Here is a 451,980-nt window from a genome sequence, read left to right on the forward strand (position 1 = left end):
ATCCCCGTGAAACAATTTCCGACTTTCGCGCGGCGCGGTTCACCTACAACCAATCATTTTCACAGTCTGGATATGCCGCTGCTTACACGCATTGCAGCGCAGAGGGTTTCTGGTTTGCAGATCGCAGTCAAAGCCACGGGCACCGGAACTCCGCCAAAACCGTGGCCGAGGGGCGGGCGGATATTGCGGCGCTGGACGGGGTGTCGTGGCGGTTGATCCAGCGGTATGACGCTTTCGCGGGTGGCTTGCGTGTGCTGGAAACCACGACGCCGACGCCCGGCCTGCCCTATATCGCGGCGGCAGATACCGATCGCGAAGCCACATTTGCGGCGATCCGCGATGCCATCGCAGGGCTTACGTCCGAGGATGCCGCGACGCTGGGCCTGCGCGGCTTGGTCGAGATACCGAAATCCGCATATCTCGCCGTGCCCTCCCCACCCGATGGGGCGTGAGGCTCAGCCCTTCCGCAGACACGCGATATAGAACCCGTCCATCCCGCCTTTGTCGGCCCAAAAGTCAGGACGCAGACGCAACCCGCCCTCTTCGGTGACCCACCTTGCCTCGACCCCCGGCAGGTCCAGCGCGGCGCGGTCGACCGTCATGTCGCCATGCCGTTCCAAGGCTTCATCGACCTGCACTTCGCCCTCGTCGGGCAGCAGGCTACAGGTGCAGAACACCAGCCGCCCGCCGGGTTTCAGCAGGGTCCATGCATGGTCGATCAACTCGGATTGCAGGTCAATCAGGTCCCCGAATTCCGAACCGTCCTTGGCATGGGGCAGATCGGGGTGGCGACGGATGGTGCCGGTGGCGGAACAGGGCGCGTCGAGCAGGATCGCATCGAACGCGCCCTCTACGGCACGGGCGTCCTTGGTGAGCGTTTTGGCCTTGAGCCCCACGCGGGCAAGGTTTTCCTTCACGCGCTGCATCCGGGGGTGCGACTGGTCAACGGCGGTTACGAGAGCCCCCGCAGCGGCAAGCTGCATGGTCTTGCCCCCCGGCGCGGCGCAGAGGTCGAGCACGGTTTCACCTTCGGTCGGGGCCAGCACCCGCACCGGGATCGCGGCGGCGGCATCTTGCACCCACCAGTCGCCTTCGGCAAAGCCGGGCATGGTGGAGACCTGCCCGGCCCCCGTCACCCGAACGGAGCCTGTCGGCAGCAGCGTGCCGCCCACGGCCTCGGCCAAGGCGGCAGGATCGCCCTTGGCGGTCAGATCAAGCTGTGCGCCCGCAAAATGCGCCTCTTCCATCTTGGCGATGGCGTCGGTGCCCCAAGCCTCGGCCAGCGGACCGCGCAGCCATTTGGGCAAGCGCGGCGCGCGCAGAGCGTCCCAAGCCTCAGGCCCCTGTGCGGCGATCTTGCGCAGCACGGCGTTGGTCAGCCCCTTAAGATGGCTCAGCGTGCGGTGCTGCGAGACGAGGTTCACCATCGCATTCACCACCCCATGCGCGGCTCCGCCTTGACAAAGCTCGACCGTGCCGACCCGCAGCACGTTGCGCACGGTCAACGGCGGGGCTTTTTGCAAGTGCTTTTGCAGCAACCGGTCCGCCCGTTCCAACCCGCGCAGCGTGTCTTGCGCCAGACGTTGGGCACGGGCGCGGTCATCGGTGGGCAGCTTGTCCAACGCGCCAGAGGCAAGAAGCTCGGACATCAGCCGCGGCTCGTCGCCCAAAATCTGATCCAGCAGATATACCGCGCTTCTGCGGGCCTGAACGCCTGTGTCTGCCATGGTCATGTCCTATCTGGGTCTCGCTTGAGGGGTTGCCGGGTTGTCTGGGCCAGCGGGCGACGTATATCAAGGGAGAACTTGGCTCAAGAGGACCATGATGCCCGATCAACGCCCCATTCCCGACAGTAGACCCGGCCCCGACCCAACCCCAAGCCCCGCGCCGGACCTGCCCCCGCAGCCCAAACCGGGCCCGAAACCGATCCCGGACACGCCGCATGACCCAACACCGGCCCCCGGTCCGGACCTGCCCGCCGCCGCGCAACGCGCCTTGGCCGAAGCTGCCGCACGGCGCGAGGCCGCCGCAGCACTGGACCTGCCCGCCGAACTTGGCGGGCGCGATGGGCCAGAGCCGGTGCGCTATGGCGATTGGGAGAAAAAAGGCATCGCCGTCGATTTCTAGGCGGCCTTAGCGCAGGGTCAGCACCGCCGACTCGCCCGCACCCTTGTCAGAGGTGAAACGGATTTTCGCGCCATCGCGCATGACGACTTGGCAATTATAGCCCAAATCCTTGCCGCCCCAGACCAGCGTGCGGCAGAAATAGCCGTCTTTCCACGACCAATTGCCGGTGATCTGCCAAGCGGCCCCCTTGCCAGCGATGGCCCCGCCGGGGGTCACCTGCAGATTTACGAGCGGACGGGTCAGCCTTTTGCCGTTCACCGCCGCGACAAAGTCCGACTTGTTTTGAATACGGGCATACTCCGCCGCCGCGGGCAGGCCGCTTAGCGCCAGCACCGCAGTCGCGGCGAGTGCAAAGGTAATCCTCATCGAAACCTCCCTTGGTGAATTGCCTTTGGCATTCACGTAAGCAAAAGAGGTAAAGTTTCAGATAATCTGCATCCGGTTCAGCGTTTCAGGCCCAGCACATCAAGCATGTCATATTCGCCCGGCACCTGCCCCTGCCCCCAAAGCGCGGCCTTCAGCGCGCCGCGCGCGAAAAGGGCGCGGTCAGACGCGATGTGGCGCAGGATGATCCGCTCTCCGGCGGCGGCGAACATCACATCATGCTCTCCCACGATGTCACCGCCCCGGATCGCGGTGAAACCGATATCGCCCTGCTGCCGCGCGCCGGTGATCCCATCGCGGCCCCGGTCGGAGACATCAGCGAGTTTCACGCCCCGCCCTTCGGCGGCGGCTTCGCCCAGCATCAGAGCCGTGCCAGAGGGGGCATCGACTTTTTGGTTGTGGTGCGATTCGATGATCTCAATGTCGTAATCCACGTCCAGTGCAGCGGCGACCTGACGGGTGAGCTGTGTCAGCAGGTTCACGCCAAGGCTCATATTGCCTGCGCGGATGATGATGGCCCCCTGTTCGGCGGCTGGGGCAAGCTGCGCGATTTCCTCATCGGTCATCCCGGTGGTCCCGATGACATGCACGATCCCGGCCTTCGCAGCCGCGGCGGCAAAGGCGATCGTGGCTTGCGGCGCGGTGAAGTCGATCACGGCTTGCACCTTGGCAAACGCCTCGGCTGCGTCGGCAGTTACGGTCACACCAGACGCGGTGCCCCCCATCGCTTCGCCCACGTCGCGCCCCACCCAGTCATGACCCGTCCGCTCTACCGCCGCGGCCAGATGCATCTTGTCGCTGGCGGTGATCTCACGGATCAACATCTGGCCCATGCGGCCAGAGGCGCCGGTAACGGCGATGCCGGGGGTCTGTGTCATGGGGGTAACTCCTGCGGTTCGGGGGCATGAATGGCTCGGCTGGTTTAGCCCGTCGGCGAGCGCTTGGCAAAGTGCAACCGAAGCCTTAGATGGGGTTCATGGCAAAGAACAAGTTTCATGAGGGCGCAGGCCCGTCGCAACGACAACTCCGCGTGGGCGAAACCGTCCGCCGCGCCTTGTCTGATGTACTCGCACGCGGGGACGTGCATGACACCGATCTCAACCGGCTGTCGATCACCGTGGGCGAGGTGCGCATCTCTCCTGATCTCAAGATCGCAACGGCCTATGTGCTGCCGCTGGGCGGTGAAGGTCAGGATGAGGTGCTTAAGCTGCTGGCGCGCAATAAGAACGAATTGCGCCGGCAAGTGGCTAAGAAACTCACGCTCAAGTTCTCTCCTGATCTGCGGTTCCAATTGGATCGGACATTCGACCGGATGGACGACACGCGCCGGATGTTGAACCAAGACGTGGTGCGCCGCGATGCGGATGCGCCGGATGATGACGCTGCCGACAGCGCGCCGGATCAGTGATCCGCGCCGGTCTGATCGCATTGGCGCTGATCGCGCTGAAAGGCACGCCTTCGGACGCTGCCGAATGTCGGAACATCACGTTTGACGGCAGCTCCTACACCATTTGCGAGGTCGATCTAGAGCGTGACGATCTGCGGCTCTTTCTCAACGATGACGCGGGCGCGCCCTATGGATTCTTCGGCTCGTTAGATGAGGCGCTAAAGGCGGAGGGCTTGCGGCTGGGCTTTGCGATGAACGCGGGCATGTACCACGAGGATCGCTCTCCGGTTGGGCATTACGTCGAAGAGGGTGTCGAGGCGCGCGGCGTGATCGACAGCGCGGGGCCCGGCAACTTTGGCCTGCTGCCCAATGGCGTCTTCTGCCTACGCGATGGCCGCGCCGATGTGATTGAGACTAAGCGTTACCTTGAGAACAAACCCGATTGTCGCTTTGCCACGCAATCGGGGCCAATGCTGGTGATCGACGGGGCGCTGCATCCGCGATTCTTACCCAACAGCACCTCGCGCTATATCCGCAACGGCGTTGGCACCACGGCAGACGGAAAACGCGCGGTTTTCGCGATTTCCAATGACGTGGTAACCTTTCATGAGTTTGCCCGGCTCTACCGCGATGAGCTGGACCTGCCTAACGCGCTGTATTTCGACGGCAATATCTCGCGCCTGCGCGCGCCGGGACTGCGCCGCACCGGGGCGGGCTTCACCACGCTGGGGCCGATCATCGGCATCGTCACGCCTGCAAAGTGACTTTTCCCCGGCGCTAGGGCTGGGCAGCGGCGCGCGGCTCCGTTAGAGGGCAGCACCACAAAGGCGAAGGGGCAAGACATGGCACGCAAACGCAAGGGTCGCGATATTTCAGGCTGGCTGGTTGTAGACAAACCCGCCGGGCCGACATCGACCGCCGTGGTCAACAAGGTTCGCTGGGCGCTCGAAGCCAAGAAGGCGGGCCACGCAGGCACCCTTGACCCCGAAGCGACCGGTGTTTTGGCCATCGCCTTGGGCGAAGCGACCAAGACCGTGCCCTATATCACCGACGCGCTGAAAGCCTATGAGTTCACCGTGCGTCTGGGCATTGCCACCAACACCGACGATGCCGAAGGCGAAGTGATCGGCACCTCTGATCTGCGTCCCGACGATGCAGCCATCAAGGACGCGCTGAGCGATTTCATCGGGGACATCCAGCAGGTGCCGCCGCAGTTCTCTGCCGTGAAGATCGACGGCCAGCGCGCCTATAAACGCGCCCGAGATGGCGAAGAGATGGACATCGCCGCCCGCCCGCTTTGGGTGGAAAGCCTGCTGCTGCTCGACCGGCCCGACGCCGATCACGTCACGCTTGAAATGGTCTGCGGCAAGGGCGGCTATGTCCGCTCCATTGCCCGCGATCTTGGGCAGAAGCTTGGTTGCCTCGGTCATGTCCGCGAGCTGCGCCGCACGTGGTCCGGCCCGTTTGAGGCCGCGAATGCCCTGACACTGGCACAGATCGACGAAATCGCTCGCACCCCGGAACTCGACACGCATCTGCTGCCGCTGGCCGAAGGATTGGTTGAGTTGCCGGAGGTCAAGGCGACGCCCGAAGGCGCGACGCGCCTGCGCAACGGCAACCCCGGCATGGTAATCGCCCATGACGTGGAATATGGCGATGAATGCTGGGCCTCCCTCGACGGCCAGCCCGTTGCCGTGGGCCGCTTCAAAGCGGGCGAGTTGCACCCCAGCCGGGTGTTTAACCTTTCTACGGACACGAACGAGGGCTGAATGCCCCTCATCACCCGCAGTCATACAAAGGGCGATGCGCCCTCAACGGCGGTCTATTCCCCTTGTGAGCAGTATCGCTACAGCCTCACGCGGGTCTGGGATAACGCTGCGCCGCGGGTGATGTTCGTGATGCTGAACCCCTCCACCGCGACGGAGGTGCAGAACGACCCCACCGTCGAGCGTTGCGAGCGTCGGGCGCGGGTGCTGGGCTTTGGCGGTTTCCGGGTGACCAATATCTTTGCCTTCCGCGCCACCGATCCGCGTGACATGCGAGCCGCCCCCGATCCGATCGGCCCCGACAACGACGCCACGCTGGTCGACGGGGCCGATTGGGCCGACCAGATCATCGCCGCTTGGGGCGTGCATGGTGCCCATCTGGACCGGGGTCTTAGCGTCGCCGCACAGCTGGCGGCGGGGGCCAAACCGCTCTACCACCTTGGACTCACCAAGGCCGGGCATCCGCGCCACCCCCTCTACCTGCCCTACACACAAGAGCCGGTTTTGTGGCAACCCTAGCGCAGCGCGCTGGCAGCCATTCGTTAACCACTTCCCCGCTATTCCTTTGATTTTACGGCCACAGCATGCCCTTTTAAAGGCGGGATGATGTGTGGGGCATCAAGCAATGAACGGGTGGAACTGCGCATGTTGTGGCTGGCTGGTGTAATGGGTCTGATGGCGGTCGGCGCTGTCACTTTCGTAGAAATCGAAACGCCGCCCGATGATGATGTTCCAGAAGGTGACACTCCGCGCGACCCCAACACCGTCGGAGACATCCTGTCGGGCAGCGATGGCGGAGAGACGGTGCAGGGCGGCACGGGCGACGACCAACTTGGCGGCTACGGCGGGAATGATCTGCTTCGTGGCGCTGAAGGCGCTGATGACCTGCACGGCCACGACGGTGATGATACGCTGCGCGGCGATGATGGCGACGACAGCCTGCACGGCAATGACGGAGATGATGACCTTTTCGGCGGCGCAGGGAACGACAGCCTCTTTGGCCATAATGGCGATGACTTCCTCTTTGGCGGTGCCGGCGATGACGCGCTGCAAGGCTCCGCGGGGGATGACCTGCTGGAGGGCGAAGCCGGAAATGACGCGCTGCAAGGCGGGCTTGGCGATGATGCGCTGCGCGGCGGCGCGGGCGAGGATACGCTCTTTGGCGGCTGGGGCGACGATACGCTGACCGGAGCGGATGACCTGCAAAGCCGCGATTACCTTAACGGCGGCGGCGGGGATGACCTGATCGTTGCGGGCGCCGGGGACATGGTGACATCCGGCGAGGGCACGGATCAAATCGCCTTGGGGGACTGGATCGGCCAAGGCGGGGCGGCGCAAATCACGGATTATCACGCAGAAGATGATTCGCTGCTTTTTGTGTGGGACGACAGCAGCGCCACCGGGGCAGAGCCGCCGCTGTCGATCCTGCCCGACCCCGATGACGCGGGACAAACGCTTGTCCTGCTAGACGATATCATCGTCGCGAGGGTGGTCGGCGACAGCGTCACGATGGACGATATTGCGCTGATCCCGCTGTCTGCGGCCTTTGACCTTGGCCTTGCGGCGTGACACGGCGCGCTATCGGCGCATAAATCACCCTTTGCCAAAGGCGCGAATTCCTCCTATACGCCCCCATCGCCTGCTGATTCCGTCAGCGGGTGATATCTCCATGGGCCTGAGCTGGACGACATCCCGGCCTGTGCCATCCATTTAAACTCTTTTCGAAAGGAGACCCCGATGTCGATTACTGCTGAAGAAAAAGCAAAAGTCATGAAAGATTTCGGCACCAAAGAAGGCGATACCGGTTCGCCCGAAGTACAGGTTGCCATTCTGACCTCGCGCATCGTCACGCTGACCGAGCACTTCAAGACCCACAAAAAAGACAACCACGGCCGCCGTGGTCTTTTGAAAATGGTCGCGACGCGCCGCAAGCTGCTGGATTACGTTAAGGCCAAAGATGAGTCCCGTTATCAGGACCTGATCAAGCGCCTCGGCCTGCGCCGCTAATTGCGGACAGCCCGCCGGGTTTCCCGGTGACAGGACGACCCAAACCTCCCGGCCCGCGCCGGGAGGTTTTTTGTTGCGCGCAGATCAGCACAGTGCGCAACGGAGAGAAGCCGCCGCTCACAGCCCCGCTGCGACAGAACGCTTCCCATTTGCCTTGAAAACCTGTATGTCCGCGCAATCTGAAATCCGGCGCGCGGACTCCTGCGCCTGAAAAAGAAGATACCGGAGTCAGGGGCAATACGGCCCCTATGCAATGGCCAATGGGCCAAAAAGGAAACGTAGATGTTTAATGTAACGAAAAAATCGATCCAGTGGGGCGAAGAGACGCTGACACTGGAAACCGGTAAGGTTGCCCGTCAGGCGGACGGGTCGGTGATTGCCACGCTGGGGGAAACCAGCGTTATGGCCAACGTGACGTATGCACGTCAGCAAAAGCCGGGCCAGGATTTCTTCCCCCTGACCGTGCACTACCAAGAGAAATACTATGCCGCCGGTAAAGTACCGGGTGGCTTCTTCAAGCGTGAGGCCCGCCCCACCGAGAAAGAAACCCTGACCGCGCGTCTGATCGACCGTCCGATCCGCCCGCTCTTCGTCCCCGGCTTCAAAAACGAAGTTCTGGTGATGTGTACCGTGCTGAGCCACGATCTGGTCAACGACCCCGATATGGTCGCCATGATCGCCGCCTCCGCCGCGCTGACAATTTCCGGCGCGCCGTTCCGTGGCCCGATTGCTGGCTGCCGCGTCGGTTACGAGGGCGGCGACTACGTCCTGAACCCGACAATCGACGACATGCAGGACCTGCGCCTGAACCCCGATCAGCGCCTCGATCTGGTTGTCGCCGGTACCAAAGACGCCGTGATGATGGTCGAATCCGAAGCCTATGAGCTGTCGGAAGAAGAAATGCTGGGTGCGGTTAAGTTCGCCCATGAGCAGATCCAGCCGGTCATCGACCTGATCATCGATCTGGCCGAAGACGCCGCGAAAGAGCCCTTCGACTTCCAGCCCGACGATTACTCGGAGCTGTCTGCCGCTGTAAAAGCTGCCGGTGAAGACGAAATGCGTGCCGCATTCGCCATCGCCGACAAGCAAGAGCGCACCGCCGCTGTTGCCGCCGCCCGCGAGACGATTAAGAGCAAGCTCACCGAAGAGCAGCTTGAGGACAAGAACCTCGGCTCCGCGATGAAGGGCCTTGAGGCCAGCATCCTGCGTGGCGACGTGGTGAAAACCGGCAAGCGTATCGATGGCCGTCGCACCGACGAAATCCGTGACATCGTGGCTGAAACCGGCATCCTGCCGCGGACACACGGCTCGGCGCTCTTCACCCGTGGTGAAACCCAAGGCTTGGTCGTGACCACGCTCGGCACCGGCGACGATGAGCAGTTCATCGACGCGCTGCACGGCAACTTCAAATCGAACTTCCTGCTGCACTATAACTTCCCCCCCTACTCGGTTGGTGAAGTGGGTCGCGTGGGCCCTCCCGGCCGTCGTGAAGTTGGCCACGGCAAGCTCGCTTGGCGTGCTCTGCAGGCGGTTCTGCCCGCAGCGACAGACTTCCCCTACACCATCCGTCTCGTGTCCGAGATCACCGAATCCAACGGCTCGTCCTCCATGGCATCCGTCTGCGGTGGTTCGCTCTCGATGATGGACGCAGGCGTGCCGCTGAAATCGGCGGTGGCCGGTGTGGCCATGGGTCTGATCCTCGAAGATGACGGCTCCTACGCGATCCTGTCGGACATCCTCGGTGACGAAGACCACCTCGGCGACATGGACTTCAAAGTGGCCGGGACCGAAGCGGGCATCACATCCCTGCAGATGGACATCAAGGTCGCCGGCATCACGCCCGAGATCATGGAAAAAGCCCTGGCTCAGGCCAAAGAAGGCCGTATCCACATCCTTGGCGAGATGAACAAAGCGATCTCGGGGGCCGCGGACTTCTCCGTCCACGCCCCGCGCATCGAGACCATGCAGATCCCCACCGACAAGATCCGTGAAGTGATCGGTTCGGGCGGCAAGGTGATCCGCGAGATCGTCGAAGTCTCCGGCGCCAAAGTCGACATCAACGACGAAGGCATCATCAAGATCGCAAGCGCCAATGGCGACGCCATCAAAAAGGCCTATGACATGATCTATTCGATCGTGGCAGAGCCCGAAGAAGGCGCGGTCTACACCGGCACCGTCGTGAAGATCGTCGATTTCGGCGCTTTCGTGAACTTCTTTGGTAAGCGCGACGGTCTAGTCCACGTGTCCCAGATCGAAAACCGCCGCCTGAACCATCCTTCGGACGTTCTGAAAGAAGGTCAGGAAGTGAAAGTGAAGCTCTTGGGCTTTGACGATCGCGGCAAGGTGCGCCTGTCGATGAAAGTTGTTGATCAAGAGACTGGCGAAGAGATCACTGCCGAGAAGAAAGAACCGGCAGAAGGTTGATAAAAACTGCTGCGGACCCTTACCGGGGTCCGCAGTTTTTCCCGCAGGGCAGTACAAGACATGAGCGCAGAGCATCTGGTCACGATTTGCATTACCATGGGGCTGCGCCCCGATGTCCTGCAACAAACGCTCGAAAGCCTCGGCCCGGAACTGCGTAAGCTCCCCATCATTGGCATCAACGACTTTGGCGATGCTGAAACAAGCGCGGTCTTCGACCGTCTCTGCCCCCACGGCCAGCGCGTTGATCTGGGCAAACAGGTCGGACACCACCCCGCCGTTGACGCCATGTACGCCAAGGTGCGCACGCCTTATGTCTTTCACATGGAGGACGACTGGGAATTCACCCGCCACGATTTTTTAGATGACGCCCTGCGCCTGCTAGAGGCCCATCCCGATGTTTCCTCGGTCTGTTTCCGCGACACCGATAACTTCTTCATCGAAGACGCGGCCCGCGCCCAGATCGTCAATGAGGACTGTGCGGGCGTCTCCTACGCGCGCATGGATGCCCTCAGCCCCAAATGGTATGGCTATACGTTCAATCCGCATCTTGCCCCCCTCTCCCTCTGGAAAGAGGTTGGCGGCTTCAGTGGTTTCAAACGTGAAAGCCATATCTCGCGTCACCTGCGCAAACAGGGAAAATTTACGGCCTTTTTGAAACCCGGCGCTTGCCAACACATCGGGTTTGTCAGCGTCGCCCACAAACCGCCCTCCGCCTTCAAACGGTTCAAGAACTGGCTGCGCGGTAGGCCCACCCCCAAAGCTTAACCCGTAAGAACCTGTCGCCGCCCCTCCGGGCCGACAGGGATGAGGTCAGATCCATGCCGCAGCGCCCTAAGGGATTCGTCATCAATCTCGCCGCCTCCCCCAAGCGGCTGGACAGCGCGAAGGCCGAGTTGGACGGCGCGCAAATTGACCCGATCCGCGTAGACGCATTCGACGGGCGTGAAATCGACCTCGCGCAGTTCGCGCCCTATGATGATAGCAAAGCCCGACGGTTCATGGGCCGCTCAATGACCCAAGGTGAGGTCGGATGCTACGTCTCCCACCAACGCGCCGCCACAGCCTTCTTGGAAAGCAGCGAAGAGATCGGCTTCGTTTTTGAAGATGATATCGCCTTGCAGCCTGAGTTTAAAACCGCCGTGCCGAAACTGATAGAATGGCTTCGCGCCCGCGACGATTGGCACTGCGTCAACTTGGGCGCAACGCGCATGAAAATCACCAGTCCCATGGCAGAGGTCGCAGGCATTGAAGTGCTCCGCGCCCACTATTTCCCCATGCTCGCCCATGCGCTGATCTGGAACCGCGCCGGAGCCAAGGCCTTCCTTGCCGCCTCCGAGCCTATTTTCTGCCCCGCAGACAATATGTTAAGACAAGTCCTCACACGTTCCGACATGGGGCTGGCAACCGCCCAAAGCCTCGTCACCGCTGGCCGGTTCGACAGTGACATTTCCGCCCGCTCAGGCGGAAATCGGGGACAATTCCGCCGATCGCCGCTCTATGGTCTGCGCAAACAGCGCCGCTTGCTGCATGAGAAAGCGATGGCCTTCGCGCATAAGCTCGGCCATCGCTAACAACGCATCAACCCGGCAGCTTGGCCTTGCGCAGATAGGGCAAAACAGTATCGAACGCCCCGAACTTCGCCTTGGCGTCCTCGTCTGACACGGTCGCGGGAATGATCACATCCTCACCCACCTGCCAATCCGCTGGTGTCGCCACACCGTTCTTGCCAGCAGTCTGCAACCCATCCAGCGCCCGCAGCACCTCGGCAAAGTTGCGGCCGACATTCATCGGGTAGGTCATGCTCAGCTTCAACTGCTTATCCGGCGAAATGATAAAGACCGAGCGTACAGTGGCACTGTCATTGGGCGTGCGACCATCGGGCATATAGGCTTCGGCGGGCAGCATATCAAAGGCCTTCGACACCTCCAGCCCGGCATCCGCGATGATCGGGAAACCGGCCTTGGTGCCCGCAACCTTCTCAATATCGCCCTTCCACTTTTTATGCTCTTCAACCCCATCGACACTGACGCCAATCACCTTCGTGCCGCGCTTTTCCCACTCATCGGAGAGCCGCGCCACGGCGCCGAATTCGGTCGTGCAAACGGGGGTGAAATCCTTCGGATGCGAGAACAGGATCGCCCAGCTGTCACCGACAAACTCATGCAGCGAAAAACTGCCCTGATCGGTTTCGACGGTAAGGTCGGGAATAGTGTCGTTGATACGCAAGCCCATGATATCCTCCGGGTCAATCTGTGAACAGATAGGCTAGAGGTAATCGCAAACCCCGCCATTTTCACCCCCCGATTGCCACAAAGCAAAACTTCACCGCAGCGCCACGGCCCCTTCCCCTTCATCCTTTCTTATATACCGATCCCGCACCCGCCTCACATCGCAAGGCTGGGCACGGAGCGCCCTTCAGAAAGGGGCCTTGGCCCGTACCTTGGTCGATGCCCCGCCCTGCGGATGGTTAAACCGCAACTCCTCACTATGCAGCATCAACCGCGGAAAATCCCGCGCGGGCCCGGTAGCATAGAAAGGGTCGCCCAAGATCGGATGCCCAAGCGCCAGCATATGCACGCGCAGCTGGTGGCTGCGTCCGGTTTTTGGGAACAGGCGCATGCGCGCGGTCTCGCCATCGGACTTGATCTTTTTCCAGTCGGTCTGCGCGGGCTTGCCCGTTTCATGGCAGACCTTTTGCAAGGGCCGATTGGGCCAATCAACGATCAACGGCAGATCGACCGTGCCGGACTTCTCTTCCGGCACGCCCCAGACCCGGGCAACATAGGTTTTTCGCGTCATGCGTTTTTCAAACTGCAGCCCAAGATGGCGCTGCGCATGGGGCGTCATCGCAAAGATCATCACGCCCGAGGTGTCACGGTCCAACCGATGCACCAGCAGCGCTTCGGGAAAGACCGCCTGCACCCGCGCGATCAGGCAATCGGCCAGATGCTCGCCCTTGCCCGGCACGCTGAGCAGCCCCGAGGGTTTGTCGACCAGCAGCACTTCGGCGTCTTCATGCAGAATGACCAGCGGGTCCTGCGGCGGGTTATATTCGCTATCCATGGCTTCCCCTCGCAGATGCCGCCCCGCTGATCAAGCAATGCGCGGCCTTTAGGCGGCAGCGGCGAAACTGTCTTTGAGGATCGCCGACAGCGCATCGGCATCCGCTTGGGTGAACGCATTTGGCTGATCGCTGTCGATGTCAAAGACCCCCAGCAATTCACCTGCCCCGTTCCAAACCGGCAGCACCAGTTCCGACCGAGTCGAGGATGCGCAGGCGATATGCCCGGGGAACGCATCGACATCCGCCACCAACTGCACCTCGCCCGTGCGCGCAGCAGCCCCGCAGACCCCACGCGAGAACGGAATCACCAGACAGCCGTGCCCCCCTTGATAGGGCCCGATTTTCAGCAATTCAGGCGCGGTCACGCGGTAGAAGCCCGTCCAATCAAAGCGGTCATCGGACTGATGCACCTCGCAGGCAATCGTGGCCATCAAGGCCACGGCGTCATCTTCGCCGTCGGTCAGGGCGGCGATGGTTTTGGCAAGGGTTTGGTAGTCGACTGTCATGGTGAAACTCTTATTACAGACGGGAAAAGGGAGGCGGGCCGCCTCCCTTCAAATAGTTAAAGAAACGTGGATCAGGGACGCTCAATCGCGATGGCGGTGCCTTCGCCGCCACCAATGCAGATCGCCGCGATACCGCGCTTCAACCCACGCTTTTCCAGCGCGTTCAGCAATGTCACCATGATCCGCGCCCCCGAGGCACCGATGGGATGGCCAAGCGCACAGGCGCCGCCGTTAACGTTCACGATGTCATGCGACAGGTCCATCTCATGCATGAAGGCCAGCGGCACCACGGCGAAGGCTTCATTGACCTCCCACAGGTCCACGTCTTCTTTCTTCCAGCCGATCCGCTCCAGCAGTTTTTGCGCTGCGGGCACGGGTGCGGTGGTGAAAAGCCCCGGCGCTTGGGCGTGGCTGGCATGGCCGACGATCCGAGCGCGGATGGCCTGGCCGCGGGTCTTGGCGGTCTCCTCATCCGCCAGCACCAGCGCCGCCGCCCCATCGGAGATCGATGAGGAATTCGCCGCCGTCACCGTGCCCCCCTCACGGAAGGCCGGTTTCAGCTGCGGGATCTTCTCAGGCCGGGCGCTGGCGGGCTGTTCATCGGCGCTGACTGTGGTGGTGCCCTTGCGCGATGTCACCTCAACCGGGGCGATTTCATCGGCGAAAGCACCGCCCTCTTGGGCCTCAATCGCCCGCGACAGCGACGCGAGCGCATAGTCATCCTGGGTCTCACGGGTGAACTGAAACCGCTCGGCGCAATCTTCGGCAAAGGTGCCCATCAGGCGGCCCTTGTCATAGGCGTCTTCCAAGCCATCAAGGAACATATGGTCGATCACCTGCCCATGGCCCAACCGCGCGCCGCCACGCATTTTCGGCAGCACATAGGGCGCGTTGGTCATGCTTTCCATGCCGCCCGCGACCATCACATCGGTATGGCCAAGTGCGATCTGGTCAAAGGCCATCATCGCCGCTTTCATCCCAGAGCCGCACATTTTGTTGAGCGTGGTGGCGGGCACCTCTTCGCCCAGTCCCGCTTTGAAACCGGCCTGACGCGCGGGCGCTTGGCCCTGCCCTGCGGGCAGAACGCAGCCCATCAGCAGCTCTTGGACCTCGGCGGGGTCCGTCGTTCCCAACGCCGCCTTGATTGCGCTGCCGCCCAATTCCGCGGCTGTCAGCCCTTGGAAAGCCCCTTGGAAACCGCCCATCGGGGTTCTGGCTGCACCGGTTATCACGACATTGCGCATCACGTTCTCCTAGAGTTGCACCGCACACCAGCTGGTAAGGTTTTACGGTTAATCACGTCTCGAACTTCAAAGTCTCGAGGCATGTTTATGGAAGTTTCCGCCAAAACAGAAGACCGCTTTTGCGTGGTCAGCGTGCTGCACGAACGGATCGACGCCGCCGCCGCACTGGAGTTCAAGGACGCGGTGCGCCGCGCCACGACCCAAGCGCCATCGGTTGTGATCCTTGACCTGCACCGGGTCAACTTCATCGATTCCAGCGGGCTGGGCGCGATCGTGGCGGCGATGAAACATCTGGCACCGCAGCGGGCCTTGGTGCTGGCCGGGCTAACTCCGGCGGTGGAAAAGGTCTTTACCCTTACCCGGATGGACACGGTCTTTGGCATTTTTCACACGCTGGACGCCGCCCTCAGCGCGCACCGGGGATAGCGCCATGCGGCAGCCCGCCGCGCGCTCTGCGCTTTGCCCGTTTGAGATCACCGTTCACAGCGGCCCCCACGCCGCGCGGGAGGCTCTGACGCTTCTGCTGGACGGTCTCACCTGCCTCGCGCTTGAGGCCGAAGAAGTCTGCGTGGTGCGATTGGTCGTCGCCGAAATGCTCAACAATATCGTCGAACATGCCTATTCGGATGCCGACCTCCCCGGCCCCATCCATATTGCCTGTCATCATGCGCCCGATGGCCTGCACCTTGCCGTGTCGGACGAGGGGCTGCCAATGCCCGACCTGCAAGCGCCCTTGGGCCTGCCGCAAGAAATCGACCGCCCGGTCTGCGATCTTCCCGAAGGGGGCTTTGGCTGGTTTCTGATCCGCGATCTGGCAAAAGACCTAAGCTATAGCCGTCTGGCCCAAGAGAACCGGATCAACCTGCGGCTCCCGGTCGGGTTGCCGCCGCGTTAACACCTGCGGCAGTGCGGCAGGCAGATTTCGCAAAACGGCCCTGCTGGGATCACAATTGCGCCTTTGTTGTAGGGCAGAAGAGTGCCTGTAGCTGCAAATAGCTTCCCTCGGCATCGCGTTTAATAGCCCCCACCCAGTACGCGGTGCCGAGGATCTTTCCCCGCATTGGCAGAACCGAAATGACCGTCTAGGGTCACGCTGATATATCAGCGAGGGACAGCACATGCGCGATTTTCACTTTCCCGGTCGGTCACCGGTCTTGGCCACCAATGGCATCTGCGCCACGTCGCACCCGCTCGCCGCGCGGGCGGCGGTCGATATCCTTGCGCGCGGGGGAAACGCCATGGACGCGGCCATTGCAGGGGCGGTTCTGCTGGGCATTTGCGAGCCGCAGATGACCGGGATTGGCGGCGATTGCTTCGTGCTCTACTCTCCGGCGGGGAGCGAGGAAGTCTTTGCGCTCAACGGCTCTGGCCGCGCACCCGCGGCGCTGGACGCCGCCAAGCTGCGCGACAAGGGCGAGAAGACGGTGCCGCTGCGCTCAGCCGATGCGGTGACCATTCCCACCGCCATAGATGCCTTTTGCCACCTGTCTGACAACCTCGGTAAGCTGGGGCTGGACGCGCTGCTGGCCCCCGCGATCCACTATGCCGATGCCGGGGTGCCCGTCGCCCCGCGCGTGGCCTTTGACTGGGCCAACGATGGCGGCACCCTTCAGGGGCGCGCGCGGGATCATTTCCTCATCAACGGTAGAACGCCCCGCGTCGGTGATATTTTCCGCGCGCCGGGACAGGCCGAAGTGCTGCGCCGCGTGGCCTCGAAAGGGCGCGATGCCTTCTACACCGGAGAGATCGCCGAAGACATGATCGCCACCCTGCAAGCTGCAGGTGGCAGCCATAGCGCCGAGGATTTCGCGACGGCGCGGGCTGAAGTCACGACGCCCGTGTCGGGCCACTACAAAGACCTCGAAGTGGTCGAACATCCACCCAATGGCCAAGGGGCGACCGCCCTGCTGCTGATGAATATCCTCGATCATTTCGACATCGCCGGGATGGACCCACTGGGAGCCGAGCGGCTGCATATTGAAGCCGAGGCCACCAAATTGGCCTATGACGCGCGCAACCGGTTTCTGGCGGACCCGGATCACACCACGCGGCTTGAGCACATGCTGGCGCCAGAAACTGCCCGCGCCCTTGCAGCGCTGATCGACCCCAAACGCGCCATGGCCGCCGCCGCGCCGATCAGCGAGGCGGTGCACAAAGACACGATCTATATCACCGTGGTAGATGGTGACGGCATGTCGGTCTCGCTGATCTATTCGATCTTCCACGGCTTCGGCTCTGGCATCGCCTCGGACAAGTTCGGCATCCTGCTGCAAAACCGTGGCGCGGGCTTCACGTTGGAACAAGGGCACCCGAATGAGCTGAAAGGCGGCAAACGCCCGATGCATACGATCATTCCCGGCATGATCCGCGAGAACGGTCGCGTTACCATGCCCTTTGGGGTGATGGGCGGGGCCTATCAGCCCTGCGGCCACGCGCGGTTTGCCTCAAACCTCACCGATTTCGGCATGGACGTGCAAAGCGCCATTGATGCACCCCGCGCCTTTGCCGATGGGCAAGTGATGAAGGTCGAACGCGGCTTTGGCGACGATGTCCGCCAGAAGCTAAGCGATCTGGGCCATAAGGTCGAAGTGCCCGAAACGGCAATCGGCGGGGCACAGGCGATCCGCATCCGCGAAGACGGCGTGCTGGAAGGCGCGAGCGACCCGCGCAAGGACGGCTGCGCCTTGGGCTATTGATGAAATGTCTGGCGGGCTGGCAACGGCCCGCCGGGCTTAGTTCATCTGGAAATGCAGCGGATAGGCCCCGTCGGTGAATGGGCCAAACAGATCAGGGATATCGGGGTGGTCCACAGGCTCCCCCGAATAATCAGCCACGAGGTTCTGCTCGGATACATAGGCCACATAGTAGCTCTGATCGTTCTCGGCCAAGAGATGATAGAACGGCTGGTCTTTCACCGGACGGTTCTCTTCGGGAATCGCCTCATACCATTCTTCGGTATTGGCGAATTCTGGGTCGACGTCAAAAATCACGCCCCGAAAGGGATGCTTCTTGTGACGGACAATCTGTCCGAGGTGATATTTTGCGCGTGTTCGTATCATAACATGCTGCCCCTACCCCTCGACGGTAGCCCTTTCAAGGGGCTTTTGTCCAATCACAGCGACTGTGCGCGGGGAAACAGACTGTGAACGCAGCACCGACAGTGGGTTTCCGGCAGCACTCTGGGCAGGCGATCAACAGCTTTGTCGGGATTTCGCGGAATACCGCCTGCGCGGGGCTGCGCGGTCAGCGCAATATCGCGCAACGCGGCGGGCATTTTCCCAATTTAGTGATGTGATGAAGGGGGTGAATCGGTTAAAGTCCTTTGAAAAAACGTCCCCTAACAAAAACGAGAGGCGAGAGGCAGATGAGCAAGCATTTTTGCGCAATGATGATCGTACTGCTGGTGGCATCCTGCGGCGGCGGGCCTCAAACGGCCCCGCGTGATCTGGATAACGCCTGCACGATCCTGAAAGAGCACCCCGACTATCTGAGGGCATTCCGCGCGACCGAGCGCAAATGGGGTGTACCGATCCACGTGCAGATGGCCACCATCCACCAAGAAAGCAAATTCGTGGCTGACGCGCGGACGCCGTTCAAATACGTGCTGGGCGTGATCCCAATGGGCCGTCAGTCCAGCGCCTTTGGTTATTCACAAGCCTTGGACGCGACATGGGATGAATATCTGGAATCCGAAGGCCGCTGGCGTGCGAAACGCGACGAAATCCGCGACGCGAGCGATTTCATGGGCTGGTACATGAACCTGACGCGCGACCGGAACGGCGTGTCCCTGCATGACGCCCGCAACCAATACCTCGCCTATCACGAGGGGCACACGGGTTTTTCCCGGCAAAGCTACAACAGCAAGGCTTGGCTGGTCGGGGTCGCGGGCAAGGTCGATTCCCGCGCCAAACTGTATGAAAGACAAATCGCCGGCTGCCGTTTGAGCCGCTGGTAAAAACGATCTAACCCAATGCAAAACGCCCCGGCTGGATCAGCCGGGGCGTTTTTTGTTTCAGCAGGGCCGCTTAGCGTTTGCTGCCTGCCCGTGCGCCTGCGGTGTCAAACAAGCTGTTGGAGATATTGCCCCCCACCTGCATGTCGCCCAGCACAACGGTCGTGGCGCTGCCATTGCCGTCATTGATGATCCACTGACGCAGCTGCACCGGGTTGCCGGTGAACTTCATCTGGATGTTGCCATATTGCGGGTTGGCGGGGTCTTGGGCCGTGACCGTTGTGGCGGTGCCGTCATAGCTGTGACCCGTCACCATTTTGGCGCGGCCCAGATTGACGTTTTCCGCCAAAATGATCGACAGCGGGGTACGCGCCAATGGGTAAGTCTCCGCCGGTTGGTTGGATTTCTTGTCATAGATCACAACCGTATTGGCACCCGCGACGACCAGACCGGAATCCGGCGCGTTATATTCGAAACGTACCTTACCGGGGCGTTTGATATAGATCGTGCCCGAGCTGATCGACCCATCATCGTTGATCTGGGTGAAATCGCCCTTGGCGGTCCGAAGCTGGTTCAGATAGCCCGAAATCTCGCCCAGCGACAGTTGCTGCGCCGCCGCCGCGAGGGGGGCGGATACGGCCAAACCAATCGCCAGAATCGCAGAAGTAAGTTTACGCATGTTGTTCGTCCTGTGTTGCCTCACGCTCTGACATAGGGCGGGTTGCCGTGATATTCGATATCAGGGGGCGGTTTTTCGCTATCGCCCCTCACCCGGCCCATAAAAAACACCGCCGGGACAGTGATCCGGGCGGTGTTTTTATGTCTATCCCCCAAGAGGGGAGGGGGAGATCGCCCCCTATGCCTGTTCCGGTACCAGAATTTCGCGCTTGCCAACGTGGTTGGCCGGAGAGACAAGCCCTTCGTCTTCCATCTGCTCAACCAGTCGCGCGGCCTTGTTATAGCCGATCGCCAGTTTCCGCTGGATGTAGGAGGTCGAGCATTTGCGGTCTTTGATGACCACCTGAACGGCGGTGTCATAAAGCGCGTCTTCGCCATCGGTATTGCCGCCAAGGCCCAGCACCGCGTCGATGTTGCTTTCCTTGTCCTCGGACGGCCCTTCGACCACGCCGCCGACATAGTCGGGCTCACCGAACTGCTTGAGGTGGTTGACGATCTCTTCGACCTCTTCGTCGCTGACGAATGGCCCGTGGCAGCGGGTGATCTTGGCCCCGCCTGCCATATAAAGCATGTCGCCCATGCCCAGCAGCTGCTCGGCACCCATCTCACCCAGAATCGTGCGGCTGTCGATTTTCGAGGTCACTTGGAAGGAAATTCGCGTCGGGAAGTTCGCCTTGATCGTGCCGGTGATAACATCGACCGAGGGGCGCTGCGTCGCCATAATCAAGTGGATACCCGATGCCCGCGCCATCTGCGCCAGACGCTGAATGCAGGCTTCGATTTCCTTGCCCGCGACCATCATCAGGTCGGCCATCTCGTCGACGATAACGACGATATAGGGCAGCGCCTCGGGGGTATTTTCTTCGGTCTCAAAGATTGGCTCGCCGGTGTCCTCGTCAAAACCGGTCTGCACGGTACGAGAGAACATCTCGCCCTTGGCCAACGCTTCACGGACGCGACCGTTGTAGCCTTCGATGTTCCGCACGCCCATCTTGGACATCTTGCGATAGCGTTCTTCCATCTCGCCCACGGTCCATTTCAGCGCGACCACGGCCTTTTTCGGGTCGGTCACAACCGGGGACAGCAGGTGTGGGATGCCGTCATAGACGCTGAGTTCCAGCATCTTGGGGTCGATCATGATCATCCGGCATTCCTGCGGCGTCAGCTTGTACAGCAGCGACAGGATCATCGTGTTGATCGCCACGGATTTACCCGACCCTGTGGTCCCCGCGATCAGCAGGTGCGGCATTTTCGCAAGGTTGGCGACAACCGGATCACCGCCGATGTCCTTGCCAAGCGCCAGCGGCAGGCGCTGGTTGCCGTCGCCGAAATCACGGCTCGACAGGATCTCGCGCAGGATCACCTTCTCGCGGTTCTCATTGGGCAGTTCGATTCCGATCACGCTGCGGCCCGGCACGGTGGAAACACGCGCCGACAGCGCGGCCATAGAGCGCGCGATGTCATCCGCCAAACCGATGACGCGGCTGGCCTTGAGACCCGGCGCAGGCTCAAGCTCATACATGGTGACGACGGGGCCGGGGCGCACGGCGACGATCTCGCCCTTGACGCCGTAATCGTCGAGCACCGTTTCCAGCATCCGCGCGTTTTCTTCCAGCGCCTCGTCGCTCAGGTGCAGACGCTGCACGCTCTCGGGGCTTTCCAAAAGGCTCAGCGGCGGCAATTCGAAACCGGGGTGCGTGTCGTCGAAGGTCAAGGTGGGCTGCGCTTCGACCTGCGCCTGTTTCGAGGGCTGGACAGGTTTGCGGGTGGGCTGCTGCACCACTTTGCGCGGCTCGGCCACGGGGATTTTCATCGCCTCTGGCGCGGGCGTTTGCTGCAACGGCAGGGTTTCAGAGGTGACGGTATCCTCGTAGCGCTCAACCATCGGCTCTTGCATCATCGGCTCTTCGACCATCGGCTCCGGTGCCGGCTCAGGCTGCACCTGCGGTTTGCGCAGCAGCGGCTCGGGGCGCAAGGTCCCAGCCCCGGCGGTCAAAGGCGGCTCGGCGCGCAGGGTGGCGGGCTGGCTGGTGTTCAGCAACAGCGGGTCAGGCCCGCGGCCCCGGCCCTTGGTCAGCGGCGCGGTTGTGGGCGTGTGGATCGCATTGGCATTGCGGACGCGGTTCTTAATGACATCGGCGATCTTGCTCTTGATGCGCTCCTCGCCCGGTGTCTCATCCACGATCGCGTCGCTGTAGGTCTCGATCAGTTCCGGCTCGGGCATATCGTCCGCTTCGGGGCGTTTGATAAGACCAGGCATGCGGCCAAACAGGCTGCGCGGCTCTGCTTCCGGCTCGGCCATTGGGGCTTGCTGCGCGTAGTAATCCTGACCTGCGTCCTGTGCGGCCCAAGTCTCGGCTTCCTCTGCCTCCTGACGGCGACGCTCACGGCGTTCGGCCTGACGGGCCGACAGGTTCTGCGCGGCAACGACGGCACCGCTGGCCCCCCGGCCCAACAGGGTCATCAACCCGGCATAGGCCATGATCAGACCGACCAGCAGGAACCGCGTGATGCGCATCAACTCGGCCTTGGTGAAGCCCAGCACAAAAGCACCCAGAGCCAGAATCGCCACGCCCATCAAAAGCGACATCAGCTTGACCGTCAGGGTCGAGCCGATGGGCAAGACCGTCAGCAACGCGCCCATAACGGTATCGCCAAAAAGCCCGCCCAGACCGAAGCTATGGGTCAGCAGCCATTCCTGACCAGGGGCCAGCGTCGCGGCATAGATCGCCCCAAGAGCGACGGCGATGGGGGCAAAGATCAGACGCCCAAGAGCGCGGTCGTCGCCTTGATGCAGCGCGAAACGCCCACCCCAGAACAGCAGGACGATGGCGATGCCCCAAGCGCCCCAGCCCACGATCATGAACAGTGGTGCCGCGATGGAGGCACCTATCCGGCCCATCCAGTTCTGCACCGGCGCATCGGTCGAGACCATCCAGTTTGGATCGTCGGGCGTGTAGCTGCCGATCATCATGGCGGCCATAATGCCCAGCATGATCAGCGCCAGCCCCAGCAGTTCACGACCGCGCTTTTCGATTGCCTCGGCCATGTTGCTGTCTAGCAATGGATCGCGTCCCCGTGTCTGATATGCCATGTCGTCCCTCGCTTATGTCGAATACAGACAGTCGCGGATCGCTTCCAACCCGCGCGTCGTTTCGTCTTTTGGAGCCACCAAGGCGACCCGAATGTAATTCTGACCGGGATTGTTCCCGGCAACGTTCTGCGCCAGATAGCTGCCAGGCAGCACCCGCACGCCTGTCTCGCGCCACAGTTTCAACGCCGCGGCCTCATCATCCTCGACCGGGAGCCATAGAAAGAACCCAGCCTCGGGGCTCGCATAGCCCGGCACATTGCCAAAGATACGGTCGGCGATGGCGTATTTCTCTTGGTAGAGCGCGCGGTTCTCCTCCACATGCGCTTCATCCGCCCAAACGGCGGCAGCGGCCTGTTGCAAGGGCAGCGGCAACGGCGCGCCCGCGTAATTGCGCAACTGTTTGATCTCGCGCATCGTCTCTGCCCCGCTGGCGGCAAAACCCGCCCGCAGCCCCGGCAGGTTGGAGCGTTTCGACAGCGAGTGGAAGATCACAACGCGGTTGCGGTCGGTGCCGAGTTCCTCAACCACCTCCAACGCGCCGGTGGGCGGCGTGTCGCGGTAGATCTCGGAATAGCATTCATCAGCAAAAATCAGGAAATCATATTTCTCGGCCAGCGCGATCAGATCGGCCCAGTAATCGCGCGAGGCGACAACGCCCTGCGGATTGGCGGGGGAGCAAAGATAGGCCGCCGTGGTGCGGCGGAGCACCTCTTCGGGCAAGCTGGCGAAATCGGGCAAATGCCCGGTCTCGGCGGTGGCGGGGACCATGATCGGCTCCGCTGCGCCCGAAATCGCGCCGATCATATAAACTTGGTAGAACGGGTTCGGCATTAGAATCGCCGATTTCTCCCCATTCTTGGTCGTTGGGCAGAGCGCGATGACGGCGTTGTACAGCCCCTCGCGGGTTCCGTTCAGGGCCATAACCTCACTGTCGGGGTCCATTTCGACCCCGTAGCGGCGGGCAATCCATGCGGCGATGGCGCCGCGCAATTCGGGCGAGCCGTCGTTTGGCGGGTATTTGTTAAAGCCTTCGGCGTGTTTCGTGATCTCATCCGTGACCCAAGCCGGAAACGCATGTTTCGGCTCGCCAATGGTCATATGGATAGGCGTACCGCCGCCCTCATGCCCATCAAGCAAGGCGCGCAGGCGCGGCCACACGTGGGCCGGAAGGTTCGAAAACCGCTCGGAATACATCATCAAAACTGCCTCGGATCGGGATCATTTGCGCCCCGTTTGCCCCAAGGTACCCAAGGGCGTCCCTCCCGTCCAGAAAAACCGGGAGATTTGCGGCCCTTGTGGCTTTTCGGTCGTGCGCTGTTATGCCTCGCGCAGGGCCGCTTCAGCCGCTGCGCCAAGGCGCAAAAGCTGCTCTTCGGCATTGGGAGCCGCCATCAAAGAGATGCCGCAGGACGGCGTTCCGGTTGGCAACGTAAGCGCGCAGAGCCCCATCAGATTCGCGACTCGCGTGTTGCGCAGAGACAGGAGATTCTGCGCGAGGTAATAGTCGTGATCGCTGTTCAGCCGCTCAATGTTCGGTGGCAGCATCGGTGCAGTTGGCACCAGCACCGCGTCATAGCCTGCAACGGCACGGTCATAGCCCGCCCGCGCCAGATCAAGCTTGGCCCAAGCAGCAACGTAATCGGGGCCGGAGAACCCCTTACCCAACCGAAAACGCTCAAGAATTTCGGTGAACATCGCCTCTGGATTGGCCTCGATGACATCTCGCCAAAGACCGTAGGCTTCGGTGGTGTAGAGGCAAGAACTCAGCGGCATCGCGTCTTCGACTTCGGGCACGACGATTTCATCGACAGTGGCACCTGCGTCTCTAAGCCGCTCTACTGCCGCTTCAAAAGCCGCTTTCGGCTCCTCGGAAAGCTCTTCCATCACGACATTGGTCAGCACCGCGAAGCGACAGCCCTCCAATTCGCTTTCCTGCAAATCAGCAGGCTTCGCCCCTTCCAAAATACCCAGCAGCAGCGCCGCGTCCTCAACAGAACGGCAAAGCGGGCCGACCGTATCGAACTTCGCCGCCAACGGCACCGTCCCGGCCAGAGATACGCGGCCCGCTGTGGTTTTGAGCCCCACCAGATCGTTCCACGCCGCCGGGATACGCACAGAGCCGCCCGTATCAGAGCCAATCGCCGCCGCCGCCAGCCCGAAGGCCACCGACGCCGCGGCCCCGGAAGATGAACCGCCCGAAACACTGTCCGGCTCGTTCACACAAGGCGGCGTCGCGGTGCTGGGGTTATGACCAAGGCCCGAGAAGGCCAATTCGCTCATGTGGGTCTTGCCCAGACAGACCAGCCCCATCGCCGTCGCATTGGCCAGAACTTCCGCATCACGCTCCGGCACGCGGCCTTCTAGCAGCTTGGTCCCCGCCTCCGTCGCTGTGCCGGCGGTATCGAATAGGTCTTTCCAAGAGATTGGCACACCATCGAGCGGCGACAAGCGCTGATCGTCGCGGGCGCGCTCTGCCGCTGCGGCGGCTTCGGCGCGGGCGCGGTCATGGGTGACGCGGGCATAGATACGGTCGCGCATCGGGAGCGCGTCGATGGCATCGAGATAAGTATCGCAGAGCGTCACCGGGTCGATGTCCCCTGTCGCGATCCCGCGGCCCAGATCCGCTGCCGTCATTTCCAACCATTCGCGCATGTCGTACCCCTTGCCGATGTTCGCGGCGAACCTAGCGACCGTTCGGCGCATGGACAATCCCCGCGCGCAGGTCATATCTAGGGCCATGGATTTTGACCACGATATCGCGATCATCGGCGGCGGGCTGAACGGCCCTGCCCTTGCCTTGGCCCTCAGCCGCGCCGGGTTGCGTGTGGCGGTGATCGACGCCCTGCCCGCGCAGACCTTTGAGAACGCCGACTTCGATGGCCGTGCCTATGCGCTGGCACTGACTTCGGTGCGACTGATGGAAGGCCTCGGCATCTGGCCCGAAATCGCCGGTGACGCTCAGCCGATGCTGGAGATCAAAGTCACCGACGGGCGTGCCGGAACCGGCCCCTCGCCGATGTTCATGCATTTCGACCATGCCGAGATCGAAGAAGGCCCGATGGGTCATATGGTCGAAGACCGCCACCTACGGCGCGCCTTGCTAAAGGCCGTCGCGGCTGATCCGGCGATCACCCTGTTGAACGACACCCGCGTCACCGATCAAACGGTCGAGCCGACCGGCATCACCCTGACGCTGGAGGGTGGCAAGACCCTGCGCGCGCGGCTGGCCGTGGGCGCCGATGGGCGCGGCAGCGGCACGGCTGAACGCGCGGGCATCAAGCGCATCGCATGGTCCTATGGTCAAACGGCGCTGGTCTGTGTGGTCGATCACGAAAAACCGCATCACGGCATCGCGCATCAGTTCTTCATGCCCCCCGGCCCGCTGGCAATCTTGCCGCTGACCGGCAACCGCTCGCTGATCGTTTGGAGCGAAGCCAGCGCCAATGCCGCCGCCATCAATTCCCTGCCGGATGCGCAATACCTCGACGTGCTGCGCCCGCGCTTTGGCAGCTTTCTGGGGGAGCTTTCCCTGACCGGCCCGCGCTACAGCTATCCGCTGGGCCTGTCGCTGGCGCATTCCATGACCGCCCCGCGCGTGGCGCTTTTGGGCGACGCGGCCCATGGCGTGCACCCCATCGCGGGACAGGGGTTGAACGCGGGTCTACGCGATGTGGCGGCCTTGGCCGAGGTAATCGCTGATGCGGTGCGCCGTGGTGAAGACCCCGGAAACGACGCGATACTGGCGCGCTATCAGGAATGGCGGCGGTTCGACAATGCCAGCCTTGCGCTTGCGACCGATAGCTTCAACCGATTGTTTTCGAACGATAATGCGTTTTTGCGCCTGGCCCGCGACATGGGCATGGCTGCGATCAACGCCCTGCCCGGCCTGCGGCGGACCTTCATCCGCGAAGCGGCGGGGCTGACGGGTGACCTGCCCCGATTGATGCGTGGGAAGCCCCTTTAGCGGGGCCCAGTTACAGCGTCCGCGCCTCATCCGGCAGCATCACCGGAATGCCATTGCGGATCGGATAGGCCAGCCCGGCAGCTTTCGACACCAGTTCTTGCTTTTCCGCGTTATAGGTCAGCGTCGTCTGGGTGCGCGGGCAGATCAATGCCTCCAACATCCGGCGGTCGAATTGAACGGTCGCATCCGTCATTGCATCAAGCCCTCTTCCTGACCGCCGCGCATCGCGAATTCGATCAATGTCACCAATGTCTCGCGCCGGGTTTCCAGCGACGGCGCCTCTAGCAACGCCTGTTTATCCTCGGCCTCAAACTCCAACATCATCGACAGGGAGTTTATCAGCAGCTCATCCTCGGCATCTTTCAACGTGTCCCAATCAGCCGAGAGGCCGCGGGTGTCGAAATACCGCCCCAAGAGATCAAGAAACCGCGCCCGGTCGAAACTGTCGTCGACCTCATCCTCGCCCAAGTCACGGTCAAAGCCCGCCCAGTTCACATCGCAGCGGCGATAGGGGGAAAAGCCCTCAATCTCTTCCACCACGCGAAAGCGTGAGACGCCGCCAAGGGTCACCATATAGCGGCCATCCTCGGTCTCGGAAAACTGGGTGATGCGGCCCGCGCAGCCTATCTGGTGCAGCCCGTTGCCGTCGCGGCCGGGCATCTCGTTGGGCTGGACCATGCCAATCAACCGCGTGTCAGTTTTGAGCGCGTCTTCGATCATCTGAAGGTAACGCGGCTCGAAGATATGCAGCGGCAGGCGCGAGCGGGGCAGCAGCAGCGCCCCTGCCAACGGAAAGATCGCAATAGTCTTGGGCAGTTCTGCTGGCTTGATCATGACAAGGGACTTAGCGCGCCCGTCTCCTCAGGCAAATATCATTGACGACAGTTTGCGACGGCCATTGAGCACCACCGGATCATTGGGCTTAAGCGCCTCAAAAATAGTGAAAAGCTGCGTTTTGGCGGCGCTGTCATTCCACTCACGGTCCCGACGGAACAGTTCCAACAGGTGATCGACAGCGGCCTCGGCATCGTCATGCGCGTAAAGCGCTTGGGCCAGATCGAAGCGCGCTTGATGATCGTCGGGATTGGCCTCGACCGTCTCGGTCAACTCGGCCACGGGGCCGGCATCGGCGGCCTGATGCGCCAGTTGAAGCTGGGCGTGGGCGGCTTCAAGCTCGGGGGCTTTGGAGATTTCGATCGGCGCGCCGTTCAGCAGGGCTTCGGCCTGATCCAATGCGCCCATGGCGATATGGGACCGGACCATGCCGCCATAGGCGGGCGCGTTCATCGGGTCTTCTTCCAGAATTGCGGCAAAGGTCTGCGCCGCATCCGTGGCGGCACCCTCGGCCAGCATCTCTTCGGCTGCAGCGACGGCATCGGCCAGCGTATCACCGGGCGCTTCGCCGCCCCCCGCCTTTACCACGCGATCGACGAAAGCCTTGATCTCGGACTGCGGCAGCGCGCCTTGGAAACCGTCGACCGGCTGGCCTTTGAAAAAGGCATAGACCGTGGGGATCGACTGGATCTGCAATTGGCCCGCGATGTTCTGGGCCTCATCGACATTGACCTTCACCATCTTCACCGCGCCCTTGGCCGCGCGCACGGCGTCCTCCAACATCGGGCCAAGCGTCTTGCAGGGGCCGCACCACGGCGCCCAGAAATCAACGATGACCGGCACCATTTGCGAGGCATCGACCACGTCAGCCATGAAGGTCGCCTCGGTCGTGTCCTTGATCAGGTCGGCATCCGCAGGGACGGCGGTGGAAAGGTTCAAGTCGGTCATGCTGTTATCCTCGCTAATCGCGTTTGGCCTTATATGGACGTGCGGGGGCGCGATTCAAAGGTCAAAACTGGCAAAAACCGGCGCGTGGTCGCTGGGTTTCTCCCAACCGCGCGCATCGCGGACGATATGGCTGGAGTGCCCGGCCTGTGCGATATCAGAGGTGGCCCAGATGTGATCGAGCCTGCGGCCCTTGTCGGCGGCATCCCAATCGGCGGCGCGGTAGGACCACCAGCTATATAGGTTACCCGCGGGCACATCCTGCCGGGTGATGTCGACCCAATCGCCCGCATCCTGCGCCGCGCCAAGCGCTTCGACTTCGACCGGCGTGTGGCTGACGATCTTCAACAGCTTTTTGTGGTCCCAGACATCATCCTCGCGCGGGGCGATGTTCAGGTCGCCCACAAGGATCGACTTCTCGGGTTTGTCGCTATGAAACCAGTCGCGCATTTCCGAGAGGTAATCGAGCTTCTGGCCAAATTTCTCATTGATCTCGCGGTTGGGTTTGTCCCCGCCTGCGGGGACGTAGAAATTATGGATCGTGGTGCCGTTTTCCAGCTTTGCCGCGACGTGGCGGGCGTGGCCCAACATGGCGAAATCCTGATCGCCCGCATCCACCAAGGGCAGCTTCGACAGGATCGCCACGCCGTTGTAGCCCTTCTGACCGCGCGCCACCATGTGCGTATAGCCAGCCGCCTTGAACGCCTCGACCGGGATCTTGTCGACCGGGCTTTTGCACTCTTGCAGGCACAGCACATCAGGCCCGTGTTCGGCCAGCAGCTTCAGCACCAAAGGCTCGCGCAGACGGACAGAGTTGATGTTCCAAGTGGCGAGAGAGAAGGACATGGGGAAGGCTCCGGTCTGGGGGTAGGTCGGCACAATAACGCGGGTGGCGCGGGGGTGCCATGCGGAAATCTGCGCACAAGTCTCTGGGGCTAAAGATGGACAGCAGATAAAAAAAGGCCGGGCACTATGGCCCGGCCAGTCCAACAGGGAGGTATGTACCTTTACCCGGGTACAAAAGTCGGGCTTCAAACCGAGTGGCGGGTCATGAAAACCCCGCCTCTCAGGGTTTCCAACCAAACGAGGTTGGAAATGGTTCCCGGTTTTATGCCATCAGGCGATAACCACCGGATTCAGTCACCAGCAAGCGGGCATTCGAAGGGTCAGGCTCGATCTTCTGCCGCAGGCGGTAAATATGGGTTTCAAGCGTGTGGGTCGTGACGCCCGCGTTGTAGCCCCAAACCTCATGCAGCAACACATCGCGCGGCACCACACCATCGTTGGAGCGGTAGAGGAACTTGAGGATATTGGTCTCTTTCTCGGTCAGACGCACCTTGCGGTCGTCCTCCGTGGTCAGAACCTTCATCGCGGGCTTGAACGTATAGGGTCCAAGCTGGAACACGGCATCTTCGGATTGCTCGTGCTGGCGAAGCTGCGCACGGATACGGGCCAGAAGGACGGGGAATTTGAACGGTTTGGTGACATAGTCATTCGCCCCCGCATCAAGGCCGAGGATGGTATCGGCATCGGTGTCATGGCCGGTCAGCATCAGGATCGGGCTTTTCACCCCCTGTTTGCGCATCAGACGGCAAAGCTCGCGCCCATCGGTATCGGGCAGGCCCACGTCGAGGATGATGAGATCATAGAGCGCCTCTTTCGCCTTGGTCATCGCCTCGGTGCCGTTGGCGGCCTCGAACACATCGAAATCCTCGGTCATGATAAGCTGTTCACTCAGCGCTTCGCGCAGGTCATCGTCATCGTCAACGAGCAGGATTTTCTTAAGCTGGGCCATCTATCTCTCCGTCTGTTGCCTTATACATGCGCTTCGGCACGGTGTCCGACAAGGGATGTGACCACTGTCTCACAGCCTCGTGTCAACAAAGCGTGAAATGTTTCAATTCCTTGGGATATAACTTAGATAAACGCTGAAGCCTTTGCGGAGTTGCAACAAACCATGAGTTTCGCCCCGGACATCACCGAACAACTGGCGCGTGCGCGGGCCGATTTACGCATGGGCGTGCCCGTGGTTTTGGCCGGTGGGGCGCAGGCCGCGCTTGTGCTGGCGGCGGAGACGTTGACCGCGCAGCGCCTTGCGGATGTACTGACCTTGGGCGGTGCGCCGGTACTGGCGATCACCGCGCGGCGAGCGGAAACGCTTAAGGCGCGCGCCTATGACGGCAATCTCGCGCGCGTGCTGCTGCCCCCCGGTGCAACGCCCGCTTGGGTGCAAAGCATTGCCGATCCGGCGGATGACCTGCGCGCCCCGATGAAAGGGCCACTGCAGACCGCGCGGGGCGGGGATACGGCCGCCCATAGCGCCGCGCTTGATCTGGTTAAGGCCGCGCGGATGCTGCCCGCCGCATTGGTGCTGGACCTGCCGCAGGGCGCTGACTTCGCGCGACTGCATGGGTTGACCCTGATCGATCTCACCGCTGCCGCCCCCATCCTCGCCCGTCGTAGCGCCCTGCACCCGGTGGTCAACGCCCGCCTGCCGATGGAAGTGTCTGAGGCGGGTCGTCTGCATATCTTCCGCCCTGAGGACGGTGGCGAAGAGCATTATGCCATCGAGATTGGCCGCCCTGCCCGCAACACGCCCGTTCTCTGCCGTCTGCACTCGGCCTGTTTCACCGGCGATCTTATGGGCAGCCTGAAATGCGATTGCGGCCCACAGCTTCGCGCGGCACTGGCGCAGATGGGGGGCGAAGGCAACGGCGTGTTGCTCTACCTCAATCAAGAGGGGCGCGGCATCGGCCTTGCCAACAAGATGCGCGCCTATTCTTTGCAGGATCAGGGTTTTGACACGGTTGAAGCCAATCATCGCCTCGGCTTTGAGGATGATGAGCGCGATTTCCGCCTCGGCGCGGACATTCTGCGCTCGATGGGGTTCTCCGCCGTTCGGTTGCTGACCAACAACCCGCGCAAGGTGGGCATGATGGAGCAAAGCGGCGTTGCCGTCACCGAACGTGTCCCGCTGGCCGTGGGCGAGAACCGCCACAACAGCGCCTATCTGGCTACCAAGGCCGCGAAATCGGGACATCTTCTGTGACGCCGAGTGACATGGTTCTGACGCCGACGGGCCTGCGGTTTCAGGGGCGGCGCTATGCCTGTAGCATCGGCAAGGGCGGTATGACCCATGACAAACGCGAAGGCGACGGGGCCACGCCGCGCGGGATCCATCGTTTGGTGGGGATGCTCTATCGGCCTGACCGTATCCCTGCCCCAAGCGCTTGGGCGCAGCCGATCGGGCCCGGTGATCTGTGGTCGGACGCCAGCGGCCAGCCTGACTACAACCACCGCGTCCATGCTCCCTACCCCCATAGCCACGAGGCGCTGCGCCGCGCCGACCCGCTCTATGACTTGGTGATCCTGACCGATTGGAACTGGCCAGAGGCCGAGGCGGGGCGCGGCTCCGCGATCTTTATTCACCAGTGGCGGCGGCCCGGCTACCCGACCGAGGGCTGCATCGCCTTTGCGCGGGACGATCTTCATGAGATCGCGGCCCGTGTCGGCCCGGCGACGCGGCTGATTATTCGCTAACCCGCTCGCCAAAGATGGCGGAGCCGACGCGCACATGGGTGGCACCAAGCGCGATGGCCTGCTCGAAATCACCGCTCATGCCCATCGACAGGCCGCTTAGTTCGTTGCGGGCGGCGATCTTCGCCAGCAGGGCGAAATGCAGCGATGGGGCCTCATCCACCGGGGGGATGCACATCAGCCCTTTGATCGGCAGGTCCAGCGCACGGCATTCGGCAATGAAATCATCCGCCTCACGGGGCATCACCCCGGCCTTCTGATCTTCTTCGCCGGTGTTGACCTGAATGAACAGATCAGGGCAGCGGCCCATTTCCTGCGCCAGACGCGCGATGGTCTTGGCCAGCTTGGGGCGGTCGACCGTGTGGATCGCCTCTGCCAGTTCCATCGCCTGACGGACCTTGTTGCTTTGCAAAGGGCCGATGATGTGCAGGTCGATCCCGTCGAAATCCTCGCGGAAGCCGGGCCATTTGCCCGCCGCCTCTTGCACGCGGTTCTCGCCGAAAGAGCGGTGCCCCTCTTCCAAGACCGCACGCACACGCGCGTCGGGCTGAACCTTGCTGACGGCAATCAAGGTGACCGATCCCGCCGCGCGGCCTGCATCGGCTTCAGCTTTCGTGATGCGGTTTTGGATGTCGCTCAGACTCATTTTCGGCCCTCCATGTCAGGCGCGCAGAAAACAACAGCACCGGGCAAAAGAAAAGGGGCAGACCGAAAGGCCTGCCCCAATATTCAGAGTATGTCGTTCAACTTAGAAGTTGAAGCGAACACCCATGTCGGCAACGGTGTCGCCGTCGAACTGCTTAACCACACCGCCGCGCAGCGAGGTGCCGCCGCCCAGGTCGTGGTTGAAGTCGATGCCGTAACCGGTGTCTGCGCCGTCTTGGTCGCCAACATAGACTTCAACGTCTGTCGCTGCGCCAACGTCGAAGCGGCCAGCCAGGACAACGCGGTCGCCGTTTGTGCCGTTGTCAGCATAGGCCAGAGTTACGTCGGCGATGCCGAAGGAACCACCAGCTGTTGCTGTCCACTCGGTGTCGCCCGCGTTGTCGGAGTCTTGGCCACCAACTGCGAAGGTCCAGCCGCTCCATGTGTAAGCAACGTAGCCTGCAACACGGTCGCTTACGTCAGAAGCCGAAACGTGCACTGCCAGGTCACCAGCGGAGTACAGAACTTCAACACCGTTCAGAGCGCCGTCACCAGTGGAGGTGTATGCGTCGCCGTTGCCGTCAAATACAGTGTAGTCATAACCCAGGCCGGTCAGACCCATGTCGACGGGGTACTGACCTGGCATGGATTCCAGAGCACCGAAGATGTTGCCAACGCCAACTTCGAAGCCGCCGGAGCGTGCGAAGTAACGAACGCCGTTGAAGTCTGCGCCTGCACCATTGGTGGTGCCGTTGCCGTCAGCTTGGATACGTGCACGTGCACCGAAGACAACGCCTGCATCGGATTCAGCAGTCGCGTCGATCTGGAGACGCATACGCGATGTCAGGTCTGTGGAGCTGTCCAGCAGGGGGTTGGAGTCGTTGTCGTTGTACATAACGCCGAAACGGCCGTAGCCACCGAATGTTACGTCTGCTGCTGCTACACCGGCGGTCGCAACCAGGGCTGTTGTAGCGAAGAGAACTTTTTTCATGAGTTTTCCCTCGGTTTGAATTCATATGCCCAGACCGGGGAATCCGGTAAGGGTATGAAGGGTGTTTGCCCCCAATGCCCCGCACTTGGCAAGGTTCACGCGCCCCCCGCCCTCAATGTCGCTGACGCTGGTGCAGCTATGCCACAGTTTCGCCGCCCGAGGCTGCCCCGCCTGCCCGCTACTGCCTTTGGCACAGGGGCAGAGCGCCCGAACAGGCACCTATGACATAGACCTTGCCGATAAGGGCCTGCTTGGATAGACCGGAGCGCAAACAGGCAAAGGAAAGCTGCAATGGCCCTTCGTACCGCTTGCAAATTGGCAATCACCATTCTGGCGCTCAGCGCGCTCACCGCCTGTGGCGGGCGCTTTGGCAGCCCGGCCAGAGAGCTTCCGGATCAATACACCAATCCGAACAACCCCAATAACATCGAGACCAATCCAGACAATACGATCTGGTCGATCTTCAACCGCAAGAACACCGACACCAGCGTTTCGGTGAACAAATACCTCTGGTCGGCCTCGCTGGAAGTGCTGAACTTCTTGCCGGTGCAATCGGTCGATCCTTTCACCGGGGTTATCGTCACGGGCTACGGCACCCCTCCGGGCGGTGGCCGTGCGTATCGCGCGACCGTGCTGATCGACGACCCGGCACTGGACGCCCGCTCGCTCAACGTGGCGCTGCAATCCTCGGGCGGCCAGCCGGTGGCACGGGCGACAACCCGCGCGGTAGAGGATGCGATCCTCAGCCGGGCGCGGGAAATGCGCGTGTCCGACAGCAAATTCTGAGCCCGCTTAACTCAACACGTTTCCAACGCCGGGCCTTGTGAAAGCAGCAGCCCGGCGTTTTTCATGTCACGAAGGTCCCCTCATGCCCCGCTATACCCCCGCCGAGATCGAAGCCCGCTGGCAGCAAGCCTGGGAAAAGGATGGCGTCTTTCAGGCCGTTCGCAACGCCGACAAGCCGAAATACTATGTGCTTGAGATGTTCCCCTACCCCTCGGGCCGCATCCACATGGGGCATGTGCGCAACTACACGATGGGCGATGTGATCGCGCGCTACAAGATTGCCACCGGGCATAACGTGCTGCACCCGATGGGCTGGGACGCCTTTGGCATGCCCGCCGAAAACGCCGCCATGGCCATCGGCGGCCACCCGGCGGATTGGACCTATGACAACATCGCCGAGATGAAAAAGCAGATGAAGCCGCTCGGCCTGTCGATTGACTGGTCGCGCGAGATCGCTACCTGCCACCCCGGCTACTACGGCCAGCAGCAGGCGCTGTTTTTGGACTTCCTCAAAGAGGGGCTGGTCTACCGCAAAAACGCCGTGGTGAACTGGGACCCGGTCGATATGACCGTGCTGGCCAACGAGCAGGTCGAAAACGGCTGCGGCTGGCGCTCTGGCGCGCCGGTAGAGCGGCGCGAGTTGACGCAGTGGTTCTTCAAGATTTCGGATCACTCCGAAGAGCTGCTCTCGGCGCTCGACAGCCTCGACAACTGGCCCGCGAAGGTAAAGCTGATGCAGGCGAACTGGATCGGCAAATCGCGCGGGCTGCAGTTTGCCTTCTCGACCATCGAAGCGCCTGAAGGTTTCGACCGCATCGAAGTCTACACCACCCGCCCCGATACGCTGCTGGGCGCGTCTTTTGTCGGCATTTCGCCCGACCACCCGCTGGCCAAAACGCTGGAGCGGGACGATGAAGCCGTCGCAGCCTTCTGCGCCGAATGCCGCAAGGGCGGCACCACCGAAGAGGCGATCGAGACCGCCGAGAAGCTGGGCTATGACACCGGCATCCGCGTGCGCCATCCCTTTGATACGGCCCATGAACTGCCCGTCTATATCGCCAACTTCATCTTGATGGACTACGGCACCGGCGCAATCTTTGGCTGCCCAGGCCACGACCAACGCGATTTCGACTTTGCCAGCAAATACGATCTGCCGATCATCTCGACCTTTCTGCCCTCGGAAGATGCCTCACCCAAGCTCGACGAAGCCTTCGTGCCGCAGAAATCGGAAAAGGTGTTCTATAACCGTGGCTTCGCGGGCGACCAGTGGCAGACCGGCGAAGACGCCGTCGACGCCGCCATCGCCTTTTGCGAGGAAAACGGCATCGGCCAAGGCGTCACCAAATACCGCCTGCGCGACTGGGGCCTCTCGCGCCAGCGCTACTGGGGTTGCCCGATCCCCGTTGTCCATTGTGACGACTGCGGCGTGGTGCCGGAAAAGAAAGAGAACCTGCCGATCGAGCTGCCCTACGACGTCAGCTTTGACACACCCGGCAACCCGCTCGACCGCCACCCGACATGGCGCAACTGCGCCTGCCCCGCCTGCGGCAAGGACGCGCTGCGCGAGACTGACACGATGGACACTTTCGTCGACAGCTCGTGGTATTTCGCCCGCTTCACCGCGCCGCGTGCGGAGACGCCGACCGTCATGGAAGACGCGCAATATTGGATGAACGTCGATCAATATATCGGCGGCATTGAACACGCGATCCTGCACCTGCTTTACTCGCGCTTCTTTGCCCGTGCGATGCAGATCACTGGCCACCTGCCCGAAAGCGCTGTTGAGCCCTTCGACGCGCTCTTTACCCAAGGCATGGTGACGCATGAGATCTACCAGACCCGCGACGGCAATGGCCGCCCGGTCTATCACCTCCCCGAAGAGGTGACCGAGGGCAAATTGGCAGACGGCACCGAGGTTGAGATCATCCCCTCCGCCAAAATGTCGAAGTCTAAGAAAAACGTCGTCGACCCGCTGCACATCATCTCGAACTATGGCGCCGACACCGCGCGTTGGTTCGTGCTGAGCGATTCGCCCCCCGAGCGGGACGTGGAATGGACCGCCAGCGGGGCCGAGGCGTCTTACAAGCACCTGTCGCGCGTGTGGAACATCTGCGACCGCGTGAGCGAAATGGACCGCGATGCAACCGGCACCGGCGATGACGATCTGCTGCGCGCCATGCACAAAACGATCCATGATGTGACGATGGGCGTGGAATCCTTCGGCTTTAACGCGGCGATTGCCAAGCTCTATGCCTTCACCGCCACTTTGCAGAAATCCAAGGCGGGCTATGCCGCGCAGCGCGAAGCGATCATGACGCTGGCGCAGTTGATGTCGCCGATGACCCCGCACCTGTCGGAAGACATCTGGGCACATCAAGGCGGCGAAGGGCTGATCACCAAGGCCCCATGGCCCAAGGCCGATGAGAAGATGCTGGTCGATGACACCGTGACCCTGCCGATCCAGATCAACGGCAAACGCCGGGCGGAAATTCAGGTGCCCGCCGACATGTCCAAGGAAGAGGTTGAAAAAATCGCGCTGGCGCATGAAGCTGTCATTCGAACGCTGGACGGGGCCACACCGAAAAAGGTCATCGTCGTGCCCGGACGGATTGTGAATGTCGTTGCCTAAGCCCGCCCATATGCGCCGCCGCTTCCTGCTGGGCCTGCCTCTGCTGGCGCTCGCTGCCTGCGGGTTCGAGCCGGTCTATGGCCCCGGCGGCGCGGGCACGGCCCTGCAAAACCGCGTGTTGGTGGATGCGCCGGAAGACCGCTTTGGCTATTTTCTGGTGCGCGAGGTGGAAACCCGCTTGGGCCGCGCGGCCACGCCCCATTGGGGGCTGGCGCTGACTACCACCACAACCGAAGACGGGCTGGCCATCGACAGCGAAGGCAACACCCGGCGCTATAACCTGCTGGGCACCACCTCTTACGCCCTGCGCGACCTCGACAGCGGGCAGATCGTGACCTCGGGCAAGGTCGAAAGCTTCACCGGCTATTCCGCCACCGGCACCACCGTCGCCACCCGCGCCGCCGAGTTGGATGCGCAGGAACGCCTGATGGTGATTCTGGCTGACCTCGTCGTGAGCCGTCTTTACGCGGCTGACCTGCCGCAATGAAGCTCACCCCGCGCGAGGCGAAACCCTATTTCGCGCGGCCTGATCCCGCGCGGACGGGGCTTTTGATCTACGGCAGCGATGCCATGCGCGTGGCGCTGAAACGGCAGGAATTCCTGAAAAACCTGCTCGGCGCCAATGCCGAAGAGGAAATGCGCCTCAGCCGGATGCCCGCAGGCGAATTGCGCCGCGATCCGGCGGTGCTGTTGGACGCGATCAAGGCCGTCGGGTTCTTCCCCGGCCCGCGTGCCGCGCTGGTGGAAGAGGCGAATGACAATATCGCCAAAATCTTGCTCGACGCGCTGAAAGACTGGCAGCCGGGCGACGCGCAGATCATCGTCACGGCGGGCGATCTGAAAAAGACGTCCAAGGTGCTCAAAGCCTTTGAGAGCCACCCCAACGCCTATGCCACCGCGATCTATGACAATCCGCCCGACCGGGCCGAGATCGAACAGATGCTAAAGGATGCGGGCCTCACACCCGAGGCCGACGCGATGGCCGCGCTCAGCGATCTGGCCCGCACGCTTGATCCGGGTGATTTCCGCCAAACGCTAGAGAAGATCACGCTCTATAAACTGGGCGACAGCAGCCCCATCGGGCTGGAAGACATCGCCGCCTGCGCCCCCACCTCGACCGAGGCCGAGGTGGACGACATCCTGCATGTGGTCGCCGAGACCCGCGCCGCCGAGATCGGCCCGGTGATGAGCAAGCTGCAAGGCCAAGGCGTGAACCCGGTGACGCTGACCATCATGGCGACCCGGCATTTCCGCACCCTCTACCGCATCGCCGCCAACCCCGGCGCGCCGATCTATGGCGTGCGCGACCGCGACCGCGCGATCCGGCAGGCGCGCAACTGGGGCGTCGTGAAGCTGGAAACCGCGCTTGCGGTGCTGACTGAGACCGACCTCAAGCTGCGCTCTGCCGGGCAGCACGCCCCGGCGCTGGCTTTGGTCGAGCGGGCCTTTATCCGTCTGGCGATGCTGGGCGCACAACGTTGATTTTGGAAGAGGAAATTCAATGTATACAGTCATCGGCGGCACCAAGTCCCGCGCGTTTCGCGTTATGTGGATGCTCGAAGAATTGGGCCAACCCTACGCGCTGAACCCCGCAGCACCCCGTTCGGAGGAGGCGCGCAAATACAACCCTTCGGGCAAGATCCCCGCGCTTGTGGACGGCGATGAGGTGCTGACCGATTCTATCGCAATCATGACCTATCTGGCCGACAAGCACGGCGCGCTGACTGCCCCCGCAGGCACGCCCGAACGCGCGCGGCAGGACGCATTGACCTTTTGGCTGATCGACGAGTTTGACGCGATCCTCTGGGCGGCGGCGAAACACAGTTTCATCTTCCCCGAAGAAGCGCGCGTGCCTGCGATCAAAGACAGCCTCAAGGCCGAGTTCGAGCTCGCGGCCAATGCGCTCTCCAACCGCCTAGAGGGACCGTTTCTGATGGGCGATCAGATCACCGTCCCCGACCTGCTGGCCGTGCATTGCATCAACTGGTCGATCGGCGCGAAATTCCCGCGTGTGGATGACAAGCTGAACCTCTGGGCAAAATCCCTGCGCGAACGCCCCGCTTTCGTCGCCGCGATGGCCAAGGAAAATGGTTAACGCCGCGCCCATTCCTCAGCATGGCGGCCCGCCCAATGGCCGGTCGCCAGACAGCCATTGATCAGATAGCCGCCCGTGGGCGCTTCCCAATCCAGCATTTCCCCGGCGGCAAAGACGCCCGGCACCTCGCGCAGCATCAGCCCCGCATCCAGCGCGTCGAGCGCTATCCCCCCCGCCGTCGAAATCGCCTCATCCGTCGGGCGCAGCCCGGCATGGGCGATGGGCAGGTCTTTCAGCAAGGCGGCCAGCGCCTCGGCCTCCTGCGGCAGCGGGCGCGCCATCTCTTGCAGCAGCGCGATCTGGGCGGGGGTCAGCTTCAGCCGCTTGCGCAGACGGTTGGCCTGACTGTCCTTGCCGCGCGGCTTCGCCAGACGCGCCGCCACGTCGCCAACCTGCAAGTCCGGCAACAGATCAAGCGCCAGCCCCTGCCCTTCGCGCAGCCCGCGCGAGACGCTGTAAATGCCCCCGCCCTCCAGCCCACGGGCCGAGATCACCGCCTCCCCACGTGAGGTGTAGGGGCCAGCGCGCCATGCCACACCCTTGAGCGCCGCGCCGAAATGGCGGGTCATATGCGGCGACCAATCGACCAGCAGCCCGATATTGGCCGGAGCGAAATCGCGCAGGGCCACGCCGCGCGTCGTCAACAGCGGCGCCCATACCCCGGTCGCGCCAAGCCGCCGCCAACTTGCACCGCCGAGGGCCAGTACCGTCACATCGGCCTCGACCACTTCCCGCCCGCCGGGCGTATCGAAGGTGAATGCATCCCCGTCCCAGCCCTGCCACTGCCAGCGGGTGTTGATCGTCACCCCGCAGTCCGTCAGCCGCGCAAGCCAAGCCCGCAGCAACGGAGAGGCTTTCATCGCACGGGGGAAAACCCGCCCCGTCGAGCCGGTAAAGACCTCTTGCCCCAGCCCTTCGGCCCAGTCCTGCACCGCTTGGGCATCGAAGGCTTCCAGCATCGGGCGCAAGGCGGTCTGCGCCTCTTCATAGGCGGCGAGAAAGGGCGCGAAAGGTTCGGACTTGGTCAGGTTCAACCCAGATTTACCCGCCATCAAGAACTTGCGACCGACCGAGGGCTTCGCCTCGCAAAGCGTGACCGACAGCCCCGCCTGCGCCATGACCTCGGCGGCCATCAGCCCTGCGGGGCCGCCCCCGATGACCAAGGCGCGGGTCACGCGGCGCGCTCTTGGGTCTGCATGTCTGACGGGGAAGCCATGGGCCTGTCCTTGCCTTGGGGAGGATTTGACACATTCTCTTGCCTGCCGTGGCCCTGCAATGCAAGCGAAAGGGAGACCCGTGACCCAAGGCGAGACTTTGCCAGATTGCCCGCTCTGCCTTCGGCCCATTCCTCGGGACGTGCCGCAGAGCCTGCATCACCTCATCCCCAAGCTGCGCGGCGGCAAGGGGGGCCCGACGGTGCTGATGCACCACATTTGCCACCGCGAGGTGCACGCCGCCCTGACCGAGACCGAACTGGCACGGCACTACAACACGCCCGAAGCGCTGCGCAGCCATCCGAGGCTGGCCAAATTCGCCGCATGGGTGGCGAAACGCCCGCCCGGTTTTCGTTCCAAAGTGCCGGGCGGTACGCGCAAACGTTAGGCGGGGCTGCACATCCGTTTGATTTCCTGCGCGATTTCGGGCCGCGCAGCCAGCGTATCGGCGGCCAGCGCCAGCGCGTGATCCTGCAGTTCCGCTTCGACGAGGCGGTCGATCAGGCCAAAGGTCAGCGCCTCCTCTGCCGTGATTTTCTGCCCGCCCATCAGCAAAAGCTTGGTCCGCGCGGGGCCGATCAGCGCCGCCATCCGCGCCGGGTCCGAGGGCTGCGGCAGAAACCCGAGCTTCATCACCGGATAGAAGAACTTTGCCCCCGGCACGGCGATGCGCAGATCGCAGGCCAGCGCCATGCCCATCGCACCGCCCGCCAGCGTGCCATTGAGCGCGGCAATGCTCAGCCCCGGCAGGGCCGCCACCGCGCCTGAAAGACGCTCCCAGACATCCGATTTCGCAAGGCCCGCGCGGGCTTCGTCAAGATCGGCCCCCGCGCTAAACACCTTGCCGCGACCGGTCAGGATCACCACGCGGGCGGCCTGTGCCTCCTCCATGATATCGGCCAGTTCGACCAGCATGGCATGGGTCAGGGAATTGGCCTTATCGGGGCGGTTGATCGTGACGGTCCAGATGTCGCCTGCGCGGTCAAGCTCGATCATATCAGGCCCACCGCCTTGCGGATGTCTTCATCGCGCAGGGAAATCTCATCGCCGAGGAAACGATCCGCCTCGGGGCCGCACATCCACAGCAGCGTGCGCGCAGGCCAATCGGCAGGGATATGCACGTCCCAGTCAAGCTGGCTGACCGGGTTCACGCCGCTGTCTTTGATGTCGCGCTGCATGTCGGTGGCCACGGTGCCCGGCGACAGACCGATGGCGCGGATGCCGTTGCCGCCCTCTTCGTGGTGCAAACACTGGGTCAGCATATTCGCCGCCGCCTTGGAGGCGCAGTAGTGGCTCCATGCCTCCACCGGGTTGTGCGCGGCCCCCGAAGAGATCGTTAGCACCGTGCCGCCGCCGTTTTCTTTCATCAGTGGCAGGGCTGCGCGCATGCCGTGAAAGACGCCAGTCACGTTGATGTTGATCGCCTTGGCCCAATCCGACGGATCGGCCTCTGCCATGAGCGAGATCGGATCGATCACGCCTGCATTGTTGATCAGCACATCCAGCCCGCCAAACGCCCGGCGCGTGGTCTCAACCGCAGAGGTCATCTCGTTATAGCGGGTCACATCGCAGGGGATGGCGATGACGCGATTGCCCAAATCTCCTGCCAATTCGGCGATGGCATCCTGACTGCGCGCCAACAGGGCGATATTGGCGCCCGCCTCGGCGAATACCCGCGCGGCGGCGGCGCCGATGCCCCGGCTGGCACCGGTAATCATGATCGTCTTGCCTGTCATGTCCATGGGGTGATCCTTCCGCTAATTTTGTACATTGCTTGGAGGCTGTGGTAATCTGCCGATCAACCCGGGTCCAGCCTCGCGTCGCTTGACCCTGCGCGGGGATTGGCAGACCCTATGCACAACTCATTGCCGAAAAGGATTTTCCGATGTCTCGCATCCCTACAGCGTCACTGCTTCTCGCCCTGCCGGTCACGCTGGCCTCGACGCCCCTCTGGGCCGATCTGACCCCTCCCGAAGTGTGGGGCGATTGGCGCCAGTATATGCAGAGCATGGGCTATCAGGTTGAGGCGAGCGAAGCCTTTGACGGCGCGGACCTAACCGTCAGTGATGTGACCCTGAAGATGGATATGGCCGAAGAGGGTGGCGATTTTTCCTTGTCGCTCGGCACGCTGCGTTTCGAGCCGGAAAGTGACGGCGCGGTCAATATCCGCATGCCCAATGTCATGCCGATGACGATCAACGTCGCGCCCGAAACGCCCGAGGATGAACCGGTGTCGATGGTATTGAACTATGCCCAGACCGCCCCGGTGATGCGCGCCAGCGGCAGCGCTGAGGCGCTTCAGTATGACTATGCCGCCGACAGCATCTCTCTCACGCTTGCGGGGCTCAAGGTTGGCGAAGAAAGCTATACCGAAGAAGAAGCCAAGTTCACCCTGACCGGCAGCGGCGTCAGCAGCCGGACCGAAATGACCGGGACCGAGACGCGTCGCTACGACCAGTCGGGCCGCATCGACAGACTGCAATATGACGTGGTGATGAAAACCCCCGAAGACCCTGCCCGTGTCGCCGTGAAGGGCGGCGTGGATCAAGTGGTCTTTGACGGCAGCGGCACGCTGCCGATGATCGACGCAGGCGCCGACATGGCCGCAATGATGCGCGAAGGTCTGACCTTTGGCGGCAGCTTTACCGCCGGCGCAGGCCGCACCGACATGCAGGTCTCTGACCCCGAAAATGGGGAGTTTCAGCTGGTCTCAAGTTCAACCGGGGCGAAGCTTGGCGTGGCGATGGGGCTGGAAGGGCTTTCCTATGACGGTGGCCAGCAGAACATCGAGGTCAGCGTCACCGCCGCCGACATGCCCTTCCCGATCCAGTTCAGCATGGCCGAAAGTGCGTTTAACCTGAAAATGCCGGTGATGAAGTCCGAAGAGCCGCAGGACTTTGCCTTTGGTGTCAAGCTCGACAGCTTTAAGATGTCGGACATGATCTGGGGCATCTTTGACCCTACCGGCCAATTGCCCCGCGACCCGGCAACTTTGGTCGTGGACCTGTCGGGCAAGGCCAAGCTGCTGTTTGAACTGATGGACCCCGAAGTTACCGCCACGATGGGCGATGAGGTACCGGGCGAAATTCACGAATTGAACGTAAACGAAGTCACGCTTGACGTAGCAGGGGCCGAGTTCGATGCCACGGGGGCGATCACTTTTGACAACGACGACATGCAAACCGTGCCCGGCATGCCAAAGCCCGTCGGCGCGCTGGACCTGTCATTGATCGGCGGCGTGGCCTTGCTGGATAAATTGGTGACCATGGGGCTGATCCCACAGGAGCAGGCACTGGGCGCGCGGATGATGATGGGGCTCTTTACCGTCCCGGGCGAAGGCGAAGACTCCCTGACCTCCAGAATCGAGTTCACCGAAGAGGGCGGCATCCTCGCCAACGGTCAGCAGATCAAATAACAACCGGCGCGGCCTTGGTCCGCGCCCTTTCCGCGTGGGAAAATACAGCGCGGCCCTTGCCCCTCTCGGGGCGGGGGATTACCCCTTTTCCAACCCCAAAAGGAGCCAGACCATGCCAGACGCCCTTGATGCATTGACCAAGTCCCTCCTTCAGGCGGCCACAAAGGCCGGTGCGGATGCGGCCGATGCCATGGCGATCACGGCAAGCTCCGTCTCGATCGAAGTGCGCGGCGGGGCGCTGGAACAGGCCGAACGCTCCGAAGGGACGGACGTCGGTCTGCGGGTTTTCGTCGGCCAGCGCTCGGCCAATGTCTCGGCCTCCGACACGTCGTCGCGCACGATCGAAGAAATGGCCGAACGCGCCGTCGCCATGGCCCGCGAAGCACCCGAAGACCCCTATGCGGGGCTGGCCGATCCCGCTCAACTCTCTGCCCGCCGCGATGCGGAAGGGCTAGAGCTTTGCGACCCCGCGCCAGAGCCTTCCCCCGAAGCCCTGCAAGATGACGCCGCCCGCGCCGAAGCCGCCGCGCTGGCCGTCAAAGGGGTCAGCCAAGTGCAATCGGCAGGCGCTGGCTATGGCGCACAGAAAATCCATCTCGCGGCGACCAACGGGTTCGAGGGCGGCTATGCCCGCAGTGAACGCGGGCTGTCCTGCGTCGCCATTGCAGGCAGCGGCACGGGGATGGAGCGGGACTACGACGGCGACAGCCGTATCTTTCAGGCCGACCTGCGCGCCGCGCAAGAGATCGGCACCCGCGCGGGCGAACGCGCGCGGGCGCGGCTCGATGCCCGCAAGCCGCCCACCGGCAGCTATCCGGTGCTGTTTGACGAACGCATCGCCGCCTCGCTGATCGGGCATCTGCTGGGCGCGATCAACGGTCAGGCGATTTCGCGCGGAGCGTCTTTCTTGCGCGATGCGATGGGGGAGCAGGTGCTGCCCGAAGGTCTGTCCCTGATCGAAGACCCGACCCGCATCCGCGCCACCGGCTCACGTCCTTTCGATGCCGAAGGGTTGCCGACCCAGCAACGGGCCATCGTTGAAAAAGGCATCCTGCAAGGCTGGACGCTCGACCTTGCCACGGCCCGCAAGCTGGAGCTTACCCCCACCGGCAACGCCGCGCGGGGCCCCGGCTCTGGCCCGCAGCCCTCGAACTGGAACATCGCGCTGACCCAAGGGGAGGCCAGCCGCGACGATCTGATCGCTGAGATGGGCACCGGGCTTCTGGTGACCTCGATGATCGGCAGCACGATCAACCCCAACACGGGCGACTATTCGCGCGGAGCTTCGGGCCTTTGGGTCGAGAATGGTGAGATCACACATGCGATCAACGAATGCACCATCGCGGGCAATCTGCGCGACATGCTGCGGGCGATGATCCCCGCCAATGATGCACGCACCCATCTCAGCCGCGTTGTGCCCTCGCTGCTGGTACCGGGAATGACCCTTGCCGGTGCCTGAGGACGACCTCGCCCTTTTAATCGACGCCGCCCGCAAGGCGGGTGCCGTGGCGCGCGGCTTTGTCGGGGCCACGGCCAAACGCTGGGACAAGCCCGACAACGCAGGCCCGGTGACCGAGGCCGATCTGGCGGTGAACGATCTGTTGCTCGCGGAACTGCGCGGCGCGCGGCCCGGCTATGGCTGGCTGTCGGAGGAGACTGAGGACAACACTGACCGGCTGGGGCATGACAAGGTCTTCATCATTGACCCGATCGACGGCACCCGCAGCTTCGTCGAAGGCTCTGACACATGGGCGCATTCACTGGCGGTGGCCGAGGCGGGCGAGGTTACGGCGGCGGTGGTTTATCTGCCGATGCGCGACATGCTCTATGCTGCCAGCCGGGGCGGTGGGGCCACGCTGAACGGCACGCCGATCCGTACCTCCGAGGTGAGCGATCTGGCCGAGGCGACTGTACTTGCCGCCCGCCCCGCGCTGGTGGCAGAACGCTGGCACGGCGGCGCACCGCCTGTGTTCAAACGCAGCTACCGTCCCTCGCTTGCCTACCGTATGGCGCTGGTGGCCGATGCCTCATTTGACGCGATGATCACCCTGCGCCGCACGTGGGAATGGGACATCGCCGCAGGGACGCTGATCGTGGCTGAAGCGGGCGGCACCTGCACCACCACCAAGGGCGCGCCGCTCAGGTTCAACAACCCCGACCCGCGCGTGGATGGCATCGTCGCGGGCGGCCCAATGGTGCAGCGCGCGCTGATTGACGCCCTTGCGTGACCGGCCCCATCTGCTAGGCACTATGCGCAGCACCGCAGCTTTGACAGATCAAAGGACAGCTCCATGACCCAACGCCTGCACCTTGTTTTCGGTGGCGAACTTGTCGACCCGACCAAGAACGCATTCAAGAACGTCGACGACATCCATATCGTCGGGATCTTCCCCAACTACGCCAGCGCCTATGACGCATGGAAATCCGAAGCGCACCGGACCGTGGATAACGCCCATATGCGCTATTATATCGCCCATCTGCACCGCCTGCGCGACGAAGAGACCTCGGCCTCGCCCACTGAAGAGCTGGAATAAACCACCATGGCGGCGCGGTCGCTGGGGCTTGCAGCCTATCGCGCCCTCGTGCGCCGCGGCGGGGCCGAAGACGCAGCGCCCTATGCCGCGCGCCCCGAGGGTGAGCTGGTCTGGATGCATGCCGCCGAGGCGGGCAATGTCTTGGCCGTGCTCGACCTTGCCAAACGTCTGATGGCGATGCGTGACCGCGTAGCGGTGCTGGTGACCCTTTCGGAGAGCGCAGCCACCCAAGACCTCCCGCCGACCGACACCCGCGATCTTTTTATTCTTCCGGCCCCCAGCGAACATCCCGAGAATGTCGCGCGGTTCCTTGACCATTGGCGCCCCGGCTTTTGCCTGTGGACATGGGGCGGGCTGAGGCCCAATCTGGTGTTGGAAACCGCGGCGCGCGGCTGTCCGATGATGATGATCGACGCCGACAGCGCTGGCTTCGATGGCCGCCGAGACCGCTGGATGCCCGATGTGACCCGACAGCTGTTGTCCGCCTTCGATCAGGTACTCACCCGCTCTCCGGCCGTGCTGCGCCGTCTGGTGCAACTGGGACTGCCGCGCAGCAAGGGGGAGGTGACTTCGCCGCTGCTGACGGGCGGCCAAGCGCTGCGCTGCGCGGATTCGGATTTGGCGGATATGTCGGCTTGCCTTGTCGGTCGCCCGGTCTGGTATGCCACGCAAATCCTACCCGAAGAGATCCCCGTGGTGCTGACCGCTCACCGCCAAGCGCTGCGTCTGTCGCACCGCTTGCTGCTGATCCTGCACACCCATGATTATCCGACCGCCGATATCGCCTATGAGCGTGCCCGCGCGCGTGGGTTCACCGCAATGCGGTGGGGAGATGACCCCTACCCCGATGAGACAACGCAGGTCATGGTGGCCGATGACCCCGGCGACCGCGGGTTGTTTTTCCGTGTCGCACCCGTGTCGTTCCTTGGCTCTTCGCTGGTGTCGGGCCATGGTGGCTGTGACCCCTTCGAGGCCGCAGCACTTGGCTCGGCGGTGCTTTACGGCCCCAAGGTGCGCAACTTTCTACCCTCTTACGGGCGGCTTGCCACGGCGGGCGCGGCGCGGATCGTCAACGATGCGGGTGCGCTTGGCAATGCGGTTTCGCGGTTGATCGCGCCGGATCAGGCGGCGACCATGGCCCACGCGGGCTGGGACGTGATCAGCGAGGGCGCCGAACTGGCCGATAGGGTGATCGAATTGATCCAAGACAGCCTCGACGACCATGCAGGAGCCTCAAATGCGCGCGCCTGATTTCTGGCACCTGCCCCGCCCTGACTGGCGCGCGCGGCTGTTGCAACCGCTAGGCGCGCTTTATGCCGCCGCCACCGCGCGGCGGCTGGCCAGCGGCACACCACTGCGCTTGGGTCTCCCGGTGATCTGCGTCGGCAACATCAATGCGGGCGGCACCGGCAAGACGCCCACGGTGATGGCGGTGCTGCAATATCTGCTAGAGCGCGGCCATCGCCCGCATGTCGTCTCACGCGGCTATGGCGGCACGCTGGAGGGGCCGGTTCGGGTTGACCCCGTACAGCACAGCGCCGAGGAGGTGGGGGACGAGCCGCTGCTGCTCGCCGCCTTTGCCGATGTCTGGGTCGCCCGGGATCGCGCAGCGGGGGCGCAGGCTGCCGAAGCGGCGGGGGCCACGGTGGTGGTGCTGGATGACGGTTTTCAGAACCCCGCGCTGGTGCAGGATCTGAGCATCGTGGTGGTGGACGCGGTCAAAGGGTTTGGCAACGGCCTGTGCCTGCCTGCCGGGCCATTGCGTGAGCCTGTCGCGGCGGGGCTGGCGCGGGCTGATCTTTTGCTCTCTATCGGGGATGAAGCGGCGCAGATCCGTTTCGCGGCAGGGCTGCCAAAAACCGATCTTCCCCATGCGCGTGCCGAACTCGCCCCACTGCAAACCGGAATGGATTGGTCGGATTCCCAAGTGCTCGCCTTTGCAGGCATCGGCCACCCTGAGAAGTTTCTCGCCACGCTGCGCGGGCTGGGGGCCACGATCCTCCACGCCGAGGCGCTGGAGGATCACCAGCCGCTGACATCGCGGCTGATGTTGAGGCTAGAGACCGAGGCCGCAACGCGCGGCGCCCAGCTTGTCACCACCGAGAAAGACGCCGTGCGCCTGCCGATGGAGTTCCGCGCCAAGGTGCTGACCCTGCCGGTGCGCCTGTCCCTGCCCGAAGGCAATGCGCTGCATGCAGCGTTGGACAGGCTGCCACGGCCCTAGTCTTTCAGGGCCCCAGTCTTTCAGGGCCCTAGCCTTTGTTGTCTTCGCCCAATTTCGGTGCAGGGCGGTGCAACGAAAGCTCGGCCCCCGAAAAGGTGAAGGGCGACCGCAGCCCCGGCACGCCATCAAGCTCAATCTGCATGCCCCGCGCCACGACCTGCGGATCAGCCATGACATCGGCCATGTCGTTGATCGGCCCGGCGGGCACGCCATGCGCTTCGCACGCCGCCAACAGATCATCGCGGCTGCGCAGACGGGTGGCCCCGGTCAGGCGGCGGATCATCTCGGGCCGGTTGGCGACACGGTCGGCATTCTTGAGGTACTCGGGCGCGGTGGCCATGTCATCCAGCCCCAGCAACTGACACAGGCGCTGGTATTGTCCGTCATTGCCGGTGGCGATGATGAGATGGCCGTCGGAACACTCAAACACCTCATAGGGCGTCAGGTTGGGATGCGCGTTGCCCATCCGCGTCGGCGCCTTGCCGGTGGTCATATAGTTCATCGCCTGATTGCCGGTGATCGCCACGGCGCAGTCAAGCAGTGCCATGTCGATATGCTGGCCGACGCCGGTTTGGTGGCGCTGGTGCACGGCGGCCAAAATCGCGGTGCTGGCATAGACCCCGGTAAAGATATCGGTGATCGCCATGCCGGATTTCTGCGGCTGGCCGTCCGGTTCGCCAGTGATCGACATCAGGCCCGACATGCCTTGGATGATGAAATCATAGCCCGCGCGATGGGCATAAGGCCCGGTGTGGCCGAACCCCGTGATCGAACAATAGATCAGTTTCGGGAACTGGGCAGAGAGGCTGGCATAGTCCAACCCGTATTTCGCCAATCCCCCGGTCTTGAAATTTTCGATCAGGATATCCGCATCGGCCAAAAGCTCTTTGACCTGCGCCTGCCCTTCCTCGGTGCGGAAATCCACGGTGACCGAGGCTTTGCCCCGGTTCGTCGAGTGGAAATAGGAAGCGGTGACATCCTCGTCCCGGGTAACAAAGGGCGGCCCCCATTGGCGGGTGTCATCCCCCGCCGGGCTTTCTACTTTGATCACCTCGCATCCGAGGTCCGACAGTGTCTGACCGGCCCAAGGGCCAGCCAAAACACGCGCCAATTCGACGACTTTCAGTCCTGCAAGCGGTGCGGTCATTAGCCAGCCAGCGCTTCGTCGAGGATTTCCTTCATGTCGGCATAGGACATGTTCGAATGTTTTTTGCCGTCGATGACAAAGCTCGGTGTGCTTGAAATGTCATCCTCTTTGGAGTTCTCGGTGTACCATGCCACCAGCGCCTCGGCTTTTTCACCGTCTTTCAGGCATTCGTCCAACGTCTCGTTATCAAGGCCAGCCAGACGGCCAATCTTGCGCAGCTCGTCGACGATGGCGGCAGGTTCGCCCGCGCGGGTCCATTCGCTTTGCGATTTGTAGATCAAGTCGGCGATGCCAAAGAACTTCTCCTGACCGCCGCAGCGCGCCACCATGGAGGCCCAAAGACCGTAGCGGTCGAAATAGACTTCGCGGTAGATGAACTTGACCTTGCCGCTGTCGATGTAATCGGCCTTCAGCTTTTTGAAGGTATCGTTGTGGAAGGTCGCACAGTGCGGGCAGGTGAAGGAGGCGTATTCGATCATCGTCACCGGCGCGTTTTCATCGCCCATGACCATCTCGGTGATGCCTGAGGTATCCACATCGCCCTCAGTCGTTTGCGCGTTCGCGGCCCCAACCAAAGGTGTCAGCGCGGTGCTGCCAAGGGGGGAGAAGCCGAAGCTGCTTGCGGCAAACCAGCCACCGACGCCGAGTGTGGCGAGACCGCCAAGGATTACGTTTCTGCGATTCATGAGATGTTCCTTTGTCTGTTACGTCAGCTTTAGGTTGGTCAGCTTTGGTTCTTGTTCAATATGTTCTCGCCCAGACGTGCAAGGGCTGCGCGCAGCCCTTCGTCGGCCACGGGCTGGGCGGCCTCAGCTGCTTTGCGTTGCAATGCAGGGCTCGGAGCGGTCTTTTCGCCCTTGGGTTTATGATCAAACGCCACTTGCCCCTCGGCAAAGCCTGTCGCCGCCGTCTGAGTGATCCGCACCCGCGCGATGGCGTTATAGCCATAGACCGCGTTGACCCGCGCGCGCAGTTGCTCTTTTTGCATCTCCAGCATGGGCGCATTGGCCCCGGTGGTCAGCAAGGTCAGCGTGGCACCGATGCCTTCTTTCCGGCCATAGCTGACCTCAACCGGGCGCGAGATGGCGGCGGTTGCTTCGCCCACGATCTCGGTCCAATGGGTCAACAGACGCGATTGCGCAAAGCCACGGGTCTCGCTCGCCTTGCGAATCTGCTGCGAGAGCAGGCTGTCGGTGCGTTTAAACCCTTTTGTAGTTGTACGACGTGGCGGCATGGCTTTGTTTCCCGAATGTGCTGACATACATAACCATTTGCCCCAGCGTCACCAGCCCCTGCCCCCTCGAAAGGCCTAAACATTGCGTGAGAAGACCCCCGTCAGCAAGCTGCCGCCGATCCTGCTGGAATGGTACGACACCCACGCCCGCGCCCTGCCATGGCGGGTGCCGCCGCATGAGCGGATGGCCGGGGTCATGCCCGACCCCTACCGCATTTGGCTGAGCGAGGTCATGTTGCAGCAGACCACCGTGGCCACGGTAAAGGACTATTTCGCGCGGTTCACCGCCCGCTGGCCGGATGTCGCCGCCCTTGCCGCCGCCGAGGATGCTGATGTGATGGCCGAATGGGCGGGCCTTGGCTATTACGCCCGCGCCCGCAACCTGTTGAAATGCGCGCGTGCGGTGGTGGCCGAGCATGGCAGCAGCTTCCCGGCGGATCACGACGCGCTGCTGAAACTGCCGGGGATCGGGCCTTATACGGCGGCGGCGATCTCCTCCATCGCGTTCGATCTGCCCCATGGGGTGCTTGATGGCAATGTCGAGCGGGTGATGGCGCGGGTCTATGACATCCACACGCCGCTCCCTGCTGCGAAGCCCGAGCTGATGGCACGGGCCATCGCACTGACCCCGCAGGATCGGCCCGGAGACTATGCCCAAGCGGTGATGGATCTCGGCGCTACGATCTGCACGCCAAAATCCCCCGCCTGCGGTATCTGCCCGTGGCGTGATCCCTGCGTCGCGCGGGCGGAAGGCACAGCAGCGCTCTTGCCCAAGAAGACACCGAAAAAACCAAAACCCATCCGCCACGGCACCGTTTATCTGGCGCAGCGCGAGGATGGCGCGTGGCTGCTTGAGACACGGCCCGACAAAGGGCTGCTTGGTGGGATGCTCGGTTGGCCCGGTTCTGACTGGGTTGATACGGCAGAGCCGCGCCCCGTAGGGACGCCACCCATGGCCGCCGATTGGCAGCCCCTGCCCGGTGAGGTGCGCCACACCTTCACCCATTTCCATCTGATGCTGACGGTGCAGCACGCGCGGGTCGGCCATGATGCCGCGCCGCAAAACGGTGAATTCATCGGCCAAAACCAGTTCAGGCCCAGCGATCTGCCCACCGTAATGCGCAAGGCTTTTGATCTGACCCGCTAGCGCCGCGTCAGGCTTTGTAACCCCGGCAATCTGCGGTATATCTGGCGCGCAACAATGAGGTGCTCCATGCCGAACCGCATCATCGCCCCCCAAGACCTTGCCCGCATCAGCCGCGCCCTGCCCTTTTGGCTGTCGCTGCTGCTGATCCCGCTGGCGTGGTTTTGTGCCCTGCAAGGCGGCTGGACCATCGCGCTGCTGCCGCTGGTGACGTGGTATCTGTTTTCGATGCTCGACGCGGTGCTGGGGCTGAACCTCGACAACGCTGATCTGGAAGCGACGGAAGATGATCTCTATTGGTATCGCCTCGTCACGCTGATCTGGGCGCCGCTGCAATTTCTCACTGTTTTCGGACTGATCTACTATGCCACCCGCGCCGGACATCTAGACACGGCAGAGCGGATATTCCTTTTCTTCGGCGTTGGCGTGATCACCGGCACCATCGGCATCAACTATAGCCATGAGCTGATGCACCAGCGGAACAAGACCGAACGGCGGCTGGCGGATATCCTGCTAGCCATGGTGCTCTATTCGCATTTCCGGTCGGAACATCTGCTGGTGCACCACCGCCATGTCGGCACCCCGCGCGACACGGTGACGGCGCGCTATAACGAAGGGTTCCACCGCTTCTATCCGCGCGTGCTGCGCGAGTCGCTGACCTCGGCCTTCCAAGCGGAGAAAAACATGCTGGCGCGCAAGGGGCTGCCTTGGACCGATCCGGCCAATCCCTTTTTCAAATACTGGGCGCTGCAGGCCGGTTTTTTGCTGCTAGCGCTGGTCTTGGGCGGTTGGAGCGGTCTGGGCCTGTTCCTCGTGCAGGCCGGGGTCGCGATCTGGCAGTTGGAACTGGTCAATTACATCGAACACTACGGGCTGACGCGCAAACATCTGGGCGGGGCCAAATACGAACATGTCCAGCCACGCCATTCGTGGAACGCGGCGCATAAGGCCAGCAACTGGCTGCTGATCAACCTGCAACGCCATTCCGATCACCACTACAAACCCGACCGGCGTTTCCCGGTCTTGCAGACCTATGGCACGGGCGACGCGCCACAGCTGCCCTATGGCTATCCGGTGATGACAATGGCCGCGATGGTGCCCCCGCTGTGGCGGCGCATCATGAACCCGCGCGTGCGCAAATGGCGCGAGATGTACTACCCTGAGATCACCGACTGGAAAGCCTACAACAAAGCCAGCAATCCCCTGCCCCGTCTCTGAGCGCGGCAACGCAAAGTTAAACTTTGCCTGTCACATAGGCTGCGATTGTTACCAGTGGAGTGGTATTGATGCAGCAACAGCAAGCGCCCTCGGGGGCGGCGTATGATGGCACCTGTCTGATCGTCGAGGACAGTGAGTTTGACAGAGAGAGGCTGCGCCGCGTTCTGGCCCGCGCCTATGGCGGGATGCGGGTGGAGTTCGCCCCCAGCATCGACGCCGCGCGCAAGGCGCTAAGCGCGGGGGACAAGGCGCTGATCCTGCTCGACAACAACCTGCCCGACGGGTTGGGCGCGAATTTCGCGCTGGAACTGGCCTGCGACGACCGCCATGCACAGACGCCGGTGATTATGGTCAGCGATTGGCCCTCCCCCGGCATGTGGGAAAAAGCCGCCTCTGCCGGGGTGCTCTACGTGGTGAATAAATCCGATTTCGATGCCCGCTATATTGACGCCGTGCTGCGTGAGTTTCAGGCCCGCAAGCGGTGGGTGAATTAGGCCGATCCAACAAAAAAACCCCGCCGTGGGGCGGGGTCAAGGTAGGCACCCGTGTGGCTGCCCCTCACGCAGAGGGGCCACGGGTGCCGGCGGTGTTCGATTGTTCGGAGTAGATCAGTTGGCCATCTCGGCCCTGATCTGCTGACGCAGAATGTCGATGGGGACATTCTTGCCGTCTTTCTTGTAGCACCAATAGGTCCAGCCGTTGCAGCTTGGCGCTTTCTCATAGGCCGCGCCCACCTGATGGATCGACCCTTTGACATCGCTGCCAATGAGGGTGCCATCGGCACGGACCTTGGCCTTGTGGCGGCCATTCATGGAATAGAGGTTCTCACCCGGGCGCAGCATGCCGCGCTCGACCAACTGGCCGAAGGGCACGCGCGGCTCGGCGCGTTTGGAGGTGGTGGTTTGCAGCGCTTCGTTGTCGAACTTGCGCACCATCGAGATGCGTTTCTCGGCCACCTTGCGGTAAGCTTCCTCGCGCTCGATGCCGATAAAATCACGGCCCAGCATCTTGGCGACAGCGCCGGTGGTGCCGGTGCCAAAGAACGGATCAAGAATCACATCGCCGGGGTTGGTCGAACCAACGAGGATGCGGTGCAGCAGGCTTTCGGGCTTTTGCGTCGGATGCGCCTTGTCGCCTGCTTCGTCCTTCAGACGCTCATGGCCGGTGCAGATCGGCAGCACCCAATCGCTACGCATCTGAATGCCTTCGTTCAGCGCCTTCAGCGCTTCGTAATTAAAGGTGTATTTGCTGTTCTCGCTCTTGCCTGCCCAGATCATCGTCTCATGGGCATTGGTAAAGCGCTTGCCGCGGAAGTTCGGCATCGGGTTGGACTTGCGCCAAACCACATCATTGAGGATCCAGAAACCTTGATCCTGCAACGCTGCACCAACGCGGAAGATGTTGTGATAGCTGCCGATCACCCAGATCGCGCCATCGGGTTTCAGCAAACGCCGTGCGGCTTTGAGCCAAGCGCGGGTAAAATCGTCATAGGCCTTAAAGCTGGCGAATTGGTCCCATTCGTCATCAACTGCATCGACCTTGGAGTTGTCCGGGCGATGCAAATCACCTCGCAACTGCAAGTTGTAGGGCGGATCCGCGAAGATCAGATCCACCGACTCTGCTGGGAGGGCGTTCATTGCCTCAATGCAATCGCCCGCAACAATAGTGTTCAAGGGAAGCGCCGCAGCGCCCTTTGTCATCGTTTTCATATCTCTGCCTCATTACCCGGCGCTTAAGCGCTCATTGGTTGTGGATAAAATGGGCTATCAGAGATTCGCGGTCAATTTCTTTTTTGAATCAATCGGTTAACAAATTGGCTTGATACAAGATATTGTGTACCGGCTTGAACAAACGTCTATGGTGTGGGGTCACACCAAGATCCTGCAGCGCGGCCATGTGGCTTTTCGATCCGTAGCCCATATTGGTTTCCCAGCCATAGCCGGGATGCTGTTGCGCTAAATCCACCATGAGGTTATCGCGCACGGTTTTGGCAACGATAGAGGCGGCTGAGATCGACAGACAGCGGGCATCACCCTTCACCACAGGTTGCGCAGGCAACCTCAAATCGCGCGGGAGCATATTGCCGTCAATCAATGCGTAGTCCGCCGCACAGGCCAATCCGGCCAGCGCGCGGGTCATCGCCAGATGGCTGGCACGCAAGATGTTGTGTTCTTCGATCTCTTCGACGGTGGCATGGGCCACGCAAACCACGGCCACCGACATGATCTCTTCATAGAGCCGTTCACGGGCGCGGGCGGTCAGTTTTTTGGAATCGTTCAGCCCTTCGGGGATCTGCCCTTCGGTAAAGACCACGGCGGCGGCGGTGACCGGCCCGGCCAGCGGGCCACGGCCCACTTCATCCACCCCGGCGATAGTGCGAAAGCCGCGAGCAGCCGCGCCGCGTTCAAATTCAAAGTCAGGTATCATAGGGCGAGGTGAAACCGCATGCGCCTAAAAGGTGCAACAAAAAAGAGAAAGGGGAGGCGCCCGAACACCCCCCCTTTCAACACCCGAGCGACAGGGACGTGCCGCTCGGTCAAGGCACGCCGGATTTACCGACGGGCCAAGCTGTAACCCGAGTCGCGCAGGCAGCGGGCATCATAGCCGTAGCGTGCACCGTCCGCCGTCTTCACGCGCTTGGCGCAGTAGTTGGGCAGTCGGTCGACTTGGGAATAATTCTTTTCGAGGCAGGGCTCGCCAAACATCATCACCTTGCCGTCTTCGCCGTCATAGCTGCGGAAACACTGCTGCGGCAGCAGCTTGCGGTCTACACGCTCTGGCAGGGGGCGTACTTCGCGCTCGGGGTAGGTGGCGCGGTCGCGCTCAGGATAGGTCCGGGCGCTGCGGCGCGGCTCGGGGCGCGGATCGATGTAGGGGCGCTGGTGCGGCCGCTTGGAAACCGTGGGGTAATAGCGCGGCGCCTCATAGACGGGGGCGGCACGGCGGCGGGTGACCGTCTCGCGCTCGTTGCGCTCTTTGTTGTTGTCGTAGATCATCTTGCCCACGATCGCGACGCCCGCAATCGCGGCGAGGGTGCGCAACACTTCCTTTTCATCGGCGGCGGCAGGGCGGGCACCAAAAGCGGTGATGGCAACCGCTGCGGCGGCGATGGTCGCAATGAACTTGCGGTACATGGGTCTGGTCCCTTCTTGTTTATCGGCGCGTTGCTGCGCCCTTGATCGTATGCGGTCATAACTCGGGGACCGCGTATCGGTTCGTGTGTCTGTTGGTGCCACCAAATTGGGGTGAGGGCCAAAGACAGGCAATAACAGGGGGGCGTTATCCAATAACAAGGCGCCCAAAACGCCTTGGTTATTGAATAACAGCGGGCGAAAGAGCATTAAAAACATATGAAAAATCCATGTCTCTCCTTGCTGACCGCGCTGGCGGTCATACTGGCCCTGCCCGCTGCGGCAACGGCTGGATGCTTTGCCGATTACAAGGCCAAGCAAGACAATCCGCTGCGCCTCCATTACGGGGTGGCGCAGATTTCCGGGGCCTGCGAGCCAGCCTCCGCCGAAACCGAACTCACGCCGCGTCTTGCAGCGGAGGGCTGGACATTGTTGAATGTGCTGTCTGTCTTCGGTGACGAAGGCTTGGATCAAAGGAAAGACAGTGCAGGAACATTCTACCTCCGCTTCTGACATGCGCAGATTTGGCGGGCGTTTCGTGATCGGTGGCATCGCCGCCGTGGTCGCCGTGCTTTTGGTCGGGGCGCTTGTCCTGCTTTGGGCGCTGCCGGATGCGAACGTCTTTAACGCTCGGGTTGAGCGGATCTTTATCGAGAATGACGATCTGACCACACAAGCCGAGATCAAGCTTCTCGAAATCCTCGCCCAGTCCGGCACCGCCTTTTCTGAGACTTTGGCCAGCTACCGCATCGTGATCGTCGTGCTGCTGGTCTTTGCCAGCGCCATGCTGGTCGCAGCGATGGTGTTTTTGTTCATGCTCGTCGGCTTCAACCGCCGTATGGCGCAGATTGAGCGGACGGGCATTCAGGTGAATTCCCTGCTGATCAGCCGCGAAGAGAATACAGTCTATCTTAACAACCTCGGCTTCAAACTGACTGCAGCGGCGATGGAAACGATGTCGGTTCTCGCCGAAGCGCGGATGGATGACGACGTGCTGTCAGGCTCCGAGATCGAGGGCATGATATCGGGCCGCAACGCCGCCGACTGTGATGAGGCCGCCGGGGCCACGCGGATCAAACGTTTGCGCGACACATTAGGCAATCAATTGGTGTCGGAACTGCTGGTCAAAAACATCGCCCGGCGTGGCTATATGCTGGCGATCAACAAGGACGTCATCAAGGTTCTTTAACCCCGGCAGAGCGGCGCCCTGCCCGGTCTGCGCGCGGCTGGCCCTAGCCAATGCCCCGCAGGCACGTTAAATGGCGTCAAATTTAATTGGACAGACTGGAGTAATCAGATGGGTTATCGCGTCGCCGTCGTCGGTGCCACAGGCAATGTGGGCCGTGAAATGTTGAACATCCTCGCGGAGCGTCAGTTCCCCGTGGACGAGATCGTGGCTCTGGCCAGCCGCCGTTCGCTGGGTTCGGAAATCAGCTTTGGGGACAAGACCCTCAAGACCAAAGACCTCGACACTTTCGACTTCACTGGCTGGGACATGGCGCTCTTTGCCGTGGGTTCCGAAGCGACCAAGAAATACGCCCCTGCCGCTGCCAAAGCGGGCTGCGTGGTGATCGATAACTCGTCGCTTTACCGCTATGACCAAGACGTGCCGTTGATCGTGCCCGAGGTGAACCCGCAGGACGTGCACGGCTATTCCAAGAAAAACATCATTGCCAACCCCAACTGCTCGACCGCGCAGATGGTCGTGGCGCTGAAGCCGCTGCATGACCGCGCCAAGATCAAGCGCGTTGTCGTCTCGACCTACCAGTCGGTTTCCGGCGCGGGCAAGGAAGGCATTGATGAGCTTTGGGATCAGACCAAAAGCATCTACAACCCGACCGATGACAAGCCCGCCAGCAAATTCACTAAACAGATCGCCTTCAACGTGATTCCGCATATCGACGTCTTCCTCGAAGACGGTTCGACCAAGGAAGAATGGAAGATGGTCGCCGAGACCAAAAAGATCGTCGACTCGTCGATCAAAGTCACCGCGACCTGCGTGCGCGTGCCGGTATTCGTGGGCCATGCGGAATCGATCAACATCGAATTCGAAGACCACCTCGACGAAGCCGAAGCGCGCGACATCCTGCGCGAAGCGCCGGGCATCATGGTGATCGACAAGCGCGAAGACGGCGGCTACGTCACGCCGGTGGAATGTGTGGGTGACTTCGCCACCTTCATCAGCCGCATCCGTCAGGACAGCACCATCGACAACGGCATCAACCTGTGGTGCGTCAGCGACAACCTGCGCAAGGGTGCCGCCCTGAACGCCGTTCAGATCGCCGAACTGCTGGGCCGCGAAGTGCTGAAAAAGGGCTGAGGTTCAGCCGCAGTTCTGGAATAAGAAAGGGGGCCAACCGGCCCCCTTTTTTCGTCTCTGCCTCATGCATCTGCGATGGGCTCAAACCGGCTCGAATGTCTTTGCCTTGGCGTCGTAATATTCCAAGCTGCCCTCGCCGATGTCCGTCCACAGGCCGTGCAGGCTCAGCGTGCCATCTTCGACCTTTTCCTTGATCCACGGGAAGGTCATCAGGTTCTCAAGCGAGGTCAGCACGGCCTGACGCTCCAGCAAAAGCTGCTGCTCCGCCGCGTCTTCGACCTTTTCTACCGTCTCGTATTTCGGGCGCAGCAGGTCCATCCAGCGGCCCACGAAACTGTCTTGGTTCTCAAGCTCGGGCGCGTTGCCTTTGCACATCTGGATACACCCCGCGACGCCACCGCAGCTGGAATGGCCCAGCACAATCAGATGCGCGACCTTCAGCGCGTTGACGGCATATTCCACCGCCGCTGAGGTCCCGTGCTGTTTGCCATCCGGCTCATAGGGCGGGACAAGGTTAGCGATATTACGGTGAATGAAGAACTCCCCCTGATCGGCCCCGAAGATCGAGGTCACATGCACGCGGCTGTCGCAGCAGGAGATCACCATCGCGCGCGGGCGCTGCCCCTCAGCGGCCAATCGGCGGTACCATGTCTGGTTCTCGGCATAGCCGGTCGCCTTCCACCCTTGATAGCGTTGCAACAGATACGACGGCAGAGCCTTGGCCTTGTCCATGTGTAAACGTCCCTTAATGCGTGATGTGGTTTTAGCGCAGATAGCGCAAATGCCATACGAATTCGAGAGAAAAGGCACAGCCATCGCAACCCTTTGCACACCTTCCCGCGCCATATTGGTTCAAGGCCGTGGGGGCTGATTGAAGGATGACACCAATGCAACTTATGCAAATACGCCCGACTGAGCAGGTCTATGTCGATCAAGAGCGACTTGGCCTGCTCTACACGCAACTCGGGGAGGTGGGCGCCGAAGATGTCGTCTGCCGCGCGATGGAGGAATTGGCCCTGCGCCTGTCCCATTGCAAGAGGCTGCATGAGGGTCAAGACCGCGCCGGGCTGCGCAAAAGCGTGCACCGCCTGATCGCCATTGCAGAGCAGGTCGGCATGGCGCTGGTCGCACGGGTAGCGGCGGATGTGGTGATCTGTATCGACGCGGGGGATGACATCGCGACCGCCGCCACTCTGTCGCGGTTGATCCGCAGCGGGGAACGGTCGCTCACCGCGATATGGGACTTGCCCGATATCACGATCTGATCGCTTGCGGGTGGCGATGGAAAGAGTAGGCTGCGCGCAAATCCAGATTTGCAAAGGTTTGTCATGTCCGCCGAATTCGCCGCCCCCTCCGCCGCCGCCCTGCCGCTTCATGTCTTGAGCGAGGCCGCGCTTGAAGGCTGGCTTGCCGATCAGCCCGGCCCGGTGCAGGCATGGGTGAAGGCCAGCGGTTTTGCGGGCGCTCTTGGGCAGGCGCTTATCGTGCCGGGGGAGGAAGGCACCCCCGCGCTGGCATTGGTGGGCTACGGCACCGAAGCCGCGCGCCGGCGGGGCCGCTTTCACCTTGCTGCCGCTGCGGCAAAGCTGCCTGCGGGCGACTACCGAATTGAAAGCGGACTGCCGGAGGACCAAGCGGCGAATGAGGCGCTCGGCTGGCTGCTGACAGGCTACCGCTTTGACCGCTACCGCGACCAGACGCCACTGGCGGCCCGGCTTGTCGCGCCGGAAGGGATCGACGCCGCGCAGATCACCGCCCTAGCTACGGGCGAGATGCTGACCCGCGACCTGATCAACACCCCAGCCTCAGACATGGGGCCGCCCGATCTCGAAGCCGCCGCGCGCAAATTGGCCGAGCAGCATGGCGCGAAGATCGAAGTCACAACCGGTGATGCGCTGCTAGAGAACAACCTGCCGATGATCCACGCCGTTGGCCGCGCCGCCGACCGCGCGCCCCGTTTGATCGACATGGCATGGGGCGACACGGGCCCAAAGCTGACGCTGGTGGGCAAAGGCGTCTGTTTCGACACCGGCGGGCTAAACCTGAAACCCGGTGCGTCCATGGCGCTGATGAAAAAGGACATGGGAGGCGCCGCCGCCGTGCTGGGTCTGGCGCATATGATCATGGCCACCGGCATGGCGGTGCAACTGCGCGTGCTGATCCCGGCGGTGGAGAATTCGGTCTCCGGCAACGCCTTCCGCCCCGGCGACATTCTGACCTCGCGCAAGGGGCTGACGGTTGAGATCAACAACACCGACGCCGAAGGGCGTCTGGTATTGGCCGATGCGCTGGCGTTGGCGGATGAGGACAAGCCCGATCATATCATCTCGATGGCGACGCTAACTGGGGCCGCACGGGTCGCGGTGGGGCCGGACCTTGCGCCCTATTACAGCGATGATGCCGCTTTCGTCTCGGCCTTGGAAAGCGCCGCTGCGGGCTCTGCCGATCCGGTCTGGCGGATGCCTTTCCATGACGCTTACGAGGCGCTGATTGAGCCCGGCATTGCCGATCTCGACAACGCGCCCAAGGGCGGTTTCGCCGGGTCGATCACCGCAGCGCTTTTCCTGCGCCGTTTCGTGACCGACAGCAAATACGCGCATTTTGATATCTACGGATGGCAGCCCGCCGACGCCCCTGCCCGCCCGAAAGGCGGCACCGGGCAAGGCACCCGCGCGATCTATGCCGCCCTGCCCGCGTTGCTAAAACAATGAGCGACCCACGCCTCACCCCAGACCCGGCGCTAGCGACCCAAAGCCGTCCCGCGCAGGTGGCGGTGCCGGTGGCAGACCTCTGCCGCCGCCCCGACGGGCCGCGCGACCGGCAGGTGTTGTTCGGTGAGCAGGTGACCGTCCTGCATGAGGCGTCGGGCTGGGCCTATGTGCAGGCCGAGAAGGATGGCTATTGCGGCTATGTCCTGCAAAGCACCCTTGGCACACCGCGCAACGCCACCCACCGTGTCTGCGTCCCCGCCACCCATGCCTATGTCAGCGCCGATCTAAAATCGCCCGACCTGCTGAGCCTCAGCTACGGTGCGCGCGTCACGGTCAGGGCAGAGACCAAGGATTTCGCCGAAACCCCGCAGGGGCACATCCCGCTGGGCCATCTTGCCCCCGTCGATAGCCAAGAGGCCGACCCCGCACAGATCGCGGCGCTGTTCCTCGGCACGCCCTATCTTTGGGGCGGCAACAGCCGCTGGGGGATTGATTGTTCCGGCCTCGTGCAGGCGGCGCTGCTGGCCTGCGGCATCCCCTGCCCCGGTGACAGCGATCAGCAGGAGAGCACCGTGGGTGCGTCGGTCGACGGTGACTACCAGCGCAATGACCTGTTGTTCTGGAAAGGCCATGTCGCGTTGGTGGTCGATGCCGAAACGATGATCCACGCCAATGCCCATGCGATGGCGGTGAATTATGAAAATATCGCCGAGGCCATCGCCCGGATCGAAGCGGGCGGTGACGGCCCGGTGACGGCACATCGCCGCCCCGGCGTTTAATCCACCGACCGGATCAGCTTGCGTTCCAGCACCCGCAGTACGGCCTTAAGATCGTGGCCTCGGCGCAGCACCTGCCCGCCGGTGCCCACCACCGCATACATCCCTTGACGGTTGCGCAGCTTGGGCCGCTTTTCGATCCGGTAAAGCGGTATTTCCGCCGTGCGTCGGAAAACCGAAAAGACCGCCACCTCCTTGAGATGAGAAATCCCATAATCGCGCCACTCTCCGGCGGCGACCATCCGACCATAAAGCGATAGGATCAGCGACAGTTCCGTGCGGTGGAATGCGACCTGTTCGGCGGGGCGCTTGAAAGCCGTGATCGGCGATGGGGGCTCTATGGTCATGGCTTTACAGTTGACCCTGATGGGAGCCAAATCAAGCCCTGACATGGTCGAATGCGCCGCTCTAAATATCTTGAAAGCGTTACAGAATTGTGCAACCAATCTGAAAAATGAAACACAAAGGCCCGATGGAATGACCCCAGAAGCCCGCGCCCGCAAATGTGCCGAGGTGATGTTCGCCCAAGATTCCGCCTCTGCCGGATTGGGCGTGACCATCGACGATGTGACCCCCGGCGGCGCGGTTTTGTCGATGTCGGTGCGCCCGGACATGCTGAACGGACATGGTATTTGTCACGGCGGTTTCATCTTCACATTGGCCGACAGCGCCTTTGCCTTTGCCTGCAACAGCTACAACCAGACCACTGTCGCCCAGCAGAACCAGATCACCTATCTCAGCCCGGGCCAGCCGGAGGAGCGGCTGACCGCCACCGCATGCGAAGTGTCGCGCAGCGGTCGGTCGGGCATCTATGATGTGACCGTCACGGGCGAGGATGACCGTGTCGTGGCCCTGTTTCGCGGGCTTTCCCGCAGCATCAAGGGCCAGCTATTTACCGAGGAGGAGCCGACCTGATGAAAGACCTGACCCCCGCGAAGGACACGCTCGACCCGATTGAGATCGCCAGCCGGGACGAAATCAGCGCCCTGCAATTGGACCGTCTGAAATGGTCCCTGCGCCACGCCTATGACAACGTGCCTTTCTACAAGCAAAGCTTTGACGATGCAGGCGTGCACCCCGACGATCTGAAACAGCTTTCCGATCTCTCGCGCTTTCCCTTCACCGTCAAAACCGATCTGCGCGACAATTACCCCTTTGGCATGTTCGCCGTGCCGCGCGATCAGGTGGCACGCATTCATGCGTCTTCCGGCACCACCGGGCAGCCGACCGTGGTGGGCTATACCCAGGACGATCTGGCGAATTGGGGACAAGTCGTCGCCCGTTCCCTGCGCGCGGCGGGGATGCGCCCGGGCGACATGCTGCACAACGCCTATGGCTATGGGCTGTTCACCGGCGGCTTGGGCATTCACCTTGGCGCTGATGCGCTTGGCCTCTCGACCGTGCCGATCTCGGGCGGGATGACCCCACGCCAAGTGCGGCTGATCGAAGATTTCCAGCCCAAGGGCATCACGGTCACCCCGTCCTACGCTCTGTCGATTTTGGATGAATTCGCCAACCAAGGCATTGATCCGCGCCAATCCTCACTTGAGGTCGGCATCTTCGGGGCCGAGCCTTGGACCAACGCCATGCGGCTTGAGATCGAGCAGGCCTTCGACATGCATGCCGTCGATATCTATGGCCTCAGCGAAGTCATGGGGCCGGGCGTTTCAATGGAATGTGTGGAAACCAAGGACGGGCTGCACATCTGGGAGGATCACTTCTACCCCGAAATCATTAACCCCGAAACGGGTGCCCCGGTCGAAGATGGTGAAATGGGCGAGCTGGTGTTCACCTCCCTCACCAAACAAGCCTTCCCGATCATCCGCTACCGCACCCGCGATCTGACACGCCTGCTGGCTGGCACCGCCCGCTCCATGCGGCGGATGGAGAAGGTGACGGGCCGCAGCGACGACATGATCATCCTGCGCGGCGTCAACGTTTTCCCCACCCAGATCGAAGAAGCGCTGATGGCCACGCCCGGGCTGGCCCCGCATTTCCAGATCGAACTCTCGCGCCCCGACCGGATGGACCAAATGCGCGTGCTCTGCGAATGCGCGGATGCCAGCGTGACCCCCGACGCCCGTGCCACCGCGATCAAAGCGCTCTCGGCGCAGATCAAGCAAACCGTTGGCATCTCGGTCAAGGTCGAGGTCATGGACGTAGGCGGCGTTGCCCGGTCAGAGGGCAAAGCCGTGCGCATTCTCGACAAGCGGCCAAAGGGCTAGGATGTCGAGCCTAGCCGCAGGTGACCTTGGCGATCTTCCCTTCCGCGTCCAACACGATGTTGGTGCGATTGGGGTTGGCGTCCATAGTCACCGGGTCGCCTTCGGTATAGACGCGCTTGGGCTCGGAAACGATGTTTGCCGCCGCGCGGGGACGGCCAATCAGACCCCACCAGCTGCCTTCTTTGCAGGATTCCGCCAAGGGCTTGGCAGGCGTGGGCGCGGTAGGCGTGCTGGAACTGCTGGAGTTACTAGACGGCTCATTCACCGCGTCGATCACCGAATTGGGCAAGGGCTTGGGCTTGGTCGTGGAGGCGCGCGTTTCTGTCCGTGCGGGGCGTGGCGCGGTCTGTGCGGGCGGTGTTGCTGTGGCCGCCGGTGGCGTAATCTGCCCCCTCGGCGCAGCTGGGGCCGGAATGGGGTTTTGCACCGGCGCTGTCGCCACTTCGGCGCAGCCCGCCACCAATAGGGGTGCCAAGAAAACTAATCTCATGTTCCAAACCTCGTTATTCGCGTGGCGTCGGAGCAAGGGCCGACCATCCCGCAACAGGTAGGTCCATCCCGCGCGCCGCCAAGGGCAAGGCGCTTTGCATTTGCTGGAACCCGCCGATGGCCCTACTGTGAGGGCCAGACCACGGAGCCTTCTCGATGCGATTTTCCCTCAACCGCAAACGTTTCAAAGACCTGAGCGAACAAGAGGTGCTGGCGCTGGCCATCTCCTCTGAAGAGGATGACGCGCGCATCTATCGTGATTATGCCGAAAGGCTGCGCGAGGCATACCCCGATAGCGCCGCCGTCTTTGACGGGATGGCCGAGGAGGAAAACGAACACCGACGCCGCTTGATTGACCTGCACCGCGCCCGTTTTGGAGAGGTCATCCCCCTCATCCGGCGCGAGCATGTTTCTGGCTATTACGCGCGGCGCCCGGTCTGGCTGATCGAGAACCTGTCGCTAGAGCGTATTCGGCAAGAGGCCGCCGCGATGGAACAGGACGCCGAGCGGTTCTACCTTGCCGCCGCCGCGCGCACGTCAGACGCGGGGACACGGCAGTTGTTAGGCGATCTGGCCGCTGCCGAGGCAGGCCACCACGGCAGCGCGCAGGATTTGACCGAGAAACACCTTAACAGCGACAGCCGCAGCGACGAAGACAGCCGCGCACATCGGCAGTTTCTGCTAACATGGGTCCAGCCGGGGTTGGCGGGTCTGATGGATGGGTCTGTTTCGACCCTCGCGCCAATCTTTGCCACCGCATTTGCCACCCATAACACTTGGACGACCTTCCTCGTCGGCCTTGCCGCCAGTGTGGGCGCCGGCATCTCGATGGGGTTTACTGAGGCCGCGTCGGATGACGGCGAGCTGTCGGGTCGCGGCTCCCCCATAAAACGCGGGTTGGCGTCGGGCGTGATGACCACGGTGGGCGGGCTGGGCCACGCGCTGCCTTACCTAATCACCGACTTCTGGACCGCCACCGTCGTCGCGATCATCGTCGTCTTTGTCGAGCTTTGGGCGATTGCATGGATACAAAATAAGTTCATGGAAACACCCTTCTTTCGCGCCGCGTTCCAGGTGGTGCTGGGCGGCGCATTGGTCTTTGCCGCTGGGGTGCTGATCGGCTCAGGGTAAGGCAAAGGGCCATGCCCCATTGCACCCCATGGGCGGGCTGGCTAATGCTTGACCCATGGTCGCGATCTTCCTGAAAACCCTGCCGTTCTTTGCGCTGATCGGCCTTGGCTACTGGGCCGGGCGCACGCGGTTCTTCTCAGCCGAAGCGACGGCCTATCTCACCAAATTTGTTTTCTATTTCGCCCTCTCGGCGATGCTGTTCCGCTTTTCCGCCAATCTCTCACTGGCCGAGGTGTGGGACAGCCGCCTTGTCGCCGCCTACCTTTGGGGGACGGCTTTCGTCTATGCCATCGCCAGCCTCGTCGGCTTTTTGCGCGGGCTCGACGTGGCGACCAACGGGATCGAGGCGCAATGCGCCGTGATCGGCAACACCGGGTTTCTGGGCGTGCCGATGCTGACGCTGCTTTTGGGGCCAGAGGCGATCGGCCCCGTGCTGCTGGCGCTGACCGTCGACATGATCATTTTCTCCAGCCTGATCGTGATCCTCATTACCGGCTCCCGCGAGGGGCAGTTGCGGCTGGCGACGCTCAAAACCGTCGGGATCGGCCTGCTGAAGAACCCAATGATCGTCGCCATCACCTTGGGGTTCCTTTGGTCCGGCTTCGGCATCCCGATCCCGCTGCCGCTGAACGAATTTCTGGCCATCCTCGGCGGGGCTGCCACCCCCGGCGCGCTCTTTGCCATCGGCGCTTCGCTGGCTTCCAAATCCGCCGAGCGGCTTGAAATCGCGGGCTGGCTGACCTTTTGCAAACTGGTGCTGCACCCGCTTTTCGTGGCCTTTGGCGCGCTGTTTCTTTTCGGCGTCGATCCCTACAAAGCCGGGGTCATCATCGCCACGGCCTCTCTCCCGGTCGCGGGCAATGTCTATATGCTCGCTCAACACTACGGCGTCGCCCCTCAGCGGGTCTCTGCCGCCATTCTCGTCTCAACCACAGTCAGTATCGTTACCGTCAGCCTTGTCGTAGGCTGGGTCTCGGCCCTGTGACATATCCAATTTCGAAAGGAACGCTGCCATGAAGACCATCTCGGAAAACGCCTGTTTCGGTGGCACGCAGGGGGTCTATTCTCATGCGTCCGACGCCTGCGGCTGCGACATGACCTTTGGCCTCTTCCTCCCCGCTGAGGCGCAGGACGGCCCGGTGCCGGTGCTGTGGTATCTCTCGGGCCTGACCTGCACCCATGAGAACGCGATGACCAAAGCGGGCGCGCAGCTTTGGGCGGCAGAGCATGGCATCGCAGTGGTCTTCCCCGATACCTCCCCACGGGGCGAGGATGTGGCGGATGATGAGGCTTACGACCTCGGGAAAGGTGCGGGGTTCTATGTGAACGCGACGCAGGAGCCTTGGGCGAAAAACTATCAGATGTGGGACTATCTGGCCGAGGAACTGCCCGGCCTGATCGGTGAAAACTTCGCCATTGATATAGAGCGCCAAGGCATCACCGGGCATTCGATGGGCGGCCACGGCGCGTTGACACTGGCGATGAACCTGCCGGGGCGGTTCCTCTCGGTTTCTGCCTTTGCGCCGATCACCAATCCGACGGAGAGCGACTGGGGCAAAAAGCAACTCAGCGCCTATCTGGGGGCGGATGAAAGCACTTGGACAAAACACGACAGCACTCTGCTGATGCGCGAAAAGGGTTTCGACGGGCCGATCCTGATCGACCAAGGCAGCAGCGACCAGTTCCTCGACCTGCTGAAACCCGAAGCATTGGCCGAGGCCATGGCCGCCAAACGCCAACAAGGCAGCTTCCGCATGCAGCCGGGCTATGACCACAGCTATTTCTTCGTGGCGAGCTTTATGGAAGATCACGTCGCCTTCCATGCCGACGCGCTCTATGCGGGCTGACCGATGACCGCGCTCTACATCGACGCCGACGCCTGCCCCGTCAAAGCCGAAGCCGAGCGGGTGGCGACCCGCCATAAGGTCAAGATGTTCCTCGTCTCGAACGGGGGCCTGCGCATGTCGCAAAACCCGCTGGTCGAGGTGGTGATCGTCCCTGATGGGCCCGACATCGCCGACATGTGGATCGCTGACCGCTGCGGCAAAGGCGATGTGGTGGTGACGGGGGATATCCCGCTGGCCGCGAAATGCGTGGAAGCCGGGGCAAGGGTGCTGAAACACAACGGCGAGGCGCTGACGCAGGCCAATATCGGCAACGTGCTGGCGACCCGCGATCTGATGACCGACCTGCGGGCCGCCGACCCCTTTCGCCAAGGCGGCGGCAAGGGGTTTACAAAGGCCGACCGCTCCCGCTTCCTAGAGGCATTGGAGCGGGAATTGCGCGCGGCAGCGCGGGGTTAGCCCCGCGTTTAGGAATTGATAGGGCAAGTGATATGACACCTCAGGCGGTCGTTTTCGACATCGGCAACGTATTGATCGAATGGCAACCCGAACGCTTTTACGACAGCGTCATCGGCGCAGACCGCCGCCGCGCGATGTTCGCTGCCGTCGATCTGCACGGCATGAACGACCGCGTCGACAGTGGCGAAAACTTCCGCGACACGATCTATGCCACGGCTGAGGAATACGCCGACTGGCGAGATGAAATCCGCCTTTGGCACGACCGCTGGATCGAGATGGCCGCCCCGGTGATCGACCACTCCCTGCGACTGATGAAGGCGCTGCAGGCGCGTGGCGTGCCGGTCTTCTCGCTCACCAACTTTGGCATTCAGAGCTATGACCACGCGGCAACCCACTACCCCTTCCTGCGTGAGTTCGACCGGGATTTCATCTCGGGTCACCTTGGCATGATCAAACCCGCGCCGTCGATTTACGAGGCCGTGGAGCAAGGCAGCGGCCTGCCGCCTGAGGCGCTGCTCTTTACCGACGACCGCGCCGACAATATCGCCGCCGCCGCCGCGCGCGGCTGGCAGACGCACCATTTCACTGGGTCACAGGGATGGGCCGACCGGCTCGTTCACGCCGGGTTGCTGAGCCGGGAGGAAGCCGCATGACCGTGATCCCTAATATCTCTTTCGACGAAGGCGAGGCGCTACTGGACTGGATTGCGCTCACCGATGCGCTGGCCGCGGGCCATGACCTGCCCAAGGCCGAGATTGGCGATACCTTCCTCTATCGCGGCAAGGACACGCTACTCAGCCGCGCGGCATGGATCGACGGGCTGGGCATTGCGGTGAAATCCGCCACGATCTTTCCCGGCAATCCCGACCGCGAAGTGCCGATGGTCAACGGCGGCGTGTCCCTCTTTGATGACGAAACCGGCACGCTCGCCGCGATCGTGGATTTCCACCTCGTCACCAAATGGAAAACCGCTGGTGACAGCCTGCTGGCCGCGCGGCGGCTGGCGCGACCCGACAGCGAGAACATCCTGATCGTCGGCGCGGGCACGCAAGGCCGTGCGCTTCATGCCGCCTATTCCGCGGCGTTCCCGAACGCGTGTTTCACCGTTTGGAACCGGACGCCCAAGAACGCCGAGGCGATGGCGGCTGAGCTAAAGATCAACGTAGCGAGCGATTTAGAGCAGGCGGTGCGCGCCGCCGATATCGTCACCTCCGCCACCATGTCGACCGACCCGCTAATCATGGGCGACTGGCTGCAACCCGGCCAGCATATCGACCTCATCGGTGCCTACCGCCCCGACATGCGCGAGGTCGACGACACGGCGCTGCTGCGGTCGCGGGTCTTTGTCGACAGCTTCGACACCACGATCGGCCATATCGGCGAAATCAACATCCCGCTTGAGGCAGGCACAATCACTCGCAATCACCTAATCGCGGATTACTACGACCTCGGGGCCTTCACCCGCCAACGCGACGATGAAATTACCGTGTTCAAGAACGGCGGCGGCGCGCATCTCGACCTGATGACCGCGCGCCATATCCTTGAGCGTTGGCGCGCGCGTTAAGCGGTCACCAGCCCCTCCAACCGTTTCTCGCGGATCGGCAGATGGACCACGGCGCTGAACGCCCCCACGGCCACGCCCACCCACCAGACGCCGGTATAGCTGCCATAGATGTCATACATCCGCCCGCCCAGCCACACGCCAAGGAAGCTGCCCAACTGGTGGCTAAAAAAGACGATCCCATAAAGCGTGCCCATGTAGCGCAGCCCGTAGATATGCGCGACGAGGCCCGAGGTCAGCGGCACGGTCGCCAGCCAAAGCGCCCCCATACCGACAGAGAATAAGATCACCGTCATCGGCGTGATCGGGAACATAATGAAGGCTGCCGCGATCACCGTGCGCCCCACGTAAATCCCCGCCAGCAGGTATTTCTTGGAATAACGCTTGCCCGCCCAGCCCGCCAGCAGCGTGCCCGCGATATTGGCGAGCCCGATGAGCGAGATCGCCACCGCGCCAAGCGCCGAGGTGGTGGTGATGCCGATGTTATGCAGCACACCTCCAGCCAAGATCGGGCCGCACATCTCGGTCACGAAGGCCGGGAAATGCGCGGTGATGAAGGCAAGCTGATACCCGCAGGAAAAGAAGCCCAGAAAGATCAGCGTATAGGACGGATCGCGGAAGGCTTTGCCGAGAATTTGGCCCATCGACTCCTCAAGCTCGGCGCGGCTGGCCATCGCGGGCGCGCGCATCATCGGCAGGGTCAGCAGCATCGCAAGGATCACACCCGCGAAACTGACAAAGGTCATCTGCCAAGACATGAAGCTGAGCATCCACTCCGCCACCGGCGCGCCAAAGACCTGTCCCGCACTGCCCGCCGCCGTGGCAATCGCCAGCGACATGGAGCGATTGTCATCCGACGCGGCGCGGCCCACCACGGCCAAGATCACGCCAAAACCCGTGCCCGCGATGCCGAACCCCACCAGCCAAGCATAGGTCTGATGCTCAATCGGGGTCGCGGAATTGGCCGACAAAAGCAGCCCCACTGCATAGACCACCGCGCCGATGATGATCGCCTTTCGGTCACCGATCTTTTCGGCCAGCGCGCCAAAGATCGGCTGCCCGATGCCCCAGGCAAGGTTCTGGATCGCGATGGCGAGGGAGAATTCGCTCCGCGCCCATGCGAATTCCTCGGCAATCGGGATTTGGAAAACACCGAAGGAGGCCCGCACGGCAAAGCTGACCATGATGATGATACATCCGACCATCAGGACCGGGGTGAACAGGGGCGCGCGGCTTTGCATGGAGGAAATCCTTTCCGCGGCAGATTATGAGTTTCCCCGCCGCCGTCAATTGCGCATCCGTAAGGCCAAAGACTGGCCAGCCCGCCCGCGCTGACGTAAACCCTGCCTGACAAAGCAAACGGGATCCCCATGGACGAGATCGACAACAAGATCATCGCAGAACTGCGCCGCGACGCACGCATGTCCTATTCCGCGCTGGCGGCCACCACCGGTCTGTCGCGGGTGACGGTGCGGGCGCGGGTGGAGCGGCTGGTCAGTTCCGGTGCAATTTTGGGCTTCACGCTGATCCTGAAAGAAGACATGCGCCACAGCCCAATCCGGGGTCATACCCTCTTGGCCATCGAAGGGGCGGGCACCGACCGGATCAAACGCATCCTTGCGGGCATGCCCGCGGTACAGGCGATCCATTCGACCAATGGTAAATGGGATTTGATTGTCGAGACGGGGACCGAGACCGTCGAAGAGTTGGACAGCGTGCTGGGACAAATTCGCCGCATTCAGGGGGTGAGTTCCAGCGAGACGAACCTGCTGCTGGCCACCCAAATGACGGTCACGAAATAGCCTAATCGGCTGACAGCACCACCACCTCAACCCGGCGATTCTGTTCGCGGCCCGCTTCGGTCAGGTTGCTGGCCCGCGGCGCGAGATAGCCGGCGCCCTGCGCCTCGACCCGGCCGGGGGCCACGTCATAGCTCTGCACCAATCGGTCCCGCACCGCCTCGGCCCGTCTGCGCGACAGGGCGGTGTTGGCGTCCAAACTGCCCACCGCATCGGTGTGGCCCACCAGCGCCACACGCAGGCTCGGCTCCGCTTTTAGCAGTTCGGCCAGACGTTCAAGGGTCACAAAAGGGCCGGGACCAAGCGCAGAGGTGCCGGTCTCGAACTCCAGCCGGTTGAGCACCAGATGGCCGTCGACCTTCAGGGTTTCTGCGAAATCGCCCGTCGCAGTGGCAAGCGGTACCTCGGCAGTCGCCTCTGGCGTGATGGGGGTGCTTTCCCCTTCGGGCGCTTCACCGCTGCGGGCTTGGATGATCTGCACATAGGCCGAGGTCGCCGCCGTGCTGGCAAGGATGCTAATCGCCTCGGTCGGCGTTCCGTCCTCGCCCCGGCGCAGGGCGGTGATGAAGTGGAAAGCCCGCAGGTTCACATACATGTTCGGCCCCGGCAGCACCTCCACGGCAAAGCGAAAATCAAAGCCGCCGCACTCCCGCGCGGCACAGTCGAGCACGATGTCAAAGCCCGCTTCGCTGAGTTGTCGCCGCAGCGGGCGCATCACCTGCAAGGCGGTCAGCCCCGGCGTGTCCATCCGCCACGCGGCGCGGCGCACGCTGCCATCGACGTTGACCCGCGCCACCTGCCCTTCGGCATAGACACCCACGGGCGCGGCATAGCGGTCCGGCGCGGTGTTACGCTCTGCCGTCAGCCGCGCGGTGGTGGGCAGCGCCAGCTCAAGTGCCGCCGCCGGAGATGCCAGCAGCACCCAGAGCAGAGCCGCAGCAGCCCCTGACCGGCTCATCGCGCCTGCGCGTGGTAATCGTCGTTCGGGCGCATGTCGGTGGCGCTGGCCACCCGGTTGGTCATGTTAAAGAAACCCGCCACACTGGCGATATCGAAGATGTCACGGTCGGTGAACCCTGTATCGCGCAAGGCCTGACGGTCGGCCTCCTCGACCTTGGCGCTCGCCTCGGTCAGCTTCACCGCGAAATCCAGCATGGCGCGTTGTTTGGCCGTAATCTTGGCCACGCGGTAGTTCATCACCAAGGCTTCGCCCAATTGCGGATCGCCCGACATTTCGCGCACCGCCGCGCCATGGGCCACGAGGCAGTAGTAGCATTTGTTGACCGAGGACACCGCCACCGCGATCATCTCACGCTCTAGCTTGCTGAGCGCACTGTCAGCCAGCATCAGATCGTTATACATGCCCGCAAAAGCGTTGAGCTTGTCGATGTCAAAGGCATAGGCCCGCAGGACATTCGGCACCATCCCGAGCTTTTCCTGACAGACGTCGAAATACTTCTGCGTCGCCTCGGGCAGCGGATCGACCATCGGCAGATCAAGGGCGGTGGGCATGTCGTTGGCCATGGTCTTATCCTTTACTCAGTGCTTTGACGGTAATGATAGTGCCCGACCGGTGCAAAGCCCAGCTTGGCATAGAGCGCCTGCGCGCGGGTGTTGGTATCGACGCAGAGCACCGAAAGCCGCTTGGCCCCCTGCGCCTGCCCCCAATGGGCCGCGGCGCGCATGATCCAAGTGGCCACGCCTTGGCGCTGTTGATGGGGCAGCACCTCGACCGCGTGGACCATGCAGATGTCTTCGTGCACCCCGGCAAAGGCCACGCCTGCGGGTTTCTCGTTCCAGCGCGCAAGGATGCCTGTTTTGGTCGCGGCGCGGTCCATCACGGCAAGACGCGCGGGGCCAACACCTCCGGCGGCCCAGACCTCGGCCATGATCGCCAGCGGCTCCCAGATGCAAAAGGCGGTGACCGGGGGCATCGGCAGATCCGTCAGCCGGGTGATCGGCAGGCTCAGCAAGGTGACCGGGTCGACCACGCCGTAGCCCCGCGCGGCCAGCAGCGCATCGAGGTCATCTTCGCCCGCGCGCACCATGAAAAGCGGGCACTGGTCCATCTCGCGCATCGCCGCTTCGGCAGCCGGAATGTCGGCATCGGAGATCGCCCCACGCGCTGTCGCCGCCGAGACCCGCTTGCCGCCGCCCTGCCCTTCGCGCAGGGTCCATGTGCCGTGCTCGAAGCGCCGCGCGGCGGGCCATGTCGCGTCGCCCGCCTCAAAAAACGCCTGCGCCTCGCTCATGCGAAGGCGGCCTTGAGCTTGGCCATCGCCGCTTCGACCATTCCCGGATCGCTGCCCCGGATCACCACATGCGCGCCAAAGACACCGTCCTTTTGAAACGGGTAGCTGCCCATCGACAGGTGCGGGTATTCCTCAGCCAATGCGCCCAAGGGTCCGGCAATATCCCCCTCGCCCCGGTCGATGCTCAGGGTCTCACTGATCAGGGGCTGACCACCTGTCAGGCCCGGCAAAACACTGGCGACCATCGCCTGAAAGACCGTGGGCACCCCGGCCATGACATGCACATTCTCAACCACGAAACCGGGCGCGGCAGAGACCGGGTTGTCGATCAGCGCGGCGCCCTCGGGGATACGCGCCATGCGCAGGCGGGCCTCGTTCATCTGAGTGCCCGCGCGGGTGTAATGTTCGGCCAGTATCTCGCGGGCATCCTCGCGCACGTCGATGTCGCGGTTAAAGGCGGCGGCGATGCAGTCGGCAGTGATGTCATCATGGGTCGGCCCAATGCCGCCCGAGGTAAACACGTGCGTATAAACCGCCGAAAGTGCCTGCACGGCGGCGATGATCGCACCATGATCATCCGACACCACGCGCACCTCTTTCAGATCAATCCCCACTTTCGTCAACTCCCCCGCAAGGTAATGCATATTGCTGTCGCGGGTCCGGCCCGAGAGGATTTCGTCGCCGATCACGATCATCGCGGCGGTGGGGTTTGACATGGGGCGGCTCCTTGAGGATGGCGTCCCTTCGGTATAGGCCGCGCCTCATGCGCTTTCAAACCCAACTTGTCCCCGCCCGGCTGATCCGCCGCTACAAACGCTTTCTGGCTGATTGCAGGCTAGAGGAGACGGGCGAGGAAGTGATCGCTCATTGCGCCAACCCCGGCTCGATGATGGGGCTGGCGGAACCGGGCAGCCGCATCTGGCTGGAGCCGAACGATGATCCGAAGAAAAAGCTGAACTATGGCTGGCGGCTGGTTGACCATGAGAACGGCCATTTCACCGGCGTCGACACCTCCCTGCCCAACCGCGCGATGAGAGCGGCGTTGATTGCGCGCGAAGTGGCGCCGCTCGCTGCCTATACCGAGGTCCGGCCCGAAGTGAGATACGGCGAAAATTCCCGCATCGACTTCCTGCTCAGCGGCGATGGCCTGCCCGATGCCTATGTCGAGGTCAAATCCGTCACCCTCTCGCGGCAGACGGGCCTTGCCGAATTCCCCGACAGCGTCACCGCACGCGGGGCGAAACACCTTGGCGAACTGGCGCGGATGGCTGAGGCCGGGCACCGCGCCGTGCTGCTCTATCTGGTGCAACGCACCGACTGCACACAGATGACCCTCGCCGCAGATATTGACCCGACCTATGCCGCCGCGTCCCAAGCCGCGCGGGCGGTGGGGCTGGAAATCTACGCCATCGGCACCCATATCACGCCCCAAGCCGTCACACTGGCGCAACCGATCCCCTTTGCGGGCTGAGCTGCACTGGCCCTTGCCGGAAAGCCACGCTAAATAGGAGCGAACACAAGGATGGAGAGAGCGGTGAACAACGCACACCGAGGCCGCCAGACGCGCGACGGCATTCGCATTTACGAGCCTTCGGATCACGCCGGGATGCAAGCGGCGGGCCGTCTGGCCGCCACGATCCTCGACGAGATCGCAGAGCATGTCTTCCCCGGTCAGACCACCGGAGAGATTGACCGACTGATCGAAGAGAAGGTCAACGCCGCCGGTGCGAAATCCGCGACGATCGGCTACAAAGGCTATCAGCATGCGAGCTGCATCTCAGTGAACCATGTGGTCTGCCACGGGATCCCTAGCGACAAGAAGCTGAAAGACGGCGACATCCTGAACATCGACGTGACCGTGATTGTCGATGGCTGGTTCGGCGACACCAGCCGCATGTATGTGGCGGGCAAGCTTTCGCGCAAGGCCGAGCGATTGATCAACGTGACCCACGACAGCCTGATGCACGGGATCGAAGCGGTGAAGCCGGGCAATACCTTTGGCGACATTGGCCATGCGATCCAGACATTTGTCGAAGGCCACCGCATGTCCGTCGTGACCGATTTCTGCGGTCACGGGCTTGGGCAGGTCTTTCACGCACCGCCCAACGTGCTGCACTATGGCCGCCCCGGCACCGGTGCTGTGCTTGAGCCGGGCATGTTCTTTACCATTGAACCGATGGTGAACCTTGGCCGGGCCGAGACCAAGACCCTCGCCGACGACTGGACCGCCGTCACCCGCGACAAATCCCTGTCGGCGCAGTTTGAGCATTCGGTCGGCGTGACCGAAGATGGTGTGGAGATTTTCACCCTCTCGCCCGGCGGCTTGTTCCACCCGACTTATAAAACCGACTGAAACGCTGCGGGGGCACGGCCCCCGCCCGCCTATGCGTCGATGGCGACCAAATGGTTGTCCCACGCGCGGCTGGCTGTGGTCAGCCGCGACAGCGTGGCCTCTTGCAGCGACAGGATACCGCCCAGCCCATCCGTAGCCACGAAGCCCCCCCGGCCCGGTGCCAGCCCGCAGACATCCGCGCGGCGATGGCTGGCGAGGAAAGAACCTTTGTCGTCAAAGACATGCAACCGCCCGCCCCGCGGTGACGTGATCCCGACTGCCCCGCCATCCGCCGCAAATGCCACGCTGCCCGCGTAGCCCTGCATCGCGATTTGCTCGGCCAGATCGGCCTCGGCCAAGATGGGCTCTTCCCCGCGCCGGTGCAGCCCCAGCAGCGGCACGCCGTCACCCGGCTCCCCTTGCCATTGCATCGCAAAAGCCACCTGCCCGTCCGGTGCCAAGGACAGATGGCGGATTGAGTTCATGTGCAGATCGTCGGGCAATGTGACCTGCTCCAAAACCTCGCCCGAGAGGCTGACATAAGACAGATTGGGCCGCATATCTCCGATGTTCAGCTTCTCCCGCCCGCTGTCGGGATGGGTGCGGATGCCGCCATTGGCCACCACCAGCACATCCTCGGCCCAGCGGCGGATTTCATGCGGGCCGATCCCGCCTGACGCGATCTCTCCGATCCGGGCGTAGCCCTCGGCGCGGGACCACAGTCCGATGCGCCCTTCGCCCGTGTCGATCTCATTCTCGCTGGTGACGAGGATGGCCCCGCCCTGCAAAAACGCCCCATGCCCGTAGAAATGCCGCCCCTCCGGCGCGTCGAGGCGATGGGCCAAACGGCCCTTCACGCAGTCGATCACCAGTGCAAACCGCCCTGGACGGCGGGCAAAGGCCACGGCCTCCGGCGCGGTGGGATGGGCGGCGGCGGCATGGCCACGGTCGGGCAGCGGAATGCGGAAGATGTCATGGCCGGTCCCGTCCAGCCCGAAAAGCGCATAGTCCCCCGAGGGGTCGCGCGCGGCGGCAAGGTAGACGGGGCTTCCGGCGGCGGCCCAGCCCATCGCCGGCAAGCTCGAAGCGGCGGCGAGACCGGCAAGGAAGTGGCGGCGCGACGGCATCAATCGCCATCCGCCGAGTTGAACCCGAGCGAAACGCCAAGCGCCGGGGCGATCTCTGCCCCCACCGCCTCGGAAATGGCACGCACATCGTTTTGCAGCGCCTCGACCCGGATACGGCTTTTCGGGTCGGCCACTCCGGCAAAGACCGGGTCTTCCAAGCCGCGGGCGGCGATGAGCGCGCGGTCAAAGGCGGCGTCGGTCTTGGGTGTCGGCGCGTCCGAGAGGACGTTGGCAAAGTCCCGCAATGCTTCAAGCGACAGCACCACGTTGCGCAGGCTGCGGCCCGAGCGGCGCGCCTCGGCCACCTGCGGTTTGGGGGCGTCAAAGCTGCCCATCGGGCGGCCTAGACGTTGGTCCGCGACAAATTCGAGCCCGGTTGCCAAAGCCGTGTAAAGCGCCTGCGATGCCTCGCGCGGGCTGAGGAAACGGTCATTGCCCGCCGCCCCGGCGCTGCTGAGCGTGGCGGCGAAATCCTCACGCCATGCGGTGTCGACCTCGCGCCCCAGCACGGCCAGATCGGCCGCCATCGCTTGGGCCAATGCGCAGCTATAGCTGTTAGCCTCGTAGCCCGCGAAGTCATCATCATAAAGCAGCCGTTCCAGCGCAAAGAGCCCCCGCGCGGCGATGGAGACCTCGGCGTACTCCTCGCTTGTCGCAATCGGGTCCTCCTCGGCCACCAGCCGCGCCACGCTGCGCCCTACCATGCCGCGCGTGTCGGGCCAAAAGGCGATGGCCAGCCCGCGCCCGTCCTCCTCCAACGGTCCAAGGGTCAGATGCGCGATGCCCATCCATGCGTCGAAGGCTTCCTGATAGGCCGGGCGCAGAGCGGCATCGGTGCAATCGGCCCGTGCCGCCGTACCAAGCGCCGCCGTGGCCGAGGCGAAACGGGCGGTGCCGGGCAGCGCGTGATCTTGGATCACCTCCTCCACGCCGGCTAAGGCGGGGGCGGCGGTCAGAAGGAATGTGGCGGTCAGTAAGCTGCGCATCAAAGGCTCTCCAGATAGCGGATCAGGGCGTCACGGTCGGCTTTGGGCATCTCTACCACGGCATCACGGGCGGGCTGGGCTTCGCCGCCGTGCCAGAGCACCGCTTCGAGCAGCGACCGCGCGCGCCCGTCGTGCAGGAATTGGGTATGGCCGTTGACCTGCTCGGTCAAGCCGATGCCCCAAAGCGGCGCGGTGCGCCATTCGCGCCCATTCGCGCGGCCCTCGGGACGGTTGTCGGCCAGCCCTTCGCCCATGTCATGGAGCAAAAGATCGGTCATCGGCCAGATCAGTTGGAAACTTTGCTCGGGCTGGCCCTCCAACCGTTCGGTCACGAATTTCGGCTGGTGGCAAGAGGTGCAGCCGACCTCATGAAACACCGCCTTGCCGCGCAGCACCTCAGGCGCGCCGACATCGCGGCGGGCGGGCACGGCAAGGTTGCGGCTGTAAAAGGTCACCAGATCCAGCCCCTCGGCGTCGATCTCTGCGCCGCGCGCGTCACCGTCCCCATGCGGGGCATCGCGGCAAGCGGTCTGTTCGGTTGTGCAATCGCCCCAAGCTGCGTCGAAGATGGGGGATGAAATGCCGATGTCGCCCGCAAAGGCGCTGGCGGATTGCTCGCGGATCGTCGGCGCCCCGGCTTTCCAGCCGAAACGGCCCAGCATCGGGCGCGTGTGTTCAAAGGACCAGACGATCTGCGCCCGGCCAGAGATGCCGTCGCCATCGGCGTCTTCGGAGTCGGCCAGCGCCAAGATATCCGCCGCCGGGATCGCCTCCAACAAGCCCAAACCGATCATCGGCGGGGCCACACGGGGGCTGAGCATCGCGCCGTCGGCCAAGGGACCATAGCCGAGATCTTCGGCACTGTAGGTCGGGCGGCGCAGGCTGGCTGTCTCCCCCTCCGACAGGGCGATCTCCACCTCTTCATAACTCACGCCGAGACGGTATTCCGCCGGATGGCCCGCCACCCCGAAATCCTGCAATTGCCCGCCATAGACCGGATCGGGCCGCGTGCGCGGGGTGCTGTCGCCCACCGAAAGCAGAAACGCCTCGATCTCGCTCATCGCCTCTTCGGGGACGGTGGGGACCGAGATGCGCAGGAACATCGACACCGCGTCATCCTCTGGCCCCTCGGGCGGATGGCCGCGCCCGTCTTTCAGGTGGCAACGCTGGCAGGAACGCGCGTTGAAAAGCGGCCCCAGCCCGTCAGACGCGAGCGTCGAAGACGGCGATGACACCCAGAGTTTTTTGAAAAAACCATTGCCGACCTTAAAGTCCAACTCCCGCTCGAACGGAATGTTGCCCGAGGGCAGCGAAAACGCATCGGCATTGCCGCGCGGGTTGACCGTTGCGGCCCCTGCCGGGTTTGTCTCAAAGGGTTCGGGCTTGTCGAATTCGGTCGCGGGGGCGGTGACCTTGGCGATCCGGGCGGCCTCTTCTGCGGTGCGGGCGATCACCTTGAGATGCGGTTCCTCCAAAGCTTGTGGAGCGGCGGCGGCCATGCTCGCGGCGGCCACCGTGAGCATCGGAATGAGGAATCGCATGGGGAATGCCTTGGATAGCGGCAGGCCCAGAACCGGGCCTGCCATTCGAAGTTACTTGCTGTCGTCTGTCGGCTTGGCCTGAAGCTGGCCATAGACGGCCTCGCCCAGTTCGGCCTGAAGCGACAATTGAGTTTCGAGGAAGTCGATATGCCCTTCCTCATCGGCGATCAATTCTTCGAACAGGTTCTTTGAGACGTAATCGCCCACCTGATCGCAGTGATTACGCGCCTCAATGTACAGGGTGCGGGCCTCATGTTCGGCGGCCAGATCGGACTCAAGACATTCCTTGACCGTTTCACCGATGCGCAGCGCGTCCAGCTTTTGCAGGTTGGGGTGCCCTTCAAGGAAGATGATCCGCTCGATCAGCTTGTCGGCGTGGTTCATCTCTTCGATGCTTTCCTCGCGCGATTTATCGGCAAGCCGACCATAGCCCCAGTCTTCTTGCAGCCGGTAATGCAGCCAGTACTGGCTCACGGCTGTCAATTCGCTGCGCAATGCCGCGTTGAGATATTCGATGACCTTGTCGTCGCCCTTCATGAACCTGTCTCCTTGTTTGGTTTTGCCTGACGTAGAGTGGTTGTCAGCACAGGCACGGAAAAGTTGCCATTTCCGCGCATGGTAGACAAGAACAGAGGCATGCAACCGCCACAATCGGCTGCTTTGCCCAAGGCACGGTAGATTTTGCCCGCAGTAATGACCGTGCGCGCATCAGAGGCGCGCATCCAGTCGATGGCATTGTTGATGTCGCGATCGGTGATGTTCTGACAGTGACAAACAATCATGGTTTTGCGTATTCCTTGGCTGGCCCCGGGCCGCCGCAGCGGCCCAGAGGAAGGGATAGGATTACTGGAAGACCGCCTCTGGCGCGTCGAGGCTGTCGGAGCCTTCAAAGGCGATTTCGTCACCGCCCAGAACCGTCACGGCACGCTCAATCGCGCGGGTCTGGTTCACCAGCGCGTCGACCGCGCCCATGATCAGCGCTTCGCCTTCGGCATTGCCGCGTTCAAGCATCATGTCATAGCTGAACCCCGCTTCGGCGGCGGTTTTGATCTGGCCCAGTTCCACCATGGAGGCGTTCAGCTTGGCGCGCAGGTCTTCGTCGACGGTGGCATCGGCGCTGGCCACGAGGTCAGACAGCGATGCGCCGGAAACCACGCGACCATCGACGCGCAGGTATTCGCCCAGATAGACGTTCCGCACGCCCAAACCGTCGTAGTAGTGGCTGTTGTGGGTGTTGTCCGAGAAGCAGTCGTGCTCTTCTTCGGGGTCGTTGAGCATGACGCCCAGCTTCATCCGCTCACCCGCCTGCTCACCGTAGGAGAGCGAGCCCATGCCAGTCAGGATCGCGTCGATCCCGGCGTCTTCGTCAGCCAGCACGGCGGCGCGTGCCTCACCGCTATCGGCCCATTGACCGGCCATCCATTCCAGATCGCTGACCAGCAGATCGGTCGCGGCTTTCAGGTATTGCCCACGGCGGTCGCAGTTGTCTCCAGTGCAGTCTTCGCCGGTCGCGTAGTCGGTCCAAGGACGGTTGCCCGCGCCATGCTCAGTACCGTTCAGGTCTTGGCCCCAGAGCAGGAATTCGATGGCGTGGTAGCCCGTGGCGACATTGGCCTCAACCGCGCCCGCCTCGTGCAACTGCCCTTCGAGGAGCGCAGGCGTGATCTCGGCGGCGTCCACCTCTTCCCCGCCCAGCGTGAAACTCGGGTTGGCGATAACGTTCAGAACCGCCAGTTGGTTTTCATCCGTCTCGCCGCCATAGGAGGCATCGACATAGTCGATCAGACCTTCGTCCAGCGGCCATGCGTTTACCTTGCCTTCCCAGTCATCAACGATGGCGTTGCCAAAGCGGAAAACCTCGGTCTGCTGGTAGGGCACGCGGGCGGCCAGCCATGCGGTTTTCGCGGCCTGAAGCGCTTCGGCCGAGGGTGTGGCGATCAGCGTCTCGACGGCGGCTTGCAGCGTCTGCGCAGTGGTCAGGCTGTCTTCGTAGCCTGCCTGCGCGATGTTGGCATAGGTGCCAAGCACCTCGGCCTTGTCTTGTGCAAATGCCGGAGCGGCGGCGCATGTGATCAGCGCAATGGCCGTGGTCGCTTTGAGGCGCATCGAATGTCCTTCCTTGAAAATCACCATGGTCCCGACGCAGGGCGCACCGGGCCTTCGGGCAATAGGTGACTTATTCTGTCGGAAAAGACAAGGATCAACCTGAGAGGGGATAGCGCTCGGCAAAAAGCTGTTAGCTTGCAGTCCGTTGCAGCAGCGTCACATGGGTATCGCCGTATTTGCGCGTGTCGATCCGGGCGAATCCCTCGGGCGCATGCATGGGCGCGCTTTCCTCCCAAACGATCATCGCGCCGGGCGCAAACCAACCGCCTTCGGCTGCCGCAACAAGCGACTTTTGCCCTATGGATTTGCCATAGGGCGGGTCAAGGAAGACCAGATCGAAAGGGTCCTGCGCGCATGCCCCCAGCCGCGTCGCGTCATTGCGCAGCAGCCGCGTTTCCGCCTCTGCCTCCAGTTTGCGCATGTTCTCCCCGATCAACTGCTGGCCTGTCCGGCCATTCTCAACAAAGCAGACGGACACAGCACCGCGCGACAGGGCCTCAAACCCAAGCGCGCCGGTGCCTGCGAACAGGTCCAACACCCGCGCCCCCTCGATCACATCGTGATGGGTCAACATCGAAAAAAGGCTCTCGCGCACCCGGTCGGAGGTCGGTCGCAGATGCGCCCCGGCGTCGCCCTTGCCAAGCGCGGCAAGCGGGCGGCCACGGTATTTTCCGGCGATGATCCTCATGGTTTTAGCAATGCCTTCAGATCTGTCTGAGGGTCCGCGATCAGGGCGGGGTCTGGCGATTTGCCGGCCTCGATCAACCGTTTACCCACCATGTAACCACGTGGGTCGTTCGCAGCATCCACGGCCAGCAGGGTGTCACCAAGGTAGTACCAGAAGGACGCGCTGCCGTCGCCAAGGCGGCTGACTACGCGGTCATAACCTGCGTTCAGCCCGGCGATTTGCAGTTTCACGTCATATTGGTCCGACCAGAACCACGGTTTGGCAATGTATTCCTTACCCGCGCCGAGAATGTTTTCAGCGACCACCTCGGCCTGATCGATGGCATTGGGCACGCTTTCCAACCGGATACGCCCGCCGCGATAGGGGAAAGAAGTGCAGTCCCCCGCTGCCCAGATGCCCGGCATGTTCGTGCGCCCTTGCGCGTCGACCTTGATGCCGTTGTCGATCTCGATCTCTGCTGCTTTGGCCAGCGCGATGTCGGGCTCAATGCCCACGCCGGTGATGACGAAATCGGCGGCAATCTCTGTCCCATCGCTCAGCCGTGCGCCGGTAACGTGGCCTTCGCCCAACAGCCGCTCCAGCCCCACGCCTTCGCGCAGCGTGACTCCGTGGCTTTCATGCAGGGCGCGGAAATAGTCACTGGTCTCGGGCGCTGCGACGCGCTGCAGGATGCGGTCGGCCATTTCCACCAGCGTAACCTCAAGCCCCAGCTTGGCCGCGACCGCCGCGGCTTCCAGCCCGATGTAGCCACCACCGACGATCAGCACCTTCGCGCCCTTTACGAAACGCGGCGCCATGGCATCCACATCGGCCAAATCGCGCACGGTAAAGATGCCATCCAGCGCCCCGCCAATCGCTTCAGGCAGACGGCGCGGGACGGATCCAGTGGCGAGCACCAGTTCGTCATAGGCGATCTGCCCGTCTGTGGTGGCAAGAACGCGCGTTTCAGGGTCAATCGCGGTCACGCGGCAGTCGGTTTTCAGCGTGATCCCTCGATCGGCATAAAACGCCTCGGGCCGCAGAAATAGCCGCTCCAGCGACATATCGCCCAGCAGGTACCCTTTAGACAGCGGCGGGCGCTGGTAGGGTGGGCAAGGCTCGGCCCCAATCAGGGTGATCTGCCCGTCAAACCCACCATTGCGCAGTTTCGCCACGCAAGAGGCTCCCGCCTGCCCGGCTCCGATCACCACCACATGCTGCATTTGCCACCCCCCGATTGATCTGGTCTCAGTCGCGGTCAAAGCCTATATCTGGCCCCAAGACAACCGCAATGACAGGAGAGGCTATCCCATGACGATTTCTCAAGGTTCGACGCTGCCGGATGCGAAACTGGTTCAGATGGGCTCGGATGGGCCCGAGCCGGTGCAGATGGCCGACAAGCTCAAGGGCCGCAAAGTGGTGATCTTTGCCGTGCCGGGCGCCTTCACGCCCACCTGCCACTCTGCGCATGTGCCGAGCTTTGTGCGCACCAAGGATCAGTTCGACGCCAAAGGCGTGGATGAGGTGATCTGCGTCTCCTGCAACGACCCTTTCGTGATGAAAGCTTGGGGCGAAGCGACCGGCGCGAATGAGGCCGGGATCACCATGCTGGCCGACGCCAGCAGCGAATTTACCCGCGCCATCGGCATGGAGTTCGACGCCGAAGGTGCCGGGCTGGTCGGCCGGTCCAAACGCTATGCGATGCTTGTCGAAGACGGCAAGGTGACACTTTGGCAGCCCGAGGAGAGCCCCGGCACCTGCGAGATCTCCGGCGGCGAAGCACTGCTGGACAATATGTAAAACGCGAACGCCCGGCCAGATTGGCCGGGCGTTTACTGATAGGGGTGCCCCGCGAAGGGACGCAGACGCGAAAGCCTATTCCGCAGCCTGCACGATGGTGCGTGTGGGGAACGGAATATCGACACCACCTTCATCCAGCGCCTCTTTGACCTTGCGGGTCATATCGGCCTTGAAGGCAAAATAATCCCCCGCACTGCACCAGACCCGCACAAGGAAATCGACCGAACTGTCGTTCAGGTTGTTCACCTGAATGAAAGGCTCAGGATCCGTATGTGCCCGCTCGTCCGCCATGATCGTGCTGCGAATGATTTCCTCAGCGGTCTTGAGGTTCGCGCCATAGCCCACGCCAAAGGTCCATTCCGCCCGGCGGGTCGGGTTGACGGAATAGTTAGTGATGACATTGCCCCAAACCTCAGAGTTCGGCACGATGACCTGCACGTTGCTGAGGTCCGCCAGCACCGTGTAGTTCAGGTTGATCTGTTTGACCGTGCCCATCTCGCCCGCGATCACCACGAAGTCCCCGATTTTAATCGGGCGAAAGAGGATGAGCATGACCCCGGCGGCCACGTTCGACAGGGTGCCCTGCAGAGCCAAACCAATCGCCAGACCCGCCGCACCGATGACAGCCACGACCGAGGTCGTCTTGACCCCGAAGGTGTTGAGCACAAACAGAACCGTAAAGCCTAGCACCACATAGCGCACGATCGAGGCCAGAAATTCGAACAGCATTTCATCAAGATGCTTGTTCCGCTTGCCCAGGTTTTCGACCCGTGCCTGCAGCCAGCTGGAGATGATCCAGCCCAGCAGCAGAATGACAATCGCGCCAATCACGGATCCCGCCGCACTGGCAAGGAACTCCAGCGTCAGCAGATCGGCCAGCGTCTTGCCCTGCCACAGTTCGGTTTCAAACAAATCTTGCATCCGGTCTCTCCGTCAGTCTTTCCCGGCCCCAAAGAGACCATCCATCTTGCGCGCCAGTTTCGCATCAAGCGAGCTAAGCCCATCTACGTCATGGGTGATCAACGTTACCTCCACCCGGTTGTAAACGTTGCTCCATTCCGGATGGTGATTCCATTTTTCCGCCCAAATGGCCACCCTTGTCATCCAGCCAAAGGCGTCCGCGAAATCCTTGAACTTGAACGTCTTGTGGATCGCATCCCGGTTTTCGACCATCTCCCAGCCTGTATTGAACAGCGGCTGCAGCAGCGTCTTGCGGGTCTCAATGCTTAATCTCTCGGTCATTCTTGTTCCTCGATCGTCGTCTTTTTGAAGGGGCCGTAGTCGGTCAGCACGCTGATCTCTTCGTCCACGGCGTCGCGTTCGGCCTGCAGATACTCCCCCACAGCAGAGGCAAAGCCCGGATCGCGCATCCAATGCAGCGACCATGTGGGCGACGGCAGATAGCCGCGCGCGAGCTTGTGTTCGCCCTGTGCGCCCGCTTCGACACGGGAAAGCCCATGGGCGATGGCGAAGTCCATGGCGCGATAATAGCACAGCTCAAAGTGCAAAAAGGGGTGGTGTTCGGTACAGCCCCAGTAGCGGCCAAAGAGCGTCTCGCGCCCGATGAAGTTCAGCGCCCCGGCAACCCAACGTCCGTTACGTTCGGCCAGCACCAGCGCGATATCGTCGCGCAGGTTTTCTTGCGCGTGGTCAAAGAATTCCCGCGTGAGGTAAGGCGAACCCCATTTCCGCGCACCGGTATCTTGGTAGAACTGCCAAAAGGCATCCCAATGTTCGGGTTCGATCTGGTCGCCGGTGAAAGTGTGGATCGTGCCGCCAAAATCCTGCGCCTGAGCGCGTTCCTTGCGGATATTTTTGCGCTTGCGCGAGGATAAACTGGCGAGGAAACCGTCGAAATCCGCATAGTCGCGGTTGTGCCAGTGAAACTGCTGACTTTTGCGGCTCATCAGGCCCAAACCTTCGGCCCGCGCGACCTCCTGCTCGGTGCAAAAGGTCACATGCAGAGACGACAGCGCGTTGCTGTCGGTCAGTTGTACCGCGCCTTGAACCAGTGCGGCGGTACCCGCCTCTTCAAACTCGGGCCGCACCAAAAAGCGCCGCCCGGTGGCGGGGGTGTGGGGCACGGCGATCTGAAGTTTCGGGTAATAGCGCCCGCCCGCGCGTTCATAGGCATGGGCCCAATTGTGGTCGAAGATATATTCGCCTTGGCTGTGCGATTTGGCATACATCGGCGCCACAGCGATCACTTGGCCCGCAATCCGCGCGGCCAGATATTGCGGCTGCCAGCCCGTGCCGGGGCCGACCGATCCGCTCTGCTCTAGCGCCGACAGGAAACGATAGGTTGTGAACGGGTCACGCGGACGGCCCCCGCCCGCGGCCTCGGGACAGGCGCAGGCGTCCCAGTCCTTTTGGCCGATCTGTGCCAGTTCTGGCACCACGGTAATCTCGATTTCCTGCGCGTTCATCTGAGCCTTGCCTGCCTTGCGTCCTATGTGTGGCCTCGGCCTCGCAGATCAAGAGCGCGGGCGCGGCAGATACCCCTCAAAGGTCACATTCTGCGCCACCTGACGCGCGATATCTTCCTCAGCTTGGCTGCGGATCGTCCAACAGAGCATCGCCGCCCCTTCGGCCTTTAGCTCAGCCACACGCGGACGGTTCAGGTCATCGGCCTCATGGCTGATGAAACAAGAGCCGGTGTCGGCATAGTCGGGTATGCCGCGCAGCCGGTCGCAGGTGGCTGCGGGCAGCGGCCATTCATCGGGGCGGTAGGCGCTGGTGGTCAGCCCGCGCGGCACGTCGGGTAAAAGACGGGCGAGTGCGCGCACCGAATGCGGATTGAAGGACATGACCGCCAAATCGCCCCGGTAGCGGCCAAGCACTTCGGCGGCGGCGGCCTCAAGCGGGCCCACGTCCGGCCCCATGGCGCCGTCTTGATCCTTGAACTCCACCAAAAGCGGCACGCGCCCGGCGATGAGGTCGAGGATTTCCTCAAGCGTTGGAATCCCCTCGTCGCCGCCCTTTAGCGGGATGGCCGCAAGGGCGCTGGCCTCACGCAGCCGGACCGCGCCGCGCTCTGGTGTCAGCCGCTCCAAAGCATAGTCATGGAACACCATCGCCTTGTTATCGGCACTGAGTTGCAGGTCAATCTCTATGCCGACACCTGCATCGACAGCCGCCCGCACGGCGGCGCGGCTGTTCTCAGGCCGCCCGGCAGAGAGGTCATGCAGCGCGCGATGCGCCAGCGGAATGTCCAGAAAGGCGGGGGGAAGGGTCATTCGATCTCAAAAATGCCTTCGATTTCGACGGCGACACCCAGTGGCAGTGATGCGGCAGAGACCGCCGAGCGGGCGTGGCGGCCCGCGTCACCCAAAGCCTCGACCATGAAGTCAGAGGCCCCATTGATGACCTTGGGCTGGTCGGTGAAATCTGCGGTGGAATTGACAAACCCGGTCAGTTTCACAACCCGCTTAAGTCGATCCAGATCGCCGTCACAAGCGGTGCGCACCTGTGCCAAAAGGCTCAACGCACAGCTGCGCGCGGCGGCGGCTCCGGCGTCGACATCCATACCGTCGCCCAAACGCCCGGTGATCAACCCATCCGGCCCGTTAGAGATTTGGCCCGACACATAGACGGTATTGCCGGTGACCACGAAGGGCACATAGTTCGCGGCCGGTGCTGGCGCGTCGGGCAGGGTGATGCCGAGATCGGCAAGGCGGGCGGTCAGGGACATGACGGGCTTCCTTTGGTTGCGGGTTCAAGCGGACGCTAACCGCCCTCCGCCCCGAGGAAAAGCCCCTTTGCCGCCCGCCCGGCGCGGCGCTTCAGCTTTCGCGGAACGCGCGCGCGAAATAGTCGGCCATCGGTTTCAACAGATAGGCCATCGGAGTGCGTTCGCCGGTGCGGATAAACGCCTCAACCGGCATGCCGGGCAGCAGGATCGTGCCCTCTTCCAGCTTGTCGATCTCGCCGGGGTTAAGCGCAATCTCGGCCCGGTAATAGGTTTGCCCGGTCGCGTCGTCGTCAATGGAATCGGCAGAGACCTGCAAGACCTTGCCCACCAGTTCCGGCGTGGTGCGCTGGTTCAACGCCGAAAGACGCAGATTGACCTCTTGGCCCACGGCGACCTGATCGATGTGGATGGTCTGGACCCGCGCGGCAATGATCAGCGGGCGATCTTGGGGGACGAGGTACATCAACGGCTCTGCTGCGCGCACGACCGACCGCGGGGTTTGGATCTGCATCCCATAGATCACCCCCGACACCGGCGCGCGGATATCAAGCCGATCAATCTCGGCCCTGAGCGCGCGGCGCTGTTCGGCCATCTCCAACTCGCGGTAGCGCAGATCGCGCAACTGGGTGATCGCCTCTTCCCGCCCGGCGGAGCGCAGTTTCAGCCGTTCGATGTCAATCTCTGTCACCCGCTCTTGGGACTGCGCCTTTTGCGCCGACAACTCTCCGATCTGGCCGCGCAGGCGGGCCTGTTCGCGCATTAGGGTCAAGACGGCAGAAGCCTGCGTCAGGCCACGGTCCAGCAGCGACTGCTGATTACCCAACTCCTCTTCGATCAGCTCCAACTGGCGCGATAGCGCGGCCTCTTGCGCATCGACCCCGCGGATTTGCGCGTTAATCTGCGCCCGGCGTTTGCCCAATTGCTCAAGCTCTTGGGCCACGCTGACGCGGCGCGCGTCAAACAGGTTGCGCTGGCCATCCACCAGTTCCTGCACATCGGGATTTTCGGAGGCGGCGGTTCGCAACTCTTCGTCAAAGGTGACCGCCTCCACCTCATCGCGCTGCGCTTCCAGACGGCTGCGGCGGGCCATAAGCTCATAAAGCTGGCCCTCGACGATGGCCAATTGCGAGGTCAGTTGCTCTGCATCCAGACGCAGCAAAGCGTCACCGGCGGCGACACTGTCGCCCTCATCCACAAGGATTTCGGCCACCACACCACCGGTTTCATGCTGGACGATCTGCCGGTTGCGGTCGACTTCGATCCGGCCCGAAGCCACCACCGCCCCGGCGATTTGGCTGGTCACGGCCCAAGTCCCAAAACCGCCAAAAAGCAAGATCAGCCCGAAGAACCCAAGGATCAGGGGCCGGGTTGCCGACCAGCGTTTGTCGTTGTGATCGCTCATACCACGCCCCCCGACCGCGGGGGGGCTTGCTGAATCTCGCGGTGGTTTTGCACCATCCCGGCAAGCACCTCATCCTTGGGACCAAAGGCTTTGCGCATACCGTTATCGAGAACCAGCAGCGTGTCACATTCCTGAATGGCCGCTGGGCGATGTGCCATGATCAGCACCGACCGCCCGCTCGCCTTCATCTGCCGGATTGCGTGGTTCAACGCCTGAGAACCGGTATTGTCGAGGTTCGAGTTCGGCTCATCCAGCACCACGATCACCGGGTCACCATATAGCGCCCGCGCCAGCCCGATGCGCTGCATCTGTCCCCCTGAAAGCCGCACCTGCCCCGCGCGAATGGGCGTGTCATAGCCCTGGGAGAATTCGAGGATCATGTCATGCGCCGCCGCCAATTTGGCGGCCTTGATCACTTTGGCATCGTCGGGGTCGGGGGACAGCCGGGCGATATTCTCGGCGATGGTGCCATCGAACAATTGGACGCGCTGCGGCAGGTATCCGATATGCCGCCCCAAGGTTTCGCTCCCGTAATGCTCAAGCGCGGCCCCATCCAGCCGGATCGACCCGCCCGCAGGCGGCCAGACCCCGGTAAGCGTGCGTGCCAGTGTCGACTTCCCCGCCCCCGACGGACCGATCACCCCCACCGCCTGCCCCGGCTCAACAGTAAAGTTGATCGACTTGAGCGCCGCCTGTTTCTCGCCCGGCGCCACGACGGTCAGCGCCTTGGCGACCAGCCGCGCTTTGGGCTGCGGCAGCGCGGTGCGCGGTGGTTCTTCGCTCACCGCGCCGAGAAGCTGCGCCACATTGGCCCAACCGGACCGCCCCCGCTGCACCACCGGCCATTGGTTCAATGCCAGTTCGACCGGCGCCAGCGCTCGGCCCAGCAGGATCGAGCCTGCAATCATCGCGCCCGGCGTCATCTGGTTTTTCAAGACCAACCACGCGCCGAGCCCCAGCATGGCGGATTGCAAAAACAACCGCAGCGTCTTGGTCATCGCGGTGAACGTGCCCCCCACGTCGGTCGATTTAACTTGCTGTTCCAACGCCTGACCACGGGCCTGTTGCCAGCGCGAAAATGCCGCGTCACGCATCCCCATGGCCTGCACCATCTCAGCCTCGACCCTGATCTGGTCCGACATTGCATCCGCTGCCTGCCCCGAGAGGTTTGCACGCGCTTGGCTTTCGCGCGACAGCAACTGGTTGGCGATGGTGATCACCACCAGCACCGCCGCGCCGCTCACCGCCAGCCACCCCAGCATCGGGTGGAACAGAAAGATCGCCGCGAAAAAGATCGGCGTCCAAGGTGCATCGAAGGCGGCCATCAGCACCGGGGAGGTCATGAGCCGTTGCACGGCTTCAAGATCGGCAAGGCCCGCGTTGGTCTTCACATCCGGGGCCACGGCGGATTTACGCACCACCGCGTCGAACACCCGCCGGTCGAGACCGGATTGAAACCGCGCGCCCACCCGCGCCATGATCCGGCCGCGCGTGTAATCCAAGATCCCCATCACCGCATAGAGAAAGACCACAAGAACCGAGAGGGCGATCAGCGTCTCTTCGGAGCCGGAGCCGAGCACCCGGTCATAGACCTGCAACATATACAGCGGACCGGTAAGCATGAGCATATTGGCGAAGAGGCTGAACAAGGCCACAGCCCAATAAAGCCCACGGCTGCGTCTGCGCACGCGACGCAGTTCGGACAGCCCCCTGTTCACCACATCGCCTTGCATCAATCCCTTTCGAAGCTGCCCACACAGAACCCGGCGCGCTTCCCGCTTACGGGGAATTGATAATGATTTTGATAACCCAGTGCCATTTTTTTCTCGGGCCGACGCCCCGACCGCCTTAGCGGTCGAGGAAACTAGGTGCAGGCGCGCTGGCGCCACTGCCGCTGCTGCCGCCGCCAAAGATGTCACGCAGAACTCGGTCGATCACATTGTCCGCGCCGCCACCCCCTTGATTGCCCCCGCCCTGCGGTTGCTGCGGTTCGGGCTGCGCTTCGCTCAGGTTGCTGGGCGGGGCGGGCGCCTGCATCGGCAACTCCTTGAGGGGCAGCCCGTCATGCACGCGGCTCATGGTTTCGCGCCAAATCTCTGCGGGCAGGCCACCGCCTGTGACCCCGGTGAGCGGCGTGTTGTCATCATAGCCCATCCAGACCCCGGCCACATAATCCGCCGAAAAGCCGACGAACCAAGCGTCTTTGTTGGCCGAGGTCGTGCCGGTCTTGCCAGCCAGTTGACGGTCGCCAAACTGGGCGCGCTGGCCGGTCCCCTCCGAGATCACCTTCTCCATCATATAGACCAACTGGCGCGCGGCATCTTCTTGGATGACCCGTTCGTTGATACCGCCGCCGGTGCCCATCAGCGGCTCCGTCTCGCCCAAGAGGCGCAGATCGACCAGCCCGTATGGAGTCACCGAAGAGCCACCGTTCAGGATGCCCGCGTAGGCGCCCGTCATTTCAAGCAGGGTGCTTTCCGATGCGCCAAGTGCCAGCGCCGGGCCTGCGGCCAAATCGCTTTTGATGCCGAACTGCGTGGCGACCGCGCTCACCGTCTCGCGGCCTACGCTTTCCGAGACTTTGACCGCCGGAATATTCAACGAGTCTTTCAGCGCGTCTGTCAGGGAGACTGGGCCTTTGAAGTTCTTGGTGTAGTTCTTGGGGCACCACTCACCCGAACCGGGGATGTTCAGGCAGTAGGGTTCGTCCACGATGATGTCTTCGGGCGAATAGCCCAGATCAAGCGCCGCGGCATAGATGAAGGGTTTGAACGCCGACCCGGTCTGGCGCATTGCCTGCGTGGCACGGTTGAACGCGCCCGCGACCTTGGTCTTGCGCCCGCCGACCAGCGCCCGCACCGCCCCATCAGAAGACATCACCACAATGGCCGCCTGCGCTTTGGAGGTGTCACGCACCTTGTTTTCAAAGACCCATTTCAGCCCCTCTTCTGCCGCGCGCTGAATGCGCTGATCGAGGGTGGTTTTAATGATGACATCTTCGGTGGTGTTGCGGGTAAAGAATTCCGGCCCCGAGGACATGACCCAATCGGCGAAATAGCCGCCCGCCTCGGCCTCTGCCGCCTCGGACAGCTGCGCGGGGTTGGCGATGGCCTCATCGGCCTCCGCTGCGGTCAGATAGCCCTGATCTTCCATCAGGCGGATCACCGTGGCGGCACGGCTTTGCGAGCGATCCAGATTGTTGGTGGGCGATAGGGTTGTGGGCGCGGTCAAAAGACCGGCCAGCATCGCGCCCTCGGACGGCGAAAGCGCCGCTGCGGGCTTGCCAAAGAATCGCTGCGCCGCGGCCTCTGCGCCAAAGGCACCGCCGCCCATATAGGCACGGTTCAGATAGATCGAAAGGATGTCGTTCTTGGAGTATTTAATCTCCATCGCGACGGCAAAAAGCGCTTCTTTGGCTTTGCGGCCCAGGGAAGAGCGACGGCATTCCGCCTCATATTCCTTTTCCGTCATGCCGCTGCTGGGGTCATAAGGCTCGCCCAGACAAAGCAGTTTGGCCGTCTGCTGGGTGATGGTCGACCCGCCATGGCCGGAAAGCGGGCCGCGGCCCTCGCTTAGGTTGATCCGCACCGCCGAGGCGATACCCCGGGGGCTGACCCCAAGGTGGTTATAGAATCGCTTGTCTTCGGTGGCGATGACCGCGTTTCGCAGATGTTTGGACACCGTGTCTGCCGAGACCACGCCGCCAAACTGGTCGCCGCGCCAGGCAAAGACCTCTCCCTCCCGGTCGAGCATGGTGACAGAGCCGCGCGCGCGGCCATCCAACAGCGCTTCGAGCGGCGGAATGGTGGTATAGATATAGCCAACAGCCAAGGCGAGAACGAGGAAGGCCACAAGGCTCACGCGCCATGTGATCGTCCAGATCAAACGCCAAATCCAGCGGGCCAAGCCCGCAAAGAAACCAATGATTCCCCCGCGCCGAGGGCGTTTGCTGCGCGCGACTTTGCGGCGAGCCGGTGCTGCCTTGCGCGCGGCCGGTTTGGCCCGCGCAGAGGTCTTGGCCTTGGGTTTGGCCTTACCCGGATACCGCCTGTCGGCGACCAAAGGGCGTTTGCGCTTGTTCTTGTCAGTCATAAAATCGCCTGCTCGGCCCTATTTTTCGCCACTTTAGCCTGACTGCAGCGGTTTGTTTAGCGCTGCAAGGTCCAATCGGCGTCAAATGTCTGATTAATTTATAGGCAGATTCTAGCCGGCGCCTGCTTTTTAGGCAGCACTGCCAAGCAATGGCGCAAATATGGCAAGCAAACCTGTCCAAGAGCGCCCGATATCCGGTTTTCTCATGCTGCACGGGCAGCCGCCCGCTTCGGTAAGCACGCATTCGGACCCGCAGACAGGAAACGACCATATGAAACCCAACCTAATACTTCCCCTCGCAGCGGCGGTCATCGCCCTGCCCGGGCTGGCGCTGGCACAGGACGCGGAATACGCGACGCTGGCGGATACGACCTTCATCTTTAACACCCTGCTTTTCCTGATCGGCGGTTTCCTCGTCTTTTGGATGGCGGCGGGTTTCGCCATGCTGGAAGCCGGGCTTGTCCGCTCCAAGAACGTCACAACACAGCTGACCAAGAACATGGGCCTCTTTGCCATTGCCGCGGTCATGTATTGGCTGGTGGGCTACAACATCATGTACCCCGGTGACGGCAATTGGATCATGGAAGGCGTCTTTGGCACCTTCGCCACCAAAGACATCAAGACCGAGATTGACGCAGGCGGCTATTCCAACGCTTCCGACTTCTTCTTTCAGTTGATGTTCTGCGCCACCACCGCCTCCATCGTGTCCGGCGCGCTGGCCGAGCGGATCAAACTCTGGCCCTTCCTGATCTTCGTGGTCGTGCTGACCGGCTTCATCTACCCGATCGAAGCATCTTGGCAGTGGGGCGGCGGTTTCCTTTCCGCAATGGGCTTTAGCGATTTTGCCGGGTCGACCCTTGTGCACGCCGCTGGTGGCTTTGCCGCCCTCGCTGGTGCCATCGTACTGGGGCCGCGCTTGGGCAAATACAGCAAAGATGGCCGCGTTGTGCCGATGCCGGGCTCCAACCTTGCGCTCGCCACTTTGGGCACATTCATCCTGTGGATGGGCTGGTTCGGCTTTAACGGTGCGTCGCAGCTTGCCATGGGCACAATCGAAGATGTCGATGCCGTAGCGCAGATCTTTGCCAACACCAATATGGCCGCTGCCGCAGGTGCTGTCGCTGCACTGATCCTGACACAGGTGATGTACAAAAAGGTCGACCTGACCATGGTGCTGAACGGCGCGTTGGCGGGCCTCGTCTCGATCACTGCCGGGCCGCTTGACCCGACATTGTTCGGCGCGCTTTGGATCGGTGCCGTTGGTGGTGTCATCGTGGTCTTCACCGTGCCCATGCTCGACAAGTTCAAGATCGATGACGTGGTCGGCGCGATCCCGGTTCACCTGATCGCTGGCTTCTGGGGCACGCTGGTGGTGCCGGTCTATACCGAGGGCACATCCTTCGTCACACAGATCATTGGCTTTGCCGCGGTTGGCCTCTTTGTCTTCGTCGTCAGCTTCGTTGTCTGGCTGATCCTGAAAGCTGCCGGCGGTATCCGCGTCAGCGAAGAAGCCGAGATCACCGGTCTGGACATGTCCGAACTGGGGATGGAAGCCTACCCCGAGTTCGCCAAGGGCTAAGCCCTAGCCAAATCGCCAAGCAATTGACCGCCCGGCCAGCAATGGCCGGGCGGTTTGCGTTAGGCCACCAAGGGTAAAGAAATCGTAAAGGTCGTGCCGACACCCGGCGCGCTGACATAGCGGATGCTGCCGCCGTGCCGGTCCAGAATTTGCCGCGTGATATGCATCCCCAGACCGCTGCCATAGGCGGTTTTCGTGTCGGAGCCGTCCAGCTGCGAGAAACGGGCAAAGACCTGCTCCTCCGCCCCCGGAGGAATGCCGCAGCCGCTATCGCTTACCTGCACCAGCGCCATGCCTTCGGCTTGCTCAAGGCTGACTTCCACCAAACCGCCGGGCAAAGAGAACTTCACCGCGTTGGAGAGCACATTGCCAAAGACCTGACCCAACCTCTCGGCATCCGCCTCCACGATCAGGGGGGCATCAGACAACGCGCAGGTGAAACGGATATCCTTGTCGGGTTGCAGGCTTTCCGCGCGCGCCACAGCGCCCTGCACCAGCGGGCCAAGTGCAACAGATTGAAGGTCAATGCTGAACGCCGCACTGCTGAGGCTTTGCGTGTCGATCAAATCGTTAACCAGCGTCGTCAGCGTCTCGGAACTGTCTGTGGCCTTTCCAAGCAAACGGCCCTTTTGCGCATCGTTCAGCTTTGCGCCGCCCTGTGACAGCAGGCCAAGCGCGCCATTGATCACCGTCAGCGGGGTCCGCAACTCATGGCTCACCGTGGCAAGGAACTGCATCTGCATCTGCTCAGCTGCGATCGCTTTTTGAGCGGCGATCTTTTGCACCGTCACATCCAAGAGCGCCACCGCCCAACCAACCTGTTTTTGCCCGACACCCAAGGAAATCGCATGGGCGCGCACGGCGAAATGGCGGTGTCCCAACTGGATATCTGTCACGTCCGGCAGGCTGCCGTGGGCCGCGAGATAGCGAATGACTGGCCCCAGCTCTCCGAACTCGCTCAGCGGTGCTTCGGGCTCTGCGCCGCGGCGCAACAGGTCGGCCGCAGCCGGGTTCGTCTCAATCGCAACCCCTGATGGGTCGACCACGAAAACCGGGTCGGTGCTGTTATAGAACAACAGCTCCCGCGCGATCGCGTTGACATCGATCCAGCGGTTGTCAGCCACCAGCCAAACCACCAGCGTCAGCGAAAGCGCAAAGGAAAAGGGCGTCGGATCGGTGTGAAACAGCGTGATCCCGCCCAGAATATAGCCCAGATTGGCCACCATGGGGATCAGCGTCGCGGCGAAGAGCTTTAGGAAGAAGCTGCGCACCGCGGGGTTGGCCGTCCGTACTGCACGGCCCGCCACCACCGCCGCGGCCACGATGACCATATAAAGATAGGTGATCGCGATGAAAAAGAGCGGGCCGTGGTCAGATTGGACGTAGGCACCCTCTTCGCTCAAAAGCCACTTGGTTTCCGGCCCGTAGAATTTCTCATGCCAGCCGCTTGTCACTGCCGCGAGGGTGATCAACGCAGGGGCGACCCCGGCGCAGAGCGGCACCAGATACCGCGGCACCTTGGCCCCGAGTGCATATTCGTAAAGGAAAAAGGCCCAGAAGGTCGGCAGCAACACAAAGCCGATCCACGCCCAACGGCTCACCCCAAAGGCACAGGTTGCCGAAGTGGCCGAAAGCTCGACTCCGACCGAAAGAAGCCACAGGTCCATGGCAAAGATCGCCAGCAGAAACCAATGTTTACCCGGCAGACTGCTATGCCCACGCACCCAATAGCCCAAGACGGTGACAACCGATGCCGTCACAATCACGAGCTGTACGGCTGGCGTGCCCACATCCAAACGAATGCACTGAAAAATTGATTCTAAAATTTGCCTGACCCTAAGTTTTTGCTCAAGGTACTCAATCCGGGCAATCCGACCAAGTTCTGTTTTAATGTAGACATTACGGGGGCATAGCACCCGGTTGTGTTATCTAGGCTTGGTCCGGCAGGGTGTTCGGGCCGCGACAGGCGCGGCCCGAAATGGCATTAGATGCCTACGTCGATGATCGCGCGGGCCAGAATTGGCACGCTGTTTTGGTTCAACCCTGCGATGTTCATACGGCTGTCACCCACCATATAGATGCCATGGTTTTCGCGCAGCGCTTCGACCTTGTCCGGGGTGGTGCCAAGACGCGAGAACATGCCCCGGTGCTGGGCGAGGAACCCAAAGCGGTCCGACCCGGACAGGCGCTGCAATTCACCGGCCAGCTGCTCACGCAGGGCCAGCATGGCGTTGCGTACGTCTTCCAACTCGGCCTTCCAGTCGGCCTTAAGTTCGTCATCGGTCAGGATGGTCGACACGATCCGCGCGCCGTGGTCGGGCGGGAAGCTGTAGTTCTGGCGGTTGAGGAAGGCCAAAGTGGCTTGGTTCAGCCCTTGGGCCGCTTCGGAAGCCACCAGCATCAGGATGCCGGTCCGCTCGCGGTAGATGCCGAAGTTCTTGGAGCAGCTTGCCGCGATCAGGCACTCAGGCACCGAAGACGCCACTTTGCGGGTCGCGGCGGCATCGGCTTCCAGCCCGTCGCCAAAGCCCTGATAGGCGATGTCGATCATCGGCACGGCACCGGTGCTTTGCAGCACTTCGATCACCGCATCCCATTCACTGCTGTTAAGGTTCGCGCCGGTCGGGTTGTGGCAGCAGCCATGCAGCAACACCACATCGCCCTTTTTGGCGGTTTTGAGGTCTTCGATCATCCCATCGAAGTTCACGCCGCCGGTCGCGCTGTCGAAATATCGGTAGTTGACCACTTCCATGCCCAGATAGGACAGGATCGACAGGTGGTTCGGCCATGTCGGGTCAGACACAAAAACGCGCGCATCGGGGTTGGCCATACGCACCAGTTCAAAGGCCTGACGCACAGCACCGGTGCCACCGGGGGTGGCGGCAGCGGCAATCGCGCCGCGCGGCACGGCATCACCCAACACCAGCGCGGCCATCGCGTTGGTATAGGCCGGATCGCCCGCCAGACCGGTGTAGACCTTGGTGTCTTGGTTTTCCCAGATGCGCTGCTCGGCTGCTTTCACGGCGCGCATCACCGGGGTGTTGCCGCTGGCGTCTTTGTAGACACCGACACCGAGGTCGATCTTCGTGTCACGCGGGTCTTCGCGGTAGGCCTGTACAAGGGCGAGGATCTTGTCAGCGGGTTGCGCCTTGAGCGTCTCGAACATGGGGTTCTCCGGTTGGAAGGTAACTAAAAAGGGTTAAGCCGCGCCAGTGGCGACGGGCACGGTGGGAAACATGCCCCACTCCGCCCAAGAGCCATCGTAGAGCGACCATTTGCGGTGACCCGCCCGCTCCAGCGCCAGCGCCAGCACGGCGGCGGTGATGCCCGACCCGCAAGAGGTGATGACGGGTTTCGACAGGTCCACGCCCGCCGCCTCGAAAATGGCGCGGGTCTCTTCGGGGGTCTTCATAGTCTTGTCGTCGTTGAGCAATTCGGTGAAGGGCACATTGCGCGCGCCCGGAATATGACCAGCCCGCAGCCCCGCACGCGGCTCAGGCGCGTCACCACGGAAGCGTGCGGCGGCGCGGGCGTCAACGATCTGCGGATCCCCGAGCTTGGAGGCATGGGCGACCTGCGTCACATCGCGCACCAGTTGGTTCTGAAAGCGCACGGTCATATGGCGATCACGCGGAACGGGCGGCATATCTTCGGTCTCGCGCCCCTCGGCCTGCCATTTCGGCAGACCACCATCCAGCACGGCGACGTTCTCTTGCCCCATCAGGCGGAACAGCCACCAGACACGCGCCGCAGACATCAGCCCCGCGCCGTCATAGACCACCACTTGATGCCCATCACCCACGCCCATCGCGCGCAGGCGCGACATGAATTTTTCGATCGGGGGGGCCATATGCGGCAGGTCCGACCGCGCGTCCGAGATGTCATCAATGTCAAAGAAACGCGCGCCGGGGATATGGGCGGCGTCATACTCAGCCTTCGGATCGCGCCCGGCGTCAGGCAGATACCACGAGGCATCAAGGATGCGCAGGTCCGGGTCTTTCAGGTGCTGAGCCAACCAGTCGGTTGAAACCAATGTCTTGGGATCGTCGGCCATCGGGGCCTCCTTCGTCGCGGGCGTTGCCCTTGACTATAACCGGTAGGGGATGCTGGCAAGTGGAAGGGGGCGGTGAGGGGCGTTGCCTGCCCCTGGGTTGGCGATGCTATAGGGTATTCATGCCACTTTATAGTTCAGGTTTGATGTGTGCTTGCGAAGGAGCACCCAGCCTCACCAAATCGCCTACCCCGGGGAGGGGCAGGCGATGGCCCGGCGCCTGCGGCTTGATTCCGGGCCTGCCGCGCGTATCAGCCGTGATCCTTCAACAACCGCTGCTTCTGCCGCGACCAATCGCGCTTGGCCGCCGTCTCGCGCTTGTCATGCAGCTTCTTACCCTTGGCCACGCCGATCTTGATCTTCGCCATGCCGCGATGGTTAAAATACATCACCAGCGGCACCAGCGTCATGCCCTTGCGCTGCGTCGCGTTCCACAGGTCCGCCAATTCCTTGCGGCTCACCAACAACTTACGGCGGCGGCGTTCCTCATGCTGGAAGGTCTTGGCCTGCTTGTAGGGCGCCACATAGGAATTCACCAACCACAGCTCACCATCCTCCACGGCGGCGTAACTTTCGGCGATATTCGCCCCACCTTCGCGCAGAGATTTGACCTCGGACCCTTCAAGGATGATGCCGCATTCGATGTCTTCTTCGATAGCGTAATCAAACCGCGCGCGGCGGTTTTCGGCGATCACCTTATAGTTTGGATCGGATTTGGAGCTGGTTTTGACCTGTGACATGCCAAAGCATGTAGAGCGCGACCCGCCCCGGTGCAAGATGCTGCCGCTCAGTCACCCAGTTTGGCGTGTACCTCATCCAGATCGATCTCGCCCACAGGCTGCTTGTTCCCCGGATTGTCGAAGTCATATTTGAACAGATCGAAGTCGCGTTTGTAGATCTCGCGCATCAGATGCATCGACAGATCGTCAAAGTAATCTTCAACCGGATGCGCCCGCTTGGGGCCGTGACCTTCGCTTTCGTTAAAGCGCGGGATTGCTGCAAGATCGACCTTATGCGGTGTCTCCACCGCGTTGAGCACTTGTTGCATGCCCTCGTTAAACTGCTCGGTCCAAATGATATTATCGTAGGTGCCGCCATTGATGATGAAGGTGCTGACATGGCCCGACACCGCAGACCAGTGAATGTCCGGGTCCATCGGCCGCCGCCAACGAATGGTATCGCGCGCAAACAGCAAGAAGCGCCGGAAGCTGGCAATCTGGTCAAACTCCTGCTTGCCGTCATCGCCCCCCACGTCGATCCCGTATTTCTGCACCAGCAGCGGCACCAAATTGCCGCGATACCGCCGCCCATTGCGCTGGATGCCGCAAATCTTGTCAAAGAAGGACGATAGAACCCGCGTGTAGGGATTGCGCACGCAGGTAAAGGCATAGGACTTGCGCGCCGTGACATTCTCGGTGATCGGCCCCTGCGATGCATCCAAGGCCCATTTGTGAATGCCCGCCTTGGCATCATGGATGTCCCCGTCAAAGAATTCGCCATGATCGGAGTAATACATGATCTGGCCGATGGTCGAACAGGCGCATTTGGGCACCACCCGGTACACCATGCTCTCGCTCTCCGTCATCCATGTTCCGGGAAAACCCATGCTCGCTCGCCTCCTGCTGGCGCTGACTGTTTTAAGCAACAATCTGGCCTTGCAGCAAAAAAGCAAAGAAATGCTGTTTATTCAATCGGTCTTCACCATTAACTAGGTAAATGACCCACGACAAAAGGCCGATGCAAGCGGGCCGCGACAAGGACATTCGGTATCCTGCATGGCGAAAATTGCCTATATCCTGCTGTGCCACAAAGATCCGGAGGCCGTCATCCGGCAGGCGGAGCGGCTGACTGCGGCGGGCGATTATATGGCGATCCATTTTGACGCCTCAGCCAGTGCCGCCGATTACGCCCAAATCACTGCCGCCTTGGGCGACAACGCCAACGTCACCTTTCCGCGCAAACGCATCCGTTGCGGTTGGGGCGAATGGTCTTTGGTACAGGCCACGCTGGATACGCTCACCGCCGCGCTGCAAAGCTTCCCCCGCGCCACGCATTTCTACCTGATGTCCGGCGATTGCATGGCAATCAAATCCGCCGAATACGCACATCAGTTTTTTGACGAGAACGACACCGATTTCATCGAAAGCGTGGATTATTTCGACAGCGATTGGATCAAGACCGGCTGGAAAGAAGAGCGGCTGATCTATCGCCACTGGCTCAACGAACGCACACAGCGCAAGCGGTTCTACGCGATGTTTGAGGTCCAGAAACGCCTTGGCCTCACCCGCAAAATCCCCGCTGACCTTCAGGTGCAAATCGGCAGCCAGTGGTGGTGCCTGCGCCGCCGGACCGTTGAGGCGCTGATAGCATTCACCCACAAACGCCGCGACGTGATGCGCTTTTTCCGCAGCACATGGATCCCGGATGAGACGTTTTTCCAAACCCTCGTGCGCCATCTGGTCCCCGAGGCCGAAATTTCCAACCGCAGCCTGACCTTCCTGCTGTTCTCCGACTACGGCATGCCGGTCACATTCTACAACGATCACTACGATCTGCTGCTCGGTCAAAACCACCTCTTCGCGCGCAAAATCAGCCCCGAAGCGCTGGACCTCAAACGCCGCCTCGGCCTGCTCTATGCCGCCCAAGGCGTGAAATTTCAGATCAGCGACGAAGGCCGCAACCTATTCGACTTCCTCACCGCAAGGGGCCGCATCGGCCGCCGCTTCGCCCCCCGCTTTTGGGAGACCGAAGCCAGCCTTGGCCGCGAGCGTGAATTGCTGATCATCCTCGCCAAGAAATGGCATGTCGCCAAACGGCTCGTCGGTCGGATACGTCAGGAAACCGACCTTCCGGCGGTGGATTTCCTCTTCAACGAAGAAGACACCCCCCTGCCCGATCTCGGCGGCATTCAAACCACGCTGGAAAAACGCACCCGCCACCGGCGCGCCTTGATGCGGATGCTCTATGACTACTACGACAGCAGGCGGCTGATCGTCTGCATTGATACATCCAACCTCGACCTGCTGCGCGATTTCGCCTCAGACCGCGCAGAGGTGCGCATGCTCGAAGTCGAATGCAAGCTGACAGATGCCTATCTCACCGGCCACGCCCTGCGCATCGGTCTGACCGGGGAACAGACCTCGCAGGAAAACCTCACGCGCCTGCTGCCTACGATCCGGGGGAACATGCTGCATGAGGTCGACCAGATCCGTGACGCACAGTTTGAAAACTATACACGCCTATCTGAATACGCCGACACCGAAACGAACACGTCTGCCCTCGCGCGCTTTCTCAACGTGAGCGAGGACAAGGCCCGCGCAATCGCCCAGAGCGACAACCTCTTCGCGGATTAACGCAGACCCCCTACCCCATGGAACAGCACGCTTTGCCAAGCGTTGAACCACGAACGCCGTCACCCAATAGGGAACCGGCAAACCGCAACACATTTCATGAGGTTTCCCATGCCACATAAGTTCACCGCCCTCGCCGCATCGCTCCTGATCGCCCCCACTGCGCTCTTCGCCCAAGAAACCGCCCCAGAGGCCGAGCGCGTCAGCATGTCCCAAGCCATCAAAGCCGCGCAAAGCAGCATCGACGGCGGCGTGCTGGAAGCCGAGATCGAAACCGAAGGCGATGCGCTGGTCTATGAAATTGACCTTGTCCGCGGCGAGGCTGTCTACGAAGTCACGGTCAATGCCGCCACCGGCGAGGTGATCTCGCAATCCGAAGAACAGCTCACCAGCTTTCTCAGCGGTCTCTTCCAAGAAGATGAACTCCGCGCCGCTGGCTCCTCCCGCGATGTGCTGATGAAAGCGTTGGCCGAACTTGAAGGCCAAGACGGCACAAGGATCGAGGAACTCTCGCTCGACGAAGAAGATGACCGCATGGTCTATGAGGTCGAACTGACCGACGCGACAGGCGAACGCGAGGTGCTGATTGACGCCTCCACCGGCGAAATCACCCAAGACGACTAACCTCACCCCAAGGTGCGGCCGCCTCTACCGGCCGCACCCCCCCTATCTTCATCCTTTTTCAAATACCGCTGCGCAACACCGGCCCCAAACACCCCGTCCGCGATTGCCAAGCAGCCTATCCAGCCCCGCCCCCCGAGAGCAAATCCACCGGATCGATGCCGCGCTTCTCTGCGCTGGCCCGCACCGCGTCGCGCAGGGCCGCACTCCGCTCCAGCAGGCGGCGAAAGCGGTCTTCGTCCAGCACCAAAAGCGTGGTCGGTGCGATGGCGCGGACATCCACCCGGCGCACACGGTTCGTCAGGATCGCCATCTGGCCGAACATCTCCCCCCGACCAAGCCGCCAAGTCTGACCTGCACTTTCCAACTCGACCGCGCCCGAGGCGATGAAAAACACGCTGCGTGCAGGGCTTTCCTTGTGCAAAACCACATCGCCGATATCTACATAGCGGGTTTTGAGCACCCGGCTGAGCCGTTTGAGCGCGCCCTCACCCAGATCCGCAAACAGCGGAAACTGTTCGATAAAGGCGCCGCGCCGCACGGCAAGGTCAAGACCCGGACGCCCCTCTGCCGCCGTACGCCGCGTGGCCAATTCCTGCATCAGCGCGGTATAGACCTCGGCTCCGAACAGCCCGTCTTCGCGCATCAACGTGTATTCGCGTTCCTCCAACCGCAGCGCCGTGCGACGAATGAAACGCCGCTCCAGCTCCTCGGCATAGCCCGGATACTGCAGCCGCAGCCCCTCCAGCGCGGTTTCGATGCCTTCGATGCGGCGCGCCAGCAGATCGTGCAGCAATTCCGCCACCCGCCGCCCGTGAATCCGGCGAATACGCCCATCGATAAAGGTGCCCAGATCGCGCAGGATCAGCCGCTGCGACAGCAGCATTTCAAAGCGGTCCGCCGTCATCCGCGCCAAGGGCCCCGAAACGCCGTAACGCCCGTGCAGGACCGCCGCCGCGCGAAAGGTGCGCCCATAGGCCACGCTGCGCCGCGCCGCGCGCTGGTACCCGCTGCGGCCTTGGGTCCGCGCCCCTTCGATCAGCCGGTCCGCATCCGAGAGCACCAGATCAGCCATCCGGGCCGAGATCGTTCGCTCCCGCACCCGTGCGAGGATTGTGTCGCGCTCGTGCCCTGCCAGCGCGATGAGACCAAGCGCGATCCGGTCCCGGTCAAGGATATCGGTCGCCTCCTCCGCAGTCTTGACCGCCGTCTCAAGCCGTTCGCCAAAGCGCTTGGCTTCGGACCGCACGATATCGCGGTTCAGATCGTAATTCTCGGTCGTTTGAGCCACGTCTTCGCGCACGGTTTGCAGGGCCACGGCGATCACCTGCCGCGACAGGGCGTGGTCGATGGGCGACAGTTGATCCAGCCCCAGCCGCCCAATGATCCAGCGCAGCGTCGTACCTTGGGCCAGCAGGGTAAACAGGGTGAAACCCGTGGCCAAGATACCCACGATCCGCTGGATATCATCCGGCACCCGCACGCTTTCCGTCACCGCCAGCGCCAGCGCCAGAGTGACCGCCCCGCGCAACCCCCCCCAAAGGATCGCCACCCGGTAGGGCCGCTCGACCGAGGGCGAAAGCTTGGCCGCGGTCAGCAGGGGCAGCAGCCCGAAAAGGATCACTGCACGGGCGAAAATGGCGGCCACGACGACCACGGCAATGAGAAAGAAATCCTCTAGCCGGACTTCTTCCAACAGCCGGGGGATCAGTAGTGCTGCGAGGATAAAGATGAGCGCCCCGGCCCAATGGGCCAGCACGTCCCAAAGTTCGCGCAGGTTGGTCAGCGCCTGCGGTGGCAACCGCCCCGGTGCCGTGAGGTTCAGCGTCAACCCCGCGGCCACCACGGCGATCACTCCCGAGGCGCCGACGCTTTGCTCGGCCACGATATAGGCCAGATAGGGCAGCGCGACCGAGATCGACTGCTGCGCCAGTTCATGCCGCGCGAACAGCGCCATCACCCAAACCGCGATCCGCGCGCCCAGCCAGCCCACCAGCGCCCCGCCTGCGATCAACACCGGGAATTGCGCGAGAGCATTGCCCAGTTCCGGGTCGGGGATGCCCAGCATCACATAGCCCATGAAAAGGCCAAACAGCGCGATGGCGGCGGCGTCGTTCAGCAGGCTCTCACCCTCAATGATCCGCGCCAACCGCCGCGGGGCCGAGATTGAGCGAAAGATCGAGACCACCGCCGAAGGGTCCGTGGTCGAAACGATCGCCCCAATCAGCAGACAGGCCGCCAGTGGAATAGCACTGACCCAAAATAGCGCGTAGCCGATGCTAACGGTCGCCACCACCACGGCCACCACGGCCAGCACGAGAATGGGAACCCAGTCATCCACCATGCGCCGCAGGTTCATCCCCAGCGTCGCCTGAAACAAAAGCGTCGGCAGGAAAACATAGAGGAAGACGTTAGACCGGATCGGCAGCCCCAGAATGGCCGCCGCCATTGGATTCAGCGCATCCGTCAGATCGGTGCGCAGGAAAAAGATCGCCGACGCCCCGATGAGGATCCCCACGACCGCAAGGATCACGCTGAACGGCAGTTGCAACCGCGCGGCAAAGGGTTCGGCCAAACCGATAACGACAAAGAGCGACGCAATGATCGTGGTGACGAGGATGATGTCCATATAGGATGGAATACCAGAATTTAGCTGAATGCGGGGCGTTACCTGCCCCGCTCAGCGTTTACAGTTCTTGGTGAGGTTACTTCCGGGCGCGCCGTTCGGCACGCCACCGGGCAAAGCGCCCTCGGCGCGCGGCGAAGTCATCCTCGATTGCCTCGATCCTTGGGTCCAACCGCGCGCGGCGGAACCGCCGCCACCGCACCCAGATGGCATAGAACAGGGCCGCCACAAGGGTCAGCACGATGATGGTCACGAACGGAATACCCTTGCTCGCCTCCGGCCCTTCGACAGGGCGCAGCGAGATGGCATTGGGGTAGATCGACAAAAGCTCACTACGCCAACCATAGTGTTTCAGCGCGTAATACTGCGGCGCGCCGGTGGTGCTGCGTGCGTCTGCCGCTTCGGCCTGAAGATTGGCAGTGTCGAATTTGAAATAGGGCGGCCAGCCCCAGCCAGTGTCTTCGTTGCGATAAACCATGACATCGCCCTTGGCGCGGCGGGTCTGGATGAAAAAGACATCGCGGTTGACCGCTTGCCCGGCACTATCCGTCGCAGAGCCGGCCCAGAAGATCGAACTGTTGCCGAAGTCGATCCGCTTTTCATAGGTGTCCGTGACCCGAACGATATCGGTCTGTGGCAGGGTATAATGGAAGAACGCCGCTACCAGCACCCAGACGGTCACCCAGAACACCCATTTAACGATTCTCATCTTCGGCCCTTTCAATTGCGTCGCTTGGCCGAACAGGGGCCTTTGCCCCTCTGACATAGTGTTTCTGCGGCACTGCGGCAAATGCCTTACGTGCATTAACGCAGGGCATCTGCCGTAAAATGTGGGGCCTAGCTGCCCAATAGTGCTTTGGTCAGGTCGCTGTCCGGCTCGGCCAACGGGTCGATCACGTCGAAATGGTGCTTGCCTTCGGCCACGACCTGTTTCGCGCCCCAACTGCGGGCGAAATTCTCGGCCTGTTCAAGGAAGGCGGGCCGCTCCTGAGCGCCCACCCAAACGGTGACATCGACGCCGTGCGGCGGCGTCATGTTCATGGGGCTTTCCGCCTCGGCCTCGGCCTCGTCCAGCCGCAGGGTTTCGTTCATCTGGGTCTGAAGCAGCGGCGCAAGGTCAGCCACGGGCGAGATCGGCACGATCCGCGTGATCCGGTCGCGCACCTCGGCCCCGAGCAGCAGGGGGTCGGTCATGCGCGCCACCAAATGCCCGCCCGCCGAATGGCCCGACAGAACGATGGTGCCCTGCGTGCGGTTCGCCACTTCGGTCAGCGCGGCCGCGATCTGCGTGGAGATCTCAGAGATACGCACATCGGGGCAAAGGTCATAAGACGGCATAGCCACGGCATAGCCCCGCGCCAGCGGACCGGCGGCCAGATGCGACCAATAGCTTTTGTCGAACGCCTTCCAATAGCCGCCATGCACAAAGACCGCCGTGCCGCGCGACACGCCCTCGGGCTGGAAGAAATCGAACTTCTGACGGTCCGAAGGGCCGTAGCGCACATTCAATTGCGCCCGCGCCCCCAATGACGCGCGGAATGCCTCCGCCTCCTTTTCCCAGCGGGGCGGAAAGCCGTCGGCCCCGTCGATATAGGCAGCATTTGCATAGGCGTCATCTAGCATCATTTGGGTCTCCCACCCCGGATTTGATCAAACTGAACTGGACAATCATACTCGTTGTTGCTTTGGAGGCTATAGAGAATAGCGGAGAGATGACATGACTGATGCTAAGACGGATCTGAAATCACTGCTGAAAGACCCCAGCCTGCTTGAAACCCGCGCCTATATCGGTGGCCAATGGGTTGACGGTGAAGACGGCACCTTTGACGTGACCAATCCCGCGCGGGGCGATGTCATCGCACAGGTTGCTGACCTCAGCCGCGCGCAAGTCGCGGGCGCTATTGCACAGGCCGAAAAGGCGCAAAAGGACTGGGCCAGTTGGACCGGCAAGGAACGCGCCGCAGTGATGCGCAAATGGTTTGACCTGATGATGGAGAACCAAGACGATCTGGGCACCATCCTGACCGCCGAACAGGGCAAACCGCTGGCCGAAGCCAAGGGCGAGATCGCCTATGGCGCGTCGTTCATCGAGTTCTTCGGCGAAGAAGCCAAGCGCGTCTACGGCGAGATGATCCCCGGTCACCAGCGCGACAAGCGCATCATGGTGATGAAGCAGCCCATCGGCGTTGCCGCTTCGATCACGCCGTGGAACTTCCCCAATGCGATGATCACCCGCAAGGCGGCTCCGGCGTTGGCGGCGGGCTGTTCATTCGTGGCGCGCCCGGCGGCGGAGACACCGCTCTCGGCCATCGTCATGGGTGTGCTGGCCGAACGTGCAGGCATTCCCGCAGGCGTGTTCAACGTGTTGCCGTCGTCGTCCTCGTCGGCTGTGGGCAAAGAGTTCTGCGAGAACCCCGCCGTGCGCAAGCTTACCTTCACCGGCTCCACCGAAGTCGGGCGCATCCTGCTGAAACAGGCCGCCGATCAGGTGATGAAATGTTCGATGGAGCTGGGCGGCAACGCACCCTTCATCGTCTTCGATGACGCCGATCTGGATGCCGCCGTCGAAGGCGCGATCATGTGCAAGTTCCGCAACAACGGCCAGACCTGCGTCTGCGCCAACCGGATCTACGTGCAGGCCGGGGTCTATGACGCCTTCGCCGCCAAGCTGAAGGACCGGGTGAGCAAGATGAAGGTCGGCGACGGCCTTGAAGAGGGCACCGACCTTGGCCCGCTGATCAACCCCGAAGCCTCGGACAAGGTGCGCGAGCACATCAAGGACGCGGTCGACAACGGGGCCGAGATCATTCTGGGCAACGCCAAGGACGACATGGGCGGCAACTTCTTCGGCCCGACCATCGTGACCGGCGTGACGCAGGACATGAAAGTCGCCAAGGAAGAGACATTCGGCCCGCTCGCGCCGCTGTTCAAGTTCGACGATGTGGACGACGTGATCGCCATGGCGAACGACACGATCTTTGGCCTTGCCTCTTACTTCTATGCCAAAGACCTGAGCCGCGTCTACAAGGTGGCCGAGGCGCTGGAATACGGCATCGTCGGCGTGAACACCGGTATCATCTCGACCGAGCTTGCGCCCTTTGGTGGGGTCAAGCAATCCGGCCTTGGGCGCGAAGGATCGCACCACGGGATCGAAGACTATCTTGAGATGAAATACGTCTGCCTGTCGGTCTAAGCACCTGGGACGATTGATAGAACGGGGCGTGCCTAGGGCGCGCCCCGTTTGTTTTTGCTCAGATCTGCAACCGGTCCTGCGCCAGCATCCGGTGCTCTGCGCGGTTTAGGTGGAGGGCGGCCCCCACCGCATCGCCTTCGCAACGCTGCAAGGCCCGACACCACAGCCGATGGGCTGACTGCGGCGACCACGGCAGCGCCGCCTGCGCCAGCCATGCCCTAAGCGGGGGCGGCAATCGGTCATAGGCCGCCATCGGATCCCCCTGACGCCGCCGTTGTTTCAGCCCGCTTCGCAGGTTTCGCTTTTTGCCAGACATGCTGGATGGCCGCCCTTAATGCGCCTGCATATCCGCCGCGATCTCAGACGCGCTCATCTCGGCGGGGAAATAGGTCGGCCAATTTGTCAATTCCTCTAGAACCTTGGCGCGATCATCGCCCCAATAGAGGTGGTAGTGATCGGCCTTTTGCGGTGCGATGATGTGGTCGCTGAACTGGATAAAGCCCGGCGCTTCGGCATCGCCACCTTCTTTGGCAAAAACATAGCGCACGCCGCGGTTGCCCTTTTCGTAGGTCAGCACTTCGTAGCCATCGCTGGCATAGCGCCCCTGCACCGGATCCCCGTCCCGAAAGAAGGTCACGGCGTTGCCCTCGATGGTGATGCGGTCCACATCCGTGGCATAGCCGACATCGTAATAGGCTTTGTACTCCGCCGCTGTTTTGTCGCTGTCTTCGGCCTTGTGCTGCATCACCTCGTCCAGCGCGCCCTGCTGCAAGAGCGGGTAGACCGATTGCCATTCACCCGCCCAATCCGACAGGGGCCGGTCCTTGATCTGTGCGTCATCGAAATAGCCTTTGTAGATGTCGTCTTGGCCGTGGGCATGGTCATGCGCATGGTTATGATCGTGGTCATGCGACACCTCTTTCGTATCGGCGAAGGCAGGGGCCGAAAGGGTAATGCCAGCGCTGAGCGTCAGAAAGAAAAGCGGGGATGCGGATGTGTGGGGCATGTCGCTCTCCGTGATGTAACCTGGGCGGTGATTCGATATGTTATGTCATAACTATTGCCGAGTACCTTTCCCCCAAGTCATTTGCAAGCCGACAAACCCCCGACCCCGGCACATAAAAAAGCCGACAGCACGTTCGTGCTGCCGGCCTCCGGGCGGGGGAGAGAGACGCCCTGGGAGTGACCCGTCTTAGTTGGTCCGGGTCTGCGCCGCGCTGCCCGCGTTCACTTGCTGGGTCAGGGCTGCGGCGAATTCTTCGCCTGTCATGCCAATGACAAGTTGGCCTTCGGCGTCAACATCTTGGTCGATCTGCACGACCGCGCGGTCGCTATCTGCGGCGAAATCGTTGGCCAGATCGATGGAATAGCGCACAGAGCCATCGGCCTGTGGTTCCGCATTGGAAATCGTGCCGATGACAGTGTCGTCCGACGCGACGGCCACGGTGCTGCCATCGAGCGCGATATCGACATCCGTGTCGCTCTCGCTCGGCATGGTCTCCGCGACCCGGTCTTCGACGTTCAGATCGGTGTCGGCGGAAATGGCGCTATCGGCGCCCGCCGCGACATCAGCACCGGTCGCAGTGTCGGCCATATCGGCGCCTACACCGGCGTTTGCTTCGGCATTCACATCAGCGCCAACGCCGACATCGGCGGTCTGAGCCTGTGCAGCAATCGGGGCGGCCATAAGCGCCGTGACAGCCGTGGTCAGGGTCAGCTTGCGTAGGGAATTTGCATAGTTATTCATGGTTCTTCCTTTCATTGCGCGTGCGGTACTCTGCACGCTGTTGCCCGAGCACGCCTGCCCGGTCCCCCACTCAACCCGACAGCTTTCGCATGGTTTGCCCCGCCCCGCTGCGCAGCAGAAAGCCGCCGTTTTCGCGCCCCACCTTCGGCAGATATTCTCCCACGAAGGGACCCCCTCAAGCGCCAACGCCAACGAAAAAAGGCCCGCCGGATAGCGGGCCTTCACAAAGCTCGGAATGGAACCGGGCTTAGTTCACGGACTTGGCGTCAACCACGTGCTTGTCGATCGCCTTCACCTCGGAAGAGATGGCGATCTGGCGTGGTTTCAGGGCCTCAGGCACCTGCCGCTCAAGCTCGATATGCAGCATGCCGTTGGCATGGGCCGCGCCGATCACCTGAACGTGGTCCGCCAGATGGAAGCGACGCTCAAAGGCGCGGGTGGCGATGCCGCGGTGCAGGTAGGTCTTAGCCTCATCCTCATCCGCCTTGCGGGCCGAAACGATCAGCGCCTTCTCACGTACTTCGACGCTCAGGTCGCTGTCAGAGAAACCAGCCACGGCGATGGAGATGCGGTAGGCATCGTTATCGAGCTTTTCGATATTGTAGGGGGGATAGCTGGGGGTGGCCCCATCATTTGTCAGAACCCGGTCCATCATATTGGCGATCTGGTCAAAACCAACGCTGGAGCGGTAAAGGGGTGCGAAATCAAAGCTACGCATGTGTTCATCCTCATCTTTGAGCGATTGACATATCGGGCCTTCCACCATTGGACAGACCCGGTTTTTCAAGCGCCGAAGCCCTATAGAGGCACCTCGGCAAAGCTCATGTGGGAAGGGTTTTGCGCGCTTTCAAGACTTGGGGTCGCAGATTTAGGGCCGGATGAATTTCGCACCGGTGCCGCGCTCTTCTCCGACCCGGATGCGCTTGCCTGCGGGGTTGGAATCCAGAAACACCCCTTTGCCCGCCACCAGTTCCGCTTGCAGCAGCGCCAAGGGCGCGCCCAGAGCGGTGCCAAGGGAAACCTGCGTGCCCTCGACCTCGGCCTTGGCCGAAACGACCGAGACGATATGCGCCTCGCCCGCGACAATGCTAAAGATCGGCGCGCCGCTGGAGCCGAAATCGACTGAACAAGAGGTGACAAGAACCCCTTCTTGCTGCGCCAAAACCTTACAAACCTCTTGCAGGGACGGCGCTTCAGCCCGGTCACGGGCATAGCTGACCACGCCCACGCTGTCGCCGGGACGCGGCCGCGCGGCGGTGCCAAAGGGACGGATCGTCGTGTTGCGGATGGGTCGGGAGAGCTCCAAGAGCGCCAGATCATTGCGCACCCGACCCGAGGATACCTCTCCGTCATAGACGTAGTCGGGATGCACCACGGCGCGGCGGATATCGCGGTAGGCCCCGGCGCGGCCATTGCGCCAGCCGGCGAGGAACTGCACTTCGCCATGGTCGATCCGAGCCTTGGTTTCGCGGTCAAACAGGCAATGCGCGGCGGTCAGCACCAGACGCGGCGCGATCAGGGTGCCGGTGCAAAAGCCGGTGCCGCCGATGTCGAGACGGCCCACGGCCTCCCAAGCGGCGGCGTCGACACCGTTGTCGAGCGCCTTGAGCGCGCTGTCTTGGGCCATCGCCGTCGTTGCGAAGGTAAAGACCCCGAGAAAAGCCGCCAACAATTGTCGCAAAATGCACCTCAAAACCATGTCCACTTTGGCGGATATAGGGGAGTTGCGGCGAAAATACGGCGTAGGCTTAACGCAAACGCGGCACCTGCGCGGGCGCATCGGGGTCGCGGCTGAGCGCGGGCGGTTTTGGCCCACCGCAGGCCCAATCAAGCAGTTCGACACTATGCACCACCGGCACCCCCGTGCCCGAGCCGATCTGCATCATGCAGCCAATGTTGCCCGCCGCGATGACATCCGGCGATTTCGCCTCCAAGGTCTTGATCTTGCGCTCTTTCAGCTTGGCCGAAATCTCGGGCTGCATGAGGTTATACGTGCCCGCCGAGCCACAGCAGAGGTGGCTATCGGCAGGCTCTACCACCGTGAACCCCGCCTGTTTCAGCAGGGTCTTCGGCGTGGCCTTGATCTGTTGCCCATGTTGCAGCGAGCAGGCCGCGTGATAGGCGACGACCATGCCCGGCTCTGCCGGTTCGACTAAAGGCAGGTCCAATTCCGCAAGCAGCTCCGTCACATCCTTTGCCAAGGCCGAAACCCGCGCGGCATCCTCTGCCAGCGGATCATTGCGGAACATATGGCCGTAGTCCTTGACCGTGGTGCCGCAACCTGAGGTGTTGATCACGATGGCATCCAGCCCCTCGCCATCCATCTCGGCCCGCCATGCGCGGATGTTGCGGGCGGCATGGGCGTGACTTTCATCGGTCTTGCCCATGTGATGGGTCAGTGCGCCACAACAGCCCGCGCCTTCGGCCACCACCACCTCGCAGCCCGCGCGGGTCAGCAACCGGATCGTCGCGTCATTGATATCGGTGTTCAGCGCCTTCTGCGCGCAGCCGGTCATCAGGGCCACACGCCGCAGCGGTTTGCCCTGAGCCGGGAAGCTTTGCGGATCGTCATTGCGGCTGACCGGGGGGATCGTTTTTGGCGCCATCTCAAGCATGGCGCGCAGCCGGGCGTCGGGCATCAGCCGCGCGAAGGGCCGCCCGATCTTGGCCCCTAAAAGCGCCAGTCGAAAGCGTGTGGGATATGGCAGGATCCGCGCCAGCATCCAACGCAGCGCGCGTTCCCCCATTGGCCGCTTGTACCGCTCTTCGATGTAGCTGCGCGCGTGGTCGACCAGATGCATATAATGCACGCCCGAGGGGCAGGTCGTCATACAGGCGAGGCAGGACAGGCAGCGGTCGATGTGCAGCACCGTCTTTGGGTCCGGTTCGCGGTCGTTCTCAAGCATGTCCTTGATCAGGTAGATGCGTCCGCGCGGGCTGTCCAACTCATCGCCCAAGACCTGATAGGTCGGGCAAGTCGCCGTGCAGAAGCCGCAGTGTACACAGGCGCGCAGGATGTCGTTGCTGCGCTGCGTGTCGGGGTCCTGCAACTGCTCGGGGGTGAAGGTGGTTTGCATGAAGGCTCCGAAATTATGCGCTGTGGGCCAAGGCTGGGGCATTGAACAGGCCACGGGGGTCGAACTTGGCTCTCAGCCCGGTCGTCAAACGCGCCACGCCCGGTGCTTCGGGTTCCTGCCGGGGCAGCGTCTGCGCCGCATCCTCGGCCCGCAACAACGTCGCGTGTCCATCATACAGACCCAAGCGCGCGCGCAGGTCCGTTCCGGGGGCCATCCGCAGCCAGATCAACCCGCCGGCCCAGTCATAAAGATGTGCCTCGGCTCCGGCCTTTGCCGCGAGCGCCGGTGCCTCAGTCGGACGGCAATGCACCCGCCAGACATCCCCCGGCGCTCCATGAAAAGCCGCCACATCACGCAGGTCACGCCAAAGCGTGGCGGAAGGCTCTGCCGCGATGTCTGCAAGCTCGGCACCGGTTGGCGAGAGCAGATCTTTCAGCCTTCCGAGCCTGTAAGTGACGGAACTCTCAAACCCCTCCAGCCGCAAAAACGTCCGACCCTGTGCCGGGTCATGGGCTGCTGCGGTGACCTCGAAAGGGCTGCGCATCGCCTGTGCCATGGCGGCGATGGCTGCGGGGTCGTCCAGATCAGAAAGCACAAGCGTCGCGCTGGTTTCCGGTTCGGGCAGTACCTTTAGCGACACCTCGGTCAGCGCGCCCAATGTTCCGCGCGACCCGGCCATCAGCTTGACCAGATCATAGCCAGTGACGTTCTTCATCACCCGGCCCCCGTTCTTAATAACGTTCCCCTGCCCATCGACAAAACGCACGCCCAACAGGAAATCCCGCGCGGCCCCCACAGCAAGCCGCCGCGGGCCGCTGACATTGGCGGCAAAGATCCCGCCGATGGTCGGCGTGCCACTGCAGCCCATAAGCGCGCGGTGGTCCATTGGCTCAAACGCCAGCCGCTGGCCTTCGGCGGCCAATGTCGTCTCAATCTCGGAGACCGGCGTGCCTGCCTGCGCCACCAGCGTCAGCGCGCCCGGCTCATAGAGGCTGATGCCTCGCAATCCCGCAAGCGACAGGTCCGCCCCCGGCCCGGCCATGCCGCGCGTATTGCCGCCCCGCAAGGACAATGGCGCCTGCGCGGCTCGGATCGCATCGACCAATTCTGCCTCAGAGGTTACCGTCACGCGGCCACCGATGTGCCGCTGCCGCGCCGCCCTTCCGTGACATCCAAAGGAAAGACCTTGGCCGGGTTCAACAGCCACGCCGGGTCAAACGCATCTTTCACCGCCAACTGCGCCTCAAGATCCGCCGGGGCATATTGCACATGCATCAGATCGCGCTTTTCGATGCCCACGCCGTGCTCCCCGGTCAGACAGCCGCCCGCCTCGACACAAAGCCGCAGGATATCCGCGCCGAAGGCTTCGCATTTTTCCAGATCGCCGGGTTTGTTGGCGTCAAACAGGATCAGCGGGTGCATATTGCCGTCGCCTGCGTGAAAGACGTTGCCGACTTTAAGGCCATAGCTGTCCGACATCTCGCCAATGAGCCGCAGCACCATCGGCAGCTCGTTCACCGGGATCGTGCCATCCAGACACATGTAGTCGTTGATCTGCCCCATCGCACCGAAGGCCGATTTGCGCCCCAGCCAGATCGCCGCGCTTTCTTCGGCGCTGGTGCTTTCGCGCAGTTCCACCGGGTTGTGGCGGCGGGCGATCTCGGTGATCAAGGCAAGCTGGTGATCGATCTCGGCGTCGGAGCCTTCGACCTCGACGATTAGCAGCGCCTCGCACATCGGGTAGCCTGCATGGGCGAAAGCCTCTGTCGCCTCGATACAGGGGCGGTCCATGAATTCGATCGCAACCGGCAGCACCCCGGCCTTGATGATGTCACTGACACAGGCCCCCGCCACGGCGTTATCGTCAAAGCCCATCAGCACAGGCCGCGCGCCTTCGGGTTTGGGCAGGATGCGCAGGGTGGCTTCGGTCACCACGCCCAACTGCCCTTCGGAGCCGCAGACCAGCCCCAGAAGGTCCAGCCCGCCTGCATCCATATAGCCGCCGCCGATCTCGACCACTTCGCCATTCATCATCACCATGGTGACGCCCAAGAGGTTGTTGGTGGTGACCCCGTATTTCAGACAGTGCGCCCCGCCCGAGTTCATCGCGATATTCCCTGCGATGGCACAGGCCAACTGGCTGGAGGGGTCGGGGGCGTAGAAAAAACCGTCCTCCTCCACCGCGCCGGTCACGCTGAGATTGGTGCGCCCGGTCTGCACCCGCATCAGGCGGTTGTCATAGTCGACCTCAAGCACCTCGGCCATGCGGGCCACCCCTAGCACAACACTATCGGCCGTGGGCAAGGCCCCACCGGCAAGCGAGGTGCCCGACCCGCGCGGCACGACAGGCACGCCTTCCTCATGACATATCCGCAGCACGGTAGAGACTTCTTGGGTGCTGGCCGGAAGGGTCACGGCCAAAGGGGGGCATTTATAGGCTGTGAGCGCGTCGCATTCATAGGCGCGGGTCTCATGCTCATCGTCGATGACGGCATTGCGGGGCAGCGCCGCACGCAGCCGTGCGACGACTCGCGCTTTGCGCGCAATGATCCCGGCATCGGGTGTTGGCATCTGCATCGCGGTCCCTCCTCTTGACCTGCAGCATAAAGACTATGCCGCCGGTTTGACCAGACTGCCGCGCGCTTGGTGCAATTGCACCACTAATTTGCAGCCTCACGGTGAATTGCGCGGAGCCGCGCTGTGCTTACCTTGGAACCCTTCCGAAATGCGCTATATTCAGTTTGTTGTTTTATTGGTGCCACATGTTCAAACGCAGCCTCATTCTCACCCTATTGGCTTTTGCCATGCCGGCCTTGGCCGATCCGCCCGACATTTTGAATGTCACGGTCGATCGACAGGGGGATCTGTGGAAATTTGACGTTACCATCCGCCACAACGACAGCGGTTGGGATCACTATGCCGATGCTTGGCGCATTCTGGACCCCGAGGGGGAGCCTTTGGGCACGCGCAATCTGGCGCATCCGCACACCAAAGAGCAGCCCTTCACCCGCTCGCTGTCGGGCGTGCGCATCCCGGATGGGATGACTGAGGTCAGCATTCAGGCGCGCGACAGTGTGAGTGGCTGGTCGCCGGAATTGGTGACGATCCCGCTGCCCTGATCCCGCTGTCCTGACCCCTAAACATCAGACCCGGTGATAAGGTCCGCCCGATAGGATCGCGGCGGCGCGGTATAGCTGTTCGGCCAGCATGACCCGCACCAGCATATGCGGCCAGACCATCTTGCCAAAAGATAGCGCGTGATCCGCCTGCGCCCGCAGGCTGGGGTCAATGCCATCCGCCCCGCCGATCACAAAGGCCAAATCCCCCCGCCCGGCATCACGCCAAGCGCCAAGCCGTTCGGCAAATGCTGGGGAGGTTTCGACCTTGCCACGTTCATCCAACACGCAGACCACCGCGCCCTGCGGGATCGCGCGTTGCAACAGGACGGCCTCGGCAGCCATGCCACCGCCCTTTTTATCTTCCATCTCGACCACACGCGCAGGACCAAGGCCCAGACCGCGCCCGGTCCGGTCGAACCGGGTGAGATAATCATCGACAAGAGTTTTTTCGGGACCGGCGCGAAGCCGGCCCATAGCGCAGATATGTACCCGCATGGCTTAGTCCCGCGAAAGCAGGATCAGTGCGGCATGACCGCAGCCGCGTCTTCGCCGCCCAGCCACATCTTTTCGAGCTGGTAGAACTCACGCACTTCGGGGCGGAAGACATGCACGACCACGTCGCCTGTGTCGATCAAAACCCAGTCGCCGGTTTCGCGGCCTTCCATCTTGGACGTACGTCCAGTGGCGTCTTTGACGGCCTGTGCCAGCTTTTCCGAGATCGCCGAAACCTGCCGCGTAGAGCGGCCCGAGCAGATCACCATATAGTCGCCGATGGCCGTTTTGCCGCGCAGATCGATCTGCACGATGTCTTCGGCCTTGTCGTCATTCAGCGAGGAAAGAATAAGCGCCAGCAGGTCGTCGCTGGTTGCGATTTGCGAGGCGGCAGTCATTGCGGCCCCATGGTCAGCAGCCTGCGCTGCGTCAACGTTAAGAGACAGGACATTGTCCTCCTTCGTAATGCACCGCCAATGCTGAACGCTTGCCCCGGTGCCGAGCCCCCCTAATTTAGCGATATAGGCCAGATTTTTCAATGGACCCTATGCGTTCCGCGCCAACCGTGGCGCAAATCCCCGCTTAGTCAGGCAAATTCTGCGTCGCTGCGGCCCGTGAAAGCGCCAATTGACTGTCTTCGATGATCTTCACCTCGCGCTGCGGGAAGGGGATGGAAATGTCGTTTTCCTTGAACGCATCCCAAAGCGCCAGATAGACATTGCCGCGAATGTTGGTCAGCCCGCCGGTCGGATCCTTGATCCAGAAGCGCAGGATGTAATCCACCGACGAATCGCCAAAGCCGACAATATGACAGACCGGCGCCTTGTAGCTCAACACCCGGTCGACGCCCTTGGCCGCATCGACTGCCAGCTTGCGTACCACATGCGGATCGTCGGAATAGGCTGTGCCAAAATAGATATCGAGGCGCACAAAGTCATTGGAATGCGACCAGTTCACCACCTGCCCGGTAATGAGGTCTTCGTTCGGGATCAGGTATTCTTTGCCGTCCCGCGTGACCACAGAGGCATAGCGCGCGCCGAGCGTTTGGATCCAGCCAAAGGTCTCGCCCAGACTGATCACATCACCCGGTTTGATCGACTTATCCAGCAGGATGATCACGCCCGAGACGAGGTTCGACACGACCTTTTGCAGACCAAAACCAAGGCCCACACCGATCGCACCTGACAGCACTGCAAGCCCGGTCAGGTCGATCCCCACGGCTCGCACCCCGATGAAGAACGCCAGACCATAGAGTAGGATCTGCACCCCCTTCACGGCCAGCACCTGCATGGAGGGGCTGATGTCTTCGTTCTTGCGGATCGTCGCGGCGGTGGTGGTGCTCACCAGCCGCGCCATGGTCAACAACGCGCCCACCACCACAAGCGCGGTGAGAACGGTCAGGACCGAAAGCCGGAATTCACCGATGGTCAGCGCCACGTCATCCAGAAACACTGCCACATCATCGGCGACATTGAGCATGTAGAGCGTGGCGTAGATCCACAGCCCCCATGTTACCATGCGCCGCAGCGGGCGGTTGCGCACCAGCCGCGCGGCAAATGCGATGCCGACATAGATCGCCGCCAGTGTCGCCGCCAAGCCGATGAGGTAAGACCGCGAAGGCCAAGTGACATTCTGCATCACCTGATACAAAAGCCCGGCCAGCAGCGCGAACCACATCAGCCCCAGCCGCCGCTTGACCTGCACCACCACACGAAGCTGCCATTTTGACCAGCCTTCGCGCGAACGGACCCAGTTTTGTAGCATCACACCGGTGACCCGGTGCAAAATCCACGCCAGCGCCACCAAGGCCAGCAGGATCAAAATCTGGTTTTGCCGCCACCCGGGGCTCAGGACGCTTTCACCAAAGCCGAGAACCCCATCAAACAAAGCCTGAAGCGATAGAAGGAAGTTCAAGAAAGGGTGGGACTCAGGGATCATGTGGGGCCTTTGCAACTCAGGAAGATCACGGTTGCACAGGCTCCTCGCCAGAGCAAGAACCGCCGCGCGACCTGCTCCGCACACCGCCCCACGATGCCACCTTGCGAGACTCGCTCAGGGTCTATATCCAAGGCCCCATGATACTGGTGTTTGATCTTTGCGACCGTGCGCGTCTGCGCGAACGCTTTTTCGGCGCGACGCATAGCGTTCTGGCCCGACTATAAGCCAGCCCTCTCAGCCACACCCATAGCCATTCCAAACCACGGGAGAGGACCATCATGTCCCCCAAGACGCTTTACGATAAAATCTGGGACGCCCATGTCGTCCACGAAGCCGATGACGGCACCTGCTTGCTTTATATCGACCGGCACCTCGTCCACGAAGTGACCAGCCCGCAGGCCTTTGAGGGGCTGCGCATGTCGGGCCGCACCGTGCGCGCGCCGGACAAGACCATCGCCGTGCCGGATCACAACGTGCCAACCACCGAAGGCCGCGAAGACCCCGAGGCGATGACCGAGGACAGCCGCATTCAGGTTTCCGCGCTCGACAAAAACGCGCGCGAGTTCGGCGTGCATTACTACCCCGTCTCGGATGTGCGCCAAGGCATCGTGCATATCGTCGGCCCCGAGCAGGGCTGGACCCTGCCCGGCATGACCGTCGTCTGCGGCGACAGCCACACCGCGACCCACGGCGCTTTCGGCGCTCTGGCGCATGGCATCGGCACATCGGAGGTTGAGCACGTGCTTGCCACCCAGACGCTGATCCAGCGCAAGGGCAAGAACATGAAGGTCGAGATCACCGGCAAACTGCGCCCCGGCGTGACGGCCAAGGACATCACTCTGTCGGTCATCGGCGCCACTGGCACCGCCGGTGGCACCGGCTACGTCATCGAATATTGCGGTGAAGCGATCCGCGATCTGTCGATGGAAGGCCGCATGACCGTCTGCAACATGGCGATTGAAGGCGGCGCACGCGCGGGCCTCATCGCGCCGGATGAAAAGACGTTCGAATACTGCAAAGGCCGCCCCCACGCCCCGAAAGGCGCTCAATGGGAAGCGGCGATGGATTGGTGGAAGACGCTTTTCTCTGACGAAGACGCCCATTGGGACAAGGTCGTGACGCTAAAAGGCGAAGACATCGCGCCGGTCGTCACTTGGGGCACCTCGCCCGAAGACGTGCTGCCAATCACTTCGGTCGTGCCCGCGCCCGAGGATTTCAAAGGCGGCAAGGTCGATGCGGTGAAACGTGCGCTGGAATACATGGACCTGAAGCCCGGCCAGAAACTGACCGACATCCAGATCGACACGGTCTTTATCGGCTCCTGCACCAATGGCCGCATCGAAGACTTGCGCGCCGCCGCTGCGGTGCTGAAGGGCAAGAAGATCAAGGACGGTTTGCGGGCCATGGTCGTACCCGGCTCAGGCCTCGTGCGTGCGCAGGCCGAAGAAGAAGGGCTGGCAGATATCTTCCGCGAGGCCGGTTTTGAATGGCGTCTGGCGGGCTGCTCCATGTGTTTGGCGATGAACCCCGACCAGCTTGCCCCCGGCGAACGCTGCGCGGCCACGTCAAACCGCAACTTCGAAGGGCGTCAGGGCTATAAAGGCCGCACGCACCTCGTATCGCCCGGCATGGCCGCCGCGGCGGCTCTCACCGGTCACTTGACCGACGTGCGCGAATTGGCGTGACCGACCGGGGCGTGGATACCGGGCGGGTTGCGCAGGGCTCAATTGGCCTTGCGCAGCTCGCTGCCGGACTTCAGCACCTCGGTGCCGTCGTCCTGTTCGATCTTATAGGCCGGTTCGTCATCGCTCGCTTTGCGGGTCACCTCGCTGCCCTGCAGCTTCAGCGTGATCTTCTGCGTGTATTTCTTGACGATCTTGCCGGTCCCGGTGCCATTGCCCCAGTCCCACTCTACTTTCGTGCCGGTTTGGTACGACATGTTATGCCCTCCTGATACCCATTTGCTTAGAACGCGCCGTTCAGCAGCGCGGTTCCCGCACTCTCCGAAGGATACCCCGATGGAAAAATTTACAGAAATCACCGGCACCGCGGCTCCCATGCCGCTGGTGAACATCGACACCGACATGATCATCCCCAAGGTCTTTCTCAAGACGATCAAACGCTCCGGCCTTGGCGTGAACCTGTTCGACGAAATGCGCTATGACCGCGAAGGCAACGAGATCCCCGATTTCGTGCTGAACCAACCGCAATACCGCGACGCCCAGATCCTTGTCGCAGGCGACAACTTCGGCTGCGGCTCTTCGCGCGAACACGCGCCTTGGGCGATCAAGGATTTCGGCATTCGCTGCGTCATTGCGCCCAGCTTTGCTGACATCTTTCACAACAACTGCTTCAAGAACGGCATCCTGCCCATCGTCCTGCCGCAAGAACAGGTCGACGTGCTGATGAAGGACGCCGAAAAAGGCTCAAACGCGCGGATGACCATCGACCTCGAAGGTCAAACCGTCACAACCTCAGACGGTGAGAAATTCCCGTTTGAAGTCGATGCCTTCAAAAAGCACTGCCTGCTCAACGGTCTGGACGACATCGGCCTGACACTCGAGAAGGGCACGGCGATCGACACCTATGAGGATTCGCTCAACCAGAGCCGTCCTTGGGTCTAAGGGCCACTTCTAAACTCAACTTGTGGGCGTAAATCCAGCGCCCACAAGATGTTGCGGCCTGCCATCAACCTGCCACGGAAATGATGCAAGAACGCACCACCCTTTCCCTCAAAATACCTCAGAACCCTGATCTTCTCCACGCGGAGCCTTGAGGCGCGCGCGGAAAGAAGGCAAAAATTGGACAATAATGAGGCGAGCCCCAGCAACCGGGGTCATCAAGTTGGAACGAGCACGCGGCAATGTATCGCGTCCGGCCAGTTTGGAAGGGCAGAGCAGTGATCGGACGAATGACAGGCGCGGCGACGCGTGGCCTATTGGTGGCGCTATTGATAGCCACACCTGCGCTCCTTTTGCCGGGTGCCGATGCGGAATCGAGCCAGATCACCGTGCTTCTCGCCTGTATCGCGTCGATTTTGACCTTCATGGAATACAACTCGCGCCAACCGAGCATCGTCGAATTTCGCGATGCGCCACCCTTCAATCGGCTGCGCTTCATCAGCCTGCTGTTCACCATCGTCATTCTCTCGCTGATCGCACGGGGCCAAGCGGCCCCCACCTTGCTGACAGGCGCGCTGACTTCGCTCGGCGTGATCTTGGGCAACGCGCTTGATTTCCCCTATTCCCCGGTACGGCTGGTGGTGCTGATGATGCCCGCCGATGCCCCCTATGAGGCGGTCAATCTGATCCGCACGGCAGCGGGGCTGGCCTACCTCGTTTCGCTCATCGCACTGGCGACCTTCGTGGTGCTGGTGCGGGTCATGGGCTGGCCCGCCCGCCAAGGCGCCTTTAACGTCTGGGTGAATCTGCCGCTCTTTGACCCAACCGCTGGGGGCGACGTGCTCTACCGCTTGCAACGCGACGCCCGGATCAACATCGCGCTTGGCTTCCTGCTGCCCTTCATCATCCCCGCAGTGGTCAAAGCCACTGCCGATCTGCTAGATCCAATCTCACTGAGCAATCCGCAAACCATGATCTGGACAATAAGCGCATGGGCTTTCCTTCCGGCCAGTATGATCATGCGGGGCATCGCCATGGGGCGCGTGGCCGAGATGATCCACGACAAACGCCGCCGCGCCTACGCCGAAGCGCATATGCAGGCCGCCTGATCCGCCTGCTGCTGGCGTTTTTCCTGCTGGCCAGTTTCGCGCAGGCCGAGCCGTTGCGCATCGCCACCTTCAACACCGAACTTTCACGCAAAGGGCCCGGCATTCTGCTGCGCGATATCCTGCGCGGCGATGACCCAAGCATCGCATCGGTGGTGCAAACCATCACCGCTGCCAATCCCGATATCATCGCCCTCCAAGGCATTGACTACGATCTCGAACGCAGCGCCCTTAATGCCCTCGCCGATGCCCTCACCGCTGCTGGTGCGCCCTACCCACACCGCTTCGCCGCACCCCCCAACGCAGGCCGCCAAAGCGGTGCGGACCTCGACGGCGATGGCAAACGCGGTGGCCCTGGCGACACTCAGGGCTACGGCCGCTTCTTCGGCCAAGGCGCCATGGCGATCCTCTCACGCCATCCCCTCCAGACAGAAGACCTTCAGGACTTCAGCCCCCTCCTCTGGCGCGACCTCCCCGGCACGCTCTACCCGATCTTCGACGGCGCCCCTTTCGCCGGAGCCGAAGCCCATGCCACGCAGCGCCTGTCGTCCAACGGCCACTGGTCCCTGCCTATCCAGACACCCAAGGGCCCCATCACCCTGCTGACCTACCATGCCACCCCGCCTGTCTTCGACGGCCCCGAAGACCGCAACGGCCGCCGCAACCACGACGAAACAGCCTTCTGGTCTCACCACCTTGCCGGAAACATCGGCACACCGCCTACACATCCCTTCATCCTACTGGGCGATGCCAACCTTGACCCTATCCGCGGTGACGGGCGCGGCGAAGCCATTGCCGCCCTGCTGGCCCACCCATCCATACAAGACCCGCTGCCCACCCAACCCACCGTCGACTGGTCGCGAACCGGCCCGATGCGCGTCGACTACATCCTGCCCTCCCGCGACTGGCAGGTGCTCGATGCTGGCCTGATCTGGCCCGAGGGGGAAGGCGCCAGCCGCCATGCGCTGGTCTGGGTCGATCTCACCCGCTAGGCCCCGCTATCTTGACCCTCCGGAACCCGCAGGCTACCCATCAGCAACCGTATTTTCAGGAGTTTCCCATGGCCAACCCATCCTTGCTCATCCTCCCCGGCGACGGCATCGGCCCCGAGGTTATGGCGCAGGTCACGCGCATCATCGATTGGTTCGGCGAAAAGCGCGATCTGGCCTTCGACGTAGAGCATGATCTGGTCGGCGGTGCCGCCTATGACAAACACGGCACGCCCCTGCACGACGACACGATGGCCCGCGCCCTCGAAGTCGACGCGGTGCTTCTGGGCGCCGTGGGCGGCCCGAAATACGACGACCTCGACTTCTCGGTCAAACCCGAACGCGGCCTCCTGCGCCTGCGCAAGGAAATGGACCTCTTCTCCAACCTGCGCCCCGCGCAATGCTTTGACGCGCTGGCCGATTTCTCCTCGCTGAAAAAAGACATCGTCGCGGGCCTCGACATCATGATCGTGCGCGAACTGACCTCCGGCGTCTACTTCGGCGAACCGCGCGGCATCTTCGAGGAAGGCAACGAGCGCGTCGGCATCAACACGCAGCGCTACACCGAAAGCGAAATCGAGCGCGTCGCCCGCTCCGCCTTTGAACTCGCCCGCCGACGCGGCAACAAAGTCTGCTCCATGGAAAAAGCCAATGTCATGGAAAGCGGCATCCTGTGGCGCGAAGTCACCCAGCGGGTCCGCGATGCCGAATACCCCGATGTCGAACTCAGCCATATGTACGCCGACAACGGCGCCATGCAGCTGGTCCGCGCCCCCAAACAATTCGACGTCATCGTCACCGACAACCTCTTCGGCGACATTCTCAGCGACTGCGCCGCCATGCTCACCGGCAGCCTCGGCATGCTGCCCTCCGCCAGCCTCGGCGCGCCCAATGCCGATGGCCGGCCCAAAGCCCTCTACGAGCCCGTCCACGGCTCCGCCCCCGACATCGCGGGCCAAGGCAAAGCCAACCCGATCGCCTGTATCCTCAGCTTCGCCATGGCACTGCGCTACTCCTTCGATCAAGGCGAAGAAGCGGCCCGCCTAGAAAAAGCCGTCGAACAGGCGCTGGCCGACGGTGCCCGCACCCCCGATCTGATGGGCCCCGAAGGCGGCACCCCCATCACGACCGAGGAAATGGGCGACGCGATCCTCAAAGCGCTCGACGCGAGCCTTTAAAGAACCGCGGCGGGGTTCACGCCCCGCCCCTTCCCCCTTCATTCTTTCTTAAATACCCGCGGGGGAGCAGCCAAAGGCTGCGGGGGCAGCGCCCCCAACTGCGCCCGATCTCCCCATCCACACCGCAAAATCCCTACAACTGACCAATTGCCAATTACGCCACGCTGCGCTATGCGCTGCACATCGGTCGGGCTGTAGCGCAGCCTGGTAGCGCACCTGCTTCGGGAGCAGGGGGTCGGAGGTTCGAATCCTCTCAGCCCGACCAGATATCCCCCTGATACCAACCTACGCCCAAACCTCGGCCCGCCCCGATCCGCTTAGCCGTAGACCTTGATCAACATCCAAATCCCCATGCCCAGCATCATGACGTTCTCGGTGAGCGAGACGAACCCAAGCGGCACATTGCTTGAGCCGCCCACACAGGCGCATTTCAACTCGCGTTTGTCGACATAGACCGCCTTGATCACCGACACCGCGCCGATCGCGCCGATGACAATCGCGACGGGGGCCGACAGCCATGTCAGCGCACCGGCTGTCATCAGGATACCGGCCAGCGCCTCGCCAAAGGGGTAGACCTTGCCATAGGGCACCCAACGCTGCGCCAGCAGGTCGTAGTTCAGAAACATCGTCGAAAAGCTCTCGATGTCCTGCAACTTCTGCACGGCGAGTAAACACATCGAGATCGAGATGAACCATTCAAACGCCCGCAGGGTAAAAATGCTGTCAAAGGCGTACCAAGAAAGGCCCAGTGCCATCAGGAAGGCCACGCCGAAAATGGCGATGACGGGCTGATAGCTGGTGTCCGACTGCTCTTCTTTGGGCTTGTCCAGACCGAAATGAACGCGCAGATCGTCGTAGCCGCCTATCCGCTCACCATCGATAAAGGTCTGCGGCGTGGTTTCCACACCCTCTTTTGCCATAAAGGCGTCGGTCTCTTCGCGGGTCGTTAGGTGGTGATCTTCGACGTGATAGCCCTGCCGCTCCAGCAGGTCTTTAGACTTCAACCCATAGGGACAGAGGTGCTGCTCCATCACCATGCGGTAAAGCTTTGCGGTCTTGTCCTGTCCTTCGGCCATCCTAGCCTCCTATTGTTTTTCCAAACGACGTGTCTGGGGTAGGAACAAGTTTCCAGCGCAGGAGAGTTCCGCAAAAGCGTCACTTTGCGCCACCGGGAACGGCCCTTGCGGGCATACATCCCCCGAGGCGTAAGGGCTCGCTACCTTCAGGTCACCTTGCCAAGATGCGCAGCGGGGATCGTCACGGTCCAGGTCAGCGCGTCTTCACTGGTCACCGTATCCGCTGAGCCATCGACCATGGCGGGGGCCAATACGGAAAGCACCTTGCTGCCAAAGCCGGACGCTTTTTTGGCGGAGGGATCAAATGTGATGCCGCTCTCGATCCATTGGAAGCGCAGACCGCCCTGTTCGGTGTGCGACCAATGGCACCGGATATCGCCGCGCCCGCCACTCATCACACCGTATTTGGTGGAATTCGTCGCCAGTTCGTGCAGCGCCATGCCGATCAGCTGCAAAGCCTGCGGCCCCAAAGCGACGGTGGGGCCTGCCACATCCACCCCCTTGCCTTGCAGATGCAAGAAGGGGTCCAATTGCGCCCGGACAAGTTGGGCAAGGTCGACGGAGGACCATCCACCATCGACCAGCAAATCGGTTGAACGGGCCAGCGCCTGAATACGGTCCCCGAAGGATTTGTTGAACTCCGCCAGAGAAGCCGCCGAACTCGCCGTCTGTCGCTGCATCGCCGTCACCAAAGACAGCATGTTCTTGGCGCGGTGGATGACCTCGCGCGAGACAAGATCGCGCACCTCTTCGGCTTTGCGCGTCGCGGTCACATCGTGGTGGATGTTCGAGATCGAAACGATATCCCCCGACAGCGTCCGGATGGGCGTGCAGGCGATTGTGACATGCCGCTCGGTGCCGTCCTTGGCGACCCGCACCGCATCGAACTGGCGCAGCTTACCCGCCATAATCTGATCGCGATATTCAAGCACCCGTGTCGGCCAATCCGGCGGATACAAAAGCTCGACCGACTGGCCCAATGCCTCCTCTTCGGTATAGCCATAAAGCCGCTCGGCGGCGGGGTTCCAACTGATGATACGGCCCTCCATATCATAGGTCAGGATCGCTTCGCCCGTGGTGGCGACGAGGGCGGCAAAGGTTTCAGCACGCACATGGGCACGCTCGATATCATCATGGGCCATGCGGCGCGTGGTGACATTGCGGTGCTGCAACAGCAGGCAGGGCGCGCCTTGGATTGTCATGCGGTTGGCGTTCAGTTGAAACCAGCGCCGCACGCCCGGCCCATCACAGGGGTATTCCCCCTCAAAGGCGGCACCGGTTCTCAATGCCTGTCGCAGCCCGTCCAAAACGGTTTCCGCCTGCACCACGGAATCCATCACCGCCGCTTTGCAGATGTCAAAGTAATTGGCCCCGACATAATGCGACCCGGCGTCCCCGCCGTTCTCTTCGCAAAAGATCTTCCACGCCATATTTACCGCGACAATCTCGCCGGTGGCGTCAAGGATGACCACTTCGTCGGTCATCGCCTCGATCAATTCATAATGGCTGGCGTCAAGCGTGACGCTTTGGCTGCTTTTCAACATATCCTCACCTTAGCGCGGATTCGGACTTGGCTAAAGTTAACTTAGGTTTAATCGTTAAGGCCAAATCCCTTATTTTAATGGGCTCTGACCGCGCCCCTCCTGCCCCTATGCCTGCGACCCGGCGCCGCTGCCCGGAAGGCTTGCAATCTGTGAAAATTCTGAAATAAGCCCCGCCATCCGGTCGCAGCCTACCCGGACATCAAAACAAGGGCCCCAGAATGAAAACACTTGTCATCTGCTCAGGCGGACTCGATTCCGTGTCACTTGCGCATATCACCGCCGCTGAGCATCACCTCACCCGGCTTGTCTCTTTTGACTATGGTCAACGCCACCGCAAGGAGGTCGACTTCGCCGAAGCCGCCGCCAAGCGGCTGGGCGTGCCGTTCCACCTGATCGACATGCGCGGGATTGGTGCTGCGCTGTCAGGCTCCGCACTGACCGATGATATCGACGTGCCCGATGGGCATTACGCCGAAGACACGATGAAGATCACCGTTGTGCCAAACCGCAATGCGATCATGCTGTCGATCGGCTTTGGCATCGCGGCAGCGCAGGGCGATGAGGCCGTGGCCACTGCCGTGCATGGTGGCGACCACTTTATCTATCCCGACTGTCGCCCCGGCTTTACCCGCGCCTTCGACGCAATGCAGCAAGCTGCCCTCGACGGCTATGCCGATGTGCGCCTGCACACGCCTTTCGTCGAGCAAAGCAAGGCCGAGATCGTCCGCCAAGGTGCGCGCCATGCCACGCCTTTCGCCGAGACCTGGTCTTGCTACAAAGGCGGCGCGGTCCATTGCGGGCGCTGCGGCACCTGTGTTGAGCGGCACGAAGCCTTTCATTTGGCCGAGGTCACCGACCCGACCGTCTATGCCGACCCGGATTATTGGACCACGGCCCTCGCCACACGAGGGGAAGGCTGATGTTCCGTATTCGCAAGGAATTCCACTTCTCCGCCAGCCACCAGTTGACCCACCTGCCCGACGACCACCAATGCGCGCGGCTGCATGGGCACAACTATATCGTCGTGGTCGAACTGGCCGCCGAGACGCTCAATGCTGACGGTTTCGTGCGCGATTATCACGACCTGAAGCCGCTCAAGACCTATATCGACGATCACTTTGACCACCGGCATCTGAACGATGTTCTCGACGGCCCCTCCACGGCCGAGAATATGGCAAAGCACTTCCACGATTGGTGCGCGGCGCGTTGGCCGGAAACCTGCGCGGTGCTGGTCAGCGAGACCCCCAAGACATGGGCGGAATACCGGCCATGAGCCTGCGCATAGCCGAGATTTTCGGCCCCACCATTCAGGGCGAAGGCGCGCTGATCGGGGAGCCGACGGTATTCGTTCGCGCGGGCGGTTGTGACTATCGGTGCAGCTGGTGCGACAGCTTGCACGCCGTCGACAGCCAGCACCGCCATAGCTGGACCCCCATGTCGACCGAGCATATCTGGCGCCGGATCCGCAAACTCTCGAAGGATCAACCGCTGACCGTCTCCCTTTCCGGTGGCAACCCGGCAATTCAGGATTTCGGCCCGCTGATCCGGATGGGGCAGGCCGCGGGCTACCGTTTCGCCTGCGAGACCCAGGGCTCCATCGCGCGCCCGTGGTTTGCCGATCTTGATACGCTGGTGCTTTCTCCCAAACCGCCCTCAAGCGGTGAGACTGTCGATTGGGATGCCTTCGACGCTTGCCGGGCCTTCGGCGCTCAGGCGCGCCAACAGGTGATGAAGATCGTGATCTTCGATGAGATTGACTACCACTGGGCCCGCGAAGTGCATGCACATCACCCCGATATCCCGCTTTACCTCCAGCCCGGCAATCCCGAGGTCGACCCCGCCACGCCCGTTGACCCGCAGGCGCTGGCTGACCGTCTGGGTTGGCTGACCGACCTTGCCATGACCGATCACTGGTTCGCCCCCCGTATCCTGCCGCAGCTTCACGTCCTGATCTGGGGCAACAAACGCGGCGTCTGACCGATGGAGACACCTATGTCTGAAGACATCTACAGCAATCTCAAGCAACTCGGCGGTGAGACCCGCATTCCCGCCAGCCCCGATGAGGCCGAGTTGGAGCGGGTGCCGAACCCGCAGGCCGATGTGGCCTATAACGTCCGTTTCACCGCGCCCGAGTTCACCTCGCTCTGTCCAATGACCGGCCAGCCGGACTTTGCGCATCTGGTGATCGACTATGTGCCCGGCCCGTGGCTGGTGGAATCCAAATCGCTCAAACTTTTCCTGACCTCGTTCCGCAATCACGGCGCTTTCCATGAGGATTGCACGGTCTCCATCGCGCGCCGCTTGGCCGATTTCCTTGATCCGCAATGGCTGCGGATCGGCGGCTACTGGTATCCACGCGGCGGCATTCCCATTGATGTGTTCTGGCAGACCGGCCCCCTGCCCGAGGGCGTCTGGATCCCCGATCAGGGCGTGCCGCCCTACCGGGGCCGTGGCTGAGCGGGCGTCCCCGCCCTTTACCCCACCCTCACCCCCAGTGCCTTCGGAGCGCGCGGCCCCCTGCGCGCCCCTGTTTTCGTGAAAACCGTGTGTTTTAGATCACATTCTCTTTAGCAACCGCCTTCTTCCTTGAACCTCCAGCGAGGAAAGGCCGTTAGTCTTTCATACACGCATACGACCCTGCCCTGCGCAGAGAGGTCAACCACGGAGCGACCACATGCTGACAAGACGTCATTTCATCCAAACCACCACAGCGCTTTTTTCCGGCGCAATCGCCACTCCTTTGATGGCACGCACCCGCCCCAGCGAAGCGGAAAAAGCCGCTTGGGACGCGCGGATCACCCCGACAGGGTTTGACCCGGCGACCAGCAACCCTTGGGGCGTCCACCCGCGTTTCCTGCCGCAGCGGGTTGTGGCGAACGACAATCTGCGCGTCGGTGACGTTCACGTCGATGCCGTTGCACGCTATGTCTACCATATCGAAGAAGACGGCACCGCGATGCGCTACGGCGTGGCGATTGCGCGCGGCAATCTTTATGAGCCCGGCACCTACACGATCAAACGCAAAGCCGAATGGCCGCATTGGACGCCTACGCAAAACATGATCAAGCGCGATCCCGAGCTTTACGCGGGCCTCGAAGACGGCGTGCCCCCCGGCCCTGAGAACCCCCTCGGCTCGCGGGCGCTTTATTTATTCGAAGGCAACCGCGACACCTATCTGCGCATCCACGGCACACCCGAGCCGCGCAGCATCGGTGGCCGGGCCAGCTCTGGCTGTGTGCGGATGATCATGGCGCATATTAACCAACTCTACCCGAATGTGCGGACTGGCTCGACGGCCTATCTCTATTCGGCAGAAGAAAGCGTCGTCGCGCGCAGCTAAGCCGCGACGTAAGACGGGGACCGCCAATCAGCGGTCCCCGTTTTGATTTTAGGCTTGGCGTTTGGTGCAGATCGGATTGCCGCCCACCGCGCGCAGCGGCACCAGCGTCGTCTCAACCGGACCGCTATGTTGATACCAATAGCAGCCATCCTCGGGCAGCAAACGCGCTGTGGACAAGTCTTGGTTCGGCGCAGCAAGGCTCACCACCGACTCGGGCAGATTGCCAACCCGCGCTGACGCGCCCTGCGGCCCTGTCGCGGGTACCGCACAGCCAGCCACGGCCAGCAAAGCCGCTCCGACCACAAAAGTTCCTGTTTTCATCAAAGCCTCTGCCATTCCTGATTATATCGCGGGCAATCTGACAGACCGGGTGAGGATTTCAAGCAGCAAGGGGGCTTTTGAGGCGATTGGTTCGGCTGGCAAAATGAGAATGGTGACCCCGGCAGGATTCGAACCTGCAACCTGCCCCTTAGGAGGGGGCTGCTCTATCCAGTTGAGCCACGGGGCCGACCGGGGCGGTTTAGCGCAAACGAGGGGCGATGTCATCGGCAGAATGGCAACCGATCTGCGCGGTGACGCGGCAAGTCGGCGGCAGTGCTTGATCGTGCGACGCGCTTCGCGCAAACTAGGTGAAAGGCAAACAGGAACACCAAATTGACCACACCCCCCAAACGCCCGTTGACCCTGCGCGATGTGTCCGATGCTTGTGGCGTTTCCGAGATGACGGTCAGCCGTGTCCTGCGCAAACGCGGCGACGTATCGGAAGCCACCCGAAACCGTGTGCTGGCCGCCGCCAAGGCGCTTGGCTATGTGCCCAACCAGATCGCCGGATCGCTGGCCAGCCAGCGCGTGAACCTTGTGGCGGTGGTGATCCCGTCGCTGGGCAATATGGTGTTTCCCGAAGTCCTGAACGGCATCAATCAGGTGCTCGAAGACACGCCGCTGCAGCCGGTCGTGGGGGTGACGGACTACCTCCCCGAAAAGGAAGAGCGGGTGCTCTATGAGATGCTCTCGTGGCGGCCCTCGGGGGTGATCATCGCGGGGCTGGAACATTCTGACGCCACCCGCGCCATGCTCCGCAACGCGGGCATTCCTGTGGTTGAGATCATGGACACCGACGGCAAACCCGTCGATGCGATGGTGGGTATCTCACACCGTCGCGCGGGGCGCGAGATGGCGCAGGCGATCCTGCGCGAAGGCTATGAGCGGATCGGTTTCATGGGCACGAAAATGCCGCTGGATCACCGCGCCCGAAAACGGTTCGAAGGTTTCACCGAAGGGCTCGCCAAGGCAGGGGTGGAGATCGAAGACCGTGCCTTTTACTCTGGCGGCTCCGCGCTGGCTAAGGGGCGCGAAATGACGCAAGAGATGCTGGAACGCTCACCCGACCTCGATTTTCTCTATTACTCCAACGACATGATCGGCGCGGGCGGCTTGCTCCACCTGATCGACCGAGGCATCGATATTCCCGGCCAGATCGGCCTTGCCGGGTTTAACAACGTCGAACTTCTGCAAGGTTTGCCACGTCAATTGGCGACAATGGATGCCTGCCGGAACGAGATCGGCCAAGCGGCCGCGCGGATCATCCTCAATCAGACTGTTCCCGAACCCGACCCCGATATGCAGACCCAGATCACCCTAACCCCAACACTGTCGCTGGGCGACACCCTACGCCGCCGCCGTCAGGGGTGAGCCGCCCCAGGCTCGCCAATGCCGCCGCGCGGCGGTTATTTTTGGCGCGTCACGGGCTGTCCGACCCGCCTCAGGGCCCGGCCAAGGGCGCGGCACTGCTCAAGCTGATCCATGACTTGGGGTTTGTGCAGCTGGACAGCATCAATACCGTGGCGCGGGCGCATGATCTGATCCTCTTTGCACGGCGCCCTCGGTATCGCCCCGCCGCCCTGAAACGGCTCTATGAAAAAGACCGCGCGCTGTTTGAGCATTGGACCCATGACGCCGCTGTCATCCCGATGGAATTCTACCCCCAGTGGCACCTGCGCCGGACCCGCGATGCGGCAAAGCTTTTGGGCCGCTGGAAAGATTGGCAGCGGCACGACTTTGAAACACAGATGCAAAGCGTGCTGGCGCAGGTCCGAGCCGAGGGCAGCGTCACCTCATCGGATGTCGGTCGGGACGAGCCGCGCAGCAGCGGCGGCTGGTGGCAATGGCATCCGTCAAAAACCGCGCTGGAATATCTGTGGCGCAGCGGCGCGCTGGCTGTGACCGGGCGCGAGGGGTTTCGCAAGCGCTATGATCTGACCGAGCGAGTGGTGCCCGCCGCGCTGCGTGACCCGGCGAATGCCCCCGACATAGAGCAGACGGTCGGCTGGTGCTGCGATCAGGCGCTGGCGCGCTTAGGTTTCGCCACGGCGGGGGAGCTCGCGGCCTTCTGGGCGCACACCTCTCCCGCCGAAGCGCGCGGCTGGTGCGCGGCCGAACAGGCCGCCGGGCGGTTGGAGGAGATCGATATCGAGGCCGCCGATGGCAGCCTGCGCCCTGCCTTTGTCCGCCCCGGTTGGACCGAAGACCCCGCCCTCACCCGCGACCCGCCCAAACGTCTGCGCGTGCTCAGCCCCTTCGACCCGGCCCTGCGCGACCGCAAACGCGCGGCACGGCTTTTCGGGTTTGACTACCGGATCGAGGTCTTCGTGCCCGAGGCGCAGCGTAGATACGGCTACTATGTTTTCCCCTTGCTGCAGGGCGACAGGCTGGTGGGCCGCGTTGATATGAAAGCCCATCGCGACGCGGATGAGCTGCGCATCACTGCGCTGTGGCCCGAACGTGGCATCCGCTGGGGCAAGGGACGGCAAGAAGCGTTTGAGGCGGAAGTGCACCGGCTCCTGCCCCTCGCCGGGGTGAGCCAAGTCTGTTTTGCCGACGACTGGCTGCGCGATCCGGTCTAGGCGAAACGGGGCGGCAGCAACCCTGCGTGAAACCAGTTGAGATAACTATGGACCGAATGCACGGGCCGCCCGGTCGCCGCCGCGATGTCGGGGGCATATGGCACCATATTCGTGCATTCCAACAGGATCGCCCCGACATCCGAGTTGGCCCCCACCAAGCGCTGTGCCGCCTGCACCATCTCGGCCCGCGCCTGCGCCACGTCCAGGTCGGGCAAATTGCCAAGGATCGCCCGGGCGAAACTGCTGCCTTCCAACCCCATCACCGGGCTGCCTTCGGGCACGCCCGCTGCGCGCAGATGGGCGGGCGAAAGGGTGCTGGCCGAGATCGTTAAAATCCCCACCCTGCGCCCGGGCGGCAGGCAGGCCGCGATCTGCTCGGCCTGCTCTAACGCCGAGGCGGCAACGGGCACGTCCAACGCCTCGGCCAGACGGGGCCGGATCAGCGCCAAGAACCCGCAGGTGGTGGCGACGCCAGTGCAGCCTTCCGCGACCAAGTCCCGCCCCACCGCGATGAATGCCTGCACAAAGGGTTCGATATCATCGCAAACGATGGCTTCGGGCGTGGCCCCCGGCACCACGGCATAGCGCACCGGAAAGGGCCAACTGCCCGCATTGCCGACATCGCCCAGAATGCGGGGGAACCGCGTGTCGAGCATCAGTATCCCCAGCCGCGCGTCTGTCTCGTTTGCCATATGCCCTCCGTTTGGGCGCAGGGTGCCTTTGCGGGCAGCGCGAGACAAGTGAAACTCTAACGATGACATTTTATCAGCATTTTGTTGACGTGGTGATTTTTTATGCAAAGATGCCCCAAAGGAACCCAGCCATGACTCAACGCGAAATCGAAAGCCGCCACCCATGAGCCAGCATGTCGTCGTTATCGGCGCCGGGATTGTCGGCGTCTCTGCCGCCATCTGGCTGCTCCGCGCCGGGGCGGAGGTGACGCTGTTAGACCGGTCTGAGCCGGGGCGCGGCACCTCGCATGGCAACGGCGGCGTGCTGGCGGCGGCGGGCGTCGCGCCGGTGACCGGGCCGGGCCTGCTGCGCAAATCACCGGGAATGCTGCGCGACCCCGAGTTTCCACTGTTCCTGCGTTGGCCCTATCTCCCACGTCTGCTGCCATGGCTACGCCGCTACATGAGCCACGCCAACGATGCCGACACCCGCCGCATCTCTGCCGGGCTGGTGCCCATCGTGAGCGACAGCGTGGCGCAACACAAAGCCCTCTGCGCCGATCTGGGGCTGGCCGATTGGGTGCGCGACAGCGACTATTGCTTTGCCTATACCAGCCGCGCGGCATTCGAGGCCGAAGCCTACACTTGGGCGCTGCGCCGCGATGCGGGCTTCGTGCCAGAGATCATCGAAGGTGGCGCGGTTCAGGAATTCGACCCGGCCTATAGCCCGCAGATCACCTGCATCGCACGGCTGGCCGACCATGGTTTCATCGCCGACCCCGGCGGCTATGTTCGGGCTTTGGCAAAGGCGTTTGAGGGGATGGGCGGCACTATTAAACGGGCCGAGGTTGAGGACATCACGGTCCTTGATGAAGAGGTCACTTCGGTCCTGACCGATCAAGGCCCCCTGCCCTGCGACGACGTGCTGCTGGCCACCGGGGTCTGGTCGAAACCACTGATGCGCAAACTGGGGATCAATGTGCCGCTGGAATCCGAACGCGGCTATCATATCGTATTTAAGGATACTGAGGGCGGCCCGTCACGCCCCACCATGATGGCGGCAGGCAAATTCGTCGCCACGCCGATGGCCGAGGGGCTGCGCTGCGCCGGGATCGTCGAGTTCGGCGGGCTGGATGCGGGCGCCTCCAAAGCACCACTGGCACTGCTGCGCCGTCAGGCCAAGGCCGCCTTTCCCAACCTCACCGCCGAGGAAGAGATCGAATGGCTGGGGCACCGACCCGCCCCCAGCGACTCGCTGCCCCTGATCGGGCAGATCGGGACGAGCCGGGTCTATACTGCCTTCGGGCATCACCACATCGGGTTGACGGGCGGGCCGAAAACGGGCCGACTGATCGCCGGATTGATCACGGGGCAGCCGCCAAACACGGATCTGACCCCGTATCACCCCCAGCGCTTTGACAGATAACGCCAAGCGCGCACGCAAATAAACAAGGGAGAAACCAAATGACACTGACAGCAAGACTGATGGCCGGCGCGGCCACAACGGCCCTGACACTGGGCACCGCCATGCCCGCCTTCGCGGCCGAGAAATGGGATATGCCGATGGCCTATTCGGCCTCGAACTTCCATTCCGAGAACGGCGTGCAGTTCGCCGAATGCGTGACCGAAGCCACCGGCGGCGAGATCGAGATCACCGTGCATCCGGGCGGCGCGCTTTTCGCAGGGGCCGACATCAAACGGGCAATCCAGACCGGTCAGGTTCAGATCGGCGAGCGTCTGCTCTCTGGCCACCAAAACGAAAACGCGGTCTTCGGCTTTGACTCCATCCCCTTCCTTGCGCCCTCTTTCGAGGCGAGCGCAAAGCTCTGGGAAGCCGCCAAGCCCAAGGTCGAAGCCGTGCTAGAAGAGCAAAACCTCGTCCTGCTTTATAACGTGCCGTGGCCGCCCCAAGGGCTCTACTTCAAGAAGGAAGTCGGCTCGGTCGAGGACATGAAGGGCGTGAAATTCCGCTCCTACAACAACACCACCGCGCGTTTGGCCGAACTGACCGGCATGTCGCCCGTCACTATTGAGGCCGCCGAAGTCAGCCAAGCCTTCGCCACCGGTGTCGCGGAATCGATGATTTCTTCGGGTGCCACTGGCTATGATCAGAAGGTCTGGGAAAGCCTGACGCATTTCTACGAAGTCGACGCTTGGCTGCCGCGCAACTACGTGATGGTGAACGCCGATGTCTGGGCCGAAGTCACAGACGCCAACAAGGAGGCGATCACCACCTGCGCCACCGAAGCCGAAGAACGTGGCCTGCAAGCCTCCAAGGACTACACCCAGTTCACCTACGATGGGCTGCGCGAAGGCGGCATGAACGTGGAGCCTGCCAGCGAAGAGCTGATGTCTGGCCTGCGCGAAGTGGGTGAGACCATGACGCAAGAATGGCTCGAAGCCGCGGGCGAAGACGGTCAGGCGATCGTCGACGACTACAAGGCGATGCAATAATCACGAAACCTGCGGCGGCCCGTTATTCGGGCCGCCGTTCTCATGCCGGGGCATGACTTGACGGAGGGAGAGCCGGATGAAGGCGCTGCGCAGACTATTGGACGGGCTTTATATCGGGGCGGGGGCGCTGGCGGCGCTCTGTCTGGTGGCCATTCTCACCTTGATCGTGGCCCAGATGGTCGCCCGCTGGACCGGCAATGTTTTTCCGGGTGCGGCCAGCTATGCAGGCTATGCCATGGCCGGGGCCAGTTTCCTCGCCTTTGCCAATGCGCTGAACCGCGGCTCGCATATCCGCGTGTCGATCCTGCTTAACGCGCTAAGCGCGGGCGGGAAGCGGCTGCTTGATATCTGTTGCTTCGCCGTAGCGGCGGCGGTCGCGTGGTACTTCACCTATTACGCCTATTGGTTCGTCTATTGGTCTTGGAAGTTCAACGAGGTCAGCCAAGACCAAGACGCCACCGCGCTGTGGATACCGCAATCTGTCATGGTCATCGGCGGCGGCATTCTGGCCATCGCGCTGACGGACAACCTTCTGCACCTCATCTTCAAGGGCGACCATCGCGTCACCCGTGACCTAGTCGATCAAAGCTTCGGGGAATGACGCCATGACCGAGATTTACGCCATTACCCTGTTTCTGATCGTCCTGTTCTTCCTCCTCGGCACCGGTGTCTGGGTCGGGCTCGCCCTGATGGGCGTGGCTTGGGTCGGGATGGAGCTTTTCACCACCCGCCCCGTCGGCGACGCCATGATCACCACGATCTGGGCCAGCTCTTCTAGCTGGACGCTGACCGCCCTGCCGCTTTTCGTCTGGATGGGCGAAATCCTCTACCGCACGCGATTGTCGCAAGACATGTTCCGCGGGTTGTCGCCGTGGCTCGCGAAACTGCCGGGCGGGCTGGTGCATACCAATATCGTGGGCTGTACCGTGTTTGCCGCCGTTTCCGGCTCTTCCGCTGCAACGCTGACCACCGTGGGCAAGATGTCGATCCCGGAGCTTCGGGCGCGCAACTATCCTGAGAAGATGATCATCGGCACGCTGGCCGGGGCCGCCACGTTGGGCTTGATGATCCCGCCTTCGCTGGCGCTGATCGTTTATGGCGTGACGGTGAATGAAAGCATCACCAAGCTCTTCTTTGCCGGCGTCATGCCCGGCCTGCTGCTGGCGCTGATGTTCATGGGCTATGTCGCGATCACCAGTAAGCTGTCAAAAGACTGGAACCCCGATATCGAGACCGACATGAGCTTTGCCGACAAGCTGCGCAACTCGCGCTTCCTGCTGCCGGTCTTCGCGCTGATATCGGTTGTGATTGGGTCGATGTACCTCGGCTTTGCCACGGCGACCGAAGCCGCCGCGATCGGCGTCATCGGTTCGCTGACGCTGGCGCTGTTCCAGGGCTCGCTGAACTGGCACAGCTTCCGCGAGAGCCTGATGGGCGCGATGCGCACCTCCGCCATGATCGCGCTGATCCTTGCCGGTGCGGCCTTCCTGAAACTGTCGATGGGGTTCACCGGCCTGCCCCGCGCCTTGGCCGATGGGATCGCGGCGATGGAACTGTCGCGCTTCGAGCTGCTGATGGCGCTTTTGGTCTTCTACATCGTGCTGGGCATGTTCCTCGATGGTATCTCCTCGGTCGTGCTGACCATGGCGGTAGTGGAACCGATGGTGCGCGGCGCAGGCATCGACCTGATCTGGTTCGGTATCTTCGTAGTCGTGGTCGTCGAAATGGCGCAGATCACCCCGCCGATTGGCTTCAACCTCTTTGTGCTGCAAGGCATGACCAATCACGAGATGGGCTATATCACCAAGGCCGCCCTGCCGATGTTTGCGATCATGGTCTTCATGGTTTTCGTGCTGATCTGGTTCCCCGAAGTGGCCACATGGTTGCCCGAAAACCTGCGCAGCGGCCCGGCCAGCGGGTGATCCATCATGCTGCATATCCTCAGACTGGCCTCGCGCCATGCGCGGGCCTGCCTGATCGTGGGGCTGCTGGCGGGGTTGGCTCTGCCCAGCCTTGCGGCGGCGCTGGCCGAGTGGTTGCCGCAGATGGTCGCCGCGCTGCTGACGATCACCGCGCTCAGGATCGGACATCGCGCGGCCCTAGGGGCTGTACGGGATTTGCTTTGGGGATTGGCCTCGGTAGTGGCCTTGCAGACGGTGCTGCCGCTGGCACTGCTGGGGGGCTTCATGCTGGCCGGGCTGGGGCAGACCTCCACCGCACTGGCGGTGACGCTGGCCGCCGCGGCACCGGCACTGACGGGCAGCGTCAACCTTGCCCTGCTGCTGCGGCTCAATGCCGGGCGGATGATGCAACTGATGGTGCTGGGCACCGCCGCCTTTCCGCTGACGGTACTGCCGGTCTTGGCTTTGCTGCCGCAACTTGGACCAGCCTCGGACGTGGCCCAAGCCGCGCTGCGGCTGTTGGCGGTGATCCTTGGGGCGACGGGCTTGGGCTTTGCCCTGCGCCATGTCTTCCTGCCGCGCCCCTCAGCGCGTCAGATCGAAGCGCTCGACGGCGCGTCGGTGCTGGGCTTCTCGGTCATTGTCGTCGGGCTTATGGCGGCACTCAACCCCGCGCTGCGGAGCGATCCTTGGGCGGTGGCGGGCTGGACGGTGCTGGCCTTCGCCCTAAGCTATCTGTTGCAGGCGGGCACGTTGCTGCTGACCCGGCGCGGCCCGCTGCGCGCCGTGGCCGGCCCGCTGGCGATCGGCGCGGGCAACCGCAATATCGCGCTGTTTCTCGTGGCGCTGCCTGCAGATGTCATCGCGCCGCTGATGATCTTTATCGGCTGCTGGCAACTGCCGATGTATCTGACCCCGGTGCTGCTGCCGCGCCTTTACGAAAGGATGCTCCGCAATGACTGACTGGCCCCGCATCCGCAGCGTCGGCCTCTCCGGCCTATTGGTCACCTTTGCCGAGAAGATGTCCGTACCCGCCAACCGCGCCGCCCTCGCCTTTCGCGCGGCGGTAGAGGAACAGGGCTGGCCCGAGGTGAGCGAGACAAGCACCTCGCTGGTGTCGACCTTTGTGCAATTCGAGGTCTCCCAAGAGGCCATCACCACGATGACCGACCGCCTGCGCGACCTGCTCGAAACCCGCGACTGGTTCGCCGAAGCCCTCCCCGCCGGGCGCAGCCTGTGGCATGTGCCCACGGTCTATGGCACCGATCTGGCCCCGCAGTTGGAGGAGGCCGCCGAGGCCGCGGGCCTCGACCCCGATGTGGCGATCGCGGAACTGTCGCAGGCGCGGGTGCGGGTACTGACCATAGGCTTCGCGCCCGGTCAGCCCTACATGGGTGAATTGGCACCCCATTGGGACATCCCGCGCCAGCAGGGGCTGACGAAATCGGTGCCGCCGGGGTCGCTGGTCGTGGCAATCCGGCAGTTGATCATCTTCACCAATGCCTCCCCCACCGGCTGGCGGCATATCGGGCAGACCGCCTTTCGCACCTTCCGCCCCGGCAGTGAGATGCCCTTTCCGCTGTCGCCGGGCGATGAGCTGATCTTTCCCTCCATCACACGGCAAGAGTTCGACCGGATCGCCGACGACCCCACCGGCGGGGCCGAGCGGGAGGCGCTGACATGAGCGGCACGCTGACCATACTTCAAGCCGGTCCGGCCATGACCATCCAAGATCTTGGTCGCCCCGGCTACCGCGCCGTTGGACTGACCCATGGCGGCGCGGCGGACCCGACCGCCCTGCACGAAGGGGCCGCCTTGCTTGGGCAAGACCCCAACAGCGCCGCGCTTGAGATGGCAGGCAGCGGTGGCAGTTTCGAGGTGGATCAAGACACACGCATCGCCCTAACTGGGGCGCAGATGCAGGTGAGCATCGACGGCGAAGCGATTGCATGGAACGCGAGCCACCTGCTGCCTGCCGGGGCGAAACTGACCATCGGCGGCGCGCGGGATGGGGCCTATGGTTACCTGCATGTGGGCGGCGGCTTTGGTGTTGAGCCGGTAATGGAGTCCCGCTCCAGCCATTTGGCCGCTGGCATTGGCGCGCTGCTGCAAAGTGGTGAAACCCTGCCGCTGGGGGCGGACAAGGGCGGTGATACGAACCTCGCCCTGCCCCGCGACAACCGCTTCGGCGCGGAGCGTGTGCGCATCGTCGCCTCCATGCAGACCGACGCCTTCGACGAAGCAACCCGCCAGCGGTTCACCGAAACCACCTTCCGCCGTGATCCGCGCGCCAACCGCATGGGCGCACGGATGGATCATGACGGCGAAGGTTTCGCTACCGGCGGGCAGTTGACCATCGTGTCCGAAGTCATCACCCCCGGCGACATCCAGATCACCGGCGATGGCGCGCCCTTTGTGCTGCTGTGTGAATGTCAGACCACTGGTGGCTACCCCCGCATTGGCACGGTGATCCCCTGCGACCTGCCGATCGTCGCGCAGGCCCAGCCGGGTGCTGCGCTGCAATTCGAGTTCGTCGACCTCGGTGAAGCGCTGGCCGCCGAGACGCGCCACCGCGCCGACCTTGCCGCCCTGCCCAAGCGCCGCCAGCCCCTTTTGCGCGATCCCGCGCGCATCCGTGATCTGCTGGGCTATCAACTGATTTCCGGCGTGGTCTCGGCCACCGCCGACCCCTTCGAGAAGGACAAAACATGACCACCGTCGATCTTAATGCCGACATGGGCGAGAGCTTTGGCCCTTGGAAGATGGGCGACGACGCGGCGCTTCTGCGCGTGGTGACCTCGGCCAATATCGCTTGCGGTGGCCATGCGGGTGACGCCGATGTCATGGCGGCAACCATGCGGATGGCGCATGAGAACGGCGTCGGCATCGGCGCGCATCCGGGGTTCATGGACCTCGCCGGTTTTGGTCGCAACCGCCTCTCGGTGCCGCGCGGGACCTTGCAGAACCAAATCCGCTATCAAGTCGCCGCCAGCACCGGCATGGCCCGCAGTGTCGGAGCCGAGGTGAGGCATCTGAAACTGCACGGGGCGCTGGCGAATATGGCGTCTGAGGATGAGGCACTGGCCCGCGATCTCTATGAAGCGGCGCTCAGCGTAGCCCCTGACCTCATCGTCATGGTGCTGGCCGCCACGGCGCAGGAACGGGCGGTGAAATCACTGGGCTGCAAATGGGCCGGAGAAATCTTCGCCGACCGTGCCTATAACGACGACGCCACGCTGGTCGACCGCAGTAAGCCGGGTGCTGTGATCCATGACGCCAGCACCGCCGCGGCGCGGATGGTCGAGATGGTCAAAGCGGGCGCGATCATCACCGAAAGCGGCAAACACATCCCCACGCGGATCGACACGATCTGCCTGCATGGCGACACGGCAGAGGCCGTTCAAATCGCAACCGCCGTCCGCAAGGGTTTGCAGGACGGCGGAGTGACTTTGGCAAAGTTCAGTGGCAGCGTTTAGCTGCGCACCAGCTTTTCATAGTCGGTGGCAATCTCACGGGTCAGCGCGCCGACCTCAAACTTCCAGTCGCCGATCTGCCCCACCGGGGTCACTTCGGCGGCGGTGCCGGTCAGCCAGCACTGCTCGAACCCTTCGAGTTCCTCGGGCATGATGTGGCGCTCGTGGACGGTGATGCCCTTGTCTTTCAACATGCCAATGACCGTCTGCCGGGTGATGCCATTGAGGAAGCAATCGGGCGTCGGCGTGTGCACTTCGCCATCCTTGACGAAGAAGATATTCGCGCCTGTCGCCTCGGCCACATAGCCGCGGTAGTCATACATCATCGCGTCCGAACAGCCCTTCGCCTCGGCCGCATGTTTGGACATGGTGCAAATCATATAGAGACCCGCCGCCTTGGCATGGCTCGGGATCGTCTCAGGGCTGGGGCGCTTCCATTTGGAGATGTCGAGCTTGGCGCCCTTCATCTTGGCGTCACCGTAATAGGCACCCCATTCCCATGCCGCGATGGCCAAGCGCACCGGGTTCCGGGCCGAGGCGACGCCCATGTCTTCGCCCACACCGCGCCATGCAACCGCGCGCACATAGGCGTCTTGCAGACCCGAGGCGGCGAGGACTTCGGCTTTCGCCGCTTCGATCTCATCGATGGTATAAGGGATCTCAAAGTCGATCATCTGGGCCGAGCGCTTCAGACGCTCCGAATGCTCCCGGCTTTTGAAGATTTTGCCGTTATAGGCGCGCTCGCCCTCGAACACCGAAGACGCATAGTGCATCGCATGGGTCAGGATGTGGACATTGGCCTCGCGCCAGTCCACCATTTTACCATCCATCCAGATGTACCCATCTCGGTTATCATATCCGCCTGCCATGGTGTTTACCTCCCAAATGACGCGCTATCTTTTCAAAAATTGCGCAAAAATCGGCAGATGCAGACATTTAATTGCGCGAAACACGGGATTCGATAGCCTTTCACTATTGGAATGTCAACAACGCTGACGTAAACTGATCCCCAACAGGCCCGAGAGAGAATGAGATATACTATGGCTGACGGGCGGATGATGGCCCCTAGCAGCGGCGATAGCCTGCTGTTTTTGACCGACGAACAACTGCGGCAGGGGATCGAGGCGATGTTCTTTGCCTATCGCGGTTTCACCGCCGATCCCGACCGGATTCTGGCCGATATGGCCTATGGACGCGCCCATCACCGCGCCATCCACTTTATCAATCGCGCCCCCGGCACGACCGTGAACAACCTGCTCAACATCCTCGGGGTCACGAAACAATCGCTCAACCGTGTCTTGCGCACGTTGATCGCCGATGGTCTGGTGCAAAGCAAGGTTGGCCGCAATGACAAGCGCGAGCGGCATCTGTTCCTGACCGACGAGGGTCGCAAGCTGGAACAGGAGTTATCGGACGCTCAACGCGCGCGCATGCGGCTGGCCTTTCGCACCGCCGGCCCCGAAGCTGTGGCCGGCTTCAGAACGGTATTGGAGGCCATGATGGACCCCGAAATGCGCCAGAGCTTTGACCGGCTACGCGAAAGCGCCCCATGAACGAACTCGACGCGCACCTGCTGGTTGTTGACGACGATGAGCGCATCCGTAGCCTGTTGAAGAAATTCCTGATGCGGCACGGCTTTCTGGTCAGCACCGCCCGCGATGCCGCCCATGCCCGCCGGGTGCTGGCGGGATTGGAGTTTGACCTTATCGTGCTCGACGTGATGATGCCCGGCGAAGATGGCATGGCGCTGACCCGATCCCTGCGCGAAACCCTGCAAACGCCGATCTTGCTGCTGACCGCCAAGGGCGAGACAGACAACCGCATTGAAGGGTTGGAAGCCGGGGCGGACGACTATCTGCCTAAACCTTTCGAGCCTAAAGAATTGCTGCTGCGCATCAATGCGATCCTACGCCGTATGCCCGATACCTCTGCCGCCGATGCCGCGCCAAAAGTCCTGTCGCTCGGCGTGATCCGTTATGACATGGAGCGGGGTGAAATGTGGCAGGGCGACGATCTGGTACGTCTCACCGCGACCGAAGTGCACCTGATGAAGATTTTCGCCGCGCAGCCCGGTGTCGCGCTCAGCCGGTCCAAACTGGTCGAAGAATTGGGCCGCGACCGGGGGCAAGCGCAGGAACGCGCGGTCGATGTTCAGATCACCCGCCTGCGCCGCAAGATCGAAAGCGATCCGAAACAGCCGCAGTACCTGCAAACCGTGCGCGGCGCGGGCTATATGCTGGCCCCGGACTGACCCGGCCCTCCGGCGAAACACATAGGTAAAATTCATAAGGCCAGCCCGCTGGCAATGCCCGGCGCGAAGCACTATTGTCGCGCGAAATTCCGACCAACGAGGCGCGCAATGTCTGACACACCCGTAGAAGAGATGAACTTTGAGACCGCCATGGCCGAGCTTGAAAAAGTGTTGGGCCAGCTTGAAAACGGCAATGTCGCGCTGGACGAAAGCATCGCGCTTTACGAACGCGGGGCGAAGCTTAAGGCGCGCTGCGAGACCAAGCTGAAAGAGGCCGAAGAAAAGGTCGCCGCGATCACCCTTGATGGCGATGGCAACCCCAATGGGCTGAAACCCGTCGAAGGGCTTTGACCGGCTGCATGACCTTCCAGCCCACCCCCCGTCCCTTGGCAGAGGCGCTTGCCCATGCCCGTGATCTGGCACAGGCGCAGATCGAAGCGGCCTTGGCCGAGCGTACAGGCCCGGTCGCCGAGGCGATGCGCTATGCCTGCGGCGGTGGCAAGGGGCTGCGCGGCTTTCTGGTAATCGAATCCGCCCGGCTGCATAGCATCGCCCCCGGCATGGCCGCCCCAGCCGCTGCGGCCATTGAGGCGCTGCATGCCTATTCGCTGGTGCATGACGATCTGCCCTGTATGGACGACGACGATTTGCGCCGGGGCCAACCTACGGTGCACCGCAAATGGGATGAGGCCACCGCCGTTCTGGCAGGTGACGCGCTGCAAACGCTGGGCTTTGAACTACTCGGGCAACTCGCCTGCCCTGCGGAGGCGCGTCTGACCCTGATGACCAGCCTCGCCCAAGCGGCAGGCGTCGGCGGCATGGTCGGCGGCCAAGCGCTGGACATCGCCGCCGAAACCGCCCCCGCGCCGCTGTCGCTGGCCGAGATCACGGCACTTCAGGCAGGCAAGACCGGCGCGCTGATTGAATGGTCGGCCATGGCTGGCCCACGCATGGCCGGAGCCGATGCCACGGCGCTTGGGGCTTACGCCAAACACCTTGGCCTTGCGTTCCAGATCGCCGATGACATCCTTGACGTTGAAGGCGACGCCGAGACCGTGGGCAAAGCCGTGGGCAAAGACGACGCAGCGGGAAAAGCGACCTTTGTGTCCCACCTCGGTCTGGCCGGGGCCAAGACCCGCGCCGCCGAATTGGTGGACTTGGCCTGCGACGCCCTATCTGAATATGGACCAGAGGCGCAGAGCTTGCGAGCCGCTGCCGCCTTCGTTATTGCCCGCGACAGCTAGCCGGGCGGCACATGCGCCAATGCGGCACCAGAGAGGCCCCGATGAGTGACAAACCCGCCACCCCCCTGCTTGATCAGGTCACCCGCCCTGCGGACCTGAAACGCCTGTCCGATGCCGAACTGACCCAAGTCGCGCGTGAACTGCGGGCCGAGACGATCTCGGCCGTGTCGGAAACCGGCGGGCATCTCGGCGCGGGGCTTGGCGTGGTGGAACTGACCGTGGCGCTGCATGCGGTCTTTGACACACCGCGCGACAAGATCATCTGGGATGTCAGCCACCAGTGCTACCCGCACAAGATCCTTACCGAACGCCGCGACCGTATTCGCAGCCTGCGGATGAAGGACGGGCTGTCGGGCTTCACCAAACGCAGCGAATCCCCCTACGACCCCTTCGGTGCGGCGCATAGTTCGACCTCGATTTCCGCCGCGCTCGGCTTTGCCGTAGGCCGCGATCTGGGTGGTGTGATCCCCGAAGGACTGGGCGACGCGATTGCCGTGATCGGTGACGGCGCGATGAGCGCAGGCATGGCCTATGAGGCGCTCAACAACGCGGGCGACCTGAAAAAACGGTTGATCGTAATCCTCAACGACAATGAGATGTCCATCGCCCCGCCCGTCGGCGCGATGTCGAGCTACCTCAGCCGCCTCTATGCCGAAGCGCCGTTTCAGGACTTCAAAGCCGCCGCCAAAGGCGCGGTGAGCCTGCTGCCCGAACCTTTCCGCGAGGGTGCCAAACGCGCCAAGGATATGCTGAAGGGCATGGCGGTCGGCGGCACCCTGTTCGAGAACCTCGGGTTCTCCTATCTCGGGCCGATCAACGGGCATGACATGGACCAGTTGCTGCCCGTGCTGCGCACCGTCCATCAACGTGCGACCGGGCCGATCCTGATCCATATCCAGACGCAAAAGGGCAAAGGCTATGGCCCTGCCGAAGCCGCCCGGGATCGCGGCCATGCCACGGCCAAGTTCAACGTGGTGACGGGCGAGCAAAAGAAAGCCCCCTCCAACGCGCCGAGCTATACCCGCGTTTTCGCCGACAGCCTGCTGGCCGAGGCCGCCGAGGACGACAAGATCTGCGCCGTGACCGCCGCGATGCCCGATGGCACCGGGCTAGATCTTTTTGCCGAACGCTACCCCAGCCGCTGTTTCGACGTGGGCATCGCCGAACAGCATGGTGTGACCTTTTGTGCGGGGCTGGCGGCGGCGGGGATGAAACCCTTCTGCGCGATGTATTCCACCTTCCTGCAACGCGGTTACGACCAAGTCGTGCATGATGTCGCAATCCAGCGCCTGCCCGTGCGTTTCGCGATCGACCGCGCCGGGCTGGTGGGGGCCGACGGGCCAACACACGCGGGCGCCTTCGACGTGGCCTTCCTCGCCAATCTGCCGGGTTTCGTGGTGATGGCCGCCGCCGATGAGGCCGAGTTGCGCCACATGGTCGCCACCGCCGCGGCCCATGACGACGGCCCCATCGCCTTCCGCTATCCGCGAGGTGAGGGGCGCGGCGTTGAGATGCCAGAGCGCGGCACCCCGCTGGAGATCGGCAAGGGCCGGATCATTTCCGAAGGCAGCAAGGTCGCGCTTCTGTCGTTCGGCACGCGGCTCGAAGAAGTTGAGAAGGCCGCCGAGCAGCTTAGCGCCAAGGGCATCACCCCCACTATCGCCGATGCGCGTTTTGCCAAGCCGCTGGACCGCGACATGATCCTGAAACTGGCCGCCGAGCACGAAGCACTCATCACCATCGAAGAGGGTGCCGTGGGCGGCTTTGGCAGCCATGTAGCGCAACTGCTGGCGGATGAGGCGGTCTTTGATAAGGGGCTTAAGTTCCGCTCCATGGTGCTGCCCGATACTTTCATTGATCAGGCCAGCCCAGCGGATATGTACGCCGTGGCGGGGATGAACGCTAAACAGATCACTGCCAAGGTGCTCGACGTGCTCGGCGTTGCTGAGTTAGGCGCGCAGCGCGCCTAACTGGTGGCGGTCAGCACCAGCAGACCGCCCGCGACCAGCGTGATCGCCACGCAGAGATAGCCCAAAAGCACGTAGAGCCCGTCGCGGGTGAAAAGGCCGAAAACCAGCAGCGCCACAGTGCCAGCGCCGAGCGACGACATCATCGGCAAGACCTCCATAAAGGGCCAGCCGAGCGGGATGATCGTGACCACGACAAGCGTGATGAAACGCATCGGGCCGGTGGTGAGGAACTGAAGACGCGGCTTGCAGCGCCCGTCGACAAAGGCGCAGGGACGGCGCAAAAAACGCACGCAGCCGCTTAACCGATGGCCCGCGACCTCTCGCCGCAACAGAAACTGCGGCATCCAAAGCCTGCGCCGCCCGGTAACGGCCTGCACCGCCAAAAGGATGATCGTCACCGCCGCTAGGGTTGATACGCCGGGAATGCCCGACAAGGGCGAGACCAGCAACAAGGCGACAATCAGGATCAACGGCGTGATGGAACGGTCGCCGATCTCGTGCAATACATCGTTGATCGACACCGCTTCCTTCTCTGCCGCGCGCTCCATACTGTCGAGCAGATAGGCCAACGTGTGTTCGTCTTGACGCATTCGATGCCTCGGGCGGTGCCACGGGTTCAGTCATCCGCCCCCAGCAGCGCGGCCAGACCCGAGCGATAATCAGGGTAGATCGGTTGCCAGCCCAACGCCGCCTTAGCGTGATCGTTCCGGACCTTCTTGCTCTCCGCGTAGAAACTGCGGGCCATGGGGGTCATCTCGGCCGCGTCGAAATCCACCGCCGGGGGCAGGGGCAGGCCCAAAAGAGCGGCGGCATGGCCGATTACATCTTGGGGCGGAGCGGGGTCGTCGTCGCACAGGTTGTAGATCGCCCCCGGTTGCGGTTTTGCCAGAGACAATTCCAGCGCTTGTGCGATATCCTCCACATGGATCCGCGAAAAGACTTGGCCCTGCTTGATGATGCGCCGCGCCGTGCCCTTGCGCACCTTGGCAAATGGCCCGCGTCCGGGGCCGTAGATGCCCGCCAGCCGAAAGATATGCAGCGGCAGGTTGGGGATCGCGCCCCATGCCGTCTCGGCCTGCACCCGCGCCGCGCCGCGTCGGGTGGAGGGCGCAAGCGGCGTGGTCTCGTCCACCCAATCGCCGCCGTGGTCGCCGTAGACGCCCGTAGTCGACAGATAGCCCACCCACCGCAGTTGCGGGGCGGCGGCGGTGATCTGATCCTGCAACTCCAGCAGGACCGGATCGCCCTCCGACCCCGGCCCGGCAGAGACCAGCAGGTTCGGCACCTCTTGCAAAAGCGCGCTCAGATCGGCGCCGGGCCAGAGCGTCGGCTCCACCCCCGTCGCGGCAATCTCTTTAAGCTTTTCAGGGCTGCGCGTGGTGCCGATGATGCGCCAGCCCTGCGGGATCAACCGGGCGGCCAATGCGCGCGCGCTATAGCCATGCCCAAGGGAAAGAAGCGTTTTGTCCATCTCGCCAAAGTGGCCCGCGCGGGCCGCGATCACAAGCGCCAAGCGGGGATTTAATCTTTCAGAAGTTCAATCGCCATATAGCCGAATTGCGGCCCGGCCCATTGCCGCGAACGGCGGAGTTTGCCGGTGCCGACCTCGGCCCAATAGTCATTGCTGAAGGTCGTTGCGCCATAAACGCAGTCCTCACGAAAATGACGCACGGACAGGCGACGGTCCACGATCTGGATCGTTTCTGGACCCAGATGCGTCACGTCGCAGGCAAAGGGCACCGTCTGTGCCGTGCCATCCAGCCGCGCCAGCGTGATCAACCTTTCACCGCCGCCGCCCTGCCCGTCCAGCGCCGCGATCACCGTTTGCGCTTGGGCCGAGCGCATGTCGCCACCAAGCCCCTTGGTGCCGACCAGCACGCCTTCGCGCAGGACGATCTGAGCCTGATCCGTGGATTGCCAGACCTCTACCATCCCCGGCGTGCCATCAGACCGCCGAGCGACACGTTTCAGAAAGTCCTGCAGCCCGGTGTTTTCCGGCACGACCTGCATCACCGCGCCGGGCGTCTGATCCAGCAGCGTGCGCGTCACTGTTACCCGCCCCTTGGCTGGCGCCTCGGGTCCGGTGCGGTCTTTGAGAATGCTAAACAACGTGCTGCCCGCGCTGAGCAGTGGGCTGCGTTCCTCTTCGCGCCCTCCGCCCGCACAGGCGCTCAAGGTTAGGCTGGCGATCAACAAAAGACCGGTTGCAAAATGCTTCATTCCCAGACCCTCGACCATTGATCTTCCAGTGAATTGCGATGGCCACTGCGCACCTGTTCATAAAGCCGGCCCGGCACCTGAAGCCGCGCCCCGCCATCCCGCTGGATCGGTCGGATCGTGGTAGACACGCTGCGTTTATCCGGCTCGCCCAAGAACCAACCGATGGGGATCGTCAGGTTGATGCCCTTGTCAAAAGACCCCTCGCCAAACTCTTCGGCCGAGACATCCGTGATGGTGAAAAAGCCGCCGACCTTCCAGCCGTTGGTAAATTCGCGCGTCAGGGTCACGGTCGCACCGACATCACCGGCCAAATAGCGGCCCACGTCCAATTGACCATGATAGCCGCCGCCAAAGGCGTAATAGGCCGAGACATGGCCCGTCGCCACGCTGTAATCGAGAAAGCCCAAAGCACCGTCATAATCGCGCTGCTTCACATAATTCGCCTCAACCCCAAGAGCGAGATTGCTGTTGACGGGTTTCCACAGCAATTCGGCCGAAACACCCCCGAACATCCGCTCAAGATAGCCTGCCGTGACCCGCGCATAGAGGTCATTGCCGGGCTTCCATTGCTTGCTCACATAGGCATTGTCGATGATCGTCTCGCCTTCGCGGGCATAGCGCGGCCCCTCGGTGCGGACGGTGGGAAGCCTTGAATTGCTCGGCGTCGTCTTATCGCCCACTGAGCCAAAAAGACGGTGCTTCAGACCGCCTGCGACGGTCCAGCCCGGCGCGGGGCGATAGCTGGCCGTGACCTCAGCGCCGCCATCCAGGCGAACCGGCTCATCCGGGTCGAAATAGCTGGGCGAGAGATAGGGGCCGATGGACCAGGCGAAATCGGGGTAAAGGTCGTCATTTTCCATCGCGCCGGGCAGTCGGGGGGTGGCCTCACCGATGCCCGCCACCGCCAGCAGCGCGTCGGCGGCCTGCGGGTCAAACTCCAAAGCCTCAAGGTCAGTGCGGCGCAGGGTCACGGCGGATTGCGCCAAACCCTCTTCGACCAAGACGACGCGGAAGGTCTCAACCGAGGCGGGCAGCACCCAAGCCAGCGCGCGCGCACCTCGCCCCACAGCAACCGCCGGGGCCTGATACCGGTCATTGCGCAACCGCAATTCGGCCTTCGCGGAATCAAGCGTCAGCGCCACGAGGGAAAGACCGCTGGCATCCAGCACCTCTTTCACCTGATCGCGCAGGCTGCGCTGCTGGTTGGTGCTGGCGGCCCATTGCGTATCCCAAGCCGCCGGAGAGGTCGTGCGGCTGGGGCGTACCTTGAGCGGCGCGACCGGGGTAATCTTGACCGGCGTCAGCGGCTTGCGGGGGTTCAACTGGTATTGCAGGTTCACCCCGATCTCGGACCCATAGAGATAATAGGCCCCCAACCGCAGCCCATCGGAATATTGGTATTCGGTGCCGAAGTTGAACTGCGATTTACGGGTAAAGATCTCGCGCGAGCCGTCTTCGGTTTCATAGGCGTCGGAACTGTATTCCGCCTTGAGGGTCCAACGGTCATTCACCGCCCACTCTACCCCGGCGAAGGGCGCAGCCGACCCGCGAAACCATTGATCAAACGAAGGTTTGCCCCCCGTGCTGCCCCCGACAAAGGAGCCGCGGTTGCCACCAAAGGGCGCACCGATGCTGCCGTGGCTTCCCAGACGCCCCTAGCCCAGACCGCCAGTCACCTTGACGCGCCCGGGCAGCAGCGTGTTGTCGAAAGTCTTGGTCGCGACGACATATTCGCCCGCGTAGATCCCAGTGCCTGCGAAATCCTGCAAACCTACGGTGATCGCAGGCCAGAAAGCGTCTTCCTTTTTCAGCATATAGCGCAGGTCAAAGCTTCGGTCGCGATAGGTATCGAAATTGCCGGGAACGACATCGGTCCAATCCCGAATTCCAACGTACCGAAAGCTGGCCGACAGGCGCGGTGTGGCCTGAAAGGTCAAGGTGGTGCGCGTCATGCCTGCAAAGTTAGAAACCCCGATGGCAAGCTGCCCATCCGGCAGTGCATGGGCGGTTGGCATATCGACCAGACCCGGCGAGCCGTAAAAGTTGAGCGAAGGACGCTCGGGGGTATCAAAGATGTCGTAAGTCGGATCAGCCAGCGCAACACCGGGCAGCGCCACCCCCGCCAAGAGCATCGACACCAGCGGCCCACGGTTCAGCCTACGCATTCCTAATTTCGTCTGCTGATCCACAAAGCGCCCCTTACCTGCGATATTGTTGGCTAGATTTGGCACGGACGGCCCCTGCAAATCAATCTCTGTCCCGCCACCGTTTTGCCGCGCTCCGCGACCGCGGCAATATCGCGACATGTAACGGTCGGATCAGGAGGATTTTCTCAGCGCCTCGGGCGGGGCGAAGCCTTCGACCCAGCGGTAGACAACCTGACGGGCCAGATCTTCGTCATTGGCAACAAGTGCTTCACGCAAGTCCCGCAGGACCGAGGCGATTTCCAGTTCGTTCAATCCGTTTTCCCGCGCGGAGTAGATCTTGGGATGCGCCGTGTTGATGAGCAAACCGCTCAGCGTCAGCTCCTCGGTCATCTTCTCGCCGGGGCGCAGGCCGGTGATCTCGATCTCGATATCGCCGTCGGGGTTGTCTTCGTCCCGGACGGTATAACCAGCCGTTTCAATTACTTGCCGCGCAAGTTTCAAGATGGGCACAGGCTTGCCCATGTCCAGAACAAAGACCTCGCCCCCTTGGGCCAGCGATCCAGCCTGCAAGACCAGACGCACGGCCTCTTCCACCGTCATAAAGTAGCGCGCCACGCCCCGATCCGTCACCGTCAACGGGCCGCCGCGGCTAACCTGCTCTTGAAACAGCGGCACGACAGACCCGGACGACCCCAACACATTGCCAAAGCGGACCATGGAAAAGATGACACCGCCCTCGCCGCCATATTTGCGCGCCATATCTTGAATGACGAGTTCGGCAAGCCGCTTGGACCCACCCATGATATTGGTCGGGCGCACGGCCTTATCGGTCGATACCAGAATGAAACGCTCCACGCCCGCGCGGGCGGCCTGCTCGGCCAGCGCCTGTGTGCCCAGAACATTGTTCACCAGCCCCGAAAGCGGGTTCGCCTCGACCAGCGGGACATGTTTATAGGCGGCGGCATGAAGGATCACATTGACCCCGTGCTGCGACAGCACTTTGCGCAGCTGCCGGGTATCCGTGACCGTACCCAGGACCGAGACGATTTCGATGTCGCTGCCCTCGGCCAACTGCCGGATCTCCATGTCGGCGTTGTAGAGGGCCAGTTCGCTCAGTTCGAAAAGCACCAGTTTGGTGGGCCGACAAAGCAGAACCTGACGGCAAAGCTCCGACCCGATGGAGCCGCCTGCACCTGAGACAAAAACCACCTTACCGGCATAGCTCTCTCCGCCTTCGTTGATCAAAGGGGTGATTTCATCGCGGTTCAGGAACCGACGCGGAGAAACGGGGGAAAGCTTGTCGACCAAAGCCTCTTCCCCGATCAGTTGTGCGAAGGACGGAAGGGTCTGCACCTCCAGACCCAGCTTCTCCAACCGTCGGGCGATCTGCGCCTGTTTGGGGGTGCTCAGCGAGGGCACGGCCAGCAACACGCGGTCGATCTGCTTTTCGACGACAAGTTCAGCGATGCCGCGCGAGGAATAGACCGGCAGTTTTGAGACGTTGAGCCCTTGCAGCGCAATGTTGTCATCGACAAAGGCAATAGGCTCAATCGTTTCATGCCCGCGCAGCGCCGAGACCAGCTGTGTCCCCGTGGTGCCCGCGCCATAAATCAGGACACGGCAGCGCGCGTCGCCGGTACGGTAGATTTGCAGCACGATATGCAACAAGATCACCCGCGACAGCACCACCAGAGAGAAAAAGATCGCCCCGAACATGATATGCACGCCCAGCGGGAAACCCAGCCTGAGAAGGGACGCGCCCAGCAGGGATACGCCCGCAAGGGTGGTCCCCAAAATAGCGGTGCTACCGACCGCTGCGGTCTCATAGGCGTTCAACTGTGTGCTACAGACCCCCAAGCGGATTGATACGAGCACACCAACAATTAGGGTAAGGGGTAAAACCGGAGCATAGTTGGCGAGTGTTTCGAGAAGATGCTCAGGCAGCCCCCGCACAGCCAAGGCGGCAATCGTGGAGACAACGATTAAAAGGGAATCGAGCGCCAACATGATCACGCGCTTTTGCCGTTTGGTCAGCGACTTGATGATGCTCAGCATGCGCCGTCTCCTGTCTACGTGTATATTAGCGACCGCGATGCGCCCGAAACGTATTAGTAGCTCTCTTTCGTCCATGGAGCTCTTTCTGAGCACCAGCAAGCGCAAAAACAGTAAATAGCGCTCAATGTGTCATCAATCGAATCTGGATTCGCTTAAATTTTCAGCAAACAATGCCACGATTTTGTTAAGAACACCAATTTTTAACTATTTGCCCCCCGGTAGCACTGCGGGCCACCGCCACCTTCATCTGCGTCTAAAAAGGTTGCTAATAGTTTGAAACACCAAATCAAAGTCATAACATGTGCTTTGATGGCGCTGATAAATCAGATCAAGTTGGGCTTTGCGCGGGACGCAGATACGACAATAGACACGGTCGGTCTCTTCCGGGGTCTCGCAGCGCGACAGCAGCCGTTCTTCATGTTTGTGGAACCGGATCGTGGCCAACCCGGTCACGCCGGGCCGCGATTTCAGAACCTCGGCATAGACCTCGGGAAAACGCTCCACATATTCGCGCAGCGGCGGGCGGGGACCGACAAAGCTTAGATCGCCGCGCAGGATATTCCAAAGCTGGGGGAACTCATCCAAGCGCCGCGCCCTGAGCCATGCGCCGGTGGGGGTGATCCGCGCGGCTTTGTTGCCCCCCGATACGCCCTGATCCTTCTCTGCCACGGTCATCGTACGCAGTTTCCAAAGGTTGAAACTCTGATCAGGCGTTTTCATCCGCTCGGCCACATGAAAAAGCGGCCGCCCCTCTTTCAGCAGCAGCCAGACCAGCAACCCCAGAAGGATCGGCCCCAAGATGACGACAAGCAGGCTGGCGAAGAACAGGTCGAAGATGCGCTTGTGCCACGTCATTGAAGGGTCTTCATCGTTTGTTCATATCCTGCTGCCATTCACGTACCAAACCGGCGGGCGTTTGAGTTTCTGGCGTGAAATCGACGTGGCATTCTAGCGCATTCGTATCCAGCCGCACCTCAGGAATGGCGGTGGCCGGGGCCGGTTTGGGCTGCCATGCCAGCCCCGCCGCATCAAGCAGCGCCCCCATTTGCACCGCGCCGGGGGCCGCGATATTCAAAACAGGCGGCAGGTCGTCCGCATGGCAGAGCGCGCAGAGCACTCGCGCCAAGGTCACCGGCCCGATATAGCTGCGGCTAGGCGTGGCGCCATCGGGGAAGCGATCAATCTGCATTGCCGGTTGCCAGCCGCCAAGGATCGCATCCGCGCCGGCCACATTGCCGATCCGCAGCGCGGTGACGGCAGTCTTGCCTTGCGCTTCTCGCACCGCTTGTTCCATCGCCAGCTTCTGCCTGCCGTACTCCGAAAGCGGAGCGCAGGGCATTTCCTCTCGCAGCGGACCGTCTTGCGCGCCATAGACCGCTGCCGAAGAGGCGACAAAAAACCGGGGGACCGCCGCCGCCTCTGCCAGTTTCAGCGCGGCGAGGGCGAGGGTGACGTTATCCTCCAACGGTGCGCCGCAGCCCCCCGCCCGGGCCGGGGTCACCCCGGCCAAAGAGATCACCGCCCGCGCCCCACGCGCGGCGGAAATCGCCGCATCGCTTGGCCTCTCTCCCGCTGCTGGCAGATCGAAATTGTAGAATCCGGGTCGTGGCTGCCGCGACTGGCTGCGCAGAGCCTCCGGTTCAGGCCAATGACGGCGCAGCATGCTGCCCAAACGCCCCGTCGCGCCCAGCAAGAGAACCGCGTCAAAATCCGCCGGGCCGCTTGAAACCGCGCTGTCTTTTGTAGTCATTGACGCCATAGGTTCAGCCTCTATCCTGAGGGACTAGAATTTCGGATGGGGGCCGGGTTTACAACATCCTTTGCAAGCCGCCAATTAACACTGCATACAGGCACAAGTACCCCGGTTTACCGGTGAAACACCAGAAAGCGACTGCGCATCTCATGAAGCACCTGAGCAAACTGTTCCTCTTGGCCCTGATGACCTTCTCGCTGGCGGCATGCAGCAACCTTCCGCGTGGGGCAGCCATCCAAAAAGAGGTCACCGAGGAAGCGGCCGCGCCGGATGCCGATATCGCCGTTTATCCCGTCACCCGTGCCTTCCTGCCCAGTGTTGCTCAGTGGCCCCGCACCGGCGAAAGACGCCATGGCTGGATCGGTGCCAGCCGAGGGTCGAACGCCCAAGTGATCCGCCCCGGTGATCGGTTGGACATTCTGGTTTGGGACAGCAGCGACAACTCGCTGCTGACGTCACCAAGCCAACAGGTTGCCACACTATCCGGCATTCGCGTCTCGGAGAGCGGGACGATTTTCATGCCCTATATCGGCAAGGTTCAGGTCTCGGGCCGGACCCCGGATTCAGCGCGGCAATTGCTTCAGCGTCGGCTTGAGACGATCGTGCCCTCGGCTCAAGTGCAACTGGCCATGACCGAAGGGCGCAGCAACTCCGTCGATCTGGTGAGCGGCGTGAGCAGCCCCGGCAACATCCTGATGCCCGACAATAACTTTACCGTGCTGGCGGCGATTTCGGCTGGTGGCGGGGTGCAAAGCGGCATCGAAAATCCGCAGGTCAAACTGCTGCGCGGCCCAAACATCTATACCACGTCGATCGACCGGCTTTACGAAAACCCCAGCCTTGATACCCGGCTGATCGGGGGCGACAAACTGATCATTGAGGATGACCGCCGTTACTTCCTGTCGCTGGGTGCCGCCGGAAGAGAGGCACAGTTTCCCTTCAACCGCGATGAGGTCTCTGCGCTGGATGCGCTGGCGATCATCGGGGGGGTAAACGAATCCCGCGCCGACCCCGAGGGCATCTTGATCCTGCGCGAATACCCCGCCAGCGCGGTCAGCGCCGGGGGCGCGCGGCCCGCGCCGCACGCGGGTGGTGTTCACGCTGGACCTGACCACATCTGACGGGCTGTTCTCGGCGCGGAATTTCCACATTCAATCTGGCGATCTGGTGCTTGCGACCGAAAGCCCACTATCGGACACGCGCACCATTCTGGGCCTCGTCGGATCGGTCTTTGGGCTGGTGAACACAGCTGGGAACCTTGGCAACTGATCCTCGCTAGCTTATCCGTTTGCTGTCGGGCACCAATGCGTTGATCCGCACGAGGTGTTCGGGCAGGCAGCGGGTAAGGAAATCGTAATGCTCAACCACATGCGCCCGCGCCGCCGGGCCGAGATGGGCGTGATCCTGCGGATTGGCAAGCACCTCCACCACCTGCGCCGCCAGTGCATCGGGGTCAAAGAAATCCACCAGCAGCCCGGTCTTGCCATGGCTCACCGCCTCGCGCACCGGGGCCACATCAGAGGCCACGATCGTCGCCTGCATCGACATGGCTTCGAGCAGGGACCAAGACAGCACGAAGGGCATCGTCAGATAGATGTGACAGCGGCTGATCTGCACCAGCTTCTTGAAGTCGGGATAGGGCACTTTGCCCACGAAATGCACGCGATCCCAATCGACCCTATCCTGCAACTCCGCCGCCATCTCTCCGCGCAGGCCGCCGGGATGATCGCTCTGCTTGCCGTAGCTGACCTCATTGCCGCCGACGATCACCACCCGCGCAGCGGGTCGCTCGGCCAAGATACGCGGCAGGGCGCGCATCATCGTGTGAAAGCCCCGCGTCTTTTCCAGATTGCGCGCGACATAGGTGATGATCTCATCCTCGCGCGTCACGGGCTCTGCCAGACGCCCCAACCGCAGGCTGACATCCGGGTCGGGCAATAGTTGATCGGTGCGGATGCCATCGTGGCAGACGTAAAGCTTGCGGTGAAAGCTTTCGGGAAAACGGTCACGTTGCCAATGGGTCGGACAGTGGCCCAGATCGACGGTTTCGATATTGGCCAGCGGCACGATATTGCGCGCATGGTTAAGATAAGGCGCATGGGCCGAGATTTTCTCGGCTGGATCAAAGCCGACCATGCCACCGGTCATGTTATAGTAATACTCGAAATAGCCGATGATCGGCACATCGGGCCAAAGCTCTTTGAAAAAGCTTAACTCCCCCCAACCGACGTGGCCGATGATGATGTCGGGGCGAAAGCCCTCTTGCGTTTCGATCTGCCGGGCCGCGTTGACGGCCCCGAAACCATTGCCCGAGGCTTCTTCCCAAACGCGCGACAGGCCATAGGCTTTGTCGTCGGGCCGATGATGGGGGCGGTAGACCCGGCTTTCGACGCCGGGCAGTTTTGGGGCGTTCTGACGCTGGGTCAGAAAATAAATCCGATGCCCGCCCGCCTGCGCCAGCCATTGCACCAACTCCCGGTATTGGCCGGGCATGTTCTGGTGCACAAAGAGAAAATTCATCAGATGGTTCCGTAAATGCCTTGGCCCCCAGTTAGCCGCAAGGGGCGCGTTCTGGCAACATCCCGCGCCCTTTCATATCGCGGGCCCGCTTGAACCTCCCCCGGCCCTATGGCACCTTTGGACATGACAGATAAAACGTTCCCCACTTGGCCCGATGTGGCCGCACAATTGGTCGAGGTCGCCGCTGGGCGGCGCGCGGCCGATACGATCATTACCGGCGGCATCTGGGTGAATGTGCACACCCGCGAATGCCTGCCCGATCACGACATCGCCATCGCCGCCGGGCGCATCGCCTTTGTCGGGCCGGATGCCAGCCACTGCCGCGGCGATGATACCCGCATCATTGAGGCCAATGGCCGCTATATGGTCCCCGGTCTTTGCGACGGGCATATGCATATTGAATCGACCATGCTCACCCCGGCGGAGTTCGCCCGCGCCGTGATCCCGCATGGCACGACATCGGCCTTCACCGACCCGCATGAGATCGCCAATGTGCTGGGGCTGAACGGCGTGCGCATGATGCATGACGAAGCGCTGATGCAGCCGATTAACATCTTCACGCAAATGCCCTCCTGCGCGCCTTCGGCTCCGGGGCTGGAAACCACGGGTTTTGAGATCACCGCCGAGGATGTTGCCGAGGCAATGGCATGGCCCGGCATCGTCGGCTTGGGCGAAATGATGAACTTCCCCGGTGTCAGCAATGCCGACCCGCAAATGCTGGCCGAGATTGCAGCGACGCAACGCGCGGGCAAGACCGTGGGCGGGCATTACGCTTCTCCCGACCTCGGCCCCGCCTTTGCTGCCTATGTGGCGGGCGGTCCGGCGGATGACCATGAGGGCACCTGCGAAGCCGACGCCGTGGCGCGGATGCGGCAGGGCATGCGGTCGATGATCCGGCTCGGCTCGGCGTGGTATGACGTGAAGACGCAGATCACCGCGATCACCGAAAAGGGGCTCGATCCGCGCAACATGATCCTGTGCACCGATGACAGCCACTCGGGCACCATCACCAACGAAGGGCATATGAACCGGGTGGTGCGTCATGCCATCGACTGCGGCTGCGATCCGTTGATTGCCTTGCAAATGGCGACGATCAACACCGCGACGCATTTCGGGTTGGAGCGTGAGATCGGCTCACTCACACCCGGCCGCCGAGCAGATGTGATCCTGACATCGGACCTTGCGAGCTTCCCGGTAGAGACGGTGATCGCGCGTGGCGACGTGGTCGCGGAAGATGGCAAATGCCTTGTCGATTGCCCGCATTTCGACTGGCCTAACAATGCTCGCCAGACCGTAAACATGGCCCGAGACCTGAGCGCCGACGACTTCGACATCGCCGCACCCGAAGGCGCGAACGCAGTCACCGCCAATGTCATCGGCGTGGTCGAAAACCAAGCGCCTACACGCGCGCTGAAGTTTGAACTGCCCGTGACCGAAGGCCGCGTGCAGGGCACTGGCGAGGTTTGCCAGATCGCACTGGTCGAACGCCACCGCGCCACCGGGAAGGTGACCAACGCTTTCGTCTCGGGATTCGGCTATGAGGGGCGCATGGCCATGGCCTCGACCGTGGCGCATGACAGCCACCACATGATCGTCGTGGGCACCGATGCCGAGCAGATGGCGCTGGCCGCCAACCGCCTGCGCGAAGTCGGCGGAGGCATCACGATCTTCCGCGAAGGCGAGGAACTGGCGCTCGTTGCCCTGCCCATCGCCGGGTTGATGTCTGACCGCCCTGCCGCTGAGGTCGCCGCCGATGCCGAAGCCCTTGTGCAGGCGATGATCGACTGTGGCTGCAAGCTGAACAACGCCTATATGCAGCATTCGCTTTTGGCCCTTGTGGTGATCCCTGAGTTGCGGATCTCGGACCTTGGGCTGGTCGATGTGCAGAAATTTGAAATCATCCCATTGTTAGAGCCGCAAACATGACAACGATCCTGACCCCGGACACCCCGAACCCGGAAAGCTTCCGCGATGCGACCGCTGCCGTGGACCGCCTGACCGAACTCTATCAGCAGGCCACGACCTTCCTGCATGATGCCTTTGCCAAGGCGATGGAGACTTCGGCCCCCAATGCCCGCGTGCGTGCCTTTTATCCCGAACTGCGGTTTCGCACCTCGTCTTATGCCCACGTCGATACGCGGCTGTCTTTCGGGCATGTCTCCTCCCCCGGCACCTTCGCCGCGACGATCACCCGGCCTGATCTGTTTCGGAATTACCTGATCCAGCAGATCGGCCTGTTGATCGAAAACCACGATCAGCCGGTGATCGTCGGCCCCTCGACCACGCCGATCCCGGTGCATTTTGCCATGTCCGGCGACAACGCGCTGAACGTACCGCAAGAGGGTGCCGCCGATTTCACCCTGCGCGATGTCTTTGACGTGCCGGACCTGTCGACCACCAATGACGATATCGTTAACGGCACCTATGTGCCCGAGGACGACGTGCGCCCGCTCGCGCCCTTTACCGCGCAGCGGGTCGATTACTCGCTCGCGCGGCTGGCGCATTACACGGCCACGGACCCCGAGCATTTCCAGACCCATGTGCTGTTCACCAACTACCAGTTCTATGTGACCGAGTTCGAGCAATACGCCCGCGAGATGCTGCGCGACCCGGAAAGCGGCTATACCGCCTTTGTCTCGACCGGCAATGCCGAGATCACCGATCCCGATGCCCCCTTGGCAGAGACGCTGAAGACCCCGCAGATGCCGACCTATCACCTGAAACGCGCCGACGGTTCGGGCATCACACTGGTCAATATCGGCGTCGGCCCATCCAACGCCAAAACAGCGACCGATCATATCGCCGTGCTGCGCCCCCATGCGTGGCTGATGGTCGGCCACTGTGCCGGGCTGCGCAATACGCAGGCTCTGGGCGACTTCGTGCTGGCGCATGGCTACCTGCGCGAGGATCACGTTCTGGATGACGACCTGCCGGTCTGGGTGCCGATCCCGGCGCTGGCCGAGATCCAGATCGCGTTGGAGCAGTCGGTGGCGCAGGTCACCCAGCTTGAGGGCTATGAGCTTAAACGCATCATGCGCACCGGCACCGTCGCCACCATCGACAACCGCAACTGGGAATTGCGCGACCAATCCGGCCCGGTGCAGCGGTTGAGCCAATCCCGCGCCGTGGCGCTGGATATGGAAAGTGCCACCATCGCGGCAAACGGCTATCGCTTCCGGGTGCCCTATGGCACGCTGCTGTGTGTGTCGGACAAACCGCTGCATGGGGAGTTGAAACTGCCTGGCATGGCTTCGGACTTCTACAAGACCCAAGTTGCCCGCCATCTGATGATCGGCATCCGCGCCATGGAGCTGCTGCGCCGCATGCCGCTGGAGCGGATCCACAGCCGGAAACTTCGATCCTTCGACGAAACGGCGTTCCTATAGGGCCGAAAACAGCGGAAAATCGCATGTTTTCGCGTTTATAGCGCCACTATTCGTTGTGTTATCCCACAACATACCGTTACATTCCGGCCATGAGGCCCTAAAAAGCGGGCAGTCTAAGGAGAATAAAATGGCAAAACCGATGACCAAGACCCAGCTCGTTGCTGCTCTGGCAGAAGAGATGGACACAGACAAGAAATCCGCAGGCGCAGCGCTCGACGCCGTTTGCAACCTGATCACCCGTGAAGTGTCCGCCGGCGGTGCCGTGACCCTGCCGGGCGTTGGCAAAATCTATTGCCGTGAGCGCCCCGAGCGGATGGTCCGCAACCCCGCCACTGGCGAGCAATTTAAAAAAGACGCCGACAAAGTGGTCAAGATGACCATCGCGAAGGCACTGAAGGACAGCGTGAACGAGTAAGCCCTGGGCTGAATGTTTGCGAAAGGGTCGTCTTCGGGCGGCCCTTTTTTGTGAGAATACTGAGGGCCGTCGCCCGCCCGCATCTTTGCGATCTCGCACCTCTTCCGTATAAAGATACCGCAAGACAGGGTCATCGCCTGCCTGCGGGTCGGCGATCCAACGCTAGCTTCGTGCCACTTTATGGCTCAGCCATGATGTGAGGTCGCGAGGTTCTACCCAGCCTCGCCATATCGCCTACCCGGGGGGCGGGCGGGCGATGGCCCGGCGCCTACGGCTTGTCTCCGGGCCGGGTGGTATACATTAAAACCGGACATTCCTACCCCCCCCCTCCACAACATCCCACCAAACCCACCTTGTCCTCCGCCAACAAACCCGCCATTGCTTAGCAAGTTCAGCACAGGGGGCATTTCATGGACATCCGCGCAATTCTCATGGGACTGGCCTTTGCCGTGATGTGGTCCTCGGCCTTCACCTCTGCCCGCATCATCGTGATGGATGCCTCGCCCCTGCTGGCTCTCTCTCTGCGCTACTTGATCTCTGGCCTGATCGGCGTCGGAATCGCGCTGGCCTTGGGGCAAAGCTGGCGACTCACTCCCGCGCAATGGCGGGCGACGATCATCTTCGGCGTGCTGCAAAACGCGGTCTATCTCGGTCTCAACTTCATCGCCATGCAGACCATTGAGGCCTCCCTCGCCGCGATCATCGCCTCCACCATGCCGCTTCTTGTGGGCTTCGCCGCATGGGCGTTCTTGGGCGAAAAGCTGCGCCCCTTGGGCATTGCGGGACTGTTTGCCGGTGTCATTGGCGTCGCCATCATCATGGGCGCGCGCCTTGGCGGGCAGGTCGACCTCTATGGCCTCATCCTTTGCGCCATCGGCGTGGTGGCCCTCACCGCAGCCACCCTGCTTGTGCGCGGCGCGACCTCGGGCGGCAACTTCCTCATGGTGGTGGGCCTGCAAATGCTTGTCGGCTGCGTGGCCCTCTCCATCGCCACCCTGCTGTTCGAGACGCCCCGCATCGACCCCAGCCTGCGCCTCACTCTCGCCTTCGCCTATACCTGCCTCGTCCCCGGCCTTGCCGCCACTGTGGTCTGGTTCTGGCTGGTCAACCGCATCGGGGCGACGCGGGCGGCGACCTTTCACTTTCTCAACCCGTTCTTCGGCGTGGCCATCGCGGCCCTGCTGCTGGGCGAAACGCTGGGTCCGCGCGACATCCTTGGGGTCGCCATCATCGCAGGGGGCATCCTTGCCGTGCAGATCTCGCGGCAACGCAAGGCATAACGCCAGTGTGAGCCGCAAACCCTTTGAATTTCACCGCCACACCCCATCTAATAGGCCAAGCCCATGAATGGAGGACGCCATGCCCCAATACGAAAAAACCAACGCCGCGATTGATGCGCTGAGCCCCGAAGAATTCCACGTCACGCAGCGCAGCGGCACCGAACGCCCCGGCACCGGCAAATACCTGAACAACAAAGAGCCGGGCATCTACGTCGACATCGTCTCGGGCGAGCCTTTGTTCGCCAGCGGTGACAAATACGAAAGCGGCTGTGGCTGGCCCAGCTTTACCAAACCGATTGTGCCTGCCTATGTCGAAGAGTTGGAAGACGCCTCGCTCGGCATGGTCCGCACCGAGGTGCGCAGCAAACACGGCGACAGCCACCTTGGCCACGTCTTTCCCGACGGCCCACCGGATCGCGGCGGGCTGCGCTATTGCATCAACTCCGCCTCTTTGCGCTTCGTGCACCGTGACGACATGGAGGCCGAAGGCTATGGCGAGTATCTCAACCAAGTGGAGAATGTGACATGACAACCGAACGCGCAGTATTGGCTGGTGGCTGTTTCTGGGGGATGCAAGATCTGATCCGCCGCCGCCCCGGTGTGGTCTCGACCCGCGTCGGCTATACCGGCGGCGACGTGCCCAATGCGACCTACCGCAACCACGGCACCCATGCCGAAGCGATCGAGATCAACTTCGACCCCGAAAAGACCTCCTACCGCGAGTTGCTGGAGTTCTTCTTTCAGATCCACGACCCCACCACGATGAACCGTCAGGGCAATGACCGTGGGATGAGCTACCGTTCCGCGATCTACTATGTCGACGATAAACAAAATGCGGTCGCCGAAGATACCATCGCCGATGTCGAAGCCTCTGGCCTGTGGCCGGGCAAAGTCGTGACCGAGATCGAACCCGTCGGCGATTTCTGGGAAGCAGAGCCAGAGCATCAAGACTATCTGGAACGTCTGCCCAATGGCTACACCTGCCATTTCCCGCGCGCCGATTGGGTGCTGCCCAAACGCGCAGCGGCTGAGTAACGGTGCTGCCCCCGGCACCGCGCCGGGGGTCAGCCCGCCGCCACGCGCGGCCGCCCCGAGGCTTCGACGGTAAGCGCGGCCTCGACAAACACCTCCCGCCCCTCAATCTCGGCCATACGAATATCGCGCGTCACGTGGCACTCGATCTGTTCGGCCCCGGCTGACTGGGCCCGCGCGCGGGCGGTTTCGGTCAAAGCAGTCTCTGCTTCGGCCAGAGCGCGTTCGGCATTCGGGAAATCCTGTGGGCCATCGGCCAGATGAACGCGAAATACCCCTTCGTGCGGGACGGTGACAGTGCCGCTTTCACGCATGATCACCCGCCCCACCACCGCACCGATGGCATTGGCGACATGGGCGTGGTCGGGCAGGATCATCCCGCTCCCCAGTCTCTTTCCGACCGCCGGGTAGTAGGTCGCCGCCGAAGCGCCCAAGCCCACGACAGGCAAGTTCAGGCCCGCATCAATCCGCAGCACGCCGCGATGCCCCGACAGGCCACGCTGCAACAAAACATGCCGTGCCAAGGTCTCGGGCGGCAGGTCGAAGGCGGGGGATTCTTCGGCGAAAGCAGTCTCTAACAGGGTCAAAGCGGTCTGATCGGTCAGCTGATCGATGATGATTTTGGCAAGGCTCTCGGGCTCGGGGCAGAACCGCAGGCCCGAGCCGCCGCGCTTGCGTCCGAACAACGCCAACGCCTTATGCGCAGCCACACTGTCCCATGCGACAAGATGCCCGGCGACATGGCTCGCATCACTGGGCGTAACCCCCGCCACCTGCACCAGCCCGCGCGCCACCAGCCGGGCCAAAGCACCCTGTTCGACCCGGTTCCGCAGCACGTCGCCCAAGGGCCAGACATCGGTGCCGATCCGCTTCAGCAGGGCCAAGTCGCGGGGGGCCAGACCTTCGACTTCCTGACCCGACACAGCCCGCACAAAACGGCCATCATGCTCTTCCACTACACTCCGCCGCAGTTGGGCGTCCAAAGCTCTATGCACCACCTCGCCCGCCTCCACCGCGAGGAGAGAGACCGGCAGCAGCCGCTTCGGCCCAAGGGTCACGCCCGCGGTCAGACCTTGGGACGTGAAATGCACCTCGCTGTCACCGCCCAAGCCACGGGTCCGCATCGCCACCGCCTCGACCATGGTTCGATAGGGGCCAACCTGCGCACCCGCCGGATCAATTGCCGGGCGACCGTCGCGCAACAGCGCTACATCGGTCGTCGTCCCACCGATATCCGACACCAGCGCCGTCTCTGCCCCGGTCAACCAGCGTGCGCCCACGAGCGACGCGGCAGGGCCGCTGAGAATCGTCTCGATCGGGCGCTCGCGGGCCTGTGCGCTCGACATCAAGGCACCGTCACCGCGCACCACCATCATCGGGGCGTTGATGCCCAAGCTGCGCAACTGATCCTCAGCCCGGCCAATCAGCCGGTCGATCATGCCGATCAGCCGCGCGTTCAGCAAAGCCGTCAGCGCCCGCTTCGGCCCGTTCAGCTTGGCCGAAAGACTATGAGACGCCGACACCGGACGCCCCGTGACCGCTGCCACCAGTTCTGCAACCCGCTGCTCGTGGGCCGGATTGCGCGTGGCGAATTGGCTGGCCACGGCAAAGCCGCTTACGTCGGCCTCATGCGTCTCTAAAAAGGCGATTAGCGCTGCTTCGTCGAGCGGTGCAACCTCGGCCCCCGCATGGTCGTGCCCGCCAGCCAGCAGCAGGCAAGGGTCACCTCGCAGCGCCTCCGACAGCCCATGCGCCTCAAGATCCGCCGCGCGAAACCCGACATAGATCAGCGCCACACGGCCACCCTGCCCTTCGACCAGCGCGTTGGTCGCCAGCGTGGTGGAGAGCGAAGCCATGGCGATCTGATCCGCCGCCACACCGGACTGCGCCAGCACTGCGCTGACCGCATTGCCCACGCCAACAGCCAGATCGGCGCGGGTCGTCAGCGCCTTGGCCGAGGCGATCACCTCTGTCTCATCGCGGATCAGCACCGCGTCGGTATAGGTGCCGCCCGTGTCCACACCCAATAACACCGCCATGGGCGTGCCTCCTATGCCAACCGCTCTGCCGCCCAACACGCGGCATCGGCCACGGTGGGGTCGGCGTCTTCGGTCAGAGATTGCGCCACCGGGCGCAGCCGCGCCAGCCCGGAATTGCCGATGGCATAGAGGACGTTACGCACAAAGCGATCCCGCCCGATCCGTTTAATCGGAGAGCCGGAATAGCGCGCGCGGAACGCCGTATCATCCAGCGCCGCCAACTCTGCCAAGTCCGCCGGCTGCACAGCGGGGCCGTGATAGCGCATATCACTGGCCGCCACGGCGAATTTGTTCCACGGGCAAGCGGCAAGGCAATCGTCGCAGCCATAGATCCGGTTGCCCATCTTCTCGCGCAGGTCCAGATCGACCGGCCCTTTATGCTCAATCGTCAGATAGGAAATGCAGCGCCGCGCGTCGAGTTGATAGGGCGCAGGGAAGGCATCTGTCGGACAAGCCTCAAGGCAGGCGCGGCATGACCCGCAGTGGTCGACCTCCCACGCATCGGGGGCGAGATCAAGCGTGGTGAAAACAGATCCTAAAAAGGCCCAATTGCCGAATTTCCGGCTGAGAAGATTGGTATGTTTGCCCTGCCAGCCGAGCCCCGCCGCCTGCGCCAGCGCCTTTTCCGGCACCGGGGCGGTATCGACGAAAACCTTCACCTCAGGGTCAGCCGCACGGGCCTCCTCCATCAGCCAACGCGCCAGCCGCTTTAGCCGTTTTTTGACGATATCGTGGTAGTCCCGCCCCTGCGCATAGACCGAGATCGCGCCCTTGTCGGGATGCTCCAACACCGCGCGAGGGTCATGGTCGGGGGTGTAGCTTTCGGCCAGCATGATGACCGACCGCGCCTCGGGCCAGAGTGCGGCGGGATTGCCGCGCCAATGCATCCGCTCTTCCATCCAGCCCATCTGCCCGTGAAACCCCGCCTCGACAAAGCGAGCGAGCCGTTCGGGCATTTCGGGCACGTCTTCGGGGCGGCAAATGCGGCAGGCGACGAAACCTTCCTCAAGCGCCCGGGCCACCACCCGCGCCTTCAGGGCCTCCGGCCCGATCTCGGCGCGGGGGCGGGCAGGCATCAGAAGTCGAGGTTGTTGTAATGCACCGGCGGCGGGAAGCCCGGCAATTGGTCGGCGAGGATCGACCGAAAGGCGGGACGCGATTTGATCTTTGCGTACCAGTCCTTGACCACGTCAGAGCGGTTCCAATCCACGTCCGAGATATAGTCAAGCGAGGACAGATGCGCGGCGGCGGCGAAATCGGCCAGCGTCATCACATCACCCGCCAGCCAGCGGCGGTGGTCCAGCAGCCACGCCATATAGTCGAGGTGATATTTGATCGCCTTGGCCCCGGCCTTTACGTTCTTGCTGTCCGGGTAGCCCTGTTTGGTGACCTTCTTGTTGACCCGCTCGTACAGCAGCTTCGAGGTCACCTCGTCGTGGAACTTGTCGTCGAACCAGCTGACCAGACGGCGCACTTCCAAGCGCTGCACCGGGTCGCTGGGCAGCAATGACGCCTCTGGGCGGGTCTCTTCGATATACTCACAGATCGCGGCGCTTTCCGCCATCATGATCCCGTCAAGCCGCAGCACAGGCACCTTGCCCGCCGGATTGCGGCGCAGGAAATCGGGATCTTGTTCCCAATAGCGTTCCTCGACCAGTTCCACTTCGATCTTCTTTTCCCCAAGGCTAAGCCGCACCTTGCGACAGAAGGGGGACAAGGGAACGTGAAACAAGCGAGCCGTCATATAAAGTCCGTGTGGTTAAAGGGATTGCACTCTTCCATGCCTGCTGGCGCGGGGATTTTCAACTCTCGAAACAGGCGGCGCGACCGTCCGCGCGGATGGTCGCCGCCCCATCCATGATCTGGGCCGTGCGCTTGCGGGTAAAGTCACCGGGCCGGGAGGCGGAACGCTCTTTCGGGTCGGGCAGGATCGCGGCAAGCCGGGCGGCCTGCGTCGGGCTCAGGTCTGCCGCCGCGACGCCAAAGTAATGCGGGGCCGCAGCACCAACGCCAAAGACACCTTCGTCAAACTCGGCCACATTCAAATAGACCTCAATGATCCGGCGCTTGGGCCAAAGGGTTTCGACCAGTGGGGTCATCCCGGCCTCAAGTGCTTTGCGCAGCCACGAGCGGCCATGCCAAAGATAGACGTTCTTGACCGTTTGCTGGCTGATCGTGGACGCCCCGCGGGCAGAGCCGTTCTCAATCGCGGTGCGGATCGCCTGCATGTCAAAGCCCCAGTGATTGCAGAAATTCGCATCCTCTGCCGCGACAGCCGCGCGGGCCATCACGGGGGCGATCTGCTCAAGCGGCACCCAGTCGCGCTGCACCCCACCCAGACGGCGCGATTCCGAAAGCATGTAGACCCCGGTGGGCGGGTTTACGAAGCGGAACAGCAGCACCAGCAGCACGGCCAAGACAAAGGCAAACGCCAAGGCGCGTACCACCCAGCGGCCCGCGCGTTTCTTCAACGGGGGGCTTGCCTTGCTCGATTTCTTGCCCTTGGGGGCGGTCTTTTTCCGTGTCGCCATGGATCAGCTATAGGCCGTCTGCGGGTTTTTGTGAACGGTTCTCGCGCGCGGTGATTTCTTGGGCGAGGTAGGCACCGATCCGGGCAGAGCCACGGGCGGAGGGATGCACGTTGTCCCCGGCAAAAAGCCCGCGGTCCCCCCGGTCGATCACGTCTTCGGAATCGACGAAATGGATCCCGGGGCGGCCTGCGGCGAAAGTGGCGATGCGGGATTCGATTTCGACCAGATCATCGCGGCATCCGGCAAAGGAGCCTGAGCCGGAGCCTGCGTAATAGCCCATCCATATGACCTGCGCCCCGGTTTGGGCACGAAGGCGTTGCAAAAAGGCGGGGATGCTGCCGCTTTGACCGTCAGGTGCGATCAGCGCATTCACCGAGGCCCCGCAGGCCCCGCAGCCGCAATCGGCGCTCAGATCGTTGGCTCCGCCATTCACCACCACCCAGTTCCAGCGCCCGCCGGGGAACTGCTGCTGGATGTCAAATCCGACGGCAGAGGCGATGGTCGAGCCATTGTCGAACTGCGCGCCGGGCACGGCACGACTGGTGACGCTGCGGCGCGTTTGGTTGGCAATGACATCGGGGATCGAGCGGCCTCCATTCCACGCCATGATGGAATCGCCCAGCACGAGGATATCGCCCCCGCCACGCGGTGCGGTGTCGGTGCAGGCGCTGAGGCCTGTGACTATCAGCAATACCGCTAGAATTTTTCGCATGATCTGCCTCCCGTGGAAAGGCAGAGGTAGCGCAGACACTTTTGAATACCACCCCAGCCCGGAATCAAGCCGCAGGCGCCGGGCCATCGCCTGCCCGTCCCGGCGGGCTGGCGATTTGGTGAGGCTGGGCGAACCTCCGCGAACACACATCATCGCTGCGCCATAAAGTGGCCCGAAGCGGCGTTTCAATCGCCACCCCACGGGCAAGCGATCTCCCTCCCGCGCGGCCGAAGCCGCGCGGGGGATAACTTACTCCGCTGGAACTGCCGTCTCTTCCACCGACAGCGGCGCGGGCAGATGCACCAACATCTCCTTCGGGCAGACCTGCAGGAAGTTGTGCTTCTCAGTCTCCCAATGCTGAAGAATATCGGCGGCCTTGCGGCTGTTGGTCTCGGCGACATGACGCTCTAGCAGCCCGTGCAACTGATCCAACCAATGTTCGACGCTGACCGGGCAGGTCACGATCGTCTCGGCATTCATCAGCTTCGGTGCAAGCCCTTCGGGATCATAGAGATAGGCCATCCCCCCGGTCATCCCGGCGGCAAAGTTCGCGCCGATCTCGCCCAAGATCACCGCCACACCGCCGGTCATATATTCACAACCGTTGCTGCCGCAGCCTTCGATCACCACATGCGCGCCCGAGTTGCGCACCGCAAAGCGTTCGCCCGCCCGGCCCGCGGCAAAGAGGTATCCCGCCGTCGCCCCGTAAAGCACCGTATTGCCGATGATCGTATTCTCCGACGCCACAATCGGGCTCGCCATCGTTGGCCGTACCACAATCGTGCCGCCCGACAGACCCTTGCCGACATAGTCATTGGCATCGCCCGAGACTTCGAGCTTGAGCCCCGGTGCCGCAAAGGCACCGAGCGACTGCCCAGCCGAACCGGTCAGCTTCACCGTCAGGTGGTCTGGTTGCAGGGAATTGCGCATACCGAAGCGTTTCACGATATGGCTCGACACCCGCGTGCCCACGGTCCGATGCGTGTTTTGCACGGCGTAGGACAACTGCATCTTCTCACCATCCTCAAGGAAACGCGCGGCATCCCGGACGATCTGCGCATCAAGCGTATCAAGCACCACCTGACGCGGTTTGTCGCGGTCATAGACGTTCTCATGTGCGCCATCGACGGTGATCAACAGCGGGTTGAGGTCCAGATCATCCAAATGCGCCGAACCTCGGCTAACCTGCGTCAACAGGTCCGCGCGGCCGATGACCTCATCAAGGCTGCGCGCCCCGATGCTGGCCAGAATCTCGCGCACTTCGGTGGCGTAGAAGGTGATGAGGTTCACCACTTTGTCCGCATTGCCGGTGAACTTGCCACGCAGCGCTTCGTCTTGGGTACAGACGCCCACGGGGCAAGTATTCGACTGGCACTGACGCACCATGATGCAGCCCATAGCGATGAGTGCCGCGGTGCCGATGCCGTATTCCTCGGCCCCCATCATCGCCGCCATGACGATGTCGCGCCCGGTGCGCAGGCCACCATCGGTGCGCAGTGTCACCCGGTCGCGCAGGTTGTTCATCGACAGAACCTGATGCGCCTCGGTCAGTCCCATCTCCCACGGCAGACCCGCATATTTGATCGAGGTCGCGGGCGAGGCCCCGGTGCCACCATTGTGACCCGAGACCAGGATGATATCGGCCTTGGCCTTGGCCACGCCAGCGGCAATCGTGCCGACACCGCTCGACGCCACCAGCTTGACCGTCACCTTGCAGCGCGGGTTGATCTGCTTGAGGTCATAGATCAGCTGCGCAAGGTCTTCGATCGAGTAGATGTCATGGTGCGGCGGCGGCGAGATCAGCGTCACGCCCTTGGTGGAATGCCGCAGCCGCGCGATCAGGTCGGTGACCTTCATGCCGGGAAGCTGCCCACCCTCACCGGGCTTGGCACCCTGTGCGACCTTGATCTCCAACTCTTCGCACTGGTTCAGATATTCCGCCGTCACGCCAAAGCGGCCCGAGGCGACCTGTTTGATCTTGGCCGACGGATTGTCACCATTCGCCTCAGGCACGAAATGCGCCGGATCTTCGCCGCCCTCGCCGCTGTCAGATTTCGCACCGATGCGGTTCATCGCCACGTTCAGCGTTTTATGCGCTTCGGGCGACAACGCCCCCAGCGACATGCCCGGCGTCACGAAACGCTTGCGGATCGAGGTGATGCTTTCCACCTCCTCCAATGGCACCGGCGTGCCCTTGGGCTTGATGTCGAGCAGGTCACGCAGATGGATCGGCGGGTTGCTCTGCATCTTTTTCGAATACTGCTGCCACATCTGATAGGACGCCTTGTTGCAGGCCATTTGCAGCATATGCATGCTGCTCGCCTCCCAAGCGTGTTTTTCGCCCGTCTTGCGCTGCTTGTAGAAACCTCCAATCGGCATCACGACCCCGTCGCCCTGCCAGCCGCGTGCGTGGACCTCTTCGGCTTTGCGCTGAATGCCGACGACACCGATGCCTGAGATACGGCTGGTCATACCGGGGAAGTACTCGGCACACATGGCGCGCGAAAGGCCCACAGCCTCAAAGTTCAGACCGCCGCGATAAGACGAGATCACGGAAATCCCCATCTTCGCCATGATCTTGAGCAGACCTTGGTCAATCGCCTCACGGTATTTCTGCACCGCCTGCGTCAGGGTTATGTCCAGAAGCCCGCGCTCAATCCGGTCGGCGAGGGAATCTTCGGCCAGATAGGCGTTCACCACGGTCGCGCCGCAGCCCACAAGCACCGCGAAGTAATGCGGGTCGACACATTCCGCCGCGCGCACGTTGAGCGAGGTAAAGGTCCGCAAACCCTTGCGCACGAGGTGACTGTGCACCGCGCTGGTCGCAAGGATCATCGGCATCGCAACCCGGTCGGCCCCGCTGTGCTGATCGGTCAGCACCAGATGGCCCGCGCCAGAGCGCACGGCGTCTTCCGCCTCGGCCCGAATCCGCGCCAGACCGGCACTAAGATTGCCGTTGCCCGCCTCAAAGGTGCAGTCGATGGACACGGTATGCACCTTGAACTGCGCCATCAGTTCTTCGAACTGCGCATTGCCGACGAAGGGACTGTCGAGCACGAGGATCTCGGTTTGGGAGCTGTCTTCGTCAAGCACGTTCTTAAGGTTACCGAAGCGCGTCTTGAGGCTCATCACCCGGAATTCGCGCAAGGAATCGATCGGCGGGTTGGTGACTTGGCTAAAGTTCTGGCGGAAGAAGTGGCTCAGCGGGCGGTACTGGCCGCTCAGGACCGCCGAGGGCGTGTCATCGCCCATTGAGGCCAGCGTCTCTTTTCCGTCCTCGGCCATGGGCGCGAGGATCTGTTCCAGCTCTTCGATGGTATAGCCCGCAGCCACCTGACGGCGGCGCAGTTCGGCCCCGTCAAACAGCGGCTTTTCGGTGACGCGGCCAAGGACATCATCCATCTCGGTGATCTTGCCGACCCATTCACCGAAGGGCTGGTTCGACGCGAGCTTGTTCTTGATCTCGGTATCGTTGAAGAGTTTGCCCTCTTCCATATCGACCGCGATGATCTGGCCGGGGCCAAGCGCGCCTTTGCGCACGACGCGCGCCTCGTCCAGCGGCACCATCCCGGCTTCGGACCCGGCGATCAACATGCCGTCGGAGGTTTCCACATAGCGCATCGGGCGCAAGCCGTTCCGGTCAAGCCCGGCGCAGACCCAGCGGCCATCGGTCATCGCCAATGCGGCAGGGCCGTCCCACGGCTCCATCACGGAGTTGCAGTAGGAATACATGTCGCGCCATGCTTGGGGCAGTTCCACCGCCTGTTTCGACCACGATTCCGGCACCAGCATCGTCTTGGCCATGGGGGCAGAGCGGCCCGCGCGGACCAGCACCTCAAACACGGAATCCAGCGCGGCAGAGTCGCTGGATCCGGCAGCGACGATCGGTTTGATGTCCTCGGCCATGTCACCAAAGGTGGCGGAGGCCATGCGGATCTCATGGCTCTTCATCCAGTTCATGTTGCCCTTGAGCGTGTTGATCTCACCGTTATGGGCCAACATGCGGAAGGGCTGCGCCAGCCACCACTGCGGGAAGGTGTTGGTGGAATAGCGCTGGTGATAGATCGCGAAGGCACTGATGAACTTGTCGTCCTTCAGGTCGGGATAGAACTCGGCCACCTGCTCGGCCAGCATCATGCCCTTGTAGATGATGCTGCGGCAGGACATCGAGGCGATGTACATCTGCGGCACCTGCGCGGCGATGGCGGCTTTTTCGATGCGACGGCGGATGACGTAGAGTTCACGCTCGAAGGTTTCCTCATCCACCCCCTTGGCATTGGAGATCAGGATCTGCTCAATCTCGGGCCGGGTCGCGTTGGCCTTTTCGCCCAACACGGAGATGTCCACCGGCACATGCCGCCAGCCGTAGATGTAATAGCCCATGCGGAGCACTTCGGTCTCCACGATGGTCCGGCAGGTTTCTTGTGCTGCAAAATTGGTGCGCGGCAGGAAGACTTGGCCCACGGCGATCAGCTCGTTCTCGCGCGGGGTGTGGCCGGTGCGGCGGACCTGCTCATAAAAGAAGGGCACAGGGATCTGCACGTGGATGCCCGCGCCATCGCCGGTCATCCCATCGGCATCGACCGCGCCGCGGTGCCAGATTGCCTTGAGCGCGTTGATCCCGTTCAGGACGACTTCGCGGGTCTTCTCGCCGTTGATATTGACCACAAGGCCCACGCCGCAGGAAGAATGTTCTTCCTCGAAACTATACATGCCCTTTTCGGCCATCATCGCGCGTTTGGCTTCTTCGCGGGCCACCCAGGCGTCATCATATTTGGTCATGGCTTGGTTCCTTCCACAAACGCCGCAAATCCTGCTTCGACTTCGGCCTTGGTTTTGATCTCGTGGTCCCCGGCAAAGGCATAGCCGTCGGGCTTCACATCTATGTAAATCTCGGTCTTGAGCGGCAGGCCGCCCGCATTCTCCACCAACCCGGCAGAGAGTGAGTAATAGTCATGCCCCGGCAGCGTGAGGTGATACCAAAGCGTACTGCCGCAACTGTCGCACCATGCCCGCTCTGCCCAGTCCGAAGAGGCGTAAGATTTTACCGGGCCGTCATAGGTCAGGCTGCCCGGTTTCGCGTCGATCTCAAGGAACGCGCTGCCGGTCCAACGGCGGCACATCTCGCAGTGGCAGGCACCAAGCGCGTCTTTCAACGGCTCAAAGCTGACCGTGACCGCCCCGCAGAGGCAATGACCTCTCAAAAGGCTCATTGCTGGTCCTCCACATGCAGGGCGCGGGCCTCGTAATCGGCTTTGCTCACGCGCTCCAGTTCCCCGGCCAAGGCAAAGTTGCTTGGGGCGCGGTCGGCATAGACCACGCGCGCCAGCTTTGCCCCGCCAAACCCGTCGAAGAGCCCCGGAGCCAGCTCCAGCAGCTCCGCGTTCTCGCCTTCGGTATCGGCAAACCAAACCGCCGTGCCGCAGGTCTCGCACCACGCCCGCTCGGCGAAGGAGGATGAGGCATAGGTCCGGATCGGCCCATCGTAGGAAACCCGCGTGCGGGGCACTTCGATCCCCATTTGGACAGAGCCGCTCCACCGGGTGCAGAGGTCACAATGACAGGCCGAAATCGCAGCCAACGGCCCGGTCACATCCACCGTGACCGCGCCGCACAGACAATGGCCGTGGTGAGCTTCACCCCCTATGGCGTTGTCCGCTTTGATGGCTGCACCAGCACTCATCTCATTCCGCAGCGATGCGCTGCGCCCCGTTGAAATCATCGAGGATCGCCTGTGCGCAGTCGCGGCCATCCTTGATGGCCCAGACCACAAGGCTCGCCCCGCGCACGATGTCGCCCACGGCATAGACGCCATCAAGCGCCGTCGCCCCGGTGACGTAATCGGCTTTGATCGTGCCCCAGCGGTTCACCGGCAACTCCGGCTCATTCCACAGGGTCGGCAGGTCTTCGGGCTCGAACCCAAGCGCCATGATGACGAGGTCGGCGTCTTCGACGTAATCCGCGCCTTCGATCACCTCGGGAGCCTGACGACCAGTGACATCCGGCGCGCCAAGGCGCATCTTTTGCACCATGACGCCGGTCACCGGATCGCCGACAAAGCCCTTGGGTGCGCTGAGCCATTCAAAGATCACGCCTTCTTCCTCGGCGTTTTGCACTTCGCGTTGGCTGCCCGGCATATTGGCCCGGTCCCGACGGTAGAGGCACTTGACGCTCTCCGCGCCTTGGCGGATCGAGGTGCGCACGCAGTCCATCGCGGTGTCGCCACCGCCGATCACGACGACTTTTTTACCCGCAGCATTCAGACGGCCATTTTCGAATTCTTCGACCGTGTCGCCAAAGCTTTTGCGGTTGGAGGCGGTCAGAAAGTCAATCGCCCGCTCCACGCCGAAACCACCCACACCGGGGGCTTCGATCTCGCGCGTTTTGTAAACGCCTGTGGCGATGATCACCGCGTCATGTTTACCCCGGATCGCGCCAAAGCTGAGGTCGACACCCACATCGCAGTTCAGTTCAAAGGTCACGCCACCTTCGGCAAGCTGCGCATTGCGGCGCTCGACCACGTCTTTCTCAAGCTTGAAGCCGGGGATGCCATAGGTCAGCAAGCCGCCCGCTCGGTCGTAGCGGTCATAGATGGTGACCTGCACGCCCGCGCGGCGCAGCATGTCCGCCGCTGCCAGACCGCCGGGGCCGGCACCGATGATGCCAACGCTTTCAGCGCGCTCTTCGCGTGGGGCGGCGGGTTTGACCCAGCCCTGCTCCCATGCGGTGTCGGTGATGTATTTCTCGATGGAGCCAATGGTGACGGTGCCATGGCCCGACTGTTCGATCACGCAGTTGCCTTCGCACAGGCGGTCCTGCGGGCAGATGCGGCCACAGATCTCGGGGAAGGTATTGGTGGCCTGACTGATCTCATAGGCCTCTTGCAGACGCCCTTCCGCAGTCAGGCGGAGCCAGTCGGGGATATTGTTGTGCAAAGGGCAATGGGTCTGGCAGTAGGGCACGCCGCATTGGCTGCACCGGCTCGACTGCTCGGCCGCTTTGGCATCTGCATATTCGGCATAAATTTCGTCGAAATCCGTCCGGCGCAAATCGGGCGGGCGTTTTTCGGGCATATCCCGCGCAACGTCTGTAAATTTTAGCATGACCTGCTTCGCCATATACCCGTTCCTTCGACAAATTCCGTCAGAAGGCTCGTATACGAGAGCGCCAAAGTAAATAAAAGACAGCAGTACTGACCTATTTACCTCTTTCCGGGCAAATGGAACGCCCGGAGGTCATTTTTATGCATCATTTAAGGTCCGATTCGGACCCATCCATCAAAACCCTGCCCAAAGCGCAGTGATCACGACACCACCCACAAGGATTCGCCACCACCCAAAAAGCGCATAGCCATAGCGGCTGATGTAATCGAGCACCCAACGCACCACGAAGACGGCAGAAATAAAGGCCATGACAAAGCCCACAGCAATCTCGCCCATGGCAGAGGCATCCAGCACGTCGCGGTTCTTGTAGATGTCATAGGCAAAGGCGCCCGCCATCGTCGGCATCGACAAAAAGAACGAGAATTCCGCCGCGGCGCGTTTGCTGGCCCCCAGCAACAGGGCACCAACGATCGTCGCGCCCGACCGCGAGGTGCCCGGCACCATGGCAAGACATTGGATGACGCCGATCTTGAACGCCATGGAAAGCGGGAATCTGGTCGCGTCGGAATAGGTCGGCGCAGGTGCGATGCGATCCACGATCAACAGCACCACCCCACCCAGCACCAACATGATGGCGATCAGCAAAGGTGTTTCGAACAGGACCGTCTTGATGAAATCATGGGCCAAGACGCCGATGAACACCGCAGGCAGAAAGGCCAGAAGCACCGACCAGATGAACCGCCGCGCCTGCGGATCATGCGGCGCGGCCGAGAATACCGCCCAAAGCCGTGCGGAATAAACTGTCAGGATCGCCAGCACCGCGCCCAATTGGATCACGACCTCAAAGGTCCGCCCGGCGCTCTCAAAGCCCAAGAAGTGACCGGCCAACAGAAGATGCCCGGTCGAAGATACGGGGATGAACTCTGTCAGCCCCTCCAGCAAACCCAGAAAGGCGGCGATCAGAGTGGTCGACTGTTCCATTATCCCTGCCGCAGGTTACGTGCCGATGCCTTGATGGCGTCATACTGCCCCGAGGGTCGGAACCGCCAGAGATAGTCGGGCAGCACCGCGTCCATCGCGGTGGGGGTGATGCCAAGCTCGGTAAAGCCGCGCGCCCCTTCTGCCACAACGTTGTCTTTGCGCAGGTTTTTGACCTGATCGCGGGTCAGCATCTTGTTGGTGAAAAGACCAAAGGTCGCGGCCTGCACCATGTCGAACCCAAAGGCGACGGTCTTGGCCAAGAACCACGGCATGTTGAGCACCAAACGCCGACGGTGAATCACCTCAAGCATACGCTGCATCAGTCCGCGGAAAGTATCCACATCAGGGCCACCAAGTTCATAAACACCCGCGGGGGCCTGCCCCTCCAGAGTCTTTTCGGCCGCTTTGGCAACATCATCGACAAAGACCGGCTGGAACCGGGTAGAGGCACCGGCGACCGGCAGGATCGGGCCGGTGCGGGTCATGCCTGCAAAGCGGTTAAAGAACTCATCCTCGGGGCCAAACATGATCGAGGGGCGCAAGATCACGGCCTCAGGCATATGTTTAAGAATGGCGGCCTCGCCCTCGCCTTTGGTGCGGGCATAGTCGCTCTCGGCCTCCATATCCGCGCCGATGGCAGAGACATGCACGAAACGCCCAACTCCTTCGGTTGCGGCCATATGGGCGATACGCTCTGCCCCTTCGGACTGCACCGCGTCAAAGCTGTTCTTGCCGGTTTCGACCAGAATACCGACGCAGTTCACGACCGCGTCTGCCCCACGCAGCGCGTCGCGCACGGAGCCATCGTTGCGAATGTTGCACAAAACAGGTTCGACTTGGCCGACCACACCATAGGTCCGCACAAAGAGCGCTTCGTTGGGGTGGCGCACCGCCACCCGTACCCGCCAACCAGCTCTGGCCATGCGATACGCGATATAGCGTCCGACAAACCCCGAACCGCCATAAATCGTGACCAGCTTAGACATTCTGCCGCTCCTGTAGATAAATTCTCTGACAGGATGTACCCGTGCGCCGCCGCTGTCACAAGGCCAAACCCCCGGTTGTAGCGATCCTCGCGCAGGATTTTCTAGATTTCGCTCAAATTGCGATTGACAGTCACCCGGCTGAGCCTTAGAGCACCCCACACGATACGTGCCCAGGTGGCGGAATGGTAGACGCGCTAGCTTCAGGTGCTAGTACTGGCAACGGTGTGGAGGTTCGAGTCCTCTCCTGGGCACCAATATTCCCCGACAGATGATTGACTGTAGATCGGGTCTCAACCGACCCCGACGCTAAACACCCCGCAAGGGGGCGCTATGCCGCCCAGTCTGCGTACAGACGCATCCCCTATTGCACGGCAACGCCTGCGTTTTTCAGACATAACTGCAGCCGTCTTCCAAGCTCTGACAGGCTAAAAGGCTTTTTCAAACAGTCGCTTGCCCCTGCCGCCAAAGCGCGGCGCAGCAGATCTGCGTCTTTTCGGGTTGAGATCATGACGACCGGAACGCCGTGGTAGAATGGCAGGCCCCTGACATGGCTACAGAACTCAAGCCCGTCCATCGCGGGCATCATGAAATCCGTGATGATCACGTCTGTCGCGATCCGCTCCTTCGCCAGCGCGTCCAAGGCTTGGGCGGGGCATCCATAATCCGCCACACATGAAAATCCGACTTCGGCGAGGGACGCCTGAATGAACTGCCGCGCAATCTCTGAATCGTCGATAACGATAGCGTTCCAGTTCATTTCACCGCACCTTACATTCTAAACAACGCCCCGGGGGCCACCGTAGCGGTGTGGCACTTAATATCGTGTGAATGCTTAAATGCGTTTGCCGACAAACAGCGCCGTGTCGGAGCGGATGCAGGCGATCTCACCCTTTTGCCAGACAAGCTCCCCCTGCGCGGTCGCGTATTTGCCCATGCTGACGCAGGCGGTGATCGGGGTGATCTCTGTGACGTTTTGGGCGGCATCGAAACTGTGGCTGAACTGAATGGACATGGCTTGTGCTCCTGAGTTGACGTTAATCAACCTTCACACATGTCGCCGCTCAATGCCTGCTGGCGTCAGGATAACGGCCCTATTCTTAGGTATATGCCACGTCACTTTCAGACCACGAAAAGCGCCCCGTCAGCGACGGTTCAGCAGCTTTTGGTACTTTGGCACGAACAGATCCGCGCCTTTCACCTTTTTCGTTATCCAATCGCCTGCTGTGAACAGCATCAAAAAGCTATTGCCGCGTTCCGGCCCCAAGGGCAGCACGATCGGCGCCTCCGTGCCCCACGGGCGATAGGTTTTCATATCCGCCAGTTTGCGGCCCGTGATCAGCCCGGTGAGGGTCTTTTTCAACCAAGGCAATTGCCGGCTGACCGCGACGATGGTCATGGTGTCACCGGGGTCCGCCACGTCCCCGGCGGCAAAGACGTTGGGCAAGGACGAGGGGCGCAGATGGCCATCGGTCTTGATCCGCTCTGCGGCGGTGACCTCTGCGCCGGGCAGGTTTTTCAGCAAGTCAGAACAGGCGCGCGCCCCCAACACGGGAAAGATCAGATCGAATGCGCGCTCAGGTCCCCCTTCGAGGGTCACACTGCCCGCATGCGGCTCTGTCATAGAGGCGAGCCCTTCGACCTTTTTGCCGAGGATAAGTTCCACCCCGCTGGCCTTTAACTTCTTGCTCAGCGAAGCCCCAAGGCTGTCCGGCTTGGCCGCAAAGAGCTTATCGTCCATGGTGATCACGGTGATCTTTTTATCAGGCATAGCCTCGGCAATCTCGCCCGCAAGCTCAACCCCCACAGCCCCGGCGCCGATGATGCCGACGGACTTGGCCGCCTGTAGCTTTTCATGCGCGGCTTGGTTCGCGGCCCGCAGCCCGTCGATGTCTGCGCCTTTAGGCTTGAAGGGCGCGGCATAGTTTGAGCCGGTCGCGACAACGATGTAATCTGCGTCGACCCGCGCGCCGCTATCGAGGGTCACACCCTCCCCGTCCACACCCGTCGCCCGCGCCGCAACGACACGGCCGCGTTTCAGCAAGCGGTCATAGGGGATCAGCGAGTCCTCGACCAAACTGGGCTGCACCACGGCGCGAATCATCGCAGAGGCATGCACAAAATGGCTGCGCGGTTCGATCAATGTGACATCGGCGATGTCGTCCATCGCCTTGGCCAGTTCCGCCCCCAGATACCCGCCCCCTACGATTGCGATACGTTTGCCCATCGGTGCTGTCTCCTTGTGGTCATCCCAGTCTGCCGGACAATCTTGCCCATGCGGTTGGCTATCCACATAGGCGCGGGGTCATAAATTTCCCGTCCGGAATGCCAAAACCTGCCGACTGTGCCGCCAAAGTGGTCACATGCTCACCCGATAAGCGCCTTAAGGGGGGGCCGATTCTCTTAAGCGATACAACATATTGTTTAGAATCATCGCACCTGTTTAACTCCCCCCAGCGACAGGGAGAGCCGCGGCACAATGAAAGACACCAAAGCAGAGACTTTTCTGCGTTTTGATAACGTCAAGAAGAGCTACGATCAGGAAAACCTCGTCGTTAAAGGCTTCGACATGGATGTGCAGGAGGGAGAGTTCATCACCCTTCTTGGCCCCTCCGGGTCGGGCAAAACCACCGTGCTGATGATGTTGGCGGGGTTTGAAAGCGTCACCTCGGGCGATATCGCCATCAACGGTAAATCGATCAACAAGACCGCGCCCAACAAGCGCAACATCGGCATGGTGTTCCAAAACTACGCGCTGTTCCCGCATATGACGGTGGCTGAAAACCTCGCCTATCCGCTCAGCGTTCGCAAAATGGCCAAGGCCGATATCAAAGAGCGCGTGGCGGAGTATCTGGCATTGGTCGAACTGTCGGCCTTCGGCGACCGCCGCCCCGGCCAACTGTCGGGCGGCCAGCGGCAGCGCGTGGCACTGGCCCGTGCGATGATCTTCCAGCCGACGCTGATCCTGATGGACGAACCCTTGGGCGCGCTCGACAAGAACCTGCGCGAACAAATGCAGTTTGAGATCACGCGCCTGCACAAGCAGATCGGCTTTACCGTCATCTACGTCACCCACGACCAGACCGAGGCACTCTCGATGTCGGACCGGATCGCCGTTTTCAACGATGGCGTGGTGCAGCAATGCGCGCCCCCGGCAGAACTGTATGAGCGCCCGGTCAATGCCTTCGTGGCCGAGTTCATTGGTGAGAATAACTTTGTGCAGGGCAAGGTCAGCCAAATCGAAGGCGAGATCGCCAAGGTCGAGACAGACACCGGCACCATCACCACGCAAACCTCCGAAGGGCTGACCGTAGGCGCGCAATGCCGCGTGTCGATCCGGCCAGAGAAGCTGTTCATTCACCCCACGACCCATGCCCATGACAACGCGCTGACCGCGACCTTTGTCACGCGCATCTATGTGGGCGATTTCATCCGCTATTATTTCCGCCTCCCCGACGGCACCGACATTATCGTCAAAGTGCTCAACGACCTGTCCGCGCCCGAGTTCGAAGACGGCGCGACGGCGCAGCTGTTGTCCCTGACGAAAGATTGCATCGCCTTTGCCAATTAAGGGCGACCGGGGGCAAACCGGGGCCCCGCAAAAAACCTGGACACAACAAGGAGAGACCCGATGAAGAAACATCTGACGTATCTGGCCACGACGGCGCTGCTTGCCAGCCCTGCTCTGTCCCAGGATCTGACAGTGACATCTTTTGGCGGCGCCTATGGCGCGGCACAGATGGAGCACATGATTGAACCCTACATGAAGGAGTCCGGCACCAACGTCCTGTTCGAAGACTACGGCGGCGGCGTGGCCGAGATGAAGGCACAGGTCGAGGCAGGTAATATCCTGTGGGATGTCGTCGACATCGAAGTGATCGACCTCGAACGCGCTTGCGCCGAAGGTTATCTGGAAGTGATCGACCAATCGGTTCTGCCCGATGGCGACGATGGCACCCCGGCGGCGGATGACTTCATCGAAGACGCGCTGGCCAATGAATGTGGCGTCGGCAATATCGTTTGGTCCGTCGTCTTTGCGGTGAACACCGAAAACGGCGAAGGCCCGAAAACCATCGAAGACTTCTTTGACACCGAAGCCTTCCCCGGCAAACGTGGTCTGCGCAAGCGCCCCCAAGTGAACATGGAATGGGCGCTGCTGGCCGATGGCGTTGCCCCCGAAGAAGTCTATGAAGTGCTCGCCACCGAAGAGGGCCAAGCCCAAGCCTTTGCCAAGCTCGACACCATCAAAGATGAGATCACTTGGTATGACAGCTGGTCTCAGGCCCCCGTTCTGCTGAACGACGGCGGTGCCACCATGGTGCAATCCGCCAACGGTCGTATCTTTGCCGCGATCAAGGACGATGGCGCACCCTTCGAGATCGTCTGGGACAGCCACATCTATGACCTTGATGTTTGGGCCATCATGAAAGGCACCGAGAAGAAAGAAGAGGCGATGGAGTTCATCAAGTTCGCCACCGGCACCGTGCCGCTGTCGGGCATGCAGGACGTGGCCTATGGCCCGACCCGCGCCTCTGCCCAAGCGCTGCTGCCCGAAGAGGTCAAGAAAGACCTGCCAACCGCGCACCTTGATGAGGGCGTGAAGGCCGATGGTATCTTCTGGGCCGACTATGGCGAGACGTTGGGCGAGAAGTTCAACGAATGGCTGCTGCAATAAGCACCCTGCCCCGCGCCTGACCGGGCGCGGGGAACCCAATCCCTATAGAAGAGTAACCGCGTGTCCAGCCTCAGTTCCCAAGACGCCGCCAACGCCCGTCGCCAAATGCGCAGACGCCGCCTGCAGGCGTTTCTTTTCGTGGTGCCGCTGCTGCTCTTCATCCTTTTTGCCTTTGTCGCGCCGATCACCACGATGCTGTTCCGCAGTGTCTATAACCCGACCGTCGCAGAACTGGTGCCTGAGACGCTGACCATGCTGGAAGACTGGGACGGCGAAGCCCTGCCCGATCCGGCTGTGGTCACGCAAATGGCCATCGACATGAAGCGCATGGCGGGCAACCGCACCTCCGGCAGGTTCGCCGATGAGATCAACCGCGCCCTGCCGGGCATGTCGAGCGTGATCAAATCCACCGCCCGCGGGCTGCGCCGTGCGGATGATGCGGAGCTTGCCGCCAATGGGGCTGAGATGCTGCTGGCCGAGAATGACCGCTGGGGCAAACCCGCCACATGGCGCGCGATCCGCAGCGCCGGGCAGGTCTATACCTCAAGCTATTACCTCACCGCCGTCGATCTGGAGTATGATGCTGAAGGTGAGATCATCATGCGTGACACGCAGATCTACAAACAGCTCTATACCAAGACGCTGAAGATGGCGCTGATTATCACCGGGCTGACCATGCTGCTGGGCTATCCGCTGGCCTTCTACATGTCCCAAGCCTCTCCGGCGACGGCGAACTTCCTGATGGTCTTTGTGCTGCTGCCCTTCTGGACCTCGCTTCTGGTGCGCACGACCGCTTGGATCGCGCTGCTGCAAGCGGGCGGCGTGGTGAACTCGACGCTCATCTGGGCGGGGCTAATCAATGAGCCGATCGAGCTTCTCTACAACGAGTTTTCCACCATCCTTGCCATGACCCATATCTTGCTGCCCTTCATGGTGCTGCCGGTCTATGCGGTGATGCGCGGGATCGACAGCAGCTTCATGCGGGCCGCAATTTCTATGGGCTCGAACCCCATCGGCGCGTGGTACAAAATCTACCTGCCGATGAGCCTGCCGGGCCTGTCAGCCGGGGCGCTGTTGGTCTTCATCATCTCGGTCGGCTATTACATCACCCCGGCGCTGGTGGGCGGCACCGACGGTCAGATGATCTCCAACATCATCGCCTTCCACATGCAGGTCTCGAACAACTGGGAACTGGCGGCGGCGCTTGGCTCGCTCCTGCTGATCCTGATCCTCGTTCTCTACTGGCTGTTCGACCGTTTCGTCGGCACCGACAACCTCAAGCTGGGATGACGCCATGAGCCCATTGCCCGACTATTACACGATCTGGCACAAGGCTGGCCACTACGGCCTGCGCATCATGGCGGCCTTGGTGCTGGTGTTCTTGATGCTGCCGATCCTCGTCATCATGCCGTTGTCGTTCAATGCCGAGCCGTTCTTTACCTTTACCCAAGGTATGCTGTCGCTCGACCCCGACGCCTATTCGACACGCTGGTATCAAGAGATTGTCGACGACCAAAAATGGCGCATCGCGATCCGCAACAGCTTCCTTATCGGCATCGTAGCCGCCAGTATCGCTACGGTGCTGGGGACACTGGCCGCCGTTGGCCTCGCCTCGCCTTGGATGCCGTTCAAACGGGTCATCACCGCGCTCCTGCTGTCGCCGATGATCGTGCCACTGATCATCATCGCGGCGGGCATGTTCTTTTTCTACACGCAGTTCAACCTCGTCGGCACCTTCACCGGGCTAATCATCGCCCATGCGGCGCTTGGCGTGCCTTTTGTCATTATCACCGTCACCGCCACGCTCAGCGGTTTTGATCGCTCGCTCTTTGTCGCTGGGCTGAGCCTCGGCGCCTCTCCGATCAAGGTCTTCTGGGACGTGGTGATACCGCTCATTCGCCCCGGCGTGATCTCGGGCGGGCTCTTCGCCTTTGTCACATCCTTTGACGAGGTGGTGCTGGTGCTCTTCCTTGCAGGCCCCGAACAGCGCACGATTCCGCGGCAGATGTTCTCGGGTCTGCGCGAGCAGATCAACCCGACGATTCTGGCGGTGGCGACGCTGCTGGTGGTGCTCTCGGCGACGATGCTTTTCGTGCTGGAAGCGCTGCGCCGACGCTCTGCGCGGCTGCGCGGGCAGGAATAGGCGAAACCGCCTGCGGGCGGCACCAAACACCTGATCCACAACCATATTTGGGGGGGGGGTGAGTGGTGAGCCGTGATGGGTTCGAACCATCGACCTACTGATTAAAAGTCAGTTGCTCTACCAACTGAGCTAACGGCCCACTAGGCGGGTAACTAGAAATTACGGGCGGCAGGGTCAAGCCCTTTATTACGAAAATAATGCGAGATGCTGGATTAGTTTTCATGCCGGGGTTATATGCCCCGAATGTACAGCGATCAGACCCCCGGATTGCCCTTCATGAAAATGCATGGGCTAGGCAATGACTTCGTCGTGTTTGACGCACGCGCGGAGGCAATCGACGTGACCCCGGCGATGGCGCAGGCCATCGGGCACCGGCAATTTGGCGTGGGATTCGATCAGCTTGCGGTGATTACACAAGGGGCGGGCGACGCGCATCTGACCTTTTACAACTCCGACGGCTCGCTCTCTGCTGCCTGCGGCAATGCCACCCGCTGCATCGCGCGCTATCTGATGGACGAGTCGGGCCGCGATTCGCTGCATCTGACCACCGCGCGGGGCGATTTGGCGGCGAAGGACGCCGGGGGCGGCCTGACCTCCGTCAACATGGGCCACCCGCAGTTGAATTGGGATGAGGTGCCACTGGCGCGCGAAATGGACACGCTGCACCTGCCGATTGACGGCGACCCCGTCGCCACCGGCATGGGCAACCCGCATTGCACCTTTTTCGTCGATTATGCTGAGGCGGTGGACCTCTCCGATCTCGGCCCCCGCGCCGAGCATGACCCGCTTTACCCTGAGCGCACCAACGTCCAAGTGGCGCAAATCGTCGGGCCGGATCACATCCGGATGCGCGTTTGGGAGCGGGGCGTGGGCGTGACGCTGGCCTCGGGCTCGTCCTCCTGCGCCACCGCCGTCGCCGCCGCCCGTCGGGGCCTCACGGGCCGCGCCGTGCGCATCGACCTCGACGGCGGCACACTGCACATCGATTGGCGCGAGGATGGCGTCTGGATGACGGGGCCGACCGCCCATGTCTTTTCCGGCACCTTCACCCCCGACTTTCTGGAGAGCCTGACATGAGCGCCCCGATCTTCAGCACCATGGGCTGTCGTCTCAATGCCTATGAGACCGAGGCGATGAAGGAGCTCGCCGAACAGGCGGGGCTGCAGAACGCCGTGGTGGTCAACACCTGCGCTGTCACCGCCGAGGCCGTGCGCAAAGCCCGCCAAGACATCCGCAAGCTGCGCAAGGCGCACCCCGATGCGCGCCTGATCGTCACCGGCTGCGCCGCACAGACCGAGCCCGAGACCTTTAACACCATGCCCGAGGTCGACGTCGTGATCGGCAACACCGAAAAGATGCAGGGTGCGACATGGCAGGGTATGGCCGCCGATTTCATCGGCGAGACCGAGACCGTGCAGGTCGACGACATCATGTCTGTCACTGAAACAGCAGGCCATCTGATCGACGGGTTCGGCACCCGCAGCCGCGCCTATGTGCAGGTGCAAAACGGCTGCGACCACCGCTGCACGTTTTGCATCATTCCTTACGGTCGCGGCAATTCCCGCTCGGTCCCCGCAGGGGTCGTGGTGGATCAGATCAAGCGGCTGGTCGACAAGGGCTTTAACGAAGTTGTGCTGACCGGGGTCGATCTGACCTCCTGGGGCGCTGACCTACCCGCCACACCGAAACTCGGCGATCTGGTGATGCGAATCTTACGGTTGGTGCCCGATTTGCCGCGGCTGCGGATTTCCTCTATCGATTCGATTGAGGTGGATGAAAACCTAATGCAGGCCATCGCGACTGAGCCACGCCTGATGCCGCATCTGCACCTGTCGTTGCAGCATGGCGACGACATGATCCTCAAGCGCATGAAGCGCCGCCACCTGCGCGACGACGCGATCCGTTTTGCCCAAGAGGCCCGCGCCTTGCGGCCCGACATGACCTTTGGTGCCGATATCATCGCCGGTTTCCCGACCGAGACCGAAGCGATGTTCGAAAATTCCATGAAACTGGTCGAGGAATGTGACCTGACATGGCTGCATGTCTTCCCCTACTCCGCCCGTCCCGGCACCCCCGCGGCGCGGATGCCCGCGGTGAATGGTGCTGCGATCAAAACCCGCGCGGCACGGCTGCGCGCGGCGGGAGAGCGGCAAGTGCAGCGGCATCTGGAGGCGCAGGTGGGGCAAACGCATGATGTGCTGATGGAGAACCCTCACATGGGGCGCACGGCACAGTTCACCGAGGTGAGTTTTGCCGCGCCACAGGTCGAGGGCGAGATCGTGCGGACCGAGATCACCGGAATTTCAGGCACGCAGCTGACCACCTAGCGCGAAGGGCATCGCTCTCCCTGGGGGGCGATGGAACGAGGCTGTCGTCGGAACGGCTGCCGTACTCGAAACGACTCCGCATCATGAAACCTCGTTAAATCGCCCTCCGGGGGGAGGGAGGGCGATGCCCAGTGTGCCACCGGGCGGACCCTGTTGAGAGGTTTTAGACCAAATGGCCGCCGTCATTATCCATGGCCAAAAGAAAGGGCGCCGGTTTCCCGACGCCCTTTCTTATCTGTAAAAAAGCCGTGGCCCGATCAGTCGTCCTTGCGGCGGTTCTTGACCGGCGCCCAGAGCTTTTTGTTGGTCAGGTACAGCAGCACCGACAACAGACCCAACAGCACAACACCGGCAAAGCCAGCCTGCTTGCGTGCGCCCAGCTTGGGCTCGGCGGTCCACATCAGGAAGGCAGAGACATCCTCGGCCATGTGCTGCACGTCGTTGGCATGCTCATCCGCGAACTCGACCAGCTCATCCGACAACGGGGGCGCCATGGCGATCCAGCCGCCCGGGAAGACGGTGTTCTCATAAAGAACCGTGCCTGCCTGCTCTTTCTCTTCGCCTGTATAACCGGTCAGCAGCGCGGTGATATACTCCGGCCCGCCGATCCCTTTCAGGAACTGGTTGATGCCCAGACCGTAAGGACCGTGGAACGCGGCGCGTTTCTTGGCCATCAGCGAGAGGTCAGGTGCGTTCGGCAGGTTGGAGCCGGGGAAGTGGTCAACCGGGGTGCCGGGACGGGTGTCATCCAGCTCGGCGTCATAGACGTCATAGCCTTTGGCGTATTCGATCACCTGCTCTTCGGGCATGTTCGGACCGGTTTCGTCCGACAATGTCCGCATCGCGACATACTCCAGACCGTGGCAGGCCGCGCAAACCTCGGTGTAGATCTGCAGACCGCGCTGAAGCTGGTTTACGTCATAGCCGCCGAACGGACCATCGAAAGAGAAATCGATGTTATCGATATGCGGCGTGGCGTGGGAATCGTCACCGTGATCGTCGTCACCGGCGTGATCTTCAGCGGCAGTTTCCTCGCCGTGGTCATCTGCTTCCATGACACCCACGTTGGGGTCATCACTATGCGCCTGACCGGCAACATCATCCTCTGCGATGACGTCGGCATCGGCGTTTTCTTCTGCCGTGGACTGCTCTTCACCTGTGGGCTCGGCTTCCTCGGCAGCGGCGTCTTCAGCAGGCGCTTCCTCGGTTGCTTCTGCTTCAGCAGGCGCTTCCTCAGCAACAGGCTCTTCTGCTGGAGCCTCTTCGGGTGCAGTTTCCTCAGCAGAAGGTTCCTCGGCAGGAGCCTCCTCTGGGGTGGTTTCCTCAGCAGGCGCTTCCTCGGCCGCAGGCTCCTCGGAAGGGGCGGGTGCGACTTCGGGTGCATCAGCTGCGGCAGGTTCGTCAGCCGGGGCCGCGTCGACCTCGGGTTCGGCTGCGGTCGCGTCAGCTTCGGCAGGTGCCTCTTCCGCCGCTGGCGCTTCAGCCGGTGCAGTCTCGGCTTCGGCCTCCGGCGTTTCCGCCGGAGTTGTTAGCAGTTCTTCTTCTGTCGCTGTATCCTGCGCCAGCACTGCCGTTCCCGGCAGGGCAAGGCCCAAAGATACCACGGCAGAAAGGAGGTTGGTCTTCATCATGGTCATGATCCTTATTCCGCCGGGTTCACAAGCGTCTTGGTGCCGCCTGCCTTGGGCGCATAATGCGCGTCAAAGTCGGCTTCGATGGTTTCAGGCTGCGCCAGCGGCTTCTCGATCACGCCCAAGAGGGGCAGGATCACGAGGAAGTAGGCGAACCAGTAGGCTGCCGCGATCAGCGAGAAGGTCGCATATGGCTCCTCTGCTGGCATCGCGCCGAGCCACATCAGGGCGAAGAAGTCGATCACCAGCAGGGCGAACCACCATTTGAACATCGGACGATACCGGCCCGAACGTACGGATGAGGTGTCCAGCCACGGCACCAGCGCCATCACGGCAATCGCCCCGAACATCGCCAGCACGCCGAAGAACTTGGCGTCGATGATGCCACCGGTCACGAAGGACGCGATTTGCACGACCCAAACCTCAGAGGTGAAGGCCCGCAGGATCGCGTAGAAGGGCAGGAAGTACCATTCCGGCACGATGTGCGCAGGTGTCGCCAGTGCGTTCGCTTCAATGTAGTTGTCCGGGTGGCCAAGGTAGTTCGGCATGAAGCCGACGACAGCGAAGAACAGCGTCAGGATCACGGCCAGCGCGAAGAGGTCCTTGATCACGAAGTAGGGCCAGAACGGCAGCGTGTCTTTCTTGGCGTCTTCTTTCGAGGTGCGGCGCACTTCGACCCCGGTGGGGTTGTTGTTGCCGGTCGTGTGGAAGGCCCAGATGTGCAGCACCACAAGGCCCGCAATCACGAAGGGCAGCAGATAGTGCAGCGAGAAGAAACGGTTCAGCGTCGCGTTATCAACCGCAGGCCCACCCAGCAGGAAGGTCTGCAGTGTTTCACCGACGAAGGGAACCGCGCCAAAGAGGCCGGTAATCACGGTCGCGCCCCAGAAGGACATCTGACCCCAAGGCAGAACGTAGCCCATAAAGCCGGTGGCCATCATCAGCAGGTAGATCAGCATGCCGATGATCCATGTGATCTCACGCGGGGCTTTATAGGAGCCATAGTAGAGACCACGGAAAATATGCGCATAGACCGCGATAAAGAACAGCGACGCGCCGTTCATATGCAGATAGCGGATCATATAGCCGCCGTTCACGTTCCGCATGATGTGCTCAACCGACGAGAAGGCCAGATCGACATGCGGCGTGTAGTGCATCACCAGAACGATGCCGGTGATGATCTGCAGTGCCAGACAGAAAGTCAGCACGATGCCCCAGATCCACATCCAGTTCAGGTTCTTGGGCGTGGGGATCATCAATGTGTCGTACAACAGGCCAACGATGGGAAGGCGGCGGTGCAGCCACTTTTCGCCGTTCGAATTCGGCTCGTAATGGTCGTGAGGAATTCCAGACATCTCTCTTCCGCTCCCTTAACCCAGTTTGATCGTGGACTCGTCCACGAATTCGGCGACAGGCACCGGCAAGTTGCGTGGGGCCGGCCCTTTACGGATGCGGCCCGCGGTATCGTAATGCGACCCGTGGCAGGGGCAGAACCAGCCGCCAAAGTCGCCAGCATCACCCAAAGGCACGCAGCCAAGGTGCGTACAAACGCCCATCTGAACCAGCCACTCGCCGTTTTCATCCAAGGCGCGGTTGGCGTCCGTGGCAGGCACGTCGCCGCCAAGGTTCGCGTTCTGCGCGATGGGGTCCGGCAGGCTGGACACATCTACAGAGTTTGCTTCTTCAATCTCGGCCTCTGTGCGGCGGCGAATGAACACGGGCTTGCCCAGCCATTTCACGGTCAGCTGCGTCCCGACTTCAACGCCGGACACATCCACACGAATGGACGACAGCGCCTTTACGTCGGCAGAGGGGTTCATCTGGTTGACCAGCGGCCAGACGGCGGCACCAACGGCGACGGCACCTGTACCGGCTGTCGCGTAATACAGGAAATCCCTCCGGGTGCCTGCGTGTTCTTCTGCTTGGGACACGGGTTTACTCCAATTCTTGGCCAAATCTGGCCGTCAGACATAGGGGTGGCGTCACCTTGCCACCTGACTTCTCGCCGCTATCTACCGGGATGGACCGCGCCCGTCCAGATGTCAAAGCCGCGCATCTGGGATCAACCGCGCCACAACGCGGCAAAAATACCGCGATTGTGGCAATATCATTACGGCCCGATTACTGCGGCGGCACTGTATGCGTCATTGCAGGGCGCGAATCAAAGGCATCGAACCAAACTGCCAGATCGGGGTTTCCGGCCCGCCAATCCCGCGCACCATGGCGAAAATCGATATAGCCCAAGGCGCAGCCAAGCGCGATCTGGCCCATGTCCAAAGGCCCGGCCAAATGCGCAGCCCATTGATTGTTAAGCGTCTTACAGGCCCGTTCGACCTTGCCCCACTGGCCTTCGACCCATTCGGGCATGCGTTTGTCTTCGGGGCGCAGTTTGCCCTCATAGACCATGGCAAGCGCGGCATCGAGCATGCCGTCCGCCGTGGCCTCCAGCGTCAAAGTGTCCCACCTGCTTGCACCTTGGGGGTAAAGCCCCGCCCCCGCGCGGTCATCCAGATAGGCGCAGATCACCCGGCTGTCATAAAGCGTGCAGCCGTCTGGCCGCTCCAGCGCGGGTACTTTGGTCAGCGGATTGCGCGCGGCAAGGCCCTCGGCCGGGGCCAATGGTGTGCCCGATGTCGGCTCCAGCGCGACATCATCAAGCTGGCCGGTCTCATGCAGCAGCACCATGACCTTGCGGACATAGGGCGAGGTTGGAGAATAGAATAGTTTCACGTGAAGTCCCCCCTTGGTTGACCGTACTATTCAACGGCGCCGCGCCAGACGCAACGGCGATCACACCCCGCGCATCAGGGCCGCCATCACCGCCGGATCCGTGCCGAATCCATGTGCCGCCATCTGATCCGCCGCCGCCAGACGCACGGCCTCATCCTTGTTCTGGCCCAGCTTCCACGTGCCGTCGATCCCGGTGACGCGGATCTGGCAGGGCACGATCATCCGCAGCATCTTGTCCCGCGCCTCGGGGGTCATCTTGTCCAATTTCCACGGGGTCTTGGGCACAAGCCGCGCCTCATAGACCGCCGATTGCCGCGCCAGCAGGTCGGGCAGTTCCTCTGCCGGGCGCATCTCAAGCATTCCGGTTAGATGTACGGCGACATAGTTCCATGTCGGCACTTGATCTTCGATGCCATACCAATCGGGCGAGACATAGCTGTCGGCCCCGGTCACCGCCAAGCGCACCGGCTGCGGGGCCTTCAGCGCTCGCGCGATGGGGTTGGAGCGCACCAAATGCAACTCGGCCAAATCCCCGGCGTCGTTCAGGATGAAGGGCACATGCGCCATCAGCGGCCCCTCTGCCCCGTTGATCGCCAAGACGCCAAAGCCGGTGTCACGGGCAAAGGCAAGGTTCCGGTCACGGCCCTCTTTGCGGTAGATCGGATTGGGGTGCATGGTCACTCCTATGCGTTTCTTTTGGTATTGCAGAGCCTTGTGCAACTTGGCAACCTGACATCATTCTCAGGGCGGGGCGAAATTCCCCACCGGCGGTAAGCGGTCCCCGCAAGCCCGCGAGCGGCCTTTTCGAAGGTGTCAGCAGATCTGGTGCGACTCCAGAGCCGACGGTCACAGTCCGGATGAAAGAGAATGCGAACAAAGACGGGGGCGAAGCCTCGGCCTTTGCGCGTGATCGCCTTGGGTGGACGTGTCTGAACCTAAAGGAGATCACCATGACACAAGATCGTTCCGCCCGTTTCGCCTTTGTGCGTGCAAGCTGGCATGCGGATATCGTCGACCGCGCCTATGACGGATTTACTGAAATCATCGCCCCGGCACAGGTAGACAGCTTTGCCGTTCCCGGCGCCTTTGAACTGCCGCTCATGGCGCAGCGTCTGGCCAAGACGGGCCGCTATGACGCCGTGATCTGCGCGGCCTTCGTGGTGGATGGCGGCATCTACCGCCATGACTTCGTGGCGCAGACCGTGGTCGATGGGCTGATGCGCGTGGGATTGGATTGCGACCTGCCGGTGCTGTCGGTCTCGCTCACCCCGCACCATTATCAGGAAACCGACCACCACAACGCGATCTACCGCGACCACTTCGTCACCAAGGGCCGCGAGGCCGCGCAGGCCGCCCTTGGCATGACCCAAGCGCTGGAGACGTTTTCTTCAAAAGAAAACACCCCGGAAATTTCAAAAATTTCCGCCGCCTAGCCGAGATAGGCGCGCAAGGCCGGGGGCGGGTTGTCGAGCAATTCCGCCGCCGGTCCCGGAGCATGGGCGCGCCCGCCTTCGACAAAGATCACCTCCTCTGCGATGCGTCGCACGTCATCCGGCGCATGGGTCACCATGATCAGTCCCGCCCCCGTCTCGCGGGCGAGTTCTTGGACGAGGTCGAGCATCTCAATCCGCAGCGCCGGGCCGAGTGCGGCAAAGGGTTCGTCCAACAACACCCATGGCCGCGCCTGCACCAGCACCCGCGCCAGCGCCACGCGGCTTTGCTGCCCGCCAGACAGCGCCCCGGGGCGTTTCGCGGCGTGATCGCTGAGCCCCACCCGCATGAGGGCGGCATCGACCGCCTCCCGGTCCGCCGCTTTCAACCCCAAGTCAGGGCGCAGGCCAAGGCCAACGTTCTGACGCACGGTGAGATGAGGGAACAGGTTATTATCCTGAAACAGCATCGTCATGCCGCGCTGGCCGGGATGCTGATCCGTGATCTCCTCCCCCTCCCGCGACAACCGCCCCGCCGCCACCGGCACAAACCCACAGATCGCCGCCAGCAGGGTCGACTTACCCGACCCCGAGGGGCCGATCACCGCATAGCTGTGCTCCTGCGCCAGCGTCATATCGGCCGTGAGGCTGAAATCGCCCCTCTCAATGCGCATCTTTTCAAGCGTCAGCATGCCAGCGCCCCCATTTGTCGCAGATGAAAAACACCGCCAGCGCCAAGACCAGCAGCAACAGCGCCGCGCCCGCTGCGGCCTCCATCCGGTAGGCGCCCATCAGACGGTACATCTGCAAGGGCAGCGTCGCACGGTCCTGATCGGCGAACAGCGCGATCACGCCGAGGTCACCCACCGACAGCGCCCCGGTCAGCCCGGCGGCAAAGCCCAGCTGCGGGCGCAAGCGCGGCAAGACCAACAGACGCCAGAGCGCCCAACCTTTCATGCCGAGGGTCTGCGTCAGCGAGCCATAATCCTGCAACGTCTCACGCAGCCGCGGCACCAGAATGCGCAGTACGAAAGGCAGCGCCATCAGCGCGTTCACGAGGGCCGTAACGGGAAGGCTCAGCCGCGCCGGGTCGAGCACCGGGTTGATCAGAATGAACCACCCCGTGCCGATCATCAGCGGAGAGGCCGCAAGCCCCATCAGGCCAATCGCCTCCACCCCGCCGTGCCGCCGGGTGGCGATCCAACCCGCCATCGGCAAGGCCAGTGCGGCGAGTACCATCACGCTGAGGCCCGCAACCAGAATGCTGTTCAATGTAGCTTGCCACACCGAAGGCGGCAGTTGCCCCAAACCTACCAATCCGCGCAGCACTACAGCTCCCAGCGGGAGCAACAAAAACAAGGCGGCAACCGAAATCACGGTAATGTCCAACGCCCGTTGCCCACCGCCCCGCGCATCCCAGCGGCGCAGGGGGCGGTCCAGCCCGCCGCCCAAGCTGATCGGCGGGATCAGCCAAAGCGCCGCCACCGCCGCAGCCCCCGCGAGCACAAGCTGCACCACCGACAAAAGCGCGGCGCGGCCCAGATCGAAATCAAACCGAAAGGCCTGATAGATCGCCAGTTCGATCGTCGTCGCGCGTGGCCCGCCGCCCAGCGTCAGCGCTACGGCAAAACTCGTCAGACAAATCACGAAGATCAACGCCGCCACGCCGGGCAGCACCTGCCGCAGCATGGGCCATTCCAGGGCCAGAAACAACGCACGCGGCGTCATCTGCAGCTGCCCGGCCAGTCGAAACCGCTCGGACGGTATGCTCTGCCAGCCTTGCAGCAAAAGCCGTGTCGCCAGCGGAAGATTAAAGAAAACATGGGCCAGAACGACGCCATGCAACCCATAGATCGACACGGGCGGCAGCCCCAGAGCCGCACCAAACTGGTTCAGCACGCCCGAGCGGCCAAAGACAGTCAGCAGCCCCAGCACCGCCACGATCACCGGCAGAATAAAGGGCGCGCCGAGCAATGTGATCAGCGCCCCGCGCCCCCAAAACCGCCGCCGCGCCAGCGCCCGCGCGACCGGCACGGCCAGCAGCACCGAAAGCACTGCCGACCAGACCGCCTGCATCGCGGTAAACCGCACCGCCGCCCAATCCGCCGGACCGAGCCCCGCGCCCAGATCGGCTGCCGTGAAGACAGCGACCAAGGCGGCAAGGATCAGCCCTGCGACCAGTGCGGCGGCGAAAAGCCCCGGCTTGCCGCTTAACGCGACAGCGCGGTCAGCCATTCGTTCAAGGCCTCTTCCCGGAGCATAGGTACATCGGCATTGGGTACCAAAAGCGCCTTGCCGGGCTGGATCATGCCCTCGAACCCTTCGGGCAGACCGCCTTCGGGCGTCACGGCGGGGTACATCCAGTTGGTCGTCGGCAGCACCGATTGCGCGGCATCAGAAACGAGGTATTGCAGGAACCGATCCGCCAGTTCGGGCTGATCCGACCCCGCGAGCTTTCCCGCCACTTCGATTTGCATGTAGTGGCCTTCGTCAAACAGCGCCGCGGTCTTGCTGTCGTCCTCCTCGGCAATCAGGTGATAGGCGGGGGATGTGGTGTAGCTGAGCACCATGTCGGCTTCGCCTTCGAGGAACAGACCGTAGGCTTCGGACCACCCTTTGGTCACGGTCACGACATTGTCGGCCAGCCCCGCCCAAACCTCGGGTGCTTCATCGCCATAGGCCGCTTTAACCCACATCAGCAGCCCCAAACCGGGCGTTGAAGAGCGCGGGTCTTGGATCACGATTTTCAGATCGCTCTCAGCCAGCGCTTTGAAATCGCCGGGCGCGTCCAGATCGGTGCCGTGGACAAAGGCGAAATAGCCCCAGTCATAGGGCACGAAAACTTCGTCTTCCCAAGTGATCGGCAGATCATAGTCAGCCTGCAACCCGCTCGGCGTAAACAGATCGGTCTCTTTCGCGGCAGCGACAAGGCTGGTGTCCAGCCCCAGCACGATATCTGCGTCGGACCGTGCGCCCTCAAGTTTCAACCGCGCCAGCAGTGCCGCGCCATCGCCCATACCGACAAATTTCAGATCGCAGCCGCATTGCGCCTCGAAACCCTCTTCGATGGCCGGGCCGGGGCCCCATTCGGTGACGAAACTGTCGTAGGTATAGACCGTCAGTTCAGGCGTTTCGGCCCATGCAGCCGATGCGCCCAAGACGCCCGCAGCAAGTGTAAGATACTTCATTGCATCCTCCTTTTGCGGCGAAAGGTAAAAGGTGGATGTCTGTCCGGACCTTCCCTCCGCCGGTGTTAACCGGTTCAGGTTCAACGGGTCCGCGCAACACGCACATCTCAGCCCAAAGGCCCCCCGAGGTAGCGTCAGGGGTAGATGCCCCCCACACAATTGGCAAGGCAAATCCCCTTGAGGCAGGGCGCCGCCCCCGCTAAGGGTTTGACAACAGGAGGTCCGCCCATGTCGATCAACAGCTTTGGCCATCTTTACCGGGTCACCACATGGGGCGAGAGCCACGGGCCCGCCCTTGGCGCCACGATTGATGGCTGCCCCCCCGGCGTGCCGATTGACGAGGCGATGATCCAGCAGTGGTTGGACAAGCGCAAACCGGGCCAGAACAAATACACCACGCAGCGGCGTGAGGCGGATGAGGTGCGGATTCTGTCGGGCACCTTTGAGGGCGTCACCACCGGCACGCCGATCCAACTGATGATCGAGAACACCGATCAGCGCTCGAAAGACTACGGGGATATCAAGGACAAGTTCCGCCCGGGTCATGCCGACATCACCTATTTCCAGAAATACGGCATCCGCGACTATCGCGGGGGTGGGCGTTCCTCGGCGCGCGAAACGGCGGCGCGGGTGGCGGCGGGCGGTCTGGCGCGCGAAGCGATCAAGGCGCTGGCCCCGAACCTTCAGATCACCGGCTACATGGTGCAGATGGGGCCGCATAAGATCGATCGGGACGCCTTTGACTGGGACCAGATCGACCAAAACCCCTTTTGGGTGCCAGACGCCAAGGCGGCCAGCGACTGGGCCGACTACCTCGACGGGCTGCGCAAATCGGGCAGCAGCGTCGGTGCGATCATCGAAGTCACCGCGCGCGGCGTGCCTGCAGGCATCGGCGCGCCGGTCTATGGTAAGCTCGACACCGATCTGGCCGCCGCGATGATGAGCATCAATGCCGTCAAAGGCGTGGAAATCGGCGAAGGCATGTCAGCCGCGATGCTGACCGGAGAGCTGAACGCGGACGAGATCACCATGGGGCCGGAGGGGCCGGAGTATTCCTCCAACCACGCGGGCGGCATCTTGGGCGGGATCAGCACCGGACAGGATGTCGTGGTGCGTTTCGCGGTCAAACCGACCTCAAGCATCCTGACCACACGGCGCACCATCACCAAACAGGGCGAAGAAACCGAGATCATCACCAAGGGCCGCCACGATCCTTGCGTCGGCATCCGCGCGGTGCCCGTGGGCGAGGCGATGATGGCCTGTGTGTTGCTGGATCACTTGCTGCTGCACCGCGGGCAGATCGGCACCAACCGCGGACGGATCGGCCCCGAAGCATGAGGACCAGAGCATGAAAGTCGATGATTTCTCCGCCCGCCCCGCCCTTGGCGTCGGGCTGAAGATCACGGCGATCCTGCTCTTCACCTGCATGTCGGCCATCATCAAGTCGCTGGCCGACGACGTGCCCGCGGGCGAGTCAGTCTTCTTTCGTTCTTTCTTTGCCATTCCGGTGATCCTGATCTGGCTGGCGCAACGCGGCAAACTGAAAAGCGGGCTGAAGACGCAAAACCCGATGGGCCATGTCTGGCGGGGGCTGTTCGGCACCACGGCGATGGGGCTGACCTTTACCGGCCTTGGCCTGCTGCCCCTGCCCGAAGTCACCGCCATCGGTTTCGCCACGCCAATCTTTACCGTGATCCTCGCCGCCGTTCTACTGGGCGAGCAGATCCGCCTGATCCGCGTCACCGCCGTCGCGATGGGGCTGGTGGGCGTGATGATCATCCTTTGGCCGCGTTTTACCAACATCGGCACGATGGAGCAGACGGCCACCATTGGCGCACTGTTGATCCTAATGGCGACGATGGTGCGCAGCCTTGTGCAGATTCACATCCGGCAGTTGGTGCAGAACGAAGACACCGCCGCGATCGTGTTCTATTTCTCGGCCACCGCGTCGATCTTGGCGCTTTTCACCCTGCCCTTTGGCTGGGTAATGCCCGATCTGCAAACCTTTGGCTTGCTGGTGTTGGCAGGGCTGATCGGCGGGGTGGCGCAGATTCTAATCACCTCGGCCTATCGCTTTGGCTCGGCCTCGATGCTGGCGCCTTATGACTATACCTCGATGCTTTTTGCCATCGTGCTGGGCTATGTCTTTTTTGCCGAACTGCCGACGATGATGATGCTGGCGGGCGCGGCTTTGGTGATCAGCGCGGGCGCGCTGGTGATCTGGCGCGAGCGGCAGTTGGGGATGGAGCGCGGCAAAGCGCGGTCTGTTACCGATCCCAAGGCGTGATTCATTGCGGGCTTTCGCCCGGCCCTGCCTCTCCCTATGGTGCCCCGAAACAGGATAGAGGAGATGACCGATGAGCGACGCAGATCCGCAAGACCACAAGGAAAAGATGCAGCAGCGTCAGGCCGAACAGCGCGCCAAGGTGGCCGAGCTGCAAGACCCTGACAAGGGTCTGGTGCTGGTCCATACCGGGCCGGGCAAGGGCAAATCCTCCTCTGCTTTCGGGGTCGTCGTACGCGCGCTCGGCTGGAAACAGCGCGTCGGCGTGGTGCAGTTCATCAAGGGCAAATGGAAGACCGGCGAACGGCTGTTCTTTGAACAGCTCGATGAGGTTACATGGCACACGATGGGCGAAGGGTTCACTTGGGACACTCAAGACCGCAACCGCGACATCGCCGCCGCCGAAGCTGCATTCGGCAAGGCACGCGAAATGATGGAGAGCGGGGAGTATGACCTTGTGGTGATGGATGAGATCAACATCGCCATCCGCTATGAATACCTCAAGATCGAAGACGTGATCGTCGGGCTCGACGCCCGCGACAAACGCACCGCCGTCGTGCTGACAGGCCGCGACGCCCGGCCCGAGCTTTGCGACTATGCCGATCTGGTGACCGAGATGTCCGAGGTCAAACACCCGTTCAAAGCGGGCATCAAAGCCCAGCGCGGCGTCGATTACTAAGCCCCCCTCGCTTTGCCTTTCTGAAAGTACCAAAGGCTGCCCTTACCCAAGGGCGGCCTTTTTTTAATTCTCTCGCGATCCGGCGTTTCATGACCACACCATACGGCGCGGGTCTCTGCCGCCGATGGCCTCTCTGCACCGCGACATGTTACCGAAATCAACGCCTCAGTTCTATTCCGTAACATTTTGATTGAACCGAATCGCCCTGCTGTGTAAATTGCGTAGCAACAACAGGAGTACTCCCATGCAGGCATTCATCTGCGACGCGCAGCGCACCCCCATTGGCCGTTACGGTGGCGCCCTCTCTTCGGTTCGCGCCGACGATCTGGCCGCGATCCCGTTGAAGGCACTGATGGATCGGAACCCCTCGGTGGACTGGGCGCGTGTCGATGATGTCATCATGGGCTGCGCAAACCAAGCGGGCGAAGACAACCGCAACGTCGCGCGCATGGCCGCCCTGCTGGCAGGCCTGCCCGTCGACGTGCCGGGTGCCACGATCAACCGGCTCTGCGCCAGTGGCATGGATGCCGTCGGCGCCGCCGCCCGGGCGATCCGCGCCGGCGACATGGATCTGGCCATCGCCGGTGGCATCGAGAGCATGTCGCGTGCCCCCTTCGTGATGCCCAAGGCGGAAACCGCATTCTCGCGCAGCAATGCGGTCTATGACACCACCATCGGCTGGCGCTTCGTGAACCCTAAGATGAAGGCGCAGTTCGGCGTGGATTCCATGCCCGAAACCGCCGACAATGTGGCCGCTGACCATGACGTGTCCCGCGAAGACCAAGACGCTTTCGCCGCGCGCAGCCAGCAACGCTGGGCCGAAGCGGACGAAAAGGGCCTCTTTGCCGGGGAAATCACCCCCGTCACGATCCCGCAGCGGAAAGGCGACGACGTAATCGTCGACCGTGACGAGCACCCCCGCCCCGGCTCCACGCTGGAAAAACTCGGCAAACTGCGCGGCATCAATGGCGCAGACCTGACCGTGACCGCTGGCAACGCCTCGGGCGTCAACGACGGTGCCGCGGCGATGCTGCTGGCCTCGGAAGCCGGCGTGAAAGACCACGGCCTTACCCCCGTCGCCCGCGTTGTTGCCATGTCTGCCGCAGGTGTCGAGCCGCGCGTCATGGGCATCGGCCCGATCCCTGCCGTGCGCAAAGTGCTGGACCGTGCGGGCCTGACCATCGAACAGATGGACGTGATCGAACTTAACGAGGCTTTCGCCTCCCAAGGTCTCGCCACCCTCCGCGCCTTGGGCGTGCCGGATGACGCGCCGCATGTGAACGCCAATGGCGGTGCCATCGCCATCGGCCACCCTCTGGGCATGTCTGGTACCCGTCTGGTGATGACGGCGGCGCTGCAACTCAAGCGGACGGGCGGCAAATACGCGCTATGTACAATGTGTGTGGGCGTGGGTCAGGGCGTGGCACTGATCCTCGAAAACGCTGGCTGAGACTTCTTTCCCGGAAAGGAACAGACCGATGTATGCACAGATGATCAAATCCACCGGCAAGGGCATCAAATCCCTCGACGAGATGGACCCCGAAGAGCGCGCCTTTCAGGAGCGCATCAACGCGGGCGGCAAGATCGAGCCCAAAGACTGGATGCCCGACGGCTACCGCAAGAACCTGATCCGGCAAATCGGCCAGCATGCGCATAGCGAGATCGTCGGCCAATTGCCCGAAGGCAACTGGATCACACGTGCTCCGACGCTCGAGCGCAAGGCGATCCTCTTAGCCAAGGTACAGGACGAGGCGGGTCACGGCCTCTACCTCTATTGCGCGGCGGAGACGCTGGGCGTGACCCGCGACCAGATGACCCGCGACCTGCTGTCGGGCAAAATGAAGTACTCGTCAATCTTCAATTATCCGACCCTAACATGGGCCGACATGGGCGCTGTTGGCTGGCTGGTCGACGGAGCCGCCATCATGAACCAAGTGCCTCTGCAGCGTACTTCTTATGGCCCCTACGCCCGGGCGATGGTGCGGATCTGCAAGGAGGAGTCCTTCCACCAGCGCCAAGGCTTCGACATCATGATGAAGATGGCCAATGGCACGGCCGCACAGCGCAAGATGGCCCAAGACGCGCTCAACCGTTTCTGGTTCCCGGCGCTGATGATGTTCGGCCCCTCGGACAAAGATTCGGTCCATTCCGCGCAGTCGATGGCGTGGAAAATCAAGATGAACACCAATGACGAGCTGCGCCAGAAGTTCGTCGACGAGACGGTGCCGCAGGCCGAATACCTTGGCCTCACGATCCCCGACGAGACCCTCAAGTTCAACGAGGAAACCGGCCATTACGATTTCGCCGAGCCGGATTGGGAAGAGTTCTTTCAGGTGCTCAAGGGCAATGGCCCGTGCAACACCGAACGTCTGGCGGCGCGCAACAAGGCCTGGGACGAAGGCCGTTGGGTGCGCGAAGGGCTTCTGGCCCACGCCGAGAAAAAGCGCAGCAGACAAATGGCAGCGGAGTAAGCGACATGAGCAGCCCTGAATCCAGCGAATACAAAGGCACCGAGGCCGCCCCCCACGGCAAGGCGCGCTCCACCGAATGGCCGCTGTGGGAGATCTTCATCCGCGGCCAGCACGGGCTGAGCCACCGCCACGTCGGCAGCCTGCACGCGGCGGATGCGGAAATGGCGATCAAGAACGCCCGCGACGTCTATACCCGCCGCAACGAAGGCGTGAGCATCTGGGCGGTCGAGGCCAGCGCCATCGCCGCCTCCTCGCCTGAGGAAAAGGGCGCGCTTTATGAGCCTGCGAACGACAAGGTCTACCGCCACCCGACCTTTTTCGACATTCCCGACGAAGTGGGGGCGATGTGAGCACGGTTAACCCTAAGTTCGAATTCCTCTGCCGCATGGGCGACAACGCCCTTGTGCTGGGTCACCGCGTTTCGGAATGGTGCGGCACGGCTCCGGTGCTGGAAGAAGACATCGCGCTGGCCAATATGGCGCTCGACTTGATCGGGCAAACGCAGCTGTGGCTGGGCATGGCGGGTGAGGTCGAGGGCGCGGGGCGTGACGCCGACAAGCTGGCTTTTCACCGCGATGTTTGGGATTTTCGCAATGTCTTGTTGGTCGAGCAGCCCAATGGCGACTTCGGCCAAACCATGATGCGGCAGTTCCTGTTCGACGCTTGGCATCTGGCGCAACTTACCGCATTGATCGATTCCAGCGATAGAGAGATCGCCGCTATTGCCGAGAAATCCGCCAAAGAGGTCACCTACCACCTCGAACGTTCCTCCGACAGGGTAATCGGCCTTGGCGACGGGACCGAGGAAAGCCACCGTCGGATGCAGGCGGCGCTGGATCTGCTCTGGCCCTATGTGGGGGAGATGTTCCTCGGCGATGATGTCGACGCTGCCATGAAAGATGCGGGCATCGCCCCTGATCCTACCAGCCTGCGCGCTGGCTACGACCAACTGGTCGGCGACACGCTCGCGGCAGCGACCCTGACCAAACCCGAAGATGATTTTGCCCATAGGGGCGGGAAAAGCGGCACACGGCACAGCGAGCATCTGGGCCATATGCTGACCCAGATGCAGTGGCTGCAGCGCGCCTACCCGGACGCCACATGGTAAAACCCGCGCCCCACAGCCGGCCTGCCCCCGCACCGGTGCCGGGGGTGGTGCGCGATACCGCCCCGCGCGGTGCCGCGTTGGCCGAAAAGCCCACGTTAGAGACGGTTTGGGCATGGCTTTCGGCGATCCCGGACCCGGAGATCCCGGCCATTTCGCTTACCGATCTCGGCATCATCCGCGATGTGGCATGGGACGGCGATACTCTGGTTGTGACCATCACGCCGACCTATTCGGGGTGCCCCGCCACCAGCATCATCAATCTTGATATCGAAATGGCGCTGCGCGACCACGGCATCGAAAACCTTGACCTGAAACGACAGCTTTCCCCGCCCTGGACCACCGACTGGATGACCGACACCGGCCGCGCCAAGCTGGAATCCTACGGCATCGCGCCGCCCCGGCCTGCCGGTGGGCCGCAACATTGCCCGCATTGCAAATCCACCGCGGTGGAGCGGATCAGCCAATTCGGCTCGACCCCCTGCAAGGCGCAGTGGCGGTGCTGCGACTGCCGTGAACCCTTCGACTATTTCAAATGTATCTGAGGCCCCGATGAGCCAGTTTCACCCCCTGTTAGTGACTGATATCCACCACACCATCCGCGATGCGGTGGTGCTGACGCTGAAGCCGGAAAACCCCGAAGCTTTTGCGTTTACCCAAGGCCAATACCTGACCTTCAAGCAGGACTTCGACGGCACCGAGCTGCGCCGGAACTATTCGATCTGCGCAGGTCTGGACGATGGCGAGCTGAAGGTCGGGATCAAGCGCGTCGATGGCGGGGCATTCTCGACCTATGCAAATACCGACTTGAAGGTCGGCGATACGCTCCACGCCATGCCGCCGCAGGGAAAATTCTTCACCGCGATCGAGCCGGAGGTGGCGAAAAATTACCTCGGGTTTGCGGGCGGGTCGGGCATCACGCCGGTGCTTTCGATCCTAAAGACTGTGCTGAAACGCGAGCCGAACTCGACCTTCACGCTGGTCTATGCCAACCGCGCGGTGAACACGATCATGTTCCGCGAGGAGCTTGAAGATCTCAAGAACCACTACATGGGGCGGTTGACGATTATCCACATCCTCGAATCCGGTCAGGATATGGAGTTGTTTGAGGGCCGTATCGATCAAGCGAAATGCGATGCGCTGTTTAAGCATTGGATTCAGATCGACAACATCGACACCTCCTTCATCTGCGGCCCCGAACCGATGATGCTGGCGATTGCCGAGGCGCTGAAGACCAACGGGCTGACCGACGGACAGATCAAATTTGAACTCTTCAGTGAAAGCCAGCAGGGCCGTCTGGCCAAACAGGAAATGGCCGAGCGCAGCGAGGGGCAGAGCGGCACCGAGATCACCGTCATCATCGACGGCGCGCGGCGCAGTTTCACCATGCAGAAGGGCCAATCGGTGCTGGAAGCCGCACTAGAGAACGGGCAGGAAGCGCCGTTCTCTTGCAAGGCCGGGGTTTGTTCGACCTGCATGGGCAAAGTGCTTGAGGGCGAGGTCGAGATGATCTCGAACCACGCGCTTGAGGATTACGAAGTCGAGCGCGGTTATGTGCTGACCTGCCAGAGCTACCCGCTGAGCGATACGCTCACTATCGACTACGACACACACTAAAGGAGCCGACATGCGCGATATTCACAGTTACGCAGCAGGCGAGTGGCTGGCCCCGGGCGCGGGCGCCCGCAGCATCGCCAGCGCCATTACCGGCGAGGTGATCGCGCAGGCCGGCAACGATGCGCTCGACGCGCAGGCCATGCTGGGCTTTGCCCGCGACCACGGCGGCCCTTCCTTGCGCGCGATAACCTTCCACGACCGCGCGCGGATGCTCAAAGCGCTGGCATTGCACCTGATGGAGCACAAACAGGCGCTTTATGACCTGAGCTACGACACCGGCGCCACGCTCTCGGACCATAAGATCGACGTGGACGGCGGCATCGGCACCATGCTGGTTTTCGCTTCTAAAGGTCGGCGCGAGATGCCGGACGCGCATGTCTATCTCGACGGCGCGCCCGAGCAACTGGGCCGCGCCGGACAGTTCATGGGGCGGCATATCTGCACCCCGCTGCAGGGCGTGGCGGTGCATATCAACGCCTTCAACTTCCCGGTTTGGGGTATGCTGGAGAAGCTCGCCCCCACCCTGCTTGCGGGCGTGCCCGCGATCGTGAAACCGGCCACCGCCACCTGCTACGTGACCGAACACTGTGTGCGCTTGATGCTCGACAGTGGGCTGCTGCCGAAGGGCGCGCTGCAACTGGTAAGCGGCGGCTTGGGCGACATGCTCGACCACCTCGACTGTCAGGATGCCGTGGCCTTTACCGGGTCGGCCGATACCGCGCTGAAGCTGCGCAGCAATCCTTTGTTGCTGCAGAACTCGGTGCGCTTCACGTCTGAGCAGGACAGTCTCAACGCCTCGGTCCTCGGCCCCGATGCAAGCCCCGGCACGCCGGAGTTCGACCTCTTCGTCAAGGAAGTGCAGCGCGAGATGACCGCCAAGGCGGGGCAGAAATGCACCGCCATTCGCCGCATCATGGTGCCGCAGGCGCAGGTCGACGCGGTGATCGCCGCTCTGTCCGAACGGCTTGCCAAGACCACCATCGGCGATCCGCGCGCCGAGGACACGCGCATGGGCGCGCTGGTCTCGAACAGCCAGAAACGCGATGTGCTGGAAAAGGTCGGGCTGCTGAGCGCCGAGGCCGAGCGGGTCTTTGGCGATCCCAACAACTTTACCGTCAACGGCGCCGACAAAGACAAAGGCGCCTTCCTGCCGCCAATGCTGTTCCACTGCGCTGATCCCGACAGCGCCGAGCGCGTGCATGACACCGAGGCTTTCGGCCCTGTCTCCACCCTGATGCCCTACCGCGATCTGGCCCATGCCTCGCAGTTGCTGAACCGCGGCCAAGGCTCGCTTGTGGCCTCGATCATCACCAATGACGGCGAGGTGGCGCGCGAGTTGACCATGGGTTCGGCAGCCTTCCACGGGCGGCTCTATTTCAACAACCGCACGTCGATGGGCGAGGCCACGGGCCACGGCTCTCCGCTGCCGCATATGGTGCATGGCGGGCCGGGCCGCGCGGGCGGCGGCGAAGAACTCGGCGGCATTCGCGGTGTGATGCATTACATGCAGCGCACGGCCATTCAGGGCAGTCCCGACATCCTGACGGCCATCGGCAAACAATGGGTGCCGGGTGCGGAAGAGATCACCGACCGGGCGCACCCCTTCACCCGCCGCTTCACTGAGTTGGACTTGGGCGAGACCTTTTATTCCAAGTCCCGCGAAATCTCGCTCGAAGATATCGAGACCTTCGCCCATTTCACCGGCGATACTTTCTACGCCCATATGGACGACGAGGCTGCCGCCGCGAACCCGTTCTTCCCCGGCCGCGTGGCACATGGCTACCTGTTGCTCAGCTTTGCTGCGGGTCTGTTCGTGCAGCCTGATCCGGGTCCGGTGCTGGCCAATACGGGTCTCGACAATCTTCGCTTCCTTGAACCTGTCTCGGCGGGCGACAGCATCAAGGTGCGGCTCTCGGTCAAGCACAAGACGCCGCGCAACGAGGAATATGGCGAGGTGCGCTGGCATGTGACCCTGACCAACCAACGCGGGGAGGCGGTCGCGGAATATGAACTGCTGACGATGAATGCCCTCTGATCCCTCCCTTCCCGCTGTCGCGGCCTTTGCGGGCTTGGGGGGCCAGCGCGTCTGGTCGCTGATGGTCAGCCTGTTCGGCGATCTGGCGCAGGGAGAGGACGATGCGATCGACGGGCCGGTGCTCTCGACGATCATGGGCGCGCTCGACGTGCGGCCAGAGGCGAGCCGCGTGGCGCTGCACCGGCTGCGCAATGACGGATGGTTGCAGTCACACAAGATCGGGCGGATCAGCCAGCACAGCCTGACCGCCCAAGGCCGCGCGGAGAGTGCCGCCGCCAGCCCCCGCATCTACGCCACGCCGCCCGACCTGTCAGAGCCATGGCAGATGGTGGTGACCGAAGAGAATGGACGCGAGACCGACAGCGCATTGCGGGACGCGGGTTTCATCGCCGCCATGCCCCGCGCCTATGTCGGGCGGGCCGATAGCGCGGCCCCGAAAGGCTGCCTTGCCCTGCCCGGCACGCCGCCGCCCGACTGGCTGCGCCGCGCGGTGGAGCCTGCCGAACTTGAGGCCGACTATGCCGCGCTGCTGGCTGCGCTTTCTACCTTGGACGCCGAACTTCCGGATGCAGACAGGTTGAGCGCTTTGGATGTCGCGGTTCTGCGCTGTCTGATCGTGCACAACTGGCGGCGGTTGGTGCTAAAACACCCCGCCCTGCCCGGCGGATTGATCCGCCCCGAGTGGTCCGGCTACCGGTGCCATCTACTGGTCGACCGCTTGCTGCGTCGCTATCCCCGCCCCGCATTGCAGGATCTGGCCACCGCCTGACCCGGGGCAAAGCCTCCGCTTTCCCATGCCGGACAAGCACGATATAGACGTGCTCATGACAAATTTCCTCTATCAGAACGACCTGCCGGATGACCTCGACCTTGGGCCGATGGTCGCCATTGACTGCGAGACGATGGGGCTGCATCCGCATCGCGACCGGCTCTGTGTTGTGCAGCTTTCGGGCGGCGATGGTCACGCGCATCTGGTGCAGGTCGCCAAGGGCCAGACCGAGGCGCCGAACCTTTGCGCGCTGTTGGAAGATCCGCATGTGCTGAAGCTGTTCCACTACGGCCGTTTTGACATCGCCGCGATGCGCAACACCTTCGGCGCCACCGCAGCGCCGGTCTATTGCACCAAGATCGCCAGCCGTCTGGTGCGCACATATACCGACCGGCACGGGTTGGCGAAGCTGTGCCAAGAGCTGCTGAGCGTCGACATCTCGAAACAGCAACAATCCAGCGATTGGGGGGCTGAAAAGCTGACCCAAGCGCAGATCGACTATGCCGCGTCGGATGTGCTCTATCTGCACCGTCTGCGTGATGAACTTAACAAACGCCTGATACGCGAAGGCCGGATGGACATGGCGCAGGCCTGTTTCGATTTCCTGCCGATGCGTGCCCGGCTGGATCTGGAGGGATGGCCGGAAACGGACATCTTCGCACACGCATGAACACACCTTTCCTCGACACTGCCCGCCGCGTCATCCGCTGCGAAGCCGAGGCCCTGACGCTGCTGGCCGACAGCCTTGATGACCGTTTCCGTGCCGCCGTGGACCTGATGCGCGCCTGCAAGGGCCGCGTAATCGTCACTGGCATCGGCAAATCGGGCCATATCGGCAACAAGATCGCGGCGACGCTGGCCTCTACCGGCACGCCTGCGCAATTCGTGCACCCAGCCGAGGCAAGCCACGGCGATCTGGGGATGATCACGGCGGCAGATGTGGTGCTGGCGATTTCAAACTCGGGCGAGGCCCCGGAACTGGCGAACCTCATCGCCTATTCGCGCCGCTATGCGATTCCGCTCATCGGCATCACCAGCCGTCCCGACAGCAGCCTTGGCCGCCACAGTGACGTGGTGCTGGAACTGCCCCGCGCGGCAGAGGCCTGCGGCACCGGCGTGGTGCCGACCACCTCGACCACCTTGACGCTGGCGATGGGCGATGCGGTGGCCGTGGCCCTGATGGAGAACCGCGCCTTCACCGCCGAGCATTTCCGCGACTTCCACCCCGGCGGCAAACTGGGCGCAAGGCTGAGCCGCGTAGCCGATCTGATGCATGTGGGCGATGCGCTGCCGCTGGTCGCAGCCGACGCGCCGATGCCCGACGCGCTGAGCGAGATGAGCCGCAAGGGCTTTGGCGTGGTCTGCGTGACCGACGCCGATGGCGCACTGGCTGGGATCATCACCATGGGCGACCTCGCGCGGCACCTTGACGGGTTAATGACCATGACCGCGCGTGAGGTCATGACCCCGGCCCCAGTTACCATCGGCCCCGACGAACTGGCCGAGAAAGCCGTGGGCGTGATGAACAACCGCAAGATCACCTGCTTGATCGTGACCGACCCTGCGCAGGAAGACGGCAAATCGCCCGTAGGCCTGCTGCATATCCATGACTGCCTGCGCGTTGGGCTGGGGTAACGCGCGATGAAGGGTGACCGCCACTCTCGCGTCGTCTCTTGGCTGAAAGTGCTCTTTCCGCTGATCGCGCTGGCGCTGCTGTCGACCCTGTTCCTGCTGTCGCGCGCGATTGAACCGCAGGCGGTGATCCCCTTTGCGGATAAAGAAGTGCAAGAGCGGCTGCGCGACCAGCAGATCACCGGCCCCTTCTATTCCGGCACCACGGCGGATGGCGATCTGATCTCATTCTCGGCGGAAAAGCTGACCACCCCCGGCGGGGAAACCGGCACCAACGAGGCCGAAGAGATCGAGGCGACGCTGGACCTGCAGGGCGGTGCCAAGATCACTCTGCAATCCAACAGAGGGCGGTTTGACACCGGCGCGGAAGAAGCGGAACTGGCGGGCGATGTGCGGGTTAGCACCTCAACCGGCTACCAGATTCTGTCGGACCGGATGACTTCGAACCTCACCACACTAGATCTGCTATCACCCGGCCCGGTCAAAGCCACCAGCCCCGCGGGCGAGATTACCGCCGGGCGCATGGCCATCACCAACCGCCAGAACAGCGCCGGATCGCAATTGCTTTTCACAAAGGGTGTGAAACTGATATATACGCCGCAAGCAACGAAAGAGTAACTGCCTTGAGACATTTGATTATTTTGATGCTGCCGCTGCTTCTCGCACTGCATGCCGCCCCTGTCTCTGCCCAATCTGCCGATGTGGCCTTTGGCGCGCTAGAGCAAGATACCAGCCTGCCCGTCGAAGTGACCGCCGACAACCTGTCGGTCGACAATGCCACGGGCACCGCGGTCTTTACTGGCAATGTGTTGATTTCTCAGGGCGAAATGACCCTGTCCGCCGGTAAGGTCGAGGTGATCTATCGCGCGTCGGATCAAGGCATCGCCAAGCTGGAAGCAACCGGCGGCGTGGTCTTGGTCGCGGGCGAAGACGCCGCTGAATCGCAGCGGGCCGACTATGATATCGACGCAGGCACCTTGGTAATGAGCGGCGATGTGTTGATGACCCAAGGCCCAAGCGCGCTGAGCGCGCAGGAAATGACGGTAAACCTGAACGACGGCACGGCGCAGATGTCGGGCGGCGTGAAGACCATTTTGCAGCCCGGCAGCGGCAACTGATGCCGCCCGAGCTTAAAGTCGCCGGGGGCGAATCCGGCCTGCGCATTCAGCATTTGCGCAAGTCTTATCGCAAGAAAGCGGTGATCCGCGACTTTTCGATGGAGCTTGACCGGGGTGAGGTCGTGGCGCTGTTGGGGCCGAACGGGTCGGGCAAGACCACGACTTTTTACGCGGTGGCCGGGCTGGTCACGCCCGAAGGCGGGCGCGTCACCGTGGATGGCAAGGATGTCACCACCCTGCCGATGTACCGCCGCGCGCAGTTGGGAATCGGCTATCTGCCGCAGGAAATGAGCATCTTTCGCGGGCTGTCGGTGCAAGACAACATCAGCGCGATCCTCGATATTCGGGTCAAACACCGTCACCAGCGCCGCGAACGGCTCGAAGAGCTGCTGACCGAGTTTTCCATCGAACACCTGCGCCGCGCGCCTGCGCTGGCCCTGTCAGGTGGGGAGCGTCGCCGGGTTGAAATCGCCCGCTGTCTGGCCGCCAATCCCAACTATCTGCTGCTTGATGAACCCTTTGCCGGGGTCGATCCGATCTCTGTCGGAGACATCCGGCAATTGGTTGCCGACCTTAAAAAACGTGGCATCGGCGTGCTGATCACCGACCACAACGTGCGCGAAACCCTAGAGATCGTGGACCGCGCCTATATCCTGCATGAGGGCAAAGTTCTGATGTCCGGAACGCCCGAAGAAGTTGTGCAAAACGAGAATGTACGCCGCGTCTACCTTGGCGATAACTTCCGTATTTCCTAAGACTTAGCGCGTTTCGCTCGGCCTTCCAGCCCTTAGCGGGGCCCTGCCTGCACATCGCGGAAAACCGCTCTGATTGTAGCGATAAAAGAATGGCGGGTGCATCGGCGCCATTGACTTTCAAACGGAAACGCGGCCTCATTGACCTATGGTGACATCGCGTTCCTGTTTGATCCTGCATCGCCCTTCCCGCGAAGGAACGGTTAAAATCATCCTGGTCGCAGCACCATTCCTCCATATCTGAAAGTTGTCGCGCTCCACGCATGTGGACCGTTTGGCAATGTTCGGAACAAGAAAGACAAGGAGACGATATGCGGTATCAGATCAGTGGCAAACAGATCGACATTGGCGATGCGCTCCGGACACATGTCCGGACCGAACTGGACGAGGCGGTCAGCAAATATGCCGAACGCCCGACAGATGCTCTGGTGGTGTTTTCCAAAACAGGTCACGAATTTGCCTGCGAGGCCACCGTGCATCTTTCCACCGGTCTCAATGCCTCGGCCAAGGCCAAGGCGACAGAGATCTATGCCGCCTTCGATAGCTGCTGCGAAAAGATGGAAAAACAGCTGCGCCGCTACAAGCGCCGCCTGAAGGACCATCACAAAGAACGCGCCGAACCGGTTGAACTTTTGGGTGCGTCCTCCTATATCCTCGCGTCAGACAGCGATTCAGATGCGCAGGAACCTGATACCCTCCAACCCATGATCATTGCAGAGATGCAGACGAAGGTGCCAACTTTGTCTGTCGGTGAAGCGGTGATGCAGATGGAATTGTCGGGCGACCCGGTGCTGCTGTTTCGCAAGGAAGGCCAGGAAGGGATGAACGTCGTGTACCGTCGAGAAGACGGCAACATCGGCTGGATCGACCCTTCGTAACCCACGGCGGTAATATCCGCCAAAGAGCAGGGCGAGCGGAATGGATTTCGGCAAACTCCTCAAGCCAGAGGCCGTGAAGGTTTTGACTTCGGCTTCGAGCAAGAAGCGTCTGATGCAGGATATCGGCGAACTCGCCCAGCAAGCCTATGGGCTGCCGGCCGGCCAAGTGGTGGATGCGCTGATGACGCGCGAAACCCTCGGGCCGACCGGTGTCGGCCACGGCGTCGCCCTGCCCCATGCGCGGATGGACGGGATCGACAAGGTTGTCGGTGCTTTCGTGCTGTTGGACAAACCGATTGATTTCTCTTCGGTCGATCGTCAGCCAGTCGATGTGGCCTTTGCCCTCTTCGCCCCCGAAGATGCGGGGGTGGAGCACCTCAAGGCGCTGGCACTGGTGGCCCGCACGCTGCGCGACACCAGCATCTGCACCAAGCTGCGGTCCAACCCCGACCCGGCCACGCTCTACACCATCCTGACCGAGGATAAGGCCGACAAGGCCGCCTGATCTTGAGCCGCCTGATCTTGGGCCGCCTGACCTTGGCTTAGATCGCGACCGGTTCCGGCTCTGGCGGGGTTGGCTCGGCGCGTTTCGCTTTCTTCTCTCCCAACATCAGCATCGCCGGTGTCACCACCAGCGTCAGCACAGTGGCTACCACCAGACCGCCCGCGATGGCCGAACTCAGCTCGGTCCACCATTGAGTGGAGGGCGCGCCATAAACGATCTCACGGGTGAAAAAGTTGATGTTGAGGCCGATCACCATGGGCATCAAGCCAAGCGCCGTGGTGACGGAAGTCAGCACCACAGGTCGCAAACGCTGCGCCCCGGTGCGCAGCGCGGCCTCAAGCGGCGACAGACCCGCTTTTTTAAGGTCGTTATAGGTGTCGATCAGAACGATGTTATTGTTCACCACGATCCCCGCCAAGGCGATCACACCGATCCCCCCCATGACCACCCCGAAGGGCCGCCCGGTGATCAGCAGGCCGAACAGCACCCCGGCAATCGAAAACACGATGGCCGACATGACGACAAAGGCTTGGTAGAAGCTGTTGAACTGGATCACGAGGATCACGAACATCAAGAAAATCGCGGTAATAAATGCCCCCGCGAGGAAGATCATCGATTCCTGCTGGTCCTCCGCCTCCCCGGCGAAGGAGGCTTCGACACCCGGCGGCAGGTCCATCGCGTCAATCGCGCTGCGCAGGGCGACGGTTTGGTCGTTCACCAGAACGCCCGGAGCAACGTTGGCCTCAATCGTCACCACCCGCTCCTGATCCACCCGCGTGATCGTACCTGTGCGGGGGCTTGGCTCAAAGGTCACGAAGTTCGAGATCGGCACCAGCCCCGCCGAGGTCGGCACGCGCAGCGATTGCAACTCTTCCAGCGTGCGCTCATCCGATGGAAATCGCACGTTGATGTCGATGGAGCCTTCGGCATCGTCGGGCCGATAATCCGCCACGGTAATGCCCCGCGTGAGCAGTTGCACCGCTTGGCCCAAGGTCGAGATATCGGCCCCAAACCGCGCCGCCTCTGAGCGGTTCACTGCGATGCGCCACTCCACCCCCGGCAGAGGGCGCGAGTCGGTCACATCGGTAAAGCCGCCGATATCGGCCATCTTTTCGCGGATTTGGTCGACCACCTGTTGCTGCACCTCAGGATCATGGGCTTGGACCCGCAGATTGACCGGCTTGCCCGCCGAGGGGCCGTTCGAGGCGGTCTGCACCTGCACGTCGATCCCCGGAATGGCTGCCATCTCGGTCCGGATTTCTTCGCCAATCATGGCGGCGGTCCGTCGTTCATCCCATTCGGTGAACTCAACCTGAATGGTGCCGATCAGGTCGGCGCTGTCGCGGTTGCTGCTGCCGGTGCGGGCATAGACGCTGGCGATCTCGTCGTAGGCAAAGAGGCGTTGCTCGACCTGCCGCACCAGCGCGTCTTGTTCGTAGATCGAAAAATTGTCCCGCGCGCGCACCTGTACCTGTGCGAAATCAGGCTCTACTTCAGGGAAAAAGGTGATCCCATTGCCGAACTGCGCATAGGCGGTAAAGCCGCCCATCAGCATGGCAATGGCAAGGATCAGCGTCATCCATGGCCGCAGAATGGCGAATTGCAGCAGTTTGACATAGCCGCCGGTGAAGCCCTTCAGGTCACGCGGATCCCCCTGTTCGGCGGCATAGAGCGTGGCCTTATCCTTGGCCGATTGCGGGGGCCGTTTGCCGATGATCCCGCCAACCACTGGGATGAAAACCAGCGCCATGAAAAGCGATGCGGTCAGGGTCAGGATCACCGTGATAGGGAGGAATTTCATGAACTCCCCTACCGTGCCGGTCCAAAACAGCAGCGGGAAGAACACGCTGAGCGTCGTGGCGGTAGAGGCGATGATCGGCCATGCCATGCGCTTGGCCGCATGGGCATAGGCGGCGCGGGGCGCATGCCCCTCTTGCAGACGGCGGTCGGCCAGTTCGGTGGTCACGATGGCCCCGTCCACCAGCATCCCCACCACAAGGATCAGTGAGAAGAGCACCACAAGGTTCATCGTGTAGCCCATGACCCAAAGCGCCGTGACCCCAGCCAGAAACGCCCCCGGAATGGCCAGCCCCACCAGCAGCGCCGAGCGGACGCCCAAGGCCCAGACAATCACGATCATCACAAGGATCACCGCCGCGATGACATTGGCCTCAAGATCACTGAGCATGTCTTGGACCTGCTCGGATTCATCTTGGGTGTATTTGACGGTGATGCTGTCGGGCCATTCCGCGCGCATCTCGTCGATCAATTCGCGCACGGCCGCGACCGTCTCGATGATATTCGCGCCCGAGCGTTTCTTGATCTCAAGCGCCAGCGCGGGCTGGCCGTCGATACGGGCAAAACCGGTGGGGTCTTTGAACGTCCGGCGGATCGCGGCGACATCGGCGAAGGTCACCACCGTATCGCCACGCACCTTGATAGGCAGCGACATGACATCTTCGACATTCTCGATCAGCCCCGGCACCTTGAGCACCAGCCGCCCCGCGCCGCTTTCAATCGCCCCCGCCGCAATCAGGCGGTTGTTGCGGTTGATCTGGCTGATCAACTCTTCGAAGGAGATGTTGTAGGTCTCGAACACCGTGGGGTCGATCAGCACCTCCAACAGTTCCGTACGCTCACCGCCGACATCGACCTCAAGCACACCTGACAGCCCCTCAATCGCGTCCTTCAACTCCTCCGAAATGGTGTTGAGCGTCCGTTCCGGCACCGGGCCGGACAGGATCGCGGTCAGGATCGGAAAAAGCGCGGTATTGATCTCGGTCACGACCGGATCGGTGGCGTCTTCGGGCAGGTCCGACTTGGCCCGGTCCACGCCTTCGCGCACCTTGTCGAGCGCCTCGTCGGAATCAAAACCGGGCTCAAACTCCAACTGCACCGAGGCATGCCCTTCAGCCCCGTTGGAGGTGATCTGTTTCAGCCCGGTAATGGCACTGAGTTCGGTCTCAAGCGGTTCGACCAACAGCCGTTCGCTATCTTCCGGAGAGATGCCTTCGAGCGAGGTCGAGACATAGAGTGTCGGGATCGGAATCTCGGGCGAGCTTTCCTTGGGGATGCCGATGTAGGCATAGGCACCGACGGCCAAGATCATCACCAAGCTCAGGATCACCACGCGGGCGCGGCTGAAAGCGGCGTCGATCAGCGCGTTCATTCCACCTGCTCCGGCTGGGCGGCTTCGGCGCTGCCGGTGATCTGCCCGTCACCGGCTGGCTGTTCCTCCAATTCGTCAATCTCAGGCACGCCCGCCATCGGCTGCCCCTCGGGGCTGGCATCCGTGCCGGTTTCGGGCTGGGGGTTAACGGTCTCTCCGTCGTTCACGAAGCCCTGCCCAATGGTGATGATTTCGGCCTCATCCGGCAGGCCCGCAATCCAGATACCATCGGTCTGGGCACGCACGATCGCGATCTTGTTAAAAACGACCTTGTCCTCGTCATTCACGGTTTTGACACCCAATGTGCCATTGGTGTCCAAGGACAGGATCGCCGGAGAAACGAAATGCGCGCGGGTCTCGCCCGTAGGAATGCGCACGCGGGCCGAGATACCGGCGGGGATCGCACCATCGGCGTTTTCGACCCTAACCTCGGCGGTAAAGGTCCGGGTTTCGGCGCTGGCGCTGCTTGAGACGAATTGCACCTTCCCCTGCGCCTCTGTCCCGGTGATGAACACGACTTCGGCGTTCTGCCCTTCCTTGATGTCTTTCAGCGACTGCTGAGGCACCTGCACTTGGATCGTCAGCGGGGTGTTGTCGACCAGACGTGCGATTTCCTCACCGGTGGAGACGAACTCTCCGGCAGAGATATCCAGCATCTCTAGTCGACCGGGAAAGGGAGCGCGGATTTCGGTGTTGTTCAGCGCCTCTTCGGCTGAGGTGACCGACGCCTGCGCGGCGGCCAAGGTGGCCCGTGCTTGGCTGACCCGGTCCACGGTCGAGACGCCCCGGTCCAACAGGGCTTGGGCATTGTCGTATTCCCGCTGTGCGCGGCTTAATTCCTCGCGGGCGCGGGCCAGATCGGAATCCCGCGCCGTGGTGCTGAGCCGCGCAATCAACGCGCCCGCGTCGACCACGTCGCCCTTGGCGACCAGCACCTCGGCGATTTCTCCGCCTGCTTCGGCGCGGACCATCGTGTCGCGGTCCGGCAGGGCCTGACCTTCGGCCACAAAGACCTGCGTCACGCTTTTGGCTTGAGAGCCGCGCACGGCCACTGTCACCGCCTCGGGCGAGAGCGGGGCAGGTGCGGCTTCCTCGGTTTCGTCGGAGGGGATGATATAGCCACTGCCCATCCAAAGTCCGATCAACAGCGCGATTCCACCGGCGATAAATTTCGACCGTTTCGAGCCAGCATCGCTGTCGAATGAAAGCGTCTGGCGCTCTTGAGATGTGTCACTCATTGATCGAACTCCATCACCGCGTTCCTGTTTGCAGGTCGCGCGTCAATTCTTGGGTTTGCTCACCCGGGTTGCGACATCATCAAGCGCGGTGCTGATCGCGTCGTAAAACTCGGCAAAGGAATCGAGCCTTGCGCGTACGCCGTCGGCCTCTTCGGGCAGTTTGCTGATCGTGTCGCTAATCTCGGCCTTGGCGTGGCGCGTGCCTGCCAGCGCGAACTTTGTCATCGCGGCATAGGCGTCATCGGCAAGTTGGAAGTAGTCCTGCCGGTCGCCGGTTTTGTTCACACGCCGGATCAGGCCCCGCTCTTCCAACACGCGGATTGATGTGCTGATCGTGGCGCGGCTGACGGACAGACGGCGCGACAGCGCGCCAAAGGCTATCGGCTCGCCTTCGAACACGAGCATGGCAAAGACCTGTCCCGACATGCGCGGCAATCCCTCGCCCATGGCGATCACACCCATGCGCGTGATGAAATCATCGCGCACTTGGTCGATTTGGTCTGTGGTATCCATTTGTTCCCCGTCAACGACACGCTGCGTTGACGGTAGATAAACAAGGCTCGGAACAAATCAAGTCTATTCAGAAAATTCCGAACAGACTGAACGCAACATGCCGCAAGGTCATTTTCGGGCGAACTGCCCTACTTCAACCCGTTTTGCGCGATGTAGCGGGCCAAATCGAGCACAAGCTGGCCGCGCGCTGTGGCGATGGCATTGGCCCCGCCTTCGGGGTTGAACGGCACGCTGAGGTCAAACAGGCCCGAACGCTCCCGACGGTCATCGGGGACGGCCACGAAATACTGACCAGAGGCGCGGAATTCTCCGGCTTCGGTGGCCACCATTTCGGCAAAGCGCACTTCGAGACGGGCTTCGGGGAAAGCCTCAAAAGGCCAAGGCTCAGACGCGATGCGCCGCCCGGTCATCCGCGCGAGGTTCTGGCTTAACTCCAGCGCCACGGCCCGTTCAGGGGCATCGGCCCACAGCACATCGGTCGAACTGACCAGACTGCCGTCGGCCATCTGCAGCGAAATCTCTTCGGCGGCGGCATAGGTCGGCAGGGACACGTCGCGCACCTCAACCGAGCTAAAAGCGATCGAAGTCTTTTCCGTGACCGCCGGGGCGCGCACGGTGAAACGCTCAGCAGCGCCGCCACAGGCCGCCAAGGCTGCCAGCAGGCCGAGGGTGATCAGAGGTCTTGCAACATTCATGCTTTACCGTCCCAGCAATAGAGAATTGGGGTTACGTTCAATGGTCCGCGCCAAAGATGCAAGCGCATCGGCGGCTTTCTGGATGTCGCGCAGGGTGCGCTCTGCGCTGCGGCTGAGCTGTTCGCCTTGGTTATAACCTTCGATAGTGCGGCTGGCCTGCGCGAAAAGCGCGGTCAAACGTTCGACCACCTGCGGCAGATCGCGAGCTGAGACGGCGATGCTATCCGCCGCATTGCGGGCCGAGGCCAAGGTGCGGTTCACATTCTCTACCGCGCCGCCTTCGCGCAATTCTACCAACGTGGCGTTCACCTCATCCAATGCCCGCTTGAGCGCGCCCGGCAGGGCCACCGCATCTTCGGTGCCGATCACCGCATCGGCGGATTCGGTCAGGTCCGTCAACGCGACGACCAACTCTTCGACTTCCAGCGTTTCCGCCTTGGCCGCCACGGCCTGAATGCGCTCGACCAACTCTGGCACGCCCTCAACCGAAGACGATACCGCGTTCGCCGCCTCCGACGCCCCTTCAAGCGCAGTGGACAGGCGCTCGGCGATCCGCTCTTCCTCAAGCTGGGCCACCAGTTCTTCGATCCGCACCAGCGTTCCGTTCAAGGCGACCGGCACGTTCTTGACCTCCTCGGAGGAGATCAGCCCCGTCAGTTCGCCCAAAAGGGTCCGCACATCCTGGGGCGTTTCGCGCAGGTCTTCGTCTGAGACGAAAGCCTCTGCCGAATTAAGGAAAGTAATCGCACTGTTGAGCAACTCTTCGATCGGCAGGCTGTTGATGCGGGTAAAGACCCCTTCGACCGTGGCCGCCGCATCGGAAACATCGCTTTCAGTGGTCGGCATCAGCGCAAGACCGTTATCCGCCGCTTCCAACGCTGCCTCAGGCACGTCTTCCACCGTCACGAACTCAACCTTCAAGCCGCCGGTCAGCAGACTGGCCGAGGCCAGTCGCGCGCGCAGGCCGTTTTCCACACGTTCTTGCAAAAAGGCCAGCGCGGCTTCGGCGGTTACGTCGTCTTGCAATCCCAGATGCGCTGGTTGGATCGACAAGATCGCGTTGAGCCGAACCCGGCTATCGCCGAAGCGTTCGAAATCCACGAGGCCCGAGAGGGTCTCGACCTCACCAATCTCAAGCCCGCTCATTTCAACTGGGGCACCGACGATGAGCCCTGAGATATTGTCGTCGAACACAACGCTCAACTTGAGCGGATCGACTTCGGAAGCATTAAAGACAGAGTTTCGCGCGGTTTCCTTGTCGGGGTAAATCTCAAACACCGTCCCGTCAGACACCTGCGCCCCGCCCGAGACGAAGGTGTCAAAGGTGATGCCGCCGCCCACGAGTGTCGCCAGCGAAGAAAAGTCAATCTCGGCCCCCGCCGGGCCGATGTTGACGCTAAAGCCGGAGGCGTCCCAGAAACGGGTGGATTCATTGATAAGCTGGCGGTGCTCTTCAAAGATCAGCGCCTCGACGATGGCAAAGTTGCCACGCGGGGCGATCTTGGCATAGCCTACGCGGCCCACTTCGATGCCCTTGTAAAGGATCGGCGCATTGTCGGTCAGCTGGCCATTGGCGGTGGACCGAAAGGCAATCTCAAGCCCGCCCTGACCGCCACGGATCAACGGTTCGGTCGAAGACCCCTGAAAACGCTGCGCCGCCGGGCCGACCTGCTGGTCCCATGACCCTTCGATATAGACACCGCTCAGCACCGTACTGAGGCCGGTAATGCCCTGCGCGGTGACTTCGGGCTGCACGACCCAAAAGACCGCGCCGTTGTCGATATAGGGGGCCACATCTTTGTCGAGCCGAATATGCGCCGTCACCCGGTCCAGATCCGAGGTGAAGCCGACCTTTTCGACCACACCGACCGTCACATCGCGAAAGCGCAATTCGGTCTCTCCGGCAGAAATACCCGCGCCCTCTTCGAACTCCACAATGATCACCGGGCCGCGTTCGCTATAAGAGCGATACGCCACGAAGAGCGCCACGATCAGGGCAAGGATCGGGATGATCCAGATCACCGACGCCCCACTGAGGAACATCTTGCGTGTCGGAGAAATCGGTACGTCGGGAGGCGTCTTAGTCATCGGTCTTCAGGCCCTCGTCCTTGGTCTGAGCGTCCCAGATCATACGGGTATCAAACGCTTGCGCCGCCAGCATGGTAAAGATCACGGAGAGGGCGAAAAAGATGCTCGCGGTACCGGGATTGATGGCGGCCAGTGTCTTGAGTTGCACCAGAGCGGATAAAATCGCAACCACAAAGATATCAATCATCGACCAGCGGCCAATGTACTCAACCACTTCGTAAAGGTAGTGCCGCTGCCGCTGCGAGGTGACAGAGCGCCGTTTGACGCTGATCGCAAGAAAGGCCACGGCCATGAACTTGGCCAGCGGAATGGCAACAGAGGCAAAGAGGATGATAAAGGCGATCCCCCAATTGCCGTATTGCGCCAGCTCTACCGCGCCGCCGATGATGGTGCTTTCCTCGACCTGAAACAGCGTGCGGGTCTTGAGCATCGGGTAGGTGTTGGCGGGGATGTAGCACATCAGCCCCACGGTCCAGAACGCCCAGACACGCTGAAGGCTCAGCCGATCGCGTGAGACCAGTTTGCTGCCGCAGCGGCTGCAGGTCTGCGTGCCCATCGGCGCGGGCTTGCTACAACGGGTACAGGCCACAACGCCCAATTCCCGTGCGCTCAGGATGTCTTGGGATGTTCCAGAGAGTTCCATACAGACCATTTACATAAGAATCTGTCCTGCGCGATGACGAGGATCACCAGCGCGCCGAACATGTAAAACGCCGGGCCAAAGCCGACATCGGCCAGATCGGCCACTTTAACCAGCGCCACCGCACAGCCGATGGCAAAGACCTCGGCCATCGACCAAGGGCGCAGTTCCTCTGACAAGCGAAAAGCGGCGACGGCATGCCGCGCGGCCGGGCGATCCAGTACCACGGGGATCAACACATAGAGCGTCAGCAATACCCGCAAAAGCGGGATGAAAAAGATCAGCGCCGCCGTGGCCAGCGACAGAAAGATCATCGGCCCCCCGGAAAAGGCAAGCGCCGCATCCAGCACCGACACCGCGTTGCGGGCCCCCGCCGCGTCAATTGTAAGGAAGGGAAAGACCGCCGCCCCGATGATCAACACCATGACCGCCACCGCCACGGCGATGATCTGCAAACCTGCGTTCCTGCGCGGCGTGATCAAGGCCGTGTGGCACCGCTCACAAGCCGCGCGTTCCCCATGGGCGGGGCGGCGCAGCCGATAAACGGCGTCGCATTGCGGACAGACGATCAATTCGTCCATGGGCAGGTCGGCAAGGGGGGTGTCGGGGTGATCCATTCTGAACGCATATATGATGCAGCTCTTAGCTGTATCAACAAATATTCGCGGCCCTGTGGCGCATCTGCACCGGCGGATCATTGCCCTCGCGCGAATGTGAGCGGAACAGGCGGCCATGCACATCGTTGGTCCAGCAGAAATCACAAAGGAGAAAGCAATGACCGATATCACCAATGCAAAGATACTGATCCTCGCCACCAACGGCTTTGAGCAGTCCGAACTGGAAAAACCCCTGAAAGATCTGCGCGACCGCGGCGCCACCGTCCATGTGGCCACCCCCGACGGGAATGAGATCAAGGGCTGGGACGAAGACGACTGGGGCAACACTGTCCCTGCCGATCTCGCGCTGAAAGACGTTAATGTTGACGATTACCAAGGCATTGTGCTGCCCGGCGGGCAGATCAATCCTGACCTGCTGCGCGCCAACAAAGACGCGGTGGCCCTGATCCGCAAGTTCCACGACAGCGGCAAGACCGTCGCCGCGATTTGCCATGCCCCATGGCTGCTGATCGAAGCGGGTATCATCAAAGGCCGCAAGGCGACCTGCTTCAGCTCCATTGCGACCGACGTGAAGAACGCCGGCGCGCAGTATGAAGACAGCGAAGTGGTAGCCGACCAAGGCATCGTGACCAGCCGCTCACCCGAGGATCTCGACGCATTCGTCGCCAAGATCGTCGAGGAGGTCGAGGAAGGCAAACACGACCGCAAAGCGGCCTAAGCCTGAGCTTTCGTTCCAAGATTGACCCCCGGCCCTCACGCCGGGGGTTTTCTATGCGCGGTCCAAACGCAGGCCAAGCTCCGCCAGCACCGCATCGGTATCCGCCCCAATGGCACGCGGGGGGCTGGGCATCTGGGGCGCAGTTTCGCCAAAACGCGGCGCACGGCCCGATTGCAGCACGGCGTCCACCTTCACCACATTGCCCCGCGCCGCCATCTGCGGGTGATCCGGCGCTTCGGAAAAGCTGAGCACGGGGGCCACGCAGGCATCCGAACCGTCGAAATGCGCGCCCCAATCATCACGGGTGCGAGTTGCGAATATCGCGGCGAATTCGGCGATCCGCACCTCCCAAGTCGCCCGGTCGTTCTGGCTGGCGGCAAGGTCCGCAGGCAGACCCAGCTTCTCCAACAGGATCGCGTAGAACTGCGGCTCCAACGCGCCGACCGAGATGAACTTCCCATCGGCGCAGGTGTAGCAGCGGTAAAACGGCGCGGCCCCGTCAAGCCAATTGGCAGCGCGTTCTTCGGTCCATGTGCCTTGGGCCAACATGCCGTGGATCAACCCCATCATCGCAGGCACCCCATCGACCATCGCGGCATCGACAACTTGGCCTTTGCCGGTCACCCCCCGCTCGATCACGGCCGAGAGGATGCCGAACAGTAGAAACATCGTGCCGCCGCCGTAATCCGCCACCATGTTCAAGGGCGGCACCGGGGGCGCGCCCGCGCTGCCCATGGCGTGCAAGGCCCCGGTTAGAGCCAGATAATTGATGTCATGCCCCGCCGTCTGCGCCCATGGGCCGGTTTGGCCCCAGCCGGTCATGCGGCCATAGATCAGCTTGTCAGAGCAATCAGTCGGGCCGAGGCCCAAACGCTCCATCACGCCGGGGCGGAACCCTTCGATCAGCACACCGGCAGAGGCAATCAGCGCCCGCGCTGCCGCGATCCCTTCGGGGGTTTTCAGATTCAGCACCACCGACCGTTTGCCGCGCCGGTTGATATCGGACGGGTCCGCCGGGGCGGCTTTGCGGTCAATCGTGATGACATCCGCGCCCAGATCGGCCAGCAGTTGCCCAGCCAGCGGTGCGGGGCCAAGCCCCGAAAACTCCACCACCCTTAATGAGGACAGCGGCCCTTTGCGCGCCGTCCCGCTCATGCCGCCCCCGGCACCAAGACCTGCCGCGCGCCTTCGGTGAAATCCGACAGCGACAGCGCCCAAGTCGTGCCGGGCCAGCGCAATTCCATTTCGCGTTTTCGTGGACGGTAAACAGCGGTGTAAAGCGTGCCAAACCCGGCGTTGAATGCCGTGGAATAAAGCGGAGGTTTCAGAAACGCTCCGATAAATTTCTCCTCCGGGTCGCGGTGCAAACGCAGACGTTGCAAAAGGTAGCGTTCACGCTCGACCGTGGCGGTAAAGCGGGCGTGGCTGATCCATTCCACATTCTCTTGATGATTGGTCGCCACCGCGGCGCGGGTGATGACGGCCGGGCGGTCAGGGGCCATCATCGCGGTCAGGTAGCGCCGCTTCCGGTCGAGCACGGTGACGTTATAGCTCATATGTGTCGGTACCCGCGCCAGCACCTCGCCCGCCTCTTGCGCGGTTTCGCAGGTCTGCAGCACATAGCGCAGGATCAGCGGCACGCCGAACCCTTCGCCTACCACACGACGCCCGCCAAAGGTCAGCGAGATCGACAGCCCCGCATCATTCACCCCATCGACCAGCCCCCACAGCCCGTCCGATGTGCCCATGACCTGCCGCCCCTGCCAGCCCGAGCGCAACACCATCGCGTCGAATGCATTGGGGTTATAGTCATAGTTGCGCACCATGACCGGCTCTTTCCCGGCCCAGATCGCCTGTGAACAGGCCGAGAGATAGGGCGGCGGGCAATAGAAGCTCAGAAACCGCGCCGCGTGATCGCCGCCGCCCGCGAGGGTGCAAAGCTCATCATAAAGCGGCAGCATCTCTGGCATATGTTTGCCCAAGGCGCGGCGGCATTGGGCATAGGTCGGGCGCGCGGCCTCCCCTTCCTTCAGCCACCATGCATGGTAGTTAGGCCAATAGGCTGCGAAGAGACCGGCCCACTTGGGGCCGGGCTGATCTTCGGACATTGCGCGCCAGTACATCGCGGCCTTTCATCTTGCTACAGGATCTTGAACGCCGGATCAGAAAGCTCCGGACCAGCAGATGCGGTGGGCAGGGGTTTGCCATCCACACTTCGTTTGATCCCATGGATCCACTTTTTCGCGCGCTCATTCAACTGGAAAGACTTGGTCATCGACCGCCCCCGCGTCACAAGGATGCCGATATCCGCGCCTTCGTAGCGGTAATCACCCGGTTGCAGAATGCGCAGGAAGAAGGCTTCGTTCTCGCTCTCCACCGCGCGGCGGTGATAATCGAAGCGGTCAAAGACCACGCTGCCGTCTTCCTTCATCTTGTAGATGCCGGTCTCGGGCGCTTCGGTGCAGATGTCGACGCTGTCATCGGTATGTTTGATGACCATCTGGCTCCAACCGTCGATGTTGTCCGGATCGGCCCAACGGGCGTTCAACTCATCCACGTCGAGGTTGAACTTCTTGCGGCTGAACTCCAACAGGTGGAACAGGAAGAGCGGCGCATCGGCATGAGCAAAGGCGGCGTGGTTGGTCATCGAAGACGCGCCTGTGATGCGCGGGTTCAACTCCCCTAGCCACAGATCGCCGGTCTTTTTGTCGATCAGGAAATCAAGCTCGAAATAGCCGCGATAGCCCTCCTTGCGCAGCTGCTCCCCGAACTTGAAGGTCAGATCGCGGGCCTTCTCGCGCACCTTCGGCGGGAAGGCGGTGGCGAGGATTTCGTTGCCACACCAGCCGCCACGATAGGGGGTCAATTCCTTGAAACCCACCAGTTCGGTCATCAGCGGGCCGACGATGGTGCCCTCCTTGGTCGCACAGGCCTCGATCGCCGCGCCACGGCAATCGATCCGCTTCATGATCTTGATCTCGCCCTCGCCGATGATCTCGCTCTCGTGGCGGCGGAAGTCGGCTTCGGACTTGATGAAGAAGGTCGTGTGCCCGCTGTCGCCATAGGCCGACTGCAACACCAGATCATGGCCGATCCCGGCCTTCTCGCAGGTCTTTTTCAGGTCGTCGTAAGATTTTACCTCGGCCAGAACGTTCGGCACCGAGGGCACACCCGCCTTGTTGCCGATGCGCACTGTTTCGATCTTGTTGTCCATAGACTGGCGCAGCTTGGCTTTCGGGAACCAGACCTCGGCGCCCAACTCCTTGCTGAGACGCTCGGTCTCTTCGTCGAACATCAAAAAGACGAACTTGGGCTTGCCGCCGCGACGCTTGATGAAGTCGATGACCTCTTTGTGCTGCAGCAGGTAGTTGTTGATGTCCTCGATGCTCTGGAACTCCGCATGGGGCTGTTCCGAGGGGCAAAAGACGTTGGGGTGCTTGCCGCCGTAGCAGTCGATATAGCAGATGTATTTGAAATTCTTCACCCATTCATCAAGGCCCAACAGATTGAAGTTCGTGGCCGAGATGAAATAGACCGGGTCCTCGTTTCGGTGAAAGAACCGGCGGATTTCGGAGATATTCTTGAGAATTTTTACCATGTCGTGGGTCCTTTTGGTCAAACGGGTGAAGAAGAAAGGTCTTTGCGGCGCACGCGTTCCAGCGCCTCCGCAGTAAAGACGCGCAGGCCCAGATCGGGCCGGTATCCGTGGATCTCGCTCACGTCGAGCGCGCGCATAAAGTCGAGAATTTCCTGACTGACGACCTGTCCGGGAACGAGGATCGGAAAGCCGGGCGGATAGGGGATAATGAAACTGGCCGAGACCACCGTGTCGCCCGCGTCCATCACCTCTTGGAGTGAGCCGTTCAGGTCGAGGTAGTCACAGTTCTTCTCATCATATGCGAGGAAGAAGGGCGTGCGAATGTCCCCCTCTGGCGTATCCGCGGCGCGGAAGGCTTCGTGGAAGCAACTGAAATCCGGCAGCGGGGGGTAGTTTTCCATCAGGTTGGTCACACGCCGATCAAACGACAGCCGTTCCATCCGGCTGGCGTCGTCCAAAAGATCGTCGAGCGATTTGGCGATCTCGACCAGCACTTCGATCAGATAGGCGACCGAAGAGCGCGTGGTGCCGATGTTGGTCATGAACAACACGGTATTGCGCGAGGTCTTGTTTATCTGGATGCCGTATTTATCCATCAGGATCTGGGTCTTGAAGGTATCGCCATCCCAACCGGTGCCGCCCACGGCCAAGGTCACGCGGGTGGCGTCGAGCACAAACTCATCCTGTTCCCAGCAATCCCACATGTCGGTCCAGCCCTGTTCGGTGTCGTAATAGCTGGTCACCCCGCTTTCGCGGTGGGTTTCGGGGATCATGTCACCTGCGGTCAGCACCTTGAAATACTTCCGTAGCAAGGCGTGTTCGCTGATCGCGCGGCGCATCGACATCGCCGCTTCGACCTGCCGCTGCACGAACTCAAAGCCCTCAAGTTCCACCTGTCGCCGCCCGACATCCAGCGAGGCGATGATCTGGTAGTTCGGCGAGGTTGAGGTGTGGGTCATATAGGCTTCGTGGAAGCTCTGTTCGACCTCGCCTTTGAAGTCCTGATCGTTGACATGGATCATTGACCCCTGCCGTAGGGAGGTCAGGGTTTTATGGGTCGATTGCGTGGCATAGGCCCGCACCCGAGCCTGCGGTGGCGGGATCAGCCGGGTGTTGAGCAGGGTCTCATCATCCGCGTCTTTCAGTGTCTTTTGCTGCGCCTCATAGGCCTCGGCATGGGCGTCAGACTTGAATTTCTCGCGCAGTGTATTGGCCGCGTTCATCGCCGTGCGCTGGCGGTATGTGGGGCTAAACCGGGCGAAAGCGAACCACGCCTCATCCCAGAGGAAGATCAGATCGGGCTTGATCGCCAGACATTCCTCCATCACCCGCTCGACGTTATAGACCAGCCCGTCGAAGGTGCAGTTGGTCAGCAAAAGCATCCGCACCCGATCAAGCTTGCCCGCCGCTTTCAGCTCCAGCAGCCGGTGCTTGACCTCGCGCAGCGGCACCGCACCGTACATCGAGTATTCATTCAGCGGATAACTGTCGAGATAGCTGACCTGCGCGCCGGCCAGTACCATGCCGTAGTGATGGCTCTTGTGGCAGTCGCGGTCGACCAGCACGATGTCGCCGGGCCGCACCAGCGCCTGTACCACGATCTTGTTGCAGGTCGACGTGCCATTAGTGGCGAAAAACGTCTGTTTAGAGCCGAAAGCGCGGCTTGCCAGTTCCTGCGCCTCTTTGATCGGGCCATGCGGCTCAAGCAGACTATCGAGGCCGCCGGAAGTTGCCGAAGTCTCTGCAAGGAAGATGTTAGGCCCGTAAAACGCCCCCATGTCCTGAATCCAGTGCGAGCGCGAGATCGACTTGCCGCGACTGATCGGCATGGCGTGGAAGACGCCTGTGGGCTGTTTCGAATACTCCACCAACGCGGTGAAGAAGGGCGACTTATTGCGCGCCTGCACCCCCCGCAGGATGTTGAGATGCAATTCCATGAAATCTTCTTGGTTGTAGAAAACCCGCCGGCAAATCCCCAGATCCAGCCCCGCGATATCCTCGACCGAGCGTTCGGTGACTAGATAGGCGTCCAACTCGGGCCGGACCTTGGCGATCATCCGGCAAAGTTCGGGGCCGTAGCTTTCAGGCTCAAGCGCGTCGATCTCATCGCGCCCCCCCGCGCGGGCGAGGTAGCGGGTCAGGATTTGCTGATCGACTTTCGACTTCAGCGTCAGACCGGGGCGGACAACGATGGCTTGAATGTTATGGTTGAACATCACCGCGATCAGCGCGTCTTCGAGGCTGGGCACCACGACGGCTTCGTAGATGAACGGGTCTTCGGTCCGGCGCATGCGGGTGACATTGCTGCGCAGCCAGCGCTCTTGTTGTTCGTTCACATTGTCGACGATCAGCACTTCGAAATAGGGCTTGGCTAGGGCGCGCGCCTCGGGTGGGAGCATCGCCTCGTCGTCATGTTCGTCTTGATCCAGACTGTCGCGTTCCAGCGGGATCGTGCGGCGCCGGTAAGCGCCGGTGGTCAGCGCACGGGTCACCCGGTTCACGGCAAAGGCCAGATCCTCGAAATTGCCATGGGCGAATTGACGGCGCATGTGGTCAAAGGCGGACATGCCCGGAAAGGCCCAATAGGGCTCGATCAGGGCCAGCGAGTCGAACAGCGCCTCGATTTCCTTGCGGCCCTGCGCCGCGCCTTTGCCCTTAGGGTCACGCGACATGGCGGCGGCGGCGGCGCGCAGGGCACTCCACCGATCCGACCGCAGTTGAATGGCCGAGGAATAGTCGTTCATAGAATGCATCAGTCGTCCTCTGCTGGAGGGCCGACCGATGCCTAGGTACCGCAGTCTGCGAACCTAATCTCGGCCTAGCCGCTGGTATTGTCGTTCTGCCCGGGTGTTTCGGGCGTTGTTTGTGGGTCTGGCATGGCCGCAGCAGGTGCCGCGGGCGCCGGTGTCTGTGCCACTTCCGGCGCGGTGCCGGCAGTGGCGCTGGCAAGTGGCTCCGGTGGGAAACCGTTCTTGCCCTTATAGGCGGGGATCTCGGCGGGCACCTGTTGGGCTGGCACATCGACATGCAGGCCTGCACGGCTGCCCTGCTGCGGAACTTCGAGCGGGCCGAGGGTGTGCAGGAAGGCATCCGCGCCGCTGTCGCGGTCATAGACCGGGAAATCGGTCGGGCGATCGCGGAAGGATTTGAGCAGCTGGCCCAAGCCCTTCATCCCCGTCTCACGCTGGCGGCGCACCATGTTGAGATCGATCTCAATCGGGAACATGTCCTCTTGGCCCGCCGACTGGTGCAGCACCATCGAGGTTGGATCGACCACGCAGGATTTACCCACGCCGCCCGCGCCCAGGCCGTTCACGTCGAAGATATAGCACTGGAACTGCGCCGCCGTGGCCCGCGCGATGGCAAGCTCGGCATCGCGGTCGGTGGTGCCGGTCAGAACGGGGTGCAACAGCACTTCGACACCCTGAGAGGTCAACTGGCGCGTCGTCTCGGGGAACCACATGTCATAGCAGATCGACAGGCCAAAGCGGCCCACATCTGGCACATCGAAGATGCAGAATTCGTTGCCTGCCGCGATCCCGGCCTCATAGGGCCGGAACGGGAACATCTTGGCATAGCGGCGCACCACCTCGCCTTCGGGGTTGATGACGACCGAAGTGTTATAGACCCGGCCATCTTCGGGATGCTTTAGGAACATCGAACCGGGGATCAGCCAGACGCGGTGTCGCCGCGCGGCGGCCTGAAACTGTTCAATCGTCTCGTTCTCGGGTGGCAGGGCAAACCGGTCGAGCGGGCCGAAAGGCGCCAGTTCAGAGAACAGCACCATCTGCGTCCAAGGGAAGCGTGCCATCAGAATGTCGAGCCGTTGGATCATGCCATCGACATTGGGCTGCAAGGCATTGACGTACATCTGCACGCCGGCAATCGCGAAAGGGGTCATGCGTGAATACTCCGAACAACGCGGCGCAATGGACCATTTCCCTGCTTATCTCCGCGACGCACGTGTCTTACGCCCTCACGACCAGAACGGAAACAGGCGAACGACGCACAATGCGGTCGGCATTGGAGCCAACGAGGAATTCGCGCAGGCTGTCGGGGTGCTCAGATCCCATGACCACCAGATCGGCGTTTGATTTCTTTATCGTTTTTAGCGCCTCGCGGTGGATTTTGCCGAACTTGAGGTGCTGCTTCACCTTTACGTCATCAGGCACTTCCCGCTCGACAAGCTTTTCAAGCGCTTTGGCCGCGCGGCCTGTGGCCTGTTTTTCGTAATCTGCGGGAAAGAACCCTTCGACCAGCGGCGTGCCCATGTCAGGCACGACCGACAGGATATGCAGGGTGCCCTTGGACAGACGGATCATATCCACCGCCTGCGGCAGCGCTTTCTCCCATGATTTTGGGTCACTCAGGTCAACCGTCAGCAAGATATTGTCAAACATGGTGCGCCCTCCTCAGGCTGTCGCGGGCTTGCGGGTGTCACGCGCGGCACGGCCCCGTTGCAGGAAGACGACCAGTGCCAGCAGCAACAGCGCGGGGATGAACATCCAATATTTGCTGGGTTGCGGCATCGGTTTCAGCACGCGCAGCACCTCTTGGTCCCAATCAAGGCCCGCGCCCTGCGCAGGGCTATCGTAGAGGACATCGTCGATGATCATCTTGTCGCCATCCTCGCGGAACATGAGACCTGCGGCTTCCAGCTTCTCGGCCCCAGTCTCGCCCGCGCCAATCGGCAGCAGCGCGACGAACTCCAGCGGGTCGCCCAGATCGTTCACGCCCGACACCCGCAACCGGAGCCGTTCGCCCGCCGGTGTTTCCTCAGCCGCCTGCACGATCTCGGTCGGGGCCTCTTCGCTATAGGGCGGATAGACCATGTCCATCCAGAACCCCGGACGGAACAGGGTAAAGGCAATCAGCAGCAGCGCGATGGTTTCATAGAAACGGTTGCGGGCCAAAAACCAGCCTTGGGTCGCGGCGGCGAAAAGCAGCATTGCCACGGTTGCCACAACAAAGATGAACAGCCCCTGCCCCCATGTGACCCCGATCAACAGCAGTTCCGTGTTGAAGATAAACAGGAACGGCAGCGCCGCGGTGCGCAGGGAGTAGAAGAAGGCGACCAAGCCAGTGCGGATCGGATCACCGCCCGAAACGGCGGCGGCGGCGAAACTGGCCAAGCCGACCGGCGGGGTCACATCGGCCATGATGCCGAAGTAAAACACGAACAGGTGCACGGCGATCAGCGGCACGATCAGTCCGTTCTGCTGACCCAATGTCACGATCACCGGCGCCAACAGCGCCGAGACGACGATGTAGTTCGCAGTGGTGGGCAAGCCCATGCCAAGGATCAACGACAGAACCGCCGTCAGAAAGAGGATCGCAAGGATATTGCCGCCCGAGAGTACCTCAACCACATCCGCCAGTGCCGAGCCGACACCGGTCTGGCTGACCGCGCCCACGATGATACCGGCAGTTGCCGTGGCGATGCCGATACCGATCATGTTGCGTGCGCCAGTGACCAACCCGTCGATCAGGTCAAGTACACCCGCTTTCACGTCGTTCACAAACTGGCTTTCGCCGCGGAACATCGCCATCAGCGGGCGCTGTGTCAGCAGGATAAAGATCATGTAAGCCGCCGCCCAAAAGGCCGAGAGGCCGGGGGACAGGCGATCCACCATCAGCGCCCAGACCAACACGACGACAGGCAGGATGAAATGCAGCCCGGACCGCGCGGTAGGTCCGGGCATTGGCAACGATGTCACCTCTGCATTGGGGTCGTCCAGCTTCAGCGGTTCTTCCTTACTCGCCACATAAAGCAGGCCAACATAGACCGCCGTGAGGAAGACAAAGATGATGTAGCCCGCCGTTTTAGGGAAGGCCGGGCGGATCCAGCCCATCAGGTAATAGACGGCAAAGGACAGCGCGCAAATCGCGATGATCGCAAAGGCGATACCGATCAACTGCTGCACCAGCGGTTTGGGCGTATAGGCGCGGGGCAGACCCTGCATCCCGGCTTTCATCGCTTCAAGGTGCACGATGTACACAAGCGCGATGTAGGAAATAACCGCAGGCAAAAAGGCGTGTTTGACCACGTCGAAATAGGGAATGCCGACATATTCGACCATTAGGAACGCCGCAGCGCCCATCACGGGCGGCATGATCTGGCCGTTGACCGAAGAGGCCACCTCGACCGCGCCTGCTTTTTCGGAGTTGAAGCCCACTTTCTTCATCAGCGGAATGGTGAATGTGCCGGTGGTCACAACGTTCGCGATGGATGAACCCGAGATCAGGCCGGTCATGGCCGATGCCACAACCGCCGCTTTCGCCGGACCGCCACGCATGTGGCCCATGAGGCTGAACGCGACCTGAATGAAGTAGTTGCCCGCGCCCGCACGGTCCAACAGCGAGCCGAACAGCACGAAGAGGAACACGAAAGAGGTCGACACACCAAGCGCGATGCCAAAGACGCCCTCGGTCGTGATCCACTGGTGGTTCACAATCTCCGACAGGCTGTTGCCCTTATGTGCGATGATGCTGGGCATATAGGGGCCAAGCACGGTGTAGAAAAGAAAGACACTCGCCACGATCATCAGCGCAGGCCCAAGGGCACGGCGGGTGGCTTCGAGCAGAATTAAGAGTCCGGTAACACCTGCGATATAGTCTGGCAGGATTGGTGCACCGACGCGGTTGGCGATCTCGCGGTAGAAGATAAAGAGGTATAGCGCACAAAAGGTGCCGACGATGGCCAAGGCCCATTCCCAGATTGGAATGCGGTTCTTGGGCGAGCCGAGAAGCACTGTCGCGATGACAAAGGCTGCCGGGATCGGGATCCACCAAACGGCGGTCGAATCCTTGGTGCTGACCATAAAGAGTGCGGCAAGCACGATGGGAACGATGACGCCAAGCGCCACCTGAAAGCTGGTGCGCGTGGCCGGGAACACCATGATGCCAAGGAATACGGCAAAGCCCAAGTGAATGGAGCGGGCCAGCGTATCGTTGAAAAGACCAATGGGTGACGCGATGTAGAGTTGAAACAGGGACCAAGCCAATGCCACCAACAGCAGCAAGGTGCCCATCAGCCCGCTGACAGCACGGCCGCCCGTATCAGAAGAAGCGACAAGTTCGTCCAGTTCCGCCTGGCTCAGTCCGCCTCGGTCACCGGTTGCGGCGGTTTCGACAGCCGCCGCCTTTTGCTGGTCCTTCTCAGACATATCGTCCCCCTGTCGGCTCCACCTTGGGGTGGATGCGCATATTGTTTTTTTCGGGTCTCTGACGGCAGCGTACCGCCGCCAGAGCTATCATGTCACGCGAAGATTACTCGATCCAACCTTGCTCTTTGTAATACTTCTCTGCACCGGGGTGCAGCGGAGCAGACAGACCGCCCGAGATCATCTCTTCTTGGGTCAGGTTCTCAAACGCCGGGTGCAGACGCTTGAAACGGTCGAAGTTGTCAAAGACAGCTTTGACGACCTGATAAACCACATCGTCATCCACATCGGCGGATGTGACGAATGTCGCTTTCACGCCGAAGGTTTTGATGTCGCTGTCGGTGCCCTTATACATGCCGCCCGGCACGGTGGCCTCGGCATAATAGGGGTTGTCGTCGATCAGACCTTGGATCGCGTCACCGTCTACGGGGATCAGCTTGGCGTCGATGGTCGACACGGCTTCTTGGATCGAACCGTTCGGGTGGCCCACAGTGTAGATGATCGCATCCACTTTGTTGTCGCCCAGTGCAGCGGCCTGCTCGGCAGGCTTCAGCTCGGAGGCCAGTGCAAAATCGTCCAGCGTCCAACCCTTGGCGTCCATCACGACTTCCATGGTGGCGCGCTGACCGGAACCGGGGTTGCCGATGTTGACGCGCTTGCCTTTAAGATCGTCGAACGACTCGATACCGCTGTCGGCACGGGCGATCACGTTGAACGGCTCACCATGCACGGAGAAGACCGCGCGCAGGTTGTCGAACTTGTCGCCCTCGAACTGCGAAGAGCCATTGTAGGCGTGGAACTGCCAGTCGGACTGGGCCACGCCCATGTCCATGTCGCCCGCTTTGATCGCGTTGATGTTCGCGATGGACCCGCCGGTCGACGGCGCGGTGCATTTCAGGTTGTGGTCCGCTGTGCCGCGGTTCACCAGACGGCAGATCGATTGACCGACGACGAAGTAAACGCCTGTCTGGCCACCGGTGCCGATGGTGATGAACTTTTCCTGCGCCATGGCCGCAGTGCCGGCCACCATGGCACCGGTCATCGCGAGCATTTTGAACATTTTCATAAGATGTCTCCCATTGTTATATTGGCGGACCACCCTTTAGGCGGACACCATTGCATGCACAAGTAGAGCGCCGCAGCCTTTAGGCAATTGACTGGGCAGGGAAATTTCTAACGCGCCGTTCAGGGCCCAAGCAGACATGCCCTTGTGGCGGGAATCCCCGTATTCAGGTTAGGTCGGATTGCCATCGCGATCAATGCAACTCCCTTTCATGGCGCAACCCGGCCCCCAAAGCCTATCCTACACGCCGGGGCAAATCCGGCAGAACCGGCGCGGCGGCGATGAGCGATTTGGTATATTCATGCTGTGGCGCGTCGAAGACCTGCGCTGTCTCTCCGGCCTCTACGATCTTGCCGGACTGCATCACCAGCACCCGGTCCGTCACCGTGCGCACCACCGACAGGTCGTGCGAGATAAAGAGATAGGTCAGGTCATAATGGCTGCAAAGCTCGGCCAGCAGATCAAGGATCTGCGCCCGGACCGAGACATCCAGCGCGCTAACCGCCTCGTCGAAAAGGATCAACTCAGGCCGGATGATCAGCGCGCGGGCGATGGCGATGCGTTGGCGCTGCCCGCCCGAGAATTCGTGAATGTATTTGCGCGCATCTGCGGGGCGCAGCCCCACGGCGGTCAGCGCTTCGTCAATCGCGCGGGTCCGCTCCGCCCCCTGCGGCGCGCTGTCGAGCAGGTGGAAAGGCTCGGTCACCAACCGATCAACGCGGTGGCGCGGATTGAAGCTGCCGAATGGGTCTTGGAACACCACCTGCATCTTGCGGCGCACGGCAAGGTTCGGCTTTGTCCCGGTAAAGACGGGCTGGCCATCAACGGTGATACTGCCCTCTTGCACCGGCTCCAGCCCCAAAATCGCCCGAGTCAGGGTCGATTTCCCGCAACCGGATTCCCCGACCAGCCCCAAACGCTCCCCCCGGTTCAGGGTAAAGCTGAGATTGTCCACCGCGCGGAATGTGCCGGGCGCGCCGAAAAGCGTTTTGCGCGGCAGATGGTAATCGCGGCAGACGCCTTTGACCTCCAACAACGGCACGGGCGCGGGTGGCGTGGGCAGGTTGACCTCATGGCGGGAAGCCTCAAAGAGCATCTTGGTATAGGGGTGGCGCATGTCGCGCAGCAGGCTCTGAGTCTCTCCCTGCTCGACAATCTGGCCCTTGCGCATGACGATGATGCGGTCGGCCATATCGGCCACGACGGCAAGGTCATGGGTGATCATCAACAGCCCCATGCCGTCTTCGCGCGCCAGACGGGTCAGCAGGGCGAGGATTTGCGCCTGTGTGGTGACATCTAGCGCCGTGGTCGGCTCATCGGCGATCAACAGACGCGGGCGCAGGGCGATGGCGATGGCGATCACCACCCGCTGGCGCTGCCCGCCGCTCAACTCATGCGGATAGCGCGACAGGGGGAAGCGATCTTGGGGCAGGCCGACGCGGGTGAGCGTATCGGCGGCGCGTGCCTCGGCCTCGGCCCGCGAGACGCTGGGCTCATGCACGCGGATGGTTTCGGCCACTTGGCGACCGATGGTCTGCACCGGGTTCAGCGCGGTCATCGGCTCTTGAAACACCATGCCGATGTCATTGCCGCGCACGCCGCACAGCGTCGCTTCGCTCATTTGGGTCAGATCATCATCGCCCAGCATGATATGGCCGGTGGTCGTGGCCCCCTTAGGCAGCAGTTGCATCGCCGCCAGCGCGGTCATCGACTTGCCCGAGCCGCTTTCCCCGGTCACGGCCACGATCTCTCCCGGTGCGACGGAAAAGGTCACCCCGTCGAGGATGCGCAGCCCGTGGATCGACAGCGAAAGATTGGAAACGGTCAGAAGCGTCATGTGCGTGCCACCCTCAGGCGGGGATCAAGCAGGTCACGCAGCCCGTCGCCCATCAAGTTCAGCCCCAGCACCGTCAGGATGATCGCGAAACCCGGCATCAAGGCCATATGCGGCGCGATACTGACCATGGTTTGCGCATCGGCCAACATTCGGCCCCATGACGGCACCGGCGGCTGCGCGCCGAGACCGACATAGCTCAGGCCCGCCTCGGCGAGGATGCCGAGAGAGAACTGGATGGTCCCCTGCACGATCAGCAGATTGGCAACGTTGGGCAAGATATGCTCAAACGAGATCCGCGCCGCGGACTTGCCCGCCACGCGGGCCGCCATGATGAACTCCCGCTGCCAAAGCGACAGCGCGGCGCCGCGGGTGATGCGGGCGAAGACAGGGATGTTGAAGATGCCGATGGCGATGATCGCGTTGATCGCCCCGGCCCCGAAGACAGCTGTGATCAGGATGGCGATGACAATGGCCGGAAAGGCAAAGACCAGATCATTGCCGCGCATGATGACCTCATCCACAAGGCTCCCGCGCCGCGCTGCGGCCCAAAGCCCCAGCGGCACGCCCGCGCCCATGCCGATCCCCACCGCCACCAACGCCACGGCGATAGATGTCCGCGCGCCGACCATGATCATGCTGAGGATGTCGCGGCCAAAGTGATCTGTGCCCATGGGATGGGCCAGCGAAGGGCTGTGCAGTTTATTGGCGATGTCGAGCCCGGCATAGTCATAGGGCGTCCAGACAAAGGAGATCTGCGCGGCCAGCAGAAAGACCGAGGTGAGCGCAGCGCCAAGGATCAAGTTGCGGTTCATGTGCGTGCCCTCAGCCGGGGATCGACAGCGGCATAGGCCAGATCGACAAGGAAATTCACCAAGATCACCGAAAAGACCAAGAGCATCACCACCGACTCGACCACGATCAGATCCCGCGCCGAGATCGACTGAAACACCAGCCGCCCAAGGCCGGGGAGGTAGAAAACCTGCTCAATGATGATCGACCCGGCCAACAGGAAAGAGAACTGCAGGCCGATGATCGTCAGCACCGGGATCAGTGCATTGCGCAGACCGTGACGCCAAAGCGCCTGCCGCGCGGTCAGCCCCTTGGCCCGCGCGGTGCGCATGAAATCTTCGCCCAGAACATCCAGCAGGGCCGAGCGCATGACCCGCGCGAGGATCGCCGCCTGCGGCAAGGCCAGCGCGATGGCAGGAAGGGTCAGCGCATGCAACCCGGCGAAAAGCCCCTTGTCCCAGCCGACGAAGCCGCCCGCCGAAAACCAGCGCAGATTGATCGAAAAGATCAGCACGAGGATCATGGCAAACCAGAAGTTCGGCACCGCCACGCCCAATTGCGTCGCCCCCATCACGCCAACGTCGCCCGCTCGTCCGCGGCGTGAGGCGGCGTAGATGCCCGCCGGAAAGGCCACGATGACAGAGAGGAAAAGCGCATAGAGCGCCAAGGGTACAGAAACCCAGAGCCGGTCGCCGATCATCTCGGTCACCGGGGTGCGATAGGTGTAGGACGTGCCGAAATCGCCGCGCAGCATGCCGCCAACCCATTCTAGGTAGCGCTCGGGTCGGGATTGATCGAGACCCAGCTCACTGCGCAGCGCGGCCAGTGTTTCTGGCTGTGCATTCAGGCCCAGCATAAACGAAGCCGGATCGCCGGGGGCGACCTCGATCACCATGAAGATCACCAGCGACGCAACCGCGAGACTGATGAGCAGGGAGAGAAATCTTTTCAACGCATAGCGCAACATAGCGCGGAGGTTAGGCGGCACGCTCGGGAGGGTCCAGAGCCCGCGTGCAGTTTCCCCGAGGAGAAAGAGAGAAATGCTGAATTTTTAAGGCCCAGGCAGCGCGGGGCCGGGGTACACATCGAAAGAATCCAGCATTGTGAGCATGTTATGCACTGAAACTGCCGTTTTCCCGTTCCTAATCGCTATGCGCTGGAACCATATCCGTTATGCGGTGTTGTCTTCGGGAGAACAGACAAAACTGGAGAATAAAAATGAAAACGACTTTGAAAACACTTGCGATCGCCGGCCTTCTGGGCACCGTTTCCGCACCCGCCTTCGCCGCTGCTCACATGGACATGGCCACCATGACCTGCGCCCAGTACCAAGAATTGAGCGATGAAGACAAAATGGAAGTTGCTTCCATGGCAATCGCCGAACTGGAAGATGGCGGCCACGGTGGCTCGCTGATCACCGAGACCAAAAACGACGGTTCCGAGCCGAGCGACATCTCCGCTGAAGAAGCGACAGACGCCGAAGAGACCGAAGATTCCCTAATCGACAACACCAAAGCTGTTGAAGATTCCGAAGAAGCCGACGAAATGGCTGACACTGAGATGCAGCAGGCTATGGAAGACTTCGTTGTAGTCTGTAACCAGAACCCCGATGCACTGGTCAGCGAAGCCGCAGCAAACATGCGTGGCAAAGACTAATAGGTCTTCGCTTGTTATAGAGAGGGCGCGCTTTACGGCGCGCCCTTTTTCGTTGTGTTTTAGATATTTATCTAATCACTCGGCCCAACTTACACCGCTCAGATCGGTGGCTTGGGTAGGTGCGTTCACCCAAAGCCCCTGCACACCGGCCTTAGCGATCGTCGGAAATGCGAGCTGGAACAGGTATCCGTTCACGTAGTCTTCGGCGATGGTCTGCTGTGCCTTGGCCAGCATCTCACTCCGCGCGGCGGGGTCGGCGGTTTTGTTGAACTCCGCAATCAGAGACTGGAATTCAGCATTGTCATACTGGAAGTAATAGTCCGGGTTGGCATAGATGTTGATGTCCATCGGCTCTGTGTGGCTGACGATCGACAGGCCGAAATCTTTGCCTTTGAACACGGTTTCCAACCACTGCGCCCATTCGACATTGGTGATCTGCGCCTTGATGCCAACTTCGGCCAGTTGGGCTGCGATGATCTCTCCGCCGCGGCGGGCGTAGGATGGGGGCGGCAGGTGCAATGTCGTCTCGAACCCATCGGGGAAACCAGCCTCGGCCAGCAGCGCCTTAGATTTCTCGGGGTCGTAGCTGCTCATCTCAGTCAGATCGACGTAGTCTGGGTTATGCGGCGCGAAATGTGTGCCGATGGGCGTGCCATAGCCGAACATCGCCCCATTAATGATTGCCTGACGGTCGATGGCATGGGCCACAGCCTCGCGGACTTTGACGTTATCGAAAGGTTCGCGCTTGTTATTGATCGACAGGATCGTTTCCCCCTCGGTCGAGCCGATCAGCACTTGGAAACGGGGGTCGGCCTCGAACTGGGGGATATTTTCCGGCGCGGGGAAGCCGGTGAAAACATCGACATCCTCGGCCATGACCGAGGCGAAAGCCGCTGTCGGGTCTGAGATGAACTTGAAGGTCGCGCTGGCCAGCGCGGGGGCCTCGCCCCAATAGTCGTCATTCCGGGTCAGAGTGATCTTGTCGCCCTGATTCCAGTTCTCAAACTTGAACGCACCAGTGCCAATCGGGGTCTGCTTGATCGTCTCGACCGTTTCAGGTGCCACGATCACCGCGTCGCCCCAGGCGAGGTTGAATAGCATGTTGCCATTCGGTTCGCTCAGTTTGACCTCAACAGTCTGTGGATCAATGACATTCACCTCGGAAATCGCGGCATAGAGCGCCTTTTGCGCATTGGCGCTGTCTTCGGCGTTGATCCGGTCGAGGGTGAATTTCACATCCTCGGCATCCATCGTGGTGCCATCGTGAAAGGTGACCCCCTCGCGCAGCTTGAACGTATAGGTCAGCCCGTCTTCGGAAATCTCCCAAGACTCAGCCAAGCCCGGCACGACAGAGCCATTGCCCATGAAACGGGTCAGCCCTTCGAAGACATTGGTATAAAGCACCGAGTCGATGGCCCCGGCCGCGGCAGAGGTCGGATCAAGGTGCGGTGGCTCAAGCTGCATGGCGACGGTGATGTCGTCCTTGGCGAAGGCGCTGGTGGCGATGACAGCCAATGCAGCACTGGCTACACCGGTCATCAAACGGTTCAAACGGTTCATGAAGTTCTCCCATATTGGCGTATTTTTTTGCGAGGCTAGCCAAAAGCCGCGCGACGCGCCAGCCTTCGTTGCCAAGCCCGCGCGAGAAGGGTATCGCGGGTGCTTTGCACGGGCGCGCCGCGCGCCGGACCGTCCGTGAAAAGGCATTAGGAGAACGTCATGGCCAGGCTGGGGATTGATTTTGGAACGTCCAACACCGCGGCGGGCATCGCCATCAACGGCACCCCGCAACTGATCGCATTAGAGGCCGAGGCGCAGACCCTGCCGACGGCGGTATTTTTCGATTTCGAAGCGCGTGAAATGCGGATCGGCGCCGCCGCTTCTGACGCGCTACTGGCCGGGGCCGAGGGCCGTTATATGCGCGGGTTGAAAAGCCTCCTTGGCACCCGGCTGATGCGCGAGCGGCGGGTGCTTTTGGGCGAACGGCTGGACTTTATCGATATTGTGGCGCGGTTTCTGGCGCGGGTGAAAACGCAAGCCGAAGCCGCCACGGGGATGCAGTTCGACACAGCACTCTCTGGCCGTCCGGTGCGCTTTCACTCAGCAGATGACGCGCGCGATGCACAAGCACTGACAGACCTGCGCGAGGCCTATGGCCGGGCCGGTTTCGACCATGTGGATTTCATGAACGAACCCGAAGCCGCCGCGCTTGCCAACCGCGCCGCGCTGCGCCCGGGGGATCTGGGACTGGTGATCGATATCGGCGGCGGGACCTCTGATTTCACGCTTTTCCGCCAGCGCGGGAATGATGAGATCGACATTTTGGAAAGCCACGGCATCCGCCTTGGCGGGACCGATTTCGACCGGTCCTTGTCCATCGGGCGGGTGATGCCGCAGCTTGGGATGGGCAGCGAAATTCGCCATGCTTTCGGAGGCGACACCCACATCGCGCCCAATGCGATCTTCAACGATCTGGCCACTTGGGCGAAAATTCCGTTTCTCTATGGCGCTGACACCCGCAAGGCGGCGGCGGAATTGCATAAGTTTGCCGAACATCCCAAGCGTCTGGCACGGTTGGTTAAAGTGCTTAATGAAGAGCTTGGTCATGATCTTGCTTTTGCCGTCGAAGCGGGCAAAATCCGCGCCAATGGCGCAGGGGCCGAGGGGGATGCAGATCCGGTGATCGACGTGTCGATGCTCAAACCCCGCGCGACTTTGCCCCTGCCCCGTGACTGGATGCGTAAGCGGCTCTCGAAACTGGCCGCACAGATGGGGGATGCAGCGGAGACGACAGCGCGTAACGCAGGCATCGCGCCCGGCGCCGTGGACCGGCTGATTTTTGTCGGCGGGTCGAGCCTGATGGAGGTGGTCGAGGCCGAAATGCGCACACGCTTTCCGCACGCGGAAGGACATCGGGGGGCGGCGCTGACGGCAATTGTTGAGGGGTTGGCGTTGAGTGCCGGTGGGGGAGAACGCGGCTGATCCGTCTGGTTGAGGGTGCGGGATCGGTATTTAAGAAAGGATGAAGTTGAAAGGGGGAGACGCTCCCCCCTGGTGGGGGCGAGATTGGCGGGGCGTTGTTGTTTGGGGCGCGCGAATTAAGCAGGCTGGGGCTTTTTACTGTGCAGGGGGCTTCGGCGGGCTATGTTCATCATGTCCATGAATTTCAGGAAGAACGCGAATGGCCCCACTGATCCAGAAAAAGCCCCCTACCTCTGCCGTGCAGGAAGAGGCGGAAGAACGCTCTGTCAGTGAGGCGGCGGCGCTGTCGCCCAAGCTGATCTATGAGGTGATCCGGCGCGAGGGGCGCGATGAGTTGAACCGCACCAACCGGTCGTTGATCTGGTCGGGGATATCCGCGGGGATGCTGATCAGTCTTTCGGTCTTGGGGGAAGCGATTTTCCGAACCTATTTGCCAGATGCAGGCTGGCGTTTTCTGCTGGAGAACCTCGGCTATTCATTGGGGTTCATCGCGGTCATCATGGGCCGGATGCAGTTGTTTACCGAAAACACCATCACCACGGTCTTGCCCCTGATGCAGGAACGCAGCCTGAATATTCTGTGCAGGCTCATGCGGCTTTGGGCCGTTGTGCTGGGGGCCAATGTGATCGGGGCCTTCGCGGCGGCCGCGCTGTTTATCTATACGCCCGCCATCCCGGCGGAGGTTTTGCCCGCCATCATCAGCCTTTCGGAACACGCGACGGGCATGCCGGCGGCGGAGGGGTTTTGGCGGGCCATTCCGGCGGGGGTCATCGTGGCATTGATCGTCTGGATGCTGCCCGAAGCGGATGAGGCGGCGTTTTTCCTGATCCTGACCTTTACCTGGCTTATTGCCGCGGGGGATTTCACCCATATCGTCGCAGGGTCTGTAGAGATGGCTGCGCTCATTCTGCATGGCGGGCTGGGGCTTGGTCAGGCGATCTTTGGCTTCTTCCTGCCGGTGCTTGTCGGCAACATCATCGGCGGTACGTTGATCTTCACCCTTGTTGCTTGGGGGCAGGTCCGCGACGATGTGGAGGACAGCTAACGCGAAGCGGTCCCGGTTTTTGCCGGGGCCGAATTGAAAGGATTGGCATTGGTGCTGCGCAGACCTCCGACCCGACCGGCGATCTATTGGGATGCTTTCAAGGCGAGCCTAAAACAAGCGGCCGACGATAACCTTGCGCTGATCTCAGCCGGAGTGGCGTTTTTCGCGATGCTGTCGTTGTTTCCCGCGCTGGCGGCGCTGATCGCGCTTTTGGGGCTAATCTCGGACCCTGTTGTGGTCATTGCCCAGTTGGAGGATGTGCGCGGGCTGCTGCCGGATGATGTCTATGACATTATCAATACGCAGGTGACCGGGCTTGTCACCGCGCGGGCCGATACCTTGGGTTGGGCCGGTATTGTATCGCTGCTGGTGGCGCTGTGGTCTGCGCGGGCCGGTGTCGGGGCGATGGTGATCGGTCTGAACGCCGTCTATAACGAGCGCAACCGCAATGCTGCGAAACATTACCTGCATGCTTTGATTTTGACGGTGAGCCTTGTGGGGGTGGGGATCGTGGCGCTGCTGGCGGTGGTGGTCGCGCCCATCATTCTGGCGTTTATCCCGCTTGGTCCCTTTGGCAACGCCGTCGCCGACCTGCTGCGCTGGACCGTTGCCACGGCGGTTTTGTTTGCCGGTGTGGGTGTGCTTTACCGTTTCGGCCCAAACCGGCGCGCGGCGCGATTGCCTTGGCTTAGCAGCGGGGCGATTTTGGCGGTGATGTCTTGGGCGGTGCTTTCGATAGGGTTTTCCTATTACGTCGCCAATTTCGGCAACTACAATCAGGTCTATGGCTCAATCGGGGCCGTGATTGCGATGTTGGTCTGGCTTTGGATCAGCAGTTTTCTGATCCTATTCGGCGCGGCCCTGAACGCGCAGGTCGAACGGCGCACGCGCCCGGACAGCACCATCGGCCCGGCCAAACCGCGCGGGCAACGTGGGGCCGAGGCCGCGGATACCTTTATCGATATCACGCAAGAGTAGCTGTTAAAGCAGGGGACGCTTTTGGCGGCCCTCAAGTTCGGTCACGCCCGCTTTCGCCAATGCGGCGAGGTCGTTGATCTGAAGCACCCTGTCGGACCACGAAAGCAACTGGCGTTCTTTCAGGGCGCCGAGGGTTTTGTTGGTGTGCACCACCGACAGGCCAAGCGCATCGGCCAGATCGCGCTGTGAATAGGGCAGCAGCATCTGGTTGTGGGTGACCATTCCCAGCGACTGGCCACGCTCGAAAATCTTAACCATCGCCCAAGCGATGGCCTGCATCGCGGTGCGTTGGCCAATGGTGGCAAGGACTTCGCCCATGAAATGTTCTTCGATCGCGGCCAACCAAGTGATATCAAAGGCGCGTTCGGGGTGGTTTTTGAAGAAATTCCAAAACTCGCTGCGGTTGAAAACGCAAAGCCGCATATGGGTCCGGGCTTCGACCGAATGACCCATCTCACCCATGATGCCTGCCTGCAGGCCGATGAAATCGCCGGGGAAGACAAAGCTGATGACCTGACGGTTGCCGTTTTCCAAGGTCTTGTCGCGGATGCCCATGCCGGTCAGCGCGGTGTAAAGCTGGGGTGAGTTTGACCCCTCAAGCAGGATCGGCGTGCCCGGCTCAACCGTTAGCTCACCGGACTTGAACTTCTCCATGAAGTTCACTTCATCTTTCGACATCGGCAGGAAGGCATCTTTGCGACGGAGAGGGCAATAGCGGCATTGTGTCGTCATCAGATAAAATTTGCCTTCTTATGTCTTAGTTTAATGCGCCCTTTCGGCACGCCCCCTATACCGACGACTTTGCTCACCCGGGGGAAGACCATGTCGATCTTGATCTACGAACCGGACCCATTGGTCTGTTCAGACATAAATGAAACGCTTTCTGTCGCGTATCCGCAACGTAAAATTAGCGTTTTAGAGACGTTTGACCCAAGCCATCTGGTAGCAAACGTTAATGACACCGAATGTGCGGTTCTGTCGCTGCGGCGAGATCAGTTGCACCAGCATCTGCTGGATCTATTGAACTTACTGGAATGGTTTCCGATCATCTGTATCGTGAACGATCCGCCTCGGCTGGTAGAAGCTGATAGGAGACTGCGATTCATCACGCGCCCCTTTTCAAGCAGTCATCTGCTCAGTAGTGTCAACGACGCGCTTTCTGACCGGCGGTTATGCCAGCCAGAAATGCCATAACCAAATTTTTGAGACCGTCATGTTCGGTCGCGGAGGGATCTTCCTGACGGGAAGCCTGAGCGGCAGGCTCGCGGTCTGATCCGGCCATGGCGAGCAAGAGGAAACCGACACCGAAATAGACTGCGCCGAGGATCAAAGCAGCGGTGAGCGCCGTGGTGACAGTGATGAGATAAAGCCATGCCGCAAGCGTAAGAAACAGCAGCCCGATCAGTAGGAAAAGCGCGGCCCCGGCGCTGAGCATGGCGGTGCGCAGCGCCCGTCGTAGCGAGCCGCGCAGATGGTTCATCACCGAGGAAAGCATCTTAGCGGCGGGCCGTCACAAGACCGACAAGGAAACCGATGCCTGCGGCAATGCCGAGGGCGGTACCAGGTTGAGCTTGCAGGAATTCCTCGGCTTGCTTTTGAGCTTCCATCGCTTTCAGACGCCCGGTGTCGGCGAAATCACTTGCCGCGTTGCGGGCGTTGTCTCGCATCTCTTCCGACTTGGCCTTGCCGTATTCGCCCAGGGTTTCGGTCAGTGATGTGATGTCTTTTTTAAGCAGCGCAATCTGGTCTGACAGATCGTCGATGGTCAGATCTTTTGCGGCAGCGGTCGGGGTCTTGGCCATGCGGGCCTCCTGAATGTTTGACTGACGATAGGCAGCGCGGGCGCTGAATGCAAAGGGTTCCCTGCGCGAAGCGTTGCGCGGGGAACCCTATTTTTCTGCCCCGGCTTAGGCGTTGAGCGTTTCCGTGGAGGAAAAGAACATCGCTTGCGAGACAGCCGAGACGACCTGATCCACCGAGTAAGGTTTGGAGATCAGGAAGGCGGGCTCTGGCTTGTCACCAGTCAACAGACGCTCCGGGAAGGCGGTGATAAAGATCACCGGACGCATGCCCAGTTCGTTCAGCAGGTCGTTCACCGCATCGATACCCGAAGAGTTATCGGCCAGTTGAATATCGGCGAGGATCAGGTCAGGCACATCGGCCTTGCCCAGCTTCACAGCCTCGTCACGGGTGCGGGCGATGCCGGTCACACGGTGGCCCATCTCAGCGACGATGGATTCAATGTCCATCGCGATTATGGCTTCGTCTTCGATGATCATCACCGAACCCGAGGTGCTGTCGGCCATTTCGCGGTGTGCGATCTGGATCAGCTCATCGGCCTCGGCCTCATCCACGCCAATGATTTTGGCGATTTCACCATGCGAAAAGCCTTCGATCGTGTGCAGCAGCAGCGCTTCGCGGCTGTTGTTTGTCAGGCTCGACAAATGCCGCTGCGCCTTGGCGCGGGGGCCGCTTTCGCCTTCTTCCACCGGGGCGCCTGCGCTGGCCCAGATACCGTACAAAACCTTGAAAAGACCCGTCTTTGTGTCTACTCCATCGAGCACCGAGCGATCAACCAGGATGGCTTCCAGCGCCGCCGCGGCGAAGGTGTCACCACTGGTCTGGCTGCCAGTCATCGCCCGCGCGAACCGGCGAAGGTAGGGGATATTGGCACCCAGTTCATCGCTGATGCTGGTCTTTTGTGTCGCATCGTTCATCTAGTCGAATCCTTTTTTACTTTTCTTGGAACCAAACACGTCGACATTGTGTTTGGTTCCAGTATGCGTACATAATTATTCAAACGAGACGACGATGCCAGAGGTGATGTTAGTGAATTCAGGAAACAAGGACGAGCGCGAGCGCGTCATCGACGACAACCTCAAGCGTGTCTTCGATGAGACGCTCGATGAAGGCATCCCTGATCGTTTCAAGGATCTGCTTCAGAAGTTGAAGGAACAGGATTCAGAAAAAGGAACGTCATAATGACCCGTCCCGATCCGCGCGACGAGCTGGTAGAACATCTGCCGGCCATGCGGGCCTTTGCCATCAGCCTGACACGCAATGGTGCCACGGCAGACGACATGGTGCAGGACACCTTGGTCAAGGCGTGGACCAACATCGAAAAGTTCCAAGAGGGCACGAACATGCGTGCTTGGCTCTTCACGATCCTGCGAAACACTTACTATTCCTCGCGCCGCAAGGCGAAACGCGAAGTCTCGGATGTGGATGGCGTGTTGACTGACGGGCTGGCAGAAAAGCCAGCACATGATGGTCACATGCAGATGACGGATTTCCGCAAGGCGCTTGCTCTGCTGAAGGATGAGCAACGCGAAGCGCTGCTTCTTGTAGGGGCATCTGGCTTCTCCTACGAAGAAGCCGCAGACATGTGTGGCGTTGCCGTAGGCACCATCAAAAGCCGCACCAACCGGGCCCGCGCCCGCCTTGCTGAACTGCTGGGTCACCATGACGACGAGTCGCTTGAAATGACCGATGACGCAACAATGTCCGTCCTATCCGCTTCTAAAGTTTCTTCTTTCTAAATATGACATCTGGCTTCTTCAGCGGTGATCTGATGCGTGGGCTGACGATCCGTATTCTGCTGTTTCTGTCTCTCGCGCTTTTGCCCATCGGGCTGATCGCGGTTGTGCAAACACGGCAGATTGCGGATCAAAGCCGCCAAAGCGCAGAGCTATCGCTGATCGCCGTCACAGAACAGGCCTCTGCCGCGGAACGCCGGGTAATCCAAGAGGCTTTCGGCGCCGCCGAAGCGCTCACCTCTATCGTGCGTCTCAGGCGGGACGATCCGGAGGAATGCACCGCCTTCCTCAAGGAATACAAGCAAGCGTCAGACATCTATTCGCTTGTGGGTTTCATCGGGCTAGACGGAAAAATGACCTGCTCCTCCACGGGGCAGGATCATGACTTTTCCGAGGACGAGAACTTTCAATCGCTGCTGGAATCGCCGGTCCGCCGTGCGATGCCAGTGTTGCAGGGGGCGGTCAGCAACCAGATTGTCACGCTGATCAACGCGCCGGTCTACGAAGACCGTGAATTGATCGGCTTCATGGCGCTTAGCATTCCCGAAGACGCCATTAACGCGATAAGCGAACCCAAAAGCAAACACAGCAGCGTCGCGATGATGACCCTCAACAAGATGGGCCACATCCTGACCACCGAAAATGGGCTGGCCGTCGCCAAAAAGGAATATCCCAGCGATGTCGCCTTGTCGCTGTTGACCACCAAAGAACCCAACGTCTTCCTTTCAGAGAATTTCGACGGCCAAGACCGCGCCTATGTGATCGTCCCAATCGTGCCAGACACGGTCTTCGCGCTGAGCGTATGGCCCAGCAACACCCCGTTTCTAGACACCGGCGTTTCCACCCGCCTAAGCGCGCTTTTGCCCATCGTCATGTGGCTGGCCAGCCTGATCGTGGCCTTCTGGGCGCTGAACCGTCTGGCGATCAACCACATTCGCAAGCTTGGTCGGCAGATGCGTCGCTTTGCGCTGAATCGCACGCTGCCGCGCGGCACGCTTGGCCCCTCGGTTCCCACCGAATTGGTCGAGATGGAATCCGCTTTTGTCGGCATGGCGGAATCGATTCTGCGGGATGAGGCGACGCTCGAAGACAGCCTTCGGCAAAAGAACATCCTGCTGAAAGAGGTCCACCACCGGGTCAAAAACAACCTTCAGCTTATCTCGTCGATCATGAACATGCAGATCCGGCAGGCCAAAAGCGAAGACGCGCGTTTTGTCCTACGGCGCTTGCAAGATCGCATCCTCAGTCTCGCCACCGTGCACAAGAACCTCTACCAGAATGACGATCTGGTGCGGGTCAACGCCAGTGAACTGCTGAGCGAGATTGTGGGCCAGATGCTATCTGTTGGACTGGCCTCTGGTTCGGGCGTGCAGGTGGAGCAATCTTTTGAGCCGATCAAGATTGACGCCGACGATGCGGCCCCGCTGACCCTGCTGGTGTCAGAGGCGCTGACCAATGCGCTGAAATACGTCTCCACGGTAGAACATGGTAAAGGGTTCATTTCGCTCAAGTTAATCCAAACCGGGCCAGAACAGGCGATGCTTGAAGTGCGTAACACCATCGGCAACCCCGAAGAGGTGAAATCTGGCACCGGGCTCGGCTCTCGTTTGATCCTTGCCTTTACCCGCCAGTTGAACGGTCAGGTCGAGGTTGAGACCACGGATGGCGTATATCAAATCCGGGTAAATTTCCACGTCCCGACTGATAGCAAGATGATCTACGACTACTGACGCGCTATCGGTCAGCGGAATCTGGCCGGAAACGTGGCCCGCAGGTCACAGACTCGTCATAGGCGAAAAATTTGTCGGAACCCTTTGGCTCGCGCACGGTTGAGCACCTGAAACGCAGTGCTAAAAAAGGAAAACGGAGATGACCACGGAGCTCTTTCTCGGCGGTCTGACCATCCTGACCTTAGCCGCGGTCATCATTCTGGCCTTAACCACAGGCCGACGGGAACTAAACCCGGATGAAGACCGTGCCGGTCGCGACAAACAGCAACCGGAGACCCAAAGGTCGAACTACCGGTCAGACTATTAAGACCTGACACCCCTATCGACCGCCTCGAGCAGAACGCTCGGGGCGGTCGATATTTATAGGGTGCCTTTTAGAAGCTGGGGGGCGTGCAGGCGCTTACAATCTCACAGGGGTCGGTGCCAATATTGCGAAACCGATGCGGCAGGCGGCTGTCGAACAGGTAGCCATCCCCGGCGTTTAACAGGCTAACTGCGCCATCGACCGTCACCTCGATGCTGCCGCGCACCACCACGCCCGCTTCTTCGCCCTCATGGCTCAGAAACTCCGGCCCGGTATCCGCGCCGGGCTCGTATGTTTCATGCAGCACCTGAAGCGCGTGATGCGCCGCATTGCCCAATTGGCGCAGCGATACGCCGCCTTGGTGGCTTGGTGAAATCTCGGTCAGTTCCTGCGCGCGGTAGAAAACCTTGGCGCTGTCGTCTTCCTCAAGGATCGTGAAGAACTCCGCCATACTGATGGGAATCGCGTCCAACAGGCTTTTCAGCGATGCAACTGATGGGCTGGTCCGGTTCTTTTCGATCAGCGAGATCGTGCCATTGGTCAGCCCCGCCTTGGCCGCAAGCTCACGTTGGGACAACCCATGTTTCTTGCGGATCGCTCTAAGTTTATCGCCGACGTTCAATGACTTGTCCTTTGTGGGCATCGGCGTTGCAACCGGGCCTCGTCGCGGAGGGGCAACCGATGATCTTGGGAATTGTTAGATAGGCTCTGCCTTCGCGATTGACAATTATATTAAACGGAATATGGATTTTTTAAACGACACGTCACCGCCCCTCTCTCTTTCGCAATAAGGTATCTGTTCCATGTCCAGCACCGTCAAGAAATCGCACCGCAAATCCTCTGCCAAGGCCAAAGCCGCGCCGCAGATGACAGTGGTCGAAGCAAATCCCGCCACCAAACCCGACGGTCAGACGAATGCCGACCTCATCGCGCGCCGCGACGCCGCCGTGCCGCGCGGAGTGGCCTCTGCCGCGCCGATTTATGCGAAATACGCCGAGAATGCCGAACTGTGGGATGTCGAAGGCAACCGCTACATCGATTTTGTCGGGGGCATCGGCGTCCTGAACACCGGCCACCGCCACCCCAAAGTGGTCGAAGCCGCCAAGGCACAAGAAGATCACTACACCCACACCAGCTTTCAGGTCGTGCCCTACGGCCCCTACATCGAACTGGCTGAGAAACTGAACGCGCTGGCCCCGGGTGAGGCACCCAAAAAGACGCTGCTTGTCACCACCGGCGCCGAAGCCGTTGAGAACGCAGTGAAAATTGCCCGCGCTGCCACTGGCCGTCCGGGCATCATCGCCTTCACCGGCGGCTACCATGGCCGCACCCTGCTGACGCTGGGCATGACCGGCAAGGTCACGCCCTACAAAAAAGACGTAGGCCCCTTCCCGGCGGATGTCTTCCGGGCGCCTTTCCCTTCGGTGCGCGACGGGATCACCGTGCAGGACGCGCTGACCGGGTTGAAAAACCTCTTCCTCACCGATGCCCAGCCCGAGCGCGTTGCCGCGATCATCATCGAGCCGGTGCTCGGCGAAGGCGGCTATACCCCTGTGCCTTTCGACATGATGCAAGAACTGCGCGCAATCTGTGACCAGCACGGCATCCTGCTGATCGCCGACGAGGTTCAGGCCGGCTTTGGCCGCACCGGCACATGGTTCGCGATTGAACATTCCGGCGTTGCGCCGGACCTCATCACCGTGGCGAAATCCATGGCCGGTGGCTACCCGCTGGCCGGGGTGATTGGCCGCGCCGATGTGATGGACGCGATGGCCCCCGGCGGTCTGGGCGGCACCTATGGCGGCAACCCAGTGGCATGCGCCGCAGCGCTGGCGGCGATTGAAGCGATCGAAGACGAGGGTCTGCTGGCGCGCTCCACAGCGATGGGCGAAACGCTCAAAGCCCGATTTGCCGAAATCGGTGCGCGGTCTGCGCCCTACCGCTTCTGGGATATCCGCGGCCTTGGCGCCATGGTCGCCGTCGAATTCGTGACCGACTTTGACAGCGCCAAACCCGATGCCGATTTCACCAAGCGCGTCATCGCCCACGCCCTCAAGCGCGGCCTGCTGCTGCTGAGCTGTGGCATGCATGGCAACGCCGTGCGCGTGATGGTTCCGCTGACCGCATCTGACGCCATCGTCGAAGAGGGCCTCGCGATCTTTGAAGAGGCCGTGGCCGCCGCTGTCGCCGAAGAGCAAAAATAAACCAACCGGCCATGCCGGAGGGTTCGGGCGTGTGGGGCAACCTGCGCGCCCATTTTTATGGCGTGCATCCGGTAAGGCAGGTCTCTGGCAGCACAGGCCTTGGCATCCGCTGGGGAAGCGCGCAAACTCCGCCCGAAATCAATGCCGGAGTGACGATGCCCCTGTTAGACCCCTTGCCCATTTGCACCATCATGGGGATGTTTCACGTGAATAGCGCGGCTGCCCGCGGGAGCCATTCATGAGCGCGCCGATGCGCCCCGGCCCGCGCAACCTGATCACCGACGTGGCAGGGTTGAAGGTCGGCAATGCGCAGGACACACGGCTGAAATCCGGCAGCACCGTGTTGATCGGCGACGCGCCCTTCACTGCCTCCGTTCACGTCATGGGCGGCGCCCCCGGCACGCGCGAGACCGACCTGCTGGCCCCCGACAAGACCGTGGCGGCGGTCGATGCGCTGGTGCTCTCGGGCGGCTCTGCCTATGGGCTGGATGCCTGTTCGGGCGTGGTAGATGCCCTGCGCGCACAGGGGCGCGGGTTTCGCGTCGGCGATGCGCTGATCCCGCTGGTGCCCGGCGCGATCTTGTTCGATCTGCTGAACGGCGGCGATAAGGATTGGGTGCAGAACCCCTATGCCGATCTTGGCCGCCAAGCCTTGGAGGCAGCGGGCGAAGATTTTCAGATCGGCTCGGTCGGTACGGGCACCGGCGCGCTGAGCGCGATGGTCAAAGGGGGCCTCGGCTCCGCCAGTTTGCAATTGCCCGATGGCAGCATGGTCGGCGCGCTTGTCGGGGCCAATCCGGTCGGTGCCGTTACTACCCCCGGAGACCGCCATTTCCACGCCGCCCCATTTGAGATCGACGGAGAGTTTGGCGGGCTGGGGCCAGACCCTTCCGCCGGTTTGGGCCTCACCCTTGAAAGCCGCAAGATGGCCGCCATGTCGGCCCGCGCCAATACCACCATCGCCATCGTCGCCACCGATGCCACGCTGACCAAAGCCGAATGCCAACGCGTCGCCGTTGCCGCCCATGACGGCATCGCCCGCGCTGTGGTGCCCGCGCATATGCCCAATGACGGCGATCTGGTCTTCTCTCTCTCGACCGCGGCGCGGCCTGCGGGCGATGTGGCGATGATCGGCCATGCCGCCGCCCTTTGCCTGTCACGCGCCATCGGCCGCGCGATCTATGCAGCCACCCCTGCCGAAGGGGATCTTCTGCCTTGTTGGAGCACGCTGAATGCCTGATCTACCCCTCTCCGATATCTCCCTTCATTACGAGGTCGACGGCAGCGGCCCGCCGCTTTTGATGCTGGCCGGGATGCTGAGCGACAGCGCGAGTTGGGGCGCACTGGCGCCCTTGCTTTCCGATCACTTCACCCTGATCCGGCCCGACAACCGCAGCACCGGGCGCACAACGCCGTGGGATGCAGAAACCTCGGTCGCGCAGATGGCCCGTGATGCGCTGGCTTTGATGGATGAACTGGGGCACGCAAAGTTTCACGTTGTCGGCCATTCCATGGGAGGCCTGATGGCGATGGAGCTTTTTGGCCTAGCGCCCGAGCGCATCCAAGCGATAAGCATCCTCGCCTCTGCCCCGGTCCGTGCGCCGCGCACCATGGCGGTCTTCGACGCGCTGCTGGCCGTGCGCCGCGCGCCGGAAGGGGAGCAGCTTTGGCTGCGCGCGCTCTACCCTTGGATTTTCGCCCCCGGTTTCTTTTCCGACCCGAAAAATACTGAGACCGCCCTTGCCGCCGCATTGGCCTATCCCCATGCGCAGAGTGCGGATGCCATGGCCCATCAACTCGAAGCGTTGCGCGGTTTCCGCCCCACGGTACGGCCCTCTAATTTGACCTGCCCGACCCAAGTGCTCCACGGGGCCGAAGACCTTCTGATCCCCCGCGCCGCCGCCGAGCAGGCTTTTTCAGAAATCCCCGATGTGACCCAGACCACCCTGCCCGATGCAGGCCATTCGATCCATTGGGACGCAGCCCCTGCCGTCGCCCAACACCTGCGCCAATTCCACGCCACCGCCGGAGACCCGAGATGACACAAGACCTTTACGGATTGGAAACGACAGCCAGCCGCCCGGAAACCCTGCAGGCGATCAACGATTTCATCCACGGCTTTCTGTCCTACCAGCCCAAAGCCGCAGGCGTCATCGCCGCAGCCGATGCCGACCCGGAGGGGCCGCTGGTCAACGCCTATGCCGCCCTTTTGTGGATGTTTCTTGAGCACCCTATCGCACCGGAAAAAGCCCGCCCCTATCTGGAACGCGCCACAGCCGCGACCGGGGCCAACGCCCGCGAGCAAGAGGTCATTCGCGCTGTGGGCCATTGGGTCGACGGCGATGTGCCCGCGCTCGTCGCTGCCTGTGACGCCATCACCGACAAATGGCCGCGCGATCTGGCGATGCTGAAACTGGCGCAATACCACCTGTTCAACTCAGGCGATGCTGCTGGCATGTTGCGCCTTGCGTTGAAATCCCTGCCCGAGGCCGAAGACATTGCCTATGCCCACGGCATGATCGCCTTTGGCTACGAGCAGTGCCACCTGCTCGACCGGGCCGAGGCCGCCGCCCGCCGCGCGATGGAGTTACGCCACGATGAGCCTTGGGCGCATCACGCGCAGGCCCATGTGATGCTAACGCAAGGCCGCGTGTCGGAAGGCGCGCGTTTCATGGAGAGCGTGGCCGAGACATGGACTGATCTGAACTCCTTCATGCGGAGCCACAACTGGTGGCATCTGGCGTTGTTCTACCTATCGCAGGGCCGTCACGCCGATGTGCGCGCCGCCTATGATCAGCATATCTGGGGGCTTGAGAAAGACTATTCCCAAGACCAAGTCGGCGCTGTGTCCCTGCTGGCGCGGATGGAGTTCGCGGGCGTCGATGTGGGCGACCGTTGGGGCGATGTGGCCGACCATGTGGCGGCGCGGGGGGCGGATACGGTGAGCCCTTTCCTGACGCTGCAATACCTCTATGCCCTCTGCCGCACCGGGCGGCCCGAGGCAGCAGAGATGCTCAGCGCAATCAAGGCCCGCGCCGCCGAAACCACCGCCCATGACCATGCCGCATGGGCCGAAGTCGCGCTGCCCGCGGCCCTTGGCATCGCCGCCCATGCCAAGGGGGATTGGGCCACGGCGATCCGCGAGCTTGGCATGGCCCTGCCCCGCATGGCCGAATGCGGTGGCAGCCATGCGCAGCGCGATCTTTTCGAGCAGATCCACCTTGATGCTCTGGTGCGTGATGGCCGCGCCTCGGCCGCGCAGCAGGTGCTTGAGATGCGCCGCACCTATGACCCCGATGGCGTGCCGCTGAACCTGATGCTGGGCGAAGTCTATGAAAAAACCGGCCTGCCCGATCTGGCGGCCCAAGCCCGCGCGCGGGCGGAACGCACGCTGGCCGGGGCCTAGACCGAGCGAGGCGCTTTAGGCGCGGGGGCCGACGGTGACCTCGAACTCAGAGATGCCATCGACACCCCCGGTGATCACATCGCCAGGCTGCACAGCCGCGACACCGGCAGGCGTGCCGGTCATGATGATGTCCCCCGGTGCCAAGGTCACGGCCTGCGACAGGGTGGCGGTATGCTCCCGCACCGACCAGATCATCTGCGACAGATCGGCCTCCTGTTTCATCTCGCCGTTCACGGCCAGCCAAAGGCGGCCCTTCTCGACCGAGGGGACATCGGCGATAGGCAGGATTGGTGCGATGGGCGCGGAGTTATCAAAGGCTTTGGACCAGTCCCACGGACGGCCCATCTTCTTGGCCTGTGCCTGAAGGTCGCGGCGGGTGAAATCAATGCCCACCGAAGCCCCCCAAATATGATCCATCACATCGGCCTCTGCGATATTCGCGCCGCTCTTGCCGATAGCGATGACAAGTTCTGCCTCGAAATGGAAATCCTCCGTCAGCGGCGGATAGGGCACGGTGCAGGGGGTATCGAGCGTGGCATCGGCGGGTTTGGTGAAAAAGAACGGCGGGTCGCGCATGTCGTTGCCCATTTCAAGCACATGCGCCTCATAGTTGCGGCCCACGCAAAAGACGCGGCGCACCGGGAAACGGTCGCTGGTGCCTTGAACGGCAAGGCTGCTTTGCTTGGGGGGGTCAATCACATACATCACGGGTGTTCCTTTTGGCATAATGCCGCCAAGGAACACCCGCGCTTTGTAACAGTCAATGACCCCTTGCGCTTATAAGCCCTTGAGCGGCAACTCTTTCACAGTTCGGCGCCTTTGCGGATGGCCTCTTGCACCTCGGCAATCTCCTCGGCGCTCAGACCATAATCCGCCGCCGCCACCTCGGCGCTGATGTAGCCGCGCAGAAGGTCGCGTTTGACCAACTCCTTGGGGCGTTCCTCGGCAGGGCCGTAGCCCGCGCCCCCCGGAAAGGCCATCATCACCTTTGCCCCATGCGGCACGAACTGTTTGCCCTTGCCGCGCATCGGCATGCCATCGTCGCGGGCGATGGTGGTGGGGGCACCGGAGGCGCCCCCCTGCCGCCCACGGGCGGGATGATCGACGCGGTCGAACATCGCCTGCATGTCGAACTCATGGCCCGCGCGAGCGCTGACTTCCATGTACTGCCCTAGCCCCCCGCGCTGGCGGCCCGCGCCGCCGCTGTCGGGGCGCAGTTCCTTGCGCCAGATCACCACGGGACCGGCGTGCTCAGTGGCCTCTACCGGCATGGTCATCACCCCCGAAGGGAAGGCCGTGGCGTTCAGCCCGTCGTGTTCTGGCCGCGCGCCCGAGCCGCCGGAGTTGAAGGTCAGCACCTCGGCCCGGCGCGCGCCGGCGGGGGCTTGCGCATCCGTGCGCGGGCGCAGGCTGACTTGGAAGTTGCACAGGCAGCCCGCGCCCTCGGCCGGGACAAGATTGGGCAGGATCTGATCCAGCGCCGCGTAGACCGTATCGGGCACGAAGTGACCGACAATGTGCCGCAGTGCCACGGGTGCCGGGTGCACGGCGTTGACGATGGTATCTTCGGGCGCAGTGATCCGAAACGGCTCTAACGAGGCGGCGTTGTTGGGAATCTCCGGCGCGATGGCGCATTTCAGCGCGTAGCAGGCATAGGCCTTGGTATAGACCAGCGGGCAGTTGATGCCCTTCTTGTCGATCCCGCTGGTGCCCGCGAAATCCGACAGGATGTGATCTTCTTCGATGCTTACCGTGACTTTCAGCGTGATCGGCGTGTCGAAGCCGTCGATGGTCATCTCGCCGGTCGCGCGCTGGCGTGGCAGCGCTGCGATCCGCTCCAGCGTGGCACGGCGCGAGTTGTCGAGGATGAAACCCGCGATGCCAGTCAGATCGTCGAGAGCGAACTCCTCCATCATGTCGATGAGGCGGCGGTGTCCGATCTCGTTGCAGGTGGTCAATGCGTAGATGTCGCCGATCAGCTGATCCGGCTCGCGCACGTTGCCACGGATGATCCGAACCAGCGTCTCATCGACCTTGCCTGCATCGGCGAATTTCATGATCGGCAGGTAGAGCCCTTCCTCGTAGACGCTCGCCGCATCCGCGCCAAAACCGCGCCCACCAATGTCTACGATATGCGCGGTGCAGGCGAAAAACCCGATCAGCTTGCCGCGATGAAAGGACGGCGTGACCATGGTGATGTCATGCAGATGGCCCGTCCCCTCCCAAGGGTCGTTGGTGATATAGACATCACCCTCAAGGATGTTCTGCCGCCCGATGCGTCGGATGAAATGCGCCACCGCGTCGGCCATGGCGTTGACGTGTCCGGGCGTGCCGGTGACCGCCTGCGCCAACATCTGACCGTCGGTGTCATAGACGCCTGCCGAGAGATCGCCCGCCTCGCGCACCGAGGTCGAAAAGGCGGTGCGCACCAGTGCCTGCGCCTGTTCCTCGACGACCGAGATCAAGCGGTTCCACATGACCTGATAGGCGACGTTTGAATGTGTCTGTGCCATGGGCTTACCCTTTCACGGTGATGTCGATGCAGCCGTCCGGCTGGCAGATGGCGCGGCGTGACGCGGGCAGGATGATTGTCGTCTCATCCTCGGTGATTGCGGCAGGGCCTTGGGCGGTCTGGCCGGGGGCCATCTGGGCGCGCAGGACCACGTCGGCCTCGCAGTATTCAGCGAGCGCCGGGTCGAACATACGCCGTGTTAGAGCCACATCGGCCGCCGCACCCGGGGACTGCTCTGCAGTGCGGGCGACCGCCTCGGGCGGGGTGGTGGCATTGACCGACCAGACCGTGATCTCGATATCCAACCCCTCGACGGTGCGGCCGAAAAGCTTGGCGTAGTCCGCCTCGAAAAGCGCCTCGAACCGGGCGGAATCGGGGTTTAGGGCGTCTATCTCGTCCAGTACGATGGGGATCTCCCAGCCCTGCCCGCTGTAGCGCATGTAGACTTTGTATTCCGACAGAATTTCCGCCCCCGCATCGCAGTTGCGGACAAAGCCGGTGGCCTCGTCGCGTAGCTCGGCCAGCAGCGTCTTGATGCGGCCCGCGTCGAAATCCGACAGCTTCATATAGACCGAGCGGTTGGCCTCAAAGCTGAAGGGCGCGCGCAGGAACCCGATGGCCGAGCCGACCCCGGCGCCGGGCGGCACCAGCAAGCGTTCAACGCCCAGCTTCTCACACAGCCGCCCGGCATGCAGCGGGGCCGCACCGCCGAAGGCGATCATCGTGTAGTCGCTGAGATCCTCGCCGTTTTCCACCGCATGCACCCGCGCGGCATTGGCCATGTTCTCGTCCACCACCTCAGCCAGACCGAAGGCGGCTGTGGCGGCGTCCATGTCGAGCTCTTGCCCGATGACCTGATGCAGCGCCCCTTCGGAACCTGCGGTATCCAGCAGGATTGAGCCGCCCGCGAAATTGTCGGGGTCGAGCTTGCCCAGCACCAGATCGGCATCGGTCACCGCAGGCTTCGCGCCACCCCGGCCATAACAGGCGGGGCCGGGCTCGGAGCCCGCGCTTTCCGGCCCCACACGGATCTGCCGCATGGCGTCCACATGGGCAAGGCTGCCGCCCCCTGCGCCAATCTCGACCATGTCGATCACCGGGATCGAAATCGGCATGCCCGACCCTTTCTTGAAGCGATAGGTTCGCGCCACTTCGAACACCCGGCTGGTCTTGGGCGTCTGGTTCTTGATCAGGCAGATCTTGGCCGTGGTGCCGCCCATGTCAAAGCTCAGCACCTTGTCGAGCCCATAGCGCGCGGCGATGTTGGCGGCGAAGACCGCCCCCCCCGCCGGGCCGGATTCCACCAGCCGCACGGGGAATTCGGCAGCGCTTTCGATCGAGATGATGCCGCCGCCCGAGTGCATCAGGAAGATGTTGCAGCCGACGCCTTCCTCCTGAAGCCGTCCTTCAAGCCGCCCGAGGTAGCTTTTCATCAGCGGCTTGATATAGGCATTGGCGACCACGGTGTTGAACCGCTCGTACTCCCGCATCTGCGGCGAGACCTCGGAAGAGATCGACACCATGACCCCCGGCAGGCGCTCCTCCAGCACCTCGCGGATCATCCGCTCATGGGTGTCGTTCAGGTAGGAGTGGATCAGCCCGACGGCGACGCTCTCATAACCCGCTTCGGCGATACGATCCGCCAGCGCCTCGATCTCGGCCCGGTCGAGCGGCAGCAGCACGGCGCCGGTAGCATCGACGCGCTCTTCCACCGTGTAACGCATCTGGCGCGGCAGCAGCGGCTCGGGGAGGTTGAGGTTCAGATCATATTGCTCGAACCGGCTTTCGGTGCGCATCTCGATCACGTCGCGGAAGCCCTGGGTCGTGATCAGCGCCGTCTTGGCCCCGCGCCGCTCAATCAGCGCGTTGGTAGCCAGCGTGGTGCCGTGGATGATCTGGGTCAGGTCGGCAGGGGTGATCCCGGCCTTGGCGCAGACCTGATGCATCCCGTCGATGATCGCATTTTCGGGCGCGGCATAGGTGGTCAGCACCTTGGTCGAGAAGCTCTCCCCGCCCTTTTCCAGAACCACGTCGGTAAAGGTGCCGCCGATGTCTACGCCCAGTCGAATGGTTGATGCCATGTCTCACTCCTCTTTGGACGCAGGATAGGGGCGGGTGCAGCATCGGCGCAAATTATTATATTCTATGGGTGTGAAAGGTTTTTTCGATCCTCGGCCTCGAAGACCTGAGCGCAGTCCCGGGCCAGTTCGGCGGCGCGGGTGACATAGGCGGGCGTGCGATCCGCGTGATAGCGCGCGGCGACTTGCAGCGGGCGCGGGTGCCAAGCGGCGGGCAGGGTTTGCAACGCCCCATCGACCAGCGCACCTGCCACCATGACACGCGGCATTACCGCCACGCCCATCCCGTCGAGCACCATGTTCATCGCCGCCGAAAGGCTGCTGGAGGGCACCAAACGGGCCTTGGGTGCGGTGGTGCCATCGAAACGACGGATCAGATCAGAATGCGCCTGCGTGTGCCGCGCATGTCCTAGCACCGGATGGCGCAGCATGGCGTCGAAATCAGGCGCGGGGCCGATCTGGGCGGCCAATTCCGGCGCGGCGACCCAGATGTAGTCATAGGTCGCCAAATCCACCTGTCCGCTCGCCGGGGTCGAGAAGGGCGCGGTTTGCAACGTCAGATCAAGCGCATGGGCGGCAAGCTCCTGATCCAGATCGCGTGACAGATCGACGGTAAGTTCGACAGTGATATTGGGATAGACCTCGGCCAGCGCGCGCAAGAAGGGCCGCAGCCATGTGCTGGCGACCACTTCGGTCACGCCAAGGCGTAGGCTGTCGTCGATCAGATCGGGCCGTGCGGCGGTCTCGACCAGTGCTTCGGCTTCGCGCAGGACGCGGCGGGCTTGCGTCAGCAGGGCGGTGCCCTTCTCGGTCAAGCGGATCGAGCCGGCATCGCGCTGCATCAAGGTGACACCCAGCGTTGCCTCTAGCCCGGAAATTCGGGCCGAGATATTAGGTTGTGTCGTGTTCAGATGCGCGGCGGCGCGGCGAAAACTGCCAAGGTCTGCGACCCAGATCAGCGCTTCAAGCTGTTTCAGCGTGAAGAGATTGCCGATCATTCGCGCCAGTCAAAGAAACCCGGTCCGGCCTCGGCCAGAAGCTTGCGGGCCATCGCCTCGCCCGCCTCGGCACCGTCGGAAATGGCGCAGGTCACGTCGTCGCCGATGGCGTCTGATCCGTCCGGGCGCAGCACCTGCCCGCGAAGGCGCATCTCGCTGCCGTTGAGTTCGGCCAGACCGGCGATGGGCGTCTCGCAAGAGCCGTCAAGCGTCGCCAGAAACGCGCGTTCGGCGGCGAGTTGTTCGCCCGTGGCGCGGTCATGGATCGCGGCCAACATGTCGGCGGCGCGGCTGTCATCAACACGGCGTTCAACCCCAATCGCCCCCTGGGCGATGGCGGGCAGCATGTCATCGGGATGCACGGCGGCCTGCGGCACATCGTCCATTTTCAGCCGGTTCAGCCCGGCCATGGCAAGAAAAGTCGCCTCGGCTACGCCATCATCGAGCTTCTTCAGCCGGGTTTGCAGGTTGCCGCGGAATTCGACGACTTCCAAATCGGGCCGTCGCAGTTTCACCTGCGCCCGGCGGCGCAGACTGGAAGTGCCCACGACCGCGCCTTCGGGCAACTCGGCAATGGATTTTAGGTGCGGCGAGATGAACGCATCGCGGCAGTCCTCGCGCGGCAGATAGGTGTCGATCAACAGCCCACCGGGTTGCAGCGTCGGCATGTCCTTCATCGAATGCACCGCGATGTCGATGGAGCCGTCCAGCAGTGCCGCCTCGATCTCGCGGGTGAAGAGGCCCTTGCCGCCGATCTCTTTCAATGGACGGTCGATGATCTTGTCACCCGTTGTCTTGATCACAACGATGGTGAAAGCCTCGAACGGCAGATCAAAGGCGGCGGCGAGCCGGTCGCGCACCTCATTCGCCTGCGCGAGCGCCAGAAGCGATCCGCGTGTGCCGATGTTAAGGGGCCGGGCCGGGGTGGGGAGCTGATACGTCATGACGCATCCCTACCCCCGTCGACATGAACTGACAACTGCTGTACCTGCGCTACCTACGGGTTTGCCACAATTAGGAACGCCATAATGACTGCGAATAAGACCATCCTGCGCGCCCTTGCGGGCGAAACCCTGCCGACCCCACCGATCTGGATGATGCGGCAAGCCGGGCGCTACCTGCCGGAGTACCGTGCGACGCGGGCCAAGGCGGGGGATTTCCTGTCGCTGTGCTACAATCCTGAACTTGCCGCCGAGGTGACGTTGCAGCCGATCCGCCGCTACGGGTTTGATGGCTCGATCCTTTTCGCCGACATACTGCTGGTGCCGCAGGCGCTTGGGGCGGACCTGTGGTTTGTCACCGGCGAAGGGCCGCGTCTGTCGACGATCACCACCAAAGCCGAGATGGAAGCGCTGAAACCAGTCGACGCGATCCACGACCACCTCGCCCCGATTTACGAGACCGTGCGCATCCTGTCGCGCGAACTGCCCGAAGAGACCACGCTCATCGGTTTTGCTGGCGCGCCTTGGACGGTGGCGACCTATATGATCGCGGGCAAAGGCACGCCGGACCAAGGCCCGGCGCATACCTTGAAAGACGAAAACCCAGAGGTGTTCGATGCGCTGATGGAGCGGATTACGCTGGCGACCATCGAATATCTCGACATGCAGATTAAAGCCGGGGCCGAGGTGGTGAAGCTCTTCGATAGCTGGGCCGGATCGCTTCAAGGCACCGATTTTGACCGTTATTCGACCGAGCCGCTGCGCCAGATCATCAGCGCGCTGAAAGCGCGCCATCCGGATGTGCCGATCATCGCCTTCCCCCGTGGTGCGGGCCCGCGGTTTGCCAATCTGCATGCGGCGACCGGAGCGGACTGCATCGCCATCGACGATGGTGTCAGCGCGGAATGGGTTGCCGAGCATGTGCAGCCCAATGGCTGTGTGCAGGGCAATCTGAAGTCATCGCATATGGTGACGGGCGGGGATGCATTGGTGCAGGAGACACGCGCGATTGTCGATGCGCTGGCGAAGGGGCCGCATATCTTTAATCTCGGCCATGGCATCACGCCAGATGCGGATCCGGAGAATGTGCAGTCGATGATCGACACGGTGCGCGGGACGCGCGGGTAACACCCTAAAGCCATGCGATGAGGGCCATCTCCTGCCCGCGGGTCGGCGATACTACGTTGGTTCATGCCACTTTATGGTGCGGCCTTACTATGTGCTCGCGAAGGATCACCCAGCCTAGCTAAATCGCCTACCCGTCGGGGCGGGCAGGCGATGGCCCGGCGCCTACGGCTTGATTCCGGGCTCGGGCGTCAGTTCAAACCCACTTTGCCATAGGCGGCAGGCTCATCAGAACCGCGTCCGGATCATGCCCTGTCTCCAGACCAAACTTCGTCCCCCGGTCGTAAACGAGGTTATACTCAGCATAGAGCCCACGGTGGCGCAACTGCACGTCCTTGTCGTCCATGTCCCACTCCTTCTCGCGCCGCTTATCGACCAGCGGCACATAGGCGGGCAGAAACGCCCGGCCCACGTCTTGCGTCAGGGCGAAATCCGCCGCCCAATCACCGCTGTTGCGGTCGTCATAGAAAATCCCGCCCACACCCCGCGCGCGTTTGCGGTGCGGGATGTAGAAATACTCATCCGCCCAAGTCTTCAACTCGTCATAGAGCGTGGCACCATGGGGGTCGCAGGCCGCCTTCATCTCGGCATGAAAATGCGCGGTGTCCTCGTCATATTCGATGCAAGGGTTCAAATCCGCCCCACCGCCGAACCACCATGCATGAGGGGTCCAGAACATGCGGGTGTTCATATGGACCGCTGGTACATGCGGGTTCTGCATATGCGCGACCAGACTAATGCCCGAGGCCCAAAACCGTGGATCATCGGCCATGCCCGGCAATCCTTTGCGCGCGGCCATGGCCGCCTGCGCCCGTTCGCCCAGCGTGCCGTAGACGGTGGAGATATTCACGCCCACCTTCTCAAACACACACCCGCCGCGCATGACGGACATCTCACCGCCGCCGGCATCTGACCCATCGGGCGCGGTGCGGGTGGTGTTGCTGACCACGAAACGTCCGGCCTCTTCTTCCCCGGCATGACGCGCTTCGATGTCATGGAACGCCTGAACGATATCATCGCGCAGCTTGCGGAACCAATCCGCCGCGCGTGTCTTTTGGTCTTGCATGTCTTCGGTCATCTCTGGCCCGCCTTTTCTGTTATTTTATCGCCCCGCCGCCGAGGATCAGACCTTCGTGTTCGGCCATGTAGATCCGCAACCAAGGCGTATATTCTTCGGGGTTCTGCGCGAGGTTGGTGTGCAGATCGCTTAGGCTGATCCAGCGCGTCGCCATCACCTCATCGGGGTTTTCCGTGATCGACAGTGCCGGGTCTGCATGGGCAAGAAAGACCTCTACAACCTCATGCTCAATCAGTCCGCCACCAACATCGGCGCGGTATTCGACCTGTCCGCGATGCTGAAGGTCCAACCCGGTGATCCCCAACTCCTCGTCCAAACGTCGTGTGGCGCAGGCTTGGGGCGGCTCATCCCATTGCGGATGCGTACAGCAGGTATTCGCCCAGAGGCCGGGGGTGTGGTATTTGCCGAGCGCGCGCTGCTGCATCAGCAGCTTGCCCTCGGCAATGACAAAGACCGAAACCGCCATATGCCGCAAACCGCGCTCATGCGCGGCCAGCTTCTCAACCGGTTGCAGGATGCCGTCGACCCAAGCGGGGACCATGATCTCCATCAGAGGCGGCTCGCCGTTGTGTTCATCTCACCCTCGAAGCAGAAGAAATTCACCGGCAGTTATCGGAGGAATTTCCCTTGGTCTCAACCGCTAACCGGCCCGCAGCCCGCCCGTGCTACCTTTTGGCGCAGACGATATGCTTTACCCCCTCGCCCCAAACGCTAGTTTCAAATCAGCCAGACAAAGGAACTCACAATGAACATGCGTATCGCGTCGATCTTCGCCATCTGCCTTGGGGCCACACCCCTTTGGGCGGAAAGCCATGCCTCCGGTGATGCCGAAGCCGGGGAAAAGGTCTTTCGTAAATGCAAAAGCTGCCACATGATCCAAGATGATGAAGGCAATGACATCCAAAAAGGGGGTCGTACGGGACCAAACCTTTATGGGATCTACAACCGCGTCGCCGGGTCCGTCGAGGACTACCGCTATGGCGATTCCATCGTTGAGGCGGGCGAAGCCGGTCTGGCGTGGAACGAAGAGAACTTCACCGGCTATGTTGCCGATCCCAAGAAGTTTCTGGCCAACTATCTCGACACGAACCGCGCCAAATCCAAGATGTCTTACCGTCTGAGAGACGAAGAAGACGCCAAGGATGTTTGGGCGTATTTGGTCTCGGTCGGGCCCGAGGTTACTGAAGCGGATATGGAAGAAGCCAAAACGACTGAATAATCCGACGTTTCACTGATTTTTAATAGACGGGGGGCCGATGATCCGGCCCCCCGTTTTGCGTTTTAAAAGCAGTCGCGCAGCAGTTGCGTGACATTCTCTTTGGTCAGTTCAATCGGGTTGCCGCCGCAGCTTGGGTCTTGCAAAGCCGAGGCCACCAGCGCGTCGATATCCGGTTCGGTCACGCCAAGGGCGGTCAGATTAGCGGGGATATTCAACTCCGCATTCAGCTTGCCGACGAAATCGTAAAACCCGTCAAAGCCGCCGACGATATCAAGATAGGCCGCCGCCTTGGCCAGACGGTCCTCAATCGCGGGGCGGTTCATGCGCAGGACGGGCTGCATGACGACCGCGTTGGTGGTGCCGTGATGCGTGTGATGCACCGCGCCAATCGGGTGGCTGATGGCGTGAATGGCACCCAGACCCTTTTGGAAAGCCGTGGCGCCCATGGCCGCGGCGGACATCATATGGCCGCGCGCCTCAAGATCACTGCCATCGGCATAGGCGCGGGGCAGGTATTCCTTGACCAGACGCATCCCTTCCAGCGCCATGCCTTGGCTCATCGGATGGTAATGCGGTGAGCAAAAGGCTTCGAGACAATGGGCGAAAGCGTCCATCCCGGTGCCTGCGGTGATCATCGGCGGCATGCCGACGGTCAGTTCCGGGTCGCAGATCACGACGGCAGGCAGCATCTTGGGGTGGAAGATGATCTTCTTCTCATGGGTCTGGGAATTGGTGATGACGCTGGCGCGCCCCACTTCCGAGCCTGTGCCGGCGGTCGTCGGCACGGCCACGATGGGCGCGATGCCGTCGGCGTCGGCGCGGGTCCACCAATCGCCGATGTCTTCGAAATCCCACAGGGGGCGGGCCTGGCCCGCCATGAAGGCGATGACCTTGCCCAGATCGAGACCGGAGCCGCCGCCGAAGGCGATCACGCCGTCATGGCCGCCGTCGCGGTAGACCTTGATGCCCGCTTCGGCGTTCATCTCGGTCGGGTTCGGGTCAACGTCTGAGAACATTGCACGGCCCAGACCTTCGGCCTCCATCAGATCCAGCGTGGACTGGGTGATCGGCAGATAGGCCAGCCCCTTGTCGGTGACCAACAGCGGTTTCTTGATGCCCGCAGCGGCGCAGGCCTCGGCAATCTCTTTAATGCGGCCCGCGCCGAAGCGGATGGCTGTGGGGTAAGACCAATTGGCAGTCAGGGACATGTCTCAGGCTTTCTTGAGGTGGTAGGATTTGGGGCGTGTCAGCGCGTGATAGCCCAGTTCAGACAGGCCCGCGCCGCGCCCGGTCTGCTTGCAGCCGGTCCAGCACAGCGCCGGGTCAAGGTAATCGGCGCGGTTCATGAAGACGGTGCCGGTTTCCAGCCGCTGACCGATGGCGTCAGCCGCCTCGGCATCCGCGGTGAAGATCGCCGCCGTCAGGCCAAACTGGCAATCGTTCATCAGCGCGATAGCTTCTTCATCGTCTTTGACCGGCATGATGCCGACCACGGGGCCAAAGCTTTCGTCACGCATGACGCGCATTTCGTGGGTCACATTCGTCAGGATCTGCGGGGTGAGGTAGGCACCACCATCATCGGCGGGCATCTTTTCGATATGGGCCTTGGCACCTGCCGCCACGGCCTCCTCGACCTGTGCGCGGACCTCATTGGCAAAGCGAACATTCGCCATCGGGCCAAGGGTCGTCGCTTCGTCCAGCGGATTGCCGAGGTGGAGGTTGTTCACCCAAGCGACGGCCTTCTCAACGAAAGCGTCATAGAGGCTCTCATGCACATAGATCCGCTCGATCCCGCAGCAGCACTGGCCCGCGTTGAACATGGCACCGTCCATCACGCCGTCGACGGCGGCATCAAGGTTGGCATCGGCGCGGACATAGGCCGGGTCTTTGCCGCCCAATTCCGTCGCCACACCGGTAAAGGTGCCTGCTGCCGCGCGTTCCATCGCTTGACCGCCTCCGACGGAGCCAGTGAAGTTGATGAAATCGAACTCATTGTCTGCGATGAGCTTGCCGGTGGTGTCATGGTCCAGCACCACGTTCTGGAACACATCCTCGGGTACGCCCGCCGCGCGGTAGGCATCGGCCAGATGTTCACCAACCAGAATGGTCTGCGCGGCATGTTTCAGGATCACCGTGTTGCCCGCGATCAGCGCCGGCGCGATGGTGTTGTTCGCGGTCATATAGGGGTAGTTCCACGGTGCCACGACGAAAACCACGCCATGCGGTTCGCGCATGATCTTGCGGCTGAAGCTCGCGCTATCTTCGATCACCGTGGGCGCAAGCGCGTCGGCGGCGATCTTGGCCATATGGCTGGTGCGCTCCTGCAAGCCACCGAACTCACCACCGTAGCGCACCGGGCGGCCCATCTGATGGGCCAGCTCCTCGGTCATGCGGTCGGTGGAATTCTCGATCTCTTTCAGCGCGCCCATCACCAGATCGACACGTTCCTGCAGGGGGCGTGCGGCCCATGCCTTTTGCACCTTACGCGCGCGGCCAACAGCCTCAAGCGCCGCATCATTGCTCAGAGTTTCGCGTTCCGCATAGACCGAACCGTCAATCGGAGAGATACATTTTACCGTCGTCATTCTCAGGCCCTTTCAAAGCCACGGGCGATTTCCCAATCGGTCACCACCCGGTCAAATTCTTCCTGCTCCCATTCCGCTGCGCGGGTGTAATGGGTCACTACATCGTCGCCCAAAACCTCACGCAAGAACGTCGAGCCGCGCAGGGTCTCGGTTGCTGCCCGCAGGGTCTGGGGGATATCGACAGCGTCGGATTTGCCGTAAGCATCGCCGCGTGTGGGCGGGGCAAGCTCCATCTTGTCTTCGATCCCTTTGATTCCGGCGGCCAGCATGACCGCCTGCGCCAGATAAGGGTTCAAGTCCGATCCGCCAATACGGCATTCGACCCGCACGCCCTTTGTCCCCGCGCCACAGAGGCGGAACCCCGCGGTGCGGTTGTCGACGGACCAGACAGTCTTGGTCGGTGCAAAGGTGCCTTTGGCGAAGCGCTTATAGCTGTTCACATAGGGCGCGAGGAAATAGGTGTATTCTGGCGCATAGGCGATCAAACCGGCCATGTAGTGGCGCATTAGCTCGGACATGCCCAGCTCATCATCAGCACCCACGAACATCGGCTTACCGTCCTGCCAAAGCGACTGGTGCACATGGCTGGACGAGCCAACGCGATCCTTGTGCCACTTGGGCAGGAAGCTCGCCGCATGGCCCTGCTGCCACGCGATCTCCTTAACCGCATGTTTGGCAATCGTGTGGTAGTCGGCGCAGTCGAGCGCCGCTGAATAGCGGATGTTAAGCTCTTCCTGACCGGCTTCGGCTTCGCCCTTGGTGTTCTCAATCGGCAAACCAGCGGCAAAGAGATGGTTGCGCAGCGGGCGCATTACGTTCTCTTCCTTGGTGGTCTGAAGGATGTTGTAATCCTCGTTATAGCCGCTGATCGGCGTGAGGTCGCGGTAGCCGCCCTTGCGGATTGTGTCAAAGCTCTGCTCGAAGAGGAAGAACTCCAACTCCGTCGCCATCATCGCGTCAAAGCCCAACTCCTTCAGCCGGGCGATCTGTTTCTTCAACATGGCGCGGGGCGAATGAGGCACGGGCGCATGGGTATCGTGATCCAGCACATCGCAAAGCACCATCACCGTCCCGTCCAGCCACGGCACCGGGCGGATCGTTTCAAGGTCGGGCTGCATGACATAGTCGCCATAGCCGGACTGCCACGAGGTGGAGGCGAAACCATCGGGCGTCGCCATCTCAAGGTCAGTGGCCAGCAGGTAGTTGCAGCAATGGGTCTCTTTGTAAGAGGTCTCGACAAAGTTAACCGCATGGAAGCGCTTGCCCATCAACCGGCCCTGCATATCCACAAGGCAGGCAAGGACCGTGTCGACAGATCCTTCTTTGACCAGTTTTTTCAGCGCATCGAATGTCAGGGTGCCGGGCATGTTCTGTCCACTTCAGGGGGTAAGGCGGGGGCGCAGGCAGCGCGCCCCCAGTTGTCGGTTCAGCCGTTGGTGTAGGGCGGACCGGCTTTGTTGATGACTTCGTTATAGTCGCGGAAGATCTGCACGATCTTGGCGTGCACTTCGCCTTCTTCGGCGATCTCTGTCCAGAAGTCCTTGGCCGCGTTTTCAACCTCGGCCCATTCGTCGGCAGGCACGGTGCTGAGCTTAAGCTTGTCGCCCTGCGCGCGCAGACGCGCCTCGCCGCCCCAGTACCACTGGTTGCGGTAGGTGTGGCCCGCTTCGATCCCCGCCATGACCAACTGTTTGAGGTGATCCGGCAGATCGGCCCACTGCTGTTGGTTGACGAAGAACGACCCGATCCAAGCACCCGAGATGTTGTTGGTCAGGAAGTAGTCCGTCACATCGGCCCAGCCGACGGTGTAGTCTTCGGTGATGCCCGACCACGCCATGCCGTCGAGCTCGCCTGTTTGCACCGCGACCTCGGCGTCTTCGTAAGGAATGTTCACCGGCACCACGCCGAACTTCGACAGGAAGCGGCCCGCGGTGGGGAAGGTGTAAAGCTTCAGACCGTCCAGATCGGCGACCGATTTGATTTCTTTGGTGGTGTTGAAGTTACAGGGGTCTTGGCCCGCAGCCGACAGCCACTCGACGCCGACCTTGGCATATTCTTCTTGCCAGATTTCGGCCAAACCATACTGGCTGAACAGCACCGGCACGTCGAGGATATGCTTGGTGGCAAACGGGAAATAGCCGCCGAATTGCTGCAACGGCGTGGGCGAGGCCATGGAGTCGTCATCGGAATGCACCATGTCGATGGTCCCGCGCTGCATGGCTTGGAACAGCTCGCCGGTGGGGACGATCTGGTCGGCGTAGAAGAGTTCGATTTCCATCTCGCCATTGGCGGCGGCGTTGATGTAATCGACGGCAGGCTTGGTCACTTGTTCACCCAGAGCGGCGCCCGCATAGGTCTGCATGCGCCATTTGATCGGTGCTTGGGCATGTACGATGGAGGGCGCGGCGAGGGCCGCAGGGGCGGCAACGGCGGCCCCGGATAGAAACTTTCTGCGAGTGGTCATACGTCTCTCCTTTGTTGAAATGTCAGGCCGTCTTTGCGCGGCTCTCATTGTTATTTGTCGTAGATGTAATCGGGCAGCCATGTCGCGATCTGCGGGAAGACCATGACGAGTATCAGCGCCAAGACCATCACCAGCACGAAGGGCGTGATCGAAGCGTAGATGTCGCGCAGGGTAATCTCCGGCGGAGCCATGGCGCGCATCAGAAACAGGTTATAACCAAACGGCGGGGTCATATAGGCGATCTGCGTGGTGATCGTGTACAGGATACCATACCAGATCAGATCAAAGCCCAGCGCACCGACGAGCGGCACATAGAGCGGGGCCACGATCACCAGCATCGCCGTGTCATCAAGGAAGGTGCCCATGATAATGAAGCTGAGTTGCATCATGATCAGGATCATCCACGGGCTCAGGTTCATCTTCTCGGTAAAGAGGCTCTCGATTGCCTTCACCGCGCCCAGCCCGTCAAAAACCGCGCCAAAAGCAAGGGCGGCGAGGATGATCCACATAAACATGCAGGTGATACCCAGCGTATTGCGCACCGAGTTCTCGAACACCTGTTTGGTCATGCGCCCCTTAAGCACCGCCGCAAAGAACGCCGCCGCAGCCCCGATGGCCGAGCTTTCGACCAAGCTGGTCCAACCGTTAACAAAGGGCACCATCATCACAGCAAAGATCACCAGCGGCAGGATGCCCGCACGCAGCAGGCGCAGTTTCTCGGCGCGGGGAATATCGCGGTCCTCGGGCGAAAGCACCGGACCGAGGGTCGGATTCATCCAGCAGCGGATCACGATATAGGCGATGAACATCGACGCCATCATCAGCCCCGGCGCCACACCCGCCAGCCATAACTGCCCCACCGGCTGCCGCGCGATCATCGCATAAAGCACCAGCACCACTGAGGGCGGCACGAGGATGCCAAGGCTCGACCCCGCTTGGATCACCCCGGTCACCATCCTTTTATCATAGCCGCGTTTCAGCAGTTCCGGCAGCGCAATGGTCGAGCCAATCGCCATGCCCGCCACGCTCAGCCCGTTCATGGCCGAGATCAGCACCATCAACCCAATCGTCCCAATCGCCAGCCCGCCGCGCACGCCGCCCATCCATACGTGGAACATCTTGTAAAGGTCATCGGCAATGCGGCTTTCGCTCAGGACATACCCCATGAAGATGAACATTGGCAGCGTCAGCAGCGGATACCACTTCATCAGCTTCATCGCGGCGGCAAAGCCGATGTCATAGCCGCCCTTGTCGCCCCAAAGCAGCAGCGCCGAGACCACGGCGATAAAGCCGATCGCCCCAAAGACCCGCTGGCCAGTCAGTAGCATCAGCATCATTGACGAGAACATCAATGTCGCAATCATTTCATAGGACATCAGATGGCCTCACCCTTGAGCCGCAGAACGTCTTTCAAGAGCTCCGACAGACATTGCAGCAGCATCAGAAAGATGCCGACGATCATCACGACCTTGATCGGCCAGAGATAGGGACGCCATGCGGAACTGGATTGCTCCATATGGCCGACCTCTTCGCTGCCGGTGATCAAGCCGCCGAAAAAGCTGAACGGCTCCGTCCCCCAGTAGCCCAGCGAATAGGCGGTAGAGCTTACCGCACCATAAAGCAGCACGCAGAGATAGAAGATCAGAAAGAAGACGGTGAAGAGATCGAACCACGCTTTGCGGCGCAGCGACCAATCGCCATAGAGCAGGTCCATCCGCACGTTCGACCCCAGTTGGATCGAGTAAGGCCCACCTAAAATGTAGTAGCCCACCATGATGAATTGAGCCATTTCCAGCGTCCAAAGCGAGGGGACGAAGAAGGCTTTGCTGACGGTGGACCACAACAGCACCCCCATCAGGACAAAGATACCATACATCATGATCCGCCCGATCCGCCGGTTCATCGCGTCGATGCCCCGGATATAGCCTCGCATGAACCTCACGATGTGGCCTCCTTCATCTCGGGCCGAGCCATGGCGGCGCGGAGCCAATTGCTGATCATCTCGGCCATCTGCTGCTGTTCGGCTTCGGTCGTGATGAGGTCATTACGGATCTCTAGCATGACATGCGGATGACCATGGACCAGCCCGTGTTCTTTCAGCGTATGGGTGACCCCGTCCTGCGGGCCGTAGGGCGCGTTGCGCTCGACCTTTAGGTCCGTGAACTCTGCCGTCACGGCCAGCATCGCATCGGCCAGCCGTGTGTCACTGTCGTGCAGAACCCCGATCTCAACGCTGCGCGGTTTGCCGTGGTAGATCGGCGTGAAACTATGCACCGTGACTATCGCAGGCGCATCGACCTTTTTGATCGTCGCCGCCAAAGTCGCGCGGAATGGCTCGTAATAGCGCGCCACCCGCTCGGCCCGGCCTGCCTCATCAAGTGACGCATTACCGGGGATCGCGAAAATCTCGCTTTGCGCTGGCATCGCGCCGGGGGCTTCGGGCGGGCGGTTACAGTCGTAGACGAGCCGCGAAACCCGCCCGGCCACCAGCACGGTGTCTAAATCCTGCGCCATGGCCCGCGCCACGGCCAGCGCACCGGGATCCCACGCCACATGGCTTTCGCGGGCCGCAGCATCCAGCCCAAGACCGTCGTAGCAGGCCGGTATCTCACGCGCCGCATGCTCGCAGACCAACACCAGCGGGGCCTTGGCCCCGGCGTTGATCACCTCGACGGCTTCATTCGAAAGATCTGTCTGCTCTGACACCCTATCCCCCTCAGTTGACCAAACCTCATTCGGGCGAGGGGCTTCTGTCAACAGAATAATGTCAAATTTATTACAACGTTGTTCAGTTTGTGTTATTACTCGTCAAAAGAGGGGCATCCATGGCTGAACCGACGCTGACCATTTCCGACCGTATCCAGCAAGAGTTGGACCGGCTGACCCGTGCTGAACGCCAACTCGCCCATTCGATTCTGGAAAATTACCCCGCCTCCGGCCTCGGCCCACTGACGGCGCTGGCGAAGGATGCCAATGTCTCGACCCCCACCGTGGCGCGGATGGTGCAAAAGCTAGGGTTCAAGGGCTACCCTGAGTTTCAAAACGAGTTGCGCGAAGAGCTCAAGGCCAAGGCCAAGAACCCCATTGCCAAACACGACACATGGACCGAAGGCGCGCCCTCGGGCCATGTACTGAACCGTTTCACCGACGCAGTGATCGACAATATCCGTCATACCCTCGGCCAGATTGAGCCCGAGACCTTTGACCGCGCCTGTGCGCTGATCGCCGACACCGCGCACCCGCTTTATATCGTGGGCGGGCGCATCACGCACACGATGGCGGAATATCTGTTCCTGCACGCCCAGATCATCCGGCCCCGGGTCACGCATATTCAATCCACCTCCAACGCTTGGCCACATTACCTGTTGGACGTTGGCGAAGGCGATGTTTTCGTCATCTTCGACGTGCGCCGCTATGAGAACAACACCCTGAAACTGGCCGAAATGGCCCATGCGCGGGGGGCCAAGATCATCCTCTTTACCGACCAATGGCGCTCTCCTGTGCATAGCCTTGCCGATATATGCTTCTCCAGCCGGATCGTCGCGCCCTCGGCTTGGGACAGTGCGGCGGCGACGCTTTTGCTGGTGGAAAGCGTGATCTCGGCCATGCAGGATATCAACTGGGAAGATACAAAGGACCGCGCCGAACGGCTGGAAGACATGTTCGATCAGACCCGATTGTTCCGCAAATTCACCTGATCCACAAAGGCTGAGCGCCCTGTCATAAAGGGTATTGGCTTGCCCAAACCCCGCCAGTCGTCTATGGCCAGCACGCCGGGTGTGGTGTCCAGCGCGGTGCCGTGACACGCGCCAAGGCCGGAGGGGGACCGACCATGCGTGATGAAATCTTTTCGCCCAGCGAGCTTGAGCGCCATTATGACCTCGCGCCATCGCCTGCGCTGGCGGCTGAAATGGCCAATATTTACGCCAAGATGGACCGTGTCGTTTCGCCCCCCGATTGGGCCATTCACGCCCCCTATGTTGCCGCGATCAACAAGCTGAAAAAAGAGCGAAACGCGGTCATCCTTGCGCATAACTACATGACGCCAGACATCTATCACGGCATCGCGGATTTCGTCGGCGACAGCCTGCAACTGGCAATCAAAGCGACCGAAGTTGAGGCCGATGTGATCGTGCAATGCGGCGTGCATTTCATGGCCGAGACCTCGAAAATCCTGAACCCGTCGAAAACCGTGCTGATCCCCGATATGGAAGCGGGCTGTTCACTGGCCGAAAGCATCACCGCCGAGGGTGTCGAACAGATGCGCGCGCAATACCCCGGCGCGCCTGTGGTGACTTACGTGAACACCACTGCCGAGGTGAAAGCCGCGTCAGACATCTGCTGCACCTCCTCCAACGCCGCGCAGATCGTCGCCGCGATGGAAAGCGACACGGTGATCATGACGCCGGACAAATACCTCGCCCAGAACATCGCCAAACAGGTGCCTGCAAAACGCATCGTCTGGTGGGACGGCGCCTGTATCGTGCACGAACGCTATACCGCCAAGGATATCGCCGATTACCGCGAGTGGAACCCCGACACCCGCATCATCGCGCACCCCGAATGCCCGCCCGACGTGGTGGCAGAGGCGGATTTCTCCGGCTCGACCAGCGGCATTCTGGACTATGTGCACCGCGAAAAACCGGCGAAAGCGATGCTGGTCACCGAATGCTCCATGGCGTCGAACATCGCGGATGAGTTGCCCGAGGTCGATTTCGTCGGCCCCTGCAACATGTGCCCCTATATGAAGAAGATCACGCTGGAAAAGGTGCTGTGGTCGCTTCACACCATGTCCGGCGCGGTCGAGGTTGAGGTGGAAGTCTCTGAAAAAGCGCGCGTCGCGGTGCAGCGGATGATCGACCTCTCCCGCGAACTCGGCCTCTAAGGGCCGCGCCGGTGCAAGAAATCACAACCGGCAGGATCATCATCGTCGGGGCGGGCCTCGGCGCGCTTTATGCCGCGCTTTATCTTGCGCCGCGCCCCGTTTTGCTGATCTCGCCTGATCCGCTTGGCTCGGGGGCCAGTTCTGCTTGGGCGCAGGGGGGTGTCGCTGCTGCGATGGCGCAGGCCGACAGCCCCGAGGCGCATGCACTAGACACCATCGCCGCCGGTGCCGGCACGGTAGAGGCGCGCGTCGCGGCCACCGTGACGGAAGAGGCGCGCGCCCACATCCTTGCGCTGACCGACTTTGGCACCGCTTTCGACCGCAGCCCCGATGGCGGTTATGTCATGTCCCGCGAGGCGGCGCATAGTTTCGCGCGTGTGGTGCGGGTGCAGGGTGATCAGGCCGGGGCGGAGATCATGCGCGCTCTGATCGAGCGGGTGCGCAACACCCCGTCGATCCAAGTGCTTGAGGGCGTGCTGGCGCGCGGATTGGACAGCGACGGCAGCAAAGTCACCGGCGTTGAGATCGAATTGGCCCGGCCCGAAGGCTCTGCCCCCGCCCTGCTGCGCGGCGTGGGGGTCTTGCTGGCGGGCGGCGGGTCCGGCGGGCTGTATGCGCTGACGACCAACCCGGCTCGCATTCGCGGGCAGGTGATCGGGATGGCGGCACGGGCAGGCGCGCTTATTGCCGATGCGGAATTCGTGCAGTTCCACCCCACCGCCATCGACTGCGGCGAAGACCCCGCTCCGCTTGCCACCGAAGCATTGCGCGGTGCCGGGGCGCATTTAATCAACCGCGAGGGGGCCCGGTTCATGACCGAAGTCCACCCGCTTGCCGAACTCGCCCCACGCGACATCGTGGCCCGCGCGATCTTTGCCCAGACCCAAGCGGGCCAGCGCCCCATGCTCGACACCCGCGCGGCCTTGGGCCCTGCGGTACTGGCCGAGTATCCCGCCGTCGCCGCCGCCTGTGCGCGCAACGGCATCGACCCTGTGATCCAACCGATCCCTGTGGCCGCCGCAGCGCATTACCACATGGGCGGCGTGGCCACGGATGCGCATGGGCGTTCCAGCCTCGCCGGGCTTTGGGTCTGTGGAGAGGCGTCTTCGACCGGGCTGCACGGCGCGAACCGGCTGGCATCGAACGGGCTGCTCGAAGCGCTCGTCTTTGCCCGCCGCGCGGCGCAGGACATGCTTGAGGAATGCAGCACCGGCGATAGCGGCACGGTGGCCCTGCCCGACCTGCCCGCTGGCGAAACACCCGATGAGACCCTCGTCGCCCAGTTACGCCAAACCATGACCACCCATGTCGGCGTTCTGCGCGATGCGGAGGGGCTGCAAAGCGCCCTCGCTACGATTGCACAGATCGAAGCCGCACAACCCGACTGCGCCCAGCTCCAAAACATGACCGCCACCGCGACGCTGATCGCCGCCGCCGCCCTCGCCCGCCGCGAAAGCAGGGGCGCGCATTGCCGCACCGACTATCCCGACACGCTCCCCGAAGCCGCGCGCAGTTTTCTGACACTGGCCGAGGCGACCGCATTCCGCTCCAACCCTGAGGAACTTCCCGCATGACCACCGCCCTGCCCGACCTGATCCTTGAGCCGCTGGTCCGCGCCGCGCTAATGGAAGACCTCGGCACCTATGGCGATGTCACCACGCGCAGCGTGATCCCCGAGGGCACAACCTATTCCGCCCGCCTGCACGCCCGCGCCGAGGGGGTCGTTTCCGGTATGCAGATCGCACGGCTGGCCTTTCATCTGGTCGACCCATCGCTTGAGGTTCGCACACTGAAAGAAGACGGAAGCACGATTTCCAAAGGCGACACGCTGATGGAGATCGAAGGCTCTGCCGCCGCAATCCTGTCAGCAGAACGTGTGGCGTTGAACTTTGCCGGGCGGCTTTCGGGCATCGCCACCCTGACGGCGGCCTGCGTGGCCGAGACCAAGGGCACCGAGACCCGGATCACCTGCACCCGCAAGACCACGCCGGGGCTGCGGATGGTGGAAAAACAGGCGGTGCTGCATGGCGGCGGGTTCAACCACCGCTTTTCCCTCTCGGATGCGATCCTGATCAAAGACAATCACATTGCCGCATCCGGTGGCATTCGACCTGTCTTGCAAGCTGTGAAAAGCAACGCCTCGCATATGATCCGCGTCGAGATCGAAGTCGACACGCTGGCGCAGCTTGAAGAGGTTTTGGACGAAGGCGGCGCAGATGTTGTGCTGCTGGACAATATGGACACGGCGACGCTTCGTGAAGCGGTGGAAATGGCCAAGGGCCGCATCGTGCTTGAGGCCTCGGGTAACATGACATTGCCGCGCATTGCCGAGGTCGCGGCGACGGGGGTGAACTATATCTCCATGGGCGCGCTCACACATTCTGCGACAACGCTGGACCTTGGGCTGGATTTCTGAACCAACTGAGGCAAAGATCGCGCAGCCAGCGAAGGGAGCCCCGCCATGTCCGACCTTACCATCCGAACCGTGAGAGACCATGACCGCGCCGATTGGGAGCGGCTCTATCAAGGCTATGCCGAATTTTATAAAGTCGAGCAGACGCCGGAGATGCGCGCGCGGGTCTGGTCTTGGCTTCATGATCCGCTGACAGAGGTCGAAGGGCTGGTCTGCGAAGACGCCGAAGGACGGGTGATCGGACTGACCCATTTTCGGCATTTCGCCCGCCCCTTGGCGGCGGCGACGGGCTGTTTCCTCGACGATCTCTTTGTAGATCCCCAAGCCCGCGGCAGCGGCGCTGCCGACGCGCTGATCGGAGAGGTGAAAAAGATCGCCCAGAAACGCGGCTGGAGCCTCGTGCGCTGGATCACGGCCGAGGATAATTACCGCGGCCGTGGGGTGTATGACAAGCTGGCCACGAGAACCAACTGGGTCACCTACGACATCAAGCTGTAGGATCGGGCGCCTTTTTCGGGGCCTCGGGATTGGTCGGCTCGTCTGTGTCCGTCACCAACTCCGCCTCTTCGATATCGTCGGTCCGGGTTGTCAGCGCGCCTTCTGGCGGTGTCGTTTCCGGGGCCCCGACGATCAGCGGCAGCATCTGCACACCGCTTGGCATGGCGACTTCGGACAGCGGCGGGGTCTTCCATTCCAATGTATCGAAGCTTTTGCAGTTTTCGCAGATCGGCTTCCATTCGGCGTGGATGTGGTGACAGTTCTCGCAAATCCACTGCGGCCCGCGTGAGACATACAGCGCGCGTGTCAGCCAGCCTTTCACAACCGTATCAGACGCGCCTTCGCCCCGCTCAATTGCGGCCATCAGCGTGACGGAACGCGCCGATGGATCGGTCTCAACCAGATTGCCGAGCGCACGACGCGCTTCGGGGAAATCTTCGTTCGCGATGTGCAATTCGGCCAGCAGCATCTTAGTTTCGGAATGGTCAGGCTGTGATTTCGTCAGCGCGCGGAACCGTTTGATGCGCTGCTGCGGGGTTTCATCGGGCTGGATCTCGGCAAAGGCGGCGGCAAGGTCGGGGTGCGGGTGCACGCTCCACGCTTTTTGCAGCACTTTCGAGGCATAGCGCGGCTTGTCCTGCGCGATGTAGCTGCGCGCGGCCATCACGGCAGCGGGCACCAGATCGGGCGACAAGCGGTTGGCTTCGATCGCGGCCTCGCGCGCCTCAATGCTGTTGCCCTCGGCGATGACTTCGCGGGCTTCCGACAGCGCCAGAACCGCGTCGCGGCGTTTGTGCACATCGCGCGGCAGGTGGCCGTTTTTGTACTTGGCCTGCAAGGTGCCGCGCGCACCGGTCCAGTCATGCTTTTCGGCCTGCAACTTCAGCAGCGTATCGCCGGTTTCCTCATGCTTGGGTTTCAGCGCGAATGCTTTCTCAGCCAGTTTCAACGCTGTCTCAGTATCCCCGTCAGCCAGCTTTTGTTTCATGATGCCACGCACGCCGACAAAACGGGTCTTTTCGTCTTCGACCAGCTTGCGATAGGTCCGCTCGGCTTTGCGGCGGTCGCCTGCAAGCTCTGCGGCCTGCGCTGTCAGCAGATTGGTCAGCGCCGGGCGTTTAAGATAGCGGTCCGCCTTGGCGGCCTTGGCCATAGCAACCTGTCCTTCACCGCTGGCCAGCGCCATCAGCCCATCAGACAGCGCCTCATAGCCCTTCCGCTCACGGTTGCGGTCAAAGTAGCGCGACAGGGCGGTCTCATCCCCATTCAGGAAATGCCAAACCGCTGACAGCAGCGCCACAATCTTGAGCAGCACCCAGACCGCGAACATCAAAAGCAAAACGGCGATCACCGATTGCAGCGGCCCGAGGGTATATTCGGTGCCCGCCACGGTCAGTTGAATGCCGCCCTCGCTTTCCAGCAAGAAGCCCGCACCCCATGCCAAAGCGGCGACGAGCACGACGAAAAGAACGATTTTAATAAGAGACCAGAGCATTTTTCGTTCCTCAGTTGGCCGTCAGGCGTTGGGAGAGTTCATTGGCGGCGGTTTCAGCCGCCTGACGCGCGCGGGCATCGGCAAGCCATTCCGTCATCGCGTCCTGCGCAGGGGCGGGCAGCGTTTCGATCTCGGCCAGTGCATCGGTCAAACGGCCATCGCGCACCGCTGCTTCGGCGCGGGACAGGACAGCATCGGGGTCCGTCCCTTCGCGGGGCGCGACCGAGCGGGCACCAAGCTGGCGTTTCAGGAAGCTGCCAAAGCCGCCTTCGCCTTCTTCCGGCACGGCGGCACGGGCGGTGGCCAGGGCCTGCCGCGCGGCATCGGGATAACGGGCCTGCAGATTGGCGAGGGTGACCACACCACCCGCGGCGGTCTCAGTCAGCGCTTGGGGAATGTCATCGACCCCGGCTTCCTGCAATTCGGCCAGCGCGGCCTCAAAGGGGCGTCCGGCGCTGATCGCGGCGTTCATCTGGGTCAGGCCGGTCTGGGCGCGGGCGGCTTCTGCGGCGGCGGCGGTCGCCTCTTCGGCGGTTTGGGCGTTATCCAGCAGGCTTTCGATTTCGCGGCGCTGCTCAGCGACAGAGGCGCGCAGGGCTTCCATTTCACGTTCAAAGGCCGCGACTGCAATCTCGTTTTCGCCACCGCTTACGGGCTGTTTCTCAACCGTGGTGAGGCGGCTGTCGATCTCGGCCAATTGACTTTGAAGCGCCGAGACTTCTTCGCGTGCGGCGGTCAACTCTGCGCTGAGCGCATCGACCTGCGGCAGGCTTTCCGGCAGGGCCGCAGGCTCATCAGCGCGGGCTTCCAACTCTGCGATCCGGGCCTGCTGCGCTTCGATCGCGCTTTGCAATTCCGCAGCCCCCTGCGCGCGGGTGCCAAGAACGTCGTATTCCGATGCGGCAAAACCCAGTCCGGCAGCAATGGCCCCACCGAGCAGCATGGGGAAAAACACGCTCCGCTTGCGCTCTTTCGGAGCGGGCGCGGGGGTCGGTGTCGGGGTTGGCTTGGGGGTCGTAGCGCTCGGCTTTTCGGTCTTGGTCGGCGCGGGTTTCGACGTGCTGTCACCCGGCTTAGACGCGGCTGCCGACGCGCGTGAAGGCGCAGGATCGGCCGCTGGTTTGTCTTGGGAAACCGATTTATCCTTAGGCGCAACGCCGCTGGACGTTGGTTTAGGATCATCCTTAGGCAAGGGTCCCTTTGGCGTCGTATCTTTGGCGGTAGAGGCGCTCTCAACTTGAGCCGGTGCCTTGTCATCACGCTTGACCGTGTCGCTTGCAGCGGTCGGCTTCGCCGTTGCTTTCTCCGCTGCGGGCGCAGTGTCCGTCACGGGCGGAGTGCTGGTTGTTTTGCCCGGCTCGGTTTTGGCCAAATCGGTTTTCCCGGGCTCGGCTTTCGCTGCGTCCGGTTTGACATCTTCGGTCTTTGGCACGTCGGGTTTCACCGGGTCCGTACTCTTGGCATCGGTTTCGGATGGTTTCGGCGCGTCAGCTTTCTTCGCCGTTACTGCCTTATCCGCCTGAGGGGGCGTCTGTTCGGCCGTGGTCTTGTCCGCTTCGCTTTTGCTGACCGTCTTTTTGGGTTTTGCCACGCCGTACGCCTTTCGATTCTGAACCTATCATCCGCTCGCAGTGGCGAGCTTACCCGGCATACCTATGCCCCTCAAGGCAAGGTGGTGCAGCGGAAAAGTTTTTCAACGGCCTCCGCCATGGCTTCGCCAGTGGGTTCCGCAGCGACATCATGCGCATAGAGCGGCAGAGCTTCAAGCGCCTGCGCGGCGGCGGGGCTGATCGACAGGGCGATGACCCGCTCTGTACAACTGGCCTCGCGGGCGAAATGCTCCGCGCTGCGGGGGGAAAAGAGCGGCACGATGACAGGATTTGGCCCGTTTAGAAGGGTTTGCGCCGCGGCGGAGAGCGGCAAAAGGTTCTGTTCATAGACCGTCGCGACATCAACGGTCAGACCCGAAGCGCCTAAAATTGCGGCAACATCCGCCCGCCGATGGCGTCCGGCAAGGTGCAAGAGCGGGCCAACCTGCGGCTGGCCTAAGAGGGTCGCGATCAGCGCTTGGGCATCCGGCCCGGCCATCTGCGCCTGCCAGCCCGCTTTCGCTGCCGCCGCCGTGGTCTGCGGGCCGACACAAAAGGCAGGCCGTCCGTCCCCCTTTGGCGCATGGGCCACACCATTGGCCGAGGTAAAGATCACCCCAGCGAAGGTCGCAAGATCGACCTCTACACCGGTCGGGGCAATCTCGATCAGGGGGGAAATCACCGCCCCTTCGCGCAGCGCGGGCGAGAGCCGATCCAGAAACTGCGCGGCACCGGGATGTGGACGTGTCAGAAGCAATCTTGGCTGTGGCATCACAAGGCTCCGGCATTGTTTGCGCGTGATAGCGGTGTTACCTGCGGTACAGGTGCCTTGCAACGGAAAGCCCCAATGCCCTCTACCCAGCCTCAGACCCGCTTGATCCTTGGTTTGGAAAGCAGTTGCGACGATACCGCCGCCGCCGTGGTGCGTATGGGCGAAGATGGGCGCGGCACGGTGCTGGCCTCGGTCGTGGCGGGGCAAACCGAGTTGCACGCCGATTTCGGCGGCGTCGTGCCCGAGATTGCCGCCCGCGCCCATGCGGAAAAGCTGGATCACTGTGTCGAAGAGGCCTTGGCCGAGGCTGGGATCGGTCTACCGCAGATCGATGCCATCGCCGTCACTGCGGGGCCGGGGCTGATCGGCGGGGTTGTCTCAGGCGTGATGTGTGCCAAGGGGCTTTCGGCGGCGACGGGCAAACCGCTTTATGGGGTGAACCATCTGGCGGGCCACGCGCTGACGCCGCGGCTGACCGATGATGTGCCCTATCCCTATCTGATGTTGCTGGTGTCGGGCGGACATTGCCAGTTCCTGCTGGTGCGGGGGCCGGAGAGTTTTGACCGTCTTGGCGGCACCATTGATGACGCGCCGGGCGAAGCCTTTGACAAGGTTGCGCGGCTGTTGGGTCTGCCGCAGCCCGGGGGGCCTTCGATTGAAAAATGCGCGCAAGAGGGCGAGCCCAACCGCTTCGCCCTGCCGCGCCCGCTGTTGGATCGTGACGGCTGCGACATGTCTTTTTCGGGCCTGAAAACCGCCGTTCTGCGCGCCCGCGACAAATGCGTGGAAGCCCATGGCGGGCTGACGCGGCAGGATCAAGCGGATCTGGCGGCAGGGTTTCAGGCAGCCGTGGTCGATGTGCTTGCCCATAAGACCCGCCGCGCCTTTGCGGAGTATCCAGCAGAGGGTGCGCGGGGCCTTTGTGTGGCAGGCGGGGTGGCGGCAAACAAGTCCATCCGTGCCGCGTTAGAGACTGTTGCAGAGGAACAGCAGGCGCGCTTCGTCGCCCCACCACTGGCGCTTTGCACCGACAACGCCGCGATGATCGCCTTCGCCGCAGGAGAGCAGGCCGCCCTGCGCGAGGCCGATGATCTGACACTCTCGGCACGTCCCCGCTGGCCGCTGGATACCGCGCGACCTTCGATGCTGGGCAGTGGCAAAAAGGGGGCTAAGGCATGAGCGTTTCCGTTCTTGGTGCAGGGGCATTCGGCACGGCGCTGGCAATCTCGCTCGCGGGTAAAGGGCCGGTGACGCTTTGGGCGCGCGATGCGGGGGATATGGCCAAGCGCCGTGAGAATACCAAACGCCTGCCGGGGTGCCCTTTTCCCGAAACGCTCGCGGTGACGGATAGCCTCGAGGAAGCGAGCGAGGCCGAGATCCTACTACTGGCCGTGCCGATGCAGAAATTGCGCAGCGTTTTGGAAGAGCACAAGGATGCGCTTCACGGGAAACATTTGGTTGCTTGCTGCAAGGGCATCGAACTGAGCAGCGGCGTCGGGCCGGTGAGCGTGATCTCCCAGACCATCCCCGATGCCACGGCTGCGATCTTAACCGGGCCGAGCTTTGCCGCCGATATTGCGCGGGGGCTGCCCACCGCGCTGACTTTGGCCTGCGCCGATGCGGTGGCGGGCAAATACCTTCAAGCGGAACTGACCACGGCGAACCTGCGGCTCTACCGCACCACGGATACCATCGGCGCGGAACTGGGCGGGGCGCTGAAGAACGTCGTCGCCATCGCGAGCGGGGCCGCGATTGGGGCGGGGCTGGGGGAAAGCGCACGGGCCGCGCTGATGACGCGCGGCTATGCCGAAATGCAGCGCCTCGCCTCGCATCTGAAGGCCGAACCGACAACGCTGGCCGGGCTTTCGGGCTTTGGCGATCTGACGCTGACCTGTACGTCGGAGCAATCGCGCAACTACCGGTTGGGGCAATCGCTGGGCCGAGGCACGCCGTTCGACCCGACCACCACCGTCGAAGGTGCCGCCACCGCCCGCGCCGTTGATGCATTGGCGCGCAAAGCCGCACTCGACATGCCGATCACCCGCGCGGTTGCCGGATTGCTCGACAACCAGTTAGATGTGGCGGGCGCCATGAAATCACTACTGACCCGCCCCCTAAAGGAAGAATAATATGTTTATTGCCCTGATCGCCCATGACAAAGCCGATGGACTGCCGATCCGTCAGGAAAACCGGCCCGACCATTTGGCCTATCTCAAATCCAGCGATGCCGTGGCCCAAGCTGGCCCGCTGCTGAATGCCGAAGGCGGCATGATCGGCTCGCTCATCATTCTGGATGTGCCAGATATGGCCGCAGCCGAGGATTGGGCCGCGAATGACCCCTATGCCAAGGCTGGTCTGTTCCAAAGCGTGACCCTGACCCATTGGAACCGGGTGATCGGCTAATGGCCTATTGGTTGTTCAAATCCGAACCCGCAACATGGAGCTGGGCCGACCAAAAGGCCAAAGGTGACGCGGGCGAGGAATGGGACGGCGTGCGCAACTATCAAGCGCGCAACTTCATGCGCGAGATGAAGGTTGGCGATCTGGGGTTCTTCTACCACTCTCAGAAAGACCGCGAGGTTGTCGGTATCGTCGAAGTCTGCGCCGAAGCGCATCCCGACAGCAGCACCGATGACCCGCGTTGGGAATGTGTGGATATCAAAGCGGTGCGGTCGTTCAGACTGCCTGTGACACTGGATACGATCAAGGCCGACCCACGGCTGGAAGATATGGTGCTGGTGAAAAACTCCCGCCTATCGGTGCAACCTGTGACCGAAGCTGAATGGGACCTTATCTGCGCTTTGGGTAAGACTGCGCCCTAGGGTCGGGCCCTGAGACCGGCCAAAAATTAACGATTGGGAAACGAAAAAGGGTTCCGGCACCCCGCCAGAACCCTTCTCACCCCATGTGCTCCCAAAACCACCACACATGTTCTTTAAACTCTTATCAGCGTATGAAGCCGATATAAGAGTGATAGCAGAAGTCATTGAATTTCTCAACTTTCTACTGTGTCAAAGCCCCATCAAAAACGAAACGCGCGCTTAACCAAGCGCGCGTCCGAGGTAAGGTTTTGGTAAGTCTTTCCGGCAATTAGCCGTAGACAGACTCTTTGCCGAAATGTTTGACCAGCATGTAATAGACCACAGCGCGGTACTTGTTCCGCTCTGACCGGCCATAGGTTTCAATCACTTTCTGGATGCCACCCATGAGGTGCTCATCATCCGGCAGGCCGAGTTTCTTGATGAGGAAGTTATCCTTTACGGTGTTCAATTCAGCCGTATCACCGGCAGACACCGTTTGCGCGTCAGCGTTGTAGATCGACGGACCGCAACCGATGGTCACCTTGGTCAAAAGGTCCATATCCGGGTCCATGCCGCATTTATTCTTCAGGTCCTCGGCGTATTTCGCGATCCATTCGTCACGCTTGCCCATAAAATCTCTCCAACAGTAACTTCGGCTTCGGGGGTTCCTGAAACCGGAGCCTAAAGCCATAACCCTGTTTTGCAAAAGATTTATTTCGCAACCCCCGCAGACAGCCCCCGTCGACCACGCCCCCATACGCAAAGAGGCGCCCGCTAGGGCGCCTCTGAGTTCGATATCGCGGCTCGCTTAGGAAGCGTCGTCAAGACGGACGTCGTCTTCGAGACCTTCGATTGTATCTTCATCAACTTCTGGCTGGGCTTCCAGCTCGGCTTTGGTCCAAGAGCTCAGCTTCAGGTCGTTTTCGGCGGCCATGGAGATTTCCTCAAGCGGCACGGCGACGGTGTGTTCGCCAAGGCCAAGGAAGCCACCCACACCAACGACAGCGGCATAGCCAGCGTCAGTTTTGATCACATAGTCGATGTCACCGATGGTGTCGCCATCCGCTTCGACGACGGTCAGACCGATCAGATCACCCACAACCATACCGGAGAAGGCATTGCTCATGCCGGTGTCGGTGCGTGTGACGTCTGTTTCCGTGGTCGCATCGGTGTCCGAAGCGACATTCTCTTCCAGATCGGTCTCAGCTTCGCCTTCGATTTCGGCAGTCATTTCGCTGTCGATATCGGCGTCTTCATCGGCTGCCAGATCGGTGTCTGTCTCTGTTGCGACAGTACCGCTGGTGTCGGTGCTCAGGGTCGAGTTCGACTCTGAATCTGCGTTCCCGGCCAGATCGGCTTCGGCGTCCGTCGACGGGGTCACGCCATCGGTTTCGGCGGTCAGCTCCGCTTCGTTGTCGACTTCGGTATCACCTTCGATTTCCGCGCTCTCTGTCGGGGCGGTCAGAATTTCGTCGGTTTTGTTGGGGTCGTTGGTTCCCTCGTAGTCGTCGGAATTCTCACGCGACATCTCAGCGGTTTGCTCGGCCTGTTTCTCAACAGTGGCGGTCAAATCATTGGCGGTGTTGCTTACGCTCTCACCCGAGATTGTGGCCTCGGCCTCTGCTGCTGCACCGGCTTCGGTGTCGGCAGTCTGAGCGAATGCGGTGCCCGCAGTCAGTGCAAGGGCGGCGACGGTGGATTTCAGGAATGTACGTTTCATTTTCGATACTCCTTTTCAGTGGTCTGGGGAAGAAACACCGCCCGGGTGACTATGTTCCGCCCGCCATTTGCTACCGGCAGATATGTGCTTGAATCCGCCGATGGGCTGCATTTCCTGAGAAGTTTCAGAACTTTAATACAAAAACGCCGCCCCGACGGTCTGCGGGACGGCGTTGAAACTTCTCCAAAGAGGGAACTCTTTGCGATTTAGTAGCGGTAATGCTCGGGCTTGAACGGGCCTTCAGGCGTCACACCGATATAGGCGGCCTGTTCGGGGTTCAGCTTCGAAAGCTTCACGCCGATCCGATCCAGATGCAGACGGGCGACTTTCTCGTCCAGATGCTTGGGCAGGATATAAACATCGTTGCCGTATTTGTCGGTGTTCTCCCACAGTTCGATCTGCGCCAACACTTGGTTGGTAAAGGAGGCGGACATCACGAAGGACGGGTGCCCGGTGGCATTGCCGAGGTTCAGCAGACGGCCCTCAGAAAGAAGGATCAGACGATTGCCGTTCGGCATCTCGATCATGTCCACCTGTTCTTTGATGTTGGTCCACTTGTGGTTCTTCAGCGCGGCGACTTGGATTTCATTGTCGAAGTGGCCGATGTTGCCAACAATCGCCATGTCCTTCATCTCGCGCATATGCTCGATGCGGATCACGTCTTTGTTGCCGGTGGTGGTGATGAAGATATCGGCGGTGGCTACGACATCTTCCAGCAGCACGACTTCAAAACCGTCCATCGCGGCTTGCAGCGCGCAAATTGGATCGACCTCGGTCACCTTCACCCGCGCACCAGCACCGCGCAAGCTTGCGGCAGAGCCTTTGCCCACATCGCCATAGCCCATCACAACAGCGACCTTACCAGCCATCATCGTGTCGGTGGCGCGGCGGATACCGTCGACGAGGCTTTCTTTACAACCGTATTTGTTATCGAACTTCGACTTGGTAACAGAGTCGTTCACATTGATCGCGGGGAAGGGCAGTTGGCCCTGTTTCACCAGATCATAGAGACGGTGCACGCCGGTGGTGGTCTCTTCGGACACGCCTTTGATCTGGTCGCGCATCTTGGTGAACCAGCCGGGGCTTTCCGCCATACGTTTCTTGATCTGGGCAAAGATCGCTTCTTCTTCCTCGGACTTGGGAACGGAGATCAGCTCATCTTCGCCATTCTCAACCCGTGCACCAAGCAGGATATAGAGTGTCGCATCGCCGCCATCGTCAAGGATCAGGTTCGGGCCGTCGGGGAACATGAAGGATTTGTCGAGGTAATCCCAATGCTCAACCAGCGACTGGCCTTTGATGGCGAAGACCGGAACGCCCGCTTCGGCGATCGCCGCCGCGGCGTGGTCTTGGGTGGAGAAGATGTTGCAGGATGCCCAACGCACATCCGCGCCAAGTGCGACGAGAGTCTCAATCAGAACGGCAGTCTGGATGGTCATGTGCAAAGAGCCGACGATCCGCGAGCCTTTCAGCGGCTTGCTCTCACCGTATTCGTCGCGCAGCGCCATCAGGCCCGGCATTTCGGTTTCGGCGATGTCCAGCTCTTTGCGCCCGTAGGCCGCCAGATTGATATCCTTAACAATATAGTCGTGGGCCATGCGGCGCTCCTGTTTGAAGTGTTGCAGGGCGGTTAGCACCTTCGCCGCGAATTCTCAATGTGAATGGGGAATGACCCCCGCAGGGTCAACGTTGAAGAGCGGCCAGTTGCTTATCGCCCGAGAGACCCGCCATCCAGTCATCGCCTTGGGCCAGCACACAGGCATTGCCGTCGGCCAATGTCTTGACCAAGGTCCATGTGCCCGATTGATCCGACGCCCAGAGTTGGCTGTTGTCGGCCCGCTGACCCGGCACAGGCTCTTCGCCGTACCAATCGATCAGAGCCGACTTCATTTCCTTGGCGGGCATGCAGACTTCTTCTGCCTGCGCGGCACCGGAGAGGGTGGCCAAGGTAACTGCAAGTATCGTACCGGAAAAAACGGGTTTCATGATTATCTCCTTCGTGGGATGAACAGGTTTGACAGGGATTTGTTCCCAAGGATCACGAGGTAAGGACTCCGGCGGATGGCGCAGAAACCACGGGCATGGCAAAGGATGCTGTCAGGTCGACGGCTTGATCTGCTCGACCCCACTCCGGTGGATGTCGAGATCGAAGACATCGCCCATGGGTTGGCCTTTGTCGCGCGGTGGAACGGTCAGACGCGGGGCGACTATGCCTATTCGGTGGCCGAACATTCGCTGTTGGTGGAAACGATCTTTGCCCGGATTGCCCCCCGTGCGCCTGCGAAATGGCGCTTGGCCGCTCTGCTGCATGATGCGCCAGAATATGTGATCGGGGACATGATCTCGCCCGTGAAGGCTGCCGTTGGGCCAGATTATCGCGCCTTGGATGAGCGGTTGACCACCGCCGTGCATGTCCGATTTGGCCTCCCCGCCAGCTTGCCGGTGCGCGTCAAGCAGCAGATCAAAAAGGCGGATCGTGTCAGCGCATGGATGGAGGCCAGCCAGATCGCAGGCTTTTCCGAGACCGAGGCGACCCGTTTCTTTGGCCGCCCCGATGCGGCGCTGATGGAGGGGCTTAGCATTCTGCTGCGCCCGCCGGTCGAGGTGCGGGCCGAGTTCACCGAACGCCATGAGGCGCTGCTGCGCGAAATGGCGTGATCCACATCCGCCGTGCCGGGGCGCTTGATACCCGCGCTTTGGCCGACCTACTGAACGCGATCATCGCCAAGGGCGGCACCACCGCAATGGTCAGCCCCGTCACCGCGCGTGAGTTGCAGGGCTGGATGGCCGCCCCCGACAGCGCGTGGCATCTGGCGGAAGACGGGCGCGGTGAGATCAAAGGCTTTCAGTACATCGAACCCCACCCTGACCTGCCCGAAGGCGGTGTGGATGTCGCGACTTTCGTGCGGTTGGGAGAGACGGGGTTCGGCATCGGCTCGGCCCTGTTCGATCGGACCAAACAGGCGGCACGGGAATTGGGCTATGCCCATATCCACGCGATCATCCGCGCCGACAATCTAGGCGGGTTGGCCTATTACCAAAGCCGCGGGTTCGAGGATTTCAGACGGCTGCCCGATTGCACATTGGCCGACGGCACCCGCGTCGATAAAATATGGAAACGGTTCGAGCTTTAGCGCGGCGAGCGTTTTGCCAAGATACGCTGTAAGGTCCGCCGGTGCATGTTCAGCCGCCGGGCCGTTTCCGAGACGTTGCGGTCACAGAGTTCATAGACCCGCTGGATATGCTCCCAACGTACGCGATCCGCGCTCATCGGGTTTTCCGGCGGTTCGGGCAGGTCCCCTCCGGTGGCCAAAAGCGCATTCACGATGTCATTCGCGTCAGCCGGTTTTGAGAGGTAATCCGTGGCCCCTGATTTTACCGCGGCAACCGCCGTGGCAATCGCACCATAGCCCGTCAAAACAACAACCCGCGCATCGGCGCGTTTGTCCCGCAGCACTTCGACCACGTCGAGCCCGTTGCCATCCTGAAGCCGCAGATCGACCACGGCAAAGGCCGGGGGACGGGCGGTGGCGATGGCTTTGCCCGCCGCGACGGACCCTGCGGTTTCCACCTCAAAGCCGCGTTTCTCCATCGCCTTGGCCAAGCGGCGCAGAAAAGGCTCATCGTCATCGACCAGTAGCAAACTACGGTCTGGGCCTAAGTCAGCAATATCCTGCATCAACATCCCCTCTCAAAGGCTAATATGGGGCGGCTATCGCGGCGGGTCAATTTCAGCTTTGATCGAGGAAGCAACCGATGCTTTCGGCCATCTGCTCGGGGCGCACCTCCCGGCGGAAAAAGTCCACGACGCCTTCTTCGGGCATGACCAGATAGCTGAAGGTCGAGTGATCGACGAGGTATTCACCATTCTCATCTGCCGGGTGAGCCTTGTAGTAGGTGCGGTAAGCTTGGCTAGCGGCTTTGACCTGCTCGGGCGAGCCGGTCAGCCCGACCATACGCGGGTGCATTACCTCGGCAAAGTCACCGACCACTTCGGGCGTGTCGCGTGCCGGGTCGACGGTGATGAAAACCGGCGTGATGCTCTGACCGCGCTCTTCTAGAATCTCGGTCGCTGCGGCGTTGCGGTCCACGTCCAGCGGGCAGACATCGGGGCAAGAGGTATAGCCGAAATAGAGCAAGGCGGGCTCGGTAATCACGTCCGCATCGGTTACGGTTTCGCCGGCACCGTTGACCAATTCAAACGGCCCGCCGATATCGCCGCCCGCCACTTGGCTCGACCGGCAGGAGGCATAGGCATCGTCTTCGCCGCGCAGCACCATAAAGGCCGTGCCTGCCAGAAATACCGCTGCCACCCCAACTGCACCGAATGCAATCACCTGTTTCATGTCAGTCCTCCGCGCCGATAGCCGCTCTTGATCGTGTTTCGCCGCAGACCTACGCTAGATCGCAGGTGATGCAAGACGCAATAAAGTGATGGGGCTAAGATGACGCAGGCAAATATTCGGCCCCTCGACGGACGCACCCGCGCCAGTTGGATCCGCCTGCGCACGATGATCCTGCTGCGCTGGTTCGCCATCGCCGGACAGTTGACCGCCGTTACCGTGGCGCAATGGACGCTTGGGCTGCAACTGGCCTTTGGTCTGTGCTATCTGACCATCGGCGCCTCTGTGGTCGGCAACCTCGTCACCGCCTTTGTCTTTCCCCAGAACAAACGCCTGTCCGAGCGCGAGAACCTTGCCATGGTTCTGTTTGACCTGCTGCAACTGACCGCCCTGCTGGGGCTGACCGGAGGGCTGCACAATCCCTTTGCGCTGCTGCTGCTGGCGCCGGTCACGATCTCGGCCACCGCGCTCAGCCTGCGCTCGACACTGGTTCTCGGCGGCACGGCGATTATTGCGGCCTCAGTGCTGGCACTGTGGCATCTGCCGTTGGTGACGCAATCGGGCGATGTGCTGCGCCAGCCCGGCATTTTTGTCTTTGGCCATTGGGCGGCGCTGCTGATCGCCATCGTTTTCACCAGCGCCTATTCGCGGCGCGTCACGACTGAGGTCCACTCCATGGCCGATGCGCTCTCGGCCACGCAGATGGTGCTGGCGCGGGAACAGAAACTGTCGGACCTTAGCGGTGTTGTCGCCGCTGCCGCCCATGAATTGGGAACGCCCCTAGCCACCATCAAACTGGCCAGCACCGAACTGCTGGGTGACCTCGAAGACCGGCCCGATCTGGCCGAAGACGCCGCGTTAATCCGCGATCAGGCTGACCGGTGCCGCGATATCCTGCGCGATATGGGCCGCATTGGGAAAGACGATCTGCATATGCAACGTGCCCAACTCACCGCCGTGGTGAAAGAGGCCGCCGAGCCACATCTGGAGCGCGGCAAGACGGTGATGTTCTCTGACAACCCGATGGCCCGAGATCACGCGCGCCCCCCGACGATCCCGCGCAAACCCGAGATCATTCACGGGTTGCGCAATCTGGTGCAGAACGCAGTGGATTTCGCCGAAACAACGGTTTGGATCGAAACCGAATGGTCTGCCGAGGATATCTCGGTGCGGATCATCGACAACGGGCCGGGCTTTCCGCCGCAGCATCTGGGACGGATCGGCGACCCCTTCCTGCGCCGCCGTAGCGGCACGGCAAGCGAGACGGCGCGCCCTGAATATGAGGGCATGGGGCTGGGGCTTTTCATCGCCAAGACCTTCCTCGAACGGTCCGGCGCGCGGCTGCGGTTTGCCAATGGGTCAGACAGCGGTTGGCTGCGCGGGTTGCCGCCCGCGGGCAGCGGCGCGGTTGTCGAAGTCGTCTGGCCGCGCCGCCTGCTGGACCTTGGCCCCGATGATGCCGTGATGGGCGAGAACCAGCGCCTCACGGCTTGACAGGGGGAACTGCGCTTTTGTTAACCCGCCGTTAACCTTTGGCTCTCAAGATAGGGCGTCGCATTTGCCGAAAGGGTTATCCGTCATGGCATTGCCAGACGTTATCATCGTGCTTGCCGCCACTTTCATTACCGCTCTGGCCGCCCTTTGGTGGCTTAGCACAAACGCGGGCCGCCCCGTTGCGGCACCGCCCGGCATCGACGATATGAGCCTGCTTTTCGAAGACGGCGAGTTGATCCACGGCTCCGACAGCGCGCTGACCCGCTTTGCCCTCGCCCCCGGCCACCACCAATGGGAGGACATCCGCGAAGCGCTGCTGTCGCGGTTTCCTGAATTCCCCCGCACGGCCCGGCACGGGGCCACTGGCAAACTGACCCTCGTGGCAGAGGACGGCGACAGCCCGTCGGAACTTCGCATCACATGGCGGGACGCGCTTTGTTGGCTGCACCTGCCCCAGACCCGCGCGGTCGAAGAGATCACGCAAGAGACGTTCCAAAAACTAGCCGCGCTGCGCCGGGCCAGCGAAACCAGCCCCAACCCTGCATGGCAGACCAATGCCGCAGGCCGCATCATCTGGCACAACCGGGCCTACGGGGCCCTGAAACGCAAGGCACCAACCGATCCTGAATGCGGCGGGGCCGCTTTGTTCAGCACGCCTTCGCCCGAACATCCTAACCGCGTATGCCTGCGCTGCGGCGAAGGGGGCAAACCCGATTGGTACGCCCTGACCACCACGACAAAGGACAATGTGCAGGTCTACCACGCCACCTGCATCAACGCCGTGGTCGCCGCTGAAGAGGCGCAGCGCAACTTCGTTCAAACCCTTGCCAAGACCTTTGCGCATCTGTCCATCGGGCTGGCGATTTTTGACCGCAATGGGCAGTTGGCCCTGTTCAACCCTGCCCTGGTTGACCTGACCGCCCTGCCAGCCCCCTTTCTCAGCGCCCGACCGACGATGGTGTCCTTTTTCGATCAGCTGCGCGAAAGCCGCCGCATGCCGGAACCAAAAAACTACAAGAATTGGCGTCAGGAGATTGCCGAGGTGATCGCCGCTGCAACCGATGGGCGCTATCAAGAGACATGGTCGCTTGAGAACGGTCAAACCTACAGCATCCGTGGCCGGCCCCACCCCGATGGGGCAACCGCATTCTTGATCGAAGACATCACCGCCGAAGTCACCCTGACCCGCAATTTCCGCGCTGAGCTTGAGCAAAGCCAAAGCCTGCTGGACAAGCTGGAAGATGGGTTCGCTGTCTTCTCCGCCTCCGGCGTGCTGACCTTTTGCAACGCCGCCTATCGCGACCAATGGAAGCAAGACCCCGACAAAAGCTTTGCAGAGATTACCATCAATGACGCGATCCGCGTCTGGCAAAAGATGTCGGCAGCCAATCCGCTGTGGCCCGACGTGGCCGAGTTTGTCATGGGCAGAGGGGACCGCGCGGGCTGGAACATGCCCGTCGCTCCGCTCCACGGCGCGGCCCTCACTTGTGAAATTTCGGCCATCGCTTCCGGCGCGACGCTTTTGCGCTTTCGCCCGACCCCGGTTGGAACGGCCCGCCCGGACCGCAGTGCCATGCCTTCGGCATGCGACCGGCGACAACCCTCCAACTAGGGCATTCCCCGCCGCTTTAATCTTGCGGCTGCGTGTCGGCACGCTAAGCATGGGGCATGTCCGACGATACCCTTTCTCTCCGGCTCAGCGGCCCCGATGACACCGACCGGCGCGCCCAGCAATTGGCCCGCCGCCTGTCACCCGGCGATGTCATTTTGCTCAGCGGTGATGTCGGTGCGGGCAAGACCCATTTCGCCCGCGCCCTGATCACCGAACTGCTCGACTACCCCGAGGACATCCCCTCGCCCACCTTCACATTGGTGCAAACCTATGAGGGGGCAAGCGGCGCGATCTGGCATGCCGATCTCTACCGTCTGACATCCACCCATGAGATTGAGGAACTGGGACTGGTTGAGGCCTTTCATGACGCGATCTGTCTGGTGGAATGGCCGGATCGTCTGGGCCCGCTCGCCCCCGCCGGGGCATTACGGATCAGCCTTTTCCCCGGGGCCCATGAAGACAGCCGCGCGCTGACAGCCGAATGGTCCGGCAGCGGTTGGGCCGCCAAGTTGACAGAGTGGCGCGCATGACCGAACGCGCCGCATTAATCGAAGGTTTTTTACAAACGTCCGGCTGGGCCGGGGCCACCCGAAAGCTGTTGGCGGGCGACGCCTCCAACCGGCGGTATGACCGGCTGCGCAAAGAGAATGGAGATAGGGCCATCTTGATGGATGCCCCACCCGAACGCGGCGAAGACGTGCGCCCCTTCCTTGATGTCGCGGCGCATCTGAGGGCCTGCGGCCTCAGCGCGCCTCAGATTTACCATAAGGACAGCAACCACGGGCTGCTGTTGATCGAAGACCTTGGCGATGACCTTTTCGCCCGGCTGATGGCGGCTGATCCCGCTCGGGAACTTCCGCTGCACCGCGCCGCCGCAGACGTATTGGTCAAACTTCACAGCGCCCCCTTGCCGGAACTGCCGCTTTGCGATGCCGATTGGCTGACCGATATGGCAGCCCCCGCATTCGACTTTTACGCACTCGAGGGTGGGCAAGTGGCAGACGCCCCTTTTGCGCAGGCTTTCCGCCCCCTCGCCGCTGCGCTGGATGACACGTCCAAGGTCGTGATCCTGCGCGACTATCACGCCGAAAATCTGCTTTGGCTGCCGCAGCGCGAAGGTGCCGCGCGCGTCGGCTTGCTGGATTTTCAGGACGCGCTGCTGGGCCATCCAGCCTATGATCTGGTCTCGATCCTGCAAGACGCCCGCCGCGATGTTCCCCGCGCGGTGGAGGGACAGATCATCGACTATTACCTTGCCCAGACCGGACAAGAAGCCGCCCCCTTCCGCCGCGCCTATGCGCTGCTTGGTGCCCAGCGCAACCTGCGCATTCTGGGCATCTTTGCGCGCCTTTGCCTGCGTGATGGCAAACCGCATTACGTCGATCTGATCCCCCGTGTGTGGCAACATCTGCAACATAACCTGCGCCATCCCGCCCTTGCCGCGGTGGCGGATTCTATTGCGGGCGTGCTGCCCCCTCCGACCCCCGAATTCTTGGAGCATCTGAAAAGCCAATGCGCGACTATCCCGACGCCATCATGATGTTCGCGGCCGGGTTCGGCACGCGGATGAAACATCTCACCCAGACCCAGCCCAAGCCCATGGTGCCGGTCGCAGGTCGCCCCTTGATCGACCACGCGCTGGACCTCGCCCGCGGGATATCCCCCGCCCGGATCGTGGCGAACCTGCACTATCTGCCCGACCAGCTTGATGCCCATCTGCGGGCGCAGGGCGTTAAAACCGTAATCGAGACGCCTGAGATCCTCGACACCGGCGGCGGGCTGCGCAATGCCCTGCCGCTGCTGGGCGCGGGCCCCGTGTTTACCATGAACAGTGACGCGATCTGGGCCGGGGCGAACCCCCTCGAAATGCTGCGCAGCGCATGGGATCCGGCCCGAATGGAAGCGCTGTTGATGACTGTGCCGCTGGAAAACACACTTGGACATGGCGGCACGGGCGACTTTACCCGCGGTGCGGAGGGCCGCCTGCAACGCGGACCGGGGCAGGTCTATGGCGGAGTGCAGATCATCAAGACCGATCTGCTAGCCGATATCGATGCCGAGAAGTTCTCCCTAAACCTGTTGTGGGATATGATGCTTAAGCGCGAGACGCTGTTCGGCCTGCCCTATACCGGGCGCTGGTGCGATGTGGGTCATCCCGACGGCATTCCCCTCGCCGAAAGCCTTCTGGCGGGCGCCGATGTTTGAGCCGCAGGACAGCCCCCGCGTCTTTGGCCTTGCCCCCGGGGTCGACTTCCCACGCGGGCTGGTGCGTGGGCTTTGTGACCGGTTGGAGGGTGGCCCGCCCGAGGCGATGGCTCGGGTAGAACTTATAGTGAACACCAACCGCATGGCACGCCGGTTGCGCCATGATTTCGATGCGGGCCCGGCAGGCTTTCTGCCGCGCATCCGGCTGATCACGGACCTTGACGCCTTGGCGCCGGGCGTTGCCCTACCAGCGCCGACACCGCCCCTGCAACGGCGGCTGGAACTCATTCAGCTGGTCTCGCGCCTGCTGGATGCCGCGCCGGATCTCGCGCCGCGTGCGTCACTTTATGCACTGTCGGACAGCCTCGCCGGGTTGATCGACGAGATGCAGGGCGAAGGGGTCTCTCCCGAGACAGTGGCCGGGCTGGACGTTGGCCATCTTTCAGCCCATTGGGAGCGCGCGCAGCGGTTCCTTGCCATCGCCCATGATTATCTAGGCCAGACCACAACCCGCCCGGATGCCGAGGCGCGGCGGCGGCAACTGGTTGCCCGGATCATCGCCCGTTGGCAGGACGCGCCGCCGCAGCATCCGGTCATCCTCGCTGGCTCCACCGGGTCGCGCGGGACCACCGCGCTGCTGATGGAGGCCGTGGCCCGCCTGCCCCAAGGCGCGATTATCCTGCCGGGTTTTGATTTCGAGATGCCGACCGCCGTTTGGAATGAACTGGATCAAGCGCTTTTGGCCGAGGATCACCCGCAATACCGTTTCCGCAAGCTGATGAATATGCTTGGCGTTTCACGGGGGGCGATTGAGCCTTGGTGCGAGATGCCCGCCGTTTCTGAGGCACGCAACAAGCTCCTGTCGCTGTCGCTCCGGCCTGCGCCGGTCACCCATGCTTGGCTGAACGAGGGGCCAAAGCTGGAAGACCTGCATGGTGCCACGGCCGACATCACCCTGATCGAAGCGCCCACGCCGCGGGTCGAGGCATTGGCCATCGCCCTGCGTCTGCGCCAGGCTGCCGAAGACGGGGTGAAAGCCGCGTTGATCACGCCTGACCGGATGCTCACCCGGCAGGTTGCGGCAGCGCTGGACCGCTGGAACATCCTGCCCGACGACAGCGCCGGGATGCCGCTGCAACTCTCTCCGCCGGGGCGGTTCTTGCGCCATGTGGCGGCGCTGTTCGTCCGAAAACTCGATGCCGAAGCGCTGCTGACCCTGCTGAAACACCCGCTGACACACAGCGGCGCGGGGCGGAACTTTCACCAGCTCTATACACAGCGGTTGGAGGCCGAGATCCGGCGTCACGGGTTGCCCTATCCCAATGCAGAGAGCTTGACCGAGATTGCAGAGCGGGCCGCGAAGCGGATGGATGACCCCAGCGGTTTCCGCGATTGGGTCGCTTGGCTGGGCGAGGTTTTCCCCGGCCATGACGCCCCCGGCGAGCGGCCCCTGCCCGATTGCGTCACCGCGCATTTGGCACTGGCCGAAAAGATCGCCGCCGGGCAACCCGCCGACCCCGATCACCTCCTCTGGCAGCAGGGTGCGGGCATCGCGGCGGAAGCTGTGATGGCAAACCTCACCGAACACGCCGTGCACGGTGGCGCGATGAATGCCGCAGATTACGCCGACCTGCTGGGCGCGCTTTTGTCCCAAGAGGAGGTGCGCGAGGCCGATACCCCCCATCCCGACATCATGATCTGGGGCACGATGGAGGCGCGGGTGCAGGGGGCCGAGTTGGTCATCCTTGGCGGTTTGAACGAAGGGACATGGCCCGAAGCGCCGCCGCCCGATCCATGGCTCAACCGTCAGATGCGCGAGAAGGCCGGGCTGCTGCTGCCCGAACGGCGCATCGGCCTGTCGGCGCATGACTATCAACAGGCCATCGCCAGCCCCGAGGTTTGGATCACCCGCGCGATCCGGTCGGATGAGGCAGAGATGGTGCCATCGCGCTGGTTGAACCGCTTGGGCAACCTGCTGGGCGGCTTGGGCGACACCGGCGGGCCGGAGGCGTGGAAGGCCATGCAGCAGCGCGGTAACCATTGGCTGGATCAGGTGCGTGCCTTGGAAGCGGTAGAGCGCACCGCCCCGGCCACGCGCCCCTCGCCCCGCCCGCCGCGCGCGGCGCGCCCGCGCAAACTGTCGGTGACCGAGATCAAGACGCTGATCCGTGATCCCTATGCCGTCTACGCCAAGCACAGCCTAAAATTGCGTCCGATCAACCCGCTGGTGCAATCTCCCGACGCGCCGGTGCGGGGCATCGTTTTGCACCGCATCATGGAGGATTTCGTGAAGCTGGTGGCCCGCGACCCCGCACGGCTGACCCGTGACACGCTGATGCAGGTGGCCGCCGAAGTGCTGGAGGAGGAAGCCCCATGGCCCGCCGCCCGCGCCATGTGGCTGGCGCGGATCGACCGGATCGCGGATTGGTTCATCGCCCGCGAAAGCCAACGCGCTGGATTTTCCAGCCCCGTCGCTTTTGAGCAGGGCGCGCGCGGCAGCTACACCTTTGCCGACCTCGGCTTTACCCTCAGCGGCTTTGCGGACCGGATCGATCAGACCGATGACGGCGATGTGCTGATCTATGACTACAAGACCGGCACCCCGCCGGGTAAAAAAGAGCAGCGGCTCTTCGATAAACAGTTGTTGATCGAAGCGGCGATGGTCGAGCGTGGCGGCTTTCCCGAGGTGGGCGTGGCCCATGTGGCCCATGCTGCCTTTATCGGGTTGGGATCGAAACCCGTCGAAGTACCCGCGCCGCTTGAAGAGGAGAACCCTCAGGAAGTGCTCGCCGGGCTGCACGCGCTGCTCTCGCGCTATCTTGATGAGGAGCAGGGTTTCACCGCGCGCCGCATGGTGCAAAGCGATGCCTTCGCCGGAAATTATGACCAACTGGCCCGTTTCGGCGAATGGGACGGCACCAGCTCTGCCCGTCCAGAGGATTTGGAATGATGCGCGATTTTGACGATGCCACCCGCGCCCAGATCGAAGCGGCGCGGCCCGACGCCTCCACTTGGCTGACCGCCAACGCAGGCTCTGGCAAGACCCGCGTGCTGACCGACCGCGTGGCGCGGCTGTTGCTGGATGATGTCGAACCGCAGCACATCCTTTGTCTGACCTACACCAAGGCTGCCGCGTCAGAGATGCAAAACCGTTTGTTCAAACGTTTGGGCGAATGGGCGATGCTGAAAGATGAGACCCTGCGCAGCGCTTTGGCCGATCTTGGCGTGCAGGGAGAGTTGACGCCCGAGCAACTGCGCAACGCCCGCACCCTTTTCGCCCGCGCGATTGAGACACCGGGCGGGCTGAAAATCCAAACCATCCACTCTTTCTGCGCCGCCCTTCTGCGCCGCTTCCCGTTGGAGGCGCAGGTCAGCCCGCAATTCACTGAGATCGAAGACCGCGCCGCCGATCTGTTGCGGGCCGAGATCGTCGATGAGATGGCCGAGAGCGAAGACGCCCCGCTGGTGGCCGACATTGCGCGGCATTACACCGGCGAAGATTTCGCCAGCCTCACCCGCAGCATCGTCGGCCAGCGCGATGCTTTCACCGACCCCCGGTCATGGGCCGATATCCTAGCGCTTTTCGCCCAGCCCGAAGACCTGACCGAGGAGAAGATCGCGGCGTCGGTCTTTCTTGGCAGCGAAGCGGCGATGATGGCCGAGATCATCCCCCATTTGCTGGCCAAAGGCGGCAACGATGGCAAGGCGGGCGCGGCGCTGCAAGAGATCGACCGCTACGACCTCTCTGCCCTGCCCCAGCTTGAAAACATCCTTTTGACCGGCAGCGGCGCCAAGGCGCCCTTCACCGCCAAGATCGGCAGTTTCCCGACCAAGCCGACGCAAAAGGTCATCGCAGAACAGATGCCGCAGCTTGAGCAGTTGATGCAGCGCGTTGAAGATGCCCGCGAAGCGCGGCTGGCCCTGAAAGCGGCGCGGAAGTCCTATGTGCTGCACCGGTTCGCAGCCCGGTTCCTTTACCGTTACGCGAATGAAAAGCAAAAGCGCGGCTGGCTCGACTTTGACGATCTGATCCTCAAAGCTCGCGCTTTGTTGACCGACAAGGCGGTGGCTGCTTGGGTGCTGTTCCGCATCGACGGCGGCATCGACCATATCCTTGTCGACGAAGCACAGGACACCTCGCCCCGACAATGGGATGTAATCGAACGGCTGACAGATGAATTTTACTCGGGCGCTGGCGCACGTAACGAGGTGGATCGGACGCTTTTCGTCGTGGGCGACAAGAAGCAATCGATCTACTCTTTCCAAGGCGCGGATCCCGAAGAGCTGGACCGCAAAGGCGCGACATTCGAACAGAAGATCGGTGAGGCTGGGCAGTTTTTCCAACGCCGCAGCCTTGCCTATTCCTTCCGCTCCTCTTCGGCGATTTTGCAAGCGGTCGATGGGGTTTTCGACCCCGCGATCCAGACCGGCTTTACCAATGACGGCCATATGGCCTTCAAGGATCGCCTGCCCGGCCGCGTCGATCTTTGGCCTTTCATCGAAAAGGCGGGCCCAGACGAGGAAGGCGATTGGACCGATCCCGTAGACCGGCGCAGCGCGCGGCATCACACGGTGCAATTGGCCGAACGCATCGCGCAGCGCATCAAGGAGCTGACGACCGAGGAACATTACCTCCCCGACGACAGCAAGGGCGGCCTGGCGCGGCGGCGTATCCAACCGGGGGATTTTCTGATCCTCGTGCAGCGCCGCTCGGCCCTATTTTCGGAGATCATCCGCGCTTGCAAAGCGGCGGAACTGCCCATCGCCGGGGCGGACCGGCTCAAGGTCGGGGCCGAACTGGCGGTGCGCGATCTGGCGGCGATCCTGTCGTTCCTCGCCACACCGGACGACGATCTATCCCTTGCCACCGCGTTGAAATCACCGCTTTTCGGCTGGTCGGAACAAGAGCTTTTCACCCTCGCCCATTACCGCAAAGAGGATCACCTCTGGCAAGCCCTGCGCGGCCAGACCGAGACCCACGCCGCCACCCTCGCCGTGCTGCGCGATCTGCGCGGGCAGGTCGATTACCTGCGCCCCTACGACCTGATCGAACGCATTCTCACCCGCCATGATGGCCGCCGCAAACTGTTGGCACGGCTGGGACCAGAAGCCGAGGATGGGATCAACGCGATGCTAAGCCAAGCGCTCTCCTACGAGCGCGGCACGGTGCCCAGCCTGACCGGGTTCCTGCAATGGGTGCAGACCGATGATCTGGAGATTAAACGCCAGATCGACAGTGCGTCGAACCAGATCCGCGTGATGACGGTGCATGGGGCGAAGGGTCTGGAAGCGCCGATCGTGATCCTGCCCGACACCGGGCGGCGCGATGTGACGATCAAGGATGAGATCATCACCGTAGATGGCACGCCCGTCTGGAAAGCCCCAGCGGATGACATGCCCGAACCCATGCGCGCGCGGCTCGATGAGATGAAAGAGGCCGCATTGCAAGAGCGGCTTCGGCTTTTCTATGTGGCCATGACGCGGGCCGAGAAATGGCTGATCGTGGCGGCGGCGGGGGAATTGTCGAAAGATGAATCCTCTTGGTACCAGATCACCGCTGCCGCTTTGGCCCGGTTGCGGGCCGAGCTCTTGGGCGATGATGGCACGCTGCGCTATCAACAGGGCGACTGGGATGCGCTCGACATCGTAGAGACGCCAGAGAAAATCGTCACAACGCCCGTGTTAGACCCTATTTTCACCCGTTCCGCCCCGTCCCCCCGGGGGGAGGACAAGACCCTCTCACCCTCCGATCTTGGCGGCGCCAAGACGCTGGCGGGTGAGGCCGGCTTTGATATGGATACCGCGCTGAGCTACGGCACTTTGGTCCATGAATTGCTGGAGCATCTGCCCCTCATGGGGCCGGACGCGCGGCAGGTATTTCTGGACCGCTTGGCCCGCAGGCATCCACCTGAAATGATTGCCCGCGCCGAAAGTGAGGCCGACGCGGTTCTGCGCACCCCTGCCCTCGCCCCGCTGTTTACCGAGACGACCCTTGCCGAAGTCCCCGTGACCGGCAGCTTGGGCCATCAGCGTCTCCACGGCACGATCGACCGGTTGGTGATCGCCGAGGATCATATCCTTGCCGTCGATTTCAAAACCAACCGCGTGGTCCCCGATACCGCTGACGCCTGCCCCGACGGGCTGTTGCGCCAGATGGGCGCCTATGCCCATATGCTGCGCCAGATCTACCCGGATCGGCGGATCGAAACGGCCATCCTATGGACCGCCCGCCCCGCGCTTATGGTGTTGCCCAACGATATCGTGACAAATGCGCTGCGTGCCCTGCCATATCTTGACGCCACTGCCATGCGTTCATAGGTTCAGGCCTTAACCCATTCCTGTCAGGAGAGCATCATGGCAACCGTCGCAGTCACCGACGACACTTTCGACGCCGAAGTCAAAAATTCGGACATTCCGGTTCTGGTCGATTTCTGGGCCGAATGGTGCGGCCCGTGCAAACAGATCGGCCCTTCGCTGGAAGAGCTGTCGGATGAAATGAACGGTCGCGTGAAGATCGTCAAAGTCAACGTCGACGAAAACCCGAACTCCCCCGCTCAGGTCGGCGTGCGTGGTATTCCGGCGCTGTTCATCTTTAAAGACGGGCAGGTCGTGTCCAACCTTGCTGGCGCACGCCCCAAGGCGGCCCTGCAAAGCTGGATCGAAGAATCCATCTAAGGTCAGTACCTTACCAGATTTGAGTTACGAAAACGGGCGTCCTTCGGGGCGCCCTTTTCATTTGCGGTCACGAGAGCCAGTCAAAGGGGCCAGCCAAAGCGTTTGAACCGGGCAACGATCTTTTCTTCGGCCTCGGCGCGGCCTGCGTTGATGCAATGCTCCTGCCAGAACCACCAGATATAGGCGGCGAAATCCGGGGCAGCCTGCCCCACGGCGGCAAAGCTTTGGCTGAGATCCGCCAGATCCGCCCGCACGCCTATATGGTGGAAATCGATCTGGCCAAAGAACAACGCCGGTTTGCCAAAGAAGTAACCAGAGTACGCGGCTGCTGAATTTTGAGTCACGACGAAAGCACAGCTTTGCAAATGTTGCGCCATCTCACCCATCGTCAGGGTCAATCTTGGATGGCGCGCAGCGAGGGCTTCGAGCGCGGTTAGTTCCTCGGGGCTATAGACCTCTTTCGGGTGCAAGGCCGCGGCGACGGGGCCGGTGCTATGATCAAGTGTGAGGGTCAGCATTTCCAACGGGCTGCAAGATTGAAACGACCGCCGCTGCAACAAGCGGCCCTGTAGCGGCACGTAGATCGGCCCATCGCGGTTGGACTGTTGCGGCGCGTCTCCGAACAGGCGCTTTTGCCAGAAACGGTAGAAGCGTTGCGCCTGCTTGGGATCGACACCGCTTGGGTCAAACTCGGCCACGGCGATATCCCAAAGCCACCGTTCAGGGCGCGCTTCGATCTGCCAAAAGGGGTAGTAATAGCAGCGCCGAAAGATCAAACCGCGGGACGTTGGGGCAGGGGCCATATGGCTTAGTGAAAGCGCATCAGCCGCGCGGGCGGGCGCGCCGATATCCCGATATGTGACCCTAAGTTGGGCATTTTCGAGGACACGCGTGAGTTTTCCAATGAAATAATGCGTCCCGGCCTCGGCGCTCTGCCGTAGCGGGGGTTCAAGGTAGATATCAACTTGGGCGTGATCCTGCATCGCCAGAGGCTAGCCCGTCGCCCGACCGCTCACAAGCGGCGCTGCCCTTGTCCTGCCTTGCCACGGGGGCCATATAGACGCCAAGCGACAGGAGGCCCCATGGCACAGAACGACGATTTCCCCGGTTGGCACGGGACCACGATCATTGGCGTCAAAAAAGGCGGCGAAGTGGTGATTGCCGGTGACGGACAGGTCAGCCTTGGCCAGACCGTGATCAAAGGCACCGCGCGCAAAGTGCGCAAGCTTAGCCCCGGCGGGTATGATGTTGTGGCGGGGTTTGCGGGCTCCACGGCAGATGCCTTTACCCTGCTGGAACGGCTAGAGGCCAAGCTCGAAGCGACACCGGGGCAATTGGCCCGTGCGAGTGTCGAATTGGCTAAGGACTGGCGCACCGACAAATACCTGCAAAAACTCGAAGCGATGCTGATCGTGACCGACGGGAAAGACCTGCTGGTCATCACCGGCGCTGGCGACGTGCTGGAACCCGAACATGAGGTCGCGGCCATCGGGTCGGGCGGGAACTACGCCCTCGCCGCGGCCCGCGGCATGATGGACAGCGACCGGGACGCCGAAACCATTGCCCGTGATGCCATGGCGATCGCCGCCGACATCTGCGTCTACACCAACGGCAAACTCACCGTGGAGAAAATCACCGCATGACCGACCTGACCCCCCGCGAGATCGTATCCGAACTGGACCGCTATATCATCGGCCAGAATGACGCCAAACGCGCCGTGGCCGTGGCCCTGCGCAACCGCTGGCGCCGCAAGCAGCTAAGTGATGACCTGCGCGACGAAGTCTATCCCAAAAACATCCTGATGATCGGCCCCACGGGCGTCGGCAAGACCGAGATCAGCCGCCGTTTAGCAAAGCTGGCCCGCGCGCCGTTCATCAAGATCGAAGCGACGAAATTCACCGAAGTGGGCTATGTTGGCCGCGACGTGGAGCAGATCATCCGTGACCTTGTGGACAGCGCCATCGCCATGACCCGCGATTTCATGCGCGAAGACGTGAAAACCAAGGCCGAGCAGGCCGCAGAAGAGCGGGTGATCGACGCCATCGCCGGCACCGATGCCCGCGACGGCACCCGCGAGATGTTCCGCAAGAAGCTCCGCAGCGGTGAGCTGGACGACACGATAATCGAGCTTGAGATCTCCGATACCTCAAGCCCCTTCCCGATGATGGACATTCCCGGCCAGCAAGGCATGGGGATGATGAACCTTGGCGATATATTTGGCAAAGCCATGGGGGGGCGCACCACCAAAAAACGCATGGCCGTGGCCGATAGCTATGAGGTGCTGGTCGGCGAAGAAGCTGACAAATTGCTGGACGATGAAGCCGTGAACCGCGCCGCCATTGAAGCGGTCGAGCAGAACGGCATCGTCTTTTTAGATGAGATCGACAAGGTTTGCGCCCGTTCCGATGCGCGGGGCGGTGATGTTTCACGTGAAGGGGTGCAGCGCGATCTGCTGCCGCTGATCGAAGGTACTGTGGTGTCTACGAAATACGGCACGGTGAAGACCGATCATATTCTCTTTATCGCCTCTGGCGCCTTCCACATCGCCAAGCCGTCGGACCTGTTGCCCGAGCTTCAGGGCCGTCTGCCGATCCGCGTCGAACTGCGGGCGCTGACCGAGGGTGATTTCGTTCGCATCCTGACCGAGACCGACAATGCGCTGACGCGGCAATACACCGCCCTGATGGGGACCGAAGATCTGACCGTCACCTTCACCGAAGAGGGCATCGCGGCGCTGGCCAAGATCGCAGCGGATGTGAACACCTCGGTCGAGAACATCGGCGCGCGGCGGCTTTATACGGTGATGGAACGGGTGTTCGAAGAGGTCTCCTTTGATGCGCCCGACCGGTCGGGGCAGGAGATCACGGTCGATGCCGACTTTGTCGAAAAGAACCTTGGCGAATTGACCCGCTCCACCGATCTAAGCCGCTACGTTCTTTAGGGCTTTCCTTTCCTCCATGCCCCGGCGATGAAAGGGGCATGGAATACCTCTCATTTTTGCGGCGCAACTGGCTGTTTCTGCTGGCCGGTTTCCTGCTGACATTCACCTCGTCCTACGGGCAAACCTATTTCATCTCGCTCTTTGCCGGAGCGGTGAAGGGCGACTTTGGCCTGAGTGATGGGCAATGGGGCGGCATCTATACCATCGGCACGACGCTTTCGGCGGTCACCATGGTCTGGGCCGGGGTGCTGACGGACCGCTTTCGCGTGCGGGTGTTGGCCTTTGGCGTGATGGTGGCGCTTGCCGGGGCCTGTTTGGCGATGGCGGCGGTGCCGAATTGGATCGCGCTGATCTTCGTTATCTATGCCTTGCGACTGACCGGGCAGGGCATGATGTCTCAGCTTGGACAGGTCGCCATGGTGCGCTGGTTTGAGGCATCGCGTGGCAAGGCGCTTTCGTTGTCGTCGATGGGGTTTGCCGCCGGTCAGGCGTTCTTGCCGGTGATCTTCGTAGCGCTTTTTGCCAGCTTCCACTGGCGCAGCCTTTGGGCGCTGGCCGCAGTCTTGGTTCTGCTGACCATCCCGGTGATCCTGATGCTGCTGCGGCAAGAGCGCACCCCGCAAAGCATGGCGGATCAGGCGCAACGTGCGGGCATGAAAGGACGGCATTGGACGCGGGCAGAGATGTTCCGTTCGGGCCTGTTCTGGATGATCATTCCGCTGGCCATCGGGCCTGCGGCATGGGGCACCGCGCTGTTTTTCCAGCAGGTTCACCTGACCGAAGTAAAGGGCTGGGCCTTGGTCGAATTTGTGGCGCTCATGCCGGTCTACACGCTCTCGGCGGTGGCCTCGACCTTCCTTTCGGGCTGGGCGATTGACCGCTTTGGCGTCAGCCGCGTGGTGCCGGTGATGATGCTGCCCTTTGCCCTGTCATTCGCGGTGCTGGCCTATGCCGATACGCTGTGGATGGCTGGGATCGGCTTGGTGATTTTCGGCTTCGGGCAGGGCATGCAATCCACCGCACCGGCGGCGTTCTGGGCCGAGTATTTCGGCACCCGCCATGTGGGTTCGATCAAAGCGGTGGCCGCGGCGCTGATGGTCTTTGGCTCGGCCATCGGGCCGGGAGTGACGGGTCTTTTCATCGACTTGGGCGTCGATTTCCCGCAGCAAATGTTGCCGATCGCGGTTTACTATCTGCTGGCGGCTGGTTTGGCCGCATGGGCGATAAGACGCTACAAACGCCTGCTGCGCGGCTAACGGTTGCGCCGGAGATAGACGTAATAGGCCCCGCCGCCGCCGTGGCTGACATGGGCTTGCGCAATCTGAAGCACAAGGCCGTTGAGCGGCGGCATCGACAGCCATTGCGGCACCTGATGGCGCAAAACACCATCGCGCACAGGGATCGGGCCACCATCGTCGCGGCGCTTGCCCTTGCCAGTGATGACCAGCACCAACCGCTTGCCCCGCGCATGGGCATCCATAATGAAGCCATTCAGCGCCGGGTGGGCACGGTCAAGCGTCATGCCATGAAGATCAATCCGGCCTTCGGGGCGCAGTTTGCCGCGTTTCAGCTTGCCGAAGGCTTTGTGATCCATCTGAACCGGGGCGGCTTTCATCTGTTCTGACAATGTCGGGCGCAGGTCATTGCTACGCTTCTTCATGGTCGACTGAGGCTTGTTGCCTTGGAGCGCGATTTTGGCCCGACGGACCTGCGGCGGGGCAGGGGCGGGCGCGTCGATCTCTTGCGTGAAAAGCTTGTTCAGCTCAAGCTTCTCTGTCCGCTCCGTGACCCTGCGCCAAAGCGCGAGGTCGTCTTCGTTTAAGCGCCGACGTCTCATATCGCGCTCTCCGGCAGGAAAGCATAGGCGCGTTGGATCGGCATCAAAACCATCATCCGCCCAGCGTCGCGCAGGCGGCCTGCCTCGCGGCCGGCTTTGTCGCCGGTTCCAAAGAACACATCCGCACGCTGCGCGCCCTTGATGGCCGAGCCCGTATCCTGCGCGACCATCAAGCGCCGCATGGGTTTCTTGCCGTCTTTTTCGATCCAAACCGGCGCGCCAAGCGGCACATGCGACGGGTCCACCGCGATGCTGCGCAGCGTGGTGATGGAACGGTTCATCGCCCCAAGCGGCCCCTTGTCGGCAGGCACCCGGCTGACCTCTCGAAAGAAAACATAAGAGGGATTGTGATAGAGCAATTCGCGGCCATCTTCGGGGTTGCGGCGCACCCAATTTTTGATGACATCGGCGCTAACCTGATGCGCCTCATAGACCCCGCGCCGTACCAGTTCGACCCCGACAGAGCGGTAATCATGGCCATTCGCCCCGCGGTAGCCCACGCGCAGGTAGCTGCCATCGGGCAGGCGGATACGGCCAGAACCTTGAATTTGCAAAAAGAAAAGCTCAACCGGATCATCGACCCAAGCGATTTCCAATCCGCGGTCCCGCATCACGTCGCCATCTAGGATCTCGCGTCTGGTGAGCCAGGGGCGGATCTCTTCGGCCTCGGGGGGCATGGCGTAGATGGGGTACTGAAACCGCGCAGAGGGGTAGAGATCGCCGTCCAACTCAGGCTCGAAATACCCTGTAAACAGCCCGTCTTTCCCGTCTTCCATCAACACGGGCCGGAAAAACAACTCGAAAAACTGCCGGGGGTCGGGGCCATCTTTGGCCAGCTTGCACAGCGCGCGCCAATCGACATCTTTCATGTCGCCGCAAGTGCTGGTGAACACCTCAAAGGCGGCGGCGTGGTCATCTTCGGCCCAGCCGTCAAGCTGGTCGAAATCCATCACCGTATAATGCACCTCTGCCGCGGACGGCGTGTTCATCGACACACCGCCCAACAGCGCAAGTGCGCCGAGCGCACGCGCTACCCGTCTGTGGAAACCAACAGCCAATTCGGATCATCCGAGCCCATGACACGGGCGAAGACCCATGTATCTTTTTGGCGTTTGATTTCGTTGCTGCTGCCCTCGACAACCTCGCCTTCGCGGTTGCGAACCTCAGAGGTCAGCTCTCCTACGAAGCGAATGGTGAGTTCGGCTTCTTTCGTGGTCTCGTCCATCGTGGCGTTGACCAATTCCATTTCGCGCACGCCGATAAAGTTGGCGTCAATCGTCAGACCTTGATCCTCGCGCGCCGCGACACCGTCAACAAAGCTTTCATAGACATCATCGGCCAGAAACGGCTGAATTTCCGCCAGATCGCCACGCTCGTAGCCCATGACGATCATCTCATAGGCACCGCGCGCGCCTTGGAGAAAATCGCTGACGCCGAAGGAGGGCTCAACCCGCTTCATCTCGGCCAGTGCCTTGCCCGAGGAGCTGTCTTCGGGAACGTGGTCGGTGATATCGAGATCGGGGCCGCCTTCGATCACCTCAAACGCGGGGCCACTGCGGGCGCTTGGCGTTTGATCGGTTACCGGGGGCTTTTCAAAACCCTCGCGGGTGCCAAGCACGTTTTTCAGCCGCAGGATCAGGAATACGGCGATACCGGCAAGCACCAGAAGCTGTATCAGGGGAGAATTCATCGAAACCTCATTCAGGGGTGGCATGGAAACATGCGAGTTAAGCTCTTATGTAGGTGTTCGACCGGGGCAAGTCCACTCTGCCCCCAGCGAAAGGACCCCGCCACATGTGGCTATTGATCGCATTTATCGCCGTGCCTCTGATCGAGATCACGCTTTTCATCCAAGTCGGTGGCGCCATCGGCCTTGGCTGGACGCTGGCCGTGGTGGTGCTGACCGCCGTTCTGGGCACATGGTTGGTGCGCTCTCAAGGGGCGCTGGCGCTTGGTCAATTGCGCAGTTCCTTCAATGACCTGCGCGACCCGACGGAACCTTTGGTGCATGGCGCGATGATCCTATTTTCCGGCGCGCTGCTGCTGACACCAGGGTTTTTCACCGACGCGGTTGGCTTTGCCTTCCTGATCCCGCGCTTTCGGCAGGCGGCCTATCGGGCAATACGGGACCGTGTGAACGTTCAAAGTTTTGGCACGCCCGGCGGCGGCATGGGTCCGGGGCCCGGCCCACAGGGCAGGCGTAACCCGAGTGGCGACGTGATTGATGGCGATTTTCATGAGATCCCCGAACAGCCGCGTCAGACCAAGGGCCCCTCGGGCTGGACTAAGGATTGAGCGGCCCGTGCCGACCTGCTAAGTCCGGATAGATTTAAGAAATTCACCACAACAGGACACAGAGAATGGCAGAAAACGAAACAGCGCAACCGAAACAGCCGCAGATGCGCGTGCTGGGCCAGTTCATACGGGACATGTCGTTTGAGAACATCATGGCGCAAAAGGGCGCCCCTGCAGATGTGCAGCCCGATGTGCAGGTTCAGGTCAACCTCGACGCGAAAAAGCGCGGTGGCGAAAACCAGTATGAGACCGCGATCAAGCTGAACATCACCTCGAAAGCGAAAGACGGCGACGCGACGCTCTTCGTGCTGGAAATCGACTATGTCGGCATTTTCCAAGTCGAAAGCGTGCCTGAAGAGCAGATGCACCCCTATCTGCTGATCGAATGCCCGCGGATGATCTTCCCCTTCCTGCGCCGCATCGTCAGCGACGTGACCCGTGATGGTGGCTTCCCGCCGCTGAACCTTGAGAACATCGACTTCCTGTCGCTCTACCGCAACGAAGTTGCACGCCGTCAGGCCGAGACCCCGCCAAAAGCCGACGCCTAAGCGTCAGCCAAGCTGTTTCCACAGCGCGTCGCCGCCCAGCTTGCCGACAAATTCGGCATGGGCGGCGGCTTCGGCCTCTGTCAGACGCGAGGGCAGGGGATTGGGCCGCGGTTTCGGGGTCCAGCGCGTGTCAGGCTCACCGGATTTCCGTTCGGGCGCCGATGACAGCGCAAAGTCGGGCTGCCGCCCCCCGATCAATTCCAGATAGACTTCGGCCAGAATCTCACTGTCGAGCAGGGCGCCGTGCAAGGTCCGCGATGTATTGTCGATCCCAAAGCGACGGCAGAGCGCGTCGAGCGAGGCGGGCGAGCCGGGGAAACGTTTGCGCGCAATTTCGAGCGTATCAAGCGCTTGTTCCCATGGGATCTGCGGCAGTCCCATCCAGCGCAGTTCGGCATTCAGGAATTTAATGTCGAAGGCGGCGTTGTGAATGATCAGCTTTGACGTGCCGATAAAGTCGAGGAACTGCCGCCCGATCTGTGCGAACTTGGGCTTGTCGCGCAGGAAATCATCGCCCAGCCCGTGCACCTGAAACGCCTCTTCGGGCATAGAGCGTTCGGGGTTGATATATTGGTGGTAGGTCTCGCCCGTGGCCATATGGTTCATCAGCTCGACCGCACCGATTTCGACGATACGGTCGCCGCTTTCGGGGTCAAAGCCGGTGGTTTCGGTATCGAGCACGATTTCACGCATGACGCAGCTTTTCCCTAATGTCGCGGATCACATCCCGCACCTGCGCGCGGGCATGGTCGGGCGTGTCGGTCACTATCACATAGTCGGAACGGGCGCACTTCTCTTTGGCGGGCATCTGCTTGGCGCGGATGGCATCGAATTGCGCCTCGGTCATGGTGCCTCGGGCAAGCACGCGGTCGCGTTGGACGGCGTCGGGGATAGTGACGCAAACCACCGCGTCCATCGCAGCGTCGCCGCCAGTTTCAAAAAGCAACGGAATATCGAGCACGGCAATGTCGCTATAGGCTTCGGCCAGAAATGTCGCCCGGTCTTGGGCCACCAATGGATGTACGATGGACTCGATCCGGGGCAGGGCGGTCGGATCAGCGGCGATGATCTCTTTCAATGCGGCGCGAGAAACCGCGCCAGCCTCTATCGCCGTCGGAAACGCCGCCTGCACGGGCGCGACCGCCGCGCCCCCCTTCGCATAAAGCCGGTGCACCGCTGCGTCGGCATCCCACACGGCGCAGCCCTCCTCGGCAAACATCTTTGCCGTGGTCGATTTGCCCATGCCGATCGATCCGGTCAGCCCGAGTTGGAACATCAGCGCAGCACCGCCGTGCGCGTGGCGCGATTGACCTCGGGCCGTTGACCGAACCAACGCTCAAAGGCGGGCACCGCTTGATGCAACAACATGCCCAGCCCGTCGACCGTGACGCAGCCCATTTCCTCGGCCGTTTCCAGCAGATGTGTGCGCAGCGGCGTATAAACGAGGTCCGTCACTACGGTGCCGGGGCGTAGCCCATCAAGTGGCACACGCAAAGCACCTTTGCCGATCATGCCAAGCGATGTGGTGTTCACCACCAAGGTGGCGTGATCAATCATATTACCCGCCTGCACCCAATCGATGACCTTCACCCTGCTGCCGAAATCGCGCTGCAACTGCTCTGCCCGCACGCGGGTGCGGTTCGACAGGCAGATCTCAGGCACGCCAGCATCCAAAAGCGACGAGACCACAGCGCGCGCCGCGCCGCCGGCACCCAAGACAGCCGCTGGTCCGGATTTGGGATCCCAATCGGGCGCTCCGGCTTTGAGGTTTTCGATGAATCCATAGCCATCCGTATTATCCGCATGAATTTTGCCATCGGGACGAAAGATCAGCGTATTGGCGGCACCAATCAATGTGGCGCGGTCGGTGATGAGATCCGCGATCTTCATCACCGCTTCCTTATGGGGGATCGTCAGATTTACCCCGACGAAACCCATCTTGGGCAGTGTCCGCAAAACCACCTCCAGATCATCGGGCGCCACATCAAGCGGTACATAATGACCCGCGATGCCGTAGGTCTCTAGCCAATGGCGGTGCAGTTGCGGGGATTTGGAATGCGCGATGGGCGATCCGATCACACCGGCAAGGGGGATTTTGGACAGGCTCATGTCGTGAGGTCTCCGCGCAGCGTCAGGTAATTCAGCAGTTCAAGAAATGGCATACCGAGGACGTGAAAGTAATCCCCCTCAATCTGGCTGAACAGCCGCACACCTTCTTCTTCCAGCTTATAGCAGCCCACCGCGTGGCAGATGCTGTCCCAATTCCGTTCGACGTAGTCCTTGATATAGGCGTCACTAGCGTCACGCATTCGTAGGCGCACTTGGCCGACATGCCGCCACAGCGGTTCGCCATCTTCGTAGAGCACGGCGGCAGAGAGCAGCGAATGCCGATCCCCGCGCAATTGGTGAAGCTGCGCGATGGCCTCATCCCGATCACGGGGCTTTTGCAACATCTCTCCGCGATGCTCCAAGACCTGATCGCAACCTAATACCAGCGCGCCGGGGTGTTTTTCGCTCACTTTGCGGGCCTTCATCTCGGCCAATGTATCAGCAATGTCGCGCGGTTTCGCCGCCTCTGCACGCAGGGCAGCGGTGATCATCTCTTCGTCGATCCGCGCCGGGATCACCTCATGCGGGATCGCGGCCTTCGCCAAGAGTGTAGCGCGGATCTCCGAGCCGGAGGCGAGGACGATTTTCTGCGGCATGTGGATAACCCTGTGATGATCTGGCGCAAATCTTGAGGATTTGTTCTGCGAGATAAAAGTTGACAGCACAAGCCCGCAGATCTCGCCCCGAGTCGCGGTTTTTGTCGCCGATTCCCACCCCGATGGATAGGGATAAGCCGCTTGTGCGTATAACCACGGCACTTCACCGGTTATCCCCGCTTTGATACATTTTGTCCCCCGGAAAATACGCTGGCAAGTTCCTGAGAAAGTTAGATATTCGCGAATCGGAGCGGTTTTTTCCACAGGGTGCCGTGAAGTTTGTTCACCTGTTGATAAGCGGCGGTATAAATCATTAATCCACAGGAATCCGGCTCCCTACAATCAACTACATCTTTTCTCTTTTCTTATTTATTAAGAAAGAAGCACGCACACCGGAGCCGTCCCCATGTTTGATCTTCTCAGCCTCGCCTATCCGTGGATCAAAGCGTTCCATATCGTTTCCGTCATCAGTTGGATGGCCGCGCTGTTCTATCTGCCCCGGCTCTTCGTGCACCATGTCGAACAGGCAGGCTCGGCAGGTCGGATGCATGAGACTTTCTCGATGATGGAATTTAAGCTCGCTCAGTTCATCATGCGGCCCGCGATGATGGCGACATGGGGTTTCGGCCTGGCCCTCGTTCTGACGCCCGGAATCGTGGATTGGACGATGATCTGGCCTTGGACCAAGGGTGCCAGCGTTATTGCCATGACGGTTTTCCACGTTTGGTTGAAAAAACAGGTTAAATCTGTCGAAAGTGGCGACAGTGCCGTAACGGGCCGTCAGTTCCGGCTTCTGAACGAAGTGCCGACGCTGCTGATGATCGTGATCGTCTTCTCCGTGGTCGTGAAATTCTGAAGCAATTGACTCAAGCTGCGGCGTTGCCTATATCTGCGCCACTGTCCCGTCCGGGGCGGTTTCTGCTTGCCACATTCAAATGATCGACCAGCCCGCATTCTGCTGCGGCTGAACAGGATGCTCCATGACAACCGAAACGCTGAACCTCGCTGATCTCAAGGCGCAGACGCCGAAAAACCTGCTCGCCATGGCCGAAGAGCTGGAGATCGAGAACGCCTCGACCATGCGTAAAGGCGAGATGATGTTCCAGATTCTCCGCGAACGCGCGGATGACGGTTGGGAGATCTCGGGCGACGGCGTCTTGGAAGTGCTGCAAGACGGATTCGGTTTTTTGCGCTCACCCGAAGCGAACTACCTGCCGGGCCCCGATGACATCTATGTCTCGCCCGACATGATCCGCAAATGGTCGCTGCGCACCGGGGACACCATTGAAGGGCTGATCAAAGCGCCTGACGACACCGAACGCTATTTCGCATTGACCGAAGTGACCAAAATCAACTTCGAGGCGCCTGAGAAGGCCCGCCACAAGGTTGCTTTTGAGAACCTGACGCCACTCTACCCCGACGAGCGTCTGACGATGGAGGTCGACGACCCCACGATCAAAGACCGCTCCGCGCGGATCATCGATCTGGTCTCGCCCATCGGCAAGGGCCAGCGTTCGCTGATCGTCGCCCCGCCGCGCACCGGTAAGACCGTGCTGCTGCAGAACATCGCCAATAGCATCGAAAAGAACCACCCAGAGTGCTATCTCATCGTCTTGCTGATCGACGAACGTCCCGAGGAAGTCACCGACATGCAGCGTTCGGTAAAGGGGGAGGTCGTTTCCTCCACTTTCGACGAACCTGCAACGCGCCACGTGGCCGTGTCCGAGATGGTGATCGAGAAAGCCAAGCGTCTTGTCGAACACAAGCGCGACGTGGTGATCTTGCTCGATTCGATCACCCGTCTGGGCCGCGCGTTCAACACCGTGGTGCCATCTTCGGGTAAGGTTCTGACTGGTGGTGTCGACGCAAACGCCCTGCAACGCCCGAAGCGCTTCTTCGGTGCCGCGCGGAACATCGAAGAGGGCGGATCGCTCACCATCATCGCCACCGCGCTGATCGACACCGGCAGCCGCATGGACGAAGTGATCTTTGAAGAGTTCAAAGGCACCGGCAACTCCGAAATCGTGCTGGACCGCAAGATTGCAGATAAGCGCGTCTTCCCGGCGATCGACATTCTCAAGTCCGGCACACGGAAAGAGGACCTGCTGGTCGACAAGGTTGACCTCCAGAAAACCTTTGTCCTGCGCCGGATCCTCAACCCGATGGGCACCACCGACGCCATTGAGTTCCTGCTTGGCAAGCTCAAGCAAACCAAGTCGAATTCTGACTTCTTCGACTCCATGAACACCTGAGTTATTAAATAATAACAATAGGTTAGTGAGATATGGACACGATATTCGCCCAAGCGTCAGCGCCGGGCCGAGCCGGGGTTGCGGTGATCCGCATTTCCGGCCCGCGGGCCTTTGCGATCGCAGAGAAGATCACCGGCCAATGTCCTAAGGGGCGCGAAAGTGCGCTGCGCAATCTTTGGGGCGCCGATGGGGAGATCATTGATCAAGCCTTGGTGCTCAGCTTTCCCGGGCCGAATTCCTTCACCGGCGAGGATGTTGTCGAGCTGCAAGTGCACGGATCGATCGCTGTCGTGCGCGCTATGCTCTCACTTCTCTCGACATTCCCGGAAACACGAATGGCTGAGGCAGGTGAATTCACCCGTCGCGCTCTAGAAAATGAAAAGCTGGACCTCGCACAGGTCGAAGGTCTGGCAGATCTCATCGAAGCCGAAACCGAGGCACAAAGAAAGCAGGCTCTTCGCGTGCTCTCCGGGTATCTTGGTGCCCGGGTCGAAGACTGGCGGAAAGATCTGATCCGTGCCGCAGCCCTATTAGAAGCGACGATCGATTTCGCAGACGAAGAGGTGCCCGTCGATGTCACCCCAGAGGTCGACGCGCTGCTGACCAAAGTCGGGAAAGAGTTGGAGGCCGAAGCGCGGGGCACCTATGTCGCAGAGCGCGTTCGAAATGGCTTCGAAGTTGCCATCATCGGCGCACCGAACGTTGGTAAATCGACCCTGCTAAATGCTCTCGCAGGACGTGACGCCGCGATTACTTCCGAAATTGCGGGTACGACCCGTGACGTTATTGAGGTTAGGATGGACCTCGGCGGTCTTCCGGTGACGCTGCTGGATACGGCGGGTCTGCGCGATAGCGATGATAAGATTGAGGCCATCGGAATCGAACGGGCAATCGAACGCGCGAAAGCCGCAGACTTGCGGGTCTTCCTTGCCGCCCCGGATGAGACGCTGATGATTGCTCCGGAGCCCGATGATATCGTGGTCCGACCAAAAGCAGATCTCACAGGTATCGAAGAAAACGGGATCTCTGGAAAAACCGGGCAGGGCGTGTCTGAGCTTATTGCCCAGGTCCAGACGACCCTTTCGACGAAGAGCGCCGGCATCGGACTCGCGACGCATGAGCGACATCGCGTCGCTCTGGAGCAAACTGTCTCGTGTTTGGCTGAGGTAGATGTTATCTTGCAGCGTGGACCCGACTTTTATGATCTAGCCTCGGCGGAATTGCGATTCGCTATACGCGCGCTTGAAGCCTTAGTAGGCCGAATAGATGTCGAAAACCTGCTGGATGAAATCTTCACCAGCTTTTGCGTAGGTAAATGATGGAGTGTTTCACGTGAAACATTTTGATGTGATCGTGATCGGCGGCGGCCATGCGGGCGCGGAAGCGGCCCACGCTTCGGCACGCCTCGGAGCTCATACCGCTCTTGTGACCATGGACCGGAACGGCATCGGTGTGATGTCTTGCAATCCTGCAATTGGTGGGCTGGGTAAAGGGCATCTTGTCCGCGAGATTGACGCCATGGACGGCGTTATGGGTCGGGTCGCGGATAAAGCGGGCATTCAGTTCCGCCTGCTCAACCGTCGCAAAGGCCCCGCGGTTCAAGGCCCGCGTGCCCAGGCTGACCGCAAGATTTACCGTACTGAGATGCTAAAAGAAATTGAAGGCCAAGAGAACCTCGATATTGTCGAAGGCGAAGTCGTGGATTTCGCAATGGATGGTGACACGGTCGCTGGTGTGGTATTGGCTGACGGTGCTACTCTCCGAGCGACCTCTGTGGTCCTAACCACTGGAACCTTTTTGCGTGGCGTCATTCATATCGGCGACGTATCGCATCAGGGCGGTCGGATGGGCGACAAAGCCTCCGTTCGGCTCGCTGAGCGGATCGACTCCTTCGGCCTTCCTATGGGAAGATTGAAGACAGGAACGCCGCCGCGCTTGGACGGCCGGACCATTAACTGGGATATTTTGGAAAAACAGCCGGGCGACGAGGAGCCTGTGGTATTTTCATTCCTCTCCACGGAAGTATCTGCGCCGCAGGTCGCTTGCGGGATAACGCACACCAACGAGAAAACTCATCAGATCATTCGCGAGAACCTTGATAGGTCCGCCATGTACGGAGGGCATATCGACGGCGTGGGCCCGCGGTACTGCCCATCTATTGAAGACAAGGTGGTTCGATTTGCGGATAAAGACTCGCATCAGGTTTTCTTGGAGCCTGAGGGCGTAGACGACCACACTGTATACCCGAACGGAATATCAACGTCGCTGCCGGAGGATGTGCAAGAGGCCTATGTACGGAGTATGGTCGGACTCGAAAATGCAGTAATATTACAGCCCGGCTATGCCATCGAGTACGATTACATAGACCCGCGTGCTCTGTCTTCGACCCTCGCTGTGCGGACCGTGCCGGGCCTCTATTTGGCGGGCCAGATCAATGGCACCACAGGATATGAGGAAGCCGCTGCTCAGGGCCTGGTCGCCGGCTTGAATGCCGCGCTAACGTCACTGGGTAGGGCCGCTGTAACCTTCGGGCGGGCAGAGAGCTATATCGGCGTCATGATTGATGATCTGACGACCCGTGGGGTCAGCGAGCCATATCGAATGTTTACGTCCCGGGCGGAGTTCCGTTTGTCCCTACGCGCGGATAATGCGGACCAGCGCTTGACGCCCCTGGCGATGGAGATCGGCTGCGTATCGGAAGCTCGTAGTAAGACTTTCCAGCATAAGCTGGCTTCTTTGGAGGCCATTAAACAGCAATTGCTCGCTAAAGAATTTACCCCCAAAGAACTCTTGGAGGCCGGTATTGCCGTCAACCAAGATGGTTCTAAACGGAATGGCTTTCAGGTACTCGCATTCCCAGAGGCTAAGTTCGAAGATCTAATGTCGCTCGATAGTAGCCTTGAGGAAGCCTCACAGGAGGTCCGACGCCAGATCGAGCGCGATGCGCTTTACGCGACCTACATCTCTCGCCAGCAGAAAGAGATCGATCTCCTTAAGAAGGACGAGGGCCTTCGGATACCAGCTGATTTCATGTTTGACGACCTTGCGGGGCTCTCCAATGAATTGAAATCGAAGATCGCGGCGGCCCGACCTGAAACGATGGCACAGGCGGCCCGTATCGACGGGATGACGCCAGCTGCCCTAACTTTGATCCTTGCGCGGGTGAAAAGAGGACCGGGTAAGAGGTCCGCATGACGATAAAAGACCACTTGAATGTTTCACGTGAAACATTTGCCAAGCTGGAAGCTTTCGCTGAGCTGGTGCGAAAATGGAATCCGAAGATCAATTTAGTTTCCAAAAACAGCTTGTATGATCTCTGGCAGCGTCATATTCTCGATTCCGTACAGGTTTTTGAACTTGCAGAGGGCGAGGGCCATTGGGTTGATCTTGGCAGCGGCGGAGGGTTTCCGGGAATTGTGGTTGCGATTCTCAATCAAGAAGCGCAGACCTTTCAAGTGACCATGGTCGAGAGTGATCAACGCAAATGCGCATTTCTCCGTACCGCTATTCGTGAACTCGGCCTGACTGCATTAGTGAAAACTGAGAGGATCGAGCAGTTGGATGGCCTCAAAGCCGATATATTGTCGGCACGAGCCCTTGCAGATTTGACCCAGCTTCTGGACTTCACTGAGCTTCATCTAAATCCTGACGGTACCGCGCTCTTTCCTAAGGGGCAGAATTGGCAAAGCGAAGACAGAGATGCTAAGCAAGTCTGGGCCTACGCGCTCGAAGCCGTAGAGAGCAAAACAAATCCAGCTGCCGCTATTTTGAAGATTAAGGATATTGCCCGTGTCTGACCTCTCTCGTCCGGCTGGACCGAAAATCGTTGCCATTGCGAACCAAAAGGGCGGCGTTGGTAAGACCACTACCACGATCAACCTTGCAGCAGCGCTCGCAGAGGCGGGCAAGCGAATCCTCGTTGTCGATCTTGACCCGCAGGGGAACGCCTCTACCGGGCTAGGGATCGAAGTAGAGGATCGAGAGTTCACGACCTATGACCTGTTGCTTGACGACAGCCTACCACAGGATGTTATCCAGCGCACTGAAACGGATGGATTGCTTATCGTTCCCGCGACGGTCGACCTTAGTTCTGCGGATATTGAGCTTTTCTCGAATGAGAAAAGGAGCTTCCTTCTTCACGATGCGCTGCGGCAACCGGCAATGGATCAGTTTGAGTTCGACTATATCCTGATCGACTGCCCGCCGTCTCTCAACCTACTGACAGTAAACGCGATGATCGCGGCGCATTCTGTTCTGGTGCCGCTTCAGAGCGAGTTTTTCGCGCTGGAGGGTCTTTCCCAACTTATGCTTACGATCCGCGAAGTGCGGCAGAGCGGGAATAAAGATCTCAGGATCGAGGGCGTGCTTCTTACGATGTATGATAGGCGGAATAACCTGTCGCAGCAGGTTGAGAGTGATGCGCGTTCGAACCTGGGAGATCTGGTGTTCCAGACCGTCATCCCGCGGAATGTTCGGGTAAGCGAAGCGCCAAGTTTTGCGATGCCTGTTTTGAGTTACGATCCTACTTCGAAAGGGGCCCAAGCCTACCGCGACTTGGCGGCAGAGCTAACGAGAAACAATGGTTAATAAGGTGGCAGTATGGCAGATAAACAAGAGCGTAAACGGGGCCTTGGCCGGGGGCTTTCGGCACTGATGGCGGATGTAGCTGAGACAGAGAGCGTGGCCGCCAAGGGGGCCGCGGCGGCGGAGCAGTTCGTTCCGATTGAGCGGATCAAGCCGAACCCAGATCAGCCGCGTAAACGGTTTGAGCAAGAGCACCTTGACGATCTCGCCGCATCTATCAAGGAAAAAGGGGTCATCCAGCCCCTGATCGTGCGGGCGCTCGACAATGGTAACTTTGAGATTGTCGCGGGTGAGCGGCGGTGGCGTGCCTCGCAAATTGCGAAGATACATAGCCTCCCGGTCATTGTCCGCGAGTTCACCGATGTTGAAGTACTCGAAGTTGCGATCATCGAAAACATCCAGCGGGCCGACCTGAACTCGGTCGAGGAAGCGGCGGGTTATCGTCAGCTGATGGATAAATTCGGGCACACGCAGGAGAAGATGGCAGAGGCTCTTGGCAAGAGCCGGAGCCATATTGCGAACCTTTTGCGTCTGTTGAACCTGCCGGATCCGGTGCAGGAAATGGTGCGTCAGAATGAACTAAGCGCGGGGCACGCGCGGGCGCTGATCCCCGCAAAGGACCCGATGAAATTGGCCCAGCAGGTCATCAAGGGTGGCCTTTCCGTGCGCGCAACCGAAGCGTTGGTTAAGAAAGACCAGGCTGGCGAGCGTGGTAATATGGTAAATAAAGAGCGCCTCTCGCAGCGCTCAGAGAAAGACGCCGATACTCAGGCGCTTGAAGGCGATCTGTCAGCAAACCTTGGTATGAAGGTTAGTTTGGACCATAAACCGGGGCAAGAAGCGGGCAAGGTGACGTTGCACTATACCACGCTTGACCAGTTGGACGAGATCTGCCGGTTGCTGGGTGGCTCCTAAGGCAAAAGCGCTTCGATCACGGCGTTTAGAACTATAACGCCTTGATCGGAAACGATTAATCTGTCTGCGTCGCGCTTTGCCATGCCGATATCTTGCAGGTGATCAACGGCCTTTTCGTCGATTTCTTGCCCGGCGATATCGGCGTAGCGAGCCAGATCGACGCCTTCTTTCAGGCGGAGACCCATAAGGAGAAACTCGGTCGCCTGTTCGCTTCGGCTGATGGCGGCGCGGGGTTTCTCCGATTGGCCTTTCGCGACACCATCAAGCCACCGTTGCGGATTGCTATAGGCGACGGTTGCCATCTTCTGTCCGTCAAGCGTCAGCCGTCCGTGCGCGCCGGGGCCGATACCGATGTAATCGCCGTAGCGCCAATAGATCAGGTTGTGACGCGATTGAGCACCATCGCGCGCGTGATTTGAAACCTCATAGGCGGGCATGCCCATATCGTTGCAGATGTCTTGTGTCAGAGTGAACATATCCGCGCCCAAGTCTTCGTCGGGCAGGCCGCGCAGCTTGCCACGGGCGTAGCGGTCGCCGAAAGCGGTGCCTTGTTCGATGGTCAGTTGGTAGAGCGAAATATGGTCTATCGCGAGCGATAGAGCCTGCTTTAGCTCGGCTTCCCACTGGGCCGCGGTTTGATCCTGACGGCCATAGATAAGATCGAAACTCACCCGCTCGAACGTATTGCGGGCGATATCGAACGCCGTCATCGCTTCTTTAGCAGAGTGCAGGCGGCCCAAACGCTTGAGATCCGGATCGTTGAGCGCCTGAATTCCCATTGAGACACGTGAAACGCCGGCATGTCGGTAAGCGGCGAAACGGCCCGCTTCGACAGAACCGGGGTTGGCTTCGAGCGTGATTTCCAAGTCATTTGCGGTCGGCCAATGCCGCCGGATCGCGGCGATGATATCGGCCACGACATCCGGGTCCATCAGGCTGGGTGTGCCGCCCCCGAAAAAGACTGCGTTGAGGACGCGGCCCGGTGTCTCATCCGCGGCTCTTTGAAGCTCTGCCAGATAGGCATCACGCCAGGCGGCTTGGTCAATCCGGCGGCTGACATGGCTGTTGAAGTCGCAATAGGGACATTTCGCCTCGCAAAATGGCCAGTGGATATAGAGGCCGAAGCCGCCCTGTTGCCAATCTTCAGCCAAAACAGCCCGCAATCAATTTAGCAAAAGCATCGGCGCGGTGGCTGATGCTGTTTTTCTGTTCTGCGTCCATCTCGGCGAATGTGATGTCATGCCCATCGGGTTGGAACATCGGGTCATAGCCATGCCCTTGTTCGCCCCGCATGGGCCAAACCAGCGTGCCATTTACCTTACCCGCAAAGACTTCGTCGTGGCCATCGGGCCAAGCCAGAACCAGCGTTGCGCAAAAGCGGGCGCGGCGCGGGTGGGGGGCCTTCTTTTCTTCCAGCAGGTTCCGCGTTTTGGTCATGGCCATGATGAAATCACGGCCATTCTCGGTCTCTGCCCAGTCGGCGGTATAGACGCCGGGGGCGTTGTCCAGCGCTTCGACCTCAATGCCGGAATCGTCAGCCAAGGCGGGCATGCCGGTGGCCTTGGCCGCCGCATGTGCCTTAATCCGCGCGTTGCCGACGAATGTGGCCTCGGTCTCTTCGGGCTCGGGCAGGTTCATCTCTGCCGCGCCGATGACCTCTACCCCGTGGGGCGCGAAGAGCTGGCGCATTTCCTCCAGCTTGCCCGCGTTATGCGTGGCAATCAGGATGCGTTTTTCGGTGAACTTGCGTGTCATGCGGTGACCGATTTCTGGATCGCGGCCAGTTCGCCGACGCCTTTTTCGGCCAGATCCATCAGCTGGTTCATCTGGTCGCGCGTATAGGTAGAGCCTTCGGCACTCATCTGGACTTCGATCAGCTTGCCGGATCCGGTCATGATGAAGTTACCGTCAACGCCAGCCTCAGAGTCTTCAGGATAGTCGAGGTCAAGCACCGGCTGACCTGCATAGATGCCACAGCTTACCGCGGCGACCGGGTCAACCAGCGGATCAGATACGACATCGCCCGCTTTCATCAGTTTGTTCACGGCCAAACGCAGTGCAATCCAACCGCCGGTGATCGAGGCGCAGCGGGTGCCGCCATCGGCCTGAAGCACGTCACAATCGACGGTGATCTGACGCTCTCCCAGAGCGGAGCGGTCGACACCGGCGCGCAGGGCGCGACCGATCAGACGCTGGATCTCGACCGTGCGACCTCCTTGCTTGCCCGAAGCGGCCTCACGGCGCATCCGTGTGTTGGTGGCGCGGGGCAGCATGCCGTATTCGGCGGTGACCCAACCCAAACCGGAGCCTTTGATAAACGGGGGCACGCGGTCTTCGATCGTGGCGGTGCAGAGCACATGGGTATCGCCCATCTTGATCAGGGCCGACCCTTCGGCGTGTTTGGTGAAACCTGTCTCGATCGAGACGGCGCGCATTTCATCGAGTTTCCGGCCAGAGGGACGCATGACATATCCTTTTTGATGTTGCCCGGGGATACCGCCCCACAAGGCTTTGATGCAACCCCGATTGACGTTTGCCCGGCTTGTACCTTTATTGGGGAAGAGAGCGAGCACCGATGAAAAACACGCCTGAATTGCTGAAAGACATGAACGACCGATCCCGCGAAGTGTTTCGCCGGGTGGTCGAAGGCTATCTGGAGAGTGGCGATCCCGTCGGGTCGCGCACGCTGACGCGCGACTTCAGCGAAAAGGTTTCGGCAGCGACGATCCGCAATGTGATGCAGGATCTCGAATACATGGGGCTGCTCGACAGCCCGCATGTCTCGGCCGGGCGGATTCCGACCCAATTGGGGCTGCGGATGTTCGTCGATGGCATGATCGAGATCGGCGACCCGACCGAGTTGGACCGCGAAAAGATCGACGCGACGCTGGGCAATAATTCGTCCGATGTGGGCGGGCTTCTGGACCGGATTGGCTCTGCCTTGTCGGGGGTTACGCATGGCGCCTCTCTTGTGCTGACGCCGAAGCACGAAGCGCCGATAAAGCATATCGAATTCGTCTCTTTGTCGCCTGATAGGGCTTTGGTTGTGCTCGTCTTTTCCGATGGCCATGTGGAAAACCGGCTTTTCACGCCGCCGCCGGGGCAAACGCCCAGTTCGATGCGCGAGGCGGCGAATTTTCTGAATGCTTTCGTTGAGGGCAAGACCCTCAGCGAATTGCAACGGAGCATAAAACATGAGATCGCCAAACGCCGTCAGGAGATTGACGTGTTGGCCCAGCAACTGGTCGAGAGCGGTGCCGTGCTGTGGGACGCGGAAGGGGAGCATTCCGAACGCTTGATTGTCCGGGGCCGGTCGAATCTGCTGAGCGGGGAGGGGGAAGCCGAAGACCTCGACCGTATCCGCAGCCTCTTTGATGACCTTGAGCGCAAGCGAGACATCGCCGAATTCCTCGAACTGGCCGAAGACGGGGACGGTGTACGCATTTTTATCGGCTCCGAAAACAAACTTTTCTCACTTTCGGGTTCCTCTCTGGTCGTTTCCCCTTATATGAACGCTGATCGTAAGGTGATCGGCGCCGTGGGTGTCATTGGCCCGACACGCTTAAATTATGGACGTATCGTGCCGATTGTGAATTACACGGCACAACTGGTGGGAAAGCTGATTTCCGACCGGAACTAGAGGTGGAACATGGCTGAGCCGAAAGAAAACGACTTTTTGGACGAGATCGACAGCGCCGAAGCTGAAGAATACGCCGAAGACATGGCCGAGATCGACGAAGAAGCCCTTGCGGTGGAAGAGTTGCGCGCTGAGCGTGACCAATACCGCGACCGTTTCATGCGCGCGCTGGCCGATGCCGAGAACGCGCGCAAACGCTCCGACAAGGACCGTCGAGAGGCCGAGAACTACGGCGGCTCCAAGCTCGCCCGTGACATGCTGCCGGTCTACGACAACATGAAACGCGCGCTGGAAACCACTACCGAAGAGCAGAAAGAGGCTTTTGGCCCGCTGCTGGAAGGTGTGGAACTGACGATGCGCGAGCTGCTGAACGTCTTTAAGAAGCACGGCATCGAAGTGATCGCACCCGAAGTGGGCGACAAGTTCGACCCCAAGCATCACGAGGCGATGTTCGAAGCCCCGGTGCCCGGCACCGTCGCGGGCGAGATCATTCAGGTCGCCGCCGAAGGCTTCATGCTGCACGACCGTCTGCTGCGCCCCGCGCAGGTTGGGGTGTCTTCGACCCCGGCGAGCTAAGCCCAGTCAGATATCTTTGAGTGAGGCGGTCAGGATTTGGCCGCCTCTTTCAGTTTGTAGATCAGCTCAAGCGCTTCACGAGGGGAGAGTTCATCAGGGATGATCTCTTTCAGCTTCTCCTCGACAGCCGATGTTGTCGCGGGCTTCGGCTGTGGGGTCGGGCTGACGGCGAACAGCGGCAGATCGTCGATCAGGGTCTTTTGCGTCGCGCCGCCTTCGCGCTCGCCTTTTTCCAGCGCCTCCAGCACCACGCGGGCGCGGGCGATCACTGGCGCGGGCAGGCCCGCCAGTTGCGCGACTTGCACCCCGTAAGACCGGTCTGCCGCGCCTTTGCGTACCTCATGGAGAAAGACGACCTCCCCTTCCCATTCCTTGACCGCTACCGTGGCATTGTCGACACCCGGCAACTTGCCCGCGAGCGCCGTCATTTCATGATAATGCGTGGCAAACAGCGCCCGTGTCCGGTTCACGTCGTGCAGATGTTCCAGCGTGGCCCATGCGATGGAGAGACCATCATAAGTGGCCGTGCCGCGGCCAATTTCATCAAGGATGACCAAGGCGCGGTCATCCGCTTGGTTCAGGATCGCGGCGGTTTCGACCATCTCCACCATGAAGGTCGAACGCCCGCGCGCCAGATCGTCCGACGCGCCGACGCGACTGAAAAGCTGGCTGATAACGCCGATATGGGCCGAGCTTGCGGGCACGAAACTGCCCATCTGCGCCATTAGCGCAATCAGGGCGTTCTGCCGCAGGAAGGTCGATTTACCGGCCATGTTCGGGCCGGTCAGCAGCCAGATGTTCGCGGCTTCGCCCTCGGCACTGAGGTCGCAGTCATTGGCGATGAAAGGCTCGCCCGATTGTTGTGTCAAAGCGCGCTCAACCACCGGATGCCGCCCGCCTTTGATGTCAAATGCCCGAGACATATCAACGCGCGGGCGGGTCCAATTTTCGCTCCGCGCAAGGTCGGCCAGACCTGTCGCAAGGTCGACTTCGGCCAGCCCGGCAGAGGTTTGGCCAATCTCTGCGGCATGTTCCAGAATGGCACTGCGAAGGCTTTCGTAGAGCCGTTTTTCGATCTCCTGCGCATGGTTGCCAGCGTTGAGGATTTTCGTCTCCAACTCAGACAACTCTACGGTGGTGAACCGCACTTGGTTCGCCGTTGTCTGACGGTGGATAAAGGTCTCTGACAGGGGCGGAGAGAGCATCTTTTCCGCATGGGTCGCGGTGCATTCGACGAAATAGCCCAAGACATTGTTATGCTTGATCTTGAGCGAGGAAATCCCTGTATCAGAAACAAATTGCTGCTGCATGCCCGCGATTACGCCGCGCCCTTCGTCGCGCAACTCGCGTGCGGCGTCGAGGTCTGCATCGTGGCCGGGCGCGATGAAGCCGCCATCCCGCACCATCAGCGGCGGTTCGGCGACCAAGGCTTGATCCAGCAGGTCGATGAGGTTGCCATGACCTTGCAAACCTTCTGCGGCCTCGCGCAGCAGATCTGGCAGTTCCTGCTGTGTTAGGCTCTGGTGCAAAGCCTCGGCTTCGATCAGCCCGTTGCGGATCGCGGCGAGGTCACGCGGGCCGCCCCGATCTAGTGAGAGCCGCGAAAGCGCTCGATCAAGATCTGGTACATTACGCAGCCGCCCACGGATATCTTCGGCAAGACGGGTATTCTCATGGGCAAAGCTGACCGCATCGGCGCGGGCGAACACCACATCAACGACCCGCGAGGGGCTTGAGATCCGCCGTTCCAGCAGCCGCGCGCCCCCGGCGGTGACGGTATTGTCCATGATCGACAGCAAAGACCCGCCGCGCCCGCCGTTCAGGGAATGGGTTAGTTCCAGATTGCGCCGGGTTGCCGCGTCGATCTGTACGGTACGGGCTTCGGCCTCTTTTTGCGGGGGGCGGAGCAGGGGCAGCTTGCCGCGTTGCGTGATAGTGAGGTATTCTATTACCGCGCCCATGGCAGAGACTTCAGCGCGGGTGAAGCTGCCGAATGCCTCCAGCGTCGCGATACCAAACAGGTCGCAGACCCGCTTTTCCGCGCTGGTGCTGTCAAAGGCCGAGCGGGCCAAGCCCGTCAACGCGATCCCGAAATCAGAGACGACTTCGTGCAATTCACTCTCTTTCGTCTCAGAGACGATCAATTCAGACGGCGATAGGCGGGCCAGTTCCGGCCCCAAACGAACCTGGGCCAAGGGCATCACGTGGAACGCGCCGGTCGAGATATCGACCCATGCCATAGCGCAGGCATCACGGACCTCGGCAAAGGCGGCAAGGTAGTTGTGGCGGCGGGCTTCAAGCAGGCTTTCTTCGGTCAGGGTGCCGGGTGTCACCAGCCGCACCACATCGCGTTTCACCACCGACTTATAGCCGCGTTTCTTGGCTTCGGCGGGGCTTTCCATCTGCTCGCAGACCGCCACGCGAAAGCCCTTGCGGATCAGCGTCAACAGATAGCCTTCGGCAGCATGGACCGGCACGCCACACATGGCGATGTCTTTGCCTTGATGCTTGCCGCGTTTGGTCAGCGCAATGTCGAGCGCCTCGGCGGCGGCAACGGCGTCGTCAAAGAACATCTCATAAAAGTCGCCCATGCGGTAGAACAGCAGCGCATCCGCGTGGTCCGCTTTAAGCTCGAGATATTGCGCCATCATTGGCGTTACTTTTTCTGTCTGCACGGCGGCCCCCTATTGCAGCGCGGACCCTACAAAACCCCCCGAAGCAGGGAAAGGGGGTGCAGGCGTGATGGGCGGCCTTTATCTGGCAATTTTGCTCTGACGCGGCGCTTGCGTTGTGCAGGCGTTCGATCGTGGCTAAGAAGATTCCAAAGCAAGGGAAGGGCCATATCGTGACCAGAAAGAACCGTATCACCTCTGAAGAGGCGCTTGCCTTTCACCTTGAGCCGACGCCCGGCAAATTCGAGATCTCGGCCACGGTGCCGATGACCACCCAGCGGGACCTCAGCCTCGCCTATTCCCCCGGCGTGGCGGTGCCCTGCGAAGCGATCGCGGAAAACCCCGAGACGGCCTATGACTACACCAACAAAGGCAATCTGGTCGCGGTGATCTCAAACGGAACGGCGGTGCTGGGCTTGGGGAACCTCGGCGCGCTGGCCTCCAAGCCAGTGATGGAGGGCAAGGCGGTTCTGTTCAAACGCTTTGCCGATGTGAACTCGATCGATATCGAGCTTGATACAGAGGATACCGAGGCATTCATCAACGCCTGCAAGCTGATGGGCCCAACCTTTGGCGGCATCAACCTCGAAGACATCAAAGCGCCTGAGTGTTTCATCATCGAACAACGTCTGAAGGAAGAGATGGACATCCCCGTCTTCCATGACGACCAGCACGGCACGGCGGTGATCTGTGCCGCGGGCCTGATCAACGCACTGCATCTGTCGGGCAAAAAGATCGAAGATGTGCGCATCGTGCTCAACGGTGCGGGTGCTGCAGGGATCGCCTGTCTGGAACTGCTTAAGGCCATGGGCGCGAAACACGACAATTGCATCATGTGCGACACCAAGGGCGTGATCTATCAGGGTCGTACCGAGGGTATGAACCAGTGGAAATCGGCCCATGCCGCCAATACTGAGCTGCGCACGCTTGAAGAGGCGATGAAGGGGGCGGATGTCTTCCTTGGGGTTTCGGTCAAGGGCGCGGTGACGCCTGCGATGGTCGCCTCCATGGCCGATAACCCGGTGATCTTCGCCATGGCGAACCCGGATCCAGAGATCACCCCCGAAGAGGCGCATGAGGTCCGTATGGACGCCATCGTCGCCACCGGGCGGTCGGATTATCCGAACCAAGTTAACAACGTGCTGGGCTTTCCCTATCTCTTCCGCGGTGCCCTGGATATTCACGCACGCGCTATCAACGATGAGATGAAGATTGCCTGCGCCCATGCTTTGGCGCAGCTGGCGCGTGAGGATGTGCCCGATGAAGTGGCGCTGGCCTATGGCCGAACGCTGAGCTTTGGTCGCGACTATATCATCCCCACGCCCTTTGATCCGCGCCTGATCCACCGCATTCCGCCTGCCGTGGCCAAGGCGGGGATGGACACAGGGGCGGCGCGGCGGCCGATCATCGATATGGAGGCCTATGAACTGGGTCTGAAATCGCGGATGGACCCGACGGCGAGCATCCTGCGCGGCATCAACGCCCGCGCTCGGGCCAATCAGGCGCGGATGATCTTTGCCGAGGGCGATGATCCCAAAGTACTGCGCGCGGCGGTCATGTACCAGCGCGCCGGGCTGGGGAAAGCCTTGGTCGTGGGCCGCGAGGACGACGTGCGTGCCAAGCTCGAAGAAGCGGGCATGGAAGATGCAGTGCGCGAGTTGGAGGTGGTGAACGCTGCCAATACGCAGCATTTGGAAACATACAAAGATTTCCTTTATGGCCGTCTGCAGCGCAAGGGTTTCGACCGCAAGGATATCCACCGCCTTGCCTCACGCGACCGGCATGTCTTTGCAGCCCTGATGCTGGCACATGGGCACGGCGACGGTCTGGTGACCGGGGCCACCCGCAAGTCGGCGCATGTGTTAGAACGGTTGAACCACGTCTTTGACGCAAATGCCGAAGCCGGAGCTGCAGGCATCACGGCGTTGCTGCACAAGGGGCGCATCGTCTTTATAGCCGATACGCTGGTTCATGAATGGCCCGATGAGAACGATCTGGCCAATATCGCCGAGAGCGGCGCGCGTGTGGCGCGGCATCTGGGGCTGGAGCCGCGGGTTGCCTTTGTCAGCTTCTCGACCTTTGGCTACCCCGTCTCGGAACGTGCCGAAAAGATGCACCTCGCGCCCGAAGTGCTCGACCGGCGCGGCGTCGATTTCGAATACGAAGGTGAGATGACCGTCGACGTGGCTCTGAACGCGGCCAGTCAGGCGAACTACCCGTTCTCGCGGCTGACGGGGCCTGCCAATATCCTCGTGGTGCCAGCGCGGCACTCGGCCAGCATCTCGGTCAAGCTGATGCAAGAGATGGCGGGGGCCACGGTGATCGGGCCGATCCTCACCGGCTTGGACAAGTCGATTCAGATCTGCTCCTCTACCTCCACGGCGAATGACATTCTTAACATGGCCATTCTCGCGGCCTGCAAGGTGGGCTGATGATCTGGAACCTCGGCTCTATCAACGCGGATAACTTCTATCTGCTGCCCCATCTGCCGGGGCCGGGAGAGACCATTTCGGCCCGGGATTTTCGGCAAGGGCTGGGCGGTAAGGGGGCCAATATGTCGGTCGCCGCCGCCCGCGCTGGGACGCGGGTGATGCATGTCGGCGCGCTGGGGGCCGATGGCGGTTGGGCGCTGGAAAGGCTGTTGGAATACGGGGTCGAGACGGCGCATATCACCTTGATGGAGGGGGTCACCGGTCACGCCAATATCGCCGTTGATCTTGAGGGCGAGAACAACATCGTCATCTTCCCCGGCACCAATCATGAAATCACCGATGAGATGATCGGCGCGGCGCTGAGCGAGGCATCTTCGGGCGATTGGTTGTTGATGCAGAATGAGACCAACGGCCAGCGGTTCGCGGCCCGGACGGCAAAGACATTGGGCCTGCGGCTGGCCTATGCCGCCGCGCCTTTCGATGCCGGGGCGGTCACGGCGATTCTAGACCAGATCGATCTGTTGGTATTGAACGAGGTCGAAGCGGCGCAGCTTAGGGCCGCGACGGGGGGCGAGCTGCGGCAACTGCCTGTCGATGACATCGTGGTGACACTGGGCGCCGGGGGCTGCGAATGGGTCTCTAACAAGGCGCATCTGGTCGAAAGCTACCCTGCCTATCGGGTCGAGGCGGTGGATACGACCGGGGCGGGGGATACCTTTACCGGCTATCTGGTCGCGGGGTTGGACCGGGGGATGACCATGCCGCAGGCGATTGATCTCGCGATGCGCGCCGGGGCGCTGATGGTCATGCGCCATGGCACCGCGGATGTGATCCCCGACCTGAAAGAGATTTGGGATCACGATTTTCGTACCTAAGCGATCGGTGTCGCGGTTACTTTACGAAGGGTGCCGCGCTGCCCCAAAGCTGTTTCACACGGGCATCTCGGCCGCAGCCGTTACGGTAGCGTTTGTAGGCGACTGACTTTTTGACCGCCACGCCGACACTGCTGAAGGCCAGCCGCTCGCTGCTTTTGTAGTAATCTTGGTGATAATCCTCAGCCGGATAAAACGGCGCATCGTCAAGGATCGGGGTCACGACCTTGGCGCCAAGGGCGTTCTGCGCCTCGGCCTTGGCCGCCTCTGCGGCGCTTTTCTGTGCGGGGCTGCCCGCAAAGATCGCGGTGCGGTAGCTTTCCCCTCGGTCACAGAATTGACCGCCCGCATCCGTCGGGTCGATTGAGCGGAAAAAGAGGTCCAGCAGCGTTTTGCGGCTGACCACGTCTGGGTCGAATTGGATCTGCACGGCCTCATAATGGCCGGTGTTGCCGCCGGTGACCTGTTTGTAGGTGGGGTTCTGGGTGCGCCCCCCGGCAAAGCCCGAGACAGCTTCTTTCACGCCTTTGACGGATTCGAAATCCGCCTCGACGCACCAGAAACAGCCGCCTGCGAGGGTCAGCACCTCGGTTTGCGCCGCTGCGGCAGGGCGGTTCTGCGCCGCGAGACCCAAGGTGATGGCGAGGGTCAGAATGGCGGGTTTGAACATTGATTTTCGGAACATGATGGTCCTCCTCTGGCGTAGGGTTGCCGCTGGGACTGAGATAGCGCAAGGCCGGGGCAGGGGAAGTCACGCGCTGGTGAAGGCAATTTACCACTTGGCGAGATGGCGCGTTCTTTCTAGCGTTCCGGGTTCAACGGCAATGGGGGAAAGCTTTCATGCGAATTGCGATGTGGTCAGGGCCACGCAATCTCAGCACCGCGATGATGTATAGTTTCGGGGCACGGCAGGACTTTACCGCAATGGATGAGCCCTTTTATGCGGCCTATCTGAAGGCGACCGGGTTGGAACATCCGATGCGCGACGCGGTTCTGGCGGCACAGGAACAAGACCCTGCGCGGGTGCCCTTGGGGTTTGTGCAGGACGGTGCCCGGCATCTTTATATGAAACATATGGCGCAGCATATGATTGACGGGTTTCCGCTGGACTGGGCGGAGGATTGTGTGAACATCCATCTGATCCGCCATCCCGCACGGGTGATCGCGAGCTACGCCGCGAAACGTGAAGCGCCACGTTTGGCGGACATTGGATTTGACCGACAGCTTATGCTGTTTGAGCGTTTGGGCGGGCTGGTCATCGACAGTGGCGATATCCGTGCGGACCCGGAGGGGATGCTGCGCAACCTCTGCGCCGCGATCGGTCTGCCTTTCGACCCTGCGATGCTGCACTGGCCTGCAGGGCCACGCCCCGAGGATGGGGTTTGGGCCCCGCATTGGTATGGGGCGATCCATCAAAGCTCCGGGTTTGCCGGGCCCGAGGGGGATTTGCCCGTGCTTAACGGGGCGACTGCAGAGGTTCTGGCCGCCGCCTTACCCTATTATGAGCAGCTATTTGCGGAACGTCTTAAAAATTTCTGAAATCTGCGAAACTTATTTTGGGTTGCTGTCGTGACTACGGCGTTATTTCAAACGGAGGGAAAACCAGATGAAAAAATTTGCAAGCACCGTAGTCGCCCTGTCCATGATTGCCGGTGGCGCATGGGCTGATGCTCATGCCATGGCAATGGTCGAAGCGTCGGGCCAAGATGTTTCGAATGGCGTCGTTAGCGCCGATAAAGTGATGGCCGGAGAGAATGGCTGGCTGGTCGTGCACCGCACCGATGCCGACATGAAGCCCGGCCCCGTTGTGGGCTATGCGCCGCTGCGTGCGGGTGAGAACACCGACGTGGTCGCGATCCTGCAAGAGGACGTGGCTTCGGGTGATATGCTGATGCTGATGGTGCATTCCGAAGATGGCGGCATGAAGACCGGTGTGTTCGAATACACGCTGGGCGCCAAGGAAGACGGTCCGATCAAGCCAAACGGCGAATTGGTGATGAAAGTCGTCACTGCCGATTGATTTGGCATTGATAGATGTAGAAAGGCCCGGGCGGGAACGTCCGGGCCTTTTGCGTTTGTGCGCGGGGCAAACCGCCGGGGGCACTGCCCCCGGACCCCCGCGGGTATTTAAGAAAGGATGAAGAGAGGAATTAGGTCCCCTCTTGGTTCAGCCTTTGGTGCGCTTATCGCGGGCGGCGAGGAGTTTGAGGCGCAGGGCGTTCAGTTGGATGAAGCCTGCGGCGTCTTTTTGGTCATAGGCGCCGGCGTCGTCTTCGAAGGTTACATGGGCTTCGGAGTAGAGGCTGTGATCGGACCAGCGACCCACGGTGCGGACATGACCTTTGTAGAGTTTCAGGCGCACGGTGCCGGTGACATGGGCTTGGCTTGCGTCGATGGCGGCTTGCAGCATGGTGCGCTCGGGGCTGTACCAGAAGCCGTTGTAGATCAGTTCGGCGTATTTCGGCATCAGCTCGTCTTTGAGGTGCATGGCGCCGCGGTCGAGGGTGATGGATTCGATGCCGCGGTGGGCTTCGAGCAGCAGGGTGCCACCGGGGGTTTCGTAGATTCCGCGGGATTTCATGCCGACGAAGCGGCCTTCGACGAGGTCGAGACGTCCACAGCCGTGTTTGCCGCCAAGTTCGTTCAGTTTGGTGAGGATCGTGGCGGGGGACATGGCTTCGCCGTTGATGCTGACGGCATCGCCGCGCTCAAAGCCGATCTCGACGTATTCGGGCGTGTCCGGCGCGTCTTCGGGGCTGACTGTGCGCTGGTAGACGTAGTCGGGCGCGTCGATGGCTGGGTCTTCGAGGACTTTGCCTTCGGAAGAGGTGTGCAGCAAGTTGGCGTCAACAGAGAAGGGGGCTTCGCCGCGTTTGTCTTTGGCGACGGGAATTTGGTGCGCTTCGGCAAATTCCAAGAGTTTGGTGCGGCTCGACAGATCCCATTCGCGCCAAGGGGCGATGACTTTGATGTCGGGGTTGAGCGCGTAGGCGGCCAGTTCAAAGCGGACCTGATCGTTGCCCTTGCCGGTTGCACCGTGGGCCACGGCATCGGCGCCGGTTTCTTCGGCGATTTCCACGAGGCGTTTGGAGATCAGCGGGCGGGCGATGGAGGTGCCCAGAAGGTAGAGACCCTCGTAGACCGCGTTGGCGCGGAACATCGGGAAGACGAAGTCGCGGACGAATTCTTCGCGCACGTCTTCGATGTAAATGTTCTCTGGCGCGATGCCCATCATCTCGGCCTTTTTGCGGGCCGGTTCCAGCTCTTCACCTTGGCCGAGGTCGGCGGTGAAGGTCACCACCTCGCAGCCATATTCGGTTTGCAGCCATTTCAGGATGATCGAGGTATCGAGGCCGCCGGAATAGGCAAGCACGACTTTCTTGGGCGCGGACATGACGGGGTTCCTTTCAAGTTCGCTCTGCGAGGTAGCGGTTTTCGCGGGCGCGGGCAAGATTGAAGCCTGCGTTGACCTATGCAGGCTGCGCGCCTATCGACGAATGGCAGCAAGGAGAGCACAGATGGCGGATGAATTTGCACAGAAAGCACAGGCGGCGGCAGAGGCGCTACGGGCATTGTTCCCGGCGACACCGCTGCTGCGCAATGAGCATCTGTCGGACCGCTTTGGCGCGGATATCTGGCTGAAGCGCGAGGATCTAAGCCCTGTCCGCTCTTACAAGCTGCGCGGGGCGTTCAATGCGATGCGCAAAGTGATCCCGGGGCAGGGGGTATTTGTCTGTGCCTCGGCGGGGAACCATGCGCAGGGGGTGGCTTTTGCCTGCAGCCATTTCGGGGTGCGCGGCGTGATTTTCATGCCGGTGACTACGCCGCAGCAGAAGGTGCAAAAGACCCGGATGTTCGGCGGTGAGAATGTCGAGATTCGGCTGGTGGGGGATTATTTCGATGCGACCTTGGCGGCGGCACAGAGTTTTTGCCGGGACGAGGGCGCTCATTTCCTGTCGCCTTTCGATGATGATGACGTGATTGAGGGGCAGGCTTCTGTTGCCGTGGAGATTGCCGCGCAGTTGGGCCGGGTGCCGGATCGGGTGATCTTGCCCGTAGGCGGCGGCGGGCTGTCTTCGGGGGTGGTCAGTTATTTTGGGGACGCCTGCGACTATACATTCGTTGAACCCGCAGGGGCACCGAGCCTTGCACGGGCGTTGGAGGCCGGGGCGCCCGTGGATGTCTCTCCGATCGATAACTTTGTGGATGGCGCTGCGGTGGCCAAGATCGGCGCGCGGACCTTTGAGCGTTTGCGCGGGGTGAACCCGGCGGATGTGGTGCATCTGCCGGAGGATCGGATTTGCGTGACGATCAACGAGATGTTGAATGTCGAAGGCATCGTTTTAGAACCGGCAGGCGCGCTGTCGATAGATGCGCTGGGCGAGGTGGCCGATCAGATTGTCGGCAAGACGGTGGTCTGTGTGGCTTCGGGCGGCAATTTTGATTTCGAGCGTTTGCCAGAGGTCAAAGAGCGGGCGCAGCGTTATTCGGGCGTGAAGAAGTATTTCATTCTGCGCATGCCGCAGCGGCCGGGGGCGTTGAAGGAGTTTCTGATGCTGCTTGGTCCGGAGGATGACATCTGCCGGTTTGAGTATTTGAAGAAGTCGGCGCGGAATTTCGGCTCTGTCCTCATTGGGATCGAGACGCGGCGACCTGAGAATTTTAAGCCCTTCCTTGAACAGTTGGGGCAATCTGGCTTTACCTATACGGATATCACCAACGACGAGACCTTGGCGCAGTTCGTGCTGTAGGCGCGTCCGGTGCAGCGGATTTTCAGAAGAATTCACGTTTCGGTAAGGCATCGCTGTTTAGATCAGCGGGCCTGTCAGGATCGTGTCGCATGAAATTGGATATCCCCAGCCTCTCCGAAGCGGTGGCGACGCCTGCTGTGTCGCCATTGATTTTGGTGGTTGAGTGGGATGAAACCCATCGGGAATTTCTTTCGGCGTCTCTGAGGGCATGGGGGTATGAGGTGATCTCTGCCGCGTCGGGTGCTGTAGCCCTGACCCTTTGCGAGCGCCGCTTGCCTGATATCGTGCTCTGCAGTTGGGCGATGACGGGGCTGTCGGGGCTCGACTTCTGCCGGGCTTTCCGAGCCCTGTCGGAAGAGCGTCGTGGCTATTTCATTCTGCTTACCGACAGGCCTGAGGGGGGCGCGGTGGCCCGCGCCCTTGATGCGGGGGTTGATGATGTGTTGATCCGGCCAATTGGTCCGCCGGACCTGCGCGCCCAGGTCATGGCAGGGGAGCGTTTTCTGGTCATGCAGCGTGAGTTGACGCAGAAAAACAAGCTGATCACCGAAACATTGGATGTTCTTCGGCAGGTGCATGCGCTGATCGACAAGGATTTGATTGAGGCCAAGAAATTCCAGCAATCGCTACTCCGCGAACGCTATCGCGCCATGGAGGGGGGCAATCTGTCGATGATGCTGCGCTCTGCCGGGCATGTTGGCGGCGATTTGGTGGGGTATTTCCCTGTGCGACCGGGAGTCGTGGGGCTTTTCGGTTTGGATGTGTCGGGCCATGGCATCAGCTCGGCCCTGATGACGGCGCGGCTGGCAGGATATCTGTCGGCGTCGACGCCGGACCAGAACCTTGCGCTTACGCTGCTGCCCGGGGCAGCTATGCGGCCCGCCCCCCGGGGGAGGTGATCGAAGAGCTTAACGATCTTGTTCTTCATGAGATGGAGACGGAGCATTATTTTACGCTGATGCTGGCGATTGCCGACCTCACCACCGGGGTGGTCACTGTTGCGCAGGCAGGGCACCCGCATCCCGCTTTGCTGCGCGGCGATGGGCAGGTCGAACAGCCGGGCACCGGGGGCTTTCCTGTTGGCTTGCTCGCCGGGGTGGGGTTTGAGGAATATAAGCTTCAGATGGCGCCGGGGGACAGGCTGTTGATCCTATCGGATGGGGTGACGGAATGCCCCGATCCGGGCGGAGAGATGTTGGGCGAAGAGGGTTTGGCGCGGATGCTGGGTGAATTGCGCCGGTTCAGCGGTCCGGCGCTTCTCAGCGCGCTGGTCTGGAAGCTTTCCGAATTCGCGGGCAGCCGTGATTTCCCCGATGATGTGTCAGGGATATTGCTTGAGTATCAGGGCAACGTTTAGCGCAGGTGGCGTTGCAGAAACAGGCGGTCGCCTTCGTTTGCGAGGGTCGCCAATGCTTCGCTGGCGGATAGCACCAAGGTGGCGTGATGTGGTTCTGTCGGCGCGGCGATCTGGCGCACGGGATGCGCGACGTAGATATGGCAGATCTTTTGCGCCCAGAGGTCGTAATCCTTCATATAGGTAAAGCGGCGGAATGCGCCCAATCGGCGCGGGCGGGCAATACGCCAGCCGGTTTCTTCAAGCACCTCGCGGTGGAGTGCTTGGAGCGGGGATTCTCCCGCTTCGATACCGCCGCCAGGCAATTGCACCTCGGTGTCTTGCGCCATTTCCAGCGTCATCAGGAAACGGCGTTGCAGCGGGAGAATAGCATAGACCCCGGGCCGCGGTGTGTAGCTTTGGCCGGGCTGTGGTGTCTCACCTGTACGTCGGATCATCTGCTGCCCCTTTTTCCATGGGTTGCTGCGCCTATATAGACGCGGTATGCCAAGCGGCCCCCGATAAGGAAACCCGATGACCCAAGGAACTAAAATCGCGTGGGACGATACCGTTCTGCCCTTTCAGCTTGATGATGTCGACATGCGCGGCCGCGTGGCGCGGCTTGATGGCGTGTTGGAAGGCATCCTAAAGCAGCACGATTACCCGCCGCAGGTCGAAGCCTTGGTGGCCGAGATGGCGTTGTTGACCGCATTGATCGGTCAGACGATCAAACTGCGTTGGAAACTGTCGCTACAGGTGCAATCCAAAGGTGCCGTGCGGATGATTGCGACCGATTACTACGGCCCCGAAAAGGAAGGCGAGCCTGCACGCATCCGCGCCTATGCCAGCTATGATGCGGATCGGCTGACCGATGACGCCCCGTTTGAACAGATCGGCGAAGGCTATTTCGCGATCATGATCGACCAAGGCAAAGGCATGACCCCCTATCAGGGCATCACGCCGCTGGCCGGTGGGTCTTTGGCTGCCTGTGCGGAAGCCTATTTCGCCCAGTCCGAGCAGTTGCCGACCCGCTTTTCGCTGAGCTTTGGCAAATCGTCGGGTCCGGGCGAGCCAGAGCATTGGCGTGCTGGTGGCATCATGTTGCAGCATATGCCCAAAGCCTCGCCACTATCGGCGTCGGGCGAAGGGACGGGTGAGGTCCTCAAAGCCGATGATTTGGTCGAAGGCGACGAGGCCGAGAATTGGAACCGCGTGAACATCCTGCTCGGCACGGTTGAGGATCTTGAGCTGATCGGACCCAGCGTACCGCCGACCGATCTTCTGTTGCGATTGTTTCACGAGGAACAACCGCGGGTCTATGATCCTCAGCCGGTGCGTTTCGGCTGCACCTGTTCCGAAGACCGCGTGCGTCAGAGCCTGTCGATCTACTCGGCCCGCGATATCGAAAAGATGACGACGGAAGAGGGGCGGGTGACCGCAGACTGTCAGTTCTGCGGTGCGCATTATGACCTTGATCCGGCCACGGTCGGTTTCGACGCCAAGGCCTAGGGTGAGCGACCGGTTCCAATCCTTTCGCGTGGCCCTTGCCCAGACTGGGGTAGAATCCTCTGATTTTGATCTGAACCCGGAGGTCACCCTGCCCGAGGGGCGCAGTCTGCGGCCTGCCGGTGTGCTCGCCCCGGTGGTGGATACCGGTACGCGGCTGGAACTGATCCTGACCAAGCGGTCTTCGGCGCTGAAACATCACCCCGGGCAGATTGCTTTTCCGGGGGGCAAGCAAGACGGCGGCGATGCGGATGTTATCGCCGCCGCCCTGCGCGAAGCGCGCGAAGAGATCGGCCTGCCGAGCGACATCGTAGATGTCTTGGGCGTTCTTCCGGCCCATGAGACGGTGACCGGCTTTAGCGTGACCCCCGTGATCGGCTATGTGACGCGCGATTTCACCGTGGTGCCAGAACCCGGCGAGGTCGAAGAGGTATTTCGCGTGCCGCTGGACCATGTGCTGAACCCCAGCAACTACCTTGTGCATTCCCGACGTTGGCGCGGCCAGCGGCGGTATTATTACGCTGTTCCCTACGGCCCCTATTACATCTGGGGCGCGACCGCGCGTATGTTGCGGGCATGGGCGACACGTATGAACAGATGATTCCAATCACGACACGTTGGTTACATGACGCAGACGCACAGCAGGTTTGCCGCGTGGTGCAGGATGGCGGGCACCGTATCTATTTCGTCGGCGGTTGCGTGCGCGACGCGCTGCTGGGCCTGCCGGACAGTGATGTGGACCTCTCCACCGATGCGATGCCTGAAACGGTGATGGCGCTGGCCAAGGCCGCCGGGGTCAAGGCCGTGCCGACAGGGATCGACCATGGCACGGTGACGCTTGTGTCGGGCGGCAAACCGTTTGAGATCACCACCTTTCGCCGCGATGTGGAAACCGATGGCCGCCGGGCTGTCGTGGCTTTCTCAACCGATATCACCGAGGACGCGCGGCGCCGCGATTTTACGATGAATGCGCTTTACGCCACGCCCGAGGGCCGTGTGATCGACCCGTTGGGCGGTCTGCCTGACCTGCGCGCGCGACGACTGCGTTTTATCGAAAATGCAGGTCAGCGTATCCGCGAGGATTACCTGCGCACCCTGCGCTATTTTCGCTTCATGGCGTGGTATGGCGACCCGGAGGCGGGGCCGGAGCCGGAGGCGCTGGATGCCATCGCGTCGAACTTGGATGGGTTAGAAACGCTTTCGGCCGAGCGGGTCGGGCAGGAGTTCAAAAAGCTGCTCCGCGCGCCCGATCCCGTCCCGGCCTTGGCGTTGATGCGGCAAACCGGTGCCTTGCCGGTGCTTTTGCCGGGGAGTGATGACCGCTGGCTATCCATGCTGGTTCATTTTGAACAAATGCTGGGGCTCGAGCCTGACTGGCTGGTTCGGCTGGCCGCGCTGGGCGGGGAGGCCTTGGCGGATCGTCTGCGGTTGAGCAAGGCAGAGGCCAAGCGCCTGACGTTGCTGCAAGAGCAAGGCTTTGCCGGGCCACCGCTGGCTGAACTTGCCTATCGTCATGGGGCGGGGATCGCCCGTGGCGCTGCATTACTACGCGGCGCTATGGCAGAAAAGATGCCCGAAACCACCGTGTTAGAGACGATTTCAAACGCCGCCACTGCCCGTTTTCCGGTAACGGCCAAAGACCTGATGCCAGCGTTCAAGGGCCCGACGTTAGGGCAAGAGCTTGCCCGGCTGGAGAATATCTGGATCAATTCCGGCTTCACTCTGGCCCGCGCGGAGCTGCTGCGAAAGTCCAGCTAGGTCGACATCGCGCGGAAATTCGGCTATCCAAACCGCATTACAAGGGAGATGGGCGAGATGTACCGCGGGATCTGGTTTAGCTAAGCTGGCATAACCATTGCCCCTTTGCGGCTTTGCTATTGGCATTGCCGCGTATTTTGCACGTCTATTTCCAAGGTCTCCTCATGTTTCGCTTTTTCGAAAACCTCGTTGATCCCTATGTTGCCTATCGGGAAAAGGATCACCCGCCGCAGGGGCTTTGGCCCTTTTTGCGGGACTATGCGCAGCCGTTTAAAAAGGTCTTTGTCCTCGCCGGGGTGATGGCGATCCTTGTCGCGGCGATTGAGATCGGTTTGATCTACTATATGGGCCGTATCGTTGACCTGCTCGGCAGCGACCCCGCGCAGATGTGGGAGGACTATGGCACCGAACTGACCCTGGTGGCCCTTGCCGTGCTGTTCCTGCGGCCCTTGGTGCAGGCGGTCGACGTTATGCTGCTGAACAACGCCATCCTGCCGAACTTTGGCACCCTGATCCGCTGGCGGGCGCATCGGCATGTCTTGCGGCAGTCGGTCGGCTGGTTTGAGAATGATTTCGCCGGGCGTATCGCCAATCGCATCATGCAAACACCCCCCGCGGCGGGGGAGGTGGTCTTTCAGGTTTTTGACGCGATCTCTTATTCGCTGGCCTATATGATCGGCGCGGCGATCCTGCTTTCCACCTCTGATATCCGTTTGTTAGTGCCGCTTTTGGGGTGGTTTGTCCTTTACGCTGGCTTGGTGGCATGGACGATCAAACGGGTCGGGCCTGCGTCCAAGGCGGCGTCAGACGCGCGGTCTCAGGTGACGGGGCGCGTGGTGGATGCCTATACGAATATCCATTCGGTCAAGATGTTCGCGCACCATGATCTCGAAGTGGATTTCGCAGGCGAAGCCATCGAAGAGGCGCGGCGTACCTTTCAGGGCGAGATGCGGATTTTCAGCATCATGGACGTGGTGCTGACCCTTCTTAACGGCATGTTGATCGTGGGTATTGTCGGCTGGGGGCTGGTGCTTTGGATGGCGGGCGAAGCGAGCGTCGGCGTCGTGGCCGCTGCCGCCGCGCTGGCGCTGCGGCTTAACTCAATGACCAGCTGGATCATGTGGGCGCTTTCGAGCTTCTTCCGTGAACTGGGTGTCGTGGCCGAGGGGATGGAGACCATTGCCCAGCCCCTTGCCCTGACCGACCGACGCGATGCGCCGCCCTTGAAGCTGACCGAAGGCCGGATCGAGATGGCAGATCTAAGCCACCACTACGGGCGCGAGAGCGGCGGGATCCAAGGCATCAATATCACCGTACAACCGGGTGAGAAAATTGGCCTTGTTGGCCGCTCCGGCGCGGGAAAATCGACCCTCGTGAAACTGATGCTGCGGTTCTACGATGCCGAGGCGGGGCAGATCCGGATCGACGGGCAGGACATTTCACAAGTCCGGCAAGACAGTCTGCGGCGGCACATCGGCGTGGTGCAGCAGGATTCCTCGCTGCTTCATCGTTCGGTGCGTGAGAACATCCTTTATGGCCGTCCCGACGCAACCGAGGCTGAGATGATCGCGGCTGCGAAACAGGCGCAGGCGCATGAGTTCATTCTTGATCTGACTGACCCGGAGGGGCGCGCGGGCTATGATGCGCGTGTCGGTGAACGGGGTGTAAAGCTCTCCGGCGGGCAGCGTCAGCGCATCACGCTGGCGCGCGTGATCCTCAAGGACGCGCCGATCTTGCTGCTGGATGAGGCGACCAGCGCGCTCGACAGTGAGGTGGAGGCGGTGATCCAAGAAACGCTCTATGGCATGATGGCGGGCAAAACTGTCATCGCCATCGCGCACCGGCTGTCCACAATTTCCGAGATGGACCGAATTCTTGTTCTGGATCAGGGACGTATCGTCGAAGAAGGCACCCATGACGCGCTTTTGCAGAAAGCTGGCCTATATGCAGCCTTCTGGCACCGTCAGTCGGGCGGTTTTCTCGCATTGGATGACAAGACGTGAGCATTTCGAACTGGATCAACCCGTTTCACCCCGCTGATGGCCCGCCGCCGCAAACGCTGGGGGCCTTCATGCGCTGGTGTCTGTCGGGGGCTTGGCCGGTGCTTTGGCTTGCCGCGCTCCTTTCCGCCGCCGCTGGCGCGATGGAGGCGGGCACGGCGTGGATATTGGGCAAGGTCATCGACGCTACGGTCAGCGCGGGGCCAGAGCGGTTCTTCGAAGGCAGCAGTCTGGTGCTGGTGCTGGGCGCAGTGGCGTTCTTTCTGGTGGCGCGTCCCGTGCTGTTCGGCCTCTCTTCGGCGTCGAACGCGATCATGGTCCAGCCCAATGTGAACCCGCTGGTGTTGTCGCGTCTGCACCGTTGGACGCTGGGGCAAAACGTAAATTTCTTTGACGAAGACTTCGCCGGACGCATCGCGCAAAAGCAGATGCAGGCCGCGCGGGCGGTGACAGATGTGGCGGCCGAGGTGATCAACGTGGTGGCCTTTGCGTTGGCCTCTCTCGTCGGGTCGGTTGCGCTGCTCTTGGCGATTGACTGGCGCGTGGCGGTTGGGTTTTCGGCCTGGCTGGTCATGTATCTGGCGCTGATCAACTGGTTCCTGCCCCGGGTCCGCAAACGGGCGGCAGGCCGTGCCGGGGCGCGGGCGTTGGTGTCGGGGCAGGTGGTGGATACGATCACCAATATCAAAACGGTGAAACTCTTTGCCCATGCCGATCACGAGGACCGCGCGGCGCTTTCCGCGATGCAAAGCTTTCGTGCCCGGGCGTTGGAGTTCGGCTATCTCGCCGCCGGGTTCCGTTTGGCGCTGATGAGCCTTGCCGGGCTTTTGCCGGTCTTGCTAATGGGCGGGACAATCCTACTGTGGCAGCGCGGCATGGCGAGCGAGGGGGATATCGTGGCCTCCGGTGCCATCGCGATCCGTATTGCGCAGATGACGGGCTGGGTCTCTTTCACGCTGATGGCGATCTATTCCAACATTGGCGAGGTCGAGGACGGCATGCGCACCCTGACGCCACGCGTGCGGTTGGACGATGGGCCTGATGCGCAGGAGTTGGTGGTGAAGGCAGGGCAGATCGAATTGCGCGACCTCGGCTTTGCCTATGGCCGCCAGACGGGTGGGATCGACCAAATTTCACTGACCATCAAACCGGGCGAGAAGCTGGGGATTGTCGGTGCCTCGGGGGCAGGGAAATCGACACTCGTTGCGCTGCTCTTGCGGCTCTATGAACCGGAGCAGGGCAAGATTTTGATCGACGGGGTGGATAGCTCGACAGTCATGCAAGAGAGCCTGCGCCGCAACATCGGGATGGTCACGCAGGAGACTGCGATGTTCAACCGTTCGGCCCGGGATAACATCCTTTATGGTCGGCCCGACGCGACAGAGGCCGAGGTCATCGCCGCTGCGGAACGTGCCGAAGCGCATGAATTTATTCAGGAACTCGAGGATCACAAAGGCCGTCGCGGCTATGACGCGCATCTGGGGGAGCGTGGGGTGAAGCTTTCGGGTGGGCAGCGGCAGCGCATTGCCTTGGCCCGCGCCATTTTGAAAGACGCGCCAATACTGGTGTTGGACGAGGCGACAAGCGCGCTGGATAGCGAGGTGGAGGCCGCCATTCAGCAGACCCTAGACCGTGTAATGGAAGGCAAAACTGTGCTGGCCATCGCCCACCGCCTGTCGACCCTGACAGAGATGGACCGCATCATGGTGTTGGACGCAGGCCGCATCGCAGAGATCGGCAGCCATGCTGATCTGCTTGCCCAAGACGGGCTTTATGCGCGCTATTGGCATCGTCAGTCAGGCGGGTTTCTGGATGTGAAGGCGGCGGAATAGGCTTTCGCTGTGGCCTTTGCCGCGCTATGGGCAGGCTATGACAGAACATCACATCTTGCGCCTTGGCCACCACGGCGACGGCATCGCCGAAGGTCCGATCTTTGCTCCGATGACCCTGCCGGGGGAAACCGTCAGCGGTGAGGTCGAGGGCCAGCAATTGCGCGACGTGCGGATCGTTACGCCCTCCGAACAGCGGGTCGCGCCGCCGTGCCGGCACTTCAAATCCTGCGGAGGCTGCCAATTGCAGCATGCGGCGGATGATTTCGTGGCGGCGTGGAAGGTGGATGTGGTGCGCAATGCGCTGTCGGCGCATGGGTTAGAGACAGAATTTCGCCCCATCCAAACCTCGCCTGCGCAATCGCGCCGCCGGGCCACCTTTGCTGCGCGCCGCACGAAAAAGGGTGCCATGGCGGGGTTCCATGGCCGCGCTTCTGACGTGTTGATCGAGGTGCCGGGCTGTCAGTTGGTCGACCCCGCGCTTTTGCCGGGCTTGAAGGTTGCAGAGGAACTCGCGCTGATCGGCACCAGCCGCAAGGCTGAATTGGCCGTGACCGTGACGCTGTCAGAAGAGGGGTTGGACGTGTCGGTTGCCAATGGCAAACCGCTCGACGGGCCGCTGAGGCAGCAGTTGGCGCAGACCTGTGAGGCTTTGGCGCTGGCACGGCTGACTTGGGATGGCGAGGTGATCGCGATGCGTGCGCCGCCCGCGCAGCACTTTGGCAGCGCAGCGGTCACGCCCCCGCCGGGCGCGTTTTTGCAAGCCACCCGCCATGGCGAAGCGGCCCTGCGCGCCGCCGTCGTAGATGCCGTGGGGCAGGCCGAGACCGTGGCGGACTTGTTCGCAGGCTGCGGCACCTTCGCTTTGCCACTGGCGCAAAAGGCGCGGGTTCATGCGGTTGAGGGCGATGCCGAGATGATCGCCGCGCTTGAGGGCGGCTGGCGTCGGGCCAAGGGGGCCAAACCGCTCACTGTTGAGACCCGCGATCTGTTCCGCCGCCCGCTTTTGCCGGATGAATTGGCCAAGATCGACGCCGTCGTACTGGACCCGCCCCGCGCCGGGGCCGAGGCGCAGGTGGCCGAGATCATCCGCGCCGGGGTGCCGCGCGTGGCCTATGTTTCGTGCAACCCGGTCAGCTTTGCCCGCGATGTGCAAAACATGGTGGCGGCAGGGTATCAGCTGGACTGGGTCCAGGTTGTGGATCAGTTTCGCTGGTCGTCGCATGTGGAGCTTGCCGCCTGCCTGACACTGCCGGAAGGTTAGGCAAAGGGGCTGCATTTGGCTCGGCTCATCACCTCTTTTTGAATGAAATTAATCCCTCATTGTGGTAGCTCAGGTAAAAAGGGCCGGAATGGCCGGGGCTTTGAGGGCACAGTGATGAAGCGCAGGACAATGATACTTGGCGGCACCGCTATGGTGGCGCTTGGTGCGTGCAGCAGCAGTAAATTCAAACGATACAATGGTCCCGAAGTGACCTATGTGGTTGTGAACAAAAGCCAACGTCGCATGATGTTGTTGCATCATAACCGCGTGCTGGAGGACTATCCGATCAAGCTGGGCTTCGCTCCGGTTGGTCACAAGACCTTTGAGGGGGACGGGCGCACGCCCGAAGGGCTCTACCGAATCGACCGTCGCAATCCGAACAGCCGCTTTCATCTTTCCGTCGGAATCGATTACCCCAACGCGCGGGATATCGAGACCGCCCGCGCCATGGGCAAAAGCCCCGGCGGCGACATCTTTATTCACGGGCAGAAAGACCCGCGGAAGAAAGAAAAGACCGATTGGACGTGGGGCTGTATCGCGGTCACCAACAAAGAGATCGAAGATGTCTATGCGATGGTGCGCGATGGCACGCCGATTCTGATCACACCCTAATCACCGGGTTGGTCAAAACGAAACCGGCCCCCGCAGGGGCCGGATAAACCGTTTGTTCAGTAAAAGATCAGTTGCCGACGACCAGCGTCCACCAGATTTTGCCACCGTTTTCCTGATACCAAGAGAAACCCATCTGGCGTCCATCGGGTGCCATCAAGATGCGGCGGGTGTCTGGCTGCTCCATCCAGGCGGCGAGGGTCTCAAGCTCGGTCTCATAGGTTTCCGAGATCACTTCGCCGACGAGGCCACCGGTATAGCCAACGCGCTGGATACGATCGATTGGCGAAGACCCGTCAGAGCCGAAGTGCCAAGGACGGTTCTGCACCGACATATCGCGCGAGTGGGTCGCGGCGGCGGCGTTCAGTTTGGCATCCAGCGCCAAAGGCGTGACCCCGGCCGAGCTGCGCAGCGCATTCACCGAGTCGAGCATGCGGAATTGGATTGTACCCGCGTCGGAACGGCTGATGCGGTAGGAACCGCCGGCTTTGCCGCCACTCGTGCTGGACGGGGCACAGGCAGATAGCGCAACCGTCAGCGCCAGCAGGATGGACAGGATACGGATCATATGAGCGCTCCACGCAATGAAATTTTTTCTGCCTTACATCGGGGCGCGTTGCAGTTCAAACGCACATAGGCGTGACTCTGCCGTATGGGGCTGGTTTCAATTGAAACTGCGTCTTTCGAGCCATATATATGGCGTTAATTAGCATAATTTCAGTTTGGAGACGCTCCATGTCCGCTCACCGTTTTTCGATTAAGAGCCGCCGTGGCTTTCTGGCTGGCAGCGCCGCGATGCTTGCCACACCGGCGCTGGCGCAAAGCACCTCTTCGTTCAACTCATCCGCTACGACCGAGACCGAGCGCGATCTGACTGAATCGGTCCAGCGCAATGTCTCGAGCTTCCGTATGTTGGATTGGCGCCCCTATTTCAGCAACACGCGCAACGGCGCGGTGCTGGTCGATATCGACAGCCGGGCGGTGCATTACTGGTCCGAGGATCAGAGCGTTTACAAGCTCTACCCCTCATCGGTGCCGCTGACCGAAGACCTCACGCGCCGGGGCCGCACCCGTGTCATCAAAAAGGTCGAGGGGCCAAGCTGGCGTCCCACGCCTTCCATGCTCAAGCGTAATCCCGAGTGGCCGCCCTATGTCGGGCCCGGCCCGGATAACCCGCTGGGCACCCATGCGCTTTACCTCAGCTGGACGTATTACCGTATCCACGGAACCCACGACACAAGAAAAATTGGGCGTAAGTCTTCCAATGGTTGCATTGGGCTCTATAACGAACATATCGCCGAACTTTTTGCCATGACAAAGGTTGGCACGCAGGTGTTGCTTATTTGACGACATCCCCCTGATTCCTTGATGCAATAGCTGATTCCGGGTTTGCAAACTTTTGCCGATACTGTTTAGAACGAGATTACGAGGTAAGTCTTGGGTGCGTGTATGTATATGATACAGCACGCCTATTCTGGAGGTTATGTTATGAAGAAACTCGTTCTCGCCGCTGCTCTGTCCGCTGCTGCATCGACTGCTTTTGCTGGTTCGCTGGCCGAGCCGATCGTCGAAGCACCGGTCATCGTGGAAGAAACAACAGGTTCGTCCTCGGGCATCCTGGTTCCCCTGATCCTGCTGGCACTGGTTGCCGCAGCTGTTGCTTCCGACTAATCGGAACTGACGATCAAACGGAAAAGGCGGTGCAGTGCACCGCCTTTTTTGTATTCTGCGTATGACTTTGAAAAAGGGGCCGCCGCAGCAACCCCAAGGCGGGCTTAGACCCAGCCAGCCAGATTTTCACTGATGATCGTGGTCAGTGCCTCGATATGCGCGTCATCATCGTTGAGGCAGGGGATATAGGTGAAATCCTCGCCGCCCGCCTCTTCAAAGCTTTCCTTGATCTCTTCGTTGATCTCTTCAAGCGTTTCGATGCAGTCGGCCGAGAAGGCGGGCGCGCAGACGGCGATGCTTTTCTTGCCCGCCTTGGCCTGACGGGCGACCTCTTCGACCGTGTAGGGTTGCAGCCATTCCTCGGGGCCGAACTGCGACTGGAAGGTCGTTATGATCTCGCTGTCGGCCCAGCCCAAACGCTCCTTCAGCAGGCGCGTCGTTTTCTGGCATTGGCAATGATAGGGGTCGCCCTCCATCAGATAGCGCTGAGGCAGACCGTGGTAGGAGCAGACCAGCAGGTCGGGCTTTTTGTCCTTCGCGGCATAGGCACGCTCAACCGATTGGGCCAGCGCTTCGATATAGTCGGGGCGGTCGAAATAGGGGGCGACCGTACGCGAGGCAGGCTGCCATTTTTCTTTTGCCAGCGCGGCAAAGAAAGCGTCATTCGCCGTCGCGGTCGTGGCCCCGGCATATTGCGGATAAAGCGGGAAAAACAGGATCTTCTGGCACCCCGAGGCGGTCATCGCTTCGACCTTGGACCGGGTCGATGGATTACCGTAGCGCATGGCGTAATCGACCATCACGTCGGCACCGTAACGCGCCTGCAGCGCCGCCTTGATCTTGGCAGTCTGCGACTTAGTGATCGTTGCCAGCGGGCTTTCGTTCTCGGCCTCGTTCCAGATGGATTTATAGGCCGCGCCGCTGGTGAAGGGGCGTTTGGTAAGGATTACCGTTTGAAGCAGAGGTTGCCACTTCCACGGGCTATAGTCGATCACCCGGCGGTCCGAGAGGAACTCGCTCAGGTAGCGGCGCATCGACCAATAGTCATAGCCGTCCGGCGTGCCGAGGTTGGCGAGTAGAACGCCAACCTTGGGACGCGGGACTTTGGGGTGATCGCTGGGGCCGTGTTCGGGTTGTCCGGAGTCTGGTTGGCCGGAATCTGGTTGGGCGGATTGGGGCTGGGCTGCCTGCATGGGGTTTCCTCGCATATGATCCGCGCAGAGATAGCCGCTTTGCAGATTGGGTCAATCGGGGAGCGGCTCCTCGCGACTATTCAGCGCATCTGCAAGCCGCTGTTGCGCCGATCCGGGGCGCAGCGGTTTCTGCTGGCTTTCATCCGGCGCCCACCCAGCGAGGAAGATCAAATCAAAGGTCGCGGTGATCCGGCCGGAGGGAGCGGTGAAATGGGTGGCGTAAAGCTCTGCGGCGCGGGTCAGAACCGCGCGGCCCGTGGGGCGACGCAGGCGGGCTTGTAGCGCGTTGGTTTCCCCCATCTCGCGCAGGTCGCGCATCAGGGCCCAAGCGTTTTCGTATTCCACGGTCAGCGGTTGGCTATCGGCCACCGGCAGCGCCAGTCCGGCACGTTGCAATAGCGCGCCAAGGTCGCGCAGTTCCCCCATCGGGGCAATGCGCGGCGACAGGCCGCCGGTCACTTCGGCTTCGGCCTGGCCAAGACAGGCCCGCAACTCATGCAGGGTCTGTCCGCCAAGCGCTACGGCGTGCAACAGCCCATCGGGCCGCAGCGCGCGGCGGCATTGGATCAATTGGCCGATAGGATCATTCGCCCAGTGCAGCCCCATGGCGTGGATCACCAGATCATGGGCCTGCGGTTCCAGCGCCAGCACTTCGGCCTCGGGGATAATCTGGGCCTCGGGGAAGGATGCCGCCCAGACCTGAGGGAAAGCGGTCACGATGGCTGAAGCGGTAAACGCTTTCTTAACCAATCCCACCCGATCCTGAACTTCTTCGGCTGCCGCCTGTTGCAGGAACATTCCTCGCGCCGTTGCGCGGGCGCGGCGATGGGCGAGGGCCTTGGGGTCGATCAGGGTGGGCTGTGCTGTCATGGGGAACACATAGAATGCCGCCACGGGGACTTCAAACAGCGCTCTCATTAATTTACCCGCCGCGCTGTCTGGGCTGTGGCGGGGTGGTGGACGCAGACTTTGGCCTTTGTGGCGGGTGCTGGCGTGACACATCCTTTATCGGTGGCACGGTCTGCGACGCCTGCGGCGTGCCGCTTCCGGGGGGCGGGGATGTGGCTTCACCGCATTGTGATGCTTGTCTTGCCACGCCGCGCCCTTGGGCGCAGGGCCGCACGGCGCTGCTTTATCGCGATATGGGGCGCAGGTTGGTGCTGGCGCTGAAACACGGCGACCGCCAAGAGATCGCTCGCCCGGCGGCACGCTGGATGGCACAGGCGGCGCAGGGCATCTTACCCGATGCCGCATTGATCGCGCCGGTGCCCCTGCATTGGCTGCGTCTGCTAAAGCGTCGGTACAATCAATCAGGGTTATTGGCCAAAGCACTCTCGGCCGAAACCGGGCATAGCTGGTGCCCGGACCTGTTGCAGCGGGTCCGGCACACGCCGTCGCTGGATGGGTTGGGTCGGGTGGAACGGTACAGCGTTCTGCAAGAGGCGATCCGCGTGCATCCGCGGCGGCGGCACCGTATCATCATGCGACCGGTGATTTTGGTGGACGATGTGTTCACTTCTGGCGCTACACTATCCGCCTGCACAGAGGCATGTCTTGCCGCCGGTTCCGGCCCCGTTTTCGTGCTGGCACTGGCGCGCGTGACCAAAGAGACCTAGATCACTGTGCAACGTTAACTGTTCAAAGGGTGATCCTATGCAACCTGTCGAAATCTATACGTCGCCGCTCTGCGGTTTTTGTCATTCCGCCAAACGCCTGCTGACCCAAAAGGGCGCGGCCTTTGATGAGGTCGATGTGCTGTCAGAGCCCGAGCGCAAGCAAGAGATGATCCAGCGTGCAGGCGGGGCCCGTACCGTGCCGCAGATCTTCATCGGGGACGTGCATGTGGGCGGCTGTGATGAACTCTATGCTCTGGACCGCGCCGGCAAACTCGACGCGCTGCTGCAAGACAGATGAAAATCGCGCTGCTGCAACTCAACGTCTCGGACGATCCGGTCGCCAATCTGATCGAAACCCGCGCCCTGTTGCGCGAGGCGGTGGCGGGCGGGGCAGCGTTTGTTCTGACGCCCGAGGTGACGAATTGCGTCAGCACCAGCCGGTCCCATCAGCAGGCGGTGCTCGCCTATGAGGAAGGCGACGCCACCCTCGCCGCCCTGCGCGAAGAGGCGGCGAAGGCGGGCATTTGGCTGCTGATCGGCTCACTCGCGCTCAAGACGCGGGGCGGCGACGGGCGCTTTGCAAACCGATCTATCCTGATCTCTCCGCAGGGAGAGATCGTGGCCCGCTACGACAAGATCCATATGTTCGACGTGGATATTAGCGCGACCGAGACCTACCGGGAATCCGCAGGCTATCGCCCCGGTGACAAGGCCGTGGTGGCCGAGACACCATTTGCCAAGATCGGCATGTCGGTTTGCTACGACATGCGCTTTCCCGCGCTTTATCAATCACTTGCCGAGGCGGGGGCGCATATCCTTACGATGCCTGCGGCCTTCTCTCCGGTGACGGGGGCCGCGCATTGGCACAGTCTGCTGCGGGCGCGGGCGATTGAGAATGGCTGTTATGTGCTGGCCCCGGCGCAGACCGGCACGCACGCCAGCGCCGAGCACAAAACCCGCGATACCTATGGGCATTCGCTGGTCGTGGCCCCTTGGGGGGAGGTGGTGTTGGATGCCGGGACGGCCCCCGGCGTTTACTTTTGTGACATGGACATGGAAGAATGTGACAAGGCCCGCGCCAAAGTGCCCAGCCTTGCCAACCGCCGCCCCTTTGCCGCGCCCTGACCGGACCCGAGATGACCGACGATAAAAACACACTTGCGATCATGCTGTTCGGTGAATTGCTGGCCGCCGATCAACAGGTGCGCAGCCGTCTTACGCGGGTCCTGCCGCGCGGGATGGAAATCTCGCATTTCTCGGTGCTGAATTCGCTTTCATGGCATGGCGGCGAACGCTCGCCCGCGCAATTGGCCGAGACTTTCAACGTCACCCGTGGTGCCATGACCAACACGCTGAGCAAGCTGGAATGGGCCGGTTATGTCCATATCCGCCCCGATTGGGATGACGCGCGGCGCAAAATGGTCGCGATCAGCCCTGCCGGGCGGCAGGCACGGGATGCGGCGGTGAACGCGATCACGCCGATGATTTCCAACGTGGTGGATGATCTGGGCGAAGAGCAGGTCCGCGCCACGCTGCCGATCCTGCGTGCGCTCAGACGTCAGTTGAGCCAGGGTTGAGGCTGGCGGTCACGTAGTTCACGCTCAGATCCCGATCCGACAGACGCCAAGACCATGCAACGGGGTTAAAGACGAAACCCTTGCGATCCACAGGCTCCAACCCGGCGCGGTTCAGCAGGTCAAAAAGTTCATCCGGTGTGATGAACTTGTTCCAGTCATGTGTGCCCTTGGGCAGCCAGCGCATCACATGCTCTGCGCCCACAATCGCCATCATAAAGGACTTCGGATTGCGGTTCAGGGTCGAACAGATGTGCAGCCCGCCGGGTTTCAGCAGGCGGCGGCAGGCGATCAGGTAGTCGATGGGGGAGGCAACGTGTTCAACGACCTCCATATTCAGCACCACATCGAATTTCTCACCCGCCTCGGCCATCGCTTCGGCGGTGGTGTGGCGGTAATCAATCTCCAGCCCCGACTGCTGCGCGTGGATCTGCGCGACGGGGATGTTGCCCGCCGCCGCATCCGCGCCGATCACCTCGGCCCCCAGCCGCGCCATCGGTTCGGACAGCAATCCACCGCCGCACCCAATGTCGAGAATGCGCAGACCCTTAAACGGCGCGTCGGCAGTCAGATCACGGTCAAACTCCCCGGCGATCTGGCTGGTGATATAGTCCAACCGGCAGGGGTTCAGCATGTGCAGCGGCTTGAACTTGCCGTTCAGATCCCACCATTCGGCGGCCATCGCCTCGAATTTGGCGATCTCGGCGGGGTCGATGGTTGATTGATCCGCTTGCATTCTGATCTCCCTGTGCTCTTTTGGGTTCAATGACTATATAGGGCGACAATGGACAAGTATCCCGACCAAAAACGCGACGCAGCGCATCTTTATCCGCCGGTTGAGCCTTTCGACCAGCGGATGTTGTCTGTGGGGCAGGGACATCAGGTCTATGTCGAACAATGCGGCAATCCCGATGGTATCCCCGTTGTCGTGCTCCATGGCGGCCCCGGCGGCGGCTGTAGCCCGGCGATGCGGCGGTATTTCGACCCAAAGGTGTACCGGGTGGTGCTGTTCGATCAGCGCGGCTGCGGGCGCTCCACCCCGCATGCGTCGGTCACGGACAACACGACATGGCATTTGGTCGCGGATATCGAGCTGATTCGCAGCACACTGGGTATCGACAAATGGATGGTTTTTGGCGGTTCTTGGGGGGCGACCTTGGCCCTGATCTATGCCCAAGCGCATCCGGAGGCCGTGCGCCATCTGATCTTGCGCGGCGTGTTCTTGATGACGCAGGCCGAGCTTGATTGGTTCTACGGCGGCGGGGCCGGGCGGTTCTGGCCCGAGCTTTGGGCGCGTTTCGTGAACCTGATCCCCGAAGATGAGCGTGACGATCTAATTGCGGCCTATCACCGGCGGCTGTTCTCGGGTGATCTGCGGGTCGAGCAGGACTATGGCCGCGCATGGGCCGCTTGGGAGAACGCGCTGGCCTCGGTGCAGTCCGATGGCGTGTCGCATGGCGGGCCATCGGCCTATGCGCGGGCGTTCTCGCGGTTGGAAAACCATTATTTCACCAATAACGGTTTTCTGGAGTTCGACGGTCAGATCCTCGAACATATGGGCCGCATCGCGCATATCCCGGGGGTGATCGTGCAGGGGCGCTATGACATGATCTGCCCCCCTTCGGGCGCCTACGCGCTGGCCGAGCGCTGGCCCAATGCCGATTTGCGGATGATCCGCAACGCGGGCCACGCCTTGTCAGAGCCGGGGATCAGTGCAGAACTGGTGCGGACCATGGATAGGATTGGCCAGTGACGCGCGGGCGCAACTCTCTGCTGGATCGCCGGGCGCTTTTCACCACCGGCGCGGCTGCGGCCCTGCTGGCCGCGACAGGTGCCAGCGCGGGGGAGCCGCCCCGGCGCGGCGGTCGTTTGCGGCTGGCGCTTTCCGGTGCCACCCGAGAGGATACATGGGTCCACGGCGAGGGGCTTTTTATACAGGTCGCACGTCAGGGCATGATCTTCGACACGCTGACCGAAGTGGCGGGCAACGGCATCTTGAAAGGGGAGTTGGCGACCGGCTGGCAAGCGAGCGAGGGTGCGCGACAGTGGCGGTTTGATCTCCGGCCCGATGTGCGGTTTCACGACGGCAGCCCGCTAACCGCAAACGATGTGGTAGCCACTCTGCAAAGGGTACTGCCTCAAACTGAGATTTCCGCGCGGGGTGCCCTGCATGTGCAGATCACCCTGCCCCAAGCGAATCCCGGTCTGCCGCTGTTGCTGTCCGAACCGCGCTATGTGATCCGCCCCGCCCATGCCCCTGAGGCGGGGATCGGCACCGGGCTTTACCGTCTGCGGCGCTTTTCCGCCGGGCGTCAGGTTTTGGCCGAGCGGGTAGAGACGCATTACAAAGACGGCATCGCCGGATGGTTCGATACGGTCGAGCTTGTCTCGATCCCGGCGCGGGAGGTGCGCGCGCAGGCATTGAGCGAAAGGCTTGTTGATGCAGCGGATTTACCCGCACGGCCCCGCTACCGCGAGCGGGGTGATGTGACGCTTCAGGCCGATAGCGCCGGCGGGGTCAGCGCCCTGTCGGACGATCTACGCCAACCGCCGAACCCCGGACGCCAAGCGCCGATGGACAACCTGCGCGCGCCCGAGCGGTGGTGGTTCGGCTAAGAGGGGTTGCAGTTTCAGGCTTTCCGGCCTATATCCCCTTTCAACAGCGGCGCTTTCGGGTCCAAACCGAAGGCTCCACCGATCTTGAACACGGGCCGCGCGCCCGTTTTTTTATGCCTGAACGAAACTGCCAGATTAAATTGGATGTCTCATGTCGAACGACCTGATTGCCAAAGCTGCCATTGACCGCCGTCTGGCCGAGATCATCACCCCGGTGATCGAGGACATGGGCTTTGAACTGGTGCGCGTCCGCCTGATGTCGGGCAAGTCTACTATCCTGCAAGTCATGGCCGACCGGCCTGATGGCGGGATCGAAGTGGATGAATGCGCCAAGATTTCGCAGGCCATCGGTGCGGTTCTGGATGTCGAAGATCCAATCCTTGACGAATACGCGCTTGAGGTTTCCAGCCCCGGCATCGACCGCCCGCTGACGCGGCTCAAGGATTTCGATGCGTTCGAGGGCTATGAGGCCAAGATCGAAACAACCGAGCTGATCGGCGGCCGCCGCCGCTTCAAGGGTGAGCTGGCAGGTGTCGAGGGTGGCGAAGTGCTGATCAACGTCGAAGAAGGTACCATCGGCCTCCAGTTCGACTGGCTCAGCGACGCGAAGCTGGTGCTGACCGACGACCTGATCAAAGAAATGCTCCGCCAGCGCAAAGCGTCTGGTGCGATCGACGAAAACGAATTTGATGATATCGAGACTGAAGAGTCTGCTGAGGGAGACACCTAATGGCCATTACATCTGCAAACCAGCTTGAGCTGTTGCAAACCGCCGAGGCGGTGGCGCGCGAAAAGATGATCGACCCCGGTCTGGTCGTCGAAGCGATGGAAGAATCCCTCGCCCGTGCCGCCAAGTCCCGCTATGGCGCCGAGATGGACATCCGGGTCGACATCGACCGCAAGACCGGCAAAGCGACATTTACCCGCGTTCGCACCGTGGTCGAGGATGATGAGCTTGAGAACTATCAGGCCGAGTTCACCGTCGATCAGGCCAAGCAATACATGGCCGACCCCAAGGTGGGCGACACCTACGTCGAAGAAGTACCCCCGGTTGAGATGGGCCGCATCGCGGCGCAGTCGGCCAAGCAGGTGATTTTGCAGAAGGTCCGCGAAGCTGAGCGTGACCGCCAGTTCGAAGAATTCAAAGACCGCGCCGGTACAATCATCAACGGTCTTGTCAAGCGCGAAGAGTATGGCAACGTCATCGTCGATGTGGGCGCCGGCGAAGCGATCCTGCGCCGCAACGAAAAGATCGGCCGCGAGAGCTATCGCCCGAACGACCGTATTCGCGTTTACATCAAAGACGTGCGTCGCGAGCAGCGTGGCCCACAGATTTTCCTGAGCCGCACCGCGCCTGAGTTCATGGCCGAGCTATTCAAGATGGAAGTGCCGGAAATCTATGACGGCATCATCGAGATCAAGGCGGTCGCCCGCGACCCCGGTTCGCGCGCCAAGATCGCTGTGATTTCGCATGACGGCTCCATCGACCCCGTCGGTGCCTGTGTTGGTATGCGCGGTAGCCGCGTGCAGGCCGTCGTGAACGAGCTTCAGGGCGAGAAAATCGACATCATCCCGTGGAACGAAGACCAGCCGACCTTCCTTGTGAACGCGCTGCAGCCTGCGGAAGTCTCCAAGGTGGTTCTGGACGAAGAAGCCGGCAAGATCGAAGTCGTCGTGCCCGAAGAGCAGCTGTCGCTTGCGATTGGCCGCCGTGGTCAAAACGTGCGTCTGGCCAGCCAGCTGACCGGTCTCGATATCGACATCATGACCGAAGAGCAGGAAAGCCAGCGCCGTCAGGCCGAGTTTGAACTGCGCACCAAGCTGTTCATGGACAACCTCGATCTGGACGAATTCTTTGCCCAGTTGCTGGTTTCCGAAGGCTTCACCAACCTCGAAGAAGTGGCCTACGTTGAAGTCGACGAACTGCTGGTCATCGACGGTGTGGACGAAGACACGGCGGGTGAGTTGCAGGCCCGTGCCCGCGACGTGCTCGAAGCGCAGAACAAAGCCGCGCTTGATAATGCCCGTGCGCTCGGTGTCGAAGACAGCCTGGTTGAATTTGAGGGTCTGACCCCCCAAATGATAGAAGCGCTGGCCAAGGACGACGTGAAGACCTTGGAAGATTTCGCCACCTGTGCCGATTGGGAACTGGCTGGCGGCTGGACCACGGTCAACGGCGAGCGTGTTAAGGACGATGGCGCGCTTGAGCCCTTTGAGGTCAGCCTTGAAGACGCCCAAGCCATGATCATGACCGCCCGTGTCATGCTGGGCTGGGTCGACCCGACCGAGCTTGAAGCCGATGCGGAAGAAGACGACGTAGAAACAGACGGCGAAACCGCCGAGGAGGCCGAGGCCTAATCGGGCCTCGGGGGTTGCACATGGGACGCGGTGGCGCCTCGAATGACCGTTCAGACGGTGCAGAACGCAAGTGCATTGCCACGGGCGACGTGCAACCAAAACACGGGTTGATCCGTTTTGTGATCGGCCCGGACAATCAGGTTTACCCAGATATTTTGGGTAAACTGCCGGGCCGGGGCATTTATGTCTCGGCGGATCGTGCCGCGCTGGAACTTGCGGTAAAGAAAAAGGCCTTTGCTCGGTCGGCGAAACAGCCGGTCACGCTGCCAGACGGGTTGATCGTCGAAGTCGAACAGCAATTGGCGCGCCGGGTGGTGGAGCTGATCTCGCTCCAGCGCAAGGCAGGCAAGGCGGTCGCCGGCTACGAAAAGGTCAAGGGTTGGTTGCAAACCGAAGAGGCCGAAGTATTGATACAGGCCGTAGACGGGTCAGGGCGCGGTAAGTCCAAGCTGAGCACCCCTCATTACGGTCACTACATCGGTTGGTTGACAGCCGATGAATTGGGTTTGGCATTCGGTCGCCAAACTGTGATACATGGGGCGCTCGCCTCTGGTGGACTCACGCAACGTGTTGTAGAGGAAGCCGGACGACTTAAAGGCGTGCGCGTAAACGAGGGTGGCAACGGCCATCCGAAAGGATAGACGAGCTTCATGAGCGATAGTGACGGCAAGAAAACATTGGGTCTGCGCGGTGGCGCACGTCCGGGGAATGTAAAGCAAAGCTTTAGCCACGGGCGTACCAAAAACGTTGTGGTCGAAACCAAGCGCAAGCGTGTTGTGGTGCCCAAGCCGGGTGGCCAGAAACCAACCGGGCCGGGCGCCGGGCCGATTGGCGATCCCAAGAAGCGCCCCGCGGGCATCACCGATGCCGAGATGGAGCGTCGTCTGAAAGCTGTTCAGGCCGCCAAAGCCCGTGAGGTTGAGGAAGCCGCAGCACGTGAGGCCGAGGAAAAGGCCCGCGCCGAAGAGCGTGAGCGCCGCCGGGCCGAGATCGAAGCCAAGGAACGCGAAGAGCGTGAGCGCGAAGAAAGCCTTAAAGCCAAGGCAGAGGAAGACGCGCGCCGCAAAGCAGAGGCTGAAGCCGCTGCCGCCGCACCCGCGCCCGAACCTGCCGCTGCACGCGAGCCGGGCAGCAAGCCCATGCCCGCCGCAACGCCGCGTAAAACCACAGAGCGTGACCGCGACGACAGCAAGAAGCGCAGCAAAGGTGGCGACAGCCGCCGCGCGGGCAAGCTGACCGTCAATCAGGCTCTCGCCGGTGGCGAAGGTGGCCGTCAGCGTTCCATGGCGCAGATGAAGCGCAAGCAGGAACGTGCCCGTCAGAAAGCGATGGGTGGTCAGGTCGAGCGTGAAAAGATCGTGCGTGACGTGCAACTGCCGCCCGCCATCGTGGTCTCTGAACTGGCGAACCGCATGGCCGAAAAGACCGGCGCGGTGGTCAAGGCGCTGATGCAAAACGGCCTGATGGTGACCCAGAACGAAACCATCGACGCCGATACAGCCGAGCTGATCATCGAAGAATTCGGCCACAAAGTAGTGCGCGTTTCCGACGCCGATGTCGAAGACGTCATCAAAGAGGCCGTGGACGATCCCAAGGATCTGCAGGGCCGTCCCCCGGTCATCACGATCATGGGCCACGTTGACCACGGTAAAACATCGCTGCTCGACGCGATCCGTAATGCGAAAGTGGTTGCTGGCGAAGCGGGCGGGATCACCCAGCACATCGGTGCCTATCAGGTCACGACCGACAATGGCGCGGTGCTGTCCTTCCTTGATACGCCGGGCCACGCGGCCTTTACCTCCATGCGTTCGCGCGGGGCTCAGGTAACGGATATCGTGGTTCTGGTGGTCGCGGCGGATGACGCCGTGATGCCGCAAACGATCGAGGCGATTGCCCACGCGAAAGCGGCCAAAGTGCCGATGATCGTGGCAATCAATAAGATCGACAAACCTGCCGCAAATCCTGACAAGGTTCGTACCGATCTGCTTCAGCACGAAGTCATCGTCGAGAAGATGTCCGGTGATGTGCAGGATGTCGAAGTCTCGGCCGCAACGGGCCAAGGTCTCGACGAACTGCTCGAAGCCATCGCGCTGCAGTCTGAAATCCTCGAACTCAAGGCGAACCCGAACCGGGCCGCAGTGGGCGCGGTGATCGAAGCGCAGCTTGACGTGGGCCGCGGCCCCGTGGCGACCGTGCTGGTACAAAACGGCACGTTGCGTCAGGGCGATATCTTTGTTGTGGGTGAGCAATACGGTAAGGTCCGTGCGCTGATCAACGACCAAGGTGAGCGCGTCAAAGAAGCCGGGCCATCGGTCCCGGTCGAGGTGCTTGGCATCAACGGCACGCCAGAGGCCGGTGACGTATTGAACGTGACCGAAACCGAAGCGCAGGCCCGCGAGATTGCTGAATACCGCGCCAATGCTGCCAAGGACAAACGTGCCGCTGCCGGTGCTGCCACGACGCTGGAACAGCTCATGGCCAACGCCAAGGCGAACGAAGACGTCAGCGAGCTGCCGATTTTGGTCAAAGCCGACGTGCAGGGTTCTGCCGAAGCGATCGTTCAGGCGATGGAGAAAATCGGCAACGACGAAGTCCGTGTTCGGGTTCTGCACTCCGGTGTGGGCGCGATCACCGAGACGGATGTTGGCCTTGCCGAAGCCTCCGGCGCACCGATCATGGGCTTTAACGTCCGTGCCAACGCCTCGGCCCGGAACACTGCGAACCAGAAGGGCGTCGAAATCCGCTACTACTCGGTCATCTATGACCTTGTGGATGACGTCAAAGCGGCTGCAAGCGGCCTGCTCAGCGCCGAGATCAAAGAAAACTTCATTGGCTATGCCAACATTAAAGAAGTCTTCAAGGTCACCGGTGTGGGCAAAGTTGCGGGCTGTCTGGTCACCGAAGGCGTCGCCCGCCGCAGCGCCGGTGTGCGTCTGCTGCGCGACAACGTCGTGATCCACGAAGGTACGCTGAAAACGCTCAAGCGCTTCAAAGACGAAGTGCCTGAGGTTCAGTCTGGTCAGGAATGCGGCATGGCATTCGAGAACTACGATGACATTCGTCCCGACGATGTGATCGAGATTTTCGAGCGCGAAGAAGTGACCCGCACATTGGCCTAAGCCAAGCGCTTACAAGACAAATTCCCCAGAGGCCCGGTCAAATTGCCGGGCCTCTGCTTTTGTGAAGGCCTTTTTGCCGTCGTCAAAGCTGATCCGCGCAAGGTTGACGTGCAGGGGCGAGATATCGATCAGATTGAAATCATTCGGTTCCCCCCGCTGGCGTGACGACAGGCTGGTGCCCGCGTGCAACTGGATTGCCAGATGGCCGTCATGCTCCGGCGCCGGGTGGGCAAAGGTGCCCGCGTGCCAAATGTGCAGATGGCCTGACAGGATCAGGTCCGCGCCGCAGTCCAGAAGCCGTTTCAAGGCACGTTGCGCGCCCGGAATGGGCCGCTTGTCAGTTTCATTGGGGTGATCCAGCGGATGGTGGCACACCGCAATGCGCAATGTGTTCTTCCCGCCACGCGACAGGGCACGGCAGGCCCGCCCCAAACGGCGCAGGCCCAGTTTGCCGGTCTGCCATTTGAAGCGGTCGACGGTGTTGATCCCCACAGCGACAAAATCCGCGCCTTCGTGCACCGGGGTCAGATCGTGATTGATCCAGCGCCGGTAGTAACGCCAAGGGGCCAAGAACCGGGTAAAGGGGCGGTGCAGGGGGATGTCGTGGTTGCCCGGCACGCTCAAGACAGGCGCATTGATCCGGTCGATAAAGGCCCGCGCCGCACGATATTCCTTTTCCCGCGCCCGTTGGGTCAGATCGCCTGAGATGATCACCAGATCGGGGTCATAACCGTTCACGGCCTCCAACAAGGGCATAAGAAGGTCGGGCCGGTCCTTGCCGAAGTGCAGGTCGGATAGGTGGATCAAGCGGCTCATCGCACGTCCTTTCCAGAGGCGCGCGGGACGAAAATATGGATGGGAGAGGTCGCCCGGGTGAGCCTATAGGGGCCCTTCATTACCGCAATCTCTCCGTCCCGCGCGACATATCGTTTGCGCTGTTTCATACGTATTTCGATCTCGGACCCGCAGAGCATTTCATAATCGGTATGATGTTTTGCCATGCCTGTGGCTAATGCCACCGCATGGCGCAGCAGGCCAAAGCGGTAGGTATCGGGGGCGACCAGCAGCACCATATCGCCGCGCGCGATACAGTCTTGCCCCGCAAGACCCATTTGATCCAATTGAAAGGCGTTGTTGACAGCAAATACAAGCGGGGTCCGTAGCTCGGTCTCTTTGCCGTCGACCACAATGGTCAGCTTGAGCGACGTGCGAAAATCTATCAAGGCTTTGATCACCGACCAGTAGGCAGCGATCCGACTGCGGCCCCAGCGGCGATAGATACCTTCACGAGTTTTGAGGATCGCCGGGTAGGCCCCGATGCTGGCATTGTTCAAGAATGTCTCACCGTTGATCGTCGCCACATGCACCGCGCGGCTTTCGCCGCGTGCGATGACATCAACCGCCTCTTGCAGGTCTTCTGGAATGCCCATCGACCGCGCAAAATAGTTGAAGGTGCCCTGCGGGATGATGCCAAGCGGGCGGTCCTGATCCTTCATCGCCGAGGACACGCCAGAGATCGTGCCATCCCCCCCGGCCACGGCAATGATGCCTTCGGCCATAGACAGGGCTTGGCGAGCCGCACTGGCTGGGTCATTCCGTTTGTCGATGTGAATGAATTCCGCCGTGACCCCGTGCCGCGCAAAGGCAGCTTGTATGGTCCTTTCGGCTTGGTCACCGTTTTGACGGCCCGAACCGCGGTTCAGGATGACAATAGCGCGCTTCGATGACATAAAATCCCCTGCCAAATGCTCAGGGGAAACGCGGTGGAACGCCTATTTGTTCACCTAAATAGGCGTTCCGCGCAGATTTTTCAGACTGGTCTGCCTTCGAAAATCTTACCGTCGACTTGAACAGCCATGCGACCGCCCGCCAACATTTTTACAAAAATACCCTGAACGTAAATGGAACTTCCGATTGCGATGGTTCTCAACATGTCGGCACCCTTTCATACAGATGTTACAACTCTGCCTCAGGATGATGCGCTTTGGGTTAAAAAATCCGCAACATGCTGAGTGATTGGTGATCACTAGTGCAATTCTGCCACTCTAGGCTAGAGCCAATCACGCAATATTGATATGAGCGGCACGTCTGCTTCGGGCATCGGATAGCCGCGCATTTCATTGGGACGCACCCATTTCAGGGTCTGCCCTTCGCGCGACACCGGGGTGCCGCCCCATTTGCGGCAGGCAAAAAGCGGCATCAGCAGATGAAAATCACTGTAGCTATGGCTGGCGAAGGTCAGCGGGGCGAGGCAGGATTCCCATGTCTCGATCCCCAACTCTTCGTGCAACTCCCGGATCAACGCCGCCTCTGGCGTTTCACTGGGTTCGATCTTGCCGCCGGGAAACTCCCATAGGCCCGCCATTGGCTTGCCTTCGGGCCGCTGCGCCAAAAGCACACGGCCATCAACGTCGATCAAAGCGGCGGCAGACACGAGCACTGTCTTCATCGGATCAGGACCGGTAGTCGGCGTTGATGTCGATGTAGCCGTGGGTAAGGTCACAGGTCCAGACGGTGCAGCGGCCTTCGCCGAGGCCCAGATCGACGCCGATGACGATGTTCTGGCCCTTCATATGGGCGGCCGCATCCTCTTCGGAATAGTCGGGGCTGCGCCAGCCGTCGCGGGCGACCTCCACATCGCCGAAGCGGATCGAGAGGCGGTCACGATCTGCCGGAGCGCCTGATTTCCCGATGGCCATGACGACGCGGCCCCAGTTGGGGTCTTCCCCAGCGATGGCGGTTTTGATCAGCGGCGAATTGGCGATGGCCATGGCGTGGACCTTGGCCTCGTCATCGTTGGAGGCACCGGTGACGGCCACTTCGACGAACTTCTGCGCGCCTTCGCCGTCTTTGACGACCTGATGTGCAAGGTCCATCATCACGTCACGCAGCGCCGTGTCGAAGGCTTCGTTATCCGACACATCGACACCTGAGGCCCCTGTCGCGGCCATGATCAGCGCGTCAGAGGTGGAAGTATCGCTGTCGACGGTGATGCAGTTGAATGTCGTCTCGGTATGGGTCGAAAGGCGGTGTTGCAGCGCATCTGTCGCGATTACCGCATCGGTAAAGATATAGACCAGCATGGTGGCCATATCGGGCGCGATCATGCCCGAGCCTTTGGCGATCCCCGCGATTGAGACGGTTTTGCCGTCGATCTCTACGGTCGCGCTGGCGCCTTTGGGGAAAGTATCCGTTGTCATTATGGCCCGCGCGGCGTCTTCGATGCCTGCAGGGTCGAGTTTTGCGTGGAGATCGCCCAGCACGGCGGTGATCCGTTCGTGGGGCAGGGGTTCGCCAATGACGCCGGTGGACGAGGTGAAAACCCGCGATTGCGGCACGCCGCAGGCTTCGGCGGCGGCGGCGGTGATCGCCTCGACCGCGTCGGTGCCGCCGCGCCCGGTAAAGGCGTTGGCATTGCCAGAGTTCACGACGATAGCGGCGCCATCATCCGAGGCGCCGCCGATTTTTGCCTGGCAGTCCAGCACCGGGGCAGCGCGGGTGGCAGAGCGTGTGAACGCCCCCGCCACAGCACTGCCCGGTGCCAGCTTCGCCAACATCACATCGGTGCGGCCTCGATAGCGCACGCCAGCGGCGATGGTGGCGAATGTCACGCCGTCGATAACCGGAAGGTCGGGAAAACGGGCCGGGGCGAGCGGCGAGACAGCCAGTGATTTACCCATGGGTCAGTTCAGCCATTCAATGTTTTTCAGAACAGTCGGATCGATGCCTTCGGCGGCGCTGCGGTCAACCTCGGCGGCCTCGGTCAGGCTTTCGATGGCTTCCTGCACTTTGGTCTGGCGCACTTGAGTCTCAAGCTCTTCGCGCACATCTTCCAGCGCAGGCGCTTCGCCTGTCCGGGTCTCGTTCAGCTTGATGACATGCCAGCCGAATTGAGTTTCCACCGGATCAGACACACTGCCGGCTTCCATGCCAGCCACGGCCTCTTCAAAGGCGGGCACCATCATGCCGGGGCCGAACCAACCGAGCGAACCGCCACCGGGGCCGGAGGGGCCGGTCGATTTCTCTTTCGCCACTTCGGCAAAGTCCGCACCTTCGTCGAGTTCAGCCTTGATCGCGTCGGCTTCTTCCTTGGTTTCGACAAGGATGTGCGAGGCGTTGAATTCCTGCTCAGGCTCGACGTCTTTGTACTGCGCGTCATAGGCGGCTTGCAGTTCTTCGTCGCTGACATCTTCGGCCATCACGCCTTCGATCGCCTCACCTGCGGTGAGCGAGCGAGTCTCGTTTTCGATCGACAGGGTCACGCGCGGCGGCAATTCGCCGGTAAAGCTGTCGGCGAGGGCCGTTTGCTGCACCAACTGGTCGAGGATGCCTTTGAACAGCACGTCATCGGGCAGCTGCTGGTACTGCTGGGGCAGGCTGGCACGCGCGACAAGCATATGGCCAAGCGTGATTTCAGTGTCGTTGACGGTGGCAACAACCGTGTCGACACCCGGTTCGTCTTGGGCGGCAACAGGCAGCGCCACAGCGGCGGCAAGCGCCAAAGACGACAGAAAAGTGAGGGGTTTTTGCATGGTTGGGTCCAATCGCTTCCTTCGTAGCAGGGCTGCTACATTGACAGTGTATGGCACGCCCCTTACATCGCCTTATGGCGCTGAGAGGCGCGGGCTCATCCACTATCTATGGGCTGCCATGGCGCTCGGCAACCAGATCGGCGCAAGACACCATAACTTCGGCGGGAGATTACATGCTGGGTATCGGAACAATCGCCAAAAAGGTCTTTGGCACGCCAAACGACCGGAAGATCAAGGCGACCCGTCCGCTTGTGGCACGGATCAATGCGCTGGAGCCTGAGTTCGAAAAGCTAAGCGACGACGAGATCAAGCTGCGCACGGAAGAGTTGGCCAAACGGGCCGATGCGGGCGAGGACCTTGACGATCTGCTGCCCGAAGCCTTTGCCAACTGCCGTGAGGCGGCCCGTCGTACCCTTGGCTTGCGGGCCTTTGACACCCAGCTTCTGGGCGGCATCTTCCTGCATCAAGGCAATATCGCCGAGCAGAAGACCGGTGAGGGCAAGACCCTGACCGCGACCTTCGCGGCCTACCTCAACGGGCTCACGCATAAAGGCGTGCATGTGGTGACGGTGAACGAATACCTCGCCAAACGTGACGCCGAATGGATGAGCAAAGTCTTTGGTGCCTTGGGGCTGACCACCGGGGTCGCCTATTCCGGCATGCCCGAAGATCAAAAGCGCGCGGCCTATGCCTGCGACATCACCTATGCCACCAACAACGAGTTGGGCTTCGATTATTTGCGCGACAACATGAAGTCGAACCTGTCGGACATGCTGCAGCGCGGGCATAACTTTGCCATCGTGGACGAAGTCGACAGTATCCTGATCGACGAAGCGCGGACGCCGCTGATCATCTCTGGCCCCTCGCAGGACCGCTCGGAGATGTACCAGATCATCGACGCGCTGATCCCCTCGCTGACCGAAGAACATTACGAGCTGGACGAGAAAACCCGCAACGTGACCTTCACCGACGAGGGCAATGAGTTCCTCGAAGAGCAGCTGCGCGCCCGTGATCTGATCGAAGAGGGGATGACCCTTTATGATCCCGAAAGCACGACCATCGTGCACCACGTCAACCAAGGTCTGCGCGCGCACAAGCTGTTCCAGCGCGACAAAGACTACATCGTCCGCGACGGCGCGGTGACGTTGATCGACGAATTCACCGGTCGCATGATGCCGGGCCGCCGCTTGTCGGATGGCCTGCACCAAGCGATTGAGGCCAAAGAAGGCGTTGATATCCAGCCCGAGAACGTGACCCTCGCAAGCGTTACCTTCCAGAACTACTTCCGTCTTTACGACAAGCTGGGCGGTATGACCGGCACGGCCCTGACCGAAGCCGAGGAATTCGCCGAGATTTACGGCCTTGGCGTTGTCGAAGTGCCGACCAACGTGCCGATTGCCCGTGTCGACGAAGACGACGCCGTCTATCGCACCGCGCGCGAAAAATACGAGGCGATGATTGAAAAGGTGAAGGAAGCCCACGCCAAGGGTCAGCCTTGCCTCGTCGGCACCACCTCAATCGAAAAGTCCGAACAGCTCAGCGCCATGCTGACCGCCGACGGGATCGAGCATAACGTGCTCAACGCCCGCCAGCACGAGCAGGAAGCGCAGATCATCGCCGATGCCGGCAAGCTTGGCGCCGTGACCATCGCGACCAACATGGCGGGCCGTGGCACCGACATTCAGCTGGGCGGCAACGTCGAACTGAAAGTGCTCGACGCGCTGGACGCCGATCCCGAAGCGGATCCGGCCAATATCCGCGCCCAGATCGAAGCGCAGCACGCCGAAGAAAAGCAGAAGGTGCTGGAGGCCGGCGGTCTTTATGTTCTGGCGTCCGAGCGTCACGAGAGCCGCCGAATCGACAACCAGTTGCGCGGCCGTTCGGGCCGTCAGGGCGACCCGGGCCGCACCTCTTTCTTCCTGTCGCTCGAAGATGACCTAATGCGCATCTTCGGCTCTGAACGGCTTGAGAAAGTGTTGACCACGCTGGGCCTTAAAGAAGGCGAAGCGATTGTGCACCCTTGGGTGAACAAATCGCTGGAGCGCGCGCAGGCGAAGGTCGAAGGCCGCAACTTTGACATCCGTAAGCAGCTGTTGAAGTTCGACGACGTGATGAACGAGCAGCGTAAGGTGATCTTTGGCCAGCGCCGCGAGATCATGGAGGCGGACAACCTCAATGAGATCGTCACCGACATGCGCGAGCAGGTGATCGACGATCTGATCGACACCTATATGCCGCCCAAAACCTACGCCGATCAGTGGGACACCCAAGGTTTCTATGCCGCGGTGATCGAACAGCTGAACGTCGATGTGCCGATCATCGCATGGTGCGAAGAAGACGGCGTGGATGACGAGGTGATCCGCGAACGTCTGATGCAGGCCACGGATGAGCTGATGGCCAAAAAGGCCGAGGCTTTCGGCGAAGAGAACATGCGCAACATCGAAAAACAGTTGTTGTTGCAAGCCATCGACACCAAATGGCGCGACCACCTGCTGACGCTGGAGCATCTGCGTTCGGTCGTGGGCTTTCGCAGCTACGCGCAGCGCGACCCGCTGAACGAGTATAAAAACGAAGCCTTCCAACTGTTCGAGACGATGCTCGACAGCCTGCGGCAGGACGTGACTCAGAAACTGGGGCAAATCCAACCGATGAGCGAAGAGCAGCGTCGCGAGATGATGCAGGAAATGGCCACCCGTCAGGCCGCCATGCAGGCCGCTGCAACCGAGGCCGCAGATGAGGCATCTGAACAGGCCGAGGCCGCCGCACCCGGCTTTGATGAGAACGACCCCGCCACATGGGGCAACCCTGGCCGGAACGATCTCTGCCCCTGTGGTTCTGGCAAAAAGTTCAAGCACTGCCACGGCCAGATCACCTGAGCCGCGACATCTTTTCGCCCATAACTTGGCGTTTCAGGGCCATACCCCGGCCCTGATCCCCGCTCATAAAGTCTCCAACGAATCCGTTGAAGGAGACTTGTCATGTGGCGCACTAAAGAAATTCTGACGGCTGTCGGCACTCTCACCTGTGCCGTGGGCATCGGCTATGTCATGCAAAGCTCTGACACGGCGCAGCAGCGTTACGGCGCGGCTGAGGCGCAGCGTCTGGTGGCCGACAATGGCGCGCTGCTCGAAGTTGAGGGCATCACCCTGACCTCTGCCGCGCTGGACAGTCCCATCGCGTTGCCGACGCTGGATGACCGGGTGGTCAAAGCCGCAGCTCCTCAAAGCCTGCCCCCCGCACCTGAGAGCCACAGCACTGCGATCCCCGCGACCTGCGATATCATCGCCACCGCAGACGCCGTGGCCGCCGCGATGGTGAAACTCAGCTTGGATGCGGCTTGTCTGCCGAATGAACGGCTGACCGTGCACCACAACGGCATGATCTTTACCGAAGTCACCGACGACAAAGGACGGTTGTCCGTCTCCGTCCCGGCCCTCGCGGAAGAGGCTGTGTTCATCCTTGCCTTTGGCAATGGTGACGGCGCTGTGGCGCAGACCACCGTGCCCGAATTGTCTGATTTCAACCGAGTCGTGCTGCAATGGAAAGGCACCGCGGGGTTTGAGCTTCACGCCCGTGAGTTCGGCGCGGATTACGGCGATGCGGGCCACGTCTGGTCCGGCGCCCCGCGCGATATAACCGCTGCCGTGCTGGGCGAAGGCGGCTTCATGACCCGCAATGGCGACACCGACACCGCTGAGCCGTTGATGGCCGAAGTCTATAGCTTCCCGGTCGCCAAAGCGGCGCAGGAGGGCGATGTCGCGCTCAGTGTCGAGGCAGAGGTGAGCGAGGCCAACTGCGGGCTTGAGATCGAAGCACAGGCGCTGGAATTGCGTGGCGACGATCCGGTGAAAACCCAGAACTTGACCCTCGCCGTGCCGGAGTGTGATGCGGTTGGCAACTTTCTGGTGTTGAATAATTTGCTCCAAGACCTGAAAGTCGCGCAGAACTGACGCAACCGGGTAGGTCTTGATGAACGGGTTGAAACGTGCGGCGATCAGCGCCGCACTTTTGCTTTTTACGGCAGTTACGGGCGCGGCGCAGGATATCGCGCTGACCTCGCGCGATGGCAGCGTTGAACTCAGCGGCACCTTGCTGGGCTTTGACGGCGAATTCTATCGCGTCGAAACCGACTACGGCGAGCTGACCGTCGACAGCAGTGGCGTGTCCTGCGCCGGGCCGGGTTGCCCCAACCTTGAAGATTTCGTGGCCGAGGTGCGGTTCTCGGGCTCGGCGACCATGGGGGCGGTGCTGATGCCCGCGCTGACCGAAGCCTTCGCGGCGCGGCAGGGCTATACGGTGAACCGCGAAGACGGGGAAGGTGGGCGTTTCGCACTGCTGCTTTCGCGTCAGGATGATGGCAAATTGGCCGCGCGATTTGATTTCCGGGCGACCAACACCAACGAAGGCTTTGCCGATCTTCTGGCGGATGAGGCCGATGTGGTGATGGCCCTGCGCGAAGTGCGCCGCGAGGAGCGGATCAATGCCCGCGAGTTGGGGCTGGGCGATTTGACCGGCGCCAATCGCAGCCGGGTGCTGGCGCTTGATGCGGTGGTGCCTGTGGTTGCCCCGTCCAATCCGGTGAAACAGATCTCGCCGTTGACCTTGGCCCGGGTGTTTTCCGGTGAGATTAAGAACTGGCAGCGCCTAGGTGGGCCGGACGCGCCCATTGAACTGCATCTGCCCACCGCCGACAGCGGCTTGAGCCAAGCCATTGTGGATCAGGTATTAACGCCCGCCGGACTGGAACTGAGCGGCGATGTCACGCGCCACACCATGCCCGACGCGCTGGCAGAGGCGGTCGCGCGAGATGTTTTTGCCCTTGGGATCACCAGCTATGCCGAACAGGGCGGGACCGAGGTGCTGACCCTTGGCGGTAACTGTGGCTTTGCGCTGGATGCCGCGCGGCGCACGATCAAAACCGAAGACTACCCGCTGACCGCGCCGATGTTCCTCTATTTCCCGGCGCGTCGGCTGCCGCTGATCACACGCGAGTTTCTGGCCTTTACCCGCGGCCCTTCAGCGCAGATCGTGATCCGTAGGGCCGGGTTCGTGGATCAGACGCCCGAAGAAATCCCGGTAGAGGAACAGGGCAACCGCTTTGCCAATGCCATTATCACTGCGGGGATCGAAACCCCGCTGGAAGAATTGCAGCGCATGACGGCGACGCTGGTGCCGATGGCGCGGCTGACGACCTCTTTCCGGTTCGAGGCAGGCTCGATCCGGCTTGACGCGCAGTCGCGCTCTAACGTTCAGCAATTGGCGCGGGCGCTGGAGCAGGGGCAATATGACGCGCGGCGGTTGATGTTCGTGGGCTTCAGCGATGGAGAGGGCGTAGCGAGGGCCAACCGCGAGATCGCGCTGCGCCGGGCCGAAGCAGTGCAACGTGCCGTCAGTGCCGCCGCGGTGACCGCCAACCTGTCGCGGATTGATCTGCGGGTAGATGCCTTTGGCGAAGCGATGCCGATTGCCTGCGATGACAGCGATTGGGGCCGACAGGCCAACCGGCGGGTCGAGGTTTGGGTGCGCTGAGGAGCGCGGGCCTTACAGGTGTCCTTCGCTCCGAAAACTTAGCTCGCGCGATTTGCCGATGATCAGGTGGTCATGCAGGGTCAGCCCCAAGGCATCGCAGGCAGCAGCGACTTGTCGCGTCATGTCGATGTCCGATCTTGATGGGCTGGGGTCGCCCGAGGGGTGATTGTGGACAAGGATGATCGCGCTGGCGTTCAGTTCAAGCGCGCGTTTGGCAACCTCGCGCGGATAGACCGGGACATGATCGACCGTGCCTTTCGCCTGTTCCTCATCCGCGATGAGGATGTTCTTTCGGTCGAGGTAGAGAACGCGAAACTGCTCCATCTCGAGATGGGCCATGGTGGTGTGGCAATAGTCCAGCAGAGCGTCCCAAGAGGACACGATATGCCGCTGTAGCACCTTCGCCCGGGCGAGCCGCTGGGCCGCAGCCTCAACGATCTTGAGCTCGACAATCACCGCTTCGCCAACACCTTTGATATCGCGCAGGCGGGCGGCAGGGGCGGTGATGACGCGGTTAAAGTCACCGAACCGGTCCAAAAGTTCGCGCGCCAGCGGTTTCACATCGCGGCGGGGGATGGCGCGGAAAAGGACAAGCTCAAGCATCTCATAATCCGGGATGGCGGCGGCGCCCCCATGGACAAAACGGCTGCGGAGGCGCTGGCGGTGGTCTGCGATATAAGAGGGTTGTTTGCCCGTATTGGACGGCGGTCTGCGCGCTTCGTCCATCAGGAAGGGAAGGGGCTGATCAGCCAAGGTTCTCGGGGCACGGGTCATGACCAGAGTTTTGCGCTAAGGTGGTTAGGATTCGGTTAACAGGGTTTTCACGTCCTATTTACCTTGTGCACCTAGGGTTGCGGGTGAGGCGCGCAATACGCCTCACCCGCAACATTTTAACCCTTCATCGAATCCCAGAAGGATTTGACGGAAGAGAAGAAATTGCTGCTTTCCGGGTTGTTGTTCTGGGCTTCGCCCTCAAACTCCCGCAGCAGTTCTTTCTGCCTGTTGGTCAGGTTCACCGGGGTCTCAACCGCCAGTTCGATGATCATGTCACCGACGCCACCGCCACGCAGCGGCGGCATGCCCTTGCCACGCAGACGCATCTGACGGCCCGATTGGCTGCCTGCAGGGATCTGCACGCGGCCACGGCCACCATCGATGGTGGGCACTTCGATATTGCCACCCAAGGCGGCCGTGCTCATCGACACGGGAACGCGGCAGAACAGGTTCGGCCCGTCACGTTCAAAGAGCTCATGTTCGGCCACCTCGATAAAGATATAGAGATCACCCGACGGCCCCCCGCGCATGCCCGCTTCGCCTTCACCGGCAAGCCGGATGCGGGTGCCGGTTTCGACGCCCGCGGGGATGTTGACCGAAAGCGTGCGCTCTTTCTCAACACGGCCCGCGCCGCGGCATTTCTTGCAAGGATTCTTGACGATCTGGCCCATGCCGGAACAGGTAGGGCAGGTGCGTTCAACAGTGAAGAAGCCCTGCTGCGCGCGGACCTTACCCATGCCCGAACAGGTGGGGCAGGTCGAAGGCTCTGCGCCGCCTTCGGCACCGCTGCCGTCACATGAATCACACTGGACAGAGGCCGGAACGGTGATCGACTTTTGCATGCCCGAGAAGGCATCTTCGAGGGAAATGCGCAGGTTATAGCGCAAATCGGCACCGCGTGCAGCACGGCGTCCGCTGCCGCCCCCACGTTGGCCCATGAAGTCACCGAAGAGATCGTCAAAGACGTCGGAAAAGGCCGAAGAGAAATCGCCCTGACCGCCGCCCATGCCGCCGCCGGGACGCCCTCCGCCCATGCCACCTTCAAAGGCGGCGTGGCCGTAGCGGTCATAGGCCGCTTTCTTGTCGTCGCTTTTCAGCACGTCATAAGCTTCGCCCACTTCTTTGAACTGGGCTTCGGCGTTTGGATTGTCTTTGTTGCGGTCGGGGTGAAGGTCTTTGACCTTGCTGCGGTAGGCCTTCTTGATCTCGTCGGCAGAGGCCCCTTTGGCAACGCCAAGCACCTCGTAGTAGTCACGTTTTGCCATGGGTTATCATGCTCCTGCACTGGAACGTGATGGGCCGGCCCGTCTGACGGACCGGCCCTTTCACAGGTTCCGTTTCACGCTTACGCGCGCTTGTCGTCGTCCAGATCTTCGAACTCGGCGTCGAGGATGTCGTCGTCGCCACCCTGCGATTGCTGAGCATCCGAAGGCTGCGCCGTGTCGTCGTTGCCTTCCTCCTGAGCGTTCTTGTAGATCGCTTCGCCCAGTTTCATGGCCGCTTCGGTGACGTTCTGGATGCCGGATTTGATCTTGTCGGCATTGTCGGTTTCCAGTTCGTCTTTCAGCGCGGCAATGGCCAGTTCGATCGCTTCGACGGTGGTCGGATCGACCTTGTCGGAATGCTCTTCCAGCGACTTTTCGGTCGAGTGGATCAGCGATTCCGCTTGGTTTTTCGCTTCGATCAGCTCGCGACGGGATTTGTCCGCCTCGGCGTTCTCTTCCGCGTCTTTCACCATCTTTTCGATATCCGCATCCGACAGACCGCCCGACGCTTGGATCGTGATCTTCTGCTCTTTGCCGGTGCCTTTGTCGAGCGCGCCCACGGACACGATGCCGTTGGCGTCGATGTCAAAGGTCACTTCGATCTGCGGCATGCCGCGCGGGGCAGGCGGGATGTTCTCAAGGTTGAAGGCACCGAGCATCTTGTTGTCGGCAGCCATCTCACGCTCACCTTGGAAAACCCGGATCGTCACAGCGTTCTGGTTGTCTTCGGCGGTCGAGAAGACCTGAGACTTTTTCGTCGGGATCGTGGTGTTACGGTCGATCAGACGGGTGAAGACACCACCAAGGGTCTCAATGCCCAGCGACAGCGGTGTCACGTCCAGCAGAACCACGTCTTTCACGTCGCCTTGCAGAACACCGGCCTGAATGGCGGCACCAAGGGCCACAACTTCGTCAGGGTTCACACCCTTGTGCGGCTCTTTACCGAAGAATTTGGTCACTTCTTCTGCGACTTTCGGCATACGGGTCATACCACCGACCAGCACGACTTCGTCGATGTCGGAAGCCGAGAGACCGGCATCCTTCAGCGCTGCGGCGCAGGGCTTCATCGACGCTTTGATCAGGTCGCCCACAAGGCTTTCCAGCTTGGCGCGGGTCAGCTTCATCACCATGTGCAGCGGCGAGCCGTCTTTGCCCATCGAGATGAAGGGTTGGTTGATCTCGGTCTGGCTGGACGAGGAAAGCTCGATCTTCGCTTTCTCGGCAGCTTCTTTCAGACGCTGCAGCGCCATCTTGTCTTGCGTCAGGTCAACGCCGTTGGCCTTTTTGAACTCATCGGCAAGGTAGTTGACGATGCGCATGTCAAAGTCTTCACCACCAAGGAACGTGTCGCCGTTGGTGGATTTCACTTCGAAGAGGCCGTCGTCGATCTCAAGGATGGTCACGTCGAATGTACCGCCGCCAAGGTCATAGACCGCGATGGTTTGCGTGTTCTCTTTGTCGAGGCCATAGGCCAGCGCGGCGGCTGTCGGCTCGTTGATGATCCGCAGCACTTCGAGACCGGCGATCTTGCCAGCGTCTTTGGTCGCCTGACGCTGGGCGTCGTTAAAGTATGCGGGCACGGTGATAACCGCCTGCGTGACTTCCTCACCCAGATAGCTTTCTGCGGTTTCTTTCATCTTACCAAGGATGAAGGCCGAGATTTGGCTTGGGGAGTATTTCTCACCACGGGCTTCGACCCATGCGTCGCCGTTGCCGCCATCAATGACGTTGAACGGCATGTTCTTTTTGTCTTTGGCCAGATCCGCATCGTCGTTACGGCGGCCGATCAGGCGCTTAACGCCGAAGACTGTGTTTTCTGGGTTGGTGACCGCCTGGCGTTTCGCCGGCTGGCCGACAAGGCGCTCATCGTCGGTGAAAGCAACGATCGACGGCGTTGTGCGCGCGCCTTCAGCGTTTTCGATCACACGCGGCTGGCTGCCATCCATGATGGCGATACAGCTGTTGGTGGTGCCAAGGTCAATACCGATTACTTTGGACATGTTTCGATCCCTCTTTGAATCTAAGGCGATGACACGAGACGCGGACCCGTTTTGGCATCCTGCCCCGATCTGTTGACATCGAAGACCACGTGCCTTCGACGGTTCGGAGCGTATATAGGGAGGGTATTTGCACCCTGCAACCATTGGCTGGTCAGGATGGTCGCGATTCCGTGATGTTTTTGCCAAACGAGTGAGGAAGAACGAAAAATGACTGCTTTGCGCCTGCGGGGCTTCGATATCCACAAAGAATTTCTGGGAAGAGCGGCCCAGCAGGAGGTGCTGGACGCGGTGCGCGATGTGGTGCGCGAGGCGCCATTCTTTCGCCCCGAAGTCCCGCGCGGCGGGCGCATGTCGGTCCGGATGAGCGCGGCGGGGCGCTATGGCTGGTTCTCGGACCGGCGCGGCTATCGTTACGTCACCGAACATCCCGATGGCCAGACATGGCCCGAGATCCCCGCACCGATTCTGACGATCTGGGACAAGTTGACGGGGTTGGAGCGTCGTCCCGAATGCTGCTTGATCAACTACTACGATGCCGATGCGCGCATGGGGCTGCATCAGGACCGGGATGAGGCGGACTTTCAGTGGCCCGTTGTCTCGGTCTCTCTGGGAGATGATGGGTTGTTTCGGATCGGCAACCTGACGCGCGGCGGCAAGACGGAATCGGTCTGGCTGCAGTCGGGCGATGTGGTGGTGATGGGCGGAGAGGCACGGTTGACCTACCACGGGGTGGACCGGATCAAGCCCGGCACGTCGACGCTGCTGCCCAAAGGGGGGCGGATCAATCTGACGCTTCGGGTGGTGGAGTGACGTTTTCTTTTAAAGAAAACGGAGACGGACTTTTTTGAAAAGTCCGTCGTTTCAGCGGCTGAGCGAACAGCATCCCGTTTGGTGTTGCCAGCCGTCCTTTCCTTGCAGAAGGAGGTCGACAGCAAGCCCATAGGCGCGGTCTGACATGCCGTCACTACAGGCGCGGGTCGACAGTGTGGCGATCGCCGCGCCCTGCGGCCCCTCACCAATCAAATGAAAGCTGTCACGCCGTCCCTGCGCCGCCCCGGACTGCGTGATGCGAAAATTGCGCGGGCTGTCCGCCAATGCATCATAGCTCAGCGTTTCGCCGGTCACGTCGAAGGACCAGAACGGCTCCGTCCCCCCGCAACGCGCCACGGGTGGCATCGCACCATCCCATTGCCCCGGTAGACGTGTGAGGTAGCTTAGAGACACCCAGCCGCTTCCTTCGCCGGTGTTGACCAAGCCCCAGCTATGGTGGTCATCGGGGCGGATCACTTCGATATTTTCAGCGTCGGGCTGGAGGCTGCCGACGATCGGGGCGCTTGCGTCAGGTGCTTGGCGGATGTTTAGCACGTCATCCGCCGCAACGCCGCTGACATCGTAAAGAGCGGGCCATGCCTCCTGCGTTGCCAAGACAGGCAGCGCCCAGAGGCAGAGAAGGACCGCCAGCAGTCTCACCGCCGGGCATTCCAACTGATCGACGCATGGCGGCGGGTATAGAATTCGCCCATCAGCCCGATCATCAAAAGCACCAGACCAACCCAGAGCGGGTATTCCCAACTGCTGTAGCGCGGGTTGTAATTGATGAAGGCAAAGCCGCGCGCCTGATCAATGCTATGAAACAGCGGGTTCCAATCAAACATCGCCAGCATATAGCCGGGCAGAGAGTTGGCGAGGAACATCTTGCCCGAGGCGATCATATTGGCACGTTGATAGACGGTCGAAAAAATTGTCACGAAGGACGGAAACCACGGCTTGATCGCCAGCATCACCAGCCCAAGCGCACAGCCGGTAAACCACGCGGTGAGCATCATCCCGAAAGCGGCAAAGGGCTGATCGATGGAGATCGGGGTCACCGCCACATGGTAAATAAACAAGATCACAAAGAGCGACAGCACCTGAATATAGAGCGACCCGACCGCCGCCGAAGCGATGGCGATGATCGTATTCATCGGGGCGTGCTGCATCATCGGGCTTGCCGGCCCCTCTGACCCGGCGACCGCGCCCAATGCCTTCACATGAGTGAGGTAGAGAAAGATGCCAGACATCAGATAGACAAGAAAATCACCGCGCACAGCTGACCCACGCATCCCGAGGATTGAGAACATCACATAGAAGGCCAGCACGAACATCACCGTTTGCAGCATGTTCATCGCGATGGCGATGAAGGCGTTGTTGTGCTGTTTGCGCACGTTGCGTACCACAGAATGGTAAACCAACTCTGCAATGGAGAGAGCCGAGCCAAAGCCGGATTTCGGCTTTCTGGAAGATTGGAACATGCGCGCGTCCTTGACGAAGCCCTAACGTGGCACGGAATTCTTGCTGTTCCGTTAGCTGCACAGCATAAGGGAAACGGTTAATTGAAGCAACGACAGCCCGCAGGGCCGGAGGCAAAATGGATTACGAGAAATTGGTCGCAGAAATGCGGCGGCTGGCATTGGAGGCCGGGGATAAGATCATGGAGATCTATGGTCAGGATGATTTCGAGGTGAAATCGAAATCCGACGACAGCCCCGTCACCGCCGCCGACGAAGCCGCCGATGCGATCATTTCCAAAGGGCTCCGCGCTGCCTTTCCCGATGTCATGCTGGTCACTGAAGAACAGGCTGCGACCCATACCGCCAAAGGCGATACATTTCTCATCGTTGACCCGCTGGATGGCACCAAGGAATTCGTCCACCGCCGCGGGGATTTCACGGTGAACATCGCGCTGGTCGAAGGCGGCGTGCCGACGCTCGGCGTGGTCTATGCCCCCGCGAAATCCCGGATGTTCTTTACCCAAGCCGACGGTCAATCGGTCGAGGAAACCGGCGCATTCGCCAAAGGGCAGGTGGGTGAGACAAAGGCGATTTCTGTCTCTAATCCAGACAATACGGCCCTGATGGTCGTCGCCTCCAAATCACACCGCGATCAGGCGACCGACGATTACATCGGTAAATACGGCGTGCGGGACATGACCTCGGCAGGGTCGTCGCTGAAGTTCTGTCTGGTCGCGACCGGAGAGGCCGATCTCTACCCGCGTTTGGGCCGCACGATGGAATGGGACACCGCCGCAGGCCATGCGGTGCTGAACGGGGCAGGCGGCGCAGTGGTGCGTTTCGATGACCTCACCCCGCTGGCCTACGGCAAGGAAGATTTTGCCAACCCATTCTTCATCGCCCATGCCCCGGGTGTTGAGTTGAAAGCGGGCTGATGTCTGTTCTGATCGTCATCCCCGCCCGCTATGCCTCCACCCGCTATCCCGGCAAACCGCTTGTGGCCCTCACCGGGGCTACGGGGCAAAAGCAGTCCCTGATTGAGCGCAGTTGGCGTGCCGCCAGCGCGGTTTCGGGCGTTGATCGTGTGGTGGTGGCCACCGACGACGAGCGCATTCGCCATGCCGCAGAAGGTTTCGGCGCCGAGGTCGTGATGACTTCGGAAGCCTGCGCCAACGGCACCGAACGCTGCGCCGAAGCTCATGCCGCGCTGGGCGGGGGCTATGACATCGTGGTCAACCTGCAAGGCGACGCACCGCTAACGCCGCATTGGTTCGTCGAAGGGCTGGTGCAGGGGTTGAAAGATGATCCCAATGCCGAGATTGCCACCCCGGTGCTGCGTTGCGACGGTGCCACGCTGAACAGTCTTTTGGGTGACCGCAAGGCGGGCCGCGTCGGGGGCACGACGGCGGTTTTCGGGGCCGATAATCAGGCGCTCTATTTCTCGAAAGAGGTCGTTCCCTATATCGGAAACCCCTATGCAGAGACTGATATGACCCCGGTTTTCCATCATGTCGGTGTCTATGCCTACCGCCCCGACGCGCTGGCGCGCTACCCCAGCTGGCCTGTCGGCCCCTTGGAGCAGTTGGAGGGGCTGGAACAGCTCCGTTTCCTTGAGAATGGCCGCCCGGTGCTCTGCGCCGAGGTTGAGGCCAAGGGCCGCGAGTTCTGGGAATTGAACAACCCCGAAGACGTGCCGAAGCTCGAAGCTATGATGGCGAAAATGGGTCTGGAATGACCACCACCCCCGTCAGTGCCACGCTGGAAAGCGGCGTGCCTGTCAGCGTCGTGATCGTCAGCCGGGACCGGCCCGAGGCATTGCGGCGCTGTCTGACGGGGGTGGGGCAGCTTCAATATGCCCCTTTCGAAGTCATCGTCGTGGCCGATCCCGCAGGGATCGCCGTGGCCCGCGACATGGCCTTTGCCGAGGCCCTAAAGCTGGTCACTTATGACAGTCCGAATATCTCTGCCGCGCGCAACCTTGGCATCGCCGAGGCCGCGGGGGAGGTCGTGGCCTTTATCGACGATGATGCCGTGCCAGAGCCGCTGTGGCTGCGTCACCTGCTGGAACCTGCGCACCGGCCCGATGTCGCGGCGATGACTGGTTTCGTCCGGGGGAGAAACGGCATCTCGTTCCAATACCGCGCGCGCCAGCTGAACGTTTTGGGAGAGCCGGAAAAGCTTGATGTAGACCCCGAAACGCCCAGCATTCTGCACCCCCCGGCCGGGGGGGCGATCAAAACCGAAGGCACCAATATGGCCTTTCGGCGCGATGTCTTGGTGGAGATGGGCGGTTTTGACCCGGCCTTTCACTACTACCTCGATGAAACCGACCTGAACATGCGACTGGCGCGGGCGGGCCATGCCACCGCAATCGTGCCGCTGGCCGAGGTCCATCACGGTTTCGCCGCCAGTGCGATGCGCAGCGCCAACCGCGTGCCGCGTGATCTTTTCGACATCGGGGCAAGCTGGGCTGTGTTCCATCGCAAACATCTGCCCCCGCAGGACCGTGCCGCCCAATGGGCCCACCTTCGCGCGGCAGAGCGTCGCCGGTTGCTGCGCCATCTGATAAGCGGCGGGTTAGAGCCACGTGATGTTCCCCGTCTGCTGCGCAGACTGGATGAAGGCCACGCCAAGGGGCTGGAGCGCCCCATCGTCAGCACCACCATACCGCGCGTCGCCAACAGCCCCTTTCGCCCCTTTCCCGCCCGCCCGCGGCGCAGCGTAGCGATCTTCACCCGGCCTATAAAACTGGCACGAGACCGGGCAAAAGCTGCAAAACGGGCGCAAGCCGGAGAGATCGTCACCCTGATCAGCCTTTCGCCAACGGCGCTCTACCATCGCGTTGCCTTTGATCCGACCCACGCTATTTGGCTGCAAACAGGTGGAATATACGGAAAATCCGCCCGGGATGACGCGGTTTTTCGCTTAAGGCGGCGGTGTGATCGGCTGAAAAGAGAAGTTAAGCGAGTTGCCAGACAGCGCGGTTTCAGCGATGATCGTAGCCGTTAAAAGACGCAGGTGGATTTACCGTGGCGTTCTGTATTTTTCGAATAAGTTGTAAGGATTAACATGCGCAAGAAGGTAACAAAGGCGGTTTTCCCTGTCGCAGGTATGGGGACACGCTTTCTGCCCGCCACCAAATCGGTGCCCAAAGAGATTATGACCCTCGTTGACCGCCCCTTGGTTCAATACGCAATCGATGAGGCGCGGGCGGCCGGGATCAAAGAGTTCATCTTCGTGACTTCGCGCGGCAAAGGCGCGTTGGAGGATTATTTCGACCACGCCCCGCAGCTTGAGCAGGAGTTGCGTAAAAAGGGCAAAACAGAGCTTCTCGAGACGCTTCAAAGCACCAATATGGACAGCGGTGCGATTGCTTATATCCGCCAGCATAAGGCGCTTGGGCTTGGCCATGCGGTCTGGTGCGCCCGCCGTTTGATCGGCAATGAACCCTTTGCCGTCATGCTGCCTGATGACGTGATCGCGGCGGAAAAGCCCTGCCTCAAGCAGATGGTCGAAGCCTATGAAGAAACCGGCGGCAGCATGGTCGCCGCGATGGAGGTCGAGCCCTCCCGTGCCTCTTCCTACGGCATTCTCGACACCAGCGAAGAGCGCGGCGATATGGTGAAGGTCAAAGCGATGGTAGAGAAACCCGCCGTCGACGAAGCGCCATCGAACCTTGCGGTGATCGGGCGCTATATCCTCTCGCCGAACGTTTTGAAGAACCTCAACAAACTGAAGTCCGGCTCGGGTGGTGAAATCCAGTTGACCGATGCGATCGCCCAAGAGATCGAGCAAGGCCGTGATGTCTATGGTTTCCGGTTCCGCGGGCAGCGTTTCGATTGCGGCTCCAAGGCGGGCTTTCTTCAAGCGACCGTGGCCTTTGGTCTCGCCCGTGAGGAATTGCGCGACGACCTTTCGGCCTATCTGCAAAGTATTTCCCAAATCGACCGGGCCGCGCAGTAAGGTCGGGAAAACGCAAAATGGAAAAGGTATTGGTAACGGGCGGAGCGGGCTATATCGGCTCGCACGCTTGTAAGGCATTGAAAGCGGCGGGCTTTATCCCCGTTACATTTGATAATCTGGTGACTGGCTGGCGCGATGCCGTGAAATACGGCCCCTTTGAGCAAGGCGATCTGCTGGACCGCGCCCGGCTGGATGAGGTTTTTGCGAAACATCAGCCCGTCGCGGTAATGCACTTCGCCGCCCTCAGCCAAGTGGGGGAAAGCATGGCGGAGCCGGGGCTTTACTGGCGCAACAACGTGAACGGCTCCCTCACGTTGATTGAGGCGGCGGTCGCTGCGGGCTGCAAGCAATTCGTCTTTTCGTCGACCTGTGCGACCTATGGCGATCAGGATAACGTGGTACTGGACGAAAACAGCGCACAATATCCGATCAATGCCTATGGGGCGTCCAAACGGGCGATCGAGGACATCCTGCGCGACTTTGAGGCCGCCCATGGGCTCCAGCATGTCATCTTCCGCTATTTCAACGTTGCCGGGGCGGACCCCGAAGGCGAAGTGGGCGAGTTCCATCAGCCAGAGACGCATCTGATCCCGCTGATGCTGGATGCGATTGCCGGAAAACGCGCGGCGCTGACTGTTTTCGGGGATGACTATGACACCCCCGACGGCACCTGTATTCGGGACTATGTGCATGTTTGCGATCTGGTCGATGCCCATGTTTTGGGTCTGAAATGGCTTCAGGACGGGAAGGGCAGCCGCGTGTTCAACCTTGGCACCGGCAGTGGCTTTTCGGTGCGTGAAGTGCTCGACCATAGCCGCGCTGTGACCAATCAAACGGTGCCCCATGAGATCGGCGCGCGCCGTCCCGGGGATTGTACCAAACTTGTGTCAGGCTCTTCCCGCGCGGAAGAGGAGTTGGGCTGGGCGCCCAAGCGCTCGACCTTGGACAAGATGATTGCCGACGCTTGGAAATGGCACCAGACCGGCCATTACGATGGCTGAACCCACCGCGCGACTCTTGGACCTGACGCGCAGTCTGCGACGGGTCGGGCGGGTCGCGACGGGGGTTGATCGGGTCGAACTGGCCTATCTCGCACATCTTCTGACTGGTGACGCGCCGCTCTTTGGAGTGGCGCGCACGGCTTTGGGCTATGTCTTGCTGGACCGTGCTGGGATGCAGGGCTTTCAAGATAGCCTTGAAGGCCGCGTTCCTTGGGGACGGGCAGACCTTCTGTCGCGCTTGCCACGGGGGCGTAGTGTGGCTCTAACACAGGCGGAAAGCGACCTGAGGCGCTTGGCGAGGGGGCGGTGTCTGCCTGCCGGGTTGCCCTCACTGCTCTCGCGGCATCTGCCACCGGGCTTTGCCTATCTTAACGTTGGTCACAGCAATCTGACGGACCGGGTTCTGGGCGCCGTGAAAAAGGCGCAGGGACGGATTTCGGTTCTTATCCATGATGTGATTCCGCTGGACCATCCCGCCTACCAACGTCCCGGCACGGTCGCGCCGTTTCGGGCCAAGATTGACCGGGTGTCTGCGCAGGCCGATCTGGTGATCTACAACTCGCAGGACACGCGCCGGCGCAGCGAGGCGCAGATGCGGGGGCGGAATCCCCCTGCCGTTGTCGCGCATCTGGGTCTTGATCTGCCTGCGCCCGATGGCGGTGAACTGCCTGCGGGCCTGCCGCCAAAGCTTCCCTATTTCGTCGTTGTAGGCACTATCGAGCCGCGCAAGAACCATGGTTTCTTGCTGGACCTATGGCAGCAGATGGGCCCTAGCGCGCCGCTGCTGCTGATCTGCGGCGCTCGGGGGTGGAACAACAGCGCGGTCTTTGACCGACTTGATCGGCTGATTCCGGGCGGCCCTGTGCGCGAGTTCTCAAGCCTCAGCGACGCCGGATTGGCCGCATTGGTTCAGGGCGCGGCGGGGATGCTTTTTCCCAGCCATGCAGAGGGGTTCGGCCTGCCCCCGGCCGAGGCGCTGAGCCTTGGATCGCGTGTTTTATGCAACGATTTACCAGTGTTGCACGAGGTCTTGGGCGACAAAGCCGTTTACGCGGCCCTGAGCGAGCCCTATTCATGGATTAGAACAATCGAAGAATGGGCCGCATCTGTGCCAGACCCGCGCCCCGCGACGACTTTTATCGCGCCAACATGGGCCGAACACTTCAAGACCGTGTTAAAGTCGACGTGATAGCGCGGTAGAGAAGCGGTCACATCCGATAGGTAAGGGGCGGTTTGGGCTTAATTCAGTCATATCGGTTGCGACTGCAACGCAAGCGCTGGCGCATCCGCGCCTTCCGCAAACGGCGGGAGCTTACCCGCGTGGCGAACCGCACCGCCCAGATCAAACGCGACGATATCCTTGTGTTCTGCACGCAGCGCAACGAACGCATCCGGCTGCCCTATTTCCTGAAATACTACCGTGAGATGGGTGTCGGGCATTTCTTCTTCGTCGATAACGACAGCACGGATGGCTCGCTCGACTATCTTGCCGAGCAACCCGATGTGTCGGTCTGGAGCGCCAAGGCCAGCTACAAGCGCGCGCGCTTCGGCGTCGACTGGCTGAACTGGCTGCAGATGAAATACGCCCATGGCCATTGGGCGCTGACAGTCGATCCCGATGAGTTTCTGGTCTACCCCTTCTGCGACACGCGGCCCCTGCGGGCGCTGACCGATTGGCTTGATGCGTCGTCGATCAAAAGCTTTTCCGCGATGTTGCTGGATATGTATCCCAAAGGGCGGCTTGACGAAGAACCTTACCAAGCGGGCCAAAATCCGATTGAGATTGCGTCGTGGTTCGACAGCGGCAACTACACCATTTCGCGCAATCGGCGGTTTGGAAACCTCTGGATTCAGGGCGGGCCACGGGCGCGGGTGTTCTTCCCCGATGAACCCGCCAAGGCCCCTGCGTTGAACAAGGTGCCGCTGGTCAAATGGGATCGGCGCTATGCCTATGTCAGCTCGACCCATATGCTGCTGCCGCGTGGGCTTAATCAGGTCTATGACGAATGGGGCGGTGAGAAAGCCTCGGGCGTGCTACTTCATACCAAGTTCCTCGACACCTTCGGTGCCAAAGCGGCGGAGGAGTTGCAGCGCAGCGAGCATTACGCGGCTTCGGTCGAATACAAAGCCTATGCCGCGCAGCTAAAGGACGATCCGCAGCTTTGGTGCAAGTGGTCAGAGCGGTACATCAACTGGCGTCAGCTTGAGATCCTCGGCCTCATGTCAAAGGGGAATTGGGCATGAGCGTTGGGATCATCATGTTGGTGCACAACGCTTTTGACCGGGCCGAGCAGGTCGCGCGCCATTGGGCCGCTGCGGGGTGCCCGGTGGTGATCCATATCGACAAGGCCGTGCCCCGGCGGGCGCATGATGCTTTCGTGGCGGCACTCTCTGACCTGAAGGATGTGCATTTCAGCCCCCGCAAACGCTGCGAATGGGGCACTTGGGGGATCGTTGCCGCCTCGCAGGGGGCGGCGGAATTAATGCTCTCGCGCTTTCCCAAAGTGGCTCATGTCTATCTGGCCTCGGGTTCCTGCCTGCCGCTGCGCCCGGTGCAGGAATTGATCGACTATCTTGAGGACCGCCCCCAGACCGATTTCATCGAAAGCGCCACCACGGCGGATGTGCCATGGACCGTGGGGGGGCTGGATGAAGAGCGGTTTACCCTGCGTTTCCCCTTCTCATGGCGGCGCAACCGCTATCTGTTTGACCGCGCGGTCGAGGTGCAGCGCCTGCTGCGGCTGAAGCGCCGGATGCCGCGCGGGATCGTGCCGCATATGGGCTCGCAATGGTGGTGCCTGACCCGGCGCACCCTGTCGGCGATCCTGCAAGACCCCGACAGGCCGACCTACGACAAGTTCTTTCGCCACGTCTGGATCCCGGACGAAAGCTATTTCCAGACCCTTGCACGGCTTTATTCCAGCAAGATCGAAAGCCGCTCGCTGACCCTGTCCAAGTTCGATTTTCAGGGCAAGCCGCATATCTTTTACGACGACCACCTACAGCTATTGCGCCGTTCGGATTGCTTTGTCGCACGCAAGATTTGGCCCCATGCGGACAGGCTCTATGATGCCTTCCTGACTGACTCTGCCGGTGCGATGAAAAAGACCGAGCCGAACCCCGGCAAGATCGACCGCATCTTTGCCAAGGCGGTGGAGCGGCGCACCCGTGGCCGCGCCGGGCTCTATATGCAAAGCCGCTTTCCCAACGAGGATTGGGAGAATGGTGTCACCGCCGCGCCTTACTCGGTATTTCAGGGTTTTACCGAGATTTTCGAGGATTTCGAACATTGGCTGAGCCGTGCTAGTGGGGCGCGCGTGCATGGGCATCTCTTTGCGCCCGACCGGGTGCATTTCGCCGAGGGGCAGGCCACGCTGAACGGTGCCTTGTCGGACAATCCGGTGCTGCGCGATCACAATGCCAGTGCGTTCCTGACCAACTTGATCTGGAACACCCGTGGCGAACGCCAGTGTTTCCAGTTCGGCCCAATGGATACCCAAGACGTCAATTGGCGCGTGGCCAGAGACCCTAACGCACAGATTTCGGTCATCACCGGCGCTTGGGCAGTGCCGCTGTTCCGCTCAAACCTTGATTTTGCTGATATTCGCCGTCTTGCTGCAAAGCTGCAAAAAACGGAAAGCACGCATATGGATGTGCTGCGTTCACCCCATGCCAAAGCGCGCGTGCGGATCTGGAAGATGTCTGAATTCATCGAAGCGCCGATGGAGCCTTTACAGGGCATATTGGATGAGATTGGCCGTACCCGTCTGCGCCGCCTGTCAGAAGCGCCGCGCATGGTTGATTTGACCGGTTTTGGCCAATTCCTTCAGAACCTCAAGAACCAAGGTATGCATCCCTATTTGGTCGGCGATTTCCCCGTCGCCCGCGGGGTGACTGGCGATGCCAAACCCGCTCCCAAACCCTATCTGGTGAAATAACCCCATGAACGACAAATTCGACAGTTTCGTGGTCTTTGCTGAGATGCGAACCGGGTCCAACTTTCTGGAAGCGAACCTAAACGCTTTCGCGGGGATCGCTTGTCATGGAGAGGCCTTTAACCCTTTCTTCATGGGCTATCCTAAAAGTGAGCCGATCCTTGGCGTCGATCAGGCCACGCGGGACGAAAACCCCAAAAAGCTGCTCTCCGCCATCCGGGGTCAACAGGATGCCTTGGGCGGTTTTCGGTATTTCCACGATCATGACCCGCGCGTCTTTGATACCATTATCAAAGACCAGCGCTGCGCGAAAATCGTGCTGACCCGCAATCCGGTCGACAGCTACGTGAGTTGGAAGATCGCGCAGGCGACGGGGCAGTGGAAGCTGACCGACATGAAGGCGCAGAAGGTGGCGCAGGCGGTCTTTGACGCTGACGAGTTCAGCGCCCATTTGGATGCCTTGCAGCGCTTTCAGATCACCCTGCTGAACCGCTTGCAGACTTCGGGCCAGACGGCGTTTTATGTAGCCTACGAAGACCTGCAAAGCGTCGAGGTGATGAACGGGCTTGCGCGCTACCTCGGTGTGGATGAGCAGTTGGAAGCGCTGGACAAGAACCTCAAGAAACAGAACCCCAGCCCGATATCGGCCAAGGTCATCAACTATGACGAGATGCTGGAGGCGCTGGCGCGGTTGGATCGCTTCGATTTGACCCGAACCCCCAATTTCGAGCCACGGCGCGGGCCGAACGTGCCTTCTTACGTGGCGGCGGCGACCAGCGGGTTGATCTATCTGCCGATCAAATCCGGGCCGCAGGATCAGGTGCTGGATTGGCTTGCCGCCCTTGATGGTGTCCCGCGCGAGGCGCTGCGCGATAAGATGTCGCAAAAAGAACTGCGCCAGTGGAAACGCAAAACACCGGGGCATCGTGGCTTTACCGTGCTGCGCCATCCCGCCCGACGGGCGCATGATGCTTTTTGCCGCCACATCCTGACCACGGGCGAGGGCAGCTATCGCCAATTGCGCAACACGCTGATGCGCCGCTACAAGATGCCGCTGCCCAAGGACGGCCCCGATGCAGCGTATGACCGGGATGCACATCGCACTGCCTTTGTCGCCTTTTTAAAATTTCTCAAAGGCAATCTGGCCGGTCAGACGTCGATCCGGGTGGATGCGGCATGGTGCTCTCAGGCCCAAGCCATCGCGGGGTTCGGAGAGTTCTGCCTGCCGGATCGCATCATCCGCGAAGAGGAACTGGCCAGTGAACTGCCCGCTTTGGCCGCGGGCCGAGGTCATGTGACCACCCCTGCCGTGCCTGCGGCGGCGGAACCCGGTCCCTTCACGCTTGCCGATATCTATGACGATGAGATCGAGGCGCTGACGGCGGATGCCTATCAGAAAGATTACATGACTTTCGGCTTCACCCGCTGGCGCTAAGTTGGCGGTGGATTGACCTTGCTGGGTTTGGCGTAAACTGGAACAAGGATGCATCCTGAATGCATCGCCAAAGGTCGCGCCGCCCGTGAGTTTCCTGTCTGTCACCTCTGTTCCGACATTGCGCTGGAGTTCGCCCAAGGCGTTCACCCTCAAGCCGCCCTTTGCCTCGATGGTGTTTCTGATCCTCGGGCTGGTCATGTTCGGCTTGGGCGAAGCGCTTTTGGTCAAGGCGGGCGTCGGTGTCAGCCCTTGGACCGTCTTTGCCGAAGGGGTGACCAACATCACGGGTTGGAGCCTTGGGCTTGCCACGTTCCTTATCAGCGCCACGGTGCTGCTACTTTGGATCCCGCTGCGCCAGACGCCGGGCATCGGCACCATTCTGAACGCGGTGATCGTGGCGCTGGTACTGGAATATGCGTTGCCGATCCTGCCCCGCTTTGACAGCTATCTCGCCAATGTGGCGCTGGCGCTGACCGGCGTCTTCGTGACCGGCTTTGGCGGCGCGATCTATCTTGTGGCAAACCTCGGCCCCGGCCCGCGCGATGGGCTGATGACGGGGCTGCAGCGGGTGACGGGCAAACCCATCGCGCTGGTCCGGATGAGCATCGAATTATCGGTCGTGGCGATTGGCTGGGCCTTGGGCGGGACGCTGGGCCTTGGCACGCTGCTTTTCGCGGTCGGCATCGGTCCGGCCATGGCGATTGGGATGCAGATTCTGCAACTGCGCAGCGTGGCGCGCTAGGCAGCAGCGCGCGGGTTGCGGTAGGTGGCCCGTCTAAAAGGCTGAAATCCGCTTTTTCCTGAAACGACCCTACCGCATACTGCGGTATACCGTCGACCTTCGCCGCCTCTTCCGCTATCAGGGCAGCAAATGCAGCAATTTGGAGCAATCATGTCCGATATCATCTACACCAAAGTTGACGAAGCGCCGGAGCTGGCCTCTGCGTCGCTGTTGCCGATCATCAAGAAATTCGCCGAAGCCGCCGGTGTGAGCGTCGGCACGAAAGACATCAGCCTTGCAGGCCGCATCCTTGCGACCTTCCCCGAGCATCTGACCGAGGAACAGCGTCAGTCCGACGATCTGGCCGAACTGGGCCGTCTGGTAAAGACGCCCGAGGCCAATGTCATCAAGCTGCCGAACATCTCTGCCTCCGTGCCGCAGCTGGTCGCCGCGATCAAAGAGCTTCAGGCCCAAGGCTATGCGCTGCCCGACTACCCCGAAGAGCCGAGCACAGACGAAGAAAAAGCCGTGCGCGCGAAATATGACGGCATTAAAGGGTCCGCCGTGAACCCGGTCCTGCGCGAAGGCAACTCTGACCGCCGCGCAGCCAAGGCCGTCAAAAGCTTTGCCCAGTCCAACCCGCACCGCATGGGCGACTGGAAGTCGGACAGCAAGACGCATGTATCGTCGATGTCCGGCAATGATTTCTTCTCTAACGAAGTTTCGGCCACGCTCGACGCCGCGAGTGGCGCAAAGATCGTGCTAGAAACGGCGGATGGTGAGACGGTGCTGAAAGACGGGCTTGAGTATCCTGCGGGCACCGTGGTTGACGCGACCTTCATGAGCGCTGCGGCCCTCAAAGAATTCCTCAACACCCAGATCGAGAAAACCAAAGAAGACGGCATTCTCTTCTCGCTGCACCTCAAGGCCACGATGATGAAGGTCTCTGACCCAATCCTTTTCGGCCACGCGGTTAAAGCCTATCTTGCACCGGTGTTTGAAAAGCACGGGCAAAAGCTCAAGGAACTTGGTGTGAACCCCAATTCCGGCCTCGGCGATCTGCTGGAGCGCGTGAAGGGCGAGAGCGAGATCATGGCCGACATCAACGCCTGCATGGAAGACCGTCCGCCGATGTATATGGTCGATTCCGACAAGGGCATCACCAATCTGCATGTGTCGTCCGACGTCATCATCGACGCTTCGATGCCCGCGCTGATCCGCGCCGGCGGCAAAGGTTGGGGCCCGGACGGCAAGGAACACGATGCCAACTGCGTGATCCCCGACAACTCCTATGCGCCGGTCTATGACGAGGCGATCAACTTCTTCAAAGAGAACGGCAAGCTTGACCCAGCGACCGCAGGCACGGTGCAGAACATTGGCCTGATGGCGCAAAAGGCCGAGGAATACGGCTCTCACCCCACCACGTTTGAACTGGCCGAGACGGGCACCGTCAAGATGATCCTCGACGACGGCACCGTGCTGCACCAGCACAAGGTCGAAGCAGGCGATATCTGGCGTTCCTCTTCCGCGCGTAAAGCGCCGATTGAGGATTGGGTGAACCTCGCCATCTCGCGTCAAAAGGCCGAAGGCTGCCGGGCGATCTTCTGGCTGGACGAAAGCCGCGCCCATGACGCCGAACTGATCTCCTACGTGAAGCCGATCCTTGAGGCCCAAGGCGTGGTCGACAAGTTCGAGATCATGGCCCCACGCGAAGCCACCCGCGCCTCGCTTGAGACGATCACCAAAGGCGAGAACACGATTGCCATCACCGGCAACGTGCTGCGCGATTACCTGACCGACCTTTTCCCGATCTTGGAACTGGCCACCTCTGCCAAGATGCTGTCGATCGTGAAGCTGATGAACGGCGGCGGTCTGTTCGAAACCGGCGCGGGCGGTTCGGCCCCCAAACACGTGCAGCAGTTGGTCGAAGAAAACCACCTGCGGTGGGACAGCCTTGGCGAGTTCTGCGCGCTTGGCGAAAGCTTGATGTTCCTCGCCGACGCACGCGGCAACGAGAAGGCGCGCGTGTTGGGCAAAGCGGTCGAGACCGCGACGCAGGGCATCCTCGACAATGGCCGCTCCCCCTCGCGCAAGGTGGGTGAGCCCGACAACCGCGACAGCCACTATTGGTTCGCGCGCTACTGGGCAGAAGCGGTGGCCGCGCAGGGTGATGATGCGGAACTCGCCGCGGAGTTCGCGCCCATCGCCAAAGAGCTTGCCGCCAAGGAAGCTGACATCCTTTCCGAGCTTGCTGCGGCCCAAGGTGCTGCTGTCGATCTTGGTGGCTACTACCACACCGACGCCGAGAAAACCGCCCGCGTGATGCGCCCCTCCGAGACGCTGAATGGCATCATCGGGTAATTTGCCTGATATAAACAAATCCGCCGCGTAGCTGTCTGGGCTACGCGGCGGATATCCGTTTCAAGAATTTGAGCAGAGCGAAAGCGCGTCTTTGCGCCCACCTATACCCCTGTAGGCGCGCGCGTAATCTTTCGCACCACCTCTTTTGATTTCAATGAGTTGAGGCATCTTTGCGCACATAGACTTTCGTCAATTTAGCACATAGTTTTTCGCGCCTGACCGTTGCGAGAGAAAACCGACGCTTCATCTCACTTCTGTCCGAACTTACATTGTTTCTTGCAGCTCATGAAGAACAAATGGTGGCCTAAGTTTGACCTCAGCGGTTCTCAATAATTAGTCGCTATATCCTGTCCCGACGAGCCGAAAGGCTCAGGATGGCCTATTCAAAGCCCCCGATGGCTTCCCGTCCGAAGTTTGCGCAGTGGTATCCATTGACCCTTTTTTAGGTTATGCTTCGGGCCAGTTTCCACAAGCCATTGAGGGTCGAGCTGTTGCAGGTAGTCGCACTACCAACCTTTTCAGGCGTGCGCATGCATCGACAGTGGCTACGAGAAAGCATAATGGCATGGCAAACATATATACCTCGGAAGTCATCGTTGCCAGCGGCCTCATAGGCGTCAGCGCTATAGTGATTGTGGCAAGCCTTCTGGTATCGCTTCCGCGAAAAAACAAAAGGCCAAGAATTGACCTCGAGGCCGCCGTCCGGAATGCGCCTTATCACCGCCTGACAGAGGTCGGCATCAATGTGTCGCCTGCACCGAGGAATGAATAGGCTCTTCATCAATGGGTTAGCCGAAAGAAACTCCGTCACTCAACAGCACGAAGCGTGAAGTTTTCGTGTTATCCTTCTGAGGTAAGACCTGACCGGTCTCCTAAGGCGGGAAGGGAGTTACAGACAAAATTGTTCTTTGTCTGTAACTGTCGGACGGCGAAAGTTCCACGCCATGATCGCGCGTATCTTGGCACCGAATAAGACGGCATGCAGGAGTGGATCTTCTGGCGGGACAGATTGATCTACTCAGACGTCTCTGTCCCGCCGCGACCGGCCAGACATCAGCAGAGTAAGCGCACTTAAACTGTTTGAAATGTACGGCCCGCGGTCCTCTTATTCACTCAGACACGACTGCCAACAAGAAGCGCGCTTTGTAAGCCTCCAACTGGGCGTTGGCATTGATGTCGGATAGCAGGAAGACCACCCGCATGGCGATGGTCGTGATCAAGCTCGCCCGCCATAGCGGCGACGCTAAGAACGGGATCAAAAGCGAACAGAGGGCGATGACCACCAGAAAGACCCGGAAAATGGCGATCTGCTAAATTTATTGGGGTGTGTGCGCATATCTTGTCGGTCCGCTATGCGGACTTTTCGAACATTGGTTCAGTTTGCTTTAACTCCTGCTTCGATGAACCGTTCGAAAACGGTCGTTTTGGGCCGGACTCTTAATACAGAAATCCAAATTGCCCAAACGGCCTTGTGCCGCTACAGTTATAGGAAATAATTGAGGGGCTTCATGCTAAAACCATTTATCGCAGCGTCTGCACTGGCACTTACACTTTCGGCTTGCAGCGGCAACATGCAGGGAATGGTTCGAGGTACCGGCGAACCGGTAGCGTTTTCATACGAACAAGGCATGTCGAGTGACAGCTTAACAGCAACCATTGATCAAGAAGTATTCGTTGGCAAATCTGTAATGCGAGGAAGCTCAACAGCTATTGGTAATGTAGGCCTGTCTACATTAGTGGCGTCCAGCTATACTGGAGACTTCGTTGCCAAATTGCTTGGCAATCGAGGATCAACTCTATCCTGTGAACTGCAATATGCTGACTCAAGTGGTCTCACGACAGCTGGTGGGGTCGGAGTCTGTCAACATAGTGATGGGCGGCTTATAGATATTATCTGGTAGCGCCAAAAACACACCCATTTTGAACGTTCACAGTCGAGGTTTTATGGAGCAGGCTTGAGGTCCGATAGGCGGACTTCCCTGCCGTTCGCTGCCGCCGCTCAGTTTGCGCTGCGATTGCGAGGGCCTTTGGAATGAAGGGCGGATAGCGGTCATTCGCTGCATGCGCAAATACGCCTGGCAGCTAAGGCTATTTGGGAGGTTCGACTTCAAGAACGACGACGTCAAATCGCTCTTGCTGTTCCCGCGACATCATCTTCGTTAAGGATCGCTCCAAATCAATTGCACTGAGAGGCTTTGTGATTCCTGCTGGTGCCTTTGGTAGTGCTCCGACAGTCAGTCCAAACCAAAAAACTAAGTAAATGCCGAAGCCATCTGCAAGTGGATCATCAGCATAGTCTTGTAGTTGGTCAGAAACGGCGGTCCATAATTCCGTGTTGTAATGGCGCTTCGCTTCTATAGGCAGGTTTCTTCCGGCCCCCGTCGCAAGGAGAATGTCTGCCCTTCGCCCACCAGCACGTTGCGCTTCTGACAACGCTAAATCTATCGCAAACCTTTCTAATTTCGGCCGAATGATGGTCAAGACTTGATCTCTGCAGACGTTCTCGATCTTCGGGTCTACTGCCTTCCCATATTGGTCAGTGTTCCAATACCCATTCCAAGCCGGAAGATCTCCTCGAACAATCTCTTCCTGATAACCCCTTAGGACCTCAACCATCACGGCGCGAAGATCTGCAGCATTGATTGGGGGCCCTCCGGCCAATGTCTCTTTGAGCTGCTTCATTGTTGGATGATTGAAAGTGTCATCCCTGGTCATTTTTAAGTTGTTTGAAATTGCGTGGCGTAGGTTACTCTCCCAATCTTTAAGTAGCGGCAAATTGCACAACCGAATGAGCGCTCTATTTGCTTCTTGATCCAGGATTTCACCCAGACTGTTAATTGAGTGTTGCACCGTGTCTCTGGGACCGAACATGTCGCCAGTCGGTGGGAACTCTGGCCCAAGAATTTCAACCCGAGCAACGTGATAGGCGAGTTTGTCATGTGTTCCATCGAATGGAAATGACTTAGTGACGGTTTCATTCACATCAGAAAGTTCAGCCAGGGCTTTCCTGTCTTTTGCGAACAAGCTCTGTAATTGTTTGCTCAACCCATGAGGGGCGATTGCAAACGCAACCACCATCCAAACCTGTCTGTTCTCTTTCGAGACGGCTTCATCCGAGATTACTGATTTGCAGATTTTCAGAATCTCATCAGCAGGCCACTGATGGACAGTTGTACGAACTAATGATCGAAGAACTTTAGGCGGAAAATCGAAGCGTTTGTCAAACAACTTGGATAATGCCAAGAACGCAGTCTTTGATTTTGGTTCGCCGTCCGAAAAATCATGGACCAAACCGATGTCTAATGTATCGTCGTCTTGTTTTAGAGCGACACGGGCGTCCAATTCGTCCAACCAAAAACTGACCAACAAGTCGCTTGCGCGCTCGCTATCACCATCAAGCTTGCTATGTGCCCAGACTTTTAACTGGCTGCAGTGCTCTTCGTCGTCACAGAAACCCCAATTCAGGAGGACTGAAAACGCAGCCTCAAGTGGTAATTTGTCCAGCGCTTCAAAGTTTCTTTCCTTCAAATAGATACTTACCGCTGCTACGATGGCGGTTTCCATGCGGTCGCGGCCATTTTTGGCCCGCAAACGTCCAAGTTCTGACATCGGGACACATAATCCAATTTCAGCGCGGCGCTTGAATCCGGCTATGATCGAGGCGGAAATTTCAGCATTGAAATGGTTCTGGAGGTTTTCTCTGGACCACTCCCGCTCTAAATTATTGACAAAGCCGAAATAGACCATCGCTGCATGGTCAAGGTTGCCTGCCCCGGACCTCAGGAGTGAATGACCGTTCTTCCAGCCTTCGATTCTTTTGGTTCGGTCACTCTCGGCTTTCAGCTCTCGTTCAACTTTGTTTGCCGCCTGCATGCCCATGTATTCTGGTATTTCGCAGGTTACCAAGCTTGAGAGAATTTCTCCCTCGCCAAGAGTTTCTCGGATTACGTCATATGCGCGCCAAAAGACGGGTGCTGGATCCTTCAATCTCCTGCACACATCTGCAACGGTGGCGAGCAATCGTTTATCAGCATCTCCGATTGGTTTCGCGGCTTCTGGAGCACCGGATGTACGACCAGATAGCTTCAAGCAGAAATCTCGAACAGTCGCCCGAAGACTGGATCGAAAGTTTTGTTTCCCTTTCGGTTTGATCCAGGGAGAAATTAGCCCTTCAACGCACATTTCAGACGGAGCTCGACCCGTCGTTTCGACGAAGTTAAAATATGGCATCCATGGTCCGTCGTCGGGAGTTACCGACCTTAGGGCTTCCTTGAATAGCATAGTTTCATTTTCAGTGGCCTCTTCCAGCCACTTGGCGACCGCTTTTCGCGTCTGCCTTGGACTGCTACTCCAACGATCATGACCGGCATTTCGCAACCAACGCCAAAGGGTCTCTGCGTTCAGTGCTTCTTGAGATCGGATAGCTGCCGATAATATCCGATCCAAATCGTGAGAGATTCCATAGCTTTTTCTCCGCTGGTCTGTTTTGGGCCGCCAATCGCCCGAAGGCACATCAAAGAATTCCAATATTGGCTTAGCCTCCAAGCGACGTACCAACCGCGAGAGCCGGCCAATTGTGTTGTCTTCTTCTGAGATTTCGTAGTCACTGAATATCGAAAATACGTCGGACAAAGTCAGATGGTTCTCGTCAAAACCTGCTGCAATGCAGGCGCGTAGGTTTTCTCGCCCGTTTGAAGGGCTCTCAGTGGCCAAATCGTCAAATAGGGATCGCATCGCTGTCTGAGGATGCGGTTCTCCATTCATCCAAGCGTCAAATGCTCTCCAACGCTCCCACTCGGAGCGCTTGGGATCCAATGCGATGCGCCTCAAGAGCGGGCGCAAGCTTACCACGGGTTTACCTGTTGTGAGGATATCGTAAACAGTAACAAGTGAATGGCCTGGTCCGGCATTGCCATTCAAAATAGCAGTCAGGTTGGGTGCCAAGTCTTCGCCTGCCAAGGTATTTAGCGCGGTATCGCCTTCACTATGCGAACGAAAAAACGGATCATCCCTATCAAGCGAGAGGAGCAACTGTTCACGGGTTTTGGCAGAAAAGGCACCAGCGTCCCCATAAGCCACGACTGTCAAAGGGTCGTTAACACAAAGAATTTCTGCGAGATCCTGCTTCCCCAGTCTTTCTAAATGTGCAGCGAGCCACGCGTATACGCCCCGCAGTTCCGTCGGAGATTTGTGATCTGTGGCACAGATAAGAGCCAATAGGCGAGATAAAGGAACGCGCGGAGTTTTCGGAGTTCCTGCGGCCTTCTTTGCCAAGAAACGGGCGGCAAGAAACTCTGCAACACTCCGGTGTATAGGCTCGAATTCTTCTCCCTCTCCGGAAAACAGTGGCGTGTCGAGAGTTTGGGTAATGAGAGCTCGTTCGATACCAGTGTCGTTGATCTTTAGAAATTCTGTTGCATCATTGGCTCCGCTGGGAACTGCATTTGACGACCAAAATGCGCGGGAACCGGTGACAATTAGCAGCGCACATAGCTCTTCTGCGACGCTCAGGATTTCGGAGGCAGATTTAGTATGCTGAAACCGACGCTCTTCATTATTTTCGTGGCACAACTGACTGGTGGCGGCTTCGAAGACTTCATACCTCGATTCAGGCCAATCACCATTCGCTGAAACTACATTTTGCAGTAGTGAGAGGCTGAGAGGGTTTTGAAGGAATGCTCGGGCTCCCTTCTTCAAACCTACGTCATAGAATTGGTCAGGATCGGCCATTCCAGTAGCTTCAAGAAGTGAAACCGCCTCCTCTTTTTCAAGAGGTAGCAACCTCGCAACGACGATGCTGTCAGCTTGTTCGTACTGTTCATTGATCGAGTTCAGATCTGCATCCTTGCGCCAGTCCTGAGATCGGCAGGATAGCATCCATCCGTTTGGGCATTTCGTGAGCAGCGATAATGCGAGGAAATTGGCTTTATCAGCTGCGGACCCGTCAGATCGATATTCATCAAGAGCATCAAGGTACGCCCGCTTGAAAAATTTTGTTTCTGCCGGTGAATTTACTAAGGATCTGACATTGATCTTTTTTGAATCGGCGTCCTGAGCTTCTTGTCTCAAAACAGCAGATTTTCCCATCCCAGGTTCGCCGATCAATACGACCCGGCTGAAGCGTCGAAGGTCACTCACAGTACGAATTAGATGAGCGCCTTTGCTGACACCCTCAACGATACTTACTCTGCGATCTAACGCGACTTGAGATGTATTGATATTCAAAGATCGATTCCTTCGAGGTATTCCACGATCCACCTTAGCTTTCCCCATGGAGTAAACCCAGCTCCAGAACCCTAATAGCGACGGAATTCATTGGGAGGTATTACAAGGTGGTGAAATACCTTCGAGCGCAGCCTCCCTCTGCTGCCGCGCAGCAAGGGGACAGTTAGAGAATGGCAGCTAAGGGCCGTTCCTGCTGGCCAAGCTTGTGCCGCACCTGCGAGAAAATCCGCCTTTCACGCGGTCAGTTTGGGACTCTAACTGGAATTTCGCCGCGCATGGCGCGAACGGCAGCATTCAGTTCAAGCGAAGCGGCTCCGTCACACACGCGGCGGAGCCAAATGTTATCAACATTTATAGCATGGGCTGGCGGTCCCCCCCCCCACCATTCTTGCGGGGGGGGGGGCTGTAGGAATTAGGTGGCAATCTTCAGCTTCTGGGCGGGGGCTAAGCCGCTGTTGGCCATGTGGGGGCGCTGCATGCGTTTTAAGTCACCAAGTGAAATTCACGCAGGCAGTGTCAATCGCGTGGTTACGTCTGATGGGCATGGCTGCACAGAAAAACTCCTCGACTAATCCAGCTTGGGGGTATCGGGGCTACCAATGGTAGTGCAGGCCTTGGTGCTGCGCCCGATTTGGACGCAATTGCAGTCGCTTTAGGAGTGAATTCAGATTTCCTGATGCAGGACTTGGAGGCTGCTGGGTGCCGGAACGCGGATTTGAACGCCGTTGTGATACAGCTCGGTGTTTCCGTTGATGTCTGCAAGCAGCCTTGTCTGGGCCCAATCAATAGTCGTTCTGATTGTTCAAGTGGCCGCTTACCGAAACCCTTGTAGCCCCCGTGGACTCCACTGCCCATTTGCCAGTTGATGGCACTGCTCACGTTTGAGCCATCAATCCTGATCCTGATCCTGATCCTGAGCTTCTACTGCCGCTTCGATATTATGCATGACGTTGCAGATCTCGGTGTAGTAGCGAAGCCGGGCATGTTGCGATTGAGACTGCGCATGGGCAAAAATTGACCGGACATCCCGCCCTTCCGGCTTTATGATCCAGCCAAGCGCACGAAAAGCGGATTCGGCCTCGTTGCGGATAACCCGCCGGACCTCTTGATTCCGTATCAGCGGTACGACATGCGCGATTTCATCATCCTCGCAGGCATAATGACGCTGGATTTCGAGGCCCACGGGGCCTCCTGGATGTCTCGTTTCGATCCAGCAGGCAACGCGATCCAAATCATCTTTGAGCCGGTTCTCGGCCTCAATCGAGCGTTCTATTGCAGCGAGGATCTCTGGTGAGCGCTTGAAATCAGTCATGGACGAGGCGTCCCGCCCCACCTGCAGCCGCCAGGTCGGCAAGTCTTACAAGATGCCCACGCCAAGCCGAGCCATCTTGGAACGCGCCAGTCAACTCGACCCCCATCTCCCTAAGATGCGTCATCAAGCCCCTGGATGAGGTCTGCATTTGCTTTGCGAGCGTTGCCGAAGGAACGTACTCACCTTGAAACCGGACAAGGTCTTCAATTCGTATTAGCCGCCCCACCCGACCTGCATGTTGAAACGTTTCGTGAGTAAGGAGGCCGAGATCACACCAGTGCGCGATGCATTGGTCTTTCCAGCCCGTCATCCGGCCGACCTCCTGAACAGTAAGACCGGGGCCCCGAAGAGTTTCTTTCAAAATGAATTCTACTTCGGTCTGATCAAATTCTAACGCGGCCAGGTTTTCGACGGCGCTACCAACAGCAGGGCGAAGCGTGCCATCAAGGATCGCTCGCAGAACAGCAAGCACGCCCTTTCGATCGGTGGTAAAACGTAGATTGATCGCCTTGAGCGAGACTGTCTTTCTGTGAACGGCCTTTGTGCCCGCAGCGATCCGATCAGCTATCTCGCGGGCGGCATCCAGATCAAAGTTGGCATCTACCAGGGCAGGGGGGTCCGTCTTTTCGATGGAAGCCATAAACCCGGCTTCACGCAAAAGATCAAACTGGTTACGTGAAACGCCCCAAAGGTTACGCAGCGCTTTCTTGTCGCCGAACCGCTGCCTGTGCGATTTGATAGTATCAGCGGTTGATCTTCGGATGACGACATGTCGATGACCGAAGCCGCGGCTATAGAGCTTGCCGTTAATTTCTCTTTTGGCGACGGCATCAATGATCCGGTCTGGCCGAATTCCAATTATCCGCGCGGCTTCTGCAGCCGCTATCCATTCCCGACTACTGTCAGAGTTTTGACCAGCGGCACCCTTATGGGGTCCATCGAAGTAGCCATTGATCACTTCTCCGAGTATCGACCGGAAGTCGTCATATGCCGGATGATTAAACCGCATTAGGCGCTGATACCATCGCCCAAGTCGCTCCGGTGCTGTCGAGGCGCTTTGGTCCCCATGCTGCAATCGGGAAGATGCTTCTTTCTGAAACGCCGCAGGCCACACGCTCAGAAGTTTTGTTGCTTCCGCGAGGAATAATTGAGCTTCTCCGACCGTCTTCGGCATCACAGCTTTGCCTTGTTTTCCGGTTCGGGAGGCTGCGCCAGAAGCAGCCAGAAAGAACAAGAACTCACCCACGTCAAAAGGGGTCCGAAAAGCTAATGCCGGGGGGAGGCAAGATCGACTTGGATGCATTTCACCTGCGATTAAGGCAGATAGGGCAAGTTCGGCGTTTGAGGCTCTCTCTATTTTGAGATGAAGAAGCGACCCGCCGCAAGCACAAGTATTGTAGCCTCCTTTGCCTGGCCGAAGATGATCGGAGCACAGCGGGCACTGGTCCTGCAAAACAAGATCATGTTTTGTGCAAGCGGTTACGAAAGCATGCCGCCATGCCTGTTGATGAGGCCGCTGTTCGCTGATGCACTTTGGACAGATCGGCGCACTGTGGTGTCTTTCAAAGCGCCAGTTCAGGATTGGCTTTTCAGATTGGCAGCGTGGGCTGATGGCTTCGAGAGTGCCCGGTTCGACACCAAGATCCTGAGCCGCTGTATCGAGGCTTTCGATCAACCGATGGCCGTAGTGGAGACCTGCCTGCCCCAAATAATCAGCGACATCACTCCAGAAATCGCCGGCGGCGAGTCGCCGGAGAAACCCATCAAGGCTTTCACTGTCTTGGGGCCTAATACCTAAATGCATCATACAGCCTGTGCCCCCCACTCAACCCCCAACCCCGCGAGGGACTTTATAGAGAAGTCGAGCCCGGCTTCGGACATTATAGCGCTAAATGAGCGCATCAAATCAACTTCGTCAGGATCTCGGGTTTCGAAGAAACTGGCGACCGGGATGCCGGACTGCTGCATTGAAGAAGCTGCTTTGTGCAGTTCGGTGAGGCCTATATCTCCGCACTGGCCCATGTTGAGGGCACACAGTTTGAAAATTCGGATCATAATTGGCACACGGCCACCCGATGCCCCATAGATGCGGCGTACAACGTCTTCAAAATCAAGGCTCACCCGGAAACCGGATCTACTGAGACTGATCATGGCCGAGTCAGCTGCGGTTGCAAATGCCTCTCGGTCGGCATCCGCCTGCCAATCGTAAGGTCGAAAGACAATTGTGTTGCTGGCTCGATCTCGCAATTGTTCGTTTTGATCGATGATGCGCTGAAAGCGCGGAAGTCCTTGAAGGATAAGCGTCACACCTGTTTCATCAACAAATGCTTTCAGGTGGTCTGCAGCTGCCCGCGGGGTCAAGTTTGATCCACGTTCAGCAATGTGATTGACCTCATCAAGGATTACTACTTCGATCTTAAGACTATTCAGCCCTTGCGCTACGCGGGCTTTGACCGAATTTGTTGTCTCCTTACTTCCAGGTTCCTTGCCAAGCTCTTTCAAAATGGCAGCATAGATATCCCTACCGTTAGGTTGTGGAGGAAGCTTGGCATGAACGATGTTCTTCATTGGAGCCAACGAATGAGCCGGCTCCGCGCGTTTCACCAAGCGTTTTGCCACCATTGATTTGCCAACCCGAGTCGGGCCAAGAAGTGGTATGATTATGCCGCATCCGGGCACCCGGGCAGCGAGCCTTTGGTCTATCTCCGCACTGATGCACTCAAGTGCATCGTGACGCACAATTTGTGACAAAAAGGGAAGGGCAGTGCTGTCCATTTCTTACTCCATTGTTTCCATCTGCGGGCAAGTGGCCCGTCGTTTGACCTTCAACTTTGGAGTAGGTCGGTTCATTTCTTGTCGGCCGGAAACATCGCTGCCAGGTGGCACTTTAGATTTCTCAAAAACCTCACTATTTTTGCGTCTCTGCAACTCTTTATTTCGGTGTTTCTTCATATCCGATATCTTACCACGACCAAGCGCGCCCGCTTTCCGTTGGGCCGACAGAGCCAATTCAATGGCGGATGCGCGCGCCTCGAGATCTGCAGTCTTCGACTTATCGCTGACTACCCGTAACTGCTTGGCTTCGGCGAAACTAATGGCGGGCATGCCTTCCATCTTGGCGCTCACAACCAGCGGGTTTGGGAAACCCTTTTCCTTATGAATAACTGCGATTTCACGAGCGTCCTCAGGATCGTACCGTATCTCGTACCTCCCCCCAACGCCTACCTGCGAGATAAAGCGGCGCAATTGGCCATCTTTGCCATGAAACTGGACGCCTTCTACTTCAAAACCATACCTCTGTAGTGTGCGCTCAGTTGTTCTGGAGCAGAACACATTCCGAATTTCATCGGGTGTCTTAACGTTGAGGACGCGCCACTCAAGTCGCTCCCAACATTCCGTCGGGGATTCCGCTCGGCGGAGAGGTGAGTGGATGCCGCGGCGTAGTTTCTTTCCATAAACGTCATAGATCCACTTCATCAAAACAGCTTCAAGTTCATCCAGCGTAAGGGTCGCCTCAAGCATGGCCTTCTTGATCCTCTGACGGTTCGGCAGATCTTTAGACGTCGTCGCCCCAGGTAGCGTTTGAAGGAATTCATTTATTTCCCTCATCATCCTTTCGACAAAGGGCTTCCTGTCTGGGCATCCAGGAGTATTTTTTGCCCACTCCATGCCGAGCGCTTCGACAGTGCGAGACAAATCGTAACCGCTGTTCTCCGAACCCTGGTCAGAGTGGACCATTTGGGGAAACCCAACTATTCGCACACGGTTTTCAATATCAAACCTATCAAAAAAATCATCTGACCGCTCTGACATTGTCTCTTTCAGTGCGCGAAGGGTTAGGGCTTCTCGAGGTGCCTGCAGGCTTAGCAGTACCGAAAGAGGCCAACCCGTCGCGGTTTCCACTGCGACGCAGATCGTTGGCCGACCGATGCACGCGCGATCTCCGTCGACAACCATGATATCGCCAAGTGTTGAGTCGATTTCAATAAGATCGAACGGCACTTCAATTCTATGGTAGAATTGTGCTTGCAGTCGTAACTTTCGTGCCGTGGCGGAATCATGTCGCGCCTTGATCACGTCATCGGCCGGAAGTGATTTTAGAACGGCTTCCAAGCATCGCTTCCCGCAGTCGCTTGGCTTCCTATTTAGCTCAATGCACCTGTCGAGATATTTCTTCTTCACGTTCGCTGAAAGTTTTCCGAGCGAAAGGCGGTCATTCGCCAGGTATAGCTCTTCAAGAACGTCCCAAGCAATTTCCTCGTAAAGCTCGTCATATCGACGGTTTGAGTTTCCCGAATTTGCATGTTTTGGGATAAGAGCATTGGCCCCGCCTTTGAGTTTCTTTTCCCTCCATTTCTGCAGAGTCCGCAGAACCAATTGGGCCGGGACAACTCTCCTAAATTCTTCATGCTCGTGGATCTCGCTTCTGATCACTTTTAGGGCTGATTCCGCAGTCAACCCGGCTTCTCGCAACTCGTCCTCCCGTCTAAGTGCGAAGAGAGCCATTCGCTGTCTTAATACTGCCTTCTGGTCCGGCATGAACCCAGTTGGTTTCTCCCCATCAGGTTTGTGGGCATGACCGCCAGCAATTAAACTTCGATATATGGCGATAGTCATTTCGAACATGTGACCATCTTGACCCTCAAGGATCACTATTTTTTCCGATTTCGAAACGAATTTCAGTTTGCGACCATTGGTTATGTGTTGGCCAAACTGCTTATGAAGAGAGGGATGCATCGAGAGGTAGCTCCATGAGATGTGTAGGGGCGCCCTCGGACGCGCGAATGAGGGTATTGGAGGAAATCCGCTCCCGTTGGATGTCGCAAGTGAGGTGACCGTAGGCGATGCACCCGAGTATCAGCGGATCGCTGTATCCAAGTGATCGAAGAGCCCGGAGTGAAATCCAACTTTGGCAAATTTCTTGCGCAGTCTCTGCTTCCGACCGGCTTGGCGCATATGACCGGGCCAAGGACAACGCCCGTAAATTTCGCACGAGAGTGTCATGCAGGATGCGATCATCAAGAATGATCAGCCGAAAGCCATATCGTGCGAGTACGCTTGGGTACGACAAGATTTTCGGATCTCGATCGATGAGCGCAGAATGCTTGACTTCAACCAAAACGCGGCCGCTGCACATTTCGAGCTCAAAGTCGGGTGTGTATGGAATTGGTCGGCTTCCGCTTTCCCGCGCCCATTCATACAGGCTATCCTTTGAGGAAAATTGGCGCCCAGTTGCCAAATCGAAGGTCATTGGCTGGGTGCGTGCCTTAGAGACCCGCGGATCAAGGCCGAAAGCCACACCGGCACTGGCTTCGAGTCGACTTTCGTACTCTGCCAACCGCCCCCCTGCAGGCGCGAGGTAATGGACCTTTTTCTTCAGGCCGCGCTTGTGAATACGTCTTGCGACCGGCTCGTTGGCCCTGTCAATTCTCATGGAGCTTTACCCCCCTTGTAAGAAATACTAAACTAAGAGTAGCTGATTGGGGAATCTTTTCTGATGTTGATCAATGAACTCGCACCAAATTGAAGATTTCGCTCAGGACCCGAATTGGATCCGATTTGGAAAATCGCTCAGTCAGGCGATGCAAAATCCTCGCAGCTACGGTTTCACGGGCTCGGAGGAGTTAATTGCGGAAGTCGCGCACTTACGTGGAGTTGACCCCGCGAGCCTCCGTAACCCGCTTACTGCAGTAACTTGGATGAAGGATCATGCGCCCAAAGCGATCGACGAGGAGAATCCGCGTTTAGCAATGACGGGCGTGCTTCTCTTGGCGCAAATATCAATTCTCGACAGTGGTTTAGCGGATGAGATCGGGCCGAAATTTTTTTCAGGGGATGTCACCCGAGCGAAGCTGAAAGCGACCCTTGCCACGCTCAGAGAGGGCCAGGTCAGCCACGAGATCGACGCTCACCATAGATACAAGCGGGCGGCGGACTTCGAGGAGCGTGTGTTTGAATTCCTGTTGGCCGACCCAAGTGCGCTTGGGCTTGGAAGCGACGTGACGGTTGCCCGAAGCCCTCGACAGGCGGTGGCTCCCTCCGATTTCGTCGTGCTGCGAGATGGTAAAGCTATCGCTGCCATCGAAGTGAAGTCTCATCGGCAGAAGCTGCATCATCGCTACTTGGTTGAGGCATTGGCGATGACGTCGATCTCCGCAAAAGCGTATGAGCGCGCTTTCCTGATCGTTCCGGAGCAGTGGGGGAATGCGGTCAGCCGAATTGAAGATCTGATCAGCTCTCTAAATCTGGGAAGCCTTCAGTGTGCCGTCTTCAGTGAAGTCGATGGGGGGCGTCTCAAGGTAATCGGAGATCACGTTTATGAAGACGGTTCTGAACCGACAGACGGAGAAGGTCTCGCAACTGAAACTGAAAACTGGCGCGCCATGCAGCCAGGTATGGCGGAGGAAGGTAAAATGACTGACCGCAGGGAAACATCAGATCAAGTTGAGCTTGGTAACCAACCCAAGTTGGCAGCTGCCAACTTTCAGAAAGCGACCAACCGGATCGTCGAGCTTGAACCCGCCATAGTGCATTCCGCTGGCGTGAAGGACCGTATGGATGGAGGTCTTCAGGATATCGATGCCTTGGCTGCAAGCATTAGAGCGGTAGGTCAGAAGGTTCCGATCCTTGTTCGGCCCCACAGGGACCGAGAGGGAGAGTATGAGATCGTCGCGGGGAGAAGGCGGCTGGAAGCTTGCCGAGTTGCAGGGCTGCGAGTTCGGGCGGAAGTGCAGGCACTCGATGAAAAAGAACTCGTAGTCAGTCAAGTCGTTGAGAACATAGCAAGAGAAGACCTCACATACGTCGAACGAGCTCGTATTGCCGTTCGGATGGTCGATGAAATTGGGCTACCGCAACAGTCTATCGAAGACGCCTTCTGTTGTGGGAAAACAGACAGATCGCGTTTTCTGAAGATTGGTCGAGGCGTCCCGGAAGACATCCTTTCGTGGGTGGGGAAAGCGCCCTCGATCGGCCGGCCGAGGTGGGAAAAGTTGGTACGTGCTCTGCTGAATGACGGCGAGGCAGAGGAGCGGATCAGAAGCGCGATAACTTCGGTCAGCGGAGAGGCCGCCAATCTGAGTTCAGATCAGCGATTTACATGCATTTGGGAGGCCGCGATACAGCCAAGAAAGCCGGACGAATCCGATGAAGAACCGGAGGACCTGGTTTCGGTGGATGGTTATGATGCACCAGTTGCTCGACTGCGGCGTTCGCCTGAAGGGCTGGAGATTACGCTCTTCAAAGGTAGCCGAGAAGGTCTCTTGGAATGGGTGGAAGAGAACCAGAGTTCGCTGATTCAGCAAATCATACGCCTGCACGAGCGAGACGCATGACGCAGCCAGCAGCAGTTGGCTTTAATTCAGATGTACCAGACCTGGTCATCACTACAAATTTTATAAGCTTAGGTGGTGAGTCTGGAATTGGCGGGGACGCCTAAATCACCGCGACAAAAGCCCTAACGGGCTACGGAACGCAAACGGCCCTCACCGGCCATTGGCACCGCAGGTCGTCGCTGCGGCACAGCTTCACCAGACCGGCCATCCGTCCATCGCGCAGCATTTACGGAGGATGAAGGTTGGCAGTGCGGACGAAGCGATCACTCCTCGACTTGTGCTTTGAATTTGCTGCCATCTATGCTGTGGTCTGTCAATCGGTAGGAGTTCTGAATGTGAGCGATGACAGGCTTAGGGTTCCGCAGGACCCCGATTATTTTCATGCGATTGGATTAGCTGCGGTGGCCTTCGCGCGGCTTGAATGGGACGCTGTGTGGTGCTGCCATCGATTGCAGAACGACTACATTCAGACGATTGAGGCAAAAAGAAAGACGGCAGGCAATATTGCCAGGGACCTGGGATGCTTGTTCTTACGTATTTCTGATCAGAGTCTTCGTGCAAAGGCCGTCCCATTCGCAGACGAGTTCAAGTTAATTGTTACTGACCGAAACGCCCTAATGCACGGAAAGCCGGGAACTGGAAGCCATGGAGAACAGCGGCTGTTTAGGCAGGGCGACGAATGGACTACTATTGATATTAACGATTTTTCAGACCGGTGCGTAAGAGCGGGAGGGCGCTTGAATGCCCTTTTGTATAATGAGCTGGCCGAACCATGCACCGTCGCACTCAACTCATAGAGCATACAATACTAACGGCCCAGACCGGACCTTCACACGCTGCGCAGCTAAGGTCGGCTCCGAGCCCAAAGTGACCGGGCGAGGGGCGGAGGTATTTACAGTTGCAGCAAATGCTGGTTCAGCACGACCAGCCCTTACCAGCCGCTCGCATGGCACTGCACCGCTGCAGTGCAACTTTCAGAAAGCGGACATCCAAAAACATGCCGATATAAGCCTGACTGAGAATAACTCTTTGCGGCCAGGCTTTGCTCGTCATCGTTATGCATACTGAAAGCACGTGGGAATAATTCAGCCCGCACCAATGGTTCCCAGCCAATCCAGAAAAACACCCAACCTTCGCAACCCCGAGACACGGGTAAGGTAAAGCGCTGAGATATCCAGCGGGGCGGCGTCAAGCTGGCCCGGAAACAGCTCAACCAATCGGCCCGCATCGATGTCATCTGCGATCATGAAATCGGAAAAACGCGCGATGCCCAGACCGCCCAATACCATCTGGCGCACGGCCTCTCCGTTACCTGCGGTCACCGCGGGTGGCACCGTCACGGGGGTGGACATACCAATAAAGCGCAGCGTGTTGATATGATCTGGTGCAGCGAACCGAACTTGCTCCAGATGTGCGAGGTCGGCTGGTATTTTTGGCCAGCCTTTGCGATCAAGATATTCCGGCTTGGCCACCAGTTTCCAAGCCGTACGTCCCAAGGGGCGGTGCAACATGTCGCTATCAGGCAACTGGCCCAGTCGAATGGCAACGTCCGCGTGACTGCCGATTAGGTCCACCAGCGCATCTGTCATGTCGATCGACAGTTGTATGCCGGGGTATTGCGCGTGAAACTCGGCCAGCCGTGGGGCGAGGACATGCAGGACGTAAGGCACAGGCGCATTCACACGCAGTGGTCCGGCGGGGGCCTGTCCACTTGTTGCGATCTCTTGCAGGGTTTCGCTGCGATCTAAAATCTCGCGCGCCTCGACCAGAACGGCAGCACCTTCGGGGGTGATCTCGATGGACCGCGTAGTCCGGCGCAGGAGTGTGACTTTCAACTGCTCTTCCAGCCGCGTCACTGACCGGCTGAGTGTTGAGGCCGATACCCCTCTGCGCCGCGCGGATTCTGCAAAGCCCCCATCATCGACGATCCCGACGAAGGCAGCCAAATCCCCCATGCGTAGCAATTCGTGCTGTTTCTGCAATGATCCATTCCAAACTCGCCTGTTCTCGCAAAAGATAGCGACTGGCATATGTGGCGTCGACATCAAATTTATTGGAGAAAACCGATGCCCCTTGCGCTTTGGGCGCTGACCATCAGCGCTTTCGCCGTCGGAACGACCGAGTTCGTGATCGTCGGCTTACTTCCCACCATCGCCGCCGATCTCGGCGTTTCTATCCCCTCCGCTGGCCTGTTGGTCAGCCTCTATGCGCTTGGCGTGACCATCGGCGCGCCAGTGCTGACCGCCATGGCAGACCGAGTGCCGCGCAAGACGTTGTTGCTGCTCTTGCTGGCGCTGTTCACGCTCGGCAATGCTTATGCCGCCATCGCGCCGGATTACAGCAGCCTTGTCGCTGCGCGCTTTATTACGGGTCTGGCGCATGGCGTATTCTTTGCAATCGCTTCGACCATCGCCACCGATCTGGTGGAGCCTGAAAAGGAAAGCTCGGCCATCGCACTTGTGTTCCTTGGCCTGACCGTCGCCCTTGTGACGGGTGTGCCTTTGGGGACGTTCATCGGCCAGAACTTCGGTTGGCAGTCGACTTTCCTTGGCGTTGTCGCGCTTGGCGTGATCGGCTTCATCGCTGCTGCCATCTTGGTGCCCGCCAATCTGACCAAAGCTGCCTCGGCAGGGATCAAGGCGCAATTGCAGGTGCTGACTTCGCCGCGTCTTCTGCTGGTCTATCTGATCACAGCCGTCGGCTACGGTGGCAACTTCATCGCTTTCACCTTCCTTGCGCCCATGCTGAACGAAGTCACGGGTCTGTCTGCAGGTGGGGTCAGCCTCGTGCTGCTGCTCTATGGTGCATCTGTCGCCGTAGGGAACATCGCTGGCGGTAAACTGGCTGACCGTATTGGTGCAGTGCCGTCCCTGACGGTGATCTTTGCTGGCCTTGCGATATCACTGGTCGCACTTGGTGTCATCCTTACACACCCGATTGCAGCCATCGCGGTTACGGCCTTCTGGGGCGGCTTTGCCTTTGCCAACGTGCCGCCTCTGCAATCCTATGTCGTGCAAATTGCGCGCGAAGTATCCCCCGGTGCGGTGGATGTGGCGTCCGGTTTGAACATCGGTGCGTTCAACCTTGGCATCGCAGGCGGCGCATGGGCTGGTGGACTTGTGGTGGAAGGCGTCGGCCTTGCCGCAGCGCCTTACATCGCCGCAGGTGTCGTTGTGGTCGGGATCGTTTTGGTGCGCCTTTCCGGCCGCCTAAACACAACATCACCCCAGGCAGTTGCTGCTGAATAACCTCACTTGCCCTGCCGTCTCCTTAGTATGGCGGGGCAAATCGTTGAGCTGGAGGTTCATAGCATGTCTGCCCTAAATCTGATTTACAAAGACCGCATGACGTTCGGCATTGAGCTGCCACTGGACCGCGACTGGTCTGAAGGCGGGCAGCGCCGTGCCTGCCTTGAGGGGCGGCCCTTTGGCGTGCCTGATAGTTCGAACCCCTCCAAGCATTCGTCACGGTGACCGACGAAAACGTGCTCAGGGCCGCTGAGTTAACGAACCCCAGTTCGACAGCGCTTTGGCAATCATCAGATCAAGATGCGCACCGCCACCGTTTTTGAAAACGGTGATCGAATCCGGCGCTCTCCGCCCGGTCGCGCACTGTGTCAGATCATAAAGATCGCCCCGCACATCGGACTGGCTTATGGTGCCTTTTTTCAGAGGGATCAGCAGTTCGCCAATATGTCCAAGCGTGGTCTCAAAACTATCAACAAAGATCTCTGCACGCGTCAGCAATGCGTCGTTGGCTTCACGCATGTCAGCTTTGAAGGCACCGATTAGGTCAACATGGGTACCGGGCGCGACCCACTTTCCGTCAAGAACAGGCTGTTTGGTCATTGTTGCTGTTGAAATGATATCAGCCTGTCTTACGCCGTGTTCAAGATTATCAATTGCCTCAACGGCGGCTTTCTGATGGGCGTGTCGGCCTGCCAGCACACGGCTTTTCTCCGGATTTCGCCCCCATATCAAAATGCGCTCCAAGTTCGGAAAAAGCGTGGAATATGCGCCGACCAAACTGTCCGCCACGATGCCCGACCCCACAATCAAAAGTGTCTTACTGTCAGGGCGGGCCAAAAGAGATGCCCCATAAACGGAATCCGCGGCCGTTTTCCAATAGGTCACCAAACCACTGTCAACGACGGCCATCGGCGCTCCTGTTTGATCATCAAAGATCAGCATCGCACCCTGCACGGATGGCCTTTGGTGCTGCACATTGTCGGGAAAAACAGTGAAGGATTTCACCCCAACGCCGAACCCCTCAATCCATGCGGCGCGGTTCACAAAGCTGTCTTCTTGACGGTTCAGGAATTGATCCGTTATTTGCGCGGGGGCACGGGTGTGCCCCTCTGCAATCGCGTCGACGGCATCTGTCCAGCCAAAGCCGGGCGGCAGGCATGCCGCGTCAATGTAGGGGATACCGGCGGGCATCACTTGCGCGCAGCAATCAAAATGACCTCGACCTTGTATTCTGGCGTGGCAAGCCGGGCCTCGCCGCAAGCACGGGTCGGGGCATGTCCCTCGGGCACCCACGCATCCCAGACCGCGTTCATCTCAGCAAAATCTGCCATGTCTGCCAGCCAGATTGTTGCCTGAAGCATGTGATTTTTATCGGATCCGGCTTCGGCTAACAATTTTTCGACCGACGCAAGACAATCGCGTGTTTGTTGTTCTACGCCGACGCCGGGATTTCCGACCTGTCCAGCCAAATAGATCGTATTACCGTCGGTGACGATTTGCGACATTCGCGTGTCGGTGTGTTTTCGGGAGATCGAAGTTGTCAATTTGTAATCCTTTTTATTGATCAGTTAGTTGAGGCGAGTTTCGGGCTGACGCTCCCCGAAAGGATGAGCAACGCGCAGAACAACTGCACGGTGGACGCTGGTTCAGCAAAAGAGACGATCCCAAAAAATCACAGTGCCAATGGTGCAGATGCAAGTTCTGATCGCATAGCCTGTCACAAGAGGGATGCTGCGCAACGCGAGGCCCAAAAGGACAAGGCTGACTGCCGTTTCTTTTGCTTCCAAAGCTTATTGGTTAGCGCGTTCGAACATGCCGAATAGGTCGCGGGGGTCGTCGGGATCCGCGACCATATCAAGGTTGGAAAACCAAGGCGTGCCCTTGATCGCCGCCAGCACGTAGCGCAATGCGCTGAAATCCTCGATCGCAAACCCAACACTGTCGAACAGCGTAATCTGTTTTGCGTCAGTGCGGCCCTTGGCCTTGCCGGAAATCACCTCCCACAGTTCGGTCACGGGGTGGTCGTCTTCCAGCTGCTGGATTTCGCCTTCGATGCGGGTTTGCGGCGGATACTCCACGAATATCTCGGAGCGCAAAAGGATGTCGCGGTGCAGCTCTGTTTTGCCCGGACAATCGCCACCAATCGCGTTGATATGGACACCGCTTCCGACCATGTTGTCAGTTAGGATCGTGGCATTCTGCTTGTCCGCAGTACAGGTCGTGATGATCTCTGCCCCCTCCATGGCCTCTTGGCCCGATGTGCAGGACACTACTTTCAACCCGTGCCGTTTCAAGTTGGATGCACAACGCGCCGTGGCCGACGGGTCGATATCATAAAGGCGCACGGTGTCGATCCCGCAGATCGCCTTGAACGCGAGGCACTGGAACTCCGACTGCGCACCATTTCCGATCATCGCCATGATACGTGCGCCTTTTGGTGCAAGGTGCCGTGCTGCCATTGCCGATGAAGCGGCCGTGCGTAAGGCGGTCAGCAAGGTCATTTCCGACAGGAGTTTCGGATAGCCTGTGTCCACATCCGCCAGAAGGCCAAATGCGGTGACCGTCTGCAACCCCTCTTTGGTGTTCTTGGGATGGCCGTTCACGTACTTGAAGCCGTACATCTCTCCGTCAGATGTCGGCATCAATTCGATAACGCCCACTGCAGAATGGCTGGCGACGCGCGGTGTCTTGTCGAAGAGCTCCCAGCGTTTGAAGTCGGCCTCAATAGCATCGGCAAGGTCGCGCAGGACTTTTTCGATTCCGATCTGGTGAACAAGGCCCATCATGTTTTCGACAGACACAAAGGGGACATAGGCGAGTTCAGACGGCGATGGGGGCATTTGCTTTTTCTTTCTGGCTGAGTGCCATCACGATGCCAGAGAGCAAGATCACAGCGATCCCCGCCCAGGCGAGTGGATTGGTTGCCGTGCCCCAAAGCAGAAACGCCCAGAGGCTGGCAAAAATTAGGAACGAATACTCGAATACGGCGACCACGGCAGGGTTTCCGATCCGGTAGGCTTGAGCAATCAGAGTTACCGCGATTACAGCGCCCACGGCTTGGAACAAGGTGAGCCACAAGAAGCGAGCGCTCGGCGCAGCCCAAGGCGCGGTGATGAAGGTATCACCGGGCCAGATCGTTACGACTGCCAACATGATCAGGCCAGCCGCGCCGATGGTGACAAATATCCCAATGGCCAAGGCAATTGCGCTTTCATCGCTGCACCAGTGACGTGTCAACATCATGCCCAGACCATAGAATAACCCGGCGGCCAGAGGCATCACGGACAGTAGGGTCAGGTTTGCAAAGTCGGGCTGCAGCAGCATCAAAGCGCCAGCGAAACCGATGACGACGGCGAAGGCCCCGATTGCGCCGATCCTGTGACGGAACAAAAGGGCGGACAACAATACCACCCAAAGCGGCGCGCTGAACAGACCAGCCCCCGCTTGAGACACAGGCAAGGTTCCGAGCGCAGCAAAGTAGATCAACAAACCGACGGAGACCGCAAGGCTGCGCCCCGCAAGTCGAGGCAGGTTGACGGGTCGTATCACACGCCCCGACATCCGCGCTGCCACCAACAATAACGGCACGGCGAACATAGTGCGAAACACCTGAAACTGCCACAGGCCGGCCTCTTGGCTGACGGGGGCAACGAAGTTGTCTATGAAGCTAAGGACCGCTGAGGCGGCCAGCGCGAGGCCAACCGCCATAAGCGTTTTATCAGGCAGCATCGGTTGCCACATTGGATTGCATGGCCTCCAGCACTTCATCCAACGACCGCACTGCGCCGTGTTGCAGGTACTCTACCGCTTTGAGCGAGGCATCGTGCGCCTCACGACTTGAGCCTGCAACGCAATCCTCGATCACGCGACAGAAGTAGTCACCCTGATGCGCGTCCACGAAGGTGTAGTGTACGCATACATCGGTCAAGCCGCCGACAAGGATCAGAGTCTCCGCCTTGAGTCCCTTCAACAGGATTTCCAGATCGGTGCCGTAGAATGCGGAATAGCGGCGTTTGGAAATGCGATAATCATCCGGACGCATACCCAACTCTTCTTCTGCAAAGGCAGTCAGTGGGTTGCTATCAAGGCAATGCACGTCCTCGTCGCCATCGGTTTCCCGGCCCATGTCGATCAGGTTGGCGCGGTGAATTTCCTGAATGAATACCACCGGGATACCGACCTCGCGGGCCTTGTCGATCGCTATTTTCGACAGGGCCATGCGCTCTGCATAGTCCGGCATATGAGCGATGGCACGTTTGTCGTCGGGGATTGGCGCAAAGGTGGATTTCTGGATGTCGATCACGATCAGCGCCGCGCGCCCTTCGATCAGATCTCGTTTTTTTGAAGTCGTCATTGTTTTGCCTCTTACAGGAAGTGAAATGGATTTTTGTGGATCAATGAGTGGGACCCGCCGGTCATGCCGCCACTCTGGCGCTGCCGGGTGCGGACGTTTCACGGGGACGCAAATGCCCAAGGAAGCGCTTCTCGGCCATCCGAAACGCAAAGGTGATCAGGAAGACGATTGCCATGTAGAATACCATCGCCGTCAGAAATCCCTCGTAGGCCAGATAGTAACGTCCGTTCAGCCAGCGCCCCACGCCCAACAGATCTTGCAAGGTAACAGTGCTGGCGATGACAGAACCATGCAGCGTAAAGATGACTTCGTTGGAATAGGCTGGCAGGGCGCGGCGGAACGCATTCGGTAAAACCACTAACCGCATCCGGGTGAACGGTGACATGCCACAGGCTTTGGCTGCTTCGACTTCACCATGGGGTGTCGCCTCAATCGCACCGCGCAGAAACTCGGTGGTATAGGCGGCAGTGTTCAGCGTGAATGCGATGATCACGCACCACCATGGATTGCTGAGGATCGGATCCCATACGAAGCTTTCCTGAACGACGGTGAATTGCCCAAGCCCGAAATAGAACAGATAAACCTGCACCAAGAGCGGCGTGCCGCAGAAGATATAGGTATAGACGCGGATCGCTGGGCTCAGGAACGGCTTGCGATAGGCGCGCGCGATGGCCAGTGGTACAGCGATCAATCCGCCCACAAGCAGAGCGAGGAATGTCAGTTGAAGCGTGACCAATGCACCATCAAAGAACCGCGGCAGGTTGTCGTAGATCAGCACGAAATCAATCGGTGATCGCGTTTCGCTAAAGCTTTGGAGATATTCGTAGAAGCTGCGTTCAGATTCCATCGTCTTACGCCTTTCTCACGCCGGCGGCGTATTTCCGGTCAATCGCTCGCAGAGCAAGGTCCGAGATGCCGGTGATGATCAGATAGACAACCATGACCGCGATCATGAAGCTGAAAAGCTGGTGTGTGGAGCGACCTGCTGAAAAGGCATTCCAAACCAGATCATGAAGGCCGATCACCGAAACAAGCGCTGTGGATTTAACCAAAACTAACCAGTTATTGGTAAAACTGGGCAGTGCGAAGCGAACCATTTGAGGCCATGTGACGATGCGGAAGATTTGACCCGGTTTCATGCCCACTGCCATTGCTGCCTCGATTTGGCCGCGCGGAATGGCAAGAATTGCCCCCCGAAAGGTTTCCGACATATAGGCCCCGAAAATGAACCCGAGGGTTAGCACCCCAGCGAGGAACTGGTTAATTTCAACGTAGCCCCACAGCCCTGTTGAATTGCCGATCTGGTTTACCAGTGTCTGACCGCCAAAGAAAATGAGCATCATCAATACAAGGTCAGGCACGCTACGTACGAAAAGGGTATAAATACTTCCCGCACGGCGGATGCTTGGTTTGGCAGACAGTTTGGCAAAGGCACCGATCAGTCCCATGATGATGGACAAAAGCAGCGACAGGATCGCAAGCGAGACTGTGACCAAGGTTCCCTCGATCAGGATCTGTCTGTATTCAAAGATCACGTCCATGCGCTGAACCCGTTAGATAAATGGAGGGGACGTCAGGGAGACCAGATGGCCCCCCTGACTTTTGGGCTTAGCTGATCACTTGCCGTAAATATCAACGTCGAAATATTTATCGTTAATAGTCGCGTAGGTGCCATCGGCCCGGATAGCGGCGATCGCCTCACTCAACTCGCCGGCAAGCGGGTCGCCCTTGCGCACCGCAATGCCTGTGCCTTCGCCGAGACACTCAGGGTCATCCACGTCCTCGCCATAAAAGGCAAACCCATCCCCCTGAGGCGTGTTCAGGAAGCCGTCCAATGCACCCAGCGTGTTGTTCAGTTGAAGGTCCAGCCGCCCTGTTGCGAGGTCAGCAAACACATCTTCTTGTGTGTTGTAGAGGCGCAGGTCGGCCTTCGGGAAAGCCTTTTCGACGTGGCATTGCAGGGTCGTTCCTCGCAGAACGCCAATCTTGACGCCTTCTGTGCCGTCTTCAGTCATCTCAAAGGAGGCTCCCTCTGTGGCGATAAACCGCGACGGGGTGAAATAGTATTTCTCCGAAAAATCTACCCGCTTCTTGCGGTCCTCGGTGATCGACAGAGAAGCAACAATGGCGTCGTATTTCCCAGCGATCAGGGCCGGGATCATGCCGTCCCACTCCTGCTCAACCAGCTCACATTCGCGCTCCAACTCTGCGCACAGGGCCATTGCCATATCGATGTCAAAGCCTGACAACGTTCCATCAGCCCCTTTTTGCGAGAACGGGGGATAAGCACCTTCAACCCCAATTCGCAGCGGGTCTGCCGCGACCATTCCAGCCGCCAGTGCAACAGCACCAATGGTGGTGGCAAGCAATGTGTTCTTCAATGTCATATTCGTACTCCCTTGGTTTCATTTATGTATGTGTAGGCACCATGCGCGCCCCATAGATTACTGCCGCGTTGTCGACAGGAATTCTTTGAAACGTACGGTTTCAGGGTCACTGAACATCTGAGCGGGGGCACCCTGCTCCTCAATCAGACCTTGGTGCAGAAAAACAACCTGTGACGAGACATCCCGTGCAAAGGCCATTTCGTGAGTGACAACAACCATCGTGCGGCCTTCTTCGGCAAGCGACCGGATCACCCTCAGCACCTCCCCCACAAGCTCCGGATCAAGTGCGGAGGTCGGCTCATCGAACAACATCACTTCGGGTTTCATAGCCAGCGCGCGGGCGATGGCTGCACGTTGTTGCTGACCGCCTGAAATGTGGGCGGGGTAGTAGTTTCGGCGTTCATACATGCCAACGCGTTCCAAGACATCTTTGGCGTGTTCAATCGCTTCGGCCCGCGACTGCTTTAGAACATGGATCGGTCCCGCAACAACATTCTCCAAGACAGTCATATGCGACCACAGATTGAAGGATTGAAACACCATCGCCAGGCGAGCGCGAATACGTTCAACCTGCCTGGGATCAGTAGCGTGAGACACGCCGTGGCGATCCTTTGACATCTTGATGTCTTCACCATGGACCGTGATCAAACCGGACGTAGGTGTCTCCAATAGATTGATGCAGCGTAGGAAGGTGCTCTTGCCAGAACCGGACGATCCAAGAAGAGAAATCACATCACCTTCACTGGCTTTCAGGGAAACTCCTTTGAGGACTTCATGCGCCCCGAATGACTTGTGCAGATCTGTCACGCTTAACGAAACATTTGTATTAGTAGCGGACGAGACAGCGGCCATAAGGATTTCCGTTCTGCGTTAGTGTGCAATTCGTTAAAGGAAGGCTATCCGTCATCATGCTCCAATCAAAAGCGCGAATAACTTGCTCTCAGCGAAGGTTTTAACTACGGTGACTCGATGAAGAACACGCTCCGTCATCTAAACGCTCTCAGGGTTTTTGAAGCTGCTGCAAGACATTGCAACTTTGCTAAGGCGGCAAGTGAGCTGAATGTCAGCCACAGCGTCATCAGCCAGCATATCAAGAATCTTGAGGCCTGGTTCGGGACCGATCTTTTCATCAGGCATCGCAACCGCGTCGAGCTTAGTGATAACGGGCGAGACTTATTGCCGCAAATTGCGAGCGGACTTCAAACGCTTACCGACGCCAGTGAAGCCCTTTTACGCAAGACCCGTTCAGGTGCCGTCGTAGTCAGCGCAGAGCCTGCGATCGCGTCCCTATGGCTGCGCAAACGTATCACTGAGTTTTGCAGTCTGTTTCCGCGGATCGAAGTAGATCTGAGACCAGCGTGGAGCCCTTCAAAGATCGGCGAAGGACATGCAGATATTGCTATTCACTTCGAAACAAGAATGCCTGGAAGCGGAATCACCAAAGAACGTCTATTTCCAATAGATGGTTATCCCGCAGCGTCCCCACAGCTTAATGCCCAACTTAGGCCTCAAAATGCCAGTGTGGACTGGAATAGAGCAATTCTCATTCACGACAACGGCAAAGAGACGTGGCACAAATGGTATGCGACCCATGAACTGCAAAGCCTTGGCTGGAAATCCGGCAAGGTATATTCGGACCTCTCACTCGCAATTGATGCCGCGATAGATGGTGAGGGCGTTATACTCGCCGATAATATCCTATGCGAGCGTGAACTATCATCGGGCCAACTTGTCGCTATGGATCAGCGGACGATAAGATGTATCTGGTATGAAATTGGTTTGGACAAAAACACATCTGGATCATCCGCTCCGGCATTCTTCAGGAATTGGCTGTTGGAACAGACCAAACAGCTGCGAACCTGATTTGGAGCCGGCCGCCTTCGGATACAAATTTTTAGTATCCAACTGAACTTGATCATTTACTGAAGTAGGGATGGTACCGTCCACAACAGTATCCAAAACCTTCAGATGGCAGCTTTTCCGGTTCAAAAAGCAGCGCCGTGCGGTGGCAGCGATAGTCCGGAACCCGCCCTCCATTTCAAAGGCCCTCGCAATCGCAGCGCAAACTGAGTGGTCGCAGCGAACGGCAGGAAAGTCCGCGTTGCAGACCTTAATGCGCAACGCGGCGAATGTCTGCAAACCGCCCTTTCTGTAGGCCACCGCTCCCGGCCCAAAGCTGCCGTTCAAGCAAGCTCTCGATGCTGCAGTGCAGATTCCCCCGAAGCGGACATCGGCTGGCAAATGCAGCATTTTTTTTTGATGGACGGCCGCAACGCGAACTGAGCGAGCTTTCGCTGCGACTGGCGTCTCCTTGGCTATCAGCAGGCGGAACAGCTTGGTTGGATGGGTACCATGCACCTTGCTATAGAGTAGAAAACTTCTAAAGGGGAAGAGACGTGGGTCTGCGCGTTGTGTGCGACCTACGTATGGGTATGACCGTGCAGAAGGCACTTCGCATCGGTGGAGCGCCAAACAACAAACGTCTTCGCCATCTCCCCGATCAACAAATGCACGCGAAGATCTATGCTTCCGACAACGGCGTGGTCGTCTGCTCGGCCAATGCCTCTCGCGCCGCTCTGTCCTCCGTTGACAGGATCGAGGATGGAGTGTGGCTGCCCCCCGACGACGAAGCATATCGTAAAGCCAAAAAGACCTTCGAAAAGCGCTATGAAAAGGCCGTTCGCGTGGACGCCGATGCTCTCGCAGAAGCGCCGGAGCACTTGGCGGCCCACGGCGCCGCCGCGATCGATCTCGGGAATTCGCCAACGCTTTTGCAACTTCTTCGCCACGACCCTGAAGCATTTAAGGGCATCCGCTTTGTCTTCTCGAATGAGGACGTTACTGACGCGGTCAAGGCGGCGGTCAAGGCGGTCATGGAAGAAGAGGTGGCAAGGGATGGAAGTGCTGCGAAAGATGGGGGGGCTGGCCCCCTCCAGTACGACTACTTTTCCAACTGGGATAAGAAGGAGACTGACTGGCCCGGGCTGTTCATCTCCGTCTACCGTCGGTCAAACGGCAGCATCGTCCTTGGCATGCGTCGTCATCTACGGTTTATCCCGGGGGTTTCCGATGGGGAAGGTGAGACGGAGGACGTGTTCGTTGCAGCCAAAGTTCGGTGGAACACCGGCGGAGCTGCGTTCGGCGACCTGCGAAAGCTCGCAACGGTCGAGCAGTGCGCAACTGAGATAAAGGACTTGTTCCAGAGCAGACACAAATTTGGTCATGTCGCAGGGAAGGTTCTCGGCGCCAGAAGTGCCCACAAGGTTTTGAAACTGACGTAGCTACCAATGGGTGATGCCTGAAGGCGGGCTTCGGTAGGAATACGTTCCTCAAGTGCGCCCCTGCGCAGGGGAGTGGGAAGTGGTTCTTCCGCTGCCCTTTGGTCCTTGAAATCTTCGAGAATGCCAAAACATGAGTGACTAAAACCCAATGGAATTACACCACTACCACCACGATTTGGTATCTCTGGAGACCGCCGTTCGACCATCGCAAAGCATCAAGTACTTTACGTTCGAAGCGGCGGCGCGGCGGCGCGGCGGCCAAGGCCCCCACTGTGGTCGAAGCCTCCGTCGCTTCCGGACCAATTCTGACTTTGATTGCCCGATTGGTCGAAGTCGGCGAAACCGCACTGTCCCTTGTAGACCTCTCTAAAGTTGTGCCTCATGGCGCAGTACACGGAAATAGGAGGTGCGAGCTTGTTCATCCAACGCGCAGTTATCAGAAACTACCGCTGTCTCAAGCGAGCAGATGTCACCTTCAATGAGGAACTGAACGTCATTGTTGGAAACAACGAGAGCGGAAAATCTACCTTGCTTGAAGCGATCCACCTTTCGCTTACTGGTCAACTCAATGGCCGGCCTCTCCAGATCGAGCTTCATCCGTATCTGTTCAATCTCGATCACGTCCTTGAGTACATCGAAGCGCTAAATACCGGTCAAACCCCGGCACCGCCATCGATCCTCATCGAGGTGTACCTCGCCGACGATCCGGCCCTTACAAAGCTTAAAGGCAAAAACAACAGCCTTGGCCTCGATCTTCCTGGAGTATCACTCCTAATCGAACTCAACCCTGCGTATGCAGAGGACTTTGCTCTGTACGTCTCCGATCCGTCCGAAATCCGTACGATCCCAATGGAGTATTACTGGATCAAGTGGAGAGATTTTGCCGAAAACGACATTCTAAGCTCGCGCGCCATACCACTTCACGCGAGCCTGATTGATGCCAGCACGATCAAGAACAATGCGGGAGCCAGCCGCTACGTCATCAACATCGTGAAGGAGAGCCTCACCTCAAAGGAGAAGGTGGACCTTGCTCTAACTTATCGGCTCATGAAGGACCGTTTTCTTGAAGAGCCTAAGGTCAAAACAATTAACGACACGCTCGCGTCGAAGAAGGGAAAAATCAGCGACAAGGTTATCTCTGTTTCGCTCGACACGTCCGCTCGGGCGAACTGGGAGGCAGGAGTCACGCCTCATCTGGACGACATCCCCTTGCCGCTCGTTGGGAAAGGCGAGCAGAATTCGGTCAAGATCAAGCTTGCGATGGAGACGTCTGCAAAATCACACATCATCTTAATTGAAGAGGCTGAAAACCACCTCTCTTACGCCAGCCTCAACGAGCTAATTGGCCACATAGCGACGAATGCCGGCTCGCGTCAGATATTTATCACGACGCACAGCAGCTTCGTTCTTAACAAGCTTGGTGTGGAGTCCGTCCTCCTGTTCCTCCGAGGCGAGGGGGCGCGCCTGACCGACCTGAAGGATAAGACTACGCAGGACTATTTTATGAAGCTGCCGGGGCACGACACGCTACGTCTCATCCTCGCAAAACGTACAATTCTCGTGGAGGGACCGTCAGATGAGTTGATTGTCCAACGAGCCTACCAGATCAAGCACGGCAAGATGCCATTGGAGGATGGGGTTGATGTGATTGCCGTAAATTCGCTTGCCTTCAAGCGCTTCCTCGAAATCGCGGTCCTACTTAAAAAAAGTGTCGATGTCGTGACCGACAACGATGCTGATGTCACGGCACTTGAAAAAAAGTATGCCGACTACCTGAACTCCGATATCATCAAAATCCAATACGATAAGGACGAGCAGGCCCATACGCTTGAGCCACAGCTCGTGAAGAAGAACGGCCTGGCGACGATCAACGAGGTCCTCGGCAAGGCATTCGCGGACGAGGCATCTGCTATCGAGCACATGGTCAAAAACAAGGCTGAGACCGGCCTGAAATTCTTCGAAACGAAAGTAGAGTGGTCGCCTCCGACCTATATCGCCCGTGCCCTCCGCTAATCGCATCGTGATATCCGCCGCGGGAGGCGGAAAGACCACGCGGGTCGTCGATCAGGCGTTGGCGTGGGAGCAAGGGCGGGGAGTAACGGCCCTGATCACTTATACTCGTAACAATGTCCGAGAAATTCATGTCAAGGCATACTCACGCGTACGCACCATTCCCTCCCATGTAGAGGTCATCTCTTGGTATACATTTCTGCTTCGGGAGCTTGCCCGCCCCTATCGTTCAGCCATGCACACGAGTAGGATTGATGGCATCCATTGGGTTGAAGGGAGGTCTGTTCCTTATATTTCCGAAGCGCGGACCCAAAGTCACTATTTCCTCGATGGCTCTCAGATTTATTCGGACAAAATCGCAAAGTTCGTTTGTCAGTGTGACCGGCTAACGGGGGGCGCTATCATGCGACGACTTAAGGCACGCTTCAGCCACATCATCATTGATGAAATACAAGACATGGCGGGGTACGACCTCGACCTCTTGGAGGTGATGCTAAAGGCGGGCGTCTCGGTCACCTTTGTGGGTGACCATAGGCAGGCTACCTTTTCCACGAACAACGCTTCGAAAAATAAAGCGTTTGCGGGTCCGGCCATCATCAAAAAGTTCGAGCTATGGAAGAAACAGGGGCTCGTTGAGATCGAGTACGAAACCCACACACACCGCGGCAACCAAGCTATTGCGGATCTGGGCGACGGCTTTTTCCCGAACGAACCGAAGACGGCTTCGCGCAATGATAAGGTGACGGGACACGATGGTGTGTTTATCGTAGGTAGCGCTGATGTTGGTGAATACGTGAACCGTTTCGCGCCACAGGTGCTCCGCTATTCCGCTGCGACAAAGTGTGATCCACACGAGGCCATGAATTTCGGCGAGTCGAAGGGCCTGACCTTTGATCGGGTCCTAATCTACCCGCACGGGCCGGCTCGCAAATGGCTCGCGTCAGGTGACATCGGCTACGTCGCAAAATCTACAGCGAAAATGTACGTGGCCGCCACACGAGCTCGATACAGCGTGGCCTTCGTCTACGACGGAAAGGTCTGCAATGTGGCCGCCACTCCATGGGTGGCCGAATGACCCGAGGCTTTGAAAGGCAGGAATGACCAAACAATTTGAGACTAAATTTGTTCTTAATCATGATCGCCTTGCTTCGTCGAACGACGACTATGAAGCGGAACCAACATTCAACGCATGTCTGAATGCCCATGGCATGTATGAAACTATGCGGTTCGTATTGCGCCTAAGTCCGCGCAATCATGACCTTATGCAGAGGATCGAGGCGAACGAATTTGACGAAAGTGCCGTTCCAGCTGACGTAGTTCAAGCTTATTCGAACTACATCCACGAAACTATACTGGTGGCAGCATGTCGGATCCACATCGGGTCTTCTGTTCAGTCTCAGCTACCTTGCCCAAAGTCACGGAAGCATGGAAGAACTTAAGGCGGTACTCGCCACAATCGAAGCCAAGAAGCCCCTAAAGGGCTATAAGGATCAAGTTCTTTCAAAAGAGGGACACTCCGCTCAAGCAAAGCTCGCACAAGCCAATACTGCGGTGAACAGGCGCTCGATGTCGAGTACTACAAGAATTACGCCTATGAGCCTCGCAAACACATCCAATGGATGATCAAGGAGAACCATTTCCTGTCAGCGGGGCACAATTATTTCATCGTTTTCAGCCAGCTCGTCGGGATGATCGCAGATACGATCGACCCGGAGTTCAAGGTCCTTCCCGATCCCTCTGCATGGGATGCCGAAGTGCAGCGTCTCAATGCCGCTCAGCACGAAGGTTTTTACTGGGGCTCACCGGTTGGACTGCCTGCTACAGGCTTGCGGGCGATCTACGAGGGGCAGGCAAGATTTATCCAACTACAATTTCTGCACAATACGCACCAGGAGCCGCTGCCATGCACAGAGCTGCGCGACATGGGATATTTTTCAGGGATCTACGTCGAAGCATTCGAGCGCTTCCTTGAACTTGCAGACGCGGAATGGCCAGAGCGTATGAATGACCCATTGATAGGATTATTCCTCCTTATATGCGACCTGTTGATCAACCCTACGCGTGGGTTGCTGCTCGACGTGACGAGTTTCGAGAATCTGATTTTAGACGTGGATGTCGGCGTCCGCTTCACGAGGCTTTGCTTTGTTTTAAGAGAGCTGCCGCACCTCAAGCAGTCCATCACTGATTACTCGAAGGAGGAGTACATCACCGTATCAGAGGAACTGACAGAAAATGCGGGCTACGATCATCCGATGGAAGGCTTGAATGCTATCCTGAAATGGCTTGAAGAAGCTTCTGGCCTTCCGAAGCTGATGGAAGAGTATCGCACATTCAAATACGGTCCCACTTATCTCCCGATAAGAGTTTTCGTTTCTCACTTCGTTGCACTATGCCAAGATAAGATCCAGCGCCCCGAGTTCTTCTGTTGGCCTGGAACCTACTTGGCGGGTGCTTAAACCAATAAGGGTGTGCGCGAGGTGTGGCTACGCCATCTGTCTCTTTATAGCGATCGAGGGGATAAAGAAGGGGTTTATCCACGAAATTGGCCGCACCGTTCCGAAGAGGCGGTCTTGGATACCTTTCAGCGCTTTTACGGCACGATTCCGCTTTATGATCTGACAAGGCAGTGGCTCCTCAAAGATGGTCCGTTTGTCTGTGATTTCCAATGGTTGTACGAGAACTACGAGCAGACGCGAACAGAGGCATGGGGCAATGATACGTTTATGCAGGTTTATGGGGGCACCTTAGACGACTTCAAAATCGTCAAATGATCAGCACAGAATCCAGCCGCTTCTCCAGAAGTTGCAAGGAACCGCGCCGCTACTATTCTGCGAGCGCCATTTTGCATTGCCTACAGTTGGCTTCCCATTATCTGGGCAGTTCACGACGGTTTCTACAGCCGGCTCCAGGTAGTCCGCGTCCGTGTATAAGCGTGGTCGTTTTCGCAAGTGCGGAGAAGGTCCGGAATCCGCCCATCCCAAAGGCCTTCGCAACCGCAGCGAAAACTGAGCGCCCGCACCGAATGGCAAGAAGGCCCGCGCTCTTGACCTTCGTGGATCCGATTTTGCTGAGCGCTGTCACGAAAGGCCGCTTCAGGGATGCCGCGATGATAATCTCGGTGAATGTTCGCAGAAGTTCGGGGGCGGACGCACCTATGTCGCTCGCAACCTCCAACTCCTGGCCACTTCCTTATTCGACGAAAGGGCTCAGCGCGGCCTTCATGGGCAATGGTCATTCTTGAACCAGATCAGAAAGATGTGGCCTTCTTCTTCGCTTCGAAGATACTCCGCGCCGGTCCAGTCCGGAATGAGACCGCCGCTATTGAAAAATCTTCTAACCTACTGAAAAGATTATATATTCAGATTCATTTCCATGGCAGAACCGCGAAAAACTATGTGCGCCGCGAAAAACTATGTGCGCGCCTACAACCCCTTTAAAAATCCAGGTTCTCGACGCTCAGCGCGTTCTGCTGAATGAACTCGCGGCGTGGCTCGACCACATCCCCCATCAGCTTGGTAAAGAGATCATCCGCTTCGGCCATGTCCTCTACGCGGACCTGCAGCAGCGTGCGTGCATCGGGGTCTAGGGTGGTTTCCCACAGCTGATCCGGGTTCATCTCGCCCAGACCTTTGTAGCGCTGCAACGACAGGCCTTTTTCGCCTTCGGCGAGGATCGCGCCGAGCAGGTCCATTGGGCCATAGATCATCTGGCTGCGGTCCTTGCGGATCAGCTTAGCGGGCTGGTCATAGACATCTTGCAGGTGCTGCGTGAAGCTGCCGGATTTCTTCGCCTCGCCCGACCGCATCATGCGCCCATCAAGCGTGCGCACCTCCTCTACGCCCCGCAGGATGCGGGCGAGGCGGATGCCGTGGTCTTGGGTGATGCGGCCCTGCCAGCCACGCTCATATTCCAGCGCGATCAAGTTCAGGCGGTCGGCGACCTTGTCGGCCACGCCTTGCAGGTCGCTGTCCACCGCGCCATCGACAAAGGCCCCGGCGATGGCGGCTTGTTCGAGGATGTGGCGCGGATAATGGGTCGGGAAGGCTTCCAACACGCGGCGCAACTGGCGGGCCATGTCGACCACACGGGTCAGGTCTTGGCCGCTGATTTCTTCGCCATTGCCCTGACGCAGCATGGCACCGTCGACGCCCTGCTGGATCAGATATTCCTCCATCGCGGCCTCATCCTTGAGATAGACCTCGGACTTGCCGCGCGACACTTTGTAGAGCGGCGGCTGCGCGATGTAGAGGTGTCCGTTCTCGATGAGTTCGGGCATCTGGCGGTAGAAGAAGGTCAGCAGGAGCGTGCGGATATGCGCCCCGTCGACGTCGGCGTCGGTCATGATGACAATCTTGTGGTAGCGCAGTTTGGAGAGGTTGAACTCATCCCGCCCGATGCCAGTGCCAAGCGCCATGACAAGGTTGCCGATCTCTTGGCTGCCCAGCATCCGGTCAAACCGGGCGCGTTCAACGTTGAGGATCTTACCTTTGAGCGGCAGGATCGCTTGGGTCTGACGGTCACGCCCGGTCTGGGCAGAGCCGCCGGCGCTGTCCCCCTCGACGAGGAAGACTTCGGTCTTGGAGGGGTCTTTCTCTGAGCAGTCCTTGAGCTTGCCCGCGAGAAAGTTCACATCCATCGCGGATTTGCGGCGGGTCAACTCGCGCGCCTTGCGGGCAGCTTCGCGGGCCTGTGCGGCCTCGACGATCTTGCCGACGATCTGCTTGGCCTCGTTGGGGTTCTCTTCGAACCACTCGGCGAGCTTCTCGTTCATCAGCCCTTCGACTGCGGGGCGCACTTCGGAAGACACCAGCTTGTCCTTGGTTTGCGAAGAGAACTTCGGGTCCGGCACTTTGACGGACAGCACGCAGGTCAGGCCCTCGCGGGCGTCGTCACCGGTGAAGTTGATCTTCTCCCGCTTGGCGATGCCGCTGGTCTGAGCGTAGCTATTGATCGTCCGCGTCAGCGCGCCGCGAAAGCCCGCCATATGGGTGCCGCCATCGCGCTGTGGAATGTTGTTGGTGAAGGGCAGTACGTTCTCATGGTAGCTGTCGTTCCACCACATCGCCACTTCGATGCCGATGTCGTCACGCTCACCGGTGATAAAGATTGGCTCGGGCATGACCGAAGACTTGTGACGGTCGAGGTATTTAACAAATTCTTTCACCCCGCCTTCGTAGAACAGCTCCGTCCGCAGCGGCTCGACGGGGCGTTCGTCGTTCAGGATGATGCGCACGCCGGAGTTCAGGAAGGCCAGTTCGCGCAGGCGTTTTTCCAGCGTTTCAAAACTGTATTCGAGGTTCGAGAAAGTCTCGGTCGAGGCCATGAAGCGGACCTCGGTGCCGGTGCGGTCCGTCTCGCCCACGACTTCGAGGTGCTTGGTGGTGAAACCGCCCTCAAACCGTGCGACATGTTCCTTGCCCTCGCGCCAAATGCGCAGTTCCAGCCAGTCCGACAGGGCGTTCACAACCGAAACGCCAACCCCGTGCAGACCGCCCGAAACCTTGTAGGAGTTGCTGTCGAATTTACCGCCCGCGTGCAGCTGGGTCATGATGACCTCGGCGGCGGAAACGCCTTCTTCCTCGTGGATGCCCACCGGAATCCCGCGCCCGTTGTCGCTGACCGAAACGCTGGAATCCTCGTGGATTGTGACCGTTACCGCGTCGGCATGACCGGCCAGCGCCTCGTCGATGCCGTTGTCCACGACCTCATAGACCATGTGGTGCAGGCCCGAGCCGTCATCGGTGTCCCCAATATACATGCCGGGGCGTTTGCGAACAGCCTCCAACCCTTTGAGAACCTTGATGGAATCGGCGCCGTATTCCTGTGGTGTCTGCGCGGTATCGGACATGCGGAAATAACCCTTCTCGTTTGCCCGATTTATAGTGTTTTCGCCCGGCATTGTCACGCGAATGACACAAGATTTTGTGTCAGGTGAAGGGGATGATCAGCCCCACGAAAATGAGCATCCCGCCCGAGATCAGATTGATCCGCCGCAGCGTGCGCGGGGCGGTCAGAAAGCCGCGCAGGCGGCCCACCAGCAGCGCGATCACAAGGTTGCCAATAAGCGGCACGATGACCGAGGCGGCGAGGATCAGCCCGATGTCGGGGCCGGTGACTTGGCGCAGATCAAAGAAGCCGGGCAGGACGCCCATGTAGAACAGGACCGCCTTGGGGTTGCCAAGGATCGCCACCAGCCCCGCGACGAAACCAGACCACATCCCGGGCCGGGTGAGGCGGCTGTCGGTGCTGATCTGCGCACCTGCCTGACGGATCAGGCCGATCCCCATGGCGATGAACACCAGCGCCGCGGTCCAGCGCAGCACCTCCATCACCGTGTCAAATGCCGATACGATCCATGTGATCCCCAGCACCGCCACCAATGGCCAAAGCATGTCACCAATCGCCACACCGAGCGCCAGCGGCCATGCCGCCTGAAACCCGCCCGAAAGGGCACGCGCCATCATTGCCAGCCAAACCGGACCGGGGGTGAGGAACAGGATCAAGAGCGCGCCGCAGTAAAGCAGCAGATCGGCGGGGGTAAGGGTCACGGTTGCCGCTCCACCTGCGAAACGCCGTCCTCTTCGGTGACCTCAACATATTGCGCCCGCGCGCCTAGGCTTTCGAACAGTTCAGGGCCGGTGCCGGTCATCCACGCTTGTGCCCCAAGGGCGGTGATCTCGTCGTAAAGCGCCGCGCGGCGGCTCGCGTCGAGATGGGCGGCGACCTCGTCCAGCAGCAGCAGCGGCGGCGCGCCGTAGTCGGCGGCGATCGCGCGGGCATTGGCAAGGATGAGTGAGACAAGCAGCGCCTTCTGCTCTCCGGTGGAGCAGTCCCGCGCGGCGATGCCCTTGGCGGCATAGGTACCCTCCAGATCGGCGCGGTGCGGGCCGATGAGCGTGCGCCCGGCGGCAAGGTCGCGCATGCGGTTGTCCGAGAGCGCGGCGCGCAGGGCATCGGCGCTCCCGGGCATGTCGTTGAGCAGCGACAGCGTCGCGATGGGGAAAGCGGTCTGGGCCTCTGCCTGCGCCGCCTCAAGGGCAGCCAGCGCCTGTAGACGATTGGCGTGAATCTGCGCCCCGGTTTCGGCCATGCGGGTCTCAAGCGCTGTATACCACGCGGGCTCGCGCACCATGTCCTTGAGCAGCCGGTTGCGCTCGCGCATGGCTTTCTCGTAGCTGAGCGACAGGTCCGCATGATCGGGCAGCATCGAAAGCGTCACCCGGTCAAGAAACCGTCGCCGTCCCTCGGCGCCTTCGATCCAAAGCCGGTCCATGGCGGGGATCAGCCAGAGCACGCGGGCAATGCGACCAAGCGCCGTTTGGGCGGCGGCCTTGCCGTCGATCTTGGTCTGCCGCGCGGCACCTGCTTCGGACCAGATGTCGACCTCATGCAGCACCGTGGGGCCGTGCAGTAGCCCGGTCACCTTCCAGCCCAAAGCCTCGGGCCGCCGTGCCATATCTTGCGCGCTGGTGCGGCGCAGCCCGCGGCCCGGCGACAGCAGCGAGATCGCTTCGATGATATTGGTCTTGCCCGCGCCATTGGGGCCATAGAGCGCGACGGGGCGCGCATCCACGTCGATCACCGCCCGGCGGTGCGAGCGGAAATGCGAGAGGCCGAGGTTGGAAAGATACAGCTGCGCCATTCAGACCCCGTTTTCTTTGAAAGAAAACGGCGCGGGAATTTCAAAAATTCCCGCCCAACTCACACGCGCATCGGCATGACGACGTAAACCGCCGACGTATCATTGCCTTCGCGCATCAAGGTCGGGTCGCCAGAGGAGTTGAACAGGAAAACGGCGTTCTCGCGGTCCACTTGGCTTGCGATCTCAAGCAGGTATTTCGCGTTGAAACCAATCTCCAGCCGCTCGTCGGCATAGGCCACGGCAAGCTCTTCTTCCGCCGCACCGCTGTCAGGCGCGTTGACCGAGAGCACCAGACGGTCTTCGTCCAGTTGCAGTTTTACGGCGCGCGAACGCTCGGAGCTCACGGTTGCCACACGGTCCACCGCACGGGCGAAATCGGCGGCGTCGACTTCCATCTTGCGGGTGTTTCCCTGTGGAATCACGCGGGTGTAATCTGGGAAGGTGCCGTCGATGACCTTGGAGGTCAGGGTGATGGCGGGGGTGGCGAAGCGGATCTTGGTCTCCGACACGGACACCGCGATTTCCATCTCGTCATCATCCAGCAGCTTGCGCAACTCGCCCACGGTCTTACGCGGCACGATGACGCCGGGCATCTCGGATGCGCCCTCGGGCATCTCGGCGTCGATCCGGGCGAGGCGGTGACCATCGGTCGCCACGCAGCGCAGCGCCTTGCCGCCTTCGGCGTCCGCGATATGCAGGTAGACACCGTTCAGGTAATAGCGCGTCTCTTCGGTGGAGATGGCAAATTTCGACTTGTCGAACAGGCGGCGCAGCACCGGGGCAGGGGCCGCGAAGTTCGAGGCATATTCCGAGGACGCCATCACGGGGAAGTCCTCGCGCGGCAGGGTCGCCAGCGAGAAGTTTGAGCGGCCCGCTTCAACAGTCAGACGGCCAGCGGCGGTATCGGCGGTTAGGCTGATCAACGCGCCATCGGGCAGTTTGCGTACGATTTCATGCAGCAGCGTGGCCGAGACGGTGGTGGCACCGGCGCGTTCGACTTGCGCGGCGACCTTGTCGACCACTTCGATATCCAGATCGGTGGCGCGGAAGGAGACATCGCTGCCCTCGGCCTCGATCAGCACGTTGGCGAGGATCGGAATGGTGTTGCGGCGCTCGACCACGGATTGGGCTTGCGAAACGGCCTTGAGCAGTGCCGCGCGTTCGATGCTGAATTTCATATGCCTTCTCCCATACCGATTGCCGGGAGAGGCAAACTACCCGGTTCCCACGCTTACACAAGAACTTTTGTGGCTTTGTTTAAGTGAATGCAAGAGGGGCGCAAGCTGCGCCCCCGATCGCTGTTTAACCGTGTCCTGAGGACAACCCCTCAGGCCGCTCAGCTTAGGATTCGAGCGCCCGGCGCAGCAGTTCCAGATCCTCGGCGATCTGCCCGTCCGAGACCTTGAGTTCTTCGATCCGGCGCACACCGTGCATGACGGTAGTGTGGTCGCGCCCGCCAAAGCGGCGGCCAATTTCGGGCAGGGAGCGGCTGGTCATCTGCTTGCACAGATACATCGCTACCTGACGCGGGCGGGCATAGCTGCGCAGGCGCTTGGGGCCGATCATGTCGCTCAGGCGGATGTTGTAGTGATCCGATACTTTCCGCTGGATCTCTTCGACCGAGATCTTGCGCTCGGAGGCGCGCAGCACATCGGCCAGACAGTCCTGCGTCAGACCCATGTCGATCTCACGGCCCACGAGCGAGGCGAAGGCAAAGAGCCGGGTCAGCGCGCCTTCGAGGACACGCACGTTCGAAGTGATGCGATGCGCCAGAAATTCCAGCACGCCATCGGCCACTTCGAGGTCCGGATAGGTTTTGCGCTGCACTTCGACCTTGCTTTGCAGAATGCCGAGGCGGAGTTCATAGTCCGTCGGGTGCAGGTCAACGATCAAGCCGCATTGCAGACGCGATTTGACGCGGTCTTCGAGGTCTTTGATCTCCCCCGGTGCGCGGTCGGCAGAGATGATGATCTGTTTGTGTTGGTCCACAAGCGCGTTGAACGTGTGAAAGAACTCTTCCTGCGTTGAGTCTTTGCCCGCGATGAACTGCACGTCATCGACCATCAGCACATCGACCGAACGGAAGATCTCTTTGAAGTCCATCATCTTGCGGTCGCGCAGCGCCTGAACGAAACGGTACATGAATTGCTCGGCCGAGAGGTAGAGCACATTCATCTCAGGCTTACGTTCGTGCAATTCGCGCGCGATGGCGTGCATGAGGTGCGTTTTACCCAAACCAACGCCGCCATAAAGGAACAGCGGGTTGAAGGTGACCGGCCCGCCTTCGGCGACGCGGCGGGCGGCAGCGTGGGCCAGTTCGTTGGGCTTGCCGACGACGAAATTGTCAAAGCTGAAGCGCGGGTCAAGCGGGGCGGTGCTCAGCTGGGTGTTGGCGGCGGGTTTCACGGCAGCCGTGGTCTGACGCGCAGCCGGGGCAGGCTTTTCGGCGGCAGGGCTGGGTTGCTGATTCAAGGCAAAGTTCAAACGGGTGGCATCGGTGCCCGCCGTGTTGATCTCATGCAGAATCAGATCCGAGAAGTTCTGGCTGACGTAGTTCCCGAAGAAATTTGTCGGCACTTTGAGTGTCACGATTCCGTCTTCAACAGCGCCGGGCACAAGCGGTTCAATCCAGGTGGTGTAGTTGTTCTGCCCCACCGTCTTTAGAAGCCGCTCTTTGATCTCGCCCCAGTGATCTAATGTCATCGTGCCTTACGTCCCGCTTTGCTTTTCGCACAGAGGCCGAGTGGATCCCGGCCCTCAATATTGTTTCACCCGGCAACAGGTCATCCACCCGGTCCCACGCGGATGACCGACCTGTGTCCTTCGGACTTTAAAAGAATGGCAAGCCCATAAGCCTGATGCGCCGTAAAACGGCGCAAGAGGCGCTGAACGAACCGTTCGTGTTCTCATCGACAGGGTAAACGTGCTGGCAGCAGCATTCACGACAGTGCGCGGGGCCGTTTTTACACGGTCACTTGCACCCCCCTAAACTTGGCATTCTGCCAGTCGGCTGACACCTTGTTCAGGGCCTGTCCCCCCAAGCGAAATGAATCGCTGGACCTTTGGTAGCAAGTGTTTCCGGTCCGCTTCAACATATCTTCCATCTTGACTCAGAGATTGCCTGAAAAGAATCTCTGGCGTGTTTTTTTCGCTGCACCCGCACGAAAAAAGGCGCCGCAATGCGGCGCCTCTTGTCTTTCAAAGGGTTGGCTGGGGGGCCGGATTAACCCAGTGCTTTGACCCGTGCGGCCAGACGCGACATTTTGCGCGAAGCGGTGTTTTTGTGGAAAACGCCTTTGGTGACGCCGCGCATCAGCTCGGGCTGGGCGGCTTTCAAAGCGGCGGTTGCGGCTTCTTTATCACCGGAGGTGATCGCCTCTTCGACTTTGCGCAGGTAGGTGCGGATGCGCGAACGACGGGCTTTGTTGATCGCAAAACGTTTCTCGTTTTGACGTGCGCGCTTTGCGGATTGTGTTGTGTTTGCCATGAGTATCAGCCTTCGGGTTCATTTTGTTGCGTAGCAATGCGTGACGCCAACCCTACCGGAAATCCGGGCCCCAAAAGGGCAGGTGATTCTAGCCAGAGCGGGCTGCACGCGCATGTATTGGAGCTGCCTATAAGACAGCAGGCGCGGCAATGCAAGCCGCGCCACTGGAATCGCTTATTTGTCGCGGAACTGCGCTTCGCGCTTTTCAAGGAAGGCCGACATGCCCTCTTTCTGGTCTTCGGTGTTGAACAGCGAATGGAACATGCGGCGTTCAAACAGAAGGCCTTCGCTCAGCGGCACCTCATAGGCACGGTTGACGCATTCCTTGACCACGGTGGCCGAGATCATGGATTTCTCGGCGATCTTGCCAGCGGCGGCCATGGCTTCTTCCATCAGCTTTTTCACCGGCACAACGCGGGAGACGAGGCCCGAACGTTCCGCTTCTTCGGCATCCATGAAGCGGCCCGTCAGGTTCATGTCCATTGCTTTGGACTTGCCCACAAGGCGCGTCAGACGCTGGGTGCCGCCGATGCCCGCTACAACGCCAAGGTTGATCTCAGGCTGGCCGAACTTGGCGCTTTCCGAACAGATGATGAAATCGCACATCATCGCCAATTCGCAGCCACCGCCCAAGGCATAGCCCGACACGGCTGCAATGATCGGCTTGCGCACCCGCAGGATTTGATCGGTCTCGGGCGTAAAGAGATCCCCCATGAAGACGTCGACAAAGCTTTGGTCGCGCATCATTGCGATGTCGGCCCCGGCAGCGAAGGCCTTTTCCGAGCCGGTAATAACGATGCAGCGCACCTTGTCGTTTTCCTGCGCGCCTTTCAGCGCCTTGGCCAATTCACCCAGCAACGCGTCGTTGAGCGCATTGAGCGCATCCGGGCGGTTCAGGGTGATCAGGGCCACATGGTTGTCCACGTCCACGGTGATCGTTTCGTAAGCCATCAAGAATGCTCTTTGTTGTTGCGCTCAGGGGAATGTGCATACCACGCGGCAACCATGTTTCAAGTTATCTTTGGCAGCGGGGGCAATAGAAGGAAGACCGCCCGCTTTGTACGATGCGCCCGATGGTGCCGTCACAACCCGGTCTGCGACAGGGTTCGCCCTCCCGCCCATAGACATCAAAGCTATGTTGGAAGTAGCCCAATTCGCCATCGGCTTGGCGGAAGTCTTTCAAGGACGATCCCCCCGCCTCGATCGCATCGGCCAGCACGTTGCGGATGATCGGCACCAGCCCCGCGATCCGGGTGGCCGAGATACGCCCGGCCTTGCGGGCCGGGTGAATGCCCGCCCGGTAAAGCGCTTCGCAGACATAGATATTTCCCAAACCCGCCACGATCCGCTGATCCAGCAGGGCGGATTTGATCGGTGTATTGCGCCCCTTTAGCTTTGCCACCAGATGCGCTTCGTGAAAGTCATTGCCCAAGGGTTCCGGTCCCAGCGAGGCCAGCAGTTTATGCGTCTCGGCCCCGGCGGTGGGCATCAGATCCATCGCGCCGAAACGGCGGGGGTCGTTAAAGGTGATCCGCGCACCGTTACCCATATGCAACACGACGTGATCATGTTTTTCCGGCGCGGGGTGGTTGTGCTGAAATTGCCCCAGAGGGTCGCCCGAGACCAGCATCCGCCCGGACATGCCCAGATGCACCAGCAGCGATTCCCCACCCTCCAGATCGGCCAAAATGTACTTCGACCGTCGTCGCAGCAGGCCGACGCGCTGCCCGGTCAACCGCTCGGCCATCCGTTCGGGGAAGGGCCAGCGAAGATCGGGGCGGTTGACTTCGGCCCGGGCGATCACTTGCCCTTCCATCGCGGGGGCCAGCCCTCGGCGGACGGTTTCGACCTCTGGCAGTTCCGGCATCTCGGTTTCCCCTCTGGCTTGCCTGTGACAAAAGGCACGCATTGTCCCCAGCCTACGGCACCCTATAACAAGGGACTGAACCAGAGGATCGCAAGAGCAGATGACCCAGGACGCCGACAAAACCACCCATTTCGGGTTCGAGACCGTACCCGAGCATGAAAAAGCAGGTCGCGTGCAGGGTGTGTTCAACTCCGTCGCCAGCAAATACGACATCATGAACGATGTGATGAGCATGGGGATCCACCGCGTCTGGAAAGAAGCGATGATGGATTGGCTCGCCCCGCGTCCCGGTCAGAAGTTGCTCGATGTGGCGGGGGGCACCGGCGATGTGTCTTTCAAATTTCTAGGCCGCGCGGGCCACGGTCATGCCACGGTTCTTGACCTCACCGAGCCGATGCTCGTCGAAGGCCGCAAACGAGCCGAGGCCGACAGCCTGACCGGCAGCCTTGATTGGGTGGTGGGCGACGCGATGGCGCTGCCGTTTCCCGATAACACATTCGACGTCTACACGATCAGCTTCGGCATCCGAAACGTGACCCGCCCCCAAGAGGCGCTGAACGAGGCTTACCGCGTGCTGCGCCCCGGTGGCCGTCTGATGGTGTTGGAGTTCAGCCAACTGCCCAACCCAGCAATGCAAAAAGCCTACGACCTCTACAGTTTCAACGTGATCCCGCGCATGGGACAGGCCATCGCGGGTGACCGCAACAGCTATCAATATCTGGTCGAATCGATCCGTAACTTCCCCGATCAAGAGACCTTCTTGTCGATGGTCCGCGCGGCGGGCTTTGGGCAGGCAAAATATCGCAACCTGACCATGGGGATCGCGGCGCTGCATTCGGGCTGGAAACTCTGATGCGCGGACCTCACAACATCTGGCGGCTGATCCGCACCGGCGCGACGCTGGAACGCGCGGGCGCGATGAATGTGGTATTGGATGCTTTTGACGCCTCCCCGCCGCTGCGTTTCGTCGCCCGCGCCCTCGGCCTGCCGTTCAAATGGCTGGGCTACAAGGGCGACCCGACCATGCCGCCCGCCACCCGCGCGCTGACGGCGCTTGGCCCGGCCTACATCAAATTTGGTCAGGTGCTGTCGACCCGGCCTGACGTGGTGGGCGACGATCTGGCGGTGCAATTGCGCGTGCTGCAAGACAAGCTGCCACCTTTTGAATCAGCGCTTGCCCGCAGGGTGGTCGAGCAGGAGTTGGGTGAGCCGGTCAACGCGATCTTTTCCGAGTTCAGCGAACCCGTCGCCGCCGCCTCCATCGCGCAGGTCCACCATGCACGACTGGCCGAGACCGGCGAAGAGGTCGCCGTCAAAGTCCTGCGGCCCGGCATCGAAAAAGCCTTCCGCAAGGACATTGACGCCTTCTACCTCGCCGCGCGCATGGCCGAGATTTTCTCGCCCGGGTCGCGCCGCCTGCGCCCGATGGACGTGATCGAACATTTCGATGGCGTCGTGCGTGGCGAGTTGGACCTGCGGCTGGAAAGCTCTGCAGCGTCCGAGTTCGCGGCCAACACCAAGGATGATCCCGGCTTTCAACTGCCCGAAATCAAATGGAATTATTCGGGCCGCCGCGTGATGACGCTGGGTTGGGCCGATGGCCTGCCGCTGGGCGACAACGCGGCACTCGATGCCGCCGGACACGACCGCGTGGCGCTGTCGGAACGGGTGTTGCAACTCTTCCTCCAGCACGCCCTGCGCGATGGTTATTTCCACGCCGACATGCACCAAGGCAACCTCAAGGTCGCGGCCAATGGCGATATCATCGCCTATGACTTCGGCATCATGGGCCATATCGACAGCTATACCCGTCGGGTGTACGCGGAAATTCTCTATGGTTTCATCCGTCGTGACTATATGCGCGTGGCCAAAGTGCATTTCGAGGCGGGTTATGTCCCCGCTGACAAGGACGTAGATGAATTCGCCCGCGCCCTGCGCGCGGTAGGCGAGCCGATTTTCGGCATGGATGCCACCCGCATTTCCATGGCTCGGTTGCTGACGTATCTCTTTGAAGTGACTGAGCGTTTCGGCATGGAAACCCGGACCGAGCTGATTTTGCTGCAACGCACGATGGTCGTGGTCGAGGGCGTGGCCCGCTCGCTCAACCCGCATATCAACATTTGGGAAGTCGCGAGCCCGATCGTGACCGATTACATCACCAAGTCGCTAGGGCCGCGCGCGATCGTTTCTGATCTGCGCGACACGGCGATGGTCATGGCCCGCTTTGGTCCGCGTTTACCGGGGCTGGTCGAACAGGCGCTGAACCGTCAAGCCGAAGAGCAGCCGCCGCGCCGCCCGCGTTTCTGGCGATATATCGCGGCGACTGCGGTGATGTCCGGCATTGCCGGGGCCACCACAATCGCCCTGATCAACGCGCTGCTATAGGGTAGGGGCCATGTGGCCCCCGCCTTGGTTTAAGCGATACGTTCGATGGCCATCGCAATGCCCTGACCGCCACCGATGCACATGGTGATCAACGCGCGCTTGCCGCCGATCCGCTCCAGCTCATAAAGCGCCTTCACGGTGATGATCGCCCCCGTCGCGCCGACCGGATGGCCAAGCGCAATCGCCCCACCGTTGGGGTTCACCTTCGCAGGATCAAAGCCCAGCTCTTTGTTCACAGCTAGTGCTTGGCTGGCGAAGGCCTCGTTGCTTTCGATCACGTCGAAGTCGCTGGCCTTCAGCCCGGTGCGTTTCAACAAGTTCTGCACGGCAGGGATCGGCCCGATGCCCATCACCTCAGGCCGCACACCAGCATGGGCGTAGCCTATAATGCGCGCACGAGGTTTTAACCCAGCGGCCTCAGCCGCTTCGGCGCGGGCCAGCACCAGTGCTGCCGCACCGTCATTGATGCCGCTGGCGTTGCCCGCTGTGACGCGTCCATCTTTCTGGAACACCGGACGCAGCCCGGCCAGCGCTTCGGCGGTGGTCGCCTTGGGGTGCTCATCGGTGTCGAACGGCACCATGTCGCGCTTGACCTTTACGTCGACCGGCACGATCTGATCCTTGAAATGCCCCGCCGCGATGGCCGCTGCTGCGCGCTCTTGGCTTTGCAGGGCGAAATCATCCATCTGCTCGCGCGTGATGCTATGCTCATCCGCCACATTCTCTGCCGTGACCCCCATGTGACCGGTGCCGAAGGGGCAGTTCAGCGTGCCCAAAAGCATGTCGAGGCTGCGGACATCGCCCATCTTTTGGCCCCAGCGGGCGTCGGGCAGGATATAGGGCGCGCGGGACATGCTCTCGGCACCCCCGGCAAGGGCGAAATCCGCGTCGCCGAGCATGAGGCTTTGGGTGGCCGAGACCAGCGCCTGTACGCCGGAACCGCATAGGCGGTTCACGTTCATCGCAGGCACTTCGTCCGGCACGCCTGCCTCCCGCGCGGCGACGCGGCTGAGGTACATGTCGCGCGGTTCAGTGTTGATGACATTGCCGAACATCACATGACCGATCTGGGCCGGATCGACGCCCGCACGCTCCATCGCGGCGCGGGCCACGATGCTGCCCAGGGTGGTTGGCGGGGTCGCGGCAAGGCTGCCGCCGAAAGTACCAATGGCGGTGCGGGCGCCGCCCAAGATGACGATATCGTTTGACATGAAGCTCTCCTCTATCCGTTGGCGGCACTATGAGGCGGAGATGACCCATTGTCAGGCGAAACGTCCCGTCAAAGCGCCGCTTGACAGGGGCAGTGCGCCGCGCGACATATCCGCCATGACGGAAAACAATGACAAGATCCTGACGCAACTGCCCGCCCGCCTGAAAGAAGCGCGGCAGGGGCAGGGGTTGTCGCTTGATGCCGTGGCCAAGCTATCGGGCGTGTCGCGCTCTATGGTGAGCCAGATTGAGCGCGGGGAATCGAGCCCGACCATCGCTACGCTGTGGAACCTGACCCGGGCCTTGCAGGTGGATTTCGCGGGTCTTTTGGATGGCGCGCCAACCGAAGCGCAGATCGAAGTGCTGCGCGGTGCGGCAGTGCCGACGATCAACAACCTTGGCTCCGGCTGTCGCATCCGCATCCTATCCCCGCCCGAAGAAGCCGGGCACCATGAGGTGTATGAACTGCTCATCGCCGAGGGCGGCATGTTGGACAGCGCCCCGCATACCCGTGGTGCCCGCGAGCATCTGAGCGTCTTTGAAGGTGCTGTCGAGGTCACAAGCGGCGCGGGGACCGAGCAATTGCAGGCCGGAGACACCGCGCGCTACGCCGCCGATGTGCCGCACGCCATCCGCGCGACGGCAGGGCCGGTGCGGGCCTTCTTGGTCGTGCAGGACGCCTGATATCCGATATACCGGATAAAATCCGCTATTCAAGAAATCCTCTATTCCGGAATAGCTTCCGCTATGGTAGATGAGTCTCAAAAGGAGAGTCTCATGACCGAAGCATTTCTGGACCACATCACCGACACTCTGGCCGAGATCGACGCCGAGGGCATGATGAAGCGCGAGCGGCTTATCACCACCCCGCAGGGCGGTGAGATCGCGGTGGGAGACCGCGAGGTTATCAACCTCTGCGCCAACAACTATCTCGGCCTTGCCGATCATCCCGAGTTGATTGCCACCGCCAAAGAGGCGATGGACGAGAAAGGATTCGGCATGGCCTCGGTCCGCTTTATCTGCGGCACGCAGGACATCCACCGCGAGTTGGAGCAAAAGCTTGCGGGCTTCCTCGGGCATGACGATTCGATCCTCTTCGCCGCCTGTTTCGACGCCAACGGCGGGCTGTTCGAGCCGCTTTTGGGGCCGGAGGACGCGGTGATTTCAGACGCGCTGAACCATGCGTCGATCATTGACGGCATACGCCTGTGTAAGGCCAAGCGCTACCGCTATGCCAACAGCGACATGGCAGATTTGGAGGCCAAGCTGAAACAGGCCCGCGAAGACGGTGCGCGTTTCATTATGATCGCCACGGACGGGGTCTTCTCCATGGATGGCTATCTGGCGAAGCTGCCCGAGATCACCGCACTGGCCGAGAAATATGAGGCGCTGGTGATGGTCGATGATTGCCATTCCACCGGCTTCATGGGGCCGAAGGGTGCAGGCACGCCCGCGCATCACGGGGTCAAGGTCGACATCGTGACCGGCACGCTGGGCAAGGCGCTCGGCGGGGCGATTGGCGGCTATATCGCCGGGCCGCAGGCGGTGATCGACCTGCTGCGCCAGCGCGCGCGGCCCTATCTGTTTTCCAATTCGCTGCCCTCGTCGATTGTCATGGCAGGGATGCGGGCGCTGGAACTGGTGGAGCAAGGCGACGATCTACGTGCACGCCTTTTCGAGAACACGGAATACTGGCGCGCCGGGCTGGAGAAGCTGGGCTTTGACCTGCTGCCCGGTGAACACCCCATCGTGCCCGTCATGTTGGGCGAGGCGCAACTGGCGCAGGACATGGCCGCACGGCTTTTTGAGGAGGGCGTCTATGTCTCCGGCTTTTTCTTCCCAGTGGTGCCGCGCGGTCAGGCGCGCATCCGCACGCAGATGAACGCAGCCTTAACGCGCGAGCAGCTGGACCGGGCGCTGAAAGCCTTTGAAGTGGCGGGCAAAGCCTGTGGGGTGATCGAATGACCACGAATGAAATGAAGGCACTGGCCAAGCTTCATGCCCGCGAGGGGCTGTGGATGACCCACGCCCCGGTGCCGGAAATCGGCCCGGATGACGTGCTGATTAAGATCAACAAAACCGGCATCTGCGGCACCGATATTCACATCTGGAACTGGGATGACTGGGCCGCCGGGACCGTGCCGGTGGGGCTGATCACCGGCCATGAGTTCGCGGGCGAGATCGTGGAATTGGGCCGCAACGTCGAAGGGCTGGAGATCGGCCAGCGCTGCTCGGGCGAGGGGCATCTGATCGGCAAACAGTCGCGTCAAAGCCGCGCGGGCAAATTCCACCTCGATCCCGCCACGCGGGGTATTGGAGTGAACGAGCAGGGGGCTTTTGCGCAGTATCTTAAGCTGCCCGCCTTCAACGTTGTCCCGCTGCCGGATGAGATTTCGGACGACATCGGCGCGATCCTCGATCCCTTGGGCAACGCGGTGCATACCGCGCTGAGTTTCGATCTGGTGGGTGAAGATGTGTTGATCACAGGCGCGGGCCCCATCGGCATCATGGCCGCCGCTGTCGCGCGGCATGTGGGCGCGCGGCATGTGGTGATTACGGATGTGAACCCTGCGCGGCTGACGCTTGCGGAAAAAGTCGCCGATGTGGTGACGGTTAATGTCGCCGAGGAGAATTTGGCGGACGTTATCCCACGGTTGAAGATGAAACAGGGCTTTGACGTCGGTTTAGAGATGTCCGGCAACCAACAGGCGCTCGATCAGATGGTCGAGGCCATGACCATGGGCGGGCGTATCGCGATGCTGGGCATCCCGCCGGGCAAGTCGCCGGTGGACTGGAGCCGCATCGTTTTCAAAGCCATCACCATCAAGGGCGTCTATGGCCGCGAGATTTTCGAGACGTGGTACAAGATGATCGCCATGCTGGAAAACGGGCTCGACGTCTCGCAGATCATCACCCATCGCTTCGGCGTAGACGATTTCGAGAAAGGCTTCGCCGCGATGAAGTCCGGCCAGTCGGGCAAAGTAGTCCTCGACTGGACGTGAATCAATCAGGGGCGCAGACGGTTGCGCCCCTGTTGCGTCAGAACCCAAACGTCTTCGCCCTCAAACACCGCTGCACAAAGCGGTTTTCCGTAGCCCGCGCCGGTGTCGAGGTTGACGCGGTTACCGTAATGCGTAGCGCTATCCACGGGGGTGTGGCCGTGGACGATCAGCTTGGGATGGGGCGCGGTGTATTCGTGAAACTCCTTGCGGATCCACAGCAGGTCATTCTCGGTCTGATCATCCAGCGGCACCCCGGGGCGGATACCCGCATGGGCAAAGAAGTGGTCGGGCGTTTGATGCGACAGCGCGAGAGTTTTCAAGAAATCGACATGCGCCTGCGGTACCGCTTCGCGGGCCTTTGCATGAACGTCTGACATCCGGTCGCGTCCGTTGACGGGTACACCGTAAGAACCAAGCGTCGTGTCGCCGCCTAAGCGCGGGTTCAGCCAGTTAAGTTCAACAAGCAAGAGCGGATCGTGGCGCGGGAAATCCTCCATGAACCAGCTGAACATGCGGTCATGATTGCCCATGAGGAAGGTCCAGTTGCGGCCCTCGGCCTTGCCCTGTGCCAGCCGTTCGATCACCGCTTTGCTGTCGGGGCCGCGGTCGGTGTAATCGCCAAGGAAGACGATGCGCGCGTCCGGCCCGCCGTCTTCTTCGATCAAAGTCAGCACGCGCTCAAGCTCGGCAGCGTAACCGTGGATGTCTCCGATGGCGTAGATGGGGTTGGGCATGGTCGTTCCTGTCCTTCTGCACCCCCTCGTGATGCCGCAAAGCGGTGAAGAAGGGAAGGCTCAGGCCGAAGATGCCGCCAAAAGCAAAAGCGCCCCACGAGGGGGCGCTTTCAGATTGTGCAGTTGCGAGACTTAGGCCACGTCGAATTGCAGCGGCTTGATCTGCCGGAACATGCCGGTGTCGCGCAGCTTGCCGATCACGGTTTCTGGCACCTGATCGTCAACATAAAGCAGGGCAATCGCCTCGCCCTTGGCCGCGTGACGGCCCAAGGTGAAGTTGGCAATGTTCACGCCGTTCTCGCCCATGGTCTGGCCCAAGGTGCCGATGATGCCCGGCACGTCTTCGTTGGTTGTGTAGAGCATGTGCTCCCCGATCTCGGCGTCGATGGTGATGCCTTTGATCTGGATAAAGCGCGGCTTGCCATCCGAGAACACGGTGCCCGCGATGGAACGTTCGCGCTTTTCGGTCACCACGGTCACTTTGACATAGCCGTCGAAGACGCCGGATTTGTCTTGGTTCGTGGTGCTGATCTGGATGCCCTTTTCACGGGCGACCACGGGGGCGGAAACCATGTTCACATCCGGGTTGGCGCGTTTCATGATGCCCGCCACGACGCCACAGTTCAGCGCTTTGAGGTTCATCTGTGCGACGGAGCCGTCATAAAGGATATTGATCGCCTTGATCGGCTCGTCGGTCATCTGACCGATGAAGGCACCGAGGTGACCAGCCAGTTTGACCCATGGGCCCATGACCTTGGCTTCTTCGGCGGTGACCGATGGCATGTTCAGCGCGTTGGTAACGGCACCGGTGAGCAGGTAGTCCGACATCTGCTCGGCCACTTGCAGCGCCACGTTTTCCTGCGCCTCTGTGGTCGCGGCACCAAGGTGCGGCGTGCAGACCACGTTGGGCAGGTTGAACAACGGGTTCTCTTTGGCCGGTTCCTCTGCGAAGACGTCGAAACCCGCGCCCGCCACATGGCCGGATTTCAACAGGTCGGCGAGCGCTTCTTCGTCAACCAGACCCCCACGGGCGCAGTTGATGATGCGCACGCCGGGCTTGGTCTTTTCAAGGTTCTCGCGGCTGAGGATATTCGCCGTCTGCTCAGTGAAGGGAACGTGGAGGGTGATGAAATCGGCGCGGGTCAGCAGTTCGTCCAGCTCGACCTTTTCGACACCCATCTTCTCGGCCTTTTCTTCGCCCAAGAAGGGGTCATAGGCCACGACTTTCATCTTGAGGCCCCGCGCCCGGTCGCAAACGATGCCGCCGATGTTGCCCGCGCCGATGACGCCCAGCGTCTTGCCGGTCAGCTCAACGCCCATAAACTTCGACTTTTCCCATTTGCCCGCGTGGGTGGAGGCCGACGCTTCGGGGATCTGGCGCGCCACGGCGAACATCATCGCGATGGCATGTTCGGCAGTGGTAATCATGTTGCCGAAGGGCGTGTTCATCACGATCACGCCCTGTTTCGAGGCGGCATCCTTGTCGATGTTGTCGGTTCCGATGCCCGCGCGGCCAATGACCTTGAGGTTCGGCGCAGCGGCGAGGATTTTCTCGGTCACTTTGGTGGCGGAGCGGATCGCAAGACCGTCATAGTTGCCGATGATCTCGGCCAGTTTGTCTTTGTCCTTGCCCAGTTGGGGCTGGAAATCGACATCGATGCCACGGTCACGGAAGATTTGAACGGCGGCTTCCGACAGGCTGTCGGAAATGAGTACTTTGGGAGCCATTTTTGTGGTCCTTTTCAAAAATAGGGGGCAGGGGCGGCGCGTAGGATCACGCGCCCGCCGGAATGCTTTAGGCGTTGATTTCAGACTCGAAAGCCCATTCGAGCCACGGCAGCATCGCTTCGATATCTGCCGTTTCAACCGTGCCGCCGCACCAGATGCGCAGGCCCGGAGGGGCATCGCGGTAAGCGCCGACGTCGAGCGCCGCACCTTCGTCCGCAAGCCGTTTGGCCACGGCCTTGGCAAAGGCTGCACCGTCCTGAATGCGATCATCGGTAAACTTCAAGCAAACCGAGGTGTTGGACCGTGTCGCGGGATCGGTGGCAAGGAAATCAATCCAATCATGCGCTTCGACGAATTCGGCGATGGCCGCCGTATTGGCATCGGCCCGTGCGATCAGCCCCTTGAGGCCGCCTACGGATTTCGCCCAATCGAGTGCCAGCAGGTAATCTTCGACGCAGAGCATGGAGGGCGTGTTGATCGTCTCGCCCTTAAAGATGCCCTCGTTCAGCTTGCCGCCTTTGGTCAGGCGGAAGATTTTCGGCAGGGGCCATGCGGGGGTGTAGCTTTCCAACCGCTCAACCGCGCGGGGGCTGAGGATCAGCATGCCATGCGCCGCTTCGCCGCCCAGCACCTTCTGCCAAGAGAAGGTCGTCACATCCAGTTTGTCCCAAGGCAGGTCCATCGCAAAGGCCGCCGAGGTGGCGTCGCAAAGCGTCAGGCCGGCGCGGTCAGCGGGGATCGCGTCGCCGTTCGCCATCCGCACGCCGGAGGTGGTGCCGTTCCAAGTGAAGCAGACATCGTTGTCGTAGTTCAGCGCGGCCATGTCTACGATCTCGCCGTACTCGGCGGTGTGGACCTGCGCTTCGATTTTCAGCTGTTTGACCACATCGGTGACCCAGCCTGCGCCGAAGGATTCCCATGCGACCATCTCAGCCGGGCGTTCGCCCAAGAGCGACCACATGGCCATCTCGAATGCGCCGGTGTCAGAGGCGGGCACGATGCCGATGCGGTAATCCGCAGGCACGCCGAGCACCTCGCGGGTGGTCTCGATTGCCTCAAGCAACTTGGCCTTGCCGGGTGCGGCACGGTGGCTGCGGCCCAATGGTGCGTCCGCCAGCTTGGTCAGATCGAATGTGGGGATTTTGGCGCAGGGGCCGGAAGAGAAACGCGGATTTGCCGGTACGGCAACAGGTTTCGTGTCCGGGCGCGATGCCGGTTGTGTAATAGCCATTTATGCTACCCTCTCAGATAATCGCCCTTCGTTGGGGAAGGGTGTCCCACTTGTCGGCATACGCGGGGAGGCTGGACTGGCGCAAGTCGCAAAATGGCGCTAGGACGCCGGTCATGTCGCTTTGCGCGGCGCGAATGATGCGGATCGGAAACTTATGTTCACGGCAATCTTGTTGACCTCCCCCTCCAACCCCTCCCTCGATGCGGCGCTGGTCGAAAGCCTGCGCAACGCTTGGGGCGGGGGCGACGCACTTTGGCTGGCCCCGGATGAGGCGGCGGAATTCTCGCTGGCCCAGCTGCCGGAAAACCGTTGGGACGTTTGGGAAAGCTGCCAATCTATGGGCGTCGATCTGGTGATCGTGCCTAGCGAAGGCCGCCGCAAGAAGATGCTGCTGGCCGATATGGACAGCACGATGATCCAGCAGGAGTGCATCGACGAGTTGGCCGAAGAAGCGGGCGTTGGCGCGCATGTGAAAGAAATTACCGCCCGCGCCATGAACGGTGAGTTGGATTTCGACGGCGCGCTGCGCGAACGTGTCGGTCTGCTGAAAGGGCTGGAAGCCGCTGTCATCGACAAGGTCTTAGCCGAGCGGATTACCCTGATGCCCGGCGGCGGTGCCTTGGTGGGCACGATGAAGGCCAATGGCGGCTATGCCGCGCTGGTTTCGGGCGGGTTCACTGCCTTTACTGCCAAAGTGGCCGAGATGCTGGGCTTTGATGAGAACCGCGCCAATACGCTGCTGGTCGATGGGGCCGCGCTGACCGGCGATGTGGGTATGCCGATCTTGGGCCGCGAGGCCAAAGTCGCCGCGCTAAAAGAGATCACCGCAAAGCTGGGGATCACCGAAGATCAGGTCGTCGCCGTGGGCGATGGGGCCAATGATCTGGGCATGTTGGGGCGGGCTGGCATGGGCGTAGCGCTGCATGCAAAGCCTTCTGTCGCGGCGGAATGCGACATCCGCATCAACTTCGGCGATCTGACCGCGCTGCTTTTCGTGCAGGGCTATGCGCGCACCGAATTTGCGGGCTGAGACCGCGTGGCGCTGCCGTTTCGTTTAAATAAAGCGGCAGCGCGAGAGGTTTAGAGCAGTCCCGCCGCCGGTTTCAGCATCCCGGTCTCAAGCCCGCGCCAGTTGGTGATGGGCGTATTCATCCGCTTGAGCGCGGCGGGGTGGTTGGCGTCCAGCGCGCCCAGTTTGACCAACAACGCGGTGATCGCGCATTCGGCGGCGCGGGTGGTGCCGCAGGCGGCTTTAAGCGCGATGCCCAACTTGCGCTCGGGCCAAATGGCGATGAAGAAGCCTTCGGCCCCGGTTTTCAGGGCGACCTTACCGTCCATTGCCCGCATCAGTTCCGTGCAGGCACGGCCCTCGCCGGCGACCAGTTCGGGGTGTAGCCGCATGGCTTGGTGTAGGCGCGCTTCGGCAGAGCCTTCGGGGGCGGCGGCGAAATGCGCCATGGCGCGGGCCATGCCGTGTAGGGTGCAGGCCGGGTTCGGGGCCGAACAGCCGTCGATGCCATAGCCAGGCGAGGTTTCTTGCGTGACCGTTTCAAACGCTTCAAGGCAGGCTTTTTGCACCGCGTGATCAGGCTTCTCGTAATCCGCCCCCCCGCCGAGGTGTTTGTTCAGCGTGAGGAACCCCGCGTGTTTGCCTGAGCAGTTGTTGTGGATCTGGCAAGGTTTCTCATGCGCGCGGATCAGCCCCTCCATGGCGTCACGGTCGTTGGGTTCTTGCGCGCCGCAGCGGAAGTCGTCGTCACTCATCCCCAACGTGGCGAGCCAGACGCCCACCCGGTCGGTATGGATGGCGGCACCTTGGTGCGAGGCACAGGCGAGGGCGAGTTGTTCGGTGCTCAGACCCGCCTTGTCGGCCGCGCCAGAATTGATCAGCGGCAGCGCCTGGATCATCTTGGAGGACGAACGCGGCAGGATTACCTTTTCCGGATCGCCCCATGCTTCGACGATCTGGCCGCTCGCGTCGCAGATCACGGCATGACCAGAATGAACGCTTTCCAGAAAGGGTCCGCGCCAGATTTCCGCAAATGGGGCTGCTTTGGTCATGAGGTTCATCCTGTTTCTGGGCGAAATCCTGCCAATCAGGGTTTCGTCGGTCGCGCGTTTGCCGTTATTGTGGTTGGTGTCGAACAGATAGCAGACACCCGCAAGAGAGCAACCCGCCCAAGGTTGCCCGGACGGGGTCTGTGGACGTGTTGAGGTCAAGGACGGCTGGAGGCTGGACAGATGGGAATGATGAAGACATGTGGTCTTGCACTTGGGGCGCTCGCCCTTGTGGCAAGTGGCGCCGTGGCGCAGGAGCAGAGCACCAACCGGGTGGCTGCCAAGACCGACTGGAGCGTCTTTGTAGAAGACAACCCGACCGAATGCTGGGGCGTTTCAACGCCCAAGGAAGTCGTCAACACGCGCGATGGGCGTGTTGTGGCGGTGAACCGGGGTCAGACATTGCTGATGGTATTCTACCGCCCCTCGGCTCGGGCCAAGGGTCAGGTCGCCTTTACCGGCGGGTATCCTTTTGCCTCGGGATCGACGGTCAATATGAACATTTCCGGCAATGAATTCGAGCTGTTCACCGAAGGCGAGTGGGCATGGCCGGCAACCACGGCGGATGATGCCAAGATCATCGCGGCAATGAAGCGCGGCGCGGATGCGACGCTGACAGCGCGGTCTTCGCGCGGGACGCAGACCAAGGACACATTCTCGCTGCTGGGCTTTACCGCGGCGGTTGAAGATGCGGCGAAGCGCTGCGGCGGTTGATAACCGCCAGAATGTTTTTGGGAACGGCCTCGCAGCTGCGGGGCCGTTTTCGTTTGCGGGTCTAGGTTGCCACCCGGGCCCGGGATAAGCCGCAGGTGCCGGGCCGCAGGCATGAAAAAGCCGCGGCCTCCTTTCGGAAGCCGCGGCTCATAGTGCATCAGCTACGTCGGCGTCAGGCCGCCCGCGAAAGCGGTGTCGCAGCCTCTTCTTCGATAAACGCGCCGTGCAGCGCTTTGATCACCGGCTGCAGCGACTCGCGCTCGACGATGAACTGCACGTCCACGTTGCGCGGACCTTGGCTCGCGCCGATTGCCGTTTGACCGGCCTCGGCAATGGCCACTAGGCCCCGCTGCAACACCGATAGCCCGTTCAGGTCACGCCCGATGACCGAGGCCATCGACAGCGTTTTCGTCGTGATCTCTGCAGCGGGATAGATCTGTGCCAGATCCTTTTCCACCCGGCGCATCGTCTTGAGCGACGCATCAAGGTAGTGCGTGATCGTATTGGCGTTCGACACCTTCGAGACGATCCGCACATTGTGCCGTGTCAGCACGTCGAGAATCGCGGTATCATAGCCTTTCACGCCGACCATGTCCTGTTCGAACAGCTCGAACGCAACAATGTCCAAACCCGTGACGATCTCCACCGCAGGCGTCTCGGCCTTGCGGTCGTCGATCAGCGTGCCGGGGTCTTCGGGCTCAAAAGCGTTGGTCACCCGCAGCGGCACGTCGGCCTGACGCAGGGTCTTGGCCGCCTTGGGGTGGATCGCCTCCATCCCCATGTTCGACAGTTGGTCCGCCACGTCATAGTTCGTGCGCCCGATCTTTTTGACGGCATGCTCGCCGACCAGTTTCGGGTCGCAGGACGACAGGTGGAATTCCTTATGAATGATCGCCTCGCGCGCACCGGTGAGGGCCGCCAGCTTGGAGAAGGTCACTTCGGAATAGCCACGGTCAAACTCACGCATCAGCCCTTCGGCGCATTGCGCATAGCCGGTGACGATGGGCATTTCAGTATGCGGGTCGATACCCTCCATCGCCTGCGTGATGCGCTCGTCGAGCGTGACATTACCCTCATCGCGCCAACCGGAGAGGTCAACGAAACGCGCGTTCACACCAGCGCGCTGCAGCAGGATCGTGGTGACGAAAGCGGAATGCGCCTCGCCCAGCCCGGACAGCAACTCACGGATTTGCAGCATGTGCTCCGACAGGCGGAAGTGACCGTAGGCGCAGAGGCGTTGCAGATCGATCAGGCAGTTGCGGGCACCATGGGTGCGCTCGGACACAAAGGCGTCGGCCTGCTCAATGTCCCCGGGATGCTCCAGCACCTCACGGTGCACGCGCTGCATCTCGGCAGACACCCGGGTCAGCGCCTCGTGCCAGCCGTGGTCGTTGCTGGCGTTGGCCAGATGCGCGTAAACGCCCGGCTCGCCGGATTTCTTATGCTCCAGCAGCAGGTTCGTGATCCCGCCAAAGGCGGAGACCACGAAGACGCGCCCATAGATGTCCGCGCCCTTACGGTCACCGACAAAGAGCGTATCTTTGAGCTGGTTGACGCGGGACATGGACGTCCCGCCGATTTTTTCGACAGTGTGGGACGGTTGAGTCATATAACTTACGCTACCTCCTCGGCAGGCGCATAGGAGCCGTCTTCGCGGTGCACTTCGTTGCCCGTAACAGGCGGGTTGAAGCAGCACGCCATGTGCAGTTCTTCCTCTGCGCGCAGGGTGTGTTTGTCGTTCAGGTTCAGCGCATACATCACGCCGGGGGTGATCTCATGGGTCTCGCCGGTGGCGAGATCGGTGATCGACCCCTTGCCCTTCATGCAATAGACGCTCTCAAAGTGGTGCTTGTAGTGGAACGTGTGTTCCGACCCGGCCTCAAGAACGGTGATGTGGAAAGAGAATCCCATCTTGTCATCAGCCAAAAGCAAGCGTGTGGACGTCCATTGCGCGTCACCAACGTGACGGTCTGTGCCCTGAAGTTTGTTAAAATCGCGTACAATCATCGGTATTACTCCGCTGCCAGTTTCATGTTGCCCGTCACGTCACGGGTCGCTTGAAGGAGGATATCAAACCCTTCGCGCATGACCTTCTCCGGCGTGGTGAGCGGGGCAAGATATTTAACGATTTCATCGTTCGCGCCCGATGTTTCGATCACAAGGCCCAATTCATAGGCACGCGCACAGATTGCACCGGCCAATTCGCCCGAGCCGACATCGACACCCTGCATCAGGCCGCGGCCTTTCAACGTGGCACCGTCGACCAGATCGGCAACGTCCTTGAGCGCGGTGGTCAGTACCACGGCTTTTTCGGCCAGCGACTTTTCGAATTTGTCGTCGGACCAGAATTTCTCAATCGCGACGCGGGCGGTGACAAAGGCGTGGGTGTTGCCGCGGAAGGTGCCGTTGTGCTCGGCGGGCTTCCAGATGTCATGCTCAGGCGCGATCAGCAGGGCCGCGAAGGGCAGGCCGAAACCGGAAAGCGATTTCGCTTGGGTCACCATGTCGGGCTTAATGCCGGACGCCTCAAACGAGAAGAAGCTGCCCGAACGGCCACAGCCCGCCTGAATGTCGTCGATGATCAGGAGTGCGCCATGCTTGCGGGCGATTTTCTCGATGCCCTGCATCCATGCGTCGGAGGCCGCGTTCAGACCGCCTTCGCCTTGGATCGGCTCAAAGATGAATGCCGCAGGGGCGTCGATGCCCGAGGAGGGGTTCGACAGCATCGCGTCGATCATCTCAAGCGTGTCGACATTTTCGCCCAGCGATCCCTCAAAAGGCATATGTGTCACATCGGCCAACGAGCCACCGCCCGCGCCGCCACGCTTACCTTTGTTGCCGGTCAGCGCCAGCGCGCCCATGGTCATGCCATGAAAACCGTTGGTGAAGGAGATCACATTGGTCCGGCCTGTCACCTTACGCGCCAGCTTGATCGCGGCTTCGACGGCATTGGTGCCGGTCGGGCCGGTCATCATGACTTTGTAATCCATGCCGCGCGGCTTGAGGATGTTTTCCTCATAAGCCTTTAGAAAGGCAGCCTTGGTGTCGCTATGGAAGTCGAGACCATGGGCGATGCCGTCATTGGTGATGTGTTCCACCAGCGCGGCCTTCATGTCCGCATCGTTGTGGCCGTAGTTCAGCGAGGAACAGCCGGCGAGGAAGTCGATGTAGCGATTGCCCTCTTCATCGAACATCTCCGACCCGCTGGCGCGGGTGAAAACGGCGTTCATGCCACGGCAATAGGAGCGTGCTTCGCTCTCGCGGCGGGTAAAGATGGTCGTGTTCTGTGCCATGTCTTTAGGCATAGGAATATCCTTTCTCTTCAAGAGAATCTGTCGTGTGAATTGTCAGCTGCGGTTTACGCGGCGCGTTTGAGCGCGGCAGTCTCGGGCAGCGTGATCGTCACCATATGTTCGGTGTCATGTGCGCCCTCGAAATGGGCGTCTTTGGTAAAGTGCGGGGCATCCGAAAGGTCGCCGCCGACGTGATTGGCAAAGCTGCGGAACAGCCCCCAGGAGGCGTCATTGTCCCGAGTGATCGTGGTCTTGAGGGTCTTGGCGTCCTCAGTCTCATCGCGGTTCACGAGTTCCATCAGCATGGTTTTACCCAAGCCAAGGCCACGGGCCTTGGGGCTGACGGCGACCTGCCAGACAAAGAAGGCGTCTTGGGCAGGGATCATATGGCCAGAAATCCAGCCAACGATGTCGCCGTCCATTTCAGCCACAACACAAGTGTCGCGGAAGTGGTCGGCTTGGATCAGGTTCGCGTAAAGCGAGTTCTCGTCGAGCGGCTTGCAGTCGCGAATCAACCGCCAGATGGCGGCTCCGTCCTCGGCAATGGGCTTACGCAGCTTGGGTGTGCGGGCTTTCTTTATGTCGAGTTCATTCTGCATCCGGTCGGGGCTCCCTTGTTGTTTCGATAAGCTAAGTAGGGCATGTCCGGTGATACTTCAACATTCAAAGCAAAATACCTCAAAATACGCTTATAGCGTGGTTTCAGAGGCATACTTATGTGCATATTTGTTTCGTAAGGCTAATGAAATTGTGCCGTTTCGCTTAGCTATACTAAGCGTTGAGGGCGGTAGAGACCGATTGCTGAAATTGGCTGCATTGTGCAATGATGCACCATGACGCAGAAACATCCCGACCGGGTCGACGAGAGTCTGATCGCTTTACGCCGCATTTTGCGGGCCACTGAACTCTATGCCCGCGATTTGGCGCAGGCTGCGGGGGTCACCCCCGCGCAGCTGCGCGTGTTGCAGATCGTGGGGGAGAAGAAAGACCCAACCGCCAAGACCCTCGCCAACCAGATGGGCGTCAGCCAAGCCACCGTCACCGCCTTGGTCGATAAGCTAGTGGCACGGGGTTTGGTATCGCGCCAGCCCTCGGCGCAGGATCGTCGGCAGACAAACATCACCCTGACCACCCAAGGTGAGGATGTGTTGGAAGAAGCCCCTGATGCCTTGCAGCAACGCTACGTCCGCGCGTTTGCGGATCTCGCCGACTGGGAGCAGGCGCAGTTGGTGTCTTCGTTAGAACGGGTGGCGGCGATGCTGAATGTAGACAGTCTGGATGCCGCGCCAGTTCTGGCGACGGGTGAATTGCGGACAAGCAAAAAGGCCTATTGAGCGCGGCTCTATGCCCGCGCGGCCAAACCCTTTTGCAAATCGCGTCATTTCTTATATAGAAACCCATCCCTAGCCTGTGAGTCTTTGAAATGTCCGCTTCCGCGCCCATCACCCAAGACGTGATGACCCTTCCCCGCAAGTTGCCTGAGGGGCCGATCAACCTTGTTGGTCTGACCCGTGACGCCATGCGCGATGTGTTGATCGCAAACGGCACGCCTGAGAAACAGGCGAAGATGCGTGTGGGGCAAATCTGGCAGTGGATTTATCAATGGGGTGTGCGTGATTTCGACTCCATGACCAACCTTGCCAAGGCCTACCGCGCTGAACTGGCAGAGAAATTCGTGATCGAAGTGCCCGAGGTCTTGACCCGGCAGGAAAGCGAAGACGGCACGCGCAAGTATCTCGTGCGGATCGCGGGTGGCCATGAGGTTGAGGTGGTCTATATCCCTGAAGAGGGTCGCGGCACGCTGTGTGTGTCCAGCCAAGTGGGCTGCACGCTGACCTGTTCCTTCTGCCACACGGGCACCCAGAAACTGGTGCGGAACCTTACCGCCGCTGAGATTATCGGTCAGGTTATGGTGGCGCGCGACGATCTGGATGAATGGCCCGAGACTGGCACCCGGACCGAAGAGGCCCGTCTTTTGAGCAATATCGTGCTGATGGGTATGGGTGAGCCGCTGTACAATTTTGAGAACGTGCGCGACGCGATGAAGATTGCGATGGACCCCGAGGGGATCCAGCTCTCGCGCCGCCGCATCACGCTCTCGACCTCCGGTGTTGTGCCCGAGATCCACCGCACCGCCGCTGAGATTGGCTGCCAATTGGCCGTGTCTTTCCACGCGACTACTGACGAGGTGCGCAACAAGCTGGTGCCAATCAACAAGCGTTGGAACATCGAAGAACTGCTCGATGCCCTACGCGCCTATCCCAAGGTCAGTAATTCCGAGCGGATCACCTTTGAGTATGTGATGCTGAAGGGCGTGAACGACAGCGACGAAGACGCGCATCGTTTGGTCGAGTTGATTAAGGGCATCCCGGCCAAGATCAACCTGATACCCTTCAACGAATGGCCCGGTTCGCCCTATGAGCGGTCGTCCAACAACCGCATCCGCGCTTTTGCCGATATCGTTTATAACGCGGGCTATGCCTCGCCC

General features: G+C 61.0%; 437 protein-coding genes, 4 tRNA genes, 3 pseudogenes and 2 riboswitches (2 of these 446 cut by a window edge). Of the genes and pseudogenes, 225 read left to right on the plus strand and 219 right to left on the minus strand.

Going from position 1 to position 451,980, the window contains the following annotated elements; all coding sequences use genetic code 11:
• A protein-coding gene (locus O4H31_RS00250) for a phosphate/phosphite/phosphonate ABC transporter substrate-binding protein (RefSeq protein ID WP_269341644.1) crosses the window boundary here: on the plus strand, positions 1-452 show its 3' portion. Its footprint begins 298 nt before the window's first position; the window shows 452 of its 750 coding nt (coding positions 299-750); its start codon lies beyond the left edge, outside the window; the stop codon is at positions 450-452.
• 3 nt (positions 453-455) lie between these two features.
• Here the strand turns inward: O4H31_RS00250 and O4H31_RS00255 are convergent, their stop codons facing one another.
• On the minus strand, positions 456-1,727 hold the full coding sequence (locus O4H31_RS00255) for an RsmB/NOP family class I SAM-dependent RNA methyltransferase (RefSeq protein WP_269341646.1): 1,272 nt from the start codon (positions 1,725-1,727) through the stop codon (positions 456-458).
• Between the two features lie 97 nt (positions 1,728-1,824).
• Between O4H31_RS00255 and O4H31_RS00260 the strand changes: the two genes are divergently transcribed.
• Complete coding sequence (locus O4H31_RS00260) at positions 1,825-2,127, plus strand: DUF1674 domain-containing protein (protein ID WP_269341648.1); 303 nt, start codon at positions 1,825-1,827, stop codon at positions 2,125-2,127.
• 6 nt (positions 2,128-2,133) lie between these two features.
• On the opposite strand, the gene O4H31_RS00265 is transcribed toward O4H31_RS00260, so the two are convergent.
• Positions 2,134-2,493, minus strand: coding sequence for a dihydrodipicolinate reductase (locus tag O4H31_RS00265; protein WP_269341650.1), 360 nt, complete (start codon positions 2,491-2,493; stop codon positions 2,134-2,136).
• 77 nt (positions 2,494-2,570) lie between these two features.
• Positions 2,571-3,389, minus strand: a complete 819-nt coding sequence (gene dapB / locus O4H31_RS00270; protein WP_269341653.1) for a 4-hydroxy-tetrahydrodipicolinate reductase — start codon at positions 3,387-3,389, stop codon at positions 2,571-2,573.
• Positions 3,390-3,487: 98 nt separating this feature from the next.
• Between dapB and rbfA the strand changes: the two genes are divergently transcribed.
• The 9 genes from rbfA to O4H31_RS00315 all read left to right on the plus strand — a co-directional run bounded on the left by rbfA (position 3,488) and on the right by O4H31_RS00315 (position 11,666).
• The gene (gene rbfA / locus O4H31_RS00275) at positions 3,488-3,919 is read left to right on the plus strand and encodes a 30S ribosome-binding factor RbfA (protein ID WP_067626238.1); all 432 of its coding nucleotides are present in this window, start codon (positions 3,488-3,490) and stop codon (positions 3,917-3,919) included.
• A complete protein-coding gene (locus O4H31_RS00280) occupies positions 3,916-4,662 on the plus strand; it encodes a phosphodiester glycosidase family protein (RefSeq protein ID WP_269341659.1) in 747 nt (248 codons plus the stop codon). Before rbfA ends, O4H31_RS00280 begins: the two co-directional genes overlap by 4 nt.
• A gap of 78 nt (positions 4,663-4,740) precedes the next feature.
• Positions 4,741-5,667 (plus strand): tRNA pseudouridine(55) synthase TruB, encoded by a 927-nt coding sequence (truB, locus tag O4H31_RS00285; protein WP_269341661.1) that lies wholly within the window; start codon positions 4,741-4,743, stop codon positions 5,665-5,667.
• Positions 5,668-6,183, plus strand: a complete 516-nt coding sequence (locus tag O4H31_RS00290; protein WP_269341664.1) for a DUF1643 domain-containing protein — start codon at positions 5,668-5,670, stop codon at positions 6,181-6,183.
• An 87-nt stretch (positions 6,184-6,270) separates the two neighbouring features.
• Positions 6,271-7,233 (plus strand): calcium-binding protein, encoded by a 963-nt coding sequence (locus O4H31_RS00295; RefSeq protein ID WP_269341666.1) that lies wholly within the window; start codon positions 6,271-6,273, stop codon positions 7,231-7,233.
• Positions 7,234-7,401: 168 nt separating this feature from the next.
• Entirely contained in the window at positions 7,402-7,671 is a 270-nt protein-coding gene (rpsO, locus tag O4H31_RS00300) for a 30S ribosomal protein S15 (RefSeq protein ID WP_067624299.1), read from the plus strand.
• A 282-nt stretch (positions 7,672-7,953) separates the two neighbouring features.
• On the plus strand, positions 7,954-10,095 hold the full coding sequence (gene pnp, locus O4H31_RS00305; RefSeq protein WP_269341671.1) for a polyribonucleotide nucleotidyltransferase: 2,142 nt from the start codon (positions 7,954-7,956) through the stop codon (positions 10,093-10,095).
• A 60-nt stretch (positions 10,096-10,155) separates the two neighbouring features.
• Positions 10,156-10,860 carry a glycosyltransferase gene (locus O4H31_RS00310; protein WP_269341673.1) on the plus strand — a complete coding sequence of 235 codons (705 nt, stop codon included), beginning with the start codon at positions 10,156-10,158 and terminating at the stop codon, positions 10,858-10,860.
• 53 nt (positions 10,861-10,913) lie between these two features.
• On the plus strand, positions 10,914-11,666 hold the full coding sequence (locus O4H31_RS00315) for a glycosyltransferase family 25 protein (RefSeq protein ID WP_269341675.1): 753 nt from the start codon (positions 10,914-10,916) through the stop codon (positions 11,664-11,666).
• A gap of 7 nt (positions 11,667-11,673) precedes the next feature.
• On the opposite strand, the gene O4H31_RS00320 is transcribed toward O4H31_RS00315, so the two are convergent.
• The 4 genes from O4H31_RS00320 to O4H31_RS00335 form a co-directional block, all read right to left on the minus strand.
• Complete coding sequence (locus O4H31_RS00320) at positions 11,674-12,327, minus strand: peroxiredoxin (RefSeq protein WP_067624311.1); 654 nt, start codon at positions 12,325-12,327, stop codon at positions 11,674-11,676.
• 183 nt (positions 12,328-12,510) lie between these two features.
• A complete protein-coding gene (locus O4H31_RS00325) occupies positions 12,511-13,158 on the minus strand; it encodes a pseudouridine synthase (protein WP_269341678.1) in 648 nt (215 codons plus the stop codon).
• Positions 13,159-13,206: 48 nt separating this feature from the next.
• Positions 13,207-13,665: a GAF domain-containing protein gene (locus O4H31_RS00330; protein ID WP_269341681.1), complete on the minus strand. Its 459-nt coding sequence runs from the start codon at positions 13,663-13,665 to the stop codon at positions 13,207-13,209.
• Positions 13,666-13,736: 71 nt separating this feature from the next.
• Positions 13,737-14,909 (minus strand): thiolase family protein, encoded by a 1,173-nt coding sequence (locus O4H31_RS00335; RefSeq protein WP_269341683.1) that lies wholly within the window; start codon positions 14,907-14,909, stop codon positions 13,737-13,739.
• Positions 14,910-14,996: 87 nt separating this feature from the next.
• Here O4H31_RS00335 and O4H31_RS00340 point away from each other — a divergent pair, with 87 nt between their 5' ends.
• The 3 genes from O4H31_RS00340 to O4H31_RS00350 all read left to right on the plus strand — a co-directional run bounded on the left by O4H31_RS00340 (position 14,997) and on the right by O4H31_RS00350 (position 17,605).
• On the plus strand, positions 14,997-15,335 hold the full coding sequence (locus O4H31_RS00340; RefSeq protein WP_120352124.1) for an STAS domain-containing protein: 339 nt from the start codon (positions 14,997-14,999) through the stop codon (positions 15,333-15,335).
• A 4-nt stretch (positions 15,336-15,339) separates the two neighbouring features.
• Entirely contained in the window at positions 15,340-15,804 is a 465-nt protein-coding gene (locus O4H31_RS00345) for an ATP-binding protein (protein ID WP_269341685.1), read from the plus strand.
• 223 nt (positions 15,805-16,027) lie between these two features.
• A complete protein-coding gene (locus tag O4H31_RS00350) occupies positions 16,028-17,605 on the plus strand; it encodes a gamma-glutamyltransferase family protein (RefSeq protein ID WP_269341687.1) in 1,578 nt (525 codons plus the stop codon).
• A 36-nt stretch (positions 17,606-17,641) separates the two neighbouring features.
• Here O4H31_RS00350 and hspQ read toward each other — a convergent pair whose 3' ends face one another.
• Entirely contained in the window at positions 17,642-17,968 is a 327-nt protein-coding gene (gene hspQ / locus O4H31_RS00355) for a heat shock protein HspQ (RefSeq protein WP_067261750.1), read from the minus strand.
• 305 nt (positions 17,969-18,273) lie between these two features.
• Between hspQ and O4H31_RS00360 the strand changes: the two genes are divergently transcribed.
• Positions 18,274-18,864 carry a lytic transglycosylase gene (locus tag O4H31_RS00360; protein ID WP_269341693.1) on the plus strand — a complete coding sequence of 197 codons (591 nt, stop codon included), beginning with the start codon at positions 18,274-18,276 and terminating at the stop codon, positions 18,862-18,864.
• 70 nt (positions 18,865-18,934) lie between these two features.
• On the opposite strand, the gene O4H31_RS00365 is transcribed toward O4H31_RS00360, so the two are convergent.
• From O4H31_RS00365 to O4H31_RS00380, 4 genes are all read right to left on the minus strand, one after another.
• A complete protein-coding gene (locus O4H31_RS00365; RefSeq protein ID WP_269341695.1) occupies positions 18,935-19,540 on the minus strand; it encodes a LolA family protein in 606 nt (201 codons plus the stop codon).
• Between the two features lie 177 nt (positions 19,541-19,717).
• The gene (locus tag O4H31_RS00370; RefSeq protein ID WP_269341697.1) at positions 19,718-22,633 is read right to left on the minus strand and encodes a DNA translocase FtsK; all 2,916 of its coding nucleotides are present in this window, start codon (positions 22,631-22,633) and stop codon (positions 19,718-19,720) included.
• 12 nt (positions 22,634-22,645) lie between these two features.
• Positions 22,646-23,830, minus strand: a complete 1,185-nt coding sequence (locus O4H31_RS00375; RefSeq protein ID WP_269341699.1) for an aminotransferase class I/II-fold pyridoxal phosphate-dependent enzyme — start codon at positions 23,828-23,830, stop codon at positions 22,646-22,648.
• 120 nt (positions 23,831-23,950) lie between these two features.
• Complete coding sequence (locus O4H31_RS00380) at positions 23,951-25,285, minus strand: amidase (RefSeq protein ID WP_269342980.1); 1,335 nt, start codon at positions 25,283-25,285, stop codon at positions 23,951-23,953.
• Positions 25,286-25,370: 85 nt separating this feature from the next.
• Between O4H31_RS00380 and O4H31_RS00385 the strand changes: the two genes are divergently transcribed.
• Positions 25,371-26,597: an FAD-dependent monooxygenase gene (locus O4H31_RS00385; protein WP_269341701.1), complete on the plus strand. Its 1,227-nt coding sequence runs from the start codon at positions 25,371-25,373 to the stop codon at positions 26,595-26,597.
• A gap of 10 nt (positions 26,598-26,607) precedes the next feature.
• Here the strand turns inward: O4H31_RS00385 and O4H31_RS00390 are convergent, their stop codons facing one another.
• The 5 genes from O4H31_RS00390 to O4H31_RS00410 form a co-directional block, all read right to left on the minus strand.
• On the minus strand, positions 26,608-26,790 hold the full coding sequence (locus tag O4H31_RS00390; RefSeq protein WP_269341702.1) for a Trm112 family protein: 183 nt from the start codon (positions 26,788-26,790) through the stop codon (positions 26,608-26,610).
• Positions 26,787-27,431: an LON peptidase substrate-binding domain-containing protein gene (locus tag O4H31_RS00395; protein WP_067937478.1), complete on the minus strand. Its 645-nt coding sequence runs from the start codon at positions 27,429-27,431 to the stop codon at positions 26,787-26,789. The genes O4H31_RS00390 and O4H31_RS00395 overlap by 4 nt, the downstream gene beginning before the upstream one ends.
• 27 nt (positions 27,432-27,458) lie before the next feature.
• The gene (gene trxA / locus O4H31_RS00400) at positions 27,459-28,379 is read right to left on the minus strand and encodes a thioredoxin (protein WP_269341708.1); all 921 of its coding nucleotides are present in this window, start codon (positions 28,377-28,379) and stop codon (positions 27,459-27,461) included.
• 54 nt (positions 28,380-28,433) lie between these two features.
• Positions 28,434-29,222, minus strand: a complete 789-nt coding sequence (locus tag O4H31_RS00405; RefSeq protein WP_269341710.1) for an exodeoxyribonuclease III — start codon at positions 29,220-29,222, stop codon at positions 28,434-28,436.
• Between the two features lie 262 nt (positions 29,223-29,484).
• Complete coding sequence (locus O4H31_RS00410) at positions 29,485-30,171, minus strand: response regulator transcription factor (RefSeq protein ID WP_067261731.1); 687 nt, start codon at positions 30,169-30,171, stop codon at positions 29,485-29,487.
• 162 nt (positions 30,172-30,333) lie between these two features.
• Between O4H31_RS00410 and ribA the strand changes: the two genes are divergently transcribed.
• Both ribA and O4H31_RS00420 read left to right on the plus strand, forming a co-directional pair.
• A complete protein-coding gene (gene ribA / locus O4H31_RS00415) occupies positions 30,334-31,425 on the plus strand; it encodes a GTP cyclohydrolase II (RefSeq protein ID WP_269341713.1) in 1,092 nt (363 codons plus the stop codon).
• Positions 31,422-31,916, plus strand: coding sequence for a L,D-transpeptidase family protein (locus O4H31_RS00420; protein WP_269341715.1), 495 nt, complete (start codon positions 31,422-31,424; stop codon positions 31,914-31,916). Before ribA ends, O4H31_RS00420 begins: the two co-directional genes overlap by 4 nt.
• Here the strand turns inward: O4H31_RS00420 and O4H31_RS00425 are convergent.
• Positions 31,906-32,559 (minus strand): YggS family pyridoxal phosphate-dependent enzyme, encoded by a 654-nt coding sequence (locus O4H31_RS00425; protein WP_269341717.1) that lies wholly within the window; start codon positions 32,557-32,559, stop codon positions 31,906-31,908. The genes O4H31_RS00420 and O4H31_RS00425 overlap by 11 nt on opposite strands.
• A gap of 102 nt (positions 32,560-32,661) precedes the next feature.
• Positions 32,662-33,549 carry a porin gene (locus O4H31_RS00430; protein WP_269341719.1) on the minus strand — a complete coding sequence of 296 codons (888 nt, stop codon included), beginning with the start codon at positions 33,547-33,549 and terminating at the stop codon, positions 32,662-32,664.
• 291 nt (positions 33,550-33,840) lie between these two features.
• On the opposite strand from O4H31_RS00430, the gene O4H31_RS00435 reads away from it, so the two are divergent.
• The 5 genes from O4H31_RS00435 to O4H31_RS00455 all read left to right on the plus strand — a co-directional run bounded on the left by O4H31_RS00435 (position 33,841) and on the right by O4H31_RS00455 (position 39,059).
• The gene (locus O4H31_RS00435) at positions 33,841-34,335 is read left to right on the plus strand and encodes a DUF3576 domain-containing protein (RefSeq protein ID WP_269341721.1); all 495 of its coding nucleotides are present in this window, start codon (positions 33,841-33,843) and stop codon (positions 34,333-34,335) included.
• Between the two features lie 82 nt (positions 34,336-34,417).
• Complete coding sequence (gene leuS / locus O4H31_RS00440; protein ID WP_269341724.1) at positions 34,418-36,964, plus strand: leucine--tRNA ligase; 2,547 nt, start codon at positions 34,418-34,420, stop codon at positions 36,962-36,964.
• Positions 36,951-37,451 (plus strand): LPS assembly lipoprotein LptE, encoded by a 501-nt coding sequence (lptE, locus tag O4H31_RS00445; RefSeq protein WP_269341726.1) that lies wholly within the window; start codon positions 36,951-36,953, stop codon positions 37,449-37,451. Before leuS ends, lptE begins: the two co-directional genes overlap by 14 nt.
• Entirely contained in the window at positions 37,448-38,446 is a 999-nt protein-coding gene (gene holA / locus O4H31_RS00450) for a DNA polymerase III subunit delta (protein ID WP_269341728.1), read from the plus strand. The genes lptE and holA overlap by 4 nt, the downstream gene beginning before the upstream one ends.
• Before the next feature lie 19 nt (positions 38,447-38,465).
• Complete coding sequence (locus tag O4H31_RS00455; RefSeq protein ID WP_269341730.1) at positions 38,466-39,059, plus strand: glutathione S-transferase family protein; 594 nt, start codon at positions 38,466-38,468, stop codon at positions 39,057-39,059.
• On the opposite strand, the gene O4H31_RS00460 is transcribed toward O4H31_RS00455, so the two are convergent.
• A complete protein-coding gene (locus O4H31_RS00460; protein ID WP_269341732.1) occupies positions 39,056-40,234 on the minus strand; it encodes a TIGR03862 family flavoprotein in 1,179 nt (392 codons plus the stop codon). The genes O4H31_RS00455 and O4H31_RS00460 overlap by 4 nt on opposite strands.
• A 121-nt stretch (positions 40,235-40,355) precedes the next feature.
• Between O4H31_RS00460 and O4H31_RS00465 the strand changes: the two genes are divergently transcribed.
• A complete protein-coding gene (locus O4H31_RS00465) occupies positions 40,356-40,661 on the plus strand; it encodes an HNH endonuclease (RefSeq protein ID WP_269341734.1) in 306 nt (101 codons plus the stop codon).
• Here O4H31_RS00465 and O4H31_RS00470 read toward each other — a convergent pair.
• On the minus strand, positions 40,658-41,269 hold the full coding sequence (locus O4H31_RS00470) for an enoyl-CoA hydratase/isomerase family protein (RefSeq protein ID WP_269341736.1): 612 nt from the start codon (positions 41,267-41,269) through the stop codon (positions 40,658-40,660). The two genes, O4H31_RS00465 and O4H31_RS00470, sit on opposite strands and share 4 nt — an antisense overlap.
• Complete coding sequence (locus O4H31_RS00475) at positions 41,266-42,015, minus strand: SDR family oxidoreductase (protein WP_269341738.1); 750 nt, start codon at positions 42,013-42,015, stop codon at positions 41,266-41,268. Before O4H31_RS00475 ends, O4H31_RS00470 begins: the two co-directional genes overlap by 4 nt.
• A 143-nt stretch (positions 42,016-42,158) precedes the next feature.
• On the opposite strand from O4H31_RS00475, the gene O4H31_RS00480 reads away from it, so the two are divergent.
• The 6 genes from O4H31_RS00480 (at position 42,159) to lpxK (ending at position 48,446) form a co-directional block, all read left to right on the plus strand.
• Positions 42,159-43,688 carry a DUF2125 domain-containing protein gene (locus tag O4H31_RS00480; protein WP_269341740.1) on the plus strand — a complete coding sequence of 510 codons (1,530 nt, stop codon included), beginning with the start codon at positions 42,159-42,161 and terminating at the stop codon, positions 43,686-43,688.
• Between the two features lie 112 nt (positions 43,689-43,800).
• The gene (locus O4H31_RS00485; RefSeq protein WP_269341742.1) at positions 43,801-45,147 is read left to right on the plus strand and encodes a TldD/PmbA family protein; all 1,347 of its coding nucleotides are present in this window, start codon (positions 43,801-43,803) and stop codon (positions 45,145-45,147) included.
• A complete protein-coding gene (locus tag O4H31_RS00490; protein WP_269341743.1) occupies positions 45,140-45,916 on the plus strand; it encodes a 3'(2'),5'-bisphosphate nucleotidase CysQ in 777 nt (258 codons plus the stop codon). Before O4H31_RS00485 ends, O4H31_RS00490 begins: the two co-directional genes overlap by 8 nt.
• A gap of 63 nt (positions 45,917-45,979) precedes the next feature.
• Positions 45,980-46,222 carry a DUF4170 domain-containing protein gene (locus O4H31_RS00495; RefSeq protein WP_067262181.1) on the plus strand — a complete coding sequence of 81 codons (243 nt, stop codon included), beginning with the start codon at positions 45,980-45,982 and terminating at the stop codon, positions 46,220-46,222.
• Positions 46,223-46,228: 6 nt separating this feature from the next.
• Positions 46,229-47,473 (plus strand): 3-deoxy-D-manno-octulosonic acid transferase, encoded by a 1,245-nt coding sequence (locus O4H31_RS00500; protein WP_269341748.1) that lies wholly within the window; start codon positions 46,229-46,231, stop codon positions 47,471-47,473.
• A complete protein-coding gene (lpxK, locus tag O4H31_RS00505; RefSeq protein WP_269341750.1) occupies positions 47,460-48,446 on the plus strand; it encodes a tetraacyldisaccharide 4'-kinase in 987 nt (328 codons plus the stop codon). The genes O4H31_RS00500 and lpxK overlap by 14 nt, the downstream gene beginning before the upstream one ends.
• Before the next feature lie 28 nt (positions 48,447-48,474).
• On the opposite strand, the gene O4H31_RS00510 is transcribed toward lpxK, so the two are convergent.
• Genes O4H31_RS00510 through O4H31_RS00520 form a run of 3 tightly spaced genes read right to left on the minus strand, consistent with a single transcriptional unit; the run spans position 48,475 to position 50,827 of the window.
• On the minus strand, positions 48,475-49,593 hold the full coding sequence (locus O4H31_RS00510) for a CaiB/BaiF CoA transferase family protein (RefSeq protein WP_269341752.1): 1,119 nt from the start codon (positions 49,591-49,593) through the stop codon (positions 48,475-48,477).
• Positions 49,593-50,279, minus strand: coding sequence for a DsbA family protein (locus O4H31_RS00515; RefSeq protein WP_269341754.1), 687 nt, complete (start codon positions 50,277-50,279; stop codon positions 49,593-49,595). The genes O4H31_RS00510 and O4H31_RS00515 overlap by 1 nt, the downstream gene beginning before the upstream one ends.
• A 38-nt stretch (positions 50,280-50,317) precedes the next feature.
• The gene (locus O4H31_RS00520) at positions 50,318-50,827 is read right to left on the minus strand and encodes a DUF721 domain-containing protein (protein WP_093927980.1); all 510 of its coding nucleotides are present in this window, start codon (positions 50,825-50,827) and stop codon (positions 50,318-50,320) included.
• Between the two features lie 82 nt (positions 50,828-50,909).
• Here O4H31_RS00520 and O4H31_RS00525 point away from each other — a divergent pair, with 82 nt between their 5' ends.
• From O4H31_RS00525 to O4H31_RS00535, 3 genes are all read left to right on the plus strand, one after another.
• On the plus strand, positions 50,910-51,974 hold the full coding sequence (locus tag O4H31_RS00525; protein WP_269341756.1) for an A/G-specific adenine glycosylase: 1,065 nt from the start codon (positions 50,910-50,912) through the stop codon (positions 51,972-51,974).
• A gap of 66 nt (positions 51,975-52,040) precedes the next feature.
• The gene (locus O4H31_RS00530) at positions 52,041-53,189 is read left to right on the plus strand and encodes an alkane 1-monooxygenase (protein WP_269341757.1); all 1,149 of its coding nucleotides are present in this window, start codon (positions 52,041-52,043) and stop codon (positions 53,187-53,189) included.
• 68 nt (positions 53,190-53,257) lie between these two features.
• A complete protein-coding gene (locus tag O4H31_RS00535) occupies positions 53,258-53,683 on the plus strand; it encodes a response regulator (RefSeq protein ID WP_120349989.1) in 426 nt (141 codons plus the stop codon).
• 114 nt (positions 53,684-53,797) lie between these two features.
• Here the strand turns inward: O4H31_RS00535 and O4H31_RS00540 are convergent, their stop codons facing one another.
• From O4H31_RS00540 to O4H31_RS00550, 3 genes are all read right to left on the minus strand, one after another.
• Positions 53,798-54,898: a site-specific DNA-methyltransferase gene (locus O4H31_RS00540; protein ID WP_067942027.1), complete on the minus strand. Its 1,101-nt coding sequence runs from the start codon at positions 54,896-54,898 to the stop codon at positions 53,798-53,800.
• Positions 54,899-54,986: 88 nt separating this feature from the next.
• Positions 54,987-55,616 (minus strand): ribonuclease HII, encoded by a 630-nt coding sequence (locus tag O4H31_RS00545; RefSeq protein ID WP_269341765.1) that lies wholly within the window; start codon positions 55,614-55,616, stop codon positions 54,987-54,989.
• Between the two features lie 125 nt (positions 55,617-55,741).
• Complete coding sequence (locus tag O4H31_RS00550) at positions 55,742-56,323, minus strand: hypothetical protein (protein WP_269341767.1); 582 nt, start codon at positions 56,321-56,323, stop codon at positions 55,742-55,744.
• 216 nt (positions 56,324-56,539) lie between these two features.
• On the opposite strand from O4H31_RS00550, the gene O4H31_RS00555 reads away from it, so the two are divergent.
• The 3 genes from O4H31_RS00555 to O4H31_RS00565 all read left to right on the plus strand — a co-directional run bounded on the left by O4H31_RS00555 (position 56,540) and on the right by O4H31_RS00565 (position 58,640).
• Positions 56,540-56,833 (plus strand): hypothetical protein, encoded by a 294-nt coding sequence (locus O4H31_RS00555; protein WP_067265999.1) that lies wholly within the window; start codon positions 56,540-56,542, stop codon positions 56,831-56,833.
• Position 56,834: 1 nt separating this feature from the next.
• Entirely contained in the window at positions 56,835-57,509 is a 675-nt protein-coding gene (locus O4H31_RS00560) for a winged helix-turn-helix domain-containing protein (protein WP_082849503.1), read from the plus strand.
• A 108-nt stretch (positions 57,510-57,617) separates the two neighbouring features.
• Complete coding sequence (locus tag O4H31_RS00565; RefSeq protein ID WP_269341772.1) at positions 57,618-58,640, plus strand: aspartate-semialdehyde dehydrogenase; 1,023 nt, start codon at positions 57,618-57,620, stop codon at positions 58,638-58,640.
• Between the two features lie 81 nt (positions 58,641-58,721).
• Here O4H31_RS00565 and O4H31_RS00570 read toward each other — a convergent pair whose 3' ends face one another.
• Positions 58,722-59,372, minus strand: a complete 651-nt coding sequence (locus O4H31_RS00570; protein WP_243262105.1) for a carbonic anhydrase — start codon at positions 59,370-59,372, stop codon at positions 58,722-58,724.
• A gap of 155 nt (positions 59,373-59,527) precedes the next feature.
• Between O4H31_RS00570 and O4H31_RS00575 the strand changes: the two genes are divergently transcribed.
• From O4H31_RS00575 to O4H31_RS00585, 3 genes are all read left to right on the plus strand, one after another.
• A complete protein-coding gene (locus O4H31_RS00575) occupies positions 59,528-59,905 on the plus strand; it encodes a hypothetical protein (RefSeq protein WP_269341774.1) in 378 nt (125 codons plus the stop codon).
• 63 nt (positions 59,906-59,968) lie between these two features.
• Complete coding sequence (locus O4H31_RS00580; protein ID WP_269341776.1) at positions 59,969-61,351, plus strand: leucyl aminopeptidase family protein; 1,383 nt, start codon at positions 59,969-59,971, stop codon at positions 61,349-61,351.
• Positions 61,348-62,130: a C40 family peptidase gene (locus O4H31_RS00585; RefSeq protein WP_269341778.1), complete on the plus strand. Its 783-nt coding sequence runs from the start codon at positions 61,348-61,350 to the stop codon at positions 62,128-62,130. The genes O4H31_RS00580 and O4H31_RS00585 overlap by 4 nt, the downstream gene beginning before the upstream one ends.
• On the opposite strand, the gene O4H31_RS00590 is transcribed toward O4H31_RS00585, so the two are convergent.
• On the minus strand, positions 62,127-62,474 hold the full coding sequence (locus O4H31_RS00590; RefSeq protein ID WP_269341780.1) for a DUF2794 domain-containing protein: 348 nt from the start codon (positions 62,472-62,474) through the stop codon (positions 62,127-62,129). The genes O4H31_RS00585 and O4H31_RS00590 overlap by 4 nt on opposite strands.
• Before the next feature lie 130 nt (positions 62,475-62,604).
• Here O4H31_RS00590 and paaI point away from each other — a divergent pair, with 130 nt between their 5' ends.
• Together paaI and paaK are read left to right on the plus strand one after the other, a co-directional pair.
• On the plus strand, positions 62,605-63,042 hold the full coding sequence (paaI, locus tag O4H31_RS00595) for a hydroxyphenylacetyl-CoA thioesterase PaaI (protein WP_269341782.1): 438 nt from the start codon (positions 62,605-62,607) through the stop codon (positions 63,040-63,042).
• Complete coding sequence (gene paaK / locus O4H31_RS00600; protein ID WP_269341785.1) at positions 63,042-64,352, plus strand: phenylacetate--CoA ligase PaaK; 1,311 nt, start codon at positions 63,042-63,044, stop codon at positions 64,350-64,352. Before paaI ends, paaK begins: the two co-directional genes overlap by 1 nt.
• Positions 64,353-64,362: 10 nt before the next feature.
• Here the strand turns inward: paaK and O4H31_RS00605 are convergent, their stop codons facing one another.
• Positions 64,363-64,842: an I78 family peptidase inhibitor gene (locus O4H31_RS00605; RefSeq protein WP_269341787.1), complete on the minus strand. Its 480-nt coding sequence runs from the start codon at positions 64,840-64,842 to the stop codon at positions 64,363-64,365.
• Between the two features lie 155 nt (positions 64,843-64,997).
• Here O4H31_RS00605 and mbfA point away from each other — a divergent pair, with 155 nt between their 5' ends.
• The 6 genes from mbfA to O4H31_RS00635 are packed head-to-tail and all read left to right on the plus strand — an operon-like array spanning position 64,998 to position 69,839.
• Positions 64,998-65,972 (plus strand): iron exporter MbfA, encoded by a 975-nt coding sequence (gene mbfA / locus O4H31_RS00610; RefSeq protein ID WP_269341789.1) that lies wholly within the window; start codon positions 64,998-65,000, stop codon positions 65,970-65,972.
• A 55-nt stretch (positions 65,973-66,027) separates the two neighbouring features.
• The gene (locus O4H31_RS00615; protein WP_269341791.1) at positions 66,028-66,957 is read left to right on the plus strand and encodes an AEC family transporter; all 930 of its coding nucleotides are present in this window, start codon (positions 66,028-66,030) and stop codon (positions 66,955-66,957) included.
• Between the two features lie 28 nt (positions 66,958-66,985).
• Positions 66,986-67,819 (plus strand): S-formylglutathione hydrolase, encoded by an 834-nt coding sequence (fghA, locus tag O4H31_RS00620; protein ID WP_269341793.1) that lies wholly within the window; start codon positions 66,986-66,988, stop codon positions 67,817-67,819.
• A 3-nt stretch (positions 67,820-67,822) separates the two neighbouring features.
• Entirely contained in the window at positions 67,823-68,275 is a 453-nt protein-coding gene (locus O4H31_RS00625) for a YaiI/YqxD family protein (RefSeq protein WP_067622176.1), read from the plus strand.
• 32 nt (positions 68,276-68,307) lie between these two features.
• On the plus strand, positions 68,308-68,928 hold the full coding sequence (locus O4H31_RS00630) for an HAD family hydrolase (protein WP_269341795.1): 621 nt from the start codon (positions 68,308-68,310) through the stop codon (positions 68,926-68,928).
• The gene (locus tag O4H31_RS00635; protein WP_269341797.1) at positions 68,925-69,839 is read left to right on the plus strand and encodes an ornithine cyclodeaminase family protein; all 915 of its coding nucleotides are present in this window, start codon (positions 68,925-68,927) and stop codon (positions 69,837-69,839) included. The genes O4H31_RS00630 and O4H31_RS00635 overlap by 4 nt, the downstream gene beginning before the upstream one ends.
• Here O4H31_RS00635 and O4H31_RS00640 read toward each other — a convergent pair.
• Positions 69,836-71,077, minus strand: a complete 1,242-nt coding sequence (locus O4H31_RS00640; protein WP_243262087.1) for an MFS transporter — start codon at positions 71,075-71,077, stop codon at positions 69,836-69,838. The genes O4H31_RS00635 and O4H31_RS00640 overlap by 4 nt on opposite strands.
• A gap of 129 nt (positions 71,078-71,206) precedes the next feature.
• Here O4H31_RS00640 and O4H31_RS00645 point away from each other — a divergent pair, with 129 nt between their 5' ends.
• A complete protein-coding gene (locus tag O4H31_RS00645) occupies positions 71,207-71,638 on the plus strand; it encodes an Lrp/AsnC family transcriptional regulator (protein ID WP_243262086.1) in 432 nt (143 codons plus the stop codon).
• 1 nt (position 71,639) lies between these two features.
• On the opposite strand, the gene O4H31_RS00650 is transcribed toward O4H31_RS00645, so the two are convergent.
• From O4H31_RS00650 to O4H31_RS00665, 4 genes are read right to left on the minus strand one after another with little or no spacing between them, the layout of a single operon-like run.
• A complete protein-coding gene (locus O4H31_RS00650) occupies positions 71,640-72,593 on the minus strand; it encodes an OmpA family protein (protein WP_269341800.1) in 954 nt (317 codons plus the stop codon).
• Positions 72,590-73,159, minus strand: coding sequence for a peroxidase-related enzyme (locus O4H31_RS00655; RefSeq protein ID WP_269341802.1), 570 nt, complete (start codon positions 73,157-73,159; stop codon positions 72,590-72,592). The genes O4H31_RS00650 and O4H31_RS00655 overlap by 4 nt, the downstream gene beginning before the upstream one ends.
• Positions 73,160-73,170: 11 nt before the next feature.
• On the minus strand, positions 73,171-73,887 hold the full coding sequence (locus O4H31_RS00660) for a GNAT family N-acetyltransferase (RefSeq protein ID WP_269341804.1): 717 nt from the start codon (positions 73,885-73,887) through the stop codon (positions 73,171-73,173).
• Complete coding sequence (locus tag O4H31_RS00665; protein ID WP_269341806.1) at positions 73,884-74,603, minus strand: competence/damage-inducible protein A; 720 nt, start codon at positions 74,601-74,603, stop codon at positions 73,884-73,886. The genes O4H31_RS00660 and O4H31_RS00665 overlap by 4 nt, the downstream gene beginning before the upstream one ends.
• A gap of 47 nt (positions 74,604-74,650) precedes the next feature.
• On the opposite strand from O4H31_RS00665, the gene sfsA reads away from it, so the two are divergent.
• Complete coding sequence (gene sfsA / locus O4H31_RS00670) at positions 74,651-75,358, plus strand: DNA/RNA nuclease SfsA (protein WP_269341808.1); 708 nt, start codon at positions 74,651-74,653, stop codon at positions 75,356-75,358.
• A gap of 51 nt (positions 75,359-75,409) precedes the next feature.
• Positions 75,410-76,240 (plus strand): type I methionyl aminopeptidase, encoded by an 831-nt coding sequence (map, locus tag O4H31_RS00675; protein ID WP_269341810.1) that lies wholly within the window; start codon positions 75,410-75,412, stop codon positions 76,238-76,240.
• Positions 76,241-76,269: 29 nt separating this feature from the next.
• Here map and O4H31_RS00680 read toward each other — a convergent pair whose 3' ends face one another.
• From O4H31_RS00680 to O4H31_RS00715, 8 genes are all read right to left on the minus strand, one after another.
• Complete coding sequence (locus tag O4H31_RS00680; RefSeq protein ID WP_269341812.1) at positions 76,270-77,346, minus strand: DUF1513 domain-containing protein; 1,077 nt, start codon at positions 77,344-77,346, stop codon at positions 76,270-76,272.
• Positions 77,346-78,332 carry an imelysin family protein gene (locus tag O4H31_RS00685; RefSeq protein ID WP_269341814.1) on the minus strand — a complete coding sequence of 329 codons (987 nt, stop codon included), beginning with the start codon at positions 78,330-78,332 and terminating at the stop codon, positions 77,346-77,348. The genes O4H31_RS00680 and O4H31_RS00685 overlap by 1 nt, the downstream gene beginning before the upstream one ends.
• Complete coding sequence (locus O4H31_RS00690; RefSeq protein ID WP_419723575.1) at positions 78,332-79,873, minus strand: di-heme oxidoredictase family protein; 1,542 nt, start codon at positions 79,871-79,873, stop codon at positions 78,332-78,334. Before O4H31_RS00690 ends, O4H31_RS00685 begins: the two co-directional genes overlap by 1 nt.
• A gap of 51 nt (positions 79,874-79,924) precedes the next feature.
• A complete protein-coding gene (bfr, locus tag O4H31_RS00695; protein WP_067628967.1) occupies positions 79,925-80,410 on the minus strand; it encodes a bacterioferritin in 486 nt (161 codons plus the stop codon).
• Positions 80,407-80,655: a (2Fe-2S)-binding protein gene (locus O4H31_RS00700; RefSeq protein WP_259947145.1), complete on the minus strand. Its 249-nt coding sequence runs from the start codon at positions 80,653-80,655 to the stop codon at positions 80,407-80,409. The genes bfr and O4H31_RS00700 overlap by 4 nt, the downstream gene beginning before the upstream one ends.
• Positions 80,656-80,716: 61 nt before the next feature.
• The gene (locus O4H31_RS00705; protein WP_269341817.1) at positions 80,717-81,979 is read right to left on the minus strand and encodes an imelysin family protein; all 1,263 of its coding nucleotides are present in this window, start codon (positions 81,977-81,979) and stop codon (positions 80,717-80,719) included.
• A gap of 130 nt (positions 81,980-82,109) precedes the next feature.
• Positions 82,110-82,667, minus strand: coding sequence for a 16S rRNA (guanine(966)-N(2))-methyltransferase RsmD (gene rsmD / locus O4H31_RS00710; RefSeq protein ID WP_269341818.1), 558 nt, complete (start codon positions 82,665-82,667; stop codon positions 82,110-82,112).
• Positions 82,664-83,869 (minus strand): NAD(P)/FAD-dependent oxidoreductase, encoded by a 1,206-nt coding sequence (locus tag O4H31_RS00715; protein WP_269341821.1) that lies wholly within the window; start codon positions 83,867-83,869, stop codon positions 82,664-82,666. The genes rsmD and O4H31_RS00715 overlap by 4 nt, the downstream gene beginning before the upstream one ends.
• 88 nt (positions 83,870-83,957) lie before the next feature.
• On the opposite strand from O4H31_RS00715, the gene O4H31_RS00720 reads away from it, so the two are divergent.
• On the plus strand, positions 83,958-84,446 hold the full coding sequence (locus tag O4H31_RS00720; protein ID WP_269341823.1) for a peroxiredoxin: 489 nt from the start codon (positions 83,958-83,960) through the stop codon (positions 84,444-84,446).
• Between the two features lie 75 nt (positions 84,447-84,521).
• Here the strand turns inward: O4H31_RS00720 and O4H31_RS00725 are convergent, their stop codons facing one another.
• From O4H31_RS00725 to O4H31_RS00760, 8 genes are all read right to left on the minus strand, one after another.
• On the minus strand, positions 84,522-85,367 hold the full coding sequence (locus tag O4H31_RS00725) for a mechanosensitive ion channel family protein (protein WP_269341824.1): 846 nt from the start codon (positions 85,365-85,367) through the stop codon (positions 84,522-84,524).
• A gap of 12 nt (positions 85,368-85,379) precedes the next feature.
• Positions 85,380-85,688 carry a 4a-hydroxytetrahydrobiopterin dehydratase gene (locus O4H31_RS00730; RefSeq protein WP_269341826.1) on the minus strand — a complete coding sequence of 103 codons (309 nt, stop codon included), beginning with the start codon at positions 85,686-85,688 and terminating at the stop codon, positions 85,380-85,382.
• Complete coding sequence (locus tag O4H31_RS00735; protein ID WP_269341827.1) at positions 85,685-86,872, minus strand: GNAT family N-acetyltransferase; 1,188 nt, start codon at positions 86,870-86,872, stop codon at positions 85,685-85,687. The genes O4H31_RS00730 and O4H31_RS00735 overlap by 4 nt, the downstream gene beginning before the upstream one ends.
• A gap of 48 nt (positions 86,873-86,920) precedes the next feature.
• Positions 86,921-87,682 carry a glycerophosphodiester phosphodiesterase family protein gene (locus O4H31_RS00740; RefSeq protein ID WP_269341829.1) on the minus strand — a complete coding sequence of 254 codons (762 nt, stop codon included), beginning with the start codon at positions 87,680-87,682 and terminating at the stop codon, positions 86,921-86,923.
• On the minus strand, positions 87,679-88,137 hold the full coding sequence (locus O4H31_RS00745) for a RidA family protein (RefSeq protein WP_269341832.1): 459 nt from the start codon (positions 88,135-88,137) through the stop codon (positions 87,679-87,681). Before O4H31_RS00745 ends, O4H31_RS00740 begins: the two co-directional genes overlap by 4 nt.
• Positions 88,138-88,228: 91 nt before the next feature.
• Positions 88,229-89,539: an HlyD family type I secretion periplasmic adaptor subunit gene (locus O4H31_RS00750; RefSeq protein ID WP_269341835.1), complete on the minus strand. Its 1,311-nt coding sequence runs from the start codon at positions 89,537-89,539 to the stop codon at positions 88,229-88,231.
• Positions 89,536-91,272: a type I secretion system permease/ATPase gene (locus O4H31_RS00755; RefSeq protein ID WP_269341837.1), complete on the minus strand. Its 1,737-nt coding sequence runs from the start codon at positions 91,270-91,272 to the stop codon at positions 89,536-89,538. The genes O4H31_RS00750 and O4H31_RS00755 overlap by 4 nt, the downstream gene beginning before the upstream one ends.
• A gap of 115 nt (positions 91,273-91,387) precedes the next feature.
• On the minus strand, positions 91,388-93,631 hold the full coding sequence (locus tag O4H31_RS00760) for a transglycosylase domain-containing protein (RefSeq protein WP_269341838.1): 2,244 nt from the start codon (positions 93,629-93,631) through the stop codon (positions 91,388-91,390).
• 271 nt (positions 93,632-93,902) lie between these two features.
• Here O4H31_RS00760 and amt point away from each other — a divergent pair, with 271 nt between their 5' ends.
• Positions 93,903-95,210 carry an ammonium transporter gene (gene amt / locus O4H31_RS00765; RefSeq protein ID WP_269341840.1) on the plus strand — a complete coding sequence of 436 codons (1,308 nt, stop codon included), beginning with the start codon at positions 93,903-93,905 and terminating at the stop codon, positions 95,208-95,210.
• A gap of 59 nt (positions 95,211-95,269) precedes the next feature.
• Here the strand turns inward: amt and O4H31_RS00770 are convergent, their stop codons facing one another.
• The 5 genes from O4H31_RS00770 to O4H31_RS00790 form a co-directional block, all read right to left on the minus strand.
• Entirely contained in the window at positions 95,270-96,970 is a 1,701-nt protein-coding gene (locus O4H31_RS00770) for a histidine kinase N-terminal 7TM domain-containing protein (RefSeq protein WP_269341842.1), read from the minus strand.
• Between the two features lie 224 nt (positions 96,971-97,194).
• Positions 97,195-98,376 (minus strand): aromatic amino acid transaminase, encoded by a 1,182-nt coding sequence (locus O4H31_RS00775; protein WP_269341844.1) that lies wholly within the window; start codon positions 98,374-98,376, stop codon positions 97,195-97,197.
• 33 nt (positions 98,377-98,409) lie between these two features.
• The gene (gene sseA / locus O4H31_RS00780; RefSeq protein WP_269341846.1) at positions 98,410-99,264 is read right to left on the minus strand and encodes a 3-mercaptopyruvate sulfurtransferase; all 855 of its coding nucleotides are present in this window, start codon (positions 99,262-99,264) and stop codon (positions 98,410-98,412) included.
• Between the two features lie 248 nt (positions 99,265-99,512).
• A complete protein-coding gene (smpB, locus tag O4H31_RS00785) occupies positions 99,513-100,001 on the minus strand; it encodes an SsrA-binding protein SmpB (RefSeq protein ID WP_269341848.1) in 489 nt (162 codons plus the stop codon).
• A 47-nt stretch (positions 100,002-100,048) separates the two neighbouring features.
• Positions 100,049-100,867, minus strand: a complete 819-nt coding sequence (locus tag O4H31_RS00790; RefSeq protein WP_243262061.1) for a sulfotransferase family protein — start codon at positions 100,865-100,867, stop codon at positions 100,049-100,051.
• 169 nt (positions 100,868-101,036) lie between these two features.
• Between O4H31_RS00790 and O4H31_RS00795 the strand changes: the two genes are divergently transcribed.
• Entirely contained in the window at positions 101,037-102,614 is a 1,578-nt protein-coding gene (locus O4H31_RS00795) for a DUF5928 domain-containing protein (protein WP_269341852.1), read from the plus strand.
• A 108-nt stretch (positions 102,615-102,722) separates the two neighbouring features.
• A complete protein-coding gene (locus O4H31_RS00800) occupies positions 102,723-103,235 on the plus strand; it encodes a PepSY domain-containing protein (RefSeq protein WP_269341854.1) in 513 nt (170 codons plus the stop codon).
• A gap of 115 nt (positions 103,236-103,350) precedes the next feature.
• Here the strand turns inward: O4H31_RS00800 and O4H31_RS00805 are convergent, their stop codons facing one another.
• The 3 genes from O4H31_RS00805 to O4H31_RS00815 all read right to left on the minus strand — a co-directional run bounded on the left by O4H31_RS00805 (position 103,351) and on the right by O4H31_RS00815 (position 107,484).
• The gene (locus tag O4H31_RS00805) at positions 103,351-105,861 is read right to left on the minus strand and encodes a cation:proton antiporter (protein WP_269341856.1); all 2,511 of its coding nucleotides are present in this window, start codon (positions 105,859-105,861) and stop codon (positions 103,351-103,353) included.
• 76 nt (positions 105,862-105,937) lie between these two features.
• Positions 105,938-106,567 carry a DUF1523 family protein gene (locus O4H31_RS00810; protein ID WP_067631139.1) on the minus strand — a complete coding sequence of 210 codons (630 nt, stop codon included), beginning with the start codon at positions 106,565-106,567 and terminating at the stop codon, positions 105,938-105,940.
• A gap of 128 nt (positions 106,568-106,695) precedes the next feature.
• On the minus strand, positions 106,696-107,484 hold the full coding sequence (locus O4H31_RS00815; protein ID WP_269341862.1) for an alpha/beta hydrolase: 789 nt from the start codon (positions 107,482-107,484) through the stop codon (positions 106,696-106,698).
• Between the two features lie 91 nt (positions 107,485-107,575).
• On the opposite strand from O4H31_RS00815, the gene O4H31_RS00820 reads away from it, so the two are divergent.
• Complete coding sequence (locus tag O4H31_RS00820) at positions 107,576-109,051, plus strand: NAD-dependent succinate-semialdehyde dehydrogenase (protein ID WP_269341863.1); 1,476 nt, start codon at positions 107,576-107,578, stop codon at positions 109,049-109,051.
• A gap of 58 nt (positions 109,052-109,109) precedes the next feature.
• Here the strand turns inward: O4H31_RS00820 and O4H31_RS00825 are convergent, their stop codons facing one another.
• The 8 genes from O4H31_RS00825 to O4H31_RS00860 all read right to left on the minus strand — a co-directional run bounded on the left by O4H31_RS00825 (position 109,110) and on the right by O4H31_RS00860 (position 116,452).
• A complete protein-coding gene (locus tag O4H31_RS00825) occupies positions 109,110-109,367 on the minus strand; it encodes a DUF6525 family protein (RefSeq protein WP_269341866.1) in 258 nt (85 codons plus the stop codon).
• 15 nt (positions 109,368-109,382) lie between these two features.
• Positions 109,383-110,057, minus strand: coding sequence for a metal-binding protein ZinT (locus tag O4H31_RS00830; protein WP_269341868.1), 675 nt, complete (start codon positions 110,055-110,057; stop codon positions 109,383-109,385).
• Between the two features lie 186 nt (positions 110,058-110,243).
• Positions 110,244-110,798, minus strand: a complete 555-nt coding sequence (locus tag O4H31_RS00835; RefSeq protein WP_269341870.1) for a hypothetical protein — start codon at positions 110,796-110,798, stop codon at positions 110,244-110,246.
• A gap of 247 nt (positions 110,799-111,045) precedes the next feature.
• Positions 111,046-111,516, minus strand: a complete 471-nt coding sequence (locus O4H31_RS00840; RefSeq protein ID WP_269341871.1) for an Hsp20 family protein — start codon at positions 111,514-111,516, stop codon at positions 111,046-111,048.
• Positions 111,517-111,666: 150 nt separating this feature from the next.
• Positions 111,667-112,497, minus strand: coding sequence for a trypsin-like serine peptidase (locus O4H31_RS00845; protein ID WP_419723576.1), 831 nt, complete (start codon positions 112,495-112,497; stop codon positions 111,667-111,669).
• A gap of 49 nt (positions 112,498-112,546) precedes the next feature.
• Positions 112,547-113,875 (minus strand): glycolate oxidase subunit GlcF, encoded by a 1,329-nt coding sequence (gene glcF / locus O4H31_RS00850; RefSeq protein WP_269341874.1) that lies wholly within the window; start codon positions 113,873-113,875, stop codon positions 112,547-112,549.
• 13 nt (positions 113,876-113,888) lie between these two features.
• Positions 113,889-115,004, minus strand: coding sequence for an FAD-binding protein (locus O4H31_RS00855; RefSeq protein ID WP_269341875.1), 1,116 nt, complete (start codon positions 115,002-115,004; stop codon positions 113,889-113,891).
• On the minus strand, positions 115,001-116,452 hold the full coding sequence (locus O4H31_RS00860) for an FAD-linked oxidase C-terminal domain-containing protein (protein WP_269341877.1): 1,452 nt from the start codon (positions 116,450-116,452) through the stop codon (positions 115,001-115,003). Before O4H31_RS00860 ends, O4H31_RS00855 begins: the two co-directional genes overlap by 4 nt.
• A 185-nt stretch (positions 116,453-116,637) precedes the next feature.
• On the opposite strand from O4H31_RS00860, the gene O4H31_RS00865 reads away from it, so the two are divergent.
• Positions 116,638-116,994 (plus strand): hypothetical protein, encoded by a 357-nt coding sequence (locus O4H31_RS00865; protein WP_269341879.1) that lies wholly within the window; start codon positions 116,638-116,640, stop codon positions 116,992-116,994.
• Between the two features lie 24 nt (positions 116,995-117,018).
• Here O4H31_RS00865 and rlmH read toward each other — a convergent pair whose 3' ends face one another.
• From rlmH to O4H31_RS00880, 3 genes are all read right to left on the minus strand, one after another.
• A complete protein-coding gene (gene rlmH, locus O4H31_RS00870) occupies positions 117,019-117,489 on the minus strand; it encodes a 23S rRNA (pseudouridine(1915)-N(3))-methyltransferase RlmH (RefSeq protein WP_269341880.1) in 471 nt (156 codons plus the stop codon).
• Positions 117,490-117,512: 23 nt separating this feature from the next.
• Positions 117,513-117,884 carry a ribosome silencing factor gene (rsfS, locus tag O4H31_RS00875; protein WP_067631153.1) on the minus strand — a complete coding sequence of 124 codons (372 nt, stop codon included), beginning with the start codon at positions 117,882-117,884 and terminating at the stop codon, positions 117,513-117,515.
• Between the two features lie 184 nt (positions 117,885-118,068).
• Entirely contained in the window at positions 118,069-119,424 is a 1,356-nt protein-coding gene (locus O4H31_RS00880; RefSeq protein WP_269341883.1) for a mechanosensitive ion channel family protein, read from the minus strand.
• A gap of 278 nt (positions 119,425-119,702) precedes the next feature.
• On the opposite strand from O4H31_RS00880, the gene leuC reads away from it, so the two are divergent.
• Entirely contained in the window at positions 119,703-121,109 is a 1,407-nt protein-coding gene (leuC, locus tag O4H31_RS00885) for a 3-isopropylmalate dehydratase large subunit (protein WP_269341885.1), read from the plus strand.
• A 38-nt stretch (positions 121,110-121,147) separates the two neighbouring features.
• Here the strand turns inward: leuC and O4H31_RS00890 are convergent, their stop codons facing one another.
• A complete protein-coding gene (locus O4H31_RS00890) occupies positions 121,148-121,363 on the minus strand; it encodes a DUF2945 domain-containing protein (RefSeq protein WP_269341887.1) in 216 nt (71 codons plus the stop codon).
• 79 nt (positions 121,364-121,442) lie between these two features.
• Between O4H31_RS00890 and leuD the strand changes: the two genes are divergently transcribed.
• The 5 genes from leuD (at position 121,443) to O4H31_RS00915 (ending at position 125,583) form a co-directional block, all read left to right on the plus strand.
• The gene (gene leuD, locus O4H31_RS00895) at positions 121,443-122,048 is read left to right on the plus strand and encodes a 3-isopropylmalate dehydratase small subunit (protein ID WP_120349936.1); all 606 of its coding nucleotides are present in this window, start codon (positions 121,443-121,445) and stop codon (positions 122,046-122,048) included.
• A 275-nt stretch (positions 122,049-122,323) separates the two neighbouring features.
• On the plus strand, positions 122,324-123,154 hold the full coding sequence (locus tag O4H31_RS00900; protein WP_269341889.1) for a hypothetical protein: 831 nt from the start codon (positions 122,324-122,326) through the stop codon (positions 123,152-123,154).
• A complete protein-coding gene (locus O4H31_RS00905; protein ID WP_331283693.1) occupies positions 123,037-124,143 on the plus strand; it encodes an endonuclease/exonuclease/phosphatase family protein in 1,107 nt (368 codons plus the stop codon). The genes O4H31_RS00900 and O4H31_RS00905 overlap by 118 nt, the downstream gene beginning before the upstream one ends.
• A gap of 68 nt (positions 124,144-124,211) precedes the next feature.
• Positions 124,212-125,318, plus strand: coding sequence for a 3-isopropylmalate dehydrogenase (leuB, locus tag O4H31_RS00910; RefSeq protein WP_269341892.1), 1,107 nt, complete (start codon positions 124,212-124,214; stop codon positions 125,316-125,318).
• A gap of 188 nt (positions 125,319-125,506) precedes the next feature.
• Positions 125,507-125,583 (plus strand) — tRNA-Pro (locus O4H31_RS00915).
• A gap of 52 nt (positions 125,584-125,635) precedes the next feature.
• Here O4H31_RS00915 and O4H31_RS00920 read toward each other — a convergent pair.
• Both O4H31_RS00920 and O4H31_RS00925 read right to left on the minus strand, forming a co-directional pair.
• A complete protein-coding gene (locus tag O4H31_RS00920) occupies positions 125,636-126,394 on the minus strand; it encodes a glutaredoxin (protein ID WP_269341894.1) in 759 nt (252 codons plus the stop codon).
• A gap of 146 nt (positions 126,395-126,540) precedes the next feature.
• A complete protein-coding gene (locus O4H31_RS00925; RefSeq protein WP_269341896.1) occupies positions 126,541-127,938 on the minus strand; it encodes a sensor histidine kinase in 1,398 nt (465 codons plus the stop codon).
• A gap of 218 nt (positions 127,939-128,156) precedes the next feature.
• Between O4H31_RS00925 and queC the strand changes: the two genes are divergently transcribed.
• From queC to O4H31_RS00950, 5 genes are all read left to right on the plus strand, one after another.
• A complete protein-coding gene (gene queC / locus O4H31_RS00930; RefSeq protein WP_269341897.1) occupies positions 128,157-128,858 on the plus strand; it encodes a 7-cyano-7-deazaguanine synthase QueC in 702 nt (233 codons plus the stop codon).
• Positions 128,858-129,211, plus strand: coding sequence for a 6-carboxytetrahydropterin synthase QueD (queD, locus tag O4H31_RS00935; protein WP_067939230.1), 354 nt, complete (start codon positions 128,858-128,860; stop codon positions 129,209-129,211). The genes queC and queD overlap by 1 nt, the downstream gene beginning before the upstream one ends.
• The gene (gene queE, locus O4H31_RS00940; protein ID WP_269341898.1) at positions 129,208-129,915 is read left to right on the plus strand and encodes a 7-carboxy-7-deazaguanine synthase QueE; all 708 of its coding nucleotides are present in this window, start codon (positions 129,208-129,210) and stop codon (positions 129,913-129,915) included. Before queD ends, queE begins: the two co-directional genes overlap by 4 nt.
• A gap of 15 nt (positions 129,916-129,930) precedes the next feature.
• Positions 129,931-130,395, plus strand: coding sequence for a preQ(1) synthase (gene queF / locus O4H31_RS00945; protein ID WP_269341900.1), 465 nt, complete (start codon positions 129,931-129,933; stop codon positions 130,393-130,395).
• A 217-nt stretch (positions 130,396-130,612) separates the two neighbouring features.
• Positions 130,613-131,278, plus strand: a complete 666-nt coding sequence (locus O4H31_RS00950; RefSeq protein ID WP_269341901.1) for a L,D-transpeptidase — start codon at positions 130,613-130,615, stop codon at positions 131,276-131,278.
• Positions 131,279-131,326: 48 nt separating this feature from the next.
• Here O4H31_RS00950 and O4H31_RS00955 read toward each other — a convergent pair whose 3' ends face one another.
• The gene (locus tag O4H31_RS00955; RefSeq protein WP_259983911.1) at positions 131,327-131,599 is read right to left on the minus strand and encodes a hypothetical protein; all 273 of its coding nucleotides are present in this window, start codon (positions 131,597-131,599) and stop codon (positions 131,327-131,329) included.
• A gap of 110 nt (positions 131,600-131,709) precedes the next feature.
• Positions 131,710-131,786 (minus strand) — tRNA-Arg (locus O4H31_RS00960).
• A gap of 146 nt (positions 131,787-131,932) precedes the next feature.
• Between O4H31_RS00960 and O4H31_RS00965 the strand changes: the two genes are divergently transcribed.
• Entirely contained in the window at positions 131,933-132,970 is a 1,038-nt protein-coding gene (locus tag O4H31_RS00965; RefSeq protein ID WP_269341903.1) for a LacI family DNA-binding transcriptional regulator, read from the plus strand.
• Positions 132,967-134,181 (plus strand): winged helix-turn-helix domain-containing protein, encoded by a 1,215-nt coding sequence (locus tag O4H31_RS00970; RefSeq protein ID WP_269341904.1) that lies wholly within the window; start codon positions 132,967-132,969, stop codon positions 134,179-134,181. Before O4H31_RS00965 ends, O4H31_RS00970 begins: the two co-directional genes overlap by 4 nt.
• Here the strand turns inward: O4H31_RS00970 and O4H31_RS00975 are convergent.
• Positions 134,178-134,873 (minus strand): aspartate/glutamate racemase family protein, encoded by a 696-nt coding sequence (locus O4H31_RS00975; RefSeq protein ID WP_269341905.1) that lies wholly within the window; start codon positions 134,871-134,873, stop codon positions 134,178-134,180. The two genes, O4H31_RS00970 and O4H31_RS00975, sit on opposite strands and share 4 nt — an antisense overlap.
• Positions 134,874-135,021: 148 nt before the next feature.
• Here O4H31_RS00975 and O4H31_RS00980 point away from each other — a divergent pair.
• From O4H31_RS00980 to O4H31_RS01015, 8 genes and pseudogenes are all read left to right on the plus strand, one after another.
• A pseudogene (locus tag O4H31_RS00980) lies at positions 135,022-136,278 on the plus strand (NAD(P)/FAD-dependent oxidoreductase); the annotation flags it as partial.
• Positions 136,279-136,316: 38 nt separating this feature from the next.
• A complete protein-coding gene (locus tag O4H31_RS00985) occupies positions 136,317-137,306 on the plus strand; it encodes a TRAP transporter substrate-binding protein (RefSeq protein ID WP_269341909.1) in 990 nt (329 codons plus the stop codon).
• Between the two features lie 76 nt (positions 137,307-137,382).
• Positions 137,383-137,907 carry a TRAP transporter small permease gene (locus O4H31_RS00990; protein WP_269341910.1) on the plus strand — a complete coding sequence of 175 codons (525 nt, stop codon included), beginning with the start codon at positions 137,383-137,385 and terminating at the stop codon, positions 137,905-137,907.
• Positions 137,908-137,911: 4 nt separating this feature from the next.
• Entirely contained in the window at positions 137,912-139,228 is a 1,317-nt protein-coding gene (locus tag O4H31_RS00995) for a TRAP transporter large permease (RefSeq protein ID WP_269341911.1), read from the plus strand.
• 6 nt (positions 139,229-139,234) lie between these two features.
• Positions 139,235-140,170: a hypothetical protein gene (locus tag O4H31_RS01000; RefSeq protein WP_269341912.1), complete on the plus strand. Its 936-nt coding sequence runs from the start codon at positions 139,235-139,237 to the stop codon at positions 140,168-140,170.
• Positions 140,163-140,891, plus strand: coding sequence for a 5-oxoprolinase subunit B family protein (locus O4H31_RS01005; RefSeq protein ID WP_269341913.1), 729 nt, complete (start codon positions 140,163-140,165; stop codon positions 140,889-140,891). Before O4H31_RS01000 ends, O4H31_RS01005 begins: the two co-directional genes overlap by 8 nt.
• A complete protein-coding gene (locus O4H31_RS01010) occupies positions 140,888-141,919 on the plus strand; it encodes a biotin-dependent carboxyltransferase family protein (RefSeq protein WP_269341915.1) in 1,032 nt (343 codons plus the stop codon). Before O4H31_RS01005 ends, O4H31_RS01010 begins: the two co-directional genes overlap by 4 nt.
• On the plus strand, positions 141,916-142,683 hold the full coding sequence (locus O4H31_RS01015) for a LamB/YcsF family protein (RefSeq protein ID WP_269341917.1): 768 nt from the start codon (positions 141,916-141,918) through the stop codon (positions 142,681-142,683). Before O4H31_RS01010 ends, O4H31_RS01015 begins: the two co-directional genes overlap by 4 nt.
• Here the strand turns inward: O4H31_RS01015 and O4H31_RS01020 are convergent.
• Entirely contained in the window at positions 142,680-143,549 is an 870-nt protein-coding gene (locus O4H31_RS01020) for a branched-chain amino acid aminotransferase (protein WP_269341918.1), read from the minus strand. The two genes, O4H31_RS01015 and O4H31_RS01020, sit on opposite strands and share 4 nt — an antisense overlap.
• Positions 143,550-143,720: 171 nt before the next feature.
• Between O4H31_RS01020 and O4H31_RS01025 the strand changes: the two genes are divergently transcribed.
• The 5 genes from O4H31_RS01025 (at position 143,721) to dxs (ending at position 148,145) form a co-directional block, all read left to right on the plus strand.
• The gene (locus tag O4H31_RS01025) at positions 143,721-144,233 is read left to right on the plus strand and encodes a MarR family winged helix-turn-helix transcriptional regulator (protein ID WP_067264985.1); all 513 of its coding nucleotides are present in this window, start codon (positions 143,721-143,723) and stop codon (positions 144,231-144,233) included.
• Positions 144,230-144,931 (plus strand): response regulator, encoded by a 702-nt coding sequence (locus tag O4H31_RS01030; RefSeq protein ID WP_269341920.1) that lies wholly within the window; start codon positions 144,230-144,232, stop codon positions 144,929-144,931. Before O4H31_RS01025 ends, O4H31_RS01030 begins: the two co-directional genes overlap by 4 nt.
• A 108-nt stretch (positions 144,932-145,039) precedes the next feature.
• Positions 145,040-145,282, plus strand: coding sequence for an exodeoxyribonuclease VII small subunit (locus tag O4H31_RS01035; protein WP_067264990.1), 243 nt, complete (start codon positions 145,040-145,042; stop codon positions 145,280-145,282).
• An 8-nt stretch (positions 145,283-145,290) separates the two neighbouring features.
• Entirely contained in the window at positions 145,291-146,175 is an 885-nt protein-coding gene (locus tag O4H31_RS01040) for a polyprenyl synthetase family protein (protein WP_269341926.1), read from the plus strand.
• Between the two features lie 41 nt (positions 146,176-146,216).
• Positions 146,217-148,145 carry a 1-deoxy-D-xylulose-5-phosphate synthase gene (gene dxs, locus O4H31_RS01045; RefSeq protein ID WP_269341928.1) on the plus strand — a complete coding sequence of 643 codons (1,929 nt, stop codon included), beginning with the start codon at positions 146,217-146,219 and terminating at the stop codon, positions 148,143-148,145.
• On the opposite strand, the gene O4H31_RS01050 is transcribed toward dxs, so the two are convergent.
• From O4H31_RS01050 to O4H31_RS01080, 7 genes and pseudogenes are all read right to left on the minus strand, one after another.
• Positions 148,142-148,735, minus strand: a complete 594-nt coding sequence (locus tag O4H31_RS01050; protein ID WP_269341930.1) for an exopolysaccharide biosynthesis protein — start codon at positions 148,733-148,735, stop codon at positions 148,142-148,144. The two genes, dxs and O4H31_RS01050, sit on opposite strands and share 4 nt — an antisense overlap.
• Positions 148,736-148,761: 26 nt before the next feature.
• A complete protein-coding gene (locus O4H31_RS01055) occupies positions 148,762-149,616 on the minus strand; it encodes an SDR family oxidoreductase (RefSeq protein ID WP_269342989.1) in 855 nt (284 codons plus the stop codon).
• Positions 149,617-149,666: 50 nt separating this feature from the next.
• The gene (locus tag O4H31_RS01060; RefSeq protein ID WP_269341932.1) at positions 149,667-150,365 is read right to left on the minus strand and encodes a YjbF family lipoprotein; all 699 of its coding nucleotides are present in this window, start codon (positions 150,363-150,365) and stop codon (positions 149,667-149,669) included.
• Positions 150,362-152,671: pseudogene (locus tag O4H31_RS01065) on the minus strand (YjbH domain-containing protein). The gene O4H31_RS01060 and the pseudogene O4H31_RS01065 overlap by 4 nt, the downstream one beginning before the upstream one ends.
• A 12-nt stretch (positions 152,672-152,683) precedes the next feature.
• Positions 152,684-154,567, minus strand: a complete 1,884-nt coding sequence (locus tag O4H31_RS01070) for a polysaccharide biosynthesis protein (RefSeq protein WP_269341934.1) — start codon at positions 154,565-154,567, stop codon at positions 152,684-152,686.
• A gap of 243 nt (positions 154,568-154,810) precedes the next feature.
• The gene (locus O4H31_RS01075; RefSeq protein ID WP_269341936.1) at positions 154,811-155,422 is read right to left on the minus strand and encodes a sugar transferase; all 612 of its coding nucleotides are present in this window, start codon (positions 155,420-155,422) and stop codon (positions 154,811-154,813) included.
• A 10-nt stretch (positions 155,423-155,432) separates the two neighbouring features.
• Complete coding sequence (locus O4H31_RS01080; RefSeq protein WP_269341938.1) at positions 155,433-156,317, minus strand: NAD-dependent epimerase/dehydratase family protein; 885 nt, start codon at positions 156,315-156,317, stop codon at positions 155,433-155,435.
• A gap of 152 nt (positions 156,318-156,469) precedes the next feature.
• On the opposite strand from O4H31_RS01080, the gene O4H31_RS01085 reads away from it, so the two are divergent.
• Both O4H31_RS01085 and O4H31_RS19650 read left to right on the plus strand, forming a co-directional pair.
• Complete coding sequence (locus tag O4H31_RS01085; RefSeq protein ID WP_331283694.1) at positions 156,470-157,441, plus strand: polysaccharide biosynthesis/export family protein; 972 nt, start codon at positions 156,470-156,472, stop codon at positions 157,439-157,441.
• Positions 157,413-157,589, plus strand: a complete 177-nt coding sequence (locus O4H31_RS19650; RefSeq protein WP_331283695.1) for a hypothetical protein — start codon at positions 157,413-157,415, stop codon at positions 157,587-157,589. Before O4H31_RS01085 ends, O4H31_RS19650 begins: the two co-directional genes overlap by 29 nt.
• Before the next feature lie 6 nt (positions 157,590-157,595).
• On the opposite strand, the gene O4H31_RS01090 is transcribed toward O4H31_RS19650, so the two are convergent.
• Positions 157,596-158,840, minus strand: a complete 1,245-nt coding sequence (locus O4H31_RS01090; RefSeq protein ID WP_269341940.1) for a glycosyltransferase family 4 protein — start codon at positions 158,838-158,840, stop codon at positions 157,596-157,598.
• 123 nt (positions 158,841-158,963) lie between these two features.
• Here O4H31_RS01090 and ade point away from each other — a divergent pair, with 123 nt between their 5' ends.
• The 6 genes from ade to msrA (O4H31_RS01120) all read left to right on the plus strand — a co-directional run bounded on the left by ade (position 158,964) and on the right by msrA (O4H31_RS01120) (position 164,956).
• Entirely contained in the window at positions 158,964-160,766 is a 1,803-nt protein-coding gene (ade, locus tag O4H31_RS01095) for an adenine deaminase (protein WP_269341942.1), read from the plus strand.
• A complete protein-coding gene (locus O4H31_RS01100; protein ID WP_269341944.1) occupies positions 160,763-162,226 on the plus strand; it encodes an AMP nucleosidase in 1,464 nt (487 codons plus the stop codon). Before ade ends, O4H31_RS01100 begins: the two co-directional genes overlap by 4 nt.
• A gap of 127 nt (positions 162,227-162,353) precedes the next feature.
• Positions 162,354-162,641, plus strand: a complete 288-nt coding sequence (locus O4H31_RS01105; RefSeq protein ID WP_007118569.1) for an HU family DNA-binding protein — start codon at positions 162,354-162,356, stop codon at positions 162,639-162,641.
• A gap of 410 nt (positions 162,642-163,051) precedes the next feature.
• Positions 163,052-163,921, plus strand: coding sequence for a DMT family transporter (locus O4H31_RS01110; RefSeq protein WP_067942611.1), 870 nt, complete (start codon positions 163,052-163,054; stop codon positions 163,919-163,921).
• Positions 163,922-164,000: 79 nt separating this feature from the next.
• Positions 164,001-164,450, plus strand: coding sequence for a peptide-methionine (R)-S-oxide reductase MsrB (gene msrB, locus O4H31_RS01115; RefSeq protein ID WP_067624619.1), 450 nt, complete (start codon positions 164,001-164,003; stop codon positions 164,448-164,450).
• Positions 164,447-164,956 carry a peptide-methionine (S)-S-oxide reductase MsrA gene (gene msrA, locus O4H31_RS01120; protein ID WP_269341954.1) on the plus strand — a complete coding sequence of 170 codons (510 nt, stop codon included), beginning with the start codon at positions 164,447-164,449 and terminating at the stop codon, positions 164,954-164,956. Before msrB ends, msrA (O4H31_RS01120) begins: the two co-directional genes overlap by 4 nt.
• A 29-nt stretch (positions 164,957-164,985) precedes the next feature.
• Here msrA (O4H31_RS01120) and O4H31_RS01125 read toward each other — a convergent pair whose 3' ends face one another.
• The 11 genes from O4H31_RS01125 to O4H31_RS01175 all read right to left on the minus strand — a co-directional run bounded on the left by O4H31_RS01125 (position 164,986) and on the right by O4H31_RS01175 (position 179,305).
• A complete protein-coding gene (locus O4H31_RS01125; RefSeq protein WP_269341956.1) occupies positions 164,986-166,992 on the minus strand; it encodes a hydantoinase/oxoprolinase family protein in 2,007 nt (668 codons plus the stop codon).
• Positions 166,993-167,003: 11 nt separating this feature from the next.
• Positions 167,004-168,068, minus strand: a complete 1,065-nt coding sequence (gene queG / locus O4H31_RS01130; protein WP_269341958.1) for a tRNA epoxyqueuosine(34) reductase QueG — start codon at positions 168,066-168,068, stop codon at positions 167,004-167,006.
• Complete coding sequence (locus O4H31_RS01135) at positions 168,068-168,736, minus strand: glutathione S-transferase family protein (protein ID WP_067624607.1); 669 nt, start codon at positions 168,734-168,736, stop codon at positions 168,068-168,070. The genes queG and O4H31_RS01135 overlap by 1 nt, the downstream gene beginning before the upstream one ends.
• A 58-nt stretch (positions 168,737-168,794) precedes the next feature.
• Positions 168,795-169,523: a monofunctional biosynthetic peptidoglycan transglycosylase gene (mtgA, locus tag O4H31_RS01140; protein WP_269341962.1), complete on the minus strand. Its 729-nt coding sequence runs from the start codon at positions 169,521-169,523 to the stop codon at positions 168,795-168,797.
• A gap of 7 nt (positions 169,524-169,530) precedes the next feature.
• On the minus strand, positions 169,531-170,235 hold the full coding sequence (locus tag O4H31_RS01145; protein WP_269341964.1) for an SGNH/GDSL hydrolase family protein: 705 nt from the start codon (positions 170,233-170,235) through the stop codon (positions 169,531-169,533).
• Between the two features lie 249 nt (positions 170,236-170,484).
• On the minus strand, positions 170,485-175,017 hold the full coding sequence (gene gltB / locus O4H31_RS01150; RefSeq protein WP_269341966.1) for a glutamate synthase large subunit: 4,533 nt from the start codon (positions 175,015-175,017) through the stop codon (positions 170,485-170,487).
• Complete coding sequence (locus O4H31_RS01155; RefSeq protein WP_269341968.1) at positions 175,014-175,448, minus strand: GFA family protein; 435 nt, start codon at positions 175,446-175,448, stop codon at positions 175,014-175,016. Before O4H31_RS01155 ends, gltB begins: the two co-directional genes overlap by 4 nt.
• On the minus strand, positions 175,445-175,918 hold the full coding sequence (locus tag O4H31_RS01160) for a GFA family protein (RefSeq protein ID WP_269341970.1): 474 nt from the start codon (positions 175,916-175,918) through the stop codon (positions 175,445-175,447). Before O4H31_RS01160 ends, O4H31_RS01155 begins: the two co-directional genes overlap by 4 nt.
• A 1-nt stretch (position 175,919) precedes the next feature.
• Positions 175,920-177,353 (minus strand): NAD(P)-dependent oxidoreductase, encoded by a 1,434-nt coding sequence (locus tag O4H31_RS01165; RefSeq protein ID WP_269341972.1) that lies wholly within the window; start codon positions 177,351-177,353, stop codon positions 175,920-175,922.
• 159 nt (positions 177,354-177,512) lie between these two features.
• Positions 177,513-178,319, minus strand: a complete 807-nt coding sequence (locus O4H31_RS01170) for an undecaprenyl-diphosphate phosphatase (protein ID WP_269341975.1) — start codon at positions 178,317-178,319, stop codon at positions 177,513-177,515.
• Complete coding sequence (locus tag O4H31_RS01175; protein WP_269341977.1) at positions 178,319-179,305, minus strand: complex I NDUFA9 subunit family protein; 987 nt, start codon at positions 179,303-179,305, stop codon at positions 178,319-178,321. Before O4H31_RS01175 ends, O4H31_RS01170 begins: the two co-directional genes overlap by 1 nt.
• Positions 179,306-179,473: 168 nt before the next feature.
• On the opposite strand from O4H31_RS01175, the gene O4H31_RS01180 reads away from it, so the two are divergent.
• Positions 179,474-179,559: transfer RNA gene (locus tag O4H31_RS01180), tRNA-Leu, on the plus strand.
• A 107-nt stretch (positions 179,560-179,666) separates the two neighbouring features.
• On the opposite strand, the gene O4H31_RS01185 is transcribed toward O4H31_RS01180, so the two are convergent.
• The 3 genes from O4H31_RS01185 to O4H31_RS01195 form a co-directional block, all read right to left on the minus strand.
• Entirely contained in the window at positions 179,667-180,062 is a 396-nt protein-coding gene (locus O4H31_RS01185) for a response regulator (protein WP_259946971.1), read from the minus strand.
• Between the two features lie 75 nt (positions 180,063-180,137).
• Complete coding sequence (locus O4H31_RS01190; RefSeq protein ID WP_269341980.1) at positions 180,138-180,317, minus strand: hypothetical protein; 180 nt, start codon at positions 180,315-180,317, stop codon at positions 180,138-180,140.
• Positions 180,318-180,446: 129 nt separating this feature from the next.
• A complete protein-coding gene (locus O4H31_RS01195; RefSeq protein WP_269341982.1) occupies positions 180,447-181,529 on the minus strand; it encodes an NAD(P)/FAD-dependent oxidoreductase in 1,083 nt (360 codons plus the stop codon).
• 252 nt (positions 181,530-181,781) lie between these two features.
• Between O4H31_RS01195 and O4H31_RS01200 the strand changes: the two genes are divergently transcribed.
• The 4 genes from O4H31_RS01200 to O4H31_RS01215 are packed head-to-tail and all read left to right on the plus strand — an operon-like array spanning position 181,782 to position 186,120.
• Positions 181,782-182,873, plus strand: coding sequence for an ABC transporter ATP-binding protein (locus O4H31_RS01200; protein ID WP_269341984.1), 1,092 nt, complete (start codon positions 181,782-181,784; stop codon positions 182,871-182,873).
• A 60-nt stretch (positions 182,874-182,933) separates the two neighbouring features.
• Positions 182,934-183,977 carry an ABC transporter substrate-binding protein gene (locus O4H31_RS01205; protein WP_269341986.1) on the plus strand — a complete coding sequence of 348 codons (1,044 nt, stop codon included), beginning with the start codon at positions 182,934-182,936 and terminating at the stop codon, positions 183,975-183,977.
• A 60-nt stretch (positions 183,978-184,037) separates the two neighbouring features.
• On the plus strand, positions 184,038-185,267 hold the full coding sequence (locus O4H31_RS01210) for an ABC transporter permease (RefSeq protein ID WP_269341987.1): 1,230 nt from the start codon (positions 184,038-184,040) through the stop codon (positions 185,265-185,267).
• A 4-nt stretch (positions 185,268-185,271) separates the two neighbouring features.
• Entirely contained in the window at positions 185,272-186,120 is an 849-nt protein-coding gene (locus tag O4H31_RS01215) for an ABC transporter permease (RefSeq protein ID WP_269341989.1), read from the plus strand.
• A gap of 63 nt (positions 186,121-186,183) precedes the next feature.
• Here the strand turns inward: O4H31_RS01215 and O4H31_RS01220 are convergent.
• Positions 186,184-186,259: transfer RNA gene (locus O4H31_RS01220), tRNA-Lys, on the minus strand.
• A gap of 104 nt (positions 186,260-186,363) precedes the next feature.
• On the opposite strand from O4H31_RS01220, the gene dapF reads away from it, so the two are divergent.
• Both dapF and mtaB read left to right on the plus strand, forming a co-directional pair.
• Positions 186,364-187,197, plus strand: coding sequence for a diaminopimelate epimerase (gene dapF / locus O4H31_RS01225; protein WP_269342991.1), 834 nt, complete (start codon positions 186,364-186,366; stop codon positions 187,195-187,197).
• Complete coding sequence (mtaB, locus tag O4H31_RS01230; RefSeq protein ID WP_269341991.1) at positions 187,194-188,447, plus strand: tRNA (N(6)-L-threonylcarbamoyladenosine(37)-C(2))-methylthiotransferase MtaB; 1,254 nt, start codon at positions 187,194-187,196, stop codon at positions 188,445-188,447. Before dapF ends, mtaB begins: the two co-directional genes overlap by 4 nt.
• Positions 188,448-188,704: 257 nt before the next feature.
• Here mtaB and O4H31_RS01235 read toward each other — a convergent pair whose 3' ends face one another.
• The 5 genes from O4H31_RS01235 to O4H31_RS01255 form a co-directional block, all read right to left on the minus strand.
• Complete coding sequence (locus tag O4H31_RS01235; RefSeq protein WP_269341993.1) at positions 188,705-190,078, minus strand: cytochrome c1; 1,374 nt, start codon at positions 190,076-190,078, stop codon at positions 188,705-188,707.
• A gap of 11 nt (positions 190,079-190,089) precedes the next feature.
• On the minus strand, positions 190,090-191,433 hold the full coding sequence (gene petB / locus O4H31_RS01240; protein ID WP_269341996.1) for a cytochrome b: 1,344 nt from the start codon (positions 191,431-191,433) through the stop codon (positions 190,090-190,092).
• Between the two features lie 15 nt (positions 191,434-191,448).
• Positions 191,449-192,009, minus strand: coding sequence for a ubiquinol-cytochrome c reductase iron-sulfur subunit (petA, locus tag O4H31_RS01245; protein WP_093927706.1), 561 nt, complete (start codon positions 192,007-192,009; stop codon positions 191,449-191,451).
• 190 nt (positions 192,010-192,199) lie between these two features.
• Positions 192,200-192,808: a glutathione S-transferase gene (locus O4H31_RS01250; RefSeq protein ID WP_269341999.1), complete on the minus strand. Its 609-nt coding sequence runs from the start codon at positions 192,806-192,808 to the stop codon at positions 192,200-192,202.
• Positions 192,809-192,868: 60 nt separating this feature from the next.
• Positions 192,869-193,483, minus strand: a complete 615-nt coding sequence (locus O4H31_RS01255; RefSeq protein ID WP_269342001.1) for an FMN-binding negative transcriptional regulator — start codon at positions 193,481-193,483, stop codon at positions 192,869-192,871.
• A gap of 58 nt (positions 193,484-193,541) precedes the next feature.
• Positions 193,542-193,681, plus strand: a riboswitch (FMN riboswitch).
• Positions 193,682-193,758: 77 nt separating this feature from the next.
• On the opposite strand from O4H31_RS01255, the gene O4H31_RS01260 reads away from it, so the two are divergent.
• Complete coding sequence (locus O4H31_RS01260) at positions 193,759-194,241, plus strand: 6,7-dimethyl-8-ribityllumazine synthase (protein WP_269342003.1); 483 nt, start codon at positions 193,759-193,761, stop codon at positions 194,239-194,241.
• Here O4H31_RS01260 and O4H31_RS01265 read toward each other — a convergent pair.
• Genes O4H31_RS01265 through thiB form a run of 3 tightly spaced genes read right to left on the minus strand, consistent with a single transcriptional unit; the run spans position 194,238 to position 197,426 of the window.
• Positions 194,238-194,930, minus strand: a complete 693-nt coding sequence (locus O4H31_RS01265; RefSeq protein WP_269342005.1) for an ATP-binding cassette domain-containing protein — start codon at positions 194,928-194,930, stop codon at positions 194,238-194,240. The two genes, O4H31_RS01260 and O4H31_RS01265, sit on opposite strands and share 4 nt — an antisense overlap.
• A complete protein-coding gene (locus O4H31_RS01270; protein ID WP_269342007.1) occupies positions 194,917-196,473 on the minus strand; it encodes a thiamine/thiamine pyrophosphate ABC transporter permease ThiP in 1,557 nt (518 codons plus the stop codon). The genes O4H31_RS01265 and O4H31_RS01270 overlap by 14 nt, the downstream gene beginning before the upstream one ends.
• Positions 196,449-197,426, minus strand: coding sequence for a thiamine ABC transporter substrate binding subunit (gene thiB / locus O4H31_RS01275; RefSeq protein ID WP_269342008.1), 978 nt, complete (start codon positions 197,424-197,426; stop codon positions 196,449-196,451). Before thiB ends, O4H31_RS01270 begins: the two co-directional genes overlap by 25 nt.
• Positions 197,427-197,460: 34 nt before the next feature.
• Positions 197,461-197,562, minus strand: a riboswitch (TPP riboswitch).
• Between the two features lie 92 nt (positions 197,563-197,654).
• On the opposite strand from thiB, the gene aroC reads away from it, so the two are divergent.
• The 18 genes from aroC (at position 197,655) to O4H31_RS01365 (ending at position 213,271) form a co-directional block, all read left to right on the plus strand.
• Positions 197,655-198,764: a chorismate synthase gene (aroC, locus tag O4H31_RS01280; RefSeq protein WP_269342010.1), complete on the plus strand. Its 1,110-nt coding sequence runs from the start codon at positions 197,655-197,657 to the stop codon at positions 198,762-198,764.
• 10 nt (positions 198,765-198,774) lie between these two features.
• The gene (locus tag O4H31_RS01285) at positions 198,775-199,713 is read left to right on the plus strand and encodes a DMT family transporter (protein WP_093927700.1); all 939 of its coding nucleotides are present in this window, start codon (positions 198,775-198,777) and stop codon (positions 199,711-199,713) included.
• A gap of 70 nt (positions 199,714-199,783) precedes the next feature.
• Complete coding sequence (cobO, locus tag O4H31_RS01290) at positions 199,784-200,389, plus strand: cob(I)yrinic acid a,c-diamide adenosyltransferase (protein WP_269342013.1); 606 nt, start codon at positions 199,784-199,786, stop codon at positions 200,387-200,389.
• Between the two features lie 244 nt (positions 200,390-200,633).
• Complete coding sequence (pcaF, locus tag O4H31_RS01295; protein WP_269342015.1) at positions 200,634-201,839, plus strand: 3-oxoadipyl-CoA thiolase; 1,206 nt, start codon at positions 200,634-200,636, stop codon at positions 201,837-201,839.
• A gap of 28 nt (positions 201,840-201,867) precedes the next feature.
• Entirely contained in the window at positions 201,868-202,860 is a 993-nt protein-coding gene (gene paaA, locus O4H31_RS01300; protein WP_269342016.1) for a 1,2-phenylacetyl-CoA epoxidase subunit PaaA, read from the plus strand.
• A gap of 5 nt (positions 202,861-202,865) precedes the next feature.
• A complete protein-coding gene (paaB, locus tag O4H31_RS01305) occupies positions 202,866-203,210 on the plus strand; it encodes a 1,2-phenylacetyl-CoA epoxidase subunit PaaB (RefSeq protein ID WP_093927696.1) in 345 nt (114 codons plus the stop codon).
• 35 nt (positions 203,211-203,245) lie between these two features.
• On the plus strand, positions 203,246-203,968 hold the full coding sequence (paaC, locus tag O4H31_RS01310; RefSeq protein WP_269342993.1) for a 1,2-phenylacetyl-CoA epoxidase subunit PaaC: 723 nt from the start codon (positions 203,246-203,248) through the stop codon (positions 203,966-203,968).
• Entirely contained in the window at positions 203,962-204,510 is a 549-nt protein-coding gene (gene paaD / locus O4H31_RS01315) for a 1,2-phenylacetyl-CoA epoxidase subunit PaaD (protein ID WP_269342020.1), read from the plus strand. The genes paaC and paaD overlap by 7 nt, the downstream gene beginning before the upstream one ends.
• A 7-nt stretch (positions 204,511-204,517) precedes the next feature.
• The gene (locus O4H31_RS01320; protein ID WP_269342022.1) at positions 204,518-205,582 is read left to right on the plus strand and encodes a 2Fe-2S iron-sulfur cluster-binding protein; all 1,065 of its coding nucleotides are present in this window, start codon (positions 204,518-204,520) and stop codon (positions 205,580-205,582) included.
• 10 nt (positions 205,583-205,592) lie between these two features.
• Positions 205,593-207,617 carry a phenylacetic acid degradation bifunctional protein PaaZ gene (gene paaZ / locus O4H31_RS01325; RefSeq protein ID WP_269342024.1) on the plus strand — a complete coding sequence of 675 codons (2,025 nt, stop codon included), beginning with the start codon at positions 205,593-205,595 and terminating at the stop codon, positions 207,615-207,617.
• Positions 207,607-208,386 carry a PaaX family transcriptional regulator C-terminal domain-containing protein gene (locus tag O4H31_RS01330; RefSeq protein ID WP_269342026.1) on the plus strand — a complete coding sequence of 260 codons (780 nt, stop codon included), beginning with the start codon at positions 207,607-207,609 and terminating at the stop codon, positions 208,384-208,386. Before paaZ ends, O4H31_RS01330 begins: the two co-directional genes overlap by 11 nt.
• 55 nt (positions 208,387-208,441) lie before the next feature.
• Positions 208,442-209,056, plus strand: a complete 615-nt coding sequence (locus tag O4H31_RS01335; protein ID WP_269342028.1) for a ribonuclease D — start codon at positions 208,442-208,444, stop codon at positions 209,054-209,056.
• Positions 209,053-210,021 carry a KpsF/GutQ family sugar-phosphate isomerase gene (locus O4H31_RS01340; protein ID WP_269342030.1) on the plus strand — a complete coding sequence of 323 codons (969 nt, stop codon included), beginning with the start codon at positions 209,053-209,055 and terminating at the stop codon, positions 210,019-210,021. Before O4H31_RS01335 ends, O4H31_RS01340 begins: the two co-directional genes overlap by 4 nt.
• 6 nt (positions 210,022-210,027) lie before the next feature.
• The gene (gene lptC / locus O4H31_RS01345; RefSeq protein WP_067630555.1) at positions 210,028-210,636 is read left to right on the plus strand and encodes an LPS export ABC transporter periplasmic protein LptC; all 609 of its coding nucleotides are present in this window, start codon (positions 210,028-210,030) and stop codon (positions 210,634-210,636) included.
• A 26-nt stretch (positions 210,637-210,662) separates the two neighbouring features.
• Entirely contained in the window at positions 210,663-211,136 is a 474-nt protein-coding gene (gene lptA, locus O4H31_RS01350; RefSeq protein WP_348410397.1) for a lipopolysaccharide transport periplasmic protein LptA, read from the plus strand.
• Positions 211,133-211,891, plus strand: a complete 759-nt coding sequence (gene lptB / locus O4H31_RS01355; protein WP_120349865.1) for an LPS export ABC transporter ATP-binding protein — start codon at positions 211,133-211,135, stop codon at positions 211,889-211,891. The genes lptA and lptB overlap by 4 nt, the downstream gene beginning before the upstream one ends.
• A gap of 308 nt (positions 211,892-212,199) precedes the next feature.
• Entirely contained in the window at positions 212,200-212,766 is a 567-nt protein-coding gene (hpf, locus tag O4H31_RS01360; protein WP_067630564.1) for a ribosome hibernation-promoting factor, HPF/YfiA family, read from the plus strand.
• Between the two features lie 40 nt (positions 212,767-212,806).
• The gene (locus O4H31_RS01365) at positions 212,807-213,271 is read left to right on the plus strand and encodes a PTS sugar transporter subunit IIA (protein ID WP_067630567.1); all 465 of its coding nucleotides are present in this window, start codon (positions 212,807-212,809) and stop codon (positions 213,269-213,271) included.
• Positions 213,272-213,308: 37 nt separating this feature from the next.
• Here the strand turns inward: O4H31_RS01365 and O4H31_RS01370 are convergent, their stop codons facing one another.
• The 7 genes from O4H31_RS01370 to O4H31_RS01400 form a co-directional block, all read right to left on the minus strand.
• The gene (locus O4H31_RS01370) at positions 213,309-216,440 is read right to left on the minus strand and encodes an efflux RND transporter permease subunit (RefSeq protein ID WP_269342042.1); all 3,132 of its coding nucleotides are present in this window, start codon (positions 216,438-216,440) and stop codon (positions 213,309-213,311) included.
• On the minus strand, positions 216,437-217,678 hold the full coding sequence (locus O4H31_RS01375; RefSeq protein WP_269342044.1) for an efflux RND transporter periplasmic adaptor subunit: 1,242 nt from the start codon (positions 217,676-217,678) through the stop codon (positions 216,437-216,439). The genes O4H31_RS01370 and O4H31_RS01375 overlap by 4 nt, the downstream gene beginning before the upstream one ends.
• A 42-nt stretch (positions 217,679-217,720) precedes the next feature.
• On the minus strand, positions 217,721-218,191 hold the full coding sequence (locus tag O4H31_RS01380; protein WP_067939715.1) for a GbsR/MarR family transcriptional regulator: 471 nt from the start codon (positions 218,189-218,191) through the stop codon (positions 217,721-217,723).
• Between the two features lie 128 nt (positions 218,192-218,319).
• The gene (locus O4H31_RS01385; RefSeq protein ID WP_269342048.1) at positions 218,320-218,886 is read right to left on the minus strand and encodes a PqiC family protein; all 567 of its coding nucleotides are present in this window, start codon (positions 218,884-218,886) and stop codon (positions 218,320-218,322) included.
• Positions 218,887-218,889: 3 nt separating this feature from the next.
• Positions 218,890-220,974: an intermembrane transport protein PqiB gene (locus tag O4H31_RS01390; protein ID WP_269342050.1), complete on the minus strand. Its 2,085-nt coding sequence runs from the start codon at positions 220,972-220,974 to the stop codon at positions 218,890-218,892.
• Entirely contained in the window at positions 220,967-221,626 is a 660-nt protein-coding gene (locus O4H31_RS01395; RefSeq protein ID WP_201722075.1) for a paraquat-inducible protein A, read from the minus strand. The genes O4H31_RS01390 and O4H31_RS01395 overlap by 8 nt, the downstream gene beginning before the upstream one ends.
• The gene (locus O4H31_RS01400; protein ID WP_259946908.1) at positions 221,584-222,231 is read right to left on the minus strand and encodes a paraquat-inducible protein A; all 648 of its coding nucleotides are present in this window, start codon (positions 222,229-222,231) and stop codon (positions 221,584-221,586) included. Before O4H31_RS01400 ends, O4H31_RS01395 begins: the two co-directional genes overlap by 43 nt.
• A 157-nt stretch (positions 222,232-222,388) precedes the next feature.
• Here O4H31_RS01400 and O4H31_RS01405 point away from each other — a divergent pair, with 157 nt between their 5' ends.
• A complete protein-coding gene (locus tag O4H31_RS01405; RefSeq protein WP_269342054.1) occupies positions 222,389-222,949 on the plus strand; it encodes a type 1 glutamine amidotransferase domain-containing protein in 561 nt (186 codons plus the stop codon).
• A 51-nt stretch (positions 222,950-223,000) separates the two neighbouring features.
• Here O4H31_RS01405 and O4H31_RS01410 read toward each other — a convergent pair whose 3' ends face one another.
• The 11 genes from O4H31_RS01410 to O4H31_RS01460 all read right to left on the minus strand — a co-directional run bounded on the left by O4H31_RS01410 (position 223,001) and on the right by O4H31_RS01460 (position 238,366).
• Positions 223,001-224,104, minus strand: coding sequence for a CaiB/BaiF CoA transferase family protein (locus O4H31_RS01410; RefSeq protein WP_269342056.1), 1,104 nt, complete (start codon positions 224,102-224,104; stop codon positions 223,001-223,003).
• Positions 224,101-225,072, minus strand: a complete 972-nt coding sequence (locus tag O4H31_RS01415; RefSeq protein WP_269342058.1) for a C45 family autoproteolytic acyltransferase/hydolase — start codon at positions 225,070-225,072, stop codon at positions 224,101-224,103. The genes O4H31_RS01410 and O4H31_RS01415 overlap by 4 nt, the downstream gene beginning before the upstream one ends.
• A gap of 17 nt (positions 225,073-225,089) precedes the next feature.
• Entirely contained in the window at positions 225,090-226,547 is a 1,458-nt protein-coding gene (locus O4H31_RS01420; RefSeq protein WP_067629482.1) for a biotin carboxylase, read from the minus strand.
• 17 nt (positions 226,548-226,564) lie between these two features.
• A complete protein-coding gene (locus O4H31_RS01425; protein WP_269342061.1) occupies positions 226,565-229,300 on the minus strand; it encodes an aminotransferase class I/II-fold pyridoxal phosphate-dependent enzyme in 2,736 nt (911 codons plus the stop codon).
• Positions 229,301-229,365: 65 nt separating this feature from the next.
• Positions 229,366-230,448: a carbon-nitrogen hydrolase family protein gene (locus O4H31_RS01430; protein ID WP_067629486.1), complete on the minus strand. Its 1,083-nt coding sequence runs from the start codon at positions 230,446-230,448 to the stop codon at positions 229,366-229,368.
• A 67-nt stretch (positions 230,449-230,515) separates the two neighbouring features.
• Positions 230,516-230,947 carry a universal stress protein gene (locus O4H31_RS01435; protein ID WP_067940946.1) on the minus strand — a complete coding sequence of 144 codons (432 nt, stop codon included), beginning with the start codon at positions 230,945-230,947 and terminating at the stop codon, positions 230,516-230,518.
• A gap of 12 nt (positions 230,948-230,959) precedes the next feature.
• Positions 230,960-233,713, minus strand: a complete 2,754-nt coding sequence (locus O4H31_RS01440) for a TRAP transporter permease (protein ID WP_269342067.1) — start codon at positions 233,711-233,713, stop codon at positions 230,960-230,962.
• Between the two features lie 103 nt (positions 233,714-233,816).
• The gene (locus O4H31_RS01445) at positions 233,817-234,776 is read right to left on the minus strand and encodes a TAXI family TRAP transporter solute-binding subunit (RefSeq protein WP_067940950.1); all 960 of its coding nucleotides are present in this window, start codon (positions 234,774-234,776) and stop codon (positions 233,817-233,819) included.
• A gap of 232 nt (positions 234,777-235,008) precedes the next feature.
• Positions 235,009-236,610, minus strand: coding sequence for an ABC transporter ATP-binding protein (locus O4H31_RS01450; RefSeq protein ID WP_269342070.1), 1,602 nt, complete (start codon positions 236,608-236,610; stop codon positions 235,009-235,011).
• Entirely contained in the window at positions 236,607-237,422 is an 816-nt protein-coding gene (locus tag O4H31_RS01455) for an ABC transporter permease (RefSeq protein ID WP_269342071.1), read from the minus strand. Before O4H31_RS01455 ends, O4H31_RS01450 begins: the two co-directional genes overlap by 4 nt.
• The gene (locus tag O4H31_RS01460; protein ID WP_120349854.1) at positions 237,419-238,366 is read right to left on the minus strand and encodes an ABC transporter permease; all 948 of its coding nucleotides are present in this window, start codon (positions 238,364-238,366) and stop codon (positions 237,419-237,421) included. Before O4H31_RS01460 ends, O4H31_RS01455 begins: the two co-directional genes overlap by 4 nt.
• A 251-nt stretch (positions 238,367-238,617) precedes the next feature.
• On the opposite strand from O4H31_RS01460, the gene O4H31_RS01465 reads away from it, so the two are divergent.
• Positions 238,618-239,055, plus strand: coding sequence for an HdeA/HdeB family chaperone (locus O4H31_RS01465; protein WP_269342074.1), 438 nt, complete (start codon positions 238,618-238,620; stop codon positions 239,053-239,055).
• A 75-nt stretch (positions 239,056-239,130) separates the two neighbouring features.
• On the opposite strand, the gene O4H31_RS01470 is transcribed toward O4H31_RS01465, so the two are convergent.
• On the minus strand, positions 239,131-240,615 hold the full coding sequence (locus O4H31_RS01470; protein ID WP_269342076.1) for an ABC transporter substrate-binding protein: 1,485 nt from the start codon (positions 240,613-240,615) through the stop codon (positions 239,131-239,133).
• 159 nt (positions 240,616-240,774) lie between these two features.
• Here O4H31_RS01470 and O4H31_RS01475 point away from each other — a divergent pair, with 159 nt between their 5' ends.
• From O4H31_RS01475 to O4H31_RS01485, 3 genes are all read left to right on the plus strand, one after another.
• Entirely contained in the window at positions 240,775-242,037 is a 1,263-nt protein-coding gene (locus tag O4H31_RS01475; protein ID WP_269342078.1) for an Hsp70 family protein, read from the plus strand.
• A 199-nt stretch (positions 242,038-242,236) separates the two neighbouring features.
• Positions 242,237-243,082 (plus strand): formate/nitrite transporter family protein, encoded by an 846-nt coding sequence (locus tag O4H31_RS01480; RefSeq protein WP_067623994.1) that lies wholly within the window; start codon positions 242,237-242,239, stop codon positions 243,080-243,082.
• A gap of 48 nt (positions 243,083-243,130) precedes the next feature.
• Positions 243,131-244,060, plus strand: a complete 930-nt coding sequence (locus O4H31_RS01485; protein WP_269342082.1) for a YihY/virulence factor BrkB family protein — start codon at positions 243,131-243,133, stop codon at positions 244,058-244,060.
• A gap of 3 nt (positions 244,061-244,063) precedes the next feature.
• Here O4H31_RS01485 and O4H31_RS01490 read toward each other — a convergent pair whose 3' ends face one another.
• The 4 genes from O4H31_RS01490 to O4H31_RS01505 all read right to left on the minus strand — a co-directional run bounded on the left by O4H31_RS01490 (position 244,064) and on the right by O4H31_RS01505 (position 246,777).
• Positions 244,064-244,792, minus strand: a complete 729-nt coding sequence (locus tag O4H31_RS01490) for a Crp/Fnr family transcriptional regulator (protein ID WP_067623991.1) — start codon at positions 244,790-244,792, stop codon at positions 244,064-244,066.
• Positions 244,793-245,204: 412 nt separating this feature from the next.
• On the minus strand, positions 245,205-245,540 hold the full coding sequence (locus O4H31_RS01495; RefSeq protein WP_269342086.1) for a phage holin family protein: 336 nt from the start codon (positions 245,538-245,540) through the stop codon (positions 245,205-245,207).
• A 16-nt stretch (positions 245,541-245,556) separates the two neighbouring features.
• The gene (locus O4H31_RS01500; protein WP_269342088.1) at positions 245,557-245,862 is read right to left on the minus strand and encodes a DUF883 family protein; all 306 of its coding nucleotides are present in this window, start codon (positions 245,860-245,862) and stop codon (positions 245,557-245,559) included.
• A gap of 105 nt (positions 245,863-245,967) precedes the next feature.
• Entirely contained in the window at positions 245,968-246,777 is an 810-nt protein-coding gene (locus tag O4H31_RS01505) for a response regulator (RefSeq protein WP_067623984.1), read from the minus strand.
• A gap of 94 nt (positions 246,778-246,871) precedes the next feature.
• Between O4H31_RS01505 and O4H31_RS01510 the strand changes: the two genes are divergently transcribed.
• From O4H31_RS01510 to O4H31_RS01525, 4 genes are all read left to right on the plus strand, one after another.
• Positions 246,872-247,042: a NepR family anti-sigma factor gene (locus O4H31_RS01510; protein WP_201722086.1), complete on the plus strand. Its 171-nt coding sequence runs from the start codon at positions 246,872-246,874 to the stop codon at positions 247,040-247,042.
• Entirely contained in the window at positions 247,042-247,599 is a 558-nt protein-coding gene (locus O4H31_RS01515) for an RNA polymerase sigma factor (protein ID WP_067623982.1), read from the plus strand. The genes O4H31_RS01510 and O4H31_RS01515 overlap by 1 nt, the downstream gene beginning before the upstream one ends.
• A 2-nt stretch (positions 247,600-247,601) precedes the next feature.
• Positions 247,602-249,326, plus strand: coding sequence for a sensor histidine kinase (locus O4H31_RS01520; protein ID WP_269342095.1), 1,725 nt, complete (start codon positions 247,602-247,604; stop codon positions 249,324-249,326).
• Positions 249,327-249,465: 139 nt separating this feature from the next.
• The gene (locus O4H31_RS01525; protein ID WP_161487433.1) at positions 249,466-249,633 is read left to right on the plus strand and encodes a hypothetical protein; all 168 of its coding nucleotides are present in this window, start codon (positions 249,466-249,468) and stop codon (positions 249,631-249,633) included.
• Between the two features lie 67 nt (positions 249,634-249,700).
• On the opposite strand, the gene O4H31_RS01530 is transcribed toward O4H31_RS01525, so the two are convergent.
• Entirely contained in the window at positions 249,701-250,252 is a 552-nt protein-coding gene (locus O4H31_RS01530) for a cupin domain-containing protein (protein WP_269342098.1), read from the minus strand.
• Between the two features lie 181 nt (positions 250,253-250,433).
• Between O4H31_RS01530 and gabT the strand changes: the two genes are divergently transcribed.
• The 4 genes from gabT to O4H31_RS01550 all read left to right on the plus strand — a co-directional run bounded on the left by gabT (position 250,434) and on the right by O4H31_RS01550 (position 255,240).
• The gene (gene gabT, locus O4H31_RS01535) at positions 250,434-251,834 is read left to right on the plus strand and encodes a 4-aminobutyrate--2-oxoglutarate transaminase (RefSeq protein ID WP_269342100.1); all 1,401 of its coding nucleotides are present in this window, start codon (positions 250,434-250,436) and stop codon (positions 251,832-251,834) included.
• Positions 251,835-252,084: 250 nt separating this feature from the next.
• Positions 252,085-253,074, plus strand: coding sequence for a P1 family peptidase (locus O4H31_RS01540; protein WP_269342996.1), 990 nt, complete (start codon positions 252,085-252,087; stop codon positions 253,072-253,074).
• Positions 253,067-253,876 carry an alpha/beta fold hydrolase gene (locus O4H31_RS01545; protein ID WP_269342102.1) on the plus strand — a complete coding sequence of 270 codons (810 nt, stop codon included), beginning with the start codon at positions 253,067-253,069 and terminating at the stop codon, positions 253,874-253,876. Before O4H31_RS01540 ends, O4H31_RS01545 begins: the two co-directional genes overlap by 8 nt.
• Positions 253,873-255,240 (plus strand): tetratricopeptide repeat protein, encoded by a 1,368-nt coding sequence (locus O4H31_RS01550; RefSeq protein ID WP_269342104.1) that lies wholly within the window; start codon positions 253,873-253,875, stop codon positions 255,238-255,240. The genes O4H31_RS01545 and O4H31_RS01550 overlap by 4 nt, the downstream gene beginning before the upstream one ends.
• Positions 255,241-255,255: 15 nt before the next feature.
• On the opposite strand, the gene O4H31_RS01555 is transcribed toward O4H31_RS01550, so the two are convergent.
• The 5 genes from O4H31_RS01555 to hemC form a co-directional block, all read right to left on the minus strand.
• Complete coding sequence (locus O4H31_RS01555) at positions 255,256-255,945, minus strand: fumarylacetoacetate hydrolase family protein (RefSeq protein ID WP_269342106.1); 690 nt, start codon at positions 255,943-255,945, stop codon at positions 255,256-255,258.
• A gap of 98 nt (positions 255,946-256,043) precedes the next feature.
• Positions 256,044-257,753 carry a hydantoinase B/oxoprolinase family protein gene (locus O4H31_RS01560; RefSeq protein WP_269342109.1) on the minus strand — a complete coding sequence of 570 codons (1,710 nt, stop codon included), beginning with the start codon at positions 257,751-257,753 and terminating at the stop codon, positions 256,044-256,046.
• 4 nt (positions 257,754-257,757) lie between these two features.
• Positions 257,758-259,833 carry a hydantoinase/oxoprolinase family protein gene (locus O4H31_RS01565; protein WP_269342111.1) on the minus strand — a complete coding sequence of 692 codons (2,076 nt, stop codon included), beginning with the start codon at positions 259,831-259,833 and terminating at the stop codon, positions 257,758-257,760.
• A 62-nt stretch (positions 259,834-259,895) separates the two neighbouring features.
• The gene (locus tag O4H31_RS01570; RefSeq protein WP_269342112.1) at positions 259,896-260,828 is read right to left on the minus strand and encodes a LysR family transcriptional regulator; all 933 of its coding nucleotides are present in this window, start codon (positions 260,826-260,828) and stop codon (positions 259,896-259,898) included.
• Positions 260,825-261,772: a hydroxymethylbilane synthase gene (gene hemC, locus O4H31_RS01575; protein WP_269342115.1), complete on the minus strand. Its 948-nt coding sequence runs from the start codon at positions 261,770-261,772 to the stop codon at positions 260,825-260,827. The genes O4H31_RS01570 and hemC overlap by 4 nt, the downstream gene beginning before the upstream one ends.
• A gap of 84 nt (positions 261,773-261,856) precedes the next feature.
• Between hemC and hemE the strand changes: the two genes are divergently transcribed.
• Positions 261,857-262,897 carry a uroporphyrinogen decarboxylase gene (hemE, locus tag O4H31_RS01580; RefSeq protein WP_269342117.1) on the plus strand — a complete coding sequence of 347 codons (1,041 nt, stop codon included), beginning with the start codon at positions 261,857-261,859 and terminating at the stop codon, positions 262,895-262,897.
• 193 nt (positions 262,898-263,090) lie between these two features.
• Here hemE and hemF read toward each other — a convergent pair whose 3' ends face one another.
• Together hemF and idi are read right to left on the minus strand one after the other, a co-directional pair.
• Entirely contained in the window at positions 263,091-263,972 is an 882-nt protein-coding gene (hemF, locus tag O4H31_RS01585; protein WP_269342119.1) for an oxygen-dependent coproporphyrinogen oxidase, read from the minus strand.
• A 19-nt stretch (positions 263,973-263,991) separates the two neighbouring features.
• A complete protein-coding gene (idi, locus tag O4H31_RS01590; protein WP_269342121.1) occupies positions 263,992-264,522 on the minus strand; it encodes an isopentenyl-diphosphate Delta-isomerase in 531 nt (176 codons plus the stop codon).
• 195 nt (positions 264,523-264,717) lie between these two features.
• Between idi and O4H31_RS01595 the strand changes: the two genes are divergently transcribed.
• A complete protein-coding gene (locus tag O4H31_RS01595) occupies positions 264,718-265,191 on the plus strand; it encodes a c-type cytochrome (protein WP_269342123.1) in 474 nt (157 codons plus the stop codon).
• Positions 265,192-265,253: 62 nt separating this feature from the next.
• On the opposite strand, the gene O4H31_RS01600 is transcribed toward O4H31_RS01595, so the two are convergent.
• From O4H31_RS01600 to O4H31_RS01630, 7 genes are read right to left on the minus strand one after another with little or no spacing between them, the layout of a single operon-like run.
• On the minus strand, positions 265,254-266,399 hold the full coding sequence (locus tag O4H31_RS01600) for an iron-containing alcohol dehydrogenase (protein ID WP_269342125.1): 1,146 nt from the start codon (positions 266,397-266,399) through the stop codon (positions 265,254-265,256).
• Between the two features lie 3 nt (positions 266,400-266,402).
• Positions 266,403-267,776, minus strand: coding sequence for an aldehyde dehydrogenase family protein (locus O4H31_RS01605; protein ID WP_269342126.1), 1,374 nt, complete (start codon positions 267,774-267,776; stop codon positions 266,403-266,405).
• Positions 267,777-267,778: 2 nt separating this feature from the next.
• Positions 267,779-269,143 carry a glutamine synthetase family protein gene (locus O4H31_RS01610; RefSeq protein ID WP_269342128.1) on the minus strand — a complete coding sequence of 455 codons (1,365 nt, stop codon included), beginning with the start codon at positions 269,141-269,143 and terminating at the stop codon, positions 267,779-267,781.
• Positions 269,144-269,202: 59 nt separating this feature from the next.
• Positions 269,203-270,240, minus strand: coding sequence for a TRAP transporter substrate-binding protein (locus O4H31_RS01615; protein WP_269342130.1), 1,038 nt, complete (start codon positions 270,238-270,240; stop codon positions 269,203-269,205).
• Between the two features lie 50 nt (positions 270,241-270,290).
• On the minus strand, positions 270,291-271,616 hold the full coding sequence (locus O4H31_RS01620; RefSeq protein ID WP_269342132.1) for a TRAP transporter large permease: 1,326 nt from the start codon (positions 271,614-271,616) through the stop codon (positions 270,291-270,293).
• Positions 271,616-272,173 (minus strand): TRAP transporter small permease subunit, encoded by a 558-nt coding sequence (locus tag O4H31_RS01625; RefSeq protein ID WP_419723582.1) that lies wholly within the window; start codon positions 272,171-272,173, stop codon positions 271,616-271,618. The genes O4H31_RS01620 and O4H31_RS01625 overlap by 1 nt, the downstream gene beginning before the upstream one ends.
• Positions 272,174-272,178: 5 nt before the next feature.
• Positions 272,179-272,946, minus strand: a complete 768-nt coding sequence (locus tag O4H31_RS01630) for an N-formylglutamate amidohydrolase (RefSeq protein ID WP_269342135.1) — start codon at positions 272,944-272,946, stop codon at positions 272,179-272,181.
• Positions 272,947-273,065: 119 nt separating this feature from the next.
• Between O4H31_RS01630 and O4H31_RS01635 the strand changes: the two genes are divergently transcribed.
• The 5 genes from O4H31_RS01635 to O4H31_RS01655 all read left to right on the plus strand — a co-directional run bounded on the left by O4H31_RS01635 (position 273,066) and on the right by O4H31_RS01655 (position 278,036).
• Positions 273,066-273,938, plus strand: coding sequence for a MurR/RpiR family transcriptional regulator (locus tag O4H31_RS01635; protein ID WP_093927637.1), 873 nt, complete (start codon positions 273,066-273,068; stop codon positions 273,936-273,938).
• Between the two features lie 134 nt (positions 273,939-274,072).
• Entirely contained in the window at positions 274,073-275,125 is a 1,053-nt protein-coding gene (gene nadA, locus O4H31_RS01640; RefSeq protein WP_269342138.1) for a quinolinate synthase NadA, read from the plus strand.
• An 11-nt stretch (positions 275,126-275,136) separates the two neighbouring features.
• A complete protein-coding gene (locus O4H31_RS01645; RefSeq protein WP_269342140.1) occupies positions 275,137-276,699 on the plus strand; it encodes an L-aspartate oxidase in 1,563 nt (520 codons plus the stop codon).
• Entirely contained in the window at positions 276,696-277,541 is an 846-nt protein-coding gene (nadC, locus tag O4H31_RS01650; RefSeq protein ID WP_269342142.1) for a carboxylating nicotinate-nucleotide diphosphorylase, read from the plus strand. The genes O4H31_RS01645 and nadC overlap by 4 nt, the downstream gene beginning before the upstream one ends.
• A 45-nt stretch (positions 277,542-277,586) precedes the next feature.
• Positions 277,587-278,036 (plus strand): GNAT family N-acetyltransferase, encoded by a 450-nt coding sequence (locus tag O4H31_RS01655; protein WP_269342144.1) that lies wholly within the window; start codon positions 277,587-277,589, stop codon positions 278,034-278,036.
• Here the strand turns inward: O4H31_RS01655 and O4H31_RS01660 are convergent.
• From O4H31_RS01660 to O4H31_RS01670, 3 genes are all read right to left on the minus strand, one after another.
• Positions 278,026-279,531 carry a heme biosynthesis protein HemY gene (locus O4H31_RS01660; protein ID WP_269342146.1) on the minus strand — a complete coding sequence of 502 codons (1,506 nt, stop codon included), beginning with the start codon at positions 279,529-279,531 and terminating at the stop codon, positions 278,026-278,028. The genes O4H31_RS01655 and O4H31_RS01660 overlap by 11 nt on opposite strands.
• A gap of 10 nt (positions 279,532-279,541) precedes the next feature.
• Positions 279,542-281,122, minus strand: coding sequence for a hypothetical protein (locus tag O4H31_RS01665; protein ID WP_269342148.1), 1,581 nt, complete (start codon positions 281,120-281,122; stop codon positions 279,542-279,544).
• Positions 281,123-281,193: 71 nt separating this feature from the next.
• Positions 281,194-281,892, minus strand: a complete 699-nt coding sequence (locus tag O4H31_RS01670; protein WP_269342149.1) for a uroporphyrinogen-III synthase — start codon at positions 281,890-281,892, stop codon at positions 281,194-281,196.
• Between the two features lie 75 nt (positions 281,893-281,967).
• Between O4H31_RS01670 and tsaD the strand changes: the two genes are divergently transcribed.
• The 4 genes from tsaD to O4H31_RS01690 are packed head-to-tail and all read left to right on the plus strand — an operon-like array spanning position 281,968 to position 284,714.
• The gene (gene tsaD, locus O4H31_RS01675; protein WP_269342151.1) at positions 281,968-283,071 is read left to right on the plus strand and encodes a tRNA (adenosine(37)-N6)-threonylcarbamoyltransferase complex transferase subunit TsaD; all 1,104 of its coding nucleotides are present in this window, start codon (positions 281,968-281,970) and stop codon (positions 283,069-283,071) included.
• Positions 283,068-284,021 (plus strand): NAD(P)H-dependent glycerol-3-phosphate dehydrogenase, encoded by a 954-nt coding sequence (locus O4H31_RS01680; protein WP_269342153.1) that lies wholly within the window; start codon positions 283,068-283,070, stop codon positions 284,019-284,021. Before tsaD ends, O4H31_RS01680 begins: the two co-directional genes overlap by 4 nt.
• A gap of 1 nt (position 284,022) precedes the next feature.
• Complete coding sequence (locus O4H31_RS01685; protein WP_269342155.1) at positions 284,023-284,295, plus strand: YciI family protein; 273 nt, start codon at positions 284,023-284,025, stop codon at positions 284,293-284,295.
• The gene (locus tag O4H31_RS01690) at positions 284,295-284,714 is read left to right on the plus strand and encodes an EVE domain-containing protein (protein WP_269342157.1); all 420 of its coding nucleotides are present in this window, start codon (positions 284,295-284,297) and stop codon (positions 284,712-284,714) included. Before O4H31_RS01685 ends, O4H31_RS01690 begins: the two co-directional genes overlap by 1 nt.
• 268 nt (positions 284,715-284,982) lie before the next feature.
• Here O4H31_RS01690 and O4H31_RS01695 read toward each other — a convergent pair whose 3' ends face one another.
• The 4 genes from O4H31_RS01695 to O4H31_RS01710 form a co-directional block, all read right to left on the minus strand.
• Complete coding sequence (locus O4H31_RS01695) at positions 284,983-285,324, minus strand: DUF2853 family protein (RefSeq protein ID WP_120349823.1); 342 nt, start codon at positions 285,322-285,324, stop codon at positions 284,983-284,985.
• Between the two features lie 177 nt (positions 285,325-285,501).
• Entirely contained in the window at positions 285,502-286,413 is a 912-nt protein-coding gene (locus O4H31_RS01700) for a PRC-barrel domain-containing protein (RefSeq protein ID WP_269342159.1), read from the minus strand.
• A gap of 206 nt (positions 286,414-286,619) precedes the next feature.
• Complete coding sequence (gene ahcY / locus O4H31_RS01705; protein WP_243261871.1) at positions 286,620-288,011, minus strand: adenosylhomocysteinase; 1,392 nt, start codon at positions 288,009-288,011, stop codon at positions 286,620-286,622.
• 85 nt (positions 288,012-288,096) lie between these two features.
• Positions 288,097-288,399 (minus strand): S-adenosyl-L-homocysteine hydrolase, encoded by a 303-nt coding sequence (locus O4H31_RS01710; protein WP_269342163.1) that lies wholly within the window; start codon positions 288,397-288,399, stop codon positions 288,097-288,099.
• Between the two features lie 75 nt (positions 288,400-288,474).
• Here O4H31_RS01710 and O4H31_RS01715 point away from each other — a divergent pair, with 75 nt between their 5' ends.
• Both O4H31_RS01715 and O4H31_RS01720 read left to right on the plus strand, forming a co-directional pair.
• Positions 288,475-289,071 (plus strand): HD domain-containing protein, encoded by a 597-nt coding sequence (locus O4H31_RS01715; RefSeq protein ID WP_269342165.1) that lies wholly within the window; start codon positions 288,475-288,477, stop codon positions 289,069-289,071.
• The gene (locus O4H31_RS01720) at positions 289,068-289,547 is read left to right on the plus strand and encodes a GNAT family N-acetyltransferase (RefSeq protein ID WP_269342167.1); all 480 of its coding nucleotides are present in this window, start codon (positions 289,068-289,070) and stop codon (positions 289,545-289,547) included. Before O4H31_RS01715 ends, O4H31_RS01720 begins: the two co-directional genes overlap by 4 nt.
• Here O4H31_RS01720 and O4H31_RS01725 read toward each other — a convergent pair.
• Together O4H31_RS01725 and O4H31_RS01730 are read right to left on the minus strand one after the other, a co-directional pair.
• On the minus strand, positions 289,544-290,098 hold the full coding sequence (locus tag O4H31_RS01725) for an ActR/PrrA/RegA family redox response regulator transcription factor (protein WP_269342169.1): 555 nt from the start codon (positions 290,096-290,098) through the stop codon (positions 289,544-289,546). The two genes, O4H31_RS01720 and O4H31_RS01725, sit on opposite strands and share 4 nt — an antisense overlap.
• A gap of 46 nt (positions 290,099-290,144) precedes the next feature.
• The gene (locus tag O4H31_RS01730) at positions 290,145-290,759 is read right to left on the minus strand and encodes an SCO family protein (RefSeq protein ID WP_269342172.1); all 615 of its coding nucleotides are present in this window, start codon (positions 290,757-290,759) and stop codon (positions 290,145-290,147) included.
• 99 nt (positions 290,760-290,858) lie between these two features.
• On the opposite strand from O4H31_RS01730, the gene regB reads away from it, so the two are divergent.
• From regB to trxA (O4H31_RS01770), 8 genes are all read left to right on the plus strand, one after another.
• Complete coding sequence (gene regB, locus O4H31_RS01735; RefSeq protein WP_269342174.1) at positions 290,859-292,250, plus strand: sensor histidine kinase RegB; 1,392 nt, start codon at positions 290,859-290,861, stop codon at positions 292,248-292,250.
• 85 nt (positions 292,251-292,335) lie between these two features.
• A complete protein-coding gene (locus O4H31_RS01740; RefSeq protein ID WP_269342176.1) occupies positions 292,336-293,862 on the plus strand; it encodes a PAS-domain containing protein in 1,527 nt (508 codons plus the stop codon).
• A gap of 56 nt (positions 293,863-293,918) precedes the next feature.
• Positions 293,919-294,392, plus strand: a complete 474-nt coding sequence (gene tsaE, locus O4H31_RS01745; RefSeq protein ID WP_269342178.1) for a tRNA (adenosine(37)-N6)-threonylcarbamoyltransferase complex ATPase subunit type 1 TsaE — start codon at positions 293,919-293,921, stop codon at positions 294,390-294,392.
• Positions 294,389-295,402, plus strand: a complete 1,014-nt coding sequence (locus O4H31_RS01750) for an aminoglycoside phosphotransferase family protein (protein ID WP_269342180.1) — start codon at positions 294,389-294,391, stop codon at positions 295,400-295,402. The genes tsaE and O4H31_RS01750 overlap by 4 nt, the downstream gene beginning before the upstream one ends.
• Positions 295,375-296,067: a nucleotidyltransferase family protein gene (locus O4H31_RS01755; protein ID WP_269342182.1), complete on the plus strand. Its 693-nt coding sequence runs from the start codon at positions 295,375-295,377 to the stop codon at positions 296,065-296,067. Before O4H31_RS01750 ends, O4H31_RS01755 begins: the two co-directional genes overlap by 28 nt.
• The gene (gene addB / locus O4H31_RS01760) at positions 296,060-299,017 is read left to right on the plus strand and encodes a double-strand break repair protein AddB (protein ID WP_269342184.1); all 2,958 of its coding nucleotides are present in this window, start codon (positions 296,060-296,062) and stop codon (positions 299,015-299,017) included. The genes O4H31_RS01755 and addB overlap by 8 nt, the downstream gene beginning before the upstream one ends.
• Positions 299,014-302,385, plus strand: coding sequence for a double-strand break repair helicase AddA (gene addA, locus O4H31_RS01765; protein WP_269342186.1), 3,372 nt, complete (start codon positions 299,014-299,016; stop codon positions 302,383-302,385). Before addB ends, addA begins: the two co-directional genes overlap by 4 nt.
• Positions 302,386-302,421: 36 nt before the next feature.
• On the plus strand, positions 302,422-302,742 hold the full coding sequence (gene trxA, locus O4H31_RS01770; protein WP_007118424.1) for a thioredoxin: 321 nt from the start codon (positions 302,422-302,424) through the stop codon (positions 302,740-302,742).
• 80 nt (positions 302,743-302,822) lie between these two features.
• Here the strand turns inward: trxA (O4H31_RS01770) and O4H31_RS01775 are convergent, their stop codons facing one another.
• Entirely contained in the window at positions 302,823-303,725 is a 903-nt protein-coding gene (locus tag O4H31_RS01775; RefSeq protein WP_269342189.1) for a hypothetical protein, read from the minus strand.
• 99 nt (positions 303,726-303,824) lie between these two features.
• On the opposite strand from O4H31_RS01775, the gene hslV reads away from it, so the two are divergent.
• The 3 genes from hslV to O4H31_RS01790 are packed head-to-tail and all read left to right on the plus strand — an operon-like array spanning position 303,825 to position 306,939.
• Complete coding sequence (gene hslV / locus O4H31_RS01780; protein ID WP_067623712.1) at positions 303,825-304,385, plus strand: ATP-dependent protease subunit HslV; 561 nt, start codon at positions 303,825-303,827, stop codon at positions 304,383-304,385.
• Positions 304,382-305,683 carry an ATP-dependent protease ATPase subunit HslU gene (hslU, locus tag O4H31_RS01785; RefSeq protein WP_269342190.1) on the plus strand — a complete coding sequence of 434 codons (1,302 nt, stop codon included), beginning with the start codon at positions 304,382-304,384 and terminating at the stop codon, positions 305,681-305,683. The genes hslV and hslU overlap by 4 nt, the downstream gene beginning before the upstream one ends.
• 38 nt (positions 305,684-305,721) lie before the next feature.
• Complete coding sequence (locus O4H31_RS01790) at positions 305,722-306,939, plus strand: MFS transporter (RefSeq protein WP_269342191.1); 1,218 nt, start codon at positions 305,722-305,724, stop codon at positions 306,937-306,939.
• On the opposite strand, the gene O4H31_RS01795 is transcribed toward O4H31_RS01790, so the two are convergent.
• From O4H31_RS01795 to O4H31_RS01805, 3 genes are read right to left on the minus strand one after another with little or no spacing between them, the layout of a single operon-like run.
• Positions 306,936-307,520 carry a Smr/MutS family protein gene (locus tag O4H31_RS01795; protein WP_269342192.1) on the minus strand — a complete coding sequence of 195 codons (585 nt, stop codon included), beginning with the start codon at positions 307,518-307,520 and terminating at the stop codon, positions 306,936-306,938. The two genes, O4H31_RS01790 and O4H31_RS01795, sit on opposite strands and share 4 nt — an antisense overlap.
• Positions 307,517-308,509, minus strand: coding sequence for a murein transglycosylase A (locus tag O4H31_RS01800; protein ID WP_259946791.1), 993 nt, complete (start codon positions 308,507-308,509; stop codon positions 307,517-307,519). Before O4H31_RS01800 ends, O4H31_RS01795 begins: the two co-directional genes overlap by 4 nt.
• A gap of 41 nt (positions 308,510-308,550) precedes the next feature.
• The gene (locus tag O4H31_RS01805; RefSeq protein WP_067623701.1) at positions 308,551-309,210 is read right to left on the minus strand and encodes a Tim44/TimA family putative adaptor protein; all 660 of its coding nucleotides are present in this window, start codon (positions 309,208-309,210) and stop codon (positions 308,551-308,553) included.
• A gap of 104 nt (positions 309,211-309,314) precedes the next feature.
• Between O4H31_RS01805 and O4H31_RS01810 the strand changes: the two genes are divergently transcribed.
• On the plus strand, positions 309,315-309,815 hold the full coding sequence (locus O4H31_RS01810; RefSeq protein ID WP_269342196.1) for an FxsA family protein: 501 nt from the start codon (positions 309,315-309,317) through the stop codon (positions 309,813-309,815).
• A 65-nt stretch (positions 309,816-309,880) separates the two neighbouring features.
• Entirely contained in the window at positions 309,881-310,363 is a 483-nt protein-coding gene (gene secB / locus O4H31_RS01815; protein ID WP_067623694.1) for a protein-export chaperone SecB, read from the plus strand.
• Between the two features lie 3 nt (positions 310,364-310,366).
• Here the strand turns inward: secB and dnaQ are convergent, their stop codons facing one another.
• The 4 genes from dnaQ to O4H31_RS01835 are packed head-to-tail and all read right to left on the minus strand — an operon-like array spanning position 310,367 to position 313,068.
• A complete protein-coding gene (gene dnaQ, locus O4H31_RS01820) occupies positions 310,367-311,056 on the minus strand; it encodes a DNA polymerase III subunit epsilon (RefSeq protein ID WP_269342199.1) in 690 nt (229 codons plus the stop codon).
• Entirely contained in the window at positions 311,049-311,639 is a 591-nt protein-coding gene (coaE, locus tag O4H31_RS01825; protein ID WP_269342201.1) for a dephospho-CoA kinase, read from the minus strand. Before coaE ends, dnaQ begins: the two co-directional genes overlap by 8 nt.
• Positions 311,639-312,472, minus strand: a complete 834-nt coding sequence (locus O4H31_RS01830; RefSeq protein WP_269342203.1) for a shikimate dehydrogenase — start codon at positions 312,470-312,472, stop codon at positions 311,639-311,641. Before O4H31_RS01830 ends, coaE begins: the two co-directional genes overlap by 1 nt.
• Positions 312,469-313,068 (minus strand): Maf family protein, encoded by a 600-nt coding sequence (locus O4H31_RS01835; RefSeq protein ID WP_269342204.1) that lies wholly within the window; start codon positions 313,066-313,068, stop codon positions 312,469-312,471. Before O4H31_RS01835 ends, O4H31_RS01830 begins: the two co-directional genes overlap by 4 nt.
• Positions 313,069-313,474: 406 nt before the next feature.
• Between O4H31_RS01835 and O4H31_RS01840 the strand changes: the two genes are divergently transcribed.
• From O4H31_RS01840 to O4H31_RS01870, 7 genes are all read left to right on the plus strand, one after another.
• Positions 313,475-313,924: a CopD family protein gene (locus O4H31_RS01840; RefSeq protein ID WP_269342206.1), complete on the plus strand. Its 450-nt coding sequence runs from the start codon at positions 313,475-313,477 to the stop codon at positions 313,922-313,924.
• Positions 313,925-314,048: 124 nt separating this feature from the next.
• Entirely contained in the window at positions 314,049-315,320 is a 1,272-nt protein-coding gene (gene rho / locus O4H31_RS01845) for a transcription termination factor Rho (protein ID WP_067267859.1), read from the plus strand.
• 32 nt (positions 315,321-315,352) lie between these two features.
• A complete protein-coding gene (gene mnmE / locus O4H31_RS01850; RefSeq protein WP_269342210.1) occupies positions 315,353-316,639 on the plus strand; it encodes a tRNA uridine-5-carboxymethylaminomethyl(34) synthesis GTPase MnmE in 1,287 nt (428 codons plus the stop codon).
• Between the two features lie 13 nt (positions 316,640-316,652).
• Positions 316,653-318,515 carry a tRNA uridine-5-carboxymethylaminomethyl(34) synthesis enzyme MnmG gene (gene mnmG / locus O4H31_RS01855; protein WP_269342212.1) on the plus strand — a complete coding sequence of 621 codons (1,863 nt, stop codon included), beginning with the start codon at positions 316,653-316,655 and terminating at the stop codon, positions 318,513-318,515.
• Positions 318,512-319,117, plus strand: a complete 606-nt coding sequence (gene rsmG, locus O4H31_RS01860) for a 16S rRNA (guanine(527)-N(7))-methyltransferase RsmG (protein WP_269342214.1) — start codon at positions 318,512-318,514, stop codon at positions 319,115-319,117. The genes mnmG and rsmG overlap by 4 nt, the downstream gene beginning before the upstream one ends.
• A complete protein-coding gene (locus O4H31_RS01865; RefSeq protein WP_120349797.1) occupies positions 319,110-319,907 on the plus strand; it encodes a ParA family protein in 798 nt (265 codons plus the stop codon). Before rsmG ends, O4H31_RS01865 begins: the two co-directional genes overlap by 8 nt.
• Before the next feature lie 12 nt (positions 319,908-319,919).
• A complete protein-coding gene (locus O4H31_RS01870) occupies positions 319,920-320,819 on the plus strand; it encodes a ParB/RepB/Spo0J family partition protein (protein WP_067630797.1) in 900 nt (299 codons plus the stop codon).
• Here the strand turns inward: O4H31_RS01870 and hemW are convergent.
• The 3 genes from hemW to rph are packed head-to-tail and all read right to left on the minus strand — an operon-like array spanning position 320,816 to position 323,284.
• Positions 320,816-321,970 (minus strand): radical SAM family heme chaperone HemW, encoded by a 1,155-nt coding sequence (gene hemW, locus O4H31_RS01875; RefSeq protein WP_269342219.1) that lies wholly within the window; start codon positions 321,968-321,970, stop codon positions 320,816-320,818. The two genes, O4H31_RS01870 and hemW, sit on opposite strands and share 4 nt — an antisense overlap.
• The gene (rdgB, locus tag O4H31_RS01880; RefSeq protein WP_269342221.1) at positions 321,963-322,574 is read right to left on the minus strand and encodes an RdgB/HAM1 family non-canonical purine NTP pyrophosphatase; all 612 of its coding nucleotides are present in this window, start codon (positions 322,572-322,574) and stop codon (positions 321,963-321,965) included. The genes hemW and rdgB overlap by 8 nt, the downstream gene beginning before the upstream one ends.
• Entirely contained in the window at positions 322,571-323,284 is a 714-nt protein-coding gene (gene rph, locus O4H31_RS01885) for a ribonuclease PH (protein ID WP_067630810.1), read from the minus strand. The genes rdgB and rph overlap by 4 nt, the downstream gene beginning before the upstream one ends.
• Before the next feature lie 110 nt (positions 323,285-323,394).
• On the opposite strand from rph, the gene hrcA reads away from it, so the two are divergent.
• Both hrcA and O4H31_RS01895 read left to right on the plus strand, forming a co-directional pair.
• Positions 323,395-324,459, plus strand: a complete 1,065-nt coding sequence (gene hrcA, locus O4H31_RS01890) for a heat-inducible transcriptional repressor HrcA (protein WP_269342222.1) — start codon at positions 323,395-323,397, stop codon at positions 324,457-324,459.
• Between the two features lie 9 nt (positions 324,460-324,468).
• Positions 324,469-325,032, plus strand: a complete 564-nt coding sequence (locus O4H31_RS01895; protein WP_067630818.1) for a nucleotide exchange factor GrpE — start codon at positions 324,469-324,471, stop codon at positions 325,030-325,032.
• A gap of 29 nt (positions 325,033-325,061) precedes the next feature.
• Here the strand turns inward: O4H31_RS01895 and mutS are convergent, their stop codons facing one another.
• The gene (gene mutS, locus O4H31_RS01900) at positions 325,062-327,683 is read right to left on the minus strand and encodes a DNA mismatch repair protein MutS (RefSeq protein WP_269343000.1); all 2,622 of its coding nucleotides are present in this window, start codon (positions 327,681-327,683) and stop codon (positions 325,062-325,064) included.
• A gap of 194 nt (positions 327,684-327,877) precedes the next feature.
• On the opposite strand from mutS, the gene O4H31_RS01905 reads away from it, so the two are divergent.
• The gene (locus tag O4H31_RS01905) at positions 327,878-330,136 is read left to right on the plus strand and encodes an NADP-dependent malic enzyme (protein WP_269342223.1); all 2,259 of its coding nucleotides are present in this window, start codon (positions 327,878-327,880) and stop codon (positions 330,134-330,136) included.
• Entirely contained in the window at positions 330,136-331,011 is an 876-nt protein-coding gene (locus O4H31_RS01910; protein WP_269342224.1) for a ribokinase, read from the plus strand. The genes O4H31_RS01905 and O4H31_RS01910 overlap by 1 nt, the downstream gene beginning before the upstream one ends.
• 16 nt (positions 331,012-331,027) lie before the next feature.
• On the opposite strand, the gene msrA (O4H31_RS01915) is transcribed toward O4H31_RS01910, so the two are convergent.
• Positions 331,028-331,693, minus strand: a complete 666-nt coding sequence (msrA, locus tag O4H31_RS01915) for a peptide-methionine (S)-S-oxide reductase MsrA (protein WP_269342225.1) — start codon at positions 331,691-331,693, stop codon at positions 331,028-331,030.
• Between the two features lie 155 nt (positions 331,694-331,848).
• Between msrA (O4H31_RS01915) and O4H31_RS01920 the strand changes: the two genes are divergently transcribed.
• Together O4H31_RS01920 and O4H31_RS01925 are read left to right on the plus strand one after the other, a co-directional pair.
• Complete coding sequence (locus tag O4H31_RS01920) at positions 331,849-332,547, plus strand: HAD family hydrolase (protein WP_269342226.1); 699 nt, start codon at positions 331,849-331,851, stop codon at positions 332,545-332,547.
• Between the two features lie 67 nt (positions 332,548-332,614).
• Entirely contained in the window at positions 332,615-333,028 is a 414-nt protein-coding gene (locus O4H31_RS01925; protein WP_067622268.1) for a DUF7282 domain-containing protein, read from the plus strand.
• 147 nt (positions 333,029-333,175) lie between these two features.
• On the opposite strand, the gene O4H31_RS01930 is transcribed toward O4H31_RS01925, so the two are convergent.
• Complete coding sequence (locus O4H31_RS01930; RefSeq protein ID WP_269342228.1) at positions 333,176-334,402, minus strand: argininosuccinate synthase; 1,227 nt, start codon at positions 334,400-334,402, stop codon at positions 333,176-333,178.
• 124 nt (positions 334,403-334,526) lie between these two features.
• Here O4H31_RS01930 and ilvA point away from each other — a divergent pair, with 124 nt between their 5' ends.
• From ilvA to O4H31_RS01945, 3 genes are all read left to right on the plus strand, one after another.
• On the plus strand, positions 334,527-335,759 hold the full coding sequence (gene ilvA, locus O4H31_RS01935) for a threonine ammonia-lyase IlvA (protein ID WP_269342230.1): 1,233 nt from the start codon (positions 334,527-334,529) through the stop codon (positions 335,757-335,759).
• 89 nt (positions 335,760-335,848) lie between these two features.
• Entirely contained in the window at positions 335,849-336,658 is an 810-nt protein-coding gene (locus O4H31_RS01940) for a response regulator (RefSeq protein ID WP_269342232.1), read from the plus strand.
• Positions 336,655-337,116 carry a PP2C family protein-serine/threonine phosphatase gene (locus tag O4H31_RS01945; protein ID WP_269342234.1) on the plus strand — a complete coding sequence of 154 codons (462 nt, stop codon included), beginning with the start codon at positions 336,655-336,657 and terminating at the stop codon, positions 337,114-337,116. Before O4H31_RS01940 ends, O4H31_RS01945 begins: the two co-directional genes overlap by 4 nt.
• Here O4H31_RS01945 and O4H31_RS01950 read toward each other — a convergent pair.
• Positions 337,113-337,550, minus strand: a complete 438-nt coding sequence (locus O4H31_RS01950) for an NUDIX domain-containing protein (RefSeq protein WP_132443952.1) — start codon at positions 337,548-337,550, stop codon at positions 337,113-337,115. The genes O4H31_RS01945 and O4H31_RS01950 overlap by 4 nt on opposite strands.
• 76 nt (positions 337,551-337,626) lie before the next feature.
• On the opposite strand from O4H31_RS01950, the gene O4H31_RS01955 reads away from it, so the two are divergent.
• From O4H31_RS01955 to O4H31_RS01985, 7 genes are all read left to right on the plus strand, one after another.
• Positions 337,627-338,601, plus strand: coding sequence for an Hsp33 family molecular chaperone HslO (locus tag O4H31_RS01955; RefSeq protein WP_269342239.1), 975 nt, complete (start codon positions 337,627-337,629; stop codon positions 338,599-338,601).
• Position 338,602: 1 nt separating this feature from the next.
• Positions 338,603-339,199 carry a CoA pyrophosphatase gene (locus O4H31_RS01960; protein ID WP_269342241.1) on the plus strand — a complete coding sequence of 199 codons (597 nt, stop codon included), beginning with the start codon at positions 338,603-338,605 and terminating at the stop codon, positions 339,197-339,199.
• On the plus strand, positions 339,175-340,356 hold the full coding sequence (locus O4H31_RS01965) for a CCA tRNA nucleotidyltransferase (RefSeq protein ID WP_269342243.1): 1,182 nt from the start codon (positions 339,175-339,177) through the stop codon (positions 340,354-340,356). Before O4H31_RS01960 ends, O4H31_RS01965 begins: the two co-directional genes overlap by 25 nt.
• Before the next feature lie 164 nt (positions 340,357-340,520).
• Entirely contained in the window at positions 340,521-342,359 is a 1,839-nt protein-coding gene (locus tag O4H31_RS01970) for an ABC transporter ATP-binding protein (protein WP_269342245.1), read from the plus strand.
• A complete protein-coding gene (locus tag O4H31_RS01975; RefSeq protein ID WP_269342246.1) occupies positions 342,356-344,188 on the plus strand; it encodes an ABC transporter ATP-binding protein in 1,833 nt (610 codons plus the stop codon). Before O4H31_RS01970 ends, O4H31_RS01975 begins: the two co-directional genes overlap by 4 nt.
• A 37-nt stretch (positions 344,189-344,225) precedes the next feature.
• Positions 344,226-345,449 carry a class I SAM-dependent RNA methyltransferase gene (locus O4H31_RS01980; protein WP_269342249.1) on the plus strand — a complete coding sequence of 408 codons (1,224 nt, stop codon included), beginning with the start codon at positions 344,226-344,228 and terminating at the stop codon, positions 345,447-345,449.
• A 114-nt stretch (positions 345,450-345,563) separates the two neighbouring features.
• Positions 345,564-346,061: a L,D-transpeptidase family protein gene (locus tag O4H31_RS01985; protein WP_269342251.1), complete on the plus strand. Its 498-nt coding sequence runs from the start codon at positions 345,564-345,566 to the stop codon at positions 346,059-346,061.
• 67 nt (positions 346,062-346,128) lie between these two features.
• On the opposite strand, the gene O4H31_RS01990 is transcribed toward O4H31_RS01985, so the two are convergent.
• Entirely contained in the window at positions 346,129-346,626 is a 498-nt protein-coding gene (locus tag O4H31_RS01990; protein ID WP_067627909.1) for a CAP domain-containing protein, read from the minus strand.
• Positions 346,627-346,793: 167 nt separating this feature from the next.
• On the opposite strand from O4H31_RS01990, the gene O4H31_RS01995 reads away from it, so the two are divergent.
• The gene (locus O4H31_RS01995; RefSeq protein WP_067627906.1) at positions 346,794-347,405 is read left to right on the plus strand and encodes a L,D-transpeptidase; all 612 of its coding nucleotides are present in this window, start codon (positions 346,794-346,796) and stop codon (positions 347,403-347,405) included.
• Between the two features lie 141 nt (positions 347,406-347,546).
• Positions 347,547-347,729 (plus strand): hypothetical protein, encoded by a 183-nt coding sequence (locus tag O4H31_RS02000; RefSeq protein ID WP_067261136.1) that lies wholly within the window; start codon positions 347,547-347,549, stop codon positions 347,727-347,729.
• A 104-nt stretch (positions 347,730-347,833) separates the two neighbouring features.
• Here O4H31_RS02000 and hemH read toward each other — a convergent pair whose 3' ends face one another.
• Complete coding sequence (hemH, locus tag O4H31_RS02005; protein ID WP_269342263.1) at positions 347,834-348,922, minus strand: ferrochelatase; 1,089 nt, start codon at positions 348,920-348,922, stop codon at positions 347,834-347,836.
• A gap of 51 nt (positions 348,923-348,973) precedes the next feature.
• Positions 348,974-349,792, minus strand: a complete 819-nt coding sequence (locus tag O4H31_RS02010) for an SAM-dependent methyltransferase (RefSeq protein WP_269342265.1) — start codon at positions 349,790-349,792, stop codon at positions 348,974-348,976.
• Positions 349,793-349,806: 14 nt separating this feature from the next.
• Between O4H31_RS02010 and O4H31_RS02015 the strand changes: the two genes are divergently transcribed.
• From O4H31_RS02015 to O4H31_RS02030, 4 genes are read left to right on the plus strand one after another with little or no spacing between them, the layout of a single operon-like run.
• Positions 349,807-350,538 carry a ComF family protein gene (locus tag O4H31_RS02015; RefSeq protein ID WP_269342267.1) on the plus strand — a complete coding sequence of 244 codons (732 nt, stop codon included), beginning with the start codon at positions 349,807-349,809 and terminating at the stop codon, positions 350,536-350,538.
• A 37-nt stretch (positions 350,539-350,575) separates the two neighbouring features.
• Positions 350,576-350,836 carry a glutaredoxin 3 gene (grxC, locus tag O4H31_RS02020; RefSeq protein WP_067627897.1) on the plus strand — a complete coding sequence of 87 codons (261 nt, stop codon included), beginning with the start codon at positions 350,576-350,578 and terminating at the stop codon, positions 350,834-350,836.
• Positions 350,833-351,663: a carbon-nitrogen hydrolase family protein gene (locus O4H31_RS02025; protein WP_269342286.1), complete on the plus strand. Its 831-nt coding sequence runs from the start codon at positions 350,833-350,835 to the stop codon at positions 351,661-351,663. The genes grxC and O4H31_RS02025 overlap by 4 nt, the downstream gene beginning before the upstream one ends.
• Positions 351,664-351,674: 11 nt before the next feature.
• On the plus strand, positions 351,675-352,115 hold the full coding sequence (locus O4H31_RS02030; RefSeq protein ID WP_067627893.1) for a MarR family winged helix-turn-helix transcriptional regulator: 441 nt from the start codon (positions 351,675-351,677) through the stop codon (positions 352,113-352,115).
• Here O4H31_RS02030 and ubiG read toward each other — a convergent pair.
• Positions 352,090-352,848, minus strand: coding sequence for a bifunctional 2-polyprenyl-6-hydroxyphenol methylase/3-demethylubiquinol 3-O-methyltransferase UbiG (ubiG, locus tag O4H31_RS02035; RefSeq protein WP_269342289.1), 759 nt, complete (start codon positions 352,846-352,848; stop codon positions 352,090-352,092). The genes O4H31_RS02030 and ubiG overlap by 26 nt on opposite strands.
• A gap of 48 nt (positions 352,849-352,896) precedes the next feature.
• On the opposite strand from ubiG, the gene pip reads away from it, so the two are divergent.
• The 6 genes from pip (at position 352,897) to infB (ending at position 360,205) form a co-directional block, all read left to right on the plus strand.
• A complete protein-coding gene (gene pip, locus O4H31_RS02040) occupies positions 352,897-353,865 on the plus strand; it encodes a prolyl aminopeptidase (protein ID WP_269342291.1) in 969 nt (322 codons plus the stop codon).
• Positions 353,862-354,728 carry an ABC transporter substrate-binding protein gene (locus O4H31_RS02045; RefSeq protein ID WP_269342293.1) on the plus strand — a complete coding sequence of 289 codons (867 nt, stop codon included), beginning with the start codon at positions 353,862-353,864 and terminating at the stop codon, positions 354,726-354,728. Before pip ends, O4H31_RS02045 begins: the two co-directional genes overlap by 4 nt.
• A 151-nt stretch (positions 354,729-354,879) precedes the next feature.
• Positions 354,880-355,458: a ribosome maturation factor RimP gene (gene rimP / locus O4H31_RS02050; protein WP_269342295.1), complete on the plus strand. Its 579-nt coding sequence runs from the start codon at positions 354,880-354,882 to the stop codon at positions 355,456-355,458.
• Entirely contained in the window at positions 355,458-357,086 is a 1,629-nt protein-coding gene (gene nusA / locus O4H31_RS02055; RefSeq protein WP_269342297.1) for a transcription termination factor NusA, read from the plus strand. The genes rimP and nusA overlap by 1 nt, the downstream gene beginning before the upstream one ends.
• Before the next feature lie 20 nt (positions 357,087-357,106).
• On the plus strand, positions 357,107-357,727 hold the full coding sequence (locus O4H31_RS02060) for an RNA-binding protein (RefSeq protein ID WP_269342298.1): 621 nt from the start codon (positions 357,107-357,109) through the stop codon (positions 357,725-357,727).
• Positions 357,728-357,736: 9 nt separating this feature from the next.
• Positions 357,737-360,205: a translation initiation factor IF-2 gene (infB, locus tag O4H31_RS02065; RefSeq protein WP_269342300.1), complete on the plus strand. Its 2,469-nt coding sequence runs from the start codon at positions 357,737-357,739 to the stop codon at positions 360,203-360,205.
• Positions 360,206-360,214: 9 nt separating this feature from the next.
• On the opposite strand, the gene O4H31_RS02070 is transcribed toward infB, so the two are convergent.
• From O4H31_RS02070 to O4H31_RS02090, 5 genes are all read right to left on the minus strand, one after another.
• Positions 360,215-361,021, minus strand: coding sequence for a metallophosphoesterase family protein (locus tag O4H31_RS02070; RefSeq protein WP_269342302.1), 807 nt, complete (start codon positions 361,019-361,021; stop codon positions 360,215-360,217).
• Positions 361,018-361,935: a diacylglycerol/lipid kinase family protein gene (locus O4H31_RS02075; RefSeq protein ID WP_269342304.1), complete on the minus strand. Its 918-nt coding sequence runs from the start codon at positions 361,933-361,935 to the stop codon at positions 361,018-361,020. The genes O4H31_RS02070 and O4H31_RS02075 overlap by 4 nt, the downstream gene beginning before the upstream one ends.
• 320 nt (positions 361,936-362,255) lie before the next feature.
• A complete protein-coding gene (locus O4H31_RS02080) occupies positions 362,256-362,654 on the minus strand; it encodes a (deoxy)nucleoside triphosphate pyrophosphohydrolase (RefSeq protein ID WP_269342306.1) in 399 nt (132 codons plus the stop codon).
• 4 nt (positions 362,655-362,658) lie between these two features.
• Positions 362,659-363,885, minus strand: coding sequence for a bifunctional glutamate N-acetyltransferase/amino-acid acetyltransferase ArgJ (argJ, locus tag O4H31_RS02085; protein WP_269342309.1), 1,227 nt, complete (start codon positions 363,883-363,885; stop codon positions 362,659-362,661).
• A gap of 3 nt (positions 363,886-363,888) precedes the next feature.
• Positions 363,889-364,737: a peptidylprolyl isomerase gene (locus tag O4H31_RS02090; protein ID WP_269342311.1), complete on the minus strand. Its 849-nt coding sequence runs from the start codon at positions 364,735-364,737 to the stop codon at positions 363,889-363,891.
• A 173-nt stretch (positions 364,738-364,910) separates the two neighbouring features.
• Between O4H31_RS02090 and secA the strand changes: the two genes are divergently transcribed.
• The 3 genes from secA (at position 364,911) to O4H31_RS02105 (ending at position 370,266) form a co-directional block, all read left to right on the plus strand.
• Positions 364,911-367,613 carry a preprotein translocase subunit SecA gene (gene secA, locus O4H31_RS02095; RefSeq protein WP_269342313.1) on the plus strand — a complete coding sequence of 901 codons (2,703 nt, stop codon included), beginning with the start codon at positions 364,911-364,913 and terminating at the stop codon, positions 367,611-367,613.
• Positions 367,614-367,715: 102 nt separating this feature from the next.
• Positions 367,716-368,687 carry a hypothetical protein gene (locus O4H31_RS02100; RefSeq protein WP_269342315.1) on the plus strand — a complete coding sequence of 324 codons (972 nt, stop codon included), beginning with the start codon at positions 367,716-367,718 and terminating at the stop codon, positions 368,685-368,687.
• Between the two features lie 19 nt (positions 368,688-368,706).
• Positions 368,707-370,266, plus strand: coding sequence for a phosphate ABC transporter substrate-binding/OmpA family protein (locus O4H31_RS02105; protein ID WP_269342317.1), 1,560 nt, complete (start codon positions 368,707-368,709; stop codon positions 370,264-370,266).
• A 12-nt stretch (positions 370,267-370,278) separates the two neighbouring features.
• On the opposite strand, the gene radC is transcribed toward O4H31_RS02105, so the two are convergent.
• The 3 genes from radC to dnaK all read right to left on the minus strand — a co-directional run bounded on the left by radC (position 370,279) and on the right by dnaK (position 374,305).
• Positions 370,279-370,992 (minus strand): RadC family protein, encoded by a 714-nt coding sequence (radC, locus tag O4H31_RS02110; protein ID WP_236627474.1) that lies wholly within the window; start codon positions 370,990-370,992, stop codon positions 370,279-370,281.
• A gap of 164 nt (positions 370,993-371,156) precedes the next feature.
• Entirely contained in the window at positions 371,157-372,305 is a 1,149-nt protein-coding gene (gene dnaJ / locus O4H31_RS02115; protein WP_269342319.1) for a molecular chaperone DnaJ, read from the minus strand.
• An 80-nt stretch (positions 372,306-372,385) separates the two neighbouring features.
• A complete protein-coding gene (gene dnaK, locus O4H31_RS02120; RefSeq protein ID WP_269342321.1) occupies positions 372,386-374,305 on the minus strand; it encodes a molecular chaperone DnaK in 1,920 nt (639 codons plus the stop codon).
• 207 nt (positions 374,306-374,512) lie between these two features.
• On the opposite strand from dnaK, the gene O4H31_RS02125 reads away from it, so the two are divergent.
• Positions 374,513-375,115 (plus strand): alpha-ketoglutarate-dependent dioxygenase AlkB family protein, encoded by a 603-nt coding sequence (locus tag O4H31_RS02125; RefSeq protein WP_269342323.1) that lies wholly within the window; start codon positions 374,513-374,515, stop codon positions 375,113-375,115.
• 51 nt (positions 375,116-375,166) lie between these two features.
• On the opposite strand, the gene O4H31_RS02130 is transcribed toward O4H31_RS02125, so the two are convergent.
• Together O4H31_RS02130 and O4H31_RS02135 are read right to left on the minus strand one after the other, a co-directional pair.
• Entirely contained in the window at positions 375,167-375,775 is a 609-nt protein-coding gene (locus O4H31_RS02130) for a COG3650 family protein (RefSeq protein ID WP_269342325.1), read from the minus strand.
• Positions 375,772-376,596 (minus strand): ABC transporter permease, encoded by an 825-nt coding sequence (locus tag O4H31_RS02135; RefSeq protein WP_120349760.1) that lies wholly within the window; start codon positions 376,594-376,596, stop codon positions 375,772-375,774. Before O4H31_RS02135 ends, O4H31_RS02130 begins: the two co-directional genes overlap by 4 nt.
• A gap of 116 nt (positions 376,597-376,712) precedes the next feature.
• Here O4H31_RS02135 and cysQ point away from each other — a divergent pair, with 116 nt between their 5' ends.
• The 12 genes from cysQ to O4H31_RS02195 all read left to right on the plus strand — a co-directional run bounded on the left by cysQ (position 376,713) and on the right by O4H31_RS02195 (position 391,892).
• On the plus strand, positions 376,713-377,510 hold the full coding sequence (gene cysQ / locus O4H31_RS02140; RefSeq protein ID WP_269342329.1) for a 3'(2'),5'-bisphosphate nucleotidase CysQ: 798 nt from the start codon (positions 376,713-376,715) through the stop codon (positions 377,508-377,510).
• Entirely contained in the window at positions 377,510-378,310 is an 801-nt protein-coding gene (locus tag O4H31_RS02145; protein ID WP_269342332.1) for a 3-deoxy-manno-octulosonate cytidylyltransferase, read from the plus strand. Before cysQ ends, O4H31_RS02145 begins: the two co-directional genes overlap by 1 nt.
• Positions 378,307-379,584: a glycosyltransferase family 2 protein gene (locus tag O4H31_RS02150; RefSeq protein WP_269342335.1), complete on the plus strand. Its 1,278-nt coding sequence runs from the start codon at positions 378,307-378,309 to the stop codon at positions 379,582-379,584. Before O4H31_RS02145 ends, O4H31_RS02150 begins: the two co-directional genes overlap by 4 nt.
• Before the next feature lie 60 nt (positions 379,585-379,644).
• A complete protein-coding gene (gene galU, locus O4H31_RS02155) occupies positions 379,645-380,538 on the plus strand; it encodes a UTP--glucose-1-phosphate uridylyltransferase GalU (protein WP_067916371.1) in 894 nt (297 codons plus the stop codon).
• 17 nt (positions 380,539-380,555) lie between these two features.
• On the plus strand, positions 380,556-381,539 hold the full coding sequence (gene galE, locus O4H31_RS02160) for a UDP-glucose 4-epimerase GalE (protein ID WP_269342339.1): 984 nt from the start codon (positions 380,556-380,558) through the stop codon (positions 381,537-381,539).
• Positions 381,532-382,728 carry a glycosyltransferase family 4 protein gene (locus O4H31_RS02165; RefSeq protein WP_269342340.1) on the plus strand — a complete coding sequence of 399 codons (1,197 nt, stop codon included), beginning with the start codon at positions 381,532-381,534 and terminating at the stop codon, positions 382,726-382,728. The genes galE and O4H31_RS02165 overlap by 8 nt, the downstream gene beginning before the upstream one ends.
• A gap of 68 nt (positions 382,729-382,796) precedes the next feature.
• Positions 382,797-383,783, plus strand: coding sequence for a glycosyltransferase family 2 protein (locus O4H31_RS02170; protein ID WP_269342342.1), 987 nt, complete (start codon positions 382,797-382,799; stop codon positions 383,781-383,783).
• Positions 383,780-385,477, plus strand: coding sequence for a beta-1,6-N-acetylglucosaminyltransferase (locus O4H31_RS02175; RefSeq protein WP_269342344.1), 1,698 nt, complete (start codon positions 383,780-383,782; stop codon positions 385,475-385,477). Before O4H31_RS02170 ends, O4H31_RS02175 begins: the two co-directional genes overlap by 4 nt.
• Positions 385,478-385,481: 4 nt before the next feature.
• On the plus strand, positions 385,482-386,909 hold the full coding sequence (locus tag O4H31_RS02180; RefSeq protein ID WP_269342346.1) for a nodulation protein NodH: 1,428 nt from the start codon (positions 385,482-385,484) through the stop codon (positions 386,907-386,909).
• A gap of 85 nt (positions 386,910-386,994) precedes the next feature.
• Positions 386,995-387,651 carry a YczE/YyaS/YitT family protein gene (locus O4H31_RS02185; protein ID WP_269342348.1) on the plus strand — a complete coding sequence of 219 codons (657 nt, stop codon included), beginning with the start codon at positions 386,995-386,997 and terminating at the stop codon, positions 387,649-387,651.
• 150 nt (positions 387,652-387,801) lie between these two features.
• Positions 387,802-389,991, plus strand: a complete 2,190-nt coding sequence (locus O4H31_RS02190) for an NADP-dependent isocitrate dehydrogenase (protein WP_269342351.1) — start codon at positions 387,802-387,804, stop codon at positions 389,989-389,991.
• Between the two features lie 1,508 nt (positions 389,992-391,499).
• The gene (locus O4H31_RS02195) at positions 391,500-391,892 is read left to right on the plus strand and encodes a hypothetical protein (protein ID WP_269342353.1); all 393 of its coding nucleotides are present in this window, start codon (positions 391,500-391,502) and stop codon (positions 391,890-391,892) included.
• 187 nt (positions 391,893-392,079) lie between these two features.
• On the opposite strand, the gene O4H31_RS02200 is transcribed toward O4H31_RS02195, so the two are convergent.
• The 7 genes and pseudogenes from O4H31_RS02200 to O4H31_RS02230 all read right to left on the minus strand — a co-directional run bounded on the left by O4H31_RS02200 (position 392,080) and on the right by O4H31_RS02230 (position 402,962).
• Entirely contained in the window at positions 392,080-396,216 is a 4,137-nt protein-coding gene (locus tag O4H31_RS02200) for an NACHT domain-containing protein (RefSeq protein WP_269342355.1), read from the minus strand.
• An 889-nt stretch (positions 396,217-397,105) separates the two neighbouring features.
• Positions 397,106-397,528 carry a hypothetical protein gene (locus O4H31_RS02205; RefSeq protein WP_269342357.1) on the minus strand — a complete coding sequence of 141 codons (423 nt, stop codon included), beginning with the start codon at positions 397,526-397,528 and terminating at the stop codon, positions 397,106-397,108.
• Positions 397,521-398,702 carry a hypothetical protein gene (locus tag O4H31_RS02210; protein WP_269342359.1) on the minus strand — a complete coding sequence of 394 codons (1,182 nt, stop codon included), beginning with the start codon at positions 398,700-398,702 and terminating at the stop codon, positions 397,521-397,523. The genes O4H31_RS02205 and O4H31_RS02210 overlap by 8 nt, the downstream gene beginning before the upstream one ends.
• A gap of 336 nt (positions 398,703-399,038) precedes the next feature.
• A pseudogene (locus O4H31_RS19670) lies at positions 399,039-399,335 on the minus strand (hypothetical protein); the annotation flags it as partial.
• Entirely contained in the window at positions 399,332-400,303 is a 972-nt protein-coding gene (locus tag O4H31_RS02220) for an ATP-binding protein (protein ID WP_269342364.1), read from the minus strand. The gene O4H31_RS02220 and the pseudogene O4H31_RS19670, both read right to left, overlap by 4 nt.
• A gap of 3 nt (positions 400,304-400,306) precedes the next feature.
• Positions 400,307-402,154 carry a Mu transposase C-terminal domain-containing protein gene (locus O4H31_RS02225; protein WP_269342366.1) on the minus strand — a complete coding sequence of 616 codons (1,848 nt, stop codon included), beginning with the start codon at positions 402,152-402,154 and terminating at the stop codon, positions 400,307-400,309.
• A gap of 91 nt (positions 402,155-402,245) precedes the next feature.
• Positions 402,246-402,962 (minus strand): hypothetical protein, encoded by a 717-nt coding sequence (locus O4H31_RS02230; protein WP_269342368.1) that lies wholly within the window; start codon positions 402,960-402,962, stop codon positions 402,246-402,248.
• Between the two features lie 73 nt (positions 402,963-403,035).
• Here O4H31_RS02230 and repB point away from each other — a divergent pair, with 73 nt between their 5' ends.
• Both repB and O4H31_RS02240 read left to right on the plus strand, forming a co-directional pair.
• Complete coding sequence (gene repB, locus O4H31_RS02235) at positions 403,036-404,862, plus strand: plasmid partitioning protein RepB (RefSeq protein ID WP_269342370.1); 1,827 nt, start codon at positions 403,036-403,038, stop codon at positions 404,860-404,862.
• A 335-nt stretch (positions 404,863-405,197) separates the two neighbouring features.
• Positions 405,198-405,659, plus strand: coding sequence for a hypothetical protein (locus O4H31_RS02240; RefSeq protein WP_269342372.1), 462 nt, complete (start codon positions 405,198-405,200; stop codon positions 405,657-405,659).
• A gap of 288 nt (positions 405,660-405,947) precedes the next feature.
• On the opposite strand, the gene O4H31_RS02245 is transcribed toward O4H31_RS02240, so the two are convergent.
• Positions 405,948-406,844 carry a LysR family transcriptional regulator gene (locus tag O4H31_RS02245; RefSeq protein WP_269342375.1) on the minus strand — a complete coding sequence of 299 codons (897 nt, stop codon included), beginning with the start codon at positions 406,842-406,844 and terminating at the stop codon, positions 405,948-405,950.
• Between the two features lie 84 nt (positions 406,845-406,928).
• On the opposite strand from O4H31_RS02245, the gene O4H31_RS02250 reads away from it, so the two are divergent.
• Positions 406,929-408,110 carry an MFS transporter gene (locus O4H31_RS02250; protein WP_269342377.1) on the plus strand — a complete coding sequence of 394 codons (1,182 nt, stop codon included), beginning with the start codon at positions 406,929-406,931 and terminating at the stop codon, positions 408,108-408,110.
• A 63-nt stretch (positions 408,111-408,173) separates the two neighbouring features.
• Positions 408,174-408,335: a hypothetical protein gene (locus tag O4H31_RS02255; RefSeq protein ID WP_269342378.1), complete on the plus strand. Its 162-nt coding sequence runs from the start codon at positions 408,174-408,176 to the stop codon at positions 408,333-408,335.
• Positions 408,336-408,350: 15 nt separating this feature from the next.
• Here O4H31_RS02255 and O4H31_RS02260 read toward each other — a convergent pair whose 3' ends face one another.
• The 9 genes from O4H31_RS02260 to O4H31_RS02300 form a co-directional block, all read right to left on the minus strand.
• Positions 408,351-409,301, minus strand: a complete 951-nt coding sequence (locus tag O4H31_RS02260) for an ornithine cyclodeaminase family protein (RefSeq protein WP_269342380.1) — start codon at positions 409,299-409,301, stop codon at positions 408,351-408,353.
• Positions 409,301-409,615 (minus strand): RidA family protein, encoded by a 315-nt coding sequence (locus tag O4H31_RS02265; protein WP_269343004.1) that lies wholly within the window; start codon positions 409,613-409,615, stop codon positions 409,301-409,303. Before O4H31_RS02265 ends, O4H31_RS02260 begins: the two co-directional genes overlap by 1 nt.
• Positions 409,616-409,900: 285 nt before the next feature.
• A complete protein-coding gene (locus tag O4H31_RS02270) occupies positions 409,901-410,950 on the minus strand; it encodes an ornithine cyclodeaminase (protein WP_269342383.1) in 1,050 nt (349 codons plus the stop codon).
• Positions 410,931-411,839, minus strand: coding sequence for a DMT family transporter (locus O4H31_RS02275; RefSeq protein WP_269342385.1), 909 nt, complete (start codon positions 411,837-411,839; stop codon positions 410,931-410,933). Before O4H31_RS02275 ends, O4H31_RS02270 begins: the two co-directional genes overlap by 20 nt.
• Positions 411,829-412,464 carry a cysteine hydrolase family protein gene (locus tag O4H31_RS02280; RefSeq protein WP_269342387.1) on the minus strand — a complete coding sequence of 212 codons (636 nt, stop codon included), beginning with the start codon at positions 412,462-412,464 and terminating at the stop codon, positions 411,829-411,831. Before O4H31_RS02280 ends, O4H31_RS02275 begins: the two co-directional genes overlap by 11 nt.
• 61 nt (positions 412,465-412,525) lie before the next feature.
• The gene (locus tag O4H31_RS02285) at positions 412,526-413,311 is read right to left on the minus strand and encodes an ABC transporter permease (protein ID WP_269342389.1); all 786 of its coding nucleotides are present in this window, start codon (positions 413,309-413,311) and stop codon (positions 412,526-412,528) included.
• 4 nt (positions 413,312-413,315) lie between these two features.
• Complete coding sequence (locus O4H31_RS02290) at positions 413,316-414,005, minus strand: ABC transporter permease (protein WP_269342391.1); 690 nt, start codon at positions 414,003-414,005, stop codon at positions 413,316-413,318.
• Between the two features lie 75 nt (positions 414,006-414,080).
• Complete coding sequence (locus O4H31_RS02295) at positions 414,081-414,851, minus strand: transporter substrate-binding domain-containing protein (protein ID WP_269342393.1); 771 nt, start codon at positions 414,849-414,851, stop codon at positions 414,081-414,083.
• A gap of 57 nt (positions 414,852-414,908) precedes the next feature.
• Entirely contained in the window at positions 414,909-415,703 is a 795-nt protein-coding gene (locus O4H31_RS02300; RefSeq protein WP_269342395.1) for an ABC transporter ATP-binding protein, read from the minus strand.
• Positions 415,704-415,820: 117 nt separating this feature from the next.
• On the opposite strand from O4H31_RS02300, the gene O4H31_RS02305 reads away from it, so the two are divergent.
• The 6 genes from O4H31_RS02305 (at position 415,821) to O4H31_RS02330 (ending at position 422,913) form a co-directional block, all read left to right on the plus strand.
• Complete coding sequence (locus O4H31_RS02305; RefSeq protein WP_269342397.1) at positions 415,821-416,714, plus strand: LysR family transcriptional regulator; 894 nt, start codon at positions 415,821-415,823, stop codon at positions 416,712-416,714.
• Positions 416,715-417,247: 533 nt separating this feature from the next.
• Positions 417,248-418,132 carry a hypothetical protein gene (locus O4H31_RS02310; RefSeq protein WP_269342399.1) on the plus strand — a complete coding sequence of 295 codons (885 nt, stop codon included), beginning with the start codon at positions 417,248-417,250 and terminating at the stop codon, positions 418,130-418,132.
• Between the two features lie 414 nt (positions 418,133-418,546).
• On the plus strand, positions 418,547-420,145 hold the full coding sequence (locus tag O4H31_RS02315; protein WP_269342401.1) for an ATP-dependent nuclease: 1,599 nt from the start codon (positions 418,547-418,549) through the stop codon (positions 420,143-420,145).
• Between the two features lie 7 nt (positions 420,146-420,152).
• Positions 420,153-421,217: a UvrD-helicase domain-containing protein gene (locus O4H31_RS02320; protein WP_269342403.1), complete on the plus strand. Its 1,065-nt coding sequence runs from the start codon at positions 420,153-420,155 to the stop codon at positions 421,215-421,217.
• A 544-nt stretch (positions 421,218-421,761) separates the two neighbouring features.
• Positions 421,762-422,598, plus strand: coding sequence for a hypothetical protein (locus O4H31_RS02325; RefSeq protein WP_269342405.1), 837 nt, complete (start codon positions 421,762-421,764; stop codon positions 422,596-422,598).
• Between the two features lie 21 nt (positions 422,599-422,619).
• Entirely contained in the window at positions 422,620-422,913 is a 294-nt protein-coding gene (locus tag O4H31_RS02330; protein WP_269342407.1) for a hypothetical protein, read from the plus strand.
• Positions 422,914-423,575: 662 nt separating this feature from the next.
• Here the strand turns inward: O4H31_RS02330 and gyrB are convergent.
• From gyrB to mutM, 8 genes are all read right to left on the minus strand, one after another.
• Positions 423,576-425,990, minus strand: a complete 2,415-nt coding sequence (gene gyrB, locus O4H31_RS02335) for a DNA topoisomerase (ATP-hydrolyzing) subunit B (protein WP_269342409.1) — start codon at positions 425,988-425,990, stop codon at positions 423,576-423,578.
• A 79-nt stretch (positions 425,991-426,069) separates the two neighbouring features.
• Positions 426,070-426,690 (minus strand): LysE family translocator, encoded by a 621-nt coding sequence (locus tag O4H31_RS02340; protein WP_067627029.1) that lies wholly within the window; start codon positions 426,688-426,690, stop codon positions 426,070-426,072.
• On the minus strand, positions 426,687-427,784 hold the full coding sequence (gene recF / locus O4H31_RS02345) for a DNA replication/repair protein RecF (RefSeq protein ID WP_269342414.1): 1,098 nt from the start codon (positions 427,782-427,784) through the stop codon (positions 426,687-426,689). The genes O4H31_RS02340 and recF overlap by 4 nt, the downstream gene beginning before the upstream one ends.
• Positions 427,785-427,843: 59 nt before the next feature.
• The gene (dnaN, locus tag O4H31_RS02350; protein ID WP_269342415.1) at positions 427,844-428,962 is read right to left on the minus strand and encodes a DNA polymerase III subunit beta; all 1,119 of its coding nucleotides are present in this window, start codon (positions 428,960-428,962) and stop codon (positions 427,844-427,846) included.
• 163 nt (positions 428,963-429,125) lie between these two features.
• Positions 429,126-430,487, minus strand: coding sequence for a chromosomal replication initiator protein DnaA (dnaA, locus tag O4H31_RS02355; protein ID WP_132443922.1), 1,362 nt, complete (start codon positions 430,485-430,487; stop codon positions 429,126-429,128).
• 520 nt (positions 430,488-431,007) lie between these two features.
• On the minus strand, positions 431,008-431,271 hold the full coding sequence (gene rpsT, locus O4H31_RS02360) for a 30S ribosomal protein S20 (RefSeq protein ID WP_067622964.1): 264 nt from the start codon (positions 431,269-431,271) through the stop codon (positions 431,008-431,010).
• Positions 431,272-431,445: 174 nt separating this feature from the next.
• The gene (locus O4H31_RS02365) at positions 431,446-432,222 is read right to left on the minus strand and encodes an enoyl-CoA hydratase (RefSeq protein WP_067622966.1); all 777 of its coding nucleotides are present in this window, start codon (positions 432,220-432,222) and stop codon (positions 431,446-431,448) included.
• A gap of 64 nt (positions 432,223-432,286) precedes the next feature.
• A complete protein-coding gene (gene mutM / locus O4H31_RS02370) occupies positions 432,287-433,138 on the minus strand; it encodes a bifunctional DNA-formamidopyrimidine glycosylase/DNA-(apurinic or apyrimidinic site) lyase (protein ID WP_269342424.1) in 852 nt (283 codons plus the stop codon).
• A 100-nt stretch (positions 433,139-433,238) separates the two neighbouring features.
• Here mutM and ubiE point away from each other — a divergent pair, with 100 nt between their 5' ends.
• Entirely contained in the window at positions 433,239-433,991 is a 753-nt protein-coding gene (ubiE, locus tag O4H31_RS02375) for a bifunctional demethylmenaquinone methyltransferase/2-methoxy-6-polyprenyl-1,4-benzoquinol methylase UbiE (RefSeq protein ID WP_269342425.1), read from the plus strand.
• Positions 433,991-435,523 (plus strand): 2-polyprenylphenol 6-hydroxylase, encoded by a 1,533-nt coding sequence (gene ubiB, locus O4H31_RS02380; protein WP_269342427.1) that lies wholly within the window; start codon positions 433,991-433,993, stop codon positions 435,521-435,523. Before ubiE ends, ubiB begins: the two co-directional genes overlap by 1 nt.
• Before the next feature lie 29 nt (positions 435,524-435,552).
• Here the strand turns inward: ubiB and O4H31_RS02385 are convergent, their stop codons facing one another.
• Positions 435,553-436,734 carry an acetyl-CoA C-acyltransferase family protein gene (locus tag O4H31_RS02385; protein ID WP_269342428.1) on the minus strand — a complete coding sequence of 394 codons (1,182 nt, stop codon included), beginning with the start codon at positions 436,732-436,734 and terminating at the stop codon, positions 435,553-435,555.
• A 115-nt stretch (positions 436,735-436,849) separates the two neighbouring features.
• Here O4H31_RS02385 and O4H31_RS02390 point away from each other — a divergent pair, with 115 nt between their 5' ends.
• From O4H31_RS02390 to tdh, 3 genes are all read left to right on the plus strand, one after another.
• Positions 436,850-437,416, plus strand: coding sequence for a helix-turn-helix domain-containing protein (locus O4H31_RS02390; protein WP_269343006.1), 567 nt, complete (start codon positions 436,850-436,852; stop codon positions 437,414-437,416).
• A gap of 93 nt (positions 437,417-437,509) precedes the next feature.
• Positions 437,510-438,697: a glycine C-acetyltransferase gene (locus O4H31_RS02395; protein ID WP_269342429.1), complete on the plus strand. Its 1,188-nt coding sequence runs from the start codon at positions 437,510-437,512 to the stop codon at positions 438,695-438,697.
• On the plus strand, positions 438,694-439,734 hold the full coding sequence (tdh, locus tag O4H31_RS02400; RefSeq protein ID WP_269342430.1) for an L-threonine 3-dehydrogenase: 1,041 nt from the start codon (positions 438,694-438,696) through the stop codon (positions 439,732-439,734). The genes O4H31_RS02395 and tdh overlap by 4 nt, the downstream gene beginning before the upstream one ends.
• Positions 439,735-439,739: 5 nt before the next feature.
• Here the strand turns inward: tdh and O4H31_RS02405 are convergent, their stop codons facing one another.
• The 3 genes from O4H31_RS02405 to O4H31_RS02415 all read right to left on the minus strand — a co-directional run bounded on the left by O4H31_RS02405 (position 439,740) and on the right by O4H31_RS02415 (position 443,427).
• Positions 439,740-440,468, minus strand: a complete 729-nt coding sequence (locus O4H31_RS02405) for a metallophosphoesterase family protein (RefSeq protein ID WP_269342431.1) — start codon at positions 440,466-440,468, stop codon at positions 439,740-439,742.
• A 132-nt stretch (positions 440,469-440,600) separates the two neighbouring features.
• The gene (gene serA / locus O4H31_RS02410; protein ID WP_269342432.1) at positions 440,601-442,196 is read right to left on the minus strand and encodes a phosphoglycerate dehydrogenase; all 1,596 of its coding nucleotides are present in this window, start codon (positions 442,194-442,196) and stop codon (positions 440,601-440,603) included.
• A gap of 67 nt (positions 442,197-442,263) precedes the next feature.
• A complete protein-coding gene (locus O4H31_RS02415; RefSeq protein WP_269342433.1) occupies positions 442,264-443,427 on the minus strand; it encodes a phosphoserine transaminase in 1,164 nt (387 codons plus the stop codon).
• 154 nt (positions 443,428-443,581) lie between these two features.
• Between O4H31_RS02415 and serB the strand changes: the two genes are divergently transcribed.
• Positions 443,582-444,457, plus strand: a complete 876-nt coding sequence (gene serB, locus O4H31_RS02420; RefSeq protein ID WP_269342436.1) for a phosphoserine phosphatase SerB — start codon at positions 443,582-443,584, stop codon at positions 444,455-444,457.
• Positions 444,458-444,507: 50 nt separating this feature from the next.
• On the opposite strand, the gene O4H31_RS02425 is transcribed toward serB, so the two are convergent.
• Positions 444,508-445,488 (minus strand): asparaginase, encoded by a 981-nt coding sequence (locus tag O4H31_RS02425; protein WP_269342438.1) that lies wholly within the window; start codon positions 445,486-445,488, stop codon positions 444,508-444,510.
• 186 nt (positions 445,489-445,674) lie between these two features.
• Here O4H31_RS02425 and O4H31_RS02430 point away from each other — a divergent pair, with 186 nt between their 5' ends.
• Positions 445,675-446,199 carry an invasion associated locus B family protein gene (locus O4H31_RS02430; RefSeq protein ID WP_419723578.1) on the plus strand — a complete coding sequence of 175 codons (525 nt, stop codon included), beginning with the start codon at positions 445,675-445,677 and terminating at the stop codon, positions 446,197-446,199.
• Between the two features lie 172 nt (positions 446,200-446,371).
• Here O4H31_RS02430 and O4H31_RS02435 read toward each other — a convergent pair whose 3' ends face one another.
• Genes O4H31_RS02435 through ectA form a run of 4 tightly spaced genes read right to left on the minus strand, consistent with a single transcriptional unit; the run spans position 446,372 to position 450,091 of the window.
• A complete protein-coding gene (locus tag O4H31_RS02435) occupies positions 446,372-447,808 on the minus strand; it encodes an aspartate kinase (protein WP_269342441.1) in 1,437 nt (478 codons plus the stop codon).
• Between the two features lie 5 nt (positions 447,809-447,813).
• Positions 447,814-448,206 (minus strand): ectoine synthase, encoded by a 393-nt coding sequence (locus O4H31_RS02440; RefSeq protein WP_067625025.1) that lies wholly within the window; start codon positions 448,204-448,206, stop codon positions 447,814-447,816.
• 5 nt (positions 448,207-448,211) lie between these two features.
• Positions 448,212-449,504, minus strand: coding sequence for a diaminobutyrate--2-oxoglutarate transaminase (gene ectB, locus O4H31_RS02445; RefSeq protein ID WP_269342446.1), 1,293 nt, complete (start codon positions 449,502-449,504; stop codon positions 448,212-448,214).
• Positions 449,505-449,557: 53 nt separating this feature from the next.
• Entirely contained in the window at positions 449,558-450,091 is a 534-nt protein-coding gene (ectA, locus tag O4H31_RS02450; protein WP_067937246.1) for a diaminobutyrate acetyltransferase, read from the minus strand.
• A 234-nt stretch (positions 450,092-450,325) separates the two neighbouring features.
• Between ectA and O4H31_RS02455 the strand changes: the two genes are divergently transcribed.
• Both O4H31_RS02455 and rlmN read left to right on the plus strand, forming a co-directional pair.
• Positions 450,326-450,826, plus strand: a complete 501-nt coding sequence (locus O4H31_RS02455) for a MarR family winged helix-turn-helix transcriptional regulator (RefSeq protein ID WP_269342449.1) — start codon at positions 450,326-450,328, stop codon at positions 450,824-450,826.
• An 89-nt stretch (positions 450,827-450,915) separates the two neighbouring features.
• A protein-coding gene (rlmN, locus tag O4H31_RS02460) for a 23S rRNA (adenine(2503)-C(2))-methyltransferase RlmN (protein ID WP_269342451.1) crosses the window boundary here: on the plus strand, positions 450,916-451,980 show its 5' portion. It continues 117 nt past the right edge of the window; 1,065 of the gene's 1,182 nt are visible here — the first part of the coding sequence; its start codon is at positions 450,916-450,918; its stop codon lies off the right edge, out of view.

The sequence above is a fragment of the Sulfitobacter dubius genome, assembly GCF_027214245.1.
GTDB lineage: Bacteria > Pseudomonadota > Alphaproteobacteria > Rhodobacterales > Rhodobacteraceae > Sulfitobacter > Sulfitobacter dubius_A.

Bases quoted from the DNA above. Each gene is read 5' to 3' on its own strand.
- O4H31_RS00395 (WP_067937478.1), bottom strand. From the start codon at position 27,431: ATGATCAAGCCAGCAGAACTGCCCAAGACTATTGCGATCTTTCCGTTG.
- O4H31_RS02080 (WP_269342306.1), bottom strand. From the start codon at position 362,654: ATGAAGACAGTGCTCGTGTCTGCCGCCGCTTTGATCGACGTTGATGGC.
- O4H31_RS01090 (WP_269341940.1), bottom strand. From the start codon at position 158,840: ATGAATTTTCTCTTTGTGCACCAGAACATGCCCGGCCAATACCGGGAG.
- nadA (WP_269342138.1), top strand. From the start codon at position 274,073: ATGCGTGATGAAATCTTTTCGCCCAGCGAGCTTGAGCGCCATTATGAC.
- O4H31_RS01545 (WP_269342102.1), top strand. From the start codon at position 253,067: ATGCCTGATCTACCCCTCTCCGATATCTCCCTTCATTACGAGGTCGAC.
- grxC (WP_067627897.1), top strand. From the start codon at position 350,576: ATGCAACCTGTCGAAATCTATACGTCGCCGCTCTGCGGTTTTTGTCAT.
- paaB (WP_093927696.1), top strand. From the start codon at position 202,866: ATGAGCAGCCCTGAATCCAGCGAATACAAAGGCACCGAGGCCGCCCCC.
- O4H31_RS01955 (WP_269342239.1), top strand. From the start codon at position 337,627: ATGACCCAAGGAACTAAAATCGCGTGGGACGATACCGTTCTGCCCTTT.
- petB (WP_269341996.1), bottom strand. From the start codon at position 191,433: ATGTCTGGAATTCCTCACGACCATTACGAGCCGAATTCGAACGGCGAA.
- O4H31_RS01390 (WP_269342050.1), bottom strand. From the start codon at position 220,974: ATGACTAAGACGCCTCCCGACGTACCGATTTCTCCGACACGCAAGATG.
- O4H31_RS01570 (WP_269342112.1), bottom strand. From the start codon at position 260,828: ATGATCGGCAATCTCTTCACGCTGAAACAGCTTGAAGCGCTGATCTGG.
- recF (WP_269342414.1), bottom strand. From the start codon at position 427,784: ATGGCGCAGCTGTATCTTTCCAACCTCGGCCTCTCGCATTTCCGCTCG.
- O4H31_RS00865 (WP_269341879.1), top strand. From the start codon at position 116,638: ATGTTCAAACGCAGCCTCATTCTCACCCTATTGGCTTTTGCCATGCCG.
- O4H31_RS00390 (WP_269341702.1), bottom strand. From the start codon at position 26,790: ATGACGGATGCGACCGTTCAATTCGACCGCCGGATGTTGGAGGCATTG.
- O4H31_RS00640 (WP_243262087.1), bottom strand. From the start codon at position 71,077: ATGCAAAGCCGCGCGCCCCTGTTCACCCCGGTCCTGATGGTCGGATGT.
- serB (WP_269342436.1), top strand. From the start codon at position 443,582: ATGTTCACGGCAATCTTGTTGACCTCCCCCTCCAACCCCTCCCTCGAT.
- O4H31_RS02210 (WP_269342359.1), bottom strand. From the start codon at position 398,702: ATGCCGAAGACGGTCGGAGAAGCTCAATTATTCCTCGCGGAAGCAACA.
- O4H31_RS01965 (WP_269342243.1), top strand. From the start codon at position 339,175: ATGGGCGACACGTATGAACAGATGATTCCAATCACGACACGTTGGTTA.
- rpsO (WP_067624299.1), top strand. From the start codon at position 7,402: ATGTCGATTACTGCTGAAGAAAAAGCAAAAGTCATGAAAGATTTCGGC.
- O4H31_RS00295 (WP_269341666.1), top strand. From the start codon at position 6,271: ATGTGTGGGGCATCAAGCAATGAACGGGTGGAACTGCGCATGTTGTGG.
- O4H31_RS01440 (WP_269342067.1), bottom strand. From the start codon at position 233,713: ATGTCTGAGAAGGACCAGCAAAAGGCGGCGGCTGTCGAAACCGCCGCA.
- O4H31_RS00350 (WP_269341687.1), top strand. From the start codon at position 16,028: ATGCGCGATTTTCACTTTCCCGGTCGGTCACCGGTCTTGGCCACCAAT.
- O4H31_RS01155 (WP_269341968.1), bottom strand. From the start codon at position 175,448: ATGAGCCTTTTGAGAGGTCATTGCCTCTGCGGGGCGGTCACGGTCAGC.
- O4H31_RS01595 (WP_269342123.1), top strand. From the start codon at position 264,718: ATGAACATGCGTATCGCGTCGATCTTCGCCATCTGCCTTGGGGCCACA.
- sseA (WP_269341846.1), bottom strand. From the start codon at position 99,264: ATGGCCGACGATCCCAAGACATTGGTTTCAACCGACTGGTTGGCTCAG.
- ubiB (WP_269342427.1), top strand. From the start codon at position 433,991: ATGCGCGGACCTCACAACATCTGGCGGCTGATCCGCACCGGCGCGACG.
- idi (WP_269342121.1), bottom strand. From the start codon at position 264,522: ATGGAGATCATGGTCCCCGCTTGGGTCGACGGCATCCTGCAACCGGTT.
- O4H31_RS00905 (WP_331283693.1), top strand. From the start codon at position 123,037: ATGGGCTTTCCTTCCGGCCAGTATGATCATGCGGGGCATCGCCATGGG.
- O4H31_RS01055 (WP_269342989.1), bottom strand. From the start codon at position 149,616: ATGGACAAAACGCTTCTTTCCCTTGGGCATGGCTATAGCGCGCGCGCA.
- O4H31_RS01125 (WP_269341956.1), bottom strand. From the start codon at position 166,992: ATGGCGGTGTTATTGGGTGTGGACACGGGCGGCACCTATACCGACGCG.
- lptE (WP_269341726.1), top strand. From the start codon at position 36,951: ATGTCGTTGCCTAAGCCCGCCCATATGCGCCGCCGCTTCCTGCTGGGC.
- O4H31_RS00455 (WP_269341730.1), top strand. From the start codon at position 38,466: ATGTATACAGTCATCGGCGGCACCAAGTCCCGCGCGTTTCGCGTTATG.
- O4H31_RS01500 (WP_269342088.1), bottom strand. From the start codon at position 245,862: ATGGCCAAGACCCCGACCGCTGCCGCAAAAGATCTGACCATCGACGAT.
- O4H31_RS02145 (WP_269342332.1), top strand. From the start codon at position 377,510: ATGTCTGTTCTGATCGTCATCCCCGCCCGCTATGCCTCCACCCGCTAT.
- O4H31_RS00550 (WP_269341767.1), bottom strand. From the start codon at position 56,323: ATGTACCGCAAGTTCATTGCGACCATCGCCGCCGCAGCGGTTGCCATC.
- O4H31_RS01370 (WP_269342042.1), bottom strand. From the start codon at position 216,440: ATGAACGCGCTGATCGACGCCGCTTTCAGCCGCGCCCGCGTGGTGATC.
- O4H31_RS01920 (WP_269342226.1), top strand. From the start codon at position 331,849: ATGCGAATTGCGATGTGGTCAGGGCCACGCAATCTCAGCACCGCGATG.
- O4H31_RS00985 (WP_269341909.1), top strand. From the start codon at position 136,317: ATGACACTGACAGCAAGACTGATGGCCGGCGCGGCCACAACGGCCCTG.
- O4H31_RS01020 (WP_269341918.1), bottom strand. From the start codon at position 143,549: ATGGCAGGCGGATATGATAACCGAGATGGGTACATCTGGATGGATGGT.
- O4H31_RS00615 (WP_269341791.1), top strand. From the start codon at position 66,028: ATGGTCGCGATCTTCCTGAAAACCCTGCCGTTCTTTGCGCTGATCGGC.
- gltB (WP_269341966.1), bottom strand. From the start codon at position 175,017: ATGACCAAATATGATGACGCCTGGGTGGCCCGCGAAGAAGCCAAACGC.
- O4H31_RS01740 (WP_269342176.1), top strand. From the start codon at position 292,336: ATGGCATTGCCAGACGTTATCATCGTGCTTGCCGCCACTTTCATTACC.
- O4H31_RS02225 (WP_269342366.1), bottom strand. From the start codon at position 402,154: ATGTTCGAAATGACTATCGCCATATATCGAAGTTTAATTGCTGGCGGT.
- leuD (WP_120349936.1), top strand. From the start codon at position 121,443: ATGGAAAAATTTACAGAAATCACCGGCACCGCGGCTCCCATGCCGCTG.
- pnp (WP_269341671.1), top strand. From the start codon at position 7,954: ATGTTTAATGTAACGAAAAAATCGATCCAGTGGGGCGAAGAGACGCTG.
- bfr (WP_067628967.1), bottom strand. From the start codon at position 80,410: ATGAAGGGCGACGACAAGGTCATCGAATATCTCAACGCGGCATTGCGC.
- O4H31_RS01060 (WP_269341932.1), bottom strand. From the start codon at position 150,365: ATGAAGCATTTTGCAACCGGTCTTTTGTTGATCGCCAGCCTAACCTTG.
- hspQ (WP_067261750.1), bottom strand. From the start codon at position 17,968: ATGATACGAACACGCGCAAAATATCACCTCGGACAGATTGTCCGTCAC.
- mbfA (WP_269341789.1), top strand. From the start codon at position 64,998: ATGCGATTTTCCCTCAACCGCAAACGTTTCAAAGACCTGAGCGAACAA.
- mutM (WP_269342424.1), bottom strand. From the start codon at position 433,138: ATGCCGGAACTGCCAGAGGTCGAAACCGTCCGCCGAGGGCTGGCCCCC.
- O4H31_RS00720 (WP_269341823.1), top strand. From the start codon at position 83,958: ATGACGATTTCTCAAGGTTCGACGCTGCCGGATGCGAAACTGGTTCAG.
- O4H31_RS02075 (WP_269342304.1), bottom strand. From the start codon at position 361,935: ATGTCATCGAAGCGCGCTATTGTCATCCTGAACCGCGGTTCGGGCCGT.
- dnaJ (WP_269342319.1), bottom strand. From the start codon at position 372,305: ATGGCAAAACGTGACTACTACGAGGTGCTTGGCGTTGCCAAAGGGGCC.
- O4H31_RS00330 (WP_269341681.1), bottom strand. From the start codon at position 13,665: ATGACAGTCGACTACCAAACCCTTGCCAAAACCATCGCCGCCCTGACC.
- O4H31_RS01710 (WP_269342163.1), bottom strand. From the start codon at position 288,399: ATGAAACCCGTTTTTTCCGGTACGATACTTGCAGTTACCTTGGCCACC.
- O4H31_RS01445 (WP_067940950.1), bottom strand. From the start codon at position 234,776: ATGAAAATGTTCAAAATGCTCGCGATGACCGGTGCCATGGTGGCCGGC.
- O4H31_RS01555 (WP_269342106.1), bottom strand. From the start codon at position 255,945: ATGTATGTGATTGACCCCCCCAAGCAAAGCAGCCTTGCCGTTCAAGGC.
- O4H31_RS01525 (WP_161487433.1), top strand. From the start codon at position 249,466: ATGACCACGGAGCTCTTTCTCGGCGGTCTGACCATCCTGACCTTAGCC.
- mutS (WP_269343000.1), bottom strand. From the start codon at position 327,683: ATGATGGCGCAATATCTCGAGCTTAAAGCGGACCACGCGGATGCGCTG.
- O4H31_RS01670 (WP_269342149.1), bottom strand. From the start codon at position 281,892: ATGCCACAGCCAAGATTGCTTCTGACACGTCCACATCCCGGTGCCGCG.
- ectA (WP_067937246.1), bottom strand. From the start codon at position 450,091: ATGCAGAATGAACTCGACATAAAGAAAGCCCGCACACCCAAGCTGCGT.
- O4H31_RS01700 (WP_269342159.1), bottom strand. From the start codon at position 286,413: ATGAAACGTACATTCCTGAAATCCACCGTCGCCGCCCTTGCACTGACT.
- O4H31_RS01365 (WP_067630567.1), top strand. From the start codon at position 212,807: ATGGATTTCGGCAAACTCCTCAAGCCAGAGGCCGTGAAGGTTTTGACT.
- O4H31_RS02150 (WP_269342335.1), top strand. From the start codon at position 378,307: ATGACCACCACCCCCGTCAGTGCCACGCTGGAAAGCGGCGTGCCTGTC.
- O4H31_RS00830 (WP_269341868.1), bottom strand. From the start codon at position 110,057: ATGCCCCACACATCCGCATCCCCGCTTTTCTTTCTGACGCTCAGCGCT.
- leuS (WP_269341724.1), top strand. From the start codon at position 34,418: ATGCCCCGCTATACCCCCGCCGAGATCGAAGCCCGCTGGCAGCAAGCC.
- O4H31_RS02395 (WP_269342429.1), top strand. From the start codon at position 437,510: ATGACCGAAGCATTTCTGGACCACATCACCGACACTCTGGCCGAGATC.
- O4H31_RS02165 (WP_269342340.1), top strand. From the start codon at position 381,532: ATGGCTGAACCCACCGCGCGACTCTTGGACCTGACGCGCAGTCTGCGA.
- hpf (WP_067630564.1), top strand. From the start codon at position 212,200: ATGCGGTATCAGATCAGTGGCAAACAGATCGACATTGGCGATGCGCTC.
- rimP (WP_269342295.1), top strand. From the start codon at position 354,880: ATGTCGAACGACCTGATTGCCAAAGCTGCCATTGACCGCCGTCTGGCC.
- O4H31_RS00380 (WP_269342980.1), bottom strand. From the start codon at position 25,285: ATGCGCGAATGGTTGGAAATGACGGCAGCGGATCTGGGCCGCGGGATC.
- O4H31_RS01405 (WP_269342054.1), top strand. From the start codon at position 222,389: ATGACCGATATCACCAATGCAAAGATACTGATCCTCGCCACCAACGGC.
- O4H31_RS00480 (WP_269341740.1), top strand. From the start codon at position 42,159: ATGTCTCGCATCCCTACAGCGTCACTGCTTCTCGCCCTGCCGGTCACG.
- O4H31_RS01505 (WP_067623984.1), bottom strand. From the start codon at position 246,777: ATGAACGATGCGACACAAAAGACCAGCATCAGCGATGAACTGGGTGCC.
- O4H31_RS00825 (WP_269341866.1), bottom strand. From the start codon at position 109,367: ATGTCTGGCAAAAAGCGAAACCTGCGAAGCGGGCTGAAACAACGGCGG.
- O4H31_RS00635 (WP_269341797.1), top strand. From the start codon at position 68,925: ATGACCGTGATCCCTAATATCTCTTTCGACGAAGGCGAGGCGCTACTG.
- O4H31_RS00745 (WP_269341832.1), bottom strand. From the start codon at position 88,137: ATGTCCCTGACCGCCCGCCTTGCCGATCTCGGCATCACCCTGCCCGAC.
- O4H31_RS00650 (WP_269341800.1), bottom strand. From the start codon at position 72,593: ATGAGCCGGTCAGGGGCTGCTGCGGCTCTGCTCTGGGTGCTGCTGGCA.
- O4H31_RS01205 (WP_269341986.1), top strand. From the start codon at position 182,934: ATGAAGAAACATCTGACGTATCTGGCCACGACGGCGCTGCTTGCCAGC.
- O4H31_RS00735 (WP_269341827.1), bottom strand. From the start codon at position 86,872: ATGAACGCGCAGGAAATCGAGATTACCGTGGTGCCAGAACTGGCACAG.
- mnmE (WP_269342210.1), top strand. From the start codon at position 315,353: ATGGACACGATATTCGCCCAAGCGTCAGCGCCGGGCCGAGCCGGGGTT.
- O4H31_RS01635 (WP_093927637.1), top strand. From the start codon at position 273,066: ATGGCTGAACCGACGCTGACCATTTCCGACCGTATCCAGCAAGAGTTG.
- secA (WP_269342313.1), top strand. From the start codon at position 364,911: ATGCTGGGTATCGGAACAATCGCCAAAAAGGTCTTTGGCACGCCAAAC.
- O4H31_RS01170 (WP_269341975.1), bottom strand. From the start codon at position 178,319: ATGGAACAGTCGACCACTCTGATCGCCGCCTTTCTGGGTTTGCTGGAG.
- O4H31_RS02190 (WP_269342351.1), top strand. From the start codon at position 387,802: ATGTCCGATATCATCTACACCAAAGTTGACGAAGCGCCGGAGCTGGCC.
- galE (WP_269342339.1), top strand. From the start codon at position 380,556: ATGGAAAAGGTATTGGTAACGGGCGGAGCGGGCTATATCGGCTCGCAC.
- tdh (WP_269342430.1), top strand. From the start codon at position 438,694: ATGACCACGAATGAAATGAAGGCACTGGCCAAGCTTCATGCCCGCGAG.
- O4H31_RS01925 (WP_067622268.1), top strand. From the start codon at position 332,615: ATGAAAAAATTTGCAAGCACCGTAGTCGCCCTGTCCATGATTGCCGGT.
- O4H31_RS01085 (WP_331283694.1), top strand. From the start codon at position 156,470: ATGAAGCACCTGAGCAAACTGTTCCTCTTGGCCCTGATGACCTTCTCG.
- nusA (WP_269342297.1), top strand. From the start codon at position 355,458: ATGGCCATTACATCTGCAAACCAGCTTGAGCTGTTGCAAACCGCCGAG.
- O4H31_RS00585 (WP_269341778.1), top strand. From the start codon at position 61,348: ATGAGCGACCCACGCCTCACCCCAGACCCGGCGCTAGCGACCCAAAGC.
- O4H31_RS00990 (WP_269341910.1), top strand. From the start codon at position 137,383: ATGAAGGCGCTGCGCAGACTATTGGACGGGCTTTATATCGGGGCGGGG.
- O4H31_RS01540 (WP_269342996.1), top strand. From the start codon at position 252,085: ATGCGCCCCGGCCCGCGCAACCTGATCACCGACGTGGCAGGGTTGAAG.
- gabT (WP_269342100.1), top strand. From the start codon at position 250,434: ATGTCCAGCACCGTCAAGAAATCGCACCGCAAATCCTCTGCCAAGGCC.
- fghA (WP_269341793.1), top strand. From the start codon at position 66,986: ATGAAGACCATCTCGGAAAACGCCTGTTTCGGTGGCACGCAGGGGGTC.
- O4H31_RS00570 (WP_243262105.1), bottom strand. From the start codon at position 59,372: ATGGACAAGGCCAAGGCTCTGCCGTCGTATCTGTTGCAACGCTATCAA.
- O4H31_RS01995 (WP_067627906.1), top strand. From the start codon at position 346,794: ATGTCCGCTCACCGTTTTTCGATTAAGAGCCGCCGTGGCTTTCTGGCT.
- O4H31_RS01135 (WP_067624607.1), bottom strand. From the start codon at position 168,736: ATGACGGCTCGCTTGTTTCACGTTCCCTTGTCCCCCTTCTGTCGCAAG.
- O4H31_RS00425 (WP_269341717.1), bottom strand. From the start codon at position 32,559: ATGAGTCTGAGCGACATCCAAAACCGCATCACGAAAGCTGAAGCCGAT.
- repB (WP_269342370.1), top strand. From the start codon at position 403,036: ATGAACTCGCACCAAATTGAAGATTTCGCTCAGGACCCGAATTGGATC.
- O4H31_RS01035 (WP_067264990.1), top strand. From the start codon at position 145,040: ATGTCTGACACACCCGTAGAAGAGATGAACTTTGAGACCGCCATGGCC.
- rsmD (WP_269341818.1), bottom strand. From the start codon at position 82,667: ATGAGGATCATCGCCGGAAAATACCGTGGCCGCCCGCTTGCCGCGCTT.
- O4H31_RS02300 (WP_269342395.1), bottom strand. From the start codon at position 415,703: ATGGCCGCTGTCTCGTCCGCTACTAATACAAATGTTTCGTTAAGCGTG.
- O4H31_RS00840 (WP_269341871.1), bottom strand. From the start codon at position 111,516: ATGCGTAGCTTTGATTTCGCACCCCTTTACCGCTCCAGCGTTGGTTTT.
- rho (WP_067267859.1), top strand. From the start codon at position 314,049: ATGACAACCGAAACGCTGAACCTCGCTGATCTCAAGGCGCAGACGCCG.
- O4H31_RS01000 (WP_269341912.1), top strand. From the start codon at position 139,235: ATGCTGCATATCCTCAGACTGGCCTCGCGCCATGCGCGGGCCTGCCTG.
- O4H31_RS02425 (WP_269342438.1), bottom strand. From the start codon at position 445,488: ATGACCAAAGCAGCCCCATTTGCGGAAATCTGGCGCGGACCCTTTCTG.
- O4H31_RS00605 (WP_269341787.1), bottom strand. From the start codon at position 64,842: ATGAGATTAGTTTTCTTGGCACCCCTATTGGTGGCGGGCTGCGCCGAA.
- O4H31_RS02270 (WP_269342383.1), bottom strand. From the start codon at position 410,950: ATGCCCCCATCGCCGTCTGAACTCGCCTATGTCCCCTTTGTGTCTGTC.
- O4H31_RS01470 (WP_269342076.1), bottom strand. From the start codon at position 240,615: ATGAACCGTTTGAACCGTTTGATGACCGGTGTAGCCAGTGCTGCATTG.
- ilvA (WP_269342230.1), top strand. From the start codon at position 334,527: ATGGCGGATGAATTTGCACAGAAAGCACAGGCGGCGGCAGAGGCGCTA.
- O4H31_RS01800 (WP_259946791.1), bottom strand. From the start codon at position 308,509: ATGAACACGCCGTCCGCGGCAGAGGTGCATTATACGGTGATGGATTTC.
- O4H31_RS01430 (WP_067629486.1), bottom strand. From the start codon at position 230,448: ATGACCCCTTTCGCGATTGCCGGCGTGCAGATGTACGTCAATGCCTTG.
- O4H31_RS01080 (WP_269341938.1), bottom strand. From the start codon at position 156,317: ATGACTACAAAAGACAGCGCGGTTTCAAGCGGCCCGGCGGATTTTGAC.
- O4H31_RS01695 (WP_120349823.1), bottom strand. From the start codon at position 285,324: ATGGGCAAGCGTGACGAATGGATCGCGAAATACGCCGAGGACCTGAAG.
- O4H31_RS01755 (WP_269342182.1), top strand. From the start codon at position 295,375: ATGCGCGACTATCCCGACGCCATCATGATGTTCGCGGCCGGGTTCGGC.
- thiB (WP_269342008.1), bottom strand. From the start codon at position 197,426: ATGAAGTATCTTACACTTGCTGCGGGCGTCTTGGGCGCATCGGCTGCA.
- O4H31_RS01605 (WP_269342126.1), bottom strand. From the start codon at position 267,776: ATGACGACGGTAAAATGTATCTCTCCGATTGACGGTTCGGTCTATGCG.
- O4H31_RS01475 (WP_269342078.1), top strand. From the start codon at position 240,775: ATGGCCAGGCTGGGGATTGATTTTGGAACGTCCAACACCGCGGCGGGC.
- O4H31_RS01795 (WP_269342192.1), bottom strand. From the start codon at position 307,520: ATGAGACGTCGGCGCTTAAACGAAGACGACCTCGCGCTTTGGCGCAGG.
- O4H31_RS01435 (WP_067940946.1), bottom strand. From the start codon at position 230,947: ATGTTTGACAATATCTTGCTGACGGTTGACCTGAGTGACCCAAAATCA.
- O4H31_RS00730 (WP_269341826.1), bottom strand. From the start codon at position 85,688: ATGACCGAGAGATTAAGCATTGAGACCCGCAAGACGCTGCTGCAGCCG.
- O4H31_RS00575 (WP_269341774.1), top strand. From the start codon at position 59,528: ATGCAACTTATGCAAATACGCCCGACTGAGCAGGTCTATGTCGATCAA.
- O4H31_RS00630 (WP_269341795.1), top strand. From the start codon at position 68,308: ATGACACCTCAGGCGGTCGTTTTCGACATCGGCAACGTATTGATCGAA.
- dapF (WP_269342991.1), top strand. From the start codon at position 186,364: ATGTACAGCGATCAGACCCCCGGATTGCCCTTCATGAAAATGCATGGG.
- O4H31_RS02435 (WP_269342441.1), bottom strand. From the start codon at position 447,808: ATGACTCAACCGTCCCACACTGTCGAAAAAATCGGCGGGACGTCCATG.
- O4H31_RS00690 (WP_419723575.1), bottom strand. From the start codon at position 79,873: ATGCGATTCCTCATTCCGATGCTCACGGTGGCCGCCGCGAGCATGGCC.
- galU (WP_067916371.1), top strand. From the start codon at position 379,645: ATGCGCAAGAAGGTAACAAAGGCGGTTTTCCCTGTCGCAGGTATGGGG.
- O4H31_RS02205 (WP_269342357.1), bottom strand. From the start codon at position 397,528: ATGACTGATTTCAAGCGCTCACCAGAGATCCTCGCTGCAATAGAACGC.
- O4H31_RS00645 (WP_243262086.1), top strand. From the start codon at position 71,207: ATGGACGAGATCGACAACAAGATCATCGCAGAACTGCGCCGCGACGCA.
- leuC (WP_269341885.1), top strand. From the start codon at position 119,703: ATGTCCCCCAAGACGCTTTACGATAAAATCTGGGACGCCCATGTCGTC.
- O4H31_RS00485 (WP_269341742.1), top strand. From the start codon at position 43,801: ATGCCAGACGCCCTTGATGCATTGACCAAGTCCCTCCTTCAGGCGGCC.
- O4H31_RS02030 (WP_067627893.1), top strand. From the start codon at position 351,675: ATGACCGACGATAAAAACACACTTGCGATCATGCTGTTCGGTGAATTG.
- cysQ (WP_269342329.1), top strand. From the start codon at position 376,713: ATGGATTACGAGAAATTGGTCGCAGAAATGCGGCGGCTGGCATTGGAG.
- O4H31_RS02100 (WP_269342315.1), top strand. From the start codon at position 367,716: ATGTGGCGCACTAAAGAAATTCTGACGGCTGTCGGCACTCTCACCTGT.
- O4H31_RS01050 (WP_269341930.1), bottom strand. From the start codon at position 148,735: ATGCGTCAAGACGAACACACGTTGGCCTATCTGCTCGACAGTATGGAG.
- O4H31_RS00655 (WP_269341802.1), bottom strand. From the start codon at position 73,159: ATGGCCAACGACATGCCCACCGCCCTTGATCTGCCGATGGTCGATCCG.
- rbfA (WP_067626238.1), top strand. From the start codon at position 3,488: ATGGCAAAGAACAAGTTTCATGAGGGCGCAGGCCCGTCGCAACGACAA.
- O4H31_RS02440 (WP_067625025.1), bottom strand. From the start codon at position 448,206: ATGATTGTACGCGATTTTAACAAACTTCAGGGCACAGACCGTCACGTT.
- pip (WP_269342291.1), top strand. From the start codon at position 352,897: ATGGACAAGTATCCCGACCAAAAACGCGACGCAGCGCATCTTTATCCG.
- lpxK (WP_269341750.1), top strand. From the start codon at position 47,460: ATGCGCGCGCCTGATTTCTGGCACCTGCCCCGCCCTGACTGGCGCGCG.
- paaA (WP_269342016.1), top strand. From the start codon at position 201,868: ATGTATGCACAGATGATCAAATCCACCGGCAAGGGCATCAAATCCCTC.
- O4H31_RS01620 (WP_269342132.1), bottom strand. From the start codon at position 271,616: ATGTCCTATGAAATGATTGCGACATTGATGTTCTCGTCAATGATGCTG.
- O4H31_RS01490 (WP_067623991.1), bottom strand. From the start codon at position 244,792: ATGACGACACAATGCCGCTATTGCCCTCTCCGTCGCAAAGATGCCTTC.
- O4H31_RS00290 (WP_269341664.1), top strand. From the start codon at position 5,668: ATGCCCCTCATCACCCGCAGTCATACAAAGGGCGATGCGCCCTCAACG.
- O4H31_RS00265 (WP_269341650.1), bottom strand. From the start codon at position 2,493: ATGAGGATTACCTTTGCACTCGCCGCGACTGCGGTGCTGGCGCTAAGC.
- hemC (WP_269342115.1), bottom strand. From the start codon at position 261,772: ATGACGTATCAGCTCCCCACCCCGGCCCGGCCCCTTAACATCGGCACA.
- O4H31_RS01680 (WP_269342153.1), top strand. From the start codon at position 283,068: ATGAGCGTTTCCGTTCTTGGTGCAGGGGCATTCGGCACGGCGCTGGCA.
- radC (WP_236627474.1), bottom strand. From the start codon at position 370,992: ATGGACGAAGCGCGCAGACCGCCGTCCAATACGGGCAAACAACCCTCT.
- aroC (WP_269342010.1), top strand. From the start codon at position 197,655: ATGTCGATCAACAGCTTTGGCCATCTTTACCGGGTCACCACATGGGGC.
- O4H31_RS00700 (WP_259947145.1), bottom strand. From the start codon at position 80,655: ATGATTGTTTGTCACTGTCAGAACATCACCGATCGCGACATCAACAAT.
- O4H31_RS01910 (WP_269342224.1), top strand. From the start codon at position 330,136: ATGATCTGGAACCTCGGCTCTATCAACGCGGATAACTTCTATCTGCTG.
- O4H31_RS01600 (WP_269342125.1), bottom strand. From the start codon at position 266,399: ATGTCCCTGACTGCCAATTGGTCTTACCCCACAGCCATCCGCTTCGGC.
- O4H31_RS00955 (WP_259983911.1), bottom strand. From the start codon at position 131,599: ATGAAAACAGGAACTTTTGTGGTCGGAGCGGCTTTGCTGGCCGTGGCT.
- O4H31_RS00555 (WP_067265999.1), top strand. From the start codon at position 56,540: ATGAAAAATCCATGTCTCTCCTTGCTGACCGCGCTGGCGGTCATACTG.
- msrB (WP_067624619.1), top strand. From the start codon at position 164,001: ATGCCCCAATACGAAAAAACCAACGCCGCGATTGATGCGCTGAGCCCC.
- queE (WP_269341898.1), top strand. From the start codon at position 129,208: ATGAGCCTGCGCATAGCCGAGATTTTCGGCCCCACCATTCAGGGCGAA.
- msrA (WP_269341954.1), top strand. From the start codon at position 164,447: ATGACAACCGAACGCGCAGTATTGGCTGGTGGCTGTTTCTGGGGGATG.
- O4H31_RS00880 (WP_269341883.1), bottom strand. From the start codon at position 119,424: ATGATCCCTGAGTCCCACCCTTTCTTGAACTTCCTTCTATCGCTTCAG.
- O4H31_RS00475 (WP_269341738.1), bottom strand. From the start codon at position 42,015: ATGGACATGACAGGCAAGACGATCATGATTACCGGTGCCAGCCGGGGC.
- O4H31_RS02125 (WP_269342323.1), top strand. From the start codon at position 374,513: ATGACTGCTTTGCGCCTGCGGGGCTTCGATATCCACAAAGAATTTCTG.
- O4H31_RS00545 (WP_269341765.1), bottom strand. From the start codon at position 55,616: ATGATACCTGACTTTGAATTTGAACGCGGCGCGGCTGCTCGCGGCTTT.
- rpsT (WP_067622964.1), bottom strand. From the start codon at position 431,271: ATGGCAAACACAACACAATCCGCAAAGCGCGCACGTCAAAACGAGAAA.
- O4H31_RS00685 (WP_269341814.1), bottom strand. From the start codon at position 78,332: ATGCGCAGCTTACTGACCGCCACATTCCTTCTGACCGCCGCCCCCGCC.
- ahcY (WP_243261871.1), bottom strand. From the start codon at position 288,011: ATGGCCCACGACTATATTGTTAAGGATATCAATCTGGCGGCCTACGGG.
- O4H31_RS01070 (WP_269341934.1), bottom strand. From the start codon at position 154,567: ATGCTGAGCATCATCAAGTCGCTGACCAAACGGCAAAAGCGCGTGATC.
- O4H31_RS01560 (WP_269342109.1), bottom strand. From the start codon at position 257,753: ATGGCACAGACACATTCAAACGTCGCCTATCAGGTCATGTGGAACCGC.
- secB (WP_067623694.1), top strand. From the start codon at position 309,881: ATGGCAGAAAACGAAACAGCGCAACCGAAACAGCCGCAGATGCGCGTG.
- O4H31_RS02390 (WP_269343006.1), top strand. From the start codon at position 436,850: ATGACGGAAAACAATGACAAGATCCTGACGCAACTGCCCGCCCGCCTG.
- O4H31_RS01990 (WP_067627909.1), bottom strand. From the start codon at position 346,626: ATGATCCGTATCCTGTCCATCCTGCTGGCGCTGACGGTTGCGCTATCT.
- map (WP_269341810.1), top strand. From the start codon at position 75,410: ATGGAGAGAGCGGTGAACAACGCACACCGAGGCCGCCAGACGCGCGAC.
- O4H31_RS02415 (WP_269342433.1), bottom strand. From the start codon at position 443,427: ATGGCTATTACACAACCGGCATCGCGCCCGGACACGAAACCTGTTGCC.
- O4H31_RS00800 (WP_269341854.1), top strand. From the start codon at position 102,723: ATGCCACATAAGTTCACCGCCCTCGCCGCATCGCTCCTGATCGCCCCC.
- O4H31_RS02060 (WP_269342298.1), top strand. From the start codon at position 357,107: ATGGGACGCGGTGGCGCCTCGAATGACCGTTCAGACGGTGCAGAACGC.
- O4H31_RS01750 (WP_269342180.1), top strand. From the start codon at position 294,389: ATGACCGAACGCGCCGCATTAATCGAAGGTTTTTTACAAACGTCCGGC.
- O4H31_RS02265 (WP_269343004.1), bottom strand. From the start codon at position 409,615: ATGTCGCAAATCGTCACCGACGGTAATACGATCTATTTGGCTGGACAG.
- O4H31_RS01810 (WP_269342196.1), top strand. From the start codon at position 309,315: ATGTGGCTATTGATCGCATTTATCGCCGTGCCTCTGATCGAGATCACG.
- O4H31_RS01420 (WP_067629482.1), bottom strand. From the start codon at position 226,547: ATGGTAAAAATTCTCAAGAATATCTCCGAAATCCGCCGGTTCTTTCAC.
- O4H31_RS02250 (WP_269342377.1), top strand. From the start codon at position 406,929: ATGCCCCTTGCGCTTTGGGCGCTGACCATCAGCGCTTTCGCCGTCGGA.
- O4H31_RS01425 (WP_269342061.1), bottom strand. From the start codon at position 229,300: ATGCATTCTATGAACGACTATTCCTCGGCCATTCAACTGCGGTCGGAT.
- ade (WP_269341942.1), top strand. From the start codon at position 158,964: ATGACAGATAAAACGTTCCCCACTTGGCCCGATGTGGCCGCACAATTG.
- O4H31_RS01790 (WP_269342191.1), top strand. From the start codon at position 305,722: ATGGAATACCTCTCATTTTTGCGGCGCAACTGGCTGTTTCTGCTGGCC.
- O4H31_RS01395 (WP_201722075.1), bottom strand. From the start codon at position 221,626: ATGGTCTGTATGGAACTCTCTGGAACATCCCAAGACATCCTGAGCGCA.
- O4H31_RS02025 (WP_269342286.1), top strand. From the start codon at position 350,833: ATGAAAATCGCGCTGCTGCAACTCAACGTCTCGGACGATCCGGTCGCC.
- hemE (WP_269342117.1), top strand. From the start codon at position 261,857: ATGACTGCGAATAAGACCATCCTGCGCGCCCTTGCGGGCGAAACCCTG.
- O4H31_RS01015 (WP_269341917.1), top strand. From the start codon at position 141,916: ATGACCACCGTCGATCTTAATGCCGACATGGGCGAGAGCTTTGGCCCT.
- O4H31_RS01830 (WP_269342203.1), bottom strand. From the start codon at position 312,472: ATGAGCCTGTCCAAAATCCCCCTTGCCGGTGTGATCGGATCGCCCATC.
- O4H31_RS00500 (WP_269341748.1), top strand. From the start codon at position 46,229: ATGGCGGCGCGGTCGCTGGGGCTTGCAGCCTATCGCGCCCTCGTGCGC.
- tsaD (WP_269342151.1), top strand. From the start codon at position 281,968: ATGCCCTCTACCCAGCCTCAGACCCGCTTGATCCTTGGTTTGGAAAGC.
- O4H31_RS01625 (WP_419723582.1), bottom strand. From the start codon at position 272,173: ATGCGAGGCTATATCCGGGGCATCGACGCGATGAACCGGCGGATCGGG.
- O4H31_RS00760 (WP_269341838.1), bottom strand. From the start codon at position 93,631: ATGACTGACAAGAACAAGCGCAAACGCCCTTTGGTCGCCGACAGGCGG.
- O4H31_RS00625 (WP_067622176.1), top strand. From the start codon at position 67,823: ATGACCGCGCTCTACATCGACGCCGACGCCTGCCCCGTCAAAGCCGAA.
- O4H31_RS02325 (WP_269342405.1), top strand. From the start codon at position 421,762: ATGATCAAGGAGAACCATTTCCTGTCAGCGGGGCACAATTATTTCATC.
- O4H31_RS01480 (WP_067623994.1), top strand. From the start codon at position 242,237: ATGGCCCCACTGATCCAGAAAAAGCCCCCTACCTCTGCCGTGCAGGAA.
- O4H31_RS00430 (WP_269341719.1), bottom strand. From the start codon at position 33,549: ATGAAAAAAGTTCTCTTCGCTACAACAGCCCTGGTTGCGACCGCCGGT.
- O4H31_RS00755 (WP_269341837.1), bottom strand. From the start codon at position 91,272: ATGCAAGGCGATGTGGTGAACAGGGGGCTGTCCGAACTGCGTCGCGTG.
- O4H31_RS01460 (WP_120349854.1), bottom strand. From the start codon at position 238,366: ATGTTGCGCTATGCGTTGAAAAGATTTCTCTCCCTGCTCATCAGTCTC.
- O4H31_RS01980 (WP_269342249.1), top strand. From the start codon at position 344,226: ATGACAGAACATCACATCTTGCGCCTTGGCCACCACGGCGACGGCATC.
- O4H31_RS02405 (WP_269342431.1), bottom strand. From the start codon at position 440,468: ATGCCCAACCCCATCTACGCCATCGGAGACATCCACGGTTACGCTGCC.
- O4H31_RS01725 (WP_269342169.1), bottom strand. From the start codon at position 290,098: ATGTTGATGCAGGATATTGCTGACTTAGGCCCAGACCGTAGTTTGCTA.
- O4H31_RS02295 (WP_269342393.1), bottom strand. From the start codon at position 414,851: ATGACATTGAAGAACACATTGCTTGCCACCACCATTGGTGCTGTTGCA.
- rsfS (WP_067631153.1), bottom strand. From the start codon at position 117,884: ATGACTGCCGCCTCGCAAATCGCAACCAGCGACGACCTGCTGGCGCTT.
- O4H31_RS00495 (WP_067262181.1), top strand. From the start codon at position 45,980: ATGACCCAACGCCTGCACCTTGTTTTCGGTGGCGAACTTGTCGACCCG.
- O4H31_RS02000 (WP_067261136.1), top strand. From the start codon at position 347,547: ATGAAGAAACTCGTTCTCGCCGCTGCTCTGTCCGCTGCTGCATCGACT.
- O4H31_RS00845 (WP_419723576.1), bottom strand. From the start codon at position 112,497: ATGGTTTTGAGGTGCATTTTGCGACAATTGTTGGCGGCTTTTCTCGGG.
- O4H31_RS01660 (WP_269342146.1), bottom strand. From the start codon at position 279,531: ATGCTCTGGTCTCTTATTAAAATCGTTCTTTTCGTCGTGCTCGTCGCC.
- O4H31_RS02280 (WP_269342387.1), bottom strand. From the start codon at position 412,464: ATGACGACTTCAAAAAAACGAGATCTGATCGAAGGGCGCGCGGCGCTG.
- O4H31_RS00510 (WP_269341752.1), bottom strand. From the start codon at position 49,593: ATGACCGCACCGCTTGCAGGACTGAAAGTCGTCGAATTGGCGCGTGTT.
- mtgA (WP_269341962.1), bottom strand. From the start codon at position 169,523: ATGGCGACACGGAAAAAGACCGCCCCCAAGGGCAAGAAATCGAGCAAG.
- O4H31_RS01610 (WP_269342128.1), bottom strand. From the start codon at position 269,143: ATGCCCGGCACCCTGACATTCGATGCGCTGAAAAAACTGGTCAAAGAA.
- O4H31_RS00375 (WP_269341699.1), bottom strand. From the start codon at position 23,830: ATGATGTATTCCGAGCGGTTTTCGAACCTTCCGGCCCACGTGTGGCCG.
- O4H31_RS01870 (WP_067630797.1), top strand. From the start codon at position 319,920: ATGGCAGATAAACAAGAGCGTAAACGGGGCCTTGGCCGGGGGCTTTCG.
- O4H31_RS00530 (WP_269341757.1), top strand. From the start codon at position 52,041: ATGCCGAACCGCATCATCGCCCCCCAAGACCTTGCCCGCATCAGCCGC.
- O4H31_RS02015 (WP_269342267.1), top strand. From the start codon at position 349,807: ATGCCGCCACGGGGACTTCAAACAGCGCTCTCATTAATTTACCCGCCG.
- dnaN (WP_269342415.1), bottom strand. From the start codon at position 428,962: ATGAAATTCAGCATCGAACGCGCGGCACTGCTCAAGGCCGTTTCGCAA.
- O4H31_RS01840 (WP_269342206.1), top strand. From the start codon at position 313,475: ATGTTTGATCTTCTCAGCCTCGCCTATCCGTGGATCAAAGCGTTCCAT.
- O4H31_RS01895 (WP_067630818.1), top strand. From the start codon at position 324,469: ATGGCTGAGCCGAAAGAAAACGACTTTTTGGACGAGATCGACAGCGCC.
- O4H31_RS00580 (WP_269341776.1), top strand. From the start codon at position 59,969: ATGTCCGCCGAATTCGCCGCCCCCTCCGCCGCCGCCCTGCCGCTTCAT.
- O4H31_RS01190 (WP_269341980.1), bottom strand. From the start codon at position 180,317: ATGTCCATTCAGTTCAGCCACAGTTTCGATGCCGCCCAAAACGTCACA.
- O4H31_RS01775 (WP_269342189.1), bottom strand. From the start codon at position 303,725: ATGCAGGATCACGCCCAAGTTGATATCTACCTTGAACCCCCGCTACGG.
- O4H31_RS00740 (WP_269341829.1), bottom strand. From the start codon at position 87,682: ATGACCCTTCCCCCCGCCTTTCTGGACATTCCGCTGGCGCATCGCGCG.
- infB (WP_269342300.1), top strand. From the start codon at position 357,737: ATGAGCGATAGTGACGGCAAGAAAACATTGGGTCTGCGCGGTGGCGCA.
- glcF (WP_269341874.1), bottom strand. From the start codon at position 113,875: ATGCAAACCACCTTCACCCCCGAGCAGTTGCAGGACCCCGACACGCAG.
- O4H31_RS01565 (WP_269342111.1), bottom strand. From the start codon at position 259,833: ATGGCATCAACCATTCGACTGGGCGTAGACATCGGCGGCACCTTTACC.
- O4H31_RS01320 (WP_269342022.1), top strand. From the start codon at position 204,518: ATGAGCCAGTTTCACCCCCTGTTAGTGACTGATATCCACCACACCATC.
- O4H31_RS00320 (WP_067624311.1), bottom strand. From the start codon at position 12,327: ATGGGCTTGCGTATCAACGACACTATTCCCGACCTTACCGTCGAAACC.
- O4H31_RS01985 (WP_269342251.1), top strand. From the start codon at position 345,564: ATGAAGCGCAGGACAATGATACTTGGCGGCACCGCTATGGTGGCGCTT.
- amt (WP_269341840.1), top strand. From the start codon at position 93,903: ATGAAACCCAACCTAATACTTCCCCTCGCAGCGGCGGTCATCGCCCTG.
- O4H31_RS02275 (WP_269342385.1), bottom strand. From the start codon at position 411,839: ATGCTGCCTGATAAAACGCTTATGGCGGTTGGCCTCGCGCTGGCCGCC.
- smpB (WP_269341848.1), bottom strand. From the start codon at position 100,001: ATGTCACAGGTCAAAACCAGCTCCAAATCCGATCCAAACTATAAGGTG.
- ubiE (WP_269342425.1), top strand. From the start codon at position 433,239: ATGACCCAGGACGCCGACAAAACCACCCATTTCGGGTTCGAGACCGTA.
- O4H31_RS00810 (WP_067631139.1), bottom strand. From the start codon at position 106,567: ATGAGAATCGTTAAATGGGTGTTCTGGGTGACCGTCTGGGTGCTGGTA.
- O4H31_RS00775 (WP_269341844.1), bottom strand. From the start codon at position 98,376: ATGTTCGAGACGCTCAAGGCGCAACCCGCTGACAAGATCCTCGCCCTT.
- O4H31_RS01030 (WP_269341920.1), top strand. From the start codon at position 144,230: ATGAACGAACTCGACGCGCACCTGCTGGTTGTTGACGACGATGAGCGC.
- O4H31_RS01515 (WP_067623982.1), top strand. From the start codon at position 247,042: ATGACCCGTCCCGATCCGCGCGACGAGCTGGTAGAACATCTGCCGGCC.
- queD (WP_067939230.1), top strand. From the start codon at position 128,858: ATGTTCCGTATTCGCAAGGAATTCCACTTCTCCGCCAGCCACCAGTTG.
- O4H31_RS01950 (WP_132443952.1), bottom strand. From the start codon at position 337,550: ATGATCCGACGTACAGGTGAGACACCACAGCCCGGCCAAAGCTACACA.
- paaZ (WP_269342024.1), top strand. From the start codon at position 205,593: ATGCGCGATATTCACAGTTACGCAGCAGGCGAGTGGCTGGCCCCGGGC.
- O4H31_RS00515 (WP_269341754.1), bottom strand. From the start codon at position 50,279: ATGAATCGCAGAAACGTAATCCTTGGCGGTCTCGCCACACTCGGCGTC.
- O4H31_RS00860 (WP_269341877.1), bottom strand. From the start codon at position 116,452: ATGCAGATGCCAACACCCGATGCCGGGATCATTGCGCGCAAAGCGCGA.
- O4H31_RS01215 (WP_269341989.1), top strand. From the start codon at position 185,272: ATGAGCCCATTGCCCGACTATTACACGATCTGGCACAAGGCTGGCCAC.
- queG (WP_269341958.1), bottom strand. From the start codon at position 168,068: ATGCCTGCCCGCCCCCGCGCCGAGATCGGGCCGGAGGCCCTGAAGGCG.
- O4H31_RS00660 (WP_269341804.1), bottom strand. From the start codon at position 73,887: ATGAGCGAGGCGCAGGCGTTTTTTGAGGCGGGCGACGCGACATGGCCC.
- O4H31_RS00975 (WP_269341905.1), bottom strand. From the start codon at position 134,873: ATGGCAAACGAGACAGACGCGCGGCTGGGGATACTGATGCTCGACACG.
- O4H31_RS02135 (WP_120349760.1), bottom strand. From the start codon at position 376,596: ATGTTCCAATCTTCCAGAAAGCCGAAATCCGGCTTTGGCTCGGCTCTC.
- O4H31_RS00345 (WP_269341685.1), top strand. From the start codon at position 15,340: ATGCGGCAGCCCGCCGCGCGCTCTGCGCTTTGCCCGTTTGAGATCACC.
- O4H31_RS01400 (WP_259946908.1), bottom strand. From the start codon at position 222,231: ATGGATCACCCCGACACCCCCCTTGCCGACCTGCCCATGGACGAATTG.
- cobO (WP_269342013.1), top strand. From the start codon at position 199,784: ATGAGCGACGCAGATCCGCAAGACCACAAGGAAAAGATGCAGCAGCGT.
- O4H31_RS01005 (WP_269341913.1), top strand. From the start codon at position 140,163: ATGACTGACTGGCCCCGCATCCGCAGCGTCGGCCTCTCCGGCCTATTG.
- O4H31_RS02230 (WP_269342368.1), bottom strand. From the start codon at position 402,962: ATGAGAATTGACAGGGCCAACGAGCCGGTCGCAAGACGTATTCACAAG.
- O4H31_RS01040 (WP_269341926.1), top strand. From the start codon at position 145,291: ATGACCTTCCAGCCCACCCCCCGTCCCTTGGCAGAGGCGCTTGCCCAT.
- gyrB (WP_269342409.1), bottom strand. From the start codon at position 425,990: ATGTCCGATACCGCGCAGACACCACAGGAATACGGCGCCGATTCCATC.
- O4H31_RS01165 (WP_269341972.1), bottom strand. From the start codon at position 177,353: ATGGCGAAGCAGGTCATGCTAAAATTTACAGACGTTGCGCGGGATATG.
- O4H31_RS01715 (WP_269342165.1), top strand. From the start codon at position 288,475: ATGGCGCAGAAACCACGGGCATGGCAAAGGATGCTGTCAGGTCGACGG.
- O4H31_RS00725 (WP_269341824.1), bottom strand. From the start codon at position 85,367: ATGCAAGATTTGTTTGAAACCGAACTGTGGCAGGGCAAGACGCTGGCC.
- leuB (WP_269341892.1), top strand. From the start codon at position 124,212: ATGGCCAACCCATCCTTGCTCATCCTCCCCGGCGACGGCATCGGCCCC.
- O4H31_RS00255 (WP_269341646.1), bottom strand. From the start codon at position 1,727: ATGGCAGACACAGGCGTTCAGGCCCGCAGAAGCGCGGTATATCTGCTG.
- O4H31_RS01690 (WP_269342157.1), top strand. From the start codon at position 284,295: ATGGCCTATTGGTTGTTCAAATCCGAACCCGCAACATGGAGCTGGGCC.
- lptC (WP_067630555.1), top strand. From the start codon at position 210,028: ATGAAGGGTGACCGCCACTCTCGCGTCGTCTCTTGGCTGAAAGTGCTC.
- O4H31_RS02260 (WP_269342380.1), bottom strand. From the start codon at position 409,301: ATGCCCGCCGGTATCCCCTACATTGACGCGGCATGCCTGCCGCCCGGC.
- O4H31_RS01270 (WP_269342007.1), bottom strand. From the start codon at position 196,473: ATGGCTGACCGCGCTGTCGCGTTAAGCGGCAAGCCGGGGCTTTTCGCC.
- O4H31_RS00925 (WP_269341896.1), bottom strand. From the start codon at position 127,938: ATGTTGAAAAGCAGCCAAAGCGTCACGCTTGACGCCAGCCATTATGAA.
- O4H31_RS01805 (WP_067623701.1), bottom strand. From the start codon at position 309,210: ATGAATTCTCCCCTGATACAGCTTCTGGTGCTTGCCGGTATCGCCGTA.
- serA (WP_269342432.1), bottom strand. From the start codon at position 442,196: ATGGCTCCCAAAGTACTCATTTCCGACAGCCTGTCGGAAGCCGCCGTT.
- O4H31_RS00520 (WP_093927980.1), bottom strand. From the start codon at position 50,827: ATGCCGCCACGTCGTACAACTACAAAAGGGTTTAAACGCACCGACAGC.
- paaI (WP_269341782.1), top strand. From the start codon at position 62,605: ATGACCCCAGAAGCCCGCGCCCGCAAATGTGCCGAGGTGATGTTCGCC.
- O4H31_RS01730 (WP_269342172.1), bottom strand. From the start codon at position 290,759: ATGAAACAGGTGATTGCATTCGGTGCAGTTGGGGTGGCAGCGGTATTT.
- O4H31_RS01145 (WP_269341964.1), bottom strand. From the start codon at position 170,235: ATGCGAAAAATTCTAGCGGTATTGCTGATAGTCACAGGCCTCAGCGCC.
- O4H31_RS00365 (WP_269341695.1), bottom strand. From the start codon at position 19,540: ATGCGTAAACTTACTTCTGCGATTCTGGCGATTGGTTTGGCCGTATCC.
- holA (WP_269341728.1), top strand. From the start codon at position 37,448: ATGAAGCTCACCCCGCGCGAGGCGAAACCCTATTTCGCGCGGCCTGAT.
- O4H31_RS00540 (WP_067942027.1), bottom strand. From the start codon at position 54,898: ATGAAAACGATGACAAAGGGCGCTGCGGCGCTTCCCTTGAACACTATT.
- O4H31_RS00665 (WP_269341806.1), bottom strand. From the start codon at position 74,603: ATGTCAAACCCCACCGCCGCGATGATCGTGATCGGCGACGAAATCCTC.
- lptA (WP_348410397.1), top strand. From the start codon at position 210,663: ATGCTGCCGCTGCTTCTCGCACTGCATGCCGCCCCTGTCTCTGCCCAA.
- dxs (WP_269341928.1), top strand. From the start codon at position 146,217: ATGAGTGACAAACCCGCCACCCCCCTGCTTGATCAGGTCACCCGCCCT.
- trxA (WP_007118424.1), top strand. From the start codon at position 302,422: ATGGCAACCGTCGCAGTCACCGACGACACTTTCGACGCCGAAGTCAAA.
- hemH (WP_269342263.1), bottom strand. From the start codon at position 348,922: ATGCAGGCAGCCCAGCCCCAATCCGCCCAACCAGATTCCGGCCAACCA.
- O4H31_RS01100 (WP_269341944.1), top strand. From the start codon at position 160,763: ATGACAACGATCCTGACCCCGGACACCCCGAACCCGGAAAGCTTCCGC.
- dnaQ (WP_269342199.1), bottom strand. From the start codon at position 311,056: ATGCGTGAAATCGTGCTCGATACCGAAACCACCGGCTTTGACCCCGAA.
- O4H31_RS00815 (WP_269341862.1), bottom strand. From the start codon at position 107,484: ATGATGCTAGATGACGCCTATGCAAATGCTGCCTATATCGACGGGGCC.
- O4H31_RS01835 (WP_269342204.1), bottom strand. From the start codon at position 313,068: ATGCCGCAGAAAATCGTCCTCGCCTCCGGCTCGGAGATCCGCGCTACA.
- dapB (WP_269341653.1), bottom strand. From the start codon at position 3,389: ATGACACAGACCCCCGGCATCGCCGTTACCGGCGCCTCTGGCCGCATG.
- regB (WP_269342174.1), top strand. From the start codon at position 290,859: ATGACGCAGGCAAATATTCGGCCCCTCGACGGACGCACCCGCGCCAGT.
- O4H31_RS01465 (WP_269342074.1), top strand. From the start codon at position 238,618: ATGAAAACGACTTTGAAAACACTTGCGATCGCCGGCCTTCTGGGCACC.
- hemF (WP_269342119.1), bottom strand. From the start codon at position 263,972: ATGACCGAAGACATGCAAGACCAAAAGACACGCGCGGCGGATTGGTTC.
- O4H31_RS00680 (WP_269341812.1), bottom strand. From the start codon at position 77,346: ATGCCGTCGCGCCGCCACTTCCTTGCCGGTCTCGCCGCCGCTTCGAGC.
- hslV (WP_067623712.1), top strand. From the start codon at position 303,825: ATGGCACAGAACGACGATTTCCCCGGTTGGCACGGGACCACGATCATT.
- O4H31_RS00715 (WP_269341821.1), bottom strand. From the start codon at position 83,869: ATGCAGCATGTGGTGGTGATCGGAGCCGGGCAGGCGGGAGCCTCTTGC.
- O4H31_RS00325 (WP_269341678.1), bottom strand. From the start codon at position 13,158: ATGGATAGCGAATATAACCCGCCGCAGGACCCGCTGGTCATTCTGCAT.
- O4H31_RS01285 (WP_093927700.1), top strand. From the start codon at position 198,775: ATGAAAGTCGATGATTTCTCCGCCCGCCCCGCCCTTGGCGTCGGGCTG.
- O4H31_RS00315 (WP_269341675.1), top strand. From the start codon at position 10,914: ATGCCGCAGCGCCCTAAGGGATTCGTCATCAATCTCGCCGCCTCCCCC.
- O4H31_RS01520 (WP_269342095.1), top strand. From the start codon at position 247,602: ATGACATCTGGCTTCTTCAGCGGTGATCTGATGCGTGGGCTGACGATC.
- dnaK (WP_269342321.1), bottom strand. From the start codon at position 374,305: ATGTCCAAAGTAATCGGTATTGACCTTGGCACCACCAACAGCTGTATC.
- O4H31_RS01075 (WP_269341936.1), bottom strand. From the start codon at position 155,422: ATGACGTGGCACAAGCGCATCTTCGACCTGTTCTTCGCCAGCCTGCTT.
- O4H31_RS00470 (WP_269341736.1), bottom strand. From the start codon at position 41,269: ATGATCGAGCTTGACCGCGCAGGCGACATCTGGACCGTCACGATCAAC.
- O4H31_RS00535 (WP_120349989.1), top strand. From the start codon at position 53,258: ATGCAGCAACAGCAAGCGCCCTCGGGGGCGGCGTATGATGGCACCTGT.
- pcaF (WP_269342015.1), top strand. From the start codon at position 200,634: ATGCAGGCATTCATCTGCGACGCGCAGCGCACCCCCATTGGCCGTTAC.
- O4H31_RS01010 (WP_269341915.1), top strand. From the start codon at position 140,888: ATGAGCGGCACGCTGACCATACTTCAAGCCGGTCCGGCCATGACCATC.
- O4H31_RS02430 (WP_419723578.1), top strand. From the start codon at position 445,675: ATGATGAAGACATGTGGTCTTGCACTTGGGGCGCTCGCCCTTGTGGCA.
- O4H31_RS00795 (WP_269341852.1), top strand. From the start codon at position 101,037: ATGGCGAAAATTGCCTATATCCTGCTGTGCCACAAAGATCCGGAGGCC.
- O4H31_RS00835 (WP_269341870.1), bottom strand. From the start codon at position 110,798: ATGAATAACTATGCAAATTCCCTACGCAAGCTGACCCTGACCACGGCT.
- O4H31_RS02255 (WP_269342378.1), top strand. From the start codon at position 408,174: ATGTCTGCCCTAAATCTGATTTACAAAGACCGCATGACGTTCGGCATT.
- O4H31_RS00435 (WP_269341721.1), top strand. From the start codon at position 33,841: ATGGCCCTTCGTACCGCTTGCAAATTGGCAATCACCATTCTGGCGCTC.
- truB (WP_269341661.1), top strand. From the start codon at position 4,741: ATGGCACGCAAACGCAAGGGTCGCGATATTTCAGGCTGGCTGGTTGTA.
- hslU (WP_269342190.1), top strand. From the start codon at position 304,382: ATGACCGACCTGACCCCCCGCGAGATCGTATCCGAACTGGACCGCTAT.
- rsmG (WP_269342214.1), top strand. From the start codon at position 318,512: ATGACGATAAAAGACCACTTGAATGTTTCACGTGAAACATTTGCCAAG.
- O4H31_RS00705 (WP_269341817.1), bottom strand. From the start codon at position 81,979: ATGCGCCTCAAAGCGACCACGGCCATTGCGCTGATCACATGCGCCGCC.
- O4H31_RS01235 (WP_269341993.1), bottom strand. From the start codon at position 190,078: ATGATGAAGACCAACCTCCTTTCTGCCGTGGTATCTTTGGGCCTTGCC.
- O4H31_RS01375 (WP_269342044.1), bottom strand. From the start codon at position 217,678: ATGAGTGACACATCTCAAGAGCGCCAGACGCTTTCATTCGACAGCGAT.
- O4H31_RS01265 (WP_269342005.1), bottom strand. From the start codon at position 194,930: ATGCTGACGCTTGAAAAGATGCGCATTGAGAGGGGCGATTTCAGCCTC.
- paaD (WP_269342020.1), top strand. From the start codon at position 203,962: ATGGTAAAACCCGCGCCCCACAGCCGGCCTGCCCCCGCACCGGTGCCG.
- O4H31_RS00360 (WP_269341693.1), top strand. From the start codon at position 18,274: ATGAGCAAGCATTTTTGCGCAATGATGATCGTACTGCTGGTGGCATCC.
- O4H31_RS00565 (WP_269341772.1), top strand. From the start codon at position 57,618: ATGGGTTATCGCGTCGCCGTCGTCGGTGCCACAGGCAATGTGGGCCGT.
- O4H31_RS00335 (WP_269341683.1), bottom strand. From the start codon at position 14,909: ATGCGCAATGTCGTGATAACCGGTGCAGCCAGAACCCCGATGGGCGGT.
- rdgB (WP_269342221.1), bottom strand. From the start codon at position 322,574: ATGACACGCAAGTTCACCGAAAAACGCATCCTGATTGCCACGCATAAC.
- O4H31_RS02010 (WP_269342265.1), bottom strand. From the start codon at position 349,792: ATGACAGCACAGCCCACCCTGATCGACCCCAAGGCCCTCGCCCATCGC.
- O4H31_RS01550 (WP_269342104.1), top strand. From the start codon at position 253,873: ATGACACAAGACCTTTACGGATTGGAAACGACAGCCAGCCGCCCGGAA.
- O4H31_RS00405 (WP_269341710.1), bottom strand. From the start codon at position 29,222: ATGTCCTTCTCTCTCGCCACTTGGAACATCAACTCTGTCCGTCTGCGC.
- O4H31_RS01160 (WP_269341970.1), bottom strand. From the start codon at position 175,918: ATGAGTGCTGGTGCAGCCATCAAAGCGGACAACGCCATAGGGGGTGAA.
- ubiG (WP_269342289.1), bottom strand. From the start codon at position 352,848: ATGCAAGCGGATCAATCAACCATCGACCCCGCCGAGATCGCCAAATTC.
- O4H31_RS00820 (WP_269341863.1), top strand. From the start codon at position 107,576: ATGACTGATGCTAAGACGGATCTGAAATCACTGCTGAAAGACCCCAGC.
- O4H31_RS01385 (WP_269342048.1), bottom strand. From the start codon at position 218,886: ATGAATGTTGCAAGACCTCTGATCACCCTCGGCCTGCTGGCAGCCTTG.
- O4H31_RS00340 (WP_120352124.1), top strand. From the start codon at position 14,997: ATGGAAGTTTCCGCCAAAACAGAAGACCGCTTTTGCGTGGTCAGCGTG.
- msrA (WP_269342225.1), bottom strand. From the start codon at position 331,693: ATGTTCCGAAAATCAATGTTCAAACCCGCCATTCTGACCCTCGCCATC.
- O4H31_RS01655 (WP_269342144.1), top strand. From the start codon at position 277,587: ATGTCCGACCTTACCATCCGAACCGTGAGAGACCATGACCGCGCCGAT.
- O4H31_RS00260 (WP_269341648.1), top strand. From the start codon at position 1,825: ATGCCCGATCAACGCCCCATTCCCGACAGTAGACCCGGCCCCGACCCA.
- paaC (WP_269342993.1), top strand. From the start codon at position 203,246: ATGGGCGACAACGCCCTTGTGCTGGGTCACCGCGTTTCGGAATGGTGC.
- O4H31_RS00560 (WP_082849503.1), top strand. From the start codon at position 56,835: ATGCGCAGATTTGGCGGGCGTTTCGTGATCGGTGGCATCGCCGCCGTG.
- O4H31_RS00950 (WP_269341901.1), top strand. From the start codon at position 130,613: ATGCTGACAAGACGTCATTTCATCCAAACCACCACAGCGCTTTTTTCC.
- O4H31_RS01970 (WP_269342245.1), top strand. From the start codon at position 340,521: ATGTTTCGCTTTTTCGAAAACCTCGTTGATCCCTATGTTGCCTATCGG.
- hrcA (WP_269342222.1), top strand. From the start codon at position 323,395: ATGAAAAACACGCCTGAATTGCTGAAAGACATGAACGACCGATCCCGC.
- O4H31_RS02105 (WP_269342317.1), top strand. From the start codon at position 368,707: ATGAACGGGTTGAAACGTGCGGCGATCAGCGCCGCACTTTTGCTTTTT.
- O4H31_RS01495 (WP_269342086.1), bottom strand. From the start codon at position 245,540: ATGAACCATCTGCGCGGCTCGCTACGACGGGCGCTGCGCACCGCCATG.
- trxA (WP_269341708.1), bottom strand. From the start codon at position 28,379: ATGACCGACTTGAACCTTTCCACCGCCGTCCCTGCGGATGCCGACCTG.
- O4H31_RS01940 (WP_269342232.1), top strand. From the start codon at position 335,849: ATGAAATTGGATATCCCCAGCCTCTCCGAAGCGGTGGCGACGCCTGCT.
- O4H31_RS01335 (WP_269342028.1), top strand. From the start codon at position 208,442: ATGACAAATTTCCTCTATCAGAACGACCTGCCGGATGACCTCGACCTT.
- O4H31_RS00890 (WP_269341887.1), bottom strand. From the start codon at position 121,363: ATGTCGTACCAAACCGGCACGAAAGTAGAGTGGGACTGGGGCAATGGC.
- O4H31_RS01615 (WP_269342130.1), bottom strand. From the start codon at position 270,240: ATGACCACTCGCAGAAAGTTTCTATCCGGGGCCGCCGTTGCCGCCCCT.
- O4H31_RS00790 (WP_243262061.1), bottom strand. From the start codon at position 100,867: ATGGGTTTTCCCGGAACATGGATGACGGAGAGCGAGAGCATGGTGTAC.
- O4H31_RS01110 (WP_067942611.1), top strand. From the start codon at position 163,052: ATGGACATCCGCGCAATTCTCATGGGACTGGCCTTTGCCGTGATGTGG.
- nadC (WP_269342142.1), top strand. From the start codon at position 276,696: ATGACCACCGCCCTGCCCGACCTGATCCTTGAGCCGCTGGTCCGCGCC.
- O4H31_RS02365 (WP_067622966.1), bottom strand. From the start codon at position 432,222: ATGGCTTACGAAACGATCACCGTGGACGTGGACAACCATGTGGCCCTG.
- O4H31_RS02285 (WP_269342389.1), bottom strand. From the start codon at position 413,311: ATGGAATCTGAACGCAGCTTCTACGAATATCTCCAAAGCTTTAGCGAA.
- queF (WP_269341900.1), top strand. From the start codon at position 129,931: ATGTCTGAAGACATCTACAGCAATCTCAAGCAACTCGGCGGTGAGACC.
- rph (WP_067630810.1), bottom strand. From the start codon at position 323,284: ATGCGTCCCTCTGGCCGGAAACTCGATGAAATGCGCGCCGTCTCGATC.
- O4H31_RS01930 (WP_269342228.1), bottom strand. From the start codon at position 334,402: ATGTCCGCGCCCAAGAAAGTCGTGCTTGCCTATTCCGGCGGCCTCGAT.
- O4H31_RS02305 (WP_269342397.1), top strand. From the start codon at position 415,821: ATGAAGAACACGCTCCGTCATCTAAACGCTCTCAGGGTTTTTGAAGCT.
- dnaA (WP_132443922.1), bottom strand. From the start codon at position 430,487: ATGACATTAGATCACTGGGGCGAGATCAAAGAGCGGCTTCTAAAGACG.
- O4H31_RS02455 (WP_269342449.1), top strand. From the start codon at position 450,326: ATGACGCAGAAACATCCCGACCGGGTCGACGAGAGTCTGATCGCTTTA.
- O4H31_RS01415 (WP_269342058.1), bottom strand. From the start codon at position 225,072: ATGTACTGGCGCGCAATGTCCGAAGATCAGCCCGGCCCCAAGTGGGCC.
- O4H31_RS01200 (WP_269341984.1), top strand. From the start codon at position 181,782: ATGAAAGACACCAAAGCAGAGACTTTTCTGCGTTTTGATAACGTCAAG.
- O4H31_RS01455 (WP_269342071.1), bottom strand. From the start codon at position 237,422: ATGAACCGCAACTTGATCCTTGGCGCTGCGCTCACCTCGGTCTTTCTG.
- O4H31_RS02090 (WP_269342311.1), bottom strand. From the start codon at position 364,737: ATGCAAAAACCCCTCACTTTTCTGTCGTCTTTGGCGCTTGCCGCCGCT.
- addA (WP_269342186.1), top strand. From the start codon at position 299,014: ATGATGCGCGATTTTGACGATGCCACCCGCGCCCAGATCGAAGCGGCG.
- O4H31_RS02195 (WP_269342353.1), top strand. From the start codon at position 391,500: ATGCTAAAACCATTTATCGCAGCGTCTGCACTGGCACTTACACTTTCG.
- sfsA (WP_269341808.1), top strand. From the start codon at position 74,651: ATGCGCTTTCAAACCCAACTTGTCCCCGCCCGGCTGATCCGCCGCTAC.
- O4H31_RS02220 (WP_269342364.1), bottom strand. From the start codon at position 400,303: ATGGACAGCACTGCCCTTCCCTTTTTGTCACAAATTGTGCGTCACGAT.
- O4H31_RS01255 (WP_269342001.1), bottom strand. From the start codon at position 193,483: ATGCACCCCAATCCGATCTACCGCAAAGAGGGCCGTGACCGGAACCTT.
- O4H31_RS00750 (WP_269341835.1), bottom strand. From the start codon at position 89,539: ATGAGCGATCACAACGACAAACGCTGGTCGGCAACCCGGCCCCTGATC.
- O4H31_RS00385 (WP_269341701.1), top strand. From the start codon at position 25,371: ATGGATTTTGACCACGATATCGCGATCATCGGCGGCGGGCTGAACGGC.
- argJ (WP_269342309.1), bottom strand. From the start codon at position 363,885: ATGGGTAAATCACTGGCTGTCTCGCCGCTCGCCCCGGCCCGTTTTCCC.
- O4H31_RS00805 (WP_269341856.1), bottom strand. From the start codon at position 105,861: ATGGACATCATCCTCGTCACCACGATCATTGCGTCGCTCTTTGTCGTT.
- O4H31_RS02290 (WP_269342391.1), bottom strand. From the start codon at position 414,005: ATGGACGTGATCTTTGAATACAGACAGATCCTGATCGAGGGAACCTTG.
- O4H31_RS01340 (WP_269342030.1), top strand. From the start codon at position 209,053: ATGAACACACCTTTCCTCGACACTGCCCGCCGCGTCATCCGCTGCGAA.
- ectB (WP_269342446.1), bottom strand. From the start codon at position 449,504: ATGCCTAAAGACATGGCACAGAACACGACCATCTTTACCCGCCGCGAG.
- paaK (WP_269341785.1), top strand. From the start codon at position 63,042: ATGAAAGACCTGACCCCCGCGAAGGACACGCTCGACCCGATTGAGATC.
- O4H31_RS00920 (WP_269341894.1), bottom strand. From the start codon at position 126,394: ATGGCCGAAGGACAGGACAAGACCGCAAAGCTTTACCGCATGGTGATG.
- O4H31_RS01450 (WP_269342070.1), bottom strand. From the start codon at position 236,610: ATGACGCTTCTGACCGTTTCCAATCTTTCGCTGTCGATCCACGGGCTG.
- O4H31_RS01025 (WP_067264985.1), top strand. From the start codon at position 143,721: ATGGCTGACGGGCGGATGATGGCCCCTAGCAGCGGCGATAGCCTGCTG.
- O4H31_RS00995 (WP_269341911.1), top strand. From the start codon at position 137,912: ATGACCGAGATTTACGCCATTACCCTGTTTCTGATCGTCCTGTTCTTC.
- queC (WP_269341897.1), top strand. From the start codon at position 128,157: ATGAAAACACTTGTCATCTGCTCAGGCGGACTCGATTCCGTGTCACTT.
- mtaB (WP_269341991.1), top strand. From the start codon at position 187,194: ATGAGCGCCCCGATCTTCAGCACCATGGGCTGTCGTCTCAATGCCTAT.
- O4H31_RS00410 (WP_067261731.1), bottom strand. From the start codon at position 30,171: ATGGCCCAGCTTAAGAAAATCCTGCTCGTTGACGATGACGATGACCTG.
- O4H31_RS00370 (WP_269341697.1), bottom strand. From the start codon at position 22,633: ATGGCATATCAGACACGGGGACGCGATCCATTGCTAGACAGCAACATG.
- O4H31_RS01260 (WP_269342003.1), top strand. From the start codon at position 193,759: ATGACACAAGATCGTTCCGCCCGTTTCGCCTTTGTGCGTGCAAGCTGG.
- O4H31_RS00590 (WP_269341780.1), bottom strand. From the start codon at position 62,474: ATGACCATAGAGCCCCCATCGCCGATCACGGCTTTCAAGCGCCCCGCC.
- O4H31_RS01185 (WP_259946971.1), bottom strand. From the start codon at position 180,062: ATGAACTGGAACGCTATCGTTATCGACGATTCAGAGATTGCGCGGCAG.
- O4H31_RS01380 (WP_067939715.1), bottom strand. From the start codon at position 218,191: ATGGATACCACAGACCAAATCGACCAAGTGCGCGATGATTTCATCACG.
- O4H31_RS01330 (WP_269342026.1), top strand. From the start codon at position 207,607: ATGCCCTCTGATCCCTCCCTTCCCGCTGTCGCGGCCTTTGCGGGCTTG.
- O4H31_RS01510 (WP_201722086.1), top strand. From the start codon at position 246,872: ATGCCAGAGGTGATGTTAGTGAATTCAGGAAACAAGGACGAGCGCGAG.
- addB (WP_269342184.1), top strand. From the start codon at position 296,060: ATGTTTGAGCCGCAGGACAGCCCCCGCGTCTTTGGCCTTGCCCCCGGG.
- rlmH (WP_269341880.1), bottom strand. From the start codon at position 117,489: ATGCGGGTACATATCTGCGCTATGGGCCGGCTTCGCGCCGGTCCCGAA.
- O4H31_RS01175 (WP_269341977.1), bottom strand. From the start codon at position 179,305: ATGTCTAAGCTGGTCACGATTTATGGCGGTTCGGGGTTTGTCGGACGC.
- tsaE (WP_269342178.1), top strand. From the start codon at position 293,919: ATGTCCGACGATACCCTTTCTCTCCGGCTCAGCGGCCCCGATGACACC.
- O4H31_RS02175 (WP_269342344.1), top strand. From the start codon at position 383,780: ATGAGCGTTGGGATCATCATGTTGGTGCACAACGCTTTTGACCGGGCC.
- O4H31_RS02070 (WP_269342302.1), bottom strand. From the start codon at position 361,021: ATGAGCCGCTTGATCCACCTATCCGACCTGCACTTCGGCAAGGACCGG.
- O4H31_RS01410 (WP_269342056.1), bottom strand. From the start codon at position 224,104: ATGAGCGGGACGGCGCGCAAAGGGCCGCTGTCCTCATTAAGGGTGGTG.
- O4H31_RS02385 (WP_269342428.1), bottom strand. From the start codon at position 436,734: ATGTCAAACGATATCGTCATCTTGGGCGGCGCCCGCACCGCCATTGGT.
- O4H31_RS02180 (WP_269342346.1), top strand. From the start codon at position 385,482: ATGAACGACAAATTCGACAGTTTCGTGGTCTTTGCTGAGATGCGAACC.
- O4H31_RS01105 (WP_007118569.1), top strand. From the start codon at position 162,354: ATGGCAAAACCGATGACCAAGACCCAGCTCGTTGCTGCTCTGGCAGAA.
- coaE (WP_269342201.1), bottom strand. From the start codon at position 311,639: ATGTTCCAACTCGGGCTGACCGGATCGATCGGCATGGGCAAATCGACC.
- ribA (WP_269341713.1), top strand. From the start codon at position 30,334: ATGAGTTTCGCCCCGGACATCACCGAACAACTGGCGCGTGCGCGGGCC.
- O4H31_RS01685 (WP_269342155.1), top strand. From the start codon at position 284,023: ATGTTTATTGCCCTGATCGCCCATGACAAAGCCGATGGACTGCCGATC.
- O4H31_RS01195 (WP_269341982.1), bottom strand. From the start codon at position 181,529: ATGGGCAAACGTATCGCAATCGTAGGGGGCGGGTATCTGGGGGCGGAA.
- O4H31_RS00310 (WP_269341673.1), top strand. From the start codon at position 10,156: ATGAGCGCAGAGCATCTGGTCACGATTTGCATTACCATGGGGCTGCGC.